A 460229-nucleotide genomic window follows, 5' to 3' on the forward strand; every position below is an offset into this window, starting at 1 on the left:
ATGATGAGCATGCCCTGCAGCCAGGGTTCGTACTGTGGATGTGTCTTCATAATGCTACGTCCTGTCCAGTGCGATAATTACGCACTGAAATGATACCCTTGCGAGATGATTAGAAATCGAACACTCCCTAAACGAGCCCGCAAAATAATCTTGTGAAATATAGGGTTATGGCTACTCGTGTAAAGAAACGCAAAAAGCCGCGAGGATCGCTCCCCGCGGCGTTGTTTTACGCAATTAACAGCTGGTGGTTCGCCAGCAGCGTTGCCAGATCCGTCTGCACGCCGTTCAGCGTCACCAGGGTGGTCGGCGTGAACTGGCCGCCCGTCCCGTCCAGGTCAACCTGGATTTCGGTGTTGCTGCCGTTCTGCACCACGCGGATGTAGTCGGCAATGTTGCCCGCGCTGCTGTCCAGCGTCGCCACGCCGTTCACGTAGCTCGCCGAGCCGGTGCCGGTATAGCCGCTGTCGGAAAGCAGGTCGCGCAGATCGATACGGTCCGTATCCGCCGTCCCTTCCCAGGTGCCGACGGTAAAACCGTTGACCTGGTCGCTGCCGTTACCGCCGGTGGCATCCGAGGTGTTGATCAGCTTATAGAGCAACGTATCGTGGCCGCCGCTGCCAATGTTGAAGGTGTCGTTCCCGCCGCGGCCTTCGAACTGGTTATCACCGCTGTTGCCGGTAATGACGTCGTCGAAGTCGGAGCCGTTAATCCCTTCAATATTCAGCAGGCGCGTAGTACCGAAGCCGGTGTCCTGCGCGGTTGAAAGACGCAGGTCAACGGTAATGCCGGACGTCGCATTGCGGTAATCCACCACGTCCATGCCGCCGGTATTGCTCCAGGTGTCATAGTCGGAATGGGTATTCCAGCCGCCGGAGCCGTTATAGGTATAGGTGCCATCCTCTGCGATAAAGGTGTCGTTATACCCGGTACCGGTAATGGTTCCGCTGTGGCCGCCGGTGGCCGCTTCGGCGGTGAGGACATAGCCCTCTTTGCCGTTACCCGCGTCCAGGCCGGTCCATGTGACGTTATCCGACACGCCGTTAGTGATCTTCACGATCTCCGCCGAGTAGGTTTCGTTCGGATCCAGCCCGTAGAAACTCACCAGCGCAGAGGCATCGTTCGAACCAATACCGGACTGGGCGTTGATGATCTGCGAGGCCACCAGCACGCCCGCGGCGTTGTACAGATTGACCGTATTGCCGTAGTAGGCGTTGATGCCTTCGCTATCGACAATGTGCAGATGCATCGCGGTACCGTCGGCAACCTTCGCGTTGTTTTGCACCAGTACGACCTTACCGTTCTGCTGAGACACCAGCAGGTCTTTCGAACCATCCCAGTTGTAGTCGACGGCGGCCACGCCGGTAACGTTGACCAGGCCGGACGCCAGCTGGCTTGAGGTCCAGGTCGAGCCGTAACCGTTGTTGGTGAACACGGTTGCGGTCTGCGACGTTCCGTAGGTGCTGAGCTTGATGATGTCCATCTGCCCGTCACCGTTCCAGTCTACCGCCACCGACAGATAGCCCGCCGAGGCGTTAGAGGCCTCAACCGCGCTCTTGGTCGTGGACAACTGCCCTGCACCGTTGTTGTAGTAAATCACCCCGCCATTGTTGTTGTAGCTGGAGCCCAAATAGAGATCCATATAGCCATCGCCGTTAAAGTCCGCCCACGTCATAGAGGCCGCCGTGGTGGTATTCGAGGCGTTGGCCACAAACACGTTGGTCAGGTTCTGGCCGATAGACAGCGTGCCGTTGCCGTTATTGTTGATCACGGTTAACGAGTACGCGCCGCTGCGGTTGGTGTGCTGCACAATATCCACCGTACCGTCGTTGTTCAGGTCGACGCCGGAGATCTCACGCCCGGAGTCGAACTGGCCGTAGAATCCGCCTTCCCCGCCGGTGCCGTCCGGCGTCAGCACGCCGTTGGTGTTCACCAGATAGGTAAGGGAGTCCATACCGGCATCACCGTAGGCCAGGTCAAGATAGCCATCGCCCGTTTTGTCGTAAGCAATCACGCCGCCGTACCAGATTGTGGTCCCCATCGCCAGCTGGCTGGCGGTGTAGCTGCTGCCATCGTAGGTCCACATTACCTGCGTCGAGCCGGCATAGGTGTTCTCGGTTGCGAAGATATCCTGCGTGCCGTTACGGTCGAAGTCGGCAGCGGTCTGGCTCACCGCGTAATAGCTACGCGTGTTCGTCAGGGTATTTGCCGCATACGTCGAATCATCGCTGCTGGAATAGGATTGCCCGTTGGCAATGATATTCCACAGACCGCTGCTGTTCATGCCGATGGCCATAGTCGAGTTATTTGCATTACCCGCCGTGGTCGCCCAGTCGGTATTCACTGAGGTGGTGTCAATCACCAGGCTGCCGGTCGCCGTGCCCGTAGTATTACCGTTGCCCGCGCTGCTCTTCACCTGCGCCGTGACGTCGTAGTTCGCCACGCTCAGGGCATCGCTGTCCGGGATCTGCAGATACCAGGTGTTGTGATCCGGGTCGACCACCACCGCGCCGCCGGTCTGCGAGGTGTAAGTTTTACCGTTCACCGTCACCACCAGGTACTCCCCGTTTACCAGGTCCGCTGACACCGTGCCGTTAATAATCGGCGTGGTATCCGAGGTGGTCTGGGCGGTAATCGCCGCCGTGGTGGTCGGGATGCTGGTATCAACATTCAGCACAAACCCGTCGGATTCCGTGTAGTTCCCGGCCTTATCGGTCACGCGCAGAATGTAGGTGTGATTTCCGTCGAGCAGGCCATTGTCCTGGAAGGACCAGCTTGCGCTACCGTTCATCGTCACCTGACCGAGCAGAACGCCGTCGCGGTAAAGCTGCACAATCTCACCGTCGTCCGGCGCGCGGTTAAGCGTACCGTTGATCACCGGAGAGTCGTCGTCGGTAGCAACGGCGCTGCCAAAGGTGCCCGTGCGTTCGCCTTCACCGTCGGTATAGCTGACTACCGTGCCCACCGTGGATGGTGGCGTAGTATCGACCGTCACCACCTGCGACGAGGTAGAGCCGACGTTGCCTGCCTGGTCGATGATCCGCACCTGATAGGTGTAATCGCCGTCCGCCAGGTCACGCGTATCGGTATAGCTCCAGCGCTGGTTGGTAACCGTCGTATCGATCCAGCTATTGCCACCGTCAAGGCTTATCTGCACGCGCTCGTCGCTTGCCAGCGCGCTGCCCAGCGAGCCGTTAACGGTCAGCGTGGTGTCCATGGTGATGAAGTCACTGCTGGACTGCCCGGTATCTTCGCTGATGCTGTCAATGGTGATGCCGTACTGCGGCGCCTGTGTATCAACCGTCACCGCCTGCGAGGTAGTGGCCCCAACGTTGCCCGCCTGATCCACAACCCGAACCTGGTAGCTGTGGCTACCGTCAGTCAGGGTACGCGTATCGCTGTAGCTCCACTGGGTTCCGCTTACGGTGGCGTAAACCCAGGTGGTGCCGCCGTCCATGCTCACCTGCACATACTCGCCAGAACCAAGCTGAGCCCCGAGCGTCCCGTTGAGGGTGTACGAGGTCGAACTGGTCAGGAAGTCGTTGTTATCGAAGCCAGTATCAACGGTGATGTTATCAACGGTCACCGTAATTGCCGCATCCGGGGCAACCGTATCGACGGTCACCTGCTGATGGGCGCTGGATCCCACGTTGCCCGCCGCGTCCACTACGCGAACATAGTAGTCGTAGGTCTGGTTATCCAGCGTACGGCCGTCCACGTAGTACCAGCTGTTGCCGGTAACGTTCACGTTCTGCCAGGTCACGCCGCCGTCGATGCTGATCTGGGCATATTCGCCGTCGGCCAGCGTCGCGCCGAGCGAGCCGTGCAGCGTCAGCGACGTATCGTTAGTGATAAAGTCGCTGCCGCTCAGGCCGGTATCGTCGCTGATGCTGTCGATGGCGATCGTTTTGCTGGCATCCGGCGCCACGGTATCAATGGTCACCACCTGGCTTGTGGTGGCGCTGATATTCCCGGCGTTGTCAATGACGCGCAGCTGGTAGTTATAGTCCCCGTCGGCCAGCGTGCGGCCATCCACATACGTCCAGCTCAGGCCGCTGACGCTAACGTCAGTCCATGTGGCACCGCCGTCCAGGCTAATCTGCGCGTGGTCGCCGCTGCCCAGGGCCGCGCCGAGCGTCCCCTTCAGGCTGATCTGGTTGTCGCTGGTGATAAAGTCGTTGTTGAACAGACCGGTATCCTGGGTGACGGAATCCACGGTAATGGTGGTTGCCGCCGGTGCCGTCAGGTCAATCACCACGTCCTGGCTGTCCGTTGCCCCGACGTTGCCCGCGTTATCAATGACGCGCACCTGGTACTGGTACGTCCCGTCCGTCAGGGTACGCCCATCGGTGTAGCGCCATGAAGTGCCGGTCACGGTCAGGTCAATCCAGGTTGAACCACCGTCCAGGCTGATCTGCGCCTTCTCGTTATTGCCGAGCTGTGCCGACAGCGAACCGTTCACCACCACCTGGCCATCGTTAGTGATGAAATCACTCGCGCTGAGTCCAGTATCGTTTTGCAGGGAATCAATCGTAATTCCCATTGACGGCGGCGTCAGATCCACGGTCACGTTGTGATTGTCGCTGGCGCTGTTGCCGATGGCGTTGCTCACCTGGGCGTTAATCACGTACGCACCGCCGTCTGCCAGCGCGGTCACGTCTGCGCTGCCCAGGGTGTAGCTCCAGCTGCCGTCATTCTGCACGGTCGTTGTGTACGTTTTGCCGTTGAGCGTAATGGTCACCGTCTGGCCCGCAGGCGCGTCGGTGGTACCGCTGACGACCAGCGGCGTCCCGTGCTCTGCGGCGTTGACGATATCGTCCTGCGCAAAGGTGTTAATGGTGATGGTTGGGACATCGCCGTTCAGCGTCACGTCGTGCGTTGCGCTGCCCGGATTCCCCGCCTTATCGTTCACCGTCGCGGTGATGGTGTAGTCACCGTCGGTGAGGCCGAGGAAATCACGGCCCGGCACGAAGACTGACCACGAACCGTCTGCCGCCACGGTCGCCTGATAGCTGTGCCCGTTGAAGCCGACGGTTACCGTCTGGCCCTGTTCCGCCGTGGTGGTGCCGCTGATGGTCTGGCCCGCCAGCTGCTCGGCGTTGTTGACGATATCATCATCCGCCACGGTGCCGATGGTGACGGTTGGCGCCACGGTATCAACCGTTAGGGTGTGCGTGGTCTGGCCGTTGTTACCCGCCTTATCGTTGACCGACGCATTGACCGTCAGCGCACCTTCGCTGAGAGCGGCCAGGTCTGCCGCAGGGACGTTCAGCGTCCAGGTGCCGTCGTTTGCCACGACCGCCGTGTAGGTTTTGCCGCCCAGCGTCACGGTCACGGTTTGACCCGCTTCAGCGCTGGTCGAACCCTGCACGGTCAGCGGCAGCTGTGCTTCCGCCGCGTTCAGCACGTCGTCGCCCGACAGCGTATTGACGCTGATGACCGGCGCGGTGGTGTCCACGCTGATGCTGTGCGTCGCCGAGGCGCTGTTGCCCGCGCTGTCCTGCGCGGTAACAGAGACCTGATAGCTCGCGCCGTCGGCCAGTGCGCCCACGTCTGCCGCTGGTACCGTTGTGCTCCAGGAACCGTCGCTCTGAACGGTAGCCGTGTAGGTCTTGCCGTTCAGGGTCACGGTGACCTGGGTGCCGCTGGCGAACTGCGCGCTTGAGCCGTTAATCACCAGCGAGTTACCCGCTTCTGCCGCGTTGATCACGTCATCGCCGCTGAGGGTGTTGACGGTCAGCGCAACCGATGCGGTGTTGACCACCACGTCGTGGGTCTGAGTGCTGCTGTTGCCCGCGCTGTCGGTAATTGTCGCGCTAACGGTCACGGTGCCGTCGGTCAGGGCGGAAATCACGCTGGCCGGAACGCCTACGCTCCAGTAACCGCTGGCGTCAACGGTGGTGGTGTACTGGTTCGAACCGATGGTGATGACCAGCTTATCGCCGACGCTCGCGCCGGTTGCGGTACCGCTGACGATCTGCGCCTGCCCGTGCTCAACGCTGTTGATGACGTCATCGCCCGCCACGACGTTAAAGCTAACGGTCGGCGGCGTGGTATCGAGCGTAATCGCTTTGCCCGCACTGCCAGGGTTACCCGCGGCGTCGCTCACGCTAGCCTGTACGGTGTAGCCGTTGTCCGCCAGCGCGGACAGATCGGCCGCCGGAACGTTCACGCTCCAGACGCCGCCCTGCTGAACCTGCGCGGTATAGCTATTGCCGCCGAGGGTGACGGTCACCGTCTGGCCGACTTCAGCCGTGGTGGTGCCGGAAATGGCCACGCCCGCAGCCGCTTCGCTGCCGTTAATCACGTTGTCGCCTGCAACCGTATCAATGCTCACGGCTGGCGCGGTCGCATCCACGCTGTACTCGCGGCCCGCCGAGGCGCTGTTGCCGTTCACGTTGGTCACGCTGACCTGTACGCTGGCATCGCCGTCTTTCAGACCCGCCAGATCCGCGGACGGCACGGTAGCCGTCCAGTTGCCGTCGCCATCAACCTTCGCGGTGTAAGATTTGCCGCCAAAAGTGATGGTGACGGTCTGGTTCTCCTCAACGTTCGAGGTGCTGCCTGAGAGCACCAGATCCGCGCCTTTCTCCGCCGCGTTAATCACGTCGTCGGTGGCAATCGCATCGATGCTAATAGCCACTGCTGACAGATCGACGGTCACGTCATGGCTGATAGTGATCGGGTTGCCCGCGGTGCTCTGGCCTGCAACGGTGACGGTCACCGTGCCCGCAGCCAGGGCCCCGACGTCTGCCGCCGGGATCGCCGCGCTCCAGGTGCCGTCTGCCAGGACGGAGGCCGCATAGCTCTTGCCGTTAACGGTCACGGTGAGCGTGGTGCCTGCCGCCAGCCCGTCGCTTGAGCCGGTGACGATCAGGTTCTGTCCATGCTCGATGCTGTTGATCACGTCATCGCCCGCGACGGTATCCACGCGCAGGCCCGGCAGGTTGGCGTCGATAGCGATCTCGCGCTCGCCCGCGCCGGTGTTGCCGTGGCCGTTGGTGACGGTCGCTGACACGGTCAACTCACCGTTGCCCAGCGCGGTGAGGACGGATTCCGGCACGTTGACGGACCAGGTCAGATCGCTCTGCACCGTTGCGGTGTAGGTGTTGCCGCCAATCGATACGGTGACGGTATTGCCCGCTTCCGCGTTCGCTACTTTGCCGCTGATGGTCTGGCCTGCAGCCACTTCCGCCGCGTTGATGACGTTGTCACCGGCAACGGTGTTGATGGTCACGGTTGGCAGCGCGGTGTCGACCAGCAGGTTCGCGGTGTTGCTGATGCTGTTGCCCACGCCGTTGGTTGCCGTCGCGCTCAGGGTGTAGTTCGCTTCACCCAGGCCTGCCAGATCCGCCGCCGGAACCGTCAGGCTCCAGCTGCCGTCCGCCGCCGTGGTCGCGGTGTAGTTTTTACCGTTCAGGGTCACGGTCACCACGGTGCCTTCCGCCAGGTTGGCGCTGGTGCCAGTAACGTTCAGATCCTGGCCTTTTTCCACCGCGTTCAGCACGTTATCGCCGCTGATGGCGTTAAAGCCCACGGACGGCAGCCCGGTATCAACGGTAACGCTATGGGTGCCGGATCCGGTATTGCCTGCGGCGTCGGTAACGGACGCCGTAACCGTCACGGTGCCGTCCTGCAGCGCGGAAATCACGCTCGCCGGTACGCCCACGCTCCAGTTGCCCGCCGCGTCCAGCACGGTGGTGTACGTCTGCCCGCCAATAGTGACGGTGACCTTATCGCCCGCAGCCGCGCCGGTCGCGGAGCCGCTTACGATCTGCGCCTGCGCGTGTTCGGCCACGTTAATCACGTCGTCGCCCGCCACGGTGTTAATGGTCACCGCAGGAACGGTCACGTCCACCGTCAGGTTACGATCGACAGACGCCGGGTTACCCGCTTTATCGCTGACGCTTGCGGTCACGGTGACGCTGCCGTCGCCAAGCGCGGCCAGATCCGCGGCCGGAACGTTCAGCGTCCAGCTGCCGTCTGCGCCTGTGGTCGTGGTGTAGTCCTTGCCGTTCAGGCTCACGGTGACCGTCTGCCCCGCTTCCGCGGTGCTGGTGCCGGAAACCGTCAGGTCAGACTGCGCTTCCGCGGCGTTCAGGATATCGTCAGCCGCCAGGGTATTGATGGTCACGGACGGCGCGGTTGCATCCACGCTGTACTCGCGTCCCGCCGAGGCGCTGTTGCCGTTCACGTTGGTGACGCTCACCTGCACGCTGGCGTCGCCGTCCTTCAGGCCCGCCAGGTCGGCAGACGGCACGGTGTAGGTCCAGCTGCCGTCGTCATCCACGGTGGTGGTGTAAATCTTACCGCCGATGCTCAGGGTCACGGTCTGCCCGGCCTCCACGTTGGTGGTCGCACCGGACAGCACCAGATCCGCCCCTTTCTCCGCCGCGTTGATCACGTCGTCGATAGCGATGGCGTTAATGCTGATCGCCACGCTCGCCAGATCCACGGTCACGTCGTGGCTGATGGTGATTGGGTTGCCCGCTGAACTGTCCCCGGTGACGCTTATTTTCACGGTGCCTTCCGGCCACGCGCTCACGTCGGTGGACGGAACCGCCGCGCTCCAGGTACCGTCTGCCAGAACCGTCGCGGAATAGTCTTTCCCGTTCACGGTCACGGTCAGCACGGTGCCCGTCGTCATGCCGTCGCTGGAGCCGGTCACGATCAGGTTCTGACCGTGCTCGATGCTGTTGATTACGTCGTCACCCGCGACGGTGTCCACGCGCAGGCCCGGCAGGTTGGCGTCGATAGCGATCTCGCGCTCGCCGGAGCCGGTGTTGCCGTGGCCGTTGGTCACGGTGGCGGTCACGCTCAGGCCGCCGTTGCCCAGCGCGGTCAGCACGTCAGACGGCACGTTCACCGACCAGGTCAGATCGCTCTGCACCGTTGCGGTATAGGTGTTGCCGCCGATAGTCACGGTCACGGTATTGCCCGCTTCAGCATGGGCAACGGTACCGCTCAGGGTCTGGCCCGCAGCCACTTCGGCCGCGTTGATCACGTTATCGCCCGCCACGGTGTTAATGGTGACGGTTGGCAGCGCGGTGTCGACCAGCAGGTTCGCGGTGTTGCTGATGCTGTTGCCCACGCCGTTGGTCGCCGTTGCGCTCAGGGTGTAGTTTGCTTCACCCAGCGCAGTCAGATCCGCTGCCGGAACAGTCAGGCGCCACGAGCCGTCCGCGCCGGTTGTTGCCGTGTAGTTTTTACCGTTCAGGGTCACGGTCACCACGGTGCCTTCCGCCAGGTTGGCGCTGGTGCCGCTGACGTTCAGATCCTGACCTTTTTCCACCGCGTTCAGCACGTTGTCGCCGCTGAGGGTATCGAAGCCCACGGACGGCAGACCGGTATCAACGGTAACGCTATGGGTGCCGCTGCCGGTATTGCCTGCGGCGTCGGTCACTGACGCCGTGACGGTCACGGTGCCGTCCTGCAGCGCGGAAATCACGCTCGCCGGCACGCCCACGCTCCAGTTGCCCGCCGCGTCCAGCACGGTGGTGTACGTCTGTCCGCCAATGGTAACGGTGACCTTATCGCCCGCTGCCGCGCCGGTCGCGGAGCCGCTGATAATCTGCGCCTGATTGTGTTCAGCCACGTTAATGACGTCGTCGCCCGCCACGGTATTGATGGTCACCGCAGGAACGGTCACGTCTACCGTCAGGTTGTGGTCGATGGACGCCGGGTTACCCGCCTTGTCGCTCACGCTTGCGGTCACGGTGACGCTGCCGTCGCCGAGTGCAGCCAGATCGGCGGCCGGCACGTTCAGGGTCCAGGTGCCGTCAGCACCGACCGTCGTGGTGTAGTCCTTGCCGTTCAGCGACACGGTCACCGTCTGCCCCGCTTCCGCGGTGCTGGTGCCGGAAACCGTCAGGTCAGACTGCGCTTCCGTGGCGTTCAGGATATCGTCGGCCGCCAGGGTATTGATGGTCACGGACGGCGCGGTTGCATCCACGCTGTACTCGCGGCCCGCCGACGCGCTGTTGCCGTTCACGTTGGTGACGCTCACCTGCACGCTGGCGTCGCCGTCTTTCAGGCCCGCCAGATCTGCGGACGGCACGGTGTAGGTCCAGCTGCCGTCGTCATCCACGGTGGTGGTGTAAATCTTACCGCCGATGCTCAGGGTCACGGTCTGACCGGCCTCCACGTTAGTGGTTTCCCCGGACAGCACCAGATCCGCCCCTTTCTCCGCCGCGTTGATCACGTCGTCGATAGCGATGGCGTTAATGCTGATCGCCACGCTCGCCAGATCCACAGTCACGTCGTGGCTGATGGTGATTGGGTTGCCCGCCGCGCTGTCACCGGTGACGCTTATTTTCACGGTGCCTTCCGGCCACGCGCTCACGTCTGCCGCCGGAACCGCCGCGCTCCAGGTACCGTCTGCCAGAACCGTCGCGGAATAGTCTTTCCCGTTCACGGTCACGGTCAGCACGGTGCCCGTCGTCATGCCGTCGCTGGAGCCGGTCACGATCAGGTTCTGACCGTGCTCGATGGTGTTGATTACGTCGTCACCCGCGACGGTGTCCACGCGCAGGCCCGGCAGGTTGGCGTCGATAGCGATCTCGCGCTCGCCGGAGCCGGTGTTGCCGTGGCCGTTGGTCACGGTGGCGGTCACGCTCAGGCCGCCGTTGCCCAGCGCCGTCAGCACGTCAGACGGCACGTTCACCGACCAGGTCAGATCGCTCTGCACCGTTGCGGTATAGGTGTTGCCGCCGATAGTCACGGTCACGGTATTGCCCGCTTCGGCATTCGCCACGGTGCCGCTCAGGTTCTGGCCTGCAGCCACTTCGGCCGCATTGATCACGTTGTCGCCCGCCACGGTGTTGATGGTGACGGTTGGCAGCGCGGTGTCGACCAGCAGGTTCGCGGTGTTGCTCACGCTGTTGCCCACGCCGTTGGTTGCCGTCGCATTCAGGGTGTAGTTGGCCTGGCCGAGACCGGCCAGGTCCGCTGCCGGAACCGTCAGGCTCCAGCTGCCGTCCGCCGCCGTGGTCGCGGTGTAGTTTTTGCCGTTGAGGGTCACGGTCACCACGGTGCCTTCCGCCAGGTTGGCGCTGGTGCCAGTAACGTTCAGATCCTGGCCTTTTTCCACCGCGTTCAGCACGTTATCGCCGTTGAGGGTATCGAAGCCCACGGACGGCAGCCCGGTATCAACGGTAACGTTATGGGTGCCGGAGCCGGTGTTGCCCGCCGCATCGGTCACTGACGCCGTGACGGTCACGGTTCCATCCTGCAGAGCAGAGATGACGCTCGCCGGTACGCCCACGCTCCAGTTGCCCGCCGCGTCCAGCACGGTGGTGTACGTCTGGCCGCCAATGGTGACGGTAACCTTATCACCCGCCGCCGCGCCGGTTGCGGAGCCGCTGACGATCTGCGCCTGAGAATGTTCAGCCACGTTAATCACGTCGTCGCCCGCCACGGTGTTGATGGTCACCGCAGGAACGGTCACGTCTACCGTCAGGTTGTGGTCGATGGACGCCGGGTTACCGGCCTTGTCACTGACCGATGCCGTAATGGTCACGCTACCGTCGGTTAACCCCGCGAGGTCGGCCGCCGGAACGTCCAGCGTCCAGGAGCCGTTAGCGCCTACGGTTGTGGTGTAGTCTTTGCCGTTCAGGCTCACGGTGACCGTCTGCCCCGCTTCCGCGGTGCTGGTGCCGGAAACCGTCAGGTCAGACTGCGCTTCCGCGGCGTTCAGAATATCGTCGGTCGCCAGGGTATTGATGGTCACGGACGGCGCGGTCGCATCCACGCTGTACTCGCGGCCCGCCGACGCGCTGTTGCCGTTCACGTTGGTCACGCTCACCTGTACGCTGGCGTCGCCGTCTTTCAGGCCCGCCAGGTCGGCCGCCGGGACTGTCGCCGTCCAGTTGCCGTCGACGTCCACGGTCGCAGTGTAGCTCTTACCGCCAAAGGTGATGCTGACGGTCTGGTTTTCTTCCACGTTGATGGTGGTGCCGGACAGCACCAGATCCGCGCCTTTCTCCGCCGCGTTAATCACGTCATCGCTGGCAATGGCATCGATGCTGATAGCCACGGTGGCCAGATCTACAGTCACATCGTGGCTGATAGAGACCGGGTTACCCGCCGTGCTTTGCCCTTCAACGGTCACGGTCACGGTACCTGCGGCGAGCGCGCCGACGTCCGCTGCTGGGATCGCCGCACTCCAGGTGCCGTCTGCCAGTACGGTGGCAGTATAGGTTTTACCGTTCACGGACACGGTCAGCAGGCTACCTGCCGTCAGGCCGTCGCTGGTACCGGTCACGATGAGATTCTGCCCGTGCTCAATGCTGTTGATCACGTCATCGCCCGCGACGGTATCGACGCGCAGGCCCGGCAGGTTGGCGTCAATAGTGATATCACGCTCGCCGCTGCCGCTGTTGCCCACGCCGTTGGTTACGTTCGCGGTCACGGTCAGGTCGCCGTTACCCAGCGCAGTCAGGACCGATTCAGGAACATCGACGGACCAGGACAGATCGCTCTGCACCGTTGCGGTGTAGGTGTTGCCGCCAATGATAACCGTCACGGTGTTACCCGCTTCGGCATTGACCACCGTACCCGTAATGGTCTGGCCGGTAGCCAGCTCTGACGCGTTGATCACATCGTCGCCTGCGACGGTGTTGATGATGACGCCAGGCAGGAGCGACTCCACGTTCACAATGTGCGACGCGCTGGTGCTGTTGCCTACGCTATCCGTCGCCGATGCGGTCACGGTATACAGCGCTTCGCCCAGTTCGCCCACCTGTTCAGCCGGAACGGTAGTAGTCCACTGGCCGTTGCTGTCAACGGTAGCGCTGTAGGCTTTGCCGTTTAGCATCACGGTCACGATCGCGCCCGCCGCCAGTCCAGAGGCCGTACCGGTGATAGTCAGATCCTGCGTTTTCTCGGTGCTGTTAATGACATCATCACCGGAAACGGTGTCGATGGTCAGTACAGGCGCGGTCAGGTTCACTTCCACATCATGGGTCGCGCTATTGCTGTTGCCCGCTTTATCGGTCAACGCGGCGGTAATGGTGTAATCCCCCGCGGTCAACGCGCTGACGTCAGCCGCAGGTACGCCCACGCTCCAGTTTCCGGAAGCGTCCAGGGTCGCGGTGTAAGATTTGTTGTTAATGGTCACGGTGACCACATCGCCCGCTGCCGCACCGGTCACGGAGCCGGTCACGATCAGCGCCTGCGCATGCTCTGCGCTGTTGATCACATCATCATCAGAGACGACGTTGATCGTCAGCTGCGGAATCGTGGTATCAACCAGCACATCGCGATCCGCCGAGGCCGGGTTGCCCGCCTTATCGGAGACGGTCGCCGTCACGGTGTAATTTCCATCGACAATGTTGCCCAGATCCGCCGACGGTACGGTGACGCTCCAGCTGCCGTTCGCCTGCACGGTGGTGGTATAGTCCACGCCGTTCAAGGTCACCGTAACCGTCTGGCCCGCTTCGGCGTTGCTCACGCCGGTGATGTCCAGATCCTGCTGGGCTTCGGCCGCGTTGATGATGTTGTTGTCGCTGACGATCTCAATGGAAACCGTTGGCGCGGTGGCATCGACGCTGTATTCGCGCCCTGCCGAGGCGTTGTTACCGTTCACGTTGGTCACGCTGACCTGCACGCTGGCATCACCATCTTTCAGGGTAGCTAAATCAGCAGATGGGACGGTCGCCGTCCAGTTACCGCTGGCATCTACCGTCGCGGTGTAGGACTTTCCGCCGAAGGTGATGTAAACGGTCTGATTTTCTTCCACGTTGCTGGTTGAACCCGAAAGCACCAGGTCCGCGCCTTTTTCCGCCGCGTTCAGCACGTCATCGGTGGCAATGGCATCAATGCTGATAGCCACCGTCGCCAGATCCACCGTCACATCGTGGCCGATAGAGACCGGGTTACCCGCCGTGCTTTGCCCTTCAACGGTCACGGTGACCGTGCCCGCATTGAGCGCGCTGACGTCCGCTGCCGGTACCGCTGCCGTCCAGGTTCCGTCCGCCAGAACGGTTGCTGCGTAGGTTTTACCGTTGATGGTTACGGTCAGCGCAGAGCCTGTAGCCAGCCCCTCGCTCGAGCCGGTAACGATCAGGTTTTGCCCGTGCTCGATGCTGTTGATCACATCATCGCCCGCCACGGTATCCACGCGCAGGCCCGGCAGGTTGGCATCAATGGTGATGTCACGCTCGCCCGTGCCGGTGTTGCCGTGACCGTTGGTGACGCTGGCCGATACGGTCAGATCGCCGTTGCCGAGCGCCGTTAATACGTCAGACGGAACATTTACCGACCAGCTTAAATCGTCCTGAACCGTGGCGGTATAGGTGTTGCCGCCAACGTTAATAGTGACAGTGTCACCGCTTGCCGCACCGCTAACCTTCCCGCTCAGGGTCTGGCCTGCGGCCACTTCTGCTGCGTTGATAACGTCGTCGGTAGCAATAGCATTAAGGGTGACCACCGGCAGGGAGCTGTCGACCAGCACGCTGTGGCTGGTGTTTGCGCTGTTGCCCGCGGTATCGGTCACGCCCGCCGTGACGCTGTAGCTCGCTTCGCCCAGCGCGGAGACGTTTGCCGCCGGAACGGTCACGCTCCAGCTGCCGCTGGCGTCGGTGGTCGCGGTGTAGTTAATGCCGTTCAGGGTCACCGTGACGGTGGTGCCTTCCGGCTGGTTGCTGGTACCGGTGAGCAGCAGATCCTGACCCTTCTCGGTCGCGTTGATCACGTCATCGCCCGCAAGGGTGTTGATGGCAATCACCGGCGCCGTCAGGGAGACGTCCACGTCGTGCGTCGCGGTGGTGCTGTTGCCCGCCCTGTCGGTGAGGGTGGCAGAGATAGTGTGGTCACCGTTCGCCAGCGCGCCCACGTCTGCCGCCGGAATACCCATGCTCCAGTTGCCGGATGCATCCAGCATCGCGGTGTAATCTTTGCCGTTCAGGGTCACGGTGATGACGTCACCCGCCTGCGCGCCGCTCACGCTGCCGGAGACGATCAGCGCCTGGCCGTGTTCGGCGATGTTAATGATGTCGTCGCTTGCCACGACGTTGAAGCTAATCTGCGGCACGGTGGTGTCGACCAGCACAGAAGAACCCGCGCTTGCCGGGTTGCCCGCTTTGTCGGACACGGTCGCCGTTACCGCCGCGCTGCCGTCGGTGATGCCTGCCATATCGGCTGCCGGGACGTCGAGCGTCCAGGTGCCGTCCGCCTGCACCTGCGCGGTGTACTGGTTACCGTTGAAGGTCACGGTGACCGTCTGGCCAGCCTCAGCACTTGAGGTGCCGCTCAGGGTCAGGTCCTGCGCCGCTTCAGCCGCATTCAGCATATTGTCGCTGCTGACGGTATTGATGGTGACCGTCGGCGCGGTGGTATCGACGCTGAATTCCTGCGCGGAAGAGGCAGAATTGCCGTTCACGTTGGTCACGCTGACCTGCACGCTGGCGTCGCCGTCCTTCAGGACGGCCAGATCTGCCGCCGGAACGGTGGTTGTCCAGTCGCCGTTCGCGCCCACCGTAGTGGTGTAGGTTTTACCGCCAACGGTGACGGTCACGGTCTGGCCCGCCTCAACGTTGCTGGAAGTGCCGCTCAGCACCAGGTCCTGGCCTTTTTCCGCCGCGTTAAGCACGTTGTCAGCGGTGACGCTGTTGATGCTGATTGCCACCGCGGAGAGATCCACATCGACGACGGTGCCAATGGTGACCGGGTTGCCGGAGGTATCCTGCGCGCTGGCGCTGATGTTCAGCGAGCCGTCAGCCCACTGGGACACGTCTGCCGCAGGCACGACCGCCTGCCAGGTGCCGTCCGCCAGTATCGTTGCTGCGTAGTCTTTACCGTTGATGGTCACGGTAACGGTGCTGCCCGCGGCCAGGTCGGTGCTGGTGCCGGAGACAATCAGGTTCTGCGCATGTTCAATAACGTTAATGACGTCGTCGCCCGCGACGGTATCAATACGCAGGCCCGGCAGCTGGGCGTCAATGGTGAAGTCCAGCGACGACGAGCCGGTATTGCCGTGGCCGTTGGTCACGCTGGCCGATACGGTCAGATCGCCGTTGCCGAGCGCGGTTAACTGGCTTTCGCTTAACGGCAGGCTCCAGGTGAGATCGTTCTGTACGGTAACGGTATAGGTCTGGCCGCCAAGGATAATGGTGACGGTATCGCCCGCCGCCGCGTTGGCGACCTTACCGGTCAGGGTTTGCCCCGCCGTGACCTCCGCCGCGTTAACTATGTTATCGCCAGCCAGAGTATCAACGGTGACCACCGGCAGGGAGCTGTCGACCAGCACGCTGTGGCTGGTGTTCGCGCTGTTGCCTGCGGTATCGGTCACGCTGGCCGTCACGCTGTAGCTCGCTTCGCCCAGCGCGGAGACGTTTGCCGCCGGAACGGTCACGCTCCAGCTGCCGCTGGCGTCGGTGGTCGCGGTGTAGTTGATACCGTTGAGGGTCACGGTGACGGTGGTGCCTTCCGGCTGGTTGCTGGTACCGGAGAGCAGCAGATCCTGGCCCTTCTCGGTCGCGTTAATCACGTCGTCGCCCGCCAGGGTGTTGATGTCGATAACCGGTGCGGTAAGGGAGACGTCAATGTCATGCGTTGCGGTGGTGCTGTTGCCCGCTTTATCCGTGATGGATGCGCTCAGGGTGTAGTCACCGTTCGCCAGGGCGCCAACGTCAGAGGCTGGTACGCCGATGCTCCAGCTTCCGGAGCCGTCCAGCATTGCGGTGTAATCTTTGCCGTTCAGGGTCACGGTGATGACGTCACCCGCCTGCGCGCCGCTCACGCTGCCGGAGACAATCAGCGCCTGGCCGTGCTCGGCAATATTAATGATGTCGTCGCTTGCCACGACGTTGAAGCTGATTTGCGGCACGGTGGTGTCGACCAGCACAGAAGAACCCGCGCTTGCCGGGTTGCCCGCTTTGTCGGACACGGTCGCCGTGACCGCCGCGCTGCCGTCGGTGATGCCTGCCATATCGGCCGCCGGGACGTCGAGCGTCCAGCTGCCGTCCGCCTGCACCTGCGCGGAGTACTGTTTGCCGTTGAAGGTCACGGTGACCGTCTGGCCCGCTTCGGCGGTAGAGGTGCCGCTCAGGGTCAGATCCTGCGCCGCCTCCGCCGCGTTCAGCATATTGTCATTACTGATGGTGTTGATGGTCACCGTCGGCGCGGTGGTATCGACGCTGAATTCCTGCGCCGAAGACGCCGCGTTGCCGTTCACGTTGCTGACGTTTACCTGCACGCTGGCGTCGCCGTCCTTCAGGCCGCTCAGATCGGCAGCCGGTACGGTATAGGTCCAGTCACCGTTGGCATCCACCGTGGTGGTATACGTTTTACCCGCGAAGGTGATGGTTACGGTCTGGCCCGCCTCAACGTTGGAGGAGGTGCCGGAAAGCACCAGGTCCTGGCCTTTTTCCGCCGCGTTAAGCACGTTGTCGTCGGTCACGCTGCTGATGCTGATGGCTACCGGCGCGAGATCGACATCCACGACGGTACCAATGTTCACCGGGTTGCCGGAGGTATCCTGCGCGCTAGCGCTGATGTTCAGCGACCCGTCCGCCCACTGGGACACGTCCGCCGCCGGAACAGCGGCCTGCCAGGTGCCGTCCGCCAGTACCGTTGCCGAATAGGCTTTGCCGTTGATGGTCACGGTCACGGTGCTGCCCGCCGCCAGATCGGTGCTGGTGCCGGACACAATCAGGTTCTGCGCGTGTTCAATGACGTTAATCACGTCGTCACCCGCGACGGTGTCAATGCGCAGGCCCGGCAGCTGGGCGTCGATGGTGACGTCCAGTGATGACGAGCCGGTATTGCCGTGCGCGTTGGTCACGCTTGCCGATACGGTGAGATCGCCGTTGCCGAGCGCGGTTAGCTGGCTTTGGGTTAACGGCAGGCTCCAGGTGAGATCGTCCTGTACGGTAGCGGTGTATGTCTGGCCACCAAGCGTAATGGTGACAGTGTCACCTGCCGCTGCGTTAGCGACCTTCCCGGTCAGGGTTTGCCCTGCCGCCACTTCCGCCGCGTTAACGATATTGTCGCCCGCGAGGGTGTTGATGGTGACCACCGGCAGCGAGCTGTCCACCAGCACGTCATGCGAGGCTGAGGCGCTGTTGCCCACGCCGTCGGTCACGTTCGCCGTCACGGTGTAGCGGGCCTCACCCAGCGCGCTCACCGCAGACGCAGGTACGCTAACGCTCCAGCTGCCGCTGGCGTCGGTGGTGGCCGTGTAGTTGATGCCGTTGAGGCTCACGGTGATGGTCGTGCCTTCCGGCTGGTTGCTGGTACCGGAAAGCAGCAGGTCTTCACCTTTCTCGGCGGCGTTGATCACGTCGTCCGCCGCGAGGGTATTGATGCCCACTTCCGGCGTCACGGTGTTCACCACGACGTCCAGCGCGCTGCTGCCGGTGTTGCCGGACTGGTCAGTCACGGAGACGTTAATGGTCCAGGTGCCGTCCGTCAGGCTCTGAACGACGGACGCAGGCAGGCCGAGGCTCCAGTTGCCCGCGGCGTCCACCACGGTGGTGTAATCCACGCCGTTAAGGGTGATAGTCACCCGATCGCCCGCCGCCGCGCCGGTGACGGAGCCACTCAGGATCTGCGCCTGAGAATGGGCGAGCTGGTTAACGGTGTTGGTGTCGGTAACAAATTCGTTAATGGTCACCTGCGGCACGGTGGCATCTACCAGCCCAACGCGGTCCGCGCTGCTGCTGTTGCCCGCCACGTCGCTGACGGTGGCCGTCACGGTGACGGTGCCATCGGTCAGTGCGCCAACGTCGGCGGCAGGCACGTTCAGCGTCCAGGTCCCATCGGTCTGGACGGTGGTCTGGTAAGATTTACCGTTCAGCGTTACGGTGACCGTCTGGCCCGCTTCTGCCGTTGTGCTGCCGCTGAGCACCAGATCCTGCTGCGCTTCAGCCGCGTTGATGATGTTGTCATCGGTCAGGTTATCGAGCGTAATGGACGGCGGCTGCGTATCGACGGTCACCACGCGCGAGGCGTCGGCGCTGTTGCCGTTCACGTTGGTCACGCTGACGCTCACCTGCGCGCGCCCGTCGATCAGGGTTTCCATCGCGCTGGCCGGAACGTTCAGGCTCCAGGAGCCGTCCTGCTGCACCTGCGCGGTAAAGGTCTGGTCGGCAAATTTCACCACCACGGTCTGCCCGGCTTCGACGCCCTGCGTCTGGCCGGAGAGGATTAAGTCCGCGCCTTTTTCCGCCGCGTTCAGCATGTCATCGCTCGAAACGGTATCAATGGTGACCGCCACGGCGTTCAGATCCAGTTCGATAGGGTGCTCAGCAGAGACGGTGTTGCCCCACGCATCTTGCGCGCTGACGTTCACCGTCATGTCACCCGCCGTCCAGGCCTGGAGGTCAGATGCCGGAACACCAATCTGCCAGCTGCCGTTGGCGGTTACCACGGCGGCATAATCCACGCCATTGATGGTGACGGTAATCTGCGTGCCTTCGGCCAGATGGGTACTGGAACCGGTAACGGTCAGATCCTGCTGCTGTTCGATGGCGTTGATCACATCATCGCCAGAGATCGTATTAACGCGCAGGCCAGGCAGCTCGGCGTTGATATTGATATCACGCTCGCCGTTGCCGGTATTGCCGTGCCCATTGGTGACGGAGGCGCTGAAGGTCAAATCGCCGTCGCCAAACGCCTTGAGATCCGCTGATGGGATCGTCACGCTCCAGGTCAGATCGTTACCCACTGTGGCGGTATAGCTTTTGCCGCCAACGGAGATGGAAACGGTATCGCCCGCCGCCGCGCCGGTAACGCGCCCGGAGAGGGATTGATCAACCGCCACTTCCGCGTTGTTAACCAGGTTGTCGCCAGCAAAGGTGTTAATAATCACCTGTGGTAGCACGGTATCAACCAGCAGGTTTGCCTCGGCAGAACCGCTGTTGCCCACGCTGTCCGTGCCGCTGACGCTCACGGTGTAGAGGGTATTCGCCAGATTCAGCACGTCGGAAACCGGCACCTGAACGGACCAGATACCGTTTTCAACCGTGGCCTGATAGTTAACGTTGTTCAGCGTCACGGTGACGGCGCTGCCGTTTGGCAGATTACTGGTGCCGCTCAGGCTCAGCGGCTGCATCGCCTCCTGAGCATTCAGGACGTTATCCTGGCTGATGGCGTCAATCGTGAATTCCGGCGGGTTGCCGCTCAGCGTCACGCCGTGCGTCGCGCTGCCGGTATTGCCTGCGGCGTCGGTGACGGAGACAGAAATGCTGTGGCTGCCCTCGCCCAGCCCGCCGATGACGGAGGCAGGCACGCCGACGCTCCAGCTGCCGTCTGCAAGGACGACGCCGGTGAAGGTCTGGCCGCCGACGGTCACGGTGACCACGTCACCCGCCGCCGCGCCGTTCGCCTGGCCGGAGATGATCTGCGCCTGGCCCTGCTCGCTGGTGTTCAGAATATCGTCGCCCGCGACGGTGTTGATTGTCACAACGGGCGCGGCGGTATCAACGGTGAAATCAGCGGTCGTTGATGAGCCGTTACCCGCCTTGTCGCTGACATTCACGGTCAGCGAATGGCTGCCGTCGGCTAGCGCTTGTACCTCGTTGGCTGGCAGCGTGACGGACCAGGTGCCGTCGCTGCCGACCGTGGCGGTGTGGTTTTTGCCGTTGAGCGTCACCGTCACAATCTGGCCCGCTTCCGCGTCGGTTTTACCGGTCAGGGTCAGGGTCTGGTTGTGCTCAGCGGCATTGATGATGTTGTCCTGCGCGATAGTATCGACGGTCAGGGTAGGCGCAACGGTATCAACACCTATCGTCTGGCTGCCGCTCACGGTATTGCCCGCCGCGTCTTTGCCGCTGACGTTCACCGTCCAGGTCCCGTCAGCCAGCGCCTGCGCGTCTGCGGCAGGCACCTTCACGCTCCACGCGCCGTTTGCCCCCACCTCTGCGGAATAGGTTTTGCCGTTCAGCGTGACGGTAAGCGCTGTACCCTGCGCCAGGTTTTTACTCGCGCCGGACAGCGTAAAGCCTGCGGACTGCTCGCTGGCGTTGATCGCGTTATCGCCCGCCGTGGTGGCAAGCGTTATGCCGGCATCGGCCGTTGACACAGTCACGGTAATGCTGCCCGCAGACGTGGTTTTACTGCCGTCAATCTGCACGACGGACCAGGTATGCTCTCCGTCAGCCTGGGTCGGGAGTTTTACCGTCCAGGTTCCGTCTTTACCGACCATGGCGCTGGCGATGGTGCTGCCGCTGCTGTCTTTGACCTGAATGGTCGCGCCCGGCTGGCCGGTACCGCTGAAGGTTGGGGTGTTATCATCCGTGACCTCTTTTGCACTCAGCACACCCTGCTTGTCACCCGCCTTGTCCGTCAGCAAAAATGTTGGCGTCGCGCTTTCTACTTCTTTCGTATTATCGATAACTTTTGTTTTGGTTTCGCCATCACCGCCGTTAGCCAGCAGTGCGCCAATGGCACCGCCGCCCAGGGCCGCTCCCGCAATCCAGCCCCACGGCGCATCGCTTAAGACGCTTCCCTGCTCCAGGAAAGGCTCAATGCTGCTGATGGGTGCGGCCTGCGCGGTTAATTCTGTGGCGGCAACGCCTGACGCTTCTCCGGCATCGGCAAAAGAAATATGAGTCAGTTCCTGATTATCGTTGAAGACCAGTTCTGACTGGTTGTGGGTCTCAGGATCTTCGACAAAATAGTTATTGCAGCGGATCACGCTGCCATCTTTCATATAAATGAGGAGGTCTTTACCCTGGCGAACATAACGCACCACGTCCTGAGCAGAGCCCTGAATTTCAATCACGCTCGGGGATGAAATAGAGACCGACAGGTTACCCTCGCCGGTTAATTTCGTTTTCTCCGCCGTTTTGCGAATGATGACATCAACAACTTTTACATTACTCATATTATTCTCCTTGCAGGTGCACGGATTCCTGTGGATATGTCCACCAGATGGATGTAGCTATCCCTGGGAAAAATCACCCATTATTGTCAAACTTATTTCGCGCAGAAAGGCGCGTCTTTTTTAATTCAGATCGGGTAATTTTGCGGCAACGTTTTTCTCTATCCCAATAAGCGGCATAAGATTGTCCACGGCTGAAGCGTAATTAATTGCCGAGCTCCAGCCATCATATTCAGCGATTATTTTCGCGGTGGTTGCCTGCCAGACATCCTGTTCAACGCTGAGCAAATCGTTAATGCTGCGCTTGCTCAGGGTGTATTCATTCTTGTAAACGTCACGGGCGCGCAACGCACTTTCCAGCTGCTGCCGCCCCGCCTCCATGCGCCCGCGCGCACCGGTCCAGTCAGCCTGCGCGACGGAAGCCTTTTGCAGCACATCGAACCGCGCCTGGTCAACCTGAGAAGATGCCATTGCCCGAGCACCTTCTGCCTGTCGCACGCGTGCAGAGACCGCGCCTCCCTGGTAGATTGGCGCGTCAATATTGACCTGTATCTGGTCGTCCCAGTAGGAACGGTTATCCGATTCATAGCGCGTGCGGCCGCCCTTAAGGCTTAGCGTCGGCCAGTGCTGAGACCTGGCCGTTTCGACGCCATACTGCGCCGAGCGCTCCATGTTCTGCGCCGCCATCACCGCCGGGATCAATGAATAATCAATACGGTTGACGGAATCCTGCTCCACGGCCAGATTCGCCGGCACCGGGGAGTATTTTTCCGCCTGCATGCCGGTCAGAACCGCGAGCCTTGCGCGGGCGCTGTTAAGCGATGCGGTATACTGCTCCACCGTGGCCTGCATTCCGGCAATTCGCGTGCGGGTCTGGAGCTCGTCGGATGTCGAGCTCACGCCAGCATCCGCGCGCAGCTTTGCCAGCTGCGCAACGTTGTTAAGCGCCTGGACATTCTCCCTGGCCGCCTGCAACAGATCCGTATAGCGCTTGACCTCCACGTAGCTGAGGGCCGTTTTTTCCGCCACGTCAGACAGCGTACCCATCAACTGGAAGCGATAACTATCACGCTGAGCTGAACTCTGACTAATGCTGTTGTTGGTCTTGCCAAAGTCATAAATCAGCTGCGTCAGGCTCAATCCCCAGGCAGCGGAATTCCTCAGCGATCCGCTGGAATCTGTCGTTTGGCTGTGACCCGTACTGCCGTTCAATGATATTTGCGGCATCCAACCGCTGCGCGCTTCATCTATTTGCGCCTGACCAATGCCCAACTGTGCAGCCTGATGGCTCACGGAGGGATCGCGATCGATAGCAAACAGAATACTTTCTTTTAAGGTTGTTGCGGCAACTGGCGCAAAACCCGCCTGGCTGCTATTGGCATATGCCGTATTTACCGTCATCGCAATAATTGCTACAGCGGCTGGAAATCTGAATAACATGTAGTTTTGAAATATAGTCATTTTATCCCCCTGACTCTGAGTGTTGTCGAGATACTTACCCAAAAGAGGTAGCGATAATTAGACAAATATCCTTTTCTCCGTAATTGCTAAATTTAAGGTATAAGTCCCCTATTCCCATTCCTGACGGAAGTGAGAGCTGACCAGGGTATTTTCAAAATTAGGAATTTACTTATTTTTTTAGCTCGTTCGGAGCATAACAAAATGCTTAAATTGCAACTACACCTGCAATGTTAACGAGGTGTTACATTTAAGAAAATTCATAAGGTTTCTGTACAATTGGTCAAAAATGGCCTTTCAAACGAAACAAATAAAGCCATTGTTATTTAAGTAAAATTCCTAAAAGAGATGCTGCACAATTTTGGGTTAATTTCTTAATGGGTCAAACACAAAGATTTTCAAAGTACTGTCAATTTAAGTAACCTCAGAAATGAGGGCGATATTATATTCCAGTGATATTCAAATTTTAGGAATAAACATCTATAAGCGGTCGATTTATCAGACAGAGCGATCTGTTATGTCAAACTAAACAGACATATAAGCCAAATGAATATATAAAACAGTCTATTAACATGCCCCTTAAACCTCCAGAACACTTTAATTCATTTTGATTAATGGGATTTTAATAATCACTCAACCTTACCATTAGGACTACCTCTTCATCCCTCACCGCATGAAATGTCCTGGAATGCCATCGGTGATTCCCTTTCACTGCAAATGCTGTATTATGCAACTTATTGCGACATTTTGCAGGATCTAGGCCGTGCACAAAACCGCCAGACAGAAATATGTTCTTGATATTATTAGCGAACAAGGCCAAGCCAGCATCACCGAGCTTGCAGAAAAGTTGCAGGTATCTGCTGACACTATCCGCCGCGACCTCACCGACCTTGAGAATCAGGGACTGGCTCAGAAGAACCACGGCGGCGCAATCGCCCTCAATCTTTCCGCGATGAATCGCCGGGGAAGAAACACGCTTCTGCCGGATACGAAACAGCGGCTGGGTAAACAGGTCGCAGAATACGTACCGGCCGGTTCGACGCTGTTTCTGGACGCAGGAAGTACCGTGCTGTCGGTAGCAATGTTTCTTAAAGGGCCGCTGACGGTCATCACCACCTCACTGGATATCGCCCAGCACTTCAGCGATCGGGAAGACATTGAACTGATCCTGCTCGGGGGAAAATGGGACAAGGCGCAGCGTCTGTTTGCCGGAAGCGCCACCCTCTCCCTGCTGTCGCGCTATCGTGCGGATATCGCCATTCTTGGCGCGTGCGCGATCCACGCCGAGCTTGGGCTAAGCGCCAGTAAAGAAGCCGATGCGGAGGTGAAGCGCGCAATGCTGGCGGCCAGCCATGAACGCTGGGTCGTTGCCGACCATCTGAAACTTAACCACTGCGAACCTTATCTGGTTTCCGGATTATCTGAGATACATCAGCTGTTTTTAGACAGGCCCTGGGCAGAGCTCGGGGACAGTAGCGCACTGCAGGTCACTGTTTGCGCAAAATAACGTGGAGAAGGTCATGAATAAAGGTAAAACAATTAACGTTGCGCTGATCGGATATGGCTTTGTGGGCAAGACCTTCCATGCCCCGCTGATTGAGTCCGTCGACGGGCTTACGCTGGCGGTGGTCTCTTCCCGTAATGAAGAGAAGGTGAAACGCGATCTTCCGGAGGTTCTGGTTGTCGCCACGCCGGAAGAGGCGATTCAACACCCGGATGTTGACCTGGTCGTAATTGCCTCCCCCAACGCCACCCATGCCCCGCTGGCGACCCTCGCCCTGAATTCCGGGAAGCACGTGGTGGTCGATAAACCCTTCACCCTCGACATGCAGGAAGCCCGGGATCTGATCGCCCTCGCTGAAGAAAAGCAGCTACTCCTGTCCGTCTTCCATAACCGCCGCTGGGATAGCGACTTCCTCGGCATTAAGCAGGTCATGGAGCAGGGTAAAATCGGCAAGGTTAAGCATTTTGAGTCCCACATCGACCGCTTCCGTCCGGAAGTGCGCGCACGCTGGAGAGAACAAAATGTGCCGGGCAGCGGCCTGTGGTTTGACCTGGGGCCGCATCTTATCGATCAGACCCTCCAGCTTTTTGGCCTGCCGCAGTCCGTACAGGGCAATATCGCGACGCTGCGCGCTGGCGCGGAAATTAATGACTGGGCGCACGTGGTGCTGAATTACCCGGAACATAAAGTGGTGCTGCACTGCAGCATGCTGGTTGCAGGCGGCACCTCCCGCTTTGCCGTGCACGGCGACAAAGCCAGCGTGGTGAAGGCGCGTATCGATCAGCAGGAAGTGCAGCTGCTGGCGGGCGTAATTCCCGGCAGCGAAGGCTGGGGCGAAGACAGTGACGATATGGTGCTGTTTGATGCCAACGGTGAAACCTCACGCGTTGAGACCCCGAAAGGCGATCAGCGCCAGTACTACATCGGCGTGCGCGATGCATTGACGGGCAGGATCGAGAATCCGGTTCATCCTGTTGAAGCGCTGGCGGTGATGGCGGTACTTGAAGCGGCGGTTAAATCATCGGAGAAAGGGTCAACGCAGGCGCTGGAATTAACAGCTGAAGAGCGTGCTCTGCTGGGTTAAAAAACAGGCCGGGTAGCGCTGCGCTTACCCGGCCTACGATTCAGGGCCGTTCACAGGCCCGTGCAGGCGTAGCGCCGCCGGGCCATAGGGCTGGCTACGGCCGCTTTTTCGGCATCATGCGCAGCAGCGTGTTGTCCTTCCAGAAATAGTGATGCATCAGCGCCGCCAGGGCGTGCAGGCCGATGACGAAATAGCCCAGGTTTGCCAGCGTGACGTGCCATTCTTTAAGCATATCTACCAGGTCAAAATTCCCTTCCGCCGCGTGCGGCATCACCATACCGAAGGCAAACCAGTCGTTACCCCGGTTGTACATCATCACAATGCCGATCAGCGGCAGCGCGATAAACAGCACATATACAATCAGATGGCCCAGGTGCGACATGCCGGTGATCATCGCTTTGGGTTTTGGCTGAATGGGCGGCGCCGGGAATTTGAGACGGATGAGCAGTCTTGCCACCATCAGTACCAGGATTGAGATCCCGCAGGACACATGGATCATATTAATCAGCGGGCGGTCGCTCCGCGGGAAAAAGCCTCTGAACTCCATGGCGCAATAGGCCACGATGACTAACAGAAACACCAGCCAGTGGATACCTATTTGCAGGCCTGTATATTTAGTGCGCATGTAATTTCCTGATGAATGACAAATACAGCGTCAACATAATCCGCTTTCCTTAAAAATTCATTAACTTTTCTGTATGGTTTTTCAGATACTTCCCCGCGCATGAAGCATCTTCAATTGCCGCCCCGCCCGTCATGGTCTAAGCCTGGATGAGTTCAAACTGTCGCATCGACACGTTCACCAGGAGTAAACCATGAGTAAAATTGGCATTAACGGATTTGGACGTATTGGACGCCTTGTTCTGCGTCGCCTTCTTGAAACCCAGGACAGCAACAGCGTCGTCGCCATCAACGACCTGACCTCCCCCAAAGTGCTGGCGTATTTGCTCAAGCATGATTCCAACTACGGTGGCTTTCCGTGGAGCGTGGATTTCACGGAAGATTCGCTGATCGTTGACGGAAAAACCATCTCGGTTTACGCAGAAAAAGAGGCAAAGCATATCCCGTGGAAAGCGGCTGGGGTGGATATCGTCGTCGAATGCACCGGTTTTTATACCTCGGAAGAAAAATCCCGCGCCCATCTGGATGCCGGCGCCAAAAAGGTGCTGATCTCAGCCCCGGCGGGAGAGATGAAAACCATTGTGTTCAACGTCAACGACGACACCATTGATGCCAGCGATACCATCATTTCCGTCGCCTCCTGTACGACCAACTGCCTGGCCCCTCTGGCTAAAGCCCTCCACGACGCCTTCGGCATTAAAGTTGGGACCATGACCACCATTCATGCCTATACCGGGACGCAGGCGCTGGTGGACGGTCCGCGCGGTAAAGATCTGCGCGCCTCCCGCGCCGCAGCGGAAAATATCATCCCGCACACGACCGGCGCCGCCAAAGCGATTGGCCTTGTTATCCCGGCGCTGAGCGGCAAGCTCAAAGGACACGCGCAGCGCGTGCCGGTCAAAACCGGTTCGGTGACGGAGCTGGTGGCGATTCTGGAGAAAAAGGTGACGGTAGAAGAGATCCATGCCGCGCTGAAAAAAGCCACGCAGGGGAATAAATCGTTTGGCTATACCGACGAAGAGATCGTCTCTTCGGACGTGATTGGCTCGCACTATGGCTCGGTGTTTGACGCAACCCAGACCGAAGTCAGCGAGGCGGGCGACGTGCAGCTGGTCAAAGCCGTTGCCTGGTATGACAACGAATACGGATTCGTTACGCAGCTGGTGCGTACGCTGGATAAATACGCGTCGCTGTAAAGCAAAACCCCTCTCCGCGGAGAGGGGGTTCAGTATTAGGACTGCAAATAGACCACCTGCGTTTGCAGATATTCATTCAGGCCATGCTTGCCGTCTGCCCCGCCAATACCGGATTTTCGCCAGCCCGCGTGGAAGCCCTGCATGGCTTCAAAGTTTTCGCGGTTGATGTAGGTTTCGCCAAACTTCAGCCCTTTAATCGCCTTCATGGCGACGTTCAGGTCCTGCGTATAAATTGACGACGTCAGGCCGTAGTCGCTGTCGTTTGCCATCCTCAGGGCCTCTTCCAGCGTGTCGAAGACAACCACCGGCAGAACGGGGCCAAACGTCTCTTCATGCATGATGGCCATCTCCTGGCGCACGTCCAGCAGCAGGGTTGGCGGATAGTAATAGCCTTTCCCCTCTACCGCCCTGCCGCCGAGCGCGACCGTCGCCCCTTCCTGCACCGCGCGAGCCACCTTCTGCTCCACGCGCTCCAGCGCCGCGGCGTTGATCAGCGGCCCCATGGCAATATCGGTACGCTCAGCCGGGTTGCCAAACTGCACGGCCTTCATCGCCTCGCCCAGGCGATTCACAAAGCGATCGTAAATCCCTTTCTGCACGTATACGCGCTCGGCGCAGTTACACACCTGCCCGGTATTGATCACGCGGGAATCGACAATCGCTTTGACCGCCAGCTCAAGGTTGGCGTCGTCCATCACGATGGCCGGCGCTTTGCCGCCAAGCTCAAGGCCAACCTTAGTGATATTTTTCGCCGCCGCGGCCATGATCTTCTCACCCGCGCCAACGCTGCCGGTCATGCTGACCATCGCCACTTTCGGATTACCTGCCAGCTCCTGCCCCACGGTTTCGCCGCGCCCCAGTACCAGGTTGAAGACACCTTTCGGCAGGCCGATTTCATCGACAATTTTGGCGAACGCGATGGCGTTATTCGGCGTGAACTCGCTGGGTTTGATGACGATGGTATTACCGGTCAGCAGCGCGGGCGCAAGCTTGCGGGCAATCAGGAAGAACGGGAAATTCCACGGCAGGATGCCGGTGGTAACGCCCAGCGCGCGTTTAAAGACCAGGATGTTCTCGCCGGGACGGTCGCTCTGAATAATTTCACCTTCATAGCGACGCGCCCACTCGGCCATGTAGTCGATATAGTCGGCCGTAAAGTTCACTTCCACTTCCGCCAGCTGCTGAATTTTACCGCCTTCTGCCACGATCAGGGCGCTGATTTCGCTCACGCGCTCGCGGATGCCTGCAGAAATTTTACGCAGCCAGCTTGCGCGTTCGATAGCGGGCAGCGCCTCCCAGCCGGCCTGCGCGCGCTCGGCCGCGTCTATCGCTTTACGCGCATCCTCCGCGCTGCCGTCGGGGATACGGGAGATGACCTCTTCAGTGGCCGGGTTAATCACATCAATCCAGCCGTCACCCTGCCAGGCAACAAACTGTCCATCAATATACATAGGATGTTGTACGGGTACCGTCATGACCTGCTCCTGTAATTACACTGTTTTTAACAAGTAAATGCATTGTTAAAAACTATAATTACTGGCGAGGATGCCTACTCTATCAGGCTGTTTTTGTGAGATATCTCATAAAAGAAACGGGTCAGCGGTTTTAAAAATTACAGACTGGCAACATAAGATGCCCGTTTGCGGCGAAGCCAGCGCAAACGGGCAGGCGATCACAGCAGAGAACGGCTTACCAGCGCATCGGTGAGGATCGCGTCACCGCGCAGGATATTCCACGCGTTATTCACGTCCTCAGGAATGTCCACGTGCGCGATAAAATCTTTACCCCTCGGTCCATAGCCGTTGACGTCATCGCGTAAGCGCGGGAACTCGCCCAGCACCAGCGACAGATAGCGTTCTACCGGCCAAAGCCCTTCGTTACTGCCGCAGAACTTCAGCCCGTCTTCGCTATTTTGCACAACCGGCGTGAGCCCCGGATGGCTCACCCACGTCGGCGAAGCCGCCTCATCCCGGCAGACGCGCGCAAAGGTTGCCATGGTGCGGCGCTGCATCGTCGGGTCCTGCACCACCAGCACGCGCTCTGGCCTCTGGCCGTGATGCTTCATCATTTCCCGGCTAAAGCGGGCGTTCTCGCCGCAGTTGGTTGACTGGTCTTCAACCAGAATTTTCTCGGCCGGGATTTTCCAGAATTCGCGGGCGATGTCCGCGAGGATCGCCGCCTCCGCGCGCCCCGTCGTGGGGAGCGTGTTATAGCGCGGATGTTGAGCAACCGCGGCATACAGGAAGGTGGTTGAGTGCCCAATCCCGCCGCTGATCAACAGCGGAACACCCTGTTCGGACGCGATCCGACAGGCGGCATCGATAGCAGGAATGACCGCATTCCCCGCCAGAATGACCATATCAACAGGCTGGCTGTCATGGAGTTCGTCCTGCGCCAGCCATCCTCCGACGGTGTTCACCGCATTCAGCGTGCTCTCGGGGAGAGAAGGAAAAAGTGCCAGTGTCATCGTGACCTCCTTACAGCGTTTTGATCCAGAGTATCGCATGCGTCCTGGGGAAACAGAGGATCTCTCCGAAAGCCAAACCGCTCGACACCCCCTCTTTGTCATTTTTTTGAAATAACCAGAAACATCTAAAAACAATTGGGTTGCACCTGCATTTTATGCTTTTGATTATCCCTCATTCAAAACATCGTGCCATATCGTGATGATGATAAAGCAACAGTCGCTGCTTATTTCACCGTGATCTGACCAGTAAAGCCCCCTTCTGGCTTGCCAAATAAAACATCCCACCCTAAGTTGCTTAACAATTTAATAACCTTTTTATCACTAAAGGTTGCACCTGAAGCGCGCCAGGTGACACCTTTCATATCATCTACGTGGCGGGGTTTTGGGTCATGACACAACATGAAAGCACAACGACGGTCTTACGAAAAAACAAAAAGGTTCTCATCGCCAGCCTCACCGGCAGCGCTATTGAATGGTTTGACTATTTTCTCTACGGCACGGCGGCGGCGCTGGTTTTTAATAAGATATTCTTCCCGATGGTTGATCCGGTTATTGGGCTGATCCTTTCCTATCTCTCTTTCTCATTAACGTTCTTCATCCGCCCTATTGGCGGCGTCCTCTTCGCCCATATCGGGGACCGCATCGGGCGTAAGAAAACGCTGGTGCTAACCCTGTCGCTAATGGGAGGTGCAACCGTGATGATTGGCCTGCTTCCCACTTACGACATGATTGGCATGTGGGCACCGGCGCTGCTGATCCTGATGCGTATCATTCAGGGAATGGGCATTGGCGGTGAATGGGGAGGTGCCCTGCTGCTTGCCTATGAGTACGCGCCCGAGAAGCGCAAAGGCTTCTTCGGCAGTATTCCGCAGGCCGGTGTGACTATCGGAATGCTGATGGCGACCTTTATCGTGTCGCTGATGACGCTGTTCAGCGAGGAGGATTTCCTCTCCTGGGGATGGCGTATTCCCTTTCTGCTGAGTTCCGTACTGGTGCTCATTGGCCTGTGGATCCGTAAAGACATCGACGAAACGCCTGACTTCAAGAAAGTGAAAGCGTCGGGCCGGGTTGCGAAAGCGCCGCTGCGCGATACCCTGAAACACCACTGGCGCGAAGTGCTGATTGCCGCCGGGCTGAAGGTGGTTGAAACCGCGCCGTTTTATATTTTCTCGACTTTTGTGGTCAGCTACGCCACAACCACGCTCACCTATCAGAAGTCTCAGGCGCTGGAGGCCGTGACGCTGGGTGCCCTGGTCGCGACCATCATGATCCCACTCATGGGATTCCTCTCCGATAGGGTTGGCCGCCAGCGCATGTACGCCGTCAGCGTGTTTATTCTGGGCCTGTTCATCGTGCCGTGGTTTATGCTGCTCAATACCGGCACCACGTGGGGCATTGTCCTCGCCACGGTTATCGCCTTTGGCGTGCTGTGGGCGCCCGTCACGGCAGTGCTCGGCACCCTGTGCTCAGAAATATTCAGCGCTAACGTTCGCTACACGGGTATCACTCTGGGCTATCAGCTTGGGGCCGCGCTGGCAGGCGGTACCGCACCGCTTATCGCAACGGGTTTACTGGCGAAATACGATGGCGACTGGGTGCCGGTGGCGTGGTATCTGGCGGTAACGGTAATTATCTCACTGATCGCTATTTACTGTGCCAGCCGCGTGAAGCGTGGTTCGGTGATTCAGGCCCAGCCTGACGAAGCATGAGCCCCCGGCGGCCCGTTTCGGGCCGCTCTTTTTCCTTATCCGTTCCCTAAACATTTGCGTAACATGCGATAATCATATTCACTTGAATTATGATTTGCGTCAGACGTAGAATCATTAGCCCGCTCACTATTCAACTTTTTCTAAGGTAAACGACGTTATGCGCCTGCCCCAACGCGACCCGTATGCTCCTCGCGAGTGGCAGCCACATGAGAAACCCGCCCTGCTGGGTTCACCCTCCACCCCGGAACATCCCACGCCAAAGCGAATTGCCTACGGCATCGTTGGCCTGCTGGTGTGCCTGACCGGGGCGCTGGGTAACGCGGTCGTGACCGCTAATCTGCAAAACTTACAGGGCACCTTCGGGGCCTGGTCGACAGAGATCGCCTGGCTGCCCGCCGTCTATGTGATGACCAACGTCTCCATCAACCTGCTGCTGGTGAAATTTCGTCAGCAGTACGGTCTGCGGGCGTTTACGGAAGGGTTCCTGGTGCTCTACGTGCTGGTCACCTTTTTTCACCTGTTCGTGAACGATCTCAGCTCTGCGCTGATGGTCCGCGCCGCGCACGGCATGGTCGCGGCCGCGCTCAGTTCGCTCGGTATCTATTATCAAATTCAGGCCTGGCCCGCGAAGCACCGGCTCAAGGCGCTGACGATTGGGATTACCGGATCGTCGCTGGCGATCCCTATGGCACGGCTGTTCTCCACCGAACTGCTCCAGCTTGACGAGTGGCGCGGGCTCTACTTCTTCGAGCTGGGGCTGGCCCTGATATCGCTGGCCTGCGTGATGGTGCTCAAGCTGCCGCCGGGCGACCGCCGTAAGGTTTTCGAGAAGAAAGACTTCATCACCTTCTTTCTGCTGGCACCCGGTATGGCGCTACTGTGCGCGGTACTCTCCCTGGGCCGCCTGTACTGGTGGTTTGAAGCGCCGTGGATTGGCTGGTCGCTGGCGCTATCGCTGGTCCTGATCGTCTCCGCGATTATGTTTGAACATAACCGCAGCAATCCTCTGCTCAACACCCGCTGGCTGTCGAGCGGCAGTATCGTGCGCCTGGGGTTAATCATGCTGTTGATCCGCATCGTGCTGGCGGAACAGAACACCGGGGTCATCGGCTGGCTACAGTACGTCGGCCTGCAAAATGAGCAGATGACGCACCTGGCGTGGTCTATCTTTGCCGGGATTGTCTGCGGGATTGTCACCAGCTGTTTGACGATCAAGCCCACCAGACTCGCCTGGCCCATCATTACCTCGCTGGCGCTGATGATCGTGGCCTCATTGCTCGACAGCCGGTCGACCAACCTGACCCGTCCGGACCAGCTGATGCTGAGCCAGTTCCTGCTGGGCTTCGGCAGCGCCTTTTTCCTTGCCCCGGCAATGCTGGCCGCCATCGGCGGCGTCATCGCCGAGCCGCGCAACCTGGTGAGCTTCTCGGTGATGTTTGGCATGAGTCAGAACATCGGTGGCCTGCTCGGTTCCGCAATCCTCGGTACCTTTCAGACCTGGCGCGAGAAGTACCACTCCAGCCTGCTGGCTGACCAGCTCACTACGCTAAACCCGCTGGTGAACGAGCGCATTCAGGCCTATACCCAGATGTACCAAAGCCTGATCGGGGACAGCGCCCTGCTGGGCACGCAGGCCATCACCCAGCTGCAAACGGTCACGACCCTTGAGGCAAACATTCTGGCTTACAACGATACTTACCTTCTGACGGCGAGCATCGCTGCCGCCACGCTGGTCTGGATTTTATGGCGCCTGTTGCGCCTGCGCATAACGGCCCGTATGGCCCTGAAGAACGCCACGGGTAACAAATAATGGAAATATTTCTGGAGATTGTATGAGTCAGCAGGATGCCGCAAAAGAGCAGGCCAACACCCGCAAGAATGTGCGTATTGTTTCGGTTTTCACCGCCGCGGCGATCGGTATTGTCGGGGTGCTGGTGATCCTCTACGCCTGGCAGCTGCCGCCGTTCACCCGCCACGCGCAGTTTACGGATAACGCCTACGTCCGCGGCCAGACCACGTTTATCAGCCCGCAGGTGAACGGGTACATCACTGAGGTGAATGTTCAGGATTTCGTTCACGTCAAAAAAGGGGATGTGCTGCTGCAGATTGACGACCGTATCTATCGCCAGCGCGTCCACCAGGCCGAGGCGCAGCTGGCGATGAAGATTGCCGCGCTCAACAACAACCTGCAGCAGCGTAAGAGCGCCGAAGCGACGATCGCGAAAAACGAGGCGGTGCTGAAAAACGCCCGCGCGCAGAGCCTGAAAACCCAGGCGGATTTAAAGCGCGTGAAGGATCTGACGGCAGACGGTTCCCTTTCCATTCGCGAGCGCGACGCGGCGCTGGCGAGTGCCGCTCAGGGCAGCGCCGACATCGACCAGGCCAAAGCGTCGCTTGAGATGTCTCGCCAGGATCTGCAGACCGTTATCGTCAACCGCGGGTCGCTGGAGGCGGACGTCGACAACGCCAAAGCCGCGCTGGAGCTGGCGCAGATCGACCTGCAAAATACCCGCATTATCGCCCCGCGTGACGGCCAGCTCGGGCAGATTGCCGTGCGCCTTGGGGCCTACGTTTCCGCCGGAACGCACCTCACCACGCTGGTGCCGCCGCAGCACTGGGTGATTGCCAATATTAAAGAGACGCAGCTGGCGAACCTGCGCGTCGGACAGCCGGTGAAATTCACCGTCGATGCGTTAAACGATAAAGCCTATCAGGGCCGCGTGGAGAGCATCTCTCCCGCAACGGGCGTGGAGTTCAGCGCAATCACGCCGGATAACGCCACCGGCAACTTCGTTAAAATTGCCCAGCGCATTCCGGTGCGCATTGAAATACTCGGCAAACCGGAAGAATACACGCTGCTGCGCCCGGGCATGTCTGTACAGGTGACGATTGACACGCGGGAGGAGAAGCAATGACGCTGCGCCCGCTCGCCAGCCTGATGATGGCGGTCATACTGGCAGGGTGCCAGTCGGTCGATGTCAAACCCGCTCAACCGTCCCTGCACATCCCGAACCAATGGCGTGCCGATGCAGGCCCCGCCAGCCCTGTAGAACAGATCTGGTGGCGAAACTTCCACGACAGCCATCTGAACCGCTATGTGGACCAGGCGCTTAAAAACAACAGCGATGTGCTGATTGCCCGCGAGCGGATCGATGAATATCAGGCGCGGGTCTACGCTGCAGACGGCAGCCTCTTTCCCTCGCTGGATGCCGGAGTCTCCGGTACGCGGGCCCGCGCGCAATCTGCCGCTACGGGGCTCCCTGTCTACAGCACGCTGTACAAAGGCAGCCTGACCGCAAGCTATGATGTCGATATCTGGGGCGTGAACCGCAGCACCGCTGCGGCTGCCGAGGCGTCGCTGGCGGCGCAGAAAGCCGCAGCCGCGGCGGCGGATTTGACGGTTGCCTCTTCGGTGGCCTCCGGGTACGTCACCCTGCTCTCGCTGGATGAACAGCTGCGCGTGACTCAATCTACCCTGACGTCCCGCGAAGCGGCGTTTAACCTTGCCAAACGGCAGTTTGAGACGGGCTACAGTTCGCGGCTGGAGCTGATGCAGTCCGACTCGGAGCTGCGCTCTACGCGGGCGCAGGTTCCGGTACTCCAGCATCAGATTGCTCAGCAGGAAAACGCGCTGAGCCTGCTGCTGGGTAATAACCCAGGCGACGTTGCGCGCGGTGAAAGCTTCGACGCGCTAACGCCGCTGAAGCTCCCCTCGCAGCTGCCTTCGACGCTGCTTAATCGCCGTCCGGACGTCGTTCAGGCCGAGCGCCAGCTGGTTGCGGCAGACGCCTCGCTTGCCGCGTCGCGCGCCAGCCTTCTGCCGTCGATCAACCTGACGGCGACCGGATCGCTGCAGGATCGTACCCTGTCAGGCCTGCTGGACAACCCGCTCCAGCTCTGGAGCGTGGGCGGAAGCATTCTTGCCCCGCTGTTGAACCGACAGGCGCTGAATGCGCAGGTGGATGTTTCACAGTCCCAGCGCAATCAGGCGCTGTACGCCTACGAAAAAACCGTACGCAATGCCTTTTCAGAAGTGAATAACAGCCTTGATGCCATTACGCGCTATCAGGAACAGCTTACCGAACTGCTGGCTCAGCAGGACGTTTCCCGGGAGACGCTGCGCATTGCGCAAAACCGCTACAACAACGGGTATTCATCCTATCTGGACGTGCTCGACGCTCAGCGTACGCTGTACTCGGTGCAGACCAGCGTGGTACAGGTAAAAAATAACCTGCTGCTGGCGCAAATTGATTTGTATAAAGCGCTGGGGGGCGGCTGGGTCAGTGCCTGAAAACCTGCCCGGTGGCGCTTCGCTTACCGGTCCTACGGGCTGGGTGTTCTCCCTCTCCCTGTGGGAGAGGGTTGGGGTGAGGGCATCAGGCCGCAGTGCAGCGCCACCGGGCAAGGGTTTTAACCGGAAATCTGCTCCATCGCCTGCAGGATACGCTTATCCGAAATCGGATACGGCGTGCCGAGCTGCTGGGCAAAGAAGCTGACGCGCAGCTCCTCGATCATCCAGCGGATCTCCTGCACGTCTTCATCCTCGCGACGCGCTGGCGGCAGCTTGTTCAGCCACTGCTGCCACGCCTGCTGTACGCTTTCAACTTTCAGCATCTGCACGCGGTCACGATGCGGGTCGATGGCCATTTTCTCCAGACGTTTTTCAATCGCCTGAAGGTAGCGCAGCGTATCGCCCAGACGCTTAAAGCCGTTGCCGGTGACAAAGCCGCGATAGACCAGCCCCGCCATCTGCGCCTTCACGTCCGAGAGCCCCAGCGCCATGGTCATATCCACGCGGCCTTTCAGGCGCTTGTTGATATTGAAAACGGCGGTCAGGATCTGCTCGACCTGTTTAGCAATCTCCACCACGGCGTCATTCAGCTCCGCGCGCACCTTGTCGTGCAGCTTCGCAAAGGCCTCTTCCGTCCAGACCGGCCCCCCCGCCTCGTGGATTAACTTATCCACGCCGCAGGAGATGCAGTCATCAATCAGGTCAAGCACCTTGCCGTATGGGTTAAAGTACAGCCCCAGTTTGGCTTTGTTCGGCAGCTTCTCGTGCAGATACTTAATCGGCGACGGGATGTTGAGCAGCAGCAGGCGACGCAGCCCGCGCCACATCATCTGCTGCTGCTCCAGCGGATTATCAAAGAGCCTAATCGCCACGCTGTCGCGCTCATCGACCAGCGCAGGCCAGGCTTTCACCTTATAGTTCCCGCGCTTCTGCTCGTAGCTTTCCGGAAGCTGACCAAAGCTCCAGATGTGCAGCCCGCTCTGCTCGATACCGTCGTCCGCCACGGCGGAGAGCGTCTCCTGAACCTTGCCTTTCAGGGCCTCTTTCAGCTCGGTCAGCGAACGGCCTTCCTGCAGCTTTTTGTTTTTGTCGTCCACCACGCGGAAGCTGATTTTCAGGTGATCGGGCACCTGATCCCAGTTCCAGTCTTCGCGGTCGATGGTGGTGCCGGTCATGCGGCGGAACTCACGTTCAAGCGCGTCCAGCAGCGGCAGCTCCAGCGGCGTGACGCGGCCTAAAAACGCTTCCGCGTAGTTTGGCGCAGGCACAAAGTTGCGGCGCACCGGCTTAGGCAGGGATTTGATCAGCGCAATCACCAGCTCGCGGCGCAGGCCGGGAATTTGCCACTCAAAGCCGCTCTCTTCTACCTGGTTCAGCAGCGGCAGCGGGATGTGAACGGTTACGCCGTCGGCGTCCGTACCCGGCTCAAACTGATAGGTCAGCCGCAGCTTGAGGTTGCCCTGATGCCAGAAGTTCGGGTAGTCGAGCTTGCTGACCGACTCCGCCCCTTCCTTAATCAGCATGCTCTTTTCGAAGTTGAGCAGGTCAGGCGTCTCTTTGCCGGCTTTCTTCCACCAGCTGTCAAAATGGCGAGCGGAAATGACCTCGTGGCTGATGCGCTGATCGTAAAACTCAAACAGCGCCTCGTCGTCCACCAGAATGTCGCGGCGGCGGGATTTATGCTCAAGCTCTTCCACTTCGGCGCGCAGCTTCAGGTTTTCGCGGAAGAACGCATGCCGCGTCTGCCAGTCTCCCTCCACCAGCGCGTGCCGGATAAACAGCTCGCGGCTGAGTGCCGGATCGATCTGGCTGTAGTTGACCTTACGCGCGGCGACCACCGGCAGGCCGTAAACGGTCACCTTCTCGGTCGCCATCACCGCGCCCTGCGCGCGCTCCCAGTGCGGTTCGCTGTACGAGCGCTTGAGCAGGTGCTGGGCCACTGGTTCAACCCATTCCGGATCGATGCGCGCGGCAATCCGCCCCCACAGGCGGCTGGTCTCTACCAGCTCGGCAACCATGGTCCACTTCGGCGGCTTCTTGAACAGGCCAGAACCGGGGAAGATAGAGAAACGGGCGTTGCGCGCGCCGGTATACTCCTGCTTTTCGGCGTCCTTCATCCCAATGTGGGACAGCAGGCCGGTCAGCAGCGCGATATGAATTTCGCGGTACTCCGCCGGCTCGCTGTTGACCGGGATCCCCAGCTCTTTCACCACCTGGCGCAGCTGGGTGTAGATGTCCTGCCATTCGCGCACGCGCAGATAGTTGAGGAATTCGACGCGGCACTGGCGGCGGAACTGGTTCGAGGAGAGCGCTTTCTGCTGCTCGCCGAGGTAGTTCCACAGGTTCACGAAGGCGAGGAAATCGGACTCTTTGTCGTGGAACCTGCGGTGTTTTTCGTCAGACGCCTGCTGTTTGTCCATCGGACGCTCGCGCGGGTCCTGAATGGAGAGCGCCGAGGTGATGATCATCGCCTCGCGCACGCAGCCGTGCTTCTGCGCCTCCAGCACCATACGCGCCAGACGCGGGTCAACGGGCAGCTGGCTGAGCTGGCGGCCCAGCGGCGTCAGCTTATAGACCGTCGCCTGCTCGTCGGTGGTAATGGCGCCGAGCTCTTCCAGCAGGCGTACGCCGTCCTGAATGTTGCGTTTGTCCGGCGCTTCGACGAACGGAAACGCCGCGATGTCGCCTAGCCCCAGCGCGGTCATCTGCAGAATAACGGACGCCAGGTTGGTACGCAGAATTTCCGGGTCGGTAAATTCCGGACGCGACAGGAAATCGTCTTCCGAATAAAGACGAATACAGATCCCTTCGGACACGCGGCCGCAGCGGCCCTTACGCTGGTTGGCGGAGGCCTGAGATACTGGCTCAATCGGCAGGCGCTGGACCTTGGTGCGGTAGCTGTAGCGGCTGATGCGCGCCGTGCCCGGGTCGATAACGTATTTAATGCCCGGTACGGTCAGCGAGGTTTCCGCCACGTTAGTCGCGAGCACGATGCGCCGCCCGCTGTGCGCCTGGAACACGCGGTTCTGTTCGCTGTTAGACAGGCGGGCATAAAGCGGCAGAATCTCGGTGTGGCGCAGGTCGCGCTTGCTGAGCGCATCGGCGGTGTCGCGAATTTCGCGCTCGCCGCTCATGAAGATCAGGATGTCGCCCGCGCTTTCGTTACCCAGCTCGTCAACGGCGTCGAAGATGGCCTGCAGCTGGTCGCGCTCGGTATCATCCGCCTCTTCCACGATCGGGCGATAGCGCACCTCGACCGGATAGGTGCGGCCAGAGACCTCAATAATTGGCGCATTGTTGAAATGCTTCGAGAAGCGCTCAGGGTCGATGGTTGCGGAGGTGATGATGATTTTCAGATCCGGACGACGCGGCAGCAGCTCTTTCAGGTAGCCGAGCAGGAAATCGATGTTCAGGCTGCGCTCGTGGGCTTCATCGATGATGATGGTGTCGTACTGCATCAGCAGGCGATCCTGCTGGATTTCCGCCAGCAGAATACCGTCGGTCATCAGCTTCACCATGGTGTTATCGCTGACGTGGTCGCTGAAGCGGACCTTGTATCCGATGCAGCCCCCCGGCTCCGTCTGCAGCTCTTCGGCAATACGGTTCGCCACGGTGCGCGCGGCCAGTCGACGCGGCTGGGTGTGGCCAATCAGACCTTTCACCCCGCGCCCCAGCTCCATGCAGATTTTAGGAAGCTGCGTCGTTTTTCCTGACCCCGTTTCACCTGCGACAATCACCACCTGGTGATCGCGGACGGCCTCAAGGATGTCCTGTTTTTTCTGGCTGACGGGCAGGTTTTCCGGATAGGTAATAGCCGGACGCGCGGCTTCGCGCAGCACAACTCTCCCTGCGGCCTGTTCTATCTCTTTCGCCATCTCCTGGTAAATGGCCTGTTGTGCATCAGGATTTTTAACCTTCTTCACCCCGTGCAGGCGGCGCGCAAAGCGCTGTTTATCGCGCAGCATCAGCGTATCAAGCTGCTGCAGAAGCATCGGGAAGGTTAATTTTTGTTGTTCTGTCATAGCGTTAACGGGCAGTGCACTGCCGGATAAATTCTCTTTTTAATGATTGATATAGAGTACCACATCAGCGCTTTTAGCGCCTTATTCAAAAATTTCGAACATAGGCTTCGATATATTGCGCTATCCCTGCGACAGGATTGTGAATAGAGTGTCAACAAGCAACGGGGCAACCCCCTTCAATCAAATGCAAAACAGGAATCACCCATGAGCAAAGTATTAGTATTAAAATCCAGTATTCTGGCAGGGTACTCTCAGTCTGGTCAGCTGTCTGATTATTTCGTTGAGCAGTGGCGTGAACAGCATCCAGCGGACGAAATCACCGTGCGTGACCTGGCTGCAAACCCAATTCCTGTGCTGGACGGCGAGCTGGTTGGCGCGCTGCGTCCGAGCGATGCTCCACTGACTCCACGTCAGCAGGAAGCCCTGGCGCTGTCCGACGAGCTGATTGCTGAACTGCAGGCGCACGACGTTATCGTGATCAACGCCCCAATGTACAACTTCAACATCCCTACCCAGCTGAAGAACTACTTTGACCTGGTAGCCCGCGCGGGCGTGACCTTCCGTTACACCGAGAAAGGCCCTGAAGGTCTGGTGACGGGCAAACGTGCGGTGGTATTGACCAGCCGCGGCGGCATTCACAAAGATACCGCAACTGACCTGGTAACGCCGTATCTGTCCGTCTTCCTGGGCTTCATCGGCATCACCGACGTGAACTTCGTGTTCGCGGAAGGTATCGCTTACGGTCCGGAAGTGGCGACCAAAGCCCAGTCCGATGCGAAAGCCGCGATCGACGGTTTTGTAGCAGCCTAAGATGTCACCCTCCTGCCGCCCGGCGGGAGGGTTTTTCTTTTCCCCCGCATTTCGTTATTATCCGCTCCCACTCTCCAGCCGGGCGGCCTGATGTCTGCAATCGTCGATAACTTTATTGCCCCACCTTGTCTCGATGAGATTGAAATTCTCTGGCAGGACGAGCATCTGCTGCTGATCGATAAACCCTCCGGCCTGCTCAGCCTGTCGGGCAAAAACCCGCAAAACCTCGATTCCGTTCATTACCGTCTGGTGCAAAACTTCCCGGGCTGCACGCTGGTGCATCGTCTGGATTTCGGCACATCCGGCATTATGGTGATTGCGCTTAATAAAGCGATAAACGCCGCGCTTTGCCACCAGTTTAGCCAGCGCGCCGTGAATAAGGCCTATAGCGCACTGCTGTGCGGACACGTTAAGGACGACGAAGGCGTTATTGATGCGCCGATTGCCAAAGACCCGGCGCTGTTCCCGCTGATGTCGATTTGCGCCATTACGGGCAAACCGGCGCGATCCCGCTACCGGGTGATTGAACGTTTTTATCAGGCGACGGGCTTACCGCTGACGCGGGTTGCGCTCACGCCGGAGACGGGGCGAACCCACCAGCTGCGCATTCACTGCCAGCAGTTGGGTCACCCTATATTGGGCTGCGATTTATATGGCGGTCTTGAATGGCCTGGCGCCGGGGAGGCGCCGCGGCTGATGCTGCACGCCAGCGGGCTGGATTTTGTGCATCCGGTAAGCGGCGAGGCGATTAACGCCCGTCACGCTGCACCGTTTTAAAGGGTGTTTACCACATCAAATCGTCAGGGATTTTGAAGTCCGCGTACGGATCGTCTTCATCCTGCTCTTCCTGGCTTAGCGCGCTGTTTAACACAATGCTGTCGGCATCGCGCTGGGCAATTTTATCCGCCACCACCGCCGGAATGATCGCGTAGTCGCAGTCGCCGTTAGCATTGAGCACCAGGCGCGCAATCGCCAGACGGCCATTGATCAGCTGGGCCTGGGTTTGCTTGTCGACGTCGATCTTTTTAATCAGATTGCCGTCAGTGAAGTTAAAGGTGATGTTGCCTCTTGAAACGGTAATGCGGTTCATTTCAATCAGCTGCTTGACCTGGGCTTTAAACTCTTTCGCCAGTACGGCCTGCTTCTGCTGCTCGCTCAGCAGCTTGTCGCGCTCGATCTGCGCCTTCTTGTTCTCTTCGACCGCTTCACGGGCCTCACGCGCCTGAACGCGTGATTTCTTTGCCGTGCGCTGCACTTTTGCCACTTTCTTGCTGCTGACTAAGCCCGCTTTCAGCATCTGCTCTTGTAAGGTGAGTTTTGTCATGATTGTTTCTAAACCGGTTGGAAATTTTGGGGATTATAGCGGGAATTGTGGAGGGTGTGCCAGAGAAGTAGGCATGGCGTTTTGTTACCTGAGTCTGGTTTATTATTCATACAGCCTTTACTAACGTTAACACCTGAATAGTGGTTAAAAATTGTCAGGTCATTTTCTTAAAAAAAAAGAGCAGTTCATAAACATGATGTTGATTGAATATCTGTGTTCAATTCAAGCGTAGGCTGCCTTTCTCTTATTAAAATGATATGGAGAAAATATGGCCTTAAAAGGAACAATGATGCTTAACGGTGCTGTTAAAGGGTCGGGTCCAATTCCTCTTGGTAAATATTGGATTGTTGACAGAGGGACTGGAGGTTTCTTTTCAGGGTTTAAGGCTAAGGTTCAGGATCAGTGGAACAAGGTGACATCTGGTGTGGAATTTGGCCGTGATGATTGGTTTGCATTATACAAGGATGACTGGGGAATTGACGATGGTACCTGGATTGAAAACGTATACCGCGGATTGTTTCGGCTGCATCCGGGTACGGTATCTGAAGGATGTATAACAATTGCCCATAATTCTGATTATGCATTGATACGTAATGCTTTAATAAGTACGGAACGCATTCAGGTTCCCTGTATGCGTTCACTAATGGCACGCGGCTGGGTTGAGGTGAATGAAAGTGGCTATACCAACTCTTGCCCGTAAATGGAGCATCAGACTATTCAAAACACTCTGGTTTCTACTTATTAGCCTGATGGTAGGTCGCACGCTAGGGTCTGCTGAAATCTATCTTGATCATGACTTCGTCTCATCTATATGTGGTTTTATTTATGGCGATGTGAATGCTGAAACAATATATGAAACATATACCAATATCGATATTTTAATCGTATTGTTCCTCGCAACGGTTATTTATCGATTAACAACACTACTACTCAATAAAATAAGGATATAAACAATGCCAATCCCTCCCTACATGTGGCTAAAAGACGACGGTGGCGCATATATTAAAGGTTCCGTAGATGTTCAGGACCGTGAAGGTAGTATTGAGATCATAGGGCTGAGCCATGGCCTTAACCTTCCGGTAGACAGCGCTAACGGCAAGATCACCGGCACACGTCAACACTCATCCATGCGGATTGAAAAGGAAGTTGATAGCTCCACGCCCTATCTCTACAAAGCAGCTTCTACCGGCCAGGCGCTTAAGAGCGCAGAAATTAAGTTCTATCATATTAATGATGCCGGACAGGAAGTCTGTTATTACAACGTATTAATGGAAAACGTAAAGGTTACTGGTGTTAACTGCAGCGTGCCGAACGTGAAAATCGCTGCCAACGAAAAAATGAACCATGTTGAAAGCGTAAGCCTGCAGTACGAAAAAATTACTTGGCGCATCGTCGACGGAAACATCATGCATAGTGACGCATGGAATGAACGTCCTACAGCATAACGCTTAGGGGCAAGATGCCCCTTACCCTTTCACTTCCCACGCCAACCTGTGCGCAACACTGTTCATGAACTTCCCTCATGTTGCAGTGAAATTAAGTCACTTCCCCTCAGCCACGGGCTAAGGCATAAATTATGCATTGATAACTTCCTGGCAACATGAACTTAGGATGCATAACCACCATGAGTAAAGCTTTTACATTTACGCTTAAGCGCAGTTGCTTCGATGAGAACTATAACCCTTCCGAGAATACGCGTACCACCACCAACTTTGCCAACCTGGCGCGTGGGGAAAAGCGTCAGGAAAATCTGCGCAACACGCTCGTGATGATAAACAACCGCTTTAACGCCCTGGCGCGCTGGGATAATCCAAAAGCCGATCGTTATGCGGTTGAGCTTGAAATTATTTCCGTTGATATGAACATCGATGGAGAAAATAGCTTCCCGGCCATTGAAATACTGCAGACGTTTATTGTCGATAAAAACACCAACGAGCGCATCGAAGGTATCGTCGGGAATAACTTCTCATCCTACGTGCGCGACTATGATTTCAGCGTATTGCTGCTCGATCACAATAAGGATCGTTCCACCTTTAGTATTCCTGAGAACTTTGGTGAACTGCACGGCAATATTTTCAAGCACTTCACCCACTCTGCCGAATACCGGGAACACTTTAAGAAGCCGCCGGTGATCTGCCTGAGCGTCTCCAGCAAAGATACCTACCAGCGTACGGGCAACACGCACCCTGTATTGGGCATCGAGTACCAGCCAGACGGCACATCCCTGACTGAACAATACTTTGGCAAAATGGGCCTGAAGGTCCGCTATTTCATGCCTGAGAACAGCGCGGCGCCTTTCGCCTTTTACTATTCCGGAGATCTGCTGGCGGACTATACGAATCTTGAACTGATTGGGACCATCAGCACCATGGAAACATTCCAGAAGATTTACCGCCCTGAAATTTATAACGCTAACTCGACAGCGGGACAGTGCTATCAGCCGGATCTGAACCAGCAGGATCATTCATTAACGAAAATTGTTTATGACCGTGAAGAGCGCAGCCAGCTAGCGATCCAACAGGGCAAATATACGGAAGAGCAATTTATTAAGCCCTTCCAGCAACGTCTTGAGCAGTGGTCCCATAACTTCACGCTTTAATTAATCGAATAAGGTCTTTTTTATTATGAAAACATTGCTCCCAACGTCAACGGCAGGCAGCCTGCCTAAGCCAACGTGGCTGGCTCAACCGGAAACCCTGTGGTCGCCGTGGAAATTACAGGACGACGAACTGATCGCCGGTAAACAGGATGCGCTGCGTTTGTCGCTGGATGAACAGGTTCGCGCCGGGATTGATATCGTCAGCGATGGCGAGCAGACCCGTCAGCACTTCGTAACGACCTTTATTGAGCACCTCAGCGGCGTGGATTTTGAGAACCGCCAGACCGTGCGCATTCGCAACCGCTATGACGCGAGCGTGCCGACCGTGGTGGATGCGGTTGCACGCCAAAAGCCCGTTTTTGTTGACGATGCAAAGTACCTGCGTCAGCTCACCGACAAGCCGATCAAATGGGCGCTGCCGGGCCCGATGACCATGATCGACACCCTTTATGATGCCCACTACAAAAGCCGCGAGAAGCTGGCCTGGGAATTTGCCAAAATCCTCAATCAGGAAGCGCGCGAGCTGGAAGCCGCAGGCGTCGATATTATTCAGTTCGACGAGCCGGCCTTTAACGTCTTTTTCGATGAGGTAAACGACTGGGGTATCGCCGCGCTGGAGCGCGCCGTTGAAGGGCTGAAGTGCGAAACCGCGGTGCACATCTGCTACGGGTACGGCATTAAGGCCAATACCGACTGGAAAAAGACGCTCGGCTCCGAGTGGCGACAGTACGAAGAGGCCTTCCCTAAGCTGCAGACCTCAAACATCGACATTATTTCCCTGGAGTGCCACAACTCCCGCGTGCCGATGGATCTGCTGGAGCTGATCCGCGGCAAAAAGGTGATGGTTGGCGCTATCGACGTGGCGACGAACCATATCGAAACGCCTGAGGAGGTCGCCGACACGCTGCACAAGGCGCTGCAGTTTGTCGATGCCGACAAGCTTTATCCGTCCACCAACTGCGGAATGGCCCCGCTCTCCCGTCAGGTTGCTAACGGCAAGCTGAAGGCGCTGAGCGCGGGCGCAGAGATTGTTCGCCGCGAGATTTTGGCAAAATAACCTCGCCCCTCCCGGGAGAGGCTCGCTCTCCCGGGAATCGCATTATTCACTCACGCCGCTCAGCCACTCACCTACGCTTTCTACCGATTGCTGCGCGGGCGCACGCGAGACCGCCTGCCCATGCCCGATCACCAGCAGCGTGGGCAGACCGCGCACGCCCAGCTGGCCTGCCAGTTCCGTATTCAGATCGGCGTCCAGATAGCGGGTATCAAACCGCGCCGTCAGTGGAATCAGCTTCTCGTTCGCCAGCAGCTGCCAGAGCCTGCGGCAGTGCACGCAGCGCTCCGCCCCGACAAACAGCAGTATCGGGCCATTGCCTTCCAGCTCGCTCGACGTGCTCACCGTTTTAAACGCGCTTTCCGCCACGCGGAACAGTTTTGGGCTGCGGCGAAGGGTGTCGTTATCCGTCGCGACGCACAGCGCATCGGCGCTTTTGCTGTAGGGCTTCACGCCTGCGACCCGCACCACGCTTTGCGCCGGGCCAGCCGCCGCCGCGCCCGGCTGGCGTAAGGTTCGAACATCCACCGGGACTATCGGCGTTTCCCGCGGCTGAGGAAGCTGCGGGATCCAGCCATAGGGAATGCGGTACGCGCGGTACACCATGTTGTTGTTAAGCGTCTTGCCCCAGAACGGCGATACGTATTCCCAGACAATTTCATGATTGCGCGTCACTTCAAAAATACGCCCGTTGGAGCCTTCATTAATCAGCGTATTGCCGTTTTCGAGGCGCTGCATATTGCTGATATAGGGGCTATAAAAACGATAAGAGTCGGTTGGCTGGGGAAGATCCGCTTCATACGGCGAGTAGCGCCACTCGATATCCAGCGTCACGGGGTTAATTTCGAGGATCCGCGAATAGTCGCGCCAGGCGTTTTTCACCCCGTCCGCCGAGGCCGGGTTCGGCGCGCCGTACCCCGCCCAGCCGCCGTTATCGAAAATAAGGATATTGCCCGCGCCGGGCAGACCCTGCGGGATCATGTGCGCGTGGTGCTGGCCGATGATCCAGCCGATGTGTTTTAGCGCTGGCGTGCTGTAATCCGGGCCAAGCTGCCAGACGATGTTGCCGGTCTGCTTATCGATGATGGCGATGATGTTGGACTCGCGGGCGTCCCAGATGATGTTATCCGGGTGGAAACGGCTGTCCCCGGCGTCATACCATTTATTCGGCCCCAGCGTGGACATCGAGTTGATATGCATCCAGTCGCCCATTCCGCCGCCGCTGGCGCGCATGTTGGGGTTATTGTAAAGCGCGCTGCGCGCCGCATCGTCGAAGCCCAGCTCCTCAAAATGATCGCTGCAGCGCCATTCCCACACCACGTTTCCCTCCCAGTCGACCTCAATAATGGTGTCGTCCAGCAGGACCTTGTCCGATATCGCCTCGTTGACCAGGTTAGTGTGGGCGAGGATCAGCGTATTCCCCCCTTCGACCTGCGGCTCCAGCCCCGGCGCGTAGTAGCCAACCGGATTGCCAGCGCGCTGATAGTCGTGGTGCGCCCGCGCCATCCAGCGGGTTTTATTGCCCGGGTCGCTCACGTTCTCATAGCGATCGAATGACCATGTCACATTGCCCTCCCAGTCAACCTGGATCAGATCGAGCATATCCTGCATACCGTAGCGCGGGTCGCGCTCGCCGCTGTGTCCGAGGATCGCCCCGCCCGGCAGAATTTTATTGGGGAAGCCGTGGAGCTCAGGCCATTCCCGCGCCACGGCACCGTTCATATCGACCAGCACCGCACCGTGCTCGGTGGCCTGGAAAAGGGTATAGCCGCTCCACGCGCGCGCAGGATCGTAAAGCGTCGCGCCGGTCGGGAAAATGGAAGGATGACCCATGTTTTGCTCCTTAGTAAAAGTTATCAGGCAGAGGTAATAAGATGACGAATATGACGGCAGGCGTCGGCAAACTCGGCGTCGTCCCGCTGTCGCGGGTGCGGCAGCGTTAGGCTCACCACCTCGCGAATGCGGCCGGGACGTGGGGAAAGCACCACGACCCGGTCGGCCAGGGCGACCGCCTCTTCAACGTCATGGGTCACCAGCAGCGTGGTGGTTCCCTCGCTTCTGTGAATATGCAAAAGCGCCTGCTGCAGGGTGTGACGCGTCAGCGCATCGAGCGCGCCGAACGGCTCGTCCAGCATCAGAATTTGCGGGCGGGCAACCAGGCCGCGAGCAATAGCAACGCGCTGGGCCATCCCGCCGGAAAGCTGCGCGGGCAGCGCGCTCTCGAACTCGGTGAGCTGCACCCGCGCCAGCATCTCCCGGGCGCGCTGGCGTTTGGCGGCCCGGCTCAGTTTTTCGTCCGCCAGCCCCAGCATGACGTTGTCGATCACACTCAGCCAGGGGAACAGCCGGGGCTCCTGGAACACGATGCCGCGCTCTTTGCCCACGCCGGTGACCAACTTGCCGCTGATGCGAATTTCGCCCTGCGTCGTCTCTTCAAGGCCGACCAGCATGCGCAGAAGCGTCGACTTACCGCAGCCGCTGCTGCCCACCAGCACCACCAGTTCACCGGCAGCGATGTCGAGACTAAAATTTTGCAGCGCCGTGACCTGCTGCCAGGTTTTACGCACATGTTGAAATGAAACCAGAGTTTGGGCGGTCATGATGGCTCCTGTTGGCGCCAGCGGGTGGCGCGAAGTTCCAGTAAACGTCCGGCTTTATCCAGCGCTGCGCCGGTGAGACCGACCAGCACCATGCCGCAGAGAATGGTGGGCATATCCAGCAGCTGCTGGGCGTTGATCATCAGGCTGCCGATCCCGGCACCCGAGGACATGAAGTATTCCGCACCAATGTTGCCAAGCCAGGCGTAGATCATCGCCAGCCGCAGCCCGGCGAAAATACCGGGCGCGGCGCCGGGAAGGATCAGCACCCTCAGGCGCGTCAGGCCGCCTAAACGCAGCACGCGCGCCGCTTCGTCCAGCTGCGGGCTGCGCTGCAGCACGGCCTGAAGGGTGCTAAAGAACATCGGAAAGAACGAGGCCAGGGCGATAAAGACGATTTTGCCGACGTTATCGTTGCCCACCCACGCGGTCAGCAGCGGTAGCCACGCAAAAAGGGCAATATGGCGCAGCACGTTGAGCGATGGCGTCACGATCTGTCCGGTGCGCGGCCGCAGCGCCAGCAGCAGCCCGCAAAGGAGGCCACCGGCAATACCCGCCGCCCCGCCCGCAAAGGCGCGCCCGAGGCTCGCCAGCATCGCCGTCGCCAGCTCCCCGCTTGCCGCGCCCTGCATAAAGCGCTCGGCGACTGCCAGCGGCGAAGAGAACAGCGCCGCATCGATCCATCCCCATAGGCTAGCCAGCTGCCACAGCGCCAGCAGCAGGATCGGCAGCTGCAGCGCCTGCCAGCTGGCCTGCGGTTTCCATGCAAGACGCCCGACGGCGGGCTGGGGCCAGAACACCAGCCGGGAAAAGGCCCGATTCGCCGCCCACTCCATCAGCATGCCGCTGAAGCCCACCACCGCAATGGTGACGAAAACGATATCCAGCTGGAACAGCTGACGCCCCCAGACCATCAGGTAGCCAATGCCCTCCGACGAGGCGAGCAGTTCAACAACGATCAGCGACACCCAGGCCTGAGAAAGCGCCAGCCGCAGGCCGGTAAACCAGCCGGGAAGTCCCGCGGGGATCACCAGCCAGCGCAGCCGCTGCCAGCGGGAAAAATTCATCACCCTGGCAGCCTCGCTCAGGGTATGGGGCACGCTGGCAACCGCCTGCTGCGTGTTGATCGTCATCGGCACGATGGTGGTCTTGATGATTACCGCCAGCTTCAGGCCGTTATCGATCCCGAACAGCACCATAAAAAGCGGGATCCACCCCAGCGTCGGGATTTGCGCCAGCGCGTAAAACAGCGGCTCCACGCGACGCGCCGCGCCGGGAACCAGGCCGAACAGCGCGCCCAGCAGCGTGCCGGCGAAGGCGCCTGCCAGCAGGCCCAGCAGCAGGTGCTGCAGGCTAAACGCCCATTGGGAGAGAAGGTCTCCTGCCAGGAGCGAGAGCGCCGCGTCGGCGACCACCGAAGGCGCGGGTAAAATTTGTTCCGGCATCCAGTGGCGCTCTGCCGCGATGGACCACAGCAGCAGCAGCAGCGCGGGCAATATCCACGGCCAGCCGTTAAGTCGTACTTTCAGCCTTCCGGATGAGTCCGTTTTTAAAATTATTTGCGACATAGTGCTTCACGTTTAAACCCGTCATGCCGTTATAAAAACCCGCCCCGTTCCCCTTCGTCATTGCGTTACGCGAATAATCCCGATGCAACAAATGCATTTCAGCCTGCCGGACTCGCTGGCGCTGATTTAGCTCATTTTCACCTGTCCTTTTCCAATAAAAGCATTTAACAGCGGGCCGGGCGGCTCATTAGGGTGAGAAAAAACACACTGGAGTAACTTGTTATGATGAAAGCATTTTTTAGCCGCGCTCTGCTGCCGCTGGTGGCCGCCTTCGCCCTGATGGGGAACGCCAGCGCCGAAGCGCTGCACGCCATTCGCATCGGCGTGCCGGATCAAAGTGCGGGCAGTAAGCCTTTTATTGAGGGCCCGGTCGGCATGGCGTACATCCGCCACCAGCTTGAGGCGGTGTTCAAACCCCAGGGCGTTGAAATTCAGTGGCAGTTCTTTAAGGGCGCAGGTCCGGCGGTGAATGAAGCGCTGGCTAACCAACAGCTTGATTTTGTCTACCTTGGCGATCTGGCGGCCATCATCGGCAAAGCGAACGGCCTTCCCACGCGCCTGCTGTTGGGCAGCCGCGGGTCTGAATCTTACCTGGCGGCGACCCGCGCCTCGGGCATAAAAAAACTGGAAGATTTAAAGGGTAAGCGGGTCGCGGTGTATCGCGGTACGGCTGACCAGCTGGCCTTCGATCGCGCCCTGCAGTCCGCGGGGCTTACGGAAAGAAATCTGCAGGTCATTAATCTCGACTGGAATGCCGGAAAAGCGGCGCTGGCGGCAGGCCGCGTGGATGCCGTCTGGGGCGGCGTGTCTCTTCTGGCGCTGCGGGGCGATAAGATCGACGTGGTGGTGAAGAGCGGGGATTCCGGTCGTCAGAACACCACCCAGGCGGGATTCCTGGGGACGCAAACCTTTATTGACGCCTGGCCGCAGGCGACGCAGCAGATTATCGACGTGCTGGTGAAAAACGCGGCAGAAATCAGCGACCCGAACAATCGTGAAGCCTGGTCGGCGGAGATGGCGCAGCAAAGCCAAATCCCTAAAGCGCTGTTCCTGGAGGAACTGCAGCCACAGGATCTTAACTTCACCACCTCACCGCGCATCGATCCCTTCCTGACCGACAGCTTTACCAACAGCGTCGAGCAGGCGCATTCGGGGCGCCTGATCCGCAGCGCCTTCAGTGCCAAAGAGTGGTTTGACGGCGCCTTCGTCGAGCAGGCCCTTAGGGCGCAAAAGCTGGAAAACCGGTGGCCGCAGTATAATACTCAGGGCCAGCCGCTTTAACTCCCCTCCTCCTGCGCCAGCAGCTGATTCTGATGCTGGCGGTCGGCATGGAGGATCGTCTCAATCATCTTTTCTACCAGCGGCGGCTGGGCAGCATGGACCGGGGAAATAATGGCAAACCGGGTTTGCATCAGCCGCCACTCTTCGGGCAGGTCGCTTATCTCCAGCTTCACCAGCCGGTGGCTGTGCTGGCACAGCGCAAAGCCATCCTCGCTGGCGAAGCTTATCGCGTGGGTGCAGGCGAGCGTAGAGAGCAGCGCATAGACGTGGTCGCACTGGATTGCGGGGGTAAAATCCTGCTGCTGGCTGAGGGTGGCCAGCACTTTGCGCACCCCCGGCGGTAAATAGGGTGCCGCAAAGGGGTAACGCAGCAGCGCCTGCACGGATACGGTATCCTGCTGCGCCAGCGGATGGTCGGCATGACAGATAAAAAAGCAGCGCTGCGGGCTCAGCGGCTGCACCCGCAGCTGGGGATCCAGCTCCGCCTGCCAGCTATCGGCCACGACAAACGGGAAGTGTTGCGTGTTCAGCGCCTGATGCAGCGTGAACCAGTTATCAATCTGAAAGCGCACCTTCGCCTGCGGCATACTGCGATGAAACGCCCCCACCGCGGCGGGGATCAGGCGAGCAGCCGGTGCCGGACCGCAGCCGAACGTCACTTCGCCGGTTTGCGCCTCCTCCGCTTCGCGCATCTGGCTGCTGAGCTCAACGTTCAGCTCCTGAAATCGACGGGCGTAGGGCAGCAGCGTTTGTCCGTGCAGCGTCAGGGTGGCCAGTTTGCTCTGCCGGTCAAACAGGGGATGCCCGACGCTCTGCTCCAGCGCCTGAATGCTGCGGCTAAATGCAGACTGCGAGAGGCAGACCGCCTCTGCCGCGCGATTAAAACTGCCGTATTCAACCAGCGCGACGAAGTTGCGCAGTTGGCGAAAGTCTAGATGCATAGTCCCGGGTTATCCTTTAACGTTTTCGCTACAGTACGGGATAGCGGCCAGGTCGCGCAATCGCAGGTTCATCTTTGCCAGTAAAGCGGCGTGCCGAACCGCTCTACGTAATAGTCAATCACCGCCCTGACGTTAAGGGGCGGATGACGCGCGTTCGGGTAGATCGCCGCAATGGTCTGTGGCTCGGTGTTGATTCCGCATTCATGCTCCGGCAGGAGCGACACCAGCTCGCCGCTTTTTAGCCTTTCACTCACCAGCCAGTCGGGGAACAGCACGATCCCCATTCCGCCCAGCGCGGCAATCAGCAGCGTTTCGGCGTTGTTGGAGGTCATCAGCGGCGCAACGGGATAGTGAACCCACGCCTCGCCCGGCCGACGCATCAGCCAGCGGTTAGGCCCGGACGATCCGCGGTAGACAAGGCAGCGGTGATGCGCAAAATCCTCCGGCGCCTCAGGCACGCCGTGCTTTTGCAAATAGGCCGGCGACGCCGCCAGATGATAAAACTGCTGCCCGAGCACCCGCGCGTGAAACGAGGAATCCGTCAGCGTGCCGATGCGAAACAGCACGTCGGCAGCATCCCGGTGCGGATCGATAAAGTCGTCGGTGAGCGTCAGCTCAATGTTGAGCCGCGGATAGCGCGCTGAAAGGCCGGCCAGCCCGGGAGCCACGTGCCGTTGTCCAAAAAAGACCGGGCAGTTAATTCGGATCAGGCCCGTGGGCTCCAGGGATCGCTCGTCCAGCTCCCGTCGCGCCTCCTCAAGGTTTCCCGCCATCGCCCGGGCATAGCGAATAAATAGATGCCCGCTTTCGGTCGGAATAACGGCACGCGTGTTGCGGTAAAAAAGCTGCTGGCCGAGCGCGTCCTCAAGCTGGTGGATCACGCGTGAAACCTGCGAAGCGGAGACCCCTTCCCGGCGCGCGACAACGGAGAAATTCTGCGCTTCATAAACCTCAATGAAGATCAGCAGCGCGCGAATGCTAATGTTTCCGGCATCAATCATTAATGCATATCCTGCACAGGTGTTTCCTGCATTATGGCATTTTTCTCATCGGTGGTAAGGCGTAATCTTCTCGGCCTGGAATAAGGGAGAAGAAGCACAATGCAATTTTTTTTGATTTTACTGGTGATTGCCGGCGGGATGGGGCTGTCCGTTGAGGCTGGCCTGCTGGGGCCGCTGGGCGAACAGGTCGGGGATTTGTGGGCGACGTTCAGCATATTTGGCGTCGGAGCCGCACTGACGTTTCTGCTGATGCTGTTTTTCAGCCCGCGCAACAGCCCGTCGTTTTTCGCGCAGCCGTCCTGGCAGCTGCTGGGCGGCGTGCTCGGACCGGTTTACGTGGTTATTCTGACCATCGCCACGCCGGTCATCGGCATCGCCATGACGATGATCGGTATTCTGGCGGGACAGGTATTCAAAAGCCTGATCATCGACCACTACGGCCTGCTGGGTACACCGCACCGCAGGATCGATACGAAACGCATTATCGCGCTGGCGTTCATTATTGCCGCGCTTATTCTCGTGGCGCAGGGGTAACGTTATGACCGTCATTATGATTATGTTAGCCGTTATCGGCGGCGCAACGCTGAGCGTCCAAGCCGCCATTAACGGACAGTTGGGCAGCCGCGTGGGCGTATTTAAAAGCGCGTTTCTCACCTTTTCCGTCGGCGCGCTGGTGACCGCCCTGCTCATTTTCTTCTTTGAGCCAAAACAGGCGGTCAGCCTGATGGACGTGCCGAAATGGCAGCTGCTTGGCGCGCTGTGCGGCGTGCCGTACATCGTCGTGATGGTGCTCGCCGTGCAGCGTATCGGCACGGCCGTCGCGACGGTGGCGGTTATCCTGGGCCAGCTGGCCATGAGCATGCTGATTGATAACTTTGGCTGGCTCAACAATGAAGCCATTCCGTTTTCAACGAGCCGCCTGGCTGCCGTCATCTGCCTGGGTATTGCCCTGTATTTTATTTACTCCAGCAATAAATCCCGCCCCGCCAGCGACTGAATCACGCTTTACGGGTAAAGAAGAGCGTCACCGTGGCGACGGTGACGCCAAATTTCTTCATTTCGGTTTTATTAAACAGATGCGTTCCGTCCTGCAGGTACATCCAGTCGTCGAAGTGCAGCAGCCAGGTTTTACCGTCAGCCTTAACGTTCATGCTGTAGCGCCAGTTGAAAGCGTTACCCGCCGCCTGGCCGGCGGCGACGCCTTCGATATCGCCAGCCGTCCCTTCATAGCGGTCTGCCGTCACGCGGCGGATGTGCCAGACGCGCTGCTGTTTTTCGCCATCGTCGTAGACAAAATGTTCGTTGAGGGTCAGCGTATCGCCAATGACATCGCCCGCGATTTCAACGTGAAAGCGGCGGATCTGCTTCCCGCTGCGATCCTGCACCATGCCCCACGCCTCGGTTTTCCCCTGGAAATAGGTGAAAATGTCCAGCTTCGGCTGCTGCTGACGGTACTCCGTTACCTCCGTGCTGCATCCCGCCAGCAGCATCGTCAGGGCAAAAGCCGCGATCATAATTCGTTTCATTGTTGACCTCCGATCAGCTGCTTACGCAGTTCGGGATATTGGGTACGGGGATCGAGCCATATTGCCAGAAAACGCGTGCTGAACGCCGCTGGCTGCGGTGGCCCCAGTGGAGTAAAACCTGACTGCGCGGGGGCGCGATACCAGAACTGCCCCTGCCTGTTCTTAAGCACAAACGCCAGCTGTGAACCCGTCGTGACGTTCGGCCAGAGCGTCCCCAGCATCCGAAGCCACGCTTCGCTCTGCGGCGCTTCCTGCAGAATGCCCTGCGCCCGCCATTGGTCGCGCGTTGCCTCAACCAGCTCCTCGCGGTCGATATCGCGCGCGTAGGTGATAAGCAGCGCTCGGTCTCCGTTTTCGCCGTCATAACGCCCGTCCGGCGTCAGCAGCTGCGAGGTGTAAACGGTAAAAGGCCCCCAGGTGAGCGTGGCGCTTCCCACTTTGCGCCAGCCGAGCCAGTCGGCAGCGTGGGCCGTAGAGGTAAACGCGGTAAGACAGATCATCAGCAGAACGGCTCTCATTGTTGCCTCCCCATCAGCAGGTGGAAAAACAGCATCAATACCAGCCAGCCCGGCGCCATCCAGCTGACGACGATAAAGGTCGGCTCCAGAAACTCAATCGCGCCCAGCCGTTCACCGATGAGGTAGGCCACCGGCCCGCCCACGGTTGCCAGCAGCGTTAACATCCAGCCCGGTAGCGTTGTGGTTCGCGTCAGCTGGGTCCAGACGGTGGCAAACATCAGCCACAGCGCCACCATCCACAGGGGCATGAGGGACGCCCCCGTAAAGGCAATCAGCCCGGTCATTGCCCAGAGGGCGTCAAGCAGGCTGCCCGCGGCGGCAAGTAAAACGGCGTACAGCCTGTGCGCAGGCGACAGCATCAGGCAGGCCAGGATCGCCAGCGCGAGCCAGATGACCAGCCCCCGCTCGCGAAACAGCACCACCAGCGTCCAGTAGAGATCGAACGCGATGGCCAGCAGGAAAACCTGCCCATACTGTTTCATACGCGTTCCGCAGTCAGCTGCACCACGCTGATGGTGCGGGCGTTGAACCCGGCTTCGCAGTAGCCAAAGTAGTAGAGCCACATCCGGCGAAAGCGCTCATCAAACCCCAGCGTTTCAATCTCCTGCCAGGCGTGGACAAAGCGCTGCCGCCAGTGGGCCAGCGTGCGGGCGTAGTCTGGCCCCATATCAAAGAGGTTGCGCACGACAAAATCGGTATGGCGCGTCATCAGCTCGTTCATCGCGGTAATGCTCGGTAAAAAACCGCCGGGAAAAATGTAGCGCTGGATAAAATCGACGCTTTTGCTGTAGTCGCGGTAGCGCTGGTCCTGAATGGTGATGGCCTGAATCGCCATGCGTCCACCCGGGCGCAGACGCGCCTGGCAGGTGCGGAAGAACGTCGGGAGATAGTTCTGCCCCACCGCTTCAATCATCTCAATCGACACCAGCTTGTCGTACTGACCGGTGAGATCGCGATAGTCGCAGAGCAGCACCTCCACGCGGTCCTGCAGCCCGGCGCGAGCGATCCGCTCCGTTGCCCAGAGATATTGCTCTTTTGAGAGCGTGGTGGTGGTTACTCTGCAGCCGTAATGGCGGGCGGCATACTCCGCCATCGCGCCCCAGCCGGTGCCGATTTCCAGCAGATGGTCCTCCGCGCTGAGCGCGAGCTGGTCGCACAGGCGCGCCATTTTTGCCTGCTGGGCCGACGTTAAATCCTGCTCCTCGGCGGTAAACAAGGCGCTGGAATAGAGCAGCTCCTTGTCCAGAAAATGGGCGTAAAAGGAGTTCCCCAGATCGTAATGGGCGGCGATATTGTCCCGCGCCTGCGCGCGCGAATTGCGTCGCATCCAGTGGCGCAGACGCTCAACCGGCCTACCGAACAGGCGAAAGCCGTTTTCCAGCCGTCCGAGCACGTCACCGTTGAGTGCCAGGAGCTGCAGAAGCGGCGTAAGCTGGGCGGTTTCCCACTCGCCGTCCATCCAGGCTTCGGATGCAGCAAGGCTACCGCCCGTTAAGACGCGCCAGTAAACCCCCGGCGTCAGGACCTGAACATCGGCGTGTAGCGCAGCGGAGGGGTCGCCAAACTGAAAGGTTTGTGCCCCTTCTCGCACGGTAAGCGATCCGCCTCGGATGCCGCTCAACAGGCGGAAAAGCAGCCAGCGCGCGACGCGAACGTTGCGCGGAATATCGGGTTCAAGCGCAAAGACGGGATCGGTCATGAGCGTTCACTCCTGCTGACGGGATGGTTATGCAACGGCACGCGCTTGAGCCACAGCCTTAGCGCCTGCCAGTAAATAGCGAAAACGGTTTTGAGCGTCATCAGCGGGATCCGCACCAGCATCCGCCTCAGCGACGCGCGCGTAAGCGGCTCCCGGCGAAGCGCCAGCGTGGCGTCAAACACCTTTTCGTCCTGATGGTTCTCAATATGCATGTTGAGGGTGTTATCCGGGCTGTTGAAGCGCCAGTGGTAAACCATCTCCATTGGGTTAAACGGCGAGACGTGGAACGCTTTTTCCGTTGGCTGCGCGTTCTGCCCGTTCACCGCGTAGTAATGCCGCTCGTTCCAGGGCGTATTGCGCACCTCGGCGAGCACCCAGCGCAGGCTCTCTGCCCGGTCATAGCAGTAGTAAAAATTGACCGGGTTGAAATGAAACCCGAAGTAGCGCAGCTGCGTCAGGAGCATCACGCGCCCGTCGGGACGCTCACCGGTCAGGCTCTCCAGACGATCGAGCACGTTCTCCTTTAGCGGCGCGCCCAGCGGGTAATCCGCATCGTAAAACGAGGCGGCGGCAAACCGGTTGCGGCGCACGCCAGCGGCGGGCAGCGCGTCAAGCTCGTCGAGATCCAGCCAGGCCATGAAGACGGTGTAGGTAAAGTCGTGCGCTTTCGGCTGCAGCCGGCGGTGGCGCAGCGCGCCGTGATAGAGGCAGCTGTTCATCTCAGTTGCCCTCCTCTGCCGCCAGACCGTGCACCACGTCCAGCGCGCTGCGCACGCCGTCCTCATGAAAACCGTTGTACCAGTACGCGCCGCAGAACCAGCTCCGGTTATGGCCGTTGATCTCCCCGCGCCGCGCCTGCGCGCGCCAGCTTTTCGGGTTAAACAGCGGGTGTTCATAGACAAAACGCTTCAGGACGAAACGTTCATCCACCGGCGTTTCCGGGTTCAGCGTGACGCAGAACAGCGGGCTTCCTGCGGGCAGCCCCTGCAGAATATTCATGTTATAGGTGACGCAGGCGCTGGCCCGATCCCGCTCGCTCAGCCTGTAGTTCCAGCTCGCCCAGGCGCGCTCGCGCGCCGGCAGCCAGCGTTTGTCGCTGTGCAACACCACCTCGTTGCGCTGCCAGCCAATATCCCCCAGCACCTCACGTTCTGCGGGCGTCGGATCGTCCAGCATCGCCAGCGCCTGCCCGGAATGGCAGGCAAAGATCGCCCGATCGAAGGTGTGGCTGTCGTTGTCCAGCCGGATCGTGACGCCCCGCTCGTCGCGGCTCACCCCCTGCACGGGCGCGTTCAGGCGTAACGTTACGCGGTTTCCGAGCTTGTCCAGCATCGCGCGGATGTACTCACGCGATCCGCCGGGCACGACGTACCACTGCGGGCGGTGCGTGACGTCCAGCAGGCCGTGATGCTCAAAGAAGCGCAGGAAAAGCGGAAGCGGAAAGCGCTTCATCTCCTGCAGCGACGAGGACCAGATGGCCGCCCCCATCGGCAGAATGTAGTGACGCGCGAAAAACGGCGTAAAACGATGCCGCTCCAGAAAGGTCTGCAGCGTAGCGTTCGGGTCAATCTCCTCCGTCAGCGCCTGTTTTGCCAGGCGATTGAAGCGCACGATCTCCTTCAGCAGCGTCCAGAACGCCGGATTGAAGATATTTCGCCGCTGAGCAAACAGCGACGTCAGGGTGTGTCCGTTGTACTCCAGCCCGGTTTTCGGGTTGTGCACCGAAAAGCTCATCTGCGTTTTCTGCCCGCTGATGCCTAACTCGCTCAGCAGGCCCATGAAGCGCGGATAGGTACGGTCGTTGTAGACGATAAAACCGGTGTCAATAGCGAAGGTTCCCTGCGGCGTGGAGACGTCTACCGTCGCGGTGTGTCCGCCCGGCGTGGCTCCGGCTTCAAACACGGTGACCTGATGATGGCCGGCCAGCCGCCAGGCGCAGGTTAACCCGGCAATGCCGCTGCCGATAATGGCGATGTTCATGAGCGCACCATCCTGCGCAGGAGCGCATTCTGAATAAAGGCCGGGAGTGCTGACAGCAGCCGCAAAATCAGGCCAAAACTGCCGGGAAAGGCGATGTGATTTTTTTCCTTCGCCAGACCGGAACGGATCGCCTTCACGGCGTCGTCGACGCTCACCCTACCCGGCATGGCGAAATCATTTTTTTGGGTCAGCGGCGTGTCGACAAAGCCGGGTGAGACGACGGTCACGCCGATCCCTTTCGGTTCCCAGTCGAGGCGCAGCGTCTCGGCAAACCAGGTTAAGGCGGCTTTCGACGCGCCGTAGGCTTCGGCTCGCGGGAAGTGCAGCCAGTGCGCCATCGAGCTGACGATGACCACGCGATTCCCCGCCGCCAGCTGCAGCTGCAGTGCGGCAAGACAGTTAACCGGGCCGAGGAAATTGGTGTTCATTACCCTCTCCACCAGCGCGGCATCTACGTCGCCGTGGTTGAGGTATTCGCAGGTTCCGGCGCAGAGGATAACGACGTCGGCGTAGCACCCCGTCAGCGCCTGGCGACAGGCGTCCCTGTCCGTAATGTCGAACAGGCGAACCGTGACGTTCGGGCTGTGCTGGTGCAGGGCTTCAAGACGCGCCGGGTCACGCCCGCAGGCAATGACGTGATAGCCGTCATCCGCATAGGACCTCGCCAGCCCGGCGCCAATGCCGGAACTCGCGCCGGTAATCAGTACGGTTTTCATGATTTCACCCTGCGCTTCACGCCGCGTACCGCCCAGCCGAGCACGGGAAGATGTTCATAGATCATCTCTCCAGCGTCGTAATAGTCCCGCTGGCGCACAATCAAATCGTTTTCCGTGTCCACCACGGAACAGCCCGGCAGCTCAAGCGGATCTCCCCCGGCAATGCGCGGATGCGACCAGTGCATCGTCCATGTGACGACAAAACGGCTGTCGCCACTCAGCGGGGGGTCGATGGAAAAGCGGCAGTTGTCCACGTTAGCCAGCAGATGGGTAAAGTAGCGCTGGAGCGCAAACAGCCCGTGATGCTCACCGAAGGGATCGATAAGCGTGGCGTCAGGGTGGTAAAGCCCTGCCAGCGCCGACGGTGGCTGGGCATCCAGCGCGGCGTAGTAATCAAAAAACCGACTGACGACGGAGGGCAACATGCTCATGGGTCACATCCTGGCTGTAAACAACGTGGCGTAATCGCATAATTAAAACTTACACAATCACCGTTATTTGTCCAAATTTGTTGGTGAATATATTTTTTTAACCAACATTTACATAGGGTTAAAAATCACAACAAAAGCCATTTTTGAGATCGGGATGAGTTCCCGTGCCCGGCAGCTGCTGATTTTAAGGAAAACCTTAAGGCAAACTCGCCGTTTATCCTCCAGGCTTATCCTTTTTATTCATAAGGATGCTTCGCAATGAGACGTTTCTTTCTCTCCCTCTTTTCAAGCCCGGAATCTTTGCTTCAGGTGATGACGCAGCAGGAGATCATTGAAGCCGTTGAGGACGGGGACCGCATTATTATCGATCAGGACGGAAACGCCTCGGTGAACTACAAAAGCAATGAGGTTCGCCAGGATTTTCTGCGCCACGTCACTGCGCTGAAGAGGGCGTGATATGGGAACGGCGATATTTATGGTGCTGATGGTGTGCGGGTACTGGTATACCAGCCGCGACCTCTCGACGCGGTTTAAAATTAAGCGTTCCTTCGGCTGGGACGTGTATTTCCTCGTCGCGCTTTATGGCTGTATTTTCGTTTTACAGGGCGTGATCGCCACCGGCCTCCTCTGGCTGCTGCTGTTTGCGCTTTCAGCCGCGGACAATACTTTTCACTTTACCTCGCAGAAATATGCCGACTGGCAGATAGATTTCATGAACTGGAGTTTCCTGGGGATCCAGGCGCCGGTAGTGGTGATGCTGGCCTTCGCCATTCTGTTCTGTCTCTATCGTTCTAACTGGGCGGGCAGCGCGAGGCTCGACGGCGAGGGCCGGAAAAAACTCTACAAGCGCCTGGCGCAATCAAGCGGCATTGAACAGCTCCTTTACCAGTGCATGGAGCAAGGGGAGCTGGCGCAGGTGGCGCTGAGGTCTCGGCGAATCTATGTCGGCATGATCCATACCGCCACGCTGGAATATGAAAAGACGGCCAATATCGTGCTGATCCCGATGCTAAGCGGCTATCGCGATGAAAAAACGATGAATCTGCGCATCGAAAATAACTACAGCAGGTGGTACCACGAGCATGACATCACGCTTGATTCGGATCCCCGGAGCGCCATGGACTTCCGCAGAGTCATCTTGCTCAATCAGATTGAGAGTATTTCGCTGTTCGACCCCGCCAGCGCCAGCGCGCTGGAGATGGCGCCGGAGGAGGACAACGACGAGCGGTAGCCTACTTTGTATAGCGGCGCAGCGTGGATGCCGGGTGCTTCAGCAGCGCCGCCTCAGGACGTACCGGACGGCGGACAAGCTCACCGCTGCAGTTTGGACAGCGCCCGCTCAGCGCCTGAGTGACGCACTCGTTGCAAAAGGTGCATTCGAACGAGCAAATGTAGGCTTCGGACGTATCGGGCGGGAGATCTCTATCGCAACGTTCACAGTTAGGGCGAAGTTCAAGCATGGGGTTTACCTGTTTTTTAGATAGACGCCTGAAGAGGCATTCTCATTATTTTCAGTACGCTTTGCTGTGATGCCGTCTCAAACAGCACTTCATTGACGCAAAGCATGCCCTGTCTCTGATAGAACCTGTAAGCGCCTTCGTTTTGCTCGAGTACTTCCAGCCATAAAAAGCGCTTGCCGTTAATTCTGGCCAGCCGTACGGCGTGTTCAAACATCAACTTGCCATAGTGTTTTCCCGTTTCAGCTGGGTCCAGGTAAAGTTTATTTAGCAGAACCCCGACGTCGCTCGTGCCCGGTATGGCCGCTTCCCAGGTGACTTTCATAAAGCCAATCGGGCGTTCGGTTTGCGCCACGTACCAGGCTACGCCGCTCTCCTTCAGGCTTTGTTCGAGCACGGGGAGAGAATACTCGTCGTGCAGGAAATTATTCATCTCCGTTTCCGACACCCACAGAGGTTTAAAGTGGGCGGAATAGATGCGAAACCCGAGGTCGCTGAGCAAGCGTGAATCGGCTGGCGTGGCGTGTCGTAAATGAAGGGTCATACGCTGAATCCTTGCTTTTCCATTTCGTTCAGTATCATGCATTTTGGCTGAGATCCCAACGGATACGCATTTCCCCCTGCCGCCGACCGGGAAAACCGTGTAAACGGCTCATTCTGCCGAGCCGATGACGCCTCGCTCTACGCTGCCTGCCCGGTTATTTTCTCCAGCCCACTCTTCAGCCCGTGAATAACCGCATCGACATCCATTCCCATCTGGGCATGAATGATGGCTCCGTCGATCAGTAACATAATTTCATTAAGGCGTTGTTCATCGGAAATAGCCGTCAGGGCCGCAATTTTTTCTTTCGTCTCTAATTTATGGCTGCGGCAAATTTCTTTTATTTCGTTTTCAACCTCTTCGGATTTCGCTTCTGCGCTGGCGTTGATAAATGCGCAACCGTGGAATGAAGGCATCACAAACCACGCGTGAAGCGTTGCTGCCAGGGCATCCGACGCAGTTCTCCCTTTGTCAACATTCAGGCGCAGCGCGGTCTCAAACCAGTCTATCCATATTTCGTGCCGATAATGCAAATAGGCAAGAATGAGCAAATTTTTACTGGGGAAATGACGATAAAAAGTTACTTTCGTCACGTGAGCCTGCCTGATGATGGTATCTACACCCGTTGCTTTAAACCCCGTGGAATAAAACAGCTCATGCGCGGTTAGTACTATTTTCTCTCTGACGCTAATTTTTTCGTCTTTATTCGCAATGGATGTTTTCACCACGTTCCAGCCTCAATTGAGTTGTTGACAGCGTTATTTTTCAGGCCTAGATTAACGCAAGTAGACAGATCTGTCTACATACTATCAACCAGAGGTCATTCAGATGAACACACGCCCACCGTTACCGCCCTTTACCCGTGAAACGGCTATCGAAAAAGTCAGGCTGGCAGAAGATGGCTGGAACAGCCGCGACCCCGCAAAAGTTGCCCTCGCCTACTCCGTGGATACAAAATGGCGAAACCGTGCGGAATTTGCCGCTAACCGCGAAGAAGCCCAGGCCTTCCTGGACCGCAAATGGAAAAAAGAGCTGGACTATCGCCTGATCAAAGAGCTTTGGGCGTTTACAGAAAACCGTATTGCCGTGCGCTATGCCTATGAATGGCATGATGATTCGGGCAACTGGTTCCGTTCTTACGGCAATGAAAACTGGGAGTTTGACCAGGATGGCCTGATGACGCGTCGTTTCGCGTGCGTAAATGACATGCCGATCGAAGAATCAGAGCGTCTGTATCACTGGCCGCTGGGCAGACGTCCAGATGACCATCCTTCTTTAAGCGATCTTGGGTTATAGGTTGGATCGCGAGGGGATCTTCAATCACACCTCTCTGAGCATCATTCGGGGGAACGGCAGCGAGACGTCCCCTGAATGAAGATGGGCACGGGCGATCAGGCAGCCTTCACGGCTCTGATTTTTTTCCCGTCAGCCGCTTCAGAGTCCGTGCGATCTGTTCCCGCCGGGGCGTTGAGATCGGGGAGCCTGCTGGTACGCAGAATATGCTGCACGGCCTCTTTCTGCTCGGCGAGATGCAGCCCAAGATCCTCAGCCTGCGCTTCATCCAGCTGTATACCGCTTTGCAACAGCCAGTCGGTGAACGCTTCCGCCATATCGAGCAGTTTGTCGTGAGCGTCAGCCTCTTTCTTGCTGGCAAATGTCATTTTCTCTTCACCTTTTCTTACGACAACATATTTTATTTCAACAGCCATGATACGCCCCTTTTACTGTGGTTATATACAGTATAACAGCACCTGGCGAACGTTGCAGCCAAAATGTGTTTCGCAGGGCACATTTCCTTTCCAGCCGTACAGGGATACGCTACTCTCACAGCAGCGTTCGCAACCCAAGCGGTTCAGTGCCTGTACCCTTGCTTACCTCCTGAAAAATCAGATAAACATCTGATTTACGATTGCTCAAAAAGGTTAATAAATGAAAAAAACAGCCCCAGAATATACCCCTGTTGACCTATCCCGCTGGGCAAGAAAGGAGCATTTCGAGGTCTTTCAGTCTTTTGCGCAATGCACGTTCAGCCAGACCGTTCAGTTAGACATTACCGGGCTGCTAAAAAATACAAAAAAGTTTGGCTGGAAATTTTACCCTACAATAATTTTTCTCCTTTCACAGGCTGTGAACCGGCATGCTGAATTCCGTATGGCCATGAAGGATGGTGAACTTATAGTCTGGAATGAAGTCCACCCCAGCTACACCATTTTCCATAATGAGACGGAAACGTTCTCATCCTTATGGAGCCCTTATGATGGCAATATTCTCCACTTCCTGGACGCCTATTCAGCAGACGTTGCCCGCTATGGCAACAACGTTGCTTACTGGCCGAAGGGCGAGTCTCCGGAAAATATATTTTTCGTATCGGCTATCCCCTGGGTAAGTTTTACCAGTTTTGATACCAACGTCGCGAAGATGCAGAATTTTTTCACCCCCATGTTTACGCTTGGGAAATACGTTGAGCAGGAGGGGAAAATACTGTTGCCACTCGCCGTTCTTGTCCATCACTCCGTGTGCGACGGTTTCCATGTGGCGAGAATGATCAACGAGTTACAAGAGACATGCCATGATCTGCTGAAGCATTTAGACGAACTCAATGCCTGATTCGCCTTTTGCCAGCAGGCAGGCTAGCGTAGCCACTTTTAATGGCTGTTTCCCGCCCCGTTATTACAGCCCCCTGAACGTTCTGCTGGCGTTTAAAACGTATTCACCTGTCTCTGACCAGATCGGTTATTCATCCGCGATGCCGATGCTGAATAATTCTGCTGCCGTTGTGAGTCGGTAGCGGATTTTTAAAGTTCAAAATCCATTTAGCGAAAAATCATCTACTCTTCTTAGTGCAAGGAATGAATTTCCATCCTGATGGGAATTTTTTCACGTTTTACCGGATTTCTTTTTATAAATGGACTACCCGGCTCCTTTAGAGCACAGGTGTTGAAGGTGGTTATATTTCCTGTTTCTTCAATAAGTTCCTGGTTCCGAACGCATATATTATTTAAAGGACAACCGTTATGACTCACATTCACGAAAGCGCCATAAACAGCACGACTCCCGACGCTCGTCTGACGCTGCCCGCCGCGAGCAGCAGCGCTGTATCATGGGGCGCAATCTTCGCCGGCGCAGCAGCGGCGGCCTCTCTCTCTTTGATTTTACTTATCCTGGGTGCCGGGTTAGGTCTTACGTCTGTTTCGCCATGGGAAAGTCGCGGGCTTGACGCAGGTACGGTGGGTATTGCCGCTATAGCATGGTTAACTTTCACTCAGATTGTTGCGTCAGGAATGGGCGGCTATCTGTCCGGGCGGCTGCGCACCAAATGGGTCGATACGCGCGGCGATGAAGTCTATTTTCGCGATACTGCACATGGATTTTTAGCCTGGGCCGTCGCGGCGCTCATATCCGCTGCGCTGTTCACAAGCGCCGTAAGCTCCGTCATCGGAGGAGGTGCTAAAATCGTGGGGAATGTTGCCGGCGGAGCAGCGCTAACTACGGCGGCGGGTGCCGCGAGCATGGCTAACGGGTCCCAGGACGAACAGGGTTCGTCGATGCAGTATTTCGTCAATTCGATGTTCAGGTCGAATGCCCCAGGCAACGCCGACGCTCCCGCATCGCCAGCCGCTCCGGCAACGCCTTCAGCATCTCAACAGCCCGTCTCTCCTGCACAGCTGAGCGAGGTGTCGGGGATATTTGTAAACAGCATTACCAGCGGGACCTTGCCCCAGGAAGATCGTCAGTATGTCGCTCGGTTGATCGCTCAAAATACGGGTATCAGCCAGCAGGAGGCTGAACAGCGGGTGCAGAGTACCTATGACAAAGCCCAGGCTAAATTAAAAGAAACGAAGGAGAAAGCTCAGCAGGCTGCGGATGCCGCACGCAAAGCCACGAGCTATCTGATGCTCTGGACGTTCATTTCTCTGCTGGCAGGTGCCTTTGTCGCCAGCCTGTGCGCGACCTTCGGTGGTCGTCAACGTGATTTATAATCGTTAAAAATGCGGGAGGTTTTAAATGCGCTCTTTATTACTGTTCTTTCTAGGGGTACCCATTCCAATTATTATTTTGATTGCCCTGTTTTTCCACTGATGCACGTGTAGCGACAGGCCTTTTTAAACGGCACGTCATGAGAGTAGCCAAAACATAAATGCCCGGAAGGGCATTTATGTTTTTCCTTTAGGGGTTATGCCAGCGCGAGCTAACTGACGCTCTTTTTACGTGGCAGACTTCGGGCGTAAATTCTCATCAAACGTCAGCCGCTTGCGCCCTTCTTCCCCCTCGCGCAGCGGCTCAACCTGATGCATCGTGAGCTTACAGCGCTCCACCAGCACCTGATACTCTTTTGTACCCTGCTTCTTCCACGCTATCTCCTGCGCGCTCAGCTCACGAATCGCTTTTGCCGGGCTGCCAACGATCAGGTGGTTGGCGGGCATTTCCGCTTTCGCTTTTACAAACGCTGCCGCGCCGACGATGCTGTTCTCACCGATCGTCGCGCCGTCCATCACTACCGCGTTCATGCCCACCAGCGCGTTACGGCGGATGATGCAGCCGTGCAGAATGGCGCTGTGGCCGATATGCCCGTCCTCTTCAACTACCGTGTCCTGCTCCGGGAAGCCATGCATTACGCAGTTATCCTGGATGTTGGCACCGTCTTTCACCACGATACGGCCAAAATCACCGCGCAGGCTGGCGTTCGGGCCAACGTAAACGCCCTTGCCCAGAATCACGTCGCCAATCAGCACCGCCGTCGGGTGCACATAGCTCTCGTCAGGAACGACCGGCGTCAGGCCGTCAATTTGATAAACCGGCATTTTCACTCCTTATGCGATATTAAGACCACCGAAGCGCTGGAAATAGAGCGTACCGGGCGCGGGCAGCTCGCCCACGGAGGTTTCCCCCTTCTCGCTGACAAACGCCAGCGCTCCCGTCGCGACGCGCTGGTAGATGTTGATACAGAGCTGTCGCGCGCTTTGGCCCGCCCAGTGCGCAGGCAGCAGCTCCTCCGGCAGCAGCGGATCTTTCAGCACCACGCGACGGTAAAAGTGAATCAGCAGAAGCTGGATCTGGAAGCAGCGTTCCGGCGTGAGATCCCCCGGCTCGGCCTCTTTCAGCAGCGGCAGCAGCGGGCGGAACGAATTGATAAACGTCTCGTACATCGCGTTCTGCTCGGTGAGCTGCCAGCACTCTTCCACCCGCGAACGCAGCGCCGCGCGGGACAGCGCCAGCGGCGAATGGGCCTCAAAGAAGATGACGTTTTCCGCCACGCCCGCGTCGTGGAGCAGCGACTGTACGTCCGCCAGATGCTGCGACGGCGAGGCCATCAGGCTCGGTGCCAATGTGCCAAACCCTTGCCATATCAGCTGTTTTTTTACATCGGCCAGCGTGGTTTTATCCAGCCCTTCTGAAAGCAGAAGCAGCCACTTGCCGTCCCAGGCGGGCAGCTCCGCGCGGTAGATTTTGCTTTCCGCACGGCGGGTCAGGCGCAGCCCTTTGTCGCTCAGGCGGTAAAAGCTGCGACGCCCGATGCGCGAAACGTCCAGCCAGCCCTCTTTGTTCAGGCGGAACAGCGCGGTACGCACGAAACGCTCGCCAAACCCCATACCCTCCAGCAGTGCCGCAAGGCTTCCGAGCCAAATTTCGCCGCCGCGATGGGAAAGCGCGTCGCCGTACAGCGAGGAGATGAGCGACGTCCCGCTGATCGGAACGGAGCTGACGGCGTGCTGGATGAAGGCATCAAGTTTATTCATGTGATTCATTCTGTTGTGATTTTTATCCTGGATGAATCATAGCACAGGAATCTGGGGTTTCCCCTCACCCTAACCCTCTCCCAAAGGGAGAGGGAACGTTTTCCACCCTCTCCCTTTGGGAGAGGGCTGGGGTGAGGGAAATTCAACCGTTGGCCGCAACCTTGCGCAAATCAAACACCCGGCAGGCTTTCCCTTCCGAGCGCGGAATGCTGCCGCAGTTGACGATCGTCACGTCCGTTGAGATCCCCACCATCGATTTAATGCGGTGGCGCAGCTGGTGGCACACCTGGCAGCGCTGTTCGTGTGAGAGCGTCAAGCTACTCTGTTTCAGCTCGACCTTCACCGAAAGTGAATCAAGATGCCCGCGGCGGTTTACCTCCAGCTGGTAGTGTGGCGAGAGGTGTTCGAACTTAACGATCTCCTCTTCCAGCTGTGACGGGAAGACGTTCACGCCGCGAATAATGAGCATGTCGTCGCTACGACCGCTGATGCGGTCCATACGCCGCATGGTGCGCGCGGTGCCCGGCAGCAGGCGCGTCAGGTCGCGGGTGCGGTAACGGATCACCGGCAGCGCCTCTTTGGTCAGGGTGGTGAACAGCAGTTCGCCCTGCTCGCCGTCCGCCAGCGGCGTGCCGTCGTTCGGGTTGACGATTTCCGGGTAGAAGTGATCTTCCCAGATGGTCGGGCCATCGGCGGTTTCCAGACACTCCATCGCCACGCCCGGCCCCATCACTTCGGACAGACCATAAATATCGAGCGCGGTAATGCCTAAGCGCTTTTCGATCTCCCGACGCATGGCCTGCGTCCACGGCTCGGCGCCAAATACGCCGACGCGCAGGGAGCATTTGCTGGCGTCTCCGCCCATCTGGCGCTCCAGTTCTTCAATCAGGTTAAGGCAGTAGGACGGCGTCACCATGATCATATCCGGCTGGAAGTCGCGGATCAGCTGCGCCTGCTTCTCCGTCTGGCCGCCGGACATCGGGATCACCGTCGCGCCTAAGCGTTCGGCACCATAGTGCGCGCCCAGCCCGCCGGTAAATAGCCCGTAGCCGTAGGCCACGTGAATTTTGTCCTTCGCGCTGCCGCCCGCGGCACGCAGGGAGCGGGCCACAATGTTCGCCCAGTTGTCGATGTCGTTTTGGGTGTAACCCACCACGGTCGGTTTGCCGGTAGTGCCGGAGGAGGCATGGATACGCACGACCTGCTCCATCGGCACCGCAAAGGTGTCGAACGGGTAGTTGTCGCGCAGGTCCTGCTTGGTGGTGCACGGGAACTTTTGCAGGTCCGCCAGCTCGTTAAAGTCGTCAGGGTGAACGCCCGCCGCGTCAAACTTGCGTTTGTACATGGGAACGTTGCTGTAGGCGTGATGGAGCGTCCACTTCAGGCGCTCCGTCTGCAGTGCCTGCAGTTCATCAACGGACGCGGTTTCGATCGAATCAAGCTTTGTTGTATTTGTCGTGGTCATTGTAGGGTGCTCACATTGTAGTTTGATCAAACGCGCTCAAGGATCATGGCAATACCCTGACCCACACCGATGCACATCGTACACAGCGCATAGCGCCCGCCGCGTCGGTGCAGTTCGTTGCTCGCCGCCAGCGCCAGCCTGGCACCGCTCATTCCCAGCGGGTGGCCTAACGCAATGGCTCCCCCGTTCGGGTTGACGTGCGCGGCATCGTCCGGCAGCCCCAGCTGACGCAGCACGCCCAGCGCCTGCGATGCAAAGGCTTCATTCAGCTCAATGACGTCCATATCGGTAATGCTTAATCCGGCGCGCTCCAGCACCCTGCGGGTAGCGGGCACCGGGCCTAACCCCATCAGACGCGGTTCCACGCCTGCGGTCGCCATTGCCACAATACGCGTGCGCGGCACCAGACCCTGCGCGAGCGCCATCTGCTCGCTGGCGATAATCAGCGCCGCGGCGCCGTCGTTCACGCCGGAGGCATTCCCCGCCGTGACCACACCATTTTTACGGAACGGGGTTTTCAGCGCGCTGAGCTGCTCCAGGGTGGTGTCCGCGCGCGGATGCTCATCCTCGCTCACTTCCGTCACCGCGCCTTTTTTCCCCGGCACCCGCACCGGCACAATCTCCTGCGCCAGCGCGCCGTTTTGCTGCGCCTGCGCGGTACGCTGCTGGCTGCGCAGGGCAAACGCGTCCTGATCGGCGCGGCTGATATTTAACAATTCAGCTACATTCTCCGCCGTTTCCGGCATGCTGTCAGTTCCGAATTGCTGATGCATGAGCGGATTCACAAATCGCCAGCCGATGGTGGTATCAAAAATCTCCGCCTGGCGCTGGAAAGCTGCGGTCGCTTTGCCCATCACGAAGGGCGCGCGAGACATAGATTCAACGCCGCCGGCAATCAGCAGATCGCCATCACCGGCTTTAATGGCGCGCGCTGCAAAGCCAATCGCGTCCAGGCCGGAACCACACAGCCGGTTGATCGTGGTGCCGGATACCGTCTGCGGTAACCCCGCCAGCAGCGCCGACATGCGCGCCACGTTACGGTTATCTTCCCCCGCCTGGTTCGCGCAGCCGAAGATAACATCGTCAATGCGCTCCAGATCCAGCTGCGGATAACGCGCCAGCAGCGCCCGCAGCGGAACAGCCCCCAGATCGTCGGCGCGAACGCCTGATAGCGCCCCGCCGTAGCGACCGACCGGGGTACGAACACCATCACAAATAAATGCGTCACGCATCAGGCTTCTCCTGTCACACTGCCGCCAATGCGGTGAGATTTCCCGCGAAAGAGAGCGACCGTTTTCTGTTGTTGATTGTGGATTTCAATGTCGTACACGCCGGTCATTTTGCCCTGATGCTTCACCCGCGCGGTGGCGGTGAGCCTGTCCCCGGCAAATCCCGGACGCAGAAAGTCTATGGAGCAGCCCGACGCCACTGCCGCCAGCCCCTGGCTGTTGCAGGCGTAGGCGAAGGCGGTGTCCGCCAGCGAAAACAGCTGTCCGCCGTGGCAGGTTTTATGGCCGTTAAGCATCTGCGGGGTGACAGTCATCGTGACTACCGCATAGCCTTCGTCCATTTCAATGATGTCGATGCCCAACGCCTGGGCGCAGGCGTCCTGTTCATACATGGTGCGGGCGTTGTGCCAGGCGTTATGACTCATAGCTACTCTCCAGAAGCGCACGCTGGCGCAGCAGTGAACAGGGGCGATAGCGCTCTTCGCCATAGTGACGCTGAAGGTTTTCCAGCAGCGCCAGTAAACGCTGCCAGCCCAGACGCTCGCCCCACGCAATCGGGCCGTTTGGGTAATTCACCCCGAGGCGCATGGCGGTATCGATATCTTTCTCGCTGGCGACCCCTTTCTGCAGAGCGTCCAGCGCTTCGTTGGCGATCATTGCCACCGTGCGCCAGACCAGCAGGCCGGGGTAGTCGGCAATCTGAACCACGCGCTTGCCCTGCTGCTGCAGATAGAAAACGGCTTTTTGCGTGGCGGAATGCGGGTTACTGGCGGCAGCGGCGATGACGGCGACATCGCGTTCGATACGGTCAACGACCACCACCGGGCGGCCATGCTTCACGGCCAGCGACTGCGCCGTTTCGCCCTGCGTTTCAACCAGCAGGACCTCATCCAGTTCCGTGACGCCGTCACTTTTTCGCTCCGCGCTCATGGGGCTGAAGCTATCGCTGACGGCCTGCAGCCAGCTCACGCCGGGCCTGTCGCTCTGCCAGTCATAAACGCCCTTGCCGCTTTTTTTACCCAGCCTTCCCGCCAGAACCAGCTCCTGCTGCACCAGCGAGGGCAGAAAACGTCGCTCCTGCCAGAAGGCGTTGAACACGGAGCAGGTCACGGCGAAGTTGACGTCCTGACCTATCATGTCGGTCAGCTCAAGAGGCCCCATCGGAAAACCGCCGCCTTCGCGCAGCGCGGCGTCGATCGTCTCAGGCGCTGCAACCTGCTCTTCCAGCGCGCGCCAGGCCTCGGAGTAGAACGGGCGCGCCACGCGGTTAACAATAAATCCCGGCGTTGACTGGCAGCGCACCGGCTGTTTTCCCCAGTTCATGGCCAGCTCGCACAAGACATCTGCCGCTTCCGATGACGTTGCCAGCCCGCTTACCACTTCCACCAGCTTCATGACCGGTGCCGGGTTGAAAAAGTGCAGCCCCGCCACGCGCTCGGGATGGGGAAGATCGGCGGCAATCGCCGTGACGGAGATTGATGACGTATTGCTGGTCAACAGCGTCTGCGGCGGGCAGATCTCAGCCAGCTGTTTAAACAGGGCTTTTTTGACCTCCAGACGCTCGGACGCTGCTTCAATGACCAGGTCGGCAGCCGCAAGGGCCTGAATGTCGGTCACCGGGATCAGCCGGGCGAGGATCTGCGCGCTGGCGTCCGCGGAGAGCTTTCCGCGCGTCACCCTTGAAGCCAGGCGCTGGCGGATGCCGTCAATCGCACGCGAAATCGCGTCGGAGGCGATATCGTAAATCAGAACCTGATGGCCGTAGCTTGCCGCCACTTCGGCAATCCCCGCGCCCATCGTGCCGCTGCCAATCACCGCGACAGTGTGAATATTGACCATCTTATTTCCCCGTAAAGTTCGGCGCGCGTTTCGCCAGAAAGGCGCTGACGCCCTCGCGGTAGTCGTCGCTGCGCCCGGCAAGGCGCTGATAGTCACGTTCGAGATCGAGCTGCGCGTCCAGGGTGTTGGTTTCGGCGGCGCCGATCGCCTGCTTAATCAGCCCCAGGCCATACGTCGGCTGTGACGCGAAGTGCAGCGCCATCTGCTGCGCCGCGGCGGAGAGCTGTTCATCGTCCACCACCTGCCAGATCATCCCCCAGGCCAGCGCCTGCTCGGCGCTCAGTTTGTCACCCAGCAGCGCCAGCCCCATCGCGCGGGCGCGCCCGGCGACGCGCGGCAGCAGCCAGGTGCCACCGCAGTCCGGCACCAGGCCGAGCTTGCTGAAGGCCATCACGAAGTGAGCGGAACGCGCCGCAATCACCATGTCGCAGCCCAGCGCCAGCGTGGCACCGGCCCCCGCCGCCACGCCGTTGACGGCGCAAATCACCGGTTTCGGCAGTTTCGCCAGGCGGCGCACCAGCGGGTTGTAAAAGGTTTCAACGGACATCCCCAGGTCCGGCGCCGGGCCGTTCGGGTCTACGTTGCGGTCGTTCAGGTCCTGCCCCGCGCAGAAGCCGCGCCCCGCCCCGGTGAGCAGCAGGCAGCGGACGGCGTCATCGCGCTCGGCCTGCTTCAGGCATTCGGAGAGCTGCTGGTGCATCACGTCGTTAAAGCTGTTTAAACGCTCGGGACGGTTCAGCGTAAGGGTCATCACGCCTTGCTCTACTTGACTCAGAATAAATTCCACGGTTAGCGTCCTTTAAAGTCGGGGGTGCGTTTTTGTAAGAAGGCGTCGATGCCCTCGCGGCGATCGTCCGTCGCGGAAAGCAGCGTAAACAGCTGACGTTCCTGCGCCAGCCCGGCCTGCAGCCCCACCTCCTGCGACTGGCGCAGCGCCTGCTTCGCGGCCTGCAGCGCCAGCGGCGAATGGCGAGCCATCAGCGCCGCCTGCTTCAGGGCATACTCCAGCGTGAGGGAGGCCGGGAACACGTCGCTAACCAGCCCCGCGCTCAGCGCCCGCTGCGCGGTAAGGCTCTCACCGGTCAGCACCATTTTGCTGGCCAGCGATTTGCCCACGCAGCGAATCAGGCGCTGCGTCCCCCCCGCGCCGGGCATAATGCCCAGCGTGATTTCAGGCAGACCAAAGCGGGCGTTATCTCCGGCAATGACCACGTCACACAGCAGCGCCAGCTCGCAGCCCGCCCCCAGCGCAAAGCCGTTCACGGCGGCGATCAGCGGTTTAGTGAACGCGTTGATGCGCGCCCACAGCTGCGGACGGATATCGTTCAGGGTGGCGGGCAGATCTTTTTCTGCCATTTCGTTGAGATCCGCCCCGGCGGCGAAGCAGCGCTCGTTGCCGTAAATCACCGCGACGGAGATATCGCCATCAAGCGCGGCGCGTTCGAGTTCATCCGCAACCTGCGCCAGAAGCGCGTTGTTAAGCGCGTTACGCGCCGCCGGGCGGTTAAGCGTCAGCTGCAGCACGCGGCCATGGCGGGTGATAATCAGTTCGCTCATGCCATCCCCTTCGCGTCAAAATCGACGACCACGTCGGCGGTTAACGGCAGCGCCTGACAGCTCAACACATATCCCGCCGCCAGTTCGTCAGGTTCAAGACTGTAGTTGGTCGCCATATCGACTTTGCCGCGCAGCACTTTGCACTTGCAGGTGGCGCACACGCCGCCCTTGCAGGCGTACGGCAGATCCGCGCCCTGGCGCAGGGCCGCATCGAGAATGCTTTCGTCGTCCGCCGTCAGGGTGATTTCGCGGTCGCGACCGTCCTGGCGCACGGTCACTTTTTGCCCTTCTGCCTGCACGCTCACGGCACGCTTCACGGCCGTTCCCGGGGTGTTGAAGCGCTCAAGGTGAATGGATTTTTCCGGCATTCCCAGCGCCTTCAGCGCCGCTTGTGCATCGTCCATCATCACCGACGGGCCGCAGATGAAGGCCTCGTCGTACTGACGGAAGTCGATCAGCTTTTTTGCCAGCGCCTGCAGCTTTTCACCGTCGATGCGGCCGTGCAGCAGGTCGCTGTCCAGCGTCTCCTGGCTGAAGATGGACACCAGCTGCAGCCGCTGCGGATATTTGTCCTTCAGGTCCGCCAGCGCCTGGCGGAACATCATGCTCTGGCTGCTGCGGTTGCCGTAAATCAGGGTGAAATGGCTGTTTGGTTCGGTGACCAGCGTGGCGGATAAAATCGCCAGCATCGGGGTGATCCCGGAGCCTGCGGCTATCGCCAGATAGTGGCCTTCCCGTTCGGCCTGCGGCTGATAGCCAAAATGCCCCTGTGGAACCATGACGTCCAGCGCCATGCCCTGTTTGATCTCGTCCCGGGCATAGCGGGAGAAACGCCCGCCTTCGATGGCTTTGACCGCCACGCTGATTTCGCCCGGCGCGGCGCTGCGGCAGATGGAGTAGCAGCGGCGCAGCTCATCCCCACCAAGGTTCGCTTTCAGCGTCAGGTGTTGCCCGGGACGAAAACGGTAAGCGTCCTGCAGATCCTGCGGCACCGCGAAGGTAATCGTCACCGCGTCGCGGGTTTCGGGTTCCACTTTGGCCACGGTTAATGAATGAAACGTTGTCATGGCAGCCTCAAATACATTTGAAATAGTCGAAAGGCTCACGGCAGGAATTGCAGCGATAGAGCGCTTTGCAGGCCGTTGAGCCAAATTCACTGATAAGCGAGGTGTTAGTGCTCGCGCAGCGCGGGCAGCTCACCTCCAAAGGTGCGTGCGCGTGACAGCTGTGGCCGACGGGCGGGCTGATGCCGTATGCCCGCAGGCGCTCGCGCGCGTCGGCCGTCATCCAGTCCGTTGTCCAGGCGGGTTCCAGCTGGAGCACAATATGCACCGGGGTAAACCCCTGCGCGCTCATCGCGTCGCGGATCGCGCCCAGCAGGTGTTCCGTCGCCGGGCAGCCCGAGTAGGTTGGCGTGAAGCCAATAACCCAACCTCCCCCCTGCGCCTTTACGCTGCGCACCATGCCTAAGTCGGTGATGGTCAGGACCGGCACTTCCGGGTCCGGGATCTGGCTTAACAGCGCCCAGATCTGCGGAATTTGCGCGGGCGCGATATCGACGAGACGTTGCATGGCGTTCTCCTTCCTTACCACTGCTGGCCGGGGTAGACGCGCTGGAGATATTGCATTTCTGCCAGCATCGGCCCCAGGTGTTCGGTGTGCAGCCCCTTCTTGCCGCCGGTGCGGTAAGCGGCGTCGTCAGGCACGCTCAGGCGGGCTTCGTGCAGTCCGGCAAAGACTTCGCTTTCCCACGGCTGACGAAGCGCACGCGGGTCAACGGCCACGCCGGTGGCAGCCAGCTCCAGCTCAACGTCGTCGGCGTCAAACAGCTCCGCCGTAAAGCGCCACAGGTCGTTAACCGCCTGCTGCATTTTTTGCGCGGAGGTTTCGGTGCCGTCGCCCAGGCGCACCAGCCAGCCGCGGCTGAAGCGCAGGTGGTAGCGCGCCTCTTTAATCGCTTTGGCGGCGATGGCGGCAAGCTGACCGTCGCTGCTGCGGGTCAGGCGCTCGTAGAGCGCGACGTTCCACGCGTCCATCAGGTACTGGCGAACAAGGGTGTCGGCGAAGCTGCCGTTGGGCTGCTCCACCAGCAGCAAGTTGCGGAACTGACGCTCGTCGCGGCCAAAGGCCAGCGTGTCTTCATCACCCTCGCCTTCACGCTCTGCGGCGTAGGTCAGGAAGTTGCGCGCCTGCCCCAGCAGGTCGAGGCCAATGTTGGCGAGCGCGAGGTCAATCTCCAGCTCCGGCGCGTGGCCGCACCAGGCGCCCAGACGTTGGGAAAGGACCAGACCGTTGTCGCCCAGACGCAGGGCGTATGCAGATACTGTTTTCATCCCGGACCTCACATGTGCTCGATGCCATCAGGGATGGTGTAAAACGTCGGATGTCGATAGACCTTGCTCTCTGCCGGGTCGAAGAATTCGCCGCTCTCTTCCGGCTGGGAGGCGACAATTTCGCTCGCCTTCACGACCCAGATAGAGCAGCCTTCGCTGCGGCGGGTATAGGCATCACGCGCGTTTTCCAGCGCCATGCGGTCGTCAGCAGCGTGAAGACTGCCTACGTGACGGTGTGATAGCCCTTGCTTAGAACGGACAAAAACTTCATATAACGGCCAGTAGACGTTGCTCATGGTGTATTCCTCTTATGCGGCCTGACGGGCGCGTTGCTTTTCGGCATGCGCCAGGGCGGCTTCGCGCACCCACGCCCCGTCGTCCCAGGCTCTGTTTTTTGCAGCCAGACGTTCGTGATTGCAGACCCCGCGGCCGTTTATCACCTCGTCAAATTCATGCCAGTCGATCTCGCCGAAGCGGTAGCTGCCGCTCTCCTCGTCGAAACGCAGATCGGGGTCCGGTACGGTCATGCCGAGCATTTCCACCTGCGGAACGGTGTTATCCACGAACCGCTGGCGCAGCTCGTCGTTGCCGAAGCGTTTAATTTTCCAGGCGAGGCTGCGGGCGCTGTTCGGCGAGCTGTCGTCGTTCGGGCCAAACATCATCAGCGCGGGCCACCAGAAACGGTTGATGGCGTCCTGCAGCATCTGACGCTGAGATTCACTCCCCTGCGCGAGCGCCATGCAGGCCTCAAAGCCCTGGCGCTGGTGGAAACTCTCTTCTTTACAGATTTTCACCATTGCACGGGCATACGGGCCGTAGGAGGTGCGGCACAGCGCCACCTGGTTGACGATGGCGGCGCCGTCCACCAGCCAGCCGATGACGCCGATGTCGGCCCAGGTCAGGGTGGGATAGTTAAAGATGGAGGAGTATTTCATCTTGCCGTCGAGCATCTTCTGGTAGATGTCTTCCCGGGCGCAGCCCAGCGTTTCCGCCGCGCTGTAGAGGTATAAACCGTGTCCGGCCTCGTCCTGCACTTTTGCGAGCAGGATAGCCTTGCGGCGCAGCGTCGGGGCGCGGGCGATCCAGTTGCCCTCCGGCAGCATGCCGACAATCTCGGAGTGGGCGTGCTGACCAATCTGACGGATCAGCGTCTTACGGTAGGCTTCCGGCATCCAGTCCTGAGGCTCTATCGCCGTCTCCTGCGCTATGCGCTGCTCAAAGCGTTCTTCTTGCGTCACGTTTTCACCCTTATGATTCGTCAATCTGTTTAATAATGCGAAATGGTGAATCACTTCGTTTCTTAAAAGTTACACAAAGGTTAAATATAACCCCAAGGAGTGTTTGCTTATTTTGTGATGCCGCTCGCAAGGCTTTTCAAATGAGGCCCGTACAGGGCCAAACATATCGCCACGTTTCATCATGCCAGATCACAATGTTAACAATTCTTTAAAACTCAGCTTGATTTTTATGATTCACAATTTAACTATTTATGGTGAATTCACGAAACACCTGGAGATAAGCGATGCAGCAGTTAGCCAGCTTCTTGTCCGGCGTCTGGCAGTCTGGCCGGGGCCGCGAGCGCAACATTCATCACGCCATCAGCGGCGAAGCTTTGTGGGAAGTCACCAGCGAAGGGCTGGATATGGCGGCGGCGCGTCGTTACGCCATCGATCGCGGCGGCGAATCCCTTCGCGCCATGACCTTTATCGAGCGTGCAGCCATGCTGAAGGCCGTGGCAAAACATCTGCTTGAGCACAAGGCGCAGTTTTACGCGCTTTCGGCGCAAACGGGCGCGACCAAAGCCGACAGCTGGGTGGATATCGAAGGCGGCATTGGTACCCTGTTCACCTACGCAGGCCTGGGCAGCCGCGAGCTGCCGGACGATACGCTGTGGCCAGAGGACGAGCTGATCCCCCTCTCAAAAGAGGGCGGCTTTGCGGCGCGTCACGTCCTGACGTCGAAATCCGGCGTGGCGGTGCATATCAACGCCTTCAACTTCCCGTGCTGGGGCATGCTGGAAAAACTGGCGCCAACCTGGCTTGCCGGAATGCCCGCCATCATTAAACCCGCCACCGCGACCGCGCAGGTGACGCAGGCGATGGTGAAATCCATCGTCGACAGCGGCCTGGTGCCGGACGGGGCCATCAGCCTGATCTGCGGCGGCGCGGGCGATCTGCTGAGCCAGCTCGACAGCCAGGACGTGGTGACCTTCACCGGCTCCGCCAGCACCGGCCAGACGCTGCGGGTACATCCGAACATCGTGGCGAACGCGATTCCGTTCACCATGGAAGCCGACTCGCTGAACTGCTGCGTGCTGGGCGAAGACGTCACGCCGGAGCAGCCGGAATTCGCCCTCTTCATTCGTGAAGTGGTGCGCGAAATGACCGCCAAGGCCGGGCAAAAATGTACCGCCATTCGTCGCATCATCGTGCCGCAAAGCCAGGCTGATGCCGTCAGCCAGGCGCTGATTGCCCGGCTGGAGAAGGTGGTTGTCGGCGATCCGGCGCAGGAAGGCGTGAAGATGGGCGCGCTGGTGAACGGTGAACAGCGCGCGGACGTGCAGGAAAAAGTCGACCAGCTTGTTGCCGCAGGCTGCCAGGTTCGCCTGGGCGGGAAAGCGGATCTGCAGGCGGCTGGCGCGTTCTTCCCGCCGACCCTGCTCTTCTGCCCGCAGCCGGACGAAACCCCTGCAGTGCATTCCACCGAGGCCTTTGGACCTGTGGCCACGCTGATGCCGTATCGCAATGCGGATCACGCCCTGGAGCTGGCCCGCGCGGGCGGCGGCAGCCTTGCGGGGACGCTGGTAACGGCGGATTTAGCCACCGCCCGCCGGTTTATTGCCGGTGCCGCGCGCGCCCACGGGCGTATTCAGATCCTCAACGAGGAGTCCTCAAAAGAATCTACCGGCCACGGCTCGCCGCTGCCGCAGCTGGTCCACGGCGGCCCGGGCCGTGCAGGCGGTGGTGAAGAGCTGGGCGGCCTGCGCGCGGTGAAACACTATCTTCAGCGCACCGCCGTTCAGGGCAGCCCGTCAATGCTGGCCGCTATCGGCAAGCAGTGGGTGCGCGGTGCAGAGGTTCAGGAAGATCGCGTTCATCCGTTCCGTAAATACTTCGAAGAGCTGCAGCCGGGCGACAGCCTGCTGACGCCGCGCCGTACCCTGACGGAGGCAGATATCGTCAACTTTGCCTGCCTGAGCGGGGATCACTTCTACGCCCATATGGACAAAATCGGCGCGGCGGAGTCGATCTTCGGCGAGCGCGTGGTGCACGGCTATTTCCTGATATCTGCCGCTGCCGGGCTGTTTGTCGATGCGGGCGTTGGCCCGGTTATCGCTAACTACGGCATGGAGAACCTGCGCTTTATCGAGCCGGTCAAACCGGGCGATACCATTCAGGTGCGCCTGACCTGCAAGCGTAAAACGCTGAAAAAACAGCGCACCGCCGATGAAAAACCGACGGGCGTGGTGGAGTGGTCCGTTGAGATATTCAACCAGCACCAGCAGGCCGTGGCGCTCTACTCCATTCTGACGCTGGTGGCCCGCCAGCAGGGCGACTTCAGCTAACTACCCCTCACCCTAACCCTCTCCCCAACGGGGAGAGGGGATTGCTCTGTACGAGCATGTGATTTATCCCCGCTCTTTTTTTAACCTGGCAAGACTGACAAATAACCTGGCAGATGCAGGCAAACGCTTTTCGCGCGCGCCTGTCAGGATAAGGCTGTCACAACACAATAAACACAACAAGATGAGGTCTACGATGGGAAGCAATTCTTCTTTTTCTGCCCGTAGAACGGCACTGGCCATGGCCGTTGCGCTGTGTTGCGCCTGGCACTCCCCTGTTTTCGCACACGGCGGCGAGGCGCATATGGTCCCGATGGACAAAACGCTGCAGGCGTTTGGCGCGGACGTGCAGTGGGATGATTACGCACAGATGTTCACCATCACCAAAGACGGAGCCTTTGTGAAGGTCAAGCCTGGCGCGAAAACCGCCATCGTCAACGGTAAAACCCTGAAGCTGCAGGTGCCGGTGGTAATGAAAAACAAAAAAGCCTTTATCTCCGAGACCTTCATCAACGATGTCTTCCAGTCTGGTCTCGATCAGACTTTCCAGGTGGAAAAACGTCCCCACCCTCTGAACGCCTTAACAGCAGACGAAATTAAGCAGGCCGTCGAGATCGTTAAAGCCTCTGCGGACTTCAAACCCAATACCCGCTTTACCCAGATAGCCCTTGCCGAGCCGGAAAAAGCCAAAGTCTGGAACTTCGTGCTGAACGGCACGGCGGTGGATGCCCCTCGCCAGGCCAACATCACGATGCTCGACGGGAAGCACATCATCGAAAGCCGGGTGGATCTGAAGGATAAAAAGATCCTCAGCTGGGAGCCGATAAAAGACGCGCACGGGATGGTGCTGCTGGATGACTTTACCGCCGTCCAGCAGATCGTTAACGAAAGCGCCGAGTTTGCCGAGGTGCTGAAAAAGCGCGGCATCACCGATACGAAGAAAGTGATCACCACCCCGCTGACCGTCGGGTACTTTGACGGCAAGGATGGCCTGAAGCAGGAAGATTGCCTGCTCAAAGTGGTGAGCTATCTGGACGTGGGCGATGGCAACTACTGGGCGCACCCGATTGAAAACCTGGTGGCGGTTGTTGACCTTGAGCAGAAGAAAATCCAGAAAATCGAAGAAGGCCCGGTGGTCCCGGTTCCGATGACCCCGCGTCCCTATGACGGCCGCGACCGTATTGAAACGGTGAAAAAACCGCTGGAGATCGTCGAGCCGGAAGGCAAGAACTACACCATCACCGGCGACACGGTGCACTGGCAGAACTGGGATTTCCACCTGAGCCTCGACTCCCGCGTTGGGCCCACAATCTCGACCGTGACTTATAACGATAACGGCAAAAAGCGTCAGGTCATGTATCAGGGATCGTTAGGCGGGATGATCGTACCCTATGGTGACCCGGACGTGGGCTGGTACTTCAAAGCCTATCTGGATTCCGGTGACTACGGCATGGGCACCCTGACCTCCCCGCTGGTGCGCGGCAAGGACGTGCCGTCTAACGCCGTGATGCTGAACGAAACCATTCCGGACTACACCGGCGCGCCGATGGAGATCCCCCGCGCAATCGCCATTTTTGAGCGCTACGCCGGGCCGGAGTATAAGCACCAGGAGATGGGCCAGCCGAACGTCAGCACCGAGCGCCGCGAGCTGGTGGTGCGCTGGGTGAGTACCGTGGGCAACTACGACTATATCTTTGACTGGGTCTTCCACGAGAACGGCACCATCGGCATTGATGCAGGAGCAACCGGCATTGAAGCGGTGAAAGGCGTGCAGGCAAAAACCATGCATGACGCAACCGCCAAAGATGACACCAAATACGGCACGCTGATCGACCATAATATTGTCGGCACCACCCACCAGCACATCTATAACTTCCGCCTGGATATGGACGTAGACGGCACCAACAACAAGCTGGTGGCGATGGACCCGGAAGTGAAACCGAACACCGCCGGGGGCCCGCGTACCAGCACCATGCAGATTAACCAGTACGATATCGACACCGAACAGCAGGCCGCGCAGAAGTTTGACCCCGGCACCATTCGACTGCTGAGCAACACCCGTAAAGAGAACCGCATGGGCAACCCGGTGTCGTACCAGATCATCCCTTACGCGGGCGGTACGCATCCGGTGGCAACGGGGGCGAAGTTTGCCCCGGACGAGTGGATTTACCACCGCCTGAGCTTTATGGACAAACAGCTGTGGGTGACGCGCTACCACCCGAATGAGATGTACCCGGAAGGGAAATTCCCTAACCGCTCAACGCACGATACCGGCCTGGGCCAGTACAGCAAGGATAACGAATCGCTGAACGACCAGGACGACGTGGTGTGGATGACCACCGGCACCACGCACGTTGCCCGCGCCGAGGAGTGGCCAATCATGCCTACGGAATGGGTGCATACCCTGCTCAAACCGTGGAACTTCTTCGACGAGACGCCAACGCTTGGCAAGAAAAAAGACGAACAGAAATAAATAACGTACCGGGCGCAACGCCCGGTTTTTCATCTATTTACTTGCTGAATACCACTCCCCGATTATAGTTATTTCACCTCGCGTATTCCCATTGCATCTCTTGAACCACTTTCAGCCAGGACACGAAGTTTCCACAAACGACGTAATACATCACTGAGAGGTTTTAGGATGAGATTTAATTCGATCGTCAGGAGTCTTGCGCTGGCAGGGCTTTTTATTTCCGTCAATTCGGCTTATGCCGCAGAAGCCCCAAAGGATGCGACTGCAGCGACGCAACAAGCCAACAACGCTCTGTTTAATCAGCTTCCCTTCTCCGACAACACTGATTTCACCGACGCCCACAAAGGATTTATTGCCCCTATTCCTCAGGATGTCATCAAAGGGGAACAAGGTAATGTTGTCTGGGACCCGCAGCAATATTCATTTATTAAAGAAGGCGATAAAGCCCCGGATTCCGTCAATCCTAGCTTATGGCGTCAATCACAGTTGATTAATATTAGCGGACTGTTCGAAGTCACCGAAGGCGTATATCAAATACGCAATCTTGACCTGTCGAATATGACCATTATCGAAGGTAAAGAAGGTATTACCGTGGTTGACCCGCTGGTGTCGGCAGAGACGGCCAAAGTCGGGATGGATCTCTACTTTAAAAACCGCGGCAAAAAGCCCGTGGTGGCGGTGATCTACACCCACAGCCACGTGGATCATTACGGTGGCGTGCGCGGCGTGGTTGACGAAGCGGACGTGAAGGCGGGCAAGGTGAAAATCTACGCCCCGGCCGGGTTTATGGAAGCCGCCGTCGCGGAGAACATTATGGCGGGTAACGTCATGAGCCGCCGCGCCAGCTATATGTACGGCAACCTGCTGAAACCCGATGCCAAAGGCCAGGTCGGCGCCGGTCTGGGGACGACCACTTCCGCGGGAACCGTGACCCTGATTGCGCCCACCAACATCATCGAGAAAGATGGTCAGAAAGAGGTCATCGACGGCCTGACCTATGATTTTATGCTCGCGCCTGGCTCTGAAGCCCCGTCAGAAATGCTCTGGTATATCGAAGAGAAAAAGCTGATTGAATCCGCCGAGGACGTGACCCATACCCTGCATAACACCTACTCGCTTCGCGGAGCGAAAATCCGTGAGCCGCTGCCGTGGTCAAAATACATCAACGAAGCGATTGTGCGCTGGGGCGATAAAGCCGAAATCATCATGGCGCAGCACCACTGGCCTACCTGGGGCAACGAAAATGTGGTCAAACTGTTGAAAAGCCAGCGCGATCTCTATCGTTACATCAATGACCAGACCCTGCGCATGGCTAACGAAGGCCTGACGCGCGATGAGATCGCCGCCAACTTTAAGCTGCCGGATTCGCTGGCGCACACCTGGGCCAACCGAGGGTACTACGGCTCGGTAAGCCACGACGTGAAGGCAACCTACGTGCTCTATCTCGGCTGGTTCGACGGCAACCCGGCAACGCTGGATGAGCTGCCGCCAGAAGAAGGCGCGAAGAAGTTCGTTGAATATATGGGCGGCGCGGATGCGATTCTGCAAAAAGCCAAAACCGATTTCGACCAGGGCAACTACCGCTGGGTCGCGCAGGTGGTGAGCAAAGTCGTCTTCGCTGACCCGAATAACCAGGCGGCACGCAACCTTGAAGCGGATGCGCTCGAGCAGCTCGGCTATCAGGCGGAATCCGGTCCGTGGCGCAACTTCTACCTGACCGGCGCGCAAGAGCTGCGTAACGGCGTGGTAAAAGGCCCAACGCCGAATACCGCCAGCCCGGATACCGTACGGGCAATGACGCCAGAAATGTTCTTTGACTACCTGGCGGTGCATATCAACGGTGAAAAAGCGGGTACCGCGAAGTCGGTGTTTAACGTCGATCTCGGCGGCGACGGCGGCAAATATAAGCTCGAACTGGAAAACGGCGTGCTGAACCACACGGCCAAAGCCGAGGCGAAGGATGCTGACGCCACGCTGACCCTTAACCGCGACACGCTGAACAAAATTATCCTCAAAGAGGTGACGCTCAAACAGGCCGAACAGGACGGCGACGTGAAACTCACCGGTGACGGCGCTAAACTGGATTCAATGCTTGGATATATGGATAAATTTGATTTCTGGTTTAACATTGTGACACCGTAACGCTCACGCAAAAGGGCGGTTCGTCCGCCCTTTTCTGCTTCACGTGTTCGCCAGAAAGGGTAATAAGCATTAATGGAAAAAAGAAAAAAACCGACACTTGAACGGGCCACCTGGCCAACGCGGCATGCCATGGTCATGCATGGGCTGGCGATGAACCTTCCGTGGCTGGCCTTCGTCAATATCAGCTTCGCGGTGATGATTCTGCTGCGACACGTTCTGCTTAAGGCCGGCGACCCGCTTTATCCCCACTCGCCGCAGCTGACAAAAATAGTCGATGCCTCCATGCTTGGCATTACCCTCCTCTCAGCTGCGCTGATCCTCATGGCCTGGCGGCGCATCGCCGGTATCAGCGTGGTGTTGTTTATTTGTAGCGCCATCTGGTCGGTCTCCTGTTTCTGGTTTATCACCCAGCTGCTGCTCCCGCACGTCTGGCCGCTGTGCGTCATTTTATTACTCTCCGGCTTAACGGCGCTCTATTTTCATCCTAAGGGGTTGCTCGCCTTTGTGCTGCCGCTTTGGATCACCCTGCCGATAGCAAGCTGGGTACGAAATGATGGCCTCAACCTTCACTTCATTGTTATCTGGAGCGTCTTTACGCTGATCCTGATCTGCGGGCGTTTCATCCTGTTGAGCTGGTTTGACGAAGCCTGGCGACGCAACCAGCAAAATCAGCTGCTGATCTCCAGACTGGATGCGCTGGCGCATCAGGATCCGTTAACCAAAACCGCCAATCGCCGGAAAATGGAAGTGGTGCTGGAAAACGCGGTAGAGCAGAAAAAAACCTTCTCGGTGATTATGCTGGATATCGATTACTTCAAACTCTACAACGACACCTACGGCCATCAGGCGGGTGATGAATGCCTCACACGCGTAGCTCAGGTGCTGTTGAAATCGGTGCGAACCCCTGACGATGTGGTGTCACGCTACGGCGGCGAGGAGTTTGTGGTGATCCTGTTTAACTGCCCGGAAAACATCGCTGAAAAAGTTGCCTTACGAATTCAGGACGGCCTGCGCGCGGAGCCCATACCGCACGGCGCGTCAACCGTTAGCGACCATGTCACCGTGAGCATGGGAATTGCGAGCATGGCGGAAGGGTTAGCGGGCACCGAGATCATCGCCCGTGCCGATGCGGCGCTGTATCGTGCGAAAGAGGCCGGGCGGGACCGGTGGTCGCATTAAAAAATGCCGGGTGGCGGCTGCGCTGACCTGGCCTACGAAATTAGCCCGGTGTGGCCTGATGCCCTCACCCTGACCCTCTCCCACGGGAGAGGGAACACACACTAAAAAGGCAACCTCACGGTTGCCTTTTGCTTTTACTAGTAGCGCACGCAAACCGACTTGGTCTCGCACCAGCCGTCCAGCCAGTCCGGGCCAAAATCACGGCCGGTACCGGACTGCTTCATGCCGCCGAACGGCAGGTTGGCGTCGATCAGGGTATGGCTGTTTACCCACACCGTGCCCGCCTGCAGCCTGTCGGTGTACTCCAGCGCCTTGCCTATGTTTTGCGTCCAGACGCTGGCCGTCAGTCCGTACTCGGTATCATTTGCCAGCTGCAATGCCTCTTCGCCGTCGGCCACGCGCACCAGGTTCACCACCGGACCGAACACCTCTTCCCGCGTCAGGCGCAGCGCCGCATCCGGGTTGACCACCAGCGTAGGGGAAACGTAATAACCTTTGCCCTCCGGGCCACGGTTGCCGGTGATAAGCTCCGCGCTGCGCGATTTCGCTTCATCCAGGAAGGTCTGCACTTTATCGCAGTGGGCGCGCGAAACCAGCGGGTTAATAAACGCCTGCGGCGACATACCCGGCCCCACGCTCAGGGATTTCACCGCCTGCTCAAAGCCGTTCACCAGCGTGTCGAACAGCGGCGCTTCAATATAGATACGGGAGCTAGCCGCGCAAACCTGCCCCTGATTCAGGAAGCTGCCCATCATCAGCCCTTCAATCACCCAGGCTGGATCGGCGTCTTTCAGCACGATGGCCGGGTTTTTGCCACCCAGCTCCAGGGTGACGCCCGTCAACGTATCTGCCGCCGCGCGTGCAATCTGTTTCCCCGTGGCGGTGGAGCCGGTAAAGCTGACCTTGGCGATGCGCGGGTGTGACGTTAGCGCTGCGCCACACACCGCGCCACTTCCGGTCACGACGTTGAACACGCCTTCCGGTACACCGGCTTCACACGCCAGCTCCGCCACGCGCAGCATGGTCAGCGGCGTGGTTTCAGACGGTTTGATAACGATCGAACAGCCTGCCGCCAGCGCGGGCATCACTTTCCACATGCCGATCATCAGCGGGAAGTTCCACGGCACAATTCCGGCTACCACGCCTACCGGCTCTTTACGGGTCCAGGCCTGATAGCGTGCGCCCTGCGGTAGCGGGATAGAGAGGTCGAGAGTTTTACCCGCAATTTTGGTGGTCAGCCCGGCGGTGTAGCGCATCCAGTTCAGGGTGCAGCCCACCTCAAAGGCGCGGGAGATGTTAATGGATTTGCCCTGCTCCAGCGTTTCGAGTTGCGCCAGCTCTTCGCCGTGCTGCTCAACCAGATCGGCAAAGCGCAGCAGGATACGCTCACGCTCCGCCGGTAATTTTCCAGCCCAGCTGCGGGCCACAAAAGCGCGCCACCCGGACATCACCGCGCGGTCCACGTCGTCAACGCTGGCATCCGCCGTGGAGGCGATCGCCTCGCCCGTCGCCGGGTTATACACGTTCAGGCGTTTCTCGCTGTCCGATGCAGCCTGACGGCCTTCAATCCACAGGCCATGCTGTCGATCCAAAAACTGCTGTACGCCGGGCAGAACGGCGATCTGTGATTCAGACATAGGGTACTCCTTCGTTATTCTTCGCAGGGTTTAATGCAGTCTACGAAGCCTTTCGCGTTCCCGCTTTTATCTCTGTGACATTCGCTTTGCCACCTGTGACAGGCTCCGCAAATCGTGATAATTCCGGCTTATAGCGCTGTTCCCGGTGAGTGTTCTTTCCTATAGTCAGCCTCATGGCTCTGACAAAATGCAACACAAATGCAACAATGCAAAAACATTGACGGTGCGGCGAGATAAACAATGGCGTGTGCAAGCGAGCAGGAAAAGTATCAGCAGTGGCTGGCGCAAATTAACCAGGCGTGCGGGCGGTTCGACGCTCGCCCATTAGCGGGTGAATTTATGGGTGAACTGGAAACCAGCTACGCGCGCAGCCTCAAGTTAAGCACCGTGACCGCCGCTGGCGTTAACCTGTTTCGCACCCGTCAGGAGATTAAACACAGCAGCGACGCCTGGTTTTACACGGTGTTTCAGCTTGAAGGCAGCGCCGAGATTGAACAGGACGACCGCCGTTCGATCCTGAAAACCGGCGATATCACGCTGATCGACGCCTCGCGCCCCTGCTCCATCATCTGGCGGGAAACGTCCCGGCAGATTTCGCTCCTCGTTCCGCGGCAGATAGTCGAGCAACAGTGCCGTTTTCAGGAGGTCAGCTGCGCGCTCACGCTCTCGCGCAGCCTGCCAACGGTTCAGCTTAGCCATCGCCTGCTGCAGGAGAGTATGGGCAATGCGGACCTGAGCGATCGGGAAAGCGAAGCCGCGCTGGAAGCGATGATCTGCCTGCTGCGCCCCGCGTTCCAGCAGCGTGAAGCCGTACAGCCGCGCAAGGAACGGCAGTTTCAGAGCGTGTTGTCGCTGATTGATGACCATATTCAGTCCGAGGCGTTGCGCCCGGAATGGATTGCCTTAGAGAGCGGGATGTCGGTGCGCAGCCTGTACCGCATGTTTGCCGATAAAGGCCTGGTGGTCGCGCAGTATATTAAAAACCGTCGACTCGACCTCTGCGCGCAGGTACTGCGCTCCGCCGGCGATGAGGAGAAGCTGGCGGGGATTGGCTATAGCTGGGGGTTTGCCGACCACAGCCATTTTTCAACGGCCTTCAAGCAACGCTTTGGCGTGTCGCCCGGCGAATACCGCAAGCGGTGCCGCTAGCTACTTTTTCAGCCATCTGCCGTTAATCCCCTTCACGTATTCACCCGGCTGCGCCCGCGCAACCAGCTTCTGCCCCGCCATTTTTGCCACTTCATCCACGGGCAGGTTATTGCTGTCGGCCAGCTTTTGGTAACTTTCCGCGCGCGCGGCATTAATGCGGTTAACCAGCGCCAGCGTGTCGGCATCTTGCGCGACGGGCGCGATGTAGCCGCTCAGCGTTTCGCCCACGCGCCCTTGCGTGCGCGCATCATTCAGCGTGAGCGTCGCGGCCTGCACGTTGAACCCCAGCGCCAGAATAAGAAGTGTTAATCGTTTCATGGCATCCTCAGAACAGATCGCTGCGGGATTTCAGCAGGGTTTCAACGTCTTTATCGACCTTAATATGGATTTCATGCTCGATTTTCACGTTCATGTTGATGGTTATCGGCTCTTTCGGCGCCGCAACTTCAATACGCGGCGTACAGCCTGTCAGCAGCGCGACAGCGACCACGGTGAGTACACCAGCCATCATTTTCATTGTTGTTCCTCACTTTCCTTGCCTGTCGAACTGCGGATACCGGGTATCACCGCATGTTGCTCAAACCATGTTTGCAGGTTGTCCCCAAAGCGCAGGCTGCGCCAGAGGGTAAACACGTTCTCTTCATGGGTGTAGTTAAGGTTCACCGAACCGCTTTTGCCATCTACCCTGCTGGTTCCCTTGATGGTCGCCCGCAGGGTTAACATCCCCAGATTATCAACATTGAGCGTTGTCCACGACTGTGAAATTTCCATGTAGCGGAGCCAGTTAATCGCCGCGCCCGCCACCATATTATCGTTCACTATGGCATCCGCCGTATCTTTATCGATACGCAGCGTCATTGGCCCAGGGTTCGTCAGCCAGCCGTCTTTGATGATCCATTTCTCATTGTCCAGCCAAAACGGCAGCGCCCCGCTGACCGGGCCGGACAGGGTAAACTGTTTGGGGTTGACCGCGCCGATCAGCTCGCTGGTTGAGATATTGTCCACGCGCAGCAGCGCCGGATCGTGCTGCGGCATCCTGAGCTGCTGCAGGGTAATTTTACCGCCGAGCGCCTCAACCTTCACGTTAGTCAGCAGGAGCGGGTTCTCTTCCGTCCACGGATAGTCGCCCTGCAGATCGGCGGTAATGTTCCGCGCGGTGACCAGATTTTCAACTTCACCAATACGCAGCGTTACCGGGCCACGCGTACCCAGCGACCAGGTGCCTTCGCTAAAGCGGAAAGGCAGGACAAAATCGACGCCGTTGATCTTGTTATCGGGCATCCAGACGCTACCGGATTTCAGCACCCCGTGGCCGCCCGCTTCAAACCCCTGCTCGGCCGCCGCCGAGAAGGCAACCTGTGCGTAAAGCTCACCTTCACGCAGCGTCATTTTCCAGTCCGGCGGGATCAGCGGCTGAAACACGGTGAGAGACTGCTTTGGCCACCAGGCCTGCCCGCGCAGGCGTTCCCCGTCCCATCGTCCGTTTACCTGTACCGGGCCAATCTTATCGGCATGAAGATCGCCTTTAAACTGGAACAGCGTGGGGTCCGTGCCGTCTACGCTGAAGGTCAATACCGAGGGCGGCAGCACGCTGCCGCCGGAGAACGCGGTTTGCCCGGCGTTGAGCGACAGGGCGCCCGTAAATTTCGGATTGGCAGGGTCACGATACCAGCGCACCGGGTTATCCAGCACCAGACGCGGCTTGCTGACTTCCATCGTGCCGTACTGGAGCCTGTCGAACCCCGTCGAGAGGTCGGTTAATTCGATAAGCTTGTCGCGCCATTCGCCTTTACCCGCGACATCCCAGCGTGCGTGCATCGGCGTAAAACCGCCCTTGCCCCAGTAGCGCCACTGCCACAGGCCGTTATCGGGTAAAAAGTCGCTGGCCTGGCCGTCAAGGTGCAGCTCAAAATCGCCCATTTCATTTTCATGCGCGCGCAGGATCGCCTGCAGTCGACCGTCGACGCCCTTCTGCGTGAGCCTGACACCCGCCAGCGGCCAGCGAATTTCATCAATATCCAGGGAGTTGATGATGCGTCCGCGCGAGCGCAGCAGCGCCCCCGGCTCGAACGTCAGCTGCGGGTCGTTCAGGCTGCCGGTCAGTTTCGCCGGAAGCTTGGCGTAGAGGACAAGATCGTTTTGCTTTGCCTCACCGCTCAGATGCATCGGCATATCGCTGTTTTCCATGCTGAGCCTGCCCGGCCCAATATTCAGAACCGCGTTGCCTTTGCCTGCATCACCTTGCGTGAGCACGTTGAGGCGTCCGGTAACGGTGGCTTTTTCCAGCCCCTGCTGCCAGTTGTCGATCCGTACGCCCACGCGCCCACTCAGCGGCATGCCGGAGAGCGCCCAGTTCCAGCGCCCGTCGCTAACGTTCAGCTGTTCACCCGTAATCTGCCAGGGCAGGTCAAGCAGCGGATCGGGGTTATCCCGCGCCATCACTACCAGCTGGCCCTGATTGTCCTCCCAGTCAAGATCCGCATCGACCAGCGAGGTTAACTGTGGCACGTTAAAGGTGGCGAGCGCGTGGCCTTTTACCGGCACGCCGTCCGGGACCAGCGGCAGGGTAAATTCCCCCACCAGCTTCACAGGCTGCGGCTGGTCTGGAAGCAGGATATCAAACTGACTGATGGTCAGCGCCTGGCCCTTTAGCCGCCCTTTGATGTTCACCTGCTCGCCTTTATAGGCGATCTCCTGCGCTGCGGGGGTAAGCGAGGCGTGAAGTTCGCCCTCCCACTGCTGCCAGGGGCTTAGCGTTAAACGGTGAATGGTGAGCCAGGTATTGGGTAACACAGCCTGCCACTGCGCCAGCGTTTTTGGCGCCACCGTGGAGGGGGCTGACTGGGGCAATTTGCTCAGACAGGCGGAGTTTATTTCCAGCTCGCCTATATCAAGATCCCAGCGGCTCGGGTGCGACAGCGTGACGCGTTCAATGCGTGCTATTTCGCACTCGTCGACAAGATAGCGAAGATCGGGAATTACGAGGGCTTGGCGCGTTAATTTAGGGCTTTTTTCAAACGCGATTCGCGTCCCGACGGGCAGCCAGATCCCGGCCAGGGTTGGCACCCACTGAGCGAGCGTCATCAGCAGCGTCAGCGGCAGCAGAATCAATAGCAGTAATAGCGCAATTGCGGCTTTGTATTTACCCTTCATGGGCAGTTAATATCCTGATTTAGCGAGAGAATTAAGCCGACACTGCCAATCATTGTCGCATGTTTAGCCAGTCAGTTGAAGCAAATGCCATAATTAAGGATAGATGCTCTGGCTCTATATGGTAAAAAGTCGCAGTTCCACCGCTCAAATTAATGACTAGCGTATCCCGTTGCAATGTTAGGCCTGGGCCTGATTCGCCCGTGACCCGCTTTGCGTAGTGTTGTCATCAGCCTTAAAGACCATTTCATTTGTAGCGACTTATCAGCCCGCAAGATTATCCCCTGCGCAGGATTTTTATCTCACAACACACCTCGGGCCGTTAGAAGGTTAACAGGCACTGGTTCTGATGATTAAAACCGTATACCCACAAATTTATAGGAGTTGTTGTCCAAACGAGGATGGAGAAATTGATCCAGATCATCTTTATGTGATTTTTTCTGAAGCGTTAACTTTGTTTTTGCAACAAGATTTGTTTTCTGCAACAAATTAACAAAGGAAAACCAAATTGAGAACTTTACTTAAGATAATTAGGGGTCGTTTGTAAGCATTAGTCAATACATCATCAATGCTCTAAAAATATCGCAGTTCAACTCTATCTCAATACTGGCTTTTTTACCCCACAAGGACAGATCGTTTAAATTTACATTTCCATTTTCAAAAAATAGGATTATTAGAGATTATGTGACCAAAACCTACCTTTAATTTTAACATGAATAAACGCTATTTAAACCGCTCTCAGTCAACCTATCAAAAAAGATCATCTTGATAGGTAAAAACGATTGTAAATGAAATGCCATATCGTTAAAAATCCTTATCAGCAAATTAATATCGCATGACACAAACGCCATATTTTCATTTCAATATGGGAGGGATAGTTTGCACGTTTTTTCTAAGGGAGGTGGGAGAATGAACAATGTCGTTTTATTTCATTTCTGACAATAGCTACTTTATCGAAGGGTTAAAGCTTTCCCTGACTGGCAATGACTTCGATAAAAACTCCATTTACGTAAATATTAATGAAGATGATTTTTATTTCCACCCGGGAAAAGATGATATTGTTGTTCTTGCCGTAGCCAATATTAATGTCAGGCGTAAAATATTAAAAACCCCGGAAATTGCTCTCTGCAAACTGGCGATAATGGGAAGAGCAAAAACTCTGGGTATGCTAAAAGGAGTCTTTCTACCATGGTTTTTTTCCAGGGAGATGACCTCAAGAGAGCTAGCTAATGCATTGATACATATAAAAAACCATAAATTCACCTTGCATCAATTCTCTGATAGAGAAGCAGAGGTTTTTTTTTACCTTGGAGCCGGGTTTTCACATGAAGAGGTTGCCGGCATGATGGGTTTCTCTAGCAAATATATCTATGCGCTACGGAGAAAGGTTAATACCAGCATGGGTTTGTTAGATTGCAACTGTGCCACAGGTATACTTCTTTGTAGGGATATTGCGGAAATGTTCATGTTCAGTAAAAGGAAGACTGTTCCGAATCGCTTTAATTTTGGAACAAACGTAGCATTTTATTGAATGAAAATGGACGTCACAAATCCGCACTCTAGTTTTGAAACAGGCCATTATATTTTAACCCATGAAATATTTTCCCATGGTGATAATTACAGATGGTCATCCTAAAGCAAATGGAGGAAGTTCGCCACGATAAAAAGTAAACATTATTGAAACAGAGTTGATTTTCCCCTAATAGTTATGCCGTAAATCCAGGGCAGGGAAATTATTTTTTAACAATGGAGTTCATCATGAAAATGAGTAAACATTTCTTCGCTATCGCAGTCGTAGCAACCTGTAGTGTTCCAGCTGTAAATGCTGCCTCGAATGGCACCATTAATTTTACGGGAGAAGTATTGGATAAAACCTGCGATGTTACCATCGACGGTAATGCCAGCCCGGCTACCGTTATTTTGCAGGCAGTTGACAAGAGTCAACTGAATGCCGCCGGTAAAACCGCAAAACGTACTGGTTTTAATATTGAACTGAGTAATTGTTCTGGTTCCGCATCCGTTACCAGCGCAGCAGCTTTCTTTGAAAACGGCTCTACTGTTGATCCTATCGGCTATCGTCTCAATAACACCATTACCGACGGGACAGGCGCGACGAACGTTCAGCTTCAATTAGTTGATGCACCTACGGGTAATGCTATCAAGGTAGGTAGTCCAGACCAGCATACCTCTTCTTCTACTTATGATCTGTCGTCAGGTTCCGCAACGCTGCCCTATGCAGTTGAGTATTTCGCGACCGATGCAGCGACGCCGGGTCTTGTAGCCAGCTCCGTTAATTTCACCATCAACTACTTCTAACCGACTCTGGATTAGACAGGACGCTAACGAGCTTTACTCGGGGAGCAGCTTTGCTCCCCACTTTCAGGAGAAAATAGAATGAAACTTCGTACCGCCCGGCTTAATGCCGCAACGCTTTTTTTATCCGTTGCTTTTACGTCCCCAGTCCTGGCGGGAATTGTCATCACCGGTACTCGTGTCGTTTACCCGGCGGGCGAGAGGGAGGTAACGGTTAAAATTGATAACCGAGGTAATCAACCTGTACTGGCGCAAAGCTGGATAGACGACGGCAACGCCAATGCCACGCCTGAAACAGCACAGGCCCCTTTCTCAATTAGCCCGCCTGTGAATCGAATCAATGCAGGAAAAGGTCAAACGCTGCGCCTTATGTATACGGGAGATTCATTACCAAACGATAAAGAATCAGTGTTCTGGTTAAACGTGCTGGAAGTTCCGCCGATGAACAAAGAGAAGCAAAACCAGCTGGAGATGGCGTTTCGATCTCGCATAAAGATTTTTTATCGTCCCTCTGGTTTAACAGGAAATGCAAACCTGGCCGGCCAATCTGTGAGCTGGAAAAAAGTAAAGGATGGCGTAATGGGCACCAACCCCACGCCATATTATGTATCACTCGCCAATATCGCAGAAGATAAAGAAGGGAAAAAACCCATTGCTAATGGCGGAATGCTACCTCCGGGAGGAAAAGTCTTCTTTCCGACCAATAAGATTCTGAGCACTATTTACCCTTCTTATATTAACGATTTCGGCGGTATTACCCCTGTGCCACAGTCAGTTGCCCCTTAGTAAACTTCAGTGGGCAATAAGTAAGAGCACAAGAGATTACTAAGTTAATACACGCCTTAAAACGGTCCCATTATTTTTCAACTGCAGCGCATTAACTCACGTCGCTAAAGTGAAAGGAACTCACATGTCCCCTTTACATCATTTGCTGTCTCCGCTGGCTGCCGCCGTTCTGCTTGCTTTAGCAACAGAGAGCGCGGCCAATAATGATATTGAGTTTAACCCTCACTTTATGAGTCCTGATAGCCAGAACAGAATCGATCTGAACCGCTATAACCGGGATCTTGCCCCCGCAGGCCGACACAGTGTTGAACTTATCGTGAACGATCGCCGTATTGGCCGCGATGACGTTACCGTTCAGGACAGAATTGTAAGCGAAAAGGATATTCCGGGAACGGATATTTGCATTAAACCCAGGACCCTGATTGCGTTAGGTATCAATATTGAGCAACTCCCGAAACAAGCGCAAATAATGATTGCAGCTCACAATAACTCAGATGAGAGTGGAGAATGCCTTTCTTTGAATCGTCTGTTGCCAGATAACAGCGTGTCTTTCGATGCCAATGAGCAATCCCTTAATCTCAACTTGCCAGAGGTGTATCTCATCACTCGTCCCAGAGGTTACGTGAATCCTGAACAATGGGATACGGGGATTACTGCTGCTACATTGGGTTATAACCTCAACGCCGGGAGTACCCGTTATAATGGTAAAGATAACGACATTCTTTATGGCAACTTCAATAGCGGGTTTAATTTTGGTGGCTGGTACTTCCGTCATAACGGCGTTTATACCAAAACTTCCGATACCGACAGCGATTACAATAATATTAACACCTACCTGCAGCGTGACATTATCAATATTCAAGGACGTTTGCTTTTAGGTGATGCTAATACTAAGGGTGAATTGTTCGATACCCTTTCGTTTCGAGGAGCGCAAATTGCCAATGAAGAACAAATGTTACCTGACTCAGTTAAAGGATACGCCCCCGTAGTCAGGGGAAATGCCCGGACTGCTGCACGCGTTATCATCAGACAGAACGGTAACATCATATATGAGAGATCCGTCGCACCGGGTCCTTTCGAAATCACCGATCTTTATCCAACGGGCTATGGCGGCAATCTTGAGGTGTCTATTGAAGAAGCCGATGGTTCGCAGCAGAATTTTCAAATTCCGTATACGGCAACGAGTAACCTCTTGCGCCCAGGTACGCATCATTACAGCCTGACCTTCGGCAAAATACGTTCAAGCCAGCTTCGCGAGGAACCCACTCTCGCAGAAGCGACGTATCGACGTGGTGTATCTAACGCCCTGACGCTTTATGGCGGCATGCAGGGAAACGGCGCATACCAGGCGATACAGGGCGGTGCGGCTGTGGGCACCCCACTTGGTACATTTTCTTTGGATGCAACTCATGCTCGTCCCCGCCTGGGAATCGGCTGGGAGAAAATGTCAGGGGAAAGCTACCAGCTGAAGTACAGCAATGTCATCCAGAGTACAGGTAGCAACCTCTCCATTGCGGCCTATCGGTACTCTACCGATGGCTATATGGACTTCATGACGGCCATGACCACCTCCGAGTTGCATTCGGAGAACCGCAGCGGAAAAACCGCGAGACGAACTAAAGACAGACTCTTAATTAGCGCTTCACAGCCGCTGCCGCCCGGCTGGGGACAGTTTTATGTGAGTGCATGGCAACAGGCCTACTGGAATGACCATGCTAAAGAACGTCAATACCAGTTCGGATACAACAACCGATTCAAGAACCTTAGCTACAGCCTGAGTATCAATCGAAATCAGGACCTTTTCGGTCGGTTTCAAAACACCTATATGCTAAATCTGACTCTTCCGTTGGATGGGCTGATGGGCTTTAGTCAAGTAGGGTCCACCCTCACACGCGGACCAGGCAATACACTAAATGAACAGCTGTTCGCCTCCGGTACATCCGGCGCGGAGAATGAATATAGTTACAGCGTGACTGCGGGACATAATCGGCAGAGCGGTGAGCGCAGCGGCAATAGCAGCTTAGTGATGAATGGTTCGGTGCGGACACCTTATACCACGCTGAACAGTTTAGCGGGTGGCGGTAATCACTATGAGACCTGGTCGGCAGGGCTCAGCGGCGCGTTGGTGGCGCACTCAGGCGGTTTAACACTCTCTCCATACAGTGGCGATACCTATGCCCTGGTTGAGGCTAAAGGTGCGAAAGGCGCAAGCATGGTCAGCTATCCGGGCATCAAAATTGATAGCTTCGGCTACGCCGTTATTCCTTACCTCACGGCGTACCAACTTAATGAAGTGGAGATCAGCCCGAAGGGTCTGTCCAACAATGTCGAACTTAACCTGACAAGTCAGAAAGTTGCGCCATACAGCGGAGCGGTAGTGAAAGTGAAATACGATACCACCGTAGGCTATCCCGCACTGATAGATGCACCAACAACAAGCGGTAAACCCCTGCCCTTCGGCGCAGAAGCTTTCGACGAGGACGGGCGACACATAGGCGTCGTCGGTCAGGGCGGAAAACTGTTCGCCCGCGTGCCGTCAATGGAAGGCAACGTCAGAGTTGTCTGGGGTCGGGCATCAGACCAGCAGTGTCAGGTGCGTTATATGTTACCCGCTAATGCGGATCTGGAAAAAAGTAATGCTATCAAATTCAACTCACGCTGCGAGTAAACGGTGGAACTGTATCGCTACGCCCAGGGACACGCACAGTAGTTACGGACACAAAAGGATCCTGATTATGGATATAACTCAGCGTTTATGCTGCCTGTTTAGGCATTCATTTCGTGCAATGAGCCGCGTAATCTGTGGCGCATTAGCGCTTTTTACACTACAAACACAAGCATATACCTGTGGGTTTACAGACACTTTCTACGAGAACCTGAGCATTCCGGTGGTTGGACCAGGCATGTCGACAGTGGGTGAAGATGTACCTGTTGGTCAGGTACTCTACACCGGACGATTTATGGGAAATGCCCGGACAACTTCCTATTTTTGTACTGTTACAGTAGAAGATCTCGAAACTGGCCAATACCCGATAGCCTTTCACGTTTACAACAAAGTGGACACAATCACCACCCCATCAGGTGCGCCTACCCTTGCAGGTGAAAAGTCTGTTTACCCAACGAATGTTCCCGGGATCGGTGCAACATTTACCATAATTGGCTCAGGTACAAACACCCAATTCCCTGCGACTTGGGAAAACGAGCTGGAAATAAGTTATGGCACATTGACGCAGGGCGTGGGCCAGTTCGCACGGGTCGACGTCCAGTTGATCAAAACCGGTCCGATTGCGCCTGGCACCCACCAGGTTCTGGGGTCATCGCTTCCGACATTCCAAATCACGTCGGGTTCGAAAAAGCCCGACATCATAGATCACACATTTGTCACACTTAGTTTCACAGGGGCAATAACGATGTACACCAAAACCTGTCAACTGACTACATCGGTGGTCGACGTGGATTTGGGAACTCACAATCGTTCTGACTTCGGGGGCATCGGCAGCGCCACGTCGTGGAAAAATTTCGACATCCTCCTGAGGGATTGCCCTGCTTTTGTAGGCTATGGTAACCACGCCTACAGGGAAGCAACAGATGTGACAACAGGCACAAGTACGCCAAACCAAGTTGCCCTCGGTTTTAACAGCGTTTACGGCATTGTCGACAACAATCCCCTGCTGGCGAAGCTGGAAAGCGGGCCGACGGCTGCGGAAGGTATTGGAATCGAATTATCGGAACGTAATTCTACCACCTCTTTGAGTGTTGATGGTTCCGGCACCTTCAATCTTCAAAATTTACCTACGACAGATGGCTCGAATTTCACTATCCCGCTAAAAGCACGCTATGTTCAATATGAAGCGGAAGTTAAGGCAGGTATTGCGAACGGAGCGGCTGTATTCACTATTACCTATAACTGACGGCAAGCTAATTTTTAAATTTTAGTGTTACCTCCAGGCCGGTTCACCGGCCTTTTACCTATGCCATCCCACCTTAAAAGCCGGGTTACTGCTTAACTCCTCTCTCCTGCAATGCTGGCTCGATGGCCAATAGAACTGGTCTAAGGCCAAGTATATTCTGATGAACGCTGTGTCGTTTTAAAATCATAGAGTTATTACCTAAATATGCTCTAGAATAATTCATAGAACTTATTGAATTCAATAATATTTTATAAATTGTAAGATTATTTTAATCATGCTAACGTGAATGCAAAATCACTGGAGAAAGTCTTATGAAACTCGCGGTTTATAGCACAAAGCAGTACGACAAAAAGTATCTGCAACATGTTAACGAGGATTACGGATTCGATCTTGAATTTTTCGACTTTCTGCTGACCGAAAAAACCGCCAAAACGGCGCACGGCTGCGAAGGCGTCTGTATCTTCGTGAACGATGACGGCAGCCGCCCGGTGCTGGAAGAGTTGAAAAAACACGGGGTGAAATACATTGCCCTGCGCTGCGCTGGCTTTAATAACGTCGATCTCGACGCGGCGAAGGAGCTGGGTCTGAAGGTAGTGCGCGTTCCGGCCTACTCGCCGGAAGCCGTCGCTGAACACGCTATTGGCATGATGATGTCGCTAAACCGACGTATTCATCGCGCTTATCAACGCACCCGTGATGCCAATTTCTCACTGGAAGGCCTGACCGGTTTCACCATGTACGGCAAAACTGCGGGCGTGATCGGTACGGGTAAAATCGGCGTGGCGGCCCTGCGCATCCTCAAAGGCTTTGGCATGCGCCTGCTGGCGTTTGACCCGTACCCAAGCGCTGCCGCGCTGGAGCTTGGCGTGGAGTATGTTGACCTTGCCACGCTGTTCTCGCAGTCAGACGTTATCTCTCTGCACTGCCCGCTGACGCCGGAAAACTACCATCTGCTTAACCAGTCGGCGTTTGAGCAGATGAAAGACGGCGTGATGATCATCAACACCAGCCGCGGCGCACTGATAGACTCCCAGGCGGCCATCGAAGCGCTGAAAACGCAGAAGATTGGCGCGCTGGGGATGGACGTATATGAAAACGAACGCGATCTGTTCTTTGAGGACAAGTCTAACGACGTGATTCAGGATGACGTCTTCCGCCGCCTGTCCGCCTGCCATAACGTTCTGTTTACCGGCCACCAGGCGTTCCTGACGGCCGAAGCGCTGATCAGCATTTCCGAAACCACGCTCGGGAATCTGCAGCAGCTGGAGAAGGGTGAAGAGTGCCCTAACGCGATAGCGTAAGCAAAGCGCGCCGGGCTATACGCCCGGCCTGTTTTACCCTTTCTGAGACAAACGCCAGAAATCGTGACCTGCCGGGTACTGGTACAAACGGAGCGAAAATTTCTCCACCACGGCAGTAATATATTCAAAAATGGCGGATTGCGTATTTTCATAATCCATCCACATCGTGGACGTGGTAAAACAGTAAATTTCCAGCGGGATCCCGGATGCCGACGGCTTTAACGTTCTCACCACGATGTACATATCCTTAATGATATCCGGCCGTTCGGCCAGGTATGCCATCATATAATGACGAAACAGCGTTAAGTTTGTCAGCCCGTTATCAACGAACCAGCTGTCGGCAACCCCCGTGGGATCGCGGCCGTCGAGCAGCTTTGCAAGCGGTTCACTCACGCCGCGTATTGCCAGCATGGGCGCGAGTATGTCTTGATTGAGAAACACGACCGAATGCTGATCGATGGTGGTGCTGCGCATTATTCTGCGCGCCCCGGACGAAAACATCGCCTGCCAGTTGGTATAGGTTTCTGTTAAGAAATTTTTGGTCGGGATACGCGAGATCGTATTGTCCCAGTTGCGGATAGTAATGGTGTGCAGGGCAATGTCGGTCACCTCTCCGCTTAAGTTTTTATCCGGCATTTCAATCCAGTCGCCAAGCTGAAGCACATCATTAGATGAAAGCTGAACGTTGGCGACAAGGGAAAGTAACGTATGCTGGAAGACGAGCATGAGTACCGCGGCAACCGCACCGAGGCTTGAAATGATTATGGCAGGGGATTTATTAGACATCACCGCAATAATCATGATGGCGGCAATGATATGGACGACTATTTTTCCTATCTGAATGTAGCCCTTGATAGAGTGATTTTTTCGCTTGGTTTTTCGCAGATAAGAGCTGTTAACAATATCCAGCATCTCATTGATAAATACCGACAGAAATATAAAAAATAATATCCCACACACGGTATTTATCGCCGTCACCAGGGACGCTGGCATATTCGGCATAAACTGCAGAACGTAATATACGCTGATCACCGGAACGAAGTTGGAGAGTTTCTCAGCAATTCGACGGTCTTTTTCTAACGGAACGTCCTGTTTGTGGCTGGAAAAGAAAACCCTTCTTACGACTTTAATTAACAGGAATTTGCACATGATGTGCGCAAAAAAACCGGAGATAATCAGCAGTACAATGTTAAAACCGATAGCAAGTGCAGGATTGCTCTCAATAAACGTTAATAAATAATCCAGGTACGCCATCATCCCTCGCCTGCGTTGTTCGCCATGTTGTCCCTATTCTGACCTGAGGTTAGTTTTACAACAAGGTCTCTTAATTTGAAAGCCGGGTATCAACCCGGCCCTGTACCTTACGCACTCAGCCCGCGGTTCACCAGCATGGGTTCAATTTGCGGATCGTGGCCGCGCCACTGTCGATACAGCTCCGCAAGGTCTGAACTGTTACCGCGGGATAATATCGCGTCACGGAAAGCTTGCCCGTTCTCGCGCGTTAATCCACCCTGCTCGACAAACCACTGGTAGCCATCGTCGGCCAGCATCTGCGTCCAGAGATAGGCGTAATAACCCGCCGCATAGCCGCCGCCGAAAATATGGGCAAAATAGCTGCTGCGATAGCGCGGCGGCACCGCCGGCAGATCCAGCCCCTCTTTTTTCAGCGCTTCGGCTTCGAAATTCTCAACGCCATTCACTGAACCGCTAATGCTGTGCCAGTTCATATCCAGCAGGGCCGCGCTCAGCAGCTCCGTCATGTCGTAGCCTTTGTTGAACTGGGTTGCGTTAAGCATTTTCTCCCGCAGTGCATCCGGCATCGGCTCATTGGTTTCAAAATGACGGGCATAGTGGGCAAAGACCTGCGGATGGCTTGCCCAGTGCTCGTTAATTTGTGACGGGAACTCCACGAAATCACGCGGCGTGTTGGTGCCTGAAAGCGTGGCAAAGCGCTGGCTGGCGAACAGGCCGTGCAGCGTATGGCCAAACTCGTGGAACAGCGTAATCACGTCGTCCCAGGAGATCAGCGCCGTCTGCCCGTTTGCCGGCTTTTGATAGTTACACACGTTGTAAATCACCGGACGCGCGGCAAACTCATGGGATTGCTCAACAAAGTTGCCCATCCACGCCCCGCCGCCTTTGGAATCGCGGGCGAAGAAATCACCGTAGAACAGCGCCATGCCTTCGCCGGTATGGTCGAATATTTCCCATACGCGAACGTCCGGGTGATAAACCGGTATATCGAACCGCTCGACAAAGCTAATCCCAAACAGCTGGCTGGCCGCCCAGAATACGCCGTCGTGCAACACGGTATTAAGCGCAAAGTAGGGCTTGATTTGCGACTCATCGAGCGCGTATTTACCCAGGCGCACGCGCTCGGCATAGAACGCCCAGTCCCAGGCCTGGGCAGTGAAGCCGCCCTGCTCGTCATCAATGACTTTCTGAATGTCCGCCAGCTCACGCTCGGCCCGCGCGCGCGCCGCGGGGACGATTCCGCGCATAAAGGCCAGCGCCGCCGCAGGCGTTTTGGCCATTTGATCCGCGGTGCTCCAGCTCGCGTAATCCGCAAAACCCAGCAGCGTCGCCTGACGCGCGCGCAGGGCGGTAAGACGCGTAATCAGCTCGCGGGTGTCATTTTCATCGCCCCTCTGGGTGCGTTCCCATCCGGCCTTGAACAGGTTTTCTCGGGTCTGGCGGTTGGTTAGCGCAGAAAGCGCGGGCTGCTGGGTAGTATTGAGCAGCGGGATCAGCCAGCGGTCGTTCAGCCCTTTCTCGGCGGCGGCCTGCGCGGCAGTGGCAATCTCATCAGCGCTTAATCCCTCAAGCTGCTCAACCTCATCGGCGACCATTCCGCCCGCTTTATCCGCCGCCAGCAGGCGTTGATTGAACTGGCTGGTCAGGGACGCTGACTGGGTGTTCAGCGCTTTCAGCTCCGCTTTCTCTTCGGCGGTAAGGCGCGCACCGGCCAGCACAAAGTGCTGGTACGTCTCTTCCACCAGCCGACGGGATTCCGCATCCAGCGCCGCTCGCGCCTGCCAGACCGCCTCCACGCGGGAGAACAGCGTATCGTTAAGCCAGATGTCGTTGGCCAGCCCGGCGAGCTCTGTCGAAAACTGCTCGTCCAGCGTCTGGAGGTCATCATTGGTGTGTGCAGAGGTCATGGCGAAGAAAACGCTGCTTACGCGCGACAGCATGGCGCCGCTTTTTTCCAGCGCCAGCACGGTGTTGTTGAAGTCCGGTGCGGCAGTTTGCGCGATGATAGCCTCGATATCGGCTCGCTTCTGGCACATCGCTTCATCAAATGCCGGGCGATAGTGGCTATCGTTAATCTCATCAAAACGCGGAGCCTGATAAGGCAGCTGGCTGATTTCATAAAAAGGATTATTGGCCGACATCTTTTACTCCTGAGAACGGTATATCCCCCCAGAGTAGGCCAGCCAGCCAATGCCTGCAATGCCGTCATACAAATGTTGCCTTAACGGCGTGCCGGAGAGCGTGCTATGGTAATACAACACAAAAAGCGTTGAGGAACAGTGAGATGATTATTTTAGTTACCGGGGCGACAGCGGGTTTTGGTGAAAGCATCACGCGTCGCTTCGTCGCCAACGGGCATAAGGTGATTGCTACGGGTCGTCGTCAGGAACGTCTGCAGGAGCTGAAAGAGGAGCTGGGTGACAGCATCCTGACCGCACAGCTTGACGTCCGCAACCGCGCCGCCATCGAAGAGATGATGGCAAACCTGCCCGCAGAGTGGCAGGCCATCGACGTTCTGGTCAACAACGCCGGCCTGGCGCTGGGCATGGAGCCTGCGCACAAAGCCAGCGTCGAAGACTGGGAAAACATGATCGACACCAACAATAAAGGGCTGGTGTACATGACGCGCGCGGTATTGCCGGGAATGGTTGAACGTAACCGCGGTCACGTGATCAACATCGGATCTACGGCCGGAAGCTGGCCTTACGCGGGCGGTAACGTCTATGGCGCGACAAAAGCCTTCGTACGCCAGTTTAGCCTGAACCTGCGCACCGACCTGCACGGGACCGCCGTGCGCGTCACCGACATCGAGCCTGGCCTGGTGGGCGGTACCGAGTTCTCCAACGTGCGCTTCAAGGGCGATGACGCGAAAGCGGATAAAACCTACGAAAACGCCAACGCGCTGGCACCGGAAGACATCACTGAAGCGGTCTGGTGGGTGGCAACGCTGCCAAAACACGTCAACATCAATACCGTCGAAATGATGCCGGTCAGTCAAAGCTTCGCCGGGCTGAGCGTCCATCGCGGCTAATCTGCCCTTCCCGGCCTGCGGGCCGGGTATGTGATGGTCGTTAAAAGAATGGTAGTATGTTCAGGTTAACTCTCTGAGAAACCACAACCCATGGCCGCTGAATCCCAACTTAATCCTACCCAGCCCGTTAATCAGCAGATCTATCGTATTTTGCGACGTGACATCGTTCACTGCCTGATCCCACCGGGTACGCCGCTCTCTGAAAAAGAAGTGTCCGTGCGTTTTGACGTGTCCCGACAGCCCGTGCGCGAGGCCTTTATTAAGCTTGCGGAAAACGGCCTGATTCAGATCCGTCCGCAGCGCGGCAGCTATGTTAATAAGATTTCGCTTTCTCAGGTACGTAACGGCTGTTTTGTGCGTCAGGCGATTGAGTGCGCCGTCGTGCGCCGCGCCGCCTCGCTGATTAACGACAACCAGCTTTATCTGCTCGAACAGAACCTGCATCAGCAGCGTATTGCGATAGACCGCAAGCAGCTGAACGACTTTTTCCAGCTGGATGATGAATTCCACCAGAAGCTGGCGCAAATTGCCGACTGCCAGCTCGCGTGGGACACCATTGAAAACATCAAAGCCACCATCGACCGCGTGCGCTATATGAGCCTGGATCACGTTTCGCCGCCGGAGATGTTGCTCCGTCAGCACCACGATATTTTTAATGCGCTGAACAAGCGTGACGCTGAGGGCGTAGAAAAAGCGATGACTCTGCACCTGCAGGAAATTAGCGAATCGGTGCAGCTCATTCGTCAGGAAAACAGCGAGTGGTTTAGCGAAGAATAATCTTCGCCGCCGCCTTTCGGCGGCGGCGAAGCTTTTTAGCGGACTACCAGGACCGGAATAGTGGCATAGCGAAGGATTGATTCGGCATTCGAACCAAGCAGGTGGGTCGTCATGCTCGGGTTTTTCGACCCGATGACAATCACGTCATATTCCCCTGCTTTGCTCAGTTTAATAATTTCGTCACGCACGTTGCCGAAACAGACCTTACAGTGAATATTGTCCGGCGAGAGATCGAAGAGACGTTTTAACGCCGTCATTTTTTTCTCAGACTCCGCGGTCATATACTCTTCAAACTTCTTAATATCCGCGTTGAATCCGCGCAGCAACGAGCGGCTGCTGTTAGGCAAAATGTTTACCAGAGTAATGGTTGCGCCTTCCGCCTTTGCGAGGTTAGCCGCGTGGCGCACCGCCTTATCGCTCAAGTCCATTTCAAATACATCAACAGGCATCAAAATCTTTTTGTACATAAGCCTGACTCCTAATTCCGATGAGAGGATTATTTCCTGCCTTAAGAGTGCCATTAGCAATATAAACAAACCCTCAACGCTTGCAGGGGTAAATTATCCATTAAGGAAAATAACTGTCCACTTTGTAAATTACCGTCCTGAATCGTCAGCGGCCGCAGAAAGAACAAAAAAGCGTGACCTTGATCAAAAACAAATATTTTATGCGAAGAGAGGCGTATTAATAATGCCCGTCAACGGCAGCACGCAAAATAGCGCCGTAGCGGATAGTTAGAGAGGAGAAAATACCATGATGACATACGACCGTAACCGTAACGCCATTACCACCGGCAGCCGGGTCATGATCAGCGGCACTGGCCGCACCGGCCTGATTAAAGCGATTCACAGCGAGGGCCTCGACGCCGCGCAGGTGCGTCGGAGCAAAACGGTGGAAGTGGAAGGATGCGAGGGTAAGTTCGAACCGATTGAGCTGATTCGCCTGGGCATGCACTGATCCGGGTAACGACATGCCGCCACGAATGGCGGCATGTGCGTAATTACAGCTGCGCTGCGTAGTGCTTAACCGTCGCTTTTGCCCCCTTCTGCAGCAACGTCTGATACGCTTTCATTACTGCATCAACGAAGACCGCTTCCTGCGGGAGCTCTTTACCAAAGATAGCCTCAATGCCCAACAGCGCTTTCACCCGGCTTTCGCCTTCCGCACTGCCGTTTACCGCAGCCTGAATGACCGCCAGCTGCGGGTCGCTTACGTCTATCACGTTCCCCTGCTCGTCCACGCCACCCACGTAGCGCATCCAGCCTGCTACGCCCAGCGCCAGCAGCGGGAAGCTCTTCTGGTGCACCAGATGCCAGCGTACGGAATCAAGCATACGCTGCGGCAGCTTCTGGCTGCCGTCCATAGCGATCTGCCAGGTGCGGTGACGAAGGGCCGGGTTGCTGTAACGCGCAATGAGCAGATCAGCATAGTGGGCTAAATCGACGCCTTTCACTTTTAGCGTTGGCGCCTGCTCTTTTAGCATCAGCGCATGTGCCGCAACGCGATAATGTTCATCTTCCATGCAGTCGTTAATATGCTGATAGCCCGCCAGATAGCCAAGGTAGGCCAGGAACGAGTGGCTGCCGTTAAGCATACGCAGCTTCATCTCTTCAAACGGAATGACGTCGGACACAAGCTCTGCGCCCGCTTTTTCCCACTGCGGACGCCCGGCAACAAAGTTATCTTCAATCACCCACTGGCGGAACGGCTCGCAGGCCACGCCCGCCGGATCGCGAACGCCAGTCAGCTGTTCGATTTTTTCCAGCGTTTCGGCAGTGACCGCGGGAACGATACGATCCACCATGGTTGACGGGAAGGTCACGTTGGCCTCAATCCAGTCCGCCAGTTCGCTATCAACCGCGCGGGCATAGGCGCAGGTGACGTTACGCATCACATGACCGTTCTCCGGCATGTTGTCACAGGACATGACGCTAAAAGCGGGCAAACCGGCCGCTCTGCGGCGCGCCAGCGCTTCTACCACCACGCCCACAGCAGATTTCGGCTGATGCGGGTTTTGCAAATCGGCAACAATAAACGGATGATCGAGCATCAGCTGTCCGGTCGCCGGAGAGTGGCAGTACCCTTTCTCGGTGATGGTCAGCGAAACAATCGCCACCTGCGGTTCGCACATCGCGGCCAGAACGGTTTCCAGCCCGTCAACCTGCGCGTGCAGGGCCTTTTTGACGGCGCCGACCACGCGCGCCGTCCACGCGTCGGCAGACATTTCCGCCACGGTGTAGAGATTATCCTGCGCCTTAAGATCGGCAATCTGCTGTTCGCCACCAATCAGGTTAACTTCACAGTAACCCCAGTCGCTGTTGTGTTCAGCTGCGAGAATGTCGGTGTACACCGCCTGGTGCGCACGGTGAAATGCACCAAACCCTAAATGAACAATGCGTGACTTAAGGCTGTCGCGATCGTACTGAGGCTGCGTCGCGTTCGCCTGTAATAACCGGTTTTCCATGATTGAGACTCGTTAATTTATCAAAGCTGAGATCCGCAGCCGCTCTGTTATCAGAGCGGCCGCGCCTGCTTACTACACCAACTAGAATGGCAGTTGAGGTAAAAAAATATCTGCCATCAACCATACTGAACCTTCATTTTCAGATATTGATTTATATTAACTTTTGTCCATGTGGTGTGACATGAATGATAAGTTGTGTGATAAGTCACTCAAGATATAAACCACTAGCGTCTTGAAGAGAGTGCGCCATACGCAACGCGCTCTTTGTGAGGCACTTCGGCGGCATCCTCCGCGAGGCTCAAATCACGGTCACGCACTTCTGGCATCAGAACGGCAGAGATGAGCCCAATCACCGAATAGACCATCAGCATGGCGACGATTGGCCACCATGAACCGGTCATATTGCAGAATATCCCAGCCAGCACCGGCCCAAAACCAACGGCGACCAGACCGCCTGCCTCTTTAGAGATCGCCATGCGGGTAAAGCGATTACGCGAGCCAAACATCTCCGCCATGGTGATATTTTCCAGCGCGAACAGCCCCAGCACCGCGACGTTATGGATAACGATAATCGAGAGCATGATCGTGCCCGGCGCATAGCTTTTATCGACGATGATCGACAGCATCGGGTAGGCAAGGATGATGGCTGAGATATTGAGAATAATATACGGCAGACGGCGCCCGACTTTATCCGACAGCCAGCCGAGTAGCGGAATAGAGATAAAGCCGAGGAAGGAGCTGATCATCAACGCATCGGTTGGGATTGCCTTATCGAACAGCAGCGTCTGCACCAGATACCCTGCCAGAAATGTCTGGATTAAACCGGAGTTGCCCGCCTGTCCAAACCGCAGGCCGGTCGCCAGCCAGAAGGACTTGCTTTTAAACATCGCGCCGAGAGAGGTTTCTTGCGCTGCTGGCGCCGCTTCAGCCTCATTTACTTTCTCAAATACCGGGCTCTCTTTAAGGTTCATTCGCAGCCAGATTGCGAAGATCATTACCACCACGCTCGCGAGGAACGGGATACGCCAGCCCCAGGCAACAAGCTCTTCACGGTCGAGAGCAAAGAACATGACCGCCCAGATAGCCGTCGCGCTCAGCGTGCCGCAGTTGGTGCCCATCGCGACCAGCGAGGAGATGATGCCGCGCTTCCCTTTCGGCGCGTACTCCGCCAGCATCGTACCCGCGCCGGAGATCTCCGCCCCTGCGCCCAGCCCCTGAATAATGCGCAGCGTGACCAGCAATACGGGCGCGAAAATCCCGATTTGCGCGTACGTCGGCAGCACGCCAATCAGGGTGGTGCAGATCCCCATCATGGTGATAGTGATAAACAGCACTTTTTTACGGCCAATGCTGTCCCCCATTCTGCCGAAAATAAAGGCCCCCACGATGCGCGCAATATAGCCTGCGCCGTAAGTCCCCATCGCCAGAATGAGCGCCATCGCAGCGGACTGTTCCGGGAAGAATATTTCATGGAAAACGAGCGCGGCCCCCAGCGAATAGAGCTGGAAATCCATAAACTCCAGCGCTGTGCCGAGCCAGCCGGACACGGCGGCTTTTACCAGATCTGAGGTCGTTCTTTGAGGTTGTGCTTGAGTCATAATGGCTATCTCTAAAGGGTAAGATGCGTACCACTCAGAGCCTGTCTGCGCAGGCTCTTAACCGCGTGAAGTGTTATTGTCCGAACGTGAGCAAAACCTTGCAGCACTGCCGCTGGTCTTTTTCAAACAGCTCGATTGCGTCTGTAACGTGGTGATAGTCAAAAGTGTGGGTAATCAGTTTTTCAGGGTCGATCAGCCCCCTCTTCAGCCAGTCAATCACGACCGGGAATTTGTTGGCGTTCAGGCGCGAGGAGAAAATCGACAGCTCTTTGCCGGTGATGCCCTGCTGTACTACCTGGCTCGGCTCGCTGGAGAACCCCATCAGCACAATGCGTGCCGCCGGAGAGGCCAGGGCTATTGCCTCCTGCAAAATCGACGGATGGCAGGCGGCGTCAACAATTAACGTCGGCTTGATCCCTTTCTCATCCAGCGCAGTCTGAAGCGACTGCTCGCCGTTGTTGAATACCCAGTCAGCCCCGCTGCGCTGCGCCATTGCCAGGCGCTCGTCAATCCTGTCCACGACGATGACCTGCTTCACCCTGTAAACGCCCTTTAGCGCCTGCACGGTGACCAGCCCCATCGGGCCCGCGCCGTAAATCAGGGCAACGTCCTGTTCGGTTGGCTTTGCGTGGCCCGTCACGTTGGCGGCAATGGTGAATGGCTCCACCATGACGGCATGTTTATCGGGGATCGTATCCGGGATGTGCCATGCGTTTTTATCGGGCACAACGGCGTACTCGCTAAAGCCGCCGTCGCGGTGGACGCCCAGCACCACCAGCGAGGTGCAGACGTTCGGTTTGCCCACCGAGCACGGATAGCAGTGTCCGCAGTTGATTACCGGGTCCACCGATACGCGCTGGCCGACACGGGCGCTATCCACGCCCTCGCCCACGGCGTCTATGACGCCAAAAAACTCGTGTCCGATTACGCGCGGATATTTGGCAAAGGGATTGTGGCCGCGGTAGATATGGCTGTCTGAACCGCAGATCCCCGCAAGCGTGATTTTGACGCGCACGTCGCCGGCTTCGGGTGTCGGGAGCGGACGCTCTTCTATTACCAGTTCATCAGGCTGTTGAATCACTACGCTTTTCATCGTGCATTCCTCATTTACCAGTTCCACAGCGTGCCGTCTTCTAAGCGTGCGACCGGAAGATAGGCCGGATCGTACGGGTATTTTGCGGCCAGCTTCTCGTCAAACTCGATGCCCAGGCCCGGCTTGTCGCCCGGGTGCATATAGCCGTTGTCGAAGCGCCAGCTGTGCGGGAAGACTTCGAGCATCTGCTCGGAGTAGCCCATATACTCCTGCACGCCGAAGTTCGGCACCCACAGGTCGAAATGCAGCGCGGCGGCGTGGCAAATCGGCGACAGATCCGACGGCCCGTGCGAGCCGGTGCGCACCTGGTAGAGCGACGCGAAGTCCGCGATACGGCGCATCCCGGTGATCCCTCCCGCATGGGTAATGGTGGTGCGAATGTAGTCAATCAGCTGTTCTTCGATGAGCTGTTTGCAATCCCAGATGCTGTTAAACACTTCACCCACCGCAACAGGCGTGACGGTATGCTGGCGTATCAGGCGGAAGCACGCCTGGTTCTCGGCAGGCGTTGGATCCTCCATCCAGAACATGCGGAATGCTTCGATGCTCTTGCCAAATCGCGCGGCTTCTATTGGCGTCAGGCGATGGTGCATGTCGTGCAGCAGGTGTTCATTGAAGCCAAACTTGCTGCGCACGGCATCAAACAGCTTTGGCGTGAAGTCGAGGTATTTTTCAGTGGACCACAGCTGCTCTTCCGGCCAGTCGCCTTTGGTCGCAGGCTCGTACGCCAGCCCTTTTCCTTTAGACATGCCGTAGGTGGTTTTCATTCCCGGCACGCCACACTGCACGCGAATCGCCTTGAAGCCCATCTCTTTATGGCGGGCGTAATCCTCCAGCACGTCGTCAATGGTATGGCCGGTGGTATGGCAATAAACCATCACCCCTTCGCGGGATGCACCACCCAACAGCTGATAGAGCGGCATATTGGCGGCTTTGGCTTTGATATCCCACAGCGCCATATCCACGGCGGAGAGAGCCGACATGGTGACCGGCCCACGGCGCCAGTACGCGCCTTTATAGAAGAACTGCCAGATATCTTCGATTCGGTGGGCATCGCGGCCAATCAGCTGCGGACAGAGGTGATCTTTCAGGTAAGAAGCAACGGAGAGTTCGCGTCCGTTCAGGGTGGCGTCGCCAAGCCCCACGATTCCCTCATCGGTGGTGATTTTGAGGGTGACAAAGTTACGCCCCGGGCAGGTAACAAATACTTCAGCCCCGACAATCTTCATAATCCAGTTCCTTGCATCGCTCGTTGTGATGAAGGAAATTTACGCAACTACACTACTACCATACAAGTATAATGATCATAAAATCAGCGAGAGATCACAAAATAAGGGCGCTTATGCGCGCCCCCAGCCTGCCACAATGATCAGCATGCCGCACAGCGCAACCAGCGCGCCGGCCCAGTCGTACACGCTCAGCCTGACGCCGTCGACGACCCGCAGCCACAGCAGCGCGGTGCAGACGTAAACCCCGCCGTAGGCCGCATAGACTCGCCCGCTGGCGGCGGGATGGAGGGTCAAGAGCCAGACAAACAGCGCCAGCGCAACGCCTGCCGGGATCAGCAGCAATACGGACGCCCCCTTCTTCAGCCAAAGCCAGGGTAGAAAGCACCCGATAATTTCACACAGCGCGGTGGCAAAAAAAAGCAGCGTCGTTTTGATCATTTTTAGGTTTTCGTGAGGATTGATTTAGACATCATACGCGATAATGGCCTTTACTTTTCCATACCTGCGGCGCGGGTATGCCGCAATTTCGGTTTGGTGTAGAATCGTGGCTGGGTTAACCGATTATCTGCACCCACTTTAAAGGAAACGCTATGACAACATTAAGCAAACGCCTTTGTCTGACAGCCCTGCTGGCGCTGTCCTCGTTCGCCTTCGCCACAGCGGCTACGGCCGAAACCAGCAAACTCATCATTGAGTCTGGGGATAGCGCGCAAAGCCGCCAGAACGCCGCCATGGACAAAGAACAATGGAATGACACCCGCAACCTTCGCCATAAGGTAAACACCCGCGCTGAAAAAGAGTGGGACAAAGCAGACGTTGCGTTCGATGCGCGTGATAAGTGTCAGCAAAGTGCAAACACCAATGCGTACTGGGAGCCAAACACCCTGCGCTGTCTGGATCGCCGCACTGGCCGTACGGTTGCGCCGTAATGTCAGCAAAGTATGACATTAAGCTTCGTCCGCTGGAGCGAGAAGACTTACGCTTTGTCCACCAGCTCGACAACAACGCCAGCGTAATGCGCTACTGGTTTGAAGAGCCTTACGAGGCCTTTGTTGAGCTGTCGGATCTCTATGACAAGCACATTCACGATCAGAGCGAACGCCGCTTTGTCGTGGAGTGCGAAGGTGACAAAGCGGGTCTGGTCGAGCTGGTTGAGATCAACCACGTGCACCGCCGCGCGGAATTTCAGATCATCATTTCTCCCGAGCATCAGGGAAAAGGACTGGCGTCACGCGCCGCCAGGCTGGCGATGGACTACGGGTTTAACGTCTTAAACCTGTATAAGCTCTATCTCATCGTGGATAAAGAGAACGAAAAGGCAATCCATATTTACCGCAAACTCGGGTTTATGGTGGAAGGCGAGCTGATTCACGAATTCTTCATCAACGGAGAGTACCGCAACACCATCCGCATGTGCATTTTCCAGCATCAGCATCTGGCCGGGCATAAATCATCTGCCGCCAGCCTGTTGAAACCAACCGCGCAGTAACCTGCGCGGTTTTATTCTCAGTAATATTCAATATTGTTTTTAATGGTGTAGTTGCGTTCAACGGCGGGTTTGACGCTGTCGTCGGAGATCGTCAGATCGCAACTTACCGGGTTGTTGTGTCTGTCGTAATCGCAGCTCTGCTTCACGACCCCCATCGGTTTATCGTTCAGCATACTCACCGCCGTATAGTCCATTCGTTTACGCAGATCTTTCGACGGCGTCGACTGTACGGACAGGTGCTGTTCGCCAGAGACGGTGGTTTTCCCCAGCGGATAGCCATCGGCGTCATAGCGGTATTTTACTTCCATCTCTTTACCGTGTGCCGCCACCACAAAACCGTTGTCATCTGTGTCCCAGGTTACGCCGGCTGACGGCAGCTCTGCCAGCTGGCATTTTCCCTGCAGTTTGACCTTCTGCTGCTGCGTTTCGGCATCAAGGTAATAATTCGCGTCCAGCACCAGCGCAACGCCCGTGTTGGCTTCCAGATCGTGCAGCTCCAGAGTATCGAAGCACCCTTCTGCTGACATCGTGCCGGTCACGCGTTTGGACACTTCGCCCTTATCGTTAAACAACGTCTGGGTAAAGTCTTTGACCGGTCCGCGCAGAGGGTCAAAATCAAATTCATTCGAGAAGCTCGCCATCTCCGGCGTGAATGACAGCGGTGCAGAATTGTTGTCGCACCCCATCAGCGCTGTTGCCAGTAGCGATATCGCTGCGTATTTCTTCACATTATTTACCGTTTCTGAACGTTGTTGCCAATCATATTAGCAAATACAGCAAGTTAAGCAGTAGTGATTCAGCTTCTCGCTTGAGAGCGACCTTCTGCTCGGGAAAGGCATATCCTTGATCAATAATATAAAAAGAAAGCATAAACACATGAAATATATGATTTATAAATAACATCCTTTGCCTACCTGAATGGAAGCTCTGTATGTTAACTGACCTTCTTTTTTTGGAATGGAGCTTCAAAATGGCAATTCCTGCCTACCATTGGCTGAAGGACGATGGCGGTACCGATAACATGACGGGGAAAATAACGGGTACGCGCGTGCATAGCGCTCTGGTATTCGAGAAAGAGTTCGACAGTTCAAGCCCTCATCTCTACAAAGCTGTGGCAAAAGGGCAAACGCTGAAAAGCGCCGAGTTCAAATGGTACAAAATCAACGATGCAGGTCACATCGGAATTAAAAGCCCCTGGCACAATACAGGTGTATTGATGAACGCAAAAAAATTGCTCTTGTATGGATCGTAGAAACGCTCATTTTCTTTTTAATATATACATTCATGTGTTACATAATGCCAGACGTGCTGCTTTACGACATGTACACAAGAAAATTTTGGATTTGTTACTGAGTTAGACTGGAGTGAACACTACACGTTAGGACTTTTTATATTTTCATTTTTGTTCAATGCACTCTTAATATACGGGTGGGCATTAAAAAAGAAAATGTAATTTATCGGGCGGCAGTATGACCGCCATCTTCCCCTCCCATTCTGGGCATATCATATCAAACCAGACAACGGCGCCGTTGATCAGAATATTCAGAATGTTACTGTCAAAAACAGACACTTACACGAACCCTGCTAAAATAAACCTACACACAGAGAAAAGGAGCAACACATGAAACGGTTACCCTGGATTACCGCCCTGCTGTTAATGAGCGCGTCAACGGCTGCTTTAGCCGCCCCTGATTCCTGCGAGCGCGTAAAAAGCGACATTCAGCAGAAGATCATCAACAACGGCGTGCCTGAATCAGGCTTTAGCCTGAACATCGTGCCGAACGATCAGGCGGATAAGCCCGATGCGCAGGTGGTTGGTCATTGTGCTAACGATACTTTTAAAATTTTATACACTCGCACGGGAAGCGGCGCGGCATCCGGCAATCAGGACAACGCCCCTGCTGAACCGCAGTAATTTCACCTCAATCCCCCTTGGTTTGATGAGGATTAATATTTAATACCCCCAAATAAGTAACACTCACCCCATCATTAGCCCGGTCGTAATCACGGGTGAAAATAATACGCAATTCCAATGATGGGGTGAGTCATGTCTGAGGACGTTAATCACGGCGGAATTAGCCGTCGAGCTCTTGTTAAATCCACTGCGCTGGGTTCTCTGGCGCTGGCTGCCGGTGGCATATCGTTACCTTTTGGTCTTAAAACCGCTGCCGCCGCGGTGCAAAAAGCCGTCAAGCCCGCAGAAGATAAAGTGGTGTGGGGAGCCTGTTCGGTTAACTGCGGCAGCCGCTGTGCGCTGCGACTGCACGTACGTGACGATGAAGTGTACTGGGTCGAAACCGACAATACGGGCGATGACATTTACGGAAACCATCAGGTTCGCGCCTGCCTGCGCGGGCGTTCCATTCGCCGCCGCATCAACCACCCTGACCGTCTGAACTACCCCATGAAACGCGTGGGCAAGCGCGGCGAAGGCAAGTTTGAGCGAATCAGCTGGGACGACGCGCTGAATATCCTCACCGCCAGCCTGAAAAACGTGGTGGAAAAGTACGGCAACGAAGCGGTCTATATTAACTACTCCTCCGGCATTGTTGGGGGTAACATCACCCGTTCCTCCCCTTACGCCTCGCTGGTGGCCCGCCTGATGAACTGTTACGGTGGCTTCCTGAGCCACTACGGCACCTACAGCACCGCTCAAATTGCCTGTGCAATGCCCTACACTTATGGCACCAACGACGGCAACAGCACTTCGGATATCGAAAACACCAAACTGGTGGTGATGTTCGGCAACAACCCGGCGGAAACACGCATGAGCGGCGGCGGGATCACCTACTATCTTGAACAGGCTCGCGAGCGTTCCAATGCGCGGATGATTGTTATCGACCCGCGCTACACCGACACCGCAGCCGGACGTGAAGACGAGTGGATCCCGATCCGTCCCGGCACCGATGCGGCACTGGTCGCCGGTATCGCATGGGTATTGATTAACGAAAATCTGGTTGACCAGCCGTTCCTCGATAAATACTGCGTTGGCTACGACGAAAAAACGCTGCCGGAGGGTGCCCCCGCAAACGGGCATTACAAAGCCTATATTCTGGGTCAGGGTGACGATGCCACGGCGAAAACGCCAGAATGGGCCTCGCGCATCACCGGCATTCCTGCCGGGCGCATTATCAAGCTGGCCCGCGAAATTGGCGAGGCTAAACCCGCCTGTATTTGCCAGGGCTGGGGTCCGCAGCGCCAGGCAAACGGGGAACAGACCTCCCGCGCCATCGCGATGCTGCCGATCCTGACCGGCAACGTGGGCATCAACGGCGGCAACAGCGGCGCGCGTGAATCCACCTATACCATCACCATCGAGCGAATGCCGCTACCGGATAACCCGGTGAAAACGCAAATCTCCTGCTTTAGCTGGACGGACGCGATTGCCCGCGGCCCGGAAATGACCGCGTTTCGCGACGGCGTGCGCGGTAAAGAGAAGCTCGACGTGCCGATTAAGTTCATCTGGAACTACGCCGGAAATACCCTCATCAACCAGCACTCGGATATCAACAAAACGCACGACATTTTGCAGGACGAGAGCAAGTGCGAAATGATTGTCGTCATCGACAATTTTATGACCTCATCCGCGAAGTATGCTGATATCGTCCTGCCAGACCTGATGACCGTCGAGCAGGAAGACATCATCCCTAACGACTACGCTGGCAACATGGGCTATCTGATCTTCCTGCAGCCCGCTACCGCGCCGAAATTCGAGCGTAAGCCTATCTACTGGATCATGAGCGAAGTGGCAAAGCGCCTCGGGCCGGATATCCATCAGCAGTTTACCGAAGGCCGCACGCAGGCGCAGTGGCTACAGTATCTGTACGCCAAAATGATCGAAAAAGACCCGCTGCTGCCCTCCTATGATGAACTGAAAAAAATGGGTATTTATAAGCGTAAAGACCCGAACGGGCACTTCGTAGCCTATAAAAAATTCCGCGACGACCCGGATGCCCATCCTCTGAAAACGCCGTCGGGCAAAATTGAAATTTACTCCAGCAAACTGGCGGAAATTGCCGCCACCTGGGAGCTGGCAAAAGACGAAACCATTACCCCGCTCCCGGTCTACGCGTCGACCTTTGAGGGCTGGGACGCGCCTGAGCGCAGCACCTTCCCGCTGCAACTGTTCGGCTTCCACTTCAAAGCCCGCACCCATTCCAGCTACGGCAATATCGATGTGCTGCAGGCAGCCTGCCGCCAGGAAGTGTGGCTCAACCCCGTCGATGCCAGCAAACGCGGCATTAAAAACGGCGATATGGTGCGCGTCTTTAACGATCGCGGTGAAGTGCGAATTGCGGCTAAAGTCACGCCGCGGATTATGCCCGGCGTGAGCGCGATGGGCCAGGGCGCCTGGCACGACGCCAACATGAACGGCGATCGCATCGACCACGGTTCGTGCATCAACACGCTGACCACGCACCGCCCTTCGCCGTTGGCGAAAGGCAATCCGCAGCACACCAACCTGGTGCAGATCGAGAAGGCGTAAGGAGTAACCGATGACAGCCCGGTATGGCTTTTTTGTGGATCCCAAAGCCCTGCCGGTAATATCCTCGTTGTGCTGGGCGAGCTGCCTGGCCGTGGTCTTTTCTATGGCCTGCATATGACCGCAGGTATGGCGATTGCAGGTTAACAAAGTGCGCGGGGACCCCCGCGCATGCGTAAGGAATGTTGTAATGACTGAAGTATCACATCGCGCATCTTTTGCCTTCAGCGCCAGAGTATTGGGCGCACTGTTTTATTATGCCCCGGACAGCGAGCAGGCTGCGCCGCTGGTAAATGCCCTCACCGCGGGTGACTGGACGCAGGACTGGCCGCTGGAGCAGGAAGCCCTGCTGCCCGTAGCCGAGACGTTTCGCTCCCCGTCAGAGGAAGCAATAAAAGATGCCTGGCAGCGTCTTTTCATCGGTCCCTATGCGCTGCCTGCACCGCCGTGGGGTTCCGTCTGGCTGGATCGTGAATCCGTGCTGTTTGGCGACTCCACTCTCGCGCTGCGCCAGTGGATGCGTGAAAATCACATCGTCTTTGAGATGAAGCAGAACGAGCCGGAAGACCATATTGGTACGCTGCTGCTGCTGGCCGCGTGGCTGGCTGAGAACGGTCGCGACGCCGAATGCGACCAGCTTCTGGCCTGGCATTTGCTGCCGTGGAGCACGCGTTTTCTCACCGTCTTTACCGAGAATGCAGAGCACCCGTTCTATCGCGCGCTCGGAGAACTTACCCGGCTGACGCTCGCAGACTGGCAGTCAACATTGCTGGTCCCTGTCGCGAAAAAAACGCTCTACCGTTAATCACCTTCTGGCTTGCTCACCGCGCTTGAGCAAGCCAGGCTCGCCTGCCCCCAATCCGCTAAAATACCCCCTGCTCTGGCGGGATAACGCCAGCGACAGCCCACGCCGGTCGGCGTTTATCGTCACGTCCAGATGCGCCCCGGCAAATCCGCTATTATTCAAATGGTGTAGCGCACCGCGGGGAAGCGCCAGGAGAAAGAATGGACTGTCACGTTAATAATAATCAGGCGCCGTATATTAATAGCATAATATCTAAATTATAATTCTTTCACGTATGGTCCACAGGTGAGGTTAGAATGCGGTTAATTGTCATGTTGTTAAGCTTGGTTGTCTCCACACAGGCCCTGGCGAGTGAGCTTGCCAGGCCTGCCGGTAAAGTTCTCTTAACCCTCACTGGTAATATTCAAAATACAAATGAAGACGGCAAAGCCGTTTTTGATCTCGCCAGCCTTGAGAAGCTGGGTGTGGTCAGCTTCCAGACAACGTCGCCATGGTATAATGGCCGCACGACCTTTACGGGTATTCCGATGCAAAAACTGATGGATTACGTTGGCGCGAAAGGTTCAATCGTTACGGTCACGGCGCTTAACGACTACACTACCGTTCTTCCCCTCAGCGATTTCAAAAAATACAATGTCATCCTTGCATTAAAAGTAAACGGTGAATATTTACGCATCCGTGATAAAGGCCCGACATTCATTGTGTATCCTTATGACAGCATGCCTGAACTGAATAACCAGATTTTTTATTCAAGGTCTGCCTGGCAGGTCAGCAGAATGAATATTGAGTAGGCGTTCAAAGGAGCATCATGAACAGAATACTGGCTGGCATCATATTTTCCCTGTTTATATCTACCGGGTATATCTCTTTCCTGGTACATGAAAGGCAGCAGGAGTTACAGAAACTGACGCACTACGCCGATTCCTGGTCGGCTGCCCAGCTGGTATCAGAATATTACCGACTCGAATCATGGCTTGGTCTTTACACGATCGATGACACGATGAAGGTCGATGACGTACGCCTGCGTCTCGACATTATGCTCAGCCAGAGCGATTTAACGAAAGAAGGTGATTTAGGGCATTATATCGAAAGTAATAAATCCCATCTTCAACTGGCCGCCCAGCTGGAAAAGACGCTGGATTATCTGGACGTTCACCTTGAAAAAATGAACCGCTCAGAGCTCGAGTCTTACCTGAAAATAATGCACACGCTTGATGCGCCACTGAGCCGTCTTTCATCCGGTGCATTAGACAAAGACGTTAACTCCATTAATAACGCCAACGTCAAAATTCAAACGCTGTACTATATCTACTCGGCGACGTCTGTACTGCTGATCATACTGAGTGCGATACTGGGTATTCTGATTTTTTTCCAGAACAGAAATATTCTGAAGGCGCACCTTCAGGTAAAGAGTCTTGCTGAAGAGCTGCAGAAATCCAAAGAAAAGCTGCAGCTTCAGAATGCCAGGCTGGAATATGACGTCTACCACGATTCTCTTACCGAGATGAATAACCGCCAGTCTTTCTGGGGGCATCTTAATAAAACAATAGAGATAGCGGAAAAAAATAATAACTCCGTCACGGTCATGCTGTTTGATTTAGACCGGTTCAAGGAGGTCAATGATACTTACGGGCATGATGCCGGCGATATATTACTCCGCCAGATCTCCCTCCGCTTGCTGTCAATGGGCCTGACGTCGGATACCCTTTACCGCCTGGGCGGCGATGAGTTTGCGTTTCTCTCAAGTGGCCTGACGGAAAGCAGTGCCGTTTCGCGCGCGCAAAGCATATGCGATGCAATCAACCAGCCTTACACTATTTATAACGCTATTGTGAATATAACCACCTGTGTCGGCATTGTTAACTCAGAGACGGAGCGCCGCTCCGACTATCTCTATAAATTTGCCGATCTGGCCCTTTATGAAGCCAAAAAAGAAGGTGCCGGGAAGATAAAGGTCTTCCGTCAACGCATGTTAGATAAGCTGCAGGAGAGCAGAACGCTCGAGCATGACATGTCACTGGCAATTATGAATAAAGAATTCGTGGTTTATTATCAGCCGATTGTAGATTCCTTCACGCAAAAAATTTACAGCTATGAAGCCCTTATTCGTTGGATACATCCTTTGAAGGGGCTCCTGTCACCGGACAGCTTTATTCCCGCAGCTGAAAAAACAGGCATGATAAACGAGATGGGGAAATCGGTGCTCGAAATGGCGTGCAGGGAAGCGGCTTCCTGGGCTGTTCCGGCTAAAATTTCAGTCAACGCCTCCCCGGTTCAGCTAAGCAGCAAAGCGTTTGCTGGGATCGTGATGAACATTCTGAAAGAAACAGGGCTTCCGGCCGATCGTCTTGAACTGGAAGTGACGGAGTCCTCTCTCTTTACGGAGAGCAATACGCCGATGAATACGCTGAATAAGCTCAAAGCCCTAGGCGTGAAAATCTCCATCGATGATTTTGGCACGGGATACTCTTCTCTTTCGCGGCTTAGCAAGCTTGCGTTCGATAAAATCAAAATAGACAAATCCTTTGTGCATTCTGTATCTACTCAGGAAGACGCCCTTACCATCATCAAACTCATCACTGGCATGGCTAAATCCCTCAATATGAAGGCCGTTGCAGAAGGTGTCGAAACGCAGCAACAGCTCGAAAGCCTTCAGGCGCTGGGCTGCGATTTTGCACAAGGCTATCTGTTTGGTAAACCTCAGCCTTGTATCGCTGATGAGATTAAAAACGGTTGAGTGCCGTTCTCTCTTTGAACGGCAACGCCGGGGGGCTTTATCTTCCCGGCCTGTACGAAGGGTGTCTATATTTTGAGCGTATCAATCACCGCCCGCAGGGCGGGCGTCACGTTGCGATGGGGATAGTAAAGGAACAAGCCCTCCATGCGCAGGCTGTAACGCTGTAACACGCGGATAAGCGTTCCGCGCGCGATATCCTCTTCCACCAGCTCCACCGGAACATAGGCCAGCCCAAGCCCCAGCCGGGCGGCCTCGGCTTCCATATAGCTGTCCGACAGCGCCCACTGGCCTTCAGGCCGGTGAGTGACCGTCTTCCCGTCCTGAACCAGCTCCCATTGGTAATGACTGCCGTCGGCAAACTGATAGGCAATGCAGGGATGCGTCGCTAAATCCGCGGGCGCCTGCGGAAAACCGTAGCGTCGCATGTGTTCCGGCGTGCCCACCACGGCCATTTCCATATCGGGCGTGATGCGCACGGCGATCATTCCCTGACCTACTTCCGGCCCCAGCCGGACGCCCGCATCGAAACGCTCGGCGATAATGTCGACGAACCGGCTTTCATTCATTAGCTCAAGCCGAATATCCGGATAACGTTGTTTAAATACGGCAAGCCTGGGGAGGAGACATTTATCGATGGCGTGCTGGCTGGCGTTGATACGGACCGTGCCGGACGGCGTTTCGCGAAAATGCGCCAGCGTAGCCAGGCCGTTATCGAGCGTTTCAAACGCCGACTCGGCGGACTGATAGAGCCGTTCCCCCGCGTGGGTGAGGGACAGTTTTCGCGTTGTGCGCACCAGCAGCTGGACGCCCAGCCGCTCTTCCAGCTCGCGTACCGAACGGCTGATCCCCGATTGCGCCAGCCCGAGCCGGTGCGCGGCTGCCGTAAAGCTTCCCTCACGCACCACCTGCATAAACAGGTAAAGCTCATTGTAGTTTTCCCGTTTCGCCATCCTGCTCCGTCCATTTATCACATTATGTTATTAATATTAGCAGGATCTGGCCACTAATCAGCACTATTCCTGCTAACTATAATGCTCGCATCACAACAACGCCCGGTACTTACTATGAAAACATTCACCCAGAAACTATCAGTTGCGATGCTGTTATGCGCATCATTAAGTGGAGTGACGACGATGAGTTATGCAGAAACCACCAACCCAAACGCACCCGTTTCGATGGTGACGGCCTGGGATAAAACCTTCGCCGAAAGCGACAAGGTCGACCACCGTAAGGTGTCCTTCACGAACCGATACGGCATCACCCTGGTGGGCGATCTGTATCTTCCTAAGAACCGTGGAGACCGCAGGCTGGCAGCGATTGCCGTCAGCGGGCCGTTTGGCGCGGTCAAAGAGCAGTCCAGCGGCCTCTACGCTCAGACGCTGGCTGAAAACGGGTTTGTGACGCTTGCGTTTGACCCTTCTTACACGGGCGAAAGCGGCGGCCAGCCGCGCAACGTTGCCTCGCCGGATATCAACACCGAGGACTTCAGCGCCGCGGTAGATTTCCTGGGGCTGCAGAAAGAGGTCGACCGTAACCGAATCGGCATTCTCGGCATCTGCGGCTGGGGCGGTATGGCGCTGAATGCGGCCTCCATGGATACCCGCGTGAAAGCGGTCGCTACCAGCGTGATGTACGACATGAGTCGCGCCATGGGCCACGGCGTGGGCGACGGTAAAGATCGTTATTCCGCGACCGACCGTCATGCCGTGCTGCAGTATCTGAACGCGCAGCGCTGGAAGGATGCCGAGAGCGGCACGTTTGCGCACGGCGGTCACGACATTTACGTCGATGAGAACGGCAAGGTCACTGCGGCAGACCGCATTCTGCCGGAAGCACTGCCTGCCGATCCGCACCCTGTGCTGAAGGAGTTTTATGATTATTATCGCATGCCGCGTGGCTTCCACGCGCGCTCCGTCAACTCTACCGGCGCCTGGACGGCAACAACCCCGCTGTCATTTATGAATATGCCGCTGCTGAGCTACGCCGGAGAGATCGCCATCCCGACGCTTATCGTCACGGGGGAAAACGCGCACTCACGCTATTTTGCTGAGGATGCGTTTAACGCCGTGGGCAGCAAACACAAAGAGCTGGTGATTGTTCCTGGCGCAAACCATGTCGACCTTTACGACAACGTTGCCGGTAAAATCCCTTTCGCACAGTTTGAGCAGTTCTTCAAAACCAGCCTGAAATAACCCTTTCGGCCACCTGCTTTCGGCAGGTGGCTGCACAACTTTCCTTCGTGAAATATGACTATGTCCACACTGAGCCACACCGCAACACAGAATGAGGAGCAGGCGCGCTGGGGCGGCATTTTTGCCATGACCCTGTGCGTCTTCGTCCTGATTGCCTCGGAATTTATGCCCGTTAGCCTGCTCACCCCTCTCGCCAGCGAACTGGGCGTCACTGAGGGGCTCGCGGGCCAGGGTATCGCCATCTCCGGCGCGCTGGCCGTCCTGACCAGCCTCTTCCTTTCTCAGCTTGTCGGGAACAGGGATCGTAAACATGTTCTGCTGGGCATGACGCTCCTGATGGCGCTCTCGGGCAGCATTATCGCCTTTGCGCCAAACTATCCGGTTTACATGGCTGGCCGCGCCCTTATCGGCATCGCCATCGGAGGCTTCTGGTCCATGTCTGCCGCCACGGCCATTCGCCTTGTGCCGTCGCACCAGGTTGCCCGCGCGCTGGCAATATTTAACGGGGGTAACGCGCTGGCAACGGTGGTCGCCGCCCCGCTGGGGAGCTATCTCGGCTCGACCATTGGCTGGCGCGGCGCGTTCCTGTGCCTGGTGCCGATAGCGATAGTGGCGTTCATCTGGCAGTGTTATAGCTTGCCCACTATGAGCGGGAATCAACGCCAGTCATCACGCCAAAGCGTATTTCGGCTCTTTCGCCAGCGCGCCGTTTCAGTGGGGCTGGTGGCCTGCGGCCTGTTCTTTATGGGGCAGTTTGCCCTTTTTACCTACGTGCGCCCATTCCTGGAAACCGTCACGCAGGTCAGCGCCTCGGGCTTATCGCTGATTTTGCTCACCATCGGAATTGCCGGTTTTGTTGGCACGCTGCTCGTAGCAATGGTCCTCAACAGGGCATTCTATCCGACGTTAATAGCCATTCCGCTGCTGATGGCGGCCCTCGCTGGCCTGTTGATCCTGGCCGGACATAGCGCAGGGATCGTTGCCCTTCTGTTGGGCGTCTGGGGGATGCTGGCGACGGCGGCACCTACGGGATGGTGGACGTGGATCGCCCGTACGCTGCCGGAGGATGCCGAAGCAGGCGGCGGGCTAATGGTCGCGGTGATCCAGCTTGCCATAGCCCTTGGCTCAACGGCGGGCGGCGTGGTGTTTGACCATCTCGGTTGGCAAAGCACGTTTGCAATGAGCGGGTGTTTGCTTCTGATGGCGGGGGGGATGACGTTTTCCGCCTCGCGGCAAAGGTGAGTTCGAAGTAAGCCGGGCGCCTCGCTTGCCCGGGCGGCAAAAGCTGGGGTGAAGCAGGTATCGATTATTTACAGGAAGACTACGGCAGCGGTTTTGCCTCAACCGAAACGGACGCCTTTCGCGCCATGAACCCTAACGCCATGGTGCCGGTGCTGATTAATGGTGATTTTGTGCTACTCAATTTGCCGCTATCTGGCTCGTAAGGTCGGTCGTGACGACCTGTTGCCTGCACCTTTACTCTGGCCGATGTGGTGCTGGGGCTGTCGGTGAACCGCTGGAAAATGACCCCGTTCGATCGCCCGGACTTTCCCGCTATCGACGCCTGGTTCGAGCAGCTGAACCAGCGTCCGCCTTTTTTACGCCACGGAAATAACGGGATGCTGTAACCCTGGCGCCATACCGGAAATCCTTGCTCTTGTGCATGCACTTATTGCCTGGCAAAGCGCGCGGAAAAAATATGCTTTGCAAATGAATGTTCAATAAACACTGTTTTAGCATGGTTAATTTAATTAATTACAAAACGACGACTCACCTCCGGCGAGATAATAATTAAGCCGTGTCCTGGACATCCAGTGAACTGACTTTGTTAGCCTGCTTGTTCAGGGGAAGCTCAAACGGAGGTAATCTTTGCTGATTAAGCTTAAGAAAGCACGAACGCATCAGGAGGATCGCCTGCTCGCCCTGTGGCTGGCGACCTCCGCAGGTCTACTGAACGCCATTGCGCTTGGGGCATTTGGCTTCTTTCCTTCCCACATGACGGGCAATACTTCACAATTATCCAGCGAAGTCTCCTCAACAGATTTAAACGATGTTCTTTTTTTTGGCGCTATTATTCTCTCCTTTGTGTCGGGAGCGATAGTTGCACGCATTATCGTTTTATGGGGCATTATCCATAATGTGAGACTGGTATTTAGCCAGATTTTATTTGTCGAAGGCGTATTGCTCGCAGGCGTGTCGCTGTATGAAATGTATTTCCACTCGTTCTCGACAAATCGTGAAATTATCATCTTCCTCTGCGGGTTGATGGGGATCCATAATTCTACCTCCACGCAGCTTTCCAGCGGACGCGTGAGATCGACCCATATTACCGGTACGTTAACCGACGCGGGCATCGCGCTGGCCTCCGTGGTGGTCGCGATGCTGCGTCGGGATTACTCCAAAGATACGGCTGCGCAACGAAGCCAGCTAAAAACCCATTTAACCACCCTTTTTTCCTTCATTACCGGCGGTATTGCGGGGCTGATCCTGTTCAGGTGGTTTGGGTTTAATGCGATGCTCGCGCTTGGCGTGATGCTCATGCTCGTGGCCATGTTTTCCATCATCACCATCTCGCTTCGCGTGCGGAGGGTTCGCGCCACTTTCGGTAAATAGCCCCCTGCGGATTTCCTGCAAGTGACACTGTCACTTTCCGTTTTTGTCTTTAGGACTATTCTGCCTGACCCACATTCAGGCCTTATCCCATAAGGCCTGACACAAGGTTCCCTGTAGTTTCATAGGGTTACTTATTTTGCCCCTTCGCTGGAACCCTTCCCATTCACTTGCTATAGCTGATGTACCCCTGCCAAAACATGGCATAACAACAGGCAACCGGTGGTTGCTATAACGCATGCGCACAGGGAGACACACCGCAATGCACCCTTTACTCAAACGTTCGCTGCTTTTTGTCGGCGCGATTATCGTGGTCCTCGCCCTGCTCATCTGGGGCATTGGGCTGGAGACGATCAAAGCGCGTCAGGTTGACCTGGTCTATCTCGGGCAACAGCATTTGATTCTGGTTTTCTCATCTATGTTCTTTGCCCTGCTCGTCGGTATCCCAAGCGGCATTCTGCTGAGCCGTCCGGCGGCGCGCGGCGTCGCTGAATACGTGATGCAAATCTTCAACGTGGGCAACACCCTGCCGCCGCTGGCCGTTCTGGCGCTGGCGATGGTCGTGATTGGCATCGGCGATACGCCTGCCATCATCGCCCTGTTCCTCGCCTCGCTGCTGCCGATTGTGCGCAACACCTATGCGGGACTGTGCTCGGTGCCTGCCTCGTTGCTGGAAGCGGCTAACGGTATTGGAATGACCAAATGGCAGCGCCTGCGCCAGGTCGAAATTCCTAACGCCTGGCCGGTGATGCTCTCGGGCATTCGTATTGCTACTGCCATCAATGTGGGTACGGCGCCGCTGGCGTTCCTGATCGGCGCCAGCAGCTACGGCGAGCTGATTTTCCCCGGCATTTACCTCAACGACTTCCCGACGCTGATCCTGGGCGCGGCGGCCACCGCCCTGTTTGCCCTGATCCTCGATACCCTGCTGGCGGCGCTGGGTCGCGTGATGAGTCCGCATCTCGCTCGATAACAATAACAAGGAGCTTTTATGAGACTGATTTCCAGCCTGACGGCCTTCTGCGCCGCAGCGCTTTTCACCAGCCAGACGCTGGCCGCCCCGCTGATTCTGGCGACCAAGAGCTTTACCGAACAGCACATTCTTTCCGCGATGACCGTGCAGTACCTGCAAAAGAAAGGCTTTCAGGTCCAGCCGCAAACCAACATTGCGACGGTCATTTCACGTAACGCGATGATCAACAAACAGATTGATATGACTTGGGAGTACACCGGCACCTCGCTGATTATCTTCAACCACATCAATAAGCGCATGTCGCCGCAGGAGTCGTATGAGACGGTGAAACGCCTGGACGCAAAGCACGGTCTGGTGTGGCTCAAACCCGCCGATATGAACAACACCTACGCTTTCGCCATGCAGCGTAAACGCGCCGAGGCGGAGCACATCAACACCATGTCGGAGATGGTGGCAAAGATTGAACAGGTTCGTAAAACCGATCCGGACAACAACTGGCTGCTGGGCTTAGACCTGGAATTTGCCGGGCGCAGCGACGGCATGAAGCCGCTGCAGGCCGCCTACAGCATGACGCTGGACCGCCCGCAGATCCGTCAGATGGATCCGGGGCTGGTATACAACGCCGTGCGCGACGGGTTCGTTGATGCCGGGTTGATCTACACCACCGACGGACGCGTGAAAGGCTTCGACCTGAAGGTGCTGGAAGATGATAAAGGTTTCTTCCCGAGCTATGCGGTGACGCCAGTGGTGCGCAAAGACACGCTGGACGCCAATCCTAGTCTCGAGGAGGCGCTCAACACCCTCTCCGGCCAGCTTAATAACGACGTTATCACCGAACTGAACAAGAAGGTGGATATCGACCATCAGTCACCGCAGCAGGTCGCCCGAGATTTCCTGCGTAGCAAACAGTTGCTGTAGGAGGCGCTATGGAGACGATTCACTACATTCTGGATAACTGGGACTACCTGTTAACCCTGACGCTGCAGCACCTGTGGCTTGTCGCACTGGCCGTCGGGCTGGCGATCGTCATCGGCGTACCACTGGGGATCCTGATTGTCCGGCATAAATGGCTGGCGACACCGGTACTGGGGATTGCCACCCTGGTACTGACCATTCCGTCAATCGCCCTGTTCGGCCTGATGATCCCACTCTTTTCGCTGATCGGTCAGGGTATCGGTGCCCTGCCCGCAATCACCGCGGTATTTCTGTACTCGCTGCTGCCGATTGTGCGCAATACCCACACCGCGCTCGACAGTCTGCCGCCCGGCCTGCGTGAAGCGGGCCGCGGTATCGGCATGACCTTCTGGCAGCGTCTGCGCTGGGTTGAAATTCCGATGGCGCTGCCGGTGATTTTCGGGGGTATTCGTACGGCGGTAGTAATGAACATCGGCGTGATGGCCATTGCCGCCGTTATCGGCGCGGGCGGGCTTGGCCTGCTGCTGCTTAACGGCATTGGCGGGAGCGATATTCGTATGTTAATTGCGGGCGCGCTGATGATTTGTCTTTTAGCGATTGTGCTCGACTGGCTGCTGCACCGTTTGCAGGTTGTACTGACTCCGAAGGGGATTCGATAATGATAAAACTGGAAAACCTCACCAAACAATTTTCGTCGAGCGTTAAGGCCGTGGATAACGTCAACCTGAACGTGCCCGAAGGCGAAATGTGCGTCCTGCTCGGTCCGTCCGGCTGCGGTAAGACGACCACACTCAAGATGATAAACCGCCTTATTGCCCCAAGCAGCGGGACGATCCTGATTAACGGGGAAGATACCAGCGGAATGGATACCGTTACCCTGCGCCGCAATATTGGCTATGTTATTCAGCAGATTGGTCTGTTCCCGAACATGACCATTGAAGAGAACATCACCGTCGTGCCGCGCATGCTGGGCTGGGATAAAGCGCGCTGTAAAACCCGCGCCGAGGAGCTGATGGATATGGTGGCGATGGATCCGCACAAGTTCCTGAATCGCTACCCGCGCGAAATGTCCGGCGGCCAGCAGCAGCGTATCGGCGTGATCCGCGCCCTGGCCGCAGATCCTCCGGTCCTCCTGATGGATGAACCTTTCGGTGCGGTCGACCCGATAAACCGCGAGGTGATCCAGAACCAGTTCCTCGAGATGCAGCGCAAGCTGAAAAAGACGGTGATGCTGGTCAGCCACGATATCGATGAGGCCCTGAAGCTGGGCGACCGTATCGCCGTCTTCCGTCAGGGTCGCATCGTTCAGTGCGCCAGCCCGGATGAGCTGCTGGCGAAACCGGCGAACGAGTTTGTCGGCTCGTTTGTCGGCCAGGACCGCACCCTGAAGCGCCTGCTGCTGGTGTCGGCGGGTGACGTGACCGACAGACAGCCAACGATTACGGTTCGCGAGTCTACCCCGCTTCCGGAAGCTTTTGCCACCATGGATGATAACGATATCCGCGCCATTACCGTGGTTGACGAGCACGGTAAACCGCTGGGCTTTGTGAAGCGCCGCGAAGCGCGGAACGTTAGCGGCAGCTGTGGCGACATTCTGCACCCGTTCCGCATGACCGGTAAGGCCGAAGATAACCTGCGCGTGGTGCTGTCTCGCCTGTATGAGAGTAATACCAGCTGGATGCCGATCGTGGATGAGGACGGACGCTATAACGGCGAGATTTCGCAGGATTATATTGCGGAGTACCTGAGCTCCGGCCGTACGCGTCGGGCGCTGAATATTCATAGCGAGAGCTAATCATTTCTCCCGCGACAAATAAGCCCGCATTTGGATTGCGGGCTTAGTTGTTTGTCACGCCGTCCCCTGGTTTGAAGTAAAACGTATTCGTTATGCCCTTATGCTCATCACCGGCTACGTACTGCCAGTTTCTCAGTGCATACAATGTTTCCCTTTCGAATACACCCGGCGGTTCAGCGTTAATCACCTCTATATTTTCAATTTTTCCGTCACTGGAGACGTCATAGCGAACGGTAACGCTACCGTTAATTCGCCTGGCTGCTGCTTGCGCGGGATAAAAAGGCATTGGCGCGGTAACCGTTTTGAGTCCGCTGTTTGCAGAGCCTTCCCTGCCGGCATCAGATCCACTGAGGTTTATGGGGAAACTGACCCCTGCACCAACGCCAATGCCATTGCTTCCCCCTCCGATTCCAACTCCACCGCTGGTCGTACAGCCCGAAAGCAATAGGGCTGTCATTGCAATAAAGGTATTTCGTTTCGCCAGGCTGGCCGCCGTGTCTACAGCAGAATTGAGTTTGATAACTGCCGCTATGCTGTTCATGGTTTTACCCTATATTGAGGCATGTTCAGATACATTATCAGCCCTCCATGATACAGCGCCACATTTCGCACCGGTTCCTTATGCTAACGCCACGAATTCCCATCACAATATTGTATCCCCCACCTTAAATTACGACCCATGCAACGTCTTCACGCTTACCCCGACATACGAGCGATGTTTCGCCGGCTTCCGATCGCCAGCGCCACCGGCATACTGGCCGCGCTGGCCGTTGCCGTATTTCGCCACGGCATGTATCTGCTCGAGTGGCTGTTTCTCAGTAACGACAGCGGCAGCCTGGTGAACGCTGCCGCTGCGCTATCCCCCTGGCGACGTGCGTTAACGCCTGCTCTGGGCGGGCTGGCAGCAGGGTTATTGCTGTGGGGATGGCAACGCCTGAACGCACAGCGTCCGCATGCGCCCACCGACTATATGGAAGCGCTGGAAACGGAAGACGGGCAGTTCGATTACGGATCAAGCCTGATAAAATCCCTCGCCTCACTGCTGGTGGTTGCCAGCGGGAGCGCCATCGGCCGAGAAGGGGCGATGATCCTGCTTGCCGCCCTCGCCGCCTCCGTATTCGCCCGGCGTTTTACGCCGAAATCTGAGTGGAAGTTATGGATCGCCTGCGGCGCCGCAGCAGGGATGGCCAGCGCGTACCACGCGCCGTTAGCGGGCAGCCTGTTTATTGCTGAAATTTTGTTCGGCACGCTGATGCTGGCCTCACTCGGTCCGGTAGTCATTGCCGCTGTTGTGGCGCTGCTTACGACGCGCCTGTTAAGCCCCGGCGCGAACACCCTTTATGACGTTCATCTCAGCGGGCTCCTCAGCGCAGTGGATTATACCCTGATCGTGGGAATGGGGGTTCTGGCCGGCCTGTGTGGCCCGCTGCTGATGGGGTTAATGGCGTTTAGCCACGGCCTGTTTCTGCGCCTCAAACTCTCGCCGCCCTGGCAGCTGGCGCTGGGCGGGCTGATCGTCGGGCTGCTGTCGCTCCTGACGCCAAAAGTCTGGGGCAACGGCTACAGCGTGGTGCAGACATTTCTGCACTCACCGCCGTTACTGTCCGTCATCACCGGCGTGTTTATCTGCAAGCTTCTGGCGGTGCTGGCGAGCAGCGGCTCAGGGGCACCCGGCGGGGTATTCACGCCGACCCTGTTTGTCGGCATGGCAACGGGGATGGTGTTCGCGCAGGTATTTGCCCTGTGGTTTCCAGGGGCGGAAACGGCGATTTTACTGGGGCTGGCGGGCATGGCGACGCTGCTCGCCGCGACAACTCACGCGCCGATAATGTCTGCCCTGATGGTATGTGAAATGACCGGGCAGTATTTTTTACTACCCGGTTTGCTGGTGGCGTGCGTTATTGCGTCGGTGCTGTCCCAGACGTTACGCCACGACTCTGTCTACGGACACCATGCTGCCGAAGGCAGAGAGGTCGATGTAATGCGCTAGCTCGCGCTGCTCGGCGCGCGGCAGATAGGGCAGCTCGCCGACCAACGGCCCGGGCAGCTTTTTGCTCAAAACGTCGATAATTTCAGCGTAGTGCGCCAGACCCGGGTTGATGCGGTTCGCGACCCAGCCAACCAGCGGCAGACCGTCATTGGCAATCGCCTGCGCGGTCAGTAGAGCATGGTTTATACACCCCTCCTGAATGCCGACGACCATCACCACGGGCAGCTGTTCCTGTACGACCCACTCTGAAAGCGGGCGTAAATCGTTCATCAGGCTGCGCCAGCCGCCGGTGCCTTCAACAACGACGTGGTCAACCTTCTCGCTCAGGCTTGCCAGTCCATCGGACAGCAGGCTGTAGTTGATCAGGCCGCTGTGGGCCACGCTGCTTTCATCTTCGCTGAGTGCGATAGGGTTAACGGCGTGATAGGGCAACTCCAGCGACGAAACGCTTTGCAGAACCAATGCGTCTTTATTGCGCAGTCCCTCTGGCGTCTCTTTACTGCCTTTCGCGACGGGTTTATACCCTGCAACACGTTCGCCACTTGCCGCCAGGGCTTGCAGCAATGCGCGGGATACAACGGTCTTCCCGACAGAGGTATCAGTACCCGTTACAAAGAAACGCTTAAGCATGACTCATTCCACCTCTTGGGTATGCTTCGAAAATATAAACCAAGTAAATAATTCAGTGGGGGAAGTCTACGGGATGCGTGCGCTATCCGGCTTGAGATAGCGCAATATTTCTTACATCAATGGAAAAGAGTTAGCCCTGCAGGAGACGAATCAATAACGAGCCGTTGTACATCGCGTCTTTCACCAGCGCCGCGCCGGCCATCGTCCCCTGGTTTGAGAACTGCGTACTTTCAACCACGATGTTTTTACTGTAGGCGGGCAGCGCCTGCTGGTTGATACAGGCGGAAATCGCCGGGAAGAGGATATCCGCCGCCTGGCTGAGGGGCGAGCCAATCAGGATTTTTTGTGGATTAAAGAGATTGACCATAATGGCGAGAATGCGGCCCACATTGTTGCCGACACCGGTAATAATATCCTTCGCCAGCAGATCGCCCTGTCGCGCCGCCGCGCAGAGGGAATCAACGGTTAACGGCTGGCCGTGCAGCGAAGAACTCATCGACTGGCTCAGCCGCACCTGCGCCAGCTCAAGCACGCTCTCAACGCTGGCAATGGTTTCGAGACAGCCGTGGTTGCCGCAGTAACAGCGTTTACCATAAGGATCGACCTGGGTATGGCCTATTTCTACCAGGCTGCTGCTGCCGGCGTGCAGCAAGCGTCCGTCGGTGATGACCCCTGCCCCTACGTTGTGATCAATCACCACCTGAATGACGTCACGCGCCCCGCGCGAGGCGCCGAACAGCGCCTCCGCCATCGTCCACGCGCTGATATCATGCTGGATGTAAACCGGTACACCGGTATGGTTTTCCAGCACCTCGCCCAGCGGCATCTCTTTCACGTCTTCATAGAACGGCATGCGGTGCACGATGCCGTTTTCCGTGTCGATAATACCCGGCATGGTGATTGCGATGGACGTTAAGCGCTCAAGACGCTGCTGGTGACGAATAAAGAACTGATCGATAAGCGCCACGATGGCGTCCTGCAGAGGCGTTTCGGCCTTGAGCGGCAGCTCCAGGCGGTCTTCCACCACCAGCTTGCTGCTTAAATCACGCAGGGCGAGGAAGATTTCACCGCGGCTAATGCGCAGCGACAGGTAGTGCCACGCTTCGGTCTCGACAACCAGCCCGACAGCGGGACGGCCCCTGCTGCCCGGCTCCTGAATTTCCGTCTCCTGAACAAGATGCGCTTCCAGCATTTCGCGGACAATCTTGGTAATACTGGCGGGTGCCAGTTGTGCCAGGCGCGAGAGATCGATACGCGAAACCGGACCAAGCTGATCAATCAGGCGATAAACCGCGCCAGCGTTGGTCTGCTTAATCTGATCGATATGCCCTGGCTGACTATCAGCAACCACCTCGTACTCCCTTATTTTCGAGCTTCGAAATAAACTGTGGGCTATGGTGAAGCACTTCAATGGCCGTCGTCAAATATTTACTTAGCCATGTGATTTACTGCACATTTTCACCCACTTTTCCCTATAATTAGCGCCCTGCAGAGGCGGCGATAAGCTGGTTTTTGAAACGCTGTGCCGCGTGGCTCTGCTCATGATGCTTCGACCAGACCAGCCACATTTCCGATACCGCGTCTTTTTCAGCAATCGCCACCCAGCGCATTTCCCGCAATTGTACCCGTTTAAAGGAGGCCGGGAGAATAGATACGCCCAATCCTGCGGCGACCAGCCCAATAATGGTCATTGCCTCGCCAACCTCCTGGGTAATGACCGGCGCCAGATCGTAGCGGCGCATCAGCCCAAGAATGTCGTCATACAGACCGGTTCCTACCTGCGGGTCAAAGAAGACAAATGGCTCTTTCGCCAGCTCCGCCAGCGTGACGGACGGCTGCCCGGCTAAGGGATGGTCGCGCGGGATCATCGCCATAAGCGGTTCACGCAGGATAACCTGCCATTCCAGCGTCTCCGGCAGCTGGGTGTTACGCATTAAGCCCAGATCGAGCGAACCTTCATTGAGCGGGGATATTTGCTCACGGGTATTAATTTCGCGGGTCTGAATATGCACGTCGGGGAAATGGCGACGAAACGACGAGAGGGTTTCCGAGACGGCGCTGATAAAGGGTGCCGACGAGGTAAAACCGATACGCAATTCACCGGTTTCCCCCAGGTAAAGACGCTCTGCCCGTGCGGCCGCGTCATTGACCATGCTCAGGATTTGCCTGCTGTCCGCCAGGAACTGCCTTCCTGCTGCGGTTAGGCTCACGCTGCGGTTGGTGCGCGCCAGCAGACGTGCCCCAACCTGCTGTTCAAGAATCTGAATTTGCTGGCTCAGCGGCGGCTGTGAGATGTTCAGCCGCGACGCCGCACGGCCATAGTGCAGCTCTTCAGCCACGGCAACAAAGTAGCGCAGGTGACGCAGTTCGATATTCATATCTTTAAAGTATCATTTGAGATTATTAATATATTAGACAGAATATTTACATTTTCCTACTCTGATCCCGTGGTCATACCCGTCACCCGAAGACACGGGGATGTTTAAGCAAGGAATACGTGTGAGTCGTACAACTACCGTTGATGTCGATCCGGCAAGCGATATCAATGATTTACCCGCAGCATCACAGCCGGTTCAGTTCATCAAACGTGGTACACCTCAATTTATGCGCGTCACGCTGGCGCTCTTCTCTGCGGGCCTGGCAACGTTCGCGCTGCTCTACTGCGTTCAGCCGATCCTCCCCGTGCTGTCCCATGAGTTTGGCGTGTCGCCCGCCACCAGCAGTATTTCACTCTCCATTTCGACCGGAATGCTGGCGATTGGCCTGCTGTTCACCGGCCCGCTCTCGGATGCCATAGGCCGTAAACAGGTAATGGTGACCGCGCTGATGCTGGCGTCGGTCTGCACGTTGCTCTCGACGATGATGACCAGCTGGCACGGCATTCTGGTGATGCGCGCGCTGATTGGGCTATCCCTGAGCGGCGTGGCTGCGGTTGGGATGACTTACCTCAGCGAAGAGATCCACCCGAGCTTTGTTGCCTTCTCAATGGGGTTGTACATCAGCGGGAACTCGATTGGCGGGATGAGCGGACGTCTCCTGAGCGGCGTATTTACCGACTTCTTCAACTGGCGTATTGCGCTGGCCGCGATCGGCTGTTTCGCCCTCGCCTCCGCGCTGATGTTCTGGAAAATCCTGCCTGAATCGCGTCATTTCCGGCCTTCATCCCTGCGCCCGAAAACCCTGTTTATCAACTTCCGTCTGCACTGGCGTGACAAAGGGCTCCCGCGCCTGTTCCTGACCGGTTTCCTGCTGATGGGCTCGTTCGTCACGCTGTTTAACTATATTGGCTATCGCCTGATGCTCTCTCCGTGGCATCTCAGCCAGGCGGTTGTCGGACTGCTCTCCGTGGCCTATCTCACCGGAACCTGGAGTTCGCCTAAAGCCGGGGCGATGACCGCCCGCTTTGGCCGTGGCCCGGTGATGCTGGTTTCTACGGGCGTGATGCTGCTCGGCCTGCTGATGACGCTCTTCTCCTCCCTGTGGCTGATCTTTGCCGGCATGCTGCTTTTCTCCGCGGGCTTTTTTGCCGCCCACTCGGTCGCCAGCAGCTGGATTGGCCCCCGCGCGCGCCGTGCGAAAGGCCAGGCGTCGTCGCTGTATCTGTTTAGCTATTACCTCGGCTCCAGCATCGCCGGGACGCTCGGGGGCGTGTTCTGGCATAGCTACGGCTGGAACGGCGTGGGCGGGTTTATCGCGCTGATGCTGTGTGCGGCCCTGCTGGTGGGGAACAGTCTGCACCGGCGTTTGAAATAACCAGAGCCTTTCACCCTTCATTTCTGGCTCGTGCAAACGTAGCGCCGCCGGGCGCTACTCGCTAACAGATGCTTTCTTCCCCGACAAATCGCGTTACACTCCCCTGAACACATCCAACCGAACGAGAACAATAACTATGTCGAAAAACGTCTCTTATCAGGAGCTCACCCGCACCTTCCAGCGCCTCTCCCGCTTCTCCCACCTCTCCTCCATCGCCAGCTGGGACATGTTTACGATGATGCCCCCGGGCGGAAGCGCCGCGCGCGGCGAAGCGCTGGCCGAGATGAGCGTCCTGCAGCATCAGATCCTGACCGATAAAAAAGTGGGCGACTGGCTGGCAGCCGCGGCAAGCGAAGACCTGAATGACGTCGAGCAGGCCAACCTGCGTGAAATGACCCGCCATTATGAGCAGGCGACGCTGCTGCCAGAATCGCTGGTGGAAGCCAAGTCGCTGGCGGGCAGCAGGTGTGAACACGCCTGGCGTACCCAGCGCCCGGCCAATGACTGGCAGGGTTTTTCCGCCAACCTGAAAGAGGTGGTCAAACTTAGCCGCGAAGAGGCTCGCCTGCGTGCTGAAGCCAAAGGCTGTACGCCGTATGACGCGCTGCTGGATATTTTTGAGCCGGACATGACCAGCGCTCGCCTCGACGTGCTGTTTGGCGACATGAAATCCTGGCTGCCGGATCTGCTGGCGAACGTTGTTGAGAAACAGGCCCAGCAGTCCTTCGTCCCGCCACAAGGCCCCTTCCCGACCGCCACGCAGCGTGAGCTGGGGCTGGAAGCCATGAAAATGCTTGGATTCGATTTTAACGGCGGACGCCTGGACGTTAGCGCGCACCCGTTCTGCGGCGGCGTGCCGGAAGATGTGCGCATCACCACGCGCTATGACGAAGATGAACTTCTCAGCGCACTGTTCGGCGTGGTGCATGAAACCGGACACGCGCGGTACGAACAAAACCTGCCCCGCGCATGGGCCGGTCAGCCCGTGGCGCTGGCGCGCTCAACGGCAATCCACGAGTCCCAGAGCCTGTTCTTTGAAATGCAGCTGGGCCGCAGTGACGCCTTCCTGAAGCATCTGCTTCCTGCCGTTCACGCCCGCTTTGGTAGCCAGGCAGCATTCAGCGAAGAGAATTTCATCGCCTGGAACCAGCGCGTGAAGCCGGGCTATATCCGCGTTGACGCCGATGAGGTGAGCTATCCCGCACACGTTGTCCTGCGCTATGAAATCGAGCGTGCGCTGATTAACGGCGAAATCGACGTCGACGATATTCCCGCGCTGTGGGATGAGAAAATGCAGGCCTGGCTGGGCTTATCTACCAAAGATAACTACCGCAACGGCTGTATGCAGGACATCCACTGGACCGACGGCGGCTTTGGCTACTTCCCGTCATACACCCTTGGCGCAATGTATGCCGCGCAGCTCTTCCATGCTGCCAAAACCGCGCTGCCGGGGCTGCAGGATGCCATCGCGGGCGGTGATTTCTCCGCGCTCTTTGACTGGCTGCGCCAGAACATCTGGCAGCACGGCAGCCGCTTCAGCACGTCGCAGCTGATAACCCAGGCCACGGGCGAAGATCTGAATATCCGTTACTTCCGCGAACACCTTACCGCACGCTATCTGTAACGACGCGCGCCGGGGGATATCCCCGGCGTTGTACATTACGTTACACGCCGATACCAATCACTCACGGAAACCTCGTGTTTACAGGAATATAGTTCTTTCAACGGCCCCGCAGTGGGGTTAAATGAAAAGCCAAATTCGAGGGTATGAGAATGAAAAAAGTATTAGCTCTGGTTGTTGCCGCTGCTATGGGTCTGTCTTCTGCTGCGTTCGCTGCTGAAACTACTGCTACCGCAACTCCTGCTGCGGCGCCAGCTGCGACCACGACCGCTGCGCCAGCAAAAGCGGTTCATCACAAGAAACACCACAAAGCCGCTAAACCGGCTGTAGAACAGAAAGCGCAGGCCGCTAAAAAGCATCACAAAAAAGCAACCAAGCCAGCCGTAGAGCAGAAAGCCCAGGCCGCTAAAAAGCACCACAAAAAAGCGACCAAGCCAGCCGTAGAGCAGAAAGCCCAGGCTGCTAAAAAGCATCACAAAAAAGCAGTAAAACACGAAGCTGCTAAACCAGCTGCACAGCCAGCTGCGTAAAAGTACAAGCTTAACCGTGCCCTTCGGGGCACGTTGGTAAACCGGCGCTGAACCGGAAAAGGATCAGCGCCGTTTTTTTATCCGGAGGGCGTATGCTGCGACGCTATCGGTTTGAGCTCATTCTTATCATGCTTATTTTATGCGCGCTCATCGCAAGCCACTATTATCTTTCCTGACTGTAGCACGCTGATTTTACTCCCACTTTCGCTCGGTCCCGTCTATAGTATTTTCATAGGGTTCACTTTTAATAATCATAATTACCCCCACCAGAGTGTGATATGCGTAAATCTGTTGTGTTTTTACTGGGAACGTTAAGCCTTTTTTCTGGCTTTTCACATGCGGATGAGGGCGATGATGACGGCATTAGCGCCAAAGATGTTAAGACGCTTTTTTTTGGCCATGACGACCGCACGCGCGTGACCGATCCCACCCAGTCGCCGTGGGATGCCATCGGCCAGCTGGAAACCGCCAGCGGTAACTTATGCACGGCAACGCTCATTACTCCCCAACTGGCGCTCACGGCCGGACACTGTCTTTTGACGCCTCCGGGCGGCAAACTGGATAAAGCCGTCGCCCTGCGCTTTGTATCCCAAAAAGGGATCTGGCGTTACGAAATCCACGGCATTGAAGGCCGGGTCGACCCAACTCTCGGTAAGCGCCTGAAACCCGACGGCGACGGCTGGATTGTTCCCCCTGCCGCCGCCTCCTGGGACTTCGGCCTGATCGTTTTACGGTACCCGCCGTCGGGCATTACGCCGCTGCCGTTATTTGACGGCGACAAAGCTGCCTTGACCGCCGCGCTAAAAGCGGTCGATAGAAAAGTGACGCAATCGGGTTATCCGGTGGATCATCTTGATTCGCTCTACACCCATACGGACTGCGTTGTGACGGGCTGGGCGCAAAACAGCGTGCTCTCGCATCAGTGCGATACGCTGCCGGGCGACAGCGGCTCGCCGCTGATGTTAAAAACCGATAGCGGCTGGCAGCTGATCGGCGTTCAAAGCTCCGCGCCTGCGGCGAAAGACCGCTGGCGCGCCGACAATCGCGCGCTGTCCGTGACCGGTTTTCGCGATCGGCTGGAAGCGCTGGCGCAACAATAGTTCAGCACTGACGAACCTGACGCAACGCAATAATTGACTCGATAGGCATCGGCTGGCTGAACCAGAACCCCTGTAACTGATCGCAGCCGGCCAGCCGCAGCAGCTTCATCTGTTTCTCGTTTTCTACCCCTTCGGCAACCACCGCCATCCCCAGCGCGTTAGCGATCCGTACCGTTCCACTTACCAGGGCAGCAGCCTGTTCATCGTTATCTACCAGCCCTGCCAGCGATTTATCGATTTTGATGGTGTCAAAATTAAAGCGCCGCAGATAGCCGATACTTGAATACCCGGTGCCAAAATCATCCAGCGCCACCGCGGTCCCCAGCGCTTTGAGGTTGGCTATCGCCGTGCGGGCTCGCTCCGGGTTTTCCAGCACATAGGTCTCGGTTACCTCAAGCTGCAGCCGGTTGGCCGGAAAATGGGTAATCTCCAGAACCTTAGCCACCCTGTCTTCGAATTCTGGATCGCGAAACTGGGCCGGAGAGATGTTAACCGAAAGTTTTAAATCACCGAACGGCTCCAGATCCTGACAGGCCCGGTGCAGGACAAACTGGCCGAGCTTATAGATAAGCCCGCTGGTCTCGGCTATCGAGATAAACGAATCCGGGCCAAGCTCGCCCTCGGGGCGGCGTGGCCAGCGTACCAGCGCCTCAACGCTGGTCATCTTCTGGGTGCGAGCGTCAATTATCGGCTGATACCAGACTTCGAATTCATCGCGCTCCAGCCCGTGACGGATCTGATTCTCAATCGCCAGCTGCCGCTCCCGGACGCTGTTCAGCTCCGCATCATAGTGCGTAATCCGCCCTTTACCGGTGATTTTTGAGTGATACATGGCAATGTCTGCCCGGCGAAACAGCTCGTTACTGGTACATTCGATCAAGGTTCCGCTGGCGATCCCGATGCTGGCGCTGATGTGAATGGTACGCTCGCCCAGGCGAATCGGTGATTTGAGGAAGTCCAGCACCGAACCGGCAAACGCGTCGGCAAGCGCTTCGGCACGATCGCCCCCGATGGTCATTGCGAACTCATCCCCGCCCATGCGCGCCAGCATGCCGCCGGGCGGCACCCGCTCGCTCAGCATTTTCGCCATCACGATAATCAAATCGTCACCGACGCTGTGGCCGTAGATGTCGTTCACATCCTTAAAACCATCCAGATCGATAAACACAACGCTTTTCAGGTCAATGTCACCGCGCAGGCTCACCTGCTCCAGCGCTTCAATTAAGGCGCGTCGGTTCGGCAGATGGCTAAGCCAGTCGGTTCTTGCGACCCGCCGGGCCTGGCTTTCCCCTCTGGCGAGCTTATACAGCCCCACGCTGCTCACCAGAATAAAGAGTAAAATCAGCGCCGCCGCCAGCACCACGATTTGCGTGATGTCTGACGATGCCGCACGCGCGGCCTGGGCCCCAGGAAGGCGCGCCTGCCAGTTAAGGTACCCCAGCAGCTCCCCTGCGGAGCTACGCAGCGGCATCCCCATCGCGCTGATTTTTTCAGCGGTATAGTTGAGGTTATCAATCTGAAACGTCGTGCCCAGGTCAGATAAAATTTTAGGATTCAGATGACGGGTGATCACCAGGTAACGGCGCGTGCCGTCATGAACCTGCAGCCGCCCCATCATCGGGCGTATCAGCCCGATCCCCACAAACGCCACGCCGTACTGCGTCCTGGTGATCCCGGCGTAGATATTTTTGTCGCCGATCAGCGCCCGTTTATTACGCTCAATCAGCGCCTTCAGGCCGTTGCCAAAAAAGTCGAGATTTGTTTCGAGGACGGGTTTACTTTGAAAGGCTCCCCACAGGACGTTGAAATTCTCATCCAGCACAAAGGTGCCGTCATAGAGATTATTGATTTTAAAGCCGGCTCCCCAGGTGTTATACAACCACTCGGTATCAAGCGTGGGGCGATAGACTTCGCGGACCGCATCATCCCAGACGGCGTTATCTATCACCAGAGAGGAGACCCGGTTGACCGAGGTCTGGATGGCACCCTGCACCGACAAAGCGGAGCGATGCTCATCAATTTCATTGGTTTTGGTGCTGATAAGATGAAGGGAGAGATAGAGCAGCGCGACGATGGACACAATCAAGCCGATCCCCGCCATAAAGACCATGACGAACAGCGTTTTGGCGGTGGGAATATTGCGCCAGCTTAATGTGTAGACCATCAGCCATCCTCTTCAGCGTTCTACTTTCTAAGCGTAATACAGGCAGCGAATTTCGCTGCCTGTAAATGCTGGCCGTGCTGAAGTCAGGCGAGTTTTATCATAATCATGCCGGCAAGAAGCAGTACTAATCCTATCCAGCCTTTGTGGTTTAAACGCTGGCCGAACAGGATCCAGCCGGCGGCCAGCGTAGCGGCGATGCCGAAGCCGCCCCACAGCGCATAGGCCACCGAAAGATCGATGCCTTTAACCGCCTGCGACAGGGCGCTGAACGCGCCCAGCACCGCAGCGATGGACATCAGGCCGTAGAACTTACGGCGAAAACCATCGGAGAATTTTAAAAAGACGTTAGCCACAATTTCCAGCACGATGGCCAGCGCCAGCCAGGCCGCGTGGATCCATTCAAACTGCTGCATGGGCCTGCTCCTTCTGCTGTTTCGTCGGTTTGCGTGTACCCGATTTAATCAGCACGATACCCGCCACCAGCGTGGTCAGGCCGGCAATTTTCATTGTGGACAGGGTTTCATCAAATAACATGACGCTGAAAAGCGTAATCAACAAAATACCGATCCCTTCCCACAGGGCATAGGCCACGCCCAGGGCGATTTTTTTTACGGCAAATGAGAGGAAAATATAGGAAAGCGTAATCATCACCAGCATCAAAATAAAACCGGTGTTGCCATCACTGACGCTTGCCCATTTCATCGACAAGGTGCCGGTAATTTCAGCGATAATAGCCAGAGCTAATAAAATCCAGTAAAACATGTTCTTCTCCTGCTTGAGAATATAATCCATCGCGGCTCGCTGCGTGCAGCAAACCCAAAAATACGAAATAAGATCAGACAGCTAAGCGCAAAGCGCTAGCTCAGGCAGAAGACGTGACTACAGCGCGTTGCGCCAGTGTTGCTCACCGGAAAGAAGGCAGAAGGAGGTGGAAAATACAGCGGTGTTGTTTGAAAAATACGTCCTGAACACATTGTCCATAATATTACAATTATCCGCGTTGTTGCTTCTCGTCAGTGCGGATGAAAATTGTCCTCGGTAGTTGAACACGCCTGATTTGTATCATATGCCAGGATTTTACTCAAAGACTTTTCAATTCTTTACCCACTCTGTTTGATTTCGGTTAGTTTATCGGAACGGGTTTCCCATCTATTATAAATAAAAAGATTATTCAGGAACTTCCATGGCCAAACCCATCATTACCCTGAACGGACTGAAGATTGTCATTATGCTTGGCATGTTGGTGATCATTTTGACCGGCGTGCGTTTTGCCGCCGATATCATCGTTCCCTTTATTCTGGCGCTTTTTGTCGCCGTCATCCTTAACCCGCTCGTGCAGCGAATGGTGCGGTGGCGCGTGCCTCGCGTGCTGGCGATCACCTTGCTTATCAGCATTATCATTGTTGCCATGGTGCTGCTGGTGGCCTATCTGGGCACTTCCCTGAACGAACTGGCGCGTACGTTGCCAAAATACCGTTCGTCTCTGGCGATCCCTCTCCTGCAAATTGAGCCCTGGCTGCAGCGCGCGGGCATTGAAGTCTCTGTTGAAGAGTTGCTCAAGTATATCGATCCGAACGCCGCCATGACCATCGTCACCAGCCTGCTGGGCCAGCTCTCCAACGCGATGACGTCCATCTTTCTGCTGTTCTTGACCGTCGTTTTTATGCTGCTTGAAGTGCCACAGCTGCCTGCAAAGCTGCAGCAGATCATGGTGCGTCCGGTCGAAGGCATGGGGGCGATTCAGCGTGCGCTGGACAGCGTCTCGCGCTATCTGGTGCTGAAAACGGCCATCAGCCTGGTAACGGGGCTGGTTGTCTGGGGGATGCTGGTCGCGCTGGACGTACGCTTTGCCTTTGTCTGGGGGTTACTGGCTTTTGCCCTGAACTATATTCCCAATATCGGCTCCGTGCTGGCGGCGATCCCGCCGATTCTCCAGGTTCTGGTTTTCAGCGGCCTGTACGATGCGCTGGTTTTGCTGGCTGGCTATTTGGTCATTAACCTTGTGTTCGGCAACATTCTGGAACCGCGCATGATGGGACGCGGGCTGGGCCTGTCTACGCTTGTCGTCTTCCTCTCCCTGATCTTCTGGGGCTGGCTGCTCGGTCCGGTAGGCATGCTGCTTTCCGTTCCGCTGACCATTATCGTGAAGATTGGCCTGGAGCAAACGGCGGGAGGTCAAAGCATCGCCGTGCTGCTGAGCGATATGGATCACCGCTAGTCCTCCATCGCCAGCACGGGCTTGCCGGTTCTTCCGGCTTCACGATACGCACTCAGCGCCCTCTGCCATTCCGTCAGAGGGTAGAGGGTGACATCGCTGTACCGGCTGGCGCGCAGCCTTGGCCAGAGCCGGACAAACTCAGCCTGCCACGCCTCAGCGCTGAGCGCGTCCAGATAGTTGCGAATGTGAAACCACCGGACGCGCGGCAGCGCCCGCTGCTGGCGGAACGTCTGGCCAGAGAGCAGCCCGTAGCAAACAAACTCGCCCTGCTCCGGCATCACGCGTAGGATCGTCTCCGCGAGTGCGCCGCCGGTGGCGTCGAACACGATATCCGCGCGCGCTGCCGCAGCGTTAACCGCCGCGGTATCCTGCTGCGCAACCGAGATAGTCCCTCGCGCGGCCAGCCTCTCAGCATGAACAGGCGAACGGTGAATCCCATAGACCGCTTTCGCGCCAGCCTGACGCGCCCACTGGCCGAGCAGGATCGCGCAGTCAGACCCTGCGGCCGTCAGCAGTACCGTTTTCCCGTTCGGTGGCGCGTGGTCAAGCATCATCTGCGCCGCGAGCGGATTGATATACGCCCGCGCGGCCAGAAGCGAATCAATATCTTCCGGCACCGGGATCGCGTACTCCGCCGGGCAGTCGACAACCTGCTGCCAGGTGCCCTGCCCGCGTAACGGCAGCACGCGCGTGCCCAGCATCTGCGAGAAGGAGTCAGGGGCTTGCGTCACGACGCCCACGCCTTCATATCCCGCGACGGCGGGTAGCGGCGTCCGGTGGCGATACGCCCCCGTGACGGGGATGAGATCGGATGCATTCACGGGGGAATAAAACATGCGCACGCGCAGATCCCCAGGCTGGCGCAGGGCCGGCGCTGAGGATTCAGCGTGCAAAACGGATTCTGGCTCGCCGAAACGGCGATACCAGAGGGCCAGGTTATTCATCGCCAGCCCATTTCCGGTGCGACATGCTTCAGGATAGACTCGATAACATGCGCGTTATAGTCCACGCCAAGCTGGTTCGGCACGGTCAGCAATAGCGTATCCGCCTCGGCGATAGCCTCGTCCTGCTTCAGCTGTTCGATCAGTTTTTCCGGCTCTGCCGCATAGCTGCGCCCGAAAATAGCCCGGGTTTTCTCATCCAGAAAACCGACGCTGTCGCTGTCGTTCCTGCTTGCACCAAAATACATCCGGTCGCGATCGTCCATCAGGGCGAAAATGCTGCGGCTGACGGAGACGCGCGGCTGGCGGGTATGCCCGGCTTCTGCCCACGCCTGACGATAGGCGCGGATCTGTTTCGCCTGCTGGATATGGAACGGCTCGCCGGTTTCATCATCTTTCAGCGTTGAGCTTTGCAGGTTCATGCCAAGCTTTGCGGCCCACATCGCTGTTGCATTTGAACCCGCCCCCCACCAGATGCGCTCGCGCAAGCCTTCCGAGTGCGGCTCAACGCGTAGCAGCCCCGGCGGATTCGGGAACATCGGCTGAGGGTTAGGCTTCGCAAAGCCTTCTCCGCGCAGCACCTCCAGCAGCACCTCGGTGTGGCGGCGCGCCATATCCGCTTCATTTTCCCCTTCCTGCGGGACATAACCAAAGTGGCGCCAGCCATCAATCACCTGCTCGGGCGAACCGCGGCTGATGCCCAGCTGCAAGCGCCCGCCGGAGATCAAATCCGCCGCACCGGCATCTTCCACCATATACATTGGGTTTTCATAGCGCATGTCGATCACGCCGGTGCCGATCTCAATACGGCTGGTTTTCGCCCCTATCGCTGCCAGCAGCGGGAACGGCGAACTGAGCTGACGGGCGAAATGGTGCACGCGGAAATAGGCGCCGTCCGCGCCCAGCTCTTCGGCGGCGACAGCCAGATCGATGGACTGCAGCAGAGTGTCAGCGGCCGAACGGGTTCCTGACTGGGGTGACGGCGTCCAGTGGCCAAATGACAAAAATCCGATCTTTTTCATAATGCGGTATCCTGGTCTACTTCGGGTTTATTCCACTGTACGCATTACCGGATGAGAATAAATGCCCTTTATTTCACTGAATTCTTCAAATAAATTGATTGACTACAGGTTTACGTTACCCGCGAAAGATACGCTTTCACCGCTGCATTCGTCTCCTGCGCCCGGCTGATAAGCACAAGATTGGCGCTCAAATCAGGCGCGTTCAACGGACGGTAAACCAGGCCAGGGATCTGTACCTGCCGCAACGGCGCCGGGATCAGCGCCAGCCCCAATCCCGTGGCCGCCATGGCGAGAATGCTCAGCGTGCTGCCTGAACGGTACGCAACGTGGCACCGTTCCCCCAGCCTTTGGGTGAGCAGGATAAACAGGTGTTCATGGGCGTCGTGCGCGTCGTAAAGAATAAGCGGTTGCCCGGCAAGCATCTCGATCGTCAACGCGCCCTGCTCAGTGAAGGGGTGATCGTCCGCCATGGCGACGAGCATGTCCCAGTCGCCGATGCGCCTGACGGCCATCTCCGGGGAGTCCAGGTTGCTGTTTGCCGGGGTATAGCCGATGTCCAGATGCCCGGCAAGGATCGCCGCAACCTGCTCCTGCGGTCCTACCTCCTGAATCATCAGCTCCGCATCAGGGAAGGCATAATGAAAACGCCTGAGGTCGGCTATCAGCCTACCGCTAAAAATGGCATTTCCGGCAAAACCTACCCGCACGCGCCCCGTTTCACCGCGGATGGCGCGCTCAACGGTTAGCCTGGCATGATCCGCCTGCTCCAGCGTTCGCCGCGCTTCCGTCTGAAAAAGCAATCCGGCCTCCGTCAGTTCGACCCGACGGCTGGTACGCACAAAAAGCGCCCCGCCCAGCTCCGCCTCCAGCGATTTGATCTGCATACTCAGCGCCGGCTGCACGATATTCAGCTTTTCAGCCGCACGCCCAAAATGGCCCTCTTCGGCCACGGCCAGAAAGTAACGCAGGTGGCGTAGTTCCATCTCCAACCTCATCAATAACTAAAAATGATTGATCAGTAATATCTATATATTTCATTTTAGCTTTTTTTCGCGCCAAACTGCATCCCATCACACAACCGGAGAAAGCAAAATGCATAGCCAACAAAATGACAGACAACAACTCGCCGATCTGATGACGGGCTGGATCCACCGCGATCTGAGCGAGTGGCAGCAGCTTCGCGAACTCTTCCACCCCGATGGCACGATTGAAATCACCTGGTTTGAGGGGCTGGCGAGCGAGTTTGTCGAAGGCTCAATGCGTATGGGGGCCTCTGATTTACGTACCAAGCACGTTATCGCCTCACCGGTGGTGACCTTCGATGCCAGTGGCACTAAGGCGATCCTTGAGACCAACGCCATCATCATCGCGGAGAACGTTAAGCTGAATATCGGCTGCGAATGCCACAACCGTTTTTATGATCTGGCAGAAAAACGAGACGGCGTCTGGAGGCTGTTCCATCGCCAGAGCATTTATGACATGGGTACATTCACTTTCCCGACCGGGCCCGTCGAGGTAGACCAGAGTATCGTGGCAAAATATCCGCGCGAGTACGCTGCGCTGGCCTATCTGCTGGAGCAAAGCGGGTTTCCCCTGGGCCGCGTATTTGCCACGCGCGGCAGCGAGCTGGAAGCGAAGATGAAAGATGAGGCCCAACGCTGGTTATCTGCCTGATTTAGCGGTATTACTGTTCTCCCCGCCTTTATCAGGACAGAGAATGAAAAGACGCTACGTCGTTGCAGATGTTTTTACGGATACCCCGTTCCTCGGTAACCCGGTCGCCGTTGTCATCGATGCTGAAGGTATGAGCACAGAACAGATGCAGCGGGTTGCCGTTGAATTTGGCTACAGCGAAACGACGTTCGTGCTGCCGCCTGAAAATGCCGCCAATACGGCGCGCGTGCGGATTTTCACCCCCTCGCGTGAAATCCCTTTTGCGGGACATCCTAACGTCGGCACTGCTTACGTGCTGGCGCAGAACGCCATAATGAACGGGCAAGCGTTGCCCGACGCGCTGCATTTTGAGGAGATCGCGGGTCTGGTACCGGTGCGTCTTTTACAAGCGAACGGCACGGTGACGGGGGCGGAATTGACGGTGCCAGAGGCTCTCTCCCGCCGCTCTGAAGTGAGCCCGGCAAACGTTGCCGCCTGCCTGTCGCTGAGCGCAGACGATATCCGCACGGAAGTACACATGCCCGTCGTCGCCTCGGTGGGCCTGCCCTTCCTGATCGTGGAGCTGGGTTCCCGCGACGCGCTTCGTCGATGCGTGCCGAATTTACAGGGCTTTCGCGCGACTCTGCCGCTTGATGGCGCGGTATCCGTCTATGCGTATACCACCGATACGGGTGAAGATGCCTCCTGCGATCTGCAGGCGCGCATGTTTACTCCCCGTATGACGGAGGATCCAGCAACAGGCAGTGCGACCGCGGCAGCCACGGCGCTGCTGGCATTACATCGGGATAAACCATCCCTCTCGCTGAAGGTCAGCCAGGGCGTTGATATGGGTCGAGCAAGCGTCCTGTTATCGCACTACGATGCAACGTCAGGAGAGGCGGTAGTTCGCGTCGGCGGGCAGTGTACGATTACGCTGGAAGGGACATTTACGCTCTGACGTCGAGACGGGTTACCCCCTCTATTCCCTTATGCGATATATTGGAACGATATTTTTATGACAGGTAATATCGACAATGGCTCTGATCCCTAAAAACTACGCGCGGCTGGAAAGCGGCTACCGTGAAAAAGCTCTGAAAATCTACCCATGGGTATGCGGCCGCTGCTCTCGGGAGTTTGTCTATTCCAACCTTCGTGAGCTCACGGTCCACCATATCGACCACGATCACACCAACAATCCGGAAGATGGCAGTAACTGGGAGCTGTTGTGCCTGTTTTGCCACGACCACGAGCACTCAAAGTACACCGAAGCGGACCAGTACGGCACCACGGTTGTTGCAGGGGAAGACGCGCAGAAAGATGTGGGCGTAGCCACGTTTAACCCGTTTGCCGACCTGAAGTCGATGATGAATAAGAAGAAGTAGCATTCGCTCTGCCATCACTGCCCACCCCATCGGTACGGGCGGTGATGGGGGAATCGATTAACTCAGCGTGCCGTGGTTAAGCGTCGTCAGCGGTTCGTTAACGCCAAATACCTTATACACTACCTCGTCTACGCCCAGCTGCTTAAGGCGGGCCGTGTGCTTTTTGACATACGCGAGCGCGGTATCTTCATCCTGGAACAGGTAAATCCCGCCCGCTTCCTGCCCGGCTTCGTTTTCCGTCCAGACTTTCCAGATAAAGCCCGGCTCATGGTTAATTGACTCCGCCAGGCCCACCAGCTGACGCGACATTTCGTCACCAAACGGGCCCTGAAAATCAAAGTGTAACTGCACTAACGTTTTAGCCATACGTCCTCCATGGGTAACAGCATATAAATCCCGACCATCATAGCGATACTGACGATAACACTGAAGACGAACCGGGTTTTAAACGGCTGCTTTTGCGTTTTGTGGCGGAACAGCTGTTGGCCCAGAATCGCGCCGGGCCAGCCCCCGACCACCCCAAACACCAGCAGGGTGGCTTCCGGCACTCTGCGCCAGGCCTTGCGCGCCGCCATTTTGTCCATGCCGTATATCACCAGCGTCAGAACGTTGGCGAGCAAAAGCCACGCGGCTACGGGATGCGGTGAAAAAAAACTGCCGACGGCCGTTACGGCCAGTAACAGATAACAAAAGCGATTGAGATTCATATGATTAGCTGCGAGTCGTAAACGCTACTCCGTATCCAGAAGCGACGTGCCATAAGAGTTGTCGATGGTACAGAGCCAGCGGTCGTCGCTTTCCTGGCGAAACACGTATGTTGCGCGGCGCGTTGTTCGAAGGGTTCCGTTTTGACCATCCGGGAAACTCAGCACGGTTTCCATGATAACGAGCGCATTACCGCCCCCTCTATCACCTGCATCTCCCCTTGCTCCACGATAAGCCGATCCTGAAAATAGTCCGATATAGCCATAAACGCTTTGCGGATATTCTCTTTCCCTTTCACTATCATGCCGGGTTTTACCACCAGCGCCGCATCTTCAGAATAGTACGCCATAAGCGCGTCATAGTTTTTCGTCGATATGGCTGTATCGCAGGCTTCTATTATCTGGCGTAATGGATGTGAGTGCATGAACGTTTCCTCTTCAGGCGCTTAGTCTGCCACCAGCCACATCTCGGCCTCTTCAAACATCTCTTCTAACATGCGGTTCAGCTTTTCACGATCGCTTTTACTCGCATCGCTGTTCAAGCCGTTCGCCTGCATCGGCTTCACCTTCACCTCTGCATCCGGAAAAATGCGGTGGACTCGCCGGGTTAGCTCGTCCAGGATGATCTCTCTGGCACCGGCCAGTCCCTCAACATTTCGTTTGTCGTAAACCAGTTCGACGAACATACAAGCTCTCCATGAATACTGTTTTAATATACAGCATTTTTCACTATGGGGAGTATGTCTGTCAAGGCAGTCTGCCAGACGCCGCTGAGGCTGATAGTTGCTGCGCTTTTAGAGTAGCGATTATAGGTGCAATTCAGCGTCATACCGCCGCCAGAAAAGCGCTATATGCTGCAGCTTCGCGCAATGCCTGGCTTCCGGACGCGCCGATGTTGAGAAATATTCAGGATTTCGCAAAATCATGAAACGCTTCCATACATGGTTAATACCTGTAGAGAGTCATTCTTTATTCACATGCAGACGAAACCCACGCCTTTAGCCCAATAAAACGTCCCCAAAGGGACGTTTTATTGGGCTCACTCAAGATTTGCATGTCGCTGGAACATTGTGTCACTTGTTTCACCAAGACGGGACATCAGCTCAAGCACGATTGCATCATAGGTTATAAAGCACAGCTGCTCAAAAGCGGAACCCATTGGTTGAGAAAAAGAGCCCTCTTCACGGCCATTATCTTCTTTCACCGTGCCAGGCAGTACAAGAATGCTGCTGGCCAGTTTGCCGATTGTTGATTCCGCTTTCATCGTGACGAGCGCTACATTTACCCCGCAGGAATCGGCCTTCTTCGCCAGACTAACAAGACTACCCGTCTCTCCGCTTCCGGAACCGATGATCACCAGATCCCCATCCTGGGTATGAGGCGTGGAAATATCGCCTATGACGCTGACTGAAAACCCAAGATGTAGCAGTCTGTTTGCAAACGCGCGGATTGCAATACCGCTTCGTCCCGCACCCTGCAGAAAAATATGTCTGGCGTTTTTAATCTGAGCAATAAACTGCTCTGCCTGAACGTCGTCAATTTTTAAAGCATTTTGCTGAAGTTCGCCCAAAATAGTAAACGTGTTCTGTTGAACGCTCATATGTTCTTCCTTCTGTTATGCAATGGTACGGCCGCCATCCATCAAAATTGTCTGACCCTGAATGTAGGAGTTGTCTTTATCAGCCAGGAAAATCGCAAGATTGGCAACGTCATCAATGGTACCAAGGCGACGAACCGGGATTTTTTGCAGTACAGCATCAAGGTCCGCCTGGGTTGGGTAGTTAACGCGCATCATTTCGCCGGTATCAATGAGCCGAGGTGCGATAGCGTTAACATTTACCCCTTTTGGCCCCAGCTCCTTGGCGAGACCGCGAATCAACCCTTCACCGCCAGCTTTACTTGCCGGGTAACTCACCCCGCCACCGGTACCAGACAGTGCAGAACCTGAAGAGATATAAACGATAGAACCGCTGTTCGTGGTGAAATCGTTGTAGAACGCCTTCACGGTATTAAACAGACCGGTCAGGTTGATAGCGATCGTTTTATTCCATTCTTCAAAGGTAATATCACTTACCTTGTTCGCAAACGCCACGCCAGCATTAAGAACTAAAATGTCGATACGGCCAAAAGTCTCAAAAACTTTTTCTCGCACATTATTCAAAGCCTGTGGGTCGGATACATCTGTTTTGATAAATAAGGAACTCACATTATCAAACGTCAGTTCAGCGGCCGTTTTCTTTCCGTTCTCTTCGTTGTAATCAACGATGACAGTATGCGCACCGCGTTCTGCAAATTGCCTGGCAATACCTTTCCCAATGCCGTGCGCTCCGCCTGTTATTAATGCGACTTTACCTTCGAAATTACTCATTCCCATCTACTCCTAACGTTTTTTAACAACGGGGAGGCTTACCTCCCCATGTAGGTAATTAACTGGTTATTACATAAATTTGGCAGACGTTCAGATTGCTATCGTTTACTGAATTGATGCTCTTAATGATTCATAACTTTCTTTTGGATTGCTATTGAATAATGCACCACCCACGACGATCAAATCGGCACCGGCTTCTTTAACCTTTTTCGCAATTTCAGCGTTAACGCCACCATCGACTTCAATCTTAATGTTGCGCCCTGCAATTAATTTTTTAGTGTTTCTTATTTTCTCCAGACTTTTCTCAATAAATGTCTGACCTGGCTGACCGGGGTTTATGGTCATAATAAGAATATAATCGATATCATCCAGGAGGTATTCGATTACGCTGTCAGGAGTGGCTGGGTTTAATACTATACCGGCCTTACGCCCTGCCTTCTTAATTTTCTGAAGAATAAAATGCACATGAGGGGTGGATTCATAGTGCACTGAAATCATTTCGGCTCCAGTATTGATGACATCATCTATATGTCGTTCTGGATTTGCCAGCATCATATGAACATCGAACATCATGGAACTTGCCTTTTTCATTGCGGCAATCTGGTTCGGGCCAAAAGCGATATTACTGACGTAAGTTCCATCCATTAAATCCACATGCAGGATCTCAGTTTTCTCCGCCTCAAGAAACTGGATTTCGTCCTGCAAGCGTAATAGGTTTGCACCAAAGATTGATGGTAATATTTGTGCCATTGTACTTAACCCCATGAATTAGTGAGTAATCGTGCTCAACCAGTAGGTCAGAATCTCCCAAGGGCCGGTTAATACGAAGTCCGTTCCCTGTCCATTCAGACCAACGCCAGCACCATTAAGGAACTGTGTCGCTCCCGGCGCTACATATCCACCAAGGTACATAACCACTACACAGAAAAGTAAGGTGGAGATAATTGAGCGGATGACGTTCCCATTGCTAACCATAACTGTCATGGTTGTCATGTAAATAATCGACATTAAAACGCCGATTGGGAAAATCTGAATACCCGGCAATACCAGCGCACAAAGCATAGTGAGCGGGATAGTAATAACGGTGACCGTTACTGTTGCCGGATCGCCCAGCGCAAGGGCGCAGTCCATACCGATATTAAGCTGAGCATCTTTGCCCATCTGCTTTTGCATAATTTCTTTCGCGCTCTTGCCAATCGGGTTAAGCCCTTCCATCAGTACGCCAACCACCTTTGGCAGCAATACCATAACACCCGCCACCCCCATTGCCATCGGCACAATAGTTGTAATCGGCTGCCTGGTTAATAAGCCCAGAAGGCAACCGACAATGACACCAATAATTGCAGGCTCACCGAATACACCCAGGCGTTTCTGGACACTTTCTAGATCCATATCCAGCTTGTTCAGGCCTGGAATGTAATCAATGATTTTATTGACCACCCAGGCGAAAGGCAGCGTCCAGCCAATATGAATCATCGTGGTGCATGTCGTCCCTTCCAGCCCGTAGTATTTCTGCCATCGTGGCGCGATCAGGTCACCCACGAACAATGCGACAACGCTCAACGCTACGGCAACTCCCAGCCCCAGGAAGAAGCTGTCAAAAACAAAATATGCCAGCGCTCCGGGAACCAGGAAGTGCATGTAGTTCCAGATATCGACGTTCAGCGTTTTGGTCAGCTTAAGACGAACCAGTATCAGGTTAAGGATAATACCGAGAGGAATAACCATTGCGGCAAAAGGAGCGACCCATGCGGCTGCGCCTACTGCAGGCCATCCAATATCGGCCACGGTGAAGCCGCTCCCGACTTTAGAATAATACTCAATTGCCGGATGTAATGAGGTATTCAAAAGACCAACCACCAGCCCAAGACCGATGAAACCAATACCAACGGTGATACCAGATTTTATGGCAGCACCGACTCGCATACGAAAAACCAAACCTAAAAGGAAAATAACAAGCGGCAATATTGCTGTGGCGCCCATGCTTGTAATGGTAAACATGATGCTTTTTAACATTTCCATTTAACCATCCCCGTTTTTACCAGATTTTAGTTTCTGGCGATCTCAGTTAATAATGCACCTAATTTCTGACGGAGCGCCGCTTCGTTAATTCCGGTAATGAATCCGGCAACACTCATATGTGGCTTACCAATATCACCTTTATAGTTATTGGTCGTTAGCACAACATCTGCACTTTGCATTTCTGAAGATAACTCAGACATACTGCATTTGTTGATTTTAAAGTTTGCGATACCATATTCTGCACAAACTGATTTAACTTCATCAGCGGCTAATGTTGATGTGGCAACGCCGCTGCCGCAGGCTACGAGGATAGTAATCATAATAATACTCCGGGTATTTGTTATTTAATTATGGTGTTGATGAACATTGCTTTAGCTTCTTCCGTTTTAAGTGAAAGTAGCTTCTCGTAAAAATCAACCGTCTGGAGATGGTTAAAAAGAGCTTTCAGCAACTGCAGCTGATCGCCTGGGTCAGTGACGACTAAGTTAATGACCAGATTGACCCACAGCTTTCCATCTCCATCAGCTTCCTTAACTTCAATAGCTTCCGGTAGTCGGATTATATAGACGGCAGGGCTTATTGCGTGCTGGCTGTCACAATGCGGAATCGCAACAGAATAGCCGTCAAGCTGGATGCCGGTTGGATAATCAGCTTCACGCTCACGAAGCGCTTCAAGATAGGTGTCCTTAACGATTCCTGCGGCAGTCTGCGCTGCATGAATATGCTGCAGGACTTCATCGTAATCTTTATATGCGGCACCGTCCGCAACATTCACTGTAATCTTACCCACCTCTTCCTCCCATCACTCCACATGCAATGCTCATGTGAGCTTTTGATTTATCATATGAGCATTTATAGCACATCGCTTATGGGGCGAGCGGAACAGGTTTCAAAAGAGAGAAGCCGATCACAATAAATCACACAAGGGCATTATAATTTATGCTCATATGAGCATCAGCGCAGTTTTAAATAAATAACATTAAAATTAATGCATTGATTTAACTAAGATTTTACGACGCAGGTGACATTAGGGGAGTTAACGACATACTCGATGACGGGTCGCTCTTATGAGCAATGATGTGATGACGTGATGATGAGTAAGCGTTGACGGCGGCGTGACTCGCCGCCTAAGAACGTAATTTCAGCACGTTATGACCGTAGTGAACGTTGATACTTCTGCAATACCCTCTTTATCAGCAATTTCATTGGTAATAAGCGCAGTGATTTCCGACCAGTCGCAAATCTTAAACAGGCTGCTCCGCTGAAATTTGGTATAGTCGCCTAGTATGTATTTTTTCTCGGAGCGGGCAATGATTGTCCGATCCAGGAATGCATCTGAGGATGAAGGCGTTGACGGCCCCCCCATTTTGCTGAAGCCGTCTGTACCGATGAAGCATAAATCGACGCTGATATCATTGATCATCGAAACAGCCCATCCGCCAAACACAGAGGAACTTTTTTTCCTCAACTCACCGCCAAAGAGAAAGACCTGATTGTCAGACTCAATGAGAACGCTGGCCACGGGTAATGAGTCCGTGAAGATTTTGAAGCCAGATTTCATGCACAATAAATTGGCCAGTTCGTAATTGGAACTACCGGTACCAATTATCATCGAACTGTTTGGCGGGATATACTCAAGGGCTTTCCTGGCTATAGCCTGTTTGAATGAACTATTCTCTTTTTCCCTGACCTGGAAGGTATGTTCAATCGCACCTTGTCTGAGCGTCGCTCCGCCATGGCTTTTGACCAGCAGTCCTTTCTTCTCAAGATTTGTCAGATCTTTTCTTATCGTTTCATAGGTAACTTCGTACTTTTTCGCCAGGTCGCTGACATACACGGTACCTGCCGAGATAATCTCTTCAAGGATCAGTTTTCTCCTTTCTTCAACCAGGTACATCCTTCCTCCGGCACAGTTAAGCGAGTGATTTGCTTGAGAGCATAGCACAGAAGATGCCAACAAAAGCAAACAACGGCCAACGCCAGGGCCCTATATTCGGGAAAAGTCTGTAACACCACCACATCACAACCAAAAGCCCAATAAATAGCAACCTATTGATTTAAATGTATTTTTAATTTGAGATCTTGTCATTCTGTTACGAGAACTCTCGTATTTTTAGCGACCCCGCCTCATCCTGATATTCCCCCTCTTAGTTATTATTTGTTTTTATTGGTTTTTAATATCTTAAATATCAATTAGTTATGATTTTTGTGACATTGATCTCAGTTGACAACCAACATTTACCAACATCATACTTGGCTTAAGTTACTAATGGGGTGGTTAAATGAAAACGAAAATTGCTATAGCGTGCGACGATGTGGGGTTTGCTCGAAAGGAGGAGATCAAAAAATATCTCGTAGAAGAAAAAAATGCAGAGGTTGTTTACGATCCGGTTAAGACCAAAGAAGACGGAGCCAATAACTTCGCCCGTCTGGCTGATGAAATGGCCTGCGTTATCCAGCGTGACGAATGCCGCTTAGGTATTTATATCTGCGGGACCGGCATCGGGTTCACCTGTCAGGTGAATAAGCACTGGGGTATCCGTGCTGTTGCTGTCACGAACCCATACTCAGCAAAACGTGCTCGTTTGAGTAACAATGCGCAGATTATTGGTCTTGGTTGCCGGGTTAACGATCTTGAGTACACCAAAATGATCGTAGACGGGTGGTATGACAATCCTTTCGACTTTGCCACAGCAAGAGAGAATTCCAAAAAGAACCTTCTGGAAGCTGAACGCAGCGACAATGCGTTACTGACAAAACCGGATAACGTTCGCTGGAATATGGGTTTCAGACCAGATGATGAGCGCTCTGAGGGCTAAAAAATGGAACTTATCACACAGTTTATCAACGACCTGGGTAACTTTATTTTTATACCCATCATTTTCCTTATTCTGATGAAGCTTTTGGGCCGTCCGCTGTCCGAATGTATTTCATCAGCCATTAAAGTTGGAATTGGCTTTATTGCATTAACCATGACCATCATGTTAATGCTGGAAAAAATGCAGCCTGCGGTCACCGGTCTTGCTGAAGCCACTGGGTCATCTCTTAGTGCCATTGACGTGGGGGGTGCGGCAACAGCCGTCATGGGCTTCGGCTCAAGCATGGGAGCCATTATTATCCCACTTTGCGTAGCGGTGAACATTGCTATGCTGGTCGCACGTTTGACGGACTGCGTTAACGTTGACGTATTTAACCTGCACCAGAATGCCTCAATGGGGGCCATTGTCGGAGCTTATTCCGGTAGTTTCCTGTACGGCGTTTTGACTGCTGCACTGTTCCACGTCTGGGCCCTGATTGCCGCAGACCTGGGCGCGAAAAAGAACGAGCAGTTCTTCAATCTTCCTAAAGGCGTAGCTATTTCGCACCCCGTCGCGAATACCTATCTGCTTTTCGCTTATCCGTTCAACTGGGTATACGATCGTATCCCAGGTTTCCGTAACCTCAACGTAACCGCTGAAAGTATTCAAAAACGCTTCGGTATTCTCGGCGACCCAACGATGGTCGGGTTTATCATCGGCATCCTGCTGGGCTTCTGCGGTTATGGCTGGGAATCACCGTACCATACCATTATTGCCAGCCTTCAGCTGGGGATGTATCTTGCAGCCGTTATGCTTCTGCTCCCACGGATGACCTCCATTATGATGGAAGGCCTGGTTCCATTATCTAACGTTGCTCGTAAGAAGCTGGTAAAACGCTTCCCGGATCGCGAAATCACCGTCGGTATGGATACGGCATTGATTGTTGGTCATCCATCGGTCATCGCTCCTGCACTCCTTCTGATCCCCGTGATTGTTATCCTTGCAGTCGTTTTGCCGGGTAACCGCGTGATGCCACTGGGTGACCTGTCACAGTTCGTGTTCTTTATTGCGTGCATGGTGCCCGTGTTCAACGGCAACATAATCCGTACCTGGGTCACGTCAATCATCCTGTTCGGCGGCGGTCTTTACATCGCATCCTGGATGGCTCCGGCTACCAACGAAGTGTTCCAGAAGTTTGGTACCAATCCTGATGCAAGCGTGATGTATTCATCCCTTAATCCATCAGCTAACCCCTTCACCGGCCTCTTTGCTGCACTCAGCCATGTGGGCATTGTAGGTTATGTTCTTGCTGCTGTTCTGCTGCTATCAGTGGGATACCTGCTTAAACAAAAATCACGCCGTCAGTTACAGACTGAAGCAGAAAAAACGGCTTAAACCCTTTAGAAGGAATTGAAAATGAAAAAGATCTTAGTCGTATGCGGTAACGGTATTGCATCCTCCTCCATCATGGTTTCTGTCCTTCAGGACTTCCTGAAAGAACAGAAAATTGACGCTCAGGTTGATAAATCGTCGCTGATGGCGTGTACCACCGACACCTTTAACGGGTATGACCTGGTTGTCTCTTCCACCAAGCTGGACAACCCGGGCATCACGACTCGCGTCATTGTTGGCGCAGGCCTGTTAACGGGTCTGGGTGAAGACGAAATCTTTGATGCTGTTAAAGAAGAAATGTTGAAGTAGGTGAATGATGAAACTCGAAATTTTGGTCAACGACGTTGAAGGTACTATCACTGACTGGCAGGCCGCTATCGAGTTTGCCGGCCAGAAACTGCTGGATAAAGACTACATCACGCCTGAGTACATCCGTGCTTGTCTGGTTCGTGAAAAAACCTATCCAACTGGTTTAATGATGGCGAATGGCCAGGGGATTGCTATCCCACATGCTGATTACACCCTGGTGAAGACCAACAGCATTAGCATTGTTCGTTTTGACCAAGGCGTGGAGTTTGGGCAGATGGAAGACGCTGACCTGACTGTTGAATGCAGCATCATGTTCAACCTCGCTTTCGCCACCAGCGATCAGCATATGTCTGTACTACGTCGCCTTTTCACCCTTTTCCAGGATCTCTCTTTCATTGAGTCGTGCCGTAATCTTAAAACGCACGAAGTCGGCAAGTACGTCGAAGAGATGCTCTCCGCATCCTGATCAATCAAAGGCAGATACGCAAGTATCTGCCTTTTTTCCAGAAAGAATGACACGATGAAAAATTACTCACTCGTTATGAACGAACTCTCTGCGCTCACGGGCAAAATCGATGGGCAGGAATACAACGCGGTTATTAATGCTATTACCACTGCAAACCATATTTTTCTCACTGGCGCCGGTCGGTCAGGCCAGATGATTAACGCTTTGGCTAACCGACTGATGCATCTCGGAATGTCGGTCAGCGTTGTGGGTGAAATCAGCTCCCCACATTCACACGAAGGGGACCTGATGATTGTGGGTTCCGGCTCTGGCGAAACCCAGCGTCTGATTAATCAGGTGAATATTGCCAAGAAAAATGGGGTACAGATAGCACTGATTACCACTTCACCAAACTCAACCCTGGCGGGCCTGGCTGACTGTATACTGACGATCCCTGCCGGTGATAGCGTTCAGCCTATGGGTTCCCTGTTTGAGCAAGCCTGTCTGCTGACGTATGACAGCATTGTGCTAGCGTTGATGAGAAACCTCCACGAAACTCACCATACGATGAAAGCTCGCCACGCCGATATTGAGTGATATCAGCGCCGTTATTCTGCAGAAGCGGCCATCAGTCCAGTAGCTTGATGGCCGTATCAAAGTCCGTTATCAGCACGTTCAGAAGTCCGGATTTCAATGAGGCAACAATGCCCTCATACTTCTCCTCACCGCCCGCGACCCCAATGACTTTTTTTGTCGCTCTTAACTGCTCTGTCGTAATGCCAAAGCCCAGTCGGTTCATGGGGCTGTCCAGTATTTCTCCTTCGCTACTGACCAGGGTAACGCACACATCCGCGGCAATATCCTGCTGCATGAGCGACTCACGCCAGGCTGTCGGGAAGATGTCACAGAGACTGGATGAGCCCGTTTTCCAGGCCCCAATGCCGGTGATCACGACATCCATGCAGGAATAGAATTTCTGGGTATCCAGGACCGCCTGATCGTCAGCTAGCTTCCGGGCGAGACTCTCATCATCGACCCACATGGGAACGTACATTGGGTGCGCTTTACCGTGTGAAATTGCGGCTATTTTATGAATCAGATCTATCGGGCCCTGGCTGAACTCAATACCCGGGTGAACCCCAGAGAGCTGCACAACATCCAGCGAGGGCAATGAAACAAGCTGGCTAACGGTACTGGACAATACCCTCCCCCAGGCCATTCCAAATTTCATACCTTCCTGCAGTGTTTCACTCAGATAATTTGCGGTAATCCCACCCAGCTTCACATTCAGCTGCTCCTGAGTAGACCAGGCCTCAGACGCGGGAAGGACCACAGCGTCCGTAAGGCTGTATTTTTCACAGAGGTTGCGGGCAATTTCTTCATCGAGCGCCTGCTGCTTCGGAAAGATGAATTTTACGTATTCTTGTTCTATAGCTTCATCAATCAATCGGGCTACTTTAAAGCGCGAAACGCCCAGCTCCTCTGCAATTTCAACCTTTGTTTTCATTTCGGAGAAATAACGTCTGGCCACCAATGAATAGATATAGCGGGGGTCGGCATTTTGCCAGCGAGGCAGTGCTTTGGTTTTAGGCATGGTGATTATCCTTAAGAAAGCTGGACAGCCGGTCAGTTTATCTCAGCTGACGAAAATGAATTCTCATAGGAGTATACATTTATACGCTCAAAAGCGTTTATCAAACGAGTAGCAAAGTGTGATATCTGTGATTCAGGGCACTGCGTAAGGATGACGTCTGAGGTCACCGCTATTTTTACAATAACCTTTCCAACCATTCGGTAAATACCCGGACTTTATGAGAAAGATGCCGATGCGGATAAAGAAGGGTCAGTTTACGGTCAGGAGACGGGTTGCCGGGTAAAACCTCAACAAGCTGGCCGCTGTCGAGATAAGGTTTTAAAAAAACATTCATACCCTGAACTAACCCCAGTCCTGCCAGGCCCGCCGCAACGTATGCTTCAGAGTTATCCACGACAAGTTTACCTGAAAGCGTAATTTCCCGGGGCCCTTCTGGCGTCGTAAAGGTCCAGGGCATAGTTCGCCTGCTGTTGCTGTTAACCCAGTTAATAGCCTGATGTTCCCTCAAATTCTCCAGCGTTTCAGGCATGCCGTGTAAGGCAATATAGCCGGGGCTGGCGCAGGTCGTCATCTTGATATTGCCCATCCTGTGAGGGACATAGTCACTGTCATCCAGTTCTCCTACCCGCAGTATGCAGTCCAGACCATCCCGGAGCATATCCCGGCGGCGGTCGGAACTACTGAGAACGATTTCAATGTCAGGATACTTGCTATAAAACTCAGGGAGTCTGGGGATAACCAGCAGCGCTGCAAGCGCGATGGGCATATCTACGCGCAACTGGCCGTGCAGCACGCGTTCGCTGCTGATCGATTCCAGCAATTCGTCTGCCTGTGCCAGAAGCGGTTTACTCCGACGATAGAACGCTTCCCCGTCAGGCGTGAGATCGATCCGCCGCGTCGTGCGCTGCATTAAACGCGTGCCGCAGTGCTGTTCAAGCAGCTGTAACGCTTTGGTCACGGCGGGACGGTGAATGCGCAGGTTCTCTGCCGCCTGAGTAAAACTGCCTGCTTCCACAATTTCAATAAAAATTCTAATAGATTCAAAAAGATTTATTTGCATAACCACCCTCTCAGTGCTGACCGCCTGACGAGGTCTGCTACCCGTATCTTTAATGATTGTTACTGATTTTATAACAGTGATGAATCATTTTGGCTATTTTTCCGAACAATATTCCTGCTTACACTTGCCTTCATCCATTACGCCGTTAGCGGCAGCAAACATTAGGCGGCTCATCGTGTCGCCAGCCACTGTGAAGGACATTTAACCATGAAGAATAATCGTATCTGTCAAATCCTCGGTATAGAAAAACCCGTCATCCAGGGGCCGTTATCCTGGCTAACCGATGCCCGGTTAGTCGCCGCCGTAAGTCATGCTGGCGGACTGGGCGTGCTGGGTCCTAATGCTGGCTTAACCGCTGAAACTGCCGTTTCCACGCCAGAAGAAACGGCGGAAAAAATGCGCGAAGAAATTCGCAAAACAAAAAAACTGACCGAGAAGCCTTTTGGCGTAAACCTGATCCCTACGCCTGAAAATGACGTCTGGACGCCACCTATTTTGCAGGTGATAAAAGAAGAAGGTGTCAGCGCCGTGGTTTACACCGGTTACGGTGAAGGGGCCGTCATACCTGAGTTGTTCGACGAGTTAAAGGCGGCCGGCATTGCCATAATTTACCGGGATATCAATCCGACGCCTGAGAATACCCGCCTTGCAGAAGAGGCCGGAGCCGACATCATCGTTGCTACCGGTTTTGACGAGGGCGGGACTCTGCCGGGTACCGCCCTGGGGACCTTTTCGATTGTGCCGCTGATTGCCGACGCCGTGGTGAGCGTTCCCGTCATGGCTGCAGGCGGCATTACCGACAGCCGTACCGCAAAAGCGGCGCACGCGCTCGGTGCGGAAGGGGTATTCGCCGGTTCGGTCTTTATCGGAACCGAAGAGAACCGCGTGCCGATGTCAGTCAAGGAGAAAATCCTTGCCGCAAACGGGCTGGATTTATTGCTGTATCGCACGCTTCCACACTATTACCGCTCGCTGCCGGGCAGGCTGGCAGAAACGCTCGTCTCTATGGACAAAAGTGGTGCAAGTCGCGAGGAATTAGGGAAAGCAATGGGAGGGCTGCGTGGCCTGCGTATTGGTATGCTGGAGGGTAATACTGATGAAGGCTATATCTCACTCGGGACGGGCATCGGAAATATTCGCAGCGTCAAGCGCGTCGCGGAGGTCGTGGATGAGTTAACCGTGAGGTGAAGGCTGCACGAATATACAACGGTATGAGGCAGTTTGAGACCAGGGCGAACTGCTTCATCGTGACTCTGGCGCGTTTGCTTCTTTCTGGCTGAGAGGCAACCCCGCGATGCTCGAATAGCAGCTGGGGTAGCGATGATCCCGTCCTCGATCGTCAATAGTATGCATTACCCGCTCAGGTCAGGCGATGAATATAACAGGGTTAAGTCCGCGTTTCGCACAAAGCGGGCAGCTTACGTTTCGGGCAAATCTATAATGACCAGTGTGCCATAGCTGCCGGTTTCCACCGTATGAGGAATGCCCGCTTTGGCAACGTAAAGCTGGCCAGACGTTACGGAGATTTTTGTGCCTTTCACGCTGAGTTCCAGACGTCCGTCAATAACCAGCAGCCCTTCGTCATAGTCATGTACCTCTTCAATAACCGAGCGTTCATCCATGCGTAAAATTTTGAGATTCGCGGTTCCAACACGCCCTAATACCCGAGACCTCCAGGCCTCCGGTAATGCGTGAGCTTCGGTTCTAAGGTCAAAAAGCGACATGAGGTTGTTCCACTGGATGTTCGTTTAGCACTTTTATGCCATATAAACTGCCTTTCGCCATATAACAAATACAGAAAAACAAATTGTATAAGAGGCTATATCTTTCCCCACTGCTCTGGTTATTCTGAAGGCCGATGAGATCATCACGTCCGCTGCTGCCCGCAAGCCAATATCCCCTCATAAACCCAGTGCAATTTCCAACCACAGCGAATACAGTATTCCAGTCGCCCCACTCATTCTGGAGTCCTTATGCCGGATTACTGTTTCTATCAAAAAGGTCAGCAATACGTTGCGCTGGAGAGAACTGACGCAGGCAGCGCCGCTCAGTTAACGGCTCAGGGGTTTGAAAAGCAGTTCGAGGAGGTCAGCGCCGTTGATGAAAAAAGCGCTCTTGCCCGCTTTGCCGATATTCGTCGAAATAACCAGATAGATCGCGACAACTTTCTCGCAGGTGCCGGACAGATGCCGCTGATCGGCGTGATGGCGGCGGCGGCCACGGCGCTATTTCGCAAAAAATAACCCGCGTAGCGATCTACCCAATCACCTTGAGGAGATCCGAGAAGCGCGTCGTGTAGCGGGGTGAGAGCATCTCACGCTTCATCTGCCATTGCTGCTGGATGCCCTGCCCGGCAAAGAACAACGTCCCCTTGCCTTCTTTCGCATTCAGGCGGTCCAGCACCGCCATCAACGTATCGCTATCGGCCCGCGGCGCGTTTTCATCGAAAAGGTTTAGCTGGGCAATACCCTGGCTGAAGAAATCCCCGAGCATAATTCCCGCTTTTTGATACCGATGCCCGTCCTTCCAGATGACATCCAGGCACCGTGTCGCCGCACTGATAATTTCCCGCGTGTCCTGCGTGGGTATCATCAGGCTGACCGCGGCACTGTTGCCGTAATAAGGCTCATTCAGTGCGAATGGCGAGGTTTTCACAAATGCCGAAATATGACGGCAGTACTGGTGTTCGCCCCGCAGTTTTTCTGCACCTCGCGTCGCATAAGCACAGATCGCCTGGCGCACCTGCTCATACTCCGTGACGCGGTCGCCGAATGACCGGCTACAGATAATCTCCTGCTTCGCGGGCGCAAACTCCTCCAGCTCCAGGCAGGGCTCGCCGCGCAGCTCCCGCACCGTTCTCTCCAGCACCACGCTGAAGTGCTTACGGATCATCGAGGTGTGCGTGTCAGCCAGGTCGAGCACCGTCTTAATGCCCATAGCGTCCAGCTTTTTACTGATGCGACGGCCAATGCCCCACACCTCATCAACGGGCAGCACGGCCATCAGCTTTCTCTGGCGCGCTAGGTTGGATAAATCCACGACGCCCCCCGTCTGATGCTGCCATTTTTTTGCCGCATGGTTGGCAAGCTTTGCCAGGGTTTTTGTCTGAGCGATCCCCACTCCCACCGTCAGGCGCGTCCGTTTTAAAATCGTCGCCCGGATCTCTTTGCCGAATTCGGTGAGATCCCTGCAATGGCGAACGCCCGTCAGGTCGCAAAACGCCTCATCGATACTGTAGATTTCCACCCGGGGAGACATCTCTTCAAGAAGGGTCATCACGCGGTTAGACATATCGGCATACAGCTCGTAGTTGCTGCTAAAGCAGACCACGCCGTGGCGCCGGAACAGATCCTTTTGCTTGAAGTACGGCGCCCCCATGACAATACCCGCGGCTTTCGCTTCCGCAGAACGCGCAATAACGCATCCGTCGTTATTTGACAGAACGACGACCGGTCGCCCTTTCAAATCCGGCCTGAACGCCGTCTCGCATGAGGCATAGAATGAGTTCACATCACACAGCGCAAACATGGTCAGCTCGTCGACTTCACAATCCAGGTGACCACGCCAAAGATATCGAGCGTATCTTCGCAGCTCACCACAATCGGTGAATAGGCGCTGTTCATCGGGTTGAGCTGAATGGTCGGGCGTAGCTGCAGGCGCTTAACGGTAAAATCACCGTCAACGGCAGCAATGACGATGTCGCCATGCACGGCCGTGCGGGAACTGTCCACCACCAGCAGATCGCCGTTATGGATGCCCCCTTCGATCATCGAGTCTCCGGCGGCTTTCACAAAGTAGGTGGAGCTGGGATGAGCGATTAATAGCTCATTTAAATCAATACGCTGTTCAACGTAGTCCGCGGCAGGGCTGGGAAACCCACACTGCACGACATCGCTGAAAAGCGGAATGGCCATAATTTTACGTAGCTCTGCAGGTCTGGAAAAGATCATGATACGCCCTCAATACTGTTTTTATATACAGTAGTTTTAACCGAGGAACCGATCAAGCTTCCGCAGGGATACAGCCTGGTTATCCTGTAACCGCTTCGTCTGTAAGTCTATCTTGCTATGAGGATTAATCGTTTTGTAAATTTTTAAGGCGTATAGCGTGATTGCGCACTTTAAATACACATGAACTACTCCACCCTTACCTTCACCTTTGGCTTCGACAGCAAAATGTGCACCAGCTCCGTAAAAGGAACCGGTTTAAAAAAGTAGTACCCCTGCTGGAATACGATGTTGTTCCGGTTGAGGTAATCCAGCTGCGCCTGCGTCTCCACCCCTTCCGCCACAATGCTGATGGAGAGCTTGCGCGCCAGATCCAGCACGCAGTCAAGGATCCGGGTGGAGTCTTGATGCTCATTGACCCGGCTCACAAAGCTATGGTCAATCTTGATGTAGTCAATATGCAGATCGTGCAGATAAGAGAGCCCTGAATAGCCGGTACCAAAGTCATCCAGAGCAATGGCAAAACCGTTCTCATGCAGCGCGTTAAGGGTCTGAACGAGATGCTCGTCAATATCTAAAGGCTCCCGCTCTGTTACCTCAATGACCAGGTTCAGATCTTTTCTGACGAAGCTGTTTTTATATTTCAGGCACTCCGCCACAAACGTGGGCGTCGCGATGTGGGACGCGCTAAAGTTAATCCCGATATGAAAACCTTCAGGCAGCTTCGTGGCGATGGCGTTCATCTGCGTCACCACCTGCACCATCAGGCTTTGCGTGAGTGACACAATCAGCCCTGATTTTTCCGCAATCGGGATAAAGGTCGACGGAGAGATAAATCCCGCTTTCGGGTGCTTCCACCGTGCCAGCACCTCAATACCGCGCAGCGTCCCTTCTCTGCCGTTGACGACGGGCTGGTAAAACGGAACGATTTCTCCCCTGGCAATCGCGCTGCGCAGCGACTCTTCAGGCAGCGTATTTTTGTTCAGGTATTTATACATGACGTAAGCGGCAAGGCAGGCGATCAACAGCAAAAACAGCAAAATGCCGCCGCCCTGATGAAGCAGTCTCTGCAGGCTAAATAACGGGGGGAAGTTGTACTCAATACTGTAAGGATAGCCTGTGGCCTTCACGTGCCCGCGGAGATGACTTTCCTCGCTTACCGTGGCGATATCTCCGGACGTGCCGATGACGGCGTCGCCCACCCGTAATGTATAGGTCACGCTCTTTAATGCCGTATCCAGCGCGTCCCGGATATGACGATCGCTGATGGTGACCACAATACGATTGCCATCAAATACCGTCTGATAAACCAGAACCGGCAGCCCATTCACCGTACTTTTAGCCGACACAAGCAGCAGGGGTGACTCGGGCAATGCGCCGGCGTTAATCAGCAAAATATGGTTACCCGACAGGGATGAGCACCATATTTTTTCCTGTTTCATAATAAATATCGTTCTTAGATGAGGCTGCAGGGCCGCTTCAGCACCGAGCTGGTATTGTCCTTCCACGCCGCACCCGCTCTCCGCAATTTCAGCCGCTTTACGGGTCGCGTCGCGCGCTTCGGCAAGAATGGCATCCATATTTTTTACGGCATAGCGGGCCCCCGCGAGGCTATCGACTCGCGCGGAATACCAGAGCTGCGTGCTGAGAATAAAAATGCCCATCATCAGGAGAGCCACGGCGGCAACGGCGGGGACCAGGACATTGCGCATTAACGTCTCTACCGAACGGAGTGATATAAGTACAAAGAGCATGGTCGACAACGTTAAAAATAACCATGCGCTTTGCCATAGATTTTCAGAAAGGGTTAACAGGTGAAGGCGTTATCCTTCGCGAGGAAGAAAGGTCGCAAATACGCAACCGTACTGGAGAGCGGGATAACGTCGTCGCTCAGCGCAATATTCAGGACATCCGTAAGGTACCGTTTACGCGTTTCAATACGCGCCCACAGTTCAGGATAGGCGCGGGCAATGTCCGCCTGAAGCGCCCGATCCGCCAGCGCAACGCTCTCCTCAGCGCTGGTACCGGTATAGCCCTTAACGGACGGAATGATGTCAATCTGCAGGATCATACCGCTTTTCAACGTCTGCGCGGAATGTTCAAAAATGGGCGATGACATCCACTCTTCGTCCGCGCTGAGATGGCCCGGGTTCAGGTGCCAGCCATATTTTTCTTGAGGCAACACGGACTCGATTAAGGAATAGATCTCTCCGCCAGGCATGCCAATATGAATATTTTCAAGCCAGGTCACTACCGCCGCGAAATAGGGTTTTGCCACACGGTCGAGATAATCTTTTTGCGTTTCCGGCAGTTCGCTTTCGTCTGCAATAACAAACCCGGTTCGGCTGGATAAGCCGCCCTTAAATCCGGTGGTCATAGAAAGCGGCTGGCCGCGCTGTATCGGTTTCCAGGTCGGATAGAGGTTGGCGTTTTCAAAGCGCTGCCCGGCGGCCGCGATTGTGACCACCGTATTGTACTGTCCTTCCCCGGTAAGATAGCCCGCCAGATCCACTTCGCGAATACCCGGCTCGACGGCGTTCATCGCGTTAAGCATGCAGGTTGAAGCAAGATTCGCACCGTACTCATAATGGGCGATTTCGTTGGCGGTATTAGTGATGCGCGCGCCGTTATCCCCACCGATGAAAATATGCGCCGCGTTTTCAAGAACGGCCGTCGCCGGGACGCTGTTGCGGATGGCATCAACAATAAAAGCGGGTAAATCAAAGAAGCGCTTATTCTCCGCGCGGGCAGAGGTAAACATTTTCCAGCCCACGAGGCCGATACGGCTCATGGCGGGTAGCCCCAGCTCGCCGAACAACACTTCCAGCGGTTTTTCATTCTCCATGGGCTGATTGGGTAATGAGAAGTAAGGACTGTGCTTTAGCGTGACGGGGATACGCGAGTGCGCCGCCATCTTGAGATTTTCGTTGCCGAGAATAACGCTCGCCGCCCCGCTCTTCTCGAGAATCAACAGTCCTTCTTCAAAACGGGGAATAAAGCCGGTCAGGTATTCAAAATTGCTGCCGTGCTCTTTGTCAGCATAAATGACCAGCGCGTCAAACCCTTCAGCGCGCATGCCTGCGAGTAGTTTGTCTTTACGCGTCTGAATGGTTGCGTCCGAAAGCGGCACGGGCGGCACATTTGAAAATCCCTGTGGCGCGGTTATAGCCTGTAACTTCACTGCGTTAAAATCCATATTCGTCCCCTCACGATCCGATCATCGCCGTCACAACAGCAGCTCAGTGATGCCGTCAGAACTGAGCTAAGCCGCGCTTTTACATCCTCTTTCATCATAACATCTCTTGCCGTGAGGTCACCTGCAAACGCGCCCGTATCGCTTGTCTTCTTAAAGTCATATAAAAATCAACATCAAATCACTTATTACTGACTTTCAAAGAAAGCAATATTAAAAAATTTCATCACTACACAATCACTATGCATTGACTTTTAAATCAACTCACCGCATATTTCACAGCACGAATTAACAAGACTATTTTTGGAGAGCGTTTCCTATGCCAGCCCGTGATTATCCTGATAAGCGTGTGGCACGCGGTTTAGCAAAAGAGGCTGACCTGAAGATGTTGAGCGCCCGCATCGATCCCGCCCTGATGGAATACATCAGGATCACCGCGTATGAGACGCGCAAAAGCAAGCAGGAAATCGTGGCAGAGGCGTTAGCGATGCACATGCAGAGCAGCCGGATGGGGGCAGAAAGCCCGGAAGATCCCTTCGGGCTTTCTGCATGCTGTGATTAGTCGATCAGCGCATTCAGCGTCGCGACCGCATCAGGCGGCAATACGCACTCGGCCGCCGCCAGATTTTGCCGTAAATGCGCCACGGAGGATGTTCCCGGGATCAGCAGGATATTCGGGGAGCGTTGCAGCAGCCACGCCAGCGCGACCTGCATCGGCGTTGCGCCCAGCGAGTCTGCCACCGCCTGCAGGCCGGAAGACTGCAGCGGCGTAAAACCGCCCAGCGGGAAGAACGGCACGTACGCAATGCCCTGCTGTGCCAGCGTATCGACCAGGGCATCATCCCCACGATTCACAATGTTGTACATGTTCTGCACACACACCACGGACACCATCTTTTGCGCTTCGGCAACCTGAGCGTCGGTAACGTTACTTAGCCCAATGTGGCGCACCAGCCCCTGCTGCTGCAGCTCCGCCAGCGTCGACAGCGGCTCTGCAATCGATCCTTCCGCGGGCCCGTGGGCGCTAAACATGATCCGCAGGTTAACCACGTCCAGCGCCTCCAGCTTCAGATTCCGCAGGTTGTCATGTACCGCCTGCGTCAGTTCCTGCGGCGAAAACGCCGGCAGCCAGGAGGCATCATCACCGCGTCGGGCCCCGATCTTGGTCACGATGGTCAGATCGTCCCGATACGGATGCAGCGCCTCGGCGATAAGCTGATTGGTAATATGCGGCCCGTAAAAATCACTGGTATCAATGTGGTTCACCCCAGACGCCACGGCCTCACGCAGCACCGCCAGCGCGGCACTTTTGTCCTTCGGCGGGCCAAAAACGCCCGGCCCGGCAAGCTGCATTGCACCATAGCCCAGTCGTTTAACCGTATGCGCGCCAAGCGTATACGTTCCGCTTTTATCAATGCTGCTCATGTCGACCTTCCTCATAAAAAATGATTTGGATTTACAACGGGTTCGCGACGGAACCATTAGTTAAGCAATAGTTAAATTAAAGTTTAATTTCGCTACGACGATAGTAGTTGAGTAACCCCTGCATCTTCTCTTATGGACGACCGCTATGCTGAAAAATCTGCACGTGATTACCGGTATTCTCTTTGCTCTCACCATATTCTGTCTGCTGCAAATTGTCACGGGAGGGTTGTTCTACTCTGCCGTCAATAACGATCGTCATAACTTTCAGAACTCCGGGGTGCTCAATGCCCAACAGGAGAGCCTGAGCGATAGCGTCAATACGCTGGTGAAAACCCGCGTTACCGTCACCCGCGTGGCAATACGCTACCTGAAAAACCAGCGCGACCCGGCATCGCTTGCGGCGATCAACAAGCTGCTCGGCACGGCAGGCGATTCGCTGGCGAAAGCGGAGGCCTACAGCAAAGCCTGGCAGGAAATGCCGCAGATTAACGGCCAAAACGCGGCGTTGACCGACGAGATGCAGAAATCCTGGAATCAGATGCACGAGGTGATGCGTCTGTCGATTGAGTATCTGCGCGCAGACAATTACCAGGCGTATGGTGACCTGGACGCCCAGCAGGCGCAGGACGATATGGAGGCGGTTTATAACCGCTGGCGCGCCGAAAACAACACCCTGCTGAAAGCCGCAACCGAAGAGAACCAGAGCAGCTTTACCCAGATGCAGTGGACGCTGGCGGGCATTTTCCTGGCCGTTATCGCCGTGCTGGTGGTGATCTGGCAGGGTTTACAGCATCTCCTGCTGAAGCCGCTCAAAACCATCATGAACCACATCCGCACCATCGCAAGCGGCGATCTGACGCACAGCGTCGATATCTCCGGCCGTAACGAAATGGGCCAGCTGGCAGCCGGTCTGCATGAGATGCAGACCTCGCTGGTGAGCACCGTCAGCGCCGTGCGCGGCAGTACCGATTCTATCTATACGGGCGCGGGTGAAATTGCCGCGGGAAGCAACGATCTCTCTGCCCGTACCGAACAGCAGGCCGCCTCGCTGGAAGAGACCGCCGCAAGCATGGAAGAGCTGACGGCGACCGTCAAACAGAACTCCGATAATGCCCGTCAGGCAACGCTGCTGGCAAAAAATGCCTCCGAAACGGCCGCGCGCGGCGGTCAGGTGGTGGATAACGTTGTGCGCACGATGAATGATATCGCCGACAGTTCGCAGCAAATCGCACACATTACGGGCGTCATCGACAGTATCGCCTTCCAGACCAACATCCTGGCACTCAACGCCGCGGTTGAAGCCGCGCGCGCCGGAGAACAGGGCCGCGGATTTGCGGTCGTTGCGGGTGAAGTGCGTACCCTGGCCAGCCGCAGCGCGCAGGCCGCCAAAGAGATCAAAGGGCTGATTGAGAACTCCGTCAGCCGGGTAAATACCGGTTCTGACCAGGTGAGCGAGGCTGGCGCAACCATGAAAGAGATCGTTGCGGCGGTCACGCGCGTGACCGACATCATGGGCGAGATTTCGTCAGCGTCCGACGAGCAAAGCCGCGGCATTGAGCAGGTCAGCCTGGCCGTGTCGCAGATGGACAGCGTCACCCAGCAAAACGCCGCCCTGGTACAGGAGTCCGCAACGGCGGCCGCTGCGCTGGAAGACCAGTCCGAGCAGCTGCGTCAGGCCGTGGCGGCATTCCGCCTCAACGCAAAAGAGAGCGCGTCTCCACGTACGAAAAATGTCAAAACGCCGCAGCTGTTGCGCCCGACAGCGGCAGGCGCGAGCACGACGGACGGAAACTGGGAAACCTTCTGAGTGACGGGCGGGCGATTGTTTCGCCCGCCTGTAGCATCCCTTAGCGGCTGCGCTTGGCGTGTCGTTCCCAGTTTTCTTGCTTTGCATCATCAGATTTGCGCAGTGAAACGTAGCACGCCCCGCTGCCGCCATGGTGGGGTTTTGCTTCGCAAAAAGCCTGCACCTCGTCGAATTCGGTCAACCAGCGCGCAAGATAGCTGCGCACCACGTTGGGGTGTGACTTCTGCTCGCGTCCTTTGCCATGAACAATAATGAGGTTACGTAATCCCTCGCGTTCGGCCTGGCGAATGAAGGTATACAGCATCTGACGGCAGGCCTCCGCAGGCTGGCGCAGCAGCGTCAGGCTGGCCTGACGCGAATATTTACCGGAACGCAGCTTCTCAAATACCCCCTGCTGTACCCCATCACGCTGGAACATCAGCGGCTCTTCAAGCGGCATCAGTTCGAGAAAACCCAGGGTCAGAAAGTTGTCGAGCTGCTCGGTATCAATCTCCTGACGAGCCCGGGTATTGCGGCTCTGCTGCCAGTGGATATCCGTGCAGCGTTTCAGGGGCTGGACATCTTCCATGGCGTCAAGAAAAAGTGATTTGTCGTCAGGGTTCATGGAAATCCTCCAGCTACGTCAGAGGGGATACTATACCCGCGCCCAGCCTGAGCCTCAATCACGGGGATATGGGCAAATAGTAGACGCTAATATATAAAATATAAATGGATTAAAAAGTAAACGCTACTTAAGTGAAATTTCAGCAATGATTAAATAAATGATTTACGTTAAAAAATTGTGTAATCAATCGCTTTGCCGCCTTTCCTTTTTGGAGAAAACTGTTATAACTAAATCAACCTGCCAATGGATATAACACGTAGGGTCCGTGAATGGATGCACTGCTGTGTGTACTATAGGGTCTGTCTGATGTCGGGCAGACTCTGTTTTTTTATTATTCTATTTTACGCTGAAATTATTTTACGGGCTTCCCGTCTGAATTGCGTAATTAATGACTCCGCCAGCGGCGTTTGACGAGCATCTCGCCGCTGAATTAAATAATAGGCTGCTTTAGGAAGCGACTCGACAACCGGCAGCATCACCAGTCGGTGCGCCAGCAGCGGGTCGCAGCCCAACTCCTGCGGAAGAATACTCAAAAAATCGCTTTGCGCCACGAGGCTAATGCAGGAGGAAAATGTTTCACACACAACGCCGATTCGCGGTATTTGCGAGCGGTGGCTAAACACATCCTCCAGCTGCTTATAATAACTTCCCCGCGGCGTCGGCATGGTCCAGTTATAATGAAGTAGCTCGCTAATTGATTTAGCCCCTGTCGCCGGGTGGCCTTCCCGACAAAATACTGCGAACGGTTTTTCAAAGAGTTTTTCAAACGTAAATTCATGATCGTACGGACCCTGATAATACGTATTGATAGTGAAATCCAGCTCTCCCTGCCGTAATTCATTAATCATTGATACCAGCTGCCCTTCCATAATTCGCACTTTGACCTGCGGATGCTGCGAATGAAAGCGAGTGATCACCGACGGCATTAAGCTGCGTGAAATACTGGCCCCCATCCCAATGTTGATCTGCCCGGCCAGCTCTCCCTGCCGCTGACGGATGTCGTCCTGCGCGGCGCGCAGCTCTTCCAGAATCAAATTAGCGCGATGATAAAACCCCTCACCGCATTCGGTTAACGCCACGCCCTTGCTGCGACGAATAAAAAGCTGTGCCGCCATGCCCTCCTCGAGCTCCTTGATCGATTTGGTTAGCGCAGGCTGCGAGAGATTCAGCGTTCTGCTGGCACCGCGAATGCTGCCCTGACGCGCCACTTCTACAAACGCCCGAATTTGATGGAATTTAATCTGAAATGACATAGCGAGACCGATAACCGTTGTTTATCAGAGTAAAGAAACTGTCATCTACTGTAATGGAAATGGATGTGCGAGGGTAATTCCTGAACGGTTAAAACTGTGAAAAATCGGTAAGTGATAAGTAAAAACTATCACAGCGTGAAGCAGTTCACATATTTTAATGATGACAGGAAGAGATATGGATTTACTGGCGCAACACATTCAGACGTTAACCCCGAAACTGACCGCATGGCGTCGTGATTTTCACCATTTCGCCGAATCCGGCTGGGTAGAGTTTCGTACCGCAGCGAAAGTCGCAGAAATCTTAGACCACCTGGGCTATGAGCTGGCGATGGGCCGCGACGTGGTGGACGCCGAAAGCCGCATGGGATTGCCGGATGAGGCAACGCTGGCAAAAGAATTTTCCCGCGCCCGCGCGCAGGGTGCGCCTGAGAAATGGCTCGCACCTTTTGAAGGCGGATTTACCGGCATTGTTGCCACGCTCAACACCGGGCGCCCGGGCCCCACGCTGGCGTTTCGCGTGGACATGGATGCGCTTGATTTAAGCGAAGCGCTCGACAACAGCCATCGCCCGTTCCGCGAGGGGTTTGCCTCCTGCAACCCTGGGATGATGCACGCCTGCGGTCATGACGGCCACACCACCATCGGCCTGGGGCTGGCCCATGTGCTGAAACAAAATGAGGCGCAGCTGAACGGCACCATCAGGCTCATCTTCCAGCCCGCCGAAGAAGGCACGCGCGGCGCGCGGGCGATGGTGGCAGCGGGCGCGCTGGACGGCGTGGACTATTTCACCGCCATTCACATCGGTACAGGGGTTCCCGCCGGGACGGCGATCTGCGGCAGCGATAATTTTATGGCCACCACCAAATTCGACGTGCAGTTTACCGGCGTTGCCGCACACGCAGGCGGTAAGCCGGAGGAGGGTCGTAACGCCCTGCTCGCTGCCGCGCAGGCCGCGCTCGCGCTGCATAGCATTGCGCCGCACAGCGAAGGGGCATCACGCGTCAACGTCGGCGTCATGCAGGCCGGCAGCGGGCGCAACGTGGTTCCGGCTAACGCCCTGCTAAAAGTGGAAACCCGCGGCGAAAGTGAAGCCATCAACCAGTACGTCTTCGATCGCGCGCAATCCGTGATTTCCGGTGCGGCAGCGCTCTACGGCGTGACGGCAGAAATGCGTCTGATGGGCGCAGCCACGTCCAGCGCCCCTACGCCTGCCTGGGTAGATTATCTGCGCGAGCAGGCAAGCCGGGTGCCTGGCGTTATGCACGCCATTGATAAGGTTAAAGCGCCGGCGGGATCCGAAGATGCCACGCTGATGATGGCCCGCGTGCAGCAGAACGGCGGCATGGCTTCCTATATGGTGTTTGGTACCGAACTCAGCGCCGGGCATCACAATGAAAAATTCGACTTCGACGAGCAGGTCATGAACGTCGCTATCGAAACGCTGGCGCGGACCGCGCTCAACTTCCCGTGGACACGAGGTGTGTAATGCAGGAGAACTACGCTTTTATTGCCGATGCGATAGAGACGCGATGTCGGACGTTAACCGATATTGCCGATGAGATTTGGGATCATCCTGAAACGCGTTTTGAAGAGTTCTGGTCAGCCGAACGGCTCGCCAGCGCGCTGGAGGCAGAAGGTTTTGCCCTGACGCGCGAAGCCGGAGGCATTCCAAACGCCTTTATCGCCAGCTTCGGCAGCGGGAAACCGGTTATCGCCCTGCTCGGCGAATACGACGCGCTGGCAGGATTAAGCCAGCAGGCACACTGCGCGATCGAACAATCCGCTACGCCGGGCGCCAACGGCCACGGCTGCGGGCACAACCTGTTAGGCACCGCGGCGCTTGCAGGTGCGGTCGCGGTGAAAAGCTGGCTGGAACAACGCGGCGGCAGCGGGACGGTACGTTTTTACGGCTGCCCCGGTGAAGAAGGCGGTTCCGGTAAGACCTATATGGTCCGCGAAGGCCTGTTCGACGACGTCGATGCCGCCGTGACCTGGCACCCGGAAGCCTTTGCCGGCATGTTTAACGTCAGCACGCTGGCCAACATTCAGGCTGCCTGGCGTTTTAAGGGCACCGCGGCCCACGCGGCAAACTCTCCGCACCTCGGGCGCAGCGCGCTGGATGCCGTGACCCTGATGACGACCGGCACCAACTTCCTCAACGAGCACATTATTGAGAAAGCCCGCGTCCACTATGCCATTACCGATACCGGCGGCATCTCACCCAACGTGGTGCAGGCGCAGGCCGAAGTGCTGTATCTGATACGCGCCCCGGAAATGGCCGACGCACGGCAGATCTACGCGCGCATCGAGAAAATCGCCCAGGGCGCGGCGATGATGACCGAAACTACCGTCGAGTGCCGCTTTGATAAAGCCTGCTCAAGCTATCTGCCCAACCGCACCCTTGAAGCGGCGATGTACAGTGCACTTCAGCACTACGGCACGCCGGCCTGGACGGAGGAAGAACGCGACTTTGCGTGCCAGATCCGCGCGACGCTGACGCCTAACGATCTGCAAAACAGCCTGAAAAACATCGCAGCGACGGGCGCAGAGCAAGGGAAGGCCTTCGCCCGCCGTCATCAGGAGACGCTGCTGGTGGATGAGGTCGCGCCTTACGCCATCACCGATAACGTGCTGGCAGGCTCAACCGACGTGGGCGACGTCAGCTGGAAGGTGCCCGTCGCCCAGTGCTTCAGCCCCTGCTTTACCGTCGGCACGCCGCTGCATACCTGGCAGCTTGTCGCCCAGGGACGCACGTCCATTGCCCATAAAGGCATGCTGCTGGCCGGAAAAGTCATGGGCGCAACCGCGCTAAATCTGCTTCAGGATGCAGATTTACTGCGTAAATGCCGTGAAGAGTTTGAACAACAGATAACAGAAAAACCGTACGCGTGTCCGATCCCGCAGGACGTGACACCGTCACCATTAAAATAAAAAAACATAACACAACAACACAACAGTCCCGAGGAACGCCCATGAGTATGTCATCCATACCTTCGCATTCCCCATCCGGTAAGCTCTATGGCTGGGTTGAAAGGATCGGCAACAAAGTGCCGCACCCTTTCCTGCTTTTTATCTATTTGATTGTGATTTTGATGGTCGCCACCGCCGTGCTGTCTGCCTTCGACGTGAGCGTGCGCAGCCCCGCCGACGGCAGCCTGGTGGCGGTGAAAAACCTGCTCAGCGTTGAGGGCCTGCACTGGTTTTTACCGAACGTGATTAAAAACTTCAGCGGCTTCGCCCCGCTGGGGGCCATTCTGGCGCTGGTGCTGGGGGCCGGGCTGGCTGAACGCGTTGGCCTGCTGCCCGCGCTGATGGTGAAGATGGCCTCCCACGTGAGCGCGCGTTACGCCAGCTATATGGTGCTGTTTATCGCCTTCTTTAGCCACATCTCGTCCGATGCCGCGCTGGTGATCATGCCGCCGATGGGGGCGTTGATTTTTCTCGCCGTCGGGCGCCATCCCGTGGCGGGACTGCTGTCCGCCATTGCCGGCGTGGGCTGTGGCTTCACCGCGAACCTGCTGATTGTGACGACGGATGTTCTGCTTTCCGGCATCAGCACCGAGGCGGCAAAAACCATCGACGCCGCGATGCACGTCAGCGTGATCGACAACTGGTATTTTATGGCCAGCTCGGTGGTTGTGCTAACGATTGTCGGCGGCCTGATCACCGATAAGATCGTCGAACCGCGCCTGGGTGAATGGGAAGGCCGCAGCGATGAACAGCTGGAGACGCTGAGTAAAGAACAGCGTTTTGGTCTGCGCGTTGCCGGGATCGTTTCGCTGGCCTTTATTGCCGCGGTGGCGCTGATGGTGGTGCCGGAAAACGGCGTGCTGCGCGATCCGGTGAAACATACCGTTCTGCCCTCGCCGTTTATTCAGGGCATTGTGCCGCTGATTATCCTCTTCTTCTTTGTCGTTTCGCTCGCGTACGGCATCGCCACGGGCAAAATCCGCCGCCAGGGCGATCTGCCGCAGCTGATGATCGAACCGATGAAAGAGATGGCCGGGTTTATCGTGATGGTGTTCCCGCTGGCGCAGTTCGTCGCCATGTTTAACTGGAGCAACATGGGCAAGTTTATGGCCGTGGGCCTGACCGATGCGCTGGAGGCAGCGGGATTAAGCGGCGTGCCGGCGTTTGTCGGGCTGGCGCTGCTGTCTTCCCTGCTGTGCATGTTTATTGCCAGCGGATCGGCTATCTGGTCGATTCTGGCACCGATATTTGTGCCGATGTTTATGATGCTTGGGTTCCATCCGGCGTTTGCCCAAATCCTGTTCCGCGTGGCCGACTCGTCGGTGATCCCGCTGGCGCCCGTCTCCCCGTTCGTTCCGCTGTTTTTAGGCTTTCTGCAGCGCTACAGGCCAGACGCCAAACTGGGTACCTACTATTCGCTGGTCCTGCCCTATCCGCTTATCTTTTTAGGGGTATGGTTGCTCATGCTGGTGGCATGGTATCTTGTCGGTCTGCCGATTGGGCCGGGGATTTACCCGAGGCTGAATTAAGGACTGAGGATGCTGAGATTACTCGAAGATAAAATTACAACGCCGCTTGGGCCACTGTGGGTTATCGCGGATGAGCAGTACAACCTGCGCGCCGTTGAGTGGGAAGAGCACAGCGACCGCATGGAAGAGCTGCTCACTATCCACTATCGCGCACAGGGGTTTGAACGCGTCAGCGCCACGAATCCGGGCGGACTGAGCGATAAACTGGCGGCCTACTTCGAAGGCGATCTCAGCATTATTAATGACCTGCCAACCGCCACGGCGGGAACGCCGTTCCAGCGTGAGGTTTGGCAGGCGTTGCGCAGCATTCCCTGCGGCCACGTGATGCACTACGGCCAGCTTGCAGAACAGCTTGGCCGCGCCGGTGCGGCGCGCGCGGTAGGTGCCGCAAACGGGTCAAATCCCGTCAGCATTGTCGTTCCATGCCATCGCGTTATAGGACGTAACGGCACCATGACCGGGTATGCCGGTGGGGTGACGCGCAAGGAGTGGTTACTGCGCCACGAAGGCTATCTCCTGCTCTAAATCCCAGGCTTTTAGTGCTTAATTTTCTACCGGTTAGGCTAAAAATCCATATTCAAGCTGTGGAATTTCAAGAAGATGGCGACATGATGTCGCCACTTGTCTCTAATGGTCGTATGCCAGGCTTACGAACTTGCCAAAAAGATGTTAAAATTGACCAATATCAATTAAGGCTTGAGCAGACCTATGATCCCGGAAAAGCGAATTATACGACGCATTCAGTCTGGCGGTTGTGCAATCCATTGTCAGGATTGCAGCATTAGCCAGCTCTGTATCCCGTTCACGCTGAACGAGCATGAACTCGATCAGCTTGATAATATCATCGAGCGTAAAAAGCCTATTCAGAAAGGACAGACGCTGTTTAAAGCGGGAGACGAACTGAAGTCGCTCTATGCTATCCGTTCTGGCACCATCAAAAGCTACACCATCACCGAACAGGGCGATGAGCAGATCACCGGCTTCCATCTGGCAGGCGATCTCGTGGGCTTTGATGCCATCGGTACGGGCCACCACCCGAGCTTTGCTCAGGCGCTGGAAACCTCAATGGTCTGCGAAATTCCGTTCGAAACGCTGGACGACCTGTCCGGGAAGATGCCAAACCTGCGCCAGCAGATGATGCGTCTGATGAGCGGTGAGATCAAAGGCGATCAGGACATGATCCTGCTGCTGTCCAAGAAGAATGCAGAAGAGCGCCTGGCCGCATTTATTTATAACCTCTCCCGCCGTTTCGCGGAGCGTGGTTTCTCCCCGCGTGAGTTCCGTCTGACCATGACGCGCGGCGATATCGGTAACTATCTGGGCCTGACCGTTGAGACCATCAGCCGTCTGCTGGGGCGTTTCCAGAAAAGCGGCATGCTGGCGGTGAAAGGGAAATATATCACCATCGAAAACGGTGAGGCGCTGGCGGTGCTTGCCGGACACGCCCGCAACGTTGCATAAAACCTGCGTATTACCGATGCCAGATCGATAAATTTTAGTTATTTATTGATCTGGCAAAAACTTCCCCCCTGTTTCATTCAACATATATAGGTTACTCTTTTACTTACAGACTGTGGTGACAGTAGTAAGGAGACCTGTATGGCAAAGTATCAAAACATGCTGGTGGCTATCGATCCTAATCAGGACGATCAGCCAGCATTACGACGTGCTGTGTATTTACATCAACGGATTGGTGGCAAAATCAAAGCGTTTTTGCCGATCTATGACTTCTCGTATGAGATGACCACCCTTCTGTCGCCTGACGAGCGTACCGCAATGCGTCAGGGAGTGATCGGCCAGCGCACTGCGTGGATCCGCGAACAGGCAAAATTTTACCTGGAAGCCGGCATTCCAATCGATATTAAAGTGGTCTGGCACAATCGTCCTTTTGAAGCCATTATTCAGGAAGTTATCGCCGGTGGGCACGATCTGCTGTTGAAAATGGCGCACCAGCACGACAAGCTGGAGTCGGTGATCTTCACCCCTACCGACTGGCATCTTCTGCGTAAATGTCCGTGTCCGGTATGGATGGTGAAAGACCAGCCGTGGCCGGAAGGCGGCAAGGCCGTCGTGGCGGTGAACCTGGCGAGTGAAGAGGATTATCACAATTCTCTGAACGAAAAGCTGGTGAAAGAGACGCTGCACCTCGCTGAGCAGGTAAACCATACGGAAGTACACCTGGTTGGCGCCTATCCCGTAACCCCGATCAATATTGCCATCGAACTGCCGGAATTTGACCCGAGCGTTTATAACGACGCCATCCGCGGTCAGCACCTGCTGGCGATGAAGGCCCTGCGCCAGAAATTCAGCATCGATGAGAAAATGACCCACGTTGAAAAAGGGCTGCCTGAAGAGGTGATCCCGGATTTGGCCGAACATCTGCAGGCCGGGATTGTGGTACTGGGCACCATTGGGCGCACCGGTATTTCTGCCGCGTTCCTGGGAAATACTGCCGAACAGGTGATTGATCATCTGCGCTGTGACCTGCTGGTCATCAAGCCGGATGAATACCAGACGCCGGTTGAGCTGGACGATCCGGAAGACGATTAACCCCCAACGCCCGGCGGCGCAGGCTTGCCGGGCCTACAAAATCGTAGGCCGGGTAAGCGTCAGCGCCACCCGGCAATAAAAAAACCGCCGGATTCGGCGGTTTTTTCGTTTCAACGCAACTTACAGCGCTTTCAGAATTGCATCCACGCTGGCTTTGGCATCGCCAAACAGCATGTGGGTGTTCTCTTTAAAGAACAGCGGGTTCTGAACGCCTGCATAACCGGTATTCATGGAGCGCTTGAAGACAATCACGTTCTGCGCCTTCCACACTTCCAGAACCGGCATGCCCGCGATTGGGCTGCCAGGATCGTCCTGCGCCGCCGGGTTCACGGTGTCGTTGGCACCGATGACCAGCACGGTGTCGGTATCGGAGAAATCATCGTTGATTTCATCCATTTCCAGCACGATGTCGTAAGGCACTTTCGCTTCCGCCAGCAGAACGTTCATGTGACCAGGCAGACGACCGGCAACCGGGTGAATGCCGAAGCGTACCTTGATACCACGCGCGCGCAGCTTCTCGGTAATTTCCGCCACCGGATACTGCGCCTGGGCCACCGCCATGCCGTAGCCTGGGGTGATGATGACCGTGTGCGAGTTTTTCAGCATCTCAGCGGTCTCTTCCGCGGTGATTTCACGGTGCTCACCCACTTCTTCATCACTGCTGGAAGAGGCCCCATCCGTACCAAAGCCACCGGCAATAACGCTGAAGAAGGAACGGTTCATCGCCTTACACATGATGTAAGACAGGATCGCACCGGAAGAACCGACCAGCGCACCGGTCACGATCAGCAGGTCGTTGCTCAGCATAAAGCCTGCCGCCGCTGCCGCCCAACCGGAGTAGGAGTTCAGCATTGACACCACGACCGGCATATCCGCACCGCCGATGGAGGCCACCAGGTGCCAGCCAAACGCCAGCGCAATGATGGTCATCACCAGCAGCGCCAGCACCTGCAAGCCCACGCTTTCGGTACGAACGAACACAACCAGCAGCACAAAAGAGACCACCAGCGCGGCCAGGTTCATCTTGTGACGGTTTGGCAGCATCAGCGGCTTAGAGGAGATCTTCCCGCGCAGCTTGCCGAACGCCACAATCGACCCGGTAAAGGTCACCGCACCGATGAAGATGCCGAGGAACACTTCCGTCAGGTGAATATTCACCAGGATCGGTTCCAGACCCGGTTCGTGGTACAGGTAGCTGTTGAAGCCCACCAGCACCGCCGCCAGACCCACGAAGCTGTGCAGGATCGCTACCAGCTCCGGCATCTCGGTCATTTCAACGCGTTTCGCCAGACGAATGCCAATCGCTCCACCGATGATCATCGCCACCAGGATCCACGCTACGTTGCCGGTATCCGGCCCGAAAATGGTGGCAATCAGCGCAATCGCCATCCCGGCGATACCAAAGTTATTTCCCTGCTGAGACGTTTCGTGTTTGGAAAGCCCCGCCAGACTGAAAATAAACAGGATCGCAGCAACAATGTATGCGGCTGTAACTAATCCTCCAGACATATGCTACCCCTTAGCCTTTACGAAACATTTTCAGCATGCGCTGAGTCACGGTGAAACCACCGAAAATATTGATACTGGCGATCAGCACCGCGATAAAGCTCAGGAAACTCACCCAGCCGCCGTGACCGATTTGCAGTAACGCCCCAACCACAATAATCCCGGAAATGGCGTTCGTGACCGACATCAACGGCGTATGCAGCGCATGGGACACGTTCCATACCACGTAGTAACCCACCACGCAGGAGAGCGCGAAGACGGTGAAGTGGCCGAGGAACTCTTTCGGAGCAACGTCTGCCAGCCAGCCAAACAGGATAATGACCAGCGCCATGATGGCGTATTTACGCCACGGAGAGGCAGGCTGAGCCGGCTCTTTCGGCGCAGGTGCAGCTTTCGGTGCAGCCTGAGGCTGAGCGGAGACTTGAATAGGCGGCGCAGGCCAGGTGATTTCACCCTCACGCACCACCGTTACGCCACGCACCACTACGTCGTCAAAATCAACGGTGATGTTGCCGTCTTTCTCTTTGCAGAGCAGCTTCAGCAGGTTAACGAGGTTAGTACCGTACAGCTGGGAGGACTGCGTTGGCAGACGACCCGGCAGGTCGGTATAGCCAATCACCTTCACGCCGTTGGCGGTCGTGGTGACCTGGTTCGGCACGGTATATTCGCAGTTACCGCCGTTTTGCGCGGCCAGATCCACAATCACGCTGCCCGGGTTCATGGAGTCAACCATCTCACGAGTGATCAGCTTCGGCGCGGGTTTACCCGGGATTAACGCCGTAGTAACGATAATGTCGACCTCTTTCGCCTGTGCGGCAAAGAGCGCCATTTCGGCTTTGATAAAGGCTTCGGACATCACCTTCGCGTAACCATCACCGCTGCCCGCGTCTTCCTTGAAGTCCAGTTCAAGGAATTCGGCGCCCATACTCTGTACCTGCTCCTTCACTTCCGGGCGGGTATCAAAGGCACGGACGATGGCCCCCAGGCTGTTTGCCGCACCAATCGCCGCAAGACCTGCCACACCCGCACCAATCACCATCACTTTCGCCGGTGGCACTTTGCCCGCCGCGGTGATTTGACCGGTAAAGAAGCGGCCAAACTCGTGTGCGGCTTCAACGATAGCGCGGTAGCCCGCGATGTTGGCCATCGAGCTCAACGCATCGAGAGACTGGGCGCGCGATATACGCGGCACGGAGTCCATCGCCATCACGGTGACGCCGCGTGCCGCCAGCTTCTCCATCAGCTCTGGATTCTGGGCTGGCCAGACAAAGCTCACCAGCGTCGTGCCCGCATTCAGCAGCGCAATTTCGCTCTCTTCCGGCGCGTTCACCTTCAGAATGATCGGTGACTGCCAGACTTCGGCGCCGTCCACCACCTCCGCGCCAGCCTGAATAAAGGCCTCGTCGTCGAAACTCGCCAGTTTGCCCGCGCCGCTTTCAACCGCGACGGTAAAACCCAGCTTAAGCAGTTGCTCCACCGTTTTCGGTGTTGCCGCTACGCGGGTTTCATTGGCAAACCGTTCTTTTGGTACCCCAATACGCATAGTTTTCCCTTCCATCGGTTATTGATGATGGTTTGTCGATAATTGCCCGCGGTCAGGCTCCCCTTTCGCCATTCTGCTCCCGGCGACGAAGGATTAACCCCGGAAAATAAAACAGTAACAAACTTTCTATAACCTACTGAAAATAGCGCCCGCGATCTACCGCCAGAAAACACTATTTCTTACTTTATCTGTGAAAAATAAGCGATCGGCGTCGCTGACAGCGATATTTACCTTAAATTCATCGCCGAGACCGATAAATCGCGCAAGCGAAGCGGTAAAAACATGATATAGCGCCATAAGAGATCAAGTTATTAACATTAAATTAACTTGTAAAAGTCATAAGCTTTATCAGTTTTGCTTGTCAAACGCCTGTTTTTTCAACATATCACTAAATGTTATCGAATCAGGTCATTCATCAAGCACGGGCTGTGAAAAATGGCGCAGACAGCGACGGGTTTTAAATGCCATAATCGGGACCGTCTCAAATTAACAACAATACCAGTACATGGTTTGCGCAAGGCGAAGGATTATTTTTATGAAGCTTAAGAACACACTCCTGGCGTCCGCACTTCTTTCCGCGACCGCCCTGTCTGCGAATGCCGCGACAGAATTAACGCCGGAGCAAGCGGCAGGGTTAAAACCTTTTGACCATACGGTCATTGTGGGTCGTTATAACTCCATTGGCGATGCCGTTACCGCGGCATCAAAAGCCGCCGATAAAAACGGCGCTGCCTCGTTTTATGTTGTTGACCAGTCCGATCAGGGCAACAGCGGCAACCAGCGCGTCACCATTGCGCTGTATAAAGACAATGCACCTAAGGCTGACGCGCCGAAAAACCGCGTGATTAACGGCGTGATTGAATTGCCAAAAGATCAGGCGGTTGAGCTGGAACCTTACGACACCGTGACCGTGCAGGGCTTCTACCGCAGCCAGCCTGAAGTTAACGATGCCATCACCAAAGCCGCGAAAGAGAAAGGGGCTTACTCCTTCTTTATCGTGCGCCAGGTCGATGCCAACCAGGGCGGCAACCAGCGTATTACCGCGTTTATCTATAAAGAAGATGCGAAAAAACGCGTTCTGCAGAGCCCTGATGCTATCCCGGCGGATTCCGAAGCGGGTCGTGCAGCGATAGCGAAAGGCGGTGAAGAAGCGAAGAAAGTTGAAATTCCGGGCGTGGCGACCACTGCTGCACCAAGCGCAGAGGTCGGCCGTTTCTTCGAAACGCAGTCTACCAAAGGTGGCCGTTACACCGTGACGCTGCCGGACGGTACCAAAATTGAAGAGCTGAACAAAACCACTGCTGCGCAGATGGTGCCGTTCGATAGCGTCAAATTTACCGGCAACTACGGCAACATGACGGAAGTCTCTTACCAGGTCGCCAAACGTGCGGCGAAGAAAGGGGCTAAGTATTACCACATCACCCGCCAGTGGCAGGAACGTGGTAACAACGTGACCATCAGCGCCGACCTGTACAAGTAACAAAACAGTTTGTAAAAGGCGGCGCAATGCCGCCTTTTTTGTTACTTTTTTTCTAATTTCTGCCACACATCATTGCATGCTTTCCTTACACTCCGTAAAATCCCGCGCCTTAGTGTGATCCACCATTTTTATGCGCCGTAGCGAAATAATTATTCTGGATTTGGACCTTTCATAACAGGAAGCCAATGGAAAAGAAACTTGGCCTGAGTGCTTTAACTGCACTTGTTTTGAGCTCAATGCTGGGCGCGGGCGTATTCAGTTTGCCGCAGAATATGGCGGCAGTCGCAAGCCCTGCTGCATTGCTGATTGGCTGGGGCATTACCGGGGCCGGAATACTGCTGCTGGCGTTCGCCATGCTGCTGTTGACCCGCATTCGCCCGGATCTAGACGGCGGAATATTCACCTATGCCCGTGAAGGCTTCGGGGAGTTAATCGGCTTCTGCTCGGCGTGGGGCTACTGGCTGTGCGCGGTGATCGCCAATGTCTCTTATCTGGTGATCGTCTTCTCTGCGCTCAGTTTCTTTACCGATACGCCTGAACTGCGCCTCTTTGGTGACGGCAACACCTGGCAGTCCATCATCGGTGCCTCCGTGCTGCTGTGGTTTGTGCACTGGCTGGTCCTGCGCGGCGTGCAAACCGCCGCCAGTATTAACCTCGTGGCGACGCTGGCTAAACTGGTTCCCCTTGGCCTGTTTGTCGTGCTGGCGTTTATCGCCTTCCGCCTCGACGTATTTACGCTCGATTTCACCGGCCTCGCGCTGGGCGTTCCCGTCTGGGAGCAGGTAAAAAATACCATGCTGATCACCCTTTGGGTGTTCATCGGCGTAGAAGGCGCCGTTGTGGTTTCGGCGCGCGCGCGCAACAAGCGCGACGTTGGCCGCGCTACGCTGCTGGCCGTGCTGGCGGCACTGGGTGTTTACCTGCTGGTGACGCTGCTGTCGCTGGGCGTGGTTGCGCGCCCTGAACTGGCGGAAATGCGTAACCCGTCGATGGCCGGGCTGATGGTAAAAATGCTCGGCCCCTGGGGGGATGTGGTTATCGCTGCGGGGCTGATCGTATCCGTCTGTGGCGCTTACCTGAGCTGGACAATAATGGCCGCTGAGGTGCCGTTCCTGGCCGCCACGCACAAAGCCTTCCCGCGCCTTTTTGCCCGTCAGAACAAAAATAATGCGCCGTCCGCGTCACTGTGGCTCACCAACATCAGCGTACAGGTGTGCCTGGTGCTGATCTGGCTCACAGGTTCGGACTATAACACCCTGCTGACCATCGCCTCCGAAATGATTCTGGTACCCTATTTCCTGGTGGGTGCGTATTTGTTAAAGCTCGCAACCCGTCCGGCGCACTATGCTGTAGGGGTTGGGGCCTGTATTTACGGCCTGTGGTTGTTGTATGCTTCCGGGCCTATGCACCTGCTGCTGTCGGTGGTGCTGTATGCTCCGGGCCTGCTGGTGTTTATCTATGCCCGCCGCACGCATCAGCTGGACAACGCGCTAAAGCGCCGTGAGATGGTATTAATTGGGTTGCTTTTAGTGGCCGCCGTGCCGGCAACGTGGATGTTAATGGGGTAGCACCGCCTGTCCCATTGTTGAACTGAAAAGGAAAATACGATGGGACACGCACAGCTTCGACCAATACTGATTACGGGCGCAGGCCGCCGCATCGGCCTTGCCCTCGCCCATCACTTTCTTAACCTTCACCAGCCCGTCATCGTCAGCTACCGTAACGATTACCCCTCCATTGAGGGGCTGAAAAAAGCCGGAGCGGTGTGTATTCAGGCAGATTTCTCAACCGATGACGGTATTCTCGCCTTCGCGGACAAGGTGAAGAACACCACCCCGGCGCTGCGCGCCATCATCCACAATGCCAGCGCCTGGCAGGCAGAAACGCCGGACACGTCGCTCAGCGACACGCTCTCCTGCATGATGCAGATCCACGTTAATGCCCCCTACCTGCTAAACCATGCTCTGCAGGATCTGCTGCGCGGCCACGGCCATGCCGCAGGCGATATTATTCACTTCACCGATTACGTGGTGGAGCGCGGGAGCGATAAGCATATCGCCTACGCCGCGAGCAAAGCGGCGCTGGATAATATGACGCGCTCGTTTGCCCGCAAGCTGGCACCGGAAGTCAAAGTGAACGCCATCGCCCCGGCGATGATTTTGTTTAACGAGGGCGATGACGCCGAATACCGCCAAAAGGCATTGAATAAATCACTGATGAAAATCGCGCCTGGCGAAAAAGAGGTGATCGACCTGATCGATTACCTGTTGACGAGCTGTTACGTCACCGGCAGAACTTTCGCGGTGGACGGCGGACGCCCGCTGCGCTAGTGAAACCGGCTCCAGAAGAAGATCAGTACCCATGCGCTGAGGCTCCAGCAGACCACCGCCCCGCCCAGCGCCAGGGGAAGACGCAGGAACCCGGTGAAATACCACAGCGACAGCAGGTAGAGGAAATAGGGAATGATGGACCACATGCCAAACACAATCGTTGTGCGCAACGCTTCGGTACCGCGTTCAGAAGCCACAATGTAGTGTGCAATCAGCGCAAACGTCGGGAAGAGTGGAATCAGCCCGGCAATGTAGTAATTTTTCGTTTTCGCCAGTATCCCAATCAACAGCACCACCAGCGCTCCCAGCGCGGCTTTAATCACCAGCCCCATGTGTTTTCCTATAACAATCAAGTAACAATATGCAGCAGAATAACGGAACTGACGTTAATTGAGAAAGATTAATGGAAGGTTAAGGTTGTGCGGTGTATGTTGGCTTTTTTCGCGATAACAGACGTTGTATGAATAAGATTGTTTATGTAGAGGATGAACCCGAAGTGGGGCAACTGATCGCCGCTTATCTGGGTAAACATGATATGGACGTCATTGTTGAACCTCGCGGCGACCGCGCCGAGGAGGTAGTGTCGCGCGAAAACCCCGATTTGGTGCTGCTCGACATCATGCTGCCCGGCAAAGACGGTATGACGCTATGCCGGGACCTGCGCGCCCAGTGGGATGGACCCATCGTACTGCTGACCTCGCTGGACAGCGATATGAACCATATTTTGTCTCTGGAAATGGGCGCCAACGACTACATCCTTAAAACCACGCCCCCGGCGGTGCTGCTTGCGCGTCTGCGCCTTCACCTTCGCCAGCGTGCCAGCAGTGAGCGAGAAGCGCCTGCGCCGTCGCTGATGCCCCATAAGGCGATGCGCTTTGGCACCCTCTCCATCGACCCGGTTAACCGGCAGGTGCTGCTTTCCGGTGAGCTTATCGCGCTTTCAACGGCGGACTTCGACCTGCTGTGGGAGCTGGCCACCCATGCGGGGCAGATTATGGACCGCGATGCGCTGCTGAAGAACCTGCGCGGCGTAAGCTATGACGGAATGGACAGAAGCGTTGACGTAGCGATTTCGCGTCTGCGCAAAAAGCTTCTCGATAGCGCCACCGAGCCATACCGCATTAAAACCGTGCGTAACAAGGGCTATCTGTTTGCCCCCCATGCCTGGGAAACTTAATTGCGTAAGGGAGCGCCAGGTTCATGAAAAAGCGGCTCGTGCCGCGCAGGCCTCCCGACTTTTTCATGGCCAAATAATAATTTTCCTCTTACCCCCCCGCTTTACGAAATTAAAGCAGGCCTTTTCTTGCTAACACAGCGAAAAGTGCCATACTTAAGCCTGTATACCTCGCGCCTACCTTCCGAGGCCATGCTCGTAGTCACGTGGTCAAACCGTAACCGTCTCTACAGCCCACCCCCAGTTCTGCTTAATCATCAATGCCGCAAGGCAGCGACCGGTATGACGTTGCGAAGCGCCAGACGTTCTTCTCACAAAAATCTTGATATGAGGATTTAAGCCCATGACATATGTATAGCTACGATGATATAGAGAGCATCAAAACCAATCTTGAATGGATCGTCCATCAGTCTATGGCCAGCCATAAGCTGCCCACCCCACATGACCAAAACGCTATTTTCAGTCTTCTTGAATTGATCCAAACCTACGAAGCGCTCCTGGAATCAATTAATACATTCGGTATTTCTGTTATAGATGAAAACATCGCAGAAGGCCTTTTCATCACCGAAAGTCTGATTGCCAAAGTAAAGCGTCCACGAGACGCCATCTAATTATTCTCAGCATTGCCATTCCGATAAATTTTCTCAGGATAATGGCAATGCTAACCCATGCAGATCCTCTCGATTGTACATCTTCATAAAACACCTGCCTCGATCAAATTTTAATCACTGAACGTTTTGAGCCCGAAAAAATGCAAAAAAAGCGCTTCGGGAAGTGCGGGTTATATCCTTGAAATAAAAGGAAATATCAATGCAATAATAAAAATAACGATCAATATCAATAAGTTACAACATTGATCAACTTGAAATGTCGTGCTAAACAAAATTACAGACTTATGATCCTAACCTGAGGTAAGCGTAATGGCATGGCGAGTGTTAAGTTCTGTGATCTGCCCAAACACAGGCATTGTTTATTCCTGCATTGTTGGACTCAAATTAATCAGATTGATTATATGGTATGAAAGCGACATCTATTTATTGCCGGGCGACAGAATACATCCCACGAAAAACGGTATTTACATCAATGGTGAATTTAGCCCTATATCGCTTTATAACGTGTCGCCTTACAGAGAGACGCTTTGGGACGAGATAAAAAACAAGATGCCCTGCCCGTTTAATAAAGACAGTGAAACCGAAGTCTGTTCATACTCCGTATATTGCAACGCGCGTAAATGTCCCCATGGCTTTACCACGAACCCATTAATAATAGGATTACAGCGTAACCATTAATATTTCGTGAAATCAACTTGAGTACCTCATACTCTGATTCAATAAGAAATCTTAATGAGTCAGAGTATTTTTTGAACGGGAAGCGCAATAACTCAGAAAAACATACCACGCGATGCGCGTTACGCAGGGTAGCCGTGGATGTTGTCAGCGGGTGCAAACCCTGCTTTTATAGGAATACTGATTGGGTGTGAAAACCCTGAAATGATGCATGCGTTGTTTGTGGTGAATTTCAATGAAAAAGCTGTTTGTACAGTTTTATCTCCTGCTGTTTGTCTGCTTCCTGGTGATGACCATGCTGGTAGGGCTGGTGTATAAGTTCACCGCCGAACGCGCGGGACGACAGTCGCTGGACGACCTGATGAAAAGCTCGCTCTACCTGATGCGCAGCGAGCTGCGTGAAATTCCCCCGCACGACTGGGCGCGCACGTTAAAAGAGCTGGATCTGAATCTGTCGTTCGATTTGCGCATTGAGCCACTGAAAGATTTCGATTTAGATGCCCCAACCCAGCAGCGCCTGCGTGATGGCGATATTGTTGCGCTGGATGAGAAATACACCTTTATTCAGCGCATTCCGCGAAGCCATTATGTCCTGGCCGTCGGGCCGGTGCCCTATCTTTATTATCTGCATCAAATGCGGCTGCTGGATCTCGGCCTGCTGGCGTTTATCGCTGTCTCACTCGCTTTCCCGGTCTTTATCTGGATGCGGCCACACTGGCAGGACATGCTGAAACTGGAATCCGCCGCCCAGCGTTTTGGCGACGGACATCTGACCGAGCGTATACATTTCGACAGCGGCTCCGGTTTTGACCGCCTGGGCATCGCCTTTAACCAGATGGCGGATAACATCAATGCGCTGATTGCCAGTAAAAAACAGCTTATTGACGGGATTGCTCACGAACTGCGAACGCCGCTGGTGCGCCTGCGCTATCGGCTGGAAATGAGCGAGAATCTCACCGAGGCGGAGAACCATGCGCTGAATCGGGACATCGGCCAGCTGGAAGCGCTTATCGAAGAACTGCTGACCTATGCCCGCCTCGATCGCCCGCAAAACGAGCTTCACCTCAGCACGCCGGACCTGCCAGCCTGGCTGCAGACCCATATTGAAGACGTGCAGAGCGTAAACCCGCAGCGCACGCTGTTAACGGCCGTTACGCCCGGCGACTACGGCGCGCTGGATATGCGTTTGATGGAGCGCGTTCTGGATAACCTGACGAATAACGCCCTGCGCTACAGCGAAACGACGCTGCGCATTGGCTTAGATTTACAGGGCAGCCGGGCCAGCCTGACCGTTGAGGACGATGGCCCCGGCATTGCCCCGGAAGCGCGGGAAACCGTCTTCGAGCCGTTTGTGCGCCTGGACCCCAGCCGCGACCGCGCCACGGGCGGCTGCGGTTTGGGATTAGCCATTGTTTACTCCATCGCCCAGGCTATGGGCGGTACGGTTCGCTGCGAGGAGAGCGAACTCGGCGGCGCACGCTTCTGCTTTAGCTGGCCCGTTTATCACAACATCACCCTTCCCGTTCCTGCCTGACCGATACCGCACGCTGGCCTGACCCGGCGTGCTGTGCTATACCGTAAGTATGTTGTAACTACTGAGGCAAAACATGGCGACTTACGATCTCATCGAAAGGCTGAACACCACCTTCAGGGAAATGGAGCACGAGCTGCTGGCGCTGACGGAACGTTTGCAGGCGTGCCGTTTGCTGGCCGCGCGGGTTTTTACCCTGCCCGACGTGGCAAAAGGCGCAGAACACGATCCGCTGGAAACCATCGACGTTAAGCAACATATCGGCAAGGCCGGGCTGGACCTCGCGCTCCAGCACTATCGTCGCCTGTTTATTCAGCAGCAGTCCGAGAATCGCAGCAGCAAGGCGGCGGTTCGCCTGCCCGGAGTGATCTGCCTGCAAACGGACGCCGCAACGCGTGAGGCGCTGGAAGCTCAGGTTGCGCTTATCAATGCGCTGAAAGCCAGCTTTGAGAAGATTGTCACCGAAGAGTCGGGGCTTGCGCCTGCCGCGCGCTTTGAGTGGGTGCATCGCCAGCTGCCGGGCTTAATTACCCTCAACGCCTACCGCACGCTGACGGTGCTGCGCCACCCGGCCACGCTTCGTTTTGGCTGGGCCAACAAGCACATCATTAAAAACTTCACCCGCGATGAGATCCTGGCCCAGCTGGAGAAAAGCCTGAAAGCTCCGCGAACCGTCGCACCGTGGTCGCGCGAGCAGTGGATCGAGCGGCTGGAGCAGGAGTATCACGCCATAGCGTCATTACCGGCAGGCACGCGCCTGAAAATTAAACGTCCGGTAAAGGTGCAGCCTATCGCCCGCGTCTGGTATTCCGGGCAGCAGAAGCAGGTACAGCACGCCTGCCCCACGCCGCTGATTGCGCTGTACGATGCCGATCAGGGTGCGGTGGTGCCGGATATCGGCGAGCTGCTGAATTACGATGCTGAAAATGTTCAGCATCGCTATAAACCACAGGCGCAGCCGCTACAGCTTATTATTCCACGGCTGCACCTGTACGTGGCGGAGTGATTACTTCAGGCTTCCGACCATCGCTTCCGGACGGACCCACGCGTCAAACTCGGCGTCCGTCAGGTAGCCTAAGGCCAGCGCAGAGGCTTTGAGCGTTAACCCTTCTTTGTGCGCCTTCTTGGCGATCTCGGCTGCCTTATCGTAGCCGATATGGGTGTTCAGCGCCGTCACCAGCATCAGCGACTCATTGAGCAGCTGGCTGATACGTTCGCGATTCGGCTCAATACCCACCGCACAGTGCTCGTTAAAGCTCTCCATCCCGTCCGCCAGCAGCCGCACGGACTGTAGCAGATTGTGGATCACCATCGGACGATAGACGTTCAGTTCGAAATTACCCGACGCGCCGCCCATGTTGACGGCCACGTCGTTCCCCATCACCTGACAGCAGAGCATGGTCATGGCCTCGCACTGGGTCGGGTTCACTTTACCGGGCATGATGGAGCTGCCGGGCTCGTTTTCCGGAATGCTAATTTCGCCAATGCCGCAGCGCGGGCCGGAGGCCAGCCAGCGCACGTCGTTGGCAATTTTCATCAGCGATGCCGCCAGCCCTTTCAATGCGCCGTGGGTGTGAACCAGCGCGTCGCAGGTTGCCAGCGCCTCAAATTTATTCGGTGCGGTGACAAACGGCTGGCCGGTAATCGCCGCCAGCTCCCCGGCCACGCGCACCGCATATTCGGGATGGGTGTTCAAGCCGGTGCCGACAGCCGTTCCGCCCAGGGCAAGTTCTGCCAGATGCGGCAGGCTGTAATCGATATGCTTGAGGTTGTGCTCAAGCATTGCAACCCAGCCGGATATCTCCTGGCCGAGCGTCAGGGGGGTAGCGTCCTGCAGGTGCGTACGCCCGATTTTGACGATATCGCTAAATGCCTGAGCCTTGTCACTGAGCGTATTTTTCAGCACGTTCAGCTGCGGGATAAGCTGCTCGCGGAGGGCAATCACCGCCGCCACGTGCATTGCCGTCGGGAAAACATCGTTAGAGCTCTGGCTCTTATTGACGTCGTCGTTCGGATGAACTTTACGCTCCATGCCGCGAACGCCGCCCAGCAGTTCGCTTGCCCGGTTCGCCAGCACTTCGTTCATGTTCATGTTGCTCTGGGTGCCAGAACCGGTTTGCCAGACGGCGAGGGGAAATTCGTCAGGGTGCTTACCGGCCAGCACTTCGTCAGCGGCATTGATGATGGCCGTCGCTTTGTCGGCGGCCAGCAGGCCTAGATCCTGGTTCACTTTGGCGGCCGCGCGTTTGGTCAGCGCCAGCGCCTGGATCAGCGAGACGGGCATTTTCTCGGTCGAGATACGGAAATGCTCCAGCGAACGCTGGGTTTGTGCGCCCCATAGCTTGTCGGCCGGGACGGCGATGGCGCCCATCGAGTCTTTCTCATGGCGTACCGTTGTCATTACTTTCTCCTTGATAACAAAAGCGGGATTGCTCACATGCTTAAGAGATAAGTATTGATGGCTTAGAGATTACTGCATGGCGCTTTGTGCGCTCTTTTTGGTGTCGGGTGGCGCTGAACGCTTACCCGACCTACCAGACGCGTAGGCCGGGTAAGGCGCAGCCGCCACCCGGCAATTTACAGAATTACTTCACGCACGCCGAACACTGGGAAGACTGGATCTGTTTGAAGAAGTCATTGCCTTTGTCATCAACGAGGATAAACGCCGGGAAGTCTTCCACTTCAATTTTCCAGATGGCTTCCATACCCAGTTCCGGATATTCCACACACTCCAGGCTCTTGATGCTGCCCTGCGCCAGAACCGCAGCCGGGCCGCCAATGCTGCCCAGATAGAAACCGCCGTGCTTGTGGCAGGCGTCCGTCACCTGCTGGCTACGGTTGCCTTTGGCGAGCATAATCATGCTGCCGCCGTTGGCCTGCAGCTGGTCAACGTAGGAATCCATACGGCCCGCCGTGGTTGGCCCTAACGAGCCGGAGGCGTAGCCGTCGGGCGTTTTCGCCGGGCCTGCGTAGTAGATCGGGTGATCTTTAATATACTGCGGCAGCCCTTCGCCGTTATCCAGACGCTCCTGAAGCTTCGCATGGGCGATATCGCGGCCTACGATAATCGTGCCGTTCAGGGAGAGGCGTGTTGAAACCGGATATTGCGAAAGCTGCGCCAGAATCTCACTCATCGGACGGTTCAGGTCGACGCGAACCGCTTCACCCTCACCCGCTTTGCGCAGCTCTTCCGGAATGTATTTACCCGGGTTGTTCTCCAGTTTTTCGATCCAGATGCCGTCGCGGTTGATCTTCGCTTTAATGTTACGATCCGCGGAGCAGGAAACGCCCATGCCGACCGGGCAGGATGCGCCGTGGCGCGGCAGGCGGATCACGCGGATATCGTGCGCGAAATATTTACCGCCAAACTGCGCGCCAAGCCCCAGGTTCTGCGCTTCGGTCAGCAGTTCCTGCTCGAGCTGAACGTCCCGGAACGCCTGGCCGTGCTCGTTCCCTTCCGTTGGCAGCCCATCGTAGTATTTCGTCGACGCCAGCTTGACGGTTTTCAGGGTGCTTTCAGCGGACGTTCCGCCAATCACAAACGCGATGTGGTACGGCGGGCAGGCTGCCGTCCCGAGGGTGCGCATTTTCTCTACCAGATAGTTCTTCAGCTTGCCCGGCGTGAGCAGCGCTTTGGTTTCCTGGTAGAGGTAGGTTTTGTTGGCCGAACCGCCGCCCTTGGCGATGCAGAGGAATTTGTACTCGTCCCCGTCGACGCTGTAGAGGTCAATCTGCGCGGGCAGGTTGGTGCCGGTGTTGACCTCTTTGTACATATCCAGCGCCGCGTTTTGCGAGTAGCGCAGGTTGTCTTCGATGTAGGTGTTGTAGACGCCGTGCGCCAGCGCGGCTTCGTCACCGCCGCCGGTCCAGACGCGCTGGCCTTTTTTCCCGGTAATAATCGCGGTGCCCGTGTCCTGGCAGGTCGGCAGAATGCCCTTCGCGGCGATATCAGAGTTGCGGAGGAACTGCAGCGCAACGTATTTATCGTTCTCGCTGGCCTGCGGATCGCTCAGGATATCGGCAACCTGCTGCTGGTGCGCAGGACGGAGCATAAAAGAGGCGTCGTGGAAGGCCTGCTGGGCCATCAGCGTCAGCGCCTGCGGGTCAACTTTGAGGATTTCCTGCCCTTCAAACTCAGAGACAGAGACGTAATCGCGGGTTAACAGGTAATACTCGGTCCGATCCTTACTTAGAGGGAAAGGATCCTGATAGTAAAAAGGTTTATTCGACATTGTTCTCTCACTTACTGCGTCGGTCTGATTATTCAGGGCAGATGTTCCGCTGCCCGGCTTAAAAGCGAGTTAGCTTATCCTACACAATTTTTTAACAAAAACTGAGACTAGTACGACTTTTTACATCCGCAGGTTACTTCCATCCGGTTTATTGCTTTAATACCCGCAGTTAATTCCACATTTGAATCAGGGCTTGATAATGCAAAAACTCATTAACTCAGTGCAAAACTACGCCTGGGGAAGTAAAACTGCGTTAACGGATCTCTACGGTATCGCCAACCCGAACAACCTGCCGATGGCGGAGCTGTGGATGGGCGCACACCCGAAGAGCAGCTCAAAAATTGAAGACGCCAGCGGACAGGTTCGCAGCCTGCGCGACGCGATCGACGCAGACAAAGCCGCACTGCTCGGCAACAACGTGGCGAATCGCTTCGGTGAACTGCCGTTCCTGTTTAAAGTGCTGTGTGCCGACCAGCCGCTCTCCATTCAGGTTCACCCGAACAAAAAAGCCTCTGAGCTGGGCTTCGAAAAAGAGAACGCGGCGGGCATTCCGCTAGACGCCGCCGAGCGCAACTACAAAGATCCGAACCACAAGCCGGAGCTGGTCTTCGCGCTGACCCCCTTCCTGGCGATGAACGCGTTCCGCGAATTCTCAGAGATTATCTCCCTGCTGCAGCCCGTGGCCGGGGCTAACAAGGCTATCGCCCATTTCCTCGAAAACCCGAATGCAGAAGGCCTGAGCCAGCTGTTCGCCAGCCTGCTGAATATGCAGGGCGAGGAAAAATCTCACGCGCTGGCGGTACTCAAAGCGGCCCTGAACGGTCAGCAGGGCGAGCCGTGGGACACTATCCGCGTGATTTCCACCTTCTACCCGGACGACAGCGGCCTGTTCTCTCCGCTGCTGCTGAACGTGGTGAAGCTGAACCCGGGCGAGGCGATGTTCCTGTTTGCCGAGACCCCGCACGCCTATCTCCAGGGCGTGGCGCTGGAGGTGATGGCCAACTCCGACAACGTGCTGCGCGCGGGCCTGACGCCAAAATACATCGACATCCCCGAGCTGGTTGCCAACGTCAAGTTCGAGGCAAAACCGGCTGCAGAGCTGCTGACCCAGCCGGTGAAAAACGGCGCAGAGCTGGACTTTCCGATTCCGGTAGACGACTTTGCTTTCTCTCTGCATGATCTGAGCAGCGCCGAAGCGACCATTGCACAGGACAGCGCGGCTATCCTGTTCTGTGTGGAAGGCGAAGCTACGCTGCATAAAGGTAGCGAACGTCTGGTGCTCAAACCGGGTGAATCCGCATTTGTCGCGGCGAATGAGTCGCCTGTAAGCGTGAGCGGCACCGGTCGTCTGGCGCGCGTTTTCAATAAGCTTTAAGCACTTACTGAATTTTTTAACAACTCTTGCTAAGCTAATTGAAGGCTTTACATCTCCGGGCGGTTTTTACCGCCTGGTTTCATTTTAGGGATAGTCGCAATGAAAAAATCGGTCGTAGCGGTAGGGGTGATTGTTGCTTTAGGCGTGGTCTGGACGGGTGCCTCCTGGTTTACCGGGAAACAGCTGGAAAGCCGTCTGGCAGAAATGATGGCGCAGGCAAACAGCGAACTTAAGCGCAGCGCGCCTGAAGCGGGTCTGGAGCTGAGCTACCAGAATTACCAGCGCGGCGTGTTCACCAGCCATATGCAGGTGGTTGTTAAGCCGGTAGCCGGCAACGCGAACGCGTGGCTGAAACCGGGCCAGAGCGTGGTGCTGGATGAGGTGGTGAGCCACGGCCCGCTTCCGCTGGCGCAGTTAAAATCCTTTAACCTGATCCCCTCTATGGCCTCAGCGCATACCGTGCTGGTCAAAAACGACGTGACGAAGCCGCTTTTCGACATCGCGAAAGGCGAGTCGCCGTTTGAGATCAATACCCGCATCAGCTATGCCGGAGCCACCAGTTCCGATATCGCCCTGAAGGCGCTGAACTACGAAAACGGTAACGACAAAGTTGCCTTCAGCGGCGGTGACTTTACGCTTGAGGCCGATCGCGACGGAAAAAATGTCTCGCTCACCGGCGATGCCGAAAGCGGCCTGGTCAATTCCGTCAACGAATACAATCAGAAAGTACAGCTTACCTTTAACAACCTCAAAGCCAGCGGCAACAGCCGTATGACCGATTTTGATGAGCGTATCGGTGACCAGAAGCTGAGCCTGGATAAGATCGCGATTGCGATTGAAGGCAAAGAGATGGCCGTACTGGAAGGCATGGATCTTGACGGTAAATCAGACGTGTCTAAAGACGGTAAGAGCATCAATACTCAGCTCGATTACACGCTGAAAAGCCTGAAGGTACAGAATCAGGATCTGGGCACCGGCAAGCTGTCGCTGAAGATCGGCAATATCGACGGTCAGGCGTGGCATGAGTTCAGCCAGAAATACAGCAAAGAGAGCCAGGCGCTGCTGACCGATGCCGCCCTGCAGCAGAACCCTGTCGTTTATCAGCAGCAGGCGATGGCGGTGCTGTTCAACAACCTGCCTGTACTGCTGAAAGGCGAGCCGGTCATTACCGTTGCGCCGCTGAGCTGGAAAAACAGCAAAGGCGAGACCAACCTTAACCTGTCGCTGTTCCTGAAAGATCCGGCAACCGCAGCCGGCGAAGCGCAGACGCTGGCGCAGGAAGTGGATCGCAGCGTGAAGTCGCTCGACAGCAAGCTGGTCATCCCAATGGACATGGCCACCGAGTTCATGACGCAGATTGCGAAGCTGGAAGGCTACGGTGAAGAAGACGCCGGCAAGCTGGCGAGCCAGCAGGTGAAAGGCCTGGCGGCAATGGGGCAGATGTTCCGCATCACGAAGGTGGAAGACAACACCATTTCCACGAGCCTGCAGTATAGCAACGGCCAGGTAACCCTCAACGGCGATAAAATGCCGCTGGAGGACTTTGTTGGGATGTTTGGTATGCCGACGCTCGGTATGCCGGAACCGGCTGAACCTGCAGCGCCGCCTGCGGTACCGCAGCAGTAATGGTCAAAACCCCTCGCATGAGGGGTTTTTTATTGCCGGGTGGCGCTGACGCTTGCCCGGCCTACGATCCCGAGCCGCTGTAGGCCCGGGCAAGCGCACGGACTATTTCACCGTCACCAGCCGGGCCGACACTATCTGGTGCCCCGCCTGCACGTCTGATTTCTCAATCCGCTGCATCATTCTGTCCGCCAGCGTGTAGCCCATCTCTCGCGCAGGGGTGGTAGCCCAGACGATAGGCAGATCGTCGAGGGCATTTTCACCGACATCCGCAAAGGCGCCCAGCGCCACCTGATGGCCGAAGAAGGTTTCCACGCCGCCTTCCCCGCTTTGGCGCCCCGCGCGGATCAGGCCGAACCAGGCGCCCATCGCAATGACGTCGTTATAGCAAATCACGGCGCTGATGGTCGGGCTGGCGCGCAGCAACGCACCGATCGCCTCCGCGGCTTTCTTCTGGCTGGACTCACACTCCACGACCCATTCGCTGTGAAACGGTAGCCCGTATTTAATCAACGTTGAGCAATAGCCGCCGACCCGCTCGGCGCGCGTCAGGGAGGAACTTTGTCCACCAAGCCAGGCGATGCGCTGATGACCACGGCGAATAAGATGCTCGGTCAGCATTTGTGCAGCCTGCATGTTGTCCGGGCGCAGCGTATCGGCTTCATCGAGATAGCTGGCGCGCGAGGCAAACACCAGCGGCACGCCCTTCTCTGCGGCACGCTCACACAATTCACTGCCAACGCCCGACGCGCCGGCAACGATCACGCCGTCAACGCCCTGCGTCAGCAGCATATCGAGGCGCGACAGGAGCTGGTCGGCTTCGCGGCCACCGTGAAGCAGAAAGACCATCCGCCCCTGCGCCTCCAGCGCTTCGGTCAAACCGGCGGTAAGCTCGGCATAAAACGGAGAGGTCAGGTCACGGACAATCAAACCAATCACGCCGCTTTGCCCGCCGCGCAGCGCGGAAGCCTGACGGTTGCGCACAAACCCCAGCTGCTCGACGGCCTCGTTGACGCGCTGACCCGTCGCAGGAGAGATACGCCCCTTCCCGCTCAACACCAGTGAAACGGTGCTGACGGATACGCCAGCCGCCAGGGCGACATCGTTGATGGTGATCTTTTTCGCTACGGCCATGTGTTGGCGTGACTCCCTGATAATGAGATCGGTAAAACGTTTTATCAATACGTTATCTTTATACTACCAGTAAAAGCCTGAGAATGTGATTTAGCGCGCACTAAAGTTTGATAAAACGTTTTATCTTCTCGCTGCATTGACGCAGGTAAATCATTTTAAACCATCAAGGAGTCGTTATATGACGGCGAAAGCAGCACAAAAAATATCGCTGTGGGAGTTTTTCCAGCAACTGGGTAAAACCTTTATGCTGCCCGTGGCGCTTCTCTCATTCTGCGGGATCATGCTGGGGATCGGCAGCTCCCTGAGCAGTCATGACGTCATCACGCTGATCCCGTTCCTCGGCAACCCGGTGCTGCAGGCGATCTTTATCTGGATGAGCAAGGTCGGCTCCTTTGCGTTTAGCTTCCTGCCCGTGATGTTCTGTATCGCTATCCCGCTGGGGCTGGCGCGTGAAAATAAGGGCGTCGCGGCCTTTGCCGGCTTCGTCGGCTATGCGGTAATGAACCTGGCGGTGAACTTCTGGCTGACCGCGAAAGGCATTCTGCCAACGACCGATGCAGCGATCCTGAAAGCGAACAACATCCAAAGCGTCATCGGTATTCAGTCCATCGATACCGGGATCCTCGGCGCGGTTATCGCCGGCGTTATCATCTGGATGCTGCATGAGCGCTTCCACAACATCCGCCTGCCGGATGCCCTCGCGTTCTTCGGCGGCACCCGCTTTGTGCCGATTATCACCCTCGTGGTGATGGGCCTGTTTGGTCTGATCATCCCGCTGATTTGGCCCGTCTTCGCGATGGGTATCACCGGCATTGGCCGCATCATTAACGGCGCCGGCGATTTCGGCCCGATGATCTTCGGTACCGGCGAGCGTCTGCTGCTGCCCTTTGGCCTGCAGCATATTCTGGTTGCCCTGATCCGCTTCACCGAAGCGGGCGGCACCATGGATGTGTGCGGTCACGATGTGAGCGGCGCGCTGACCATCTTCCAGGCGCAGCTGAGCTGTCCGACCACGCATGGCTTCTCCGAGAGCGCGACCCGCTTCCTCTCGCAGGGTAAAATGCCTGCCTTCCTCGGCGGCCTGCCGGGTGCAGCGCTGGCAATGTACCACTGTGCTCGCCCGGAAAACCGTCATAAAATTAAGGGGCTGCTGATTTCCGGCGTGATCGCCTGCGTGGTTGGCGGCACGACCGAGCCCATCGAGTTCCTGTTCCTGTTCGTTGCGCCAGTGCTGTATCTCATCCACGCCGTTCTGACCGGTCTGGGCTTTACCGTGATGGCCGTGCTGGGTGTGACCATCGGTAACACCGACGGCAACGTCATTGACTTCGTGGTGTTCGGGATCCTGCACGGCTTGTCCACCAAGTGGTATCTGGTGCCGGTTGTGGCAGCGATTTGGTTCGCGGTGTACTACGGTATCTTCCGCTTCGCTATCACCCGCTTTAACCTGAAAACACCGGGGCGCGACCTGGATACCGCCAGCAGCGTTGAGCAGGCGGTTGCCGGTACGGTAGGAAAATCTGGCTACAACACCCCTGCCATTCTGGCGGCTCTGGGCGGTGCGGATAACATTACCTCACTGGATAACTGCATCACCCGCCTGCGTTTGTCGGTGGCGGACATGTCCAAAGTCGATACCAATGCGCTGAAGGCCAACCGCGCCATCGGTGTGGTACAGTTGAACCAGCATAATTTGCAGGTGGTCATCGGCCCGCAGGTGCAGTCAGTGAAAGACGAGCTGGCCACCCTGATGCGAACAGTAGAAGCCTGATGCCTCAGCCCCCTCTATGAGGGGGTTTTACTTTAAGGATGAACGTCATGTTTGATTTTTCCACCGTCGTGGATCGTCACGGCACCTGGTGCACCCAGTGGGATTACGTCGCTGACCGCTTTGGCGCTGCCGATCTGTTGCCTTTCACCATCTCAGATATGGATTTCGCCACGGCGCCCTGCATTACCGATGCGCTGCATCAGCGTATCAACCACGGCGTGTTTGGCTACAGCCGCTGGAAGAACGAGGAATTTCTGGCCGCCGTCGCGCACTGGTTCCAGCAGCGCTTCAACAGCCGCATTGATACCGAATCCGTTGTGTATGGCCCTTCCGTTATCTACATGGTCTCTGAGCTGATCCGTATCTGGTCACGGCCCGGCGACGGCGTGGTGGTGCATACACCGGCGTACGATGCGTTCTTTAAAGCGATTGAAGGTAACGCGCGCAACGTCGTTACGGTCGCGATGAAGAAGCAGGCGACCGGCTGGATGGGCGATATGGCCGCGCTCGAAGCAGAACTGGCGAAACCGGAAAATTCAATTTTACTGCTGTGCAGCCCGCAGAACCCGACCGGGAAAGTATGGACCCGCGACGAGCTGGCCCAGATGGCCGAGCTGTGCGCGCGCTATGACGTGGCGGTGATTAGCGATGAAATCCATATGGACATGGTATGGGGAGACCATCTCCATACGCCGTGGAACGAGGTGGCCCGGGGAAAATGGGCGCTGCTGACCTCCGGTTCCAAGAGCTTTAACATTCCGGCGCTCACCGGGGCATACGGGCTGATCGGCGATGACGAAAGCCGCAACGCTTATCTGAGCGCGCTCAAAGGCCGCGACGGCCTTTCATCCCCTTCCGTGCTGGCGCTCACCGCACACATTGCTGCCTATGAGCAGGGTGAAGCCTGGCTGGACGCGCTGCGGGCCTACCTTGAAGAAAATCTATACTTTATCTCGAAGGCGTTAAACAGCGCATTTCCGGCGCTAAACTGGCAGCCTCCTGAGGCAACCTACCTCGCCTGGATTGATCTGAGCCCTTTGAATATTGATGAACATGCGCTGCAAAAGGTCCTGATTGAGCAGCAAAAGGTAGCCATCATGCCGGGATATACTTACGGCAAGGAAGGCAATAATTTTGTCCGTCTGAACGCTGGCTGCCCGCGTAGCAAGCTGGAACAGGGCGTCCAGCGCCTTATCGCCGGGATCAACAGCCTGCTGTAATCCATTTGCGCAACGGAATATTCCCTTGCGCAAATAGCTTTTTACCTCGTTTTGTTTTTATAATATGGCGCACTTTAACCAGCAAAGAGTGCGACCATGATTGATACACGCCTGCCTTTAACTGATATTCACCGTCACCTGGACGGCAACATTCGTGCCCAAACTATCCTCGATCTTGGCCGCCAGTTTAATTTAACGCTACCCGCCGAAACGCTTGAGACCCTGGTCCCGCACGTTCAGGTCACTTCGAATGAACCGGATCTCGTTAGCTTCCTGAGCAAACTCGACTGGGGCGTGAAGATGCTGGCCTCACTGGATGCCGTCCGCCGCGTGGCCTTCGAAAACATTGAGGATGCGTCCCGCAACGGCCTGCATTACGTTGAACTGCGTTTTTCGCCGGGCTATATGGCCATGACCCACGGCCTGCCCGTTGCTGGCGTCGTTGAAGCCGTGATCGACGGCGTTCGTGAAGGCTGTAAAACCTTTGACGTGCAGGCACGTCTGATCGGTATTATGAGCCGCACCTTCGGTGAAGCGGCCTGCCTGCAGGAGCTGGAAGCGCTGCTGGCGCATCGCGACCAGATCACCGCTGTTGACCTGGCCGGCGACGAGCTCGGCTTCCCCGGCAGCCTGTTCCTTTCCCATTTTAACCGTGCGCGCGATGCGGGCTGGCACATCACGGTTCACGCAGGCGAAGCGGCGGGCCCGGAAAGCATCTGGCAGGCTATTCGCGAGCTGGGCGCGGAGCGTATCGGACACGGCGTAAAGGCCATCGAAGACCGCGCTCTGATGGATTTTCTCGCAGAGCAGCGCATCGGCATTGAATCCTGCCTGACGTCCAACATCCAGACCAGCACGGTGGCCTCGCTGGCGCAGCATCCGCTAAAAACATTCCTGGAGCACGGCGTGCTGGCAACCCTGAATACGGACGACCCGGCCGTTCAGGGCGTTGATATTATTCACGAATACAACATCGCCGCGCCGCAGGCTGGGCTGAGCCGCGAGCAGATCCGCCAGGCGCAGGTTAACGGACTGGAGATTGCGTTCCTGACGCCTGAAGAGAAGCAGGCGCTTCGGGATAAGGTGGCAACCGCGTAAACCCTTTGCCGGGTGGCGGCTACGCCCTACCCGGCCTACAAAAACATTCAGAACTTATGCCAGACAGAGCGTGGCGCGATGTTTGGCAGATTCGATGCCCAACTCAATCAACTCCATGATTTGAATCGCCTGGCTGGCCGGAACCGGATTCTCGCCCACGCCGTTCAACGCATCACGGATTGCCGCATAAAAAGCCGGATAGTTCCCCGGAATGGTCAGCAGCGTTTCCTGAACCCGCTCCTCGCCCTCCGCTCGCGTCACCACACCGTCACGCATGTCGTACCCCCAATCCTCCTGGGGCAGCCGCTCGCCGTTCTTCAGCCTGTCCTCCTGCGGATCCAGACCAAACTTAACGTAACTCCCGCGCGTACCGTGAAGGATATAACGCGCCGATTCCGCTGCCGCGAGCAGGGTTCCGTGCAGCACAACGCGGCGCTGCGGGTAGCTCAAAATGGCGTGGAAGTAATCGGTCGTCTGCGCGCCGGGCCGGAGCTGCGCCAGGTCAACGGTCATGCTCACCGGCAGGCCGAACAGATTCACGGCCTGATCGAGCAGGTGCGGGCCGAGATCGAACCAGATGCCGCTCCCGGGGCCAGGCTGCTCGCGCCACCGGTCACGCACCTGAGGGCGGAAACGGTCAAAGTGCGATTCAAAATACGCAACTTCACCGAGCGTGCCCTCGTTGAGCAACGCTTTGACCGTCAGGAAATCACTGTCCCAACGGCGATTATGAAAAACTGACAGCAGCCGACCAAGACTGCGTGCCAGCGCGTCCAGCTCGCGCGCCTGTGACAACGTCACGGTAAAGGGCTTATCGACGACAACGTGTTTCCCCGCTTCCAGCGCGGCCCTGGCCAGCGGAAAGTGTGTGTCATTGGGCGTGGGGATAACGATGAGGTCAATATTGGGGTCATTCAGCAGGTGTTTAGGCTCGGAGACAACCGGCACGCTGGGCCAGTCGGCATGGACTTTGGCTGCATCGCTGCTTGAAACCGCCGCCAGTTCCATACCTGGCGTTCCGCTAATCAACGGCGCGTGAAATGTTTTACTCGCGTACCCATAACCTATTAGCCCGACACGGATATTTTCACTCATAGTGCTGCCCTCTATAAGGAATAATCTTATTTCACACTGGCTTATCTGGCGTCACTCAAGATTAATAATGTGCCATATCACTTAAAATAGCATCTTACGCCGGGTGTTTTTGTTAAAATAATGTAACCAACTGATTTTGATTAAGGAAACCGTTCCCAAACCGCTTGCCGACGGGAATGCTGCGCTGTAACATTCGCAATCTGTATTTATGGATAAATTACAAACACGAATCATGTTATCAATTATTAATCGAATCATTGAATTAGCGGGATGGATTGTCCTTGGGGTTTCGGTCGTGTTGCTCGGCGTTGCCAGCCATATCGATAACTATCAGCCGCCGGAGCCTGTCACTGCCGCGCAGCCGAAGTAACGCCTGAGCTGTAATAAAGAGTGACACATTGTGTCAGTTACATATTGCCAGCCGTGTTGAACAGGGTTAACCTTCTCTTCCAGGCATCGTCTGATGCCTGAATTTTCATAAAGAAAACTCCTAATTTAGTCGCATTACCTGAGTGGGCCGTTTACGTCTTTATTAATCCGTTTATTATTCGATCGAATTACCTTTATGGGTATTACTCACTTTTATATGGAAACTTATTAATATGACAGTTCAGGACTATCTATTAAAATTTCGTAAAATCAATTCCCTTGAGAGCCTGGAAAAACTGTTTGACCATCTGAACTACACCCTTTCTGATAATCAGGAAATCATCAATATGTACCGCGCCGCCGATCACCGTCGGGCGGAGCTGGTTTCCGGCGGCCGTTTGTTCAACGTCGGCGAAGTACCCAAGTCCGTATGGCGTTACGTTTTATAAGAAAGTAGCCATCCGCGCGAAATGTTATATACTCTCCGCCCTGCAAATTTCTGTATAACATTTCGCGCAGACTATGGGAGATCTCATGACCGCATCGCCTAGAGAAAGAATTGGAGGCTGGTTAATCGCCCCGCTGGCATGGCTGCTGGTTGCATTATTAAGCGCATCTCTGGCGCTGCTGCTTTACACCACCGCGCTGGTTACACCCCATGCCATCCAGACGCTGATGTCTCAAAGCACGCTCAATATAGCGATGTGGTTTGTTTCATTCGTTTTCGCGATCGCCATGTGGTACTACACGCTATGGCTGACCATTGCCTTCTTTAAGCGCCGCAAGGGCGTGCCTAAGCACTACATTATCTGGCTACTGATCTCCGTGCTGCTGGCGGTAAAGGCGTTTGCCTTTTCCCCGGTGTCTGACGCTCTGGCGGTTCGCCAGCTGCTGTTCCCGCTGCTGGCGGCGGCGCTTCTGGTGCCCTATTTCAAACGCTCGGCACGCGTGAAAAAAACCTTCGTTAACCCGTAATAACCTTACAGTTAACCTGTTGTCGCCTGAAGCGGTTTATCCGATAATAGGCGGCTTTTTTATTTCAGGCTAAATAATGACCGATTACTTACTGCTCTTTGTCGGCACTGTGCTGGTTAACAACTTCGTCCTGGTGAAGTTTCTTGGCCTGTGCCCGTTTATGGGGGTTTCCAAAAAGCTGGAGACCGCGATGGGCATGGGGCTGGCGACCACCTTCGTCATGACGCTGGCGTCCATCAGCGCCTGGTGGATTGATACCTGGATCCTCATTCCGCTGGGCTTGACCTATTTACGCACGCTGGCCTTTATTCTGGTCATCGCGGTGGTGGTGCAATTTACCGAAATGGTGGTGCGCAAGACCAGCCCTGCGCTGTATCGCCTGCTGGGGATCTTCCTGCCGCTTATCACCACCAACTGTGCGGTGCTTGGCGTCGCGTTGCTCAACATCAACCTTGGGCACAATTTCCTGCAATCGGCGCTGTACGGTTTCTCTGCGGCGGTCGGTTTCTCTCTGGTGATGGTGTTATTCGCCTCAATTCGCGAGCGTCTGGCGGCGGCGGATATTCCCGCGCCGTTTCGCGGTAATGCGATTGCGCTGGTTACCGCTGGGTTAATGTCTCTTGCCTTTATGGGCTTTAGTGGTCTGGTGAAGTTGTAATGAATGCTATCTGGATTGCCATCGCGTCCATCAGCGTGCTGGGGCTAGCGTTTGGCCTCATTCTGGGTTATGCCTCCCGCCGCTTTGCGGTTGAGGACGATCCGGTCGTTGAAAAAATTGATGAACTGCTGCCGCAAAGCCAGTGTGGGCAATGCGGCTACCCCGGCTGTCGCCCCTATGCAGAGGCGGTTGGCGTGCAGGGTGAAAAAATTAACCGCTGCGCCCCGGGCGGCGAAGCGGTGATGCTGAAGATTGCCGCCCTGCTGAACGTTGACCCGCAGCCAGTAGATGGCGATGCCGAGGTACAAGAGCCGGTTCGCATGCTCGCGGTGATCGACGAAGCCAACTGCATCGGCTGCACAAAATGTATCCAGGCGTGTCCCGTTGACGCCATTGTAGGCGCAACCCGCGCCATGCACACCGTAGTGGCGGACCTGTGCACCGGCTGTAATCTCTGCGTGGCCCCCTGCCCGACGCAGTGCATAGACCTGCGTCCGGTTGAAACGACTACCGAAAGCTGGAAATGGGATCTTCAAACCATTCCGGTTCGCATCATTCCTGTGGAACAACATGCTTAAGTTATTTTCTGCTTTCAGAAAAGAGAAGATCTGGGACTTTGATGGCGGCATTCATCCGCCAGAGATGAAAACCCAGTCCAACGGTACGCCGCTGCGTCAGATTCCGCTGGCGACCCGTTACGTCATGCCGCTGAAACAGCATATCGGCGCCGAGGGCGAGCTGTGCGTAAAAGAAGGGGATGTCGTCCTTCGCGGCCAGCCGCTGACCTTTGGCCGCGGACGTATGCTGCCGGTACATGCGCCAACCTCCGGTACGGTGGTGTCGATTGCGCCTCATACCGTTGCGCACCCGTCTGCACTCTCTGAACTGAGCGTCATTATCGAAGCCGACGGTGAAGACCGCTGGATCGACCGTGACGGATGGAGCGACTACCGTAACCGTAGCCGTGAAGAGCTGATCGAGCGCGTTCACCAGTTCGGCGTGGCGGGTCTTGGCGGTGCGGGTTTCCCGACGGGTACAAAGCTGCGCGGCGGTGGCGACAAAATCGAAACGCTGATCGTCAACGCGGCGGAATGCGAACCCTATATCACCGCCGATGACCGTCTGATGCAGGATTGTGCCGCGCAGGTGGTGGAAGGCATCCGTATCCTTGCCCACATCCTGCAGCCGCGCAACGTGCTGATCGGCATTGAAGACAACAAGCCGCAGGCCATTTCCATGCTGCGCGCGGTGCTGGCCGACAGTCACGATATTGGTCTGCGGGTCATCCCGACCAAGTATCCCTCTGGCGGCGCAAAACAGCTGACGCAAATTCTGACCGGTAAACAGGTTCCGCACGGCGGACGCTCGTCTGACATCGGCGTGCTGATGCAAAACGTCGGTACCGCCTATGCGGTGAAACGCGCCGTCGTCGACGGTGAACCGCTGACGGAACGCGTTGTCACCCTGACCGGGGAGTCCGTTTCTCGTCCGGGTAACGTCTGGGCGCGTCTGGGCACGCCGGTTCGCCATCTGCTGGAGCAGGCCGGGTTCTGCCCCGGCAGTGACCAGATGGTCATCATGGGCGGCCCGCTGATGGGCTTTACGCTGCCGTGGCTGGATGTCCCGGTCGTTAAAATTACCAACTGCCTGCTCGCCCCTTCCCCAACGGAAATGGGCGAAGAGCAGGAAGAGAAAGGCTGCATTCGCTGCAGCGCCTGTGCCGACGCCTGCCCGGCGGATCTCCTGCCGCAGCAGCTCTACTGGTACAGCAAAGGCCAGCTGCACGACAAAGCCAAAGCACACAACCTGGCCGACTGCATCGAATGCGGTGCCTGTGCCTGGGTCTGCCCGAGCAATATCCCGCTGGTGCAATATTTCCGTCAGGAGAAAGCGGAAATCTACGCCATCTCGATGGAGGAAAAACGCGCTGCGGAAGCCAAAGCGCGTTTCGAAGCCCGCCAGGCTCGGCTTGAGCGTGAAAAACTCGCGCGTCAGGAACGTCATAAACAGGCCGCCGTGCAGCCAGGCGAGAAAGATCAGGATGCGATTAACGCCGCGCTGGCCCGCGTTCGCGAGAAGAAAGCGACGGCGGCCCAGACGGTGGTTATCGCCGCTGGCGAGAAGCCGGATAACAGCGAAGCGATAGCCGCGCGCGAGGCCCGCAAGGCTGAAGCGCGTGCACGCCAGGCGGAAAAAGCGCAAAGCGCGCCTCAGCCTGACGCTGAGCTCGATCCGCGCAAAGCGGCGGTTGAGGCCGCTATTGCGCGCGCCAAAGCGCGTAAAGCCGGTCAACAGGCCGTCGTGGTTGAGCCTGAGGCAGCCGATCCGCGTAAAGCCGCTGTTGAAGCCGCTATCGCCCGTGCAAAAGCCCGCAAAGCCGCCCAGCTTCAACCGGCCGCCGAGCCCGACGCGCCGGTTGATCCGCGAAAAGCAGCCGTTGAGGCGGCTATCGCCCGCGCCAAGGCCCGCAAAGCCGCACAGCAGGAAGAACAAACCGTGGCCACGAATGACGACCCACGCAAGGCCGCCGTCGCCGCTGCGATCGCGCGCGTTCAGGCGAAGAAAGCCGCACAGCAAGCAGTTAACGAGGATTAAATGGTTTTCAGAATCGCAAGTTCCCCCTTCACCCATAACCAGCGCCAGACGTCGCGTATCATGATGCTGGTTTGCCTGGCGGCGCTGCCGGGCATCGCCGTTCAGTTCTGGTTTTTCGGCTGGGGAACCCTCTTCCAGTTAGTTCTCGGCTGCGTCAGCGCCCTGGCGGCAGAAGGTCTGGTGCTGAAGCTGCGCAAAATGGACGTCTCCCGCATTCTCAGCGACAACTCCGCCCTGCTGACCGGCCTGCTGCTGGCGATCAGTATTCCACCGTTTGCCCCGTGGTGGATGGTGGTGCTCGGGACCGTCTTTGCCGTCATCATTGCCAAACAGCTGTACGGTGGCCTGGGCCATAACCCGTTTAACCCGGCGATGATTGGCTACGTGGTTCTGCTTATCTCTTTCCCGGTGCAGATGACCAGCTGGCTACCGCCGCATGAGATAGCCGCCACCGTGCCGGGCTTTATGGACGCCCTGCACGTCATCTTCACCGGCCATACCGCTCTCGGTGCAGATATGAATACGCTGCGCATGGGTGTCGACGGCATCAGCCAGGCGACTCCGCTTGATACCTTCAAAACCTCTCTGCATGCCGGACACAGCGTTGAGCAGATCATGAAATCTGCGATCTACAGCGGCATGCTGGCGGGCGCAGGCTGGCAGTGGGTCAACCTCGCCTACCTGCTTGGCGGTCTGTTCCTGCTGCAGCAGAAAGCCATCCGCTGGCATATTCCGGTCAGTTTCCTGGTGACGCTGGCGGTCTGTTCTACGCTGGGCTGGGTGTTCTCCCCTGAATCCCTCGCCAGCCCGCAGATGCACCTGCTCTCCGGTGCGACCATGCTGGGTGCATTCTTTATTTTGACCGATCCGGTAACGGCCTCGACCACCAACCGCGGCCGCCTGATTTTCGGCGCGCTGGCGGGTTTACTGGTCTGGCTGATCCGCAGTTTTGGCGGTTATCCGGACGGCGTTGCTTTCGCCGTGCTGTTAGCCAACATCACCGTGCCGCTTATCGACTACTATACGCGCCCGCGCGTTTACGGCCATCGCTGAGGATTTCGCCATGTTAAAAACCATGCAAAAACACGGCGTTACGCTGGCGGTTTTCGCCGCGGTCCTGACGGGGCTGACTGCGCTTGTTAACGCGCTGACCAAAACGACCATTGAAGAACAGGCGACTAAACAGCAAAAGGCGCTGTTCGATCAGGTCATCCCGTCCGATTTCTACGATAATGACCTGCAAAAAAGCTGCTTTGTTGTAGACGCGCCGCAGCTCGGGAAAGGCATGCATCGCGTCTTCATTGCCCGTAAAGGGGATAACGCCGTGGGCGCAGTGATGGAAACGACGGCGCCGGACGGCTATTCAGGGGCCATTCAGCTCCTCGTAGGCGCTGATTTTTCAGGTACCGTACTGGGCACCCGCGTGACTGAACACCACGAAACGCCGGGCCTGGGGGACAAAATTGAAACGCGACTCAGCGACTGGATTTTGCACTTTGCCGGTAAAGTTATCCACGGTGAAGACGATGCTGCCTTTGCGGTGAAAAAAGATGGCGGCGAATTCGACCAGTTCACGGGCGCGACCATCACCCCGCGTGCCGTGGTTAACGCCGTAAAACGAGCCGGGCTGTATGCACAAACGCTGCCCGCGCAGATCAACGGTCTTCAGGCCTGTGAGGAGTAATGATGAGCCAGGTTAAAGAGGTTATCGTCCAGGGGCTGTGGAAAAACAACTCTGCGCTGGTTCAGCTGCTGGGAATGTGTCCGCTGCTGGCCGTTACGTCGACCGCCACCAACGCGCTCGGTCTGGGGCTGGCAACCACGCTGGTGCTGACCCTGACCAACCTGTCCATCTCCGCCCTGCGCCGCTGGACGCCGTCGGAGATCCGCATTCCGATTTACGTCATGATCATCGCCTCGGTGGTGAGCGTGGTACAAATGCTGATCAACGCCTATGCGTTTGGGCTTTATCAATCGCTTGGGATCTTCATTCCGCTGATCGTCACCAACTGTATCGTCGTGGGCCGTGCAGAAGCCTTTGCGGTAAAAAACAGCCCTGCCATGTCGGCGCTGGACGGTTTCGCTATCGGAATGGGCGCGACCTGCGCGATGTTCGTGCTGGGATCGCTGCGTGAAATATTAGGCAACGGTACGCTGTTTGACGGCGCAGATGCGCTGCTCGGCGGCTGGGCGAAAGCGTTGCGCATTGAAGTGTTCCACACCGATACGCCATTCCTGCTGGCAATGCTGCCACCGGGCGCGTTTATTGGCCTTGGCATGATGCTGGCGGTAAAATACCTGATTGATGAGAAACGTAAGCGCCGCGCGGCTGAGCGCAGCGTTCAGGAAGGGATACCCGAGAAGGCTTCATGAACAAAGAGAAACGCATTGCTATCCTGACCCGCCTGCGGGACGAGAATCCTCACCCGACGACGGAGTTGAATTTTAACTCACCGTTTGAGCTGTTGATTGCGGTGCTGCTCTCTGCCCAGGCGACTGACGTTAGCGTCAATAAAGCCACCGCCCTGCTCTACCCCGTTGCCAATACGCCCCGGGCGATGCTGGAGCTGGGGGTAGACGGCGTGAAATCCTACATCAAGACCATCGGGCTGTTTAACAGCAAAGCCGAGAACGTCATCAAAACCTGCCGGATTTTACTGGAACAGCACGGGGGGGAAGTCCCGGAAGACCGTGCTGAGCTTGAGGCGTTGCCCGGCGTCGGACGTAAAACGGCGAACGTGGTGCTGAATACCGCGTTTGGCTGGCCAACCATTGCCGTTGATACGCATATTTTCCGCGTCTCTAACCACACCAACTTTGCGCCGGGCAAAAACGTTGAGCAGGTTGAAGAGAAGCTCTTAAAAGTAGTGCCCGCCGAGTTTAAGGTCGACTGCCATCACTGGCTGATCTTACACGGCCGCTATACCTGCATTGCACGCAAGCCCCGCTGCGGCTCCTGCATTATCGAAGATCTGTGCGAATTTAAAGAGAAAGTGTATTCCTGATTTTTCGTGTCCCATCGCCAGCTCAAATCCTTATCAAAGCAAGGCCTGTCTGCAGGCCTTGCTTTTGACCATAAATTATCCGTTATTACGACAGCTCGCCTTGTCGATTATTCGGCCTATTAACAGTCGAACAGGTTAATTGTTTTTTCACTACCAAAAATTTCTATACATCTGTGATCGGGATCACTCTGATAACGTCATGTTGGATTTTTGTTGTGAAAACTTGTGTAAAGCCCTTGCCCGGCAAGATTTAACCGATTCACTACCACACATACGACCAGTGATTTTTCAGAATATGGGCCATATCACTGCCTGAAGCGGCAAATAGCAGAACATATCGCCATACAACCCTTTCCAGGGGCGCCTGGCAGTGAAAAAAACCACCAATAGACAACGAATGAAATTTAACGCTGAATAACATTTGTATGACCCGTTAATTATACCGCATCAGTTATATGTAACAGAGTATTACAAACGTATTGCCAGACGCGGCCGGATAGTGAACATTACCCGCCGTTTCCCCTCCCAATATAACTATAAAGCGGATGGACTACGGTCATCACGCTATGAACACCCCCGTTAATATGGGATGTAAAAAAAGAGGTATATGTGTCTACTGCAAACAATAAACCAACAGACGAAAGCATAAGTCTTAACGCTTTCAAACAGCCCAAAGCGTTCTATCTCATCTTCTCTATCGAGTTATGGGAGCGTTTTGGTTATTACGGCCTGCAAGGGATCATGGCGGTCTACCTGGTAAAACAGCTGGGTATGTCGGAAGCGGATTCCATCACGCTGTTCTCTTCATTCAGTGCTCTGGTGTACGGTCTGGTCGCAATCGGCGGCTGGCTGGGCGATAAAGTCCTCGGCACCAAACGCGTCATCATGCTGGGCGCTGTGGTCCTGGCGATTGGTTATGGCCTGGTTGCCTGGTCAGGACATGATGCGGGTGTGGTTTATATGGGCATGGCCACGATTGCCGTGGGTAACGGTCTGTTCAAAGCGAACCCGTCTTCCCTGCTCTCCACCTGCTACAACAAAGATGATCCGCGTCTGGACGGTGCATTCACCATGTACTATATGTCCATCAACATCGGTTCATTCTTCTCTATGCTGGCAACACCGTGGCTCGCCGCGAAATTCGGCTGGAGCGTGGCGTTTGCGCTGAGCTTCGTGGGTATGCTGATCACCGTGGTGAACTTCCTGTTCTGCCGCAGCTGGGTTAAAGACTACGGTTCTAAACCGGACTTCGAACCTGTGCATATGGGTAAACTGCTCGCGACTATCGTCGGTGTGGTGATCCTTGCCGCTATCGCCACCTGGCTGCTGCATAACCAGGGCGTTGCTCGCGCCGTTCTGGGCGTGGTTGCTCTGGGTATCGTGTGCATCTTTGCGAAAGAAGCTTTCGCGATGCAGGGTGCGGCGCGTCGTAAGATGATTGTGGCCTTCATTCTGATGCTGGAAGCCATTATCTTCTTCGTACTGTACAGCCAGATGCCAACATCGCTGAACTTCTTCGCTATTCGCAACGTAGAGCACTCCATTCTGGGCATCGCGTTCGAACCCGAACAGTTCCAGGCGCTGAACCCGTTCTGGATCATGATTGGTTCCCCGATTCTGGCCGCTATCTATAACAAGATGGGCGACCGCCTGCCGATGCCGCACAAGTTCGCGGTGGGTATGGTGCTGTGCTCTGGCGCATTCCTGGTGCTGCCTCTCGGGACTAAATTTGCGTCCGACGCGGGTATCGTATCCGTTAACTGGCTGATCCTGAGCTACGCCCTGCAGTCTATCGGCGAGCTGATGATTTCCGGTCTGGGCCTGGCGATGGTTGCACAGCTGGTGCCACAGCGTCTGATGGGCTTCATCATGGGTAGCTGGTTCCTGACCACCGCAGGTGCGGCAATCATTGCCGGTAAGATTGCAAACCTGATGGCCGTTCCAGAAAACGTGACCGACCCTCTGCTCTCCCTGAACGTTTACGGCACCGTGTTCATGCAGATTGGTATCGCCACGGCAGTTATCGCTGTGCTGATGCTGCTGACCGCACCTAAGCTGAACCGTATGACTCAGGACGACGACAAATCCGCGCAGGCGAACGAAACCGCTACCGCGTAATGTCATCGGGAAACGACTGAAGAGAAGCCGCTAATGCATTAGCGGCTTTTTTTTTATCCGAACGCGCACTAACATAGCTGAAACCTCAGCAAAAAGGAGTTACCGATGAAACTGTTCTACAAACCGGGCGCCTGCTCTCTTGCTTCCCACATTACCCTGCGCGAGAGCGGCAAAGATTTCACGCTGGACGGCGTTGACCTGATGAAAAAGCGCCTCGAAAACGGCGATGACTTTTTTGCTATTAACCCGAAAGGACAAGTTCCGGCTCTGCTGCTGGATGACGGTACGCTGCTGACCGAAGGGGTGGCAATTATGCAATTCCTCGCCGACAACGTACCGGATCGCCAACTGCTGGCCCCGACGGGCAGCATTTCGCGCTACAAGACGCTTGAATGGCTTAACTACATTGCTACCGAACTGCACAAGGGGTTTACGCCGCTGTTCCGTCCGGATACGCCGGAAGAGTACAAACCCACCGTGCGCGCCCTGCTGGAGAAAAAGCTGCAGTACATTAACGACTCTTTGAAGGACGACCAGTGGATTTGCGGGGCGCGTTTCACCATTGCTGATGCGTATCTGTTCACCGTTCTGCGCTGGGCGCGTGCGGTGAAGCTGAACCTGGAAGGGTTAGACCATATTGCGTCGTATATGCAGCGCGTGGCGGAACGCCCTGCTGTGGCAGCGGCGCTGAAGGCGGAAGGGTTGAATTAATCCGAGCGTTCAGTATTGCCGGGTGGCGCTGCGCTTACCCGGCCTACAATATCCCTGCTCTTACAATTGTGTCGCGCTGAAATAATGTTCTGGTTTTGCGATACGATCCTGTGCTGCCACCACCTGCAGCTCATATTCCTGCATATTTTTCGTCGCAATCATAATTTCATAAACGGCTGCGGTCACATGCTCCAGCGCATCCCGCAGAGCCGCCCCCTGGAGCAGCTTCACCAGCAGCAGGCCGCTGGTCACATCACCGACACCTACCGGCTGACGCAGGCCGAAATCCACCAGCGGACGGCTGATGTGCCAGGCCTCGTCTTTCGTCACCAGCAGCATCTCAAAACGGTCCTGGCTGAGCCCTGCGCGCGCAAGATGCTTCACAAGGACGATCTCCGGCCCCTGAGCGATAAGTTCGCGTGAGGCGCTTACAGCCTCTTCTACGCTGTTCACCGGATGCTCGCAGAGTATCTCAAGCTCAATCAGGTTCGGGGCAATGATGTCGCTGGCCGGCAGCGCATGGCGGACGTGAAATTCAGCCACGCCTGGCGCCACAATGCAGCCCTTCTCGGGGTGGCCCATAACCGGGTCGCAAAAATATTTTGCTGCAGGATTCGCCGCTTTCACCTGGCGAACGATGCCGAGAATATGCTCACCCTGCTCTGCCGAGCCCAGGTAACCGCTCAGGACGGCATCACAGCGCTTAAGCTGATCGATATCGGCGATGCCCTGCACCACCTCGGTCAGATGAGAAGGCGGCATTACGCAGCCGGTCCATTTGCCGTATTGCGTGTGGTTAGAAAACTGTACTGTGTTGAGGGGCCAGACGTTGGCACCGAGGCGGCGCATCGGAAATTCCGCTGCGCTATTGCCAGCATGTCCAAAAACAACGTGGGACTGAATGGCGAGGATGTTCTTCATTTTTTTCTTACCAAACCCTGATAAAACAAAAGGGGCGTGGTCTCCCACGCCCCTGCATACTTTTATTTACTTCCAGCACACCAGACAGTAGTTTTTCTTGCCGCGACGCAGCAGCGTGTAGCGGCCGTACAGACGATCGCCGTCCACGAAGGTGTATTCAGGATCGGCCTGCTTCTCACCGTTAATGGTGATCGCGTTAGAGGCGATGGTTTTACGCGCCTGGCCGCGGGACGGCTGCAGCTCGGAGTCTACCAGCGCCTGCATCAGGTCTGCGCCTTTGTCCATTTCAACCATCGGCACGCCGTCCTGCGCCAGCTGCTCGAAGTCCGCTTCGCTTAAGTCGCTCAGCGTACCGTTGAACAGGCTCGCGGTAATGCGCTTCGCGGCTGCCAGACCGTCTTCACCGTGAACCAGCCTGGTCACTTCGTCCGCCAGCACGTACTGCGCGCGCGGAGCTTTACCGCTGTTTTTGTCTTCTTCTTCCAGCGCATTGATGGCTTCAATGTCCATGAAGGTGAAGAACTTCAGGAAGCGGTAAACGTCGGCATCCGCCGTGTTGATCCAGAACTGGTAGAACTTGTACGGGCTGGTTTTCTTCGGATCCAGCCATACTGCGCCACCTTCGGTTTTACCGAATTTGGTGCCGTCAGCTTTGGTGATCAGCGGTACGGTCAGGCCGAATACCTGATTCTGGTGCAGACGACGGGTTAAGTCGATACCGGAGGTAATGTTACCCCACTGGTCGGAACCGCCAATCTGCAGAGCGACGCCGTGCAGCTTGTTCAGGCAGGCAAAGTCATAACCCTGCAGCAGGTTGTAGGAGAACTCGGTAAAGGAGATGCCCTGATCGTCACGGTTCAGACGCTGCTTCACGGCTTCTTTGTTAATCATCTGGTTAACAGAGAAGTGCTTGCCGATATCACGCAGGAAGGTCAGCACGTTCATGCCGCCAAACCAGTCGTAGTTGTTCGCAGCAATCGCAGCGTTGTCGCCACAGTTGAAGTCGAGGAACGGTGCAACCTGTTTGCGGATCTTATCCACCCACTCCTGCACGGTGTCTTCGGTATTCAGTTTACGCTCAGCGGCTTTAAAGCTTGGGTCGCCAATCAGACCGGTCGCGCCGCCCACCAGTGCAACAGGCTTATGGCCCGCCATCTGGAAGCGTTTCAGGCATAACAAAGGAACAAGATGCCCCAAATGCAAGCTGTCAGCGGTGGGGTCGAAGCCGCAATAGAGCGCGATCGGGCCTTGCGCCAGTCGCTCTGCTAACGCTTCCTCGTCCGTCACCTGGGCCACGAGGCCCCGCTCTTGCAATTGTTTAATCAAGTTACTGCTTGCCATCCAATTCTCCATGTATAAACGACTGCACCTTTGCCGGTACACGACTTTTCGCCTGATGCGAAAGGAACATAGAATAAAGCGCTGGCGCACGTAGCGCTAGCGCTTAACACAACAAATTTCGGGGATTAGGGTGCCAGTCTGTCGATTTTCCAGCCGCCGTTATCGCGCTGGTATAAAAAGCGGTCGTGAAGGCGGTGTTCGCCTCCCTGCCAGAATTCCATCTGTTCAATGGGGATACGGAAGCCGCCCCAGAAGCTGGGTAGCGGAACCTCGCCCTGCTGGAACTTCTGTTTGAGCTCGAGGAATTTGCTTTCCAGCACGCCGCGGGCAGAAATGCGGCTGGACTGTTTTGAGACCCAGGCGCCAATCTGGCTGTCGCGCGGGCGGCTGTGGAAATACTTCACCACTTCCAGCGTAGAGAGACGTTCTGCTTTGCCGGTGACCATGACCTGACGCTCCAGCATGTGCCACGGGAACAGCAGGCTTATGCGCGGGTTGTTTTCAAGGTGGTGAGCTTTACGGCTGCCCAGGTTGGTGTAAAACACCAGCCCCTTTTCGTCATAGTGCTTAAGCAGCACGATGCGCTGATACGGCTGACCGTTTTCATCAACGGTTGCGACCACCATCGCGGTCGGGTCGGCAAGCTTCGCTTCGCAGGCCTGTTTCAGCCAGCGTTCAAAAAGCGCCAGCGGTTCGGCGGGAAGATCCTGGCGACGCAGGCCGCCTTTGGTGTATTCACGGCGCAGATGCGCAATTTGCTGCAGTTCGTCGTTATCTGACATGGCGTTAGCTGAAATAGACATTGGGTGGCGCTATTGTGCGCCGCCCCTGTGAAAATCTCAACGCTTCGGATTTTCGAGCTGGCAATTGTTCAGCACGGTGCGGTCGCGTTTATACACCGTAGCGCTGTCGCCTTTGGACCAGAAGACGTAGATCCCGTCCGTATAGCGCGCGCCAGAGGCGGACATCCCCTGCTTCAGGGTCAGCAGCTTGTTGTCATAAATAAAGCTGGCTTCCTGACGCGGATTATTCAGCTTCACCGTTAACGGCTTTTCATCACAGCGGTATTCGAGGGTATCGGTCTGCATGCGGTCAACCAGCTGGTTATAGACGCTACAGCCTGACAGTAACAAAGGGGCGGCAATAAGAAGGAGTTTTTTCATGTGCGTATTCCGAAGACTATCCTGGTCCCGGAGGGCGTTACTGCCCTCCTGTTTTCAGCACATCTTAACGGCTATGCGCGGCGCTGAATTTCAGTTAACTCTGATTATGACGTGGATTCGCCGGGAAAATCGCACCGAGTACGCTCGCTTCCCGCGCCCCGGTCACTGACGGTAAATTTCCTGGCAGCCCGGCAACGGTACGCCATGCCAGCCAGGCGAAGGCCAGCGCTTCCATATCATCGCCGCTAATTCCCGCTTCATCGGTGGTCGTCACCTCGGTGCCGGGTAACAAACCGGCGAGGCGTGCCATCACCAGCGGATTCCTGCTTCCGCCGCCGCACACCAGCAGGCGCTCGCAGCCGCCGCTGAGAAGAACCTGTTCCGATATTGAGACAGCCGTCAGTTCGGCAAGCGTTGTCTGCACATCCTGAGGGGCAATCGCCGGGAACTGCGCCAGCTGGCGCTCAAGCCAGCGGGCGTTAAAATATTCACGACCGGTGCTTTTCGGCGCAGGCTCAGCAAAATACGGATCGCTTAGCATGGACTGCAGAAGCGGGAGGATCACTTTCCCCTCGCTGGCCCACTGCGCATCTTTATCATAAGCCTTGCCACACTGACGCCAGATCCAGGCATCCATCAGCATGTTACCCGGCCCGGTATCATATCCGCGAACCGGCTGGCCGGGGATCAGCATCGACAGGTTAGCAATGCCGCCAATATTGAGCACCATCCGGCGTTCTACCGGGTGCGCAAGCAGCGCCTGATGAAATGCAGGCACCAGCGGCGCGCCCTGCCCGCCCAGCGCGATATCACGACGGCGGAAATCCCCCACCACGGTCACTCCCGTCTTCGCCACAATTTGGTTATTGTCACCAATTTGCATCGTATGAGGCGCCTCACCGGTGGGTTCATGCCAGACCGTCTGGCCATGGCAGCCAATGGCCACGATATCCTGCGGCTGCAGTTTTTCTTTGTGCATAAGCGCCAGCACGGCATCCGCAAACAGCGCACCCAGCCTTACATCCAGCTGCCCAAGCTGTGAAAGCGTGAGTTGCTGCCCCTGACAGATGTTCAAAATGTCCTCTTTCAATGAGACGGGGATGGGCCAGCTCAGGCTTGCCTGCTGCGCCACCATGTTTTCATCAATGGCGGCCAGAACGACATCAACACCGTCAAGACTGGTGCCTGACATCACACCGATATATCGACCCGATTTCATGCGCTTTCCTTACGTTGAGTGGGCTAACGACATCCACTCCACCATAAACGGCGATGCTTTGCTATCCGGGGATAATATTTTTTAACAATGTCAGACCAATGCCGCAGAGGCCGCTTCGTTTATGTCTCGTTAAGTCAAATTCAAGTACAATTTTCCTATTGTTAGTGCAAAGATATGAACTATGGTCCGTAATGCCATATAATTTAGCCATAACGGATGCTCGATTTGAGCGTTTTTGGTGAACAGGAGAGTCAAATGATTTTACGTGTACTGGGCGTTTCGCTGATTGGTTTAACCCTGGCTGGTTGTGTGAATGACAGTTCACTATCCGGCGACGTATATAGCGCATCTGAAGCTAAACAGGTTCAGAACGTGACTTACGGTACCATTGTTAATGCTCGTCCTGTTCAAATCCAGGGTGGCGACGAAAATAACGTGGTTGGCGCACTCGGCGGCGCCGTGCTGGGCGGCTTCCTGGGTAACACCGTAGGGGGTGGTACAGGTCGTTCTCTGGCAACAGCCGCAGGTGCAGTGGCCGGTGGTGTTGCGGGCCAGGGCGTACAGGGCGCAATGAACAAAACGCAGGGCGTTGAGCTGGAAATCCGTAAAGACGACGGTAACACCATCATGGTTGTGCAGAAACAGGGTAGCACCCGCTTCTCCGCAGGCCAGCGCGTGGTTCTGGCAAGCAATGGGCGCCAGGTTACCGTTTCCCCGCGTTAATCCCTTCCTGGATGTGGTCCATCGACCACATCCATTTACAAAAAGCATCATTTAAACAAATATAATTACACAATACATTCATTCAACTTATTATTATTCCCCCAGCATATTGTTCCTGCGCAAAGTATTTATCTCGCCCATTCTTTACACTGACCGCCATTCATTTTTCTCATTCTTTATAATTTTGTTAAAACTTATATGCTTGCGATCGGTTGTTATGTAAAAAATCGTTATATTGCGTTTAGCCTCGGCTGCGTTCTCATCATCGGGATATTACAGGGATTATTTTCAAAGCTTATTGAACTGGTTCCCTCGTTCTCGCCGCTGTTATTTCCTACGCTCACCATTTTTTTACTGGTATTTCATCTGCTAATTGCCTGCTTTATGGTAATGAAATATTGGTGTGACAGACGAAGACTGTATCTCATGGCGATTGCGTTTGCCTTTGCGGGATCGGCGTTCCTGATGGTGGGAACCTTGTCGTGTTTTCCCGCATGGCTGGATCACACTCGGCTCAACATCATCAATTATAATGATGCGATGATCTTTTATATGTTCCGCCACCTGCTAATGGCGGTACTGATCCTGGCGTCGGCATTGCTCTACACCCTGCGCCACACCGCGCTTTCGCGCCTGGCGCATATTGCTATTATCACCGGCACGTCTCTGTTTACCGCCTGCATCCTTGTGCTGGCCTGGGTATACTCCAGCCATTCGCCGCTGTTATCTGTCGACCTGGTAGATAATGAAACGCACCAGTTTATGATGCTCTGGAGCCAGGCGATTAATATCATACTGATCGTTCTGTGGGTGGTTACATTAGCCACTTTGATGGCGATTACCCGCGTACGTAATCTGTTTTGGGCTGGCGGTAATTTTTTATGCGTCTGCTATATCGTGACGCTGACAATGCTGGCGCTGGGTGTACAAGCGGAAGATTACGCCTGGTATCGTGCGCGCTTATTTGAAACCGTCGCTACCCTGCTCATTATTTTTATTCTGCTATACGACGTGTTTAATCTTTACCGTGAATCACATTTGAAATATCAGCAGTCCTATCAGAATTCGATTCGCGACCCGCTCACCCGGCTCTACAACCGCAGCTATTTTTATGACGCGTTAAACCAGGCTCTCCAGCATGCGAAAGAGACGCGTCCGGTCTCGGTTATTGTGAGCGATCTGGATCGCTTCAAGCGTATTAACGACTGCTACGGACATCTTCAGGGTGATAAGGTGCTGCAGTTCGTCTCTAATTTGCTGATGGACTCGGTGCGTCCGCAGGATATTGCGGCACGTATCGGCGGAGAGGAGTTTGTGCTGATGCTGAGCAATACCTCTTCTGACGCCGCGCTTCAGGTGGCAGAGCGCATAAGGCTCAAGCTGAGCAGCTTCGATAAAGCCAGCAGCGAGGGGCAGCTGCCGGAGCCGATTACGATCAGTATGGGCGTCTTTACCGCGGCCTCGTCGGAAATAACGGCCGAAATGTGCGTAGAAAGTGCGGATAAGGCCATGTACGAGGCAAAAGAGACCGGTCGTAACCGGGTAGTGGTTTTCCGCTAAAAAAAAGGCCTTGCATCAGCAAGGCCTTTTTAGATTATCAATCGCGTGACTGCAGTTCGTGGATATTTTGCTCAAGGCGAGCAATCAGTCCGATGAGCATTTCAAGCTCTTCAGGGCCGATCCCTGAAAGGATCTCGCCCCGCGTTTTGCTGATCACAGCTTCCATCTCGGTGATGATAGGCGCCGCTTTTTCAGTGAGTTTAATCCGCTTTGCGCGACGATCGCTGGCGCAGGTTTGCCGGGAGATCAGCCCCTTCTCCTCCAGCTGGTCGAGCGTACGCACCAACGAAGGCTGCTCGATACCGATCGCTTTTGCCAGTTGAATTTGCGACTGGTCGGGCGGGAGCTGATGAATGTTATGCAGCGTTACCCAATGCGTCTGTGTCAATTCCAGAGGTTTCAGGCGATGGTCAATCAGAGCACGCCAGACGCGTACTAACCTTGCCAGATCAGAACCTAATGGCGATTCCAATTTCATCTCCTTATAATTAGCTTGCTAAGTTATTATACTGATTTTAGAATAGTGTGCAGCATTTATATTGCCAAAACAAATGCAATACTGCATTCATCGAAGTTATAAGTATGAATTACACTGAGAACTGATGCGTCATCGCGTCTCGCCAGGCCATCGTGGCACTCTCTCCATTGCAAAGGATCACTGCTCGTGACGTTCTCCTTAAGCTCCGCGGGGTTACCCCTTCAGGACCTGATTGTTGGTGCATCAGTCTATTTCCCTCCTCTGTTTAAAGCTGTCCTGCTGGGCTTTTTGATCTGGCTGGTCGCGCATCGCCTGCTTCGCGACTGGATGTACTCCGGCGAAATCTGGCATCCCATGTTAATGGACCTCTCGCTGTTTGCACTTTCCGTGTGTCTTGGCCTTGCCGTGTTGATTGTGTGGTGAATATGTCTCTGAAAACGCTTAAATACTTTTCCACCCTTATCGTACTGGCCCTGGCGCTGATCGCTGGCTGGTGGCTGTGGAATTTTTACATGCAGTCGCCCTGGACGCGTGATGGCAAAATCCGCGCGGAACAGGTCAGTATTACCCCGCAGGTTTCCGGCAGTATCACGACGCTTCTTGTTAAGGATAACCAGTTCGTTAAAAAGGGTGATGTTTTATTCCACATCGACGAGACGCCCTACCACATCGCTATCCTCAACGCCCAGGCGCAGCTGGCGAAAGCCCAGTCTGATTTAGCCAAAGCCAACAACGAAGCGAACCGTCGCCGCCATCTCTCGCAGAATTACATTTCAGCCGAAGATTTAGACACGGCCAACATCAACGTGAAGGCTATGCAGGCCAGCGTGCATGTGGCTGAGGCCGCGCTTAAGCAGGCGCAGTGGGAGCTTACGCAGACGGTAGTCGCGGCGCCGGTGGACGGATGGGTAACCAATCTTTCTGCCCGCGTGGGCAACTACGCCACCACCGGGCAACCTGTTTTCGCCCTGGTCGACAGCCACTCCTTCTATGTTGTGGGGTATTTCGAAGAGACCAAACTCCGACATATTCAGGAAGGCGCGCCCGCAACCATTACCCTCTACAGCGGCTCGCAAAGGTTACAGGGTCACGTATCCAGCATTGGCCGCGCGATATACGATCAGAGCGTCGAGACGGATTCCGGGCTGGTGCCGGACATCAAGCCCAACGTGCCCTGGGTGCGCCTGGCTCAGCGCGTACCGGTCCGCGTAGAGTTCGACACCTTGCCGGACAATATCACGCTGGTGTCGGGCACCACCTGCACCGTCTCTATCGGGACGCGATAAATGAACCTGCAGGCTTTCTCCTGGCGCAACACGCCGTGGATTAAAGCGACGCGCCCGCAGTGGCGCTATGCGCTGCGTAACGGCATCGCGATGTGCCTTGCGCTCACGGTTGCCTATTATCTGAATCTGGACGAGCCCTACTGGGCAATGACGTCTGCGGCAGTGGTGAGCTTCCCCACCGTTGGGGGAGTGATCAGCAAAAGCCTGGGCCGCGTGGCAGGAAGCCTGCTGGGTGCCACCGCCGCGTTAATCATCGCCGGCCATACCCTGAACGACCCGTGGCTGTTTTTACTGAGCATGGCGGCGTGGCTGGGGTTTTGCACCTGGGCCTGCGCCCATTTTACCAACAACGTCGCTTACGCCTTTCAGCTGGCCGGGTATACCGCCGCTATCATCGCCTTTCCGGTCGTCAACGTGCTGGATACCACGGAGCTGTGGGATATTGCCCAGGCGCGCGTGTGCGAAGTGATTGTCGGTATCCTCAGCGGGGGCGTGATGATGATGATCCTCCCCAGCACCTCCGACGGCACCGCGCTGATCGCAGCGTTAAAAACCATGCATACCCGCCTGCTGGAACACGCGAGCCTGCTCTGGCAACCCGACATCAGCGACGACATCCGCGTGGCGCATGAAAAAGTGATTGGCCAGATCCTGACCATGAATTTGCTGCGCATTCAGGCCTTCTGGAGCCACTACCGTTTCCGTCGCCAGAACGCGCTGCTGAACTACCTGCTGCATCAGCAGCTGCGCATGACCAGCGCCATCTCCAGCCTGCGCCGGATGTTGCTTAACTGGCCGTCGCCGCCGGAAGATACCCGCGCCGTGATTGAAACGCTGCTCGCGGCGCTGGCAAAACCCGATGCCGATATGTACACCGTAGCGCGTATTATCGCCCCGCTGGCCCCAACGGATGAGTATGACTACCGGCACCGCGCATTCTGGCAGCGTCTGAACTATTTTTGCCGCTTATATTTGCGCAGCAGCCGGTGGATAAAAGCCGTCGAAAACGCCACGCCGATAACCGAGTTCACCGTACCCAGCAGCCCGGCGCTGGCGCGTCATACTGACTACATGGAAGCGCTGTGGAGCGGTTTTCGCACCTTCTCCGCCCTCATGCTGGTTGGCGCCTGGAGTATTACCACGCAGTGGGAGTCCGGCAGCGCCGCGTTAACCCTGGCCGCCATCAGCTGCGTTCTGTACTCCGTTGTTGCCTCCCCCTTTAACTCCCTGACGCTGCTGCTGCGCACGCTGGTGCTGCTTTCGCTGTTTAGCTTTGTCGTGAAGTTTGGGCTGATGGTGCAAGTCAGCGACCTATGGCAGTTCCTGCTGTTTCTCTTTCCCCTCTTAACCACCATGCAGCTGCTGAAGCTGCAGATGCCTAAGCTGGCCGGCCTGTGGGGGCAGCTCATCGTGTTTATGGGCTCGTTTATCTCGGTCACCAATCCGCCGGTGTATGATTACGCGGATTTTCTTAACGACAATCTGGCGAAGATCCTCGGCGTGGGGCTTGCGTGGCTGGCCTTCGCGGTGCTTCGCCCGGGTTCGGATGCCCGTAAAAGCCGCCGTCATATTCGCGAGCTGCGCCGAGGGTTTGTCGATCAGCTCAGCCGGAAGCCCCACCTGCGCGAGAGCGAATATGAATCGCTGGTGTATCACCATGTCAGCCAGCTGAATAACAGCCAGGACTCTCTTTCCCGCCGCTGGCTATTGCGCTGGGGCGTGGTGCTGCTGAACTGTTCACATGTCGTCTGGCAGCTGCGCGCGTGGGAGACGCGTTCTGACCCGCTTTCGCAGGTCCGCGATGTTTGCATTGCCCTGCTGCGGGATGTGATGAGCGAGCGCGGTGTTCAGCAGCGTCCGCTCAGCCTGACGCTCGCCGAGCTTCAGCGCATTTGCGATACACTCGCCCGGCATCATTTACCGGCAGCGCGGGATTTAGCCTCGATAATATGGCGGCTGCACTGCTCGCTATCACAGCTCGAGCAGGCCCCGCCGCCGGGAACGATTGGGGGTCAGATAACCCCGCAGGCGTAGCGTGCCCCGCCGCCGCCAAGCGGTTTGGGCCGATCGGACATGTTATCGCCGCCGACGTGGACCATCAGCGCTTTGCCTTTGACCTCATCCAGCTTTTTCAACCGTGGGGCGACAACCGGGTCCGTGGCTTTGCCGTCGTTGTTGACCACCAGCACCGGCAGGTCGCCAAGGTGACCCATGCCGTCAGGCCCTTCATGTTTACCTGAATGCTGCGGGTCGAGGTGGCCGCCTGCGGCCTCTGCCGCCGAGGCTTTACCCTCTTTCAGAGCGGGCTGACAGCTGCCTTTGGCATGCACATGGAATCCATGCTCGCCGGGAGGAAGGGCTTTGAGATTAGGCGCAAACTCCAGCCCCTTATCGGTTTCGGTGATTTTCACCGTTCCGATGGACTGGCCTACACCCTGTGAGGTGACGAGATTCAGTTCCACTTCGTCGCTGGCTGCCTGCGCCCCTGCGCAAACAACCAGCGTAACGACTGCCAGAGCAAAACGCTTCATATGACCTCCTCGGGTTATTTTTTGCCCCTTAAGTGTATACCAGGGGCAGAGATTTCACCGGAAAGGCCTCTTTTAGCGGATTAAGGTACGTCGTAGCCCAGCGCGGCTTTACGGATGCGGAACCACTGCTGGCGGGTCATCTGCAGCTCTTCCGCTGCCAGCGCGGAACGCACGCGCTCAATTTTACCGGAGCCAATAATCGGCAGCGGCTGGGATGGCAGGCGCAGGATCCACGCGTACACCACCTGTTCAATGCTCTCAGCGTTGAGCTCGCGGGAAATGGTTTCAAGCTCATCGCGTAACGGCTGGAACTCATCATCGTTAAACAGACGGCCACCGCCCAGGCACGACCATGCCATAGGACGAATGCGCAGCTGCTGGAGCTGATCGAGCGTGCCGTCCAGCAGCAGAGGCTGGTGAACCGGAGAGATTTCGACCTGATTTGTCGCCAGCGTAAACGGCAGGCGGGACTGGAGAAGCGCAAACTGCGCCGGAGTGAAGTTAGACACGCCGAAATGACGGACCTTGCCGCTCTGGTGGAGATTCAGGAACGCCTCCGCCACGTCGTCGGCGTTCATCAGCGGATCGGGACGGTGGATCAGCAGCAGGTCGATATAGTCCGTCGCCAGATTTACCAGCGATTGCTCAGCGCTTTTCACGATGTGCGCGCTGTCGGTGATGTAATGACCGAGAGCGTGTTCAGGTTTCGCGGTGGTCGCAATCCCGCACTTGGTCACGATCTCCATACGCTGACGAAGCGCCGGATTCAGCTTCAATGCTTCACCAAATGCGGCTTCGCACTGATAGCCGCCGTAGATATCAGCATGATCGACCGTGGTAATGCCTAAATCGAGATGCTCTTCAATAAAGCTCGCGAGCTGAAGGGGGGACATATTCCAGTCCATCAGACGCCAGTAGCCCATCACAAAACGGGAGAATTCCGGGCCCTGGGGGGCAAGGGTAATACGCTGAACCATAACAATTTCCTCGAGGAAGTAATGGTATCAGTATACGCAATTACCTCGCTAAAACAGTGAAGGTTGCTGCGGTTCTTCGGTTTCCCCCGCTTTGTTTGCGCGAATTTTACGCAGCAGACGCTGCCGGCAGAGGCGAATGACGTCCTGCTTTTGGGTATCGCTAAAGTTTTGCCAGTTAAATCGCTCGTCGCGGGTGCGCATACATCCTCGACAATATCCACGCTCATCCACCTGACAAATACCCCGGCACGGGCTCTGGATGGGGAAAAACTCCAGTTGCTCTGCCACACACACCTCCATACACCGTTGCTCACCTACAGTGAAGACGCTAAACGCCTTAGGTGCAAGGGCATTACCACAGTTTTGTGGCATTAAGGTTTCACTAATCTTCCGTACCTATACTTGCATCATCAATATAACGACTGGTTTGTAGACAATGTGGTTTGCTAAAAAGTTACAGTGTAACGATATTAAATTCACTCTGGGCTGCGCGCTCTTCTTCACCGTACTCAACGCGCTCTTTATTCAGCGCAGCTGGGCCATAATTGCGCCAGCGCAGCTGCATGACATCTTATTCGCCGCTTCCGTGCCGCTGGTGTTGTTCTGCGGCTGGGTCATTATCTTTAGCGTGCTCAATATCCCGTACCTTCGTAAACCACTGCTGATCCTGTTAACCATGGGATGCGCGGGAGCGACGTACTTTATGTATACCTACGGCGCGGTTATCGATCAGAACATGATCGTAAACGTGTTCGAAACGAACTCTCAGGAAGCTACCGCGCTGGTCACGCCGCAGATGCTCGTGTGGATTGCCGTAGCAGGCCTGCTCCCCTCCTTTGTGCTGGCCTTGACCCGCATTCGTACCGGTAAATGGTGGTATGCCCTGCTGATGCGTTTTGCCGCGATGCTCGGCGCGCTTCTGGTGATTATTTTAGTCGCCGCGGTGTTCTATAAGGATTACGCCTCGCTGTTTCGCAACAATAAAAGCATCGTCAAGATGGTTACCCCGGCGAACTACGTCAGCGCGGTGGTCAAATACAGTAAGATGCGCTGGTTTGCCGGCGACCAAACTCTGGTTCGCATTGGCGAAGATGCCCATAAAGGCCCCGTGATTACCGGGCAGCAAAAGAAGACCGTTCTGGTGCTGGTTGTCGGAGAAGCCTCGCGCGCGGCAAACTACTCGCTCAACGGGTATAACCGTGAAACAAACCCAGAACTGAAAAAACAGGATGTCATTAACTTCCCGCAGGCTTCTTCCTGTGGGACGGAAACCGCAGTGTCGGTTCCCTGCATGTTCTCCGGGATGCCGCGTAAAAAATACGATGCTGACCTGGCGCGTCATCAGGAGGGATTACTTGACGTGCTGGGCCACGCCGGCATCAACCTGCTGTGGCGCGACAACGACGGCGGCTGTAAAGGAGCCTGTGACCGCGTACCGCACACGGACATGACCCAGTGGAAACTGGATCAGTTCTGCAAAGACAAGTCCTGCATTGATGATGTGAATCTCTATCGTCTGGATAACGTACTGGACGGACTGAAGCAGGATACCGTGCTGGTTATCCACCTGATGGGCAGCCACGGTCCGGCCTACTACAACCGTTATCCCGGCGCGTTCCGCCAGTTCACGCCGACCTGTGATACCAACGAAATTCAGGATTGCGATCATCAGGCGCTGATTAACACCTATGACAACACCATCCTGTACACGGACAGCGTGGTCAGTAAAACGATCGACGCGCTGAAGGCTCGCCAGGCAAGCATGAATACGGCGCTGATCTACCTCTCAGATCACGGTGAATCGCTGGGTGAAAGCGGAATTTACCTTCACGGTACGCCGTATATGCTGGCACCAGAGCAGCAAACGCACATTCCGTTTATGGTCTGGCTGTCACAGGACTATGCGAAAAACTATGGCGTTAACGCGCAGTGTCTGCGCGACAGTGCGGCAAAAAATGCGGTTTCACAAGACAATCTGTTCTCCACGGTACTGGGCATGATGGATGTTAAATCAGGGGTTTATCAGCAGCAGATGGATATTTTAAACGCATGTCGTCACGAAACGCGCTTGCAATAGACCGAACGGTCTATTAGAGTGCGGCCATGAGCAGAAATACTGAACACGATACGCGCGAACATTTACTGGCGACCGGCGAGCGTCTTTGCATGCACCGCGGTTTCACCGGTATGGGGCTGAGCGAGTTACTCAAAACCGCCGAGGTGCCGAAGGGGTCGTTTTACCACTACTTCCGCTCCAAAGAGGCGTTTGGCGTGGCGATGCTGGAGCGGCACTATGCCAGCTACCATCAGCGCCTGGCCACCCACTTCGCCAGCGGTGAAGGTAACTATCGCGATCGCGTTCTGAATTACTATCAGGAAACGCTGACACAGTTCTGTCAGCAGGGCATCATCAGCGGTTGCCTGACGGTAAAGCTCTCTGCCGAAGTGTGCGATCTTTCCGAAGATATGCGCACGGCGATGGATAAAGGTGCCACCGGCGTGATCGCCCTTCTGGCGAAGGCGCTGGAGAAAGGCCGTGATGAAAAAACGCTGGCCTTCACCGGCGAACCGTTAACGCAGGCGCAGGTATTGTATGCCCTCTGGCTGGGCGCCAACCTGCAGGCCAAGATTTCTCGCAGTGCCGTGCCGCTCGAAAGCGCGCTGGCACATGTGAAAAGCAGTATTACAGCGCCTGGCGTGTAGCAGGCGTTTTTATTTACTTAATCACTAGTCGACTGGTCTACTCAGGAGTCTTTATGTCCGCTGAAAAGTTATTTACCCCACTGAAAGTGGGTGCCGTTACCGCACCAAACCGCGTGTTTATGGCTCCACTCACCCGTCTGCGCAGCATTGAACCGGGTGACATCCCTACCCCTCTGATGGGTGAATATTACCGTCAGCGCGCCAGCTCTGGTCTGATTATCTCTGAGGCCACGCAGATTTCCGCCCAGGCGAAAGGCTATGCGGGTGCGCCTGGCCTGCACAGCCCGGAACAGATCGCCGCGTGGAAGAAAATCACCGCTGGCGTGCACGCTGAAGATGGCCGCATTGCGGTGCAGCTGTGGCATACCGGCCGTATTTCTCACAGCAGCATTCAGCCTGGCGGCCAGGCGCCGGTCTCCGCCTCTGCCCTGAGCGCGAACACCCGCACCTCTCTGCGTGACGAGAACGGCCAGGCTATTCGCGTTGATACCTCCATGCCGCGCGCGCTGGAGCTGGACGAGATCCCGGGCATCGTCAACGATTTCCGTCAGGCCGTTGCCAACGCCCGTGAAGCCGGTTTTGACATGGTAGAGCTGCACTCTGCGCACGGTTACCTGCTGCACCAGTTCCTGTCACCGTCCTCCAACCATCGTACCGACCAGTACGGCGGCAGCGTTGAAAACCGCGCGCGTCTGGTGCTGGAAGTGGTGGATGCAGTATGTAAAGAGTGGAGCGCAGACCGTATTGGTATTCGCGTCTCTCCGATCGGTTCTTTCCAGAACGTCGACAACGGCCCGAACGAAGAAGCCGATGCTCTGTATCTGATCGAAGAGCTGGCGAAACGCGGTATCGCCTATCTGCACATGTCCGAGCCGGACTGGGCCGGCGGCCAGCCTTACACCGAATCCTTCCGTCAGAAAGTGCGCGAGCGCTTCCACGGCGCGATCATCGGCGCGGGCGCCTACACGCCGGAGAAAGCGGAAGATCTGATCGGTAAAGGCCTGATCGACGCGGTCGCCTTCGGTCGCGATTACATCGCTAACCCGGACCTCGTTGCGCGTCTGCAGAAGAAAGCCGAGCTGAACCCGCAGCGCCCTGAAAGCTTCTATGGCGGCGGCGCAGAAGGCTACACCGACTATCCTTCTCTGTAATCCCCCTTTGTGCATTGATAGCGGCGATACTTCGCCGCTATACTAAAACATCGTTTCTGTTCAAAAAGATCATCCATTCCATTGGTTAATGAGGAAATTATGCGCCTACTTCACACCATGCTGCGCGTTGGCGACCTGCAGCGTTCTGTCGATTTCTACACTAACGTTCTGGGTATGACGCTGCTGCGCACCAGCGAAAACCCGGAATATAAATATTCCCTGGCGTTCGTCGGTTACGGCCCGGAATCTGATGAAGCGGTCATTGAGCTGACCTATAACTGGGGCGTAGAAAGCTACGAGCTGGGAACCGCGTACGGCCATATCGCGCTGGAAGTGGATAACGCAGCTGAAGCCTGCGAACGTATCCGCAGCAACGGCGGTAACGTGACCCGCGAAGCTGGTCCGGTAAAAGGCGGCACCACGGTGATTGCCTTTGTTGAAGATCCCGACGGTTACAAAATCGAGCTGATCGAAGCCAAAGATGCCGGTCGCGGCCTGGGCAACTGATCCCGCAGGGCGCAATATGCGCCCGTAGTTTTACTTCCCCTCTCAAAATTTGCCATAATGCGCACTGCTTTTTTCCCCTTGTAAGAGACCCTGATGTCCGATAACGCTCAATTTACCGGTCTGTGCGACCGTTTTCGTGGTTTTTATCCCGTTGTTATTGATGTAGAAACAGCCGGATTTAACGCTAAAACCGATGCGCTGCTTGAGATTGCCGCCATCACGCTGAAGATGGACGAACAGGGCTGGCTTATCCCGGACACCACGCTGCATTTCCACGTTGAACCCTTTGAAGGCGCAAACCTGCAGCCAGAAGCCCTGGCGTTTAACGGCATCGATCCGAAGAACCCGCTGCGCGGCGCCGTCAGCGAATACGAGGCGCTTCACGCCATTTTCAAAATGGTGCGTAAGGGCATGAAAGAGAGCGACTGCAGCCGCGCCATTATGGTGGCCCACAACGCCACCTTCGATCACAGCTTCACGATGGCCGCAGCGGAGCGCGCATCGCTGAAACGTAACCCGTTCCATCCGTTTGTGACCTTCGACACCGCGGCGCTGAGTGGCCTGGCGCTGGGGCAAACGGTCTTATCCAAAGCCTGTATCACAGCGGGGATTGCCTTTGACGGCACGCAGGCGCATTCTGCGCTCTACGATACCGAGCGCACGGCAGAGCTGTTCTGTGAGATTGTTAATCGCTGGAAACGCCTGGGCGGCTGGCCGCTGCCGATGGGCGAGGACGCGGCGCCAGAACTGTAGGCCTGTTAATCCGGCCAAAAAAAAGCGACCTCATAAGGTCGCTTTTTCATATCCACAGAGAACTTACTCTGCGTCTGGCTCTTCAGTTTTGTATTTGGCAGCCGTCTCTTTGATCAGCTGCTGCAGTTCGCCACGCTGATACATTTCGATCAGGATGTCGCAACCGCCAACCAGTTCACCGTCGACCCACAGCTGTGGGAAGGTCGGCCAGTTCGCGTATTTTGGCAGCTCAGCGCGGATGTCCGGGTTTTGCAGGATATCAACGTAAGCAAAACGCTCACCACAGGCAGACAGCGCCTGAACCGCTTGCGCGGAGAAACCGCAGCTCGGCAGCTTCGGAGAACCTTTCATGTACAGGAGAATCGGGTTTTCAGCAATCTGGTGCTGGATTTTTTCAATTGTGGTGCTCATGTCTTGCTTCCTTTAACTTCTGTTACGGCATTCGTCTGACATTGTAGCGGTTCAGACAGATATCGGAAAATAACATTTTTGTCACGTCTATATATTCTAACGTTTGGCACCATAAGTTGCATTGTAAATATAGCTTAACCCTATTCCCTATAAGGTTTTGCTTAGGGAGTGAACAATTGTGCTACAGAATGATGAATTTTTTTGCACTTGCTAACGAAACACGTTTTTAGATTGAAAAATGCTATTAACTTCCAGGGTTTTTATAGATTAGAATCGACGGGCTTTGTAAATCATACGCGGGTATTATTGAAGACCTGCACTTATCAGGGGACTGCCCAGTGGCGCGGATAACTAAAATCTCGATCACGCTCTGTGCTTTACTGTTTACAACACTCTCATTCACGCCGGCGGCGAACGCCTCTGAACAGGCGCGGCATTCTGCCGTACAAAAAACGCATCTGGCGAAAACCACAGAACGTAAGAAAAAAACCACCAGCAAGACGGAAAAAAAGAAAACCACCTCAAAGACCAAACAGACCGCCTCCAGCAAAACAAAAACAAAATCTTCCCGCACCGCGCATTCTACCAAAACCAAAGCCTCCCAAACCGCCGCTAATCTCGTTACCGAAAAATGCACTGCGCGCAAAGGCCATAAAGCGAAATGCACGAAAGTCACGAAAATAGCGGAAGTGCATAAGGTTCGCGTACAGAAAGCGCAAAAAACGGCGATGAATAAGTTAATGGGGCAAATCGGCAAACCGTATCACTGGGGAGGCACCTCCCCGCGTACCGGTTTCGACTGCAGCGGGCTGGTCTATTACGCCTATAAAGACTTAGTCAAATTCCGCATTCCGCGTACCGCTAACGAAATGTATCACCTGCGCGATGCGGCGCCGGTTAATCGCGGCGAACTCGAGAACGGCGACCTGGTCTTCTTCCGCACGCAGGGCCGCGGTACGGCTGACCATGTCGGCGTCTACGTGGGCAACGGGAAGTTTATCCAGTCGCCGCGCAGCGGCCAGGATATCCAGATAACATCTCTCAGCGAAGATTACTGGGTGCGCCACTATGTCGGCGCGCGTCGGGTCATGACGCCGAAAACCATTCGTTAATCCCTGCCCTGCCGCACCCGCGGCAGGGTAAGTTCCTCTTTTGCATACCCTTTCAATTTGCTATTCTGTCCTTGCTGTCTGTAGGGTTATTGGCAGCGTAACTATAATAAGGAGAGAAGCAATGTCGTTCGAATTACCTGCACTACCGTATGCAAAAGACGCCCTGGCACCCCATATTTCTGCAGAAACCCTGGAGTACCATTACGGCAAACATCACCAGACCTACGTCACCAACCTGAATAATTTGATCAAAGGCACCGATTTTGAAGGCAAAACGCTGGAAGAGATCGTGCGCAGCTCAGACGGTGGCATCTTCAATAACGCCGCTCAGGTCTGGAACCACACCTTCTACTGGCACTGCCTGGCACCGAATGCAGGCGGAGAACCGATCGGTGAGCTAGCTGCCGCCATCAACGCGGCGTTTGGCAGCTTCGCTGATTTCAAAGCGAGATTTACTGACGCAGCAATCAAAAACTTCGGTTCCGGCTGGACATGGCTGGTCAAAGAGGAAGATGGCAAACTGGCTATCGTATCAACGTCTAACGCGGGTACGCCGCTGACCACTCGCGCAACGCCGCTGATGACCGTGGACGTGTGGGAACACGCCTACTACATCGACTACCGCAACGCGCGACCTAACTATCTGGAGCACTTCTGGGCGCTGGCTAACTGGGAGTTTGTGGCGAAGAACTTCGCCGCATAAGAGACACGCAGAAGGGTTCGCCCTTCTGCGTTTTTATTTATTCCGCTGTGCATACCGTTTCTGGCTGCTTACGACCTGACATCAGCACCAGCAGCAAACCGAGCGCGGCAATGATTGCCCCCATCACCGGCACAAAGCTGTATCCCAGACCAGCCGAAATTACCGCTCCGCCCGCTGCTGCGCCCAGCGCATTGCCAAGGTTGAATGCTCCGATGTTTACGGAAGACGAAAGCCCTGGCGCCTCGTGGGCCACGCGCATCACACGCATCTGCAGCGGTGGTACGACGGCAAAGGTAGCCGCCCCCCAAACAACCATCGCGATGGCCGCACCGAATTCGTTACGCGCCAGCCACGGAATGGCAATCATGATGACGATCAGCAGGGTTAAAAAGCCTTTCAGCGTTCCGCTCACCGAACGGTCGGCCAGCTTGCCGCCCAGATAGTTGCCGATGGAGAAGCCCACGCCAATGAGCACCAGCATCGCGGTAATAAAGATCGGCGTCGCGTGAGTAATATCGTGCAGCACCGGGGAAATATAGGTGTAGAGCGTAAACATCGCCCCTGCGCCGAGAACGGTGGTCAGCAGTGCGGAGAGCACCTGCGGGCGCACCAGCACCGACAGCTCTTTACGCACGTCAGGGCGTTCGCCTGCGCTGCCTTTTGGCAGGGAGAAGAACAGTGCCACCATCGCGACAATGCCCAGCGCCGCGGTCGCGAGGAAGGACATACGCCAGCCGATCGCTTCACCCAGCCAGGTTGCAGCAGGCACACCGCCAATGTTGGCGATGGTCAGCCCCATAAACATGGTGGCAACCGCGCTGGCCTGCTTGTGCTTCGGCACCACGCTTGCCGCAACCACCGAGCCCAGACCGAAGAAAGCGCCGTGGTTAAGGCTGGTCAGAATACGGGAGAGCATCAGCGTGGTGTAATCCGGAGCGAGGGCTGAAAGCACGTTGCCTAGCGTAAAAATAGCCATCAGGAAAATCAGGGCGTTGCGGCGCGCGCGGTGCGAGAGCAGCAGCGTCATCAACGGCGCGCCAACCATCACGCCAACCGCGTAGGCGCTAATCAGCATACCGGCAGCCGGAATAGAGACGTCCACGCCTTTGGCGATGACGGGTAAAAGCCCCATTGGGGAGAATTCAGTAGTGCCAATCCCAAAAGCGCCAATCGCCAGGGCCAGCAGAGGAAAATTGATTTTCATGGGTTAACTCCGGATGCCGTGTCATTTCTCGACACAGAACAAAGAAGCCAAAAGCATGACATCAATCACAAAAAATGAGAAGTTAACATTTTGGCAAAAGATTTTTGCCGGAGGAGTAACAATCGGGGAAAATCGGAGGGAAAATACTCTCCCCCCGTTTGAATCAGTGCAGAACAGCCGTCAGACCCGCGGCAACAATCAGAGCCAGCACGATGATGGTGGTGGTCAGCGAAAACTTAAGATCGGTATTCATCAATTATTCTCCTTTTAATCACCCTACGAAAAGTGAGCTTGCTCATTTTTACACAGTTTACGTCAAAAATCTTCCTGGATTTAAACTGATATCCACTTTTGCTCTTCCCCTTTTCATCAAGATAGGACAAAATTCCACGCTAAATTTATTAGCGTACCGGCCATTGACCCCCTCCTGACGTCCTGTGTCGTTTTCCCGGCGTGTCGCAACTCAAGATTGCGTGATAAGGGTGAGAGAAGGCAAACGTTTACCTTCAAGTTTTTCAGGAGTTTAGGATATGGTCTGGAGTGACATTTCATGGCAACAATAAAAGACGTAGCAAAACGCGCAAACGTTTCCACTACAACCGTATCACACGTTATTAACAAAACCCGCTTTGTTGCAGAAGAGACGCGCAATGCGGTCTGGGCCGCGATCAAAGAGCTGCACTACTCACCGAGTGCGGTTGCGCGAAGCCTGAAAGTTAATCACACCAAGTCGATTGGCCTGCTGGCCACCAGCAGCGAAGCGGCCTATTTTGCCGAGATCATCGAAGCCGTCGAGAAAAACTGCTTCCAGAAGGGTTACACCCTGATTCTGGGCAACGCCTGGAACAGCCAGGAAAAGCAGCGCGCCTACCTGTCGATGATGGCGCAAAAGCGCGTCGACGGCCTGCTGGTCATGTGCTCTGAATACCCGGAGTCGGTTCTCTCTATGCTGGAAGAGTACCGTCACATCCCGATGGTGGTGATGGACTGGGGCGAAGCGCGGGCCGACTTTACCGATTCCGTCATTGATAACGCCTTTGAAGGCGGCTATATGGCGGGCCGGTATCTGATAGAGCGCGGTCACCGCGAGATAGGCGTCATTCCCGGCCCGCTGGAGCGCAACACCGGCGCTGGCCGTCTGGCCGGCTTTATGAAGGCGATGGAAGAAGCGCTGATCAACGTGCCGGAAAACTGGATTGTTCAGGGTGACTTTGAACCGGAATCCGGCTACCGCGCTATGCAGCAGATCGTCTCCCAACAGCACCGCCCTACCGCGGTATTCTGCGGCGGCGACATCATGGCGATGGGCGCACTCTGTGCGGCGGACGAACTGGGTCTGCGCGTGCCGCAGGACATCTCCGTTATCGGGTATGACAACGTGCGCAACGCGCGCTACTTCACCCCGGCGCTGACCACCATTCACCAGCCGAAGGACTCCCTGGGTGAAACGGCGTTTAATATGCTGATGGACAGGATCGTCAGCAAGCGCGAAGAGTCTCAGTCCATTGAAGTCCACCCGCGCCTCATCGAGCGCCGTTCCGTCGCGGACGGTCCTTTCCGCGACTACCGTCGTTAATGGCTTTACGGGGCCAGTTTATCTGGCTCCCGTAACCACTCCCTGTTCAACGTTTCACTGTCACCCAGGTAGTCCAGAAGCCAGGCCATGGCCGGCGAAACGTCATTTTGCTGCCAGGTCAGACAGCAGGCCGCATCCGGGAACGGATTTTCCAGCGTCAGGGCAACCCACTCTCCGGCGTCAATGCGCGGTCGCGCAAAGTGAACCGGCACCATCGCGACGCATAGCCCCGCAGAAAGGCACGTAGCCGAGGATTCCCAGTCAGGCGCCACGACGCGGCGCTGGTTGTCCAGCAGCCAGGTAATGCGCTTGGGCAGCGAACGCGACGTATCTTCCAGCACCAGCGACGGCCAGTTGCGCAACGTGTCGTCGCTGAGCGGCCCTTCCATGGCCGCCAGCGGGTGATCGCTTGCGACAACGCATTTCCAGCTCAGCATGCCCATATCGCGAAACGCGTAACGTCCGCCCACGGGGATCGCCTGCGTCGCGCCGATGGCCATCTCCGCCCTGCCGTCTGCCAGCGCGTCCCAGACGCCGTTGAACACCTCCTGGGAGACGCGCAGCTCAACGTCTGAGAAATGGCGATAGAAATCAACAATCATTTGCCGGGTGCGCTCAGGCTTAACAATGTTATCTACAGCGATGGAGAGATGCCCTCGCCAGCCGTTAGCGATCTGCTGACACTGCTCGCGGGTGATCTGCATTTTTTTGATAACAGACCGCCCTTCTTTCAAAAACCAGGCCCCGGCAGGCGTTAACTCGACGTCGCGATGACGCCGTTCAAAGAGCGGAACCGCCAGCCACTCCTCCAGCTGACGCACGGTGTAGCTGATGGCCGACGGGACGCGGTGCAGCTCCTGCGCGGCGCCGGTAAAACTGCCGTTACGCGCAACGGCGTCCACAACTTCAAGAGAATAATCTGACCACATTTTCTGCCTGCAAAAAATTTGAATGCACTTACCAAATATTAGCGTTTCACAAGCCGCTTTGCACTCCCTACACTCTCGGCCAACGTACACCTGCCTCCTCAGGAGAATAAAATAATGCAACCCAGGAAAGGATTTTTAGTCTGGCTCGGCGGCCTAAGCGTGCTGGGCTTTTTAGCGACCGATATGTATCTGCCCGCGTTCGCCGCAATGCAGGAAGATTTGCAAACCCCTGCCGCCGCCATCAGCGCCAGCCTGAGCCTGTTCCTCGCGGGCTTCGCCATCGCGCAGCTGCTCTGGGGACCGCTCTCTGACCGCTTTGGTCGTAAACCGGTGCTCCTCCTCGGTCTGGCTATTTTTGCCGTCGGCTGTCTGGGCATGCTGTGGGTTCGGGATGCCACCTGGCTGCTGGTGTTGCGCTTCATTCAGGCTGTCGGCGTCTGTGCCGCCGCCGTGACCTGGCAGGCGCTGGTGACCGATTACTATCCGGCCTCCCGCACAAACCGTATTTTCGCCACCATTATGCCGCTGGTCGGCCTTTCACCCGCCCTTGCTCCGCTGCTGGGCAGCTGGATCCTCGCGCATTTCGACTGGCAGGCGATCTTCGCGACGCTGTTCGCTATCACCCTTGTGCTGATGCTGCCTGCGTTCTTTCTTAAGCCTGCGCATAAAAAAGCGGCGCATCCTGACGCGAAGCCGATCACCTTTACGTCCTTACTGCAGGCCAAAGCCTATCGCGGTAACGTGCTGATCTACGCCGCGTGCTCTGCGAGCTTCTTCGCCTGGCTGACCGGTTCACCGTTCATCCTGCACGATATGGGCTACAGCCCTGCGGCTATCGGCCTGAGCTACGTCCCGCAGACCATCGCGTTTCTGGTGGGCGGCTACGGCTGCCGTGCGGCGCTGCAAAAATGGGAAGGCCAGCAGATGCTGCCATGGCTGCTGGTGCTGTACGCGCTCAGCGTGATCGGGACCTGGGCGGTTGGGTTTATTCCAGGGGCCGGTCTGGTAGAAATTTTGATTCCATTCTGCGTGATGGCGATTGCTAACGGTGCGATTTACCCTATCGTGGTCGCTCAGGCGCTACGTCCGTTCCCGCAGGCGACCGGCCGCGCTGCGGCGCTGCAGAATACCCTGCAGCTTGGCCTGTGCTTCCTGGCAAGCCTCGTGGTCTCTGCGCTGATTGCCACCCCGCTGCTGACCACCACCAGCGTGATGCTGGTTACCGTTGCGCTGGCGGCCATCGGCTATTGCATGCAGTCTTCCGCGCAGCGCGAGGAGAATGACCGCGCGCGGGCAGAAGCGTCACACGCATAGTCGCGCCGGAAATTATGTTACATTCCAGTGATTAGGTTGCTAAGAATTTTCTATTGAATCACCAAATTTTGAGGCCTATACTGAATTTGGTTCGATTAAATACGATAAATATTAAGTGTTAACGGGAGCCGGAGTGCTCCCGTTTTACCATGGAAGGCTTTTCGGCAAGGGTTATCTCCCTTCCTCTGTTCTACGTCGGATATTAGCCTCGCGGACATTTACCGTGAGATTTCTCACAAACCCTAAATAGCGTCTACGCTGTTTGAAGGTTCTGATCACAGCAAGGTGATGGGGAAGCTATGAGTTCATCGTGTATAGAAGAAGTTAGCGTTCCGGACGATAACTGGTCCCGGATCGTCAATGAGCTGTTAGGTCGTGCAGGCATCACTATCAATGGATCTTCGCCTTCAGATCCCCAGATTAAACATCCTGACTTTTTTAAACGTGTGTTGCAGGAGGGATCGTTAGGCCTGGGCGAAAGCTATATGGACGGCTGGTGGGAGTGCGAACGGCTGGATATGTTCTTCACTAGCGTCCTGCGCGCCGGTCTGGAAAAGCAGCTCCCGCGTCATTTCAAAGATACCCTGCGTATCGCCTCTGCCCGCTTATTCAACCTGCAAAGCAAAAAACGGGCATGGATCGTGGGTAAAGAGCACTACGACCTGGGAAACGATCTGTTCAGCCGCATGCTTGACCCGCTGATGCAATATTCCTGCGCTTACTGGAAAGAGGCTTCTACGCTTGAAGAAGCGCAGCAGGCCAAGCTGCGTCTGATTTGCGAAAAACTGCAGCTACAGCCCGGCATGCGCGTGCTGGATATCGGATGCGGCTGGGGCGGGCTGGCCTATTTTATGGCGAAGCATTACGGCGTAAGCGTGGTGGGCGTGACGATTTCGGCTGAACAGCGAAAAATGGCGCAGGAACGCTGCCAGGATCTGGACGTTGATATTCGCCTTCAGGATTATCGCGATCTGAACGAGCAGTTCGACCGCATTGTTTCCGTTGGGATGTTCGAGCACGTCGGGCCGAAAAATTATGCAACCTACTTCACCGTCGCGGATCGCAATTTAAAACCTGACGGCATTTTCTTATTGCACACCATCGGCTCTAAGCTGACCGACAATAACGTCGATCCGTGGATCAATAAATACATCTTCCCGAACGGCTGTTTGCCATCCGTACGCCAGATTGCCAACGCCAGCGAACCGCACTTTATTGTTGAGGACTGGCACAACTTCGGCGCGGACTACGACACCACGCTGATGGCCTGGCATGCACGTTTTCTGGAGGCATGGCCCGAGATTGCGGACAACTATTCCGAACGGTTCAAACGGATGTTCAGCTATTACCTGAATGCCTGCGCGGGTGCTTTCCGCGCGCGTGATATTCAGCTGTGGCAGGTGGTCTTTAGCCGCGGTATTGAACACGGCCTGCGGGTCCCCCGCTAAAAAATAACCCCGGATAGCCGGGGTTATTTTTTATTGTTCTTCGGCAGCGTTAATTATTGCGGCCTCTTTTGCCGCCAGCACGCGTTCTACCGTATCCACAACCGCCTGAGTTTGCGGGTCGATTTCAATATTTACGCGATTCCCCAGCTTTTTCGCACCCAGCGTCGTGCGCTGCAGCGTCTCGGGAATTAAATGCACGCAGAAACGCGTTGGTGTGACCTCGCCAACCGTCAGGCTTATTCCATCAATGCCAATGAATCCTTTATAAAGGATGTATTTCATTAATGCCGGATCCTGAACTTTAAACCAGATTTGACGGTTATTTTCGGAGGTCACGATTTTCGCCACCTCGGCAGTGGTCATGATATGGCCCGACATCAGATGGCCGCCAATTTCGTCGCTAAACTTCGCCGCGCGCTCAACGTTGACGGTATCGCCCACGGCCAGCTCGCCGAGGTTGGTGATACGCAGGGTCTCTTTCATTAAATCAAAGCTAATCTGGTTACCGTTAATCTCGGTTACCGTCAGGCAGCAGCCGTTATGCGCAATTGAAGCGCCAGTTTCAATGCCGTCGAGCATATATTCCGGCAGCTCAACCACGTGAGTACGGAAATTGGGTTTTTCATCAATAGACACCACTTTGGCGGTGCCCTGCACAATGCCAGTAAACATGCTTACAACTCCTGTTTTTTCCGGACGGTGGTGACACCGTTTAATCTCACCACAATAACAGTTGGAAAAACAGGTTGCCAGCGGCGCGCATTTTCTGGCGATTTTTTCACTAGATAATTAGATAAACCCCGCTACAATAGCTGGCTATCCCCCTGCATTTTCTTCTTGCTGCCCGTTTCGGCGGCTTTTTTAGTCTCTCATATAACAACAATACAAAAGGTGTTCACGTGCAGAAGTACATAATTGAAGCGCGTCAGTTATTGGCACTGGCAATACCGGTGATCATCGCGCAAGTGGCCCAGACCGCAATGGGATTTGTGGATACGGTAATGGCGGGTGGCTACAGCGCCACCGATATGGCTGCCGTTGCAATAGGCACCTCGATCTGGCTGCCGGCCATTCTTTTTGGTCATGGCCTGCTGCTGGCACTCACGCCGGTAATTGCTCAGCTAAACGGTTCGGGACGACGCGAGCGTATTGCTCATCAGGTTCGCCAGGGCTTCTGGCTGGCTGGCTTTGTATCCGTGCTGATTATGGTCGTGCTCTGGAACGCCGGGCATATCATCCGCGCCATGCATAACATCGACCCGGCTTTAGCCGATAAAGCCGTAGGCTACCTGCGCGCGCTGCTCTGGGGCGCACCGGGCTATCTCTTTTTCCAGGTTGCCCGTAACCAGTGTGAAGGTCTGGCAAAAACCAAACCGGGAATGGTGATGGGCTTTATCGGCCTGCTGGTGAATATTCCGGTGAACTACATCTTCATTTACGGCCACTTTGGCATGCCGGAGCTGGGCGGCGTGGGCTGCGGCGTCGCAACGGCGGCGGTGTACTGGGTGATGTTCTTTAGCATGATCACCTTCGTGAAGCGTGCCCGCTCCATGCGCGATATTCGTAATGAAAACAGGTTCAGCACCCCGGACTGGAGCATCATGAAACGTCTGGTGCAGCTAGGATTGCCGATTGCGCTGGCGCTGTTCTTCGAAGTGACGCTGTTTGCGGTTGTCGCTCTGCTGGTCTCCCCGCTGGGCATTATTGACGTCGCGGGCCACCAGATTGCGCTGAACTTCAGCTCGCTGATGTTCGTGCTGCCGATGTCGCTGGCGGCGGCGGTCACCATTCGCGTCGGCTTCCGCCTGGGGCAAGGATCGACGCTGGATGCTCAAACCGCGGCGCGTACCGGGCTGGGCGTCGGCGTTTGCATGGCCGCCTGTACGGCGCTATTTACCGTTGCGCTGCGTGAACAAATCGCCCTGCTGTATAACGATAACCCTGAGGTGGTGATCCTGGCATCACACCTGATGCTGCTCGCTGCGGTATACCAGATCTCAGACTCCATTCAGGTGATCGGCAGCGGCGTGCTGCGCGGTTATAAAGATACGCGCTCGATCTTCTTTATTACGTTTATTGCCTACTGGGTGCTGGGCCTGCCGACCGGCTACGTGCTGGCGCTCACCGACCTCGTGGTTGACCGTATGGGACCTGCCGGCTTCTGGATGGGCTTTATCATCGGTCTGACCTCTGCGGCCATCATGATGATGCTGCGAATGCGCTTCCTGCAGCGTCAGCCGTCAACGGTCATTTTGCAGCGCGCCTCACGTTAACCCGGCAGTAGCCGCCGGCTGGCGGCTACTTTCTCTTCACTTTGCGCGGTAATGAAGCAATCGCGTGAAATCAGAGAGAAAAATGCATTTTCCCTCTTGCCTCATTGAGGCTGTGCCGCTAATATTCGTCCCCGTTGTCACCGACAACACGTTGCGTTCATAGCTCAGTTGGTTAGAGCACCACCTTGACATGGTGGGGGTCGTTGGTTCGAGTCCAATTGAACGCACCATTCTGCGTCCGTAGCTCAGTTGGTTAGAGCACCACCTTGACATGGTGGGGGTCGGTGGTTCGAGTCCACTCGGACGCACCATTTCAGTCCTGAAATGGTGCAAATCCTCTCTCAGTATCCTGAATAATCTCAATATCCTGATTTCTTATCGCTTCACCTGCTACGCTTTTCTCATGGGAAAAATAACGCAGGAAGACTGTCGATGAAGAAGATCGCGATTATCGGCTCCGGCCCTACAGGGATTTACACCTTTTATTCTCTTCTTAAAAACAAAACCCCTCTCGCCGTCTCTGTATTTGAACAGGCAGAAGACGCCGGCGTGGGCATGCCCTACAGCGATGACGATAACTCTCGTCTGATGCTGGCCAACATTGCCAGCATTGAAATCCCCCCTATTTTTATGACCTACCTCGACTGGCTGAAAGGCCAGAGCGACGCCCATCTGGCGCGCTTTAAGGTGGATAAGGCCAGCCTGCATGAACGGCAGTTTTTGCCGAGGCTGCTGCTGGGCGAATATTTCCGCGACAGCTTTCTGAGGGTTGTCAACGAAGCCAGAAAACGGGGGTTTGACGTCAACGTCCACGAATCCGCGGAAGTCACCGATATCGACGCCGCCGAAAACGGCGTAACGCTTTCGGTTAACGGTCATAAGCACCCTGAAAGATTTGATCTTGCCGTTGTCGCCACCGGTCACGTCTGGCCGGATGCAGAAGAGGCAACGCGCACCTACTTCCCGAGCCCCTGGTCCGGGCTGATGGACGCGCGTATTCCTGCCTGCCAGGTTGGGATCATGGGGACATCATTAAGCGGGCTTGACGCCGCCATGGCGGTAGTTATGCAGCATGGGGACTTTGTTGACGGCAGGTTCATCCTGGATAAAGGCAGCGAGGCATTACGCATAATGCTGATGTCCCGAACGGGCATTCTGCCGGAAGCCGATTTTTACTGCCCGATACCTTACGAACCGCTTTCGGTCCTGACAGAATCTGTGGTGGAAAGCGAAATAGCCAAAGGCGCCGACGGCCTGCTCGACAGGGTCTTTGCGCTCATGGTTAACGAGCTAACGCTCGCCGACCCGGCGTGGTGCAAGTCTGTATCGCTGCACACCCTGGATGCGGACAGCATCCGCGACGCGTGGTTTGAGGAGCGTAAGCAGCGCGGTCCGTTTACGTGGGCTGAAGAGAACCTGAAGGAGGTCGAGCGGAACAAACGTGAACGCCGCACGGTGGCCTGGCGCTATACCGTGCTGCGGCTCCATGAGGTGGTTGCCGAAATTGTCCCTGCCCTCAATGAACGCGACAGAGAGCGATTCAAAGCGGGGCTGGAGCGCGTCTTCATCGATAACTATGCCGCCATTCCGCCGCAGTCTATCCGCAGGTTACTGGCGCTGCGCGAGGCGGGCATCATTAGCGTGGCGGCGCTCGGCGATGACTATGGTCTGGATATTGGCAGCGATCGAACCGTCATCACCACCAAAGACAAGACCTACCGCTTCGACGTTTTTATCGACGCGCGCGGGCAAAAACCGCTTACGACAAAAGATCTGCCCTTCCCCACGCTGCGCAACCAGCTGATGGCTACAGGCGATGAGCTACCGGAGCTGGGAGAGGATTACACGCTGAAGGCACCGGACGCCCTTCGCGGACGCATTGCGTTTGGGGCGATACCCTGGCTGATGCACGATCAACCTTTTGTGCAGGGGCTGGAGGAGTGTGCCGTGAGGGGGGAAGCGATGGCCAAAGCGGCGGAGATACCCGCCTCCCGATCGCGCAGAAAACTGCCTTACGTGGAGAATTAACAGGGCTTCCCTGCCCGGGCTGTCTGATTATTCGAAGTAAACGTCCGGATTTTCAGACAGTGAAACGAAGGTTTTGGTCTCTTTATCCAGCGCGCGGATATCGCCGCTTTCAATGTCATACACCCAGCCGTGCAGGCGGATGGCGTTGTTGCGCAGACCCACCGCAACCGACGGATGCGTTTTGATGTTGCTCAGCTGCGCAAACACGTTCTCCTGCACCATCGCGTTGACTTTGTCGAGTGGCTGGTCCCACGTTTTGTTCTCGACCACGGCTTTTGCCGCATCGGAGTAGCGCAGCCAGTGGGAAACCGCCGGCATTGGCTCGAGGTTGGCGTTGTCGGCAATCGCCTTCATAGCGCCGCAGTTGGAGTGGCCGCAGATGACAATGTCGGTTACACCCAGCGCGACCACGGCGTACTCAATTGTCGCCGAGACGCCGCCGGGCTCAGGCCCGAACGGTGGCACGATGTTGCCAGCATTACGAATGACAAAGAGCTGTCCCGGCTCTTGCTGAGTCACCAGCTCTGGCACCAGACGGCTGTCGGAGCAGGAGATGAACAACGCTTTGGGATTCTGGCTGGACGCTAAACTGCGGAAGAGCTCTTTACGTTGCGGGAAAATCTCTTTTTGAAAGCTGAGAAAACCTTCAATGATATGTTGCATAGCAATTTCTCTTTTATCTGTTTTAGTTTAGGCATGATCGCGATCACGCTCCTGAAGTTTACCCACCGTACTTTACTTCAGACAAGCAATATATTTCTGGCCCGACCGCTGCACGATCTCGTCAGCCTTCGCGAGGATGTTCTGCCCTTCGAATGCACCGTAGAGCCGTTGATAGCTTCTGCTCCGCAGGAGTCCGACGATCTTTTCAACCGTGGCGGCAGGCAGCGGAAGCATATTAGGATAGCTCCACATAAACGAGACGGCATCCCTTCCGGGAGTGACCTGCAGGATATCCCCTGCCAGCAATACCCCCTCGCCTTCCTGCCAGTGCAGCACCGTGCCGCCCGCAAAGTGTCCTCCAGCGCGGAGCAGCGTGACCGAGGGCATAATCTCCAGCGCGTCGCCCTCCCAGAAGCGAATTGCCGGGCTGTCGCGCATTACCCACTCCCGGTCGCTGGCATGCAGGTAAACTGGCGCGTCGAACGTCTCCGCCCAGTCCTGCATGGTGGTGTAGTAATGCGGGTGCGAAATCGCAATGGCGCTAATGCCGCCGAGCGCCGCGATCAGCGTTTTGGTTGCCGCATCAAGATTAGCGATGCAGTCCCACAAGATATTGCCCTGCGCGGTTCGCAGAAGAATGGCCCGCTGATTGATGGCAAAGGACGGAACGGTTTTGAGGCCGATGAGCTGCGGCTCCAGCTGCTGCCATTTGTTGGTGTGCGCGGCGGTCAACGCGTCGAAATCGACCCACGCCTGCCCCGTGGCGGGAACGTACTGACGCTCATCCTCGCAGACTGGACATCGCTCGGGTTGAGGAACGTAAGAGGTTCCACAGGTTTTACAGAGTGTAATCATGCGCATTTCTCAGCCATAAAGCTCTGAGTATGGCAGGGATTATCCTTATGTGCTGCGAGGTACATTACCGGCTTTTTTTGACTTATACTGTGCCTGTATCAAAAACCGAATAACGCAGGTGAAACATGGAAATCGATCTCGATAACCTGGTCTTTAACGGGCTGGATGAAGCAGAAGAACGCAACGCGGAACGTCTGGACGACGCGGATAAAAAAGCGCAGGCGATTATCGCCGATGACGACTGCGGCGACGCCTGCAAGATCTGATGAGAAAGCACCGGACGTCCCGGTGCTTTTTTTTGTGCCTTACTTTTTCAAGCCGTCAATCGCCGCCTGCGCGCAGGCTTCATCAAGATGACCGCCCGGCGCCCCGCCGATGCCAATCGCCCCGATCACCTCATCACCCTCTTTCACCGGCAGGCCACCCGCAAGCAGCAGGAAGCCAGGGACGTCACGCATATTCTGCGCGCCCGCGTTGCTCTGCGCGGCTTCCATCACCTTGCCGGAGGCATTCTTTGTGCTGAGCGCCGTCCAGGCCTTCATTTCGCTGGCCTTTACCGTGTGCGGACCAGCGTTGTCGGTGCGCTGGACTGCCTTCACCACGCCAGCGCGGTCAACAACCGTTACCGTTACCTGATAACTTTTCGCCACGCACGCCTGAACGGCGGCGTTCGCCAGCGCATTGGCCTGCGTCAGGGAGAGATTTTTCTGGCTCAGGCTTTCTGCCTGTGCCGTCATCGTGACGCTACCCGCGACAAGCGCCGCCATCATCATTACTTTTTTCATCGCACATCCTCGAATGTTGGGAGACACCTCGAGGTTACTGACTCAGGCGACGAAGCGTAATTCGGTTGATTACGCACGCCACCTGGTAGTTATACGGATTGCAATTTATCGTATTCGCGGATCGCCTGAACCAGACTACTGACCCCTAATTTGGCAAACGCTGCGGCACGGTGCGCTTCTACCGTACGCGGCGAGAGAGAAAGACGTGCCGCCGCTTCCTTGTTGCTGCAGCCTTCCATCAGCACGGACAGCACTTCATGCTCCCGCGCGGTAAGCTGTGCGAAACGCGCGCTTATTCGCGCCGTCTCCTGCCAGGCGGTAAACCGTCGCTGGCTCTCCTCGAACGCCAAACCTACCGTTTCAATGAGCTTATCGGCGTCCAGCGGCTTGGTGAAAAACTCAAACACGCCGTTACGAAATGCGCGGCGACAGGCGTCGACGGTGCCGTGTCCGGTCATAATCATGACGGGTAACAATGGCCACGGCCATTCCCCCTCCTCCAGCCACGCCAGCCCGCCTTTACCCGGCATACGCATGTCCAGCAGCAAACAGCCCACAAGCGCGCTGTTTGCGCTATTTTCCGCCGTAAAGGCATCAACGCTTTCGAACGTTTTTACCGCCCAGCCCATACCCGACAGTAAAAATGCCATCGACTCTCTGATGGATTCATCATCATCGATCAGCCAGATTGTCTTATCCATGTCCTGACTCCAGCTGCAGCACGATCGTCGCGCCACCTTCAGGTGAATTGCCCAGCGAGAGGGTTCCATTCATGCGGGTCATCAGTGACTCCGTTAACGTCATACCAAGGCCTATGCCCTCTTTTCGACCGCTGTAAAAGGGCATAAAGGCATTCTGCAATGCCTCCGGGCTAAAGCCGGGGCCGCCGTCAGTGACGGTAATCTTAATGCCATCGGTGCTTTTCTGGCTTTCAATGCGCACCCAGCCCTGGCCGTTCGCCTGCTGGGCCTGAATCGCATTTCTGAGCAGATTATGCAGCACCTGCTCAAGCCAGAGCCGATCGGCTATCACGCTCGTCGCCCCATGCGCGAAGGCATGCGTCACCGCGACACGTTCAGCCCTGCGCTCATGCTCCAGTAAATTCACAACCTGCTGCCAGCACTGCGTCAGGTCAGTTTCACGGAGGGTGACTTTCTCCTGCACGACATGTTCGCGAAAGCGCGTTAAGAGGGCGCTAATACGCTGCGTTTGTACCAGCGCGGCCGCCAGCGCCTGCGACACGGCCTGCGGGTTGTCCCGCGTCTGCTGGCGCTGGGCACCCTGGATCCAGGTCTGCACGGCGGTTAGCGGCTGGTTAATTTCGTGTACGATCCCGGCGGTGATCTCGCCCAGCGTATTCAGCCTGGCATGCTGGTAATAAAGCGCCCGCTGTTCAGCCTCTTTGCGCGCCTTGCGCTGCCAGAGCGCCATACTCGTTACCGCAATGACGGCACCCCATCCCAGGAACAGCGCGGGATAGATTGGCCAGTAAACGCCGAACCACGCGGGTTCTGCATCTGCAATCAGCGTGAAGGGTTGAGTATGTTGCGGAAAAGTACGCTGCCAGCGCCAGAAGGCATCTGAGCTGCTCTGGGCATTACCCTCGCGAGCATAGCGGACCTCAAGACGGGTAAAGCGGGGGTGCGCCGTGAGTAATGGTGCAAGATCGACCAGCACGCGGATCTGCCGCCAGGGGTTGTAAAGCCAGTACTGATTTTCGCGGGCGGGTTCGACCCGAGCGGCGTCACGCGCACGTCCAGCGGTCTTTTCCAGCGCGAGAAGATGGGGGAATTTTGTCCGCAAGGCGGCAATGTCTTCATCGCCACTCAGGAGAGGGAGAACGGACTCATTTTGCGTGAGAACGGCGCCGATCTCTGAAAACAGCGCCGAGAACGCCCGATCCCGTTCCCAGAACTGCCGGCGAATTTGCTCGGTATAGAGCAGCACGCTGCTGATGAGGCAGACGACAGCCCAGACGACAAGCGCGCGCGTAATAAGCGTGTGTTTCATTCCGTTAGCTGATTAGTGTTCACATCCCGTCGACATTAACAGTTAACCGCTATCAGAACAAAAAAACGCACAGCTCATTCCAGTACAGCTTGCGCGTAAGGCGCAGCTCAGCGTGACGTTTTATCATGGAACCACTCCGGGTCGATGTTGGCCACGTCCACGCCGTAGAGGCTGGCGACAGGCAGTATTGACTCAAGAACACGTTGCGCGCTGTTCTCCGCATTGACCTGCCGGGTCGCAAAAAACCGCCGTAACGTGCTTATCCACTTTTTCATTGTCTCTACCCCTCTTCGCTTAACCTGCTCTCAGTTAAACACCGAAATTTGCTGTTGAGGAAATACCAATATCGACTGTCGATGTGCAGGATCCGCAAATAGCGCTGTCTTTCATTTACCTGTTAGTAACACCTTGTTCACTAATGCTTTTTTGCATATAGCAAAGAACGATTTCGTATTTGGCGATAGCCTTTGCTTATGGGAGCGTAACAGGACAAAACAAAAACGACGGGAAGACGTATTACTATGGCAGCAGATAAAAAATCGTATCATAAGCTAACGCTGGCGCTGGGTTTACTGGCAGCTGGCGGGATGCTTTCAACACAGGCTCAGGCCGATCGGCTGGCGGATATTAAGGCCGCTGGCGTGGTAAAAGTCGCCACCTTTGACGCCAACCCACCGTTTGGCTCCATTGACGCAAAGACCCATGACATCGTGGGATATGACGTCGATTTTGCCAACGCGCTGGCAAAAGCGCTGGGCGTGAAGCTGGAGCTGGTTGCCACTAATCCGGCCAACCGCATTCCCCTGCTCCAGTCCGGTAAAGCGGATTTGATTGTGGCGGATATCACCATCACGCCGGAACGTGCGCAGGTGATTGATTTCTCCACGCCCTACTTCGTGACCGGGCAACAGTTCCTGGTTCCCGCCAAATCACCCGATAAGCTGGATGAATACAGCCGGGCGCGTATTGGTGCGGTGAAAGGGACGACGGGCGAGCAGGCGCTGCACCAGCGTTTCCCGCAGTCTCGCGTGCTTTCCTATGACGATATTCCGCTGGCGCTGACGGCGCTGCGTAACGGCAACGTCCAGGCGATCACTCAGGACAGCACGATCCTGGCAGGCCTGCTGGCGCAGGCGCCGGATAAAGCAAACTTCAAAATCCTGCCCGACCTGCTGAGCAAAGAAGAAATTGGCGTCGGCGTGACAAAAGGTGAAACGGCGCTGCTGAAGGCGGTGAACGATGAGCTGGTTAATCTTGAAAAAAACGGCCAGGCCGCCAAAATCTACGACGTCTGGTTTGGACCTCAGACCGCCACTCCCCAACCTCGCGCCTTTAAAATAGAAGCTCAGTAATATGCTCTCAGGTCTGTTTTCACACTCCGCGGCCGGTGCCGCGGATTTTTCACATCTGGAACACGCCAGCGTCGAGTTTCGGGATGTCGTCAAACGCTACGGGGATCATCAGGTCTTAAAAGGCATCAATCTCAGCATTGCGCCTGGCGAAGTCGTTGCCATTCTTGGCCCCTCGGGTTCCGGTAAATCCACCTTAATCCGCCTGATCAACCAGCTTGAAGCCCTCAACGGCGGCGAAATTCTCATCGACAGCAAACCCACGGGGCATCTTTCCGGCGCCGCGCTGCGCCAGCTGCGCAGCCGCGTGGGGTTTGTGTTCCAGCAATTTAATCTCTACGCCCATCTCACCGCCAGCCAGAACATTACCCTGGCCCTGGAGCATGTTCACGGCTGGAAGCCGCTCCCCGCGCAGGAACGCGCGCTGGCGCTGCTTGAAAAAGTGGGCATGCTGGAAAAAGCGCATCAGTTTCCCGCTCAGCTTTCCGGCGGTCAGCAGCAGCGCGTAGCGATTGCCCGCGCGCTGGCCTCGTCGCCGCAGATCATTCTCTTCGACGAACCCACCTCTGCGCTGGATCCCGAGATGATTGGCGAAGTGCTGTTTGTGATGAAAGCCCTTGCCCACAGCGGGATCACCATGATTGTGGTGACGCATGAGATGCAGTTTGCCCGCGAAATCGCCGACAGGATTGTATTTATTGACGGTGGGCAGATCCTTGAGACCGCCCGACCGGCGCAGTTTTTCACGCAGCCCGCTCACCCGCGCGCCAGGCGCTTCCTGCAAAAGGTCCTCGACCCGCTTCATCAGGAGCAGCTGTAATGCCCGCGCTCGACTGGCAGGGGGTGCTGACCGGGCAGCCTCTGCAATGGATCGTCTCCGGTTTCCTCACCACGCTGTGGGTTACCCTCGCGGGCGTGGTGCTCGCCACACTGCTGGCGTTGCTCTTTCTGCTCCTTCGCCTCTCCGGCTGGCGGTTCGGGAATGCCGTCGTCAACGGCTGGGTCTCATTGTTTCGCAATACCCCGCTGCTGGTGCAGCTGCTGTTCTGGTATTTCGCGGCCTGGAACTGGCTTCCTCGCGCCGTCCGCGATGTGGTGAATGCGGACCATACCTGGTCGATTCTGCCTGGCGACGTCTGGTGGTTCACGCCCGAGTTTTTATGCTCCGCCTGGGGATTAGGGGTGTTCACGTCGGCCTTTCTGATCGAGGAGGTGGCGTCGGGGCTACGTTCCGTTCCTGCCGGACAGCGGGAAGCGGCGCTGGCGCAGGGGTTTTCAGCGTGGCGGCTGTTTCGCCACATCCTTCTGCCGCAGGGGCTGGCGAATGCCTGGCAGCCCGTCGTGGGGCAATACCTCAACCTGATGAAACTCTCCTCGCTCGCCAGCGGCATTGGCTTTGCTGAACTCACCTATCAGGTGCGGCAGGTCGAAAGCTACAACGCCCATGCGCTGGAGGCGTTTACCGTGGGAACGGCCCTGTACCTGCTTACCGGCGTGGTCATGGGTACGGTGCTGGTCCGCCTCGGCCCAGGCGCAGGGAGTAAAATATGATAGCCGGACTGAACGTTATTACTGAAAACCTGGATTATCTGCTGTGGGGGCGCATGGCGTCCGGTGAGCCCGGCGGCGTGTTGCTTTCACTGCTGATGGCGGCGGGTGCGGCGGCGCTGGCCCTGCCCGGCGGCATCGCCCTGGCGTGCCTGGCGTGGCGCTATACGGGGCTGGTGCGCAAGGTGCTATTCCTCTGGGCGGAGGTGATTCGCGGTATCCCGTTAATCTTTGTGATCTTCTGGATGTGGTATCTGCTGCCGCTCATTACCGGAGGTGACCTTCCGGGCGCCCTCACCGTCACGCTGGCGCTGGCCTGGTTTACGGCTGCCTCGGTAATGCATTCGGTGCTGGCAGGACTGAGCGCATTACCCCGCGGGCAGTACGAAGCCGCGTTGACGCAGGGCTTCAGCACCTGGCAAACCCTGTGGCGCGTGCTGCTGGTGCAGGTGATGCGGAATATTCTGCCCTCTCTGGTGGGGATTTTTATCAGCCTGATGAAGGATACGTCGCTGGCCTTTATTGTGAACGTGCCGGAACTGACGACGGTAGCGGGACAGGTGAACAACCGGGTGCAAATCTACCCGGCGGCCATTTTTATCTTTACGGGCGTGGTCTACTACCTGCTCTGCTGCTCGCTGGAGCAGCTGGCGAAACGCTGGCGGTTCAACCAGCCAGCGCCTTGACCACCTTCTCCATCGCCTGAGTCGTTAACTCGCTGCGCGTAACGCGCTGGTTCGCCAGCGCGGTACGCAGCACGCCGGCAATGACAATATGCTTTGGCTCCTGCCCTAAATCACGCATCTCAAGAACAACCTTGCCGACCACCCGGCACATCTCCTGGTACAGCGCTTCGTCTTTGGTCACATTGCCCATTGCCTTCACTCCATTGCCCTAAAGCACTCAGCTTAAATGATTCATCGGCCGGATACAAAAAAGAAGCCCGGTGAGAGACTCACCGGGCTTCGTCTGTAAAATCAACTAATTAGTTGTTTACGGGGATCACCGCGCCTTTATATTTGGTGCGGATCCAGTCCTGGATCTCTTTGGAGTGCAGCACGTCCACCAGCGCAACGATATCTTTCTTCTTCTCGTCACCGCGGTGCACGGTAATGATGTTGGCGTACGGGTTATTTTCGCCGCTTTCTACCGCAATCGGATCGTGAACCGGGTCCAGACCTGCATCAATCGCGTAGTTGGCGTTAATCACCACAGCGGCACCCTCGTCGTTGTTATACATCTGCGGCAGCAGGGAGGCTTCAACGTTAGGCGTAAACTGCAGCTTTTTCGGGTTCTCAACGATATCGCTGATGCGCGCGGTCACTTTGTCGATGCCCGGCTTCAGCTTGATGACGCCCTCTTTTTCGAAGATGGAGAGAATACGGCCCTCTTCGGAAACGGCATCACGCATGATGATTTTGCCGCCCTCCGGCAGATCCTTCAGCGATTTGTATTTTTTTGAGTAGATACCAATCGGCTCGATGTGGATCGCGCCTGCGCTGACGAAATCGTAGTCCTTATCGCCCGCATGATCTTTCAGCACGCTGTTCAGGTAAGGAATGTGCTGGAAGTAGTTGGCGTCAATGTCGCGCCCGGCCAGCGCGGTGTTTGGCAGAATGTAGTCCTGGAACGGTTTGATCTCCAGGTCGATACCCTGCTTCGCCAGAATCGGCTTCGCCTGCTCCAGAATTTCGGCGTGCGGCGTGTTGGACGCGCCCACGGTCAGGGTGTCAGCCCAGGAAGCGAAGCTCAGGGCGCTCAGGGTTGCGGCGGCGATCAGTGTCAGTGTCTTTTTCATGATGTGGTTCCTGTGTGTATTTATTAGCGTTTATCTAACAGTGAAGTAATGACATCGCCGCAGAACTGGATAATGAAAACGATGATCAGAATGGTCACCGTTGCCACCAGCGTGACGTCACCATGGTTGCGCTGGAATCCTTCCAGATAAGCCAGATTTCCCAAACCGCCGGCACCAATCACCCCCGCCATTGCGCTGTAGCTCACCAGCGCAATCAGCGTCACCGTAATACCTGAAACCAGTGCAGGTGATGATTCCGGCAGTAAAACCCGAAACACTAACGTGCTCAGTCGTGCGCCCATCGAGCGCGTTGCTTCAATAACCCCTTTGTCGACTTCACGCAGGGCAATCTCAACCAGGCGGGCGTAGAACGGTGCCGCGCCGACGATCAGGGCCGGCAGCGCCGCGTTTGCCCCGAGGATGGTCCCCACGATGGTTTTCGTGAACGGGATCAGCAGGACGATCAGGATGATGAACGGGATAGAGCGGAACACGTTCACCACGATCGAAATCACGCTGTAGACCGTTCGGTTGTGGAACAGGCCGCCGCGCGCGGTCAGAAACAGCGCCAGGCCGAGCACAATCCCGAGAACGAACGTCGCGACGCCCGAGAGTGCGGTCATGTACAGCGTCTCAAGCGTGGCCGCCCAGAGCTGATCCCACTTCAGGTGCGGAAAGAGATTTTCAGCCATGTTTAATCACCTCGCCTTCAATATCGCTGTGCTGCAGGTCGGCGAGGATATTGTTCAGTTGTTCATCAGATGCCACGACGTGCACCCAGAGCTGCCCGAAAACGCCGTGGGCGGTTTGGGTCATTTTTCCGTGCAGGATGTTAAACGGCAGGCCGTAGCGCAGCGTTAACTCCCCGACAATCGGCTTATGCGTGCTGTGACCGGTAAAGGTCAGCTTGATTACCGTACCTTCCAGCTCGGTTGCCAGCTCGGTATTAAAGGTTTCGTCTTCAGCATACTGGCTGACCTGACGAACAAACTGCCGGGTGATCGGCTGCTGCGGATGGGTAAAAACGCTCAGCACGTCACCCTCTTCCACCACTTTGCCGTTTTCCATCACCGCCACGCGGTCGCAGATTTTGCGCACCACGTGCATCTCGTGGGTGATAAGCACAATGGTCAGTTTGAAACGACGGTTAATGTCCAGCAGCAGATCGAGGATCTGATCGGTGGTCTGCGGGTCAAGCGCGGACGTCGCTTCGTCACAAAGCAGCACGTCCGGGTTATTCGCCAGCGCGCGCGCAATCCCCACACGCTGTTTTTGCCCGCCGCTCAGCTGCGACGGATACGCATTTTCGCGCCCTTTCAGGCCTACCAGCTCCACCAGCTCGGCGACGCGGGCCTGAATTTTTGCTTTTGGCACGCCCGCAATCTGCATCGAAAAGGCGATGTTTTCGTTCACGGTGCGCGACCACAGCAGGTTGAAGTGCTGGAAGACCATGCTGATCTTCAGCCGCGCCTGGCGCAGCGCTTCGCCCTTTGCGGCGGAAATATCCTGGCCGTTGATGGTGACGCTGCCAGCGGTTGGTTTTTCAAGTCCATTAAGCAGGCGGATAAGGGTACTTTTCCCCGCGCCGCTGTAGCCAATAATGCCGTAAATCTGCCCTTGCTCTACCGTCAAACTGACGTTATCAACGGCGGTGAGCGCCACTTTTCCGTTGTCAAAAATCTTCGAAATATTGCTGAGTACTATCATTCTTATGCGTGATCCGTGCCGCACATAGCGGTTTAGCAGTATGGATGTCCAAACGATAGTAAACAGCAGTTATCAACTTTTAAATGACCAAAAAGGCATTTCTTATAACCACGCGAAATAAGCAGCGGTTTGACTAGGCGCAAGGCAAATAGACTATTTTCATCAATGATTATCTGCCAGATGCATAACTCTACCGAGCGCACCTGTAAAAATGGCTATTTTTGCAGCATTTTATGCCTGTATAGCCATCCTCACATCCAGACCACTTTACGTCTTGCTGTCCTGACTGCCGAAAACAACGTTAATATTCCTTTCCGTTCTAAAACCCAGTGAAAGGTTCTTTATTGAGAAAATTTCATGGTCCTATCATCCGGTCATTACCTCCTCACAGGACATGACCATGACGATTTACCACTCTGTCACCGAACTGATTGGCCAGACGCCGCTTATTCAGCTGCACAAGCTGGAAACCGGTCCCTGCTCGCTATTTCTGAAGCTGGAGAACCAAAATCCCGGCGGCTCGATTAAAGACCGCGTTGCGCTGTCGATGATTAACGAAGCCGAGCGTAGCGGTCTGCTGCAGCCCGGTGGAACGATTATCGAGGCGACCGCGGGCAACACGGGCTTAGGCCTGGCGCTGATCGCCGCCCAGAAAGGCTACTCTCTGGTCCTCGTGGTGCCGGACAAAATGAGCCGCGAGAAGATTTTCCACCTGCGTGCGCTTGGTGCCCAGGTGGTGCTGACGCGCTCGGACGTGAACAAAGGCCACCCGGCCTATTACCAGGATTACGCCCAGCGTCTGGCAAACGAACTGCCCGGCGCGTTCTACATCGACCAGTTCAATAACGTCGCCAACCCGCTGGCGCACCGGACGACGACGGCGCCGGAGCTCTACGAGCAACTCGGCGGCAATATTGACGCCATTGTGGTCGGCGTCGGTTCAGGCGGCACGCTGGGCGGCCTGCAGGCGTGGTTTGCCGAGCACTCTCCGCATACCGAGTTCGTGCTTGCCGATCCGGCTGGCTCCGTGCTGGCCGATCAGGTTGAAACCGGACGCTACCAGGATGCCGGCTCCTGGCTGGTCGAGGGGATTGGCGAAGACTTTATCCCACCGCTGGCCCATATCGAGGGGGTGAATCGCGCCTGGCGCATCACCGACCGCGAAGCCTTCACCACCGCGCGTGAGCTGCTGAAAACGGAAGGCATTCTGGCGGGTTCGTCCAGCGGCACCCTGCTGGCGGCGGCGCTGAAATACTGCCAGGCGCAAACCACGCCGAAACGCGTTGTCACCTTCGCCTGCGACAGCGGGAATAAGTATCTCTCAAAGATGTTTAACGACGACTGGATGCGTCAGCAGGGGCTGATCTCACGCCCTCAGGCGGGCGATCTTTCGGACTATATCGCCCTGCGCCACGATGAGGGCGCGACCGTTACCGCCGCTCCGGATGACACCCTCTCTACCGTGCTGGCGCGAATGCGCCTGTATGACATCTCGCAGCTGCCGGTGCTGGACGACGGCAAGGTCGTCGGCATTGTCGACGAATGGGATCTGCTGCGCCACATCGGCGGCGACGGCGATCGCTTCGCGCTTCCGGTGACGGCCGCCATGACGCGGCAGGTGGAATTCCTCGATAAACACGCGCCGGAAAGCGCCCTGCACGCCATTTTTGACCGGGGTCTGGTGGCGGTCATTAACGACAACGACCGTTTTCTCGGTCTGATCACGCGCAGCGACGTTCTGACCGCCTGGCGCAACCGTCTACAGCAATAATGAAATAAAGGAATAAAGGATGAAAAACCTGGCAACCCTCAGCGTTCACAGCGGCGATTTCAACGACCAGCACGGTGCCGTCATGCCGCCTATCTACGCCACCTCAACGTTTGCGCAACCCTCGCCCGGCGAACACACCGGGTATGAATATTCCCGCAGCGGCAACCCGACCCGCCACGCGCTGGAAACCGCAATAGCAGAACTGGAGGGGGGCACGCGCGGCTACGCCTTTGCCTCTGGCCTGGCCGCCATTTCTACCGTGCTTGAACTGCTGGACAAAGACAGCCACATCGTCGCCATTGATGACGTTTACGGCGGGACGTATCGCCTGATTGAAAACGTGCGCAAACGCAGCTCCGGGCTGCAGGTCAGCTGGGTGAAGCCCGACGATTTAGCCGGGCTGGAGGCCGCCATTCGACCGGATACGCGCATGGTCTGGGTAGAAACGCCAACCAACCCGCTGCTGAAACTGGCCGATCTCGCGGCCATTGCGGCTGTTGCCCGCCGCCATAACGTCATCAGCGTAGCGGATAACACCTTCGCCTCTCCGGTGATTCATCGTCCGCTTGAGTCCGGGTTTGATATTGTGGTGCACTCCGCCACGAAATACCTCAACGGCCATTCGGACGTGGTCGCCGGGCTGGCTATTGTTGGAGACAATAAGGACCTGGCAGACAAGCTGGGTTACCTGCAGAACGCCGTCGGCGGCGTACTGGATCCGTTCAGCAGCTTCCTGACCCTGCGCGGTATTCGTACCCTTGCGCTGCGCGTCGAAAAGCACAGCACCAATGCCCTGGCGATTGCGCAATGGCTTGAGCAGCAACCGCAGGTGGAGAAGGTCTTCTATCCCGGGCTGGAGTCACACCCGCAGTATTCACTCGCCCGCACGCAGATGGCCCTGCCGGGCGGCATGATTTCAGTCGTGGTAAAAGGCGATGCGCAACGTGCGGCAGAGGTGATTCGCAAACTGACGCTGTTTACGCTTGCCGAGAGTCTGGGCGGCGTTGAGAGCCTGGTCAGCCAGCCCTACAGCATGACCCATGCCTCTATTCCGCTCGAACAACGTCTGGCCAACGGCATTGTGCCTCAGCTCATCCGTCTGTCAGTAGGTATCGAAGATGTAAAAGATTTAATCGCCGACCTGAATCAGGCGCTGAAAAACTAAGCAAAATGCGGCAGGTCATTGGCCTGCCGCCATAAGATGTCATTATGCCTTAACGCATTGATAACAATCTTATGTGAAACTGCACAGATTCTTTTTGAAACACCGTTTCCATTTTCCTTTTATCTGAAAATCAGCGTATAATGCGCGCCTAATCCCTGGGTGAATGGTTTCAGCGCTTGGAATACAAAAAACAACGTACAACTTCTTCTCTCCTTCGTTGGGCTGACTCTCAGGCACACTTTCTTCTGCACGCTCAATTGATGTCTCCTATCCTTAGTGCGTGTCATATACTCTTTTGCAACACAGGTTTGACTCTGCGGCGGTGCGCCCCCGGAGCGAGATTTCCATATCCTTCCCAACTTAAAGACTAAGACTGTCATGAAAAAGACGAAAATTGTTTGTACTATCGGCCCGAAAACCGAATCTGAAGAGATGCTGACCAAAATGCTGGACGCTGGCATGAACGTGATGCGTCTGAACTTCTCCCACGGTGACTATGCTGAGCACGGTCAACGTATCCAGAACTTGCGCAACGTGATGAGCAAGACCGGTAAGAAAGCAGCGATCCTGCTGGACACCAAAGGTCCTGAAATCCGTACCATCAAACTGGAAGGCGGCAACGACGTTTCCCTGAAAGCGGGCCAGACCTTCACCTTCACCACTGACAAATCCGTTGTCGGTAACAACGAAATCGTTGCGGTGACCTATGAAGGTTTCACCAGCGATCTGTCCGTGGGCAACACCGTACTGGTTGACGATGGTCTGATCGGTATGGAAGTGACCGCTATCGAAGGCAAAAACGTTGTTTGTAAAGTGCTGAACAACGGCGACCTGGGCGAAAACAAAGGCGTTAACCTGCCGGGCGTTTCCATCGCGCTGCCAGCGCTGGCTGAAAAAGACAAACAAGACCTGATCTTCGGCTGCGAGCAAGGCGTTGACTTCGTTGCAGCGTCCTTTATCCGTAAACGTTCTGACGTGGTTGAAATCCGTGAGCACCTGAAAGCGCACGGCGGCGAGAAGATCCAGATCATCTCCAAAATCGAAAACCAGGAAGGCCTGAACAACTTCGACGAAATTCTCGAAGCGTCTGACGGCATCATGGTTGCTCGTGGTGACCTGGGCGTTGAAATCCCGGTTGAAGAAGTGATCTTCGCGCAGAAGATGATGATCGAGAAGTGCGTTCGCGCGCGTAAAGTGGTTATCACCGCAACGCAGATGCTGGACTCCATGATCAAAAACCCACGCCCTACTCGCGCAGAAGCGGGTGACGTGGCGAACGCCATCCTCGACGGTACCGATGCGGTCATGCTGTCTGGTGAATCCGCGAAAGGTAAATACCCGCTGGAAGCCGTTTCTATCATGGCAACCATCTGTGAGCGTACTGACCGCGTGATGACCAGCCGTCTTGACTACAACAACGACAGCCGCAAACTGCGCATCACCGAAGCGGTGTGCCGTGGTGCTGTAGAAACGGCTGAGAAACTGGAAGCGCCGCTGATCGTGGTTGCCACCCAGGGCGGTAAATCTGCACGCGCTATCCGTAAGTACTTCCCGGATGCAACGATTCTGGCGCTGACCACCAACGAAACCACTGCCCGCCAGCTGGTGCTGAGCAAAGGCGTGGTTCCACACCTGGTGAAAGAGATCGCCTCTACCGATGATTTCTACCGTCTGGGTAAAGAAGTGGCGCTGCAGCTCGTTGAGCGCGGCCTGGCACAGAAAGGTGACGTTGTGGTGATGGTTTCCGGTGCGCTGGTACCAGCCGGAACAACCAACACTGCATCTGTTCACGTGCTGTAATAATTCCCCAACGAATTATTTCTGTTAAAAAGCGTCCTTCGGGACGCTTTTTTTATTCCCGGCATTAGCCACATTTATACAAAAAGCAAATCGGGTTTCTCTATTTAATCGCGATTTATCTAAGATGAATCCGATGAAAAATGCCTTTTTTTACATAGCTTTTTCGACAAATATGCCGAATTCGTTGCTTCTTTGAGCGAACGATCAAAAATAGGCGTATTCCCATCAAAAAAATATTCTCAACCTAAAAAACTTTGTGTAATACTTGTAACGCTACATGGAGATTAACTCAATCTAGAGGGTATTAATAATGAATCGTACTAAACTGGTACTGGGCGCGGTAATCCTGGGTTCTACTCTGCTGGCAGGTTGCTCCAGCAACGCTAAAATCGATCAGCTGTCTTCTGACGTTCAGACTCTGAACGCTAAAGTTGACCAGCTGAGCAACGACGTGAACGCAATCCGTTCCGACGTTCAGGCTGCTAAAGACGACGCAGCTCGCGCTAACCAGCGTCTGGACAACCAGGCTACTAAATACCGTAAGTAATAGTACCTGTTAATAAAATGGCGCACATTGTGCGCCATTTTTTTTGCCTTTCTCAAACCGCTACTGCGTCACCTTCTCACCGCTATCTTCGGCAACCGCCACCGACACCCGGCTGTTCTGCACCGACAAGACTGCGCCATCCGCTGACGCCCCCCGATCTGCTGATACCGCAATTGGGATCCCCGCACGACGCGACAAGGCTTTATCAATGAGCGCTTTATCACTCCCCGCCTGCGAGACAAACGTCGCAAAGTCAGCAGAATGCGTAATTGGCGATATCTGCGGGTTTTCGCCTTCCACCTGCGCCAAAGGACGGTGGACCTCAATATAACGCTTACCGTCCGGCTCGACGGCGAATTTTACGGGCTCATTAATAATTTGCACCCGCGTGCCGACGCGCGCCTGTTCAAACAGCGCCTTAATATCGGGCGCGTTCATGCGCATACAGCCGGAACTGACCCTCAGGCCCACGCTGTCCGGCGCGCTGGTGCCGTGAATGAGATATTCCCCATTACCAATGCCTAAACGCAGCGCATAGCGTCCTAGCGGGTTATTTGGCCCTGCGGGTACTACCGGAGGCAATTTGATGCCCTGCTCCAGCGAGCGTGCTCTGATGCCCGCTGTGGGCGTCCACGTTGGATTTGGGATTTTCTGGCTCACCCGCGTGGTGCTGACCGGCGTTTCAAGCCCAAGCTGCCCAATGCCGAGCGGGAAGACCTGGACAATATTTTCTCCCGGCGGGAAATAGTAAAGCCGAAGCTCGGCCAGGTTGACCACAATACCTTCACGCGGCGTATCCGGCAGCAGCATCTGTGACGGGATCGTAATCACCGTACCCGGCGCAGGATTAACGGGCGCAATGGTATTATTGGTTTCCAGGATAAGCTGCGCTGCGGTATTAAACCGGCGGGCGATGGCCTGCAGCTTATTGTCGCCTTCCTGTATGGTGTAGGTTTGATTTTGCCCAATCAGGCGGCTGCCTGCGGGCGGCAAGGGATAATCCACCGCTCTGGCCGAATTAAGCGCCCCGAGCGAACCAAGGAGTAATAGTGTTATTAGAGACGCGCGCTTCATGCTGAGATTCCTTATTCACTGACAGAACGCCAGAAAGCTGAAAAACCAGCGAGGCGGGAACCACCTCGCGAAACAGAATGAATGCTGTCTTTTAAGTCTAGCTAAGGATTGCAGCTTTGCTGCGAATGGCGCGGATCATCGCTTCAAGGCCCTGGGAGCGGGACGGGGTCAGGTGTTGCGTCAGCGCCATTTTTTCAAACCACGGACGAACGTCAAACGCGACAATGTCCTGCGGGGACATCTGGTGGTAAAGAATAAAAACGACGGCGATAAGCCCTTTCACAATGGCGGCGTCACTGTCGCCCTGAAGCTGAATCACACCGTCGGCATCAGGCTGCATCACGATCCAGACCTGGCTCTGGCAGCCCTGAATAATATTCTCCGGGCTGTGCGCCTCTTCGCTGAGCGGCGGCAACCGCTGCCCCAGTTCAATAATGTAGAGGTACTTCTCCTCCCAATTTGCGCAACGCCCGAAGTTACGCAGCAGTTTTTCTTTGTCCGGCAACTCTGCCATCTCTTGCCTCTCCGTTAGCCCAGCAGCTGATGAATGCGTTTCAGTCCCGCCACCAGCCTGTCGACTTCTTCCGTTGTGTTGTACATCACCAGCGACGCGCGGCACATCGCCGGAACCTGATAGTAAGCCATAAGCGGCATCGCGCAGTGGTGCCCGGTACGTACGGCCACGCCGTAGTTATCCAGAAAGCTGCCCACGTCATAGGCGTGATGTTGACCCAGGTTAAAGGCTATCACACCCTGTCGGTCCGCCGGGCCGTAGAGGGTCAAATCCGGTACGCTGGCGAGCTCCTGCAGGGCGTAGCGCATCAGGCGCTGCTCATATTCCTGAATGGCATCCAGCCCCAGCGCAGAGACGTACTCAATCGCCGCCCCCAGGCCAATAATCCCGCCCGTGTTTGGCGTACCCGCTTCGAAACGCCACGGCGCACGCGCGTAGGTTGTCCCTTCGGTCAGGCTGACGGTAGCGATCATCGAACCGCCCCCTTCCCACGGCGGCATCGCCTGCAGGATATCTTCCTTCACGTACAGCACGCCGATCCCCGTCGGCCCATAAAGCTTATGCCCGGAGAAGACGTAAAAATCGCAGTCCAGCGCCTGAACGTCGACGGCGTGGTGCATTACCGCCTGCGCGCCATCAATCAGCACTTTTGCCCCCGCCCGATGGGCCCTGTCGATAATCTCCGCCACCGGGTTCTCTGTACCCAGCACGTTAGAGACCTGCGTTACCGCCACCAGCCGGGTCTTATCGTCCAGCAGCACGTCAAGCTGCTCCAGCTGCAGGGTACCGTCCTCGCGTAGCGGGATCACCCGCAGCTCGGCGCCAACGCGCTCGCAGAGCATCTGCCACGGCACGATATTGGCGTGGTGCTCCATCTGGGTGATGATAATGTTATCACCCGCGTGAACCTGCGCGCTGCCCCAGCTGTTCGCGACCAGGTTGATCCCTTCCGTCGTGCCGCGCACAAAGACCAGCTCTTCCGGCGAGCGTGCATTCAGGAAAGCGGCCACCTGCGTGCGGACGTTCTCCATGCGCTGCGTGGCTTCTGCGCTCAGCGTATGAATACCGCGATGCACGGCCGCATAGCCGTGGCGGTAGAACTCCGCCTCGGCGTCCACCACCTGGTTCGGCTTCTGCGCGCTGGCGGCGCTGTCGAGATAGGCCAGCGGCAGACCGTTCACCTCACGGTTCAGAACCGGAAAATCCGCCCGGACTTTCTCTACGGGAAAACTCATGCTTCGCCTCCAGGCAGACGCTGCCCGATGCGGGACAGCACCTGCTGTTTCAATACGCCATCGTGCAGCGCTTCCGTCAGCTCTGCGGCAAAGGCGTAAATAATCATCTTCTGCGCCGCCTGGCGGTCTATGCCGCGCGAGCGCAGGTAGAACATCTGTTCATCGTCAATCCGCCCGATCGTTGCCCCGTGGCTGCATTTCACATCGTCGGCGTAGATTTCGAGCTGCGGCTTGGTATCCACCTCCGCAAGACGCCCCAGCAGCAGGTTGTTGTTGGTCATCTGCCCGTCGGTTTTGATAGCGTGCTGCGCCACGTTAATCAGGCCGTTAAACACCGCTCGCCCCCTGTCGCTGACGATGGTTTTATGCAGCTGACGGCTGTTGCAGTAGCCCTTGTTGTGCTCGAGCCAGGTACGGGTGTCGCACACTTCCGACTTGACCGGCATCGCCAGGCTGTTGATGCGCAGCGTGGTGTTTTCGCCGTTGAGCTGGGTACTGGTATTGTGCCGCAGCACCGCGCCGCCGAGCAGGAAGCTGTGGCTGTAGGCCGCAGCATCCTGGCCCAGCAGAATATCGTTATGGGCGAAGTGGTGGCTGACCGGGTTTTCAAACGCCAGCTTGATGTGGTGAAGCTGGGCGTTGGCTGTCACACTCATCGTCAGGCGCGCGCCGGTAAAGTGGCGAACGTCATTCAGGCTGACGTAGTGCTCCAGCACCGTTGCCTCGGCGCCCTCTGCCAGCTCAAGATGATGACGGTAGTGGGCCGTGTTGATCTCGTCGCCCTCCAGCCCCTGGGTAATATGCATCAGCAGCAGCGGTTTGGCCGGACGCTGATTGCGCTTCACGCGAATATGGGTGACGGACTGCGCCAGGCTTTCGGTGAGGTGCAGGAACACTTCAGGCTGAACGGCAGCGGTGAGGTTCTGACGATCGTCGTTAACCGCAATCTCGAACCCGCTCTCCCGCAGGTCATCGCTCAGCTCCGGACAATAGGCCCCGTCAACAAACACCAGCCGCACCGCGTCCACGGTCAGCGCCAGGGCATCACGCTGGTCTGGGCCGATCCTTGCCGGCCGCGTGACAAACTCGCCGTTCAGCAGGCCGTCAAGCGGGGTGTATTTCCAGTTCTCGTGCCTGCGCGTCGGCAGGCCGAGACGCAGCACCTGCTGAAGGTGCTGCTGGGCCTGCTCTGAGCGCGCTTCACCCTGCGCTTCAAACAGCCGGTGCCACTGCTGGAGTGCATTACTGCTGTTCGGTAAGCCAGCCATAACCCTGCTCCTCCAGTTGTTTAACCAGCGTGAAATCACCGGATTTCACGATACGTCCCTGGTAAAGCACGTGGACGTAGTCCGGCTTGATGTAGTCCAGAATGCGCTGGTAGTGCGTCACGATAATAAACGAGCGCTGGCCGTCGCGCAGGGAGTTCACCCCGTCAGCGACAATCTTCAGGGCATCGATATCCAGGCCGGAATCGGTTTCATCGAGAATACACAGCTCAGGCTCAAGCACCGCCATCTGCAGAATGTCGTTACGCTTTTTTTCGCCGCCGGAGAAGCCGACGTTAACGGAACGGGTCAGCAGGTCTTCCGGCATTTTCAGCAGCTTGATTTTCTCTTCCATCAGGTCCTGGAAGTCAAAGCGATCCAGCGCGTCCAGGCCGCGGTATTTGCGTACCGCATTCAGCGCGGTTTGCAGGAAGAACTGGTTACTGACGCCCGGAATTTCCACCGGGTACTGGAAGGCCATAAAGATCCCCTCACCCGCGCGTTCTTCAGGGGACATCTCCAGCAGATCTTTGCCGTTAAACTCCACCGAACCGCTGATGACTTCGTAATCCTCGCGTCCTGCCAGCGTCGCCGAAAGCGTACTTTTCCCGGAGCCGTTTGGCCCCATGATGGCGTGAACTTCACCCGGCTTGACGTCAAAATTGAGGCCACGCAGGATCTCTTTCTCTTCCACGCTAACCTGTAAATCTTTAATGCTTAACATGTGCTTTCCTTAACCGACGCTGTGTTCAAGACTAATGGCGAGGAGTTTTTGTGCTTCAACGGCGAATTCCAGCGGCAGTTCAGAGAACACGTCCTTACAGAAGCCGTTAACAATCATCGAAATAGCATCTTCTTCGCTGATCCCGCGCTGCAGGCAGTAGAAGAGCTGGTCTTCTCCGATACGCGACGTGGTCGCCTCGTGCTCAAGCTGGGCGCTGTTGTTGCGGCACTCGACGTACGGGAAGGTATGCGCGCCGCAGTCTGCACCAATGAGCATCGAGTCACACTGGGTGAAGTTACGCGCGTTGGTGGCCGTCGGCATGATTTTCACCAGCCCGCGATAGCTGTTCTGGCTGTGCCCGGCGGAGATCCCTTTCGAGAAGATGGTGGATTTGGTGTTTTTACCGATATGGATCATCTTGGTGCCGGTATCGGCCTGCTGATGGCCGCTGGTGAGCGCCACCGAGTAAAATTCACCGATGGAGTTATCCCCGCGCAGAATGCAGCTCGGGTATTTCCAGGTGATGGCGGAGCCGGTTTCCGACTGCGTCCAGGACATCTTGCTGTTTTCGCCCTCGCACAGCGCGCGCTTGGTCACGAAGTTCAGGATGCCACCGGTGTTTCCGTCGCCCGGGAACCAGTTCTGCACGGTGGAGTATTTCACCTCGGCATCCTTATGGATGATGACCTCCACCACGGCTGCGTGCAGCTGATAGCTGTCACGCACGGGCGCGGAGCAGCCCTCAATATAGCTGACGTAGCTGCCCTCATCGGCCACCAGAATGGTGCGTTCGAACTGGCCGGTTTTTTCCGCGTTGATGCGAAAATAGGTCGACAGCTCCATCGGACAGCGCACGCCTTTCGGCACGTAGATAAAGGTGCCGTCGGACGCCACCGCCGCATTGAGCGCCGCGAAGAAGTTATCGTTGCTCGGCACGACCGTACCAATGTACTTCTTCACCAGCTCCGGGTGGTCGTGGATGGCTTCACCGAAGGAGCAAAAAATAATGCCCTGCTCCCCCAGCTTTTCACGGTAGGTGGTCGCTACCGAGACGGAGTCAAAAATAGCATCTACCGCGACCTCTCTCCCCTCACGCACGGGGACGCCGAGCTGGTTAAACGCCTCTTCAACTTCTTTGCTCAGGAAGCTGTTTTCGGCACCGGTTTGCTGTACCGCGCCGGGCTGCGAGGCGCAGGTGTCATCACAGCTGCCGCAGGACGGCGCAGAGTAGTAGCTGTAGTCCTGATAGTTCAGCTTGTCGTAGTGCGCCTTGAGCCAGTGCGGCTCTTCCATTTCCAGCCAGGCGCGGAAGGCGCTCAGGCGAAACTCCAGCATCCACTCGGGCTCGTTACGCTTCGCCGAGATGGCGCGCACGACCTCTTCGTTGATGCCTTTCGCCAGCTCGTCGGTCTGCAGCTGCGTGAAGAACCCTTCTTTATAATTCAGGTTTCCGCCGCTCCAGGTGTTCACATCACTCGTTGCTTCAGTATTACGAGACATAGTACCGCCTATACCCCAAAGCTTTCGCCGCAGCCGCATTCGTTCTGGGCTTTCGGGTTATGAAATTTGAATAACTGGTTTAAACCTTCACGAACGTAGTCGACTTCGGTGCCATCGATGAAGGGCATGGCCTGGAGGGCGACGTACAGCTTTGCCCCGTCGGTTTCAAACACCAGGTCATCTTTACCGGGTTCGGTGACGGTATCCAGCACGTAGCCGAAGCCCGCGCAGCCGGTCTGCTTAACGCCCAGGCGCACGCCGAGAAGCTCCGGCTTTTGCGCCACCAGCTCGTGAATATGTGCCGCAGCCGCTGGCGTAAGCGTCAGGCCACGCCAGCTAAAGTCGGCAGGATTGAAGGTTTCTGAATGCAATTCCATAGGTCCACCTCGTGTAATAAGCCTCAGGGGCATAACACCATGTTAGTGATAACGATTATCACTTCAACCCCTTGTGAGCAGGGGCTTTCGGCTAAACCGCCCTTTTTGGCCGCTTTTATTAAGCATAGACCCTGTCAGGAGATGCGGATGGGATGGACGTAATTGTTCAATGCATTGATTAATAATGCATTTTGTAACGCTAATCGGCAGGATAAATTGAAAAGTAAAATATGCATCGGAAATGCCTATTTTTAAGATAGATTTTGTGCAGTCTGGCTAATGGCGCTTAAGAAACAAAAAAGGCCCTGACGGACCCCTTAAATCAGTGGTGGAATGACACCGCGAACCCCTGTTCACGCCAGTGGTCCAGCTGCTCCTGCTGGCGGGCCGTAGGAGGCTGTCCTGTCCAGACGAAGATATTCTGCCCAGGGAAAAGCTCGGGGCGTGGAGAATCAATCGGTTCCGCCAGAACGTCAATATGCCAGCCCTTGTGCGCAAGCCGGGCCGCTTCCAGCCATAAATGCGTACGGTCATCGCATTCCCAGCCGATGAGGAGCGCATCTTTACCCGCTTTTTTTCGCGACTCTGCAAGGCTCGCGATCGCAAATTCAATCAACACACCGTCCAGCAGGCTTGCCATGTGGCGCACCGTGTTCTGGTCCTGATTCATTCGCTGACGAACGGGAGTAATAATATTATCGATAAGCGAATCCATCGCATGATCCCGGCGGAACTCACCGATTTTGGCGCGCAGCCTTGCCGGGCTGGCGTAACGCAGAACAGTCAACATCTCTTCCTGAAACGATGCCCAGTTCCCCTCAGTCACCACGTCTTTGTTTTCCAGCAACGCTTTGACTTTGCCGACCGAAACGCCGCTTTTCATCAGGCGCTTGATCTCTTCAATCCGCAGGATATCTTCATCGTCAAACTGACGATGACCCCCTTCGCTGCGCTGCGGCTTCAACAATCCATAACGGCGCTGCCAGGCACGCAGCGTAACGGGGTTGATACCGCATCGTTCGGCGACTTCGCCGATACTGTAATAGGCCATTAACTCCCTCACGCTCAATACTTCCATACCTAACCTAACCAACCTTATCAGATTGTACAAACCATTTGTATAACTAACTCCTCGCTCGGAGACAAGTGGATGGGGTCTAAACCATCCACTCGTTAATACATTGTTGTATAAATTTAGCTGAACGTACAGCTAACTCTCAATGATTAGGTACAGGAATCTCAAAACTCAACCTTTTTCTCAGGCCAGGCGATCGTCGGAATCCCCCCGAGTCGCGGGCCGGCAAACAGGTGCCCCTGGAACTGTGAGATACCCGCAGATTCAAGCCACATCCACTCCTCAGCAAGCTCCACGCCCACCGCGCAGAACTGAATCTCCAGCGATGCACAGCATTTGATGATGGCTTGTACAATCGCCTGCCTTGGGCCGCTCTTGTGTACATTGGCAATCAAATCACGATTAATCTTAATTCTGTCCGGCTGGAACTGGGCGAGAAGCTGTAAGCCCGCAAAACCTGCGCCGAAGTGATCGATCGTCACGCTAATGCCCGCGCTCTTAAGCTGCCTGACCGAGTGGGTAAACTCATCGAATCGTGAGATCGCCTCACTCTCCGTAAACTCCACCACAATCTGCTCCGGCACAAAGCCGTTGGCTTCGATGGCGGTAAGCAGGTAATCCACCGCGTGCGGGACGTTAACCAGCGTCATCGGCAGCAGGTTGATTGACAGCGTTTGCGTCTGCAGCCCCAGCGCGCTGGCCATAGAGAGCGCAACCTGCTTGCTTCGCAGGTCAGCCTCATACAGTTCTTCACGCGGCAGGCTGGCAAAGTACGCGCCGGGCGAATCGCCGGACGGCGTGCGGATAAGCGCTTCCCATGAGACAACCTCCTGCATGAAGGGGTCAACAATGGGCTGGAAGGCGAAACTGCAGTCTGCCCCTTTTGCCACTACCTCAGGCTGCGCTGACAGCGCCGTCTCTTCGGGAATGAAATCCCAGGCATCCGCCGGCGGGAGCTCAAAATAGTTGGCTTTTTCCGTTGCCTCAACGAAGGTGCGGAAAAACTGCAGGGCGCGGTCGTTATAGGTCAACTGGTACTTCGTCGTGCCTTTATCCAGGACCTGCTGCAGGACTTCATCCGTGTCGTATTTGCGCAGGTCAAACAGCTCCATGCCGACATTGCCGAAGCGTCGGCTGGGGCCGTGGTCGCACAACAGTTCAACCACGTTGTGATGGCGCGGGTCACAGCAAATACGCTCATAAATTGCCGCCACCTTTTCCGCTGGCCCTTCGAGTAATTGAAAAAAATGCGTGCCGTTAAACAGCAGGATCCCCGTGACATCGGAGTGCCGGTTTTTACTATTTGCAGCATCTACCATTTCTTCCAGCGCTTTAACTGGAACGTTCTCGCAGATATGACTGCGGTAAATGATGGTTGTTAGCATGCTATTCCTGGGGATAAAGGGGTTGGCCACGAAACAGACGTGGGTAGAGTTTGGTTATAGCACATTAATTGCCTGACAAATAATTTACATCTCAATGATTTAGGGCCTTTACAAAGGGCTATTTCCCACTTGTACAACTCTTCTAAGCCAGCCGCGGTTGTACAATATATCCTGTGACGATAACGTTAAACAAGCAGTGTGTAAGTTAATGATAAATAGATACATTATAAAATATATCAAGAAAATATTAAAAATCTGTACATTTTGTATGTACAGATTTAAAAATAATGTATACCTTAATTGTAACGTTAGTTATTACGATTATTTACAGGAGCGAAACATGAACCAGAACGGTTATGTCGCAGATTCAGCAGCAGCCATTGCGCAGTACTTCGAAAAAGCCGCGCTTCCTACCCAACAGGAGACGCTGGGCCAGGTGGTTGTTGAAATTCTTAGCGACGGGCGAAATCTGAATCGCAAATCGCTCTGCACCAAACTGTTAAGTCGCCTCGAAAAGGCCGATGGCCCGGAAGAGGAACAGCACTATCACATGCTGCTTGGCCTGCTCTTCGAACGGTAACGTATGAACAGCAGTGACGCAGATCGCCTGATCGACCAGCTTATCGGTGAAGCCGTTCTTTCCCTCCTGAAAGAGCGAGGCCCGGTAACTACCGATGCACTGGTCCAGCGCCTGCGGAGCATGAAAGCGCATGAAAAGAATCCCCAGCGGCGGGAGACACTTGCGGTGGTGATTGCCGAAATAGGTTCAAACACCATCGCCTTTAAACGTCACAGCACCGCGCAGGGACGAACCGTAAGAGAGGGATCTCTTAAACATAACAGAGACAATGTAGTGCCTTTATTTGGAAATGGAAAACCGTCCGATCCCAAGAAAATACATTGACTACAACCTTACAGCTACGGTGAGAACACATGAGACAAAATATTCAGCTTCAACCCGAATACCATTCCGCTTTTTTAGATAGCGCGTTATCGGAGTACTTCCGTCACGCAGGCGAAAGATTTGCTGAAGAGTCCGCTGTTTTTTCTAATGCAGTACGCTGCGTCCTTGCCTCGGAAGGGCATCTGACGAATAAGGCAATTATTCTGTGGTTGATCCAGACCCTGGAAGCAACGGACGACGTGGTTCAGGCTGACGTAATCCGCAAAACGCTGGAAATCGTAGTGGGCTACACCATGGACGATCTTTAACCCCCTTTTCCAGCAACGGCTAACGTGTCATCGTCAGTTCTGACGAACAGGCTGACGATGACACCCCTCCTCCCTTCCGTAATCCCCTCTAATCCTGAAACGACAATCTGGCATGGTTCCTGCAATGACCCTCTCACGGGACTGGATTTACCAGTTATACATTGCTTCATTTCTTAACAGGTCTGTTATTGATGAAAAAAATCGCCAGCGTCTGCCCCTACTGTGGTGCGGGCTGTAAACTCAATCTTGTCGTCGATCGTAACCGAATTATCCGTGCTGAAGCCGCTGACGGCGTGACCAACCAGGGCACGCTATGTCTGAAAGGCTTTTACGGCTGGGACTTTCTTAACGATACCCGCCTGCTGACGCCCCGCCTGACGCAACCCATGATCCGCTACAGTAAAGGCGAGGCGTTCACGTCCGTTACCTGGGAAGAGGCCATCCGCTATACCGCCCACAGGCTTAAGGGCATTAAAGAGCAGTTCGGCCCCCGCGCCATTATGACCACCGGGTCCTCCAGAGGAACGGGCAACGAAACCAACTACGTGATGCAGAAATTTGCCCGCGCGGTGCTCAACACTAACAACGTGGACTGCTGCGCCCGCGTCTGTCACGGCCCGTCCGTTGCCGGGTTGCAGGAAACGCTGGGCAACGGCGCGATGAGCAACTCCATCAACGACATCGAAAACTCAAAATGTTTGCTGGTGTTTGGCTACAACTGCGCGGACTCTCACCCGATCGTCGCCCGCCGCGTGCTGAAAGCGCGTGAGAAAGGGGCGAAAATCATCGTCTGCGATCCGCGGCGTATCGAAACGGCACGCATTGCCGATCAGCATCTGCAGCTTAAAAACGGCAGCAATATGGCGCTGGTTAATGCCTTCGGCTATGTCCTGCTGGAAGAGGAGCTGTACGATAAAAACTACGTGGCGCGCTTCGCGGAAGGGCTTGAGGCCTATCGCCAGATCGTCAAGGATTACGCGCCTGAGAAGGTTGAACACCTGACGGGCATTCCCGCCCGCGACGTTCGCCAGGCGATGCGTACCTTCGCCGCCGCCCCTTCCGCCACGGTGATGTGGGGCATGGGCGTCACGCAGTTTGGCCAGGCGGTGGACGTGGTGAAAGGGCTTTCAAGCCTGGCGCTGCTGACCGGGAACCTTGGTCGCCCGGCGGTGGGCGTTGGCCCGGTTCGCGGTCAAAACAACGTGCAGGGCGCGTGCGACATGGGCGTGCTGCCCAACATGTTCCCGGGCTATCAGGATGTCACCGACCCGGCCGTCCGGCAGAAATTTGCCGATGCGTGGGAAATCGACGTCGCCCGCATGGACGACCGCGTCGGCACGCGCATTACCGAAGTCCCTCACCTCGCGCTGGAGGGTAAGGTTAAAGCCTATTACATCATGGGAGAAGATCCTCTCCAGACGGAGGCCGACCTCGGGCTGGTGCGCCGCGGCTTTGAGGCGCTCGATTTCGTCGTTGTTCAGGACATTTTTATGACCAAAACGGCGGAAGTAGCCGACGTTCTGCTCCCCACCACCTCCTGGGGTGAGCACGGCGGCGTCTTTACCTGCGCCGATCGCGGCTTCCAGCGTTTCGGCAAGGCCGTAGAGGCCTGCGGCAGCGTGAAGCGCGACTGGGAAATCATCAGCCTGCTCGCCACCGAGATGGGCTACCCAATGCACTACGACTCGAACCAGCAGATTTGGGACGAGATGCGCGAGCTGTGCCCGCTGTTCTACGGCGTGACGTACGAGAAAATGGGCGAGATGGGCCACGTTCAGTGGCCGTGCCCGACGCTCGACCACCCCGGTACGCCGCACCTGTACAAAGACAATAAGTTTGACACCCCGACGGGCAAAGGCCAGCTGTTTGCCGCCGCCTGGCGCGCCCCGGCTGAAACGCCGGATGAGGATTATCCGTTGGTGCTCTGCACGGTACGCGAAGTGGGACATTACTCCTGTCGATCCATGACCGGCAACTGCGCCGCCCTGCAAAGCCTGGCCGACGAGCCGGGACGCGTGCAGATGAACCCTGCCGACGCGGATAAACTGGGCATTGCCGACGGCCAGCTGGTCTGGGTGCGGTCACGCAGGGGCAAGGTCATTACCCGCGCCAGCATCAGCGAGCGAATTAATGCCGGAGCCGTCTATATGACCTATCAGTGGTGGATTGGCGCCTGCAACGAGCTGACGCAGGATAATCTCGACCCGGTCTCCAAAACGCCGGAAACGAAATACTGCGCGGTGCAGCTGGAGGGGATTGAGGACCAGCGCTGGGCCGAGGACTATGCTGCCTCTGCCTATCAAAACATGAAGACGCGGCTGATCGATGCGGTAAACGTCTGAATGCGTTGCCGGGAGGCGGCTGCGCCTGACCCGGCCCTAACACTCAGGATTGTTCGAAACAAAAAAGGCCGCAGTCGCGGCCTTTTTACTCACACTCAATGGACGTGAACGCCCAACCGCCAGGCAAAGTAGATCTCTTCTTTCAGTTCATTCGAAGAGAGCGCCAGCAAATCTGCAAATTCCAGCTCAAGCTGTTTCAGCTTTTTCAGGTACTGCGCCGGAGACAGATTGCTCTTATCGCGACGTAAATATTCGGTTGCCAGCTGGGTCGGGTTTAATTCGTTATCCATGATGTCCTCGCTTATGTACAAATCCTGACCAGTATATCACATCGGACTGGCTAGTTTTTGACCAAAGGCAAAACATCTCATAACTTTACACCACCGCCGTCGTCAGCCTTGAGGAGCAGCACAGGCGGTCCTGCTCATCCAGAATATCAATCTGCCAGACCTGATGACGGCTACCCGCATGAAGCGCGCGGCAGATACCGCGCACCTGACCGCTGCGCACGGAACGGATATGGTTGGCATTGACCTCCAGCCCGACAACCTTGTGCTCTCCTTCGGTACACAAATAGCCCGCGACCGAACCCAGCGTCTCCGCCAGCACGACGGACGCGCCGCCGTGCAGTAAGCCAAACGGCTGATGGGTGCGGCTATCGACGGGCATCGTCGCTTCCAGATCGTTCTCACCGATACGGGTGAACTGAATATCCAGCAGCCCCACCATGTTTCCCTCGCCCATGGCGTTGAGCGCCTGCAGCGTTACCGCGCGTTTCCAGATCATCCGATAATCTCCAGTAAAGCCTGTAAGGGGTGGCGTACGCCGTTGCCTTCAACGCGTTTGACCTGGCTGCGGCAGGAGTAGCCCGTTGCCAGACAGCGGTTGCGCGGCAAACGCTGCATCGCCTGATGCCACGAAAGCTCGTAGATACCGAGCGAATTGCTGTGGTTTTTGACTTCATGTCCGTAGGTGCCCGCCATGCCGCAGCAGCCCACGCTCACGTTCTCCAGCTTCGCGCCAAAGCGGGCGAAAATAGAAGCCCACTGAGCTGGCGCCCCCGGCAGTGCCGTGACTTCGGTGCAGTGCCCAAACAGATACCACGGCTCACCGCTGGCCTCACCCGTGGCGGTTTGCTGCAACGCCGCCGGCAGCCACTCGTGTACCAGCATAACGTGGAAATCACCGCGATTTTCGCCCAGCGTCTGCTTGTACTCATCGCGGTAGCACAGTACCAGCGCCGGATCGACGCCGACCATAGGTATCCCGAGCTGCGCCACGCGATTCAGGAAGTCAGACGTTTTCTGCGCCGTCTTCGCAAAACGGGTCAGGAAGCCCTTAATGTGCTGCGCCTTGCCGTTCGGGGAGAACGGCAGCACAACCGGCTGGTAGCCCACTTTTTCCGCCAGACGGATAAAATCGGCCACCACCTGCGCATCGTAATAACTGGTAAACGGATCCTGCACCACCAGCACTACGTTCGCTTTTTGCGCATCGCTCAGCGCTTCGAGCTGTTCCAGCGTCATGTTTGCCGAGCGGTGTCCCACCAGCCGGCGCTGCAGCGACGGTGTCGAGAGCAGCGGCAGATCCACCATTCCGATATGTTTTTCGGAAAGCTTGCGCACCAGCGGCTGATTGATAAAGAAGTTGAAGGTCCTCGGCGCACGGGCCATCAGCGGGGCATAGCTTTCAACCGTTGCCACCAGATGGTCGCGCACTGGGCGCAGGTAGCGCGTGTGGTAGAGCTGCAGGAAGCGCGAGCGGAACTCCGGCACGTCGATTTTGATCGGACACTGCGTCGAACAGGCCTTGCAGGCCAGGCAGCCTGACATGGCCTCTTTCACCTCATGCGAGAAGTCGTATTCGCCTTTATTCGCATGCCAGCTGTTGCGGGTACGTTCGATAAGGGAACGCAGGCTGGCGCGTTTTTCCGGCAGTTCCTGCTCAAGCTTGAGCGGGTCGACGCCGCGGTCCGCCAGCAGTCGCAGCCACTCGCGCACCAGCGTCGCACGCCCTTTTGGCGAGTGAATACGGTTGCTGGTGATTTTCATCGACGGACACATCGGGCTCTTTACATCGAAGTTAAAGCACAGGCCGTTGCCGTTGCACTCCATCGCGCCGCGCCAGGATGAGCGTACCGCAATCGGGATTTGTCGGTCATAGGTACCGCGCTTGACGGCATCAACCTGCAGCATCGGCGCGTCAACGCCCTCCGGCGGGCAAATCTTGCCCGGATTAAGACGGTTGTCCGGGTCAAAAGCCGCTTTGACCTTTCGCAGCTCGCCAAAAAGCTGTTCGCCGAAGAACGCCGGGCTGTACTGCGCGCGGAAACCTTTTCCGTGTTCGCCCCACAGCAGGCCGCCGTATTTCGCGGTTAAGGCCACCACGTCGTCGGAGATCTCTTTCATCAGGATCTCCTGCTGCGGATCGCACATATCCAGCGCCGGACGCACGTGCAGCACGCCCGCGTCCACGTGGCCGAACATGCCGTAGCTCAGACCGTGGCTGTCCAGCAGCGCGCGGAACTCAACGATATAATCCGCCAGATGCTCCGGCGGCACGCAGGTGTCTTCCGCAAACGGGATAGGCTTGGCTGCGCCTTTGGCGTTGCCAAGCAGCCCCACCGCCTTTTTACGCATCGCGTAGATCCGCTCAATGCCGGAAAGATCGTTACACAGCTGCCAGCCAATCACGCCGCCCTCGCCCTGCGCGATGAGTTCGTCCAGACGCTGACACAGCGTCGTCACCTGGCCTTCAATCAGCTCGGCGTCATCGCCGGCAAACTCCACGATGTTGAGGCCGAGCATCTCTTTATCCGGCACGTCGGCGATCAGCTCGCTCACGGAGTGCCAGACGATGTCTTCCCGCGCCAGGTTCAGCACCTTAGAGTCAACGGTTTCGACGGACAGCGCCCGCGCGTCCACCATAAACGGCGCGTTGCGCAGCGCAGAATCAAAGGAGCTGTATTTGACGTTCACCAGGCGGCGCACCTTCGGCAGGCGGGTGATGTCCAGCCGCGCCTCGGTGATAAACGCCAGCGTCCCTTCTGAGCCGGTCAGCACGCGGGTCAAATCAAACTGGGTTAGATCGTCGTTAAAGACATGGCGCAGGTCGTAGCCCGTCAGGAAGCGGTTCAGCTTCGGGAATTTATCGAGGATCAGCTGCCGGTTGTCTCGACAGCGTTCCAGTACGGTACGATAAATTCGCCCGCTTGCGGTGCTCTCTTTGCCCAGCGTTTCGGCCAGCTCGACCGGCATCGGCTGGGTATCCAGAATATCGCCCCCCAGCAGCACGGCGCGCACGCCCATCACGTGATCCGAGGTTTTGCCGTAGACCAGCGAACCCTGCCCTGAGGCATCGGTGTTGATCATCCCGCCAATCGTGGCGCGGTTGCTGGTGGACAGCTCCGGGGCAAAGAAATAGCCGTAAGGCTTAAGGTATTGGTTGAGCTGATCTTTAATCACCCCCGCTTCTACGCGCACCCACCCCTCTTCAGGGTTGATTTCAATAATGCGGTTCATATAGCGGGACATATCGATGATGATGCCCTGATTCAACGCCTGTCCGTTGGTGCCGGTACCGCCGCCGCGCGGGGTAAACACCAGTGAGGTAAAACGCTCCTGGGAGGCCAGACGTGCAATCAGCGCCACATCCGCCGTGGATCGGGGGAAAACGACGGCATCGGGAAGAAGCTGGTAGATACTGTTATCGGTCGCCATCGTTAGCCTGTCGGCGTAATTCGTGGCGGTATCACCTGTAAAACCCTGTTGCTCCAGTGCCTGCAAAAAATTGAGCACCAGCTGAACGACGCCAGGTGCCTGAGAAATCTGTGGGATCATGACTGTCGACCCTAATTAGAGTTGTATGAAATCGTTTGCGTGTATCTTAAAAGTTTTATCACATTTTTTTCTTATAATCTCTGCTGAATTACAGGCAGAATCCGCCTGTCAAAAATCGCGGGAATCACTAATGATTAGAGAGAAGCGGTTTACGTTCTCGCCGGCCGTGCTGGCGTTCATTTAAGGAAAGTTTCATTTATGGTCAATCTTCGCCAGCCCAGGGATGTTGCGCAAATTTTGCTGTCGGTGCTGTTCTTAGCCCTCATGATTATTGCGTGTCTGTGGATTGTTCAACCTTTCGTGCTCGGCTTCGCGTGGGCCGCCACCGTCGTCGTCGCCACCTGGCCTTTGCTGTTGCGTTTGCAGAAGCTCCTGTTTGGGCGACGCGGCCTGGCCGTGCTGGTCATGACGCTGCTGCTGTTCCTGCTGTTCATTATTCCGATTGCCCTGCTGGTTAACAGCCTGGTTGACTCCAGCGGCCCGGTGATTCGCGCCGTCACCAGCGGCGATTTAACCCCGCCGGATCTCGACTGGCTAAACAGCATTCCGCTGGTAGGTGCAAAGCTTTATGGCGCCTGGCATGGCCTGCTTGAGATGGGCGGCAGCGCGCTGATGGCGAAAGTGCGCCCTTATATTGGCACCACCACCACCTGGTTCGTCGGGCAGGCCGCGCACATTGGCCGCTTTATGATGCACTGTGCCCTGATGCTGCTCTTCAGCGCCCTGCTGTACTGGCGCGGTGAGCAAGTCGCTTTAGGGGTTCGCCACTTCGCCACGCGACTGGCAGGCAAACGCGGCGACGCTGCGGTGCTGCTGGCGGCGCAGGCCGTGCGTGCCGTTGCGCTTGGCGTGGTAGTCACTGCACTGGTGCAGGCGGTGCTGGGCGGCATTGGTCTGGCTATTTCGGGTGTCCCCTACGCCACGGTCTTCACCGTTATCATGCTGATGACCTGCCTTGCGCAGCTTGGGCCATTGCTGGTGCTGGTGCCCGCCATCATTTGGCTCTACTGGACGGGCGATACAACCTGGGGCACCGTGCTTCTGGTCTGGAGCTGCGTGGTCGGCACCATGGACAACGTCATTCGTCCGATACTGATCCGCATGGGTGCTGATTTACCGTTGATTCTGATCCTGTCAGGCGTTATCGGCGGGTTAATTGCGTTTGGGATGATCGGCCTCTTTATTGGCCCGGTGCTGCTCGCGGTGACCTGGCGACTCTTCTCCGCCTGGGTGCACGAAGTGCCGCCGCCGGGAACTGACCCGGACGTGATTTTGAGCGAGCTTGAGGAGCTGGAAGACAAGAACAAGCAGTGATGTTTGTGCCGGGTGGCGCTGCGCTTACCCGGCCTACACTCTCCGCTGGTATACTTAAGCAACGTTAAACTATTTATTCCCTGAACACTGGTCTGACCCGCCGTTTCGCCCTTAACGCTGTCATTCATCTCAATAAATCTTTACGCCTCTTAAACTATTGAGACGAATCTGATCGACGCTAAATAACACAATGCCTACTATTACCACACGGTTATAAATCAACACCTTGGTTTATAAGCATGGAAATCCCCTGAGTGAAACAACGAATTGCTGTGTGTAGTCTTTGCCCATCTCCCACGATGGGCTTTTTTTTGTCCTTTTATCCGCGCGTCACTTCACAACGGCTCATCATTTTCCACTCGCCCGCCAGCACCCGCGTCTCCCCGGTCACGTCCACCGTCACTACGTCACGGATATCCGCCGACGATGCGCCGACCTGCAGCTCAAATTCACCGGGCTCCACGATGCGCTTGCCGTCCCGACGGGTAAAGTTGAACATCTCAACCGGTAGCGTAACGGTCAGCGTGGCGGTTTCGCCCGGCGAGAGCGTGACGCGCTGGAAGGCCTTCAGCTCCTGAAGAGGCCGAACCTGCGTGGCGACCTTATCCCGCACGTAGACCTGCACCACCTCGCTGCCGCTGCGTTCACCGGTGTTGGTGATATCGAGCTTTAACACCGCCTCACCGTCAACCGGTACGCGAGTTTCGACAACGCGTGCGGCACTCCAGCTAAACGTTGTCCAGCCAAGCCCAAAGCCGAACGGGTAACGGGAGCCGAAATGGAACGCGAACGGCGTCCCGCCGCTTTTAAGCTTGTGATTGTAGTAGTACGGCATCGCCCCCGCGCTCTTCGGCACGCTGACCACCAGCCTGCCCTGCGGCTCGGCGCGTCCGGTGAGCACATCGGCGATCGCCCAGCCCCCCTCCTGCCCCGGCGCCCAGGCCATCATCAGCGCCGCCACCTTATCCTCCAGCCCCTGCAGGTTGTACGGGCGCCCGCCGGTCATCACCACAATCACCGGTTTACCCGTTGCGACCAGCGCCTCCAGGAGATGCTGCTGCACGCCCGGCAGGTTCAGGGAGTCGGTATCTGACCCTTCCCCTACGGTACCGCTCTGGAACAGCCCGGCAAGATCGCCCACGCAGGCGACCACCACGTCGCTCTCTTGCGCCGCGCTCACGGCCTCTGGAATCAGTGCGGTACTCAGCGACACCGGCGACTGCTGCATCGGCTTACCGCCGCTGTCGCCCGGGAAGACCGGCGCGCCCGCCATGCGCTTTTCAATGATGTGACAGCCTTTGGCGTAACGCACCTGCGATGCCCCAAGATAGTGCTCCAGCGCCGCGCGCGGGGTCGTCACCTGCGAGGTCTCTTCCACCATATCGCTGATGATCAGGTGCACCGGGAAGCTGTAGCCGCTCAGCAGGGCAAGCGGATCGTCAGCCGTCGGGCCGACCACCGCCACGCGCGGTTTGCCGCCGAGGGGTAAAATACCGTTGTTTTCCAGCAGGGTCATCGAGCGGGTGGCAACGTCACGCGCCGCCTGCCGGGTAGCGTCATTCTGCAAATCAATGCCGTGCTCATCGGCGTACGGTTTTTCAAACAGCCCGAGACGGAATTTCTCCGTCAGCGTGCGCGCAACGATTTCATCCACTTTCGCCATAGAAATCAGGCCCCGCTCTACCGCGTCGGCGAGATGGCGCGCGCAGTCATCTTTCGGCAGCTCAACGTCCAGCCCGGCGTTAAACGCCAGCGCGGCGGACTCCGCTGCATCGTGGGAAATTCCGTGGTGCTGATGCAGCAGGCTGACGCCGCCGTAGTCCGCCACGATGATGCCGTCGAAGCCCCACTGCTCGCGCAGGACGGTGGTAAGCAGGAAGCTGTCGCTGTGCCCCGGCTGATTATCAATATCGTGGTAGGCGGGCATGACCGAACCGGCGTTCGCCAGCTTCACCGCCATCTCGAACGGCAGCAGGAAGGTGTCGTTCAGCTCGCTGAAGCCGAGGTGCACCGGGGCGTGATTGCGCGCGCCTTCGCTAAACGAGTGGCCGACGTAATGCTTGAGGGTCGCCAGCAGATCGCGCTTCTCGCCCTGCAGCCCTTTGACGTACGCCGTTGCCATCACCCCCACCAGCCACGGGTCTTCGCCGAAGGTCTCTTCGGTACGCCCCCAGCGCACGTCGCGGGAAACGTCCAGCACCGGCGCCAGCCCCTGCTGGCACCCCACGGAGCGCGCCTCTTTACCAATCTGTTCTGCCGCACGCTGCACCAGCGCCGGATCCCAGGTTGAGCCGTAGTTGAGCGAGGACGGGAACAGCGTGGCGTCTTTGCACAGCAGGCCCACCAGGCACTCTTCATGGAACAGCGCCGGAATGCCGAGCCGCGTCTCCTCCATCATCATGCGCTGCAGGCGATTGGCCGCGCGCACGCCGGTTTTGGCAGCGACAATATGGGTGCCCAGCGGACGCGTGATTTGACCTACTCCCAGCTTCAGCCGCTCGCTGAGCGCGGCCTGCTCGCTCACCCCCGCAAATTCATCGCTCAGATCGCTGCGCTCGCGGTTGTTGCCGTTTTCGTCGAGGATCAGCCAGTAGGCGTGCATCTGGGCAAACTTCTCTTCCGGGGTCATGCGCGCCAGCAGATCGGCGACGCGCTCCTGTACCGGACGTCCCGCGTCCTTATAGATAGCCGTCATGTTTTACTCCTGTATTGCAGAATGAGTTGCCGGGCTGAGCGGTCCTGCTTCGGGCCGCACGTCGCGCTTGTCTGCCAGTTCGCGGGCGATCGAATCCACCAGCCGGCTGTTAAGTTTGTAGATGGAGAGCAGCGCCACCATGCAGAGGAAAAGCGCGCAGGGGATGAGCGTAAACAGGGCATTGATGGTCGAAAGCACGTGGGGCGCCTGGGTTGCCTGACCCGGCGCGTAATCCACCACGCCGAGCACCCAGCCTACAACCGCGCCACCCAGCGCCAGGCCAAACTTGATGGCAAACAGCGCGGTGGAGAAGACCAGCCCGTCCAGCCGACGGCCGCTGCGGTGCTCCTCGTAGTCAACCACGTCAGAGAACATGGTCCACTGGAGCGGCGTGGTGAGGTTTTGAATAAAGCTGAAAACGATGTTCAGGCCGAATATCAGCCACACCTGAGAGGGAGGAATGAAGAATATCAGCGCACCAAATATAACAAAGGAAATAATGGTCCACTGATAGGCACGCACGCGGTCAAATTTTCCCAGCAGGCGTTCTGATAATAATGCACCGCTCAAGGACGCCACCATGCCGGAAACTATAAAGGCAAAAACCAGCTCCGGGCGCAGCAGCACATAGTTAACGTAATACATCGTCGCGGACCCGCGCGTCACCACGGCGGTTAACAGCAAAATATTAAACAGGAAAACAATCCGCCACTGGCTGTTTCCCGCCAGCAGCGTTAAATCAGTGAGCATGGAGCCGGAGGTGTCATTACGGGGAGAATAACGCTCGCGGGTCATAAAGAAGCAGCAGAAGAATAAAACAATGCCCAGCAGCCCCATCAGACTCATCGCATAGAAATAGCCTTTCTGCACGTTACCCTGGCCCAGATGAGACACCAGAGGCAGGGCAATCACCGTCACAATCAATCCGCCGATAAACGACAGGCCAAAGCGCCAGGACTGCAGCGAGTGGCGTTCACGCGGATCCAGCGTCAGCGCGCCGGGCATGGCGCAGTAAGGCACGTTAATCGCCGAATAGATCAGGCTCAGAATGGCGTAGGTCACGCAGGCATAGACGATTTTCCCGGTCGGCCCGACGTCCGGCACATAGAAGGTGATGAGGCAGCTCACGCCAAAGGGAATAGCAAACCACAGCAGCCAGGGACGAAAGCGGCCGTGGCGCGTCTGAGTGCGATCCACCAGCGCGCCGATACAGGGGTCGACAAATGCGTCCACCACGCGAACCACTAAAAACATGGTTCCCATGATCGCCGCCGGTAAACCGAAAACGTCCGTATAAAAATAAGCAAGAAATAACGTTGCCGTTTGCCAGACCAGCGCGCTGGCCATATCACCTAAGCCATAGCCTATTTTGTCTTTAGTACGCAAAACAGAGGAGAGTGTCATTTGTTATTTGCCTTTTTATCAGGTTAAAACGTATTTCAACCAGTCGCGCATCATGTAGGGTAATGCGCGGTAAGGCTCAAGTATTAGCAACGGTTTGCGCGCTAACAATTGTCTAAATTAACAGACAAATTATGATATTTGGTTTTTTGCTTTATTTGTGATGGGGAGCATATTCGCAGGGAAATAAAAAAGGCGAGGAATAATTCCTCGCCTTTTTACCGGGTATTCGCCGTTACTTATTCAGTTCCGCCAGGCTCAGCCAAGTTTGCACCACGGTGTCCGGGTTCAGGGAGAGGCTGTCAATTCCCTCCTCCATCAGCCAGGCCGCAAAGTCCTCATGGTCGGACGGCCCCTGACCGCAGATCCCGACGTATTTACCCTGTTTCTTCGCCGCGCGGATGGACATCGACAGCAGCGCTTTCACCGCCTCGTTACGCTCGTCGAACAGTTCGGAGACCACGCCGGAGTCGCGGTCCAGGCCCAGCGCAAGCTGCGTCATGTCGTTAGACCCGATAGAGAAGCCGTCGAAGTGCTCAAGGAACTGGTCGGCAAGCAGGGCGTTGGATGGGATCTCACACATCATGATGATCTTCAGCCCGTTCTCGCCGCGCTTCAGCCCCTGACGCGCCAGCTCGTCCACAACGGCTTTCGCCTGATCCACGGTGCGCACGAACGGGATCATGATCTCCACGTTGGTCAGCCCCATGTCGTTGCGCACGCGTTTCACGGCGTCACACTCCAGCGCGAAGCAGTCGCGGAAGCTGTCTGACACGTAGCGTCCGGCGCCGCGGAAGCCCAGCATCGGGTTCTCTTCTTCCGGCTCGTAGCGCTCGCCGCCCACCAGGTTGGCGTATTCATTGGACTTAAAGTCCGACAGGCGCACGATAACGCGTTTCGGGTAGAACGCCGCGCCGAGCGTGGCGATCCCTTCGGTCAGGCGGCCAACGTAGAATTCTCGCGGCGAGTCGTAGCCCTTCATCATCTCGCGAATTTCGTTCTGCAGCTTCGCGTCCTGGTCGTCGAACTCCAGCAGCGCGCGCGGGTGAACGCCAATCATACGGTTGATGATGAATTCCAGACGCGCCAGGCCCACGCCCTCGTTCGGCAGGCAGGCGAAGTCAAACGCGCGGTCCGGGTTGCCGACGTTCATCATGATCTTCAGCGGCAGGTCCGGCATGGTGTCCACGCTGGAGCTTTTCACGCTGAAGTCGAGGATATCGGCGTACACGTAGCCGGTGTCGCCTTCCGCACAGGAGACGGTCACTTTCTCGTCGTCCTTCATGCGTTCGGTCGCATCGCCGCAGCCGACAACCGCCGGGATCCCCAGCTCGCGGGCGATGATCGCCGCGTGACAGGTACGGCCGCCGCGGTTGGTGACGATAGCCGCCGCTTTCTTCATGATCGGTTCCCAGTCCGGGTCGGTCATGTCGGTCACCAGCACGTCGCCTGGCTGAATGCGGTTCATCTCGCTGATGTCATGGATAACTTTCACCGGACCGGCACCGATGCGGTGGCCGATTGCGCGCCCTTCCGCCACGATTTTGCCCTGCGCGTGCAGCGTATAACGCTCCATCACCTGACCACGGGAACGCACGGTTTCCGGGCGCGCCTGCACGATAAACAGCTTGCCGGTATGGCCGTCCTTCGCCCATTCGATATCCATCGGACGGCCGTAGTGTTTTTCGATCTGCACCGCCTGCTTCGCCAGCTCTTCCACTTCGGCGTCGGTCAGCGAGAAGCGGTCACGCTGCTCCTGCGGCACGTCTTCAATCGTTACCTGCTTGCCGTGCTCCTGGGTTGGGGCATAGATCATGCGAATTTTTTTCGAGCCCATGGTGCGGCGCACGACGGAAGGACGGTTGGCCGCCAGCGTCGGTTTGTGCACGTAGAACTCATCAGGGTTCACTGCGCCCTGCACCACCATCTCACCCAGACCCCACGCGGAGGTGATAAACACCACCTGGTCAAAGCCCGATTCGGTATCGATGGAGAACATCACGCCGGAAGATCCCACGTCGGAACGCACCATGCGCTGCACGCCAGCCGAAAGCGCCACGCCGCGATGGTCATAGCCCTGATGCACGCGATAGGAGATGGCGCGGTCGTTAAAGAGGGAAGCAAACACGTGCTTCACCGCCACCAGCACCGCGTCGTAGCCCTGAACGTTTAGGAAGGTTTCCTGCTGTCCGGCAAACGACGCGTCGGGCATATCCTCTGCGGTGGCAGAGGAACGGACGGCGAAGGAGGCCTGCGCATCGTCAGCGGAAAGCTGGTTGTATGCGTCATGGATGGCGTGTTCCAGTTCCGGCTGGAAAGGTGTGTCGATAATCCACTGGCGGATTTGTGACCCGGCTTTGGCAAGCTCGGTAACGTCATCAATATCCGTTTTATCCAGCAGGTCGTAAATGCGCTGGTTTACGCCGCTCTGGTCTAAAAACAGGTTAAACGCATCGGCAGTTGTGGCAAACCCGTTCGGTACGGAGACACCCATACCGGACAGATTTGTAATCATTTCACCCAGGGAGGCATTTTTGCCTCCAACTCTGTCTACATCATTCATGCCGAGTTGGTTATACCAAAGCACCAGCGGTGACGAGCCATTGTTGGACATCGAAACAATCCTTTTGTGATATTTGATCGGAGTAAGAAACACCTGACTACGTATTTATACTGGCATATTTACTTCCGCTAAAAAAACGGTGAATCGTGTAAGCAATTTAAATTATCAACTTTTCGGACACTTTCCCTACAATCGCTAACCCGATGATTACTATAGATTCCATCAAAAACCACAGAAACAAAGCTGCTATATGGAAAATGAAATCCACTTTTCAGGAAAATTAAAAACACCATTTCATTTTAAATTAGGACAAGTTCGTTGATGTGTATTTAACTTTTTTAATTTATGCTTTCAGACAATTAGGTCTGATATTCAGGGTGGGTAAAATGGATAGTGCTGTCGATCGCCACGTTTTTTATATTTCTGACGGTACGGCGATCACCGCCGAGGTGTTGGGCCACGCGGTGATGTCCCAGTTCCCGGTTTCGATTAACAGCATTACGCTGCCGTTTGTGGAAAATGAGAGCCGCGCCAGGGCGGTTAAAGACCAGATTGACGCCATTTACCAGCAGACCGGTATTCGCCCGCTGGTCTTCTATTCCATCGTTATTCCCGAAATTCGCAACATCATTTTGCAAAGTGAAGGGTTTTGCCAGGATATCGTACAGGCGCTGGTCGCCCCGCTTCAGAGCGAACTGAAGCTCGACCCCACGCCGATTGCCCACCGTACTCACGGGCTGAACCCGGGAAACCTGATTAAGTACGACGCGCGTATCGCGGCGATTGATTATACCCTGGCCCATGATGACGGGATTTCGATGCGCAACCTTGACCAGGCGCAGGTCATTTTGCTCGGCGTCTCGCGCTGCGGCAAAACGCCGACCAGCCTCTACCTGGCGATGCAGTTTGGCATTCGTGCGGCAAACTACCCCTTTATTGCCGATGATATGGATAACCTGGTCCTGCCCGCCGCCCTTAAGCCGCTGCAGCATAAGCTGTTTGGCCTGACCATCAACCCGGAACGCCTGGCGGCGATACGCGAAGAACGCCGCGAGAACAGCCGCTACGCCTCAATGCGTCAGTGCCGAATGGAAGTCTCCGAGGTTGAAGCCCTGTACCGTAAAAACCAGATCCCGTGGCTCAACAGTACTAACTACTCGGTAGAAGAAATCGCCACCAAAATCCTCGATATCATGGGGCTGAATCGCCGCATGTACTAATATGCTAGTACATTAATCCAAATTCAGCTATCATTATGCGCATCATCGGGGCGAACGTGCCCCGAACTTGAAATCAGCAGGGATTGGTTTAAGGTGATGCCCATCACTTCCCGGTAGTCTGCCGATGAAGCAAAAAATTTCTGAGATATCCCATGAATAAAACCGACGAACTCCGCACAGCGCGCATTGATAGCCTGGTGACACCGGCTGAACTGGCACAGCGGCATCCCGTTTCCGCAGGCGTTGCGGAACACGTGACGGCCTCCCGCCGTCGCATTGAAAAAATCCTTAACGGTGAAGACAAGCGCCTTCTGGTGGTCATTGGTCCCTGCTCCATTCACGATCTGGATGCGGCAATGGATTATGCAAAGCGCCTCCAGGGGATGCGTGAAAAGTATCAGGATCGCCTTGAGATCGTCATGCGCACCTACTTTGAAAAACCGCGCACCGTGGTGGGCTGGAAGGGGCTAATTTCCGACCCTGACCTGAACGGCAGCTATCGCGTGAACCACGGTATCGAGCTGGCGCGCAAGCTGCTGCTGCAGGTGAACGAGCTGGGCGTGCCGACCGCAACCGAGTTTCTCGATATGGTGACCGGACAGTTTATCGCCGACCTGATCGGCTGGGGCGCCATTGGCGCGCGCACCACGGAAAGCCAGATCCATCGTGAAATGGCATCTGCCCTCTCCTGCCCGGTCGGCTTTAAAAACGGCACCGATGGCAACACCCGAATCGCCGTCGATGCCATCCGCGCCTCCCGCGCCAGCCATATGTTCCTCTCGCCGGATAAAACCGGCCAGATGACCATCTATCAGACCAGCGGCAACCCTTACGGGCATATCATCATGCGCGGTGGGAAAAAACCGAACTACCATGCGGAAGATCTTGCGGCAGCCTGCGAAACGCTGGCGGAGTTCGACCTGCCGGAACATCTGGTGGTGGACTTCAGCCACGGCAACTGTCAGAAACAGCACCGCCGTCAGCTGGACGTCTGCGATGAGATTTGCCAGCAGATCCGCAGCGGATCGACCGCGGTGGCCGGCATTATGGCGGAAAGCTTCATCAAGGAAGGTACGCAGAAAATCGTTGCCGGACAGCAGATGGTGTACGGCCAGTCGATCACCGACCCGTGCCTGAGCTGGGAAGACAGCGAGCTGCTGCTGGAGAAGCTGGCAGCTGCAGTAGACAGCCGCTTCTAAAACATTTGTCGGGTGGCGGCTTCGCCTTACCCGACCTACGGTTCGTGCCCTTCTCCCTCTCCCCATGGGAGAGGGTCGTGCCCTTCTCCCTCTCTCTGTGGGAGAGGATCGGGGTGAGGGCAGCAGGCCGCACCTCCCCCCAAATTTGATCCCGTCACACAATTTTCACAAAAACGCTTGCCGTCAATTTGCAGTTTATTGATAATGATTATCATTGTTACATTGATTGTTATTTATAAACATTATGTCACGTACGAATAACAGCGCGGCAACGCCAACAAAATTACACACAGCGCCTACCCCATCCCCCCCCGATCGCCGGATTGACAGCAAAAGCCTTCTGGGTGATGAGGGGCGGGTCATTATCGAGCATGACGGCCAGCACTACCTGCTGCGCCAGACCCATGCCGGTAAACTGATCCTCACGAAATAAATTACACAAAAAACTACGCCAGCCACCCAGGTGATCCCCAGGCAGCCAGCGCTTTCGATTCTTAATGGAGAGTTGCTATGCCACACCTGCATTCCGCGTCTTTACGTCCGTCACTTCTGGCGCTGGCGATTGTCAGCACCCTGCCCGGCGCCGCGTTTGCTGCCGGAGATGAGATTACCGTTACCGCCACGGGCAACGCCCGCAGCGCCTTCGAAGCCCCCATGATGGTGAGCGTCATTGACGCCACCGCCCCGGAAAACCAGACCGCCAGCTCCGCCGCTGACCTGCTGCGAAAAGTCCCCGGCCTGACGCTGGACGGCACCGGACGCACCAACGGCCAGGACGTCAATCTCCGCGGCTACGATCGCCGCGGCGTGCTGGTGCTGGTTGACGGCGTGCGTCAGGGAACGGATACCGGCCACCTCAACAGCACCTTCCTGGATCCGGCGCTTATCAAACGTATCGAAGTGGTTCGCGGCCCGTCGGCCCTGCTGTACGGCAGCGGCGCGCTGGGCGGGGTAATCGCCTATGACACAGCGGATGCCAAAGATCTGCTGGAGCCGGGTAAAAACAGCGGCTACCGCGTATTCGGTACCGGAGCAACGGGCGACAGCAGCATCGGAATGGGGGCCAGCGCCTACGGCCGCACCGATACCCTGGACGGCATTGTGTCCTGGTCCAGCCGCGATCGCGGTGATATCCGCCAGAGCGATGGCAAGACCGCGCCGAATGACGAATCCATCAGCAACATGCTGGCAAAGGGCAGCTGGAAAATTGATCCAGCCCAGACGCTGAGCGGATCCCTGCGCTACTACAACAATAATGCCCAGGAGCCCAAGAACCCGCAAACCTCCGACGCGTCCGACAGCAGCAATCCGATGACCGACCGCTCCACCATTCAGCGCGATGCCCAGCTTGGCTACAAAATTGCGCCAGAGGGGAATGACTGGCTGAATGCCGATGCAAAAATCTACTGGTCCGAAGCGCGCATCAACGCCCAGAACGTTGACGGCACCGGCGAGTTCCGCAAGCAGACCACCAAAGGCGGCAAGGTTGAAAACCGTACCCGTCTATTCACCGACTCCTTTGCATCACACCTTCTCACCTACGGCGGGGAATACTATCGTCAGGAGCAAAGCCCGAGCGGAGCCACCACCGGCTTCCCTGACGCGAAAATCGACTTCAGCTCCGGCTGGCTGCAGGATGAAATCACCCTGCGCGATCTGCCTGTAACGATCCTCGGCGGCACACGTTACGACAGCTACCGCGGCAGCAGCGACGGCTACGACGATGTGGACGCCGATAAGTGGTCCTCCCGCGCCGGGTTAACCGTCAGCCCGACCGACTGGCTGATGCTGTTCGGATCCTACGCGCAGGCCTTCCGCGCGCCGACGATGGGCGAAATGTATAACGATGCGAAGCACTTCTCCATCGGCAGCTTCTACACCAACTACTGGGTGCCGAACCCGAACCTGCGCCCGGAAACCAACGAAACCCAGGAGTTCGGTTTCGGCCTGCGCTTCGACGACCTGATGCTCGCTAACGACGCGCTGGAGTTCAAGGCCAGCTATTTCGACACCAAAGCAAAAGACTACATCTCCACCACCGTCGACTTTGCGGCGGCAACCACCATGTCCTATAACGTTCCTGACGCCAAAATCTGGGGCTGGGACGTGATGGCGAAATACTCCGCCGACCTCTTCAATCTCGACGTGGCCTATAACCGCACGCGCGGTAAAGATACCGATACGGGCGAGTATATCTCCAGCATTAATCCGGATACCGTGACCAGCAAGCTCGATATTCCGGTGGCGCAAAGCGGGTTCTCCGTGGGCTGGATCGGCACCTTTGCCGATCGCTCAACGCACGTCAGCAGCAGCTACAGCAAGCAGCCGGGCTACGCGGTTAACGACTTCTACGTCAGCTATAAAGGCCAGGAGCAGCTCAAAGGCGTCACCACCACGCTGGTGCTGGGTAACGCCTTCGACAAAGCGTACTGGTCACCGCAGGGTATTCCGCAGGACGGCCGTAACGGTAAGATTTTTGTGAGTTATCAGTGGTAACCCCCTCGCCCCGGCTTGCCGGGGCATATATTGAGAAGGATCGGACAATGAATCACTACACACGCTGGCTTGAGCTAAAAGAAGAAAATCCCGGTAAATATGCGCGTGACATCGCAGGCTTAATGAACATCAGCGAAGCGGAGCTGACCTTTGCCCGCGTGGGGCACGACGCCTGGCGCCTGCACGGGGAAATTCGCGACATATTAGGCGCGCTGGAGGCCGTAGGCGAAACCAAGTGCATCTGCCGCAATGAATATGCCGTTCACGAGCAGGTGGGCGCGTTTACCAATCAACATCTCAACGGCCATGCCGGGCTGGTGCTGAACCCGCGCGCGCTGGATCTTCGCCTGTTCCTCAACCAGTGGGCGAGCGTTTTCCACGTCAGTGAAACCACCGCACGCGGCGAGCGCCAGAGCATTCAGTTCTTCGATCGTCAGGGCGATGCCCTGCTGAAGGTCTACACCACCGACAGCACCGACGTTTCCGCGTGGGGCGACGTATTGACCCGCTTTATCTTCGCCGATAACCCGCCGCTTGAGCTGCAAACGGCCGACGCACCGGCTCAAGCCGAACACGTCGATGCGGGTACGGTGGACAAAGAGTGGCGCGCCATGACCGACGTTCACCAGTTCTTTAGCCTGCTGAAGCGCCATGGCCTGAGCCGCCAGCAGGCGTTTCGCCTGGTGGGTGACGACCTTGCCTGCAAGGTTGAGAACGGCGCGCTGGCACGGCTGCTGGAGACGGCGCGTCAGGACGGCAATGAAATTATGATATTCGTGGGCAACCGCGGCTGCGTGCAGATCTTCACCGGCGCGGTGGAAAAAGTGGTGCCGATGAAAGGCTGGCTAAATATTTTCAACGCCGCTTTTACGCTGCATCTGCTGGAAGAGTCCATCGCTGAGACCTGGGTGACGCGTAAGCCGACGGCCGACGGTCACGTCACCAGCCTGGAGCTGTTTGCCGCCGACGGCACGCAAATCGCCCAGCTGTACGGCCAGCGTACCGAAGGTGAACCGGAGCAGACCCAGTGGCGCAGCCAGATTGACGCGCTCACCCTGAAAGGGCTGGCCGCATGAAAAAATGGTTTGCCCTGCTAAGCGCCCTGCCGCTGGTCGCCTTCGCGGCCAGCGGGGAGAAAATCGTTACGCTCGGCGGTGACGTTACCGAGATCGTGTATGCGCTTGGCGCACAGTCTTCCCTGGCGGCGCGCGACAGTACCAGCCAGTGGCCGCAGGCGGCGAACGCGCTGCCGGACGTGGGATATTTGCGCCAGCTGAATGCGGAAGGGATCCTATCCGTACGCCCGACGCTGGTGCTGGCTAGCGCCCAGGCCCAGCCCTCTCTGGCGCTGAAGCAGGTTGAGCAAAGCCATGTCAGGGTCATCACCGTTCCCGGCAGTAACGACCTGAGCGTGATTGACGAAAAGGTGCGGGTGGTTGCCGAAGCAACCCATCGGCAGGCGCAGGGGGAAATCCTGCGCAAAACGCTGCGTGAGGAGCTGGCCGCACTGCCGGCTTCGTCGCTGAACAAGCGGGTGCTGTTCATCCTCAACCACGGCGGGATGACCGCCATGGCCGCAGGACAGCAGACCGGTGCGGATGCCGCTATCCGTGCGGCAGGGCTGCAGAACGCAATGCAGGGTTTTACCCGCTATCAGCCGCTTTCGCAGGAAGGTGTCATTGCCAGCCAGCCCGATCTGGTGGTGATTTCGCAGGAGGGCGTGAGGGCTCTGGGCGGTGAAGAAAATCTCTGGAAGCTACCGGGCCTGGCGCAAACCCCGGCAGGACGCAACAGGCAGGTGCTGGCCATAGACGATATGGCGCTGCTGGGCTTTAGCGTACGCACGCCGAAGGCCATCCAGCAGCTGCGCGCCAAAGCGGAGCAACTGCCCTGATGACGCGTCGCATCACACTGTCTCTGTGGCTTCTCGCCGCCCTGCTCGCGGTGATGACGCTCATGGCGACCGGTTTTGGCGCGCTGCGCCTGCCGGTCAGCCTGCTGTGGAATCACAGCGATGAGGCGCTGCGCCAGATCTGGCTGAACATTCGCCTGCCCCGCGTGCTGCTGGCGCTGGCGATCGGCGGCTCGCTGGCGCTGGCTGGGTGTGTGATGCAGGGGCTGTTTCGTAACCCGCTGGCTGACCCGGGCCTGCTCGGGATCAGCAGCGGTGCCGCGCTGGCCGTTGCCCTCTGGGTCGTGGTCCCGCTCTCGTTGCCGGCGCTGGTGATGCTCTACGCGCCGATGCTGGCGGCGTTTATTGGCGCGCTCGCGGCTACGTTCGTCATTTTCCTGCTCAGCCAGCAGAGCGGCAGTTCGCTGTCGCGTCTGCTGCTGGTCGGCATCGCCATCAACGCCCTGTGCGGCGCGGCGGTGGGCGTGCTCTCCTGGGTCAGTAACGATGCCCAGCTTCGCCAGCTCTCGCTGTGGGGCATGGGCAGCCTCGGCCAGGCCCAGTGGTCAACGCTGCTGGCCGTTGTCTCCCTGATGATCCCCACGGTGCTGGTTATCTGGCGCCTTGCCAGCACGCTCAATTTACTGCAGCTGGGTGACGAAGAAGCGCACTACCTCGGCGTGGATGTCGCCGTGGTTCAGCGGATCCTGCTTCTGTGCAGCGCTTTGCTGGTAGCTGCCGCGGTGGCCGTCAGCGGCGTTATCGGCTTCGTGGGCCTGGTGGTACCGCACCTGATACGCATGTGGCTGGGGTCGGATCACCGGGGGGCGATCCCGGGTTCGGTACTGGCCGGCGCCTTTCTGCTGCTGGTTGCCGATACGGCGGCGCGAACGCTGGTCGCTCCGGCAGAAATGCCCGTCGGTTTGCTGACCAGCATCCTGGGCGCCCCGTGGTTTCTGTGGCTTATCTTTCGACGGGGAGGTCAGCATGGCTGAACGTTACCGCGCGGAGAACGTGACCTGCACGCTTTCCGGAAGAACGCTTATCGACGACGTCTCGCTGTCGCTATCGCAGGGTGAAATGGTCGCCCTGATTGGCCCCAACGGCGCGGGAAAATCCACGCTGCTGCGGCTCCTGACCGGCTACCTGAAGCCCGACGGCGGGCGCTGTGTTCTGGCAGGGAAGAACCTGCGCGAATGGCATCCGGAGACGCTATCACGCCACCGGGCGGTGATGCGCCAGCATGCCCAGCCCGGCTTCGACTGGCCGGTGGACGCTATCATTGGCATGGGGCGTGCGCCGTGGAGCCGGCAGCCCGAGGAGTCAATCGTGCGTGAGGTCATGGCGCTTACCGGGTGCCTGCCGCTGGCGGGAAGGCGGTACAACGCCCTTTCCGGCGGCGAGCAGCAGCGCGTACAGCTTGCCCGCGCGCTGGCTCAGCTCTGGCAAGACGGTTCGCCGCGCGGCTGGCTGTTTCTGGATGAACCCACCTCCGCACTGGATCTCTATCACCAGCAGCATCTGCTGCGGCTGTTGAAATCACTGACCCTCAAAGGGCATCTCCACGTTTGCGTGGTTTTGCACGATCTAAACCTGGCCGCGCTGTGGGCGGATCGCATCCTGCTGCTACACGGCGGGAGGCTGGTCTCCCACGGCACGCCAGGAGAGGTGCTGCAGGCCGACGCGCTCGCGCGCTGGTATGGCGCACAGGTACACGTCGGCAGTCATCCGGTTCACGCCGCGCCGCAGGTTTTTCTTGCCCCCTAGCTTGAGCAACTTACCTCCAGCCGCTTGCCCCAGTCCGGCGGGCGGCTGACGTAGTCATCATCCCTGTCGGCAAACGGCGTCCGTAGCGCCAGGTGCAGGCGGTGCAGCTCTTCATACTCTCCCTGCTCTGCCTGTTCAATCGCGCGCTGAGCCAGCCAGTTGCGCAATACCATCGCCGGATTAGCCGCCTTCATTTTTTCCTGACGGATAGCGTCATCCACCTGTTCCTGCTGCAGGCGTGCGCGATAGGCGGTGAACCAGTCATCAAACGCCTGCCTGTCGATAAACTCGTCGCGCAGCGGTGAGGCCGCGCTTTGCTGCTCGGTTTGGCTCAGCAGGCGGAAGGTACGGGTGTAGTCGCTTCCCTCGCGCGCCATCAGCGAGAACAGAGCATTGAGCAGTTCGTTATCGCCTTTCTCCTGCGTCAGCAGCCCGAGCTTGTTGCGCATCAGCGAGCCGTACTCGCGCAGCAATATCTCCTGGTAGCCGTCGAGCGCATCATTCAGGCCGTCAACGTCGATGAACGGTGACAGGCTTTGCGCAAGGCGCTGAAGGTTCCACAGCCCGACGGCTGGCTGGTTGTCAAAGCTGTAGCGCCCCTGATAGTCCGAGTGGTTACAGATGTAACCCGGCTGATAATCATCGAGGAAGCCATAGGGACCATAGTCGAACGTTAGCCCAAGCAGCGACATGTTATCGGTGTTCATTACGCCGTGTGCAAAACCTACGGTCTGCCAGCGGGCAATCATCACTGCGGTACGGGCGACAATATCGCGAAACCACAGAACATAGCGGTCCTGTTCGTCCTGCAGAGGCGTCCAGTGGCGGCGGATCGCGTAGTCAGCAAGCTGGCGGACTTTCTCAGGTTCACGGCGATAGTAGAAGTGTTCGAAATGGCCAAAGCGCAGGTGGCTTTCCGCCACGCGGATCAGCATTGCGCCCTGCTCCATCGTTTCGCGAGCGACCGGCGTGTCGCTGGTCACGATCGAGAGCGCGCGCGAAGTGGGAATACCCAGCGCATGCATCGCTTCCGACGCCAGGCCTTCGCGGATAGTTGAACGCAGTACCGCGCGGCCATCCCCCATTCGGGAATAGGGCGTCAGCCCGGCGCCCTTGAGGTGCCAGTCGAGGGTCTCGCCGTTGGGGAGCTGTTGTTCGCCCAACAGGATGCCCCGACCATCGCCAAGCTGTCCGGCCCAGACGCCAAACTGGTGTCCACTATAGACCTGCGCCAGCGGCTGCATGCCGGGCAACAGCGTTTCACCGCCCCAGACGCCTGCACCGGACGAAGGCTGGAACAATGAGGGGGGAATGCCAAGCGCATCTGCCAGACTGTCGTTATGCCAGATCAGACGTGCATTCTGTAAGGGTGTTGGTTTTAGCGCGGTGTAAAAGCCGGGCAGTTCGTCGTGCCAGTGAGCAGTAAAAGACAAGGTCATAAGTCCTCCTGCTTTTAGTGTAGAGGTTTTACCGGGACGTAAACACGGGCGAAGAAAAGGGTTATCACTGAACGAGGGTTGTCACCTGCTCCGCCGGGACGGCGGGCCAGAGGCTTCCCTGCATTGCGCCAAAATTAAAAGGCAGAACGCGCTGTAAAATGCCGTGATCGTCAACCCCGGACACCATTATCGACTGGCAGTGCGGCGTAATTTGCCACAGGATCGCACGCATAAAAGGCTCAAATGAGAGTTCGGTGACACGCTGTTGAATAAAGCCTTTATCCAGTATGACCCGTTTAAACAAACCGTCGTATACCGGTTTAAGGGATGCCGCTCCCGCCCCAAAATTAGCCAGTACCAGCGGAAAATGGATCGCCATTCTCGCCAGTTCGGGATCGTCTTTCCCATTATTTAAACCTGGATAATTCTCATTAACACTCAGCTCAAGAAAAGGATAACGCTCAAGAATTAAAACAGCATCCCCATTGCTTAATAAAAATTCGACAATTGCAGGTGTAATATTTATCCATGCAAGTAAGTGATGCTGAATAAAGAACAGTTTGCAGGTATCGAGCAATTGCAACTTTTCTTGAAAAAGCGCTAGTTCATCCTCTTTAGAAAGATGCGGGATAACCAGCTCGGTAGGGATCCTAACGTTCGTACCCACGCCAACAAAGTTAACCAAAATCTCCAGACCTTTAAGCTCCCCTGCACTATTACGCGCGGGAAGTAGTAAAAGTTCAGACTGGTAAGCATTATCTAGCGTGATAATCATCGCGCTCGCCCCGCATTAAAGATGAGTGAGAACATCCTGGAGCAATTGCAGGCAAAATTCCATTGCATTGATTTTAAGAAGATTAATTTCATTAGTTCCGTATTAATTTTCAGATTTATCCCTGAATCTAAAATAATTTTATCCTGGTTACTGAATAATAGCCAGTTTTAGATAAAACAGGCACATACAGACACACGTCATTCCGCGGAAATTTAACTTTAATCATCACATTGAGAAAAGCCTGACGCCATTTAATAGTCGCCAGGCTAACAGAACCGACTTCCACTGCGAGCTAAATACGTCTGGCTTGCCAGAAGTTTTTACGCCAGTAAACATTATCCAGGGAAGAACGCATCACCCCACGGCTGGTAGAGGCATGAATGAACTGATTGTCGGTGTCATAAATGCCCACATGCAGACCACTTTCACCCGAGCCTGTTTTGAAAAAGACCAGGTCGCCCGGGAGTAAATCCCCTTTATCAATTTCAGTGCCGATTTCCGCCTGTTTGCGCGTTTCGCGCGGAAGCTGAAGATCAAACTTATCGCGGAAAGTCATCAGCACAAACCCGGAGCAATCCACACCCCGGCGCGTCATTCCGCCATAGCGATAGGGCGTGCCGCGCCAGTTGCTCAACTGATCGTTGAGGCTGGCGATAACCGTTATTGAATCTGAAAGCCGCGGATTAGGCGGTGGCGCACGGTGACTACTGCATCCCGCAAGAAATAACGTCGCCATCAAGAGAAACCAGAATCGCATATTCAGACGAATCCTCTGCTTTTTTTATTCTTTCCGTAATTTAGCGTGCAAATATGCAGCCGCGCAAGAAACGGTTACCCCTGCGCGGTGGAAATGAGCATCTTATGCCCCTCGATATCCAGCCGTTTGAACAACATATTGTAGGCGCGGGCAAGGTTCGGCGGCGTCAGTACGGCGTCACGCGTGCCGCTGGCAATCAGTTTCCCACGCGCCAGCAGCCACACCCGATGCGCGTGGCGCAGCGTATGGTTCAAATCATGGCTACTCATCACGATGGCTATACCCTGCCGGGAAAGCGCACTGAGCAGCGTATCGAGAGCCGCCTGCTGTGCAACGTCCAGGCCGCTCATCGGCTCATCAAGAACCAGCAAGCGTCCGTGAGGATTGCCCTCAGGGTGGATCTGAAGGATCACCGCCGCCAGGCGTACGCGCTGCCACTCTCCGCCGGAAAGCTGGCTGGCAAGCCGGGTGAGCTTGTCTTCCAGACCCAGCGCCGAGGCGACGTCGTTGAGTAGCGAGGTGTGGTTTTTATCATGCAGATGCAGCGTCAGGTAGTGCCAGACCGGCATCGCAAACGGCGGCACCTGCTGTTGCACTAAATAGCTACGGCGGTGTGCCAGCGACGAGGGTGACCACTCGGCAAGCGATCGGTCAAGCAGAGTGACCTCTCCCTCCCCGGATGTCATGCCCGCCATACGCCCCAGCAGCGTGCTCTTCCCTGCCCCATTCGGCCCCACCAGATGCAGAATTTCACCTGCACTGACGGCGGCGGTAACGGGCTCCAGACGTCCCGAACTGGCAACGTTTGAAAGCTGCATCAGCAGAGTCATTATTTCGCCAGCGCCAGCTTGATGGACTCCATGACGATCGGATCTTCAGGCGTCATATCCGGGGAGAAACGTTGAACAACCTGACCATCACGACCAATCAGGAATTTCTCGAAATTCCACAGAATATCGTCCGGGTACAGCGGCGCGCGCCCTTTGCTCGCCATACGCTCGTAGAATCCGCTCTCTTCAGGCGCAACGGCCGTCGGGGCAGCGGCAATCAGCTTCGCATACAGCGGATGGCGATGTTCACCGTTAACGTCGATTTTGCTGAACATCGGGAAGGTCACGCCATAGGTGGTACTGCAGAATGTTTTGATCTCTTCTTCGCTGCCCGGCTCCTGGCCCAGAAACTGGTTGCACGGGAAGCCCAGCACGGTGAAACCGTCTTTCTCCCAGGCTTTGTGAATGTTCTCCAGCTGCTCATACTGCGGCGTCAGGCCACATTTAGACGCCACATTCACCAACAGCAAGACCTTGCCTTTATAGCCTTCCAGCGTGGTCTTCTCGCCGTCGATGGTGGTCACTTCGGTATTCAGAATATCAGACTGCATAGCATTCCCTCAGGTTGTCTTACGGGTCGTGATTTAACGTCCGGCCTTTAATAGTAGCCAGATAAATACCGGCGCGCCCAGCGTGGCGGTTACCACACCAATAGGCAGCTCTGCGGCTGTCAGGGCGAGCCGGGCGATGATATCGGCAACCAGCAGCGTGGCGGCCCCTGCAACGGCCGACGCCGGGAGCAACGTGCGATGGTCCGTGATACCGCTCAACCTCAGCATGTGCGGGATAACCAGCCCGATAAAGCCAATCGCCCCGGCCAGCGCCACGCTCACGCCGACCATCCACCCGATAGCAATCACCAGCACGTTGCGCCATAACCCAAGCGACATACCGAGCTGTCGGGCGGAGGTTTCACCCAGGGCGAGAATATTCAGCGGCTGAGCCTGGAAAGCGGCCCAGATCATGACCGGAATAAGCAGCACCATCAGCCATCCCTGCTTCCAGTCTACGCCGCCGAATCCGCCCATCATCCAGTACATGAGCTGGCGTAAATCAAAGGAGGTCGAGAAGTACACCGCCCAGGTCATGAGCGCGCTGCAGATAATCCCCAGCGCGACGCCGGCAAGCAGCAGTCGGCTTGTCGAGAGATGGCGTCGGGCAAAGCGCAGCAATATAAGGGTGATGAGTAAGGCCCCGAGGATAGCGCTCAGGCTGATACCCCAGGTCGACAGTTCGCCGCCTCCCAGCATGACGGCAGCGATAAGCCCCACGCCCGCGCCGTTCGACACGCCGAGCAAGCCCGGCTCCGCCAGCGGGTTTTCAAACAGCGCCTGCATAATCGTGCCACACAGCGCCAGAGCAGCGCCAACCAGTATCACCGCCAGCGTCCGCGGCAGGCGTATCTGCCAGACAAAGAGTTGTCCGTCAGGGCCAAACCAGCTTTCTGGGCCCAGCCACCTGTCCCCCGCGCACAGGCTGACGGCCGTGGCGGCAAGGAGCAGCAGCATAAGCATAAGCAGGCGGCGTCGGTCGGACTGCTGTTGGCGATGGGCAAAATCAAGCATGAACAGGGTTTTAATTAGCGTGAGATGTAATTGATTTTACGGTGGGTTTGGTCAATAGCGCAAAGAAAAAAGGCCGCTATTGCGGCCTTTTTAGTTAGTTCATATTACTCTGCTTTGGGCGTTGCGTTTTCGACACGGCTTTTTAACTTCTGGCCGGGTCTGAAGGTCACCACGCGGCGGGCTGTAATGGGAATATCTTCCCCCGTCTTCGGGTTACGGCCCGGACGTTGGTTTTTGTCTCGCAAATCAAAATTGCCAAAACCGGAGAGTTTTACCTGCTCACCATTTTCCAGAGCACGACGGATCTCTTCGAAAAACAGCTCTACCAGCTCTTTGGCATCCCGTTTGCTAAGCCCAAGCTTATCAAACAGATATTCTGACATTTCAGCTTTTGTAAGCGCCATAGGTTCAATCCCTCAATGATGCCTGGAATCGCTCTTTTAATGCCTCTACACATTTGGCGACGGTAGCGGCAATCTCCTCTTCTTCGAGTGTACGGCTGGTATCCTGAAGGATAAGGCTAATAGCGAGGCTCTTGAAACCTTCTGCTACGCCCTTGCCGCGGTACACGTCAAATAAGTTTACGCCAACTACCTGATTTACGCCAACTTTCTTACATTCGGCCAAAATATCTGCTGCAGGCACGTTTTCAGCGACCACAACTGCGATATCACGGCGGTTTGCCGGGAAGCGTGATACGTCCTGAGCCTGAGGAATGACGCGGTCTGCCACCGGGCTCCACTCCAGCTCAAACACGATGGTACGGCCGTTCAGGTCGAGCTTACGTTCCAGCTCAGGGTGCACAACGCCAATGAAACCAACGCGTTTGCCGTCCAGATAAATAGTCGCACTCTGGCCCGGATGCAGGGCCGGAATGGCTTCTGCGCGGAATTCAATTTCGGATAATTTACCGGTCAAATCCAGAATTGCTTCCAGATCGCCCTTCATATCGTAGAAATCAACCGTGCCTTTTGCCAGATCCCAGTGCTCTTCATAGCGGTTACCGCTGATAGCGCCGGCCAGCATGAGATCCTGACGGATGCCTAAATTTGCCTGAGTATCCGGTACAAAGCGCAGACCGCTCTCGAAAATGCGCACGCGGTTTTGCTGACGGTTCTGGTTATAAACGATGGTGCCCAGCAGGCCGGTCCACAGGGACAGACGCATTGCGGACATCTCGCTGGAGATAGGGCTTGGCAGGATCAGCGCTTCCTGACCCGGGTGAACCAGCTGCTGCAGCTTAGGATCGACAAAGCTGTAGGTGATGACTTCCTGGTAACCTTTGTCGTTGAGCATGGTTTTCACACGCTTCAGGGACAGGTCGGCCTCGCGGTGGGTGCCCATCACCAGACCGGCCTGTACCGGCTCGTCAGGGATGTTGTTGTAGCCGTAAACGCGGGCCACTTCTTCCACCAGATCTTCTTCAATTTCCATGTCGAAACGCCAGGATGGCGCAACGGCTTTCCACTCGTCCTGACCTTCGGTTACGTCGCAGCCCAGACGGCGCAGAATGTCGCTTACCTGAGCATCCGCAACGTGATGGCCAATCAGGCGATCCAGCTTGCTGCGGCGCAGGGTAATGGTTGCGCGCTTAGGCAGCGTGGCTTCGTTGGTCACGTCGATGACCGGGCCCGCTTCACCGCCGCAGATGTCGATCAGCAGGCGGGTCGCGCGCTCCATGGCTTTATACTGCAGGGCCGGATCAACGCCGCGCTCATAGCGGTGAGACGCATCGGTGTGCAGGCCGTGACGGCGCGCGCGACCGGTGATTGAGAGCGGGCTGAAGAACGCACATTCCAGCAGGACGTTTTGCGTTTCATCGTTTACGCCAGAGTGCTCACCGCCGAAGATGCCGCCCATTGCCAGCGCTTTGCTGTGGTCAGCAATCACCAGCGTATCAGCGTTCAGTTTCGCTTCGCTGCCGTCCAGCAGAACCAGGGTTTCACCCTCTTTCGCCATGCGCACAACGATACCGCCTTCGATACGGTCTTTATCGAATGCGTGCATCGGCTGGCCCAGCTCCAGCAAAACGTAGTTGGTCACGTCAACAACGGCGTCGATGGAACGGATACCGCAGCGGCGCAGCTTCTCTTTCATCCACAGCGGGGTTGGTGCCTTAACGTTGATACCTTTCACCACGCGGCCAAGGTAGCGCGGGCACGCGTCAGCGGCGTCAACCCGGATAGGCAGCACGTCGCTGATGGTCGCTTCAACCGGCGCAATGTCCGGCACGTTCAGTTCAGTCTGGTTCAGCACGGCAACGTCGCGCGCCACGCCGATGATGCCCAGGCAGTCGGCGCGGTTTGGCGTCACGCTGATTTCGATGGTGTTGTCATCAAGCTTCAGGTATTCGCGGATATCGGTTCCGATCGGCGCATCCAGCGGCAGTTCGATAATGCCGTTATGGTCGTCGGAAATACCCAGCTCGGAGAAGGAGCACAACATGCCTTCAGAAGGCTCACCGCGCAGCTTAGCCGCTTTGATCTTAAAATCACCCGGCAGCACGGCGCCCACGGTCGCCACGGCCACCTTCAGGCCCTGACGGCAGTTTGGCGCACCGCAGACGATATCCAGCAGACGGTCACCGCCCACGTTCACTTTTGTCACGCGCAGCTTGTCGGCGTTAGGGTGCTGGCCGCATTCAACCACTTCACCCACTACCACACCGTTAAAGGCACCTGACACGGGTTCCACGCCATCAACTTCCAGACCCGCCATGGTGATCTGGTTGGAAAGCGCGTCGCTGTCCAGCGTAGTGTTCACCCATTCGCGTAACCACAGTTCACTAAATTTCATTGTTCTGTCCTGCCCTTATTTAAACTGTTTGAGGAAACGCAGATCGTTTTCGAAGAAGGCGCGCAGGTCGGTCACGCCGTAGCGCAGCATGGTCAGACGCTCCATGCCCATACCGAAGGCAAAGCCGGAGTACACTTCCGGATCGATACCCACATTGCGCAGCACGTTTGGATGCACCATGCCGCAGCCCAGCACTTCCAGCCATTTGCCGTTTTTACCCATCACGTCCACTTCCGCAGACGGTTCGGTGAACGGGAAGTAGGACGGACGGAAACGAACCTGCAGATCTTCCTCAAAGAAGTTGTTCAGGAAATCGTGCAGCGTGCCTTTCAGGTTGGTAAAGCTGATGTTTTTATCAACGATCAGGCCTTCCATCTGGTGGAACATCGGGGTATGCGTCTGGTCGTAGTCGTTACGATAGACGCGGCCCGGCGCGATAATACGGATAGGAGGTTCCTGATCCTTCATGGTGCGGATCTGAACGCCAGAAGTCTGGGTACGCAGCAGGCGCGTAGCGTCGAACCAGAAAGTGTCGTGGTCAGCGCGTGCCGGATGATGGCCAGGAATGTTGAGGGCGTCGAAGTTGTGATAATCATCTTCGATTTCCGGGCCAGTCGCCACGGTAAAGCCGAGCTCACCGAAGAAACTTTCAATGCGGTCAATGGTACGGGTTACCGGGTGCAGACCGCCGTTTTCAATGCGACGCCCCGGCAGGGATACGTCAATGGTTTCCTGAGCCAGACGGGCATTCAGCACCGCACTTTCCAGCGTCGCTTTACGCGCGTTCAGTGCCTGCTGTACCTGCTCTTTGGCTTCGTTAATCACTGCCCCTGCTGCAGGGCGCTCTTCTGCAGGCAGCTCACGCAGGGTAGTCATTTGAAGGGTCAGATGCCCTTTCTTGCCCAGATATTCGACGCGGACATTGTCTAACGCGGCGACATCTGAGGCCTGGTTAATGGCGGCCGTTGCACTGGCAACCAGCTCTGCGAGATGTGACATGGTTTTCCTCATTATGTCGGTGCAGACACCGATTTGGTGGACTTAATCTCTCGAATTTAGACACAAAAAAAGCCTCCATTGGGAGGCTTAATTGGCGCTGTTTTTCGTTTCATCTTTCACGCGCTAGCCTCCTGAGTTCAGGTGCTAAAGTAAAAGAAGAAGCGGAAAATAGCAGCATTCATGCTTGCGTTACCTTGTGTGGTAAAAACCGTGAAGACCTTATTGAAAAGCCTGGACGGGTAAAAGTCAATGTTCTGATGATGTTAAAACAAAAGAGGGAGCAAAGCTCCCTCTCTCAACTGGCTTACGCCAGTGCTGCTTTCGCTTTTTCGACCAGAGCGGTGAACGCTACTTTGTCGAATACTGCGATGTCAGCCAGGATCTTACGGTCGATTTCAACAGAGGCTTTTTTCAGGCCGTTGATGAATTTGCTGTAAGAAATACCGTTCTGACGTGCTGCTGCGTTGATACGCGCAATCCACAGTTGACGGAACTGACGCTTACGCTGACGACGGTCACGGTAAGCGTACTGACCTGCTTTGATAACAGCCTGGAAGGCAACGCGGTATACGCGTGAACGCGCACCGTAGTAGCCTTTAGCTTGTTTCAAAATTTTCTTGTGACGTGCACGTGCAATTACACCACGTTTTACGCGAGCCATATGTGCTCTCCTGTATCTATATTCTTAGTAAAAAAATTAAACGTTAACGGCTTATGCGTACGGCAGGCACGCGATAACCAGACCCAGATCGCCTTTAGAAACAAGGCCTTTTGGACGCAGGTGACGTTTACGCTTAGTAGATTTTTTGGTCAGAATATGACGCAGGTTTGCGTGCTTACGCTTAAATCCACCACCACCGGTTTTTTTGAAGCGCTTAGCAGCACCGCGTACGGTCTTAATTTTTGGCATCTTAATAACTTCCACTTCGCATTGTTAATAAACGAAACATAGGCGAACAAAACCTATGAAACCCGAAGGCTCCACAGATTTTGCTGCTTGAAGGCCTTACTGTTTCTTCTTAGGAGCGAGCACCATGATCATCTGGCGGCCTTCGATCTTCGTAGGGAAGGATTCGACTACTGCCAGTTCACTCAGATCTTCACGGACGCGGTTAAGCACTTCCATACCGATCTGTTGGTGGGCCATCTCACGACCGCGGAAACGCAGCGTGATCTTGGCCTTATCGCCATCTTCCAGAAAGCGAATCAGGCTGCGGAGTTTTACCTGATAATCGCCATCGTCGGTACCAGGACGGAATTTGATTTCCTTAACCTGGATAACTTTTTGCTTCTTCTTCTGTTCCTTAGAAGACTTACTCTTTTCATAAAGGAACTTGCCGTAGTCCATAATACGACAAACTGGCGGTTCGGCGTTAGGGCTGATTTCAACTAAATCTACTCCAGCTTCTTCAGCTTTTTCGATCGCTTCTCTCAGACTCACAATCCCCAGTGGCTCACCTTCCAGATCTGTTAAGCGAACTTCCTGGGCGCGAATCTCGCCATTGATACGATTCGGACGTGCCGTTTGAACTCGTTTTCCGCCTTTAATACCTTATTCCTCCAGTTGTTGAAGACTGCGGCTGCGAATCTCTTGTTGCAGCTTCTCAATCACTTCACTTACGTCCAGGCTCCCCAGGTCTTTACCACGGCGGGTGCGAACGGCAACTTTGCCTGCTTCCACCTCTTTATCACCACAGACCAACATATACGGGACACGACGTAAAGTGTGCTCGCGGATTTTAAAGCCAATCTTCTCATTTCTCAAGTCTGCTTTTACGCGAATGCCCGCATTTTGTAGTTTCTGCGTCAATTCTTTAACGTAATCCGCCTGAGAATCGGTAATGTTCATCACTACTACCTGCACTGGCGCAAGCCAGGTTGGGAAGAAGCCGGCGAACTCTTCGGTCAGGATGCCGATGAAGCGCTCCAGTGAACCGAGGATGGCACGGTGAATCATTACCGGTACCTGACGCTCGTTGTCTTCGCCAACGTAAGAGGCGCTTAAACGCTGCGGCAGGGAGAAGTCCAGCTGTACCGTTCCGCACTGCCATGCGCGATCGAGGCAGTCATACAGGGTAAATTCAATTTTTGGACCGTAGAAGGCGCCCTCGCCCAGCTGGTATTCGAACGGAATGTTGTTCTCTTCCAGCGCGACGGCGAGATCTGCTTCTGCGCGATCCCATGTCTCATCGCTACCGATACGTTTTTCCGGACGCGTTGAGAGTTTGACGACGATCTTCTCGAAGCCAAAGGTGCTGTACATATCGTAGACCATACGAATACAGGCGTTAACTTCATCACGGACCTGATCTTCAGTACAGAAGATATGCGCATCATCCTGAGTAAAGCCACGAACGCGCATCAGGCCGTGCAGCGCACCCGATGGTTCGTTGCGGTGGCAGCTACCGAACTCCGCCATACGCAGCGGCAGGTCGCGGTAGGATTTCAGACCCTGATTAAAGATCTGAACGTGGCCCGGACAGTTCATTGGCTTGATGCAGTATTCACGGTTCTCAGACGAGGTGGTGAACATCGCATCTTTGTAGTTGTCCCAGTGGCCGGTTTTTTCCCACAGCACACGGTCCATCATGAACGGGCCTTTCACTTCCTGATACTGATACTCTTTCAGCTTGGAACGCACGAACGTTTCCAGCTCACGGAAGATAGTCCAGCCGTCATTATGCCAGAATACCATACCCGGCGCTTCTTCCTGCATATGGTACAGGTCAAGCTGCTTTCCGATTTTACGGTGGTCACGCTTCGCAGCCTCTTCCAGGCGCTGCAGGTACGCGTTCAGGGCTTTCTTATCAGCCCACGCGGTACCATAGATACGCTGCAACATTTTGTTGTTGCTGTCGCCACGCCAGTAGGCGCCTGCGATTTTCATCAGTTTAAAGTGATGACAGAAGCGCATGTTCGGCACGTGCGGTCCACGGCACATGTCGACGTATTCTTCGTGATGATACAAGCCAGGCTTGTCATCATGAGAAATGTTTTCGTCAAGAATAGTGACTTTATAGTTCTCGCCACGCTTCACGAAGGTTTCACGCGCTTCGTGCCAGCTGACTTTCTTCTTGATGACGTCGTAGTTGGTTTCAGCGAGCTCGTGCATACGTTTTTCGAGCGCGTCGATATCTTCCTGGGTCAGGGTGTGGTCAAGATCAACGTCGTAGTAAAAGCCGTTGTCGATAACCGGGCCGATCGCCATTTTGGTGTTTGGCCACAGCTGCTTGATAGCATGACCTAACAGGTGCGCACACGAGTGACGAATGATCTCCAGACCTTCTTCGTCTTTCGCGGTGATGATTGCAAGGGTAGCATCGCTTTCAATCAGATCGGACGCATCAACCAGCTCACCGTTTACACGGCCAGCAATGGTCGCTTTCGCGAGGCCAGGACCGATATCCAGGGCAACATCCATTGGGCTAACAGCGTGGTCGAAATGGCGTTGGCTGCCATCAGGAAGAGTAATTACAGGCATTTTATATCCTTATTTGCAGTGATGCCCCACACATAAGAGCATATACAAAGAAAATAATCGTTATTTAACAATAGATAACCTAACCATCTGACCAACAATCGTCAAATTGGTTCGTCATCATGCACCTGGCGAAATCAGATGAATGCGGATTTACGGCAAGCGCCCTAATGGTAACATTAATAAAAGGGCGAATGCACCCTCCGCGACCAGTTTAAGCGGCTCATACTTTTGAATGAGTTGATGAACTTTCGCGGGCCGCGGCTCGCAATCCAACATTGCTGAGCTATTCTTGAACTGGTCCTAACATCCCCAGGGAGCATCACATGAATGTATCCAGTAGAACCGTAGTGTTATTGAATGTTCTTTCAGCGGCCGGTTTGGTGCTGATCCTTGCCGATAGATTCCACTGGTTCTAGTTAAGACGGTGAAGTGGCATAACCTTATCTCCCGGATAATGCGCATTCTGCGCCATCCTTTGGTAGACTGGTCGTATCAACTGACAAGGATGAGGTTATGCCAACTAAACGTTTTGCTGTAAAACACTGGAAGATGGTGGTCGTATTAATTGCGATTTGCGGGGCAATGCTGTTAATGCGTTGGGCTGCGATGATCTGGGGCTGAAAATACATTCTGAAACGCCTTGCCGGACAAATATCTCAGGCGAGTTATTTTCCACAACGAAATACAGATACTGAATATCCTTTAAATATCTTTACACCGTTACGGCATCAAAAACCGGTACAACAGAATCCGGTTTTTCCAGGTCAGGTTATTGCGTTGATTTCAGTAACGATACAACGCAAAGCCTGTTACGACCACTCGCCAGCCACCAGTTTATGAACATCAAAGGCATCATTCATTGATTGGCCGGTAGACTGAGAACCTGGCGCGATGTTGGAGCCGGCCTCAACATCAGAGGCTTTGGTAATGCCGATTTGGCTATTGGCGTCACTGGCAGGTTGGGTTACATCATCAGCAGCGAATACGCCAAAAGAAAGTGCGGAAAGCACCATTGCTGCTGCAGCGGTTTTGATTTTTTTCATAATCATTATTCTCTTTCTAAATTAATGCAGAACGTCTTGAGGCAGAATTCTGCCTGTGCCGTAAGTGTAGATCTGGATCACACTTTTGCCCAGGCAATTTATTTATCAAAACGTGTCAAATAAAGTCGACATCTGTCTCAGAGAATAATTATGAAGAAACTATGGAGATTTTAGTGGACCAGTTATTTTAAAACACCGTTTAAAATAAAATAGCACAATTTTAGAATTTAAAAAACGGGCCGAGTATATTTCGGCCCGCGTGTTTTACATTTTATAGCCCAGAGAAACCGTGGTTCGACGGTCGGTATGTTCAGGCGCCGTAGCCGGTGGTGAAGAGTTCCACGTGACGTTGTAGGCAACCTTTAAGCCAAAGTGTTCGTTGATGGCCACGTTTAACGCGGTTTCAGAGTTCAGCGTCGTATCATCAGCCCCGAAGACGGAGACACCCTGGGTGAATCGGGTGGTATCGGTCATTTGCCAGGCATACGTGCCGGAGGCATACCCTAACGGCTGAGTCTTGGTGTCGCCGTCGGTGTATTCGTCATAACGCACACCCGGACCAAATTCGAAACGGAAGCTATGAACCGGGCCGTTCAGGAACTGACGGCCATAACCCGCGGTGAAGACATCGCGCTGGCGATAGCCATTGTAGCGGTCGGTTAACCAGCTTGCCTGACCGAACAGGTAATCATAATCGGTCATGTTGTAACGGCTACGTCCACCCACTGCATATTTTTCAGAAGATCGTTCGTCGTTTGCGGACGTGTTGCTGGCGTTCCCCCACAGCGACCACGCCGTCGTGTTGCCGTACCAGGTCAGGGTGCTGTCTGCGGTCAGGGAGGAGCTTTTCGTGTTACCCGATTGCGCCAGATAGCCTGCGTTCAGGTTACCTTCGAAGGGTTTTTTCGCGGAGCTTGGATCGTCCATGACAGTAAAAACGGAATCATCGGCGGCTGCATTCATTGACGCAAACACACCACCTGCCAGCATCAGTGCAGCAGGAACTGTCTTCAAAAGCTTCATTTTATTCAGGAGTCCATACAACAAAAAAAGAGACCATCACGGTCTCGGAAACTTTCTTGAGGATCAATGACAAGGCGTCCAGAGAAAGGTAACAAATTATAAAAAGCCGCAAATAACATAGCAATGTTTTCTTATTTCATTTTTTGAATAAGAACGATCTCAAAGCGCATTTTAATTTATATATCTTCGGATGAAGATTTGTCATCATTCGTATTTAAAATCATACTGTTATTTACATTGCCTTCCTGCCATTTGGTGCCAGGCTTAAAATAACCCATGTTAAAAGGAGGTTATGATGGTTTCTGTTTACACCCTGACACTCTCCCCTTCCCTCGATTCTGCCACCCTGACGCCACAGATTTACCCTGAAGGTAAGCTGCGCTGCACCGCGCCGGTATTTGAACCGGGCGGCGGCGGCATCAACGTCGCCCGCGCCATCACCTTCCTCGGCGGGAAAGCTACCGCGATATTCCCCGCCGGTGGGGCCACGGGAGAACATCTCGTCTCTCTCCTGGCGGATGAGAACGTGGCCGTCGAGACGGTCAATGCCAAAGACTGGACCCGGCAGAATCTGCACGTTCACGTTGAGTCCAGCGGCGAGCAGTACCGTTTCGTCATGCCCGGCGCGAAGCTCAGTGATGATGAATTTCGTCAGCTAGAAGAAAAAGTGTTGGCGATTGAGAGCGGCGCATTGCTGGTCATTAGCGGAAGCCTGCCGCCCGGGATTAAGCCGGAGAAACTGACAGCGCTTATTCGTGCGGTTCAGCAGCGCGGCATCCGCTGCATCGTGGACAGTTCAGGCGACGCGCTTCACGCCGCGTTAGTCCCGGGAAATCTTGAACTCGTGAAGCCCAATCAGAAAGAGCTCAGCGCGCTGGTCAACCGAGAATTGACCCAGCCTGATGACGTCCGCACCGCCGCCCAGGAGCTGATCAGCAGCGGTAAAGCGCTACGCGTTGTGGTTTCCCTTGGTCCTCAGGGGGCGCTGGCGGTGGATGAGACCGGCTTTGCACAGGTCGTCCCACCCCCAATGAAAAGCCAAAGCACCGTTGGCGCAGGCGACAGTATGGTCGGCGCGATGACGCTAAAACTTGCCGAGGGGGCTTCGCTGCTGGAGATGGCTCGCTATGGCGTGGCGGCAGGTAGCGCGGCGACCATTAATCAGGGCACGCGGCTCTGTTCGCTTGCCGACACCCAGAAAATCGTCGACTACCTGTCCAGAAGCTAACCCGCACTCCCCTTCCGTACGGAGGGGGAAGCGTGTGCGGAGGTCGCCAAACGCGGACTATCGGCTATGCTAAAAAAACTTTCATGATAACAACGAGGTGAAATATGAGCAGTGGTGACATCACCCGCTACGTAGTAAACGTCAATATTCATGAAGCGTCGCTGACTGAGCTCAATGAGCTCAATAACGCTTTTACCCGGGCAAACTTCCTTTTCACCATGACCGACGAGGAAGGCAATCTTCATGACTTAGGCAGCCTGTCTTTTGGTTTGATAAGCCCTCTTAGCGAGGAGGAAGTGAATGCCCTCGCAAGCAGCCTTGCAGAAAGCGTGACCGACAAAACCACCGAAATTAACGTGACGACCTGGGAAAACTGGCAGAAACGTGAACAATAAGTGCCCTGTATGAATTTAAACCGCTCAGGTGTGCGTTAGTTCGTATTTTTTAACAGCCGTTTTGCGCTAACTTTATGATCTGGCAGACAACATGGGAGAGGCATCATGTGGCAGGCTATCAGTCATCTTTTAAGTGAGCAACTGGGTGAAGGTGAAATTGAACTGCGTAACGAATTGCCTGGCGGAGAGATCCACGCCGCGTGGCATTTGCGCTACGCTGGACGCGACCTTTTTGTTAAATGTGATGAGCGCGAGCTCCTCCCCATCTTCACTGCCGAAGCCGATCAGCTTGAGCTGCTGTCGCGCAGTAAAACGGTCACTGTCCCCCAGGTGTGGGCCGTGGGAAGCGACCGTGACTACAGTTTTCTGGTGATGGACTATCTCCCGGCCCGCCCGTTAGACGCGCACAGCGCGTTTATCCTCGGACAGCAAATTGCCCGTCTTCACCAGTGGAGCGACCAGCCGCAGTTTGGTCTTGATTTTGATAATGACCTCTCCACCACGCCGCAGCCGAATGCCTGGCAGCGGCGCTGGTCAACCTTCTTTGCCGAGCAGCGCATCGGCTGGCAGCTCGAGCTGGCCGCCGAGAAAGGGCTGGAGTTTGGCAATATTGACGCCATTGTTGAACACGTTCAGCAGCGCCTGTCATCGCATCAACCGCAGCCTTCGCTGTTACACGGTGATTTGTGGTCCGAAAACTGTGCGCTGGGGCCAAACGGGCCCTATATCTTCGACCCTGCATGCTACTGGGGCGACAGAGAGTGCGATCTGGCAATGCTGCCGCTGCACCCTGAGCAGCCACCGCAAATCTACGACGGCTACCAGTCGGTCTCGCCGCTGCCGGCAGATTTCCCTGAGCGTCAGCCGGTCTATCAGCTTTACACCCTGATTAACCGGGCGATCCTCTTCGGCGGCGGACACCTGGTAAACGCTCAACGCGCCCTGGACCGCATTCTCGCGGCATGACCCTGGACGGGTGGCAGAATGCCACCCGTGCTGAGGCTAAATGAAGCCGAGCAGAGAGAAGAAGAAGTACCCTGCCACAATGATGATGACCGGAAGCACGTAGAGCGGGAAGATCTGCAGAAAAATCGTGTGGCGCGGAACAACGATGCGGGACTCAATTTGTTCGCGGGACATGCCTTCTGCCCCTTTCGCTTTCTCCAGGATCAGCTGGTCCTCGACGCCTTCACGTAAAAAGCGCGTCTGGCGGCTCATGCGCGCGCCGGAGGCCTGCAGCGCCATCGCAACGAAGATCAGCGCGTAAATTACCCAAAAACCAATATTCATCTGCTGATGAAAATCCGGCGTCGGTGAGTTAAACCAGAAAAAGTTTAAGAACGGGGTATTGAAACGCATCATTTCAATCATGACATGTGCGAAATCAAGCATTACCGCATTGATACCTGGCTGTTTTTCGCTGTGATCGTACATAAATTTAAATACGGAAATCAGCGTGGAAATCACGGCCGGAATAAAAATAACCCAACCGGCAATACGTTTTAAGACAGCGATGCGTCCAGCTTGTTGATACGTCATCAGTTCCCCTTCAAAAAGACGCGTTATTTGTGCCTAAGTCTACCTGCTGCCCATCAATTTCGCCCGATCTTTAAAAGCAATATGCTAAATTGCTTGTGCTTAGTATCGTTCGTCCGTCGAACACCGTTGATAAGGAGATGTTGTGATGTCGACACCGCGCCAAATACTTGCCGCTATTTTTGACATGGATGGATTACTGATTGATTCCGAACCGCTGTGGGATCGGGCTGAACTGGACGTAATGGCCAGTCTTGGCGTTGATATCGGCCGCCGAAACGAGCTTCCCGATACGCTGGGGCTGCGTATCGACATGGTGGTTGATCTCTGGTACGCCCATCAGCCCTGGGTTGGCCCCGATCGCGAGGAAGTAACCGCGCGCATCATCAACCGCGCCATATCGCTGGTCGAAGAGAACAAGCCCCTGCTTCCCGGCGTGCGGGACGCTATCGCGCTGTGCAAAGCACAGGGCCTGAAGGTAGGACTGGCCTCCGCCTCACCGCTGCACATGCTGGAAAAAGTTTTGACCATGTTCGATCTGCGCGACAGCTTCGACGCCCTGGCCTCAGCCGAGAAACTTCCCTACAGCAAGCCGCATCCTCAGGTCTATATGGACTGCGCCGCGAAGCTGGGTCTGGATCCGCTCACCTGCGTGGCGCTGGAAGATTCCGTTAACGGCATGGTGGCCTCTAAAGCCGCACGCATGCGTTCAATCGTCGTGCCTGCCGAGGAAGGCCGCCACGATCCCCGTTTTGCGCTCGCTGACGTGAAGCTGGATTCACTGGTAGCCTTAACCGCTCAGCATTTGCGCGGCGAATAGCGCCTCTCTTTCAGGCAGCGCCGTGCTGCCTGAAAATAAAGTAAAACATCGTTTTAGTTTGTTTGCTTTTCCCTTCCTCGCCTCCTATTCTTACCTTCAGAATGACAATAACCCTACTTCTGAGGCGCGTATGATACTGGATACTTTCTCTCTTTCTGGCAAAGTGGCCATCGTCACCGGGTGCGATACCGGTCTGGGACAGGGCATGGCGGTGGCGCTGGCGCAGGCCGGGTGCGACATCGTTGGCGTGAACCGAAAGGTGCCAGACGAGACGGCGGCTCGCGTTACCGCGCTCGGCAGGCGGTTTATGGCGATTCGGGCCGATCTCGGCCAGCAGGAGACGCTTCAGAGCGTGGTGGATAGCGCGGTTGCTGAGATGGGACGTGTTGATATCCTGGTCAATAACGCCGGTACCATTCGTCGGGAAGATGCCCTTACCTTCAGCGAAAAAAACTGGGATGACGTCATCAACCTGAACCTCAAATCGGTCTTTTTCCTGTCTCAGGCGGTAGCGAAACAGTTTATCCGTCAGGGCCAGGGGGGGAAAATCATCAATATCGCCTCAATGCTCTCCTTCCAGGGCGGTATTCGCGTCCCCTCTTATACGGCGTCTAAAAGCGGGGTTCTGGGCATCACGCGCCTGCTCGCAAACGAGTGGGCAGCGCACGGTATTAACGTGAATGCCATCGCGCCAGGCTATATGGCCACAAATAATACGCAGCAGCTGCGCGATGACCAGCAGCGTAGCCAGGAGATCCTTGACCGTATTCCCGCGGGACGCTGGGGTCTGCCGGAAGATTTGCAGGGTCCGGTAGTGTTTCTGGCGTCTGCGGCGTCGGATTACGTCAACGGTCACACTCTGGCCGTAGACGGCGGCTGGCTGGCGCGCTAGCGCCGCTTTGTGACAAAGAGTTACACCGTCACTACTTCCGCGCACTGTATAAAAACCCTATACTGTATGAATTGACAGTTTCCTGGGTTTTATCATGACGGCGGAAGGCCACCTGCTTTTTTCAATTGCATGCGCAGTGTTTGCTAAAAACGCTGAACTGACCCCTGTGCTGGCACAGGGGGACTGGTGGCATGTTGTGCCTTCCGCCGTATTGACATGCCTGCTGCCCGATATCGATCACCCAAAATCGTTTCTGGGGCAACGGCTGAAGTGGATATCAAAGCCTATCGCCCGGGCGTTTGGGCATCGCGGTTTCACCCACAGCCTGCTGGCCGTCTTTGGCCTGCTCACGCTTTTCTATTTGAAAGTACCCGAAAGCTGGATCGTCCCCGGCGATGCCATTCAGGGGATGGTGCTCGGCTATTTAAGCCACATCCTGGCAGATATGCTGACGCCTGCAGGCGTGCCGCTGCTGTGGCCCTGCCGCTGGCGTTTCCGCTTCCCTATCCTCGCTCCGCAGAAAGGTAACCAGCTCGAGCGCGTATTGTGTATGGCGCTTTTTGCCTACGCGGTCTGGATGCCCCAGACATTGCCCGAAAACAGTGCAGTCCGCTGGTCCTCACAGATGATCAATTCCCTGCAATTTCAGTTCAATCGTTTTATTAATCACCAGATTGAACAGTAAACCGGCAAAATAGTCGCATTTGTCATAACCCATTCCATTTGGATATAAGCGTGACTTCACACTTCTGATAATCTTGCGCCAACAGGATCGGTAAAAACCGACCGTAAAATAAATCAGGAGAACGGGGATGAATTTTCCACTCATCGCGAACATTGTCGTGTTCGTCGTATTGCTATTGCTTCTCGCGCAGACGCGCCACAAACAGTGGAGCCTGGCGAAGAAGGTACTTGTCGGTCTGGGAATGGGTGTTGTATTTGGTCTGGCATTACAGGCTATTTACGGCTCTGACAACCCGGTTCTGAAAGACTCCATTCAGTGGTTTAACATCGTCGGTAACGGCTATGTACAGCTGCTGCAGATGATCGTTATGCCGCTGGTGTTTGCCTCTATTCTGAGCGCCGTTGCCCGTCTGCATAACGCCACTCAGCTGGGTAAAATCAGCTTCCTGACCATCGGTACGCTGCTGTTCACTACGCTCATTGCTGCCCTGGTCGGCGTGCTGGTGACCAACCTGTTTGGCCTGACCGCAGAAGGTCTGGTACAAGGCTCGGCTGAAACCGCACGTCTTACCGCCATCCAGACCAACTATGTTGGCAAACTGGCAGACCTGACGGTTCCGCAGATGGTGCTCTCATTCATTCCGAAGAACCCGTTTGCTGACCTGACCGGTGCGAGCCCAACCTCGATCATCAGCGTGGTGATCTTCGCCGCGTTCCTGGGCGTAGCGGCGCTGAAGCTGCTGAAAGACGACGCGCCAAAAGGCGAACGCGTGCTGACCGCTATCGATACCCTGCAAAGCTGGGTGATGAAGCTGGTTCGCCTGGTGATGCAGCTTACGCCGTACGGCGTGCTGGCGCTGATGACCAAAGTGGTTGCAGGCTCTAACCTGCAGGACATCATCAAGCTGGGTAGCTTCGTTGTCGCCTCTTATCTGGGCCTGGGCATTATGTTCGTGGTGCACGGCATCCTGCTGGGCGTGAACGGCGTGAGCCCGCTGAAATACTTCCGCAAAGTGTGGCCTGTGCTGACCTTCGCCTTCACCAGCCGTTCCAGCGCAGCCTCTATTCCGCTGAACGTGGAAGCGCAGACCCGTCGCCTGGGCGTGCCGGAGTCTATCGCCAGCTTCTCAGCTTCCTTTGGTGCGACCATTGGTCAGAACGGCTGTGCGGGCCTCTACCCGGCAATGCTGGCGGTGATGGTTGCGCCAACCGTGGGTATTAACCCGCTCGATCCGGTGTGGATTGCCACCCTGGTGGGCATTGTAACCATCAGCTCCGCAGGCGTTGCGGGCGTAGGCGGCGGTGCAACCTTCGCAGCTCTGATCGTTCTGCCTGCGCTGGGCCTGCCGGTAACGCTGGTTGCGCTGCTGATCTCCGTTGAACCGCTGATCGACATGGGCCGTACCGCGCTGAACGTGAGCGGCTCTATGACGGCCGGTACGCTGACCAGCCAGTGGCTGAAGCAGACCGACAAAGCGATTCTGGAAAGTGAAGACGACGCCGAGCTGGCGCACCGTTAATCGCTGTTGAAATAAAAAAACCGCCCTCGGGCGGTTTTTTTATGGCTGTTATTCGTCTACTTCTTCATCCTGACGGATCTGCGACGCCCACCGCTGGGCGGATTCCGGCACCGTAAACGTGGGCGAGCGGCGGAAATGTTCACCCATCAGGACAAAAGCCACGTATTTACCCCGTAACTGCCAGACATCGCGAAAGCCATCCACTTTCAGGGCATGGTCAGGCGGCGCGGGCTCAACGCGGGGCACATAGCTAATAACCTGGCGGTTTTGTTGACGAAGAGGTTTCATAAGCGACTGGTTCACTAAAGCAAATTCTGGAAGCAGGAAAATTCTATGATAGCCGATCCTGCCCTCAAACGTCGCGCCCTGCATGTGCCAGATAGCTCCATTCGTTAACGGCGGCACCTGAAAACTCTTAGTTAGCGAGCCAACTTGCGACATTGTTCTATCCTTAATAGGGTTTTTAGCAATGAATCAAGGAGAATCGTGCAATGTCGAACAAAGATAATACACACCAGTCACCCATTCATGGCACTGAAGAATCGCAACCGGGAATGGATTCACTCGCCCCTGCTGACGGATCTCATCAGCCTTCACCAGGCCCTTCCGCGCCAGGGGAACAGCCTACCGCCCCGGGAAGCGTTAAGTCACCCGATGCGGAGAACGAGAAATTAAAATCCCTCGACCCTCACCGTAAAGGTGGAGAAGGCCATGCGCTGACCACCAATCAGGGGGTACGCATTGCCGACGATCAAAATTCCCTGCGCGCCGGCTCGCGCGGCCCCACCCTGCTGGAAGATTTTATCCTGCGGGAGAAAATCACCCACTTTGACCATGAACGCATCCCTGAGCGTATCGTTCACGCCCGCGGTTCCGCGGCCCACGGCTATTTCCAGCCCTATAAAAGCTTAAAAGCGATCACCAAGGCCGATTTCCTGTCCGACCCGGATAAGGTGACGCCGGTATTCGTGCGCTTCTCTACCGTTCAGGGCGGCGCGGGCTCGGCCGACACGGTGCGCGACATCCGCGGCTTCGCGACCAAGTTTTACACCGAAGAGGGGATTTTCGATCTGGTCGGAAATAACACCCCTGTCTTCTTCATTCAGGATGCGCATAAGTTTCCAGACTTTGTCCATGCAGTAAAACCGGAGCCGCACTGGGCCGTACCGCAGGGACAAAGCGCGCACGATACCTTCTGGGACTACGTCTCACTCCAGCCTGAAACGTTGCATAACGTCATGTGGGCGATGTCCGACCGCGGTATTCCGCGCAGCTATCGCACCATGGAGGGGTTTGGCATCCATACCTTCCGCCTGATTAACGCCGAAGGTAAAGCCACCTTCGTGCGCTTCCACTGGAAGCCGGTGGCGGGTAAAGCCTCGCTGGTATGGGATGAGGCTCAGAAGCTGACCGGCCGCGATCCGGACTTCCACCGCCGCGAGCTGTGGGAATCCATCGAAGCCGGCGATTTCCCCGAATACGAGTTAGGGCTCCAGCTGATCCCGGAAGAGGACGAATTCAAATTCGATTTCGACCTGCTCGATCCGACCAAACTCATTCCCGAGGAGCTGGTGCCGGTTCAGCTGGTGGGCAAAATGGTGCTTAACCGCAACCCGGATAACTTCTTTGCCGAGAACGAGCAGGTCGCGTTCCATCCGGGCCACATCGTTCCCGGCCTGGACTTCACCAACGATCCGCTGCTGCAGGGCCGCCTGTTCTCCTACACCGATACGCAAATCAGCCGTCTCGGCGGGCCGAACTTCCACGAAATCCCGATCAACCGGCCGACCTGCCCGTACCACAACTTCCAGCGTGACGGGATGCATCGCCAGGATATCGACACTAACCCGGCGAACTATGAGCCGAACTCAATCAACGACAACTGGCCGCGAGAGACACCGCCTGCGCCAAAACGCGGCGGGTTCGAGTCGTATCAGGAACGCGTTGAAGGCACCAAAATCCGCGAGCGCAGCCCGTCGTTTGGCGAGTATTACGCCCACCCTCGCCTGTTCTGGAACAGCCAGACCCCAATTGAGCAGCAGCATATCATCGGCGGGTTTAGCTTTGAGCTGAGCAAAGTGGTGCGAACGTATATTCGTGAGCGCGTCGTCGACCAGCTGGCGCATATCGATATCCAGCTTGCTCAGAGCGTTGCCGATAATCTCGGCATTACGCTGACCGATGACCAGCGCAATGCTGCCCCGCCGAAAGACGTTAACGGGCTGAAGAAGGATCCGTCCCTGAGCCTCTATGCCGTGCCGGGCGGTTCCATTAAGGGCCGGGTGGTGGCAATCCTGCTGAACGATAAAACCCGCGCCAGCGACGTGCTGGGCATTATGCAGGCGCTGAAAACCCAGGGCGTGCACGCGAAGCTCCTTTATTCTCGCATGGGCGAAGTGACGGCCGATGATGGTTCGGTACTGCCTGTTGCCGCCACCTTTGCCGGTGCGCCATCGTTGACGGTGGATGCGGTGATTGTGCCGTGCGGGGATATTGACAGCCTGCTGACGAACGGCGATGCCGTTTACTACCTGCTGGAAGCCTATAAGCATCTGAAGCCGATCGCCCTGGCAGGCGATGCGCGACAGTTCAAAGCGCAGCTGAAGGTGGCGGATCAGGGGGAAGACGGCATTGTGGAAGGCGATAACGTCGACGATGCGTTTATGACGAAGCTGTTTGATTTACTCGCCGCGCACCGCGTCTGGTCGCGCAGCAGTAAGATCGATCGGATCCCGGCGTAAAAAAAGCCGGGTGGCGCTTGCGCTTACCCGGCCTACATTTCGATTGGTATTGTAGGCCCGGTAAGGCGAAGCCGCCACCGGGCTTTATCTCAAAGATCCTCAAACGTCCCCAACCGATACCCGCGCTCGGCAATCGCATACTTGAGCGATGCCGACGTCAGCACGTCCAGCTCCGCCAGACGCGGCCAGCAGTAGGCGCTTTTGCGCACCGTATTATCGACAAACGCCGGGTGCGCCATCACTTCTAGCGAGCTTTCACCGCGCGTAGCGGAATCATCAAGCACCTTCAGGAACAACGCTTCGCTGATTTCTTCGCCGTAAAACGCGCTGCTGAAACCGTCCGTGGTTGGCACAGAGAAGAACGACAATCCATGCAGCGCCTGCACCTCACGATCCACGCGCATCGCCACCCCTTTACGCTTTGCAAACTCGGCGACAATCGGGAAAATCGCCGGGATCATATGCACGTGGTGGTGGCTGTCGATATGTGTCGGTTTGCGACCAAAGACGTCGACAAAGCGGTTGTACTGACAGTCCAGCTCGCGGGTAATCTCGTCGAGCGGCAGCGCGTCCTGCTCTGCCTGCGCCCATATCCATTTACCCAGCTGCCCGTCACGCGTCAGGCCCGGCATCGACGAAAGCGGCATGCCCAGCGTAAGAACAAAGTGCATCCCTACGCCCAGGTCAGGCACCTCGCGGCTCAGCTGCGCCGCGTGGTCAATCGCTTCGCCGTTGATCAGTGCCGTCGTCGAGGTGACTACCCCCCGGCGACAGGCTTCAATGATGCCGTAGTTCTGCCCTTTCGACAGGCCAAAATCATCGGCATTTACGATCAGCAGGTTTTCCATCGCGCGTCCTCTTAATGCTGTTTGAATTTAAGCTTCTCAACCGTTGCAGCAAAGTTCGGCAGCCATTTTTCATGCGCCAGGATCATCTCACCCGCCAGCTGCTCGGCATCACGATCGGAATGCACCAGCGGGCTGAGGTTCATCGCCAGCAGAACGTCATTCAGTTCGCCGCTCAGCGCAGCGTTGCTTGCCGCCACTTCAAAGCCTTTAATGGTGTGGATCAGCCCCATCACTTTGTCGTCAAAGTGCGTAATGCGCGGGTGCGGTTTTGCACCATCGCGGCCCAGGATGCAGGTCATCTCAACGGCCCAGTCAGCCGGGATGTTGTCGATGTGCCCGTGGTGCGGCACGTTTACGTAGTGCTCGGCCTGTTTGTCGTTGTAAATAGCGTTGATCACTTCACACGCCGCATCCGAGTAGTACGCTCCGCCGCGCTGTTCCAGCTCTTTCGGTTTGACGTTCAGGTTCGGATCTTTGTACAGCTCAAACAGCTGTTTCTCAACTTTTTGTACCACCTGGGCGCGCGCGCCGCCCTTGTAGTACTCGCCCATTTCGATGGCCAGCATCTCTTTCTGCTTGAAGTAGTAAAGCAGGTAGGAGCACGGCAGCAGGTTCAGGGAGCGAATCAGCCCTTCGCTAAACGGCAGGTCAAAGATATTTTTCACCGATGCGGCCGTCAGGCGACCGGACGCCACGCCGTCGAGCAGCTCTGCAAAGCGCGACTGGCCGTTTACAATCACGTCTTTGATAAACACCATGTGGTTCAGACCGAACAGGTCGATGGAGAGATCGTCGTTATCGGTCAGCTTGAGCACGTCGCGAATAAACATCTTCATGCCGATGGGGATATTGCACACGCCGATAAAGCGTTTAAAACCGGTGTGGCGATAAACCGCCTCTGTCACCATCCCGGCCGGGTTAGTGAAGTTAATCACCCAGGCGTTCGGGCAGATCTCTTCGACGTCTTTAATGATGTCGAAAATAACCGGAATGGTGCGCAGACCTTTAAACAGGCCGCCCGCGCCGTTGGTTTCCTGGCCCAGATAGCCGTGGCTCAGCGGAATACGTTCGTCCAGCTCGCGCGCCTTCAGCTGGCCTACACGCAGCTGAGTGGTCACGAAATCGGCGTCTTTCAGCGCCAGGCGGCGATCGAGGGTTTTATGCACGGTTAACGGCACGCCCGCTTTTTCGACCATACGTTTGCACAGTTCGAAAATAATATTCAGCTTCTCCTGACCTTCCTCAACGTCCACCAGCCATAATTCGCTAACCGGCAATTCATGATAACGTTTCAGGAAACCTTCCAGTAATTCCGGGGTATAGCTGCTGCCGCCGCCAATAGTTACGACTTTTAATTTCTGTTGCATAATATCTCCCTTAGCGTATCAGGTTAACCGCCTGCAAAGTATAGCGTTCTCTTCCCGCTATTTGGGCAAGCAATTACGTCAATATTCGTGGCGGATATTACCGCCGAAAGTTAATTAATTACCGTAATATTCTTCCGGTAACTGCTCGGTGTGAATGAGGTGAATTTCTTAAATGTCTTAATAAACAGGCTGGGACTGCTGTAACCTGATTCGTAAGCAATATCCGTTACAGAGTAGTTCGTAATTTCCAGCTGTTTCTTGGCAAAATTAATGCGGATCTCATTAATAATTTGCACCGGCGTTTTACGGTAATAGCGCTGGGTGGCACGGGTGAGATATTCCTGTGATTTCCCGGAGAGCGCCACCATATTTTCCAGAGCATTGTCGCTGAATTGACATTTATCATGCATCATTTCAACGGTACCGCGCAGCCACTGAGGAATATCGTCGCTCACCTGCTGTTCCTCGCGGTGATGGCGAAGGCGGTTCATCACGTAGAAGGTCACGGTTTCAATAAACTCATCGAATTCACTGTCGCGGAAGTTAAGCGACGCGATGACCGTTTCGATCCAGGTCATAAACTCGTTTTTAACGCGATATACCTGCGAGGCCACAAAGCAGAACGGTACCAGCGGCTGATAGTGTTTTTCAAAAAAACGCTTGCTCACGCCCACGTTGAGGATGCGGGTGGCACCGAACGCGTAAAAGCTCTGGTGATAGGAACCCATCGGCAGGAAGACAAAATCACCGCGCTCCAGCAGAACGCGCTTACCGTTAATCTCCTGGTAGTAGCGGCCGGTCAGAACAATCGTGAACTCGTAGTAGTCATGCTGGTGCAGACCGCTGGCGCTTTCCGTTTTGTTGTAGATAACCACGTGAAAATTCTTGCCGTTAAACAGTTGCTGCTCAAGTGCGGTTTTGATTTCCATCGTGCTGACCTCCTGCTACCTGACCTGACTTAGTGCATTTTCTCGTGAAGCTCGATGAGCTCCGCCACCAGCTCGCGCGCCAGCATCGAGGTCATCAGGTGATCCTGCGCATGTACCAGCACCAGGCTCACTTTCATCTTCCCTTCGCCCTGGTCGCCTTCGATGAGTTTCGTCTGAACGAGATGGGCTTCATTTAACGCGATACGGGACTGATCCATCATGGTTTTCGCTGCGGCGAAATCACCCTGTTTGGCCTGCTTCAGTGCGGCATAGGCCAGGCTGCGGGCTTGTCCGGAGTTGATGATAAGACCCATCACCACTTCTTCCAGTTCATTCTCTGCGGTTTCTTCTGCGACGATACTGTCCAAATCTAACATCTTTACGCTCCTTTTGCTGGCGCGGGCTGCCCCGCGCCGTGCAATTTTAGAATTTCAGTGCGAGGGCGATATCCTCTTCGCTCTCTTCTTCATCAATAACCGTGGCGGCTTTATTCGCAATCGCCACGAATGGCATGTAGAGCAGGGTTGCAATCCCGAGGTTGAATATCGCCAGCAGGAAGGCGGCAACGCTACCGTTGGTATTGAAGAACGCCCCCAGGCCCGCTGGCATTGTCCACGGCGCAATGTTGGTCACCGGCGGAATAATGCCCAGGTAGTACGCCGTCAGCGTAATCGCGGCCAGCAGCGGTTGAACCAGGATGAAAGGAATGAACATCACCGGGTTCATGATGATTGGCAGACCAAACAGAATCGGTTCGTTGATCTGGAAGATGCCTGATGGCAGCGCCAGTTTCGCAACCTGACGGTGGTCAGCGCGACGAGAGACAATAAAGACCGCGATGATCAGACCCAGCGTCGCCCCGGTACCGCCCAGGAAGATATAGGAGTCAAGCATCGGCTTCGCCCACACATGGAAGGTTTTACCGGCTGCCAGCGCCGCATCAACGGAGCCGTACTGCTGGTAAAGCGCAACGTTTTCCAGTGCCCACGGGGTCATAATTCCGCTGTCCAGCGCGGCCAGTGCCAGTGAACCATGTACGCCGAAGAACCACAGCAGAGAGGTAAAGATGACATACGCCCAACCGACCACGCCACCCATCGACGCCAGCGGCGTAGAGATAGAGTCCATGATGATCTGGTGGAAGTTGGTCCCCCAGTGAGAGAGCGCCCAGGCGATAATCCCCATAATGGAGAGAATAATGAAGCCTGGGATCAGCGCGGAAAATGAACGAGAGACAGACGCAGGCACGCTATCCGGCAGGCGAATAACCCAGTTGCGGCGAATAATGAAGGTGAACATTTCAGCAACCACCAGGCCGATAACGATACCGGAAATAATGTTTGCTCCACCTAACCAGTTGGCACCGACGGCGTAAGCCTCACCTACGCTATAAGGGGTGACGGTCATAAAGGCGGCAACGGATAATAACCCCGCGGCCAGCGGATCCACTTTTCGCTCTTCCGCTAATGCCATCCCAATAAAGAAAGGTGCCATCAGCGACATAATACCCAACGTACCGTTGTATACGTTGCCGCCGATGGCTTTAAGACCATTAAGGGTGTCAATCGTGGAAGCGTCTAACCGAATTCCTAATGAATAAAAGAAAGAACCTTCACCAAAGCTCAGAAAAACGTTGTTAATTAAAACGAACATTGCCCCAGCCAGCGTCAGCGGCATTAATTTAATAAAGCCGTTTTTAATGGCGTTAACGTGAGGCTGCTTTCCTATTTTAACAGCAAAAGGAAGGAGTACCTTTTCAAGTGAAGCGATGACTTTACTCATAGGAAAATACCCTTAAATGCCGCAACGCATGTTACGGCGTATTGTGTGTGAAATAACTCTTTGACGGGAAAAATAAAAAATTAATTAGCAGCTTTTTTAATTGCTGCAACAGCAGCTTTCAGTACACCTAAACCATCAATCTTGCCATACAGCCCCGAGTCGATGACTTCGACCGGTTTATTCGGTAACAGACGTTGAATTTCCGGCAGCATATAGGCGATCTGCGGCCCTAATAATACGACATCAGCCGCCTGGCCTTTCTCGCCCGCCAGCGTTTCTGGAAACGCTTCTATCACCACGGGGACTTCGTACTTTTCGGCCTGCGCGCGCATCTTGGAAACCAGCAGTGAGGTTGACATGCCCGCAGAACAGAACAGATAGATATGTTTCTTTTCCATATTAACTTCCCTCTTGTCTGACCACCCGCCGTCGCGCTATCACTCGACTTGCTATCCCGGCTGACGGGTAGTTTGCTTACCGTTGTTTGTCATTGGAGTGAGTATACGCAATGGTACAAGGAGGGGATAATTCTGGATAGGCTCAAATTGTCTCTCATTGACCTGGCGTGTTGACTGCCTTCACATTTCGGGCAAATAATTCGCGCAAAGAAATAAGATTTACGTATGAATAAAAAAACCGGCGCTCAGGCCGGTTTGTTGACTACCTCAGGCAAGCGCGGTTACTGCGCCTTAGGTGCCTGTGGATCGGTGTCGTACTCAGCGCAGGTCTGATAACCGGAATTGATCACGTGTCCGGTATCATCCAGGGCGACAAAGTAGGTCTCTGCCTTACCATCACGTTGACCCAGGATGTAGGTCTGGCAGGTGCCTTTTGCATGAATCATGGTCACTTCCGAAGAAGGTTTACCCGCAATTGCAGCAACCTGCGAACGCGTCATGCCCTTTTTGACATCTTTAACTACTGGCTGTGTGAACTGATCTTTGGTGCGATCGTAAGCCGTACACCCTGCCAGCATAGTCAGTACCGCCGCTGCGCTTAAAATTCCTGCTACGTTCTTGTTCATATTCCGTCCTCTTGTTTATCAGCGTGTTAACTAAGCATGGGATAAAAAATACTATTGTTCAACTTTGCGAGTTCCGCCAGACGAATTTCGGAAAATTCTAATAAAACAACGATAAGCTGCTTTATTGGCGCAAATAAGCGCACTCAAAACTGTGATCCTTGTCGTTTTCCCCCCAACGGGTTAGTTTTAAGAGATAACATCAACTGTTTGATTCTGCATATGGAGGGCGTCATGGCTCTACAACACGAGATTATTCAGGCGCTGGGCGCGAAGCCCGCGATAGACGCAAATGAAGAGATCCGCCGAAGCGTTGATTTTTTAAAATCCTACCTCAAAGCCCACCCTTTCCTGAAGACGCTGGTGCTGGGCATCAGCGGCGGCCAGGATTCCACGCTGGCCGGCAAGCTGAGCCAGACGGCAATCAGCGAATTACGTGACGAGAGCGGTGACGATGCGCTGCAGTTTATCGCGGTGCGTCTTCCGTATGGCGTGCAGGCAGATGAGCAGGATTGTCAGGATGCTATCGCCTTTATCCAGCCGGACCGCGTGCTTACCGTCAATATCAAAGGCGCCGTACTTGCCAGCGAGCAGGCGCTGCGCGAAGCAGGTATTGAGCTGAGCGACTTCGTGCGTGGCAACGAAAAAGCGCGCGAACGCATGAAGGCGCAGTACAGCATCGCCGGAATGACCAAAGGTGTGGTGGTGGGTACGGATCACGCGGCTGAAGCCCTCACCGGGTTTTTCACCAAATATGGCGACGGTGGCACCGACATTAACCCCCTCTTCCGTCTGAACAAGCGCCAGGGGAAACAGCTGCTGGCGGCGCTGGGCTGCCCGGAGCACCTGTATAAGAAAGCGCCAACTGCCGATCTTGAAGACGACCGTCCTTCCCTGCCGGACGAAGCCGCGCTGGGCGTCACCTATGACAACATCGATGATTATCTGGAAGGCAAACCGCTGGATGACGCTACCGCGAAAATTATCGAAGGCTGGTATCTGAAAACCGAGCACAAGCGCCGTCCGCCGATTACGGTGTTCGACGACTTCTGGAAAAAATAAAGCAAAACGGTAACCTGGTTACCGTTTTTAATGTTTGCGCCCTCTCCCGTGGGAGAGGGTTGGTGTGAGGGCATCAGGCCGCACGTCATGTCCGGGTAAGGCGTAGCCGCTACCCGGCTCTTTTTTAACCACCACACACCTGCTACACTGTATACCTGAACAGTATATGGAGCAGTATGTGAGCAGGCGTCAATCCGCCCCGCGTCTCGAGTTTGAAGCGGCGGCCATCTATGAATATCCCGAACATCTTCGCCCCTGGCTTGAGGCTCTGCCTAAACTGCCCGGCGTCTACTTCTTTCATGGCGAAAGCGACACCATGCCGCTCTATATCGGCAAAAGTGTGAATATTCGCAGCAGGGTGTTATCACATCTGCGCACGCCTGACGAAGCCGCCATGCTGCGCCAGTCCCGGCGAATCACCTGGATCCCCACGGCGGGAGAGCTGGGCGCGCTGCTGCTTGAAGCGCGGCTGATAAAAGAACAGCAGCCTCTTTTCAATAAGCGTTTGCGTCGTAACCGTCAGCTCTGCTCGCTGCAGATCGCCGCCGGTAAACCTCAGGTGGTGTATGCCCGCGAGGTGGATTTCTCCCATGAGCCCAACCTTTACGGCCTGTTTGCCAACAAGCGCGCCGCGCTCCAGACGTTGCAAACCCTGGCTGACGAATTACAGCTTTGTTATACCCTGCTCGGGCTTGAGCCGACGACGCGCGGACGCGCCTGTTTTCGCTCCGCGCTGAAACGCTGCGCCGGGGCATGCTGCGGGAAAGAGAGCGTTGAAGAACACCATGCGCGGTTTATGGCAGGGCTCTCCTCGATCAGCGTCAACTGCTGGCCGTGGGACGGTGCAGTAGCATTGAAAGAGAGCAGAGATGAGATGACGCACTATCACATCATCCATAACTGGCTTTGGCTGGGAGCCGTTGAGAATATCGACGACGCCGCCTCACTGCTACGCGCCCCCGCCGGATTCGATCAGGACGGCTATAAAATTCTCTGTAAACCTCTCCTGACCGGCGCGTATGAGATCATTTCTCTCAGTGACCCGGCATCCAGGTAATTTCCCCGTACAGCAGGGTGCCTTCCGTTTCCAGCAAACGAAGGGTGTGCGTTCCCTCTTCCCAACAGGCGCCCTGGTCGGCCGTGAGCAGTTTTTCACCCAGCTGCCACGCGCCGCTCAGCACATAAACTACGCCACCGCGCGAGGCAAACGTGGTGAAGGTACGATCCGCCACGCGCACCTTTGCCTGACAGTGCTCACGCCGGGTCATGACGTTGAAATCCATAGACATTTGCCCCTCCGTAAGCAGCGCTTTCACCGGGACCTCGCCTGTAAAGCGGTAAGGCTGATGGTGTTTCAGCCTATGAAAAAACGCCTTACCCGCATCCAGCGTCACCTCTCCCCCTTCCAGCAGCGTGATGACCCGGTCGACGCCGGGAAACGATGAGAACTCACCGTTGCTGGCAATGGACGCAATACTGGCTCGCCAGGAAAAATCACGCGTGGCGGGTGGGAAACAGCAGATTTCACGCGTTTCACCGGCACCATTGCGCCAGAGACTGACCGGCATTTTACGGATATCAAAGTACTCCATCACCACTCCTGAAGGGCGCAGCATGCACCAGGGCAACGATATCGCTATCGCTGCTGTCTTGTTTGTTATCGTTGGGTAATCACAGACGTATTATCGGCAGCAGAATGCACGGACCTTAGGGACGTTGAAAAAAAACATAACGCCATGACAGAACAGAACATTCTCTGAAGCGACTACAGGAGAATACCGCGCTTCTGGCGGCAGGCAAGAGGGCAGAAAAGAAAAACCGCCGGTCCTGTCCACAGCGATTGCGCTTATGTGAACAGGATCCCGGCGGTCTTAAGATGTTGAACCGATTATTCGGCTGGTGCTGGCATTTTACCTTCCGGCGCCGGACGTTCTGTCAGACGCTTCTCAAAATTGGCATTAAACTGTTTTTTCTGTTCCGGGGTCAGAATGTTGTAGATCTTATTCTGGGTTTCCATGCGGGCCAGCATACCGGCTTTGTGCTGCTCGGCCATTTTGTCGATCTGCGCTTCAGCTTTCGCTTTGTCGAAGCTGTCGCTGGCGATGATGTCGTGCATCGCGCGGCGCTCTTCCAGCGGAGGACGCTTCATCTGGTCACGCTGGCTTTTCATGATGTCGCGTACCTGCTGTTTCTGCGCATCGGTGAGGTTCAGGTCTTTAAACATCATATCGTGGTGCATCCCCGGCTTGCCTTTATGATGCATCATCATTTTGCCTTCAGCCGGCGCGGCGGTGGTCGAGGTTGCGGTATCTGCGGCGAACGCCATGCTGGTAGCGCCCAGAGCCAGGGTAGAAGCAACAAACAGTGCAGTTAATTTACGCATAATTTATTTCCTTTCTTTCAGTTATTCTTCGGCGCTATGCCGTGTTGACGAGATTAACTTTACGGGGTTTAACGTCAATAAGTCAGAGCAACGGTAAAACAATGAAAGTGTAAAAAACAAATTTTCGCCAAATGTGGAGGAATTAAGGAAAAATCGTGGAGAGTGGAAACAAAAATATTCAACAAGATGATTTTAAAGATATTATGAAGGAGTATAGCGAACTGGCGTTTAATAATAAAGCAATTCACCAGGAATATTCCGCAAAATAAACGCAACCGCTTTTATCGCTAAGAAATAATTTCATCCGTTTCCCCTCTCATATACCGAGAGGGGACGTCGTTATGGCAGTTTTTCCAGCATCAGCCCGGCTCGTAGCCCAAAGGCCACCGTCGGGTTGGGGAATAACACATACTCCGTAGTTTTTTGCACTTCGTAGCGTTCCTCCCCATCCTCCGCCAGCAACACCCCCTGACGAAACGGCGTAAAGTTCAGCGTGTGCGCCGCCATATGCAGCCTGAACGCATCGCTGCGGCGGGTAATTTGCTGCACCACCCTGTAGCGCTCAACGGGTTGCTGGGTGTGTTCCGGCTGCGTTCCCCCCAGCAGCGCCCTGAGCGCAACATGCGTGGGCGCAAAACGTTCCAGATCGTTGTGCCCGAACGGCAGCGCTTTTCCCAGCTCAAGCGTACAGGCCAGTGCGCCACAATTTTCACAGGTGAAATGGGTAAACGTCCCGCCAGGCGCCTGATGAAAGACCAGCGCCTCCAGCCCCGCATTGCCGAGCCAGGCCAGGAAATCCTCATTCCACGGCTGGCTGCGCTGCGGTAAAACGCCAAAACGCAAATGGTATGACGCGCGGATCGCCGTATGAAGATCGAGATGCCAGCGGCGCGATCCGGCAGCAGCAAAAAACGTATTCACCACGCTTTCCAGCCGCTGCGCCCGCACCGTTTCGTCGCTCGGCGGGAACTGCGCCCATCGCCCACCGAACATCCGGTTAATGTCACTCACCAGATAGCGTTTATTTTGCGCCAGCGCAGGCGGGTTGCCTAACACCACCAGCAGGCGGCACTTGAGGGTGATATCGGTGCGAAAAAGGGCGCGCAGCAGCAGGTCGACGATTTCAACCGGCGCCGTTTCGTTGCCGTGAAGGCCGGTGGAGAGCAGCAGCGACATATCGCCCGGCGCAAACGGCGTCAGCTCCAGCACGCCGCGCCCCAGCCATCGCCAGTGAAACGAGGGGCCGTCTCCCTCACGCAGTTCAGGCATTTCGTCCGCCAGCGTCAGCGCCAGTAAATTCTCCATGTTCCCTCCTTTAATGCTGGAACGGATAAACCGACCCCAGCTGCAGGATCTGACTCAACGCATCCAGCGCCTCGCGACCTTCGCGCAACAGCTGCGGGTCAACCAGATCGGCCTGCGTTAATCTGTCGCGATAGTAGCGATCCACCCAGTCATTCAGCGTGGCAAACAGCGTGTCGTTCATCATGATCGCGGGGTTCACCGCCTGCTGTTCCTGCTGCGTTAATACCACGCGCAGGCGTAAACACGCAGGCCCGCCGCCGTTTGCCATGCTTTCACGCAGGTCAAAGACGCGCAGCTCGTCGATGGGGTTATCAGCGGCAACCAGCTCGCTCAGATAGCGCCATACGCCGTCGTGATTGCGGGACTCCTGGGGCAGAACCAGCATCATGCTGCCGTCGTCGCGGCTCAGCAGCTGGCTGTTGAACAGGTAGGTTTCCACCGCGTCCTGCACGCTGACGGCCTGCGTCGGTACCTGAATCGGCGTAAATCCGGGGACCCGCTCCCGCAGCGTGGCGAGCAGTCGTTCCTGCTGCGCGAACGCCTGCTCGTGGCAGAAGAGCACCTGGCGGTTAGAAACGGCAATCACGTCGTTGTGGAACACGCCCTGGTCGATAACATGCGGGTTTTGCTGAGCGAAAATCACCTGCGACGGATTAACCTGATTCAGGCGCGCCACGGCCTGACTTGCGGCCAGCGTCTGACGTGCAGGATAGCGCGTTGGCGCGCTGTGCCCGCCCTCTTCCCGCCCGTAGATAAACAGCTGCACGGCGGGATCGCCATAATCACCGCCCAACCGGTTATGGTTAGCCGCGCCTTCGTCGCCAAACATCGCCACCTGCGGCAGCGCCTGATGTACGTCGAAATGGGCATCATGTTTAAAAATGGCGCGCAGCACGCGCTCGGTGGTTTCTGCTTCGGTCGCACGGTGGAATTTGTTATTCAGGTTGGCGACCGTCAAATGCACTTTGCCGTCCAGGGTGTCGGCTGACGGCGCGACGGTCGCTGCGTTTGCCACCCACATAGAGGAGGCAGAGCTTGCCGCGGAGAGCAGATGCGGCGTCTGCGTCCCCGCTTTTTCAACCACCTGCTCATCCGTACCGCTGAAACCGAGCTGACGCAGAACGGCCACGTTAGGGCGTTCCTGCGGCGGGATCACCGCCTGCGGGAAACCGGCATCCGCCAGCGCCTTCATTTTCAGCAGCCCCTGCTTCGCCGCCAGCTTCGGGTTTGAGACCTGAAAGCGGTGCTTCGTGGAGGCTTCATTGCCGAACGACAGCCCGGCATAGTGGTGCGTCAGCCCCACCAGCCCGTCAAAGTTTACCTCACGCGCTTTCATGGGCGTCTCCCTTTGTAAAATCCAGCCCCGGGTTCAGCGTCTCCGGCAGCGTCAACGCCGGCGTCTCCAGGCTCGCCATCGGCCACGCGCAGTAATCGGCGGCATACCACGCGCTGGCGCGATGGTTGCCCGACGCGCCCACGCCGCCGAACGGCGCGGTGCTCGCGGCGCCGGTCAGCGGTTTATTCCAGTTCACAATCCCGGCGCGCGCTTCCAGCAGCAGTTGTTCAAACTTTTCGCGATGCGGTGAAATCAGCCCGCTCGACAGGCCGTAGCGGGTGTTGTTTGCCATCGCAATGGCGCTATCGAAATCGTCATAGCGCCAGACGCACAGCAGCGGGCCAAAGACCTCTTCATCCGGCACGCTGCCTGCCGCACTCATTTCAATAATGCCCGGCGTCAACAGCGACGTACCCGCCTGCACCTGCTTCGGCTCAAGCAGCGTTTTCGCCCCGCGCGCAACGTGCTCCTGCCAGGCCTTCAGCACGTTCAGCGCCGCCTGCTCGGAAATCAGCCCGCCGATAAACGGCTGCGGATCGGCATCCCATTTTGCCGGCACCAGACGCGCGCTAACCTCTACCAGACGCTTCAGGAAGGCATCCCCCTGCGCGCCGCGCTTCACCAGCAGGCGGCGGGCGCAGGTACAGCGCTGCCCGGCGGTAATAAAGGCGGACTGAATGGTCAGGTGAACCGCAGCGTCGATATCATCAGGATCTTCAACGATCAGCGGATTGTTACCGCCCATTTCGAGGGCCAGAATTTTCTCCGGCTGCCCCGCCAGCTGGCGGTGCAGCTGATAGCCCGTCCCGGCGCTGCCGGTAAACAGCAGGCCGTCGATATCGCTCAGCGCGCTCAGCGCCTGACCGGCTTCCCGTCCGCCCTGCACCAGGTTCAGCACGCCCGGCGGCAGACCGGCCTGTTCCCAGAGTTTGACCACCGCCTCGCCGGTTAAAGGCGTGAGCTCGCTCGGTTTGAAAATCACGGTATTGCCCGCCAGCAGCGCGGGCACAATGTGGCCATTCGGCAGATGCCCGGGGAAGTTGTACGGACCAAATACCGCCAGCACGCCGTGTGGACGGTGGCGCAGCGTGGCCGCGCCGTCAGGCATCTCGGTAAGCTGCTCGCCGGTGCGCGCGTGGTAGGCCTTTACCGAAATGGCGATTTTGTTGATCATCGCCGTCACTTCGGTTGTCGCTTCCCACCGCGGTTTACTGGTTTCGGAGGCAATAATGCGCGTCAGTTCGGCTTTATTCGCCTCCAGCAGCCCGGCAAACTTTTCGACGACTGCCTGACGCACGGAGAAAGGCTGTTTTGCCCACGCAGGAAACGCACGGCGTGCGGCCTGACCGGCGTGTTCTACCTGTGCCGCGCTGGCGTCGTTCCCCTTCCAGAGCACCTCGTTGTTCACCGGGTTGGTTTTAACGCGTAATTCACCTTCACCCGTCACCCAGTCACCGTTAATCCATAAAGTCATGCCGTTTTCTCCTCAGGGCAGAGTCGCACCATGCGAACCGTGTCGCCGGCGTGACATTTCAGGGCATCCAGCTGCGCGGCTGTCAGTACCAGGCGCTCGCACGTTGGGTTAGTTCGCACCAGCATGGCGCGGAAATTTTCATAATGTTCGTTTGAGACCAGGCACGCTGGCCACTCGCCCGGCGCAGGCTGGCCCTCAGAAACCTCCACCAGCCGGCTTTTACGGATGGCGCGCACGCGGTCGATATCGCATTCGAGCGTTGGGCCGCCGTCGAAGATGTCGACGTAGTTCCGGTAGCGGAACCCTTCTTTTTCAAGCACCGCGCGCGCGGGTGCCGTTTGCGGATGCACCTCACCGATCACCGCCTGCGCCTGCGGAGTGAGGAAATGGGTATAGATAGGATGTTTCGGCATCAGCTCGGCGATAAACGCTTTTTGCCCGGTGCCGCAGAGATAATCCGCCCGGCTGAACTCCATGGAGAAGAACCGCTCGCCGAGGCTTTCCCAGAACGGGGAGTAGCCCGTCTCATCAATAACGCCGCGCATCTCGGCGACCACTTTTTCATTAAAGCGATCGCGGAAGGCGGCCATAAACATAAAGCGCGATTTCGAGAGCAGGTAGCCGTTGCCCTCCCTGCGCCATTCCGGATCCAGAAATAGCGTACAGAGCTCGCTGGCGCCGGTATGATCGTTACACAGAAAGAGGGTCGGCAGCGCGTTATAGACGTTCAGCTCTTTCGAGGCGTGAACCATGGTGCCGACGCGGTAGTTGTACCAGGGGTCGTTCAGCCCCACGGCCACTTCGATGGCGCAAATCCCGGCAACGGTTCCGGTGTCAGTCTCTTCCAGCACGAACACATAGCCCTGTTCGCTTTTTGGCAACGTCCCCTGCCAGGTTTGCAGGGCGCGCTCAATGCGCGCCGAAAGCGTGGTTTCATCGGCAGGAAGCGAGGTCAGCCCGCCTCCCGTCTTACCGGCAAGCTGCATGAGCCCGGCAAGATCGCCGCGCTCAACGGGACGGATAACCATCATGATGACACCCCGGACTTCACCTGTTCACAGGCCCTGGCAAAACGATCTAAGCCGGTTCTTACCTCTTCTTCGCTGACAACCAGCGCAGGGGCAAAGCGCACCACGTTGGCACCCGCAATCAGCACCATCACGCCCAGCTTTGCCGCTTCCTGTGAGATAAGTTTAGCTTTTCCGGCAAACTCAGGCGTGAGCTCGCAGCCAATTAATAGCCCCAGGCCGCGGATCTCTTTAAACAGCCCGGTCTTGCTGTTGATGGCGTTAAGGCGTTCCACAAACCAGTCGTGACGCTGCTTCACGCCGTTCAGCACCTCAGGCGTATTGATGATGTCCAGCACCTGTCCGGCCACGGCTGACGCCAGCGGGTTACCGCCGTAGGTCGTTCCATGGGTGCCCACCGTCATCACGCTGGCAAATTTATCGGTGGTCAGGATAGCGCCCACCGGGAAGCCGCCGCCCAGCGCTTTGGCGGTAGAAAGCACGTCCGGCGTGACGCCATAGTGCATATAGGCGTACAGCTCGCCGGTACGGCCAACGCCCGTCTGCACTTCGTCAAAAATCAGCACCGCGTTGTGGCGATCGCACAGCTCGCGCAGCCCCTGCAGGAAGGCTTTTTGCGCTGGCATCACGCCGCCCTCGCCCTGCATCGGCTCAACGATCACCGCACAGGTTGCGTCGTTAATCAGCTCGCGGGCAGACTGCAGGTCGTTATACACGGCGTGGCGGATGTCCGGCGGCAGCGGCGCAAAATCCTGCGAGTAGGACGGCTGGCCGCCTGCGCTCACGGTAAACAGCGTGCGCCCGTGGAAGGCGTTTTTAAACGCCACGATACCGCTCTTGTGCGCGCCAAATTTGTCGTGCGCATATTTACGCGCCAGCTTCAGCGCGGCTTCGTTGGCTTCTGCCCCGGAGTTACAGAAAAAGACTTTTTCCGCAAAGGTGGCGTCGATCAGTTTTTTCGCCAGACGCAGCGCCGGTTCGTTAGTATACCCGTTGCCGGTATGCCAGAACTTCGCCGCCTGGTCGTTCAGCGCCTGACGCAGCGCCGGGTGCGCATGCCCCAGCGCGTTGACCGCAATTCCGCCCGCAAAGTCGATATACTCTTTGCCCTGCTGATCCCACAGGCGCGAGCCTTCCCCACGAACCGGAATAAAAGCCGCCGGAGCGTAAACCGGCATCATCCATTCATCGAAATTTTCACGCGTAATTGACAGAGACATAGCGACCTCATCCGGTAAATAAAAGGTTGTTTAAATGTTAAATAGTTGAATGTTTGCACTGTGAATGTAGATTGCAGAGTTCGTGCCAGCCAGCGATATAAATGCATAAACGGGGTTGGGCAACAGAATATCAACAGGTTACGATATGGAGTTATTCACTGTTAATGCATAAAAAGTGAATATTTTTACGGTAAGCGGCGCTTTGCCGCATGAAAATCAGAAAGAGTATGCACAGGCCAAATATAATTCTGGAATTGTGATCGCTGGCGAAATTTATTGTCCGTTTACGCCCTGTTTGAGGGCGAGACGCGTCAGAATGGTGCAAATATTGCACCGTTAACATTATCTGTCGCAGTAATTGGGCGAAGCCGATAACAGCCGACGCAATTTCTGCTAACATCCATGCACTATTTACCTGGAACTGGCAGCGACTATGAAATTTGTCTCTTTTAATATCAACGGCCTGCGCGCCCGCCCTCACCAGCTTGAAGCTATCGTTGAACAACATCAGCCGGATGTCATCGGCCTGCAGGAGACAAAGGTTCATGACGACATGTTCCCGCTGGAAGAGGTGGCGAAACTCGGCTACAACGTCTTTTACCACGGGCAAAAAGGCCACTACGGCGTGGCGCTGCTGACCAAAGAGACGCCAATTTCCGTACGCCGCGGCTTCCCGGGGGATGACGAAGAAGCCCAGCGCCGCATCATCATGGCAGAGCTTCCTTCCCCGCTGGGCAACATCACCGTGATTAACGGCTATTTCCCGCAGGGCGAAAGCCGCGACCATCCGACCAAATTCCCGGCTAAAGCGAAGTTTTATCAGGATCTGCAGCACTACCTGACCACCGAGCTGAAAAAAGAGAACCCGGTGCTGATCATGGGCGATGTCAACATCAGCCCGACCGACCTGGATATCGGCATTGGTGAAGACAGCCGCAAACGCTGGCTGCGCACCGGGAAATGTTCTTTCCTGCCGGAAGAGCGCGAGTGGATGCAGCGTCTGCTGGACTGGGGCCTGGTGGATACCTTCCGTACCGCTAACCCGGAGACGCAGGATCGTTTCTCATGGTTTGACTATCGCTCAAAAGGATTCGATGACAACCGCGGCCTGCGCATCGACCTGCTGCTGGCCAGCGCCCCGCTGGCCGAGCGCTGCGTCGAAACCGGCATTGATTACGATATCCGCGGCATGGAAAAACCGTCTGACCACGCGCCGGTGTGGGCGAAATTCAAGCTGTAATTCCGTGTGAATACTCAAAAACTGCTTTTCCTGTGCGCCCTTCTGGGCGCATTTGCGCTGGCGTTTATTTTTATCCCGCCGGGCATGCTTTCTCTCGAAGCCATTAAAACCCACCGGCAGGCGCTGCTGGTTTTTGTTGAGCAAAATCCGCTGCGAAGCGCGGTTTTCTATTTTGCCGTCTATGCGGCGGTATCCGCCCTGTCGATCCCCGGCGCGGCGATCCTGACCCTGCTGGGTGGCGCCATCTTTAGCCTCTGGCAAGGGGTGCTGCTGGTATCGTTCGCCTCCACGCTCGGCGCTACGCTTGCCATGCTCGCCAGCCGGTATGTGCTTCGCGACGGTGTGCAGCGGCGCTTTGCCCGGCAGATGAAAATCGTGAACGCCGGCATGGCGCGCGAAGGCGCGCAGTATCTCTTTGCCCTGCGCCTGATGCCGCTGTTCCCGTTCTTCGTCGTCAATTTACTGATGGGGCTGACGGACATCAGCGTGCGCCGTTACTGGTGGGTGAGCCAGCTTGCCATGCTGCCTGCAACGGTCGTCTTCCTGAATGCCGGGCGCGAACTGTCTAAAGTGGCCACGCTGCACGATATTCTGTCGCTCCCGCTGCTGTTCGCCTTTACACTATTAGGGTTATTACCGCTGGTCACGCGCTGGCTATTTTCCCGTTACACCCCGTCGACTAAAAAGTGAGGCATTATGCGCCGTGTGCGTTTTTGCGCGTTTCTGACTGGCCTGCTGCTGGCAATGCCTGCCGCGGCCGCGGACGGCTGGCAGGCTATTCAACAGGACGCCAGAGGTCAGACCGTCTGGTTTAACGCCTGGGGCGGCGATCCGGCCGTTAACCGCTACCTCGACTGGGTCAGCGGTGAGATGAAAACCCACTACGCCATCAGCCTTAAGATTGTGCACCTGGCCGATGCCGCCGATGCGGTAAAACGGATCCAGACGGAACAGGCTGCGGGACGTAAGGCCCACGGCTCGGTCGATCTGCTGTGGGTTAACGGTGAAAATTTCCGCACCCTGAAAGAGGCAAATCTGCTGCAAAGCGGATGGGCACAGTCCCTGCCAAACTGGCGATACGTTGATACCCACAAGCCGGTCGCGGAAGATTTCGCTATCCCGACCGAAGGCGCAGAGTCCCCGTGGGGCGGGGCGCAGCTTACCTTTATTGCCCGTAAAGCCACCACACCGACGCCGCCCGGCGACCCGCAGGCGTTACTGGCTTACGCCCGGCAGCATCCGGGCAAGGTGAGCTATCCGCGTCCGCCAGATTTCACCGGCACCGCGTTTCTGGAACAGCTGCTTCTGTCGCTGACCGCGCGGCCTGATGCGCTCAAAAAAGCGCCGGACAAGACTTTTGCGCAGGTAACGGCCCCGCTGTGGGCTTACCTCGACGCGCTGCACCCGCTCCTGTGGCGGGAGGGTAACGATTTCCCTCCGTCGCCTGCACGAATGGACGCCCTGCTGGCTAGCGGCAGCCTGAACCTGTCGCTGACGTTCAACCCCTCCCACGCGCAGCAGAAAGCGGCGAGCGGCGAACTCCCTGCCGACAGCTACAGCTTCGGTTTTCACGACGGCATGTTGGGTAACGTTCATTTCGTCGCCATTCCGGCAAATGCCGGCGCAAGCGCTGGGGCAAAAGTGGTCGCAAACTTCCTGCTTTCACCGCAGGCACAGCTTCGCAAGGCTGACCCCGCCATCTGGGGCGATCCGAGCGTGCTTGACGCCAGAACGCTGCCCGCAGAGGAGGCAAAGCGCCTCACCGCCCTGACGCCTGAGGGGTTACCGGAGGTGCTTCCTGAGCCGCATGCGGCCTGGGTTAACGCGCTGGAGCAGGAATGGCTTCGCCGCTACGGAACCCGATAAGCGCGATCGTCTGGCTCGCGATGGCGGCCATCTATCTTCCGACGATCCCCGCCGGCGTGATGCTGATCGCGCCCGCCTTTTCGGCGTCCGGCTGGCAGCTGTTGCTGAGCGACACGCAGCTGCCCCAGGCGCTGGCCGCCACGCTGATCTCTGCGCTGATTGCGACGCTGGGCTCCCTGCTTATCGCCCTGAGCCTGGTGACGCTTCTCTGGCCCGGCGAGCGCTGGCGGCGGCTGAGCACCCGTCTGCCATGGCTGCTGGCAATTCCTCACGTGGCGTTTGCCACCAGCGCTCTGCTGATGTTTGCCGAAGGCGGCCTGCTTTATCAGGTCTGCACGGTCTGCTCGCCGCAGATTGACCGTTACGGCGTGGGGCTTGGGATGACGCTGGCCGTCAAAGAGAGCGCCTTTGTGCTGTGGGCAATCTATGCCGTACTGCCCGAGCAGCGCCTCGCGCAGCAAAACGTGGTGTTACGGACGTTCGGCTACGGGCGCCTTCAGGCCCTGAGCTGGCTCATCCTCCCGGCAATTGCCCCTGCGCTGGGGGCGGTGATGCTCGCCGTGCTGGCCTGGTCGCTGTCGGTTGTGGATGTGGCAATCGTGCTTGGGCCGGGCAACCCACCCACGCTGGCGGTGCTGGCCTGGCAGTGGCTGAGCCAGGGAGATGCGGAGCAGCAGACGAAGGGGATGCTGCTGTGCCTGATCTTGCTTCTGCTTCTGGCCGCGCTTTCCGCGCTGGGCTACGGCGCCTGGTCAGCGTGGCGGCGCACGCAGCCCATCCTGTCGGGGGTTCGTCGGCACGCTGATACCGCCCTTCCCGCGCGCTCCCTGTGCGGCCTGCTTCCGGCGTGCGGCGTGCTTTGCGCCCTCGTGCTGCTGACGCTGGCGCGACACGACGATTTCGGTCCTGTCGGTGATAGCCTTTCATTCGGTCTGCTCTCCAGCCTGGCTGCCCTCGGGATAATCTTTCTCTGGCTGGAATGGGGGCCGCAGCGCGGCGCACCGTGGGTCTGGCTGCCGCTTGCCCTCCCCGCGCTGCCGCTCGTTTCGGGACAATATTTTTTGGCACTCCGGTTGGGTATCGACGGGCAGTACGCCGCCGTGCTCTGGAGCCATCTGCTGTGGGTATTACCCTGGATGCTGCTGGTGCTCCAGCCCGCCTGGCGCAGGCTCGACCCTCGGCTGCCCCTGACCGCCAAAACGCTGGGCTGGGGACGCGCTAAAATCTTCTGTCGGGTGAAATGCCCGCTGCTGATTCGCCCTGCACTTCTGGCCTTCGCCACCGGGTTTTCCGTGAGCATGGCGCAATATATGCCCACCCTCTGGCTGGGAGCGGGACGTTTTGCCACTCTCACCACGGAGGCCGTCGCCCTCAGCAGCGGCGGCAGCATCCCGATACTGGCCGGCCGGGCGCTGGGTCTGCTGGTATTAACGGGCTCGGTGTTTGGCATCGCCGCGCTGCTCTCCCGGCTCGCAGGCCGCTACCGACAAGGATTGCGTTAATGCTTAACGTGAAAAACCTCACCCTTTCGCCACTTTTCCACGACGTCAGCTTCAGCGTGAATAGCGGCGAAATTGTCACGCTGATGGGCCCCTCCGGCAGCGGTAAATCGACGCTCTTTTCCTGGATGGTGGGGGCGCTGTCCTCTGACTTTACGGCCCGCGGCGAGCTCTGGCTGAACGAACGCCGCTGCGATACGCTCCCGGTGGAAAAACGCGGGATAGGCATTCTCTTTCAGGATGCCCTCCTGTTTGACGCGTTCAGCGTCGGACAAAACCTGATGCTGGCCTTGCCTGCGCACCTCAAAGGGCAGGCGCGATACGATACGGTAGAAAAGGCGCTCGGCTCCGCCGGGCTGGGAAACCACTTTTCCAGCGATCCCGCGACGCTGTCCGGGGGGGAACGCGCCAGGGTCAGCCTGCTTCGCGCCCTGCTGGCGGAACCGCAGGCGTTACTGCTCGATGAACCCTTCAGCCGCCTGGATAAAACTCTTCGCGTCGCCTTTCGGGCATGGGTATTTGAGGCGATCCGCGCGCGCAATATTCCGGCGGTGCTGGTTACGCATGACGAAGAGGACGTTCCGCCCGGTGGAAAGGTGATTGAAATTTCTCGCTGGCAATAATGTGCTAACGCAATGTTTTCTGTTTCAGGAGATCCGACAATGCCCCCCTCATTTCTTAACGTCAGGTTTTCCGATGAAACGTGTTTCTCAACTGACCGCGCTGGCCCTGCTCTGCGGCCTCGCCTCATTTCCCTCTCTGGCTGCTGATATGCCCCACACGCTCACGCTGGCTCAGCTCCAGGCACAGCACGGCGCGGTGATTGATACCCGCGTCAGCGCGTTTTACAACGGCTGGCCGCAAACGCTCAGCGCGTCTTCCGGCCACGAACCTGCCGCCCTCAACCTCTCCGCAACCTGGCTTAGCGCGATGAGCGATGAACAGATCGGCACCTGGGCAAAACAGCATCAGCTCACGACGGATACGGCAATCGCCCTCTATGGCAGCGATGCTGATAATCAGGCGGTCAAAGCGCGTCTGGAAAAAGCGGGCTACGCCCGCGTTTCACGTCTCAGCGACGCCCTGCAGGTACCCGACCGTCTGCAGCGTTTGCCGCATTTCGAACAGCTTGTTTATCCCCAGTGGATCCACCAGCTGCAGCAGGGCAAGCAGGTAACGGCGGCCCCGGCGGGCAGCTGGAAGGTGATTGAAGCCGCCTGGGGCGCGCCGAAGTTTTACCTGCTCAGCCATATTCCGGGCGCAGGCTACATCGACACCAACGAGGTGGAGAGCGAACCGCTGTGGAACAAGGTTTCTGACGACAAGCTGAAAGCGCTGCTGGCGAAGCACGGGATCCGCCACGATACCACCGTCATTCTGTACGGTCGCGACGTGTATGCCGCCGCGCGCGTGGCGCAGATTATGCTCTACGCGGGCGTGAAGGATGTCCGTATTCTTGATGGCGGCTGGAAGGCATGGTCCGACGCGAACCTGCCGGTCGAACGCGGTACGCCTGAGAAGGTGAAGCCGGCGCCGGACTTCGGCGCCCCGATCCCCGGACAGCCGCAGCTGATGGTGGATATGGAGCAGGCTCGCGGCATGCTGCACCGTCAGGATGCCTCGCTGGTCAGCATCCGCTCGTGGCCGGAGTTTATCGGTGAAACCAGCGGCTACAGCTACATCAAGCCAAAAGGCGAAATCGCCGGGGCGCGCTGGGGCCACGCGGGCAGCGACGCGACCCACATGGAAGATTTCCACAACCCGGACGGCACCATGCGCAGCGCCGCGGATATTGCCGCCATGTGGAAAACGTGGAACATCCTGCCGGAGCAGCACGTCGCGTTTTACTGCGGCACCGGCTGGCGCGCGTCTGAAACCTTCATGTACGCCCGCGCGATGGGCTGGCAGAACGTCGCGGTCTATGACGGCGGCTGGTATGAGTGGAGCAGCCATCCGCAAAATCCCGTTTCAACCGGCGCGCGCGGGCCAGAATCGTCGCGTTAAGCGCTGAGCGACTTCAGCATCACGTAACCGCTCCAGATGCGCGTTGTGGTGGTCAACCAGCACAACGCGCCAAACACCCACGCAAGGAGCGCGAAGTGCGCCGGAAACAGGCAGCACAGCACAAACAGCGCGATGGTCTCCGTTCCCTCCGTTAGCCCGCCGATGTAGTAAAAGGACTTGTGCGCATAGCCGGGGTTATTAATATCATGCTTCGCCGCCAGCGCCGCAAAGGCCAGAAAACTGCTGCCGGTGCCGATAAACGCAAACAGCAGCCAGGCCGCGGCCAGCGCATTCTCTGCAGGTGCTGCCAGCGCAAAGCCAAACGGCACCAGCGCGTAAAACAGAAAATCGAGCGCGATATCGAGAAAGCCCCCCGCGTCGGTCAGACCTCGGCGCCGTGCGAGCGCGCCGTCCAGGCCATCGAGCAGCCGGTTCAATACAATCGCCGCCAGCGCTGCCGGATACCAGCCCAGCGCCAGAAACGGCAGCGCCAGCACCCCGATGGCAAACCCCGCAAGCGTGAGTCCATCCGGCGAAATGCCCGGCTTATCCAGCATCGTGGCCAGCCGGTGAAGCGCGGGCTTGAGGCGCGGATGCAGGTGACGGTCAAGCATGCGGTTTATCCTTAAACGTGGCGCACAGCCCCTGAGCCGGAATGTCGAGCGCGGCGTTAAAGCGCGCGGAGAGGTTCTGGAACGCAATTAGCGCCGTCATTTCGGTAATCGCGTCATCCGTAAAGTGTCGCTTCATCTCCCTTTTGATGGCCTCGTCTACCTGCGGCGGCGTAGCGGTAACCGCCTCTGCATAGGCCAGCGCGGCACGCTCCTCCTCGCTGAACAACGTGCAATGGCGCCACGCGCTGACGGCCTGCACCTTATCCAGCGCGCCCGAGCGTTCGGCAAGGCGCAGGCTGTTGGCATCAACGCAGAATGCGCAGTGGCAGAGCTGCGAGACTCGCGTCATCAGCAGCGAGCGCAGCACGGGGGAAAGACGTGCTTTTCTTCGCTCCAGAAAACCCACGAACAGCGCCACCAGCCAGAACAGACGCGGCATACGCCCCCACCAGCGCGTCGGGTTGAGCACCGCACCGAAGCGTTTTTGCTGCATGGCGGCAATCGGTTTTAGGCTGGCGGGCACGGATTCGAGGGGCGTTACCCAGGCGTATGTCTCTTTCACCTGATTCTCCTGATGGCTGGACTCTTTGAAAGGGCACGATAATATGTCGTTTTTCGCTATCAATTATTGACGACCATGCTGAAAACACTCGATGTCGTTGCCGCCATCATCGAAAAAGACGACAAAATTTTACTGGCCCAGCGCCCTGCCCATGCCGATCAGCCCGGCATGTGGGAGTTTGCAGGCGGGAAGGTCGAAGCCGGGGAAACGCAGCCCGAAGCGCTAATACGCGAGCTGCGCGAAGAGCTGGGTATTGATGCGGAACCTGCGCAATACGTCGCAAGCCACCAGCGTGAGGTATCGCAGCGGTTAATCAACCTGCACGCCTGGCATGTTTCCCACTTTAACGGGGAGTTAACGGCGCACTACCACAGCGCCCTGGTGTGGTGTACGCCCGAAGAGGCCTTTGGGTATAATTTAGCCCCTGCTGATATTCCGCTGCTAAAAGCCTTTATTCTTTTACGCGACGCCAGACCAGCGGGTTGGTGCTGATGGTGCGTTCATCGCGCTGGCACTGTAATAACACGCCGTCCGCTTTTACCACCGCCCCTTCCGAGTAGTTCTGATCCTGATAGATGCAGCACTGATTACACGGCTGCGCGCGCTGGCCGCTGGAGCTAAAGACCTCCGGCGGCACATTCACCTCCACGTCGGGGCGAAGGCGATCGGCCTGGGCGCCCGCGGTAAACATCAAACATAGCGCGGTCATCACAATTCGGTTCATAAACGTGTCTTCCAGTTGTGTCCTGATACTGAATATAACGGTAAACCGGAGCGGAACCTTTAATTTGTTTCATCATCGCTTTTAGTTATGACGAACGCCCGCTCATTAATTTCCCTTTCGGCATAAATTTCTGCTTGCCTCACAAAGCGGTGCGGGTGGTATAGTCAAAAAAACAGCATAAATCGCATACACAATATCCCGACATTATTATAAGAGGTTCTTATATCTATGGATCAGACACGCTCTCTGGAAAGCTTCCTTGCCCATGTTCAGCAGCGCGACCCGCACCAAAGCGAGTTTGCCCAGGCCGTACGTGAAGTGATGACCACCCTGTGGCCCTTCCTGGAACAAAACCCGCGTTACCGTCAGATGTCGCTGCTTGAGCGCCTGGTCGAGCCAGAGCGTGTGATCCAGTTCCGCGTGGCCTGGGTAGACGATCGCAACCAGGTCCAGGTCAACCGCGCGTGGCGCGTGCAGTTTAACTCGGCCATTGGACCGTTTAAGGGCGGCATGCGTTTCCACCCGTCCGTGAACCTTTCTATTCTGAAATTCCTCGGCTTCGAGCAGACGTTCAAAAACGCCCTCACCACCCTGCCAATGGGCGGCGGTAAAGGCGGCAGCGATTTCGACCCGAAAGGCAAAAGCGAAGGCGAAGTGATGCGCTTCTGCCAGGCGCTGGTTACCGAACTTTATCGCCACCTCGGTCCGGACACCGACGTTCCTGCCGGTGATATCGGCGTGGGCGGGCGTGAAGTGGGCTTTATGGCCGGGATGATGAAAAAGCTCTCTAACAACAGCGCCTGCGTCTTTACCGGCAAAGGCCTGTCGTTCGGCGGCAGCCTGATACGCCCGGAGGCGACGGGTTACGGTCTGGTCTACTTTACCGAGGCGATGCTCAAGCGCCATGGTCTGGGCTTCGAGGGAATGCGCGTGGCGGTCTCCGGCTCCGGTAACGTGGCGCAGTACGCCATCGAAAAAGCGATGCAGTTTGGCGCGCGCGTGGTCACCGCGTCGGACTCCAGCGGCACCGTGGTGGATGAAGCCGGCTTTACGGCAGAGAAACTGGCGCGCCTGTGCGAAATCAAGGCCAGCCGCGACGGCCGCGTGGCGGATTACGCCCGCGAATTTGGCTTAACCTATCTGGAAGGCAAGCAGCCGTGGGCGGTGCCGGTGGATATCGCCCTGCCGTGCGCGACCCAGAACGAGCTGGACGTGGAGGCGGCCCGCACGCTTATTGCCAACGGCGTGAAGGCGGTAGCGGAAGGGGCAAACATGCCAACCACCATTGAAGCAACCGATCTCTTCCTGGAGGCGGGCGTGCTGTTTGCGCCGGGCAAAGCGGCAAACGCGGGCGGCGTAGCAACCTCAGGCCTGGAGATGGCGCAAAACGCCGCGCGTATGGGCTGGAAGGCGGAGAAAGTGGATGCGCGTCTGCACCACATCATGCTGGATATTCACCATGCCTGCGTGGAGTACGGGGGTGGAGCGTCACAGACCAACTACGTGCGCGGCGCAAATATCGCCGGGTTCGTGAAGGTAGCGGATGCGATGATTGGGCAGGGCGTGATTTAAGTTTTCGCTACATTCTCGCCCCTGTAGGCCCGGTAAGCGTTAGCGCCACCGGGCTTTTTTCAGGCCGCAGAGCTGCTTTTCGCCGGGTGGCGGCTTCGCCTTACCCGGCCAACTGTTTAAGAGGCTGCCGCACTCTTTTTCTTTTTAAACGGTTTTTTCGTGCCGCCGCCGGGTGCCACCATTCCTCTGAACGTCTTCACCGGCGTACTGCGCGCCTGATCGATCAGCTGATAAAGCGTGCCTACCAGCGGCTGCATAAAGTCCTGGTAGCGGCACTGCTTTTCGCTAATTTGCGTCAATATCGACTCCCAGTGCGCCGTCATGTCCGGCCTGGCGGCCAGCTCCGGCAAAGAGTGGATCAGCGCCCGGCCCGGTTCCGTTGAATGGATGTAGCGTCCCTTTTTCTCCAGGAAGCCACGCTTAAAGAGCAGTTCGATGATCCCCGCGCGGGTTGCCTCCGTTCCCAGACCGTCGGTGGCGCGCAGGATCTTCTTCAGATCTTTATCCTGAACAAACCGGGCGATCCCGGTCATTGCCGACAGCAGCGTTGCGTCGGTAAAGTGACGCGGGGGCTGGGTCTGACGTTCAACCACTTCGCCCTTCTCGCACAGCAGTTCGTCATCTTTGGCGACCACCGGCAGCGGCGTGCCGTCGTTCTCCTCGTCGCGCTCTTTGTTGCCCAGCAGCGTGCGCCAGCCCGCTTCGGCAAGAAAACGCGCTTTGGCGACAAACTTACCTTTGGCAATCTCAAGCTCAATGACGCACTTGCGGAACACCGCGTCCGGGCAGAACTGCATCAGGTACTGCCGGGCGACCAGGTTGTACACCTTCGCTTCGTTGTCGGTCAGGTTGACGTTGCCGGCGCGCGCCGTCGGGATAATCGCATGGTGGGCATCGACTTTTTTTTCGTCCCAGCAGCGGTTGCGGGTATCCGGGTTCACGGCGGGCTGCGGAAGCAGATCCGGCGCGTGCACGCCGATGGCGTTCATCACCGAGTGGCGTCCGGCAAAATGCTCTTCCGGCAGGTAGCGGCTGTCCGAACGCGGGTAGGTAATCAGCTTGTGGGTTTCGTAGAGCTTCTGGCAAATATCCAGCACGTTCTGCGCGCTCAGCCCAAACTTTTTGGCCGCCTCTATCTGCAGCGCCGAAAGCGAGAACGGCAGCGGCGCGGGTTCTGATTCCCGTTTATCGTTATAGCTGGTGACGATAGCGGGCTGGCCGGTAATGCGGTTAACCACGTGATCGGCAAGCGGACGGTGGAGCAGCCGCCCCTCTTCATCCTGATACGATTCGCAGGCGTCGCTCGGCTGCCAGACGGCGGTGAAGCGCTCGTCTTTTGGCGTGACGATATGCGCCTTCACTTCAAAGAAATCTTTGGCGACGAAGTTCTCAATCTCTTCATCGCGACGCACCACCAGCCCGAGCACCGGCGTCTGGACGCGGCCCACGGAGAGCACGCCCTGGTAGCCCGCGTTGCGCCCGAGAATGGTGTAGGCGCGGGTCATGTTGATGCCGTACAGCCAGTCCGCGCGCGCGCGCGCCAGCGCGGAAACGCACAGCGGAATAAACTCGCTGTTGGAACGCAGGCGCGAAATCGCCCGCTCGACCGCCTGCGGGTTGAGGTCGTTGATCAGGCAGCGCTGCACCTGCTGGCGCTTTTCCGGGGCCAGCTCAAGATAGTCCAGCACTTCATCCACCAGCAGCTGCCCTTCCCTGTCCGGGTCACCCGCGTGGATGACTTCAGCCGCTTCATGGAGGAAGCGCTTGATCACGTTGAGTTGTTTGGTCACGGACGGCCGCGGCTGCAGGCGCCACTTTTCCGGCACGATGGGCAGATCGTTCAGGTTCCAGCGGGCGTAGCGGCTGTCGTAGACGTCCGGCTGCGCCTGCTCAAGCAGGTGACCGATACACCAGGTGACCACCTGCCCGTTACCGCATTCGATAAAGCCGTCACCTTTGCGATGCGGCTTCGGCAGCACGTCGGCGATGGCCCGGGCCAGGCTCGGCTTTTCGGCAATAAACAACCGCATCGAATTAACGGATCTCAATCATCGGACGGCCGCCGCGGGCGGTGACCAGCTCGCCGATCGCCGTCAGGGTGATGCCGAACTCGGCGGCGGTCGCCTGAACCTCGGCTTCAGACTCCGGCGTGACCGCCAGCAGCAGGCCGCCGGAGGTTTGCGGATCGCACAGCAGGCTGCGCCACGCTTCTGGCATCTCGCCCATCAGGTGACCGTAGCTGGCAAAGTTGCGCTGGGTGCCGCCCGGCACCGCGCCCTGGGCAATGTAGTCTTCCACGCCCGGCAGCTTCGGCACGTCCTGATACCAGACCTGCGCCTGCACGCCCGCGCCCTGACACACTTCGCTCAGGTGGCCCAGCAGGCCAAAACCGGTGACGTCGGTCATCGCCTTCACGCCGTCGATATTGGCAAAGGCCGCGCCCGCCAGGTTCATCTGACACATCACCTCCGTCGCCAGGCCCACGTGCTCTGGTTTCAGCAGGGATTTTTTCTCAGCGGTGGTGAGTACGCCAATGCCCAGCGGCTTGGTGAGGAACAGCTTGCAGCCCGCCTGCGCGGTGCTGTTGCGCTTCACGCGCTCGGTTGGCACCACGCCCGTCACCGCCAGCCCAAAGATTGGCTCCGGTGCATCAATAGAGTGACCACCGGCCAGGGCAATCCCCGCCTGCTGGCAGGCGAAGCGCCCGCCTTCAATCACGTCGCGGGCGATTTCCGGCGGGATGGTGTTGATTGGCCAGCCCAGAATAGCAATCGCCATAATCGGCTTACCGCCCATTGCGAAGATATCGCTGATGGCGTTAGTGGCCGCGATGCGCCCGAAGTCAAACGGGTTGTCGACAATCGGCATAAAGAAGTCGGTGGTGCTGATAATGCTGGTGCCGTTACCTAAGTCATAAACCGCCGCATCGTCACGCGTTTCGTTACCGACAAGCAGGTTCGGGTCGACAAACTTCGCCTGTTCGCTGTGCAGGATGGTTTCCAGCACTTTAGGGGAAATTTTACAACCGCAACCGGCTCCGTGGCTGTACTGCGTTAAACGAATGGTTTGCTCGCTCATGGACGTCTCCTGTCATCTCAATCGCGCTATGGTAGCGCTCATTCCGTAAAGAGGTAAGTATGGCTGTCTGAATTCTGCGGCAGATGCTCAGAATCCAGACAGTTTAGCGCGCGTTATCAGAAACGGCTGACGAAAGGCGTGGTGTCCGGCACGCTGATGGTGCTGGAGGCTTTAAGCTGCGGGGTACCAAGGTAGAGGAAACCGACGATTTTATCGTGCTCGCCGCAGGATAATCCGTCGCGCACTGCGGCGCTGTCCGTCAGCGGGCCGGTGCGCCAGATGCCGTTAAAGCCCTGCGCGACGGCGGCCATCTGCATCGCCATTACCGCGCAGCCTGCCGACATCTCCTGCTCCCAGACCGGCACTTTATGATCGGGCTGGCATTTCGCGACGACGGCAACGATCATAGGCGCACGGAACGGCGCGTTACGCGCTTTCTCAACGCCTTTCTCATCCTGACCGGCCGCAACGGCACCTTTTTCCAGCAGCGCGCTAAAACGCTCGCGGCCCTCACCGTCGATGATAAAGAAGTGCCACGGCTGCAGCGTGCCGTGATCGGGCGCGCGCAGGCCGGCGCGCAGAATGTTTTCCAGCTGCTCGCCCGCTGGTGCCGGTTCGGCCAGACGTGAAGCGCTACGACGGTTAACAAGCAGTTCAAGTGCGTCCATTAGTTAACTCCTGTCTTGAAATTTACTCACAAAATTAACACGACAGCAGATTTTGTTACAGCGCGGCAGGCGATTCCTGCTGACAAGTCGCGGTTGGGTCATTACGATAACCCAACATTACCGTCTATCGCGGCGGAAACAGTCATTTTCTGGTTAGGGAGAATACATGCGAACCCTTTGGCGAATCTTTGCCGGTTTCTTTAAATGGACGTGGCGGCTGCTCAATTTCGTCCGCAACCTGGTGATGAATATCTTTTTCATCTTCCTGGTTTTGGTTTGCGTCGGCGTCTGGATGCATATCAGCAGCGCGAACCAGTCGCAGCATTCGACTCGCGGGGCGCTGTTGCTCAACATTACGGGCGTCATCGTTGACAAGCCCTCTTCCAGCAACCGCCTGGGCGTGATTGGCCGTCAGCTGTTTGGCGCAACGTCCGACCGCCTGCAGGAAAACTCCCTGTTTGATATTGTGGATGCCATTCGCCAGGCGAAAGACGATCGCAATATCACGGGCATCGTGCTGGATCTAAAAGATTTTGCCGGTGCCGATCAGCCTTCAATGCAGTACATCGGCAAAGCGCTGCGCGAATTCCGCGACAGCGGTAAGCCCGTGGTTGCGGTGGGCGACAGCTACACCCAGGGGCAATATTACCTGGCGAGCTTTGCCAACAAAATCTGGCTTTCCCCACAGGGTTCCGTCGATCTGCACGGCTTCGCGACGAACGGCCTGTACTACAAATCCCTGCTTGATAAGCTGAAAGTAACGACCCACGTTTTCCGCGTCGGAACCTATAAATCTGCCGTTGAGCCGTTTATCCGCGACGATATGTCCCCTGCCGCCCGCGAAGCGGACAGCCGCTGGATTGGCGAGCTGTGGCAGAACTATCTCGGCACCATTGCGGCTAACCGTCAAATCACCGCTGAGCAGCTCTTCCCCGGCGCGCGCGGCGTGCTGGACGGCCTGCGTAAAGTTGATGGCGATACGGCGAAGTATGCGCTCGACAGCAAACTTGTCGATGCTCTGGGCTCAAGCGCGGATATCGAAAAAGCGCTGACCAAACAGTTCGGCTGGAGCAAAGAAGATAAAAACTACAGCGCCATCAGCATGTATGACTACGCGGCTAAAAAGCCGGATGACAGCGGCGACAGCGTTGCCGTGATATTTGCTAACGGTGCGATCATGGACGGCCAGGAGACGCCGGGGAACGTCGGCGGGGATACAACCGCGTCGCAGATCCGTGACGCTCGCCTGGATCCGAAAGTGAAAGCCATTGTCCTGCGCGTCAACAGCCCGGGCGGCAGCGTCAGCGCTTCCGAAGTGATCCGCGCTGAACTGGCCGCCGCACGCGCCGCCGGCAAGCCGGTAGTGGTGTCGATGGGCGGAATGGCCGCATCCGGCGGGTACTGGATCTCCACGCCTGCGAACTACATCGTGGCGAACCCGAGCACCCTGACCGGCTCAATTGGCATCTTCGGAGTTATCAACACCGTCGAAAACAGCCTGGATTATCTGGGCGTGCATACCGATGGCGTTTCCACTTCGCCGCTGGCAGATGTTTCGGTCACCAAGTCGCTGCCGCCGGAAGTGTCCGAGATGATGCAGCTCAGCATCGAAAACGGCTATAAGCGCTTTATCACCCTGGTGGCGGACTCCCGTAAAAAGACGCCAGAGCAGATCGACCAGATTGCTCAGGGCCACGTCTGGACCGGGCAGGATGCGAAAAACAACGGGCTGGTTGATAGCCTGGGTGACTTCGATGACGCCGTGAAGAAAGCGGCCGAGCTGGCGAAGCTTAAACAGTGGCACGTTGACTATTATCAGGACGAACCCACGTTCTTCGATATGGTGATGGACAGCCTGTCCGGTTCGGTCAGCGCCATGCTGCCGGAGGCCGTGCAGGCCTATCTGCCTGCCCCGGTTGCGACCGCTGCAAAAGCGATGAAAGCCGAGAGCGACAAGCTGGCCGCCTTTAACGATCCACAAAGCCGTTATGCGTTTTGCCTGACCTGCGCTAACGTCCGTTAAAACCCGTCCCCTCATCCCGCGATGAGGGGATTTTTCTTTGAAGCACAAGAACTCACTATCATGCAGAAGAAATCAATTTACGTCGCCTATACCGGCGGTACCATCGGTATGCAGCGTTCTGAAAATGGCTATATCCCCGTCTCTGGTCACCTGCAGCGTCAGCTTGCACTGATGCCTGAATTCCACCGCCAGGAGATGCCGGACTTTACCATCCACGAGTATGAACCGCTGATGGACTCCTCCGACATGACGCCGGAAGACTGGCAGCACATAGCGGATGATATCAAGGCACATTACGACCAGTACGACGGCTTCGTGATCCTGCATGGTACGGACACCATGGCGTTTACCGCGTCGGCCCTCTCCTTCATGCTGGAGAACCTGGGCAAGCCCGTCATCGTCACCGGCTCGCAGATCCCGCTGGCGGAACTGCGCTCGGACGGGCAGATTAACCTGCTCAACTCCCTGTACGTGGCGGCCAATTATCCGATCAACGAAGTCTCGCTGTTCTTCAACAATCGTCTGTACCGCGGCAACCGCACCACCAAAGCCCACGCCGACGGTTTTGACGCCTTCGCCTCGCCAAACCTGCAGCCGCTGCTGGAGGCCGGTATTCATATTCGTCGTCTGGGAACCCCTCCTGCGCCGAGTACCGCAGGCGAGCTGATTGTTCACCCGATCACCCCGCAGCCGATTGGCGTGGTCACCATCTACCCCGGGATCTCCGCTGACGTCGTGCGTAACTTCCTGCGCCAGCCGGTGAAAGCCCTGATTTTACGTTCATACGGCGTCGGTAATGCCCCGCAGAACGGTGAGTTTCTGAAAGAGCTTCAGGAGGCGAGCGATCGCGGCATTGTGGTGGTTAACCTGACGCAGTGTATGTCTGGCAAGGTCAATATGGGGGGCTATGCCACCGGAAACGCGCTGGCGCACGCGGGGGTCATTAGCGGTTTCGATATGACCGTCGAGGCGACGTTGACTAAACTTCACTATTTACTGAGTCAGGACCTGGACATTCAGTCCATTCGCAGCGCCATGATGCAAAACCTGCGCGGCGAGCTGACCCCGGACGAATAAGGAGCTCTCATGAAGCAACGCGCCCTGTTACTGGTCGATTTGCAAAATGATTTCTGCGCGGGCGGCGCGCTGGCCGTTGCCGAAGGTGACAGCACGGTAGACGTCGCGAATACGCTGATTGACTGGTGTAAAACACGCGGTGAAGCCGTTGTTGCCAGCCAGGACTGGCACCCTGCCAACCACGGCAGCTTTGCCAGCCAGCACGGCGTTGAGCCTTTCACTCAGGGGGAACTCGACGGACTGGCGCAAACCTTCTGGCCCGATCACTGCGTGCAGCAGACGGAGGGCGCAGAGCTGCATCCGCTGCTGAACCAAAAAGCCCTTGATGCGGTGTTTCACAAAGGAGAGAACCCCGCTATCGACAGCTACAGCGCGTTTTTCGATAACGGACACCGTCAGAAAACCGCGCTGGATGCCTGGTTACGCCACCATGAAGTCATCGAACTGATTGTGCTCGGGCTGGCGACGGATTACTGCGTGAAGTTTACCGTACTCGATGCGCTCCAGCTGGGTTACGCCGTGAGCGTCATCACCGACGGGTGTCGCGGCGTGAACATTCAGCCGCAGGACAGCGCACAGGCGTTTATGGATATGGCGGCCGAGGGTGCAACGCTGTATACGCTCGAAGACTGGCTGGAGACGCAGGCGTAAGCCTTTTTAGCCGGGTGGCGGCTTCGCCTTACCCGGCCTACTTTCTCTGGTTTTGCAGGCCGGGTAAGCGCAGCGCCACCCGGCATTTCGTCCCCAATCCCCATAAAGTGAACTCCCTCGCATCTCAAGCGAAGCGGCAATGCTATTCTTTTCAGGCTGTTTTTTCGCCACGCCTTTACGTGGCGTGGTTACTTTTATTAAGTCAAAGAGGAACATGTATGAAACGTTTGCCGCTGCTGGCAGCATTGCCCTTGCTTTGCGCGTCACTTGCCTCCGCCAATTCTCTGATGTCCGTGGGCTACTTTAACGGAGGGGGCGATGTCACCGCCGGGCCGGGTGGAGACATCAATAAACTCGACGTCCGCCAGATCACCCACCTGAACTACTCGTTTGGCCTCGTCTACAACGATGAGAAAGACGAAACCAATGCCGCGCTGAAGGATCCATCAAAACTGCATCAAATATGGCTGTCGCCAAAAGTGGCGTCCGACCTTGCGCTAATCCCTGTCCTTCGCAAGCAAAATCCGGACCTCAAGGTGCTGCTTTCCGTCGGCGGCTGGGGCGCCCGCGGGTTCTCAGGCGCAGCAGCAACCCCACAGACGCGTGCGGTGTTCATTCGCTCCGCGCAGGAGATTGTCGATAAATACGGCCTGGACGGGATCGATCTCGACTGGGAGTTTCCCGTCAACGGCGCGTGGGGGTTAGTCGCAAGCCAGCCTGCCGACCGGGATAACTTCACCGCGCTGTTGAAGGAAATGCGCGACGCCTTCGGTCAGAAAAAGCTGGTCACCATTGCGGTGGGCGCAAATGCGGAAAGCCCGAAAAGCTGGGTGGACGTCAAAGCAATCGCCCCGCTGCTCGACTACATCAACCTGATGACCTACGACATGGCGTACGGCACACAGTACTTCAACGCCAACCTGTATGACTCCAGCGCCTGGCCGACGGTCGCCGCCGCCGACAAATACAGCATCGACTTTGTGGTGAACAACTATCTTGCTGCTGGCCTGAAGCCACAGCAGATGAACCTCGGGATCGGTTTCTACGGTCGCGTACCGAAACGCTCCGTTGAGCCGGGCATCGACTGGACGAAAGCGGATGCGCAAAAAAACCCGGTGACGCAGCCCTACTTCGGGCCTCAGGAGATTGGGCTGTTCAAATCACTCGGCTATGACCTGACCAAAGATACCTACGTGAAGTACAACGATATCGTGAAAAAATTGCTGAACGACCCGCAGAAACGCTTTACCGAGCACTGGGACGACCAGGCGAAAGTGCCGTGGCTGTCGGTGAATTCTGCCGACGGGAAGGCGCTGTTTGCGATTTCCTATGAGAACCCACGCTCTGTGGCTATCAAAGCGGACTATATCAAAGAGAAAGGTCTTGCCGGAGCGATGTTCTGGGAGTACGGCGCGGACGACGACAATAAGCTAGCGAAGCAGCTGGCGGAGTCGCTCGGGATCCCGCATAAGTAGTAAGACAATCAAGCCCTCTCCCGGTGGGAGAGGGTCGGGTGAGGGCATCAACCCGCACCGTTATTGCATTTTCATCGTCGCAATCGGCTTTGGCGTGATGCCAAACTCTTCTTTCAGCTCACGCTTGCTCTTCATCACCATCTGCCCCTGAGTGTCAATGGTCATGTGCTGCGCGTCAGTATTGTTACGCGCCTGCCAGAGCATCACTAATTGCAGACTGTTCTCTTTTTGATCCGGGGTGAGCGCCACACCGTCAGGCCATTTTCCCAGCTCAACGGCGGTCACCAGACGCTGATAAACTTCCGCTGTCATGCCCGCAATCATGTCATCAATATTCATGATGTCTCCCTTTCAAAGGAATAATTTGCTGAATCGTTTTTTCAACCCTGAGTCTGGTCGCCATTTTCATCGTCGGTGAAGCTCATTGACGCTGAGTTCACGCAGAAACGCTCGCCGGTCGGCTGTGGCCCGTCCGGGAAAACGTGGCCCAGGTGCGCGTCACAGTTTCCGCAACGGATTTCGGTGCGGACCATGCCGTGCGAGGAGTCGGTCAGATAGCGGATCGCGTCATCGCTAACCGGCTCATAAAAGCTCGGCCAGCCGCAGCCGGAATCATATTTTGTTTGCGAATTAAACAACGGGGCATCGCATACCAGACAGTGGTAGACACCGTCTCGCTTATTGTGTAGCAAACGCCCGGTAAATGGCGGTTCAGTACCGTGATTCTGCGTCACGTAAAACTGCATTTCTGTGAGGTTTTTTTTCAAATCATCGGGGTTACGTTGGTTCGACATATGCTTACATCTCGCTGTAGAAACAGACATCTTTTAACCCAGATTCTAACAAAACATTAACACCGGCGCGTGCACTTTTGTTCTAAACTTATGTGTCGCAAAAAGGCGGTCAGGCAATTGTGATCTATTTCACACTTTTATCCTGCGAGGCCTTTAAAATTCCGGGCGCAGCCCCCATGTGGTTGCTAGCTCAAAGGGAAAGTGAGGCGAGTCAGTCGCACAAACGTTAGTCACAGGATTGATTTGTCGCAATGATTGACACGATTCCGCTTGACGCTGCGTAAGGTTTTTGTAATTTTACAGGCAACCTTTTATTCACTAACAAATAGCTGGTGGAATATATGACTATCAAAGTAGGTATCAACGGTTTTGGCCGTATCGGCCGTATTGTTTTCCGTGCTGCTCAGGAACGTTCTGACATCGAAATCGTTGGTATCAACGATCTCCTGGACGCTGAATACATGGCGTACATGCTGAAGTACGACTCAACTCACGGTCGTTTCAACGGCACCGTTGAAGTGAAAGACGGCCACCTGGTTGTTAACGGTAAAACCATCCGCGTTACTGCTGAGAAAGACCCAGCTAACCTGAAATGGAACGAAATCGGTGTTGACGTTGTTGCTGAAGCAACCGGTATCTTCCTGACCGACGAAACCGCGCGTAAACACATCACCGCGGGTGCGAAGAAAGTTGTTCTGACTGGTCCATCCAAAGACAACACGCCTATGTTCGTTAAAGGCGCTAACTTCGAAAAATATGCTGGCCAGGACATCGTTTCCAACGCATCCTGCACCACCAACTGCCTGGCACCACTGGCTAAAGTTATCAACGACAACTTCGGTATCGTTGAAGGCCTGATGACCACCGTTCACGCAACTACCGCTACTCAGAAAACCGTTGATGGCCCGTCTCATAAAGACTGGCGCGGCGGCCGTGGCGCAGCACAGAACATCATCCCATCTTCTACCGGTGCTGCTAAAGCTGTAGGCGTTGTACTGCCAGAGCTGAACGGTAAACTGACGGGTATGGCGTTCCGCGTTCCTACTCCTAACGTTTCCGTAGTTGACCTGACCGTTCGTCTGGAAAAAGCTGCTTCTTATGAAGAAATTAAGAAAGCAATCAAAGCTGCTTCCGAAGGCGCAATGAAAGGCGTTCTGGGCTACACCGAAGACGACGTTGTATCTACCGATTTCAACGGCGAAATCTGCACTTCAGTATTCGATGCTAAAGCTGGTATCGCACTGAACGACAACTTCGTTAAACTGGTTTCCTGGTACGACAACGAAACCGGCTACTCTAACAAAGTACTGGACCTGATCGCTCACATCTCCAAATAAGTTGAGATGAGAATCTGATCCAAAAAGGCGACTTCGGTCGCCTTTTTTATTGCTTCAAGACAGAGGATTGCTTAATGATTAATAAAATTTTTGCACTTCCGGTAGTCGAACAACTTACCCCTGTGCTCTCCCGCCGCCAGATTGACGGTGCTGATGTTATCGTCGTTGACCACCCGCGCGTAAAAGCGTCCGTAGCCCTTAACGGCGCCCACCTGCTCTCCTGGAAACCAGAAGGCGAAGTGGAAGGCCTGTGGCTGAGCAATGCAACCTCCTTTAAGAAAGGTGCCGCAATCCGCGGTGGCGTCCCGATCTGCTGGCCGTGGTTCGGCCCGGCGGCACAGCAGGGTCTGCCTGCACACGGTTTTGCCCGTAATCAACAGTGGACGCTGAAAGCTCACAATGAAGATGATAACGGCGCAGTGCTGACCTTTGAGCTGCAGGCAAATGATGAAACCCGAGCCCTGTGGCCGCACGATTTCACGCTGTACGCCCGCTTTAAGCTGGGTAAAACCTGCGAAATCGAACTGGAAGCGCACGGCGAGTTTGAAACCTCATCCGCCCTGCATACCTATTTCAACGTTGGCGACATCGGCGCGGTAAAAGTGAGCGGCCTCGGCGATACCTTTATCGACAAGGTGGACAACGCCAAAGAAGGGAAACTGAGTGATGGCGTGCAGACCTTCCCGGACCGCACCGACCGCGTGTACCTGCATCCTGAATCCTGCAGCGTGATCCACGACGGCGCGCTGAATCGCACTATCGACGTGGTTCACCATCATCACAGCAACGTCGTAGGCTGGAACCCGGGGCCGGCGCTTTCCGTCAGCATGGCGGACGTTCCTGACGACGGTTACAAAACGTTTGTCTGCGTAGAGACGGCGTGCGTCACTGAACTGCAGAGAGCGAGCGATGAAAAACCCTCTCGCCTGGGGCAGACGATTAAGATTGTGAAGCGCTAAGAGAAAAGCGCCCCTCACACTGGCCCTCTCCCCACAGGGGAGAGGGGATAATCAGTGCATGTTTAAACAACGTCTAACGGGGTTTTCACTTCCGGGGCCGGGAAAGCATTATCTAAAAGGCGTAACTCTTCGCCAGTAAGCGTGATATCTAACGCCGCCGCATTCGCTTTAACGTGTTCAATGGATGCCGCTTTCGGGATGGCCATAACGCCTTTATAACGTATAACCCACGCCAGCAGGATTTGCGCGGCGGTTGCTTCATGGTTACGGGCAATCTCATTGACTACCGGATGGTTCATCAACCCCGTTCGCAAGCGCCCGGCCTGCGCCAGCGGGCAGTAGGCCATCACCGGCATATTTTGCTGCTGACACCAGGGCAGCAGATCGTATTCAATACCGCGCGACGCAAGATGGTACAGCACCTGATTGGTCGCACAGGCAGAGCCGCCCTCCTCACGCCACAGCGCCTGCATGTCGTCGATGTCCAGATTCGACACGCCCCAGCGGCCAATTTTGCCCTGCTGCTGAAGGTTGTTCATCAGCGCGATGGTTTCATCGAGGCCAACGTTCCCGCGCCAGTGCAGCAGGTAAAGGTCAATACGATCGGTGCCCAGACGACGGAGGCTGGCTTCGCACGCTGCCTGCCCTTTCTGGCCGCCCGCATTCCACGGGTACACTTTGGACACCAGATAGACTTTGTCGCGCTGGCCTTTTATCGCCTCGCCGACCACCTCTTCCGCCCCGCCTTCAGCATACATTTCAGCCGTATCGATCAGAGTCAGCCCAAGATCGATGCCCGCACGCAGTGCATTCACCTCGGTTTTACGCTGGCTCGCCTTTTCACCCATATACCAGGTGCCCTGCCCAATCGCGGGGATTGAACGGCTGTTGGAAAATGCCACGGTTTTTACGCTCATATCACTCTCCTGTTTTGTTGCACCACCCTAAAGCAAACGGGGCGCAAGCGCCCCGTTTTCATGCACAGAATGCACTGTAATAATGCACAATCAGAACTTGTAGGTCACACCCACGGAGAAGAGTCCAGACCAGGATTTGTCGACCATCGGGCTGTCTTTGATTTCATCGCTCAGGCGGGTGTAACGGCCGGTGCCGTAGACGCTCCAGTCGCCGAGGAAGTTATAGCTCGCGGTCAGTTCCAGGTATGGATCCCAGCCATCATCAGCGCTGTAGCTGTTCAGGCCGCTACGGCGGGACTCACGCTTAGATACGCCATAGTAATAGTCGTTGTAGTTCTCACTGCTGTACTGCACACCAATACCCGGCGTCAGGGTCAACGCGCCGTTGGTATAACGGTAGAGCCACGCCAGATCCCAGATGAAGCCGTTGCTGTTGTCCAGGGTATCCGCTGCCAGCGCGGTACGCAGGAAGCCGTACTGGGTGTTATGCACGTAAGAAAGACCCGCCATCAGCGAACTTCTGCGCTTGTCCAGCTGGCGAAGCGCGTTGCTGTCGCTGTCGCCTGGCTTAAAGTGCGTCGGATCGTAGTAGGCCATGATGGAGAGTTTATCGGCCGTATCGTTCCACAGATAGTACCCGCCGCCCAGGCCACGGAACCAGAAGTTATCGCCTTCATAGGTGACAACGGGAACGGGATACACATCGCGGTCATACTGCTTGTACGGGCTGTTAATAACCCCCGCGCCCGCGCCAACAGTCCACTGACTTTCCGCCTGTGCGGTGCTAACTGCGGTAGCGGCAAGGATGCCCAATGCCAGAAGTTTGAGTTTGGTCACAATCCATTCTTTCCTGTAGTCAAATAATCAGCGGGTGAAGTGTAACCGTCATTCCCGCACATCCCAAAATTTTTTGCCCGCTAATGAGTTTGATTAACCCGTTATTTTTAACTTTTCAGATGACACCTTGCTTTCAGCTATGTGACCGAAGAATGAAAACGACGCTTCGGCCTTATAACAAGAGTGGCAATTTTTGGATGAGTTATTGATATGTCATTGAAAGTAGATTTTATCGGCATGCAAGTTTTGCAAATGCCATCTACGCTTTAATTTAAGAAGAGATTTTGCTGAACACCCCCGCACTTCTTAGCGTCTGACCTGGCACACAGGTTGCTGCTCTGGCAGTGAGGTGTGAGAAATTCTCTTCCGGGAGCCTCCACTACTCATACGAACGGCTCTTATCCTGTGCTAAAAAACGAAAGGACGGCATGCCATGAATATATTCGATCACTATCGCCAGCGCTATGAAGCTGCCAAGGACGAAGAGTTCACACTGCAGGAGTTTCTTACCATTTGTCGGCAAGATCGCAGTGCCTATGCCAACGCGGCAGAACGGCTATTGATGGCTATTGGTGAACCAAACATGGTTGACACTGCCCTGGAGCCTCGGCTTTCCCGTCTATTTTCGAATCGGGTGGTCGCCCGATATCCCGCGTTTGAAGAGTTCTATGGCATGGAAGATGCCATTGAACAGATTGTCTCCTATCTGAAACATGCTGCGCAGGGTCTGGAAGAGAAGAAACAGATCCTTTATTTACTCGGCCCGGTGGGCGGCGGTAAATCGTCGCTTGCTGAGCGCCTGAAAGCGCTGATGCAGCGCGTGCCGATTTATGTGCTGAGTGCAAACGGCGAGCGCAGCCCGGTGAATGACCATCCGCTGTGCCTGTTTAATCCGCAGGAGGATGCGCAGATTCTGGATAAAGAGTTTGGCATTCCGCACCGCTACCTCGGCACCATTATGTCGCCGTGGGCGGCCAAACGCCTGCACGAGTTTGGCGGGGATATCACCAAATTCCGCGTCGTCAAAGTCTGGCCGTCGATTCTGGAACAGATCGCCATCGCCAAAACGGAACCGGGTGATGAGAACAACCAGGATATTTCTGCGCTGGTCGGTAAGGTGGATATCCGTAAGCTGGAGCACCACGCGCAAAACGATCCGGACGCCTACGGCTATTCCGGCGCGCTGTGCCGCGCAAACCAGGGGATCATGGAATTCGTCGAGATGTTTAAAGCGCCCATTAAGGTGCTGCATCCGCTGCTGACGGCCACCCAGGAAGGGAACTACAACGGGACGGAGGGGATCTCTGCCCTGCCGTTTAACGGCATCATCCTGGCGCACTCGAACGAATCAGAGTGGGTGACTTTCCGTAATAATAAAAACAATGAGGCGTTCCTTGACCGCGTATACATCGTCAAAGTGCCTTATTGCCTGCGGATCTCCGAAGAGATCAAAATTTACGAGAAGCTGCTCAACCACAGTGAGCTGGTGCATGCCCCTTGTGCCCCGGGCACCCTGGAAACGCTGTCACGCTTCTCTATCCTGTCGCGTCTGAAAGAGCCGGAAAACTCCAGCATCTACTCAAAAATGCGCGTCTATGACGGTGAAAGCCTGAAAGATACCGACCCGAAAGCGAAGTCATACCAGGAATACCGGGACTACGCCGGCGTCGACGAGGGGATGAACGGCCTCTCTACCCGCTTTGCATTTAAAATCCTCTCCCGCGTGTTCAACTTTGACCATGCGGAAGTGGCGGCCAACCCGGTACATCTGTTCTACGTGCTGGAGCAGCAAATCGAGCGCGAACAGTTCCCGCAGGAGCTTGCCGAACGCTATCTTGAGTTCCTCAAAGGCTACCTGATCCCGAAATACGCCGAGTTCATCGGCAAAGAGATCCAGACCGCCTATCTGGAATCCTATTCGGAATACGGGCAGAACATCTTCGACCGTTACGTCACCTATGCCGACTTCTGGATCCAGGATCAGGAGTACCGCGACCCGGATACCGGCCAGCTGTTTGACCGGGAATCCCTGAACGCGGAGCTGGAAAAAATCGAGAAGCCTGCCGGTATCAGTAACCCGAAAGACTTCCGTAATGAGATTGTGAACTTTGTCCTGCGCGCCCGCGCGCACAACAACGGACGCAACCCGAACTGGACCAGCTACGAAAAACTGCGCACGGTCATTGAGAAGAAAATGTTCTCTAATACCGAGGAGCTGCTGCCGGTGATTTCGTTTAACGCCAAAACCTCAACCGACGAGCAGAAAAAGCACGACGATTTTGTCGACCGTATGATGGAGAAAGGCTATACCCGCAAACAGGTTCGCCTGCTCTGCGAATGGTATCTGCGCGTGCGTAAATCGTCTTAAAACAAGCGCCCGGTAGCGCTCGCGCTTGCCGGGCCGACAAAATGTCCGGGTACTTACGGACGCTGCAAGTTGGCAAATGCAGTACGGGGGATATATGACCTGGTTTATTGACCGGCGTCTTAACGGCAAAAACAAGAGCACGGTAAACCGCCAGCGCTTCTTGCGTCGTTATAAATCGCAAATTAAACAGTCGATCTCCGAGGCCATCAACAAACGCTCGGTGACCGACGTCGACAGCGGCGAGTCTGTCTCCATCCCTACCGATGACATCAGCGAACCGATGTTTCATCAGGGGCGAGGCGGCCTGCGCCATCGCGTACACCCTGGCAATGACCACTTCGTTCAGAATGACAGAATCGAGCGCCCGCAGGGCGGCGGCGGTTCAGGAAGCGGTCAGGGCCAGGCCAGCCAGGACGGTGAAGGCCAGGATGAATTTGTCTTCCAGATTTCCAAAGACGAATATCTCGACCTGCTCTTCGAAGATCTGGCGCTGCCTAATCTGAAAAAGAACCAGCACCGTCAGCTTAATGAATATAAAACCCATCGCGCGGGCTATACCGCCAACGGCGTGCCCGCCAATATCAGCGTCGTGCGTTCTCTGCAGAACTCGCTGGCGCGCCGTACGGCGATGACCGCAGGGAAACGGCGCGAACTGCGCGAGCTGGAAACCAGCCTTAAGGTCGTGGAGAACACCGAACCGGCGCAGCTGCTGGAAGAGGAGCGTCTGCGAAAAGAGATCGCCGAGCTACGCGCGAAAATCGACCGGGTGCCGTTTATTGACACCTTCGATCTGCGTTACAAGAACTACGAAAAACGTCCCGAGCCCTCCAGCCAGGCGGTCATGTTCTGCCTGATGGACGTCTCCGGCTCGATGGACCAGGCCACCAAGGACATGGCGAAGCGTTTTTATATCCTGCTTTATCTGTTCCTGAGCAGAACCTATAAGAACGTCGAGGTGGTGTATATCCGCCACCATACCCAGGCCAAGGAGGTCGATGAACATGAGTTCTTCTACTCGCAGGAGACCGGCGGGACCATCGTCTCCAGCGCCCTGAAGCTAATGGATGAAGTGGTGAAAGAGCGTTACGACCCGGCGCAGTGGAACATCTATGCCGCGCAGGCGTCGGATGGCGATAACTGGGCCGACGACTCACCGCTGTGTCACGAGATTCTGGCGAAGAAAATTCTGCCGGTGGTGCGTTACTATAGCTATATCGAGATCACGCGCCGCGCGCACCAGACGCTGTGGCGCGAGTATGAACATCTGCAATCCATGTTTGATAACTTTGCGATGCAGCATATTCGCGATCAGGATGATATCTACCCGGTGTTCAGGGAGCTGTTCCACAAACAGTCCAGCGCCAGCAACGCATAACCCAACAGCCAGCGAATTCGCTGGCTGTTTTCTTTCTGCCCCTACCTCTCCGTGCTAATGTAGAGCGCTGCGTACTGACATTTAACAGGGAAAATCGCCATGTCTGAAGAGGTTACCGGGACGGCTACCCACAATAAGCTAATTACCTTACTTACCGAACAGGGCGCGCGGTTTCGCGTGATGGAGCATGAGGCCGTCGGGAAATGTGAAGCGGTAAGTGAATTTCGCGGCACCGCGCTGGGGCAAGGCGCAAAAGCGCTGGTCTGCAAGGTGAAGGGAAACGGCGTTAAAAAACTCGTTCTGGCGATACTGGCGGCCGATCGACAGGCTGACTTAAGCCAGCTGGCAAACCATTTTGGTGGGTTAAAAGCCTCTCTCGCCAGCCCGGCTGAAGTCGATACCCTCACCGCATGCGTGTTTGGCGCTATCCCGCCGTTCAGCTTCCACCCCGACCTGGCGCTGGTTGCCGATCCGCTGCTCTTCGAGCGTTACGACGAAATCGCGTTCAACGCTGGGCTGCTGGAAAAGTCCGTGGTTATGGATACTCAGGATTACCTGCGTATTGCCCGTCCCGAGCTGGTTGTGTTCCGTAAAGACTAAAATGGACGGCTGGCGTGTCCGTCAGCCGTTTTTTTCCAGAAACAGCACTGACAACACCAGAATAACGGCAATGCTTAAAAATGTTGAAGAGATAATCAGCGTTTCAACAAACATTTGATCGTTCATGATGCGATCCCTTTTGCCCCGTTTACCCTTTTTTACCCCCGCATAATGACAGTGACATGACAGATTCGGGACAGCCTGATGAATATTATTCAGGCTGAAACGATTCATAAAAAATACGCTGCCACTGCAAGACAATAATACGTCTCAGCAAATTGTTACCGGTATCACGAAAAAGAGTTTCCGTAACCCTATTGCCAAATCTCGCAATTGTTAATGTCCATGAGGTGGTTAAACATGTTTAACACAACGTTTTATATATAAACCTTACACGGGCAAGGTGATAACAGTGAGCGAGACGATTACCCGCAAAGAAAAAATCAGCTACGGATTAGGTGATATGGCCAGCCATATTGGGCTGGATAACGTGATTATTTTTCTGACGTTCTATTACACGGACGTTGTAGGGCTTCCGGCGGCTTTTGTGGGAACCATGTTCCTGCTGGCGCGCACGGCTGATGCCATTATCGACCCGGCAATGGGCTATATCGCCGATCGGACCCGCACCCGCTGGGGGAAATTCCGCCCGTGGATGCTCTGGCTTGCGCTGCCCTTTGGCGCAAGCTGCCTGCTCACCTATGCCGTGCCGGAATCTCTCGACCTGCACGGTAAAATGATCTTCGCCACCGTCAGCTATACCCTGATGATGCTGATGTACACCGCCATCAATATTCCATATTGCTCAATGGGCGCGGTGATTACGCCTGACAATGACGCACGCATTTCCCTGCAGTCCTATCGTTTTTTCCTCGCCACACTAGGAGGCGCGCTCTCCACCTTCTTTATGATGCCGCTGGCGGAATTTTTAGGGGGCGACGATAAATTAATGGGCTACCGCTGGGCGATGGCCATTATGGCAACCGTCGCGGTCATTATGTTCTGGATCTGTTTTGCAAATACCCGCGAGCGTATTAACGCACCCGCTACCCATAATAATTACCTTTCAGAGCTAAAGGATTTATTGCGAAACGATCAGTGGCGCGTTGTCGCCGTGCTGGTATTAACCAACATTGGCTTTGGGGTTATTCGCCTCGGAGCAATGATGTATTTCGTCACCTATTATCTCGGCAGCGCCAGCTATTTTATGTGGATGCTGGGGGCCCATATTCTGGGTAAAGCGGCAGGCAGCGCGCTGTCAAAACGTCTCACCCACAATTACAGCAAAGTGCAGATGTTTGGCTACTGTTCGGTCATCGCGGGCGTGCTGAGCATCGCGCTGTTCTTTGCGCCGAAATCGGTGCTGGTTCTGGTTCCAATGACCTTCATCGTCTCCACGCTCTACCAGGCCACCACCACGCTAATGTGGGTGATGATGGCGGACGTTGCCGACTACGGTGAATACACGCAGGGCAAACGTATGGACGGCGTGATCTTCTCTACCTTCCTCGCCGTGCTGAAGCTGGGGATGGCCATCAGCGGCGCGATTGTCGGCTGGACGCTGGGCTTTAGCGGCTATGTCCCGAATGCCGCAGAGCAGACCTCCACGGCTATGTACTGCATTATCGCCCTCTTTACCATCGTGCCCGGGGTGCTCTCGCTCTGCGCTTTCGCCACGCTGCGCTGGTACAAACTTGACGACAGCACGATGAAATCAATCCAACTCGCCAAACACACGGTTTAAAAAGGACGCGTTATCCATGAGTGAACTGATTCAACATTCCAACAGTATTGAATGGCGTTTTGAGCGTCAGATCCTGCGCATCGAACCCTGGGGAGAAAACAGCCTGCGCGTCCGGGCGACCTGCTCCCCGGAATTTAGCGATGCAGAGCATGCGCTACTGCCTGCCGTACCCTGCCACGCTGATATTACGGCTGAAGCGGAAAGCCTGACGCTGCGTAACGGCAATATCACCGCAACGCTCAATCTTAAGGGACAGCTGGCTTTCTATAACCAGCGCGGCGAACTGCTGCTGGAAGAGATGTGGCGCCAGCGGTCTACCGTCGGCATCGGTGCCAGTGAAAAGAGCCAGGATAAATACGTTAGCGCCCTCAAGCTCGATGGTCGTGAATTTAAGCCGCTGGCGGGCGGTAAATATCAGCTTACGGTTCGGTTTGAATCTCGCCCAAACGAGCGCATCTACGGCATGGGTCAGTACCAGCAGCCGTGGCTGGATCTGAAAGGCTGCACGCTGGAACTGGCGCAGCGTAACTCTCAGGCGAGCGTTCCCTTTATGCAGTCCAGCCTGGGCTACGGCCTCCTGTGGAATAACCCGGCCATTGGCGAAGCCAGCTTTGCCAAAAACCAGACGGAATGGCGCGCCCGCGTAACGGGTGAGATGGATTACTGGATAACCGCAGCCGATAGCGTAGCCCAGATTACCCGCCAGTATGTAAAAGCCACCGGCACCCCACCGCAGGCACCGGAGTTTATCAGCGGACTGTGGCAGTGCAAGCTGCGCTATCGCACGCAGGAGGAAGTGCTGGAGGTCGCGCGGGAGTATCGCCGCCGCAATCTGCCGATCTCGGTGATGGTTATCGACTTCTTCCACTGGCCGAACCAGGGTACATGGTGCTTTGATCCCGTCGACTGGCCCGACCCGAAAGCAATGGTTGACGAGCTGCGCGAGCTCGGCATCGCGCTGATGGTCTCCGTCTGGCCAACGGTTGAAGCCCGCAGCCCGCTCTATCCGCTGATGAAGGCCAAAGGCTGGCTGGTCAGCAGCGAACGCGGCGTGCAGGTGAACCTCGACTTTATGGGCAATACCACCTTCTTTGACGCTACGCATCCGCAGGCTCGGCAGTTTGTCTGGGACACGGTGAAGGAAAATTATTACGATCTGGGCATCAAACTGTTCTGGCTCGACGAGGCAGAGCCGGAATACCGCGCCTATGATTTCGACAACTATCGCTATTACGCGGGCCCGGTGCTGGAGGTGGGTAACCGCTACCCGCGCGATTTCGCGCAAGGGTTTTATGATGGTCTGCAGGCCAACGGTGAGACGGATATTGTAAACCTGGTACGCTGCGCCTGGGCGGGCAGCCAGCGCTACGGGGTTCTGGCCTGGTCAGGGGACGTTCACTCCTCATTCCACGCGTTTCGTAACCAGATCGCTGCCGGTCTCAACATGGGGATGGCAGGCATCCCGTGGTGGACCACGGATATCGGCGGTTTTCAGGGCGGGAACGTTAACGACCCGGCGTTCCATGAGCTGCTGATTCGCTGGTTCCAGTGGGCGGTATTTACCCCGGTACTGCGCATGCACGGCTATCGTGAACCGCAGATCCAGCCGCCGGAGCGCTACCGCGACGGTATTCCGCAGTGCAACAGCGGCTCGCCAAACGAGCTGTGGAGCTACGGGGAAGAGAATTACGCCATCATGCAGCACTGGCTCTCCGTACGCGAAAAACTGCGGCCGTATATTGATGCACTGTATGAGAACGCCCACCAGCACGGCGATCCGCTGATGCGCCCCCTGTTCTGGCACTACCCGCAGGAGACGCAAAGCTGGGAGACGGAAGACCAGTATCTGTTTGGCGAGGACCTGCTCATTGCACCGGTCCTGCATGCGGGCCAGCGCGAGCGCGACGTCTGGCTCCCGGCCGGAAATAACTGGGTCGATCTGAAGGGGGAACGCTATGCTGGCGGCGATCGTATCAGGGTACAGGCATCGCTTGACACCATCCCGGTATTTATTCGTGAAGGCAGCGAGCTGGTGCAAGAGCTGGTGAGCCGAACTCGGGCAAGCGCCCAAAAATAGAGGGATTTCTCTATAAAAGCCTGTTTGCTCTCGCGTTTGCGCGTACAGTAATCAGGCTTACTATTTTTGGCAAGGATCCCGTCATGTTCGACCCTACTCTGCTTATCCTTCTGGCACTGGCCGCGCTCGGCTTTGTGAGCCACAACACCACCGTTGCTATCTCCATTCTGGTGCTGATCATCGTGCGCGTGACCCCGCTTAACACCTTCTTCCCGTGGATAGAAAAACAAGGCCTCACCATCGGGATTATTATCTTAACCATCGGGGTAATGGCCCCCATCGCCAGCGGCACGCTTCCCGCCTCGACGCTGCTGCACTCTTTTGTGAACTGGAAATCACTGATCGCTATCGCGGTGGGCGTTTTTGTTTCATGGCTGGGCGGACGCGGCGTGACGCTGATGAGCAGCCAGCCCTCGCTGGTGGCCGGCCTGCTGGTCGGTACCGTGCTTGGCGTGGCCCTGTTCCGCGGCGTGCCGGTTGGCCCACTGATTGCGGCCGGGCTGGTGTCGCTGTTTATTGGGAAGTCCTAGTCAGGCTGGCGATATAGCGGGCAGGCGTTTGTCCCAGCCCCTTTTTGAACATGGTGATAAAGGCGGTGGTAGAGTCATACCCCAGCGACTGTGCCGCCTGCTGAACCGACGTCCCGCTAATCAGCAGCTGCAGGGCGACAATCAGCTGAAGCTGATGCCGCCAGCGGCGAAAGCTTAATCCCGTCTCTTTTACCACCAGCCGCGCCAGGTTGCGCTCGCTCATGGCAAAGTGGCTTGCCCACTGCGCCAGCGTTTGCCAGGCGGCTGGCTCCTTCGCCATGGTCTCGCTCATCAGGCGAATTTTAGGATGGGGTGAAACGGGTAGCTGCAGATGTTCCTGAGGTTGTAAAGGCAGCTCGTCAAAGAGTACCCCGACAAGCCGCGCGGTGGCGGGTTCGTGCAGCTGAACGCGCGATTTATCCGCCAGAGATAAAATCAGCTCGCGTACCAGCGGCGATATTTTTAAGGTGCAGCAGCGTTCGGGCAAACCCAGCGCGCCGGGCTCAATAAACAAAAAGCACAGCTGCGCGCCCGGCGTGGCCTTATTGCTGTGGGGCATTTGTCCCGGGATCCACACCGCATACTGCGGCGGCACCATCAGCATGGCGTTTTCTACTTCGCAGGTGATAGCGCCGCCCAGCGCCAGAATCAGCTGACCCTTGCGGTGCTGATGCTCTGGAATATGCTGCTCTTCCGCCACCACGCGGATGCGGAACGCCACCGCGGCATCGCGCTGGCTGTCGGGATCGTAACCTTCCAGCCCAAGACCAATCATCAATTTGTCCGATATTAGCGATAAACTGTCATTTTAGCTTGATTTCAACGGCGGTGAAAATCGGTATCGTGTGCGCTCGCATGAACGTAAGAGAAAATAATGACTACTGCTATTCGACCTTCAGGGAAACAGGGTGCGCTGCTGATCGCCGGCATTCTGATGATTGCCACGACGCTTCGCGTAACCTTTACCGGTGCCGCCCCGCTGCTCGACACGATCAGACATGACTATGGGTTAACGACGGCGCAAACCGGCATGCTCACCACGCTGCCGCTGCTCGCTTTCGCGCTCATCTCCCCGCTCGCCGCCGGGGTTGCCCGGCGCATCGGCATGGAGCGCAGCCTGTTTATTGCTCTGCTGCTGATCTGCACCGGCATTGGTATTCGATCCCTCCCCTCTGCAACGTGGCTGTTTATCGGTACTGCGGTAATCGGGTGCGGCATTGCGCTGGGTAACGTGCTGCTTCCGGGGCTTATCAAACGGGATTTTCCGGGCCAGGTAGCCAAGCTCACGGGCGCGTATTCCCTGACGATGGGCGCGTCTGCCGCCTTAGGATCGGCGCTGGTTGTTCCTCTGGCGCTGGGAGATGCCGGATGGCACGGCGCGCTGCTGATGCTGATGGTCTTTCCGCTGGTGGCGCTGCTGCTGTGGCTGCCACAGTGGCGTCAGACGCCTGCTGCGACGGTGACGGGCGCCGGTGCGTTACACAATCGCGGCATCTGGCGCTCTGCGCTAGCCTGGCAGGTCACGCTCTTTCTGGGGATTAACTCGCTGATTTACTATGTCGTTATCGGCTGGCTTCCCGCCATTTTACTCAGCCACGGCTACAGCGAAACGCAGGCGGGTTCGATGCACGGCCTCCTGCAGCTGGCCACGGCTATCCCCGGGCTCGCCGTTCCGCTGATACTGCATCGGTTGAAAGACCAGCGCGGCGTCGCCGGGTTTGTGGCCCTGATGTGCGCCGTGAGCGCGGCGGGGTTCTGGTTTGCGCCGGACATGGCCGTGGTGTGGACGCTGGTCTTCGGTTTTGGCTCCGGAGCCACCATGATCCTCGGCCTGACGTTCATTGGCCTGCGCGCCAGTTCAGCTCATCAGGCTGCCGCCCTGTCCGGTATGGCACAGTCGATTGGCTATCTGCTGGCCGCCTGCGGGCCACCGCTGATGGGGAAAATTCACGATGTGGTGGGAGACTGGCGGATCCCGCTGTTAGCCTGCGCGCTGGCGTCGACGATCATGGCCTTATGCGGCGTACTTGCCGGGCGCGACCGGGAGATAGCGCCCCGTTAATAACAGCGGCAGACCCGAAGGTCTGCCTTTTTTATCCTCGCGCTGCGCGCAGCATCGCCTGCGCCAGCACCACCGGACGGCCATCCAGCGCCGCACGCTCGTGCTGGAACAGGGTGATCACAAAGAAAGGATGGGTGATCAGCTCCGCGGCACGGATTTCCCCCCCATCGTCCCAACCGGTAACGCGCATATCACCGCTCTCCAGCGCCTGGGCGAATTCCGGCGAGACGCCATAGTTGCAGTGGTATCCCTCTTCAATTTCCGGCCTGCCGTAGGCTTTAGCGATAAGCGTGTTGTTACGCAGTTCGATCGTATCGGTTTTTTCCACCAGCGAGCAGGTCAGCGGCGCAATCACCATCCTGCCTTCGGTATCGGTCTCCGCATGACCGGCATCGTGCCAGCCCAGCACGTTGCGGGCATACTCAATAAGCGCATGCTGGAACCCCCCGCAGGTGCCGAGGAATGGAATACTGTTTTCACGCGCGTAGCGTGCGGCAATGAATGCGGCTTCAGCGTTTTTATACGGGCTGGCAGGGACCAGCCAGATGGCATCGTAACCCACCAGATCTTCGGGGCTTGTCAGCTCTGTCGTGGCGAGCCAGTCGTAATCGGCAGTGAGTTCCAGTACAGCAGCGGCATCATCGATGGCGAGCGGGATCGCCTGGTGCGCAATAACATCGGGATTGTAATCACCGACAAGCGCAATGCGCAGCGTCGTTTTAACCGGGGAGAGTTCCATGAAAGGTTCCTTATGCCAGAAAATTAGCAGATAACATAAGGAACCTCAGACTACCGATCTTTTGCTGTTATCACAATACCTTAAATTGGGTGGGTAAAAGTGACGTGCTATAGTCTTCGGGCTCTCGGTATTAACATTAAGGAGGGGGAATGATTCAGTGTAAACGCGTGTACGAGCAGGCGGATCCCAAAGATGGCTATCGGATTCTGGTGGACAGGCTGTGGCCGCGAGGCGTGAAAAAAACCGACCTTGCCTGTGACGAGTGGTGTAAGGCCCTGACGCCCTCCAGCGATCTCCGCAAAGCGTTCCACGGCGAAACCATCGATTTTACAACGTTCAGTGCAGAGTATCGCAAAGAGCTGGCGCAGCAAAAAGACGAAGGCCAGCGCATAGCCGATATCGCCAGGACGCAGACCGTAACGCTGCTCTACGGCGCGAAAAACCGTGAGCAGAACCACGCGCGGGTATTAGCCGACTGGCTGCGTCAGCTGTGATCAGCCGATCGTCAGCTCTTCACGCGTTTGTGAAGCCTCGTCCGGCGTGAGGGGTAACAGATGCTCCGGGCGAATAAACGCGAAGCCATGCTGGTTATCAAACGCGTAAACGTCCCCCGTGACGAGCCACAGCGCGCGATCCGCCGTGGCAGGCAGCTGGGTCATCACGCCGTTCACCGGGTTCATGAAACGCATACCGGGCTGGCAAAGACCAAACAACTCGACAGATTTTCCAATATTACGGCGACCTGCCGTGGTACGGGCGCCGATGATAATTGCCAGGCTGCCCGGTTTTAACTGAAACATACTTCTCTCGCGGTAAGTGTTGCCAATGATGGCTAAGAATAATCCTAAAGAGAAGTGTATCGCAGTCATGATGCCGCTGTCACCTGGCTGATTGCGGATGGTCCCGACGGAAGAGATCCCATTCATCTATAACTTCACCGCCGGGCAATTTGCATTCGGTACGCACACCCTGCGGGCTTTGAACCGGGATTTGCTCCCCCCCTTTCTCCAGACAGTAGACCGAGGCCGGGTTCGCCATTCCCACCACATGAGGGGGGTTGGGCGCGTCGGGAGGCGTGGTTTTTGTGGTACAGGCAACAAGTGGCAGCGCCAGTGCCAGCAGCAAGTATTTCATTATCAAGATCCTTTGAGTGTTCGGAAAAATATCAGGGTAACGGGTCATCAGGATTTTCTCCATGATTTCTCCATTAAACCTGCACTTTTCAACACTATAGTGGGCTTGTTCTCGATATGACCAGAGAACATCATTCCGTAATCAAGATGTCTTTGCCCCGCTCTCAACGGCGGGGCTTTTTTTGTGCTGCCTCCCCGCTTTCAAACCTCCATGAATATATTAAATTTTTTATATTCATGTTTTACTATGCCGGAAGTCTAAAATTTCAGCATAACATGCAGATACAGGCGTCTTCTGCATGGGAGTCAACCTACGTCATGTCGGATATTATCCTTGCCCGTGTTTCAGAAACGCTTTCCACCGAGCAATCCCTCGAAGGCCTGGTTCGCCAGCTGCTGGAGATGCTGGAAATTGTGACAGATATGGAATCAACCTATCTGACCAAAGTGGATATCAATGCGCGGCTGCAGCATATCCTTTACGCCCGTAACAGCAAGCAGATGCAGATCCCTGAAGGGCTGAGCGTTCCCTGGGGCGATACGTTGTGCAAGCGCGCAATAGATAGCGGCACTATTTTCAGCAACCGGGTAGCCGAACGGTGGGCTGACTGCGATGCGGCGAAAGCGCTGGGTATTACCACCTACATGAGTATTCCTGTTCATCTTGCTGATGGTTCACTTTACGGAACGCTGTGCGCCACCAGCACGCAGCAAAAGGAGCTGAGCGAACGGGGCGAGCAGGTACTCCGATTATTTGCCGGATTAATTGCGCAGTACATCCAGAAAGAGTCGCTGGTATCCCAGCTGCGTGAGGCCAACGCGGCGCTCATCGCCCACTCCTATACGGATGCCCTCACCGGCCTGCCCAACCGCCGGGCGATATTCGAGAACCTTACCACCCTGTTCTCACTGGCAAAACATCTTAAGCGCAATGCGGTTATAGCGTTCATCGACCTGGATGACTTTAAGCTCATCAACGACCGCTTTGGACATGAAACAGGCGACCGTTTCTTGATTGAAGTGGGCAAGCGCCTGACGGATGAACAAACACAGGACGAAATTATCGGCCGACTGGGAGGCGACGAGTTCCTGGTGGCCTGCCTGAGTAAAGGCGATGAAGAAATTAATTTGCTTAAAACGCGCCTCAACGCCCGCATCGCCGGGGAATACTGGCTTGGGCAGGTGCATATTGTTTATCCGGGCGCGAGTCTTGGCGTTGTGGAGGTTGACCCCGCGAGTACCGATGCCGACAGCGCGTTACGGGATGCGGACCTCGCGATGTATCAGGATAAAAAAGGAAAAAACAAAACACGCTTTCTCACTATCGATTAACCCCGTACACTCTACGGCGTTAGGTAAAACGAAACAGGTGAAGGTATGAGAATAGGGATCCTCTTCCCGGTCGTTATTTTTATTACGGCGGTGGTTTTTTTGGCTTGGTTTTTCATTGGCGGTTACGCCGCGCCGGGGGCATAAATGCGAAAAACAACCCTCATTATGTTGATTGTGGCAGTCGTCGCCGTCGCCGGTACACAGCTCGGCTGGTGGTAACCCCTCACTGTAAAAAAGGCTGCCTGAGGCAGCCTTTTTTAATACGTATCAGATTTAGCTTTTGATTTTTCTGTAGATAAACAGAACCACCAGCGCGCCAATTACCGCGACGGCAAAACTACCGAAGTTGAAACCATCGACTTTGCCAAATCCGAGCAAGGTGCTGATCCAGCCACCCACGACTGCACCCACAATACCCAGTATTACGGTGACGAAGAAACCACCGCCATCTTTGCCCGGCATAATCCACTTCGCCAGGATCCCCGCAATCAGCCCAAAGATAATCCAGGATAAAATTCCCATAGCTTTCCTCTCTGTATGGTTTTTGTCATTAAATCAGTGACACAGAAAAGGATAGCACAGGATCGCAGAAATGAAATTGTGAGAGAGATCACGCGATTCGTTTGAGCAAAATATGAACTAAAAAAAATGTCGCTCCACATTAAACGTGGGGTTGCATCTTTTGTTGAGAAAGATTATCTTTCTCAATATTGAATAGTTGAGTTAAACACTCAGGTATTCAGTACGACATTGCTCACATTGCTTCCAGTATTTCTTGCCCACTTTATAGTGGGCTTTTTTTTGCGCGTACGCTTCCTGCGCCGGGGCCTCAGGCCGCGTGTCGGCCTATCGGTTTGGACAGGAGTACCTTAATGAAATCGAGGTAGGAGACGGGTTTACCGAAATAGTAGCCCTGTAAGAGCGTTATTTGATTGCGGTTGAGGTATTCAAGCTGCTCTTTCGTTTCAACCCCTTCAGCCACGATGCTGAGCGAGAGTTTTTTGGCCAGCTCGATGACGCAGTCCAGCAGGAGGGTGGAATCTTTCTCCTCCGAAACCCGGTTCACAAAGCTTCTGTCGATTTTAATGTAATCAATGGAGAGCGCATCAAGGCAGGATAAGCCTGAATAGCCGGTACCAAAATCGTCCAGCGCAATCACAAAACCAGCCTGATGCAGCGTATTCAGATTCTTCACAAGATGAGGATTATCCATCAACGGCTCCCGCTCCGTAACTTCGAGAACCAGCTTGACCTTATTGCCGTCAAACCCCTTTTCAAAAACACTGCAGTCGCCAATGAATGACGGCGCGTTGATATGTCTGGCGCTGATGTTGATCCCGATGTGGAAACCTTCCGGCAGTCTGGGCACCAGCGGCTTTAACTGACTGACGACTTTCGCCATCAGCCCGCGCGTTAGCGGAATGATGAGACCGCTGCGCTCGGCAATGGGGATAAACACGTCCGGTGGAATAAAACCTGACTTCGGATGTTTCCACCTCGCCAACACTTCGACACCGTAAAGCGCCCCGGTATTGCCATTCACTATCGGCTGATAGTAAGGAACAATGTCCCCCTTCAAAATGGCCTTTCGCAGATCCTCTTCAAAGCTCGTGCTTTTGCCCATGTAGCGGCGCAACAGAGTACCAACGGCGACCGACAGCATAAGCACCAGCAGGATCAAGCTCCATCCCTGCTGGACCAGCCGCGTCACGCTCAAGAAGGCGGGAGCTTGCCAGACCATACTGAAAGAGAAGTATTTTGACGACATGCGTGAGGTTGATGACGTCAGCGGCGAAACGTCACTCACCTCCCCACCAGGCTGAATCATTCGCGAGCCGACAACCAGAGCCAGATGGGATTCATCAGGGGCGCCTGCGAGAACATCGTGCAGATGCGCATCGCTAATGCTGATAATCACTCGTCCATTCGGGATCGGCATCTGGAAAAGCAGAACCGGAACGCCGTTGACGGCCTGGCTTCCCGGCAGGAGCATCAGCCGCTCGTGAGGAAACCTTTCAGGATGGACAAGCAGTAAGCCATTCCCCGGCAGCGAGGTGCACATTATCGCGTCGTGCTGCTGGATCATGATGGCGCGTAAATGTGGCTTAAGCGCGGCCTGCGTCCCGAGCTCAAGCTGCCCGGCGCGAGTACACCCAAGGGCCGCAACATCCTGAGCCGTTTTTGCGGCACTGACCGCTTCGGTGAGGATGGCATCAATTTTACGAGCGCTCGCACGGGCCGTATCGGCACTGGTTAACGCAGCCATATGCCACAGCTGCCAGTTGATAATCAGAAGGCCGGCCAGAAAGAGACATAATGCACTTAATGCTGGAACGAAGGCTTTGCGCACAATTTTTCCTTTAAAAGAAAAAACAAGCATCTCTGTTACGTTGAATAGAGCTTAGCTGAGATTCATCCCAAAAAACTGATGCTTTTGTATTAGGCGCAGGCTGTAATATAAGGCGGTACCGAACGGTTCGGACGACAGACAATTTCCTGCCGTTATTATCAGTCTTGTTCCTGGACACGCGTGTGTTAAGATTCATTAAATCAAGGAGCTAACAGGACAGCTTGAAAATGAAGAAGATCATTGCCGTTGCTTTCATTTCAACGCTTCTGGTCGTCCTGTCGCTTTATGCCGTCAATGCGCTCATCACCGGGCAGCAAAAGATTAAGCAGCTTGAGATATCGCATACCCTTTTGCATTACTCTGAAGACTTATCTCAAAACGTCGCGCTTGCGCTTAAAAGCATTACTTCCCAGGGATGTGACAAACACAGCCTGGATAACTACAGAAAGAGCAGGCTTGATAGCACCTATTTTGGCGATATCGGCTATATAGAAAATGGTAAAGTCGTCTGTACGGCTTTTTGGGGAAAACTGGCACACCCCGTCGATCTCCCCGCCGAACTGCATAAAACGGCCAATGGTTTTACCCTCGCCCAATTCTCACGCAAGGATTTTTTCATCGGCAATGCCGCGATTTATAACAACGTGATTATTTTCACCTCACGCTACGCCTACGATAAGTTCACTCCGGTCACTGCAAGCTACTCGCTTATTTCGACGACAAAAGACTTTGGCAGAACATTTTTTTCCGTTACGCCAAACGCTGAACAACGCAGCTGGCTACAGTCTTCATTATTCACCCTGACCGTCACGCAGTGCAGTAAAAAATGGGATTTATGCGTTACGGTGAAACATCATGATGCCGGGCTGGCCTCGCTTTCTGCCGCTGCGTTTATTCTTCTCTGCACGTTTTTATATTTCATCTGGTTTTCCCTCACGCTCTTTTCAGTGCGACTATATGAAGACCGGTTATCGGTGGAAAGAAGGCTGGTTCGTGCGGTGAGAAACAATACGATCAGCGCAAGCTATCAGCCCATTATCCGTGTGCACGATAAAAAAATAGTGGGGATAGAGGTCCTGTCGAGGTGGCGGGATAATAATTACCTGAACGTGTCCCCGGAGCTCTTCATTCCGTTGATAAAGAAAATTGGGCTATACAATCTTTATTATATCAACATGATTAAAAAGTCTCTTTCAGAAGTCGGCCCTCTCGCCATCAAACATCAGCTCGTCATTTCACTGAATGTCGGCAGAACGGAGATTGAAGACGGCCGTTTTATGCACGCGTTACGTCGTGAATGTTTGCTGAATAATATTCCTTTATCGCTTATCAAAGTCGAGCTATCGGAAAACGCGGTATCCAGCGCGAGCATACTTGAGGCATTCTGCGAAGAGTTGAAATCGGCAAAAGTGAAAATATCGATTGATGATTTTGGGGTGCAAAATTCCAACCTCGCGAGGCTTTCCCACCTCCACTATGATGAGATCAAAATAGACAAGTCTCTGGTTGACGGCATCAGCGAAGAATACAAGCAGGATATCTTCGTCATCTTTAGTGACGCCCTCGCAAAGCTCAATAAAACGCTGGTCTTTGAGGGCGTGGAGAGCGAAACGCAATTTAACTTTATTGCAGAACGCTACCCTGACGCGTTGGTTCAGGGCTGGTATTTCTCAAAATCGCTGACCCGAAGTGAACTGGCGGAAATGCTCGCGGGTGCTGTTACTCATTACCCCATTGATTCAGGAAGTTAGCGACGTCATCAATACGCTGAGCCTGAATACCCGCGACTTCAGCCATCTCTTGCTGCGCTTCTTCACTGATCTCCTCATTGTTGCTTAAGCGGGTGAGCAGCAGCTGAAAATAGTGCGCCAGCGGATCGCGCTCGGGCTCGCTTACCGGCTGTTGGGTTTCCGTCGAATACTCATCAACGATGTCGTAAAACTTCAGAGGAATGGCGTTGTTCATGGAGGGCTCTCGTCTGACTTACAAAGGATTAAGCGCATAGTATATAGAATGGCATAAAAAAACGGGAACCCTTCGGCTCCCGTTCTTGATTAACCCAGAGTCTGGATTACATGTTCGCGATAATCGCGTCGCCAAACTCTGAGCATTTCAGCAGCTTAGCGCCTTCCATCAGACGTTCGAAGTCATAGGTTACGGTTTTCGCGTTGATCGCGCCTTCCATACCTTTAACGATCAGGTCTGCGGCTTCGAACCATTCCATATGACGCAGCATCATCTCTGCTGACAGGATGATGGAGCCCGGGTTCACTTTGTCCTGGCCGGCATATTTCGGTGCAGTACCGTGGGTCGCTTCGAACAGCGCGCACTCGTCACCGATGTTCGCGCCTGGGGCGATACCGATACCGCCAACCTGAGCTGCCAGCGCATCGGAGATGTAGTCACCGTTCAGGTTCATACAGGCGATGACGTCGTATTCAGCAGGACGCAGCAGGATCTGCTGCAGGAACGCATCGGCGATCACATCTTTAATAATGATCTCTTTGCCGGTGTTCGGGTTCTTAATCTTCTGCCACGGGCCGCCGTCAATCAGCTCGCCGCCGAACTCTTCGGTCGCCAACTGGTAGCCCCAGTCTTTGAACGCGCCTTCGGTGAACTTCATGATGTTGCCTTTGTGAACCAGGGTCACAGAGTCACGGTCGTTGGTGATTGCGTATTCGATTGCTGCGCGCACCAGACGCTTGGTGCCGTCTTCTGAGCATGGCTTGATGCCGATACCGCAGTGTTCCGGGAAGCGAATTTTCTTCACGCCCATCTCTTCACGCAGGAATTTAATCACTTTTTCTGCATCAGCAGAGTCCGCTTTCCATTCGATACCGGCATAAATGTCTTCTGAGTTTTCGCGGAAGATAACCATGTCGGTCAGTTCAGGGTGCTTAACCGGGCTTGGGGTGCCCTGGTAGTAACGAACCGGACGCAGACACACGTACAGATCCAGCTCCTGACGCAGCGCCACGTTCAGAGAACGAATACCGCCGCCAACTGGCGTGGTCAGTGGGCCTTTAATTGCTACGCGATAATCGCGGATCAGGTCCAGCGTTTCAGCTGGCAGCCAAACGTCCTGGCCATAAACTTGAGTAGATTTTTCACCGGTGTAAATTTCCATCCAGGAAATTTTACGCTCGCCTTTGTAGGCTTTCTCAACAGCGGCATCAACCACTTTCAGCATTGCCGGGGTAACGTCTACACCGATACCGTCGCCTTCAATGAACGGGATGACAGGGTTGTGAGGAACGTTAATCTTACCGTCTTGCAGGGTGATCTTTTTACCTTCCGCCGGAACAACTACTTTGCTTTCCATTAACCTCTCCTTCGAGCGCTTCTGGTTGTTACTGATCTTATGTTAATAAATTGTAATGAGCCTTTCGATACTACCTGATTGTCTGCCGCCATGAAAGGTCTTCGTTATTGGGCTATAATGCGGCAATTGATACAGCCTGAAAATACCATGAAGAAAACTTCTTTTAGAAAACACCGGGTTGAGCGATTCAGCTCACAACAAGCCACCAGACGAACGCCAGAAACCCAGCCAACGCGGGTGATTCTGTTCAATAAACCCTACGATGTTTTGCCGCAGTTCACCGACGAAGCGGGCCGCAGCACGCTGAAGGATTACATTCCTGTTCCCGGCGTCTACGCCGCCGGGCGCCTGGATCGCGACAGCGAGGGGCTGCTGGTCTTAACCAACGACGGCGCATTGCAGGCGAAGCTCACCCAGCCGGGCAAACGTACCGGAAAAATTTACTTCGTGCAGGTTGAAGGCGAGCCGGACGACGAGACGCTGGCTTCATTACGTACCGGCGTTACCTTAAACGATGGCCCCACCCTGCCCGCCGGCGTCGAGCGCGTGGGCGAACCCGAATGGCTGTGGCCGCGTAATCCGCCGATTCGTGAACGCAAATCCATTCCCACAAGCTGGCTCAAAATTACCCTTTATGAAGGCCGCAACCGTCAGGTGCGCCGCATGACCGCTCATGTCGGCTTCCCTACCCTGCGCCTGATTCGCTACGCCATGGGCAGCTATACGCTGGACACGCTTGCAAACGGTGAATGGCGAGACGTTGCCCCCTAAGGAGAGAATATGTTCAAACCTCATGTTACCGTCGCCTGCGTGGTTCACGCGCAGGGTAAATTCCTGGTGGTAGAAGAGAGTATCAACGGTAAGGCGCTGTGGAACCAGCCTGCCGGTCACCTCGAAGCCAATGAAACCCTCCCTCAGGCCGCAAAGCGCGAGCTGTGGGAAGAGACGGGTATTGACGCTGAACCGCAGCACTTTATCCGCATGCATCAGTGGATTGCCCCCGACCGGACGCCTTTTCTGCGCTTCCTTTTTACCGTTGAGCTTAACGAAACGTGCGCCACTGAACCGCACGATGACGATATCGATCGCTGCCTCTGGGTTACTGCCGACGAGATCCTGAATGCGCCAAACCTGCGCTCGCCGCTGGTTGCCGAAAGCATCCGCTGCTGGCAGTCAGGCGCGCGCCTGCCGCTGGATGTCATCGGTGAATTTAACTGGCCGTTTACAGAGGGTGTCAACGCTGGGGGGGCGTGATAGAATACGCCGCCTTGAAGTTCAATGTTGTGAGTATTCCATGTCAGATAACAGCCAGAAAAAAGTGATCGTCGGCATGTCCGGCGGTGTCGATTCCTCCGTTTCCGCCTACCTGTTGCAGCAACAGGGCTATAAGGTAGAAGGCCTGTTCATGAAGAACTGGGAAGAAGACGATGGCGAGGAATACTGCACTGCGGCTGCGGATCTTGCCGATGCGCAGGCCGTCTGCGACAAGCTCGGCATTGAACTGCACACCGTTAACTTTGCCGCAGAATACTGGGACAACGTGTTTGAGCTCTTCCTTGAAGAGTACAAAGCGGGCCGCACCCCAAACCCGGATATTCTGTGCAACAAAGAGATCAAATTTAAAGCCTTCCTCGAGTTCGCTGCTGAAGACCTGGGTGCAGATTTTATTGCGACGGGTCACTACGTGCGTCGCGCAGATGTGAATGGCAAAAGCCAGCTGCTGCGCGGTCTGGACGGCAATAAAGATCAGAGCTACTTCCTCTACACGCTGAGCCACGAACAGATTGCCCAAAGCCTGTTCCCGGTCGGCGAACTGGAAAAACCGGAAGTGCGTAAAATCGCCGAAGAGCTGGATCTGATCACTGCCAAGAAAAAAGACTCCACCGGCATCTGTTTTATCGGTGAGCGTAAGTTCCGCGAATTCCTCGGCCGTTACCTGCCCGCGCAGCCGGGCAAAATAGTCACCGTTGATGGCGAAGAGATTGGCCAGCATCAGGGCCTGATGTACCACACGCTCGGCCAGCGTAAAGGTCTGGGTATCGGCGGTACCAAAGAAGGTAGCGAAGATCCGTGGTACGTTGTCGACAAAGACGTCGAGAACAATATTCTGATCGTCGCGCAGGGCCACGACCATCCGCGTCTGATGTCCGTAGGGCTTATCGCGCAGCAGCTGCACTGGGTCGATCGCGAACCGCTGAAGGGCACGCTGCGCTGCACGGTGAAAACGCGCTATCGCCAGACTGACATCCCTTGCACCATCACCGCGCTGGATGATGATCGCATTGACGTGCGTTTTGACGAGCCGGTTTCTGCCGTCACGCCGGGCCAGTCTGCTGTCTTTTACAGCGGCGAAATTTGCCTGGGCGGCGGGATTATAGAACAGCGCCTGCCGCTGCCCGCTGTTTAACACGATTGCACACATAAAGGAGACCGTGTGGCGAAGAATTATTACGACATCACCCTGGCGCTGGCAGGCATTTGCCAGTCGGCCCGTCTGGTGCAGCAGCTGGCACATCAGGGTCATTGCGACGCTGATGCCCTGCACGTTTCACTGAATAGCGTTATCGATCTCAATCCTGGCTCCACGCTGGGGGTGTTCGGCGGCAGTGAAACTAACCTTCGCCTCGGTCTTGAAACCTTACTTGGCGTGCTTAACGCCAGCAACCGTCAGGGGTTAAACGCGGAGCTGACTCGCTACACGCTGAGCCTGATGGTGCTGGAGCGTAAGCTGAACGGGGCGAAAGGCGCGATGGACACGCTCGGCGATCGCATCGCCGGTCTGCAGCGTCAGCTGGATCACTTTGATCTGCAGTCCGAAACGCTGCTGAGCGCGATGGCCGGTATTTATGTTGACGTGATAAGCCCGCTGGGGCCGCGTATCCAGGTCACCGGCTCGCCTGCCGTGCTGCAAAGCCCGCAGGTGCAGGCGAAAGTTCGCGCGTCGCTGCTGGCCGGCATTCGCGCCGCCGTGCTGTGGCATCAGGTCGGCGGTGGCCGCCTGCAGCTCATGTTTTCTCGTAATCGCCTGACGACTCAGGCAAAACAAATTCTTGCTCATTGTTAACCTCCCGGAGTTGCGAATTATGGAATTATCCTCACTGACCGCCGTATCCCCTGTCGACGGACGCTACGGCGATAAAGTCAGCGCGCTGCGCGAGATCTTCAGCGAATATGGCCTGCTGAAGTTTCGTGTACAGGTTGAAGTACGCTGGCTGCAGAAGCTGGCCGCTCAGGCCGCAATCAAGGAAGTTCCTGCTTTTGACGAAAAGGCAAACGATTACCTTGATAAAATCGTTGCTGACTTTAATGAAGAAGATGCTTCGCGCATTAAGACCATTGAACGCACCACCAACCACGACGTGAAAGCGGTTGAGTACTTCCTGAAAGAAAAAGTGGAAAGCGTCCCTGCGCTGCATGCCGTATCTGAGTTTATTCACTTCGCCTGTACGTCAGAAGACATCAACAATCTGTCCCACGCGCTGATGCTCTCCACCGCGCGCAAAGACGTGGTGCTGCCTTACTGGCGCAAAATCATTGACGCGGTAAAAGCGCTGGCCGTTGAGTATCGCGACCTTCCGCTGCTGTCCCGTACGCACGGTCAGCCGGCAACCCCATCGACTATGGGTAAAGAGATGGCGAACGTGGCATACCGTATGGAACGCCAGTATCGTCAGCTGGAGCAGGTTGAGATTTTGGGCAAAATCAACGGTGCAGTTGGTAACTACAACGCCCACATTGCCGCGTACCCGGAAGTAGACTGGCATCAGTTCAGCGAAGCGTTCGTAACCTCTCTGGGCATTCAGTGGAACCCGTACACCACCCAGATCGAGCCGCATGACTACATCGCAGAGCTGTTTGACTGCATCGCGCGCTTTAACACTATCCTGATCGACTTTGACCGCGACGTGTGGGGCTACATTGCCCTGAACCACTTCAAGCAGAAAACCATCGCCGGTGAAATTGGTTCTTCCACCATGCCGCACAAAGTGAACCCAATTGACTTCGAAAACTCCGAAGGCAACCTGGGTCTGGCAAACGCCGTGCTGCAGCATATGGCGAGCAAACTGCCTGTTTCCCGCTGGCAGCGTGACCTGACCGACTCCACCGTTCTGCGTAACCTGGGTGTGGGTATCGGCTACGCGCTGATCGCCTATCAGTCCACCCTGAAAGGCGTAAGCAAGCTGGAAGTGAACCGCGACCGTCTGCTGGACGAGCTGGATCACAACTGGGAAGTGCTGGCCGAGCCGATCCAGACCGTGATGCGTCGTTACGGCATTGAAAAACCGTACGAGAAACTGAAAGAGCTGACCCGCGGCAAGCGCGTTGACGCCGAAGGCATGAAGCAGTTTATCGACGGTCTGGAACTGCCGGAAGACGAAAAAACGCGCCTGAAGGCGATGACCCCTGCGAACTACATTGGCCGCGCCACCACCATGGTTGACGAGCTGAAGTAACGCCCTCTCCCCCTTTTCGCCCGAAAAGGGGGATGCTTTTCCCCGGTTTACTCAATGTTTATCCCCAAAACAACATAATCAGCGTTAAACTATTCATACCAATTATTTAGGGAGAAGAGATGATGCGCGTACTGGTTGTTGAGGATAACGCATTGCTACGTCATCACCTGAAGGTTCAGCTTCAGGAGATGGGACATCAGGTGGACGATGCTGAAGATGCAAAAGAAGCCGATTATTATCTCAATGAACACCTGCCGGATATCGCCATTGTCGATTTAGGGTTGCCGGATGAAGATGGGTTATCGTTAATCCGTCGCTGGCGCAGCCACGATGTCTCTCTCCCGGTACTGGTCCTGACCGCCCGTGAAGGCTGGCAGGACAAGGTTGAGGTGCTCAGCGCGGGCGCGGATGACTACGTGACCAAGCCTTTCCATATCGAGGAAGTCGCTGCGCGCATGCAGGCGCTGCTGCGCCGCAACAGCGGGCTGGCCTCGCAGGTCATCTCCCTTCCGCCGTTCCAGGTGGATCTCTCTCGCCGTGAATTCTCGATTAACGATGAGGTGATCAAGCTGACCGCGTTTGAATACACCATTATGGAAACGCTGATCCGCAATAACGGCAAAGTGGTGAGCAAGGATTCTCTGATGCTCCAGCTTTATCCGGATGCAGAGCTGCGTGAGAGCCATACCATTGATGTTCTGATGGGGCGCCTGCGCAAAAAAATCCAGGCGCAGTTCCCGCAGGATGTGATCACGACCGTTCGCGGTCAGGGCTATCTGTTCGAATTACGCTAAATGAAAGGGATTTTGCGTCACATCTTGCCCCTCTCTTTACGGGTTCGCTTCCTGCTGGCAACCGCTGCCGTGGTGCTGGTGCTCTCCCTCTCCTACGGGATGGTGGCGCTGGTCGGGTATAGCGTAAGCTTTGATAAGACAACGTTCCGCCTGTTACGCGGTGAAAGCAATCTGTTTTACACCCTGGCGAAGTGGGAAAATAATCGCATCAGCGTGGAGATGCCAGAACATCTGAACCAGCAAAGCCCCACGCTGGCAATGATTTACGATGAAAAAGGGAAGCTGCTGTGGGCTCAGCGCGACGTGCCCTGGCTCAAAAAACGCATCCGCCCGGAATGGCTTAAAACAAACGGCTTTCATGAAATAGAGGCCGACCTTAACTCCACCAGCGCCCTGCTGCGCGAAGATCGTTCCCTGCAGCAGAAGCTCAATGAGATCCGCGCGGACGACGATGACACGGAGATGACCCACTCCGTGGCGATTAACCTCTACCCCGCCACCATGAATATGCCGCAGCTGACCATCGTGGTGATCGACACCATTCCGGTTGAGCTTAAACACTCCTATATGGTCTGGAGCTGGTTCGTGTACGTTCTGGCCGCCAACCTGCTGCTGGTGATCCCGCTGCTGTGGATTGCGGCGTGGTGGAGCCTACGCCCGATAGAATCTCTTGCAAAAGAAGTGCGGGAGCTGGAAGAGCATCATCGCGAAAAGCTGAACCCGGAAACCACGCGGGAACTCACCAGCCTGGTACGCAACCTTAACCGCCTGCTGAAAAGCGAGCGCGAGCGCTATGACAAATACCGCACCACGCTCACCGATCTGACTCACAGTCTTAAAACACCGCTGGCGGTGATGCAAAGCACCCTGCGCTCAATGCGCAGCTCAAAACTCAGCGTGGATGACGCGGAGCCGGTGATGCTGGAGCAGATCAGCCGTATCTCGCAGCAGATTGGCTACTACCTGCATCGCGCCAGCATGCGTTCCGGCAGCGGGCTGGTGAGCCGCGAGCTGCATCCCGTGGCACCGCTGTTGGATAGCCTCACCTCCGCGCTCAATAAAGTGTATCAACGCAAAGGCGTGGACATCAGCCTCGATATTTCGCCGGAAATCAGCTTTGTCGGTGAGAAAAATGACTTTATGGAAGTGATGGGCAACCTGCTTGATAACGCCTGTAAATATTGTCTCGAATTTGTGGAAGTCTCCGCTCGCGTAACGGATAACGAGCTGCACATTATCGTTGAGGATGACGGCCCCGGCATTCCCAATAATAAACGTGAAGTGGTGTTCGACCGCGGTCAGCGCGCCGATACGCTGCGCCCGGGCCAGGGCGTAGGGCTGTCCGTTGCCCGAGAAATCGTCGATCAATATGATGGCAAAATAGAAACCGGCGAAAGCCTGCTTGGCGGTGCCCGTATGGAAGCAATTTTTGGTCGTCAGCAGCCCACATCGAACGATAGTTAACCCGTTATGTGAAAAATGCGAGGATCTCGCACCCAGGCTCCTGAGCTTCCGTTATAATCCGTCTCAGTAAGAGCCTGCGGAATAATAAAATATGGATTATCACTTAACGCTTAACTGGCCCGAGTTTATTGAACGCTACTGGCAAAAACGCCCGGTCGTTCTGAAGCGCGGGTTCAGCAACTTTGTCGACCCACTCTCACCTGATGAGCTGGCCGGTCTGGCGATGGAAAACGAAGTCGATAGCCGTCTGGTGAGCCACCAGGACGGGAAATGGCAGGTTAGCCACGGTCCTTTTGAAAGTTACGATCACCTGGGTGAGAACAACTGGTCCCTGCTGGTACAGGCTGTTAACAACTGGCACGAGCCTACCGCGGCCCTGATGCGTCCGTTCCGCGCCCTGCCCGACTGGCGGATGGACGATCTGATGATCTCCTTCTCCGTGCCAGGCGGCGGCGTAGGCCCGCATCTCGATCAATACGATGTGTTTATCATTCAGGGTACCGGCCGCCGCCGCTGGCGCGTGGGCGAAAAGGTCCCGATGAAGCAGCACTGCCCGCATCCTGACCTGCTTCAGGTTGATCCGTTTGAGGGGATTATCGACGAGGAGCTTGAGCCGGGCGATATTCTCTACATCCCGCCAGGCTTCCCGCATGAAGGGTATTCCCTGGAAAACTCGCTGAACTATTCTGTCGGTTTCCGCGCGCCTAGCGGGCGGGAAATGATCAGCGGCTTTGCTGACTACGTCCTGCAACGCGAGCTGGGCAGCTATCGCTATAGCGACCCGGATGTGCCTTCTCGTGAACACCCTGCCGACATTCTCCCGGAAGAGCTGGACAGGCTGCGCGGCATGATGCTGGACCTGATCAACGAACCCGAGCATTTCAGACAGTGGTTTGGGGAATTTGTCAGCCAGTCGCGTCACGAGCTGGACGTTGCGCCGCCAGAACCACCGTATCAGGCAGACGAAATCTACGATGCGCTGCAGCAGGGCGACAAGCTGGTTCGCCTGGGCGGGCTGCGCGTGCTGCGTATTGGTGAAGACGTGTTCGTTAACGGCGAGAAGCTGGATTCTCCGCACCGTCCGGCGCTGGAAGCGATCGCTGGTCATATGGTGTTGACGGCCGATACCTTTGGCGACGCGCTGGAAGATCCGTCATTCCTGGCGATGCTCTCGGCGCTGGTCAACAGCGGGTACTGGTTTTTTGAGGACTGAGTCGCCTTAACGCCCGGTGGCGCTGCGCTTACCGGGCCTACGATCCGAATGTAGGCCGGGTAAGGCGCAGCCGCCACCCGGCTTTTTACTTCCGCTCACCCGCCATAAAATCTTTGATGTCCCCCGCCCAATCCACCGGATATAACCCTTCCCGTACATCGCGATGAAACGTTGAGTACGGCCAGTCGCTAACCTTACTGACATAGCCATGCTTCAGCGGATTGATATAGATGTAATCCATATGCCGGCGGTAGTCCTCTTCGTTACGGACGGTGTGCTCCCAGAAGCGTGGCTGCCAGATATGGCGCATTTCAACGTTGCGGCTGAAGGTTTTCTTGATATCCCGCCAGCGTGCCGAAAAGTCACTGTCGCCTTTCGGTAAGGTCCAGATGCAGTGCATATGTTCGGGCAGGATAACCCAGGCATTAATGGTAAAAGGTTTCGAACGTTTCACCATGGAGGTGGCAGCGCGCAGGCTGTCGATATGACGTGTAAGCAAATCGCTCTGGCGGTTTTGCAGGTTGACGGTGAAAAACCAGGTCCCGCCCGGGACGTAATGACGACGATAGTTTGACATTGGCGTTCCTTGCCTTTGTGCCCGGTGGCGCTGCGCTTACCGGGCGTTTTATCAGCGTTTTGCCGTAAGTTCGGCTATTCGCACAATCACCTTCACCGCTTTCTCCATTCCTTCCAGCGTCACGAACTCATGCTTGCCGTGGTAGTTATACCCGCCGGTAAAGAGGTTCGGGCACGGCAGTCCCATAAAGGAGAGCTGTGAGCCGTCGGTACCGCCGCGAATCGGTTTCATCAGTGGTTCAATATCGCAGTCGCGCATGGCCTGCTGGGCGATGTCGAGAATATGCGGATGCTCCATTACCTTGTCGCGCATATTGTAATAGCTGTCTTCGATGATCAGCTCAATATAGCAGTCCGGATGTAGCCCTTTCCCCACCTTCTTGGCGATTTCCATCATCTTACGCTTGCGGGCTTCAAAAGCCTTGCGGTCAAAATCACGGACGATATAGTGCATCTGCGCGCTGTCCACGGTGCCCTTGATGCTGGTCAGGTGATAAAAACCCTCATACCCATCCGTCATCTCCGGGCTTTCATCGGCCGGGACTTCCGCATGAATGCGCGACGCCAGCGACAGCGCGTTCACCATTACGCCTTTTGCCGAACCCGGATGGACGTTATTGCCCACAATCTTGATCGTAACGGACGCGGCATTGAAGTTTTCATACTCCAGTTCACCCACGCCGCCGCCGTCGACGGTATATGCCCACTGCGCGTTAAAAGCCTCAACGTCAAAGTGTTTTGCGCCTTTGCCCACCTCTTCGTCCGGCGTAAAGGCCACGCGGATATCGCCGTGCGGAATATTTTTGCCTTTCAGCACTGCCAGCGCCGTCATGATTTCGGCAATGCCCGCTTTATCATCGGCCCCAAGCAGCGTTTTGCCATCGGTGGTGATTAACGTCTGCCCCAGCAGCTGATGCAGCACCGGGAACATCACCGGCGACAGCACTTCGTCACCGATACCCAGCGCAATGTCGCCGCCACGGTAATTTTCGACAATCTGCGGATTAACATGTTTACCGCTAAAATCCGGTGAGGTATCGACATGGGAGATAAAGCCAATGGCCGGGATGTCTCCATCGACGTTCGCAGGCAGCGTTCCCATCACGGTGCCTTTGTCGCTCAGCGTGACGTTGACCAGTCCCTGTGCCTCAAGCTGCTCTTTCAGCAGGTTGAGCAACTTCCACTGGCCTTCGGTGCTCGGCACCTGTCGGACACCCGGCTTAGATTGGGTATCCAGCGAAACGTACTGTAAAAAACGCTCAAGTAATTTATCCATGCAGTCACCCTCACTTTTTGTGACAACATTATCATTAAGCATCAAAACGCAAATATTGCGTCAGGTCACTTTTATCCCGTAAACGAGAACTTTTTTCGTTTATGTCATGTTCCGTTTATAAATGTAGCTTATGTATCAGCGAGAAGGATTGGCGATTCAATAGGTTTGCCGTAGAATGTCCGCCCTCATTACGAGTCACCAAGGTGGTTACACACAAACCCCGCTTCAGTCTGCTGCCTGAGGCGTCGATATGGGACAGCGCGAAAATTGAATACACAAACCCGTTCCCGAGCGCCGCTGGTGCGTCTGGAACGACTGAGTAAAAGCTTTGATGGCAAAGAGGTTATTTCTGACCTGAACCTGACCATCAATGACGGTGAGTTTCTCACGCTGCTTGGCCCCTCCGGCTGCGGCAAAACAACCGTACTGCGCCTTATCGCCGGGCTGGAAAGCGTCGATAACGGTCATATCCATTTAGAGAACCAGGACATAACCCAGGTTCCCGCCGAAGATCGCCACGTCAATACCGTCTTTCAGAGCTATGCCCTGTTCCCGCACATGACCGTGTTTGAGAACGTGGCGTTTGGCCTGCGGATGCAGAAAACGCCCGCCAGCGAAATTCCACCCCGCGTAACCGACGCTCTGCGGATGGTGCAGCTGGAAGAATTCGCGCAGCGTAAACCTCACCAGCTTTCCGGCGGTCAGCAACAGCGGGTGGCGATTGCCCGCGCGGTAGTGAATAAGCCCCGCCTGCTTCTGCTGGACGAGTCCCTGTCCGCGCTGGATTACAAACTGCGTAAGCAGATGCAGAACGAATTGAAGGCGCTACAGCGTAAGCTTGGTATTACGTTTGTCTTCGTCACTCACGATCAGGAAGAGGCGCTGACCATGTCCGACAGGATCGTGGTGATGCGTGACGGCAAAATCGAGCAGGACGGCACCCCGCGTGAGATCTACGAAGAGCCTAAAAACCTGTTTGTCGCCAGCTTCATTGGCGAGATCAATATTTTCAACGCCACGGTGATTGAACGTCTGGACGAGCAGCGCGTGCGGGCCAGCGTCGAGGGCCATGAATGCAACATCACCGTCAATTTCGCCGTTGAGCAGGGGCAAAAGCTCAACGTACTGCTGCGCCCGGAAGATCTGCGCGTCGACGAAGTTCACGACAACGCAGAGGCGGAAGGCCTGATCGGCTACATTCGCGAGCGCAACTACAAAGGGATGACGCTCGAATCCGTCGTTGAGCTTGAAAACGGTAAAATGGTCATGGTCAGCGAGTTCTTCAACGAAGACGATCCCGACTTCGACCACTCTCTCGATCAGAAAATGGTCATCAACTGGGTTGAAAGCTGGGAGGTTGTGCTGGCTGATGAAGAACACAAGTAAATTCCAGAATGTGGTGATTGCCACTATCGTCGGTTGGCTTGTGCTGTTTGTCTTTTTACCCAACCTGATGATCATCGCGACCAGCTTCCTGACCCGCGACGACGCTAACTTCGTGAAGCTGGTCTTTACGCTGGACAACTACTCGCGCCTGCTCGATCCGCTTTATTTTGAGGTGCTGCTGCACTCGCTCAATATGGCGCTGATTGCGACCGTCGCCTGCCTGGTGCTGGGGTATCCGTTTGCATGGTTTCTGGCGCGTCTGCCGCAGAAGGTGCGTCCGCTGCTGCTGTTTTTGCTGATTGTTCCCTTCTGGACTAACTCGTTAATCCGCATCTACGGGCTGAAAATTTTCCTCAGCACCAAAGGTTATCTGAACGAGTTTCTGCTGTGGCTCGGCGTGATTGATACGCCGATACGCATCATGTTTACCCCGAGTGCGGTAATTATTGGTCTGGTCTATATTCTGCTGCCGTTTATGGTGATGCCGCTCTACTCCAGCATTGAAAAGCTCGATAAACCGCTGCTTGAAGCGGCAAAGGATCTGGGTGCCAGCAAGCTGCAAACCTTCATCCGCATCATTCTGCCTCTGACCATGCCGGGCATTATCGCCGGCTGTCTGCTGGTGATGCTGCCAGCGATGGGTCTGTTCTACGTAGCGGACCTGATGGGCGGTGCGAAAAACCTGCTGATTGGTAACGTGATCAAGAGCCAGTTCCTGAACATCCGCGACTGGCCGTTTGGCTCAGCCACCAGCATTACGCTGACGGTGGTAATGGGTCTGATGCTGCTGGTCTACTGGCGCGCTTCTCGTCTCCTGAACAAGAAGGTGGAACTCGAATGATCGGTCGACTGCTTCGCGGCGGTTTTATGACCGCTATTTACGCTTATCTCTACATCCCGATTATTATTTTGATCGTGAACTCGTTTAACAGCTCGCGCTTCGGGATCGGCTGGCAGGGCTTTACCACCAGCTGGTACAGCCTGCTGATGAACAACGACAGCCTGCTGCAGGCCGCTCAGCACTCGCTGACGATGGCGATCTTCTCCGCCACCTTCGCCACGCTGATTGGCTCACTTACCGCCGTGGCGCTCTACAGGTATCGCTTTCGCGGTAAACCGTTCGTCAGCGGCATGCTGTTCGTGGTGATGATGTCGCCGGACATCGTGATGGCGATTTCACTGCTGGTGCTGTTTATGCTGCTGGGCGTACAGCTTGGCTTCTGGTCTCTGCTGTTCTCCCATATTACCTTCTGCCTGCCGTTTGTCGTGGTAACGGTGTTTGCCCGACTGAAAGGGTTTGACGTTCGCATGCTGGAGGCGGCAAAAGATCTGGGTGCCAGCGAAATGACCATCCTGCGAAAAATTATTCTGCCGCTGGCGATGCCCGCCGTGGCCGCCGGATGGTTGCTCAGCTTTACCCTGTCGATGGATGACGTGGTCGTCTCATCGTTCGTGACCGGGCCGAGCTATGAAATTCTGCCGTTGAAGATCTATTCGATGGTTAAGGTCGGCGTATCGCCTGAAGTGAACGCGCTGGCGACCATTCTGCTGGTGTTCTCGCTGGTGCTGGTGGTTGCAAGCCAGGTAATTGCTCGTGATAAAACAAAATCTCAGGGGACAATGAAATGAAGAAAATGCTCGCCGCTGCGGCACTGGTGCTCGGTATGGGTGCCGCGCACGCTGATGACGGTAAAACGCTCTATTTCTACAACTGGACCGAGTACGTGCCGCCAGGCCTGCTGGAGCAGTTCACTAAAGAGACGGGCATCAAGGTTATCTATTCCACCTACGAGTCGAATGAGACCATGTACGCCAAGCTCAAAACCTACAAAGACGGCGCGTACGATGTCGTTGTTCCCTCGACCTATTTCGTCGACAAGATGCGCAAAGAGGGGATGATCCAGAAGATCGACAAAACGAAGCTGACCAACTTCGGCAATCTCGATCCGGAGATGCTCAACAAGCCGTTCGATCCAAACAACGATTATTCCATCCCGTATATCTGGGGGGCGACGGCGATTGGCGTAAACAGCGATGCGCTTGATCCGAAAAGCATCACCGGCTGGGCGGATCTGTGGAAGCCCGAGTATAAAAGCAGCCTGCTGATGACTGACGACGCGCGTGAGGTGTTCCAGGTTGCGCTGCGCAAACTGGGCTATTCAGGGAATACCACCGATCCGAAAGAGATTGAGGCTGCCTACAACGAGCTGAAAAAACTCATGCCTAATATCGCCGCCTTTAACTCCGACAACCCGGCGAACCCGTTCATGGAAGGCGAAGTGAACCTGGGGATGGTATGGAACGGCTCTGCGTACGTTGCCCGTCAGGCCGGCACGCCGCTGGAGATCGTCTGGCCGAAAGAGGGTGGGATCTTCTGGATGGACAGCCTTTCTATTCCAGCCAATGCGAAGAACGTTGAGGGCGCGATGAAGCTGATCAACTTCCTGCTGCGTCCTGACGTCGCCAAACAGGTGGCCGAAACCATCGGCTACCCAACGCCAAACCTCGCGGCGCGTAAGCTGCTGAGACCGGAAGTTGCCAACGATAAATCGCTCTATCCGGATGCTGAAACCATCAGCAAAGGCGAGTGGCAGAACGACGTGGGTGACGCGAGCCGGATTTACGAAGAGTATTATCAGAAGTTAAAAGCAGGCCGATAAGCGGCACCGCGTTCTTCCTCACTCTGCCCGCGCGGAGTGAGGAAGATTAACCCACGGCGTTGTCACCCGCCCAGAGGGTTGCCTCTCTCATGGCCGCAACGACGTCCTCATTTGTTAAGCCCAGCGCATTTACCAACCTGTCCGCCTCTTCCCACGCCTGCCGCTCATAGCAGCTGCACAGGGCAACAATGTCGGCTAACACTCCCTCCTGATGGCAAAGCGCATTGCTCACGCTCTGCGGCACAGCAATTTGCTTCATCAGGTCGACCATCGGTAATTCGAGGATCGTATCGAGTAACGAGAACAGGCCGCACATGAAGGCATTTTCCGCCTGAATCGGCTCGTCTATTTTTTCCGCGATAAGTTCGCAAAACCTACCCCGCATCATGCTCAGAGGATAAAGCTCATTGACGGTATCATTGCCCGCGCTGGCCAACACCACAACCGCCACAAACCTTCTGATCTGATTCTCGCCGAGGTACATGAGCACTTCACTCAGGCTTAACTTGCTGAGATTCAGGTTCCCACCGTATTTATAAGCGGTATGTTTCATATAGCGCATGATTTTATAGGACAAGGTGAGATCGGTTTTAATCAACGATTCTATGATCCTGAAATCAGGCTTATTGCGGCCGGCCTCCATCTGCAGACGGAAAATAGCGAGCTGATTTTGCGACAGCCGTTTATATTTGATGACCTCAGGCCGGCAAAAGAAGTAGCCCTGAAACAGGGTAAAGCCGGCATCACGGTAGATTATAAATTCCGCTTTAGTCTCAACTTTTTCAGCGAGATACTTTATATGCCCGGTCAGCGATTTACGCGACTGAAGATAGTTTTCTATTTGCTCGAACGTATTATTCTGTACGTCAAATTTCAGAATTGAAATATAGGGTAAAAAAACGTCCCATTCAGGCGCAAGGGTAAAGTCATCCAGCGCAAAGCGGTAGCCGTTGGCATGCATCTCTTTTACTGCGTGCAGCAGCTCGTCTCCGGGGATAGCATCCTCTAAGATTTCAATCACCACGTTATCTTTATCCAGCGCCTCACCGCTGCGATCGATAACCATCCGGGAGGGGAAGTTGATAAACGAGGTGTGTGTGCCCGCAATCCGCTGGGACGGAACGCATAAAAACTGATCCGAAATCATCCGTGACGTAGCATATTCGGCTGATACATCAGGAAACCGGTTCGTCATCCCGTCCCTGAAAAGCAGCTCATACGCCACCGTATTCATATCCGAGTTAAAAATGGGTTGTCTCCCGATAAATCCATACATATCCCATTCTCCTTATTGAATCTTTATTCGCTAGCATCCTCTTTTTTTCGACATATAACGAGCACTAATGAAATCTATTTTGATTCACGCCACAAAACAAAAGTAACCACACTAATTAACGGGGCTCATCGCGGAGAGATTTAATTTAAAAAACTACTTGCTGCTGATAATAAAAAAAGCACTCTTAAAAGAGTGCTTTTCTAAAGGTAAAAAGGGTTACAGACCTTTCAGGAGCTTATCGACAAATTCCGGCACCACCGTACTGGCCAGGCCATAGTGCTTCTCTTCGAACTCGCTGCCAACCTGGCTCGGCTCCAGATTGAGTTCAACCGTATGCGCGCCCTGAAGCTTCGCCTCGTGAACAAATCCCGCCGCCGGATAAACGTGCCCGGAGGTGCCAATGGCAATAAACACGTCCGCCATCGCCAGGGCGCTGTAGATCTCATCCATTCCCAGCGGCATCTCCCCGAACCAGACCACGTGCGGGCGTAGCCGAGAGGGGAACTGGCAGCAGTGGCATTTGTCTTCCGGCAGTACATCCTCTTTCCAGTCCAGCACCTGACCGCTCCAGTCACAGCGAACCTTTAGCAGCTCGCCATGCATGTGGATGATGTTCTTGTTGCCGGCCCGCTCATGCAGGTTGTCGATATTCTGGGTGACCAGCAGAAAACGATCCCCCAGCGCTTCCTCCAGCTTTGCCAGCGCCACGTGCGCCGCATTCGGCGCAATCTCCGGTTGCTGAAGCTGGCGGCGGCGCGCGTTATAAAACGCCTGCACCAGGTCCGGATCGCGGGCGAAGCCTTCCGGCGTTGCCACATCCTCGACACGGTGTTCTTCCCACAACCCGTCCGCCGCACGGAAGGTGCGGATGCCGGATTCGGCGGAGATCCCCGCCCCGGTCAACACCACTACTCTGGGTTTATCCATCGCTTCTGGCATGATTCTGTCTCTGAAAAAAATCCGCTGGCGCAGGCGCTCACGTAAGCGGCGTTTGTTTTTGCGAAAACGGCTGAGTCGACCCTGGCGACGCGACAGCATAGTAACCTCGTAAGACTAATCGGTAAGATGAAGGAATGCGGCTCCGCGCATGCCTCCCGCGTCCCCGTGTCGCGCGCGTTCAATACGCGGCACGCGGGCGACCGGCAGTAAATGTCGTGGCAAACGCCCGGACAACCGTTCCGTAATCGCAGTAAAGTTTGACAGCCCGCCGCCAATCACCAGCAAATCCGGGTCGACGATGGTCAGGATATTCCCGAGGCACACCGCCAGCAGATCGAGATAGCGCTCGACGTGCTCCCGCGCCTGCGCATCCCCCTGCTCCCACAGGGTTATGATTTGGGGGGCGTCAAGTTTCTGATGATAGAAGTGTTCATAAAGCCATGCAAACCCACCGCCTGAGAGATAGTTCTCAATGCAGCCGTGTTGGCCGCAGCCACAGCGGGTCAGCGGGAAATCACGTCCGACGACCTCCAGCGCATCCACCGGCAGGCGGATATGGCCAAATTCGCCGGTGATATAGCTGCGCCCGGTTATCGGTTTGCCGTTTATGACGATCCCGCCGCCGACGCCCGTGCCGAGGATCAGCCCCATGACCAGCGGATACTGGCGAAACTCATCGTCCCAGGCTTCTGACAGCGTAAAGCAGTTAGCATCGTTGTCTAAACGCACGTCGCGTTCGAGGAGAGCAGAGAGATCGGCGCGCAGCGGTTTGCCGCTGGCAGCAGGAACGTTGGCAGCGTACAGCGTGCCGTCGTCCGTTTCGGGCATACCGGGAATACCAACGCCGACGCTGCCTTTGACGCCAAAGCGTTCATCCGCCTGCCTCACCAGCGCGGCAATGGCGTTTAAAAATTCATCGTAGCTTTCGCGCGGCGTGGGAACGCGGGTTTCCCACTGCAGTTTGAGATCCTCATCAAACACGCCGAGCGCAATTTTGGTGCCGCCAATATCAAATCCGTAATACATAACGCATTCCTCTTTTAACCTGGCGGCCCGTAAGCCGCTAGATCATGACGTAATTACTGGCCACTTAACACCCTCGCCGGATCAATCCGGCTTGCGCGACGCGCCGGGTACCAGCTTGCCAGCAGACTCAGTAAAAGTGCTGTAACCAGCACATAAAGGACGTCCAGCCAGTGCAGTTCAGACGGCAGGAAGTCAATAAAATAGATATCGCCCGACAGGAACTGGTGGCCGATAAGCTTTTCAATCAAATTGATAATCGGCGTCAGCTGGAGTGAAACCACCACGCCAATCACCACGCCGCACAGGCTGCCGAACAGCCCCGCCAGCAAACCGTACCAGACAAAGATGGCGCGAATAAGACCGTCCTTTGCCCCTAAGGTACGCAGTACCGCAATGTCGCCGCTCTTGTCTTTGACCGCCATCACCAGCGTCGAGACGATATTAAAGCACGCGACACCAATCACCAGCACCATCGCCAGATACATAATGGCGCGGATCATCTGGATATCACGATACATATACCCGTAAGTGCCAATCCAGCTTTTGATGTAGACATAGTTATTGGTCACACCGCCTGCGTCACGCACCAGCTTATTGGCGTTAAAGACGTCGTTAACCTTAATGGCAATGCCCGTCACGCTGTCGCCCATATCCAGATACTGACGCGCGTCTTCCATGGGCACCATCGCAAAGCTGTGGTCGAGCTGGCCGCTCAGCTGAAGAATACCGGTAACGTGCAGGCGCACGCGCTTAGGCTGCTGCAGTTTGTGATCGGCGCTGGCGTTCGGGATCATGATCGACACCCAGTCGCCCTGCTTCACCTTCAGGGCATCAGCGACGCCTTTGCCGATGATAATCTGCTGTTCACCCGCCTTAAAATTCGCCCACGCGCCGTTCTGCACGTACTGCGGCAGCGCGCTTAAACGCTCTTCCTGCCGCGGGTTAACCCCTTTCACCTGGATGGCGCGCAGATTCACCCCGCTCTCCACTAGCCCGGTAAAGTTGATATAAGGCGCAGCGGCAACAATGCCCGGCACTTTTTCGACGCTGGTGAGCGCATCGCTCCAGTGGGTCCACGGCTGGTTAACCGGTTCGATTTCGCCGTGCGGCACCACGGCCAGAATGCGGTTATTCAGCTCGCGCTCGAAGCCGTTCATGGCGCTTAAGCCCACGATCAGCACCGCCACGCCCAGCGCGATGCCGATGGTTGAAATAACCGAAATGAGCGAGACCATGCCGCCGCGACGGCGGCCCCGGCTGAAGCGCAACCCGATAAGTAACGATAACGGTGAAGCCATTACTGCGCTCCCATCAGGGTCAGTTCCGCGTTCAGGTGGCCGTCACGCATCTCAAGCTGGCGCCCCATACGCTTCGCCAGCTGCAGATCGTGAGTTACCACCAGAAACGCGGTGCCCTGGGAAGCATTCAGCTCGCCCAGAAGCTGGAAAATACTGTCTGCGTTACGCGCATCGAGGTTGCCGGTCGGTTCATCCGCCAGCACCAGACGCGGGTTGTTAACCAGGGCACGGGCAATCGCCACGCGCTGGCGCTCGCCGCCGGAAAGCTCTGAAGGACGGTGGTTCCCGCGGTGTCCAAGCCCGACCGCTTTCAGCATATCGCTGGCGCGGGCATTAATTTCAGCCGGTTTCTTTTTGCCAATCAGCAGCGGCATCGCCACGTTTTCCAGCGCCGTGAAGTCAGGCAGCAGGTGGTGGAACTGGTAGATAAACCCTAATTCGCGGTTACGCAGCTCCGCTTTGGCCGTAGAGGACATTTTGCTCATCGGCTGGCCGGAGAAAATAACGTCACCTTCGGTCGGCGTATCCAGCCCGCCGAGCAGATGCAGCAGGGTGCTCTTACCTGAGCCAGAGCTGCCCACAATGGCCATCGTCTCACCTTCACCCACGCTAAAGCTCACATTGTGCAGCACGTCGGTCTGCACAGTGCCTTCCTGATAGCGTTTGGACAGGTTGTCGCATTGCAACAGGATCTTATTCATAACGTAAAGCCTCAGCGGGTTGAGTGGCGGCAGCGCGCCAGGAAGGATAAAGCGTAGAGAGCAGCGCAATGGCCATCGCGGCCAGCGCAATACCGACCACCTGCAGCGGCTCAATCGCCACCGGCAGCGCCGCGCCGTCGAGCAGCGCGCCGATGATCGGCATTAAGTTATTCAGCTGGCTGGCAAGCAGCGCCCCCAGCACGGCACCGAGCAGCGCGCCGATAATCCCGGCGCTGGCCCCCTGAACCATAAACACCGCCATGATCTGGCGCGGCGTCAGGCCCTGGGTTTGCAGAATGGCGACCTCGCCCTGCTTTTCCATCACCATCAAACCCAGAGAGGTAATGATGTTAAACGCAGCAACCGCCACGATCAGGCTCAGCAGCAGCCCCATCATGTTCTTTTCCATGCGCACGGCCTGGAACAGCTCGCCCTTACGGTCGCGCCAGTCCTGCCATTTGGTGCCTTCCGGCAGCGCTTGCTGGCTGAGAGAATCCACCTTCAGGGGCTGATCGAGCCATAAACGCCAGCCGGTGATATTCCCCGCCGGGTAGCGCATCAGGCGCGAGGCGTCCTGAATGTTTACCAGCATCTGGTAGCCATCGACTTCGCTGTTGGCAGCAAACGTGCCGATCACGTTAAACAGACGCTGGCTCGGCAGGCGCCCCATCGGCGTGAACTGGCTGGCAGAAGGCACCATCACGCGCAGCTGATCGCCACGGTTGACGCCAAGCTGTCCGGCAAGCTGCTCGCCGAGGATGACGTTGTACTTGCCTGCCTCGAGGTCAGACTGCTTCACGTTGACCAGGTACGGCGTCAGCGGATCGTTTTGCGCCGGGTCAATCCCCAGCATCACGCCGACCGCCACGCTGCGGGCGCTTTGCAGCACTACGTCACCGGTGGTTAGCGGCGCAACGCGCGTGACGCCCTGTAACGTCGCCGCGCTTTTTTCCGGCAGCTGTTGCGGGTTAACCGAACCATTGTTCGAAGAGAGAACGGCCTGCGGCATCAGCCCCAGAATGTTGTTTTGCAGCTCGCGTTCGAAGCCGTTCATGACGGAAAGTACCGTCACCAGAGCCATCACGCCAAGCGTAATGCCTATAGTCGAAAGCCAGGAGACAAAGCGACCGAAGCGGTCCGCGGCGCGCCCACGCATGTAACGTAAGCCTATGAAGAGTGCGACAGGTTGATACATGAAATCCGTCTGTTTGCTGATAGCAGACCCACGAGTATATAAGCGAATCCGTTAAGCGTAAATGACTGAAACCGTAAGCTTTGGTAATCATTTTTCCGAAAAATTCAGATAAATCAGGATGCTAGTTCTCAATACTTAACCCTGCAGCCTCCACCTTTTCCGAAAATCGTCTTGATACAGACTGTTACCCGTTACATCCCGGCCTCGTTTTAGAACAATTGCCCGTTCGTTTATGGCAAAACAGGTCAACGTTACCGATGAAACAAAAAGCATTATGGATTAATCAGATAAAAGGGCTGTGCATCTGCCTGGTGGTGATCTACCACTCGGTTATCACCTTTTATCCTCATCTGAACGGGCTGCAGCACCCGCTGTCTGGCCTTCTCGCCAAATGCTGGGTCTATTTTAACCTCTATCTCGCGCCGTTCCGCATGCCGGTGTTTTTCTTTATATCTGGCTACCTGATTCGACGCTACATCGATGAGGTAGACTGGCGCACCAGCCTCGACAAGCGGATCTGGAGCATTGTCTGGGTCCTGGCGCTGTGGGGCGTTTTACAGTGGCAGGCGCTAAGCCACCTCAACGCCTGGCTCGCTCCCGAGCGCGAGCTGGCTACCTCCTCGAATGCGGCCTATGCCGACTCGCTAGCCGGTTTTATCCGCGGCATGCTCACCGCCAGCACCAGCCTGTGGTATCTGTACGCGCTGGTGGTCTATTTCACCCTGTGCAAACTGCTGAGCCGCTGGAAGCTGCCGATGCTGGGCCTTCTGGCTTTGGCGAGCGTCGCGATTAACTTCCTGCCGCTTCCGTGGTGGGGAATGAACAGCGTCGTACGTAATATGATCTACTACAGCATGGGCGCGTGGTACGGCGCACAGCTCATGACGTGGATGAAAGGGCTGGAGATGCGTCGCGTCTGGCTGGCGGCGATCGCGTTCGGTGCCGTCTCCGTGGCGCTATGGTTTGCTAACGTCCCGCTGCTGCTCTCCCTGCTGTCGATTGTGCTGATCATGAAGCTCTTTTACAGCCTTGAGCAACGCTATGCCGTTCACCCCGGCAACCTGCTGAACGTGGTGGGCTCCAACACTATCGCCATTTACACTACCCACCGCATCCTGATTGAGGCGTTCAGCCTGATCCTGATCGGTGAAATGAATGCCGGATACTGGCCGGTCTGGGCCGAGTTAACGCTGATTCTGGTCTATCCGTTTGTCAGCCTGCTGGTCTGCACGCTGGTGGGGCTGGGAGCGCGTAAGCTCTCTACCGCGCTGTTCGGCGACCTGTTCTTCTCCCCTCCCGCCCGGCTCTCGCCGCTTTCAGCGACGCGCTAGCCCGCTTCACGCCCCCTGTTTCGGGGGCGTGTTTTCCCTCCGTGCGGTTACGGTTTGCTAATGCAAAACGATCGAGGATAATAAAGGCATTGCGTATCAGAGATATGCCCCAATACTGTGGGTATATCCATAAGAGACTCTGACATAGCCATGCCTGAACACTATCGTTATTCCTTGCCAGTCAAAGCGGGCGACCAGCGCCAGCTGGGTGAACTCACGGGGGCAGCCTGCGCCACGCTGGTGGCAGAAATCGCTGAGCGACATCCTGGCCCGGTCATTCTGGTTGCACCGGATATGCAAAATGCCCTGCGCCTGCACGATGAAATTCGCCAGTTCACCGATAATCTGGTGTTCAGCCTCGCCGACTGGGAAACGCTGCCGTACGACAGCTTCTCCCCGCATCAGGAGATCATCTCCTCGCGCCTGTCGACGCTCTATCAGCTTCCGACCATGCAGCGCGGCGTGCTGATTGTTCCGGTCAATACCCTCATGCAGCGCGTCTGCCCGCACAGCTATCTCCACGGTCACGCCCTGGTGATGAAAAAAGGCCAGCGCCTGTCGCGCGATGCCCTTCGCGCCCAGCTGGATGGCGCGGGTTATCGCCACGTCGATCAGGTCATGGAGCACGGGGAGTACGCCACGCGCGGTGCACTGCTGGACCTCTACCCGATGGGCAGCGATCGCCCGTATCGCCTGGACTTCTTTGATGATGAGATCGACAGCCTGCGCGTGTTTGACGCCGACACCCAGCGCACGCTGGAAGAAGTGGACTCCATCAACTTACTGCCCGCGCATGAATTCCCAACGGACAAAACCGCCGTCGAACTGTTCCGCAGCCAGTGGCGCGACAGGTTCGACGTAAAGCGCGATGCCGAACATATTTATCAGCAGGTCAGCAAAGGCACGCTGCCTGCCGGGATCGAGTACTGGCAGCCGCTGTTCTTTAACGAGCCGCTGCCGGCGCTATTTAGCTATTTCCCGGCGAATACCCTGATTGTGAACACCGGCGATATCGACGCCAGCGCCGCACGCTTTGAAAGCGAGACCCGTGCCCGGTTCGAAAACCGGGGGGTGGATCCTATGCGTCCACTTCTGCCGCCGGAAACGCTGTGGCTGCGCACCGATGAGCTGAACGCGGAACTGAAACGCTGGCCGCGTGTGCAGCTCAAAACCGATTCACTGGCGGATAAAGCCGCCAATACCAACCTGGCCTTCCAGACGCTGCCGGATCTTTCCGTTCAGGCGCAGCAGAAATCCCCGCTGGATAATCTGCGCAAGTTCCTCGAGTCCTTTACCGGACCGGTGGTGTTCTCCGTTGAGAGTGAAGGCCGCCGCGAAGCGCTGGGTGAACTGCTGGGCCGCATCAAAGTAGCGCCCAAGCGCATCCAGCGCCTGAGCGAGGCCAGCGGTACCGGACGCTACCTGATGATCGGTGCCGCTGAGCACGGGTTTATTGATAAGCTCAACAACATCGCGCTGATCTGCGAAAGCGATCTGCTCGGCGAGCGCGTCGCGCGCCGACGTCAGGACAGCCGCCGGACCATCAACCCGGACACGCTGATCCGCAACCTGGCCGAGCTGCACCCGGGCCAGCCAATTGTTCACCTTGAACACGGGGTTGGTCGCTATCAGGGAATGACCACCCTTGAAGCAGGCGGTATTAAGGGCGAGTACCTGATGCTGACCTACGCCAACGACGCCAAACTCTATGTGCCGGTGTCGTCTTTGCATCTGATCAGCCGCTACGCGGGCGGCGCTGAGGATAATGCGCCGCTGCACAAGCTGGGCGGCGACGCCTGGGCGCGCGCGCGTCAGAAAGCGGCAGAGAAAGTGCGCGACGTGGCGGCAGAGCTTCTGGATATCTACGCCCAGCGCGCGGCCAAATCGGGCTACGCTTTCAAACACGACAAAGAGCAGTATCAGCTGTTCTGCGACAGTTTCCCGTTTGAAACCACCCCGGATCAGGCGCAGGCCATCAACGCGGTGCTGAGCGACATGTGTCAGCCGCTGGCGATGGACCGGCTGGTGTGCGGCGACGTGGGCTTCGGCAAAACGGAAGTGGCGATGCGCGCTGCCTTCCTGGCCGTGGAGAATAACAAGCAGGTGGCGGTTCTGGTGCCGACCACCCTTCTCGCCCAACAGCACTTCGACAACTTCCGCGACCGCTTTGCCAACTGGCCGGTGCGCATCGAGATGCTGTCGCGTTTTCGCAGCGCCAAAGAGCAGACGCAGATCCTGGAACAGGCAAGCGAAGGCAAGATCGATATTCTGATCGGCACCCACAAGCTGCTGCAAAGCGACGTGAAGTGGAGAGACCTTGGGCTGCTGATCGTCGACGAAGAGCACCGCTTCGGGGTTCGTCATAAAGAGCGAATCAAGGCCATGCGCGCCGACGTTGACATCCTGACCCTGACCGCAACGCCGATCCCGCGTACGCTGAATATGGCGATGAGCGGCATGCGCGATCTGTCGATAATCGCGACGCCGCCTGCACGCCGCCTGGCCGTGAAAACCTTCGTTCGCGAGTACGACAACCTGGTGGTGCGCGAAGCCATTCTGCGTGAAGTGCTGCGCGGCGGTCAGGTCTACTACCTCTATAACGATGTGGAAAACATCCAGAAAGCGGCGGACAGGCTGGCGGAGCTGGTGCCGGAAGCGCGTATTGCCATCGGTCACGGGCAGATGCGCGAGCGCGAGCTGGAGCGGGTGATGAACGATTTCCACCACCAGCGTTTCAACGTGCTGGTGTGTACCACCATCATTGAAACCGGGATCGACATTCCAACGGCGAACACCATCATCATCGAGCGTGCGGATCACTTCGGCCTGGCGCAGCTTCATCAGCTTCGCGGACGCGTCGGGCGTTCGCACCATCAGGCCTACGCCTGGCTGCTGACGCCGCACCCGAAAGCGATGACGACCGACGCGCAAAAGCGTCTGGAAGCCATCGCCTCGCTGGAGGATTTGGGCGCGGGCTTTGCGCTGGCGACGCACGATCTTGAGATCCGCGGTGCCGGTGAGCTACTGGGCGAAGACCAGAGCGGCTCAATGGAAACCATCGGTTTTTCTCTGTACATGGAGCTGCTGGAAAACGCCGTCGATGCCCTGAAGGCCGGGCGCGAGCCGTCCCTGGAAGATCTCACCAGCCAGCAAACCGAGGTCGAACTGCGCATGCCTTCCCTGCTGCCGGATGATTTCATTCCTGATGTGAATACCCGCCTGTCGTTCTACAAGCGTATCGCCAGTGCGAAAAAGGAAAATGAGCTGGAAGAGATCAAGGTCGAGCTGATCGACCGCTTTGGGCTGCTGCCGGATGCGGCGAGGAATCTGCTGGATATCGCCCGGCTGCGTCAGCAGGCGCAGAAGCTGGGCATCCGCAAGCTTGAAGGAAACGAAAAAGGCGGCACGATTGAGTTTGCAGAGAAAAACCACGTTGACCCGATGTGGCTGATTGGCCTGCTGCAAAAACAGCCGCAGCACTTCCGTCTGGATGGACCGACGCGCCTGAAATTCACCCAGGATCTGGCGGAACGCAAAACCCGCATGGACTGGGTACGCAACTTTATGCGCCAGCTGGAAGAGAACGCCATCGCGTAATCGGCCTGTCACCCCCGCGAGTGAAACGCTCCCGGGGGTGACAATTTACAAACTCTTTGCACTTCCCCCGATCTTCCCGACACGCCTGTTAGCCATAATTATCATGAATACTTATAAAACAATAACCTTATTATTTATATGGATTATGATGATGATGATCTCTTCGCGTTTTACCCGCTGGATAACCCTGTTTGCGCTGGCCGCAACGGTGGCTATAGCCCTCCCGGCGCGTGCCAATACCTGGCCGCTTCCGCCTGCCGGCAGCAACGTCGTCGGGCAAAACCGCTTTCACGTGGTTGAGAACAATGGGGGGTCGCTGGAAGCGATTGCTAAAAAATATAACGTTGGCTTTTTGGCGCTTCTGCAGGCCAACCCGGGCGTTGACCCATACGTGCCGCGCGCGGGTAGCGTGCTGACCATTCCGCTGCAGACCATTTTACCGGACGCGCCGCGCGAGGGGCTGGTGATCAACCTCGCTGAACTGCGCCTCTATTACTACCCGCCGGGTAAAAATGAAGTGACCGTCTACCCGATCGGCATTGGTCAGCTGGGGGGCGATACGCTCACGCCAACGATGGTAACCACCGTGTCGGATAAACGTGCTAACCCGACCTGGACTCCCACCGCCAACATTCGTGCCCGCTATAAAGCGCAGGGAATTGACCTGCCTGCCGTGGTTCCGGCAGGTCCGGACAATCCTATGGGTCACCATGCGATACGCCTCGCCGCTTACGGTGGGGTCTACCTTCTGCATGGAACGAATGCCGATTTTGGCATTGGCATGCGCGTCAGCTCCGGCTGTATCCGCCTGCGCGATGACGATATCAAAAAGCTCTACAACGTCATTACGCCGGGTACGAAAGTGAATATCATCAATACGCCGATCAAAGCCTCCGTAGAGCCGGGCGGCGTGCGTCTGGTAGAAATCCACCAGCCGTTATCGAAAAACATTGATGACGATCCGCAGACCCTGCCGATCAATCTTAATGCCGCCATGGTGAGTTTCAAAACAGATGCCGGCACGGATAGCACGGTTATGGAACGCGCCATGACAGCGCGCTCCGGCATGCCGACGGACGTTACCCGGCACCACAATGTTGGCCAACAGTCGATGTAAGACACAACGAAAAACGCCCTGCACGAGCAGGGCGTTTTTTATTGCAGTGGCATAAGCATAGCGGAGGGTGTCGTTACGCTTATTTGTAGATGACGGCTGTACCGTGCAGGGTGTTCGGACCGGTCACTGAAGTGATGCGGAATGATTTGGCACCCATAGCTTCAGCTTTTTGCGCCAGCTGATCTTCCAGTGAACCCAGGTTAGTCCCCGCGCTTGCAGAGATGGTCCCCACTTTATGCTGGTCAACCGGAGTGGACTGTACTTCAACAGCAGCGAAGCTTGCGAATGACATTGAGCTTAGTACGGCAGCAGCGATCAGGGTTTTTACGTTTTTCATGATTTTTACCTTTAGGCAGATGAATTTGGAGGTCGTAAGCTAATTACTTAACGATCGATAGGTAAATGATAGATGTGATCCACGTCACACGTCAACATGTTTTTATAATGACCGTTAAGTTAATTTTATTTTCTTTATAATTCATACCGATATGATTTATTTATTTTTAAGAAATGAGCGCTGGTTCCGAATGGGGTTTATTTTTATAATGGTCATTCAACAAACCAACAGAGGACCAACGGCAAATGACAACCGATGTTACGAGTTGTGCGAAGAAAAGCCGTGGCCGACCAAAAGTGTTCGACAGGGATGCGGCGCTCGATAAGGCCATGACACTCTTCTGGCAACATGGATATGAAGCGACCTCGCTTTCCGATCTGGTAGAAGCCACCGGCGCCAAGGCGCCGACGCTGTACGCGGAGTTCACGAATAAAGAGGGGCTGTTCAGGGCGGTGCTGGACAGATACATCACCCGCTTTGCGGCAAAGCATGAAGCCCAGCTGTTCTGTGAAGAGAAAAGCGTCGAACAGGCCTTGCAGGACTATTTCTGCGCCGTCGCGACCTGTTTCACCAGCAAAGACACGCCTGCAGGCTGTTTTATGATAAATACCTCCGCCACCCTTGCGGCATCGTCAAAAGAGATCGCCAACACGGTGAAATCGCGCCATGCGATGCAGGAAGAGACGTTGAGCACGTTCTTGACGCAGCGCCAGCAGCGCGGTGAAATTCCGGCGCACTGTCGTCCGCAGGAGCTGTCACAATATCTGAGCTGTATTTTGCAGGGCATGTCGATCAGCGCCCGTGAAGGGGCAAGTCTGGACAAACTGCAGAGCATTACCCAGACCACTTTGCGTCTGTGGCCTGAACTACTGAAACTCTGATTCACAGGGCGGTTCGCCGCCCTCTCTCCTCTTTTTCCTTCTCTGATTTGCCCCCAACCCCCTTATTTTTCTCAGGTTGATAATAGTTTTCATTATCGGCAGTATTCGCATTTGCATTTTTTGTTTCTTGCACAATGACCTGCCAATAAAAAGGGCGAATGCTCAATAAGGAATGATGATGAAGAAGAGCCTCTGGGTGCTCAACCCGGTGTTGCTGGCTATAGCAATGCCGCTTTACGCTGAACAAACGAACGAAGATAACCTGGTTGTCAGCGCCAACCGTAGCCACCGTACCGTGGCGGAAATGGCGCAGACCACGTGGATTATCGAAGGCCAGGAGATTGAACAACAGGTCCAGGGAGGCAAAGAGTTCAAGGATATTCTCGGGCAGCTGATCCCGGGGATGGATGTTAGCAGCCAGGGGCGAACCAACTACGGCATGAATATGCGCGGTCGGGCCATCGTGGTGCTGGTGGACGGCGTGCGCCTGAACTCCTCGCGCACCGACAGCCGCCAGCTTGACTCTATCGACCCTTTCAACGTCGACCATATTGAAGTCATTTCAGGTTCAACCGCACTCTACGGCGGTGGCAGCACGGGTGGCCTGATCAACATCGTAACCAAAAAGGGTCAGCCGGAGGCGCAGGTCGATCTGGAGCTTGGCAGCAAGACGGGTTTTAACAACAGTAACGATCGCGACGAGCGCGTAGCAGCAGCGGTCAGCGGCGGTAATGACCACGCCTCGGGACGCCTTTCCGTGGCGTATCAGCGTTTCGGCGGCTGGTACGACGGCAACGGTGACGCCCTCACCTTTGATAATACCCAGACCGGCTTACAGCACTCGGATCGTCTCGACGTGATGGGAACGGGTACGATCGAAATTGATGAGACGCGCCAGCTGCAGGTGGTCACCCAGTATTATAAAAGCCAGGGCGATGACGACTACGGCCTCTATCTTGACAAGAACATGAGTGCGGTGCTCGGGGACGGGACGGCACGTACCCGCAGCGGGTTCAGCTCCGACCGCATTCCAGGTACCGAGCGCCACCTGATCAGCCTGCAGTACTCCGATTCAGACTTCTGGGGACAGGAGCTGGTCGGGCAAATTTACTATCGCGATGAATCCCTGCGCTTCTACCCTTTCCCGGCCGTCGATCAGAAGACAAAAACCATTACCAGCTTCTCCGCGTCAGAGCAAAACACCGACCAGTACGGTGCAAAGCTGACGCTGAACAGCACGCCGCTGGACGGCTGGCAGGTAACGTGGGGGCTTGATGCCGATCGCGAGACCTTCGATTCCAATCAGATGTTCTTCGACCTGGCCAACTCGGTACCGTCTGGCGGGATGAACAACGCGTCCAAATACAATACCGGTCGATACCCTGGGTACAACATCACTAACGTTGCCCCCTTCCTGCAAAACAGCTACGACATCAATGACATTTTCACCCTGAGCGGCGGCGTTCGCTATCAGTGGACTGAGAACCGCGTCGACGATTTTATCGCCTATTCACAACAGCAGGCGATTGCCACCGGTAAAGCCACTTCGGCTGACGCCATTCCCGGCGGGAAGACCGATTATGACAATGTCCTGTTCAACGCCGGGATCCTTGCGCATATCACCGAACAGCAGCAGGTCTGGTTTAACTTCTCTCAGGGCGTTGAGCTGCCGGACCCGGGCAAATACTATGGCAACGGTTCGTACGCAAAAGCCGATGCACAGGGTCATCTGGCCCTGCTGAAAAGCGTGAACCCGAATGATGCGAAACTTGAAGGCATCAAGGTAGATTCTTATGAGCTGGGCTGGCGCTACACCGGCAATAATCTGCGCACGCAGCTTGCCGCCTACTACTCTCTTTCAGACAAATCAGTCGATATTAACCGCAGCGACATGACCATCGACGTGAATTCGCTTAAGCGCCGTATCTATGGCGTGGAGGGCGCGGTGGATTACTTCATCCCTGACAGCGCCTGGAGCGTAGGGGGGAACGTCAACGTGGTGAAATCGGAAATCAAGTCCAACGGCTCGTGGGAGAAATGGGATGTCACTCAGGCGTCACCGTCAAAAGCGACAGCCTATGTCGGCTGGGCGCCAGAGCCCTGGTCACTGCGTATTCAGACGCAGCAAACCTTCGACCTGAGCGATGCCGCCGGGAATAAAATTGATGGCTACAACACCGTCGATTTCCTCAGCAGCTACCAGCTTCCTTTGGGAAGAGTGTCTTTCAGTATCGAAAATCTGCTGGATAAACAGTACACCACCGTTTGGGGCCAGCGCGCGCCGCTGCTGTATAGCCCGACCTACGGCAACGCCGCGCTGTATGGATACAAGGGACGCGGGCGTACCTTTGGTCTGAACTACGCCCTTACCTTCTAAACGAAAAAAAGCTCCTCAGCCTGAGCGCGTGAGGAGCTAAATGCAGAGTACAGCTATTTTACGCTTTGTTGTTCAGTACCAGCTGGCCGTTCCCATCCAGCGGAATTTGCGTACCCGGGTCTTTATCCATGCGGATTTTGCCCTGCTGGTCGCCAATTTTGTAGGTCACGTCGTAGCCCAGCATTTTCTCCGACTTGTCATAGACGGTTTTACAGCGCTGCTGGGTCGTGGTGTAAGTGTCGTTATCCTGCATCGCGCCCTGCACCTGGTTACCGGCATAACCGCCACCCAGCGCGCCGACGACCGTCGCAACGTCTTTACCGCGACCACCGCCGAACTGATGGCCAATCACGCCACCGGCGACGGCCCCCAGAACGGAACCGGCAATGCGGTTTTCATCCTGTACCGGACGACGATGGGTTACCGCTACGTTGCGGCACTCCTGACGAGGGGTCTTAACGCTCTCTTTAATCGGGGTAGCGGACACTACCTGCGCGTACTGCGGGCCGCGATCAAGCACATTGAGACTGGCAACTGCAGCCACACCTAACGCAGCAGCGACGCCAATCCCTATACCCGCCAACATAGATTTATTCACGGGACTTCCTCCTTTGTTGCTATTGGTAACAATTTTGCGATGAAGAAGGGCGTTCGCCAATAAGATAAAGGATCAAAACGGAGTGGGATTTTCGCTTTAAGAGAACTCTTAAGCACTCAACTGGAGATGTGCAGCACGATGTGCTAAAAATCCCTCCGGATGGCCGGAGGGAGAGAGGATTAGTGCAGCTTAAGGCGCGGACGGATAACGCGGTTAATTCTGCCCACCAGCATCATCAGGCCGGTTTTGAAATAGCCGTGCAGCGCGATCTGGTGCATACGGTACAGGGAGATGTAGACAAAGCGTGCGATCCGCCCTTCTACCATCATTGAGCCACGCATCAGGTTACCCATCAGGCTGCCGACGGTAGAGAAGTTCGAGAGCGACACCAGCGACCCATGGTCTTTATAGACGTAGGATTTCATGGGTTTGCCTTTGGTCTGCGCCAGAATGTTGTGTAGGACCAGGCTTGCCATCTGGTGCGCAGCCTGAGCACGCGGAGGAACGAAGCCCCCTTCAGGACGCGCACAGGATGCACAGTCACCAATCGCGTAGATGTCCGGATCGCGCGTGGTTTGCAGCGTAGGCTCCGTGACCAGCTGATTAATACGGTTCGTTTCCAGCCCGCCGATATCCTTCATGAAATCAGGCGCTTTAATACCTGCCGCCCAGACCATCAGATCCGCTTCGATGTACTCGCCATCTTTGGTATGCAGGCCACCGGCATCCGCGCTGGTCACCATCGTCTGGGTCAGAACGCGTACGCCCAGCTTGGTCAGCTCGCTGTGGGCGGCACCGGAGATACGCGGCGGCAGCGCAGGCAGTATACGTTCGCCCGCTTCCACCAGCGTCACGTTTAACGCGTCGTTGGTCAGCCCTTTATAGCCGTAGCTGTGCAGCTGTTTCACCGCATTGTGCAGTTCAGCAGAGAGCTCAACGCCCGTCGCGCCACCGCCAACAATCGCGATGTTGACCTTGCCGTTAGCACCCATGTTGTTGGTGTACTTCAGGAACAGGTTTAGCATTTCCTGGTGGAAACGACGCGCCTGATGCGGGTTATCGAGGAAGATGCAGTGATCTTTTACGCCAGGCGTGTTGAAGTCGTTGGAGGTACTGCCCAGCGCCATCACCAGCGTGTCATACGGTAATTTGCGCTCGGGCACCAGCAGCTCGCCCTTATCGTCACGCAGCTCTGCCAGCGTAATGGTTTTACTCTCGCGGTTGATGTCCACCACGGAGCCCAGCTGGAACTGGAAATGGTGATTGCGCGCATGCGCCAGATAGCTCAGCGCATCAACGCCTTCATCCAGAGAGCCGGTTGCCACTTCGTGCAGCAACGGTTTCCACAGGTGGCTGTGGTTACGATCCACCAGCGTAATTTTGGCTTTCTTACCGCGACCCAGCTTCTTGCCCAGCTGTGTTGCCAGCTCCAGCCCGCCAGCTCCACCGCCTACAATCACTATCTTTTTCAATGGCGTAGTCAACGTGACCCCCTCAAATTATTAACCAATTGTTAATTAAAAGTTATAAAAATAACCCTTAATTAACAACAGGTTACAGCACTGAAACCATTCAGGTGAATTGAGAATAACACGTCAGGCGCATTGGTCATACCAAAATTGATATGCATCAAGTTTTGATGGCTTAAAAGTAGACAATTCTGGACAAAAAGAAAGCCCGGCTCGCTTGCGCGGCCGAGCTTTTGTGTTTTCAGAACGACTCTTAGCCCAGAGTTTTAAAGGCCTTAATACGCTGCAGATGAGGAGAGATGTTCTTGAACTTGTGGGTTTGCTCTTCGTCCCAGACGATCTCATAGTAGTGATGCAACAGCTCCGCGGCGCGGGTGCTGCTGAGGGCTTCGTCATTGCGCGAGAGGATAACCAGACAGCGATCGCGGTTCTTTTCACGGAAGTTACTGACGCATTTAGTCGCGATATCAGCATACTCTTCCGGGCGATCGATCTTGCCTTCCATGTTCTCGTCGGGGAACAGGTTGGGGTTGAAGATCACCTGGCGCATGTCGCACAGGAACCCGATGCGCTCGGCCCAATACCCGCCTAACCCCACGCCGCAAATCAGCGGCCGATCGTCGACGTTGAGCTGCAACATCTTGTCAACTTCTTTGAGTAAATGCTGCATGTCATGCTTAGGATGGCGCGTGCTGTAGCTGATCAGCCGTACATCCGGGTCGATAAACTGCAGCTGCAGCACCTTCTCATGATTACCAGGACTGTTTGAGTCAAAACCGTGTAAATAGATGATCATTGTCTTCTCACCACGCTACGCCTTCCGGGAGGGTTTACAGGCTGGCTTTATGCGCCAGCCAGCGCTCGTTCAGAGCTTCAAGCTGGGCGCTAATCGTTTTCCAGCGCGCAGAGTCCATCAGCTCCTGACGGCTAAATGAACCTTTATGATACAATTGTGTAACACGCTCTGCATTGATCGGCGACAGGTTATCCAGCACGCTGACCGCGCCTTTACGATTATTGCAGACCAGGATCATATCGCAACCTGCATCCAGCGATGCCTGACCGCGCTCCGCGTAGCTGCCCATTATCGCCGCCCCTTCCATTGACAGATCGTCAGAGAAAATCACGCCGTTAAACCCAAGCTCCTGGCGCAGCACCGTTTTCAGCCAGTGTGGTGAACCGCTTGCCGGACGCGGATCCACCTCGCTGTAGATGACATGCGCGGGCATAATGGCATCAAGCTTATTGTCGGTTATTAGCGAACGAAACACCGACATATCTCTGGCGCGGATTTCGGCCTCCGGGCGCGGGTCGCGCGGCGTCTCTTTGTGCGAATCGGCGGTCACGGCCCCGTGCCCCGGGAAGTGCTTACCGGTAGTTTTCATGCCCGCATCGTGCATTCCGTCGATAAAGCGCGTCGCCACAGCCAGCGCAATGCGCGGATCGTCGTGGTACGAACGCTCACCGATTGCGGCGCTGATATGCCCGACATCCAGTACGGGAGCGAAGCTGATATCGATATCCATGGCAATCATCTCACTCGCCATCAGCCAGCCGGCATCCTGCGCCAGCCTGCCGCCCTCTTCGGTACCCAGCAGCGCGGCAAAAGATTGAGCGGCAGGCAGGCGGGTGAACCCCTCGCGGAAACGCTGCACGCGTCCGCCCTCCTGGTCCACCGCCACCACCAGATGATTGCGCGATGCGGCGCGGATCTGGCGAACCAGTTCGCGCAGCTGCTCCGGATCGTGATAGTTGCGGGTAAACAGGATCAGACCACCAACCAGCGGGTGCGCAAGAATTTCGCGCTCTTCCGCATCCAGCTCAAACCCTTCAACATCCAACATGACTGGACCCACACGAACCTCTCTTATCCTTTAGTTTGTAACTGACGCCAGACGTTATCTGCCAGCGTAATAAATTGTTTATCTTTTGACTGCTGAAAGCGCATTTCAAACCAGCCCGCCATCAGCATAAGCACCCACGGTTGCCAGCGTCTGACCTGTTTTGTCAGCCTCGATGGATTCATCTGCGCGCTGCGGGCATAGGCCATAATAAGCTGCTCGCGCGAGCCATCATCAGGCATCCAGACCGCCGCCAGCTCCAGCGCGACGTCTCCATCGCCGGCGTATTCCCAGTCAATGAGCCTGACGCCCGTCAGCGTGTGCACGATATTCCCGGCGTGAACGTCCATGTGTAACGGAGAGAGGCGCAGTGGCCGTGGCTCCCCCGCTTTGCGCAGCCGCTTAAGCCGCGCCAGCCAGAAGGACGTTCGTCTGTCAGGGGACGCCTGCTGCCAGTACTTTTCCAGCAGCGGCAAAAGCGTTACCCGCCACCCCAGACAGGGCTGACGGTGCAGATGATACAGCATCGAGGCGAGCGTTGGGGTATCCGGTAGCGCGCTTTTGATCTCGCCCGCAAGGTACTCTACCGCCATCCAGCCCTGCTCATAAAAGACCGGCTTCGGCACGAGACAAGAAGGCAGGCGACTGAGCGCGCGAAACTGACGGCGGAAATGAGAGGCTGGCGCCAGGGGATCGTGATTCTGACGCAATACCAGACGATGCCCGCCCTGCTCTATAATGCAACTCGCGCCGCCAAGCCCGGAGTGGGCCTGCGGCGCGATAAGGCGATACTGTGGAAAATAGCGCGTCAGAATCTCTGCACGGGTGCAGTTATTGTTGCGTAACGGCACCTTTACCTGACCAGATAATTTCGCCTGTCTGAACCAGCATCAGCTGCATCTGCAGCGTCGGGGTATTGACATTACCGGTAGCGTTAGAATACAGCACATACTGTGCGCCAACGTTACGGGCAATACCAATCGCTTTGCTGCGCGAACCCAGGCTGTCCTGTGGCGATAAGCCCAGCTGCTGCTTGGCTACCGCCAGCTGCTGCGTGGAGACCAGCGTGAATTTACCGTTGTTCGCCAGCGCGTTACGCAAGGTTTCCGTTGCTTCACCGGCGTTTAGCGAACCGTTGGTACGGTTATTCACGCTGTCCACCAGCAGAACGCTTCCCGCCGTCACGCCTTGTGCCTGCAGCATTTTACCCACCATCGGCTGCATTGCGCCGTTCCAGTCAAAGTGGCGGACGCGCGGCGCAGGCTGGGACGTCTGGTCCGGATGTTCAATTGGACCCGGTTGCGCCGGGATCGTCGGTACGGACGGCACCGTTGGCACAGGCTGTGTTGGCTGGGCCGGCTGTTCCGTTCCCGGTTTAGCCTGATCCACAGGCGCGGGTTCTTCCGTGCGCGTCACGCACCCAGCAAGGAACAGTGCAAAAGCTGTCACGAGCGCATAGCGGCTCATATTTTTAATCAAGGTTCACCCCTTACAAATAAAGATAAAGTCTCACCTTATGCGCACCCAGATAGTTGGCGCTGCCATAGAGTGTGACCGACGATCTCGCCGGAATAGTCACGCTGCGCGGTGCCTCAAGCGGGTGCATTTCAAGACCTCTAACGTCATACCAGAAGAAGCGGTAATGCACCGTCACTGGCTCATGTCTTTCGTTATAGAGCGTAGAGGAGGCAGAAGGTTGGATTTCACTGATGGTCAGCGAAGGCTGCTCTGCCGTGATGCCTGCAGCAAGAACTGAGGACTCCATCACCAGCGTCTGTTCATCGCTAACCGGGATCGCAGGACGCGAGCTGCACCCTACCATCACCAGCGTTAATATCAGCGCTGCAATACGCCCACTTAACATATCAAAGACCTTTATGTGCCAGCATCGGACCCAGTGGACGTCCACCCAGAAGATGCATGTGGATATGATAAACTTCCTGACCGCCGTGGCGATTGCAGTTCATGATCAAACGATAGCCGTCTTCAGCAATACCTTCCTGCTCAGCAATTTTCGCGGCCACCGTAAGCATACGGCCTAACGCCACCTCATGCTCGGTTTTAACGTCGTTAACGGTAGGAATCAGAATATTTGGAATGATAAGGATGTGCGTCGGCGCCTGAGGTGAAATGTCCCGAAAGGCCGTTACCAGCTCATCCTGAAAGACAATATCCGACGGAATTTCGCGGCGGATAATTTTACTGAAAATCGTTTCTTCAGCCATGACCTTTTCCTTTTTTGTTTAATCTGGCGTGGTGCGTCCGCTACTCACACACATTGTCTGTTTTTCTGTGTGATACAACTCAAGAGTATGAGCGACTTTCTCCTGTCCTTTCAACCTTCTCCCTCGTTTTCTTTCCTGATTGCCCGCCGGCTGGCGGGAGAGTGACCGCTCTCACCGGTTTACGACCTGAAACTTCATTTCATTTTGGCCAGAAACATCTGTTTACAGCGCTAATCACAATGCGTATATTTCGCATTTGCATTTCCATGCGCATTTTTAACATAGAAAATGACCTCAGCCCGTGCTAGCGGGACTGAAGCACACCACTTTCACCATTCATTAAGGGTTTGATGATGTCTTTCATTAATCACACCAGGGATGGGCAACGTCAGCCTGCCGCAACACCTTCGTTGCTGGCCGCCTGCATTGCTATGGCATTGACGCCAGCCGTAAGTTTCGCCGCACCAAACGAGGAGACACTCGTTGTTGACGGCACGTCTCAGTCCGGCATTTCCAGCGAGGAGCAGGATTACAGCGTAAAATCCACCTCCATCGGCACAAAAATGCAGATGATCCAGCGCGATATCCCCCAGTCTGTCTCCATCGTGAGTGAACAACGCATGGAAGACCAGCAGCTTCAAACGCTGGGAGACGTGATGGATAACACCATGGGCATCAGCAAAAACACCGCGGATTCCGATCGCAGCAGCTACTACTCACGTGGTTTTGAGATCGATAACTACATGATCGACGGTATTCCCACCTACTTTGAATCACGGTGGAACCTGGGGGATGCCCTCTCGGATACTGCACTATTCGAGCGTGTTGAAGTGGTCCGCGGTGCAACCGGCCTGATGACGGGCACGGGCAACCCGTCGGCAGCGATCAATATGGTGCGTAAACATGCCACCAGCCGCGAATTCAAAGGCAATCTGTCCGCGGAATATGGTAGCTGGAACAAACAGCGCTACGTCATGGATCTGCAAAGCCCGCTTACGGACGACGGCAATTTGCGCGGCCGCATCGTGGCAGGCTATCAGGATAACGACTCCTGGCTTGATAACTACAATCAAAAGAAAACCTTCTTCTCGGGCATTATTGATGCAGACCTTGGCGAGACGACGTCATTTTCTGCGGGTTACGAATATCAACGTATCGACGTGAATAACCAGACGTGGGGCGGCCTGCCGCGCTGGAACACGGACGGTAGCGTACGGCATTACGATCGCGCCCACAGCACGGCGCCTGACTGGGCCTATAACGACAAAGAGTTCAACAAGGTGTTTGCCACCTTCAAGCAGCGCTTTGCCGATACCTGGCAGGCAACGCTGAATGCGACGCATACCGAAGCCAAATTCGACAGTAAAGCCATGTACCTGGACGCGTACGTGGACAAAGCTACCGGCACGCTGGTAGGGCCTTATTCGAACTATGGCCCGGATTACGGCTACATTGGCGGCACGGGCTGGAACAGCGGTAAACGTAAGGTTGATGCGGTCGATCTCTTTGCAGACGGCGGTTACGAGCTGTTTGGTCGTCAGCATACGGTGATGTTCGGCGGGAGCTTTAGTCGTCAGACTAACCGCTACACTAACGCCTGGGCAAACGTCTATCCGGAGGAGTTCGGTAATTTCTACGACTATGACGGCAATTTCCCGGAAACCAACTGGGGATCGCAGTCGTTGGCCCAGGACGACAAAACGAATATGAAATCGCTGTACGCGGCGACGCGCATTTCGTTGGGCGACCCGCTGCATTTGATCCTCGGTGCGCGCTATACAAACTGGAGCGTCGATACGATGACCTACGGTATGGAGAAAAACCATACCACGCCGTATGCCGGACTGGTCTACGACATTGATGATAACTGGTCGGCTTATGCCAGCTATACCTCTATCTTCCAGCCTCAAAATTATCGTGACAGCTCGGGGAGATATCTCGACCCGATTACCGGCAATAACTATGAAGTGGGCCTGAAGTCAGACTGGATGAATAGCCGCCTCACCACGACCCTGTCGATTTTCCGTATCGAGCAGGATAACGTCGCGCAAAGCACCGGCCGCGTCATTCAGGGCTCAACCGATACTGCGTATGAAGGCGTAGACGGCACCGTGAGTAAAGGCGTTGAGTTCGAAATTAACGGCGCGCTGACGGATAACTGGCAGATGACCTTCGGCGCCACGCGCTACCTTGCTGACGACAGTGAAGGTAAAGACGTTAACCCTTACCTGCCGCGCACCACGGTTAAACTGTTCACCAGCTACCGTCTCCCGGCGATGCCTGCGCTGACCGTAGGCGGCGGTGTTAACTGGCAAAACCGTGTTTACAGCGACGTTGCCACGCCTTACGGCACGTGGCGCGCTGAGCAAGGCAGCTATGCGCTGGTTGACCTGTTTACGCGTTACCAGGTAACGAAGAATTTCTCCGTACAAGGAAATCTGAATAACCTGTTTGATAAGACTTACGACACAAACGTTCAGGGTTCACTGGTTTACGGCGAACCGCGCAACGTGAGCGTGACCGCAAGCTATCAGTTCTGATCGCACAGACGTCTTAAAAGGGAGCCAAATGGCTCCCTTTTCTGTGCGCGCTTCTCACCGGATGACGCTGCGCTTAGCCGGCCGCACAATTAAAAAAGGCAGCCATTCGGCTGCCTCAGTCTCCCCAATTCACAACTTAGCTGTTGCGGATGTACTCATCCATTTCTGTTTTCAGGTTATCGGATTTCGTCCCGAAGATGGCCTGAACGCCAGAACCTGCAACAACAACACCTGCTGCGCCCAATTTCTTCAGGCCAGGCTGGTCAACTTTTGCGACGTCAGCAACGCTCACACGCAGACGAGTGATACACGCGTCCAGGTTAGTGATGTTTTCTTTACCGCCGAACGCTGCGATCAGAGCCGGAGCCATTTCGCTGGTTGCAGCTGATTTGCTGTCTTCTGACGCATCTTCACGACCTGGAGTTTTCAGGTCCAGTGCTTTAATCAGCACGCGGAAGACGGTGTAGTAAACAACGGCGTAGCACGCGCCCACGATTGGGAACAGCCACAGTTTGCTGCTGTTACCGGACAGAACGATGAAGTCGATCAGACCGTGAGAGAACGATGTACCGTCACGCATACCCAGCAGGATACAGATTGGGAACGCCAGGCCAGCCAGCACCGCGTGAATGATGTACAGGATCGGCGCAACGAACATGAAGGAGAACTCGATCGGTTCGGTGATACCGGTCAGGAACGAGGTCAGCGCTGCGGAGATCATGATACCGCCCACTTTTGCACGGTTCTCTGGTTTAGCAGAGTGCCAGATTGCAATCGCAGCGGCCGGCAGACCGTACATTTTGAACAGGAAGCCGCCAGACAGTTTGCCTGCAGTTGGGTCGCCCGCCATGTAACGTGGGATATCGCCGTGGAACACCTGACCTGCTGCGTTGGTGTATTCACCAATCTGCATCTGGAATGGAACGTTCCAGATGTGGTGCAGACCAAACGGTACCAGGCAACGCTCGATGAAGCCGTAGATACCGAACGCTACAACCGGGTTCTGGTAAGCCGCCCACTGAGAGAAGGTCTGGATTGCAGTTCCGATTGGTGGCCAGATGAAGGACAGGATCACGCCAGTGAAAATCGCCGCCAGACCAGAGATGATCGGAACAAAACGCTTGCCCGCGAAGAAGCCCAGATACTCAGGCAGCTTGATGCGATAGAAGCGGTTGAACATATACGCTGCAATCGCACCGGAGATGATACCGCCGAGAACACCGGTATCAGCCAGGTGTTTCGCCGCGATCTCTTCAGCAGGTAAATGCAGAACCAGAGGCGCAACCACAGCCATGGTTTTCACCATGATGCCGTAGGCAACAACCGCCGCCAGCGCAGATACGCCGTCGTTGTTGGTGAAGCCCAGCGCAACACCGATCGCGAAGATCAGCGGCATGTTAGCAAAAACAGAACCGCCTGCTTCTGCCATCACGTGGGAAACTACGGCTGGCAGCCAGCTGAAGTTAGCAGAACCGACACCCAGCAGGATACCTGCGATAGGCAGTACGGATACTGGCAGCATCAGCGATTTACCGACCTTTTGCAGGTTAGCAAATGCATTCTTAAACATAATTGAGAGTGCTCCTGAGTATTTGTGCTTTTTTTTACGTTTTTCACGCATTGGCCCGGGGGGAGTACCGTGCCGTGGACAGGACATCTAAGCGCCCTTTATTTATTACACAGAGTAAAATAAATCCCTCTGAGTTTGTTTGACGGCTATCACGTTTCAGCTTAAGACGGCCGAAAAACTTTCAGATATTTACAAAAAGCATTTCTGGATGTGTCTAAAAACACCATCACCGCCCCAAATGAGGCGGTGAACTTTACTCGCTTTGCTTATTAATTACGAGCCTAAAAAAAACAGATGTATCAGACAGATTGCAGGCGGGCGGGGTCGATGTGGAACAAGTTTGCGAAGTTTTCGGTCGTGGTGCGGGCCAGCTCATCGATGCTTACGCCCTTCAGAACGGCCATATACTCAGCCACATCTCTCGTCATGGCTGGCTGGTTCTCTTTACCGCGATGCGGTACCGGTGCCAGATACGGCGAGTCTGTTTCCACCAGAATACGATCGAGCGGGACATAACGCGCAGCATCACGCAGTTGTTCCGCGTTACGGAACGTCACGATCCCCGAAAACGAGATATAAAAGCCTAAATCAAGCAGCTTACCCGCCGTTTCTCTGTCTTCTGTGAAACAGTGTAGTACGCCCCCGCAATCCGTCACCTTTTCTTCCTGAAGGATCGCCAGCGTATCGGCGCGGGCATCACGGGTGTGCACGATAACCGGCTTGTTCAGCTCGCGGCCAATGCGGATATGGTTGCGGAAGGACTCCTGCTGGCGCGGCTTCGTTTCCGGCGTGTAAAAATAATCCAGCCCGGTTTCCCCCATCGCCACCACGCCCTCTTCCGCCGCCAGACGACGTAACGCTTCTACGTCGTACGCTTCGTCCTGATTCAGAGGATGCACGCCGCAGGAGAAGACGACGTTTTCGCGAACGCCCACCAGCTCACGCATGGCGCGATAGCCCGGCAGCGTGGTCGCCACGGCCAGGCAAAATTTCACGTCACGAGCGGCGGCCTTCGCCAGCACGTCGTCGACGTCTTTATGCAGAGATTGGTAATCCAGGCCATCGAGATGGCAGTGTGAGTCGACTAAAAACATAATGTCTCTCTCAGAGATGGGAAACAGGCGGTATCACGCCGGGTTGCAGGTAATGTTCGATACGCAGCAGCTGGTCGGTCAGTAAAAGCTCGCGATTAAGACCGGTCACCGTTAAAAGCTGTTCGCGACTCTGGCAAACGTCATGAAGGATAGCGCGCAGAGAGGTGCCAGACAGGCGGTTCGCCAGCGTATTCACCAGCGGCCAGACGTCAGGGTTGCTCAGGAGCGTAGCTCCCTGTTGGGTCTTGAGCGAATCCAGCAGCAAGGCGGCCAGCCAGTGCAGGCGCTCGGCCGCGCGATCGCTATTGAGCGCAGGCAGCACGCTCAGCCAGTCGCCGCTGTCGACAGCGGATTCGACAGCACGGCAGAGCGCTTCGCGCTGAGACCAGACGTCTTTCTGCAGCAGGGCCAGCGCCGCCGCCGGAGCACCGCTGCTCAGGCGCAGGGCAGCTAATGCCGCATCCTGTGACACCGTCACTTCACGCTCAAGCCAGGTCAACGCCCAGGATTCCTGAGGTACCGCGAGGTGGTGAAGGCGACAGCGGCTGCGCAGCGTGGCGAGTAATCTTCCAGGCTCCCGGCATGACAGGAAAAACCAGGTTTTTTCCGGCGGTTCTTCCAGCGTTTTGAGCAGCGCATTGGCGGCTGCTTCAGTCAGGAGCGCAGCATCGTTCAGCCAGACCACCTTTGCGCCGCCCAGACGCGCGTGCTCGTACAGCTTCTCGCTGACCTCACGCACCGCATCAATACCGAGCGTGCTTTTGCCTTTTTCAAGCTCCAGCGTGTAGTAGTCCGGATGCGTGCCCGCCTGCATCAGCTGGCAGCCGCGGCATTTACCGCAGCTTTTATGCCCTTCTGGCTGCTGGCACATCAGAAAACGGGTGATGGCGTAAATTAACGCATCATCGCCCATTCCCGGCAATGCCTGAATCAGTAACGCATGATGCCCCCGACCAGCCTGATAGCTGTTAATCAGCTGTTCAAAATGGGGGCGCAACCATGGATACCATTTCATGCCTTTTGCTCCTGAACCCACTGCGTCACGGTATGCTGGATGTCGCGCGTTACGTCGTCTAAAGACTGCGTTGCATCAATGGTGCGAATAGAGCTGTCCTTCCCGGCCAGTTCCAGATAGCGTGCGCGGGTGCGGTTAAAGAAGTCGAATGACTCTTGCTCTATACGGTCCAGCTCGCCGCGCGCGCGGGCGCGTTTAAGGCCCACTTCCGGCGTCACGTCCAGATAGAGCGTCAGGTCGGGACGGAAATCACCAAGAACAGCATCGCGCAGCGTCGCCAGCATGACCCGATCAATACTACGACCGCCGCCCTGATAGGCCTGCGTCGACAAATCGTGACGATCGCCAATGACCCATTTACCTTCCGCCAGCGCCGGTTTGATAACCGTCTCTACAAGCTGAACGCGCGCCGCGTAGAACATCAGCACTTCGGCTTTGTCAGCGATAACTTCGTCGCCAACGGATTTGATATCCAGTACCAGGCTGCGCAGTTTTTCAGCCAGTTGCGTACCGCCCGGCTCGCGGGTGAAGACCATCTCCGCCACGCCAAGCGCTTTGAGCGTATCTACCACCACGTTGCGGGCGGTGGTTTTACCCGCCCCTTCAAGTCCCTCAATGACAATGTATTTACTGCGCATTTTTTTCCTTAAGTGCCTTCAGATAGTCCTGAACAGAGCGATTATGGCTGGCAAGGTTGGTATTAAAGGTATGCCCCCCTTTTCCGTCAGCCACAAAATAGAGATACGGTGTTTTAGCCGGGTGCGCGGCGGCTCGCAGAGAGGCTTCGCCCGGTGTTGCTATCGGGCCCGGCGGCAGGCCGCTAATCACGTAGGTATTATACGCCGTTGGCGTCTCCAGGTCTTTTCTGGATATCTTACCGGTATAGCTTTCACCCATCCCGTAGATGACGGTTGGGTCGGTCTGCAAACGCATGCCGATGCGCAGGCGGTTGATGAACACCGAAGCGACCCGGTCGCGCTCTGCCGCAACGGCCGTCTCTTTTTCAATGATGGAGGCCATCGTCACGAACTGGTTTTGATCTTTATAAGGCAGGCCATCAACGCGCCCCTCCCACGCCGATTCCACCGCTGCGACCATCTTTTTATGCGCGCGCTTCAGGATAGCCACGTCCGTTGTGCCGGCGGTGTACATCCAGGTATCGGGCCAGAACCAGCCTTCCACCCATTCGGGATGTTCAAATTTCAACGCCTCGGCGACCGCCTGATAGCTATCGTCTTTCAGCGTATGCTTGATGTACGGCGCGTCTCTCAGCTGTTTGAGATAATCGCTCAGGCGCATCCCTTCCACAAAGCGCAGGGGGAACTGCGCTTCTTTGCCGCTTTCCAGCAGCTGAAGCATCTCTCTGACGGTCATGTCAGGGGTAAAACGATAGGTGCCGGCCTTGAAGTGCGCCAGCTCGGGCTCAACGCGCAGCAGCCACTGGAACACGCGCGGGCGGTTTATAATCTTATCTCCGTAAAGCTGTTCGCCCAGGGCCTGACGCCCGGTGCCGGCTTTAAGGGTAAAAATGGTCTCTTCCTTAATCAGGATCTTACTGTCCGCCAGCTGACGAACTTTCCACACTCCCGCTCCGCCGGCAATACCCAGCACAACTATAAGGAGGAGAACAACGCGCAACATTTTCTTCATGACGACCTGGTTTGCTCACATATCGGGGCTAAAAACTGGAACAGTTCACGTGACGACCAACGCTGTTGGCCATACGCGCGTACGGGTAAAACAGGCATCAACGCGTTACAAATAACCACCTCATCGGCTGTTAACAGCGCGTCTTCCCTTTCGCTAACTTCGACAACGCGAAAGCCCGAGCGTGCCAGCTGCTGTAAACAAAACTGTCGCATGATGCCCTTCACCCCAGCCTGCTCCAGTGAAGGCGTGAATACATCACGACCCTTCCGCCAGAGTAAATTAGCCGCACAGCATTCCGTAATGAACCCTTCGCTGTCAAGAACCAGCGCCTCATCGGCGTCCGTCTGCTCAAGATGAGTACGAATAAGCACCTGCTCCAGACGATTGAGATGTTTGATTCCGGCAAGCACAGGGTTACGTCCCAGCCGTACAGGGCTAAGGGACAAGGCAACACCCTCTGTACGCCAGCGTGCGTAATGGGCTGGATAGGCTGATACGGACAGTATCCGCGTGGGGTGTTCACAGTCAGCCCCGCTGTACCCTCTGCCGCCGCTGCCGCGGCTGATGATGACTTTGAGTACCCCGACGCGCTTTTCTGCTGCCATCAGGCGCATTTCGTGGCGCAACGTTTCCCACTGCGTAAAGGGGATGAGCAACGTTTCGCAGGCGGTCTGAAGGCGAAGGATATGTGCGTCGAGCAGGCATACTGCGCCGTCGAGGATCCGTGCTGTCGTGAAGCAGCCATCACCAAACTGCGTCGCCCTGTCGCTTGCAGGCAAAGAGTCCTGCTCAAGGCCATTGATTAAAAACATGGAGGCTCCTTATGCATGGGCGATCAGTCTGGCAGGATGTTTCGCGGCAGACAAGAAGACCAGGCTTAATAAAAAAGGCCCGACAAGCGGACCTTTTTTATTAGCGAGCGGACGAACAGACTCAGACCTTTTTGAAGATCAGCGAACCGTTAGTGCCGCCGAAGCCGAAGGAGTTACACAGGGTGTACTCCATACCGCTCACCTGGCGCGCTTCGTGAGGAACGAAGTCCAGATCGCAACCTTCATCCGGGTTATCCAGGTTGATGGTTGGGGGAACAGCCTGATCGCGCAGCGCAAGGATAGAGTAGATTGACTCTACTGCACCCGCAGCACCCAACAGGTGGCCGGTCATGGATTTCGTGGAACTCACCATCACGCGGCGGGCAGAGTCACCGAAGATAGACTTAACCGCCTGAGTTTCTGCTTTATCGCCTGCTGGTGTAGACGTACCGTGGGCGTTGACGTAACCAATCTGTGCTGGGGTAATACCCGCATCACGAATCGCGTTTTCCATTGCCAGCGCAGCACCTGCGCCGTTTTCTGGCGGTGACGTCATGTGGTAAGCATCGCTGCTCATACCGAAACCAACGATTTCAGCATAAATTTTAGCGCCACGTTTTTTCGCATGTTCGTACTCTTCCAGTACGATCATGCCTGCACCGTCTCCCAGCACGAAACCATCACGGTCTTTATCCCACGGACGGCTTGCCGCCTGAGGATTATCGTTACGGGTTGAGAGCGCACGCGCTGCACCAAAGCCACCAACACCCAGTGGGGTACTGGCTTTTTCAGCACCGCCCGCAACCATAGCATCTGCATCGCCGTACGCAATGATACGCGCGGCCTGGCCGATGTTATGTACGCCAGACGTACATGCGGTAGCGATAGAAATGCTTGGACCACGCAGGCCAAACATGATGGTCAGGTGACCCGCCACCATGTTAACAATCGTGGACGGAACGAAGAACGGGCTGATTTTACGCGGGCCGCCATTCACCAAAGATGTATGGTTTTCCTCGATCAGGCCAAGACCGCCAATCCCGGAGCCGATAGCGGCGCCGATACGGGTAGCGTTCTCTTCCGTAATGACAAGGCCAGAATCCTGCATGGCCTGTACGCCAGCGACAATTCCATATTGAATGAAGGCATCCATCTTGCGCTGTTCTTTGCGCGAGATGATCTCTTCACAGTTAAAATCCTTTACTAAGCCAGCAAATTTCGTTGCATAGGCGCTAGTATCGAAATGGTCGATTAGGCTGATGCCGCTCTGACCGGCAAGGAGAGCTTTCCAGGTGGACTCTACGGTATTGCCGACAGGAGACAACATGCCAAGTCCGGTCACAACTACACGACGCTTAGACACGTTTGTCCTCCAGGGAGGGATAAAAAAAGAGATTCGTGGGACTAAAAAAGATAAAACTCAGGCGGTCGAATGACCGCCTGGAGATGTTCACTTACGCCTGGTGACCGTTGATGTAATCAATGGCAGCCTGAACGGTGGTGATTTTCTCAGCTTCTTCGTCCGGAATCTCAGTATCAAACTCTTCTTCCAGAGCCATTACCAGCTCAACGGTGTCAAGAGAATCTGCGCCCAGGTCTTCAACGAAGGAAGCGGAGTTCACAACTTCTTCCTGCTTAACGCCCAGCTGCTCGCCGATAATTTTCTTAACGCGTTCTTCGATAGTGCTCATACTCTTAAATTTCCTATCAAAACTCGCTTTCGCGATGGTTTTCGTAGTGTATAAAATGTTGAAAAATTTGCAACTAAATCCCGGCAGGTCTTACCACGATTTTACGTTATTTTGAGGCCATTCGCCCTAATAACGCAAATATTTTCGATCGTGGTTAAACCATATACATCCCGCCGTTGACGTGGAGAGTCTCACCAGTGATGTAACTCGCTTCGTCAGAGGCTAAAAATGCAACCGCACTGGCGATTTCTTTAGGGTCGCCAAGACGCCCCGCAGGAACTGCTGCCAGTGTACCCGCACGCTGATCATCGGTCAGCGCACGCGTCATGTCCGTTTCAATAAAGCCCGGAGCAACAACGTTTACAGTAATACCGCGGGACGCAACTTCACGTGCCAGCGACTTACTGAAGCCAATCAGACCTGCTTTCGCCGCAGCGTAGTTAGCCTGACCAGCATTTCCCATGGTACCAACCACAGAACCAACAGTGATAATACGACCATGACGCTTTTTCATCATAGCGCGCATTACCGCTTTTGACAGACGGAATACAGATGACAGGTTGGTTTCGATAATATCGTTCCACTCATCATCTTTCATTCGCATCAACAGGTTGTCGCGAGTGATCCCGGCATTATTTACCAGAATATCCACTTCGCCAAACTCTGCGCGAATATTTTCCAGAACAGATTCGATAGATGCAGGCTCGGTCACATTCAGTACCAGACCTTTACCGTTCGCACCCAGATAGTCGCTGATGGCTTTAGCGCCATTCTCGCTGGTTGCTGTACCAATCACTTTCGCGCCGCGCGCAACCAGTGTTTCAGCAATTGCACGGCCAATACCACGGCTTGCGCCGGTGACCAGTGCGATTTTTCCTTCAAAACTCATGGTATTCCTCTTTTATTGCGAGAGTGCCGCTGACAGGGCTTCCGGCTCGTTAATCGCCGAGGCAGTCAGGGTGTCAACAATACGTTTTGTCAGACCGGTGAGGACCTTACCAGGACCGACTTCATACAGATGCTCAACGCCCTGTGACGCCATAAACTCAACGGTTTTGGTCCACTGTACCGGGCTGTAAAGCTGGCAAACCAGTGCGTTACGGATAGCCTCCGGCGCGGTTTCGCATTTCACATCGACGTTGTTCACAACGGAAATCGTCGGTGCGTTAAAGGTAATTTTTTCCAGCTCAACGGCCAGTTTGTCGGCTGCAGGCTTCATCAGCGCACAGTGAGACGGCACGCTCACAGGCAGCGGCAGCGCGCGTTTCGCGCCCGCAGCTTTACAGGCGGCACCCGCACGTTCAACCGCTTCTTTATGACCGGCGATAACAACCTGGCCCGGCGAGTTGAAGTTTACCGGTGAAACCACCTGCCCTTCAGCAGATTCTTCACACGCTTTCGCAATGGAGGCATCATCCAGACCGATAATGGCAGACATGCCACCCGTACCTTCAGGCACCGCTTCCTGCATGAATTTACCGCGCAGTTCCACTAAACGAACGGCGTCAGCAAAGGCAATCACGCCTGCACAGACCAGTGCAGAGTATTCGCCGAGGCTGTGACCCGCGAGCAGCGCAGGTGCTTTACCGCCCTGCTGCTGCCATACACGCCACAGCGCAACGGACGCGGTCAGCAGCGCGGGCTGAGTCTGCCAGGTTTTGTTCAGCTCTTCAGCAGGACCCTGCTGCGTCAGCGCCCACAGATCATAACCCAGCGCATCAGAAGCTTCACGGAAAGTCTCTTCAATTATCGGATAGTTTGCTGCCATTTCAGACAACATCCCAACGGTTTGAGAGCCCTGTCCCGGGAACACAAAAGCAAATTGCGTCATCTTTTCATCCTTATCCTAGAAACGAACCAGCGCGGAACCCCAGGTGAAACCGCCACCGAAGGCTTCAAGCAAGACCAGCTGGCCCCGTTTGATTCGTCCATCGCGTACCGCTTCATCAAATGCGCACGGTACCGATGCCGCAGAGGTGTTGCCATGGCGATCCAGCGTCACCACAACGTTATCCATCGACATGCCCAGCTTTTTGGCCGTCGCGCTGATAATGCGCAGGTTTGCCTGATGCGGCACCAGCCAGTCGAGCGCGGAGCGTTCGAGATTATTCGCTTCCAGCGTCTCATCGACAATATGCGCGAGTTCCGTTACCGCCACCTTGAACACCTCATTACCTGCCATTGTCAGGTAGATAGAGCTGTCCGGATTAACTCGGTCGGCGTTAGGCAGCGTTAACAGCTCGCCGTAACGGCCATCGGCATGCAGATGCGTCGAGATGATGCCCGGCTCTTCGGACTGCCCCAGCAGCACCGCGCCCGCACCATCGCCAAAAATAATGATCGTGCCGCGATCGGTTGGATCGCAGGTACGCGCCAGCACGTCAGCACCGATCACCAGCGCATATTTGACGGAGCCAGATTTAACATACTGATCGGCAATACTCAGCGCATAGGTGAAGCCTGCGCACGCTGCGGCGACGTCAAACGCAGGGCAGCCTTTAATACCGAGCATGTTCTGCACCTGGCACGCTGCGCTTGGGAAGGCATGCGTGGCAGAGGTCGTGGCAACCACGATCAAACCAATTTCTTCTTTATCGATGCCAGCCATCTCAAGCGCACGCTGAGCAGCTTCGTAACCCATGGTGGATACGGTTTCGTCTGGGGCGGCGATACGACGTTCACGGATACCTGTGCGCGTGACAATCCACTCGTCAGACGTATCTACCATTTTTTCAAGATCGGCGTTGGTACGCACTTGTTTTGGCAGGTAGCTGCCGGTACCTAAAATCTTCGTATACATGTACGCTCAGTCACTTTTAGCTAATACAGATTCCAGGCGAGCGGCAATCCGCTGAGGGACTTGTCGCTGCACCGCCTGCACTGCCTGTTCAATCGCGACGGAAAAGGCTCGCTGATTGGCGGCACCATGACTCTTAATCACGATGCCGCGCAATCCTAACAGACAGGCGCCATTATACTGGTCGGGGTTGAGGTGACTGAATCGCCGCGTCAGGCTTTTTTGTAACCAACGCTTTAATAAAATGAGCCACCAGGACCTTTTTTTACCCTCCCCCTGCGATTTCAGCAGAGAAAGGAACATTCTCACCACCCCTTCCATGGTCTTCAGCGTAACGTTACCGGTGAAGCCATCACAGACCAGAACGTCCGTTTTGCCCGTCAGCAACTCGTTGGCTTCGAGATAACCAATATAGTTGATGGAAGGCACCTGTTTGAGTATTTCCGCAGCGTCGCGGATACTGTCCAGGCCTTTCGTCTCTTCTTCACCAATATTCAGTAACGCAACGCGGGGATTAGGGATCCCCACTACATCTTCTGCCAGCACCGAACCCATCACGGCAAACTGAGCCAGCATTGTACTATCACAATCCACGTTGGCGCCGAGATCCAGCACCACCGTTTTGCCCTTTTGCTGATGCGGTAATACCGTCACCAGCGCCGGACGCTCAATGCCCTCAATAGGCTTGAGCAATAATTTCGACAGCCCCATCAGCGCACCGGTATTTCCCGCACTGACGCAGGCCTGCGCGCGTCCTTCTTTTACCAACTCCAGCGCCATTCGCATAGAGCTACCACGGCTATTGCGTATAGCCTGCGATGGCCGGGCATCACTGGCAATAACTGACTGCGCAGGAATAATCTGCAGACGTGAACGTTGTTCGAAGTCAGCTTTTGCAAGTAATGGCGTGATTGTGTCGGGATTGCCGACTAAAAGAAGTGTGAGTTGCGAATTAGAATTCAGTGCCTGCAATGCTGCAGGCACTGTCACGGATGGGCCAAAATCTCCCCCCATGACATCTAACGCCAGGGTTAGACGTGTCAAGGTGTCGTCACTGCCTGGTTTGGTGTTTCCCCAGTTGCCTGGGGAAAGCCTCACTAAGCTTCATCACGCTTGCGCGTGATTACTTAGTGATTACCTTGCGGCCGCGGTAAAAACCGTCAGCAGTGATGTGGTGACGCAGGTGTTTCTCACCAGAAGTCTTGTCTACAGACAGGCTGGTAACTGCAGTCAGCGCGTCATGGGAACGACGCATGCCACGTTTGGAACGGGTTGGTTTATTCTGTTGTACGGCCATGGACCTTACTCCTCAATTACTTACGCTTTAAGCTGGCTAATACGGCAAATGGGTTTGGTTTTTGCGCTTCATCAGGCAGTTCCCCAAAGACCATGTCCGCCTCGGACACTTCACAGTGTTCAGAATCATGCACCGGAACGACTGGCAGGGAGAGGATCACTTCATCTTCAACCACGGCCAGAAGATCGATTTCACCGAATTCGTTAACCTCAATCGGCTCATACGCTTCCGGGAGTGCTTCAGCCTGTTCGTCAGAACGAACGGGACTAAAACAATACGTTGTGTGAACATGCTGCACAAACGGTTTCCCGCAACGCTGACACGCGAGCGTTACCGTCACCTTTGCATCACCGGTTAAAACGGCGAGGCGCTGGTTGTCGATAGCGAACGACATGGAGCATTCTACATCACTGTCCACACTGACTACAGATGCGGCAATACGCTCAGCCTGATCGGAAGAATAGATTCCTTCATAATCGAGGCGTTTTTGAGCCGTACGTACCGGATCAAGAGTCAGGGGTAATTTTACCTTTTGCATAGGGCGCGCATATTAACTTTGTAACGTCATAGAGTCAAAGAAAAAGGCAACCAGAGCTGCCTTTTGCCAATTATTCGCACACATTGCGGCCTGTAGTTTAAAATGGCTGGCATCGATACGCTATATCTGGTGATAAAAATATGCCAAATCTCGTTCTCGCCTCCACCTCACCCTACCGCCGAATGCTGCTGGAAAAGCTCGGGATCCCGTTTGAATGCGCAGCGCCAGAGGTTGACGAAACGCCACAGCAGGGCGAATCGCCGCGTCATCTGGTGACACGGCTCGCACAGCAGAAAGCGCAATCGCTAGCCGCACGTTATCCCGCACATTTGATTATAGGCTCCGATCAGGTTTGCGTACTGGACGGAGAGATCGCCGGCAAGCCGCATACGGAAGAGAACGCCTGCCAGCAGCTTCTGCGCGCGCGTGGCACCATCGTCACCTTTTATACGGGCCTGGCGCTCTATAACTCCGCCTCAGGCCATCTGCAAACGGAATGCGAGCCATTCGACGTCCACTTCCGCCATCTCAGCGAGCAAGAGATTGTGGATTATGTCCGCCGCGAACGTCCGCTCAACTGTGCAGGAAGTTTTAAAAGTGAAGGATTGGGGATTGCGCTGTTCGACAAGCTGGACGGTCGCGATCCCAACACGCTGGTAGGGTTACCGCTGATTGCCTTGTGTCAGATGTTAAGGCGAGAAGAGTGTAATCCGCTGACGATGTGATCCCTGCGGCCTGATGCCCTCACCCCGGCCCTCTCCCCGGCCCTCTCCCACAAGGAAAGGGGGCAAACATAAAAAACGGCAATATGCATTGCCGTTTTACATTTACCTTAGCCGCGCAGAACCTTAAGACAGCGTTTCAGCTGTTCATCCAGCGGCGCTTCAATGCGGATGATTTCGCCCGTATTTGGATGGGTAAACTTCAGCGCGGCCGCATGCAGGAAGAGACGCGACAGCCCCGTTCCCGCCAGCTGCTTATCAAACTCGCGATCGCCGTAGCGGTCATCAAACGCAATTGGGTGCCCGGCATACTGGGTATGCACGCGGATCTGGTGAGTACGCCCGGTCACAGGGCTACAGCGCACCAGCGTGGCGAATTCATAGCGCTCTTCTACTTTAAAGCGCGTCTCGGACGGTTTCCCTTCCTGGTTCACCCGCACGATGCGCTCGCCACTTTGCAAAATATTTTTCAGCAAGGGGGCCTGCACCACTTTTACGTGGGACTGCCACTGACCGCGAACCAGGGCCAGATAATCTTTCTGCATCCCTTTTTCGCGCAGCTGCTCGTGCAAAGAACGCAGAGCAGAACGCTTTTTCGCCACCAGCAGCACGCCGGACGTGTCGCGGTCAAGGCGATGCACCAGCTCCAGGAAGCGTGCTTCCGGGCGCAACGCGCGCAGCCCTTCAATTACCCCAAAGCTCAGGCCGCTGCCGCCATGTACCGCCGTGCCTGACGGTTTGTTCAGCACGAGAATATGGTCGTCCTCATAAAGGATGACATCATTCAGCGCAGCCACCTTTTGCAGCTTAGGTGAAACCACTTCTTCCTCGCGTTCGGCAACACGCACCGGCGGGATACGCACTTCATCACCGGCTTCGAGCTTGTACTCAGGCTTCACGCGTTTTTTATTCACCCGCACCTCGCCCTTGCGCAGGATGCGATAAATCATACTTTTTGGTACACCTTTCAGCTGGGTGCGCAAAAAGTTATCGATACGTTGCCCCGCGTAGTCATCCGCGATAGCAACCATTTTTACGGCTGGAGTCTCTGTTTTCATGGTTGGCGATTCTAAATATCGTCAGGCATTAGCGCCACTCATTTTTCTATGCTTATATTTACTTTTATCCGGATGACTCCGCTTTCGCGCAATCGATTTGGTGGTTATTAAACCAATTGCCACGTTGAAGTGAAGAAACTGTGAGTAACCGGGTGATAATTGGTAAAAGTCATCTTGCTATAACCCGGCCAGCAGTGGAATAATGAGGTTGTATTCCGCGTTAAATCCGGGTTTTGTAAGGATGTCGACGGAATGACCAATTTTGTCTGACCGATCATCCACGCAGCAATGGCGTAAGACGTATTGATCTTTCAGGCAGTTAGCGGGCTGCGGGTTGCAGTACTTCCCGGTATAAGGATTGTTTTCTGGAGAGTTTTCCCAGGCAATTCCCCTGATAATTGCGCTGTGTTTCCGTATGAAATACAGGCAACCGACACTCTGCGCCTCTTAACCGAGCGACAACCGTGAGGTTGGCGACGTGAATAGACACGAGGCCATCGGTTCATACCCCGGAAAGCGTCACCTTGCCCGCAGCTTTGTCGTCAATGTAAGAATAACGAGTAAGTTACGATGAAAAGAATGTTAATCAACGCAACTCAGCAAGAAGAGTTGCGTGTCGCCCTTGTGGATGGGCAGCGCCTGTACGATCTGGATATCGAAAGTCCTGGACACGAACAGAAAAAAGCGAACATTTACAAAGGTAAAATCACCCGCATTGAACCAAGCCTTGAGGCTGCATTTGTCGATTACGGTGCTGAGCGTCATGGTTTCCTTCCTCTTAAAGAAATTGCCCGCGAATATTTCCCTGCAAACTACAACGCTCATGGCCGTCCGAACATCAAAGATGTTCTGCGTGAAGGTCAGGAAGTTATTGTTCAGATTGATAAAGAAGAGCGTGGCAACAAAGGTGCCGCCCTCACTACCTTTATTAGCCTGGCGGGGAGCTATCTGGTTCTGATGCCTAACAACCCGCGTGCGGGGGGGATCTCTCGCCGTATCGAAGGTGATGACCGTACCGAGCTGAAAGAAGCGCTGGCAAGCCTTGAGCTGCCGGACGGCATGGGGCTTATCGTTCGTACCGCAGGCGTGGGCAAATCTGCCGAAGCGCTGCAGTGGGACTTAAGCTTCCGTCTGAAGCACTGGGAAGCCATCCAGAAAGCCGCAGAAAGCCGCCCTGCTCCGTTCCTGATCCACCAGGAAAGTAACGTTATCGTACGTGCCTTCCGCGACTATCTGCGTCAGGACATCGGCGAAATTCTGATTGATAACCCGAAAGTGCTTGAGCTGGCCCGCCAGCACATCGCTGCGCTGGGTCGTCCGGATTTCACCAGCAAAATTAAACTGTACACCGGTGAAATCCCGCTGTTCAGCCACTACCAGATTGAATCCCAGATTGAATCCGCCTTCCAGCGCGAAGTGCGTCTGCCGTCCGGCGGTTCTATCGTTATCGATACAACCGAAGCGCTGACCGCTATCGACATCAACTCCGCGCGTGCAACGCGTGGTGGCGATATCGAAGAGACGGCCTTCAACACTAACCTCGAAGCCGCTGATGAAATCGCCCGCCAGCTCCGCCTGCGCGACCTGGGTGGTCTGATCGTTATCGACTTCATCGACATGACGCCAGTTCGCCACCAGCGTGCGGTTGAAAACCGTCTGCGCGAAGCGGTGCGCCAGGACCGTGCACGTATCCAGATCAGCCATATTTCTCGCTTTGGCCTGCTGGAGATGTCACGTCAGCGTCTTAGCCCGTCTCTCGGCGAGTCCAGCCATCACGTCTGTCCGCGCTGCTCCGGCACCGGTACCGTCCGTGATAACGAATCACTGTCTCTGTCTATTCTGCGTCTGATTGAAGAAGAAGCGCTGAAAGAGAACACCAAAGAGGTTCACGCCATTGTTCCGGTGCCGGTGGCCTCTTACCTGCTGAACGAAAAACGTGAAGCGGTAAGTGCGATTGAAGCGCGCCAGGGCGGCGTTCGCTGCATCATCGTTCCAAACGATCAGATGCAAACCCCGCATTACCATGTGCTGCGCGTGCGCAAAGGTGAAGAGACCTCTACGCTTAGCTACCTGCTGCCGAAGCTGCATGAAGAAGAGATGGCACTGCCGTCCGATGAAGAGCCTGCCGAGCGTAAACTGCCTGAGCAGCCAGCATTAGCGACCTTCATCATGCCGGAAGCACCGCCGGAAATCGCCCAAGAAAAAACTGTCGCGAAGCCAGCTGCGCAAAAACCTGCTGCCCCAGAAGCTACGAAAGCTCAGCCAGAGCAGCCGGGCCTTCTGAGCCGTTTCTTCGGCGCGCTGAAGAAAATGTTTGCGGGTGAAGAGGTTCAGCCGGAGCAGCCGAAAGAAGCACCGAAAGAAGCCAAGCCGGAGCGTCAGCAGGATCGTCGTAAACGCCAGAACAACCGCCGCGATCGTAATGACCGTAGCGACCGCAACGATCGTGGCGATCGTAATGAGCGCCGGGACAACCGTTCTGACAACAGCGAAGGCCGTGAGCAGCGCGAAGACAACCGCCGTAACCGTCGCGATAAACAACAGCAGAACGTTGAAGATCGTGAAGTTCGCCAGCAGGCGGGCGATGAGCCTGAGAAAAACAAACAGCGTGACGAGCAGCAGCCGCGCCGCGAACGTAACCGTCGTCGAAACGATGAGAAGCGTCAGGCGCAGCAGGATGTTAAAGCCCTGAACCGTGAAGAGCCTGTTGAGCAGCAAGACGCTGAGCAGGAAGAACATACTCAGGTCATGCCGCGTCGTAAGCAGCGTCAGCTGAACCAGAAAGTCCGCTATGCTACCGAGTCGACGGAAGAGACTGCAGTCGTTACGGCTGACGTCGCCGAAAGCGCAACCGGTACACAGCTGGCAAAAGTTGACCTGCCGGCCGTCGTTGAAAGCAACGTTGAGCAGGAAGAAAACGGTGAAGGCCGTGATAACGCCGGCATGCCGCGTCGTTCACGTCGTTCCCCACGTCACCTGCGCGTCAGCGGCCAGCGTCGTCGTCGTTACCGCGACGAGCGTTACCCAACGCAGTCTCCAATGCCGTTAGCGATTGCCTGCGCATCGCCAGAAATGGCATCCGGCAAAATCTGGATCCGCTATCCGGTTGCTCGCCCAGAGCAGGTTGTTGAAGAACAGCCAGTGACCGAAGAGGTTATTGCACCTGTCGTAGCAGTTGAAGAGGTGGTAACTGAAGCCACAGCGTCGGCTGAACCTCAGGCTGTTGAACCTCAGGTTGTTGAACCTCAGATTGTTGAGGCAGAAGCACCGCATGCCGTAGAAGTGGTAACGTCGCACCCTGAAGTGATTGCTGCACCGGTGGATGCCGCACCGCAGCTTATTGCCGAGGAAGACACCGCGGTGGCCGAAGAGGTTGTGGAAGACGCTACGCCTGCAGTCGTGAAAGAAGACGCTGCTGATGTGGTTGTCGAAACCGTGACTGAAGAAGTCGTTCAGGAAGTCGAGCTTGACGTTGAGCCCGTACGTGAAGCCGCTGAGGTGAAAGCGCCTGACGTGAAACCAGAGCCGGTTGTGTCTGCACCTGCGTCTGCACACGTTGCGACTGCGCCAATGACGCGTGCCCCAGCGCCTGAGTATGTGCCAGAAGCACCGCGCAACAGCGACTGGGTTCGTCCTGAATTCAACTTTGACGGCAAAGGTTCTGCCGGTGGTCACAGTGCATCGCACCAGGCTACTGCGCCAGCAACCCGTCCGCAGTCTGCTGAATAACAGGCATTAACGTAAAAAGCCGACCTCCGGGTCGGCTTTTTTTATGGCTACTTTTCAGGTTTCCTCATGCCGGCAATCTCCGGCATGACCTGACGCATCATCTCCAGAAAGCGCCGCAAACGCGCCGGATAATAGCGCGACCACGGATAAACCAGATGAACGGGCAAGGCCGCCGGCTGCCACTCTGGCAGAATATGCACTAAGCGCCCCGCCTGAATATCCTCCTTAACCGTCCAGCTTGATACCACTGCCACGCCGAGTCCGGTGAGCGCGGTATTACGCGCTACGTACAAACTGTCGGTGCTCAGGCGCGGCGTAATGGCGATACGTGCCGGGCTCGTCGAGCCGCCCGTAAACAGCTCCACGTGGCGTTGATAAAAAGTGCTGATGGCAATCCAGGGAAGCGCCTGTAAATCATCCGGCGTCTTTATGGCAGGAAACCGTTCCAGCAGCTCGGGTGATGCCACCACCGAGCGCGGCACTTCAGCCAGCAGCACGGAGACGGTTGCCGGATCGACCTCCGCCCCCACTCTGATAGCGCAGTCAAGGTTGTCACCGAGAAAGTCGACCGACTTATCATTCAGCATCCACTCGACGGAAAGCTGCGGGTAACGCTGCAAAAATGCCGTTAGCGGCTGCAGCAGCTGGTCCTGGCCAAACGCGTGCGGGGCGCGTACGCGAAGCACCCCTACCGGTTCGTCTTCCGTTTGCCCCACCTCATCTTCCAGCGCCAGCCAGCTGTCAATCACCCGACGGGCATGCTGGTAGCAACGTTCGCCGTCGTCGGTCAGGCGGGTCGTATGGGTTGTACGTAATAACAAACGTACGCCCAGCAACGTCTCAAGTGACTGCAACCGGCGGCTGACCGTGGCCTGCGTGGTTGAAAGCTGCCTTGCCGCCGCAGAGAGCGACCCCGCTTCCACGATGCGAACAAAGGTTCGCATAAGTTCCACTCTGTCTATACGTTCATTTCGCTTCATTTTTTAATGGTCATACGCTCAACGTATAAGCGTTTTACCACCAGGCCTTCTACCGCCGCAAGCTGTACTGAGAAAAAATAGCGCTACACAACGAATGAGGAATCTCTAATGAACACAACTACTGCTCCCCAGGCCGTTAGCCGCTGGGTGATTTTGATGCTGGCTCTGGGCGCTGGCTTCAGCGTAGCCTCCATTTACTATGCGCAACCATTGCTTCCGCTGATGGGCGCGGACCTCCACCTCAGCATTGAAGGTATGGGGTTAGTTCCCACCCTGACCCAGGCAGGCTATGCGCTCGGTATCCTCTTCCTGCTGCCGCTTGGCGATCGTCATGACCGCCGAACGCTGATTCTGATAAAAAGTGCGGCCCTGGCGCTGTTTCTGCTGGGCTGTAGCCTCACCGGTCAACTTCATTCCCTGCTGCTGACCAGCCTGCTGATCGGCATGGCCGCCACCATGGCGCAGGATATCGTTCCCGCTGCCGCTATTCTCGCCCCCGAAGGGAAACAGGGAAAAACCGTGGGCACGGTCATGACCGGCCTGCTGCTGGGGATTTTGCTGTCGAGAACCGTGAGTGGCGTCGTGGGTGAAGCCTATGGCTGGCGCGTTATGTATCAGCTGGCCGCCGCGAGCATCGCCTTTGTCGGTGCGGTGATGTGGGTGGTGCTCCCCCGCTTTGCTATCCACTCCACGCTGAGCTATCCGGCACTGATGCGTTCAATGGAACACCTGTGGCGTCGTTACCCGGCCCTGCGTCGCGCAGCGCTGGCCCAGGGCTTCCTGTCAGTAGCCTTCAGTGCCTTCTGGTCTACGCTTGCGGTCATGCTGCTGGAACGTTATCACCTCGGCAGTGCCGTGGCGGGTGGTTTTGGTATCGCAGGAGCCGCAGGCGCGCTGGCCGCTCCGCAGGCTGGGGGCCTGGCGGATAAACTGGGCGCCGGGAAAGTCACTCAGATAGGTGCGATCCTCGTGACCGTCTCGTTTGCGCTGATGTTCCTGATGCCGGCTCTGGGCGTCCATGGGCAGCTTATCCTGATTGCTGTTTCCGCCATCGGTTTTGACCTCGGCCTGCAGTCCAGCCTGGTGGCCCACCAGAACCTGGTTTACAGCCTTGAACCGCAGGCCCGCGGTCGTCTGAACGCCCTGCTCTTTACGGTGGTATTCATCGGTATGGCACTGGGCTCGGCGTTAGGAAGCAAAATTTATACTCTGGCTGGCTGGCCAGGCGTGGTGGCGCTGGCGACGGCATGTGGAGCCATTGCGCTGGTCATCCGTCTGGTTGAAAGCGCCCGCGTTAGCTCAACTTCTGTAAAAACGGCATAAAAAAATGCCCAATCCAGAAGGATTGGGCAGGCAAAACACGCCCAGTTTCAGAACGTGTTCTAAGAGGTCAAGATGTTACTTGTTCATCTGGAACAGAGACATGCCCTGCATATCGCTGAACGCTTTATAAGACGCCTGCAGGGCCGCCTGCTGCATAGAGTAAGAAGAGATGACCGAGTTCCAGTCCACGTCCACCAGGTTACTCATTTGCTGAGTTTGTCCCAGCGCGCGGTCATCGCCCAGCGAATCCAGCTTGCTCAGCTCATCCAGCTTGATGCCCAGATCGGCACGCACGGTCAGCACGTTGTTCAGCGAGTTGCTCAGGCCACGGTTGGCCTTATCAATCGCCGCGGTAAACTCTTCAGCTTTGGTCTCGTCGCCTTCAATTGGCGTATTCAGCGCAGCAATCGCACTGTCCAGGATCTTAAACAGGTTCTTTTCCGGCGTACTGCCATCCGGCTCTGGCTTCGCGTTGCTGGTAAAGGTGTCAAACACCTGAGCGCCCGTATGGCTGATTTGCATGGTACGCGCGGAGTCAACCTGCTGGCTAATTGCCGTATCCCCACCGTTATAGCTCCCGGTGGTCTGGTCGAAGGCTGCAGCTTCCGTTTTGTAACCCGCAAAAATGTAGCGGCCGTTACCGTCGGTGCTGTTTGCCAAGTTCATCAGCTGATCGCGGATACCCTGCAGGTTAGTGGCCAGCGAAGCACGATCATCGTCACTCAGCGTGCCGTTGCCCGCATTGACAATCTTTTCCTGCGCGGCCTGAATAGCGGTCGTGACCTGCGATAACACGTTCTCTTCCAGCGATACTTTGGTCGTCGCGAAAGAACGCGCCAGCGCATACTGGCTGTTCTGCGTTTGCGCCTGCGATAGCACAACGGCCTGCGAGGCGGCGATCGGGTCATCGGACGGACGGTTGACACGCTTACCGGTAGACATCTGTTCGCCATAGCCGAGCCAGAGGCTTTGGGAGTTTGTCACTCCGCGCATGCTCTGCTCATACATCATCTGAGTACTAATACGCATTTTTTAACCCCGGCCTTAGCGAATGTTGATTAACGCATCAAACAGCGTGCTCGCCGTTTGCAGTACCTGCGCATTTGCCAGGTAATACTGCTGATAGCGCTGCAGGTTGCCGTATTCTTCATCCAGGTTAACCCCGGAAATCGACTGCTGCTGCTTGGTCAGCTGCGTCACCACGTTGTCTTTGGTTTCGCTACTGGTTTTCAGCGACGCGGTTGTGCTCCCTACCGTACTGACCAGTGACGCGTAGGCGTCGGTAAAGGTTTTATTCCCGCCCACCAGCTTCGCGCTCTGCAAATCCAACAGCTTTTGACCGTTGGTATTGTCGCTTTCGCCGCTATCCTTCGCAGACGCCATCGCCAGTTTAGACTCGTCGCTTATCGCAACGTCCATGTTCATGATGACGTCGTTCACCGGCTTAACCAGGAAGCTGTCCTTCTTGTCCGCCGAGCCGCTGATATTAACGTTCAGACCATCAAACGCCAGGTTGCCACTGGCGTCCGGCGTGGCCGTGAAGCTGGTTTTGTCAGACAGACGCGTCACGGTCCAGTCGGTGCCGTTGAACTCAACTTTGTAGTTGGTCGCCTGCACCTTCGAGCTGTCCGTCACGCTCGCGGTTACCGCGGCGCTGCCGGTGTTTTTGCTGTTGCTCAGCACGGATGGCAAACCGAAATCAAACAGTTTTCCACCCGCATCGCCGTTAGCGTCAAAGCCCGCTTCGTGCTGCGTGTTCATCGCGTCGGCAAAGGCCAGCGCCATCTGGTTAAGGGTGTTACGCGCCTTATCCAGATCCTCAGAGCGGAAGGTCAGCAGGCCGCCCAGGGAACCGGTGGTGATCTGCTTCTCCGGGATCTCTACGTTGCCAGACGCCGCATCCACATAGGCAATCGTGGTGCGTGAAGGGTCGGCACTGGATTTCACCGCCGCCAGCTGGCTGGCTGAGCTACCCTGCACCAGGGTGTAGCCGTTGGCGATAGAGATGTTATAGGTGCCGCTGTCCTGCACGGTCACGTCCACGCCGACAATCTTGTTCAGCTCGCTCACCAGCTGGTCGCGCTGATCGAGCAGTTCGTTCGGCGAAGCGCCCGCCCCCACCCCGGTCAGACGGGAAATCTGATCGTTTAGGTTGGCAATCTGCTTCGCATAGTTGTTGATCTGATCGACGCTGGTTGAAATCGCCGTATTGACCTGCGCATCCTGATCGCGAAGGTACTGATCGTTCGTTTTGAACTGATTGACCAGGCCATCCGCTTTACCGATCACCGTCTGGCGCGCAGCCGGATCTTCCGCGTTGCTGACCAGCGTTTGCAGGCTGGTAAAGAAATCCTGCAAGGTGGTAGAGAGCGAGTTGGTGGTGTCAGAGAGCACGTCGTCAATTTTTGACATCTGCTGATAGCGCGTGGTCAGGCCGCTGCTCTGCGTCTGCGCCGCGCGCAGCTGGTTGGTGATGAAGGCATCATACTCACGCTGCACGCCGGAGACATAAACCCCGTTGCCCACCCAGCCGCCGCCGGTCAGGGTGCTGTTCGATGCACTCAGAACGGTATTCTGGCGGGTATAGCCTGCCACGTTATAGCTTGAAATATTATTACTTACGGTATTGAGTGCCGCCTGTGCAGCACTGAGGCCACTCATGGCGCTGTTAATCAAACTGGACATGGGGGTTCCTTTTATACTTTCAGACACGAGTCCTGATGAAGGTTATCGGCAGCCGCCACCGGGACTTGAGAACTTTCAGAACAGATTTTCGAGATCTGTGCTATAGGCTTTGCTGACCTTCTCACCCATTGATTTCAGCTGCTGAATCATGCTGGTGAGCTTGCGCGCGTAGTTTGGATCGGTGGCGTATCCCGCGTTTTGCAGCGCCTGCGCGCCCTGCTCCGGCGTGGCCGCCTGCGTGACGGCGGTATAGCGCGGGTTGCGGCTCAACAGCCCCACGTAATCCGACAATGCCTCAAGGTAAGAGCTGTAGACGCGGAATTTGGCTTTGACCTTCACCGCCGCACCGTTTTCATATTCGGTGGTGGTGATCTCCGTCGTCGGCCCTTTCCAGCTGGAGCTGGCCTTCACGCCAAAGATGTTAAAGCTCGGATCGCCGTTTTCCTTACGGATCTGTCGCTGACCCCAGCCCGACTCCAGCGCGGCCTGCGCCAGGATCAGGTGATGCGGCACACCGCTCTGCTCGCTGGCAAGGCGCGCGGGCAGCGAGAGCTGTGCCAGGAAGTCTTTGCTGTCGCCCGACAGCGGCTCGTCGCTGGCGGCCAACGTCTTGGGCATCGCTTTACGCACCATCTGCGTCAGCGCCTGATTCTGATAACTGGTCACCGTTTCAATGTCGAACTTCATCGGCACCTGCTGCGGCGCGTCCTCAGGCTGAATACCCTGTGCGGCTGCGGTCTGTTTAACAATCATGTCAGCCAGACCGAGGCCTTTTCCGGCGGTCATCTGCTGCGCAATCTGCTGGTCGTACATGCTGGTGTAGAGACGCGTAGAATCGCTGCTGAACATCCCGTCTTTCGGCAGGGTTTCACGCATGCTTTTTAGCATCATCTGCACGAACATCCCTTCCACCTGGCGGGCAACCGGGCGGATATTCGCCGCCGGGTCTTTGCCTGCTTTGGTTTTCAGGTCGTTGAGCGACTGGGCATCCCAGGCGGCACCGGTCAACAGCTTGCTATCGGTCAGCATTAGATGATTTCCAGTTTGGCACGCAGGCAGCCTGCGCTTTGCATTGATTGCAGAATGGACATCAAATCCATCGGCGTTGCGCCCAGGGCATTCAGGGCGCGGACCACGCTGTTGAGGTTGGCGCTGGAACGAACGCTTTGCAGCGAGCCGCCGCTCTGGCGCAAATCAATCTGCGTTTGCGGCGTCACCACCGTCTGGCCGCCGCCAAACGGCGTATCCGGCTGGCTCACGTTAGCGGAGCGGTTGACCGTCACGGACAGGTTACCCTGCGCCACGGCGCAGCTATCCAGAGACACTTCACGGTTCATCACCACCGACCCGGTACGCGAGTTGATGATCACTTTGGCATCCTGAAGCGCAACGTTAACTTCCATATTCTGGATATCCGCCAGCATGCGCACCTGGTTACTGCTGCCCGTAGACGTTCTGATTTGCACGGTACGGGCATCCAGCGCGGTAGCGCTGCCGTAGCCGCGGCTGCGGTTGATGGTGTCGGCAATTTGCTGCGCCATCGTGAAGTCTTCATTATTCAGCTGCAGGTTAATGGTGTTTCCCGAGCCGAACTGGGTTGGCAGCTCGCGTTCCACGATCGCGCCGTTGGTGATACGCCCGCCGTTCAGCTGGTTCACCTGCACGCTGCTTCCGCCCGCGGAAGCGCCTGCACCGCCCACCAGAATGTTCCCCTGGGCCAGCGCATAAACCTGGCTATCGACCCCTTTCAGCGGGGTCATCAGCAGCGTACCGCCGCGCAGGCTTTTGGCGTTCCCCATCGAGGAAACCACCACGTCAATGGTCTGCCCCTGACGCGCGAACGCCGGGAAGGAGGCGGTGACCATCACGGCCGCCACGTTTTTCAGCTGCATGTTAGTGCCCGTCGGTACGGTAATACCGAGCTGGGAAAGCATGTTATTTAAGCTCTGGGTGGTGAACGGCGTCTGGGTTGTCTGGTCACCCGTGCCGTCCAGCCCCACCACCAGGCCATAGCCGATCAGGGAGTTTTCACGTACGCCCTGCACGCTGGTGAGATCGCGGATGCGGTCAGCCTGAGCAACGGTTGCCACCAGAGACAGCGCCACGGCGAAGAGAAATTTAAACATAGGTCACCTCGCTTACATCGGCGATAAGTTAAGGAAGAAGCGCTGCAGCCAGCCCATATTTTGCGCTTCGTTAATGTAGCCGTTGCCGACGTACTCGATGCGCGCATCTGCCACCTGGGTGGACGGAACGGTGTTGGTACCGCTAATGGTGCGAGGATTAACCACGCCGGAGAAACGAATGAACTCCGTGCCCTGATTAATGGCGATCTGTTTTTCACCCACAACGTGCAGGTTGCCGTTAACCAGAACCTGGTCAACCGTGACCGTCAGCGTACCGCTGAAGGTATTGCTGGCGTTCGCGCCACCTTTTCCGTTAAAGGTATTGCCGCCAGAGGCATCCACATCCGCGCGCGCATTGCCGAACAGGCCCTGCAGATAACGAGGCACGGTGTCGAAGCCAAAATTGGTTTTGCCATCGCGGCTGGCGTTCGCCGACGAGCTCTTGCTCGCACTGACGTTTTCCTGCAGCACAATGGTCAGCGTATCGCCAACGTTACGCGGACGACGATCTTCAAACAGCGGCTGATAGCCGTAGTTAATCGGCTGCGCGGTCTGGAAAATAGAGCCGTTCACCACAGGCGCAGGGCCGGGAACGGGTTGGGCGGTAGTCGCACCCTCGACCAATGGTTTAGACGGGATCCAGGCACACCCGCTGAGGGTGACGGCCAGAACAGTCAGTATCGGATAACGAAACGCCGCGTTTTTTTGCATTGCCTTCATCTTCGAAAACAGGGAGCCGGCGCGGCGTTTACCGCGCCGGGCTACACCTTAGAGTTGCGTCAGTTTCTGCAGCATCTGGTCGGTCGTCGACACTGCTTTACTGTTAATTTCATACGCGCGCTGAACCTGGATCATATTCACCAGCTCTTCCGCTACGTTAACGTTAGAGGTTTCGACATAACCCTGGTACAGCAGACCCGCACCGTTCAGGCCCGGCGTACTTTCATTTGGCGTACCGGAGGATTGCGTTTCGGTGTAGAGGTTCTCACCAATGCTTTCCAGACCGGTATCGTTCATGAAGGTGGTCAGGTTGAGCTGTCCGACCTGAACCGGCGCGGCCTGCCCCTGCTGGGTCACGCTCACGATGCCGTCACGTCCAATGGTAATGCTCAGGGCGTTAGCCGGGATGGTGATCGCAGGCTGTACCTGGAAGCCGCCCGCCGTCACCAGCTGGCCGTTTTGATCCACCTGGAATGAACCGTCGCGGGTATAGGCAGAGGTGCCGTCAGGCAGCTGCACCTGAAAGAAACCCTGGCCTTTAATAGCAACGTCTTTGCTATTGTTGGTCTGAGACAGGTTGCCCTGGCTGTGCAGACGCTCGGTGGCTACCGGACGCACGCCGGTACCGATCTGCAGACCGGACGGCAGCGTCGTTTGCTCAGAAGACTGAGCACCCGGCTGGCGGATGGTTTGATAAAGCAAATCTTCGAAAACGGCACGCTGACGCTTGAAACCATTGGTGCTTACGTTTGCCAGGTTGTTGGCAATCACGTCCATGTTGGTTTGCTGTGCGTCCAGGCCGGTTTTCGCGATCCATAAAGAACTGATCATAAAGAGTCCTGTTAACTCATAGCCAGAAGTTGGTTAGCCTTGCTCGCGTTTTCATCCACGCTGCTGATAATTTTCATCTGCATTTCAAAACGACGCGCGCTGGCAATCATGTCGGTCATGGCTTCAACCGGTTTAACGTTACTGCCTTCCAGAACGCCCGACATCACGCGAATGCTCGGGTCAGCCTGTAACGTCGCGCCGCGGGTGGCCCGTGCGGTCTGGGTCAGGCGGAACATACCGTCATCGCCGCGCTGCACTTCACGGCCTTCCGCTTTGACCAGCTTCAGACGCCCGACGGGCGCAACGGTATTCGCCGGATCGCCCGGGTTCAACGCCGAGATAGTCCCGTCCGCAGCGATGGTCAGCTCCGACCCTTCAGGCACCGTCAGCGGACCGGCTTCGCCAATCACCGGATGGCCCTGAATCGTTAACTGCCCGGTGGCATCCACCTGGATATTACCGTTTCGGGTATAGCCTTCGCCGCCGTCAGCGGTTTGCACCGCCAGCCAGCCGTCCTGCTGCAGGGCAACGTCCAGCGGACGCGAGGTGTAATCCATCTGGCCTGGCGTCATGTCTGCACCCGGCGTAGAGGCCGTCACCAGCGTACGCGTTGGCAGCGAAAGCCCTTCTACCGGCACCGCACGCAGCGCATTAAGCTGCGCGCGGAAGCCAGGCGTAGAGGCGTTTGCCAGGTTGCTGGCCGTAACAGCCTGCTGATTGAGCGTCTGGCTTGCCGCGCCCATCGCTGTATATATTGCGTGATCCATTGCGCTTTCCCGTCAGCCGCTTAACGCAGGTTAACCAGCGTGTTAAGGATCTGGTCCTGAGTTTTGATGGTCTGCGCGTTCGACTGGTAGTTACGTTGCGCAACGATCATGTTCACCAGCTCTTTACTCAGGTCAACGTTTGAGGCTTCCAGCGCGCCGTTGGTCAGCGTACCGAAGTTACCGGATCCGGCGGTACCCAGCAGGGCAACACCCGAAGACTGGGTGGCAGACCAGACGTTATCGCCTTCGGACTGCAGGCCTTCGTTGTTGGCGAAGTTCGCCATCACGATCTGGCCCAGCACCTGAGTCTGTTCGTTGGAGTAGTTACCGACTACGGTGCCGTCGTCGTTGATCTGGTAGCTCACCAGGTCGCCCGGCTTATAGCCGTTCTGGGTGGTGCCCACCACGTTGTTGGCGCCGGTGTTCTGCTGCATAGAGTTCAGGAAGCTCAGATTGAACGTTGCAGGCGTTGCGCCGCTCACGGAGCCTGTAGTGATATTGATAGATGGGGTGGTGTTCGCGGTAGTGTCCAGAGACCAGGTTTCCGGCGTGGTGCCCTGTGCGATATAGTTATTCACACCTGACAGGTTACCGTTGCTGTCGAAGCTCATCTGCGCCGCTTTGCTGTAGCCGGAGTTGGCCACGCTGGAATCCTGAGTATACAGATCCCATTTGTTATCCGCGGTTTTGACATAGTAAACGTTCATATTATGTTCGTTACCCTGGCTGTCAAAGACCGTGACGGTGCCCTTCTTGTTGTAGCTGTCCGCATTGGTCGGATCAAACGCCACCGTCGGGATATCGTCCGTAGAGTTCAGGTTGATCTGCTGCGTTGCGGTGGTGGTCGACTTTGCCGCCATCAGCGTATTAGGAATGGTAATAGGCTGTGGGTTTGCACCCGTCTGCACCGATGGCGGCGTGCCCGCCACCGGATAGCCCGTCAGCTGCAGACCCTGCATGTTCACCAGGTTACGGTTTTCGTCCAGCTTGAACTGGCCGTTACGGCTGTAGAACACGGAACCGTTCGCATCGACCATACGGAAGAACCCGTTCTGGCTGATTGCAACGTCCAGGCCACGACCGGTATTGGTGGTGGTGCCGTCGGTAAAGTCCTGAGTGATGCCCGCGACTTTCACGCCCAGGCCGACTTTGGAACCGGCAAACATGTCTGCAAAAGAGGCAGAACCGGATTTGAAACCATAGGTCGCGGAGTTGGCGATGTTGTTGCCAATGACGTCCAGGTTGGTGGCCGCAGCATTCAGGCCGCTGACCGCTTGAGAAAAGGCCATGACTTACTCCTGATAAGTGTAAAGGCTTAGATAATCTGCCGAACTTCGTCGAGTGTGGTGGTACCGGAGGTACCCAAATCCAGCTTGTTGCCGTCGCTGCTTTTAATCACGCCCTGCACCAGCCCGAACTGCAGTGGCTGAGCCACCAGCTGGGTTGATCCGTTGCTGGCGCTGATAGCGACTTTGTAGGAACCGTTTGGCGCCGTCGTGCCATCGGTCATGCTGCCATCCCAGGTGAAGGTATGAACGCCCGCGCTCAGCTCACCGATATCAATGGTTCGCACAACGGCACCCGTGGAGTCGGTGATCGTCGCCGTCACCTTGTCCGCCGCCTGCTGCAGCTCAACGCCAAACGGCGTCGTTGACGTGGTCGTCGAGCCGTCGGTGGTGGTGCTGCCCGCCAGGACGGTTGTCCCTGGGATCATCACGCCATGGCCAATCAGGTTTGCAGCCTGCAGGGACTGGCTGTTGTCGATCTGGCCAGAAACAGAGCCGAGGGTGGTGTTGAGTTTCTCAATGCCGCTCACGGTGCTGATCTGCGCAAGCTGCGTCGTCAGCTCGTTGTTCTGCATCGGGTTGGTGGGATCCTGGTTTTTCAGCTGAGCCACCAGCAGCGTGAGGAAGCTGCTTTGCAGGTCGTTAGCGCTGCTGCCCGTCAGGGAGCTGCTCGAACTCGTGCCGGATACGCCCGTGCTGGACGTATCATTCATATTTACGGCGATGGACATGCGTGTCTCCTTTACTGGCCGAGAGTGAGTGTTTTGAGCATCATGCTCTTCACGGTATTAAGCACTTCGACGTTTGCCTGGTAGCTCCGGGAGGCAGACATGGAGTTGACCATCTCCCCCACCACATCCACGTTAGGCATTTTCACGTAACCGCTGGCATCCGCGAGCGGGTTACCGGGTTCGTACACCAGCTTGTCCGGTGCCTGGCTCTCAACCACGTCAGAGACTTTCACGCCGCCCGTCGCCGCGCCCGGCGCAGCATCGACCTGGAAAATCACCTGTTTTGCACGATACGGCTGCCCGTCAGGCCCGGTGACGCTGTCGGCGTTAGCCAGGTTACTGGCGGCAACGTTCAGACGCTTGGACTGTGCCGTTAACGCCGAACCGGCGATATCAAAAATATTCAGCAAAGCCATGGATTAGTTGCCCCCCTGAAGGACGGTCATCATGCCTTTAATTTGTCCGCCGAGTAGGGTCAGACCCGTCTGGTACTGCAGGCTGTTATCGGCAAACTGTGTGCGTTCCCGGTCCATATCCACGGTGTTACCGTCGAGGGATGGCTGGTCGGGAATACGGTAAAGCAGGTCGGTCGTTGGCGCGGTCATCGCCTGAGCGGGAATATGGCGAGAGGATGTCAGTGCCAGTGCAACACCCGTTCCTTCGGCACGTCCACGCTCCATCACTTTTTTAAGTTCACTGGAAAAATCAATATCGCGCGCCTGATACCCGGGGGTATCCGCGTTAGCGATATTGGCGGCTAAAATTTCCTGCCGCTGGGCGCGCAAGTTGAGCGCTTCCTGCTGAAAACGTAACGCGGCGTCGAGTTTATCGAGCATGTCTCCTCCGCTGATGGCAAAATTTCAGTTCACAGCTTAAATCTCAACCCGTCTCCCTTATCGACGGAATAAGCGCAAAATGCGTCGCTATTTATTGCGTTGATGCAAAACCACTACAGGTAGAATCCTCACCATTCTGGTAACGGTGGAACTTGCGATGCGGACGATGAAACGTGGCCTGGCGGCAACCTTGTTATTCTTAAGCCCTCTGGTTCAGGCCGAAGGCTTACAGGATCGGCTCACCGCTTTTTTTGCTCAGCAGCTGGAAGGCTTTAGCGATGACGTAAAAGTCACCGTACGCACGCCGCCGAATCTGTATCCCTCATGCGAACAACCTTCCTTTACCGTGACCGGCACGACAAAGCTGTGGGGCAACGTGAACGTGCTTGCGCGCTGCGCCAGTGAAAAACGCTATTTACAGGTTGCCGTTCAGGCAACGGGCAATTATGTTGTCGCCGCGGTTCCCGTCGCCCGGGGAAGCGTGCTGCAAAGCAATAGCGTGACGTTGAAGCGCGGCCGCCTCGATCAGCTTCCGCCCCGCACCATGCTCGATATTAACCAGGCGCAGGATGCCGTGAGCCTGCGCGATCTGGCGCCGGGCCAGGCCATCCAGCTCTCGATGCTGCGCCAGGCCTGGCGGGTAAAAGCGGGCCAGCAGGTGATGGTGGTGGCGAATGGAGAGGGCTTTAGTATTAACAGTGAAGGGAAAGCATTAAACAATGCCGCGGTGGCGCAAAATGCCCGCGTCAGGATGTCCTCAGGCCAGGTGGTGAGCGGCACCGTCAGCTCTGATGGGAATATTCTGATTAACCTATAATCTTTTTAAAGATTTGGCGGCGGCTGCCGATAAATATTCAACTAATGATGATGTCAGGCGCAAACGCCGCGAACCCTCGATGAGGACAACACTATGAGCATTGATCGTACATCAGCCCTGAAACCGGTTAGTACTGTACAACCTCGCGAAACGAATGACGTTCCAGTACAGAAAACGCGTCTCGAAAAACCGTCAACGGCCAACAGCACCAGCGTTACCCTGAGCGACGCTCAGTCTAAGCTGATGCAGCCGGGCAGCGGCGATATCAACATGGAACGTGTCGAAGCGCTGAAAACGGCAATTCGTAACGGCGAGCTGAAAATGGATACCAGCAAAATCGCTGACGCGCTGATTCAGGACGCGCAGAGTTTCTTACAGAGTAACTAACCGTATGAGTCGACTGTCAGAAATACTGGATCAAATGACGGTTGTCCTGAACGACCTGAAAACGGTAATGGATGCTGAACAACAGCACCTCTCTTCCGGTCAGATCAACGGCAGCGCACTGCAGCGTATTACGGAAGATAAAAGCTCGCTTCTGGCCACGCTGGATTATCTCGAGCAGCACCGACGCGCCGAGCAGGATCCAAAACCGGGTGCAAATGATGAGATTGTGGAACGCTGGCAGACGATTACAGAAAAAACCCAGCACCTGCGCGAACTCAATCAACACAACGGCTGGCTGCTTGAAGGACAGATAGTGCGTAACCAGCAGGCGCTTGAGGTGCTAAAACCTCATAAAGAGACGGGACTGTACGGAGCAGATGGTCAGACGGCTACTGCGCGTATTACCGGCGGGAAAAAGATTTCGATTTGAAGCAGTAGCGGCAAATCATAAAGCGGGGAGCACCGTCAGGTGAACTCCCCTTTTGTCGTTTATGCCGTACGGCGGGCAAACTCTTTAACCTTAAAGCCCAGCACCGCAAGCGTGGCGAAGTAAGCCACAACCCCTACCGCGACCACGGCCATCAGGCGCATCAGGCGGTACGGCATTGTTCCCAGCGACCACTCAGGCATCACGTACAGCATGCCAACCAGCGCCGCTGCCATCACCAGAACGGCAATCACCAGGCGCACCAGAAAACGCGTCCAGCCCGGCTGCGGGGTGAAAATGTCCTGCTTGCGCAGCTGCCAGTACAGCAGGCTGGCGTTCAGGCACGCTGCAAGGCCAATCGACAGCGACAGCCCGGCGTGCTTCAGCGGACCGATAAACGCCAGGTTCATCACCTGGGTCAGGATCAGCGTGACGATAGCGATCTTAACCGGCGTCCTGATGTCCTGACGAGAATAGAACCCCGGCGCCAGCACCTTAACGACTATCAGCCCCATGAGCCCGACGGAGTAAGCGACCAGCGCTCGCTGCGTCATTGCCGCATCGAAGGCGGTAAATTTGCCGTACTGGAAGAGTGAAACGGTCAGCGGTTTTGCCAGAATACCCAGCGCCACCGCGCTTGGCAGGGCAAGAAGGAAGCAGAGACGTAAACCCCAGTCCATCAACCGGCAGTATTCATCATGATTACCGCTGGCGAAGCTTTTGGACAGCGACGGCAGCAGGATCGTACCCAGCGCCACGCCCAGGACCCCGGACGGAAACTCCATCAGGCGATCGGCGTAGTACATCCACGATACCGAACCCGATACCAGGAACGAGGCAAAGATGGTGTTGATGATTAGCGATATCTGGCTGACGGAGACCCCGAGGATCGCCGGTCCCATCTGCTTAATCACGCGCATTGCACCGGCATCTTTAAAATTGACGCGCGGCAGCACCAGCATGCCGATTTTTTTGAGGTGCGGCAGCTGGTAGGCCAGCTGAAGCACGCCGCCCACGGTCACCGCCCACGCCAGCGCCAGCACCGGCGGGTTGAAATGCGGCGCGGCGAACAGGGCAAAGCCGATCATGCTAACGTTCAGGAAGGTTGGCGCAAACGCCGGAACGGAGAAGCGGTTCCAGGTGTTCAGGATCGCTCCCACCAGCGAGGCCAGTGAGATCAGCAGGATATAGGGAAAGGTAATGCGCAGAAGCTGAGAGGTGAGCGCAAATTTGTCTGCCGTATCCGCAAAGCCGGGCGCAGTGACCATAATCACCCACGGCGCGGCCAGCATCCCGACAACGGTCACGATCGCCAGCGCCAGCGTCAGTAACCCTGAAACGTAGGAAACGAACACGCGAGTGGCATCTTCACCCTGCTTGCTTTTATATTCGGCAAGGATAGGCACAAACGCCTGCGAAAACGCCCCTTCTGCAAAAATTCGGCGCAGCAGGTTCGGCAGTTTGAACGCGACGAAAAAGGCGTCCGTTGCCATCCCCGCGCCAAAAACCCTCGCCACAATCGCATCGCGCGCGAAGCCGAGCACGCGGGAAAACATGGTCATCGAGCTGACGGCTGCCAGCGATTTTAATAAGTTCATTAACGTGAAGTTCCACAACCCAACGGATTAGTCGGCCGGGTATGCGTAAGCGCCACCCGGCGAAGCCAACAAGCGGCGCTTAGTCTAACTGGATTTCAACAAATTACTATCCGCAGATGTTACAGCGGGTTATTCGCTCATGGCCTCTCGCCACAGCCTTTCGACAATGCGCTGCGCCATAATCGCCTGCTCGCCGGCCGTTTCCGGAACCGTCTGATTTTGCACGCATGTGATGAAGTGACGCGCGCATCCGGCAAACCCACGCTGCTCGAGCGTACTCTGCCAGCCCGGTGCGGGTATCGTCACCACGCCGCTGCCCTTCTCTTCCCGCCATTCGCGCATATCGGTAATGTCATACAGCGCGCCGTCCGTTACCGCCTGGACAGATTCACGCTGGCTGCCTGCCCGACGATGCATGCTGGTGGTCACCTGCAGATGGTCAACCGCGAAATGGTGTTCGGCATAAACCATCTCACCCAGATCGTTGGTCATCAGCGTGCCGCTTTTTAGCTGTGCATTGCCGTTGGTCAGCCACAGCGCGGTATCAACAACGTGCAGATAGTCATCCAGCAGCGTGAACCGTAAATCGTTCGGCCCAATGCTGTCGGTGCGGTGCTTATCCATCCGCAGCGAGGCCAGCGCGCCCGGCTGGGCTTTTAACTGCTGATAGAGCGGGGCAAAACGACGGTTGAATCCCACCATCAGCGTCAGGTTTTTGCGCGCCGCAAGCTCGATCAGACGTTCGGCGTCCAGGACGTTTTCCGCCAGCGGCTTATCCACGCAGACGTGAACGCCGGCGTTCAGCAATTCGCTCACCACCTGATAATGGGTTGCGGTCGAGGTATGCACGAAGACCGCATCGCACTCCCGGGCTAAGTCCTGCAGCGAGCTGGCATACGGCATCCGCCAGGTTTCGCAAATACGCTCCGCCTTCTCGCGCGTCGGCGACCACGCCCCCTGCAGCGTCCAGCCTGACGCTGCACCCAACACGGGCAGCCAAGCTTTTTGCGCAATGCCGCCCAGCCCCACCACGCCTACGCGTAATTTTGTCACGGTTAGTCTCCCAAATGTGCCAGCAGTGCGTCCAGACGCTGTTTCAGCCCGGCGACCTCTTCTTCCAGCGCCTCAACGCGTGCGGCCAGGCCGCCATTCCCCTCAGCCGGCTCGGACTCATCGGCCAGTGCGGCCGCATCAACGTCGCCGCTAAACAAATGCATATAGCGGCTTTCGCGTTTCCCCGGCTCGCGCGCCAGGCGCACCGCGTAGGGCCCGTCTTCACGCGAGGCGAGCCCCTCAAGCGTGTGTTCAACCTCCTGCATGTCGCGAAACTCATGCATACGGGAAGCACGCGTTCGCAGCTCACCCGGGGTCTGCGCCCCGCGAAGCAGCAGCGTGGTGACGACCGCAACCTCCGCGGCGCTCAGTTTCAAATCCCCGAACTCAGAGTTACAAAAGCGCTGCTCATATTTGGTAACGCGGTTTCCGAAACCGCTGACGGTGCGCAGGTAGTGGCGCTTGACCAGCTCATCAAGACACGCCTGCACCTCACGATCGGTCAGGTTCATCACCGGTTCACGGTTGGTTTTTTGGTTACAGGCCATGGTCACGGCATTCACAGAGAGCGGGTATTGCTCCGGCGTGGTGACCTGTTTTTCCAGCAAACATCCAATGACACGCGCTTCTGTACCGCTTAGCTGATATTTCATCTTTTCTCCTTAACGACCTGCAGTCCAGTCCCGGGTGGTTAATGCCGTGAGAACATGATCGCGCCACTCGCCGTCAATCAGCAGGTAGTCTTTGGCATAGCCCTCTTTTTCGAACCCTAACCGCGCCAGCAGGTCGCCACTGCGATTATTATGGGGCATGTAGTTCGCCATAATGCGATGGATGTGCTGCGTGCGCTGCATATAGCGGATTGCCGCCGTCAGGGCCTCAAACATCAGCCCTTGTCCCTGCCACTTCTGCCCGATTGAATAACCGAGGTAGCAGGCGTGAAACGAGCCGCGCACCACGTTCGAAAAATTGGCAATGCCGAGGATCTCTTTTTCTTCCGGATCCAGCAGCGCAAAATAGAAGGCGCTGCCCTGCTTGTGAAATTCTGCGATCATGCCGAGGCGCGCCTGCCAGCCGGAGGGGTAGCAGTGGCTCTCGTCCCGAACGGGTTCCCAGGGTTTTAAAAACTGGCGATTCTCAGCGTAATAATCCGCCAGCCGCCAGGCATCACGCTCGTGCACCAGACGAACGACCAGCCTGTCCGTTGTCAGACGCACTTTTGGCACATTGCTGCGATAGCCAAACATCGATACCACTCCTTCCCGTCGCTTCAGCTCAACCCATTAGCTTTACTATACCTGCGCCTGCGCCGTCTGTGAAAACAGTGACATACCATTTTCACCTCTTTTCACATTTTTCGATGAGAACTCTCTATCAAAGCACCCTTTTGATAAAAAAATATTGTCACGGGCAGGGGTGGGAAAAAGCGTGGCGACACCGCAGAATGTTAGCGTGCTCACCTTCTATTTTCCCTGGAGGGAAAATGTCCCGCGTATCACAGGCCAGGAGCCTGGGTAAATATTTCCTGCTCGTCGATAACATGCTGGTCGTGCTCGGCTTTTTCGTCGTTTTCCCGCTTATCTCGATTCGCTTTGTCGACGAAATGGGCTGGGCGGCATTAATGGTCGGGATCGCGCTCGGTTTACGCCAGTTTGTCCAGCAGGGGCTGGGGGTATTTGGCGGTGCCATTGCAGACCGCTTTGGCGCCAAACCGATGATTGTCATTGGCATGCTGTTACGCGCGGCGGGTTTTGCCACCATGGCTATCGCCCACGAACCCTGGGTGCTGTGGTTCTCCTGCTTCCTTTCCGGCATCGGCGGTACGCTGTTTGACCCGCCGCGTACCGCGCTGGTGGTCAAGCTGATTCGCCCGCGGCAACGCGGCCGCTTCTTCTCGCTTCTGATGATGCAGGACAGCGCCGGGGCGGTTGTCGGCGCACTGCTGGGAAGCTGGCTCTTACAGTACGACTTCCGCCTGGTCTGCGCGACCGGCGCCGCGATCTTCATGCTGTGCGCGCTGTTTAACGGCCTGTATCTGCCCGCCTGGAAGCTGTCGACGGTAAAAGCGCCGGTTCGCGAAGGCCTTAACCGCGTCCTGCAGGATAAGCGCTTCGTAACCTATGTACTCACCCTGACGGGCTACTACATGCTGGCGGTTCAGGTCATGCTGATGCTGCCGATCATGGTGAATGACATTGCGGGCACGCCCGCCGCCGTCAAATGGATGTATGCCATTGAGGCGTGTCTTTCGCTGACCCTGCTCTACCCGATTGCCCGCTGGAGCGAACGGCGCTTTCGCCTTGAGCATCGCCTGATGGCAGGGCTGTTGCTGATGACGCTGAGCATGATGCCTATCGGCCTGGTGAATTCGCTGCAACAGCTGTTCATGCTGATTTGCACCTTCTACATCGGCTCAATTATCGCCGAGCCCGCGCGCGAGACGCTGAGCGCGTCGCTGGCCGATTCGCGAGCCCGCGGCAGCTACATGGGCTTTAGCCGGCTCGGGCTGGCGCTCGGCGGCGCGTTAGGCTACGCCGGCGGCGGCTGGCTGTTCGACGCCGGAAAGGCGCTGAATCAACCCGAACTGCCGTGGATGATGCTCGGCGCGGTCGGTTTTATGACGCTCATCGCCCTGTGGTGGCAATTCAGCCAGAAGCGCAGCACGCGCGGCATGCTCGAGCCTGGCGCATAACCCTTCCTCTCTGGCGGGAAGGTTTTCCCGCCTCTAGTATCAGTTTTTTCTGCTGGTTTCTGACATATCACACTGACATACTGGGGCATCAGGACAGATGCGCCGATTTTTGTTGAGGAACACCATGAAGAAGATCGTCATTGCCGCTGCGTTAATCGTCAGTGGTCTGCTGGTTGGCTGTAATCAGCTTACCCAATACACCGTCAGTGAGCAGGAAATCAATCAGGCGCTGGAAAAACATAACAACTTTTCCAAAGACATCGGCGTGCCCGGGCTTGCCGACGCGCATATCATCCTCAGCAATCTCGCCAGCCAGATTGGTCGTGAAGAGCCGAACAAAGTTACCCTTTCCGGTGATGCCAGCCTGGACATGACGTCGTTATTCGGCAACCAAAAAGCCGATATCAAACTTAAGCTGAAGGCGCTGCCGGTCTTCAACAAAGAGAAAGGGGCGATTTTCCTGCAGGAAATGGAAATCGTCGATGCGGTTGTCACCCCGGAAAAAATGAAGCCGGTGCTGCAAACCCTGATGCCATATCTGAACCAGTCGCTGCGTAACTACTTCAACCAGCAGCCGGCGTATGTCCTCAGCGAAGACAAGAGCAAGGGCGAAGCGCTCGCGAAAAAATATGCCAAAGGGATAGAAGTGAAGCCGGGTCAGATCGTTATCCCCTTCACCGATTAACCTGTAAGGGCGCTCAGGCGCCCTTTTTTTTGCAGAAAAGTGTGCAAACGAAAACGTTTACGCTTATGATTTGTGTCCGGCAAAAACAGCCATCTTATGACTGAACTCTTTCAAGCCGGAGCTTCCATGACTGCACAATCCCAGGTTCTTAAAATCCGCCGCCCTGACGACTGGCATATCCATCTGCGTGATGGTGATATGCTGAAAACCGTCGTGCCCTATACCAGCGAAATTTATGGCCGCGCGATTGTTATGCCTAACCTGGTTCCGCCAGTCACCACCGTCGATGCCGCCATCGCGTACCGCCAGCGTATTCTTGACGCCGTCCCTGCCGGACACGACTTTACCCCGTTGATGACCTGCTATCTGACGGACTCCCTGGATCCGAACGAAGTGGAACGCGGGTTTAACGAAGGCGTATTCACCGCGGCGAAACTCTACCCCGCGAATGCCACTACCAACTCCAGCCATGGCGTGACCAGCATCGACGCCATCATGCCGGTTCTGGAAAGGATGCAGAAACTGGGCATGCCGCTGCTGGTGCACGGGGAAGTGACCCACGCCGAGATTGATATCTTCGACCGCGAAGCGCGCTTTATCGAAACGGTTATGGAACCGCTGCGCCAGCGTCTGCCCGCCCTGAAAGTGGTGTTTGAACACATCACCACCAAAGATGCCGCTGAATATGTCCGGGACGGTAACGAACTTATCGCTGCCACCATCACCCCTCAGCACCTGATGTTCAACCGCAACCACATGCTGGTCGGCGGCGTGCGCCCTCACCTGTACTGCCTGCCGATACTCAAGCGCAATATCCACCAGCAGGCCCTGCGTGAGCTGGTGGCCAGCGGTTTTTCTCGCGCATTCCTGGGGACTGACTCAGCCCCGCACGCGCGTCATCGTAAGGAAGCCAGCTGCGGCTGTGCGGGCTGCTTTAACGCGCCAACTGCGCTGGCAAGCTACGCCACCGTGTTTGAAGACATGAATGCGCTTGAGCACTTCGAGGCCTTCTGTTCCCTTAACGGCCCGCGTTTCTATGGGCTGCCGGTTAACGATGGCGTCATTGAGCTGGAGCGAAAAGCGCGTTTGGTTGAAGAGTCGATTCCGCTGACCGATGACACCCTCATCCCCTTCCTGGCAGGTGAAACCGTGAACTGGACGGTAAAGCGCTAAAAAAACACAATGCCCCTTATTGTCAAAACCACAATATACCTGTATAAATACACAGTACATTACACAGGGGGGCATTTATGCGTATTGAAGTCACCGTAGCCAAAACAACCGTATTGCCAGCTGGCGCACTTGATGCGCTGGCGGGTGAGTTATCGCGCCGTATTCATGACACCTTTCCAGACAACAGCAGTGCCGTAACCGTGCGTTACGCGTCAGCAAACAACGTCTCCGTCATTGGCGGCGCGAAAGAAGACAAAGATCGTATCACCGACATCCTGCAGGAAACGTGGGAAAGCGCCGACGACTGGTTCATCACCGATTAAATCTTGCTCCCTCATTGTGTTTTTTGCCGGGTCGCCCCGGCTTTTTTTGTTATGTTCTCGCCTGAAAGTTCAAATTAATTCAGCATCTTCTTAGAAAATCGTGAACAAGATGGTGTTTTATTGTTCTAATAATCCTAAAAGACAGAAAAATGTGTTGCCAGCTGTTTATTTTTTCCTGTGAAACCCTTATTACTTGTATACTGAAGATGCTTTCAGAAAAACATGCATTGAACCTCAAAGCCGTTGTCTTCTAACACGCATTAAGGGGGTTATAATGGAAAAGAATAGTGAAGTCATCCAGACCCACCCGCTCGTCGGCTGGGATATCAGTACCGTAGATAGCTACGATGCGCTGATGCTGCGTTTGCACTACCAGACCCCGAATCAACTCAACCGTGAAGAAGCGGAAGTTGGACAGACGCTGTGGCTTACGACAGACGTCGCTCGCCAGTTTATTTCTATTTTAGAGGCAGGTATTGCAAAAATAGAATCCGGCGACTATCAAGAAAATGAGTATAAACGGCATTGATTTCATGCCCACTTTTCACTCAACAGGCACCCCTCGGGTGCCTTATTTATTTCTCCCTTGTATAACCCTCCGATGTTAATTACCCTGCTAGCAAAGTATTAATCTACGAGATGCCCATGAAATACGACTTAATCATTATTGGTAGCGGCTCCGTTGGTTCTGCCGCCGGTTATTATGCGACGCAGGCGGGCCTTAACGTCCTGATGATTGACGCCCACCTCCCACCGCATGCGGAAGGCAGCCACCACGGTGATACCCGGCTGATCCGCCATGCCTATGGTGAAGGCGAGCGCTACGTCCCGCTGGTGCTGCGCGCGCAGACGTTGTGGGACGAGCTGGCCACGCTTACCGAAGAGCGCATTTTTGACCGCACGGGCATTATCAACCTGGGCCCCGCCAGCTCGGCATTCCTGGCCACCGTAGAGCAGAGCGCGAAACAATTTAACCTTGATGTCGAACGCCTGGACGCACGCGGCATCATGCAACGCTGGCCTGAAATCACGGTCCCGGAGAATTATATCGGGCTGTTTGAAGCCAACTCTGGGGTTCTGCATTGCGAAACGGCCATTAAAACCTGGGTAGCGCTGGCGGCGAAAGCAGGCTGTGCCCAGCTCTTCAATTGCCCGGTAAGCGGCATCACCCATCATGCCGACGGCGTCACCGTCACCACGGCTGACGGGGACTATACCGCGTCCCGCCTGCTGATAAGCGCGGGAACCTGGGTTACCAAGCTCCTCCCGGACCTGCCCGTTCAGCCGGTGCGGAAAGTCTTCTCCTGGTTCCAGTCTGACGGGCGCTACAGCAGCCAGAACAAATTCCCGGCCTTCACCGGCGAGCTGCCCAACGGCGATCAGTTCTACGGTTTCCCGTCGGAAAAAGACGCGCTTAAAATCGGCAAACATAACGGCGGGCAAATCATCTCTTCTCCTGAGGATCGCAAGCCGTTTGGCGAGTGCGCTCAGGATGGCTCCGAGGCGTTTTCGTTCTTACGCAATATTCTGCCGGGCGTGGGAGGGTTGCTCTACGGTGCTGCCTGCACGTACGACAACACGCCGGATGAGGACTTTATCGTCGATACCCTGCCGGGACACGACAACACCCTGCTTATTACCGGACTGAGCGGTCACGGTTTTAAATTTGCCTCCGTGCTGGGCGAAATCGCCGCGCAGTTTGCTCAGGGCATCACGCCGCAGTTTGATCTGACGCCCTTCTCGCTTTCGCGTTTTAAAGGATAATACAAAACAGGCTCCGGATGTCCGGAGCCTGTTTGTTACAGGGTGAATGATGCGCAGGATCGTCGATTTTCTAATCAATAATATTCGCGAGCATTTTATGCTTTATATCCTTTTATGGTCCCTGCTGGTGGTCATCGATTTTCTTTATATTGTGTTTTATTGACCTTGACCGCTGACAATTACTGACATTACTTTATATTTGTTTAATTTCCCCTTGTCTGGTTAATGTCTTAAATCTTTAGTTGGACGACCTCACTGAAATACATTCCCTTAACACCGTCAAATTTGCTGAAATAAATTAAATAAAAATGCTTATGCACTTATTTCAGTTGCAATATTTATTCATCCCGTTCATTTTTACCGTTCTCATTATTGATAATGGTAACACCTATGCAATTGCGTAATTCCGCCAACCGCTACGGAATAATATCCATGACGTTGCACTGGGTATTTGCCCTCGCGGTTTATGCCATGTTCGGGCTCGGGCTTTGGATGGTGACATTAAGCTATTATGACGGGTGGTATCACCAAGCGCCTGAATTGCATAAAAGCATTGGTGTCCTGCTGATGATGGGGCTGGTGGTTCGGCTTATCTGGCGACACATTTCCCCGCCGCCACCGGCACCGAAAACCCACGGCAAACTGACGCGCCTTGGCGCAACCGGCGCGCACATCGCGCTGTACGCTCTGCTTTTCGCCATTCTGATTAGCGGCTACCTCATTTCTACTGCGGACGGTAAGCCGATCGACGTCTTTGGCCTGTTCGAGGTCCCCGCTACGCTGGCCGATGCCGGCTCACAGGCCGACACCGCGGGGGTTATTCACCTGTGGCTGGCGTGGAGCGTTGTGATCCTCTCCGTTCTTCACGGGCTTGCCGCGCTTAAACACCACTTTATCGATAAAGACGATACGCTAAAGCGCATGCTTGGCCGAACGTCTACTGACTCTGGAGTATTAAAATGAAAAAACGCCTGCTGGGTATCGCCTTAGGTTCACTGTTATTCACCACCGGCTCTGCTGTTGCCGCTGATTATAAAATTGATAAAGAAGGCCAGCATGCCTTCGTCAATTTCCGTATTCAGCACCTTGGCTATAGCTGGCTGTACGGCACCTTCAAGGATTTTGACGGTACGTTTAGCTTTGATGAGAAAAACCCGGCCTCCGATAAGGTAAATGTCACCATTAATACCAACAGCGTGGATACCAATCACGCCGAGCGTGACAAACACTTGCGCAGCGCCGAGTTTTTGAATGTGTCTAAATTCCCACAGGCGACATTCGCGTCAACAGGCGTGAAAAAAGATGGCGATAAGCTGGATATTACCGGGAACCTGACGCTTAATGGCGTCACCAAACCCGTTACCCTCGATGCAAAACTGATCGGCCAGGGTGATGACCCATGGGGTGGTAAACGCGCGGGCTTCGAGGCCACGGGCAAAATTCATCTTAAAGATTTCAACATTACGACGGATTTAGGCCCGGCGTCGCAGGACGTGGAGCTGGTTATTTCTGTGGAAGGGGTTCAGCAGAAGTCGTAATACCTAATCCCGGCAGGCTTTGGCACTGCCGGGATTAATCATTACTCAGGGTCAGGAATGCCCAGCGTGGTATTCAGTCGGCCACGAGATTTATTAAAGATTTTATTCCCGTTTTCACGACCCGCGCGACGGCGGCGCTGTTCTTCTTCCGGCAATACGCTCTCTTCACTGCACAGCTCGCTACAGCATCCATTATATTTCTCAGCGCAGGTCGGGCACTGAATAAACAGCAGATGGCAGCCATCATTCTTGCAGTTGGTATGGGTATCGCACGGCGCACCGCACTGGTGGCAGTGAGAAATCACATCGTCTGAAATACGCTCGCCCATACGCTCGTCAAAAACAAAGTTTTTACCAATAAAGCGAACCGGCAGCCCTTGCTCACGGGCGCGGCGTGCATATTCGATGATGCCGCCTTCAATATGCCAGACTTTATTAAAGCCGTTGTGCTTCATCCACGCGCTGGCCTTTTCACAGCGGATCCCGCCGGTGCAGTACATAACGATTTTTT

The 460229-nt window shown here is 56.1% G+C and carries 439 protein-coding genes, 2 tRNA genes, 1 other RNA gene, 4 pseudogenes and 1 other annotated feature (2 of these 447 cut by a window edge); of the genes and pseudogenes, 215 read left to right on the plus strand and 231 right to left on the minus strand.

The window, feature by feature from the left end:
• The 3 genes from D5067_RS12055 to D5067_RS12065 form a co-directional block, all read right to left on the minus strand.
• Positions 1-50, minus strand: partial view of a type I secretion system permease/ATPase gene (locus D5067_RS12055; protein WP_119936738.1) — the 5' end (the start) only. It extends 2116 nt beyond the left edge of the window; 50 of the gene's 2166 nt are visible here — the first part of the coding sequence; it begins with the start codon at positions 48-50; its stop codon lies beyond the left edge, outside the window.
• 176 nt (positions 51-226) lie between these two features.
• Positions 227-21823 (minus strand): Ig-like domain-containing protein, encoded by a 21597-nt coding sequence (locus D5067_RS12060; protein ID WP_243544812.1) that lies wholly within the window; start codon positions 21821-21823, stop codon positions 227-229.
• 120 nt (positions 21824-21943) lie between these two features.
• A complete protein-coding gene (locus tag D5067_RS12065) occupies positions 21944-23281 on the minus strand; it encodes a TolC family outer membrane protein (RefSeq protein WP_119934318.1) in 1338 nt (445 codons plus the stop codon).
• Between the two features lie 760 nt (positions 23282-24041).
• On the opposite strand from D5067_RS12065, the gene D5067_RS12070 reads away from it, so the two are divergent.
• A complete protein-coding gene (locus D5067_RS12070; protein ID WP_119934319.1) occupies positions 24042-24785 on the plus strand; it encodes a DeoR/GlpR family DNA-binding transcription regulator in 744 nt (247 codons plus the stop codon).
• 13 nt (positions 24786-24798) lie between these two features.
• Positions 24799-25866 (plus strand): oxidoreductase, encoded by a 1068-nt coding sequence (locus D5067_RS12075; protein WP_119934320.1) that lies wholly within the window; start codon positions 24799-24801, stop codon positions 25864-25866.
• Between the two features lie 94 nt (positions 25867-25960).
• Here the strand turns inward: D5067_RS12075 and cybB are convergent, their stop codons facing one another.
• The gene (gene cybB, locus D5067_RS12080) at positions 25961-26491 is read right to left on the minus strand and encodes a cytochrome b561 (RefSeq protein ID WP_119934321.1); all 531 of its coding nucleotides are present in this window, start codon (positions 26489-26491) and stop codon (positions 25961-25963) included.
• A 190-nt stretch (positions 26492-26681) separates the two neighbouring features.
• On the opposite strand from cybB, the gene gap reads away from it, so the two are divergent.
• The gene (gene gap, locus D5067_RS12085) at positions 26682-27683 is read left to right on the plus strand and encodes a type I glyceraldehyde-3-phosphate dehydrogenase (RefSeq protein ID WP_119934322.1); all 1002 of its coding nucleotides are present in this window, start codon (positions 26682-26684) and stop codon (positions 27681-27683) included.
• A 35-nt stretch (positions 27684-27718) separates the two neighbouring features.
• Here the strand turns inward: gap and aldA are convergent, their stop codons facing one another.
• The 3 genes from aldA to D5067_RS12100 all read right to left on the minus strand — a co-directional run bounded on the left by aldA (position 27719) and on the right by D5067_RS12100 (position 30512).
• Positions 27719-29158, minus strand: a complete 1440-nt coding sequence (aldA, locus tag D5067_RS12090; RefSeq protein WP_119934323.1) for an aldehyde dehydrogenase — start codon at positions 29156-29158, stop codon at positions 27719-27721.
• Positions 29159-29355: 197 nt separating this feature from the next.
• On the minus strand, positions 29356-30150 hold the full coding sequence (locus tag D5067_RS12095) for a YdcF family protein (RefSeq protein ID WP_119934324.1): 795 nt from the start codon (positions 30148-30150) through the stop codon (positions 29356-29358).
• A gap of 224 nt (positions 30151-30374) precedes the next feature.
• The gene (locus tag D5067_RS12100) at positions 30375-30512 is read right to left on the minus strand and encodes a hypothetical protein (RefSeq protein ID WP_160117931.1); all 138 of its coding nucleotides are present in this window, start codon (positions 30510-30512) and stop codon (positions 30375-30377) included.
• 27 nt (positions 30513-30539) lie between these two features.
• On the opposite strand from D5067_RS12100, the gene D5067_RS12105 reads away from it, so the two are divergent.
• The 4 genes from D5067_RS12105 to D5067_RS12120 all read left to right on the plus strand — a co-directional run bounded on the left by D5067_RS12105 (position 30540) and on the right by D5067_RS12120 (position 36150).
• Positions 30540-31859, plus strand: coding sequence for an MFS transporter (locus tag D5067_RS12105; RefSeq protein WP_119934325.1), 1320 nt, complete (start codon positions 30540-30542; stop codon positions 31857-31859).
• A gap of 157 nt (positions 31860-32016) precedes the next feature.
• Positions 32017-33669 (plus strand): MFS transporter, encoded by a 1653-nt coding sequence (locus D5067_RS12110; protein WP_162497926.1) that lies wholly within the window; start codon positions 32017-32019, stop codon positions 33667-33669.
• Positions 33670-33691: 22 nt separating this feature from the next.
• Positions 33692-34774, plus strand: a complete 1083-nt coding sequence (locus D5067_RS12115; protein ID WP_119934326.1) for an HlyD family secretion protein — start codon at positions 33692-33694, stop codon at positions 34772-34774.
• On the plus strand, positions 34771-36150 hold the full coding sequence (locus tag D5067_RS12120) for an efflux transporter outer membrane subunit (RefSeq protein WP_119934327.1): 1380 nt from the start codon (positions 34771-34773) through the stop codon (positions 36148-36150). Before D5067_RS12115 ends, D5067_RS12120 begins: the two co-directional genes overlap by 4 nt.
• Before the next feature lie 119 nt (positions 36151-36269).
• Here D5067_RS12120 and hrpA read toward each other — a convergent pair whose 3' ends face one another.
• Complete coding sequence (hrpA, locus tag D5067_RS12125; protein ID WP_119934328.1) at positions 36270-40172, minus strand: ATP-dependent RNA helicase HrpA; 3903 nt, start codon at positions 40170-40172, stop codon at positions 36270-36272.
• 204 nt (positions 40173-40376) lie between these two features.
• On the opposite strand from hrpA, the gene azoR reads away from it, so the two are divergent.
• Together azoR and D5067_RS12135 are read left to right on the plus strand one after the other, a co-directional pair.
• Positions 40377-40982 (plus strand): FMN-dependent NADH-azoreductase, encoded by a 606-nt coding sequence (gene azoR / locus D5067_RS12130; protein ID WP_119934329.1) that lies wholly within the window; start codon positions 40377-40379, stop codon positions 40980-40982.
• Between the two features lie 90 nt (positions 40983-41072).
• Positions 41073-41759 (plus strand): RluA family pseudouridine synthase, encoded by a 687-nt coding sequence (locus D5067_RS12135; protein WP_119934330.1) that lies wholly within the window; start codon positions 41073-41075, stop codon positions 41757-41759.
• A gap of 7 nt (positions 41760-41766) precedes the next feature.
• On the opposite strand, the gene D5067_RS12140 is transcribed toward D5067_RS12135, so the two are convergent.
• Entirely contained in the window at positions 41767-42306 is a 540-nt protein-coding gene (locus D5067_RS12140; protein WP_119934331.1) for a DUF2058 domain-containing protein, read from the minus strand.
• 268 nt (positions 42307-42574) lie between these two features.
• Here D5067_RS12140 and D5067_RS12145 point away from each other — a divergent pair, with 268 nt between their 5' ends.
• From D5067_RS12145 to D5067_RS12160, 4 genes are all read left to right on the plus strand, one after another.
• Complete coding sequence (locus D5067_RS12145; RefSeq protein ID WP_119934332.1) at positions 42575-43006, plus strand: DUF2778 domain-containing protein; 432 nt, start codon at positions 42575-42577, stop codon at positions 43004-43006.
• 253 nt (positions 43007-43259) lie between these two features.
• A complete protein-coding gene (locus D5067_RS12150; protein WP_119934334.1) occupies positions 43260-43751 on the plus strand; it encodes an Hcp family type VI secretion system effector in 492 nt (163 codons plus the stop codon).
• 179 nt (positions 43752-43930) lie between these two features.
• Positions 43931-44905, plus strand: a complete 975-nt coding sequence (locus D5067_RS12155) for a DUF1852 domain-containing protein (protein ID WP_119934335.1) — start codon at positions 43931-43933, stop codon at positions 44903-44905.
• Between the two features lie 25 nt (positions 44906-44930).
• Positions 44931-45962 (plus strand): methionine synthase, encoded by a 1032-nt coding sequence (locus D5067_RS12160; RefSeq protein ID WP_119934336.1) that lies wholly within the window; start codon positions 44931-44933, stop codon positions 45960-45962.
• Positions 45963-46004: 42 nt separating this feature from the next.
• On the opposite strand, the gene D5067_RS12165 is transcribed toward D5067_RS12160, so the two are convergent.
• The 3 genes from D5067_RS12165 to D5067_RS12175 are packed head-to-tail and all read right to left on the minus strand — an operon-like array spanning position 46005 to position 50124.
• Complete coding sequence (locus D5067_RS12165) at positions 46005-47792, minus strand: aryl-sulfate sulfotransferase (protein WP_119934337.1); 1788 nt, start codon at positions 47790-47792, stop codon at positions 46005-46007.
• A 23-nt stretch (positions 47793-47815) separates the two neighbouring features.
• Positions 47816-48559 carry an ABC transporter ATP-binding protein gene (locus tag D5067_RS12170; protein WP_119934338.1) on the minus strand — a complete coding sequence of 248 codons (744 nt, stop codon included), beginning with the start codon at positions 48557-48559 and terminating at the stop codon, positions 47816-47818.
• Complete coding sequence (locus D5067_RS12175; protein ID WP_119934339.1) at positions 48556-50124, minus strand: ABC transporter permease; 1569 nt, start codon at positions 50122-50124, stop codon at positions 48556-48558. Before D5067_RS12175 ends, D5067_RS12170 begins: the two co-directional genes overlap by 4 nt.
• A 222-nt stretch (positions 50125-50346) precedes the next feature.
• Here D5067_RS12175 and D5067_RS12180 point away from each other — a divergent pair, with 222 nt between their 5' ends.
• On the plus strand, positions 50347-51405 hold the full coding sequence (locus D5067_RS12180; RefSeq protein WP_119934340.1) for an ABC transporter substrate-binding protein: 1059 nt from the start codon (positions 50347-50349) through the stop codon (positions 51403-51405).
• Here the strand turns inward: D5067_RS12180 and D5067_RS12185 are convergent.
• Together D5067_RS12185 and D5067_RS12190 are read right to left on the minus strand one after the other, a co-directional pair.
• Positions 51402-52346 (minus strand): LysR family transcriptional regulator, encoded by a 945-nt coding sequence (locus D5067_RS12185; RefSeq protein WP_032669943.1) that lies wholly within the window; start codon positions 52344-52346, stop codon positions 51402-51404. The two genes, D5067_RS12180 and D5067_RS12185, sit on opposite strands and share 4 nt — an antisense overlap.
• Positions 52347-52414: 68 nt before the next feature.
• A complete protein-coding gene (locus tag D5067_RS12190; RefSeq protein ID WP_119934341.1) occupies positions 52415-53347 on the minus strand; it encodes a LysR family transcriptional regulator in 933 nt (310 codons plus the stop codon).
• A 99-nt stretch (positions 53348-53446) separates the two neighbouring features.
• Between D5067_RS12190 and D5067_RS12195 the strand changes: the two genes are divergently transcribed.
• The gene (locus D5067_RS12195; protein WP_032669945.1) at positions 53447-53881 is read left to right on the plus strand and encodes a DMT family transporter; all 435 of its coding nucleotides are present in this window, start codon (positions 53447-53449) and stop codon (positions 53879-53881) included.
• A gap of 4 nt (positions 53882-53885) precedes the next feature.
• Positions 53886-54344 (plus strand): DMT family transporter, encoded by a 459-nt coding sequence (locus D5067_RS12200; protein WP_032669947.1) that lies wholly within the window; start codon positions 53886-53888, stop codon positions 54342-54344.
• A 1-nt stretch (position 54345) separates the two neighbouring features.
• Here D5067_RS12200 and D5067_RS12205 read toward each other — a convergent pair whose 3' ends face one another.
• From D5067_RS12205 to D5067_RS12240, 8 genes are read right to left on the minus strand one after another with little or no spacing between them, the layout of a single operon-like run.
• Positions 54346-54873, minus strand: a complete 528-nt coding sequence (locus D5067_RS12205; protein WP_119934342.1) for a DUF3833 domain-containing protein — start codon at positions 54871-54873, stop codon at positions 54346-54348.
• On the minus strand, positions 54870-55391 hold the full coding sequence (locus tag D5067_RS12210; RefSeq protein ID WP_119934343.1) for a hypothetical protein: 522 nt from the start codon (positions 55389-55391) through the stop codon (positions 54870-54872). The genes D5067_RS12205 and D5067_RS12210 overlap by 4 nt, the downstream gene beginning before the upstream one ends.
• A complete protein-coding gene (locus D5067_RS12215; RefSeq protein ID WP_119934344.1) occupies positions 55388-55873 on the minus strand; it encodes a DUF2878 domain-containing protein in 486 nt (161 codons plus the stop codon). Before D5067_RS12215 ends, D5067_RS12210 begins: the two co-directional genes overlap by 4 nt.
• Positions 55870-57090 carry an SAM-dependent methyltransferase gene (locus D5067_RS12220; protein WP_119934345.1) on the minus strand — a complete coding sequence of 407 codons (1221 nt, stop codon included), beginning with the start codon at positions 57088-57090 and terminating at the stop codon, positions 55870-55872. Before D5067_RS12220 ends, D5067_RS12215 begins: the two co-directional genes overlap by 4 nt.
• Positions 57087-57809 carry a DUF1365 domain-containing protein gene (locus tag D5067_RS12225; protein ID WP_119934346.1) on the minus strand — a complete coding sequence of 241 codons (723 nt, stop codon included), beginning with the start codon at positions 57807-57809 and terminating at the stop codon, positions 57087-57089. The genes D5067_RS12220 and D5067_RS12225 overlap by 4 nt, the downstream gene beginning before the upstream one ends.
• Before the next feature lies 1 nt (position 57810).
• A complete protein-coding gene (locus tag D5067_RS12230) occupies positions 57811-59070 on the minus strand; it encodes an NAD(P)/FAD-dependent oxidoreductase (RefSeq protein WP_119934347.1) in 1260 nt (419 codons plus the stop codon).
• A complete protein-coding gene (locus D5067_RS12235) occupies positions 59067-59786 on the minus strand; it encodes an SDR family NAD(P)-dependent oxidoreductase (protein WP_119934348.1) in 720 nt (239 codons plus the stop codon). The genes D5067_RS12230 and D5067_RS12235 overlap by 4 nt, the downstream gene beginning before the upstream one ends.
• The gene (locus D5067_RS12240) at positions 59783-60217 is read right to left on the minus strand and encodes a nuclear transport factor 2 family protein (RefSeq protein WP_062937752.1); all 435 of its coding nucleotides are present in this window, start codon (positions 60215-60217) and stop codon (positions 59783-59785) included. The genes D5067_RS12235 and D5067_RS12240 overlap by 4 nt, the downstream gene beginning before the upstream one ends.
• 258 nt (positions 60218-60475) lie before the next feature.
• Between D5067_RS12240 and D5067_RS12245 the strand changes: the two genes are divergently transcribed.
• Both D5067_RS12245 and D5067_RS12250 read left to right on the plus strand, forming a co-directional pair.
• Positions 60476-60673, plus strand: a complete 198-nt coding sequence (locus D5067_RS12245; protein WP_032669954.1) for a hypothetical protein — start codon at positions 60476-60478, stop codon at positions 60671-60673.
• Position 60674: 1 nt separating this feature from the next.
• Positions 60675-61448: a hypothetical protein gene (locus D5067_RS12250; protein ID WP_032669955.1), complete on the plus strand. Its 774-nt coding sequence runs from the start codon at positions 60675-60677 to the stop codon at positions 61446-61448.
• 1 nt (position 61449) lies between these two features.
• On the opposite strand, the gene D5067_RS12255 is transcribed toward D5067_RS12250, so the two are convergent.
• The 3 genes from D5067_RS12255 to D5067_RS12265 form a co-directional block, all read right to left on the minus strand.
• Positions 61450-61677 (minus strand): DUF1272 domain-containing protein, encoded by a 228-nt coding sequence (locus D5067_RS12255; RefSeq protein WP_119934349.1) that lies wholly within the window; start codon positions 61675-61677, stop codon positions 61450-61452.
• A 16-nt stretch (positions 61678-61693) separates the two neighbouring features.
• Positions 61694-62218, minus strand: a complete 525-nt coding sequence (locus D5067_RS12260) for a GNAT family N-acetyltransferase (protein WP_119934350.1) — start codon at positions 62216-62218, stop codon at positions 61694-61696.
• A 137-nt stretch (positions 62219-62355) separates the two neighbouring features.
• Positions 62356-62940, minus strand: a complete 585-nt coding sequence (locus D5067_RS12265) for a TetR/AcrR family transcriptional regulator (protein WP_119934351.1) — start codon at positions 62938-62940, stop codon at positions 62356-62358.
• A gap of 103 nt (positions 62941-63043) precedes the next feature.
• Between D5067_RS12265 and D5067_RS12270 the strand changes: the two genes are divergently transcribed.
• The gene (locus D5067_RS12270) at positions 63044-63511 is read left to right on the plus strand and encodes a nuclear transport factor 2 family protein (RefSeq protein WP_032669963.1); all 468 of its coding nucleotides are present in this window, start codon (positions 63044-63046) and stop codon (positions 63509-63511) included.
• 95 nt (positions 63512-63606) lie between these two features.
• On the opposite strand, the gene D5067_RS12275 is transcribed toward D5067_RS12270, so the two are convergent.
• Complete coding sequence (locus tag D5067_RS12275) at positions 63607-63924, minus strand: YebG family protein (protein ID WP_119934352.1); 318 nt, start codon at positions 63922-63924, stop codon at positions 63607-63609.
• A 220-nt stretch (positions 63925-64144) separates the two neighbouring features.
• Between D5067_RS12275 and catA the strand changes: the two genes are divergently transcribed.
• Positions 64145-64822, plus strand: a complete 678-nt coding sequence (catA, locus tag D5067_RS12280; RefSeq protein WP_119934353.1) for a type A chloramphenicol O-acetyltransferase — start codon at positions 64145-64147, stop codon at positions 64820-64822.
• 407 nt (positions 64823-65229) lie between these two features.
• Positions 65230-66195 carry a hypothetical protein gene (locus D5067_RS12285; RefSeq protein WP_119934354.1) on the plus strand — a complete coding sequence of 322 codons (966 nt, stop codon included), beginning with the start codon at positions 65230-65232 and terminating at the stop codon, positions 66193-66195.
• Positions 66196-66420: 225 nt separating this feature from the next.
• Here the strand turns inward: D5067_RS12285 and paaY are convergent, their stop codons facing one another.
• From paaY to paaA, 13 genes are all read right to left on the minus strand, one after another.
• Positions 66421-67017 carry a phenylacetic acid degradation protein PaaY gene (gene paaY, locus D5067_RS12290; protein WP_119934355.1) on the minus strand — a complete coding sequence of 199 codons (597 nt, stop codon included), beginning with the start codon at positions 67015-67017 and terminating at the stop codon, positions 66421-66423.
• A 9-nt stretch (positions 67018-67026) separates the two neighbouring features.
• The gene (paaX, locus tag D5067_RS12295) at positions 67027-67962 is read right to left on the minus strand and encodes a phenylacetic acid degradation operon negative regulatory protein PaaX (protein WP_119934356.1); all 936 of its coding nucleotides are present in this window, start codon (positions 67960-67962) and stop codon (positions 67027-67029) included.
• Between the two features lie 133 nt (positions 67963-68095).
• Entirely contained in the window at positions 68096-69418 is a 1323-nt protein-coding gene (gene paaK, locus D5067_RS12300; RefSeq protein WP_119934357.1) for a phenylacetate--CoA ligase PaaK, read from the minus strand.
• Between the two features lie 26 nt (positions 69419-69444).
• The gene (pcaF, locus tag D5067_RS12305; protein WP_119934358.1) at positions 69445-70650 is read right to left on the minus strand and encodes a 3-oxoadipyl-CoA thiolase; all 1206 of its coding nucleotides are present in this window, start codon (positions 70648-70650) and stop codon (positions 69445-69447) included.
• Positions 70650-71072, minus strand: coding sequence for a hydroxyphenylacetyl-CoA thioesterase PaaI (gene paaI / locus D5067_RS12310; protein WP_119934359.1), 423 nt, complete (start codon positions 71070-71072; stop codon positions 70650-70652). Before paaI ends, pcaF begins: the two co-directional genes overlap by 1 nt.
• Positions 71062-72486 (minus strand): 3-hydroxyacyl-CoA dehydrogenase PaaH, encoded by a 1425-nt coding sequence (gene paaH, locus D5067_RS12315; RefSeq protein WP_119934360.1) that lies wholly within the window; start codon positions 72484-72486, stop codon positions 71062-71064. The genes paaI and paaH overlap by 11 nt, the downstream gene beginning before the upstream one ends.
• A 1-nt stretch (position 72487) precedes the next feature.
• Entirely contained in the window at positions 72488-73237 is a 750-nt protein-coding gene (paaG, locus tag D5067_RS12320) for a 2-(1,2-epoxy-1,2-dihydrophenyl)acetyl-CoA isomerase PaaG (protein ID WP_233606863.1), read from the minus strand.
• Between the two features lie 38 nt (positions 73238-73275).
• Positions 73276-74043 carry a 2,3-dehydroadipyl-CoA hydratase PaaF gene (paaF, locus tag D5067_RS12325; protein ID WP_119934362.1) on the minus strand — a complete coding sequence of 256 codons (768 nt, stop codon included), beginning with the start codon at positions 74041-74043 and terminating at the stop codon, positions 73276-73278.
• Positions 74040-75110 carry a 1,2-phenylacetyl-CoA epoxidase subunit PaaE gene (gene paaE / locus D5067_RS12330; protein ID WP_119934363.1) on the minus strand — a complete coding sequence of 357 codons (1071 nt, stop codon included), beginning with the start codon at positions 75108-75110 and terminating at the stop codon, positions 74040-74042. The genes paaF and paaE overlap by 4 nt, the downstream gene beginning before the upstream one ends.
• Before the next feature lie 7 nt (positions 75111-75117).
• Positions 75118-75615, minus strand: a complete 498-nt coding sequence (paaD, locus tag D5067_RS12335; protein ID WP_119934364.1) for a 1,2-phenylacetyl-CoA epoxidase subunit PaaD — start codon at positions 75613-75615, stop codon at positions 75118-75120.
• Positions 75616-75629: 14 nt separating this feature from the next.
• On the minus strand, positions 75630-76376 hold the full coding sequence (gene paaC / locus D5067_RS12340; protein WP_119934365.1) for a 1,2-phenylacetyl-CoA epoxidase subunit PaaC: 747 nt from the start codon (positions 76374-76376) through the stop codon (positions 75630-75632).
• An 8-nt stretch (positions 76377-76384) separates the two neighbouring features.
• Complete coding sequence (gene paaB / locus D5067_RS12345; protein ID WP_003857353.1) at positions 76385-76672, minus strand: 1,2-phenylacetyl-CoA epoxidase subunit PaaB; 288 nt, start codon at positions 76670-76672, stop codon at positions 76385-76387.
• A gap of 12 nt (positions 76673-76684) precedes the next feature.
• Positions 76685-77614, minus strand: a complete 930-nt coding sequence (gene paaA, locus D5067_RS12350) for a 1,2-phenylacetyl-CoA epoxidase subunit PaaA (RefSeq protein WP_233606856.1) — start codon at positions 77612-77614, stop codon at positions 76685-76687.
• Positions 77615-77898: 284 nt separating this feature from the next.
• Here paaA and paaZ point away from each other — a divergent pair, with 284 nt between their 5' ends.
• The 4 genes from paaZ (at position 77899) to D5067_RS12370 (ending at position 85732) form a co-directional block, all read left to right on the plus strand.
• Positions 77899-79941, plus strand: a complete 2043-nt coding sequence (gene paaZ / locus D5067_RS12355) for a phenylacetic acid degradation bifunctional protein PaaZ (RefSeq protein ID WP_119934367.1) — start codon at positions 77899-77901, stop codon at positions 79939-79941.
• 193 nt (positions 79942-80134) lie between these two features.
• Positions 80135-82411 carry a primary-amine oxidase gene (gene tynA, locus D5067_RS12360; protein WP_119934368.1) on the plus strand — a complete coding sequence of 759 codons (2277 nt, stop codon included), beginning with the start codon at positions 80135-80137 and terminating at the stop codon, positions 82409-82411.
• Between the two features lie 168 nt (positions 82412-82579).
• Positions 82580-84553: an alkyl/aryl-sulfatase gene (locus tag D5067_RS12365; protein WP_119934369.1), complete on the plus strand. Its 1974-nt coding sequence runs from the start codon at positions 82580-82582 to the stop codon at positions 84551-84553.
• 72 nt (positions 84554-84625) lie between these two features.
• Complete coding sequence (locus D5067_RS12370; RefSeq protein WP_119934370.1) at positions 84626-85732, plus strand: GGDEF domain-containing protein; 1107 nt, start codon at positions 84626-84628, stop codon at positions 85730-85732.
• A gap of 137 nt (positions 85733-85869) precedes the next feature.
• Here D5067_RS12370 and D5067_RS12375 read toward each other — a convergent pair whose 3' ends face one another.
• Positions 85870-87369, minus strand: coding sequence for an aldehyde dehydrogenase family protein (locus D5067_RS12375; RefSeq protein WP_119934371.1), 1500 nt, complete (start codon positions 87367-87369; stop codon positions 85870-85872).
• Positions 87370-87609: 240 nt separating this feature from the next.
• Here D5067_RS12375 and feaR point away from each other — a divergent pair, with 240 nt between their 5' ends.
• Complete coding sequence (gene feaR, locus D5067_RS12380; protein WP_119934372.1) at positions 87610-88518, plus strand: transcriptional regulator FeaR; 909 nt, start codon at positions 87610-87612, stop codon at positions 88516-88518.
• On the opposite strand, the gene D5067_RS12385 is transcribed toward feaR, so the two are convergent.
• The 3 genes from D5067_RS12385 to D5067_RS12395 are packed head-to-tail and all read right to left on the minus strand — an operon-like array spanning position 88519 to position 91671.
• Positions 88519-88836: a YdbL family probable chaperone protein gene (locus D5067_RS12385; RefSeq protein WP_119934373.1), complete on the minus strand. Its 318-nt coding sequence runs from the start codon at positions 88834-88836 to the stop codon at positions 88519-88521.
• A 7-nt stretch (positions 88837-88843) separates the two neighbouring features.
• Positions 88844-89035 carry a YnbE family lipoprotein gene (locus tag D5067_RS12390; RefSeq protein ID WP_119934374.1) on the minus strand — a complete coding sequence of 64 codons (192 nt, stop codon included), beginning with the start codon at positions 89033-89035 and terminating at the stop codon, positions 88844-88846.
• Positions 89032-91671: a YdbH family protein gene (locus D5067_RS12395; protein WP_119934375.1), complete on the minus strand. Its 2640-nt coding sequence runs from the start codon at positions 91669-91671 to the stop codon at positions 89032-89034. The genes D5067_RS12390 and D5067_RS12395 overlap by 4 nt, the downstream gene beginning before the upstream one ends.
• A 913-nt stretch (positions 91672-92584) precedes the next feature.
• Between D5067_RS12395 and D5067_RS12400 the strand changes: the two genes are divergently transcribed.
• From D5067_RS12400 to D5067_RS12425, 6 genes are all read left to right on the plus strand, one after another.
• Positions 92585-93199: a helix-turn-helix transcriptional regulator gene (locus tag D5067_RS12400; RefSeq protein ID WP_119934376.1), complete on the plus strand. Its 615-nt coding sequence runs from the start codon at positions 92585-92587 to the stop codon at positions 93197-93199.
• Positions 93200-93426: 227 nt separating this feature from the next.
• Positions 93427-93984 (plus strand): fimbrial protein, encoded by a 558-nt coding sequence (locus D5067_RS12405; protein ID WP_119934377.1) that lies wholly within the window; start codon positions 93427-93429, stop codon positions 93982-93984.
• A gap of 78 nt (positions 93985-94062) precedes the next feature.
• Positions 94063-94767, plus strand: a complete 705-nt coding sequence (locus tag D5067_RS12410) for a fimbrial biogenesis chaperone (RefSeq protein ID WP_119934378.1) — start codon at positions 94063-94065, stop codon at positions 94765-94767.
• Positions 94768-94891: 124 nt separating this feature from the next.
• Positions 94892-97435, plus strand: coding sequence for a fimbria/pilus outer membrane usher protein (locus D5067_RS12415; RefSeq protein ID WP_119934379.1), 2544 nt, complete (start codon positions 94892-94894; stop codon positions 97433-97435).
• A gap of 67 nt (positions 97436-97502) precedes the next feature.
• Positions 97503-98678 carry a fimbrial protein gene (locus tag D5067_RS12420; RefSeq protein ID WP_119934380.1) on the plus strand — a complete coding sequence of 392 codons (1176 nt, stop codon included), beginning with the start codon at positions 97503-97505 and terminating at the stop codon, positions 98676-98678.
• Between the two features lie 311 nt (positions 98679-98989).
• Complete coding sequence (locus D5067_RS12425; protein WP_119934381.1) at positions 98990-99979, plus strand: 2-hydroxyacid dehydrogenase; 990 nt, start codon at positions 98990-98992, stop codon at positions 99977-99979.
• 33 nt (positions 99980-100012) lie between these two features.
• Here D5067_RS12425 and D5067_RS12430 read toward each other — a convergent pair whose 3' ends face one another.
• Positions 100013-101233: a mechanosensitive ion channel family protein gene (locus D5067_RS12430; RefSeq protein WP_119934382.1), complete on the minus strand. Its 1221-nt coding sequence runs from the start codon at positions 101231-101233 to the stop codon at positions 100013-100015.
• 107 nt (positions 101234-101340) lie between these two features.
• On the minus strand, positions 101341-103374 hold the full coding sequence (gene dcp, locus D5067_RS12440; protein WP_119934383.1) for a peptidyl-dipeptidase Dcp: 2034 nt from the start codon (positions 103372-103374) through the stop codon (positions 101341-101343).
• Between the two features lie 143 nt (positions 103375-103517).
• Between dcp and ydfG the strand changes: the two genes are divergently transcribed.
• Both ydfG and D5067_RS12450 read left to right on the plus strand, forming a co-directional pair.
• The gene (gene ydfG / locus D5067_RS12445; protein WP_119934384.1) at positions 103518-104264 is read left to right on the plus strand and encodes a bifunctional NADP-dependent 3-hydroxy acid dehydrogenase/3-hydroxypropionate dehydrogenase YdfG; all 747 of its coding nucleotides are present in this window, start codon (positions 103518-103520) and stop codon (positions 104262-104264) included.
• A gap of 90 nt (positions 104265-104354) precedes the next feature.
• Entirely contained in the window at positions 104355-105041 is a 687-nt protein-coding gene (locus D5067_RS12450) for a GntR family transcriptional regulator (protein WP_119934385.1), read from the plus strand.
• Between the two features lie 35 nt (positions 105042-105076).
• Here the strand turns inward: D5067_RS12450 and D5067_RS12455 are convergent, their stop codons facing one another.
• Positions 105077-105508 (minus strand): universal stress protein, encoded by a 432-nt coding sequence (locus D5067_RS12455; protein WP_119934386.1) that lies wholly within the window; start codon positions 105506-105508, stop codon positions 105077-105079.
• Between the two features lie 286 nt (positions 105509-105794).
• Here D5067_RS12455 and ydfZ point away from each other — a divergent pair, with 286 nt between their 5' ends.
• Positions 105795-105998, plus strand: a complete 204-nt coding sequence (gene ydfZ / locus D5067_RS12460; RefSeq protein WP_119934387.1) for a putative selenium delivery protein YdfZ — start codon at positions 105795-105797, stop codon at positions 105996-105998.
• A 43-nt stretch (positions 105999-106041) separates the two neighbouring features.
• Here ydfZ and D5067_RS12465 read toward each other — a convergent pair whose 3' ends face one another.
• The 5 genes from D5067_RS12465 to D5067_RS12485 form a co-directional block, all read right to left on the minus strand.
• Positions 106042-107505: a mannitol dehydrogenase family protein gene (locus D5067_RS12465; protein ID WP_119934388.1), complete on the minus strand. Its 1464-nt coding sequence runs from the start codon at positions 107503-107505 to the stop codon at positions 106042-106044.
• 224 nt (positions 107506-107729) lie between these two features.
• Positions 107730-109103 (minus strand): MFS transporter, encoded by a 1374-nt coding sequence (locus D5067_RS12470; protein WP_119934389.1) that lies wholly within the window; start codon positions 109101-109103, stop codon positions 107730-107732.
• 73 nt (positions 109104-109176) lie between these two features.
• A complete protein-coding gene (locus D5067_RS12475; RefSeq protein WP_119934390.1) occupies positions 109177-110196 on the minus strand; it encodes a Zn-dependent oxidoreductase in 1020 nt (339 codons plus the stop codon).
• A gap of 14 nt (positions 110197-110210) precedes the next feature.
• Entirely contained in the window at positions 110211-111425 is a 1215-nt protein-coding gene (gene manD, locus D5067_RS12480; protein WP_119934391.1) for a D-mannonate dehydratase ManD, read from the minus strand.
• 111 nt (positions 111426-111536) lie between these two features.
• Entirely contained in the window at positions 111537-111863 is a 327-nt protein-coding gene (locus tag D5067_RS12485; protein WP_119934392.1) for a YnfA family protein, read from the minus strand.
• A 152-nt stretch (positions 111864-112015) separates the two neighbouring features.
• On the opposite strand from D5067_RS12485, the gene D5067_RS12490 reads away from it, so the two are divergent.
• Together D5067_RS12490 and speG are read left to right on the plus strand one after the other, a co-directional pair.
• Positions 112016-112354, plus strand: coding sequence for a DUF1283 family protein (locus D5067_RS12490; RefSeq protein WP_119934393.1), 339 nt, complete (start codon positions 112016-112018; stop codon positions 112352-112354).
• Positions 112354-112914, plus strand: coding sequence for a spermidine N1-acetyltransferase (speG, locus tag D5067_RS12495; protein ID WP_119934394.1), 561 nt, complete (start codon positions 112354-112356; stop codon positions 112912-112914). The genes D5067_RS12490 and speG overlap by 1 nt, the downstream gene beginning before the upstream one ends.
• Before the next feature lie 17 nt (positions 112915-112931).
• Here the strand turns inward: speG and D5067_RS12500 are convergent, their stop codons facing one another.
• Positions 112932-113600 (minus strand): YnfC family lipoprotein, encoded by a 669-nt coding sequence (locus tag D5067_RS12500; protein ID WP_374208614.1) that lies wholly within the window; start codon positions 113598-113600, stop codon positions 112932-112934.
• Between the two features lie 284 nt (positions 113601-113884).
• On the opposite strand from D5067_RS12500, the pseudogene D5067_RS12505 reads away from it, so the two are divergent.
• The 7 genes and pseudogenes from D5067_RS12505 to D5067_RS12535 all read left to right on the plus strand — a co-directional run.
• Positions 113885-114088, plus strand: a pseudogene (locus tag D5067_RS12505) (type VI secretion system tube protein Hcp); the annotation flags it as partial.
• Between the two features lie 447 nt (positions 114089-114535).
• On the plus strand, positions 114536-114829 hold the full coding sequence (locus tag D5067_RS12510; protein ID WP_119934396.1) for a DUF1161 domain-containing protein: 294 nt from the start codon (positions 114536-114538) through the stop codon (positions 114827-114829).
• Between the two features lie 132 nt (positions 114830-114961).
• Positions 114962-117400, plus strand: coding sequence for a selenate/tellurate reductase subunit YnfE (ynfE, locus tag D5067_RS12515; protein ID WP_119934397.1), 2439 nt, complete (start codon positions 114962-114964; stop codon positions 117398-117400).
• A gap of 54 nt (positions 117401-117454) precedes the next feature.
• Positions 117455-117544, plus strand: a pseudogene (locus D5067_RS12520) (dimethylsulfoxide reductase); the annotation flags it as partial.
• Between the two features lie 43 nt (positions 117545-117587).
• Positions 117588-118202 carry a Tat proofreading chaperone DmsD gene (dmsD, locus tag D5067_RS12525; protein ID WP_119934398.1) on the plus strand — a complete coding sequence of 205 codons (615 nt, stop codon included), beginning with the start codon at positions 117588-117590 and terminating at the stop codon, positions 118200-118202.
• Positions 118203-118498: 296 nt separating this feature from the next.
• Entirely contained in the window at positions 118499-118993 is a 495-nt protein-coding gene (locus D5067_RS12530; RefSeq protein WP_119934399.1) for a putative pterin-binding protein, read from the plus strand.
• A gap of 17 nt (positions 118994-119010) precedes the next feature.
• Positions 119011-120939, plus strand: a complete 1929-nt coding sequence (locus D5067_RS12535; RefSeq protein WP_119934400.1) for a putative bifunctional diguanylate cyclase/phosphodiesterase — start codon at positions 119011-119013, stop codon at positions 120937-120939.
• 65 nt (positions 120940-121004) lie between these two features.
• On the opposite strand, the gene D5067_RS12540 is transcribed toward D5067_RS12535, so the two are convergent.
• Positions 121005-121889 carry a LysR family transcriptional regulator gene (locus D5067_RS12540; RefSeq protein ID WP_119934401.1) on the minus strand — a complete coding sequence of 295 codons (885 nt, stop codon included), beginning with the start codon at positions 121887-121889 and terminating at the stop codon, positions 121005-121007.
• A gap of 114 nt (positions 121890-122003) precedes the next feature.
• Here D5067_RS12540 and D5067_RS12545 point away from each other — a divergent pair, with 114 nt between their 5' ends.
• The 8 genes and pseudogenes from D5067_RS12545 (at position 122004) to osmV (ending at position 129424) form a co-directional block, all read left to right on the plus strand.
• The gene (locus tag D5067_RS12545) at positions 122004-123131 is read left to right on the plus strand and encodes an alpha/beta hydrolase (RefSeq protein ID WP_119934402.1); all 1128 of its coding nucleotides are present in this window, start codon (positions 122004-122006) and stop codon (positions 123129-123131) included.
• A 60-nt stretch (positions 123132-123191) separates the two neighbouring features.
• Entirely contained in the window at positions 123192-124373 is a 1182-nt protein-coding gene (locus D5067_RS12550; RefSeq protein ID WP_119934403.1) for an MFS transporter, read from the plus strand.
• Between the two features lie 50 nt (positions 124374-124423).
• A pseudogene (locus tag D5067_RS12555) lies at positions 124424-124759 on the plus strand (glutathione S-transferase family protein); the annotation flags it as partial.
• Between the two features lie 241 nt (positions 124760-125000).
• The gene (locus tag D5067_RS12560; RefSeq protein ID WP_119934404.1) at positions 125001-125744 is read left to right on the plus strand and encodes a YoaK family protein; all 744 of its coding nucleotides are present in this window, start codon (positions 125001-125003) and stop codon (positions 125742-125744) included.
• A 259-nt stretch (positions 125745-126003) separates the two neighbouring features.
• Positions 126004-126714, plus strand: a complete 711-nt coding sequence (osmY, locus tag D5067_RS12565) for an osmoprotectant ABC transporter permease OsmY (protein ID WP_119934405.1) — start codon at positions 126004-126006, stop codon at positions 126712-126714.
• 18 nt (positions 126715-126732) lie between these two features.
• Entirely contained in the window at positions 126733-127632 is a 900-nt protein-coding gene (gene osmX, locus D5067_RS12570) for an osmoprotectant ABC transporter substrate-binding protein OsmX (RefSeq protein WP_119934406.1), read from the plus strand.
• A gap of 8 nt (positions 127633-127640) precedes the next feature.
• Positions 127641-128288: an osmoprotectant ABC transporter permease OsmW gene (gene osmW, locus D5067_RS12575; RefSeq protein WP_119934407.1), complete on the plus strand. Its 648-nt coding sequence runs from the start codon at positions 127641-127643 to the stop codon at positions 128286-128288.
• Positions 128288-129424 (plus strand): osmoprotectant ABC transporter ATP-binding protein OsmV, encoded by a 1137-nt coding sequence (gene osmV, locus D5067_RS12580; RefSeq protein ID WP_119934408.1) that lies wholly within the window; start codon positions 128288-128290, stop codon positions 129422-129424. Before osmW ends, osmV begins: the two co-directional genes overlap by 1 nt.
• Positions 129425-129467: 43 nt before the next feature.
• Here osmV and D5067_RS12585 read toward each other — a convergent pair whose 3' ends face one another.
• A complete protein-coding gene (locus tag D5067_RS12585; RefSeq protein ID WP_119934409.1) occupies positions 129468-129965 on the minus strand; it encodes a TonB family protein in 498 nt (165 codons plus the stop codon).
• Between the two features lie 138 nt (positions 129966-130103).
• Between D5067_RS12585 and clcB the strand changes: the two genes are divergently transcribed.
• Positions 130104-131414: a voltage-gated ClC-type chloride channel ClcB gene (gene clcB, locus D5067_RS12590; RefSeq protein WP_119934410.1), complete on the plus strand. Its 1311-nt coding sequence runs from the start codon at positions 130104-130106 to the stop codon at positions 131412-131414.
• Here clcB and bioD read toward each other — a convergent pair.
• The 3 genes from bioD to ynfL form a co-directional block, all read right to left on the minus strand.
• A complete protein-coding gene (bioD, locus tag D5067_RS12595) occupies positions 131349-132044 on the minus strand; it encodes a dethiobiotin synthase (RefSeq protein WP_119934411.1) in 696 nt (231 codons plus the stop codon). The two genes, clcB and bioD, sit on opposite strands and share 66 nt — an antisense overlap.
• A gap of 130 nt (positions 132045-132174) precedes the next feature.
• Positions 132175-133395, minus strand: a complete 1221-nt coding sequence (gene mlc / locus D5067_RS12600; protein ID WP_119934412.1) for a sugar metabolism global transcriptional regulator Mlc — start codon at positions 133393-133395, stop codon at positions 132175-132177.
• A 127-nt stretch (positions 133396-133522) separates the two neighbouring features.
• The gene (ynfL, locus tag D5067_RS12605) at positions 133523-134422 is read right to left on the minus strand and encodes a multidrug efflux transcriptional activator YnfL/SxtR(Kp) (protein ID WP_119934413.1); all 900 of its coding nucleotides are present in this window, start codon (positions 134420-134422) and stop codon (positions 133523-133525) included.
• A gap of 121 nt (positions 134423-134543) precedes the next feature.
• Between ynfL and ynfM the strand changes: the two genes are divergently transcribed.
• The 5 genes from ynfM to D5067_RS12625 all read left to right on the plus strand — a co-directional run bounded on the left by ynfM (position 134544) and on the right by D5067_RS12625 (position 139048).
• The gene (ynfM, locus tag D5067_RS12610; RefSeq protein WP_119934414.1) at positions 134544-135797 is read left to right on the plus strand and encodes a multidrug efflux MFS transporter YnfM/SxtP(Kp); all 1254 of its coding nucleotides are present in this window, start codon (positions 134544-134546) and stop codon (positions 135795-135797) included.
• Positions 135798-135933: 136 nt separating this feature from the next.
• The gene (locus D5067_RS12615) at positions 135934-137421 is read left to right on the plus strand and encodes a carboxypeptidase M32 (protein WP_119934415.1); all 1488 of its coding nucleotides are present in this window, start codon (positions 135934-135936) and stop codon (positions 137419-137421) included.
• A 149-nt stretch (positions 137422-137570) separates the two neighbouring features.
• Complete coding sequence (asr, locus tag D5067_RS12620) at positions 137571-137948, plus strand: acid resistance repetitive basic protein Asr (protein ID WP_119934416.1); 378 nt, start codon at positions 137571-137573, stop codon at positions 137946-137948.
• A 128-nt stretch (positions 137949-138076) separates the two neighbouring features.
• On the plus strand, positions 138077-138124 hold the full coding sequence (gene ydgU / locus D5067_RS24255) for a small membrane protein YdgU (protein ID WP_509161688.1): 48 nt from the start codon (positions 138077-138079) through the stop codon (positions 138122-138124).
• A gap of 102 nt (positions 138125-138226) precedes the next feature.
• Positions 138227-139048 carry a trypsin-like serine peptidase gene (locus D5067_RS12625; RefSeq protein WP_119934417.1) on the plus strand — a complete coding sequence of 274 codons (822 nt, stop codon included), beginning with the start codon at positions 138227-138229 and terminating at the stop codon, positions 139046-139048.
• A gap of 1 nt (position 139049) precedes the next feature.
• Here D5067_RS12625 and D5067_RS12630 read toward each other — a convergent pair whose 3' ends face one another.
• The 4 genes from D5067_RS12630 to D5067_RS24215 all read right to left on the minus strand — a co-directional run bounded on the left by D5067_RS12630 (position 139050) and on the right by D5067_RS24215 (position 142262).
• Positions 139050-141212 (minus strand): bifunctional diguanylate cyclase/phosphodiesterase, encoded by a 2163-nt coding sequence (locus tag D5067_RS12630; RefSeq protein ID WP_119934418.1) that lies wholly within the window; start codon positions 141210-141212, stop codon positions 139050-139052.
• A gap of 83 nt (positions 141213-141295) precedes the next feature.
• Positions 141296-141625, minus strand: coding sequence for a multidrug/spermidine efflux SMR transporter subunit MdtI (gene mdtI / locus D5067_RS12635; RefSeq protein ID WP_010430539.1), 330 nt, complete (start codon positions 141623-141625; stop codon positions 141296-141298).
• A complete protein-coding gene (mdtJ, locus tag D5067_RS12640) occupies positions 141612-141974 on the minus strand; it encodes a multidrug/spermidine efflux SMR transporter subunit MdtJ (RefSeq protein WP_119934419.1) in 363 nt (120 codons plus the stop codon). The genes mdtI and mdtJ overlap by 14 nt, the downstream gene beginning before the upstream one ends.
• Positions 141975-142091: 117 nt before the next feature.
• The gene (locus tag D5067_RS24215; RefSeq protein WP_119934420.1) at positions 142092-142262 is read right to left on the minus strand and encodes a protein YdgV; all 171 of its coding nucleotides are present in this window, start codon (positions 142260-142262) and stop codon (positions 142092-142094) included.
• Between the two features lie 133 nt (positions 142263-142395).
• Between D5067_RS24215 and D5067_RS12645 the strand changes: the two genes are divergently transcribed.
• Positions 142396-143430, plus strand: a complete 1035-nt coding sequence (locus D5067_RS12645) for an AI-2E family transporter (RefSeq protein WP_119934421.1) — start codon at positions 142396-142398, stop codon at positions 143428-143430.
• Here D5067_RS12645 and D5067_RS12650 read toward each other — a convergent pair.
• The 3 genes from D5067_RS12650 to D5067_RS12660 all read right to left on the minus strand — a co-directional run bounded on the left by D5067_RS12650 (position 143427) and on the right by D5067_RS12660 (position 146376).
• The gene (locus D5067_RS12650; protein ID WP_119934422.1) at positions 143427-144374 is read right to left on the minus strand and encodes a zinc-dependent alcohol dehydrogenase family protein; all 948 of its coding nucleotides are present in this window, start codon (positions 144372-144374) and stop codon (positions 143427-143429) included. The two genes, D5067_RS12645 and D5067_RS12650, sit on opposite strands and share 4 nt — an antisense overlap.
• A complete protein-coding gene (locus D5067_RS12655) occupies positions 144371-145393 on the minus strand; it encodes an LLM class flavin-dependent oxidoreductase (RefSeq protein WP_119934423.1) in 1023 nt (340 codons plus the stop codon). The genes D5067_RS12650 and D5067_RS12655 overlap by 4 nt, the downstream gene beginning before the upstream one ends.
• A 110-nt stretch (positions 145394-145503) precedes the next feature.
• Positions 145504-146376: a LysR substrate-binding domain-containing protein gene (locus D5067_RS12660; protein ID WP_119934424.1), complete on the minus strand. Its 873-nt coding sequence runs from the start codon at positions 146374-146376 to the stop codon at positions 145504-145506.
• 109 nt (positions 146377-146485) lie between these two features.
• Between D5067_RS12660 and D5067_RS12665 the strand changes: the two genes are divergently transcribed.
• The 3 genes from D5067_RS12665 (at position 146486) to yajD (ending at position 148428) form a co-directional block, all read left to right on the plus strand.
• Entirely contained in the window at positions 146486-147067 is a 582-nt protein-coding gene (locus tag D5067_RS12665) for a nuclear transport factor 2 family protein (RefSeq protein WP_119934425.1), read from the plus strand.
• 43 nt (positions 147068-147110) lie between these two features.
• Positions 147111-148004, plus strand: coding sequence for a PhzF family phenazine biosynthesis protein (locus tag D5067_RS12670; protein WP_119934426.1), 894 nt, complete (start codon positions 147111-147113; stop codon positions 148002-148004).
• A gap of 76 nt (positions 148005-148080) precedes the next feature.
• Positions 148081-148428: an HNH nuclease YajD gene (gene yajD, locus D5067_RS12675; RefSeq protein WP_119934427.1), complete on the plus strand. Its 348-nt coding sequence runs from the start codon at positions 148081-148083 to the stop codon at positions 148426-148428.
• Positions 148429-148485: 57 nt separating this feature from the next.
• Here yajD and D5067_RS12680 read toward each other — a convergent pair whose 3' ends face one another.
• From D5067_RS12680 to D5067_RS12730, 11 genes and pseudogenes are all read right to left on the minus strand, one after another.
• A complete protein-coding gene (locus tag D5067_RS12680; RefSeq protein WP_119934428.1) occupies positions 148486-148794 on the minus strand; it encodes a monooxygenase in 309 nt (102 codons plus the stop codon).
• The gene (locus D5067_RS12685; protein ID WP_119934429.1) at positions 148779-149135 is read right to left on the minus strand and encodes a DUF1294 domain-containing protein; all 357 of its coding nucleotides are present in this window, start codon (positions 149133-149135) and stop codon (positions 148779-148781) included. The genes D5067_RS12680 and D5067_RS12685 overlap by 16 nt, the downstream gene beginning before the upstream one ends.
• Before the next feature lie 24 nt (positions 149136-149159).
• Positions 149160-149557 (minus strand): annotated as a pseudogene (locus tag D5067_RS12690) (YybH family protein).
• Positions 149558-149578: 21 nt separating this feature from the next.
• Positions 149579-149818: a DinI family protein gene (locus D5067_RS12695; RefSeq protein ID WP_119934430.1), complete on the minus strand. Its 240-nt coding sequence runs from the start codon at positions 149816-149818 to the stop codon at positions 149579-149581.
• Positions 149819-150171: 353 nt separating this feature from the next.
• Positions 150172-150732, minus strand: coding sequence for a 6-phospho-3-hexuloisomerase (gene hxlB / locus D5067_RS12700; RefSeq protein ID WP_119934431.1), 561 nt, complete (start codon positions 150730-150732; stop codon positions 150172-150174).
• A gap of 15 nt (positions 150733-150747) precedes the next feature.
• A complete protein-coding gene (locus tag D5067_RS12705; RefSeq protein WP_119934432.1) occupies positions 150748-151500 on the minus strand; it encodes an SDR family NAD(P)-dependent oxidoreductase in 753 nt (250 codons plus the stop codon).
• 105 nt (positions 151501-151605) lie between these two features.
• Positions 151606-152250: a ribulose-phosphate 3-epimerase gene (gene rpe, locus D5067_RS12710; protein WP_119934433.1), complete on the minus strand. Its 645-nt coding sequence runs from the start codon at positions 152248-152250 to the stop codon at positions 151606-151608.
• Positions 152251-152268: 18 nt separating this feature from the next.
• Positions 152269-153522 carry a PTS transporter subunit IIC gene (locus D5067_RS12715; protein ID WP_119934434.1) on the minus strand — a complete coding sequence of 418 codons (1254 nt, stop codon included), beginning with the start codon at positions 153520-153522 and terminating at the stop codon, positions 152269-152271.
• A 26-nt stretch (positions 153523-153548) separates the two neighbouring features.
• A complete protein-coding gene (locus D5067_RS12720; RefSeq protein ID WP_119934435.1) occupies positions 153549-153842 on the minus strand; it encodes a PTS sugar transporter subunit IIB in 294 nt (97 codons plus the stop codon).
• Positions 153843-153862: 20 nt separating this feature from the next.
• The gene (gene gatA / locus D5067_RS12725) at positions 153863-154312 is read right to left on the minus strand and encodes a PTS galactitol transporter subunit IIA (protein WP_119934436.1); all 450 of its coding nucleotides are present in this window, start codon (positions 154310-154312) and stop codon (positions 153863-153865) included.
• A 351-nt stretch (positions 154313-154663) separates the two neighbouring features.
• Entirely contained in the window at positions 154664-155419 is a 756-nt protein-coding gene (locus D5067_RS12730) for a DeoR/GlpR family DNA-binding transcription regulator (protein ID WP_119934437.1), read from the minus strand.
• Between the two features lie 385 nt (positions 155420-155804).
• On the opposite strand from D5067_RS12730, the gene D5067_RS12735 reads away from it, so the two are divergent.
• From D5067_RS12735 to hxlB (D5067_RS12755), 5 genes are read left to right on the plus strand one after another with little or no spacing between them, the layout of a single operon-like run.
• Positions 155805-156341 (plus strand): RpiB/LacA/LacB family sugar-phosphate isomerase, encoded by a 537-nt coding sequence (locus D5067_RS12735; RefSeq protein WP_119934438.1) that lies wholly within the window; start codon positions 155805-155807, stop codon positions 156339-156341.
• Positions 156342-156344: 3 nt separating this feature from the next.
• Positions 156345-157715: a PTS galactitol transporter subunit IIC gene (locus tag D5067_RS12740; RefSeq protein ID WP_119934439.1), complete on the plus strand. Its 1371-nt coding sequence runs from the start codon at positions 156345-156347 to the stop codon at positions 157713-157715.
• A 21-nt stretch (positions 157716-157736) separates the two neighbouring features.
• Positions 157737-158021 carry a PTS sugar transporter subunit IIB gene (locus tag D5067_RS12745; RefSeq protein WP_119934440.1) on the plus strand — a complete coding sequence of 95 codons (285 nt, stop codon included), beginning with the start codon at positions 157737-157739 and terminating at the stop codon, positions 158019-158021.
• A 7-nt stretch (positions 158022-158028) separates the two neighbouring features.
• Positions 158029-158487 carry a PTS sugar transporter subunit IIA gene (locus D5067_RS12750; protein WP_119935433.1) on the plus strand — a complete coding sequence of 153 codons (459 nt, stop codon included), beginning with the start codon at positions 158029-158031 and terminating at the stop codon, positions 158485-158487.
• Between the two features lie 54 nt (positions 158488-158541).
• A complete protein-coding gene (hxlB, locus tag D5067_RS12755; protein WP_119934441.1) occupies positions 158542-159063 on the plus strand; it encodes a 6-phospho-3-hexuloisomerase in 522 nt (173 codons plus the stop codon).
• A 31-nt stretch (positions 159064-159094) separates the two neighbouring features.
• Here hxlB (D5067_RS12755) and D5067_RS12760 read toward each other — a convergent pair whose 3' ends face one another.
• The gene (locus tag D5067_RS12760) at positions 159095-160060 is read right to left on the minus strand and encodes a sugar-binding transcriptional regulator (protein ID WP_119934442.1); all 966 of its coding nucleotides are present in this window, start codon (positions 160058-160060) and stop codon (positions 159095-159097) included.
• Positions 160061-160235: 175 nt separating this feature from the next.
• Positions 160236-161120 carry a LysR family transcriptional regulator gene (locus D5067_RS12765; RefSeq protein ID WP_119934443.1) on the minus strand — a complete coding sequence of 295 codons (885 nt, stop codon included), beginning with the start codon at positions 161118-161120 and terminating at the stop codon, positions 160236-160238.
• A gap of 207 nt (positions 161121-161327) precedes the next feature.
• Here D5067_RS12765 and D5067_RS12770 point away from each other — a divergent pair, with 207 nt between their 5' ends.
• On the plus strand, positions 161328-162308 hold the full coding sequence (locus D5067_RS12770) for an NAD(P)H-dependent flavin oxidoreductase (RefSeq protein ID WP_119934444.1): 981 nt from the start codon (positions 161328-161330) through the stop codon (positions 162306-162308).
• 230 nt (positions 162309-162538) lie between these two features.
• Here the strand turns inward: D5067_RS12770 and D5067_RS12775 are convergent, their stop codons facing one another.
• Positions 162539-162844, minus strand: a complete 306-nt coding sequence (locus D5067_RS12775; RefSeq protein ID WP_119934445.1) for a cupin domain-containing protein — start codon at positions 162842-162844, stop codon at positions 162539-162541.
• Positions 162845-163093: 249 nt separating this feature from the next.
• Between D5067_RS12775 and D5067_RS12780 the strand changes: the two genes are divergently transcribed.
• A complete protein-coding gene (locus tag D5067_RS12780; protein WP_119934446.1) occupies positions 163094-163363 on the plus strand; it encodes a hypothetical protein in 270 nt (89 codons plus the stop codon).
• Positions 163364-163376: 13 nt separating this feature from the next.
• Here D5067_RS12780 and D5067_RS12785 read toward each other — a convergent pair whose 3' ends face one another.
• From D5067_RS12785 to D5067_RS12800, 4 genes are all read right to left on the minus strand, one after another.
• Positions 163377-164648, minus strand: a complete 1272-nt coding sequence (locus D5067_RS12785) for a Y-family DNA polymerase (RefSeq protein WP_119934447.1) — start codon at positions 164646-164648, stop codon at positions 163377-163379.
• 2 nt (positions 164649-164650) lie between these two features.
• On the minus strand, positions 164651-165070 hold the full coding sequence (locus D5067_RS12790; protein ID WP_119934448.1) for a translesion error-prone DNA polymerase V autoproteolytic subunit: 420 nt from the start codon (positions 165068-165070) through the stop codon (positions 164651-164653).
• A 185-nt stretch (positions 165071-165255) separates the two neighbouring features.
• Positions 165256-166779 (minus strand): cyclic di-3',5'-guanosine monophosphate phosphodiesterase PdeG, encoded by a 1524-nt coding sequence (pdeG, locus tag D5067_RS12795; RefSeq protein ID WP_119934449.1) that lies wholly within the window; start codon positions 166777-166779, stop codon positions 165256-165258.
• A gap of 95 nt (positions 166780-166874) precedes the next feature.
• Positions 166875-168263 (minus strand): M24 family metallopeptidase, encoded by a 1389-nt coding sequence (locus D5067_RS12800; RefSeq protein WP_119934450.1) that lies wholly within the window; start codon positions 168261-168263, stop codon positions 166875-166877.
• Between the two features lie 316 nt (positions 168264-168579).
• Between D5067_RS12800 and D5067_RS12805 the strand changes: the two genes are divergently transcribed.
• Entirely contained in the window at positions 168580-168822 is a 243-nt protein-coding gene (locus D5067_RS12805; protein WP_119934451.1) for a hypothetical protein, read from the plus strand.
• Here the strand turns inward: D5067_RS12805 and D5067_RS12810 are convergent.
• Positions 168819-169685, minus strand: coding sequence for an aldo/keto reductase family oxidoreductase (locus tag D5067_RS12810; RefSeq protein WP_119934452.1), 867 nt, complete (start codon positions 169683-169685; stop codon positions 168819-168821). The two genes, D5067_RS12805 and D5067_RS12810, sit on opposite strands and share 4 nt — an antisense overlap.
• A 145-nt stretch (positions 169686-169830) precedes the next feature.
• On the opposite strand from D5067_RS12810, the gene tcp reads away from it, so the two are divergent.
• A complete protein-coding gene (gene tcp / locus D5067_RS12815; protein ID WP_119934453.1) occupies positions 169831-171492 on the plus strand; it encodes a methyl-accepting chemotaxis citrate transducer in 1662 nt (553 codons plus the stop codon).
• Positions 171493-171532: 40 nt separating this feature from the next.
• Here the strand turns inward: tcp and smrA are convergent, their stop codons facing one another.
• Positions 171533-172096 (minus strand): DNA endonuclease SmrA, encoded by a 564-nt coding sequence (gene smrA / locus D5067_RS12820; RefSeq protein WP_119934454.1) that lies wholly within the window; start codon positions 172094-172096, stop codon positions 171533-171535.
• Between the two features lie 341 nt (positions 172097-172437).
• Complete coding sequence (locus tag D5067_RS12825; RefSeq protein WP_119934455.1) at positions 172438-173349, minus strand: LysR family transcriptional regulator; 912 nt, start codon at positions 173347-173349, stop codon at positions 172438-172440.
• Between the two features lie 175 nt (positions 173350-173524).
• Here D5067_RS12825 and D5067_RS12830 point away from each other — a divergent pair, with 175 nt between their 5' ends.
• From D5067_RS12830 to uspE, 6 genes are all read left to right on the plus strand, one after another.
• Positions 173525-174835: a M20 family metallo-hydrolase gene (locus tag D5067_RS12830; protein WP_119934456.1), complete on the plus strand. Its 1311-nt coding sequence runs from the start codon at positions 173525-173527 to the stop codon at positions 174833-174835.
• Entirely contained in the window at positions 174835-176280 is a 1446-nt protein-coding gene (locus D5067_RS12835; protein WP_119934457.1) for a M20 family metallopeptidase, read from the plus strand. The genes D5067_RS12830 and D5067_RS12835 overlap by 1 nt, the downstream gene beginning before the upstream one ends.
• Positions 176281-176321: 41 nt before the next feature.
• A complete protein-coding gene (gene abgT / locus D5067_RS12840) occupies positions 176322-177848 on the plus strand; it encodes a p-aminobenzoyl-glutamate transporter (protein ID WP_119934458.1) in 1527 nt (508 codons plus the stop codon).
• A 9-nt stretch (positions 177849-177857) separates the two neighbouring features.
• Positions 177858-178373 (plus strand): methylated-DNA--[protein]-cysteine S-methyltransferase, encoded by a 516-nt coding sequence (ogt, locus tag D5067_RS12845; protein WP_119934459.1) that lies wholly within the window; start codon positions 177858-177860, stop codon positions 178371-178373.
• 183 nt (positions 178374-178556) lie between these two features.
• On the plus strand, positions 178557-179309 hold the full coding sequence (gene fnr, locus D5067_RS12850) for a fumarate/nitrate reduction transcriptional regulator Fnr (protein ID WP_006174991.1): 753 nt from the start codon (positions 178557-178559) through the stop codon (positions 179307-179309).
• Between the two features lie 138 nt (positions 179310-179447).
• Positions 179448-180398 (plus strand): universal stress protein UspE, encoded by a 951-nt coding sequence (gene uspE, locus D5067_RS12855; protein ID WP_119934460.1) that lies wholly within the window; start codon positions 179448-179450, stop codon positions 180396-180398.
• A gap of 120 nt (positions 180399-180518) precedes the next feature.
• Here the strand turns inward: uspE and pntB are convergent, their stop codons facing one another.
• Both pntB and pntA read right to left on the minus strand, forming a co-directional pair.
• On the minus strand, positions 180519-181907 hold the full coding sequence (gene pntB, locus D5067_RS12860) for a Re/Si-specific NAD(P)(+) transhydrogenase subunit beta (RefSeq protein WP_119934461.1): 1389 nt from the start codon (positions 181905-181907) through the stop codon (positions 180519-180521).
• Between the two features lie 10 nt (positions 181908-181917).
• Positions 181918-183447, minus strand: coding sequence for a Re/Si-specific NAD(P)(+) transhydrogenase subunit alpha (gene pntA, locus D5067_RS12865; protein ID WP_119934462.1), 1530 nt, complete (start codon positions 183445-183447; stop codon positions 181918-181920).
• A 535-nt stretch (positions 183448-183982) separates the two neighbouring features.
• On the opposite strand from pntA, the gene ydgH reads away from it, so the two are divergent.
• The 3 genes from ydgH to folM all read left to right on the plus strand — a co-directional run bounded on the left by ydgH (position 183983) and on the right by folM (position 187257).
• A complete protein-coding gene (gene ydgH / locus D5067_RS12870; RefSeq protein WP_119934463.1) occupies positions 183983-184927 on the plus strand; it encodes a DUF1471 family protein YdgH in 945 nt (314 codons plus the stop codon).
• A 185-nt stretch (positions 184928-185112) separates the two neighbouring features.
• Positions 185113-186495 carry an amino acid permease gene (locus D5067_RS12875; RefSeq protein ID WP_119934464.1) on the plus strand — a complete coding sequence of 461 codons (1383 nt, stop codon included), beginning with the start codon at positions 185113-185115 and terminating at the stop codon, positions 186493-186495.
• Between the two features lie 39 nt (positions 186496-186534).
• Complete coding sequence (gene folM / locus D5067_RS12880; RefSeq protein ID WP_119934465.1) at positions 186535-187257, plus strand: dihydromonapterin reductase; 723 nt, start codon at positions 186535-186537, stop codon at positions 187255-187257.
• Here folM and D5067_RS12885 read toward each other — a convergent pair.
• Positions 187254-187589, minus strand: a complete 336-nt coding sequence (locus D5067_RS12885; protein WP_014070008.1) for a GlpM family protein — start codon at positions 187587-187589, stop codon at positions 187254-187256. The genes folM and D5067_RS12885 overlap by 4 nt on opposite strands.
• A 128-nt stretch (positions 187590-187717) precedes the next feature.
• Between D5067_RS12885 and rstA the strand changes: the two genes are divergently transcribed.
• The 5 genes from rstA to tus all read left to right on the plus strand — a co-directional run bounded on the left by rstA (position 187718) and on the right by tus (position 192254).
• Positions 187718-188434 carry a two-component system response regulator RstA gene (gene rstA / locus D5067_RS12890; RefSeq protein WP_119934466.1) on the plus strand — a complete coding sequence of 239 codons (717 nt, stop codon included), beginning with the start codon at positions 187718-187720 and terminating at the stop codon, positions 188432-188434.
• Positions 188435-188781: 347 nt separating this feature from the next.
• Positions 188782-189042 (plus strand): hypothetical protein, encoded by a 261-nt coding sequence (locus D5067_RS12895; protein ID WP_119934467.1) that lies wholly within the window; start codon positions 188782-188784, stop codon positions 189040-189042.
• Between the two features lie 309 nt (positions 189043-189351).
• Positions 189352-189720, plus strand: a complete 369-nt coding sequence (gene iraM, locus D5067_RS12900; protein ID WP_119934468.1) for an anti-adapter protein IraM — start codon at positions 189352-189354, stop codon at positions 189718-189720.
• 232 nt (positions 189721-189952) lie between these two features.
• Positions 189953-191251, plus strand: coding sequence for a two-component system sensor histidine kinase RstB (gene rstB / locus D5067_RS12905; protein WP_119934469.1), 1299 nt, complete (start codon positions 189953-189955; stop codon positions 191249-191251).
• Positions 191252-191324: 73 nt separating this feature from the next.
• The gene (gene tus / locus D5067_RS12910) at positions 191325-192254 is read left to right on the plus strand and encodes a DNA replication terminus site-binding protein (protein WP_119934470.1); all 930 of its coding nucleotides are present in this window, start codon (positions 191325-191327) and stop codon (positions 192252-192254) included.
• Here the strand turns inward: tus and fumC are convergent, their stop codons facing one another.
• Together fumC and fumA are read right to left on the minus strand one after the other, a co-directional pair.
• Complete coding sequence (fumC, locus tag D5067_RS12915; RefSeq protein WP_119934471.1) at positions 192255-193649, minus strand: class II fumarate hydratase; 1395 nt, start codon at positions 193647-193649, stop codon at positions 192255-192257.
• A 184-nt stretch (positions 193650-193833) separates the two neighbouring features.
• Positions 193834-195480: a class I fumarate hydratase FumA gene (gene fumA / locus D5067_RS12920; protein WP_119934472.1), complete on the minus strand. Its 1647-nt coding sequence runs from the start codon at positions 195478-195480 to the stop codon at positions 193834-193836.
• A 199-nt stretch (positions 195481-195679) separates the two neighbouring features.
• Between fumA and manA the strand changes: the two genes are divergently transcribed.
• The gene (gene manA / locus D5067_RS12925; protein ID WP_119934473.1) at positions 195680-196855 is read left to right on the plus strand and encodes a mannose-6-phosphate isomerase; all 1176 of its coding nucleotides are present in this window, start codon (positions 195680-195682) and stop codon (positions 196853-196855) included.
• 99 nt (positions 196856-196954) lie between these two features.
• The gene (locus tag D5067_RS12930; protein ID WP_119934474.1) at positions 196955-198481 is read left to right on the plus strand and encodes a YdgA family protein; all 1527 of its coding nucleotides are present in this window, start codon (positions 196955-196957) and stop codon (positions 198479-198481) included.
• A gap of 102 nt (positions 198482-198583) precedes the next feature.
• On the opposite strand, the gene D5067_RS12935 is transcribed toward D5067_RS12930, so the two are convergent.
• A complete protein-coding gene (locus D5067_RS12935) occupies positions 198584-199612 on the minus strand; it encodes a Mal regulon transcriptional regulator MalI (RefSeq protein WP_119934475.1) in 1029 nt (342 codons plus the stop codon).
• A gap of 178 nt (positions 199613-199790) precedes the next feature.
• Here D5067_RS12935 and malX point away from each other — a divergent pair, with 178 nt between their 5' ends.
• The 3 genes from malX to add all read left to right on the plus strand — a co-directional run bounded on the left by malX (position 199791) and on the right by add (position 203701).
• Entirely contained in the window at positions 199791-201383 is a 1593-nt protein-coding gene (gene malX / locus D5067_RS12940; protein WP_119934476.1) for a maltose/glucose-specific PTS transporter subunit IIBC, read from the plus strand.
• A gap of 47 nt (positions 201384-201430) precedes the next feature.
• Complete coding sequence (locus tag D5067_RS12945; protein ID WP_119934477.1) at positions 201431-202603, plus strand: MalY/PatB family protein; 1173 nt, start codon at positions 201431-201433, stop codon at positions 202601-202603.
• Between the two features lie 96 nt (positions 202604-202699).
• Entirely contained in the window at positions 202700-203701 is a 1002-nt protein-coding gene (add, locus tag D5067_RS12950) for an adenosine deaminase (RefSeq protein WP_119934478.1), read from the plus strand.
• A gap of 54 nt (positions 203702-203755) precedes the next feature.
• Here the strand turns inward: add and D5067_RS12955 are convergent, their stop codons facing one another.
• Positions 203756-204796, minus strand: a complete 1041-nt coding sequence (locus tag D5067_RS12955; protein ID WP_119934479.1) for an oxidoreductase — start codon at positions 204794-204796, stop codon at positions 203756-203758.
• A 244-nt stretch (positions 204797-205040) separates the two neighbouring features.
• On the opposite strand from D5067_RS12955, the gene blr reads away from it, so the two are divergent.
• From blr to gstA, 12 genes are all read left to right on the plus strand, one after another.
• Entirely contained in the window at positions 205041-205166 is a 126-nt protein-coding gene (blr, locus tag D5067_RS12960; RefSeq protein WP_168192639.1) for a division septum protein Blr, read from the plus strand.
• 232 nt (positions 205167-205398) lie between these two features.
• Positions 205399-205614, plus strand: coding sequence for a transcription modulator YdgT (gene ydgT / locus D5067_RS12965; protein ID WP_006174966.1), 216 nt, complete (start codon positions 205399-205401; stop codon positions 205612-205614).
• Positions 205615-205699: 85 nt separating this feature from the next.
• The gene (locus D5067_RS12970; RefSeq protein WP_119934481.1) at positions 205700-206140 is read left to right on the plus strand and encodes a DUF2569 domain-containing protein; all 441 of its coding nucleotides are present in this window, start codon (positions 205700-205702) and stop codon (positions 206138-206140) included.
• Between the two features lie 76 nt (positions 206141-206216).
• Entirely contained in the window at positions 206217-206798 is a 582-nt protein-coding gene (gene rsxA, locus D5067_RS12975; protein WP_119934482.1) for an electron transport complex subunit RsxA, read from the plus strand.
• Entirely contained in the window at positions 206798-207376 is a 579-nt protein-coding gene (rsxB, locus tag D5067_RS12980) for an electron transport complex subunit RsxB (protein WP_119934483.1), read from the plus strand. Before rsxA ends, rsxB begins: the two co-directional genes overlap by 1 nt.
• Entirely contained in the window at positions 207369-209393 is a 2025-nt protein-coding gene (gene rsxC, locus D5067_RS12985; protein WP_119934484.1) for an electron transport complex subunit RsxC, read from the plus strand. The genes rsxB and rsxC overlap by 8 nt, the downstream gene beginning before the upstream one ends.
• The gene (gene rsxD, locus D5067_RS12990; RefSeq protein WP_119934485.1) at positions 209394-210446 is read left to right on the plus strand and encodes an electron transport complex subunit RsxD; all 1053 of its coding nucleotides are present in this window, start codon (positions 209394-209396) and stop codon (positions 210444-210446) included.
• Between the two features lie 10 nt (positions 210447-210456).
• A complete protein-coding gene (gene rsxG, locus D5067_RS12995) occupies positions 210457-211077 on the plus strand; it encodes an electron transport complex subunit RsxG (protein ID WP_119934486.1) in 621 nt (206 codons plus the stop codon).
• Positions 211078-211079: 2 nt separating this feature from the next.
• Entirely contained in the window at positions 211080-211766 is a 687-nt protein-coding gene (locus D5067_RS13000; protein WP_119934487.1) for an electron transport complex subunit E, read from the plus strand.
• Positions 211763-212398, plus strand: a complete 636-nt coding sequence (gene nth, locus D5067_RS13005) for an endonuclease III (protein ID WP_119934488.1) — start codon at positions 211763-211765, stop codon at positions 212396-212398. Before D5067_RS13000 ends, nth begins: the two co-directional genes overlap by 4 nt.
• 609 nt (positions 212399-213007) lie before the next feature.
• On the plus strand, positions 213008-214516 hold the full coding sequence (gene dtpA, locus D5067_RS13010) for a dipeptide/tripeptide permease DtpA (RefSeq protein WP_119935434.1): 1509 nt from the start codon (positions 213008-213010) through the stop codon (positions 214514-214516).
• 105 nt (positions 214517-214621) lie between these two features.
• Positions 214622-215227 carry a glutathione transferase GstA gene (gene gstA, locus D5067_RS13015; RefSeq protein ID WP_119934489.1) on the plus strand — a complete coding sequence of 202 codons (606 nt, stop codon included), beginning with the start codon at positions 214622-214624 and terminating at the stop codon, positions 215225-215227.
• A 60-nt stretch (positions 215228-215287) separates the two neighbouring features.
• Here gstA and pdxY read toward each other — a convergent pair whose 3' ends face one another.
• From pdxY to anmK, 5 genes are all read right to left on the minus strand, one after another.
• The gene (gene pdxY, locus D5067_RS13020; protein ID WP_119934490.1) at positions 215288-216148 is read right to left on the minus strand and encodes a pyridoxal kinase PdxY; all 861 of its coding nucleotides are present in this window, start codon (positions 216146-216148) and stop codon (positions 215288-215290) included.
• 66 nt (positions 216149-216214) lie between these two features.
• A complete protein-coding gene (gene tyrS, locus D5067_RS13025) occupies positions 216215-217489 on the minus strand; it encodes a tyrosine--tRNA ligase (RefSeq protein WP_119934491.1) in 1275 nt (424 codons plus the stop codon).
• Between the two features lie 125 nt (positions 217490-217614).
• A complete protein-coding gene (gene pdxH / locus D5067_RS13030) occupies positions 217615-218271 on the minus strand; it encodes a pyridoxamine 5'-phosphate oxidase (protein WP_119935435.1) in 657 nt (218 codons plus the stop codon).
• Positions 218272-218328: 57 nt separating this feature from the next.
• Positions 218329-218652 (minus strand): C-type lysozyme inhibitor, encoded by a 324-nt coding sequence (mliC, locus tag D5067_RS13035; protein ID WP_119934492.1) that lies wholly within the window; start codon positions 218650-218652, stop codon positions 218329-218331.
• Positions 218653-218746: 94 nt separating this feature from the next.
• Positions 218747-219871 (minus strand): anhydro-N-acetylmuramic acid kinase, encoded by a 1125-nt coding sequence (anmK, locus tag D5067_RS13040; protein ID WP_119934493.1) that lies wholly within the window; start codon positions 219869-219871, stop codon positions 218747-218749.
• Positions 219872-220126: 255 nt separating this feature from the next.
• Here anmK and slyB point away from each other — a divergent pair, with 255 nt between their 5' ends.
• Positions 220127-220594, plus strand: a complete 468-nt coding sequence (gene slyB / locus D5067_RS13045; RefSeq protein ID WP_119934494.1) for an outer membrane lipoprotein SlyB — start codon at positions 220127-220129, stop codon at positions 220592-220594.
• A gap of 198 nt (positions 220595-220792) precedes the next feature.
• The gene (locus D5067_RS13050; RefSeq protein ID WP_119934495.1) at positions 220793-222154 is read left to right on the plus strand and encodes a sensor domain-containing diguanylate cyclase; all 1362 of its coding nucleotides are present in this window, start codon (positions 220793-220795) and stop codon (positions 222152-222154) included.
• 37 nt (positions 222155-222191) lie between these two features.
• Here D5067_RS13050 and slyA read toward each other — a convergent pair whose 3' ends face one another.
• Positions 222192-222632 carry a transcriptional regulator SlyA gene (gene slyA, locus D5067_RS13055; protein ID WP_119934496.1) on the minus strand — a complete coding sequence of 147 codons (441 nt, stop codon included), beginning with the start codon at positions 222630-222632 and terminating at the stop codon, positions 222192-222194.
• A gap of 186 nt (positions 222633-222818) precedes the next feature.
• Between slyA and D5067_RS13060 the strand changes: the two genes are divergently transcribed.
• The 3 genes from D5067_RS13060 to D5067_RS13070 are packed head-to-tail and all read left to right on the plus strand — an operon-like array spanning position 222819 to position 225952.
• Complete coding sequence (locus D5067_RS13060) at positions 222819-223055, plus strand: DUF1656 domain-containing protein (protein WP_119934497.1); 237 nt, start codon at positions 222819-222821, stop codon at positions 223053-223055.
• Positions 223056-223057: 2 nt separating this feature from the next.
• Positions 223058-223918 (plus strand): efflux RND transporter periplasmic adaptor subunit, encoded by an 861-nt coding sequence (locus D5067_RS13065; protein ID WP_119934498.1) that lies wholly within the window; start codon positions 223058-223060, stop codon positions 223916-223918.
• Entirely contained in the window at positions 223919-225952 is a 2034-nt protein-coding gene (locus D5067_RS13070) for an FUSC family protein (RefSeq protein ID WP_119934499.1), read from the plus strand.
• Here the strand turns inward: D5067_RS13070 and sodC are convergent.
• The 3 genes from sodC to D5067_RS13085 all read right to left on the minus strand — a co-directional run bounded on the left by sodC (position 225931) and on the right by D5067_RS13085 (position 227726).
• Positions 225931-226449, minus strand: coding sequence for a superoxide dismutase [Cu-Zn] SodC (sodC, locus tag D5067_RS13075; RefSeq protein ID WP_119934500.1), 519 nt, complete (start codon positions 226447-226449; stop codon positions 225931-225933). The genes D5067_RS13070 and sodC overlap by 22 nt on opposite strands.
• A gap of 80 nt (positions 226450-226529) precedes the next feature.
• On the minus strand, positions 226530-227426 hold the full coding sequence (locus tag D5067_RS13080; RefSeq protein WP_119934501.1) for an aldo/keto reductase: 897 nt from the start codon (positions 227424-227426) through the stop codon (positions 226530-226532).
• Between the two features lie 48 nt (positions 227427-227474).
• On the minus strand, positions 227475-227726 hold the full coding sequence (locus D5067_RS13085; protein ID WP_162497932.1) for a DUF1289 domain-containing protein: 252 nt from the start codon (positions 227724-227726) through the stop codon (positions 227475-227477).
• A 136-nt stretch (positions 227727-227862) separates the two neighbouring features.
• Here D5067_RS13085 and eptA point away from each other — a divergent pair, with 136 nt between their 5' ends.
• The 5 genes from eptA to rnt all read left to right on the plus strand — a co-directional run bounded on the left by eptA (position 227863) and on the right by rnt (position 232540).
• On the plus strand, positions 227863-229503 hold the full coding sequence (gene eptA, locus D5067_RS13090) for a phosphoethanolamine transferase EptA (protein ID WP_119934503.1): 1641 nt from the start codon (positions 227863-227865) through the stop codon (positions 229501-229503).
• Between the two features lie 26 nt (positions 229504-229529).
• Positions 229530-230129 carry a TetR/AcrR family transcriptional regulator gene (locus tag D5067_RS13095; protein WP_119934504.1) on the plus strand — a complete coding sequence of 200 codons (600 nt, stop codon included), beginning with the start codon at positions 229530-229532 and terminating at the stop codon, positions 230127-230129.
• A 53-nt stretch (positions 230130-230182) separates the two neighbouring features.
• A complete protein-coding gene (locus D5067_RS13100) occupies positions 230183-231280 on the plus strand; it encodes an alkene reductase (RefSeq protein WP_119934505.1) in 1098 nt (365 codons plus the stop codon).
• A 99-nt stretch (positions 231281-231379) separates the two neighbouring features.
• The gene (gene gloA, locus D5067_RS13105) at positions 231380-231787 is read left to right on the plus strand and encodes a lactoylglutathione lyase (protein ID WP_167456763.1); all 408 of its coding nucleotides are present in this window, start codon (positions 231380-231382) and stop codon (positions 231785-231787) included.
• 93 nt (positions 231788-231880) lie between these two features.
• A complete protein-coding gene (rnt, locus tag D5067_RS13110) occupies positions 231881-232540 on the plus strand; it encodes a ribonuclease T (protein WP_119934507.1) in 660 nt (219 codons plus the stop codon).
• 63 nt (positions 232541-232603) lie between these two features.
• Here the strand turns inward: rnt and grxD are convergent, their stop codons facing one another.
• Positions 232604-232951: a monothiol glutaredoxin 4 gene (gene grxD / locus D5067_RS13115; RefSeq protein ID WP_014069964.1), complete on the minus strand. Its 348-nt coding sequence runs from the start codon at positions 232949-232951 to the stop codon at positions 232604-232606.
• A gap of 338 nt (positions 232952-233289) precedes the next feature.
• Here grxD and D5067_RS13120 point away from each other — a divergent pair, with 338 nt between their 5' ends.
• Positions 233290-234063 (plus strand): C40 family peptidase, encoded by a 774-nt coding sequence (locus D5067_RS13120; protein WP_119934508.1) that lies wholly within the window; start codon positions 233290-233292, stop codon positions 234061-234063.
• A 121-nt stretch (positions 234064-234184) separates the two neighbouring features.
• Positions 234185-234766, plus strand: coding sequence for a superoxide dismutase [Fe] (gene sodB, locus D5067_RS13125; protein ID WP_119934509.1), 582 nt, complete (start codon positions 234185-234187; stop codon positions 234764-234766).
• Positions 234767-234803: 37 nt separating this feature from the next.
• Here the strand turns inward: sodB and D5067_RS13130 are convergent, their stop codons facing one another.
• Together D5067_RS13130 and cydH are read right to left on the minus strand one after the other, a co-directional pair.
• On the minus strand, positions 234804-235970 hold the full coding sequence (locus D5067_RS13130) for an MFS transporter (protein ID WP_119934510.1): 1167 nt from the start codon (positions 235968-235970) through the stop codon (positions 234804-234806).
• 163 nt (positions 235971-236133) lie between these two features.
• A complete protein-coding gene (gene cydH, locus D5067_RS13135) occupies positions 236134-236223 on the minus strand; it encodes a cytochrome bd-I oxidase subunit CydH (RefSeq protein WP_119934511.1) in 90 nt (29 codons plus the stop codon).
• Positions 236224-236520: 297 nt separating this feature from the next.
• Between cydH and purR the strand changes: the two genes are divergently transcribed.
• On the plus strand, positions 236521-237546 hold the full coding sequence (purR, locus tag D5067_RS13140) for an HTH-type transcriptional repressor PurR (RefSeq protein WP_119934512.1): 1026 nt from the start codon (positions 236521-236523) through the stop codon (positions 237544-237546).
• 5 nt (positions 237547-237551) lie between these two features.
• Here purR and punR read toward each other — a convergent pair whose 3' ends face one another.
• Positions 237552-238475, minus strand: coding sequence for a DNA-binding transcriptional activator PunR (gene punR / locus D5067_RS13145; protein WP_119934513.1), 924 nt, complete (start codon positions 238473-238475; stop codon positions 237552-237554).
• Positions 238476-238589: 114 nt separating this feature from the next.
• On the opposite strand from punR, the gene punC reads away from it, so the two are divergent.
• Both punC and cfa read left to right on the plus strand, forming a co-directional pair.
• The gene (gene punC, locus D5067_RS13150; RefSeq protein WP_119934514.1) at positions 238590-239789 is read left to right on the plus strand and encodes a purine nucleoside transporter PunC; all 1200 of its coding nucleotides are present in this window, start codon (positions 238590-238592) and stop codon (positions 239787-239789) included.
• Between the two features lie 299 nt (positions 239790-240088).
• Complete coding sequence (cfa, locus tag D5067_RS13155) at positions 240089-241237, plus strand: cyclopropane fatty acyl phospholipid synthase (RefSeq protein ID WP_119934515.1); 1149 nt, start codon at positions 240089-240091, stop codon at positions 241235-241237.
• Positions 241238-241267: 30 nt separating this feature from the next.
• Here cfa and D5067_RS13160 read toward each other — a convergent pair whose 3' ends face one another.
• On the minus strand, positions 241268-241909 hold the full coding sequence (locus D5067_RS13160) for a riboflavin synthase subunit alpha (protein WP_119934516.1): 642 nt from the start codon (positions 241907-241909) through the stop codon (positions 241268-241270).
• Between the two features lie 227 nt (positions 241910-242136).
• Between D5067_RS13160 and mdtK the strand changes: the two genes are divergently transcribed.
• The 4 genes from mdtK to D5067_RS13180 all read left to right on the plus strand — a co-directional run bounded on the left by mdtK (position 242137) and on the right by D5067_RS13180 (position 245538).
• Positions 242137-243510, plus strand: a complete 1374-nt coding sequence (gene mdtK / locus D5067_RS13165; protein ID WP_119934517.1) for an MdtK family multidrug efflux MATE transporter — start codon at positions 242137-242139, stop codon at positions 243508-243510.
• Between the two features lie 153 nt (positions 243511-243663).
• Positions 243664-243740 (plus strand) — tRNA-Val (locus D5067_RS13170).
• Between the two features lie 4 nt (positions 243741-243744).
• A tRNA-Val gene (locus D5067_RS13175) sits at positions 243745-243821 on the plus strand.
• Positions 243822-243942: 121 nt separating this feature from the next.
• Positions 243943-245538, plus strand: a complete 1596-nt coding sequence (locus tag D5067_RS13180; protein ID WP_119934518.1) for an FAD-NAD(P)-binding protein — start codon at positions 243943-243945, stop codon at positions 245536-245538.
• 27 nt (positions 245539-245565) lie between these two features.
• On the opposite strand, the gene D5067_RS13185 is transcribed toward D5067_RS13180, so the two are convergent.
• Both D5067_RS13185 and D5067_RS13190 read right to left on the minus strand, forming a co-directional pair.
• Positions 245566-246201 carry a carbonic anhydrase gene (locus tag D5067_RS13185; protein WP_119934519.1) on the minus strand — a complete coding sequence of 212 codons (636 nt, stop codon included), beginning with the start codon at positions 246199-246201 and terminating at the stop codon, positions 245566-245568.
• Positions 246202-246273: 72 nt separating this feature from the next.
• Positions 246274-247056 (minus strand): MBL fold metallo-hydrolase, encoded by a 783-nt coding sequence (locus D5067_RS13190; RefSeq protein WP_119935436.1) that lies wholly within the window; start codon positions 247054-247056, stop codon positions 246274-246276.
• Positions 247057-247181: 125 nt separating this feature from the next.
• Here D5067_RS13190 and D5067_RS13195 point away from each other — a divergent pair, with 125 nt between their 5' ends.
• Complete coding sequence (locus D5067_RS13195; RefSeq protein WP_008500607.1) at positions 247182-247322, plus strand: hypothetical protein; 141 nt, start codon at positions 247182-247184, stop codon at positions 247320-247322.
• Between the two features lie 39 nt (positions 247323-247361).
• Here D5067_RS13195 and D5067_RS13200 read toward each other — a convergent pair whose 3' ends face one another.
• The 4 genes from D5067_RS13200 to D5067_RS13215 form a co-directional block, all read right to left on the minus strand.
• Positions 247362-247841, minus strand: a complete 480-nt coding sequence (locus D5067_RS13200; RefSeq protein ID WP_119934520.1) for a GlcG/HbpS family heme-binding protein — start codon at positions 247839-247841, stop codon at positions 247362-247364.
• A gap of 89 nt (positions 247842-247930) precedes the next feature.
• Positions 247931-248542 (minus strand): response regulator transcription factor, encoded by a 612-nt coding sequence (locus D5067_RS13205; RefSeq protein ID WP_119934521.1) that lies wholly within the window; start codon positions 248540-248542, stop codon positions 247931-247933.
• Positions 248535-249851, minus strand: a complete 1317-nt coding sequence (locus tag D5067_RS13210; RefSeq protein ID WP_119934522.1) for a sensor histidine kinase — start codon at positions 249849-249851, stop codon at positions 248535-248537. Before D5067_RS13210 ends, D5067_RS13205 begins: the two co-directional genes overlap by 8 nt.
• A 107-nt stretch (positions 249852-249958) precedes the next feature.
• Positions 249959-250126, minus strand: a complete 168-nt coding sequence (locus D5067_RS13215; protein ID WP_162844777.1) for a hypothetical protein — start codon at positions 250124-250126, stop codon at positions 249959-249961.
• A 246-nt stretch (positions 250127-250372) separates the two neighbouring features.
• Between D5067_RS13215 and D5067_RS13220 the strand changes: the two genes are divergently transcribed.
• The 4 genes from D5067_RS13220 to D5067_RS13235 are packed head-to-tail and all read left to right on the plus strand — an operon-like array spanning position 250373 to position 253434.
• The gene (locus D5067_RS13220; protein ID WP_119934523.1) at positions 250373-251203 is read left to right on the plus strand and encodes an ABC transporter substrate-binding protein; all 831 of its coding nucleotides are present in this window, start codon (positions 250373-250375) and stop codon (positions 251201-251203) included.
• Between the two features lies 1 nt (position 251204).
• Positions 251205-252020 carry an amino acid ABC transporter ATP-binding protein gene (locus tag D5067_RS13225; RefSeq protein ID WP_119934524.1) on the plus strand — a complete coding sequence of 272 codons (816 nt, stop codon included), beginning with the start codon at positions 251205-251207 and terminating at the stop codon, positions 252018-252020.
• Entirely contained in the window at positions 252020-252751 is a 732-nt protein-coding gene (locus D5067_RS13230) for an amino acid ABC transporter permease (protein WP_119934525.1), read from the plus strand. The genes D5067_RS13225 and D5067_RS13230 overlap by 1 nt, the downstream gene beginning before the upstream one ends.
• Entirely contained in the window at positions 252748-253434 is a 687-nt protein-coding gene (locus D5067_RS13235; protein ID WP_119934526.1) for an amino acid ABC transporter permease, read from the plus strand. The genes D5067_RS13230 and D5067_RS13235 overlap by 4 nt, the downstream gene beginning before the upstream one ends.
• Here the strand turns inward: D5067_RS13235 and fumD are convergent.
• The 4 genes from fumD to D5067_RS13255 form a co-directional block, all read right to left on the minus strand.
• Positions 253415-253624, minus strand: coding sequence for a fumarate hydratase FumD (fumD, locus tag D5067_RS13240; RefSeq protein WP_119934527.1), 210 nt, complete (start codon positions 253622-253624; stop codon positions 253415-253417). The genes D5067_RS13235 and fumD overlap by 20 nt on opposite strands.
• 109 nt (positions 253625-253733) lie before the next feature.
• The gene (locus D5067_RS13245; RefSeq protein ID WP_006174916.1) at positions 253734-254546 is read right to left on the minus strand and encodes a MetQ/NlpA family ABC transporter substrate-binding protein; all 813 of its coding nucleotides are present in this window, start codon (positions 254544-254546) and stop codon (positions 253734-253736) included.
• A gap of 23 nt (positions 254547-254569) precedes the next feature.
• Entirely contained in the window at positions 254570-255238 is a 669-nt protein-coding gene (locus tag D5067_RS13250; protein WP_028017271.1) for a methionine ABC transporter permease, read from the minus strand.
• Positions 255231-256253: a methionine ABC transporter ATP-binding protein gene (locus D5067_RS13255; protein WP_119934528.1), complete on the minus strand. Its 1023-nt coding sequence runs from the start codon at positions 256251-256253 to the stop codon at positions 255231-255233. Before D5067_RS13255 ends, D5067_RS13250 begins: the two co-directional genes overlap by 8 nt.
• Before the next feature lie 400 nt (positions 256254-256653).
• Between D5067_RS13255 and D5067_RS13260 the strand changes: the two genes are divergently transcribed.
• The 5 genes from D5067_RS13260 (at position 256654) to lpp (ending at position 261536) form a co-directional block, all read left to right on the plus strand.
• Positions 256654-258024 carry a pyridoxal-phosphate dependent enzyme gene (locus D5067_RS13260; RefSeq protein WP_119934529.1) on the plus strand — a complete coding sequence of 457 codons (1371 nt, stop codon included), beginning with the start codon at positions 256654-256656 and terminating at the stop codon, positions 258022-258024.
• Between the two features lie 19 nt (positions 258025-258043).
• Complete coding sequence (locus tag D5067_RS13265) at positions 258044-259189, plus strand: trans-sulfuration enzyme family protein (RefSeq protein WP_119934530.1); 1146 nt, start codon at positions 258044-258046, stop codon at positions 259187-259189.
• 176 nt (positions 259190-259365) lie between these two features.
• Positions 259366-259560 (plus strand): protein YnhH, encoded by a 195-nt coding sequence (gene ynhH / locus D5067_RS24220; RefSeq protein ID WP_445227681.1) that lies wholly within the window; start codon positions 259366-259368, stop codon positions 259558-259560.
• Between the two features lie 7 nt (positions 259561-259567).
• Positions 259568-260989: a pyruvate kinase PykF gene (pykF, locus tag D5067_RS13270; protein WP_119934531.1), complete on the plus strand. Its 1422-nt coding sequence runs from the start codon at positions 259568-259570 to the stop codon at positions 260987-260989.
• A gap of 310 nt (positions 260990-261299) precedes the next feature.
• Positions 261300-261536 (plus strand): murein lipoprotein Lpp, encoded by a 237-nt coding sequence (gene lpp, locus D5067_RS13275; protein WP_010430241.1) that lies wholly within the window; start codon positions 261300-261302, stop codon positions 261534-261536.
• 60 nt (positions 261537-261596) lie between these two features.
• Here the strand turns inward: lpp and ldtE are convergent, their stop codons facing one another.
• The 9 genes from ldtE to D5067_RS13320 all read right to left on the minus strand — a co-directional run bounded on the left by ldtE (position 261597) and on the right by D5067_RS13320 (position 270685).
• Positions 261597-262610 (minus strand): L,D-transpeptidase LdtE, encoded by a 1014-nt coding sequence (gene ldtE, locus D5067_RS13280; protein WP_119934532.1) that lies wholly within the window; start codon positions 262608-262610, stop codon positions 261597-261599.
• Positions 262611-262707: 97 nt separating this feature from the next.
• Positions 262708-263124, minus strand: a complete 417-nt coding sequence (gene sufE / locus D5067_RS13285; RefSeq protein WP_119934533.1) for a cysteine desulfuration protein SufE — start codon at positions 263122-263124, stop codon at positions 262708-262710.
• 14 nt (positions 263125-263138) lie between these two features.
• A complete protein-coding gene (sufS, locus tag D5067_RS13290) occupies positions 263139-264359 on the minus strand; it encodes a cysteine desulfurase SufS (RefSeq protein ID WP_119934534.1) in 1221 nt (406 codons plus the stop codon).
• Positions 264356-265627: a Fe-S cluster assembly protein SufD gene (sufD, locus tag D5067_RS13295; RefSeq protein ID WP_119934535.1), complete on the minus strand. Its 1272-nt coding sequence runs from the start codon at positions 265625-265627 to the stop codon at positions 264356-264358. The genes sufS and sufD overlap by 4 nt, the downstream gene beginning before the upstream one ends.
• Positions 265602-266348, minus strand: coding sequence for a Fe-S cluster assembly ATPase SufC (sufC, locus tag D5067_RS13300; protein ID WP_119934536.1), 747 nt, complete (start codon positions 266346-266348; stop codon positions 265602-265604). Before sufC ends, sufD begins: the two co-directional genes overlap by 26 nt.
• A gap of 9 nt (positions 266349-266357) precedes the next feature.
• Positions 266358-267848, minus strand: a complete 1491-nt coding sequence (gene sufB, locus D5067_RS13305) for a Fe-S cluster assembly protein SufB (protein ID WP_119934537.1) — start codon at positions 267846-267848, stop codon at positions 266358-266360.
• Between the two features lie 8 nt (positions 267849-267856).
• Positions 267857-268225, minus strand: a complete 369-nt coding sequence (gene sufA / locus D5067_RS13310; RefSeq protein WP_119934538.1) for a Fe-S cluster assembly scaffold SufA — start codon at positions 268223-268225, stop codon at positions 267857-267859.
• A 322-nt stretch (positions 268226-268547) separates the two neighbouring features.
• Entirely contained in the window at positions 268548-269276 is a 729-nt protein-coding gene (locus D5067_RS13315) for a MerR family transcriptional regulator (RefSeq protein ID WP_119934539.1), read from the minus strand.
• A gap of 188 nt (positions 269277-269464) precedes the next feature.
• Positions 269465-270685 carry a diguanylate phosphodiesterase gene (locus tag D5067_RS13320; protein WP_119934540.1) on the minus strand — a complete coding sequence of 407 codons (1221 nt, stop codon included), beginning with the start codon at positions 270683-270685 and terminating at the stop codon, positions 269465-269467.
• Between the two features lie 340 nt (positions 270686-271025).
• Between D5067_RS13320 and ycgZ the strand changes: the two genes are divergently transcribed.
• The 4 genes from ycgZ (at position 271026) to fdhF (ending at position 274239) form a co-directional block, all read left to right on the plus strand.
• A complete protein-coding gene (gene ycgZ / locus D5067_RS13325) occupies positions 271026-271265 on the plus strand; it encodes a regulatory protein YcgZ (RefSeq protein WP_119934541.1) in 240 nt (79 codons plus the stop codon).
• A 3-nt stretch (positions 271266-271268) separates the two neighbouring features.
• Positions 271269-271589, plus strand: a complete 321-nt coding sequence (locus D5067_RS13330; protein ID WP_119934542.1) for a hypothetical protein — start codon at positions 271269-271271, stop codon at positions 271587-271589.
• Between the two features lie 29 nt (positions 271590-271618).
• Positions 271619-271897: a biofilm development regulator YmgB/AriR family protein gene (locus D5067_RS13335; protein WP_119934543.1), complete on the plus strand. Its 279-nt coding sequence runs from the start codon at positions 271619-271621 to the stop codon at positions 271895-271897.
• Between the two features lie 191 nt (positions 271898-272088).
• Positions 272089-274239, plus strand: a complete 2151-nt coding sequence (fdhF, locus tag D5067_RS13340) for a formate dehydrogenase subunit alpha (RefSeq protein ID WP_119934544.1) — start codon at positions 272089-272091, stop codon at positions 274237-274239.
• 95 nt (positions 274240-274334) lie between these two features.
• Here the strand turns inward: fdhF and D5067_RS13345 are convergent, their stop codons facing one another.
• The 3 genes from D5067_RS13345 to ydiJ form a co-directional block, all read right to left on the minus strand.
• On the minus strand, positions 274335-274529 hold the full coding sequence (locus D5067_RS13345) for a YdiH family protein (protein WP_119934545.1): 195 nt from the start codon (positions 274527-274529) through the stop codon (positions 274335-274337).
• An 85-nt stretch (positions 274530-274614) separates the two neighbouring features.
• Positions 274615-275025: a 1,4-dihydroxy-2-naphthoyl-CoA hydrolase gene (gene menI / locus D5067_RS13350; protein ID WP_119934546.1), complete on the minus strand. Its 411-nt coding sequence runs from the start codon at positions 275023-275025 to the stop codon at positions 274615-274617.
• Entirely contained in the window at positions 275022-278078 is a 3057-nt protein-coding gene (gene ydiJ, locus D5067_RS13355; protein WP_119934547.1) for a D-2-hydroxyglutarate dehydrogenase YdiJ, read from the minus strand. The genes menI and ydiJ overlap by 4 nt, the downstream gene beginning before the upstream one ends.
• Before the next feature lie 198 nt (positions 278079-278276).
• Here ydiJ and ydiK point away from each other — a divergent pair, with 198 nt between their 5' ends.
• Positions 278277-279392, plus strand: a complete 1116-nt coding sequence (gene ydiK / locus D5067_RS13360) for an AI-2E family transporter YdiK (RefSeq protein WP_119934548.1) — start codon at positions 278277-278279, stop codon at positions 279390-279392.
• Positions 279393-279599: 207 nt separating this feature from the next.
• Positions 279600-279707: antisense sRNA RprA (rprA, locus tag D5067_RS13365), an RNA gene on the plus strand.
• 4 nt (positions 279708-279711) lie between these two features.
• On the opposite strand, the gene D5067_RS13370 is transcribed toward rprA, so the two are convergent.
• The 3 genes from D5067_RS13370 to ppsA all read right to left on the minus strand — a co-directional run bounded on the left by D5067_RS13370 (position 279712) and on the right by ppsA (position 286102).
• Positions 279712-282087, minus strand: a complete 2376-nt coding sequence (locus D5067_RS13370) for a glycoside hydrolase family 3 N-terminal domain-containing protein (RefSeq protein WP_119934549.1) — start codon at positions 282085-282087, stop codon at positions 279712-279714.
• 3 nt (positions 282088-282090) lie between these two features.
• Positions 282091-283491: an MFS transporter gene (locus D5067_RS13375; protein WP_119934550.1), complete on the minus strand. Its 1401-nt coding sequence runs from the start codon at positions 283489-283491 to the stop codon at positions 282091-282093.
• Positions 283492-283723: 232 nt separating this feature from the next.
• Positions 283724-286102 (minus strand): phosphoenolpyruvate synthase, encoded by a 2379-nt coding sequence (gene ppsA, locus D5067_RS13380; protein WP_119934551.1) that lies wholly within the window; start codon positions 286100-286102, stop codon positions 283724-283726.
• A 335-nt stretch (positions 286103-286437) separates the two neighbouring features.
• On the opposite strand from ppsA, the gene ppsR reads away from it, so the two are divergent.
• From ppsR to D5067_RS13420, 8 genes are all read left to right on the plus strand, one after another.
• A complete protein-coding gene (gene ppsR / locus D5067_RS13385; RefSeq protein ID WP_119934552.1) occupies positions 286438-287271 on the plus strand; it encodes a posphoenolpyruvate synthetase regulatory kinase/phosphorylase PpsR in 834 nt (277 codons plus the stop codon).
• Between the two features lie 152 nt (positions 287272-287423).
• A complete protein-coding gene (aroH, locus tag D5067_RS13390; protein WP_119934553.1) occupies positions 287424-288470 on the plus strand; it encodes a 3-deoxy-7-phosphoheptulonate synthase AroH in 1047 nt (348 codons plus the stop codon).
• A 244-nt stretch (positions 288471-288714) separates the two neighbouring features.
• Positions 288715-288903, plus strand: coding sequence for a hemin uptake protein HemP (hemP, locus tag D5067_RS13395; protein WP_119934554.1), 189 nt, complete (start codon positions 288715-288717; stop codon positions 288901-288903).
• 77 nt (positions 288904-288980) lie between these two features.
• Positions 288981-290966, plus strand: coding sequence for a TonB-dependent hemoglobin/transferrin/lactoferrin family receptor (locus D5067_RS13400; protein ID WP_119934555.1), 1986 nt, complete (start codon positions 288981-288983; stop codon positions 290964-290966).
• A 47-nt stretch (positions 290967-291013) separates the two neighbouring features.
• Complete coding sequence (gene chuS, locus D5067_RS13405) at positions 291014-292042, plus strand: hematinate-forming heme oxygenase ChuS (RefSeq protein WP_119934556.1); 1029 nt, start codon at positions 291014-291016, stop codon at positions 292040-292042.
• Entirely contained in the window at positions 292039-292860 is an 822-nt protein-coding gene (locus D5067_RS13410; RefSeq protein ID WP_119934557.1) for a heme/hemin ABC transporter substrate-binding protein, read from the plus strand. The genes chuS and D5067_RS13410 overlap by 4 nt, the downstream gene beginning before the upstream one ends.
• Entirely contained in the window at positions 292860-293852 is a 993-nt protein-coding gene (locus tag D5067_RS13415; protein ID WP_119934558.1) for a FecCD family ABC transporter permease, read from the plus strand. Before D5067_RS13410 ends, D5067_RS13415 begins: the two co-directional genes overlap by 1 nt.
• Positions 293845-294624, plus strand: a complete 780-nt coding sequence (locus D5067_RS13420; RefSeq protein WP_119934559.1) for a heme ABC transporter ATP-binding protein — start codon at positions 293845-293847, stop codon at positions 294622-294624. The genes D5067_RS13415 and D5067_RS13420 overlap by 8 nt, the downstream gene beginning before the upstream one ends.
• Here the strand turns inward: D5067_RS13420 and selO are convergent.
• The 14 genes from selO to thrS form a co-directional block, all read right to left on the minus strand.
• Complete coding sequence (gene selO / locus D5067_RS13425; RefSeq protein WP_119934560.1) at positions 294621-296063, minus strand: protein adenylyltransferase SelO; 1443 nt, start codon at positions 296061-296063, stop codon at positions 294621-294623. The two genes, D5067_RS13420 and selO, sit on opposite strands and share 4 nt — an antisense overlap.
• A 64-nt stretch (positions 296064-296127) precedes the next feature.
• Positions 296128-296838: an EAL domain-containing protein gene (locus tag D5067_RS13430; protein ID WP_119934561.1), complete on the minus strand. Its 711-nt coding sequence runs from the start codon at positions 296836-296838 to the stop codon at positions 296128-296130.
• Between the two features lie 292 nt (positions 296839-297130).
• Positions 297131-297595, minus strand: a complete 465-nt coding sequence (locus tag D5067_RS13435) for an NlpC/P60 family protein (protein ID WP_119934562.1) — start codon at positions 297593-297595, stop codon at positions 297131-297133.
• 74 nt (positions 297596-297669) lie between these two features.
• Complete coding sequence (gene btuD / locus D5067_RS13440) at positions 297670-298425, minus strand: vitamin B12 ABC transporter ATP-binding protein BtuD (protein ID WP_119934563.1); 756 nt, start codon at positions 298423-298425, stop codon at positions 297670-297672.
• A complete protein-coding gene (locus tag D5067_RS13445; RefSeq protein ID WP_119934564.1) occupies positions 298425-298976 on the minus strand; it encodes a glutathione peroxidase in 552 nt (183 codons plus the stop codon). The genes btuD and D5067_RS13445 overlap by 1 nt, the downstream gene beginning before the upstream one ends.
• Before the next feature lie 33 nt (positions 298977-299009).
• Positions 299010-299990, minus strand: a complete 981-nt coding sequence (gene btuC, locus D5067_RS13450) for a vitamin B12 ABC transporter permease BtuC (RefSeq protein ID WP_119934565.1) — start codon at positions 299988-299990, stop codon at positions 299010-299012.
• Between the two features lie 104 nt (positions 299991-300094).
• Entirely contained in the window at positions 300095-300394 is a 300-nt protein-coding gene (gene ihfA / locus D5067_RS13455; protein ID WP_003857805.1) for an integration host factor subunit alpha, read from the minus strand.
• A 4-nt stretch (positions 300395-300398) separates the two neighbouring features.
• The gene (gene pheT / locus D5067_RS13460; protein WP_119934566.1) at positions 300399-302786 is read right to left on the minus strand and encodes a phenylalanine--tRNA ligase subunit beta; all 2388 of its coding nucleotides are present in this window, start codon (positions 302784-302786) and stop codon (positions 300399-300401) included.
• Between the two features lie 15 nt (positions 302787-302801).
• Complete coding sequence (gene pheS, locus D5067_RS13465) at positions 302802-303785, minus strand: phenylalanine--tRNA ligase subunit alpha (protein WP_119934567.1); 984 nt, start codon at positions 303783-303785, stop codon at positions 302802-302804.
• A 62-nt stretch (positions 303786-303847) separates the two neighbouring features.
• Positions 303848-303972, minus strand: a sequence feature (Phe leader region).
• Positions 303923-303967 (minus strand): pheST operon leader peptide PheM, encoded by a 45-nt coding sequence (pheM, locus tag D5067_RS13470; RefSeq protein ID WP_001386830.1) that lies wholly within the window; start codon positions 303965-303967, stop codon positions 303923-303925. Its footprint overlaps the feature before it by 45 nt.
• Before the next feature lie 117 nt (positions 303973-304089).
• Positions 304090-304446, minus strand: coding sequence for a 50S ribosomal protein L20 (rplT, locus tag D5067_RS13475; RefSeq protein WP_000124850.1), 357 nt, complete (start codon positions 304444-304446; stop codon positions 304090-304092).
• 51 nt (positions 304447-304497) lie between these two features.
• A complete protein-coding gene (gene rpmI, locus D5067_RS13480; RefSeq protein ID WP_003030583.1) occupies positions 304498-304695 on the minus strand; it encodes a 50S ribosomal protein L35 in 198 nt (65 codons plus the stop codon).
• A gap of 96 nt (positions 304696-304791) precedes the next feature.
• Complete coding sequence (gene infC, locus D5067_RS13485) at positions 304792-305334, minus strand: translation initiation factor IF-3 (protein WP_059443439.1); 543 nt, start codon at positions 305332-305334, stop codon at positions 304792-304794.
• Positions 305335-305337: 3 nt separating this feature from the next.
• Positions 305338-307266 carry a threonine--tRNA ligase gene (gene thrS, locus D5067_RS13490; RefSeq protein WP_119934568.1) on the minus strand — a complete coding sequence of 643 codons (1929 nt, stop codon included), beginning with the start codon at positions 307264-307266 and terminating at the stop codon, positions 305338-305340.
• A gap of 323 nt (positions 307267-307589) precedes the next feature.
• Between thrS and yncL the strand changes: the two genes are divergently transcribed.
• Positions 307590-307682: a stress response membrane protein YncL gene (gene yncL / locus D5067_RS13495; protein ID WP_119934569.1), complete on the plus strand. Its 93-nt coding sequence runs from the start codon at positions 307590-307592 to the stop codon at positions 307680-307682.
• A 97-nt stretch (positions 307683-307779) separates the two neighbouring features.
• Positions 307780-307887, plus strand: coding sequence for a small membrane protein YniD (gene yniD / locus D5067_RS13500; protein ID WP_119934570.1), 108 nt, complete (start codon positions 307780-307782; stop codon positions 307885-307887).
• A 188-nt stretch (positions 307888-308075) separates the two neighbouring features.
• On the opposite strand, the gene D5067_RS13505 is transcribed toward yniD, so the two are convergent.
• Together D5067_RS13505 and D5067_RS13510 are read right to left on the minus strand one after the other, a co-directional pair.
• On the minus strand, positions 308076-308309 hold the full coding sequence (locus tag D5067_RS13505; protein ID WP_119935437.1) for a YdgH/BhsA/McbA family protein: 234 nt from the start codon (positions 308307-308309) through the stop codon (positions 308076-308078).
• A 264-nt stretch (positions 308310-308573) separates the two neighbouring features.
• Entirely contained in the window at positions 308574-309332 is a 759-nt protein-coding gene (locus D5067_RS13510) for a DUF481 domain-containing protein (protein ID WP_119934571.1), read from the minus strand.
• 295 nt (positions 309333-309627) lie between these two features.
• Between D5067_RS13510 and pfkB the strand changes: the two genes are divergently transcribed.
• The 3 genes from pfkB to D5067_RS13525 all read left to right on the plus strand — a co-directional run bounded on the left by pfkB (position 309628) and on the right by D5067_RS13525 (position 311921).
• Complete coding sequence (gene pfkB, locus D5067_RS13515; RefSeq protein WP_119934572.1) at positions 309628-310560, plus strand: 6-phosphofructokinase II; 933 nt, start codon at positions 309628-309630, stop codon at positions 310558-310560.
• 104 nt (positions 310561-310664) lie between these two features.
• The gene (gene ghoS / locus D5067_RS13520; RefSeq protein ID WP_119934573.1) at positions 310665-310955 is read left to right on the plus strand and encodes a type V toxin-antitoxin system endoribonuclease antitoxin GhoS; all 291 of its coding nucleotides are present in this window, start codon (positions 310665-310667) and stop codon (positions 310953-310955) included.
• 105 nt (positions 310956-311060) lie between these two features.
• Positions 311061-311921, plus strand: a complete 861-nt coding sequence (locus D5067_RS13525; protein WP_119934574.1) for a fructosamine kinase family protein — start codon at positions 311061-311063, stop codon at positions 311919-311921.
• 36 nt (positions 311922-311957) lie between these two features.
• Here D5067_RS13525 and D5067_RS13530 read toward each other — a convergent pair whose 3' ends face one another.
• Positions 311958-312494, minus strand: a complete 537-nt coding sequence (locus tag D5067_RS13530; RefSeq protein WP_119934575.1) for a YniB family protein — start codon at positions 312492-312494, stop codon at positions 311958-311960.
• A 145-nt stretch (positions 312495-312639) separates the two neighbouring features.
• Here D5067_RS13530 and hxpB point away from each other — a divergent pair, with 145 nt between their 5' ends.
• From hxpB to tcyP, 4 genes are all read left to right on the plus strand, one after another.
• Positions 312640-313311, plus strand: a complete 672-nt coding sequence (gene hxpB / locus D5067_RS13535) for a hexitol phosphatase HxpB (protein WP_119934576.1) — start codon at positions 312640-312642, stop codon at positions 313309-313311.
• A gap of 130 nt (positions 313312-313441) precedes the next feature.
• Positions 313442-314203, plus strand: a complete 762-nt coding sequence (gene kduD, locus D5067_RS13540) for a 2-dehydro-3-deoxy-D-gluconate 5-dehydrogenase KduD (RefSeq protein ID WP_119935438.1) — start codon at positions 313442-313444, stop codon at positions 314201-314203.
• A gap of 94 nt (positions 314204-314297) precedes the next feature.
• On the plus strand, positions 314298-314888 hold the full coding sequence (locus tag D5067_RS13545) for a metal-dependent hydrolase (RefSeq protein WP_119934577.1): 591 nt from the start codon (positions 314298-314300) through the stop codon (positions 314886-314888).
• A 127-nt stretch (positions 314889-315015) separates the two neighbouring features.
• Complete coding sequence (tcyP, locus tag D5067_RS13550) at positions 315016-316407, plus strand: cystine/sulfocysteine:cation symporter (protein WP_119934578.1); 1392 nt, start codon at positions 315016-315018, stop codon at positions 316405-316407.
• A gap of 48 nt (positions 316408-316455) precedes the next feature.
• Here tcyP and cedA read toward each other — a convergent pair whose 3' ends face one another.
• Positions 316456-316695, minus strand: a complete 240-nt coding sequence (gene cedA, locus D5067_RS13555; protein WP_233606865.1) for a cell division activator CedA — start codon at positions 316693-316695, stop codon at positions 316456-316458.
• Between the two features lie 203 nt (positions 316696-316898).
• Between cedA and katE the strand changes: the two genes are divergently transcribed.
• A complete protein-coding gene (gene katE / locus D5067_RS13560; protein WP_119934580.1) occupies positions 316899-319148 on the plus strand; it encodes a catalase HPII in 2250 nt (749 codons plus the stop codon).
• 89 nt (positions 319149-319237) lie between these two features.
• Here katE and chbG read toward each other — a convergent pair whose 3' ends face one another.
• From chbG to osmE, 7 genes are all read right to left on the minus strand, one after another.
• Positions 319238-319996, minus strand: coding sequence for a chitin disaccharide deacetylase (chbG, locus tag D5067_RS13565; RefSeq protein WP_119934581.1), 759 nt, complete (start codon positions 319994-319996; stop codon positions 319238-319240).
• An 11-nt stretch (positions 319997-320007) separates the two neighbouring features.
• Positions 320008-321363 carry a 6-phospho-beta-glucosidase gene (locus D5067_RS13570; protein WP_119934582.1) on the minus strand — a complete coding sequence of 452 codons (1356 nt, stop codon included), beginning with the start codon at positions 321361-321363 and terminating at the stop codon, positions 320008-320010.
• Positions 321364-321473: 110 nt separating this feature from the next.
• Positions 321474-322292 carry a transcriptional regulator ChbR gene (gene chbR, locus D5067_RS13575; RefSeq protein WP_119934583.1) on the minus strand — a complete coding sequence of 273 codons (819 nt, stop codon included), beginning with the start codon at positions 322290-322292 and terminating at the stop codon, positions 321474-321476.
• A gap of 29 nt (positions 322293-322321) precedes the next feature.
• Positions 322322-322669 carry a PTS N,N'-diacetylchitobiose transporter subunit IIA gene (chbA, locus tag D5067_RS13580; protein ID WP_119934584.1) on the minus strand — a complete coding sequence of 116 codons (348 nt, stop codon included), beginning with the start codon at positions 322667-322669 and terminating at the stop codon, positions 322322-322324.
• A gap of 46 nt (positions 322670-322715) precedes the next feature.
• The gene (gene chbC / locus D5067_RS13585) at positions 322716-324074 is read right to left on the minus strand and encodes a PTS N,N'-diacetylchitobiose transporter subunit IIC (RefSeq protein ID WP_119934585.1); all 1359 of its coding nucleotides are present in this window, start codon (positions 324072-324074) and stop codon (positions 322716-322718) included.
• Between the two features lie 80 nt (positions 324075-324154).
• A complete protein-coding gene (gene chbB / locus D5067_RS13590; RefSeq protein WP_112009437.1) occupies positions 324155-324472 on the minus strand; it encodes a PTS N,N'-diacetylchitobiose transporter subunit IIB in 318 nt (105 codons plus the stop codon).
• A gap of 281 nt (positions 324473-324753) precedes the next feature.
• Complete coding sequence (gene osmE / locus D5067_RS13595; RefSeq protein WP_010430142.1) at positions 324754-325098, minus strand: osmotically-inducible lipoprotein OsmE; 345 nt, start codon at positions 325096-325098, stop codon at positions 324754-324756.
• A gap of 231 nt (positions 325099-325329) precedes the next feature.
• Here osmE and nadE point away from each other — a divergent pair, with 231 nt between their 5' ends.
• Complete coding sequence (gene nadE, locus D5067_RS13600; protein WP_119934586.1) at positions 325330-326157, plus strand: NAD(+) synthase; 828 nt, start codon at positions 325330-325332, stop codon at positions 326155-326157.
• 178 nt (positions 326158-326335) lie between these two features.
• A complete protein-coding gene (cho, locus tag D5067_RS13605) occupies positions 326336-327214 on the plus strand; it encodes an excinuclease Cho (protein ID WP_210433780.1) in 879 nt (292 codons plus the stop codon).
• Here cho and ves read toward each other — a convergent pair.
• From ves to astC, 7 genes are all read right to left on the minus strand, one after another.
• Positions 327192-327749: an environmental stress-induced protein Ves gene (gene ves, locus D5067_RS13610; protein WP_119934588.1), complete on the minus strand. Its 558-nt coding sequence runs from the start codon at positions 327747-327749 to the stop codon at positions 327192-327194. The two genes, cho and ves, sit on opposite strands and share 23 nt — an antisense overlap.
• A 296-nt stretch (positions 327750-328045) precedes the next feature.
• A complete protein-coding gene (spy, locus tag D5067_RS13615; RefSeq protein ID WP_119934589.1) occupies positions 328046-328540 on the minus strand; it encodes an ATP-independent periplasmic protein-refolding chaperone Spy in 495 nt (164 codons plus the stop codon).
• Between the two features lie 339 nt (positions 328541-328879).
• Positions 328880-329845, minus strand: coding sequence for a succinylglutamate desuccinylase (gene astE, locus D5067_RS13620; protein WP_119934590.1), 966 nt, complete (start codon positions 329843-329845; stop codon positions 328880-328882).
• 10 nt (positions 329846-329855) lie between these two features.
• Positions 329856-331181, minus strand: a complete 1326-nt coding sequence (gene astB / locus D5067_RS13625) for an N-succinylarginine dihydrolase (RefSeq protein ID WP_119934591.1) — start codon at positions 331179-331181, stop codon at positions 329856-329858.
• Positions 331168-332655, minus strand: coding sequence for a succinylglutamate-semialdehyde dehydrogenase (astD, locus tag D5067_RS13630; protein WP_119934592.1), 1488 nt, complete (start codon positions 332653-332655; stop codon positions 331168-331170). Before astD ends, astB begins: the two co-directional genes overlap by 14 nt.
• A complete protein-coding gene (gene astA, locus D5067_RS13635) occupies positions 332652-333686 on the minus strand; it encodes an arginine N-succinyltransferase (protein ID WP_119934593.1) in 1035 nt (344 codons plus the stop codon). The genes astD and astA overlap by 4 nt, the downstream gene beginning before the upstream one ends.
• Positions 333683-334903 carry a succinylornithine/acetylornithine transaminase gene (gene astC / locus D5067_RS13640; protein WP_119934594.1) on the minus strand — a complete coding sequence of 407 codons (1221 nt, stop codon included), beginning with the start codon at positions 334901-334903 and terminating at the stop codon, positions 333683-333685. Before astC ends, astA begins: the two co-directional genes overlap by 4 nt.
• A gap of 433 nt (positions 334904-335336) precedes the next feature.
• Here astC and xthA point away from each other — a divergent pair, with 433 nt between their 5' ends.
• From xthA to D5067_RS13670, 6 genes are all read left to right on the plus strand, one after another.
• Positions 335337-336143 carry an exodeoxyribonuclease III gene (gene xthA, locus D5067_RS13645; RefSeq protein ID WP_119934595.1) on the plus strand — a complete coding sequence of 269 codons (807 nt, stop codon included), beginning with the start codon at positions 335337-335339 and terminating at the stop codon, positions 336141-336143.
• Between the two features lie 6 nt (positions 336144-336149).
• Positions 336150-336833 (plus strand): TVP38/TMEM64 family protein, encoded by a 684-nt coding sequence (locus D5067_RS13650; RefSeq protein WP_119934596.1) that lies wholly within the window; start codon positions 336150-336152, stop codon positions 336831-336833.
• A 15-nt stretch (positions 336834-336848) separates the two neighbouring features.
• On the plus strand, positions 336849-338009 hold the full coding sequence (locus D5067_RS13655) for an ABC transporter substrate-binding protein (protein ID WP_119935439.1): 1161 nt from the start codon (positions 336849-336851) through the stop codon (positions 338007-338009).
• Positions 337982-339511: an ABC transporter permease family protein gene (locus tag D5067_RS13660; protein WP_119934597.1), complete on the plus strand. Its 1530-nt coding sequence runs from the start codon at positions 337982-337984 to the stop codon at positions 339509-339511. Before D5067_RS13655 ends, D5067_RS13660 begins: the two co-directional genes overlap by 28 nt.
• Positions 339511-340131 carry an ATP-binding cassette domain-containing protein gene (locus D5067_RS13665; protein ID WP_119934598.1) on the plus strand — a complete coding sequence of 207 codons (621 nt, stop codon included), beginning with the start codon at positions 339511-339513 and terminating at the stop codon, positions 340129-340131. The genes D5067_RS13660 and D5067_RS13665 overlap by 1 nt, the downstream gene beginning before the upstream one ends.
• 73 nt (positions 340132-340204) lie before the next feature.
• Positions 340205-341512, plus strand: a complete 1308-nt coding sequence (locus tag D5067_RS13670; RefSeq protein ID WP_119934599.1) for a sulfurtransferase — start codon at positions 340205-340207, stop codon at positions 341510-341512.
• Here the strand turns inward: D5067_RS13670 and D5067_RS13675 are convergent.
• Positions 341509-342126, minus strand: a complete 618-nt coding sequence (locus D5067_RS13675; protein ID WP_119934600.1) for a CDP-alcohol phosphatidyltransferase family protein — start codon at positions 342124-342126, stop codon at positions 341509-341511. The genes D5067_RS13670 and D5067_RS13675 overlap by 4 nt on opposite strands.
• Positions 342119-342688 (minus strand): carboxymuconolactone decarboxylase family protein, encoded by a 570-nt coding sequence (locus D5067_RS13680; RefSeq protein WP_119934601.1) that lies wholly within the window; start codon positions 342686-342688, stop codon positions 342119-342121. The genes D5067_RS13675 and D5067_RS13680 overlap by 8 nt, the downstream gene beginning before the upstream one ends.
• Before the next feature lie 75 nt (positions 342689-342763).
• On the opposite strand from D5067_RS13680, the gene D5067_RS13685 reads away from it, so the two are divergent.
• On the plus strand, positions 342764-343180 hold the full coding sequence (locus D5067_RS13685; protein WP_119934602.1) for a pyrimidine (deoxy)nucleoside triphosphate diphosphatase: 417 nt from the start codon (positions 342764-342766) through the stop codon (positions 343178-343180).
• On the opposite strand, the gene D5067_RS13690 is transcribed toward D5067_RS13685, so the two are convergent.
• Positions 343140-343412, minus strand: a complete 273-nt coding sequence (locus D5067_RS13690; RefSeq protein WP_119934603.1) for a YnjH family protein — start codon at positions 343410-343412, stop codon at positions 343140-343142. The two genes, D5067_RS13685 and D5067_RS13690, sit on opposite strands and share 41 nt — an antisense overlap.
• A gap of 228 nt (positions 343413-343640) precedes the next feature.
• On the opposite strand from D5067_RS13690, the gene gdhA reads away from it, so the two are divergent.
• Positions 343641-344984 (plus strand): NADP-specific glutamate dehydrogenase, encoded by a 1344-nt coding sequence (gene gdhA, locus D5067_RS13695; protein ID WP_119934604.1) that lies wholly within the window; start codon positions 343641-343643, stop codon positions 344982-344984.
• Positions 344985-345100: 116 nt separating this feature from the next.
• Here gdhA and D5067_RS13700 read toward each other — a convergent pair whose 3' ends face one another.
• The 3 genes from D5067_RS13700 to D5067_RS13710 all read right to left on the minus strand — a co-directional run bounded on the left by D5067_RS13700 (position 345101) and on the right by D5067_RS13710 (position 348730).
• Complete coding sequence (locus D5067_RS13700; RefSeq protein WP_119934605.1) at positions 345101-347014, minus strand: DNA topoisomerase III; 1914 nt, start codon at positions 347012-347014, stop codon at positions 345101-345103.
• Positions 347015-347018: 4 nt separating this feature from the next.
• A complete protein-coding gene (gene selD / locus D5067_RS13705; RefSeq protein WP_119934606.1) occupies positions 347019-348062 on the minus strand; it encodes a selenide, water dikinase SelD in 1044 nt (347 codons plus the stop codon).
• A 116-nt stretch (positions 348063-348178) separates the two neighbouring features.
• On the minus strand, positions 348179-348730 hold the full coding sequence (locus tag D5067_RS13710; protein ID WP_119934607.1) for an NAD(P)H nitroreductase: 552 nt from the start codon (positions 348728-348730) through the stop codon (positions 348179-348181).
• Between the two features lie 166 nt (positions 348731-348896).
• Here D5067_RS13710 and sppA point away from each other — a divergent pair, with 166 nt between their 5' ends.
• The 4 genes from sppA (at position 348897) to chiD (ending at position 353956) form a co-directional block, all read left to right on the plus strand.
• A complete protein-coding gene (sppA, locus tag D5067_RS13715) occupies positions 348897-350753 on the plus strand; it encodes a signal peptide peptidase SppA (RefSeq protein WP_119934608.1) in 1857 nt (618 codons plus the stop codon).
• A 60-nt stretch (positions 350754-350813) separates the two neighbouring features.
• On the plus strand, positions 350814-351830 hold the full coding sequence (gene ansA / locus D5067_RS13720; protein ID WP_119934609.1) for an asparaginase: 1017 nt from the start codon (positions 350814-350816) through the stop codon (positions 351828-351830).
• A 9-nt stretch (positions 351831-351839) separates the two neighbouring features.
• Positions 351840-352481, plus strand: a complete 642-nt coding sequence (gene pncA, locus D5067_RS13725; protein ID WP_119934610.1) for a bifunctional nicotinamidase/pyrazinamidase — start codon at positions 351840-351842, stop codon at positions 352479-352481.
• A 218-nt stretch (positions 352482-352699) separates the two neighbouring features.
• Positions 352700-353956, plus strand: a complete 1257-nt coding sequence (chiD, locus tag D5067_RS13730; RefSeq protein WP_119934611.1) for a chitinase ChiD — start codon at positions 352700-352702, stop codon at positions 353954-353956.
• Between the two features lie 60 nt (positions 353957-354016).
• Here the strand turns inward: chiD and D5067_RS13735 are convergent, their stop codons facing one another.
• Positions 354017-354295 (minus strand): YeaC family protein, encoded by a 279-nt coding sequence (locus tag D5067_RS13735; protein WP_119934612.1) that lies wholly within the window; start codon positions 354293-354295, stop codon positions 354017-354019.
• Positions 354296-354336: 41 nt separating this feature from the next.
• Positions 354337-354750: a peptide-methionine (R)-S-oxide reductase MsrB gene (gene msrB, locus D5067_RS13740; protein ID WP_119934613.1), complete on the minus strand. Its 414-nt coding sequence runs from the start codon at positions 354748-354750 to the stop codon at positions 354337-354339.
• A 341-nt stretch (positions 354751-355091) separates the two neighbouring features.
• Between msrB and gapA the strand changes: the two genes are divergently transcribed.
• Both gapA and D5067_RS13750 read left to right on the plus strand, forming a co-directional pair.
• Positions 355092-356087, plus strand: coding sequence for a glyceraldehyde-3-phosphate dehydrogenase (gapA, locus tag D5067_RS13745; RefSeq protein WP_119934614.1), 996 nt, complete (start codon positions 355092-355094; stop codon positions 356085-356087).
• A gap of 74 nt (positions 356088-356161) precedes the next feature.
• A complete protein-coding gene (locus tag D5067_RS13750) occupies positions 356162-357046 on the plus strand; it encodes a D-hexose-6-phosphate mutarotase (RefSeq protein WP_119934615.1) in 885 nt (294 codons plus the stop codon).
• A 62-nt stretch (positions 357047-357108) separates the two neighbouring features.
• On the opposite strand, the gene D5067_RS13755 is transcribed toward D5067_RS13750, so the two are convergent.
• Positions 357109-357963: an aldo/keto reductase gene (locus D5067_RS13755; protein WP_119934616.1), complete on the minus strand. Its 855-nt coding sequence runs from the start codon at positions 357961-357963 to the stop codon at positions 357109-357111.
• Positions 357964-358053: 90 nt separating this feature from the next.
• Positions 358054-358800 (minus strand): MipA/OmpV family protein, encoded by a 747-nt coding sequence (locus D5067_RS13760; RefSeq protein WP_119934617.1) that lies wholly within the window; start codon positions 358798-358800, stop codon positions 358054-358056.
• Between the two features lie 433 nt (positions 358801-359233).
• On the opposite strand from D5067_RS13760, the gene yeaG reads away from it, so the two are divergent.
• The 3 genes from yeaG (at position 359234) to D5067_RS13775 (ending at position 363143) form a co-directional block, all read left to right on the plus strand.
• Positions 359234-361168: a protein kinase YeaG gene (gene yeaG / locus D5067_RS13765; protein WP_112009406.1), complete on the plus strand. Its 1935-nt coding sequence runs from the start codon at positions 359234-359236 to the stop codon at positions 361166-361168.
• Between the two features lie 94 nt (positions 361169-361262).
• Positions 361263-362543, plus strand: coding sequence for a YeaH/YhbH family protein (locus tag D5067_RS13770; protein WP_119934618.1), 1281 nt, complete (start codon positions 361263-361265; stop codon positions 362541-362543).
• A 99-nt stretch (positions 362544-362642) separates the two neighbouring features.
• Positions 362643-363143 (plus strand): YbaK/prolyl-tRNA synthetase associated domain-containing protein, encoded by a 501-nt coding sequence (locus D5067_RS13775; RefSeq protein WP_119934619.1) that lies wholly within the window; start codon positions 362643-362645, stop codon positions 363141-363143.
• 21 nt (positions 363144-363164) lie between these two features.
• On the opposite strand, the gene yoaI is transcribed toward D5067_RS13775, so the two are convergent.
• Positions 363165-363269 carry a small membrane protein YoaI gene (yoaI, locus tag D5067_RS13780; RefSeq protein ID WP_235843206.1) on the minus strand — a complete coding sequence of 35 codons (105 nt, stop codon included), beginning with the start codon at positions 363267-363269 and terminating at the stop codon, positions 363165-363167.
• Positions 363270-363555: 286 nt separating this feature from the next.
• Here yoaI and D5067_RS13785 point away from each other — a divergent pair, with 286 nt between their 5' ends.
• The 3 genes from D5067_RS13785 (at position 363556) to D5067_RS13795 (ending at position 367494) form a co-directional block, all read left to right on the plus strand.
• Positions 363556-364887 (plus strand): glycoside-pentoside-hexuronide (GPH):cation symporter, encoded by a 1332-nt coding sequence (locus D5067_RS13785; protein ID WP_119934620.1) that lies wholly within the window; start codon positions 363556-363558, stop codon positions 364885-364887.
• A 16-nt stretch (positions 364888-364903) separates the two neighbouring features.
• A complete protein-coding gene (locus D5067_RS13790; RefSeq protein ID WP_119934621.1) occupies positions 364904-366964 on the plus strand; it encodes a glycoside hydrolase family 31 protein in 2061 nt (686 codons plus the stop codon).
• Between the two features lie 83 nt (positions 366965-367047).
• A complete protein-coding gene (locus tag D5067_RS13795; protein ID WP_014169633.1) occupies positions 367048-367494 on the plus strand; it encodes a DUF441 domain-containing protein in 447 nt (148 codons plus the stop codon).
• Here D5067_RS13795 and D5067_RS13800 read toward each other — a convergent pair.
• On the minus strand, positions 367478-368269 hold the full coding sequence (locus tag D5067_RS13800; protein WP_119934622.1) for an AraC family transcriptional regulator: 792 nt from the start codon (positions 368267-368269) through the stop codon (positions 367478-367480). The genes D5067_RS13795 and D5067_RS13800 overlap by 17 nt on opposite strands.
• 99 nt (positions 368270-368368) lie before the next feature.
• On the opposite strand from D5067_RS13800, the gene D5067_RS13805 reads away from it, so the two are divergent.
• A complete protein-coding gene (locus D5067_RS13805) occupies positions 368369-369556 on the plus strand; it encodes a CynX/NimT family MFS transporter (protein WP_119934623.1) in 1188 nt (395 codons plus the stop codon).
• A gap of 31 nt (positions 369557-369587) precedes the next feature.
• Here the strand turns inward: D5067_RS13805 and D5067_RS13810 are convergent, their stop codons facing one another.
• Positions 369588-370295: a CTP synthase C-terminal region-related (seleno)protein gene (locus tag D5067_RS13810; protein ID WP_119934624.1), complete on the minus strand. Its 708-nt coding sequence runs from the start codon at positions 370293-370295 to the stop codon at positions 369588-369590.
• A 149-nt stretch (positions 370296-370444) separates the two neighbouring features.
• On the opposite strand from D5067_RS13810, the gene D5067_RS13815 reads away from it, so the two are divergent.
• A complete protein-coding gene (locus tag D5067_RS13815; protein WP_119934625.1) occupies positions 370445-370789 on the plus strand; it encodes a DUF488 domain-containing protein in 345 nt (114 codons plus the stop codon).
• Here D5067_RS13815 and D5067_RS13820 read toward each other — a convergent pair whose 3' ends face one another.
• Positions 370790-371095: a hypothetical protein gene (locus tag D5067_RS13820; protein WP_119934626.1), complete on the minus strand. Its 306-nt coding sequence runs from the start codon at positions 371093-371095 to the stop codon at positions 370790-370792.
• 79 nt (positions 371096-371174) lie between these two features.
• Positions 371175-371429, minus strand: a complete 255-nt coding sequence (locus D5067_RS13825; RefSeq protein WP_119935440.1) for a putative hemolysin — start codon at positions 371427-371429, stop codon at positions 371175-371177.
• Positions 371430-371746: 317 nt separating this feature from the next.
• Between D5067_RS13825 and D5067_RS13830 the strand changes: the two genes are divergently transcribed.
• Positions 371747-372760, plus strand: a complete 1014-nt coding sequence (locus D5067_RS13830) for a GGDEF domain-containing protein (RefSeq protein WP_119935441.1) — start codon at positions 371747-371749, stop codon at positions 372758-372760.
• Between the two features lie 45 nt (positions 372761-372805).
• Positions 372806-372904 carry a YoaK family small membrane protein gene (locus tag D5067_RS13835; RefSeq protein WP_119934627.1) on the plus strand — a complete coding sequence of 33 codons (99 nt, stop codon included), beginning with the start codon at positions 372806-372808 and terminating at the stop codon, positions 372902-372904.
• A gap of 129 nt (positions 372905-373033) precedes the next feature.
• Here D5067_RS13835 and D5067_RS13840 read toward each other — a convergent pair whose 3' ends face one another.
• Positions 373034-373282, minus strand: coding sequence for a GlsB/YeaQ/YmgE family stress response membrane protein (locus tag D5067_RS13840; RefSeq protein WP_119934628.1), 249 nt, complete (start codon positions 373280-373282; stop codon positions 373034-373036).
• A 307-nt stretch (positions 373283-373589) separates the two neighbouring features.
• On the minus strand, positions 373590-375140 hold the full coding sequence (gene pdeG / locus D5067_RS13845) for a cyclic di-3',5'-guanosine monophosphate phosphodiesterase PdeG (RefSeq protein WP_411814037.1): 1551 nt from the start codon (positions 375138-375140) through the stop codon (positions 373590-373592).
• A gap of 197 nt (positions 375141-375337) precedes the next feature.
• Between pdeG (D5067_RS13845) and D5067_RS13850 the strand changes: the two genes are divergently transcribed.
• Positions 375338-376861, plus strand: coding sequence for an EAL domain-containing protein (locus D5067_RS13850; RefSeq protein ID WP_119934629.1), 1524 nt, complete (start codon positions 375338-375340; stop codon positions 376859-376861).
• Here D5067_RS13850 and D5067_RS13855 read toward each other — a convergent pair.
• The gene (locus D5067_RS13855) at positions 376830-377075 is read right to left on the minus strand and encodes a YmjA family protein (RefSeq protein ID WP_119934630.1); all 246 of its coding nucleotides are present in this window, start codon (positions 377073-377075) and stop codon (positions 376830-376832) included. The two genes, D5067_RS13850 and D5067_RS13855, sit on opposite strands and share 32 nt — an antisense overlap.
• A gap of 106 nt (positions 377076-377181) precedes the next feature.
• A complete protein-coding gene (icd, locus tag D5067_RS13860; RefSeq protein WP_119934631.1) occupies positions 377182-378432 on the minus strand; it encodes an NADP-dependent isocitrate dehydrogenase in 1251 nt (416 codons plus the stop codon).
• A 117-nt stretch (positions 378433-378549) separates the two neighbouring features.
• Between icd and rluE the strand changes: the two genes are divergently transcribed.
• The 8 genes from rluE to D5067_RS13900 all read left to right on the plus strand — a co-directional run bounded on the left by rluE (position 378550) and on the right by D5067_RS13900 (position 386357).
• Positions 378550-379203: a 23S rRNA pseudouridine(2457) synthase RluE gene (gene rluE, locus D5067_RS13865; protein WP_119934632.1), complete on the plus strand. Its 654-nt coding sequence runs from the start codon at positions 378550-378552 to the stop codon at positions 379201-379203.
• Positions 379204-379212: 9 nt separating this feature from the next.
• On the plus strand, positions 379213-379686 hold the full coding sequence (locus D5067_RS13870) for an NUDIX hydrolase (protein ID WP_119934633.1): 474 nt from the start codon (positions 379213-379215) through the stop codon (positions 379684-379686).
• 40 nt (positions 379687-379726) lie between these two features.
• Positions 379727-380839, plus strand: coding sequence for a tRNA 2-thiouridine(34) synthase MnmA (gene mnmA / locus D5067_RS13875; RefSeq protein WP_119934634.1), 1113 nt, complete (start codon positions 379727-379729; stop codon positions 380837-380839).
• Positions 380840-380866: 27 nt separating this feature from the next.
• Positions 380867-381496: a high frequency lysogenization protein HflD gene (gene hflD / locus D5067_RS13880; RefSeq protein ID WP_119934635.1), complete on the plus strand. Its 630-nt coding sequence runs from the start codon at positions 380867-380869 to the stop codon at positions 381494-381496.
• A gap of 19 nt (positions 381497-381515) precedes the next feature.
• Entirely contained in the window at positions 381516-382886 is a 1371-nt protein-coding gene (gene purB, locus D5067_RS13885) for an adenylosuccinate lyase (RefSeq protein ID WP_119934636.1), read from the plus strand.
• 122 nt (positions 382887-383008) lie between these two features.
• A complete protein-coding gene (gene phoP / locus D5067_RS13890) occupies positions 383009-383680 on the plus strand; it encodes a two-component system response regulator PhoP (protein ID WP_119935443.1) in 672 nt (223 codons plus the stop codon).
• Positions 383681-385144 carry a two-component system sensor histidine kinase PhoQ gene (gene phoQ / locus D5067_RS13895; RefSeq protein ID WP_119934637.1) on the plus strand — a complete coding sequence of 488 codons (1464 nt, stop codon included), beginning with the start codon at positions 383681-383683 and terminating at the stop codon, positions 385142-385144.
• A 91-nt stretch (positions 385145-385235) separates the two neighbouring features.
• Positions 385236-386357 carry a ribosomal protein uL16 3-hydroxylase gene (locus D5067_RS13900; protein ID WP_119934638.1) on the plus strand — a complete coding sequence of 374 codons (1122 nt, stop codon included), beginning with the start codon at positions 385236-385238 and terminating at the stop codon, positions 386355-386357.
• An 85-nt stretch (positions 386358-386442) separates the two neighbouring features.
• On the opposite strand, the gene D5067_RS13905 is transcribed toward D5067_RS13900, so the two are convergent.
• The gene (locus D5067_RS13905; RefSeq protein WP_119934639.1) at positions 386443-386934 is read right to left on the minus strand and encodes an REP-associated tyrosine transposase; all 492 of its coding nucleotides are present in this window, start codon (positions 386932-386934) and stop codon (positions 386443-386445) included.
• Between the two features lie 51 nt (positions 386935-386985).
• Entirely contained in the window at positions 386986-388209 is a 1224-nt protein-coding gene (pepT, locus tag D5067_RS13910; RefSeq protein WP_119934640.1) for a peptidase T, read from the minus strand.
• 237 nt (positions 388210-388446) lie between these two features.
• Between pepT and potA the strand changes: the two genes are divergently transcribed.
• The 4 genes from potA to potD are packed head-to-tail and all read left to right on the plus strand — an operon-like array spanning position 388447 to position 392255.
• On the plus strand, positions 388447-389595 hold the full coding sequence (gene potA / locus D5067_RS13915) for a spermidine/putrescine ABC transporter ATP-binding protein PotA (RefSeq protein WP_210433788.1): 1149 nt from the start codon (positions 388447-388449) through the stop codon (positions 389593-389595).
• Complete coding sequence (potB, locus tag D5067_RS13920) at positions 389579-390436, plus strand: spermidine/putrescine ABC transporter permease PotB (RefSeq protein WP_119934642.1); 858 nt, start codon at positions 389579-389581, stop codon at positions 390434-390436. The genes potA and potB overlap by 17 nt, the downstream gene beginning before the upstream one ends.
• Positions 390433-391224 carry a spermidine/putrescine ABC transporter permease PotC gene (gene potC, locus D5067_RS13925; protein WP_119934643.1) on the plus strand — a complete coding sequence of 264 codons (792 nt, stop codon included), beginning with the start codon at positions 390433-390435 and terminating at the stop codon, positions 391222-391224. Before potB ends, potC begins: the two co-directional genes overlap by 4 nt.
• Complete coding sequence (gene potD, locus D5067_RS13930; protein ID WP_119934644.1) at positions 391221-392255, plus strand: spermidine/putrescine ABC transporter substrate-binding protein PotD; 1035 nt, start codon at positions 391221-391223, stop codon at positions 392253-392255. Before potC ends, potD begins: the two co-directional genes overlap by 4 nt.
• Before the next feature lie 46 nt (positions 392256-392301).
• Here the strand turns inward: potD and D5067_RS13935 are convergent, their stop codons facing one another.
• The 6 genes from D5067_RS13935 to lolC form a co-directional block, all read right to left on the minus strand.
• Positions 392302-393531 (minus strand): EAL and HDOD domain-containing protein, encoded by a 1230-nt coding sequence (locus D5067_RS13935; RefSeq protein ID WP_119934645.1) that lies wholly within the window; start codon positions 393529-393531, stop codon positions 392302-392304.
• 216 nt (positions 393532-393747) lie between these two features.
• Complete coding sequence (gene cobB, locus D5067_RS13940; RefSeq protein WP_119934646.1) at positions 393748-394569, minus strand: Sir2 family NAD+-dependent deacetylase; 822 nt, start codon at positions 394567-394569, stop codon at positions 393748-393750.
• A 15-nt stretch (positions 394570-394584) separates the two neighbouring features.
• Entirely contained in the window at positions 394585-395496 is a 912-nt protein-coding gene (nagK, locus tag D5067_RS13945) for an N-acetylglucosamine kinase (RefSeq protein WP_119934647.1), read from the minus strand.
• 53 nt (positions 395497-395549) lie between these two features.
• On the minus strand, positions 395550-396794 hold the full coding sequence (lolE, locus tag D5067_RS13950; protein WP_119934648.1) for a lipoprotein-releasing ABC transporter permease subunit LolE: 1245 nt from the start codon (positions 396792-396794) through the stop codon (positions 395550-395552).
• Complete coding sequence (gene lolD, locus D5067_RS13955; RefSeq protein ID WP_119934649.1) at positions 396794-397495, minus strand: lipoprotein-releasing ABC transporter ATP-binding protein LolD; 702 nt, start codon at positions 397493-397495, stop codon at positions 396794-396796. Before lolD ends, lolE begins: the two co-directional genes overlap by 1 nt.
• The gene (lolC, locus tag D5067_RS13960; RefSeq protein ID WP_119934650.1) at positions 397488-398690 is read right to left on the minus strand and encodes a lipoprotein-releasing ABC transporter permease subunit LolC; all 1203 of its coding nucleotides are present in this window, start codon (positions 398688-398690) and stop codon (positions 397488-397490) included. Before lolC ends, lolD begins: the two co-directional genes overlap by 8 nt.
• Before the next feature lie 257 nt (positions 398691-398947).
• On the opposite strand from lolC, the gene D5067_RS13965 reads away from it, so the two are divergent.
• The 3 genes from D5067_RS13965 (at position 398948) to ldtC (ending at position 404735) form a co-directional block, all read left to right on the plus strand.
• Positions 398948-400021 carry an acyltransferase family protein gene (locus tag D5067_RS13965; protein WP_119934651.1) on the plus strand — a complete coding sequence of 358 codons (1074 nt, stop codon included), beginning with the start codon at positions 398948-398950 and terminating at the stop codon, positions 400019-400021.
• 150 nt (positions 400022-400171) lie between these two features.
• Positions 400172-403618, plus strand: coding sequence for a transcription-repair coupling factor (gene mfd / locus D5067_RS13970; RefSeq protein WP_119934652.1), 3447 nt, complete (start codon positions 400172-400174; stop codon positions 403616-403618).
• Between the two features lie 151 nt (positions 403619-403769).
• Positions 403770-404735 carry a L,D-transpeptidase LdtC gene (gene ldtC, locus D5067_RS13975; protein ID WP_119935444.1) on the plus strand — a complete coding sequence of 322 codons (966 nt, stop codon included), beginning with the start codon at positions 403770-403772 and terminating at the stop codon, positions 404733-404735.
• A 79-nt stretch (positions 404736-404814) separates the two neighbouring features.
• On the opposite strand, the gene bhsA is transcribed toward ldtC, so the two are convergent.
• Entirely contained in the window at positions 404815-405072 is a 258-nt protein-coding gene (bhsA, locus tag D5067_RS13980) for a multiple stress resistance protein BhsA (protein WP_119934653.1), read from the minus strand.
• 245 nt (positions 405073-405317) lie between these two features.
• Between bhsA and comR the strand changes: the two genes are divergently transcribed.
• Together comR and D5067_RS13990 are read left to right on the plus strand one after the other, a co-directional pair.
• A complete protein-coding gene (comR, locus tag D5067_RS13985; RefSeq protein WP_119934654.1) occupies positions 405318-405953 on the plus strand; it encodes a TetR family copper-responsive transcriptional repressor ComR in 636 nt (211 codons plus the stop codon).
• A 178-nt stretch (positions 405954-406131) separates the two neighbouring features.
• Complete coding sequence (locus D5067_RS13990; protein ID WP_119934655.1) at positions 406132-408330, plus strand: TonB-dependent siderophore receptor; 2199 nt, start codon at positions 406132-406134, stop codon at positions 408328-408330.
• A 58-nt stretch (positions 408331-408388) separates the two neighbouring features.
• On the opposite strand, the gene D5067_RS13995 is transcribed toward D5067_RS13990, so the two are convergent.
• From D5067_RS13995 to hinT, 8 genes are all read right to left on the minus strand, one after another.
• Positions 408389-408928 carry a glycine zipper 2TM domain-containing protein gene (locus tag D5067_RS13995; RefSeq protein ID WP_119934656.1) on the minus strand — a complete coding sequence of 180 codons (540 nt, stop codon included), beginning with the start codon at positions 408926-408928 and terminating at the stop codon, positions 408389-408391.
• Between the two features lie 179 nt (positions 408929-409107).
• Positions 409108-410412, minus strand: coding sequence for an NAD(P)/FAD-dependent oxidoreductase (locus D5067_RS14000; RefSeq protein ID WP_119934657.1), 1305 nt, complete (start codon positions 410410-410412; stop codon positions 409108-409110).
• 238 nt (positions 410413-410650) lie between these two features.
• Positions 410651-411193, minus strand: coding sequence for an alpha/beta hydrolase YcfP (gene ycfP, locus D5067_RS14005; RefSeq protein WP_119934658.1), 543 nt, complete (start codon positions 411191-411193; stop codon positions 410651-410653).
• 34 nt (positions 411194-411227) lie between these two features.
• The gene (gene nagZ / locus D5067_RS14010; protein WP_119934659.1) at positions 411228-412253 is read right to left on the minus strand and encodes a beta-N-acetylhexosaminidase; all 1026 of its coding nucleotides are present in this window, start codon (positions 412251-412253) and stop codon (positions 411228-411230) included.
• A gap of 11 nt (positions 412254-412264) precedes the next feature.
• Positions 412265-413089 carry a thiamine kinase gene (gene thiK / locus D5067_RS14015; protein ID WP_119934660.1) on the minus strand — a complete coding sequence of 275 codons (825 nt, stop codon included), beginning with the start codon at positions 413087-413089 and terminating at the stop codon, positions 412265-412267.
• Positions 413070-413714: a penicillin-binding protein activator LpoB gene (gene lpoB / locus D5067_RS14020; RefSeq protein WP_119935445.1), complete on the minus strand. Its 645-nt coding sequence runs from the start codon at positions 413712-413714 to the stop codon at positions 413070-413072. Before lpoB ends, thiK begins: the two co-directional genes overlap by 20 nt.
• Positions 413715-413727: 13 nt before the next feature.
• Positions 413728-414102: a YcfL family putative periplasmic lipoprotein gene (locus tag D5067_RS14025; protein WP_119934661.1), complete on the minus strand. Its 375-nt coding sequence runs from the start codon at positions 414100-414102 to the stop codon at positions 413728-413730.
• Between the two features lies 1 nt (position 414103).
• Positions 414104-414463 (minus strand): purine nucleoside phosphoramidase, encoded by a 360-nt coding sequence (gene hinT, locus D5067_RS14030; RefSeq protein ID WP_010429724.1) that lies wholly within the window; start codon positions 414461-414463, stop codon positions 414104-414106.
• Positions 414464-414816: 353 nt separating this feature from the next.
• On the opposite strand from hinT, the gene fhuE reads away from it, so the two are divergent.
• Positions 414817-417003 (plus strand): ferric-rhodotorulic acid/ferric-coprogen receptor FhuE, encoded by a 2187-nt coding sequence (gene fhuE / locus D5067_RS14035; protein WP_119934662.1) that lies wholly within the window; start codon positions 414817-414819, stop codon positions 417001-417003.
• A gap of 136 nt (positions 417004-417139) precedes the next feature.
• On the opposite strand, the gene ptsG is transcribed toward fhuE, so the two are convergent.
• From ptsG to yceD, 14 genes are all read right to left on the minus strand, one after another.
• Positions 417140-418573 carry a PTS glucose transporter subunit IIBC gene (gene ptsG / locus D5067_RS14040; protein WP_119934663.1) on the minus strand — a complete coding sequence of 478 codons (1434 nt, stop codon included), beginning with the start codon at positions 418571-418573 and terminating at the stop codon, positions 417140-417142.
• A 299-nt stretch (positions 418574-418872) separates the two neighbouring features.
• Complete coding sequence (locus D5067_RS14045; protein ID WP_119934664.1) at positions 418873-419667, minus strand: metal-dependent hydrolase; 795 nt, start codon at positions 419665-419667, stop codon at positions 418873-418875.
• Positions 419668-419677: 10 nt separating this feature from the next.
• A complete protein-coding gene (gene holB, locus D5067_RS14050) occupies positions 419678-420682 on the minus strand; it encodes a DNA polymerase III subunit delta' (protein WP_119934665.1) in 1005 nt (334 codons plus the stop codon).
• Positions 420679-421320, minus strand: coding sequence for a dTMP kinase (tmk, locus tag D5067_RS14055; RefSeq protein WP_119934666.1), 642 nt, complete (start codon positions 421318-421320; stop codon positions 420679-420681). Before tmk ends, holB begins: the two co-directional genes overlap by 4 nt.
• Positions 421310-422332, minus strand: coding sequence for a cell division protein YceG (gene yceG / locus D5067_RS14060; protein ID WP_119934667.1), 1023 nt, complete (start codon positions 422330-422332; stop codon positions 421310-421312). Before yceG ends, tmk begins: the two co-directional genes overlap by 11 nt.
• Positions 422329-423144: an aminodeoxychorismate lyase gene (gene pabC, locus D5067_RS14065; protein WP_119934668.1), complete on the minus strand. Its 816-nt coding sequence runs from the start codon at positions 423142-423144 to the stop codon at positions 422329-422331. The genes yceG and pabC overlap by 4 nt, the downstream gene beginning before the upstream one ends.
• 121 nt (positions 423145-423265) lie before the next feature.
• Positions 423266-424507 carry a beta-ketoacyl-ACP synthase II gene (gene fabF / locus D5067_RS14070; RefSeq protein WP_119934669.1) on the minus strand — a complete coding sequence of 414 codons (1242 nt, stop codon included), beginning with the start codon at positions 424505-424507 and terminating at the stop codon, positions 423266-423268.
• Positions 424508-424598: 91 nt separating this feature from the next.
• A complete protein-coding gene (gene acpP / locus D5067_RS14075) occupies positions 424599-424835 on the minus strand; it encodes an acyl carrier protein (RefSeq protein ID WP_003857954.1) in 237 nt (78 codons plus the stop codon).
• A gap of 154 nt (positions 424836-424989) precedes the next feature.
• Positions 424990-425724 (minus strand): 3-oxoacyl-ACP reductase FabG, encoded by a 735-nt coding sequence (fabG, locus tag D5067_RS14080; RefSeq protein WP_119934670.1) that lies wholly within the window; start codon positions 425722-425724, stop codon positions 424990-424992.
• A 12-nt stretch (positions 425725-425736) separates the two neighbouring features.
• Positions 425737-426666, minus strand: coding sequence for an ACP S-malonyltransferase (gene fabD, locus D5067_RS14085; protein ID WP_119934671.1), 930 nt, complete (start codon positions 426664-426666; stop codon positions 425737-425739).
• Positions 426667-426681: 15 nt separating this feature from the next.
• Positions 426682-427635: a beta-ketoacyl-ACP synthase III gene (locus D5067_RS14090; RefSeq protein WP_119934672.1), complete on the minus strand. Its 954-nt coding sequence runs from the start codon at positions 427633-427635 to the stop codon at positions 426682-426684.
• Positions 427636-427641: 6 nt separating this feature from the next.
• On the minus strand, positions 427642-428676 hold the full coding sequence (gene plsX / locus D5067_RS14095; RefSeq protein WP_210433781.1) for a phosphate acyltransferase PlsX: 1035 nt from the start codon (positions 428674-428676) through the stop codon (positions 427642-427644).
• Between the two features lie 79 nt (positions 428677-428755).
• A complete protein-coding gene (gene rpmF, locus D5067_RS14100) occupies positions 428756-428929 on the minus strand; it encodes a 50S ribosomal protein L32 (RefSeq protein ID WP_003857964.1) in 174 nt (57 codons plus the stop codon).
• A gap of 16 nt (positions 428930-428945) precedes the next feature.
• Positions 428946-429467 (minus strand): 23S rRNA accumulation protein YceD, encoded by a 522-nt coding sequence (yceD, locus tag D5067_RS14105; RefSeq protein ID WP_119934674.1) that lies wholly within the window; start codon positions 429465-429467, stop codon positions 428946-428948.
• Positions 429468-429607: 140 nt separating this feature from the next.
• Here yceD and D5067_RS14110 point away from each other — a divergent pair, with 140 nt between their 5' ends.
• Positions 429608-430192 carry a Maf family protein gene (locus tag D5067_RS14110; protein ID WP_119934675.1) on the plus strand — a complete coding sequence of 195 codons (585 nt, stop codon included), beginning with the start codon at positions 429608-429610 and terminating at the stop codon, positions 430190-430192.
• Positions 430193-430299: 107 nt separating this feature from the next.
• Here D5067_RS14110 and rluC read toward each other — a convergent pair whose 3' ends face one another.
• On the minus strand, positions 430300-431247 hold the full coding sequence (gene rluC / locus D5067_RS14115) for a 23S rRNA pseudouridine(955/2504/2580) synthase RluC (protein WP_119934676.1): 948 nt from the start codon (positions 431245-431247) through the stop codon (positions 430300-430302).
• A 570-nt stretch (positions 431248-431817) separates the two neighbouring features.
• Between rluC and rne the strand changes: the two genes are divergently transcribed.
• Positions 431818-434976: a ribonuclease E gene (gene rne / locus D5067_RS14120; RefSeq protein WP_119934677.1), complete on the plus strand. Its 3159-nt coding sequence runs from the start codon at positions 431818-431820 to the stop codon at positions 434974-434976.
• 47 nt (positions 434977-435023) lie between these two features.
• Here the strand turns inward: rne and D5067_RS14125 are convergent, their stop codons facing one another.
• Positions 435024-435956, minus strand: coding sequence for a LysR family transcriptional regulator (locus D5067_RS14125; protein WP_119934678.1), 933 nt, complete (start codon positions 435954-435956; stop codon positions 435024-435026).
• A 108-nt stretch (positions 435957-436064) separates the two neighbouring features.
• On the opposite strand from D5067_RS14125, the gene D5067_RS14130 reads away from it, so the two are divergent.
• Positions 436065-437279 (plus strand): MFS transporter, encoded by a 1215-nt coding sequence (locus D5067_RS14130; protein WP_119934679.1) that lies wholly within the window; start codon positions 436065-436067, stop codon positions 437277-437279.
• Between the two features lie 75 nt (positions 437280-437354).
• On the opposite strand, the gene flgL is transcribed toward D5067_RS14130, so the two are convergent.
• From flgL to flgB, 11 genes are all read right to left on the minus strand, one after another.
• Positions 437355-438308 (minus strand): flagellar hook-associated protein FlgL, encoded by a 954-nt coding sequence (gene flgL, locus D5067_RS14135; RefSeq protein ID WP_119934680.1) that lies wholly within the window; start codon positions 438306-438308, stop codon positions 437355-437357.
• A 15-nt stretch (positions 438309-438323) separates the two neighbouring features.
• A complete protein-coding gene (gene flgK / locus D5067_RS14140) occupies positions 438324-439964 on the minus strand; it encodes a flagellar hook-associated protein FlgK (RefSeq protein WP_119934681.1) in 1641 nt (546 codons plus the stop codon).
• 75 nt (positions 439965-440039) lie between these two features.
• Positions 440040-440993: a flagellar assembly peptidoglycan hydrolase FlgJ gene (gene flgJ, locus D5067_RS14145; RefSeq protein ID WP_119934682.1), complete on the minus strand. Its 954-nt coding sequence runs from the start codon at positions 440991-440993 to the stop codon at positions 440040-440042.
• A complete protein-coding gene (locus D5067_RS14150) occupies positions 440993-442090 on the minus strand; it encodes a flagellar basal body P-ring protein FlgI (RefSeq protein ID WP_119934683.1) in 1098 nt (365 codons plus the stop codon). Before D5067_RS14150 ends, flgJ begins: the two co-directional genes overlap by 1 nt.
• Before the next feature lie 12 nt (positions 442091-442102).
• Positions 442103-442801 carry a flagellar basal body L-ring protein FlgH gene (flgH, locus tag D5067_RS14155; RefSeq protein ID WP_119934684.1) on the minus strand — a complete coding sequence of 233 codons (699 nt, stop codon included), beginning with the start codon at positions 442799-442801 and terminating at the stop codon, positions 442103-442105.
• Positions 442802-442858: 57 nt separating this feature from the next.
• A complete protein-coding gene (flgG, locus tag D5067_RS14160) occupies positions 442859-443641 on the minus strand; it encodes a flagellar basal-body rod protein FlgG (protein ID WP_000625853.1) in 783 nt (260 codons plus the stop codon).
• 11 nt (positions 443642-443652) lie between these two features.
• Positions 443653-444408, minus strand: a complete 756-nt coding sequence (locus tag D5067_RS14165) for a flagellar basal body rod protein FlgF (protein WP_119934685.1) — start codon at positions 444406-444408, stop codon at positions 443653-443655.
• A 20-nt stretch (positions 444409-444428) separates the two neighbouring features.
• A complete protein-coding gene (gene flgE, locus D5067_RS14170) occupies positions 444429-445697 on the minus strand; it encodes a flagellar hook protein FlgE (RefSeq protein ID WP_119934686.1) in 1269 nt (422 codons plus the stop codon).
• A 26-nt stretch (positions 445698-445723) separates the two neighbouring features.
• Positions 445724-446425: a flagellar hook assembly protein FlgD gene (gene flgD / locus D5067_RS14175; RefSeq protein ID WP_119934687.1), complete on the minus strand. Its 702-nt coding sequence runs from the start codon at positions 446423-446425 to the stop codon at positions 445724-445726.
• Between the two features lie 11 nt (positions 446426-446436).
• Positions 446437-446841, minus strand: coding sequence for a flagellar basal body rod protein FlgC (gene flgC, locus D5067_RS14180; RefSeq protein ID WP_119934688.1), 405 nt, complete (start codon positions 446839-446841; stop codon positions 446437-446439).
• Between the two features lie 3 nt (positions 446842-446844).
• Complete coding sequence (gene flgB / locus D5067_RS14185; RefSeq protein ID WP_010429643.1) at positions 446845-447261, minus strand: flagellar basal body rod protein FlgB; 417 nt, start codon at positions 447259-447261, stop codon at positions 446845-446847.
• A 157-nt stretch (positions 447262-447418) separates the two neighbouring features.
• Between flgB and flgA the strand changes: the two genes are divergently transcribed.
• The 3 genes from flgA to flgN all read left to right on the plus strand — a co-directional run bounded on the left by flgA (position 447419) and on the right by flgN (position 448895).
• Positions 447419-448078 (plus strand): flagellar basal body P-ring formation chaperone FlgA, encoded by a 660-nt coding sequence (flgA, locus tag D5067_RS14190; RefSeq protein ID WP_119934689.1) that lies wholly within the window; start codon positions 447419-447421, stop codon positions 448076-448078.
• Between the two features lie 93 nt (positions 448079-448171).
• On the plus strand, positions 448172-448465 hold the full coding sequence (gene flgM, locus D5067_RS14195) for a flagellar biosynthesis anti-sigma factor FlgM (protein WP_119934690.1): 294 nt from the start codon (positions 448172-448174) through the stop codon (positions 448463-448465).
• Between the two features lie 4 nt (positions 448466-448469).
• A complete protein-coding gene (gene flgN / locus D5067_RS14200; protein WP_119934691.1) occupies positions 448470-448895 on the plus strand; it encodes a flagella biosynthesis chaperone FlgN in 426 nt (141 codons plus the stop codon).
• A gap of 59 nt (positions 448896-448954) precedes the next feature.
• Here the strand turns inward: flgN and murJ are convergent, their stop codons facing one another.
• From murJ to rimJ, 4 genes are all read right to left on the minus strand, one after another.
• The gene (gene murJ / locus D5067_RS14205) at positions 448955-450490 is read right to left on the minus strand and encodes a murein biosynthesis integral membrane protein MurJ (protein ID WP_119934692.1); all 1536 of its coding nucleotides are present in this window, start codon (positions 450488-450490) and stop codon (positions 448955-448957) included.
• Between the two features lie 129 nt (positions 450491-450619).
• Positions 450620-451543 (minus strand): Gfo/Idh/MocA family protein, encoded by a 924-nt coding sequence (locus D5067_RS14210; RefSeq protein ID WP_119934693.1) that lies wholly within the window; start codon positions 451541-451543, stop codon positions 450620-450622.
• 2 nt (positions 451544-451545) lie between these two features.
• A complete protein-coding gene (locus D5067_RS14215) occupies positions 451546-452196 on the minus strand; it encodes a YceH family protein (protein ID WP_119934694.1) in 651 nt (216 codons plus the stop codon).
• 9 nt (positions 452197-452205) lie between these two features.
• Positions 452206-452790 carry a ribosomal protein S5-alanine N-acetyltransferase gene (gene rimJ / locus D5067_RS14220; protein WP_119934695.1) on the minus strand — a complete coding sequence of 195 codons (585 nt, stop codon included), beginning with the start codon at positions 452788-452790 and terminating at the stop codon, positions 452206-452208.
• 236 nt (positions 452791-453026) lie between these two features.
• Here rimJ and mdtH point away from each other — a divergent pair, with 236 nt between their 5' ends.
• From mdtH to D5067_RS14265, 9 genes are all read left to right on the plus strand, one after another.
• Entirely contained in the window at positions 453027-454235 is a 1209-nt protein-coding gene (gene mdtH / locus D5067_RS14225; RefSeq protein ID WP_119934696.1) for a multidrug efflux MFS transporter MdtH, read from the plus strand.
• 124 nt (positions 454236-454359) lie between these two features.
• A complete protein-coding gene (locus tag D5067_RS14230) occupies positions 454360-454920 on the plus strand; it encodes a lipoprotein (RefSeq protein ID WP_119934697.1) in 561 nt (186 codons plus the stop codon).
• Positions 454921-455046: 126 nt separating this feature from the next.
• The gene (gene pyrC / locus D5067_RS14235) at positions 455047-456093 is read left to right on the plus strand and encodes a dihydroorotase (protein WP_119934698.1); all 1047 of its coding nucleotides are present in this window, start codon (positions 455047-455049) and stop codon (positions 456091-456093) included.
• Positions 456094-456170: 77 nt separating this feature from the next.
• The gene (gene dinI / locus D5067_RS14240) at positions 456171-456416 is read left to right on the plus strand and encodes a DNA damage-inducible protein I (RefSeq protein WP_119934699.1); all 246 of its coding nucleotides are present in this window, start codon (positions 456171-456173) and stop codon (positions 456414-456416) included.
• A gap of 274 nt (positions 456417-456690) precedes the next feature.
• Positions 456691-456945: a biofilm formation regulator BssS gene (bssS, locus tag D5067_RS14245; RefSeq protein ID WP_008500827.1), complete on the plus strand. Its 255-nt coding sequence runs from the start codon at positions 456691-456693 to the stop codon at positions 456943-456945.
• A 116-nt stretch (positions 456946-457061) separates the two neighbouring features.
• A complete protein-coding gene (solA, locus tag D5067_RS14250; RefSeq protein ID WP_119934700.1) occupies positions 457062-458180 on the plus strand; it encodes an N-methyl-L-tryptophan oxidase in 1119 nt (372 codons plus the stop codon).
• Between the two features lie 49 nt (positions 458181-458229).
• The gene (locus D5067_RS14255) at positions 458230-458343 is read left to right on the plus strand and encodes a YceO family protein (protein WP_119934701.1); all 114 of its coding nucleotides are present in this window, start codon (positions 458230-458232) and stop codon (positions 458341-458343) included.
• 227 nt (positions 458344-458570) lie between these two features.
• On the plus strand, positions 458571-459143 hold the full coding sequence (locus tag D5067_RS14260; protein ID WP_119934702.1) for a cytochrome b: 573 nt from the start codon (positions 458571-458573) through the stop codon (positions 459141-459143).
• Positions 459140-459718 (plus strand): YceI family protein, encoded by a 579-nt coding sequence (locus D5067_RS14265; RefSeq protein WP_119934703.1) that lies wholly within the window; start codon positions 459140-459142, stop codon positions 459716-459718. Before D5067_RS14260 ends, D5067_RS14265 begins: the two co-directional genes overlap by 4 nt.
• A 41-nt stretch (positions 459719-459759) precedes the next feature.
• Here the strand turns inward: D5067_RS14265 and trhO are convergent, their stop codons facing one another.
• Positions 459760-460229: the final stretch of an oxygen-dependent tRNA uridine(34) hydroxylase TrhO gene (gene trhO / locus D5067_RS14270; protein ID WP_119934704.1), read on the minus strand. The gene runs 580 nt beyond the window's last position; the window shows 470 of its 1050 coding nt (coding positions 581-1050); its start codon lies beyond the right edge, outside the window; it ends in the stop codon at positions 459760-459762.

Origin of the sequence: Enterobacter huaxiensis, from assembly GCF_003594935.2 — a bacterium.
GTDB lineage: Bacteria > Pseudomonadota > Gammaproteobacteria > Enterobacterales > Enterobacteriaceae > Enterobacter > Enterobacter huaxiensis.

Bases quoted from the DNA above. Each gene is read 5' to 3' on its own strand.
- D5067_RS12370 (WP_119934370.1), top strand. From the start codon at position 84,626: ATGGAAAAAAGAAAAAAACCGACACTTGAACGGGCCACCTGGCCAACG.
- D5067_RS13830 (WP_119935441.1), top strand. From the start codon at position 371,747: ATGTCGGATATTATCCTTGCCCGTGTTTCAGAAACGCTTTCCACCGAG.
- purR (WP_119934512.1), top strand. From the start codon at position 236,521: ATGGCAACAATAAAAGACGTAGCAAAACGCGCAAACGTTTCCACTACA.
- ynfL (WP_119934413.1), bottom strand. From the start codon at position 134,422: ATGAATATCGAACTGCGTCACCTGCGCTACTTTGTTGCCGTGGCTGAA.
- catA (WP_119934353.1), top strand. From the start codon at position 64,145: ATGAAAAAAACAGCCCCAGAATATACCCCTGTTGACCTATCCCGCTGG.
- D5067_RS12400 (WP_119934376.1), top strand. From the start codon at position 92,585: ATGTCGTTTTATTTCATTTCTGACAATAGCTACTTTATCGAAGGGTTA.
- yajD (WP_119934427.1), top strand. From the start codon at position 148,081: ATGGCTCTGATCCCTAAAAACTACGCGCGGCTGGAAAGCGGCTACCGT.
- ves (WP_119934588.1), bottom strand. From the start codon at position 327,749: ATGGAGTACTTTGATATCCGTAAAATGCCGGTCAGTCTCTGGCGCAAT.
- chbR (WP_119934583.1), bottom strand. From the start codon at position 322,292: ATGGAAATCAAAACCGCACTTGAGCAGCAACTGTTTAACGGCAAGAAT.
- rpe (WP_119934433.1), bottom strand. From the start codon at position 152,250: ATGGCACAAATATTACCATCAATCTTTGGTGCAAACCTATTACGCTTG.
- sufE (WP_119934533.1), bottom strand. From the start codon at position 263,124: ATGGCAGAGTTGCCGGACAAAGAAAAACTGCTGCGTAACTTCGGGCGT.
- katE (WP_119934580.1), top strand. From the start codon at position 316,899: ATGTCGAACAAAGATAATACACACCAGTCACCCATTCATGGCACTGAA.
- D5067_RS13505 (WP_119935437.1), bottom strand. From the start codon at position 308,309: ATGAAAAAAATCAAAACCGCTGCAGCAGCAATGGTGCTTTCCGCACTT.
- D5067_RS13185 (WP_119934519.1), bottom strand. From the start codon at position 246,201: ATGCAACATATCATTGAAGGTTTTCTCAGCTTTCAAAAAGAGATTTTC.
- D5067_RS12680 (WP_119934428.1), bottom strand. From the start codon at position 148,794: ATGGCTAAAACGTTAGTGCAGTTACACTTTGATTTTCAGGGCCCGTTT.
- mliC (WP_119934492.1), bottom strand. From the start codon at position 218,652: ATGAAAAAACTCCTTCTTATTGCCGCCCCTTTGTTACTGTCAGGCTGT.
- D5067_RS12180 (WP_119934340.1), top strand. From the start codon at position 50,347: ATGATGAAAGCATTTTTTAGCCGCGCTCTGCTGCCGCTGGTGGCCGCC.
- D5067_RS13665 (WP_119934598.1), top strand. From the start codon at position 339,511: ATGCTTAACGTGAAAAACCTCACCCTTTCGCCACTTTTCCACGACGTC.
- D5067_RS13675 (WP_119934600.1), bottom strand. From the start codon at position 342,126: ATGCTTGACCGTCACCTGCATCCGCGCCTCAAGCCCGCGCTTCACCGG.
- manD (WP_119934391.1), bottom strand. From the start codon at position 111,425: ATGAAGATTGTCGGGGCTGAAGTATTTGTTACCTGCCCGGGGCGTAAC.
- rpmF (WP_003857964.1), bottom strand. From the start codon at position 428,929: ATGGCCGTACAACAGAATAAACCAACCCGTTCCAAACGTGGCATGCGT.
- xthA (WP_119934595.1), top strand. From the start codon at position 335,337: ATGAAATTTGTCTCTTTTAATATCAACGGCCTGCGCGCCCGCCCTCAC.
- D5067_RS13100 (WP_119934505.1), top strand. From the start codon at position 230,183: ATGTCCGCTGAAAAGTTATTTACCCCACTGAAAGTGGGTGCCGTTACC.
- fumA (WP_119934472.1), bottom strand. From the start codon at position 195,480: ATGTCGAATAAACCTTTTTACTATCAGGATCCTTTCCCTCTAAGTAAG.
- btuC (WP_119934565.1), bottom strand. From the start codon at position 299,990: ATGCTTGATTTTGCCCATCGCCAACAGCAGTCCGACCGACGCCGCCTG.
- fhuE (WP_119934662.1), top strand. From the start codon at position 414,817: ATGTCTTTCATTAATCACACCAGGGATGGGCAACGTCAGCCTGCCGCA.
- D5067_RS14230 (WP_119934697.1), top strand. From the start codon at position 454,360: ATGAAGAAGATCGTCATTGCCGCTGCGTTAATCGTCAGTGGTCTGCTG.
- D5067_RS13810 (WP_119934624.1), bottom strand. From the start codon at position 370,295: ATGGAACTCTCCCCGGTTAAAACGACGCTGCGCATTGCGCTTGTCGGT.
- mnmA (WP_119934634.1), top strand. From the start codon at position 379,727: ATGTCAGATAACAGCCAGAAAAAAGTGATCGTCGGCATGTCCGGCGGT.
- flgK (WP_119934681.1), bottom strand. From the start codon at position 439,964: ATGTCCAGTTTGATTAACAGCGCCATGAGTGGCCTCAGTGCTGCACAG.
- D5067_RS12095 (WP_119934324.1), bottom strand. From the start codon at position 30,150: ATGACACTGGCACTTTTTCCTTCTCTCCCCGAGAGCACGCTGAATGCG.
- D5067_RS12665 (WP_119934425.1), top strand. From the start codon at position 146,486: ATGCATAGCCAACAAAATGACAGACAACAACTCGCCGATCTGATGACG.
- D5067_RS12930 (WP_119934474.1), top strand. From the start codon at position 196,955: ATGAAAAAATCGGTCGTAGCGGTAGGGGTGATTGTTGCTTTAGGCGTG.
- D5067_RS12750 (WP_119935433.1), top strand. From the start codon at position 158,029: ATGAAACTCGAAATTTTGGTCAACGACGTTGAAGGTACTATCACTGAC.
- pdxH (WP_119935435.1), bottom strand. From the start codon at position 218,271: ATGTCAGATAACGACGAACTGCAGCAAATTGCGCATCTGCGCCGTGAA.
- pabC (WP_119934668.1), bottom strand. From the start codon at position 423,144: ATGTTTTTAATCAATGGCCTTGAGCAGGACTCTTTGCCTGCAAGCGAC.
- D5067_RS13800 (WP_119934622.1), bottom strand. From the start codon at position 368,269: ATGATTGGTCTTGGGCTGGAAGGTTACGATCCCGACAGCCAGCGCGAT.
- astE (WP_119934590.1), bottom strand. From the start codon at position 329,845: ATGGAGAATTTACTGGCGCTGACGCTGGCGGACGAAATGCCTGAACTG.
- D5067_RS12230 (WP_119934347.1), bottom strand. From the start codon at position 59,070: ATGAACATCGCCATTATCGGCAGCGGCATTGCCGGGTTAACCTGCGCC.
- D5067_RS13815 (WP_119934625.1), top strand. From the start codon at position 370,445: ATGATTCAGTGTAAACGCGTGTACGAGCAGGCGGATCCCAAAGATGGC.
- D5067_RS13335 (WP_119934543.1), top strand. From the start codon at position 271,619: ATGAGACAAAATATTCAGCTTCAACCCGAATACCATTCCGCTTTTTTA.
- gloA (WP_167456763.1), top strand. From the start codon at position 231,380: ATGCGCCTACTTCACACCATGCTGCGCGTTGGCGACCTGCAGCGTTCT.
- D5067_RS12395 (WP_119934375.1), bottom strand. From the start codon at position 91,671: ATGAAGGGTAAATACAAAGCCGCAATTGCGCTATTACTGCTATTGATT.
- eptA (WP_119934503.1), top strand. From the start codon at position 227,863: ATGTGGTTTGCTAAAAAGTTACAGTGTAACGATATTAAATTCACTCTG.
- D5067_RS12425 (WP_119934381.1), top strand. From the start codon at position 98,990: ATGAAACTCGCGGTTTATAGCACAAAGCAGTACGACAAAAAGTATCTG.
- D5067_RS12830 (WP_119934456.1), top strand. From the start codon at position 173,525: ATGGATTTACTGGCGCAACACATTCAGACGTTAACCCCGAAACTGACC.
- rsxA (WP_119934482.1), top strand. From the start codon at position 206,217: ATGACCGATTACTTACTGCTCTTTGTCGGCACTGTGCTGGTTAACAAC.
- nagK (WP_119934647.1), bottom strand. From the start codon at position 395,496: ATGTATTACGGATTTGATATTGGCGGCACCAAAATTGCGCTCGGCGTG.
- astB (WP_119934591.1), bottom strand. From the start codon at position 331,181: ATGAAAGCGCGTGAGGTAAACTTTGACGGGCTGGTGGGGCTGACGCAC.
- cydH (WP_119934511.1), bottom strand. From the start codon at position 236,223: ATGAATACCGATCTTAAGTTTTCGCTGACCACCACCATCATCGTGCTG.
- D5067_RS12800 (WP_119934450.1), bottom strand. From the start codon at position 168,263: ATGGATTTTAACGCAGTGAAGTTACAGGCTATAACCGCGCCACAGGGA.
- yceG (WP_119934667.1), bottom strand. From the start codon at position 422,332: ATGAAGAAAATGTTGCGCGTTGTTCTCCTCCTTATAGTTGTGCTGGGT.
- D5067_RS14260 (WP_119934702.1), top strand. From the start codon at position 458,571: ATGCAATTGCGTAATTCCGCCAACCGCTACGGAATAATATCCATGACG.
- lolC (WP_119934650.1), bottom strand. From the start codon at position 398,690: ATGTATCAACCTGTCGCACTCTTCATAGGCTTACGTTACATGCGTGGG.
- flgH (WP_119934684.1), bottom strand. From the start codon at position 442,801: ATGCAAAAAAACGCGGCGTTTCGTTATCCGATACTGACTGTTCTGGCC.
- D5067_RS13260 (WP_119934529.1), top strand. From the start codon at position 256,654: ATGACGATTTACCACTCTGTCACCGAACTGATTGGCCAGACGCCGCTT.
- D5067_RS12285 (WP_119934354.1), top strand. From the start codon at position 65,230: ATGACTCACATTCACGAAAGCGCCATAAACAGCACGACTCCCGACGCT.
- flgG (WP_000625853.1), bottom strand. From the start codon at position 443,641: ATGATCAGTTCTTTATGGATCGCGAAAACCGGCCTGGACGCACAGCAA.
- D5067_RS12810 (WP_119934452.1), bottom strand. From the start codon at position 169,685: ATGAGCAGCATTGATAAAAGCGGAACGTATACGCTTGGCGCGCATACG.
- D5067_RS12215 (WP_119934344.1), bottom strand. From the start codon at position 55,873: ATGAAACAGTATGGGCAGGTTTTCCTGCTGGCCATCGCGTTCGATCTC.
- D5067_RS13690 (WP_119934603.1), bottom strand. From the start codon at position 343,412: ATGAACCGAATTGTGATGACCGCGCTATGTTTGATGTTTACCGCGGGC.
- D5067_RS12545 (WP_119934402.1), top strand. From the start codon at position 122,004: ATGAAAACATTCACCCAGAAACTATCAGTTGCGATGCTGTTATGCGCA.
- hinT (WP_010429724.1), bottom strand. From the start codon at position 414,463: ATGGCTGAAGAAACGATTTTCAGTAAAATTATCCGCCGCGAAATTCCG.
- D5067_RS12115 (WP_119934326.1), top strand. From the start codon at position 33,692: ATGAGTCAGCAGGATGCCGCAAAAGAGCAGGCCAACACCCGCAAGAAT.
- D5067_RS12955 (WP_119934479.1), bottom strand. From the start codon at position 204,796: ATGAGTGAAAATATCCGTGTCGGGCTAATAGGTTATGGGTACGCGAGT.
- flgN (WP_119934691.1), top strand. From the start codon at position 448,470: ATGAGTCGACTGTCAGAAATACTGGATCAAATGACGGTTGTCCTGAAC.
- D5067_RS12175 (WP_119934339.1), bottom strand. From the start codon at position 50,124: ATGTCGCAAATAATTTTAAAAACGGACTCATCCGGAAGGCTGAAAGTA.
- malX (WP_119934476.1), top strand. From the start codon at position 199,791: ATGACGGCGAAAGCAGCACAAAAAATATCGCTGTGGGAGTTTTTCCAG.
- D5067_RS14255 (WP_119934701.1), top strand. From the start codon at position 458,230: ATGCGCAGGATCGTCGATTTTCTAATCAATAATATTCGCGAGCATTTT.
- D5067_RS12165 (WP_119934337.1), bottom strand. From the start codon at position 47,792: ATGGGTCATCCTTCCATTTTCCCGACCGGCGCGACGCTTTACGATCCT.
- D5067_RS13435 (WP_119934562.1), bottom strand. From the start codon at position 297,595: ATGCGATTCTGGTTTCTCTTGATGGCGACGTTATTTCTTGCGGGATGC.
- clcB (WP_119934410.1), top strand. From the start codon at position 130,104: ATGCAACGTCTTCACGCTTACCCCGACATACGAGCGATGTTTCGCCGG.
- cedA (WP_233606865.1), bottom strand. From the start codon at position 316,695: ATGAAACCTCTTCGTCAACAAAACCGCCAGGTTATTAGCTATGTGCCC.
- D5067_RS13840 (WP_119934628.1), bottom strand. From the start codon at position 373,282: ATGGGAATTTTATCCTGGATTATCTTTGGGCTGATTGCGGGGATCCTG.
- flgC (WP_119934688.1), bottom strand. From the start codon at position 446,841: ATGGCTTTGCTGAATATTTTTGATATCGCCGGTTCGGCGTTAACGGCA.
- fumC (WP_119934471.1), bottom strand. From the start codon at position 193,649: ATGACAACGGTACGCCATGAGAAAGACTCGATGGGCGCCATCGCCGTC.
- potD (WP_119934644.1), top strand. From the start codon at position 391,221: ATGAAGAAAATGCTCGCCGCTGCGGCACTGGTGCTCGGTATGGGTGCC.
- D5067_RS13330 (WP_119934542.1), top strand. From the start codon at position 271,269: ATGAACAGCAGTGACGCAGATCGCCTGATCGACCAGCTTATCGGTGAA.
- D5067_RS13445 (WP_119934564.1), bottom strand. From the start codon at position 298,976: ATGCAGTCTGATATTCTGAATACCGAAGTGACCACCATCGACGGCGAG.
- D5067_RS12935 (WP_119934475.1), bottom strand. From the start codon at position 199,612: ATGGCCGTAGCGAAAAAGATCACCATCAACGATGTCGCCCTGGCGGCT.
- D5067_RS13755 (WP_119934616.1), bottom strand. From the start codon at position 357,963: ATGAGCGTAAAAACCGTGGCATTTTCCAACAGCCGTTCAATCCCCGCG.
- D5067_RS12550 (WP_119934403.1), top strand. From the start codon at position 123,192: ATGTCCACACTGAGCCACACCGCAACACAGAATGAGGAGCAGGCGCGC.
- D5067_RS13670 (WP_119934599.1), top strand. From the start codon at position 340,205: ATGAAACGTGTTTCTCAACTGACCGCGCTGGCCCTGCTCTGCGGCCTC.
- D5067_RS12235 (WP_119934348.1), bottom strand. From the start codon at position 59,786: ATGAAAACCGTACTGATTACCGGCGCGAGTTCCGGCATTGGCGCCGGG.
- D5067_RS13400 (WP_119934555.1), top strand. From the start codon at position 288,981: ATGCCACACCTGCATTCCGCGTCTTTACGTCCGTCACTTCTGGCGCTG.
- sodC (WP_119934500.1), bottom strand. From the start codon at position 226,449: ATGAAGCGTTTTGCTCTGGCAGTCGTTACGCTGGTTGTTTGCGCAGGG.
- nth (WP_119934488.1), top strand. From the start codon at position 211,763: ATGAACAAAGAGAAACGCATTGCTATCCTGACCCGCCTGCGGGACGAG.
- hemP (WP_119934554.1), top strand. From the start codon at position 288,715: ATGTCACGTACGAATAACAGCGCGGCAACGCCAACAAAATTACACACA.
- D5067_RS12190 (WP_119934341.1), bottom strand. From the start codon at position 53,347: ATGATTGATGCCGGAAACATTAGCATTCGCGCGCTGCTGATCTTCATT.
- D5067_RS13430 (WP_119934561.1), bottom strand. From the start codon at position 296,838: ATGATTATCACGCTAGATAATGCTTACCAGTCTGAACTTTTACTACTT.
- D5067_RS12225 (WP_119934346.1), bottom strand. From the start codon at position 57,809: ATGAACAGCTGCCTCTATCACGGCGCGCTGCGCCACCGCCGGCTGCAG.
- hxpB (WP_119934576.1), top strand. From the start codon at position 312,640: ATGTCGACACCGCGCCAAATACTTGCCGCTATTTTTGACATGGATGGA.
- rnt (WP_119934507.1), top strand. From the start codon at position 231,881: ATGTCCGATAACGCTCAATTTACCGGTCTGTGCGACCGTTTTCGTGGT.
- rsxD (WP_119934485.1), top strand. From the start codon at position 209,394: ATGGTTTTCAGAATCGCAAGTTCCCCCTTCACCCATAACCAGCGCCAG.
- D5067_RS12465 (WP_119934388.1), bottom strand. From the start codon at position 107,505: ATGGAAAACCGGTTATTACAGGCGAACGCGACGCAGCCTCAGTACGAT.
- D5067_RS12765 (WP_119934443.1), bottom strand. From the start codon at position 161,120: ATGCAAATAAATCTTTTTGAATCTATTAGAATTTTTATTGAAATTGTG.
- pepT (WP_119934640.1), bottom strand. From the start codon at position 388,209: ATGGATAAATTACTTGAGCGTTTTTTACAGTACGTTTCGCTGGATACC.
- tus (WP_119934470.1), top strand. From the start codon at position 191,325: ATGGCGACTTACGATCTCATCGAAAGGCTGAACACCACCTTCAGGGAA.
- chbA (WP_119934584.1), bottom strand. From the start codon at position 322,669: ATGTTAGATTTGGACAGTATCGTCGCAGAAGAAACCGCAGAGAATGAA.
- bioD (WP_119934411.1), bottom strand. From the start codon at position 132,044: ATGCTTAAGCGTTTCTTTGTAACGGGTACTGATACCTCTGTCGGGAAG.
- D5067_RS12695 (WP_119934430.1), bottom strand. From the start codon at position 149,818: ATGTTCGTCGAACTGGTTTACGACAAACGAAATGTTGAGGGACTGGCC.
- D5067_RS12145 (WP_119934332.1), top strand. From the start codon at position 42,575: ATGGCCTTAAAAGGAACAATGATGCTTAACGGTGCTGTTAAAGGGTCG.
- D5067_RS12420 (WP_119934380.1), top strand. From the start codon at position 97,503: ATGGATATAACTCAGCGTTTATGCTGCCTGTTTAGGCATTCATTTCGT.
- ppsR (WP_119934552.1), top strand. From the start codon at position 286,438: ATGGATAGTGCTGTCGATCGCCACGTTTTTTATATTTCTGACGGTACG.
- D5067_RS12825 (WP_119934455.1), bottom strand. From the start codon at position 173,349: ATGTCATTTCAGATTAAATTCCATCAAATTCGGGCGTTTGTAGAAGTG.
- flgJ (WP_119934682.1), bottom strand. From the start codon at position 440,993: ATGCTGACCGATAGCAAGCTGTTGACCGGTGCCGCCTGGGATGCCCAG.
- add (WP_119934478.1), top strand. From the start codon at position 202,700: ATGATTGATACACGCCTGCCTTTAACTGATATTCACCGTCACCTGGAC.
- D5067_RS12240 (WP_062937752.1), bottom strand. From the start codon at position 60,217: ATGAGCATGTTGCCCTCCGTCGTCAGTCGGTTTTTTGATTACTACGCC.
- mfd (WP_119934652.1), top strand. From the start codon at position 400,172: ATGCCTGAACACTATCGTTATTCCTTGCCAGTCAAAGCGGGCGACCAG.
- D5067_RS13070 (WP_119934499.1), top strand. From the start codon at position 223,919: ATGAACCTGCAGGCTTTCTCCTGGCGCAACACGCCGTGGATTAAAGCG.
- D5067_RS12075 (WP_119934320.1), top strand. From the start codon at position 24,799: ATGAATAAAGGTAAAACAATTAACGTTGCGCTGATCGGATATGGCTTT.
- D5067_RS13935 (WP_119934645.1), bottom strand. From the start codon at position 393,531: ATGTATGGATTTATCGGGAGACAACCCATTTTTAACTCGGATATGAAT.
- rstB (WP_119934469.1), top strand. From the start codon at position 189,953: ATGAAAAAGCTGTTTGTACAGTTTTATCTCCTGCTGTTTGTCTGCTTC.
- D5067_RS12170 (WP_119934338.1), bottom strand. From the start codon at position 48,559: ATGACCGCCCAAACTCTGGTTTCATTTCAACATGTGCGTAAAACCTGG.
- D5067_RS12250 (WP_032669955.1), top strand. From the start codon at position 60,675: ATGGGAACGGCGATATTTATGGTGCTGATGGTGTGCGGGTACTGGTAT.
- D5067_RS14265 (WP_119934703.1), top strand. From the start codon at position 459,140: ATGAAAAAACGCCTGCTGGGTATCGCCTTAGGTTCACTGTTATTCACC.
- D5067_RS13315 (WP_119934539.1), bottom strand. From the start codon at position 269,276: ATGGCCTATTACAGTATCGGCGAAGTCGCCGAACGATGCGGTATCAAC.
- hxlB (WP_119934441.1), top strand. From the start codon at position 158,542: ATGAAAAATTACTCACTCGTTATGAACGAACTCTCTGCGCTCACGGGC.
- D5067_RS12210 (WP_119934343.1), bottom strand. From the start codon at position 55,391: ATGAGAGCCGTTCTGCTGATGATCTGTCTTACCGCGTTTACCTCTACG.
- tcyP (WP_119934578.1), top strand. From the start codon at position 315,016: ATGAATTTTCCACTCATCGCGAACATTGTCGTGTTCGTCGTATTGCTA.
- holB (WP_119934665.1), bottom strand. From the start codon at position 420,682: ATGAAATGGTATCCATGGTTGCGCCCCCATTTTGAACAGCTGATTAAC.
- pyrC (WP_119934698.1), top strand. From the start codon at position 455,047: ATGACTGCACAATCCCAGGTTCTTAAAATCCGCCGCCCTGACGACTGG.
- D5067_RS13420 (WP_119934559.1), top strand. From the start codon at position 293,845: ATGGCTGAACGTTACCGCGCGGAGAACGTGACCTGCACGCTTTCCGGA.
- mdtJ (WP_119934419.1), bottom strand. From the start codon at position 141,974: ATGTTTTACTGGATTTTATTAGCTCTGGCTATTATCGCTGAAATTACC.
- D5067_RS13130 (WP_119934510.1), bottom strand. From the start codon at position 235,970: ATGAAAATCAATTTTCCTCTGCTGGCCCTGGCGATTGGCGCTTTTGGG.
- paaX (WP_119934356.1), bottom strand. From the start codon at position 67,962: ATGAATCACATGAATAAACTTGATGCCTTCATCCAGCACGCCGTCAGC.
- yeaG (WP_112009406.1), top strand. From the start codon at position 359,234: ATGAATATATTCGATCACTATCGCCAGCGCTATGAAGCTGCCAAGGAC.
- D5067_RS13180 (WP_119934518.1), top strand. From the start codon at position 243,943: ATGAAGAAGATCGCGATTATCGGCTCCGGCCCTACAGGGATTTACACC.
- slyA (WP_119934496.1), bottom strand. From the start codon at position 222,632: ATGAAATTGGAATCGCCATTAGGTTCTGATCTGGCAAGGTTAGTACGC.
- smrA (WP_119934454.1), bottom strand. From the start codon at position 172,096: ATGAACCCTGACGACAAATCACTTTTTCTTGACGCCATGGAAGATGTC.
- acpP (WP_003857954.1), bottom strand. From the start codon at position 424,835: ATGAGCACTATCGAAGAACGCGTTAAGAAAATTATCGGCGAGCAGCTG.
- selD (WP_119934606.1), bottom strand. From the start codon at position 348,062: ATGAGCGAGCAAACCATTCGTTTAACGCAGTACAGCCACGGAGCCGGT.
- D5067_RS12415 (WP_119934379.1), top strand. From the start codon at position 94,892: ATGTCCCCTTTACATCATTTGCTGTCTCCGCTGGCTGCCGCCGTTCTG.
- rsxC (WP_119934484.1), top strand. From the start codon at position 207,369: ATGCTTAAGTTATTTTCTGCTTTCAGAAAAGAGAAGATCTGGGACTTT.
- D5067_RS12540 (WP_119934401.1), bottom strand. From the start codon at position 121,889: ATGGCGAAACGGGAAAACTACAATGAGCTTTACCTGTTTATGCAGGTG.
- D5067_RS13820 (WP_119934626.1), bottom strand. From the start codon at position 371,095: ATGTTTCAGTTAAAACCGGGCAGCCTGGCAATTATCATCGGCGCCCGT.
- D5067_RS12775 (WP_119934445.1), bottom strand. From the start codon at position 162,844: ATGTCGCTTTTTGACCTTAGAACCGAAGCTCACGCATTACCGGAGGCC.
- D5067_RS12385 (WP_119934373.1), bottom strand. From the start codon at position 88,836: ATGAAACGATTAACACTTCTTATTCTGGCGCTGGGGTTCAACGTGCAG.
- D5067_RS13410 (WP_119934557.1), top strand. From the start codon at position 292,039: ATGAAAAAATGGTTTGCCCTGCTAAGCGCCCTGCCGCTGGTCGCCTTC.
- fdhF (WP_119934544.1), top strand. From the start codon at position 272,089: ATGAAAAAAATCGCCAGCGTCTGCCCCTACTGTGGTGCGGGCTGTAAA.
- D5067_RS13900 (WP_119934638.1), top strand. From the start codon at position 385,236: ATGGATTATCACTTAACGCTTAACTGGCCCGAGTTTATTGAACGCTAC.
- cybB (WP_119934321.1), bottom strand. From the start codon at position 26,491: ATGCGCACTAAATATACAGGCCTGCAAATAGGTATCCACTGGCTGGTG.
- astA (WP_119934593.1), bottom strand. From the start codon at position 333,686: ATGATGGTTATCCGTCCCGTTGAGCGCGGCGATCTTGCCGGGCTCATG.
- D5067_RS13775 (WP_119934619.1), top strand. From the start codon at position 362,643: ATGTCTGAAGAGGTTACCGGGACGGCTACCCACAATAAGCTAATTACC.
- D5067_RS13375 (WP_119934550.1), bottom strand. From the start codon at position 283,491: ATGACACTCTCCTCTGTTTTGCGTACTAAAGACAAAATAGGCTATGGC.
- paaH (WP_119934360.1), bottom strand. From the start codon at position 72,486: ATGGTCAATATTCACACTGTCGCGGTGATTGGCAGCGGCACGATGGGC.
- D5067_RS12120 (WP_119934327.1), top strand. From the start codon at position 34,771: ATGACGCTGCGCCCGCTCGCCAGCCTGATGATGGCGGTCATACTGGCA.
- iraM (WP_119934468.1), top strand. From the start codon at position 189,352: ATGGCATGGCGAGTGTTAAGTTCTGTGATCTGCCCAAACACAGGCATT.
- D5067_RS13570 (WP_119934582.1), bottom strand. From the start codon at position 321,363: ATGCAACAGAAATTAAAAGTCGTAACTATTGGCGGCGGCAGCAGCTAT.
- D5067_RS12375 (WP_119934371.1), bottom strand. From the start codon at position 87,369: ATGTCTGAATCACAGATCGCCGTTCTGCCCGGCGTACAGCAGTTTTTG.
- D5067_RS13795 (WP_014169633.1), top strand. From the start codon at position 367,048: ATGTTCGACCCTACTCTGCTTATCCTTCTGGCACTGGCCGCGCTCGGC.
- ihfA (WP_003857805.1), bottom strand. From the start codon at position 300,394: ATGGCGCTTACAAAAGCTGAAATGTCAGAATATCTGTTTGATAAGCTT.
- D5067_RS13710 (WP_119934607.1), bottom strand. From the start codon at position 348,730: ATGGACGCACTTGAACTGCTTGTTAACCGTCGTAGCGCTTCACGTCTG.
- chbG (WP_119934581.1), bottom strand. From the start codon at position 319,996: ATGGAAAACCTGCTGATCGTAAATGCCGATGATTTTGGCCTGTCGAAA.
- pykF (WP_119934531.1), top strand. From the start codon at position 259,568: ATGAAAAAGACGAAAATTGTTTGTACTATCGGCCCGAAAACCGAATCT.
- D5067_RS12630 (WP_119934418.1), bottom strand. From the start codon at position 141,212: ATGGTCTACACATTAAGCTGGCGCAATATTCCCACCGCCAAAACGCTG.
- D5067_RS12720 (WP_119934435.1), bottom strand. From the start codon at position 153,842: ATGATTACTATCCTCGTAGCCTGCGGCAGCGGCGTTGCCACATCAACA.
- D5067_RS13230 (WP_119934525.1), top strand. From the start codon at position 252,020: ATGCCCGCGCTCGACTGGCAGGGGGTGCTGACCGGGCAGCCTCTGCAA.
- D5067_RS13320 (WP_119934540.1), bottom strand. From the start codon at position 270,685: ATGCTAACAACCATCATTTACCGCAGTCATATCTGCGAGAACGTTCCA.
- D5067_RS13050 (WP_119934495.1), top strand. From the start codon at position 220,793: ATGCTTGCGATCGGTTGTTATGTAAAAAATCGTTATATTGCGTTTAGC.
- pdeG (WP_119934449.1), bottom strand. From the start codon at position 166,779: ATGCGCAATGTCCTGGTCCCCGCCGTTGCCGCCGTGGCTCTCCTGATG.
- icd (WP_119934631.1), bottom strand. From the start codon at position 378,432: ATGGAAAGCAAAGTAGTTGTTCCGGCGGAAGGTAAAAAGATCACCCTG.
- D5067_RS13220 (WP_119934523.1), top strand. From the start codon at position 250,373: ATGGCAGCAGATAAAAAATCGTATCATAAGCTAACGCTGGCGCTGGGT.
- astD (WP_119934592.1), bottom strand. From the start codon at position 332,655: ATGACTTTATGGATTAACGGTGACTGGGTGACGGGTGAAGGTGAATTA.
- rsxB (WP_119934483.1), top strand. From the start codon at position 206,798: ATGAATGCTATCTGGATTGCCATCGCGTCCATCAGCGTGCTGGGGCTA.
- aldA (WP_119934323.1), bottom strand. From the start codon at position 29,158: ATGACGGTACCCGTACAACATCCTATGTATATTGATGGACAGTTTGTT.
- D5067_RS12650 (WP_119934422.1), bottom strand. From the start codon at position 144,374: ATGAATAACCTGGCCCTCTGGTATCGCCGTTTCGGCGAGCCAGAATCC.
- ptsG (WP_119934663.1), bottom strand. From the start codon at position 418,573: ATGTTTAAGAATGCATTTGCTAACCTGCAAAAGGTCGGTAAATCGCTG.
- D5067_RS12790 (WP_119934448.1), bottom strand. From the start codon at position 165,070: ATGATCTTTTCCAGACCTGCAGAGCTACGTAAAATTATGGCCATTCCG.
- pdxY (WP_119934490.1), bottom strand. From the start codon at position 216,148: ATGAAGAACATCCTCGCCATTCAGTCCCACGTTGTTTTTGGACATGCT.
- bssS (WP_008500827.1), top strand. From the start codon at position 456,691: ATGGAAAAGAATAGTGAAGTCATCCAGACCCACCCGCTCGTCGGCTGG.
- D5067_RS14110 (WP_119934675.1), top strand. From the start codon at position 429,608: ATGCCAAATCTCGTTCTCGCCTCCACCTCACCCTACCGCCGAATGCTG.
- tynA (WP_119934368.1), top strand. From the start codon at position 80,135: ATGGGAAGCAATTCTTCTTTTTCTGCCCGTAGAACGGCACTGGCCATG.
- D5067_RS12730 (WP_119934437.1), bottom strand. From the start codon at position 155,419: ATGTACCTGGTTGAAGAAAGGAGAAAACTGATCCTTGAAGAGATTATC.
- dinI (WP_119934699.1), top strand. From the start codon at position 456,171: ATGCGTATTGAAGTCACCGTAGCCAAAACAACCGTATTGCCAGCTGGC.
- D5067_RS12535 (WP_119934400.1), top strand. From the start codon at position 119,011: ATGAACAGAATACTGGCTGGCATCATATTTTCCCTGTTTATATCTACC.
- tyrS (WP_119934491.1), bottom strand. From the start codon at position 217,489: ATGGCAAGCAGTAACTTGATTAAACAATTGCAAGAGCGGGGCCTCGTG.
- mdtI (WP_010430539.1), bottom strand. From the start codon at position 141,625: ATGCAGCAGTTTGAATGGATCCACGCGGCCTGGCTGGCGCTGGCCATC.
- D5067_RS13685 (WP_119934602.1), top strand. From the start codon at position 342,764: ATGCTGAAAACACTCGATGTCGTTGCCGCCATCATCGAAAAAGACGAC.
- menI (WP_119934546.1), bottom strand. From the start codon at position 275,025: ATGATCTGGAAACGCGCGGTAACGCTGCAGGCGCTCAACGCCATGGGC.
- paaY (WP_119934355.1), bottom strand. From the start codon at position 67,017: ATGCCGGTTTATCAAATTGACGGCCTGACGCCGGTCGTTCCTGACGAG.
- D5067_RS13990 (WP_119934655.1), top strand. From the start codon at position 406,132: ATGAAGAAGAGCCTCTGGGTGCTCAACCCGGTGTTGCTGGCTATAGCA.
- fabD (WP_119934671.1), bottom strand. From the start codon at position 426,666: ATGACGCAATTTGCTTTTGTGTTCCCGGGACAGGGCTCTCAAACCGTT.
- ydfZ (WP_119934387.1), top strand. From the start codon at position 105,795: ATGATGACATACGACCGTAACCGTAACGCCATTACCACCGGCAGCCGG.
- ydiJ (WP_119934547.1), bottom strand. From the start codon at position 278,078: ATGATCCCACAGATTTCTCAGGCACCTGGCGTCGTTCAGCTGGTGCTC.
- D5067_RS13085 (WP_162497932.1), bottom strand. From the start codon at position 227,726: ATGGAGGTGTGTGTGGCAGAGCAACTGGAGTTTTTCCCCATCCAGAGC.
- flgA (WP_119934689.1), top strand. From the start codon at position 447,419: ATGCGGACGATGAAACGTGGCCTGGCGGCAACCTTGTTATTCTTAAGC.
- thrS (WP_119934568.1), bottom strand. From the start codon at position 307,266: ATGCCTGTAATTACTCTTCCTGATGGCAGCCAACGCCATTTCGACCAC.
- nadE (WP_119934586.1), top strand. From the start codon at position 325,330: ATGGCTCTACAACACGAGATTATTCAGGCGCTGGGCGCGAAGCCCGCG.
- D5067_RS14025 (WP_119934661.1), bottom strand. From the start codon at position 414,102: ATGTTAAGTGGGCGTATTGCAGCGCTGATATTAACGCTGGTGATGGTA.
- D5067_RS12475 (WP_119934390.1), bottom strand. From the start codon at position 110,196: ATGAAAAGCGTAGTGATTCAACAGCCTGATGAACTGGTAATAGAAGAG.
- D5067_RS13530 (WP_119934575.1), bottom strand. From the start codon at position 312,494: ATGACGTATCAACAAGCTGGACGCATCGCTGTCTTAAAACGTATTGCC.
- potC (WP_119934643.1), top strand. From the start codon at position 390,433: ATGATCGGTCGACTGCTTCGCGGCGGTTTTATGACCGCTATTTACGCT.
- paaZ (WP_119934367.1), top strand. From the start codon at position 77,899: ATGCAGCAGTTAGCCAGCTTCTTGTCCGGCGTCTGGCAGTCTGGCCGG.
- D5067_RS12110 (WP_162497926.1), top strand. From the start codon at position 32,017: ATGCGCCTGCCCCAACGCGACCCGTATGCTCCTCGCGAGTGGCAGCCA.
- D5067_RS12275 (WP_119934352.1), bottom strand. From the start codon at position 63,924: ATGGCTGTTGAAATAAAATATGTTGTCGTAAGAAAAGGTGAAGAGAAA.
- yncL (WP_119934569.1), top strand. From the start codon at position 307,590: ATGAATGTATCCAGTAGAACCGTAGTGTTATTGAATGTTCTTTCAGCG.
- sufB (WP_119934537.1), bottom strand. From the start codon at position 267,848: ATGTCTCGTAATACTGAAGCAACGAGTGATGTGAACACCTGGAGCGGC.
- anmK (WP_119934493.1), bottom strand. From the start codon at position 219,871: ATGAAATCGGGTCGATATATCGGTGTGATGTCAGGCACCAGTCTTGAC.
- rplT (WP_000124850.1), bottom strand. From the start codon at position 304,446: ATGGCTCGCGTAAAACGTGGTGTAATTGCACGTGCACGTCACAAGAAA.
- osmY (WP_119934405.1), top strand. From the start codon at position 126,004: ATGCACCCTTTACTCAAACGTTCGCTGCTTTTTGTCGGCGCGATTATC.
- D5067_RS12805 (WP_119934451.1), top strand. From the start codon at position 168,580: ATGCCAGCCCGTGATTATCCTGATAAGCGTGTGGCACGCGGTTTAGCA.
- aroH (WP_119934553.1), top strand. From the start codon at position 287,424: ATGAATAAAACCGACGAACTCCGCACAGCGCGCATTGATAGCCTGGTG.
- rsxG (WP_119934486.1), top strand. From the start codon at position 210,457: ATGTTAAAAACCATGCAAAAACACGGCGTTACGCTGGCGGTTTTCGCC.
- ogt (WP_119934459.1), top strand. From the start codon at position 177,858: ATGCTGAGATTACTCGAAGATAAAATTACAACGCCGCTTGGGCCACTG.
- D5067_RS13095 (WP_119934504.1), top strand. From the start codon at position 229,530: ATGAGCAGAAATACTGAACACGATACGCGCGAACATTTACTGGCGACC.
- grxD (WP_014069964.1), bottom strand. From the start codon at position 232,951: ATGAGCACCACAATTGAAAAAATCCAGCACCAGATTGCTGAAAACCCG.
- ppsA (WP_119934551.1), bottom strand. From the start codon at position 286,102: ATGTCCAACAATGGCTCGTCACCGCTGGTGCTTTGGTATAACCAACTC.
- hxlB (WP_119934431.1), bottom strand. From the start codon at position 150,732: ATGAGCGTTCAACAGAACACGTTTACTATTTTGGGCGAACTTCAGCAA.
- ycgZ (WP_119934541.1), top strand. From the start codon at position 271,026: ATGAACCAGAACGGTTATGTCGCAGATTCAGCAGCAGCCATTGCGCAG.
- D5067_RS13825 (WP_119935440.1), bottom strand. From the start codon at position 371,429: ATGAAATACTTGCTGCTGGCACTGGCGCTGCCACTTGTTGCCTGTACC.
- rimJ (WP_119934695.1), bottom strand. From the start codon at position 452,790: ATGTTTGGCTATCGCAGCAATGTGCCAAAAGTGCGTCTGACAACGGAC.
- folM (WP_119934465.1), top strand. From the start codon at position 186,535: ATGGGACACGCACAGCTTCGACCAATACTGATTACGGGCGCAGGCCGC.
- sodB (WP_119934509.1), top strand. From the start codon at position 234,185: ATGTCGTTCGAATTACCTGCACTACCGTATGCAAAAGACGCCCTGGCA.
- tcp (WP_119934453.1), top strand. From the start codon at position 169,831: ATGCTGAAAAATCTGCACGTGATTACCGGTATTCTCTTTGCTCTCACC.
- D5067_RS13370 (WP_119934549.1), bottom strand. From the start codon at position 282,087: ATGACGGCTATCTATAAGGACGCGGGACGTCCGGTACAGGAGCGCGTC.
- D5067_RS13065 (WP_119934498.1), top strand. From the start codon at position 223,058: ATGTCTCTGAAAACGCTTAAATACTTTTCCACCCTTATCGTACTGGCC.
- D5067_RS12390 (WP_119934374.1), bottom strand. From the start codon at position 89,035: ATGAAAATGATGGCTGGTGTACTCACCGTGGTCGCTGTCGCGCTGCTG.
- D5067_RS12065 (WP_119934318.1), bottom strand. From the start codon at position 23,281: ATGACTATATTTCAAAACTACATGTTATTCAGATTTCCAGCCGCTGTA.
- paaI (WP_119934359.1), bottom strand. From the start codon at position 71,072: ATGAGTCATAACGCCTGGCACAACGCCCGCACCATGTATGAACAGGAC.
- D5067_RS13205 (WP_119934521.1), bottom strand. From the start codon at position 248,542: ATGGATAAGACAATCTGGCTGATCGATGATGATGAATCCATCAGAGAG.
- D5067_RS13080 (WP_119934501.1), bottom strand. From the start codon at position 227,426: ATGGTTCAGCGTATTACCCTTGCCCCCCAGGGCCCGGAATTCTCCCGT.
- murJ (WP_119934692.1), bottom strand. From the start codon at position 450,490: ATGAACTTATTAAAATCGCTGGCAGCCGTCAGCTCGATGACCATGTTT.
- D5067_RS14125 (WP_119934678.1), bottom strand. From the start codon at position 435,956: ATGAAGCGAAATGAACGTATAGACAGAGTGGAACTTATGCGAACCTTT.
- cobB (WP_119934646.1), bottom strand. From the start codon at position 394,569: ATGCTGTCGCGTCGCCAGGGTCGACTCAGCCGTTTTCGCAAAAACAAA.
- D5067_RS13805 (WP_119934623.1), top strand. From the start codon at position 368,369: ATGACTACTGCTATTCGACCTTCAGGGAAACAGGGTGCGCTGCTGATC.
- comR (WP_119934654.1), top strand. From the start codon at position 405,318: ATGACAACCGATGTTACGAGTTGTGCGAAGAAAAGCCGTGGCCGACCA.
- ydiK (WP_119934548.1), top strand. From the start codon at position 278,277: ATGGTCAATCTTCGCCAGCCCAGGGATGTTGCGCAAATTTTGCTGTCG.
- pntA (WP_119934462.1), bottom strand. From the start codon at position 183,447: ATGCGTATTGGGGTACCAAAAGAACGGTTTGCCAATGAAACCCGCGTA.
- phoQ (WP_119934637.1), top strand. From the start codon at position 383,681: ATGAAAGGGATTTTGCGTCACATCTTGCCCCTCTCTTTACGGGTTCGC.
- solA (WP_119934700.1), top strand. From the start codon at position 457,062: ATGAAATACGACTTAATCATTATTGGTAGCGGCTCCGTTGGTTCTGCC.
- ynfE (WP_119934397.1), top strand. From the start codon at position 114,962: ATGTCTGAGGACGTTAATCACGGCGGAATTAGCCGTCGAGCTCTTGTT.
- D5067_RS12135 (WP_119934330.1), top strand. From the start codon at position 41,073: ATGTCTGCAATCGTCGATAACTTTATTGCCCCACCTTGTCTCGATGAG.
- D5067_RS13160 (WP_119934516.1), bottom strand. From the start codon at position 241,909: ATGTTTACTGGCATTGTGCAGGGCACCGCCAAAGTGGTGTCTATTGAT.
- abgT (WP_119934458.1), top strand. From the start codon at position 176,322: ATGAGTATGTCATCCATACCTTCGCATTCCCCATCCGGTAAGCTCTAT.
- selO (WP_119934560.1), bottom strand. From the start codon at position 296,063: ATGACCTTGTCTTTTACTGCTCACTGGCACGACGAACTGCCCGGCTTT.
- D5067_RS13245 (WP_006174916.1), bottom strand. From the start codon at position 254,546: ATGAAAAAGACACTGACACTGATCGCCGCCGCAACCCTGAGCGCCCTG.
- flgM (WP_119934690.1), top strand. From the start codon at position 448,172: ATGAGCATTGATCGTACATCAGCCCTGAAACCGGTTAGTACTGTACAA.
- flgB (WP_010429643.1), bottom strand. From the start codon at position 447,261: ATGCTCGATAAACTCGACGCCGCGTTACGTTTTCAGCAGGAAGCGCTC.
- ldtC (WP_119935444.1), top strand. From the start codon at position 403,770: ATGATGATCTCTTCGCGTTTTACCCGCTGGATAACCCTGTTTGCGCTG.
- D5067_RS12885 (WP_014070008.1), bottom strand. From the start codon at position 187,589: ATGGGGCTGGTGATTAAAGCCGCGCTGGGAGCGCTGGTGGTGCTGTTG.
- D5067_RS12660 (WP_119934424.1), bottom strand. From the start codon at position 146,376: ATGGAACTACGCCACCTGCGTTACTTTCTGGCCGTGGCCGAAGAGGGC.
- asr (WP_119934416.1), top strand. From the start codon at position 137,571: ATGAAAAAAGTATTAGCTCTGGTTGTTGCCGCTGCTATGGGTCTGTCT.
- D5067_RS12770 (WP_119934444.1), top strand. From the start codon at position 161,328: ATGAAGAATAATCGTATCTGTCAAATCCTCGGTATAGAAAAACCCGTC.
- pdeG (WP_411814037.1), bottom strand. From the start codon at position 375,140: ATGCTTGTTTTTTCTTTTAAAGGAAAAATTGTGCGCAAAGCCTTCGTT.
- D5067_RS13215 (WP_162844777.1), bottom strand. From the start codon at position 250,126: ATGAAAAAGTGGATAAGCACGTTACGGCGGTTTTTTGCGACCCGGCAG.
- D5067_RS13000 (WP_119934487.1), top strand. From the start codon at position 211,080: ATGAGCCAGGTTAAAGAGGTTATCGTCCAGGGGCTGTGGAAAAACAAC.
- kduD (WP_119935438.1), top strand. From the start codon at position 313,442: ATGATACTGGATACTTTCTCTCTTTCTGGCAAAGTGGCCATCGTCACC.
- osmW (WP_119934407.1), top strand. From the start codon at position 127,641: ATGGAGACGATTCACTACATTCTGGATAACTGGGACTACCTGTTAACC.
- rluC (WP_119934676.1), bottom strand. From the start codon at position 431,247: ATGAAAACAGAGACTCCAGCCGTAAAAATGGTTGCTATCGCGGATGAC.
- D5067_RS12255 (WP_119934349.1), bottom strand. From the start codon at position 61,677: ATGCTTGAACTTCGCCCTAACTGTGAACGTTGCGATAGAGATCTCCCG.
- paaB (WP_003857353.1), bottom strand. From the start codon at position 76,672: ATGAGCAACGTCTACTGGCCGTTATATGAAGTTTTTGTCCGTTCTAAG.
- D5067_RS13345 (WP_119934545.1), bottom strand. From the start codon at position 274,529: ATGGATAACGAATTAAACCCGACCCAGCTGGCAACCGAATATTTACGT.
- D5067_RS12490 (WP_119934393.1), top strand. From the start codon at position 112,016: ATGACAACATTAAGCAAACGCCTTTGTCTGACAGCCCTGCTGGCGCTG.
- D5067_RS12105 (WP_119934325.1), top strand. From the start codon at position 30,540: ATGACACAACATGAAAGCACAACGACGGTCTTACGAAAAAACAAAAAG.
- D5067_RS13250 (WP_028017271.1), bottom strand. From the start codon at position 255,238: ATGGCTGAAAATCTCTTTCCGCACCTGAAGTGGGATCAGCTCTGGGCG.
- gstA (WP_119934489.1), top strand. From the start codon at position 214,622: ATGAAACTGTTCTACAAACCGGGCGCCTGCTCTCTTGCTTCCCACATT.
- ldtE (WP_119934532.1), bottom strand. From the start codon at position 262,610: ATGAAGCGCGCGTCTCTAATAACACTATTACTCCTTGGTTCGCTCGGG.
- D5067_RS12625 (WP_119934417.1), top strand. From the start codon at position 138,227: ATGCGTAAATCTGTTGTGTTTTTACTGGGAACGTTAAGCCTTTTTTCT.
- rpmI (WP_003030583.1), bottom strand. From the start codon at position 304,695: ATGCCAAAAATTAAGACCGTACGCGGTGCTGCTAAGCGCTTCAAAAAA.
- D5067_RS12185 (WP_032669943.1), bottom strand. From the start codon at position 52,346: ATGCATCTAGACTTTCGCCAACTGCGCAACTTCGTCGCGCTGGTTGAA.
- D5067_RS12245 (WP_032669954.1), top strand. From the start codon at position 60,476: ATGAGACGTTTCTTTCTCTCCCTCTTTTCAAGCCCGGAATCTTTGCTT.
- D5067_RS12100 (WP_160117931.1), bottom strand. From the start codon at position 30,512: ATGAAAGGTGTCACCTGGCGCGCTTCAGGTGCAACCTTTAGTGATAAA.
- gapA (WP_119934614.1), top strand. From the start codon at position 355,092: ATGACTATCAAAGTAGGTATCAACGGTTTTGGCCGTATCGGCCGTATT.
- D5067_RS13965 (WP_119934651.1), top strand. From the start codon at position 398,948: ATGAAACAAAAAGCATTATGGATTAATCAGATAAAAGGGCTGTGCATC.
- D5067_RS13700 (WP_119934605.1), bottom strand. From the start codon at position 347,014: ATGCGGTTGTTTATTGCCGAAAAGCCGAGCCTGGCCCGGGCCATCGCC.
- D5067_RS13855 (WP_119934630.1), bottom strand. From the start codon at position 377,075: ATGAACAACGCCATTCCTCTGAAGTTTTACGACATCGTTGATGAGTAT.
- speG (WP_119934394.1), top strand. From the start codon at position 112,354: ATGTCAGCAAAGTATGACATTAAGCTTCGTCCGCTGGAGCGAGAAGAC.
- chiD (WP_119934611.1), top strand. From the start codon at position 352,700: ATGAAACGTTTGCCGCTGCTGGCAGCATTGCCCTTGCTTTGCGCGTCA.
- D5067_RS12150 (WP_119934334.1), top strand. From the start codon at position 43,260: ATGCCAATCCCTCCCTACATGTGGCTAAAAGACGACGGTGGCGCATAT.
- D5067_RS12745 (WP_119934440.1), top strand. From the start codon at position 157,737: ATGAAAAAGATCTTAGTCGTATGCGGTAACGGTATTGCATCCTCCTCC.
- sppA (WP_119934608.1), top strand. From the start codon at position 348,897: ATGCGAACCCTTTGGCGAATCTTTGCCGGTTTCTTTAAATGGACGTGG.
- D5067_RS12455 (WP_119934386.1), bottom strand. From the start codon at position 105,508: ATGTACAAAAAGATTTTGATGCCTGTTGATGTATTTGAAATGGACTTG.
- fnr (WP_006174991.1), top strand. From the start codon at position 178,557: ATGATCCCGGAAAAGCGAATTATACGACGCATTCAGTCTGGCGGTTGT.
- pheT (WP_119934566.1), bottom strand. From the start codon at position 302,786: ATGAAATTTAGTGAACTGTGGTTACGCGAATGGGTGAACACTACGCTG.
- lolD (WP_119934649.1), bottom strand. From the start codon at position 397,495: ATGAATAAGATCCTGTTGCAATGCGACAACCTGTCCAAACGCTATCAG.
- D5067_RS12740 (WP_119934439.1), top strand. From the start codon at position 156,345: ATGGAACTTATCACACAGTTTATCAACGACCTGGGTAACTTTATTTTT.
- pheS (WP_119934567.1), bottom strand. From the start codon at position 303,785: ATGTCACATCTCGCAGAGCTGGTTGCCAGTGCAACGGCCGCCATTAAC.
- rstA (WP_119934466.1), top strand. From the start codon at position 187,718: ATGAATAAGATTGTTTATGTAGAGGATGAACCCGAAGTGGGGCAACTG.
- D5067_RS12195 (WP_032669945.1), top strand. From the start codon at position 53,447: ATGCAATTTTTTTTGATTTTACTGGTGATTGCCGGCGGGATGGGGCTG.
- D5067_RS12140 (WP_119934331.1), bottom strand. From the start codon at position 42,306: ATGACAAAACTCACCTTACAAGAGCAGATGCTGAAAGCGGGCTTAGTC.
- D5067_RS14090 (WP_119934672.1), bottom strand. From the start codon at position 427,635: ATGTATACGAAGATTTTAGGTACCGGCAGCTACCTGCCAAAACAAGTG.
- osmV (WP_119934408.1), top strand. From the start codon at position 128,288: ATGATAAAACTGGAAAACCTCACCAAACAATTTTCGTCGAGCGTTAAG.
- bhsA (WP_119934653.1), bottom strand. From the start codon at position 405,072: ATGAAAAACGTAAAAACCCTGATCGCTGCTGCCGTACTAAGCTCAATG.
- paaD (WP_119934364.1), bottom strand. From the start codon at position 75,615: ATGCAACGTCTCGTCGATATCGCGCCCGCGCAAATTCCGCAGATCTGG.
- D5067_RS12760 (WP_119934442.1), bottom strand. From the start codon at position 160,060: ATGCCTAAAACCAAAGCACTGCCTCGCTGGCAAAATGCCGACCCCCGC.
- sufS (WP_119934534.1), bottom strand. From the start codon at position 264,359: ATGAGTTTTCCCGTAGAGAAAGTCCGGGCGGATTTTCCGGTTCTGAAC.
- lolE (WP_119934648.1), bottom strand. From the start codon at position 396,794: ATGGCTTCACCGTTATCGTTACTTATCGGGTTGCGCTTCAGCCGGGGC.
- D5067_RS12715 (WP_119934434.1), bottom strand. From the start codon at position 153,522: ATGGAAATGTTAAAAAGCATCATGTTTACCATTACAAGCATGGGCGCC.
- D5067_RS13870 (WP_119934633.1), top strand. From the start codon at position 379,213: ATGTTCAAACCTCATGTTACCGTCGCCTGCGTGGTTCACGCGCAGGGT.
- sufD (WP_119934535.1), bottom strand. From the start codon at position 265,627: ATGGCTGGCTTACCGAACAGCAGTAATGCACTCCAGCAGTGGCACCGG.
- D5067_RS12485 (WP_119934392.1), bottom strand. From the start codon at position 111,863: ATGATCAAAACGACGCTGCTTTTTTTTGCCACCGCGCTGTGTGAAATT.
- D5067_RS14150 (WP_119934683.1), bottom strand. From the start codon at position 442,090: ATGTTTAAATTTCTCTTCGCCGTGGCGCTGTCTCTGGTGGCAACCGTT.
- rluE (WP_119934632.1), top strand. From the start codon at position 378,550: ATGCGGCAATTGATACAGCCTGAAAATACCATGAAGAAAACTTCTTTT.
- phoP (WP_119935443.1), top strand. From the start codon at position 383,009: ATGCGCGTACTGGTTGTTGAGGATAACGCATTGCTACGTCATCACCTG.
- pfkB (WP_119934572.1), top strand. From the start codon at position 309,628: ATGGTTTCTGTTTACACCCTGACACTCTCCCCTTCCCTCGATTCTGCC.
- ghoS (WP_119934573.1), top strand. From the start codon at position 310,665: ATGAGCAGTGGTGACATCACCCGCTACGTAGTAAACGTCAATATTCAT.
- D5067_RS14215 (WP_119934694.1), bottom strand. From the start codon at position 452,196: ATGAAATATCAGCTAAGCGGTACAGAAGCGCGTGTCATTGGATGTTTG.
- D5067_RS12470 (WP_119934389.1), bottom strand. From the start codon at position 109,103: ATGACTCAAGCACAACCTCAAAGAACGACCTCAGATCTGGTAAAAGCC.
- ydgT (WP_006174966.1), top strand. From the start codon at position 205,399: ATGACAGTTCAGGACTATCTATTAAAATTTCGTAAAATCAATTCCCTT.
- D5067_RS13235 (WP_119934526.1), top strand. From the start codon at position 252,748: ATGATAGCCGGACTGAACGTTATTACTGAAAACCTGGATTATCTGCTG.
- fabG (WP_119934670.1), bottom strand. From the start codon at position 425,724: ATGAGTTTTGAAGGAAAAATCGCACTGGTCACCGGCGCAAGCCGTGGT.
- D5067_RS12430 (WP_119934382.1), bottom strand. From the start codon at position 101,233: ATGGCGTACCTGGATTATTTATTAACGTTTATTGAGAGCAATCCTGCA.
- D5067_RS13790 (WP_119934621.1), top strand. From the start codon at position 364,904: ATGAGTGAACTGATTCAACATTCCAACAGTATTGAATGGCGTTTTGAG.
- chbC (WP_119934585.1), bottom strand. From the start codon at position 324,074: ATGAGTAAAGTCATCGCTTCACTTGAAAAGGTACTCCTTCCTTTTGCT.
- D5067_RS13905 (WP_119934639.1), bottom strand. From the start codon at position 386,934: ATGTCAAACTATCGTCGTCATTACGTCCCGGGCGGGACCTGGTTTTTC.
- D5067_RS12270 (WP_032669963.1), top strand. From the start codon at position 63,044: ATGAACACACGCCCACCGTTACCGCCCTTTACCCGTGAAACGGCTATC.
- flgD (WP_119934687.1), bottom strand. From the start codon at position 446,425: ATGTCCATCGCCGTAAATATGAATGATACGTCCAGCACGGGCGTATCC.
- ansA (WP_119934609.1), top strand. From the start codon at position 350,814: ATGCAGAAGAAATCAATTTACGTCGCCTATACCGGCGGTACCATCGGT.
- spy (WP_119934589.1), bottom strand. From the start codon at position 328,540: ATGCGTAAATTAACTGCACTGTTTGTTGCTTCTACCCTGGCTCTGGGC.
- D5067_RS12220 (WP_119934345.1), bottom strand. From the start codon at position 57,090: ATGACCGATCCCGTCTTTGCGCTTGAACCCGATATTCCGCGCAACGTT.
- D5067_RS12970 (WP_119934481.1), top strand. From the start codon at position 205,700: ATGACCGCATCGCCTAGAGAAAGAATTGGAGGCTGGTTAATCGCCCCG.
- D5067_RS12510 (WP_119934396.1), top strand. From the start codon at position 114,536: ATGAAACGGTTACCCTGGATTACCGCCCTGCTGTTAATGAGCGCGTCA.
- D5067_RS12200 (WP_032669947.1), top strand. From the start codon at position 53,886: ATGACCGTCATTATGATTATGTTAGCCGTTATCGGCGGCGCAACGCTG.
- D5067_RS12260 (WP_119934350.1), bottom strand. From the start codon at position 62,218: ATGACCCTTCATTTACGACACGCCACGCCAGCCGATTCACGCTTGCTC.
- tmk (WP_119934666.1), bottom strand. From the start codon at position 421,320: ATGCGCAGTAAATACATTGTCATTGAGGGACTTGAAGGGGCGGGTAAA.
- D5067_RS12155 (WP_119934335.1), top strand. From the start codon at position 43,931: ATGAGTAAAGCTTTTACATTTACGCTTAAGCGCAGTTGCTTCGATGAG.
- D5067_RS12405 (WP_119934377.1), top strand. From the start codon at position 93,427: ATGAAAATGAGTAAACATTTCTTCGCTATCGCAGTCGTAGCAACCTGT.
- paaG (WP_233606863.1), bottom strand. From the start codon at position 73,237: ATGACCCTTACGCTGAACCGTCCCGAGCGTTTAAACAGCTTTAACGAC.
- D5067_RS12645 (WP_119934421.1), top strand. From the start codon at position 142,396: ATGGCCAAACCCATCATTACCCTGAACGGACTGAAGATTGTCATTATG.
- D5067_RS13255 (WP_119934528.1), bottom strand. From the start codon at position 256,253: ATGATAGTACTCAGCAATATTTCGAAGATTTTTGACAACGGAAAAGTG.
- D5067_RS13660 (WP_119934597.1), top strand. From the start codon at position 337,982: ATGGCTTCGCCGCTACGGAACCCGATAAGCGCGATCGTCTGGCTCGCG.
- punC (WP_119934514.1), top strand. From the start codon at position 238,590: ATGCAACCCAGGAAAGGATTTTTAGTCTGGCTCGGCGGCCTAAGCGTG.
- flgE (WP_119934686.1), bottom strand. From the start codon at position 445,697: ATGGCCTTTTCTCAAGCGGTCAGCGGCCTGAATGCTGCGGCCACCAAC.
- yceD (WP_119934674.1), bottom strand. From the start codon at position 429,467: ATGCAAAAGGTAAAATTACCCCTGACTCTTGATCCGGTACGTACGGCT.
- D5067_RS13190 (WP_119935436.1), bottom strand. From the start codon at position 247,056: ATGATTACACTCTGTAAAACCTGTGGAACCTCTTACGTTCCTCAACCC.
- sufC (WP_119934536.1), bottom strand. From the start codon at position 266,348: ATGTTAAGCATTAAAGATTTACAGGTTAGCGTGGAAGAGAAAGAGATC.
- D5067_RS13735 (WP_119934612.1), bottom strand. From the start codon at position 354,295: ATGAATATTGATGACATGATTGCGGGCATGACAGCGGAAGTTTATCAG.
- ydfG (WP_119934384.1), top strand. From the start codon at position 103,518: ATGATTATTTTAGTTACCGGGGCGACAGCGGGTTTTGGTGAAAGCATC.
- osmE (WP_010430142.1), bottom strand. From the start codon at position 325,098: ATGAACAAGAACGTAGCAGGAATTTTAAGCGCAGCGGCGGTACTGACT.
- pcaF (WP_119934358.1), bottom strand. From the start codon at position 70,650: ATGCGTGACGCATTTATTTGTGATGGTGTTCGTACCCCGGTCGGTCGC.
- D5067_RS12615 (WP_119934415.1), top strand. From the start codon at position 135,934: ATGTCGAAAAACGTCTCTTATCAGGAGCTCACCCGCACCTTCCAGCGC.
- sufA (WP_119934538.1), bottom strand. From the start codon at position 268,225: ATGGAATTGCATTCAGAAACCTTCAATCCTGCCGACTTTAGCTGGCGT.
- rne (WP_119934677.1), top strand. From the start codon at position 431,818: ATGAAAAGAATGTTAATCAACGCAACTCAGCAAGAAGAGTTGCGTGTC.
- chuS (WP_119934556.1), top strand. From the start codon at position 291,014: ATGAATCACTACACACGCTGGCTTGAGCTAAAAGAAGAAAATCCCGGT.
- chbB (WP_112009437.1), bottom strand. From the start codon at position 324,472: ATGGAAAAGAAACATATCTATCTGTTCTGTTCTGCGGGCATGTCAACC.
- D5067_RS12670 (WP_119934426.1), top strand. From the start codon at position 147,111: ATGAAAAGACGCTACGTCGTTGCAGATGTTTTTACGGATACCCCGTTC.
- flgL (WP_119934680.1), bottom strand. From the start codon at position 438,308: ATGCGTATTAGTACTCAGATGATGTATGAGCAGAGCATGCGCGGAGTG.
- ycfP (WP_119934658.1), bottom strand. From the start codon at position 411,193: ATGATCATCTATTTACACGGTTTTGACTCAAACAGTCCTGGTAATCAT.
- slyB (WP_119934494.1), top strand. From the start codon at position 220,127: ATGATTTTACGTGTACTGGGCGTTTCGCTGATTGGTTTAACCCTGGCT.
- D5067_RS12705 (WP_119934432.1), bottom strand. From the start codon at position 151,500: ATGAGTAATTTCGAAGGTAAAGTCGCATTAATAACAGGCGGAGCGCAC.
- D5067_RS14130 (WP_119934679.1), top strand. From the start codon at position 436,065: ATGAACACAACTACTGCTCCCCAGGCCGTTAGCCGCTGGGTGATTTTG.
- dcp (WP_119934383.1), bottom strand. From the start codon at position 103,374: ATGTCGGCCAATAATCCTTTTTATGAAATCAGCCAGCTGCCTTATCAG.
- D5067_RS14045 (WP_119934664.1), bottom strand. From the start codon at position 419,667: ATGTTTTTAGTCGACTCACACTGCCATCTCGATGGCCTGGATTACCAA.
- azoR (WP_119934329.1), top strand. From the start codon at position 40,377: ATGAGCAAAGTATTAGTATTAAAATCCAGTATTCTGGCAGGGTACTCT.
- D5067_RS12450 (WP_119934385.1), top strand. From the start codon at position 104,355: ATGGCCGCTGAATCCCAACTTAATCCTACCCAGCCCGTTAATCAGCAG.
- gap (WP_119934322.1), top strand. From the start codon at position 26,682: ATGAGTAAAATTGGCATTAACGGATTTGGACGTATTGGACGCCTTGTT.
- lpp (WP_010430241.1), top strand. From the start codon at position 261,300: ATGAATCGTACTAAACTGGTACTGGGCGCGGTAATCCTGGGTTCTACT.
- D5067_RS12895 (WP_119934467.1), top strand. From the start codon at position 188,782: ATGTATAGCTACGATGATATAGAGAGCATCAAAACCAATCTTGAATGG.
- btuD (WP_119934563.1), bottom strand. From the start codon at position 298,425: ATGACTCTGCTGATGCAGCTTTCAAACGTTGCCAGTTCGGGACGTCTG.
- mdtH (WP_119934696.1), top strand. From the start codon at position 453,027: ATGTCCCGCGTATCACAGGCCAGGAGCCTGGGTAAATATTTCCTGCTC.
- paaK (WP_119934357.1), bottom strand. From the start codon at position 69,418: ATGACCACGACAAATACAACAAAGCTTGATTCGATCGAAACCGCGTCC.
- D5067_RS12835 (WP_119934457.1), top strand. From the start codon at position 174,835: ATGCAGGAGAACTACGCTTTTATTGCCGATGCGATAGAGACGCGATGT.
- pntB (WP_119934461.1), bottom strand. From the start codon at position 181,907: ATGTCTGGAGGATTAGTTACAGCCGCATACATTGTTGCTGCGATCCTG.
- D5067_RS13225 (WP_119934524.1), top strand. From the start codon at position 251,205: ATGCTCTCAGGTCTGTTTTCACACTCCGCGGCCGGTGCCGCGGATTTT.
- D5067_RS12530 (WP_119934399.1), top strand. From the start codon at position 118,499: ATGCGGTTAATTGTCATGTTGTTAAGCTTGGTTGTCTCCACACAGGCC.
- uspE (WP_119934460.1), top strand. From the start codon at position 179,448: ATGGCAAAGTATCAAAACATGCTGGTGGCTATCGATCCTAATCAGGAC.
- D5067_RS13545 (WP_119934577.1), top strand. From the start codon at position 314,298: ATGACGGCGGAAGGCCACCTGCTTTTTTCAATTGCATGCGCAGTGTTT.
- D5067_RS12205 (WP_119934342.1), bottom strand. From the start codon at position 54,873: ATGAAACGAATTATGATCGCGGCTTTTGCCCTGACGATGCTGCTGGCG.
- D5067_RS13265 (WP_119934530.1), top strand. From the start codon at position 258,044: ATGAAAAACCTGGCAACCCTCAGCGTTCACAGCGGCGATTTCAACGAC.
- D5067_RS12585 (WP_119934409.1), bottom strand. From the start codon at position 129,965: ATGAACAGCATAGCGGCAGTTATCAAACTCAATTCTGCTGTAGACACG.
- D5067_RS13770 (WP_119934618.1), top strand. From the start codon at position 361,263: ATGACCTGGTTTATTGACCGGCGTCTTAACGGCAAAAACAAGAGCACG.
- yoaI (WP_235843206.1), bottom strand. From the start codon at position 363,269: ATGAACGATCAAATGTTTGTTGAAACGCTGATTATCTCTTCAACATTT.
- D5067_RS13195 (WP_008500607.1), top strand. From the start codon at position 247,182: ATGGAAATCGATCTCGATAACCTGGTCTTTAACGGGCTGGATGAAGCA.
- D5067_RS12655 (WP_119934423.1), bottom strand. From the start codon at position 145,393: ATGAAAAAGATCGGATTTTTGTCATTTGGCCACTGGACGCCGTCACCC.
- D5067_RS13415 (WP_119934558.1), top strand. From the start codon at position 292,860: ATGACGCGTCGCATCACACTGTCTCTGTGGCTTCTCGCCGCCCTGCTC.
- D5067_RS14165 (WP_119934685.1), bottom strand. From the start codon at position 444,408: ATGGATCACGCAATATATACAGCGATGGGCGCGGCAAGCCAGACGCTC.
- purB (WP_119934636.1), top strand. From the start codon at position 381,516: ATGGAATTATCCTCACTGACCGCCGTATCCCCTGTCGACGGACGCTAC.
- pncA (WP_119934610.1), top strand. From the start codon at position 351,840: ATGAAGCAACGCGCCCTGTTACTGGTCGATTTGCAAAATGATTTCTGC.
- msrB (WP_119934613.1), bottom strand. From the start codon at position 354,750: ATGTCGAACCAACGTAACCCCGATGATTTGAAAAAAAACCTCACAGAA.
- D5067_RS12160 (WP_119934336.1), top strand. From the start codon at position 44,931: ATGAAAACATTGCTCCCAACGTCAACGGCAGGCAGCCTGCCTAAGCCA.
- ydgH (WP_119934463.1), top strand. From the start codon at position 183,983: ATGAAGCTTAAGAACACACTCCTGGCGTCCGCACTTCTTTCCGCGACC.
- D5067_RS13525 (WP_119934574.1), top strand. From the start codon at position 311,061: ATGTGGCAGGCTATCAGTCATCTTTTAAGTGAGCAACTGGGTGAAGGT.
- hrpA (WP_119934328.1), bottom strand. From the start codon at position 40,172: ATGACAGAACAACAAAAATTAACCTTCCCGATGCTTCTGCAGCAGCTT.
- yniD (WP_119934570.1), top strand. From the start codon at position 307,780: ATGCCAACTAAACGTTTTGCTGTAAAACACTGGAAGATGGTGGTCGTA.
- D5067_RS12875 (WP_119934464.1), top strand. From the start codon at position 185,113: ATGGAAAAGAAACTTGGCCTGAGTGCTTTAACTGCACTTGTTTTGAGC.
- D5067_RS12500 (WP_374208614.1), bottom strand. From the start codon at position 113,600: ATGGGGTGCGACAACAATTCTGCACCGCTGTCATTCACGCCGGAGATG.
- manA (WP_119934473.1), top strand. From the start codon at position 195,680: ATGCAAAAACTCATTAACTCAGTGCAAAACTACGCCTGGGGAAGTAAA.
- punR (WP_119934513.1), bottom strand. From the start codon at position 238,475: ATGTGGTCAGATTATTCTCTTGAAGTTGTGGACGCCGTTGCGCGTAAC.
- potB (WP_119934642.1), top strand. From the start codon at position 389,579: ATGAAGAACACAAGTAAATTCCAGAATGTGGTGATTGCCACTATCGTC.
- D5067_RS12945 (WP_119934477.1), top strand. From the start codon at position 201,431: ATGTTTGATTTTTCCACCGTCGTGGATCGTCACGGCACCTGGTGCACC.
- D5067_RS13200 (WP_119934520.1), bottom strand. From the start codon at position 247,841: ATGAAAAAAGTAATGATGATGGCGGCGCTTGTCGCGGGTAGCGTCACG.
- D5067_RS13835 (WP_119934627.1), top strand. From the start codon at position 372,806: ATGAGAATAGGGATCCTCTTCCCGGTCGTTATTTTTATTACGGCGGTG.
- dmsD (WP_119934398.1), top strand. From the start codon at position 117,588: ATGACTGAAGTATCACATCGCGCATCTTTTGCCTTCAGCGCCAGAGTA.
- paaE (WP_119934363.1), bottom strand. From the start codon at position 75,110: ATGACAACGTTTCATTCATTAACCGTGGCCAAAGTGGAACCCGAAACC.
- D5067_RS12785 (WP_119934447.1), bottom strand. From the start codon at position 164,648: ATGTTTGCGCTGTGTGATGTGAACTCATTCTATGCCTCATGCGAGACG.
- D5067_RS12735 (WP_119934438.1), top strand. From the start codon at position 155,805: ATGAAAACGAAAATTGCTATAGCGTGCGACGATGTGGGGTTTGCTCGA.
- D5067_RS12780 (WP_119934446.1), top strand. From the start codon at position 163,094: ATGCCGGATTACTGTTTCTATCAAAAAGGTCAGCAATACGTTGCGCTG.
- fumD (WP_119934527.1), bottom strand. From the start codon at position 253,624: ATGGGCAATGTGACCAAAGACGAAGCGCTGTACCAGGAGATGTGCCGG.
- astC (WP_119934594.1), bottom strand. From the start codon at position 334,903: ATGTCTCTGTCAATTACGCGTGAAAATTTCGATGAATGGATGATGCCG.
- D5067_RS12365 (WP_119934369.1), top strand. From the start codon at position 82,580: ATGAGATTTAATTCGATCGTCAGGAGTCTTGCGCTGGCAGGGCTTTTT.
- paaC (WP_119934365.1), bottom strand. From the start codon at position 76,376: ATGAAAACAGTATCTGCATACGCCCTGCGTCTGGGCGACAACGGTCTG.
- gdhA (WP_119934604.1), top strand. From the start codon at position 343,641: ATGGATCAGACACGCTCTCTGGAAAGCTTCCTTGCCCATGTTCAGCAG.
- D5067_RS13210 (WP_119934522.1), bottom strand. From the start codon at position 249,851: ATGAAACACACGCTTATTACGCGCGCGCTTGTCGTCTGGGCTGTCGTC.
- D5067_RS13850 (WP_119934629.1), top strand. From the start codon at position 375,338: ATGAAGAAGATCATTGCCGTTGCTTTCATTTCAACGCTTCTGGTCGTC.
- D5067_RS12685 (WP_119934429.1), bottom strand. From the start codon at position 149,135: ATGAATCTCAATCGCTTTTGTTATCTGTTACTGGCCGTAACGGCCGTC.
- D5067_RS13750 (WP_119934615.1), top strand. From the start codon at position 356,162: ATGATTAATAAAATTTTTGCACTTCCGGTAGTCGAACAACTTACCCCT.
- D5067_RS12410 (WP_119934378.1), top strand. From the start codon at position 94,063: ATGAAACTTCGTACCGCCCGGCTTAATGCCGCAACGCTTTTTTTATCC.
- cfa (WP_119934515.1), top strand. From the start codon at position 240,089: ATGAGTTCATCGTGTATAGAAGAAGTTAGCGTTCCGGACGATAACTGG.
- D5067_RS13510 (WP_119934571.1), bottom strand. From the start codon at position 309,332: ATGAAGCTTTTGAAGACAGTTCCTGCTGCACTGATGCTGGCAGGTGGT.
- osmX (WP_119934406.1), top strand. From the start codon at position 126,733: ATGAGACTGATTTCCAGCCTGACGGCCTTCTGCGCCGCAGCGCTTTTC.
- feaR (WP_119934372.1), top strand. From the start codon at position 87,610: ATGGCGTGTGCAAGCGAGCAGGAAAAGTATCAGCAGTGGCTGGCGCAA.
- paaF (WP_119934362.1), bottom strand. From the start codon at position 74,043: ATGAGCGAACTGATTATCACCCGCCATGGCCGCGTGCTGCAGCTGACG.
- D5067_RS12060 (WP_243544812.1), bottom strand. From the start codon at position 21,823: ATGAGTAATGTAAAAGTTGTTGATGTCATCATTCGCAAAACGGCGGAG.